324 protein-coding genes, 2 tRNA genes and 2 pseudogenes (1 of these 328 running past the window's edge) are annotated in these 426,133 nt (G+C 53.1%); 156 read left to right on the forward strand and 172 right to left on the reverse strand.

What is annotated here, in order from left to right; all coding sequences use genetic code 11:
• Both C5Y83_RS26165 and C5Y83_RS26170 read left to right on the forward strand, forming a co-directional pair.
• Positions 1-586, forward strand: the 3' portion of a protein-coding gene (locus C5Y83_RS26165; RefSeq protein ID WP_105332742.1) for an ion transporter. The gene continues 320 nt to the left of window position 1, outside the view; the window shows 586 of its 906 coding nt (coding positions 321-906); the start codon falls outside the window, past its left edge; the stop codon is at positions 584-586.
• Between the two features lie 22 nt (positions 587-608).
• Positions 609-1,040, forward strand: coding sequence for a VOC family protein (locus C5Y83_RS26170; RefSeq protein ID WP_105332743.1), 432 nt, complete (start codon positions 609-611; stop codon positions 1,038-1,040).
• A 23-nt stretch (positions 1,041-1,063) separates the two neighbouring features.
• Here the strand turns inward: C5Y83_RS26170 and C5Y83_RS26175 are convergent, their stop codons facing one another.
• Positions 1,064-2,998, reverse strand: coding sequence for an SLC13 family permease (locus C5Y83_RS26175; RefSeq protein WP_105332744.1), 1,935 nt, complete (start codon positions 2,996-2,998; stop codon positions 1,064-1,066).
• 324 nt (positions 2,999-3,322) lie between these two features.
• On the opposite strand from C5Y83_RS26175, the gene C5Y83_RS26180 reads away from it, so the two are divergent.
• Together C5Y83_RS26180 and C5Y83_RS26185 are read left to right on the forward strand one after the other, a co-directional pair.
• Positions 3,323-4,225, forward strand: coding sequence for a hypothetical protein (locus tag C5Y83_RS26180; protein WP_105332745.1), 903 nt, complete (start codon positions 3,323-3,325; stop codon positions 4,223-4,225).
• 372 nt (positions 4,226-4,597) lie between these two features.
• Positions 4,598-8,572 (forward strand): hypothetical protein, encoded by a 3,975-nt coding sequence (locus C5Y83_RS26185; RefSeq protein ID WP_105332746.1) that lies wholly within the window; start codon positions 4,598-4,600, stop codon positions 8,570-8,572.
• Between the two features lie 69 nt (positions 8,573-8,641).
• On the opposite strand, the gene tsaD is transcribed toward C5Y83_RS26185, so the two are convergent.
• From tsaD to C5Y83_RS26200, 3 genes are all read right to left on the reverse strand, one after another.
• The gene (gene tsaD, locus C5Y83_RS26190) at positions 8,642-9,664 is read right to left on the reverse strand and encodes a tRNA (adenosine(37)-N6)-threonylcarbamoyltransferase complex transferase subunit TsaD (protein ID WP_105332747.1); all 1,023 of its coding nucleotides are present in this window, start codon (positions 9,662-9,664) and stop codon (positions 8,642-8,644) included.
• 18 nt (positions 9,665-9,682) lie between these two features.
• On the reverse strand, positions 9,683-11,023 hold the full coding sequence (locus C5Y83_RS26195) for a S41 family peptidase (protein WP_105332748.1): 1,341 nt from the start codon (positions 11,021-11,023) through the stop codon (positions 9,683-9,685).
• Between the two features lie 155 nt (positions 11,024-11,178).
• Positions 11,179-12,300 (reverse strand): DUF1207 domain-containing protein, encoded by a 1,122-nt coding sequence (locus C5Y83_RS26200; RefSeq protein WP_233207365.1) that lies wholly within the window; start codon positions 12,298-12,300, stop codon positions 11,179-11,181.
• Between the two features lie 198 nt (positions 12,301-12,498).
• Between C5Y83_RS26200 and C5Y83_RS26205 the strand changes: the two genes are divergently transcribed.
• The 4 genes from C5Y83_RS26205 (at position 12,499) to C5Y83_RS26220 (ending at position 16,747) form a co-directional block, all read left to right on the forward strand.
• Entirely contained in the window at positions 12,499-12,843 is a 345-nt protein-coding gene (locus tag C5Y83_RS26205; RefSeq protein WP_105332749.1) for an MTH1187 family thiamine-binding protein, read from the forward strand.
• A gap of 14 nt (positions 12,844-12,857) precedes the next feature.
• Positions 12,858-14,066 carry an L-2-hydroxyglutarate oxidase gene (gene lhgO / locus C5Y83_RS26210; protein ID WP_105332750.1) on the forward strand — a complete coding sequence of 403 codons (1,209 nt, stop codon included), beginning with the start codon at positions 12,858-12,860 and terminating at the stop codon, positions 14,064-14,066.
• A 73-nt stretch (positions 14,067-14,139) separates the two neighbouring features.
• Positions 14,140-15,540 carry an RtcB family protein gene (locus C5Y83_RS26215; RefSeq protein ID WP_105332751.1) on the forward strand — a complete coding sequence of 467 codons (1,401 nt, stop codon included), beginning with the start codon at positions 14,140-14,142 and terminating at the stop codon, positions 15,538-15,540.
• An 82-nt stretch (positions 15,541-15,622) separates the two neighbouring features.
• The gene (locus C5Y83_RS26220) at positions 15,623-16,747 is read left to right on the forward strand and encodes a hypothetical protein (RefSeq protein ID WP_105332752.1); all 1,125 of its coding nucleotides are present in this window, start codon (positions 15,623-15,625) and stop codon (positions 16,745-16,747) included.
• A 15-nt stretch (positions 16,748-16,762) separates the two neighbouring features.
• Here C5Y83_RS26220 and C5Y83_RS26225 read toward each other — a convergent pair whose 3' ends face one another.
• On the reverse strand, positions 16,763-18,238 hold the full coding sequence (locus C5Y83_RS26225) for a sulfatase (RefSeq protein ID WP_105332753.1): 1,476 nt from the start codon (positions 18,236-18,238) through the stop codon (positions 16,763-16,765).
• A gap of 268 nt (positions 18,239-18,506) precedes the next feature.
• Between C5Y83_RS26225 and C5Y83_RS26230 the strand changes: the two genes are divergently transcribed.
• The 7 genes from C5Y83_RS26230 (at position 18,507) to argJ (ending at position 27,070) form a co-directional block, all read left to right on the forward strand.
• Complete coding sequence (locus C5Y83_RS26230) at positions 18,507-20,426, forward strand: M28 family peptidase (RefSeq protein ID WP_105332754.1); 1,920 nt, start codon at positions 18,507-18,509, stop codon at positions 20,424-20,426.
• A gap of 100 nt (positions 20,427-20,526) precedes the next feature.
• Positions 20,527-21,408, forward strand: coding sequence for an alpha/beta hydrolase (locus C5Y83_RS26235; RefSeq protein ID WP_105332755.1), 882 nt, complete (start codon positions 20,527-20,529; stop codon positions 21,406-21,408).
• A 61-nt stretch (positions 21,409-21,469) separates the two neighbouring features.
• Positions 21,470-22,357, forward strand: coding sequence for an SMP-30/gluconolactonase/LRE family protein (locus C5Y83_RS26240; protein ID WP_105332756.1), 888 nt, complete (start codon positions 21,470-21,472; stop codon positions 22,355-22,357).
• A 1,174-nt stretch (positions 22,358-23,531) separates the two neighbouring features.
• Positions 23,532-24,008 (forward strand): DUF6798 domain-containing protein, encoded by a 477-nt coding sequence (locus tag C5Y83_RS30215; protein ID WP_409994602.1) that lies wholly within the window; start codon positions 23,532-23,534, stop codon positions 24,006-24,008.
• Positions 23,992-24,642, forward strand: a complete 651-nt coding sequence (locus C5Y83_RS26250; protein ID WP_158262528.1) for an NUDIX hydrolase — start codon at positions 23,992-23,994, stop codon at positions 24,640-24,642. Before C5Y83_RS30215 ends, C5Y83_RS26250 begins: the two co-directional genes overlap by 17 nt.
• A gap of 195 nt (positions 24,643-24,837) precedes the next feature.
• Positions 24,838-25,851, forward strand: a complete 1,014-nt coding sequence (gene argC / locus C5Y83_RS26255) for an N-acetyl-gamma-glutamyl-phosphate reductase (RefSeq protein WP_105332759.1) — start codon at positions 24,838-24,840, stop codon at positions 25,849-25,851.
• A gap of 25 nt (positions 25,852-25,876) precedes the next feature.
• On the forward strand, positions 25,877-27,070 hold the full coding sequence (argJ, locus tag C5Y83_RS26260) for a bifunctional glutamate N-acetyltransferase/amino-acid acetyltransferase ArgJ (protein ID WP_105332760.1): 1,194 nt from the start codon (positions 25,877-25,879) through the stop codon (positions 27,068-27,070).
• Positions 27,071-27,155: 85 nt separating this feature from the next.
• Here argJ and C5Y83_RS26265 read toward each other — a convergent pair whose 3' ends face one another.
• Positions 27,156-27,680, reverse strand: a complete 525-nt coding sequence (locus tag C5Y83_RS26265) for a DUF1801 domain-containing protein (RefSeq protein WP_199195141.1) — start codon at positions 27,678-27,680, stop codon at positions 27,156-27,158.
• 119 nt (positions 27,681-27,799) lie between these two features.
• Between C5Y83_RS26265 and C5Y83_RS26270 the strand changes: the two genes are divergently transcribed.
• Positions 27,800-28,936: an aminotransferase class V-fold PLP-dependent enzyme gene (locus C5Y83_RS26270; protein ID WP_158262529.1), complete on the forward strand. Its 1,137-nt coding sequence runs from the start codon at positions 27,800-27,802 to the stop codon at positions 28,934-28,936.
• Between the two features lie 256 nt (positions 28,937-29,192).
• The gene (locus C5Y83_RS26275) at positions 29,193-30,650 is read left to right on the forward strand and encodes a glycosyltransferase (RefSeq protein ID WP_158262530.1); all 1,458 of its coding nucleotides are present in this window, start codon (positions 29,193-29,195) and stop codon (positions 30,648-30,650) included.
• 74 nt (positions 30,651-30,724) lie between these two features.
• Here C5Y83_RS26275 and C5Y83_RS26280 read toward each other — a convergent pair whose 3' ends face one another.
• The 15 genes from C5Y83_RS26280 to C5Y83_RS29510 form a co-directional block, all read right to left on the reverse strand.
• Complete coding sequence (locus C5Y83_RS26280) at positions 30,725-31,666, reverse strand: lactate/malate dehydrogenase family protein (RefSeq protein ID WP_105332763.1); 942 nt, start codon at positions 31,664-31,666, stop codon at positions 30,725-30,727.
• An 80-nt stretch (positions 31,667-31,746) separates the two neighbouring features.
• Complete coding sequence (locus C5Y83_RS26285; protein ID WP_105332764.1) at positions 31,747-32,619, reverse strand: class II aldolase/adducin family protein; 873 nt, start codon at positions 32,617-32,619, stop codon at positions 31,747-31,749.
• Between the two features lie 81 nt (positions 32,620-32,700).
• On the reverse strand, positions 32,701-32,997 hold the full coding sequence (locus C5Y83_RS26290; protein ID WP_105332765.1) for a EutN/CcmL family microcompartment protein: 297 nt from the start codon (positions 32,995-32,997) through the stop codon (positions 32,701-32,703).
• 12 nt (positions 32,998-33,009) lie between these two features.
• Positions 33,010-33,675, reverse strand: a complete 666-nt coding sequence (locus C5Y83_RS26295) for a hypothetical protein (protein ID WP_105332766.1) — start codon at positions 33,673-33,675, stop codon at positions 33,010-33,012.
• A 3-nt stretch (positions 33,676-33,678) separates the two neighbouring features.
• Complete coding sequence (locus C5Y83_RS26300; RefSeq protein WP_105332767.1) at positions 33,679-33,939, reverse strand: EutN/CcmL family microcompartment protein; 261 nt, start codon at positions 33,937-33,939, stop codon at positions 33,679-33,681.
• 7 nt (positions 33,940-33,946) lie between these two features.
• Positions 33,947-35,386, reverse strand: a complete 1,440-nt coding sequence (locus tag C5Y83_RS26305) for an aldehyde dehydrogenase family protein (RefSeq protein ID WP_105332768.1) — start codon at positions 35,384-35,386, stop codon at positions 33,947-33,949.
• 42 nt (positions 35,387-35,428) lie between these two features.
• Positions 35,429-35,872, reverse strand: a complete 444-nt coding sequence (locus C5Y83_RS30080; protein ID WP_105332769.1) for a EutN/CcmL family microcompartment protein — start codon at positions 35,870-35,872, stop codon at positions 35,429-35,431.
• A gap of 1 nt (position 35,873) precedes the next feature.
• A complete protein-coding gene (locus tag C5Y83_RS26315; RefSeq protein WP_105332770.1) occupies positions 35,874-37,064 on the reverse strand; it encodes an acetate/propionate family kinase in 1,191 nt (396 codons plus the stop codon).
• Positions 37,065-37,124: 60 nt separating this feature from the next.
• Positions 37,125-37,394, reverse strand: coding sequence for a BMC domain-containing protein (locus C5Y83_RS26320; protein ID WP_105332771.1), 270 nt, complete (start codon positions 37,392-37,394; stop codon positions 37,125-37,127).
• Positions 37,395-37,436: 42 nt separating this feature from the next.
• Positions 37,437-37,745, reverse strand: coding sequence for a BMC domain-containing protein (locus C5Y83_RS26325; RefSeq protein WP_105332772.1), 309 nt, complete (start codon positions 37,743-37,745; stop codon positions 37,437-37,439).
• A 162-nt stretch (positions 37,746-37,907) separates the two neighbouring features.
• A complete protein-coding gene (gene pduL / locus C5Y83_RS26330; RefSeq protein WP_105332773.1) occupies positions 37,908-38,627 on the reverse strand; it encodes a phosphate propanoyltransferase in 720 nt (239 codons plus the stop codon).
• A gap of 24 nt (positions 38,628-38,651) precedes the next feature.
• Positions 38,652-39,455 (reverse strand): DeoR/GlpR family DNA-binding transcription regulator, encoded by an 804-nt coding sequence (locus C5Y83_RS26335; protein WP_105332774.1) that lies wholly within the window; start codon positions 39,453-39,455, stop codon positions 38,652-38,654.
• A gap of 384 nt (positions 39,456-39,839) precedes the next feature.
• Positions 39,840-40,502 (reverse strand): phosphoribosylglycinamide formyltransferase, encoded by a 663-nt coding sequence (gene purN / locus C5Y83_RS26340; protein ID WP_105332775.1) that lies wholly within the window; start codon positions 40,500-40,502, stop codon positions 39,840-39,842.
• The gene (gene ileS / locus C5Y83_RS26345) at positions 40,499-43,858 is read right to left on the reverse strand and encodes an isoleucine--tRNA ligase (RefSeq protein ID WP_105332776.1); all 3,360 of its coding nucleotides are present in this window, start codon (positions 43,856-43,858) and stop codon (positions 40,499-40,501) included. Before ileS ends, purN begins: the two co-directional genes overlap by 4 nt.
• A gap of 145 nt (positions 43,859-44,003) precedes the next feature.
• Positions 44,004-44,318, reverse strand: a complete 315-nt coding sequence (locus C5Y83_RS29510; protein ID WP_105332777.1) for a hypothetical protein — start codon at positions 44,316-44,318, stop codon at positions 44,004-44,006.
• Between the two features lie 159 nt (positions 44,319-44,477).
• On the opposite strand from C5Y83_RS29510, the gene C5Y83_RS26355 reads away from it, so the two are divergent.
• Positions 44,478-44,933, forward strand: a complete 456-nt coding sequence (locus C5Y83_RS26355) for an MOSC domain-containing protein (RefSeq protein ID WP_105332778.1) — start codon at positions 44,478-44,480, stop codon at positions 44,931-44,933.
• Positions 44,934-45,037: 104 nt separating this feature from the next.
• Here the strand turns inward: C5Y83_RS26355 and C5Y83_RS26360 are convergent, their stop codons facing one another.
• Positions 45,038-45,631, reverse strand: a complete 594-nt coding sequence (locus C5Y83_RS26360) for an HNH endonuclease (RefSeq protein ID WP_105332779.1) — start codon at positions 45,629-45,631, stop codon at positions 45,038-45,040.
• 619 nt (positions 45,632-46,250) lie between these two features.
• Between C5Y83_RS26360 and C5Y83_RS26365 the strand changes: the two genes are divergently transcribed.
• The 3 genes from C5Y83_RS26365 (at position 46,251) to C5Y83_RS26375 (ending at position 48,285) form a co-directional block, all read left to right on the forward strand.
• On the forward strand, positions 46,251-47,489 hold the full coding sequence (locus C5Y83_RS26365; RefSeq protein ID WP_105332780.1) for an acetylxylan esterase: 1,239 nt from the start codon (positions 46,251-46,253) through the stop codon (positions 47,487-47,489).
• 76 nt (positions 47,490-47,565) lie between these two features.
• Positions 47,566-47,913 (forward strand): P-II family nitrogen regulator, encoded by a 348-nt coding sequence (locus tag C5Y83_RS26370; protein ID WP_105332781.1) that lies wholly within the window; start codon positions 47,566-47,568, stop codon positions 47,911-47,913.
• A gap of 24 nt (positions 47,914-47,937) precedes the next feature.
• Positions 47,938-48,285, forward strand: a complete 348-nt coding sequence (locus C5Y83_RS26375; RefSeq protein WP_105332782.1) for a hypothetical protein — start codon at positions 47,938-47,940, stop codon at positions 48,283-48,285.
• Between the two features lie 45 nt (positions 48,286-48,330).
• Here C5Y83_RS26375 and C5Y83_RS26380 read toward each other — a convergent pair whose 3' ends face one another.
• The 9 genes from C5Y83_RS26380 to C5Y83_RS26420 form a co-directional block, all read right to left on the reverse strand.
• Positions 48,331-49,500: a hypothetical protein gene (locus C5Y83_RS26380; protein WP_105332783.1), complete on the reverse strand. Its 1,170-nt coding sequence runs from the start codon at positions 49,498-49,500 to the stop codon at positions 48,331-48,333.
• 75 nt (positions 49,501-49,575) lie between these two features.
• Positions 49,576-49,788, reverse strand: coding sequence for a DNA gyrase inhibitor YacG (yacG, locus tag C5Y83_RS26385; RefSeq protein ID WP_105332784.1), 213 nt, complete (start codon positions 49,786-49,788; stop codon positions 49,576-49,578).
• Positions 49,789-49,817: 29 nt separating this feature from the next.
• Entirely contained in the window at positions 49,818-50,111 is a 294-nt protein-coding gene (locus C5Y83_RS26390; RefSeq protein ID WP_105332785.1) for an FmdB family zinc ribbon protein, read from the reverse strand.
• A 122-nt stretch (positions 50,112-50,233) separates the two neighbouring features.
• A complete protein-coding gene (gene grpE, locus C5Y83_RS26395; protein WP_146117933.1) occupies positions 50,234-50,803 on the reverse strand; it encodes a nucleotide exchange factor GrpE in 570 nt (189 codons plus the stop codon).
• A 16-nt stretch (positions 50,804-50,819) separates the two neighbouring features.
• The gene (gene dnaJ / locus C5Y83_RS26400) at positions 50,820-51,989 is read right to left on the reverse strand and encodes a molecular chaperone DnaJ (protein ID WP_105332787.1); all 1,170 of its coding nucleotides are present in this window, start codon (positions 51,987-51,989) and stop codon (positions 50,820-50,822) included.
• Between the two features lie 132 nt (positions 51,990-52,121).
• On the reverse strand, positions 52,122-53,738 hold the full coding sequence (gene groL, locus C5Y83_RS26405; protein WP_105332788.1) for a chaperonin GroEL: 1,617 nt from the start codon (positions 53,736-53,738) through the stop codon (positions 52,122-52,124).
• A gap of 67 nt (positions 53,739-53,805) precedes the next feature.
• The gene (gene groES, locus C5Y83_RS26410; RefSeq protein WP_105332789.1) at positions 53,806-54,111 is read right to left on the reverse strand and encodes a co-chaperone GroES; all 306 of its coding nucleotides are present in this window, start codon (positions 54,109-54,111) and stop codon (positions 53,806-53,808) included.
• A gap of 86 nt (positions 54,112-54,197) precedes the next feature.
• Complete coding sequence (gene groL, locus C5Y83_RS26415; RefSeq protein WP_233207385.1) at positions 54,198-55,886, reverse strand: chaperonin GroEL; 1,689 nt, start codon at positions 55,884-55,886, stop codon at positions 54,198-54,200.
• A 402-nt stretch (positions 55,887-56,288) separates the two neighbouring features.
• Positions 56,289-57,356: a M42 family metallopeptidase gene (locus C5Y83_RS26420; protein ID WP_105332791.1), complete on the reverse strand. Its 1,068-nt coding sequence runs from the start codon at positions 57,354-57,356 to the stop codon at positions 56,289-56,291.
• Between the two features lie 142 nt (positions 57,357-57,498).
• Here C5Y83_RS26420 and C5Y83_RS26425 point away from each other — a divergent pair, with 142 nt between their 5' ends.
• Entirely contained in the window at positions 57,499-59,058 is a 1,560-nt protein-coding gene (locus C5Y83_RS26425) for a bifunctional GNAT family N-acetyltransferase/carbon-nitrogen hydrolase family protein (protein ID WP_105332792.1), read from the forward strand.
• A gap of 19 nt (positions 59,059-59,077) precedes the next feature.
• Here the strand turns inward: C5Y83_RS26425 and C5Y83_RS26430 are convergent, their stop codons facing one another.
• A complete protein-coding gene (locus C5Y83_RS26430; RefSeq protein WP_158262531.1) occupies positions 59,078-61,057 on the reverse strand; it encodes an alpha/beta hydrolase family protein in 1,980 nt (659 codons plus the stop codon).
• 153 nt (positions 61,058-61,210) lie between these two features.
• Positions 61,211-61,942, reverse strand: a complete 732-nt coding sequence (locus tag C5Y83_RS26435; RefSeq protein WP_105332794.1) for a platelet-activating factor acetylhydrolase IB subunit — start codon at positions 61,940-61,942, stop codon at positions 61,211-61,213.
• Positions 61,943-62,251: 309 nt separating this feature from the next.
• Here C5Y83_RS26435 and C5Y83_RS26440 point away from each other — a divergent pair, with 309 nt between their 5' ends.
• Complete coding sequence (locus tag C5Y83_RS26440) at positions 62,252-62,440, forward strand: DUF6800 family protein (RefSeq protein ID WP_105332795.1); 189 nt, start codon at positions 62,252-62,254, stop codon at positions 62,438-62,440.
• 98 nt (positions 62,441-62,538) lie between these two features.
• Here the strand turns inward: C5Y83_RS26440 and C5Y83_RS26445 are convergent, their stop codons facing one another.
• The 9 genes from C5Y83_RS26445 to pheA form a co-directional block, all read right to left on the reverse strand.
• Positions 62,539-64,521: a PAS domain-containing hybrid sensor histidine kinase/response regulator gene (locus C5Y83_RS26445; protein ID WP_158262532.1), complete on the reverse strand. Its 1,983-nt coding sequence runs from the start codon at positions 64,519-64,521 to the stop codon at positions 62,539-62,541.
• Positions 64,514-66,028: an ATPase domain-containing protein gene (locus tag C5Y83_RS26450; RefSeq protein WP_105332797.1), complete on the reverse strand. Its 1,515-nt coding sequence runs from the start codon at positions 66,026-66,028 to the stop codon at positions 64,514-64,516. Before C5Y83_RS26450 ends, C5Y83_RS26445 begins: the two co-directional genes overlap by 8 nt.
• Before the next feature lie 452 nt (positions 66,029-66,480).
• A complete protein-coding gene (locus C5Y83_RS26455) occupies positions 66,481-67,023 on the reverse strand; it encodes a flavoprotein (RefSeq protein ID WP_105332798.1) in 543 nt (180 codons plus the stop codon).
• Positions 67,020-67,286, reverse strand: coding sequence for a DNA-directed RNA polymerase subunit omega (locus C5Y83_RS26460; RefSeq protein WP_105332799.1), 267 nt, complete (start codon positions 67,284-67,286; stop codon positions 67,020-67,022). The genes C5Y83_RS26455 and C5Y83_RS26460 overlap by 4 nt, the downstream gene beginning before the upstream one ends.
• Positions 67,271-67,873, reverse strand: a complete 603-nt coding sequence (gene gmk / locus C5Y83_RS26465; protein ID WP_105332800.1) for a guanylate kinase — start codon at positions 67,871-67,873, stop codon at positions 67,271-67,273. Before gmk ends, C5Y83_RS26460 begins: the two co-directional genes overlap by 16 nt.
• Positions 67,874-67,909: 36 nt before the next feature.
• The gene (locus tag C5Y83_RS26470) at positions 67,910-68,794 is read right to left on the reverse strand and encodes a YicC/YloC family endoribonuclease (RefSeq protein ID WP_233207366.1); all 885 of its coding nucleotides are present in this window, start codon (positions 68,792-68,794) and stop codon (positions 67,910-67,912) included.
• A 118-nt stretch (positions 68,795-68,912) separates the two neighbouring features.
• Complete coding sequence (gene secG, locus C5Y83_RS26475) at positions 68,913-69,419, reverse strand: preprotein translocase subunit SecG (protein WP_105332801.1); 507 nt, start codon at positions 69,417-69,419, stop codon at positions 68,913-68,915.
• An 85-nt stretch (positions 69,420-69,504) separates the two neighbouring features.
• Complete coding sequence (gene tpiA, locus C5Y83_RS26480; RefSeq protein ID WP_105332802.1) at positions 69,505-70,260, reverse strand: triose-phosphate isomerase; 756 nt, start codon at positions 70,258-70,260, stop codon at positions 69,505-69,507.
• Between the two features lie 213 nt (positions 70,261-70,473).
• Complete coding sequence (pheA, locus tag C5Y83_RS26485; protein ID WP_233207367.1) at positions 70,474-71,631, reverse strand: prephenate dehydratase; 1,158 nt, start codon at positions 71,629-71,631, stop codon at positions 70,474-70,476.
• A 382-nt stretch (positions 71,632-72,013) separates the two neighbouring features.
• Between pheA and dnaK the strand changes: the two genes are divergently transcribed.
• The 5 genes from dnaK (at position 72,014) to C5Y83_RS26510 (ending at position 77,853) form a co-directional block, all read left to right on the forward strand.
• Entirely contained in the window at positions 72,014-73,966 is a 1,953-nt protein-coding gene (gene dnaK / locus C5Y83_RS26490; RefSeq protein ID WP_105332803.1) for a molecular chaperone DnaK, read from the forward strand.
• Between the two features lie 300 nt (positions 73,967-74,266).
• Positions 74,267-76,945: an ATP-dependent chaperone ClpB gene (gene clpB, locus C5Y83_RS26495; protein WP_105332804.1), complete on the forward strand. Its 2,679-nt coding sequence runs from the start codon at positions 74,267-74,269 to the stop codon at positions 76,943-76,945.
• A 144-nt stretch (positions 76,946-77,089) separates the two neighbouring features.
• Positions 77,090-77,368, forward strand: coding sequence for a hypothetical protein (locus tag C5Y83_RS29685; RefSeq protein WP_105332805.1), 279 nt, complete (start codon positions 77,090-77,092; stop codon positions 77,366-77,368).
• Between the two features lie 59 nt (positions 77,369-77,427).
• Entirely contained in the window at positions 77,428-77,637 is a 210-nt protein-coding gene (locus C5Y83_RS26505; RefSeq protein WP_105332806.1) for a hypothetical protein, read from the forward strand.
• Between the two features lie 30 nt (positions 77,638-77,667).
• Positions 77,668-77,853, forward strand: coding sequence for a hypothetical protein (locus C5Y83_RS26510; RefSeq protein ID WP_105332807.1), 186 nt, complete (start codon positions 77,668-77,670; stop codon positions 77,851-77,853).
• Here the strand turns inward: C5Y83_RS26510 and C5Y83_RS26515 are convergent.
• Complete coding sequence (locus C5Y83_RS26515; protein ID WP_105332808.1) at positions 77,850-78,758, reverse strand: serine/threonine-protein kinase; 909 nt, start codon at positions 78,756-78,758, stop codon at positions 77,850-77,852. The genes C5Y83_RS26510 and C5Y83_RS26515 overlap by 4 nt on opposite strands.
• A gap of 248 nt (positions 78,759-79,006) precedes the next feature.
• Here C5Y83_RS26515 and C5Y83_RS30030 point away from each other — a divergent pair, with 248 nt between their 5' ends.
• Both C5Y83_RS30030 and C5Y83_RS26520 read left to right on the forward strand, forming a co-directional pair.
• A complete protein-coding gene (locus tag C5Y83_RS30030) occupies positions 79,007-79,135 on the forward strand; it encodes a hypothetical protein (protein ID WP_261341481.1) in 129 nt (42 codons plus the stop codon).
• Positions 79,136-79,396: 261 nt separating this feature from the next.
• Positions 79,397-79,828: an OsmC family protein gene (locus tag C5Y83_RS26520; RefSeq protein ID WP_199195142.1), complete on the forward strand. Its 432-nt coding sequence runs from the start codon at positions 79,397-79,399 to the stop codon at positions 79,826-79,828.
• 94 nt (positions 79,829-79,922) lie between these two features.
• Here C5Y83_RS26520 and C5Y83_RS26525 read toward each other — a convergent pair whose 3' ends face one another.
• Positions 79,923-81,011 carry an alkene reductase gene (locus tag C5Y83_RS26525; protein ID WP_105332809.1) on the reverse strand — a complete coding sequence of 363 codons (1,089 nt, stop codon included), beginning with the start codon at positions 81,009-81,011 and terminating at the stop codon, positions 79,923-79,925.
• Positions 81,012-81,156: 145 nt separating this feature from the next.
• Between C5Y83_RS26525 and C5Y83_RS26530 the strand changes: the two genes are divergently transcribed.
• Both C5Y83_RS26530 and C5Y83_RS26535 read left to right on the forward strand, forming a co-directional pair.
• Positions 81,157-82,077 (forward strand): LysR family transcriptional regulator, encoded by a 921-nt coding sequence (locus tag C5Y83_RS26530; protein WP_105332810.1) that lies wholly within the window; start codon positions 81,157-81,159, stop codon positions 82,075-82,077.
• Positions 82,078-82,120: 43 nt separating this feature from the next.
• Positions 82,121-82,606, forward strand: a complete 486-nt coding sequence (locus C5Y83_RS26535) for a hypothetical protein (RefSeq protein ID WP_105332811.1) — start codon at positions 82,121-82,123, stop codon at positions 82,604-82,606.
• Between the two features lie 7 nt (positions 82,607-82,613).
• On the opposite strand, the gene C5Y83_RS26540 is transcribed toward C5Y83_RS26535, so the two are convergent.
• Positions 82,614-83,951 carry a GDSL-type esterase/lipase family protein gene (locus tag C5Y83_RS26540; protein ID WP_105332812.1) on the reverse strand — a complete coding sequence of 446 codons (1,338 nt, stop codon included), beginning with the start codon at positions 83,949-83,951 and terminating at the stop codon, positions 82,614-82,616.
• Positions 83,952-84,031: 80 nt separating this feature from the next.
• Entirely contained in the window at positions 84,032-84,613 is a 582-nt protein-coding gene (locus tag C5Y83_RS26545) for an ankyrin repeat domain-containing protein (protein ID WP_158262533.1), read from the reverse strand.
• Positions 84,614-84,745: 132 nt separating this feature from the next.
• Here C5Y83_RS26545 and C5Y83_RS26550 point away from each other — a divergent pair, with 132 nt between their 5' ends.
• The 4 genes from C5Y83_RS26550 (at position 84,746) to C5Y83_RS26565 (ending at position 90,010) form a co-directional block, all read left to right on the forward strand.
• Positions 84,746-85,831, forward strand: coding sequence for a M14 family metallopeptidase (locus C5Y83_RS26550; protein WP_105332814.1), 1,086 nt, complete (start codon positions 84,746-84,748; stop codon positions 85,829-85,831).
• A gap of 192 nt (positions 85,832-86,023) precedes the next feature.
• On the forward strand, positions 86,024-87,223 hold the full coding sequence (locus C5Y83_RS26555) for a substrate-binding domain-containing protein (RefSeq protein ID WP_105332815.1): 1,200 nt from the start codon (positions 86,024-86,026) through the stop codon (positions 87,221-87,223).
• Between the two features lie 60 nt (positions 87,224-87,283).
• Entirely contained in the window at positions 87,284-88,804 is a 1,521-nt protein-coding gene (locus tag C5Y83_RS26560) for a sugar ABC transporter ATP-binding protein (protein ID WP_105333072.1), read from the forward strand.
• Positions 88,805-89,017: 213 nt separating this feature from the next.
• Entirely contained in the window at positions 89,018-90,010 is a 993-nt protein-coding gene (locus C5Y83_RS26565; RefSeq protein ID WP_105332816.1) for an ABC transporter permease, read from the forward strand.
• Between the two features lie 37 nt (positions 90,011-90,047).
• Here C5Y83_RS26565 and C5Y83_RS26570 read toward each other — a convergent pair whose 3' ends face one another.
• From C5Y83_RS26570 to C5Y83_RS26590, 5 genes are all read right to left on the reverse strand, one after another.
• Entirely contained in the window at positions 90,048-90,722 is a 675-nt protein-coding gene (locus C5Y83_RS26570; protein WP_105332817.1) for a hypothetical protein, read from the reverse strand.
• A gap of 34 nt (positions 90,723-90,756) precedes the next feature.
• Positions 90,757-91,536, reverse strand: a complete 780-nt coding sequence (gene purQ / locus C5Y83_RS26575; protein ID WP_105332818.1) for a phosphoribosylformylglycinamidine synthase I — start codon at positions 91,534-91,536, stop codon at positions 90,757-90,759.
• A 22-nt stretch (positions 91,537-91,558) separates the two neighbouring features.
• On the reverse strand, positions 91,559-94,483 hold the full coding sequence (gene purL, locus C5Y83_RS26580) for a phosphoribosylformylglycinamidine synthase subunit PurL (RefSeq protein ID WP_105332819.1): 2,925 nt from the start codon (positions 94,481-94,483) through the stop codon (positions 91,559-91,561).
• On the reverse strand, positions 94,464-95,321 hold the full coding sequence (locus C5Y83_RS26585) for a prephenate dehydrogenase (protein ID WP_105332820.1): 858 nt from the start codon (positions 95,319-95,321) through the stop codon (positions 94,464-94,466). The genes purL and C5Y83_RS26585 overlap by 20 nt, the downstream gene beginning before the upstream one ends.
• Positions 95,322-95,501: 180 nt before the next feature.
• A complete protein-coding gene (locus C5Y83_RS26590; RefSeq protein WP_105332821.1) occupies positions 95,502-96,719 on the reverse strand; it encodes a hypothetical protein in 1,218 nt (405 codons plus the stop codon).
• 294 nt (positions 96,720-97,013) lie between these two features.
• Here C5Y83_RS26590 and C5Y83_RS26595 point away from each other — a divergent pair, with 294 nt between their 5' ends.
• The gene (locus C5Y83_RS26595) at positions 97,014-98,054 is read left to right on the forward strand and encodes a type II secretion system F family protein (RefSeq protein ID WP_158262534.1); all 1,041 of its coding nucleotides are present in this window, start codon (positions 97,014-97,016) and stop codon (positions 98,052-98,054) included.
• An 82-nt stretch (positions 98,055-98,136) separates the two neighbouring features.
• Here C5Y83_RS26595 and C5Y83_RS26600 read toward each other — a convergent pair whose 3' ends face one another.
• The 5 genes from C5Y83_RS26600 to C5Y83_RS26620 form a co-directional block, all read right to left on the reverse strand.
• Positions 98,137-99,849 (reverse strand): flotillin family protein, encoded by a 1,713-nt coding sequence (locus C5Y83_RS26600; protein WP_105332823.1) that lies wholly within the window; start codon positions 99,847-99,849, stop codon positions 98,137-98,139.
• A gap of 128 nt (positions 99,850-99,977) precedes the next feature.
• Positions 99,978-100,604: a hypothetical protein gene (locus C5Y83_RS26605; protein ID WP_105332824.1), complete on the reverse strand. Its 627-nt coding sequence runs from the start codon at positions 100,602-100,604 to the stop codon at positions 99,978-99,980.
• 196 nt (positions 100,605-100,800) lie between these two features.
• Positions 100,801-101,400, reverse strand: a complete 600-nt coding sequence (locus C5Y83_RS26610) for a hypothetical protein (RefSeq protein ID WP_105332825.1) — start codon at positions 101,398-101,400, stop codon at positions 100,801-100,803.
• Positions 101,401-101,490: 90 nt separating this feature from the next.
• Positions 101,491-102,804, reverse strand: a complete 1,314-nt coding sequence (locus C5Y83_RS26615) for a lactate racemase domain-containing protein (RefSeq protein ID WP_105332826.1) — start codon at positions 102,802-102,804, stop codon at positions 101,491-101,493.
• 156 nt (positions 102,805-102,960) lie between these two features.
• Positions 102,961-104,418: a leucyl aminopeptidase gene (locus C5Y83_RS26620; protein ID WP_105332827.1), complete on the reverse strand. Its 1,458-nt coding sequence runs from the start codon at positions 104,416-104,418 to the stop codon at positions 102,961-102,963.
• A 191-nt stretch (positions 104,419-104,609) separates the two neighbouring features.
• Here C5Y83_RS26620 and C5Y83_RS26625 point away from each other — a divergent pair, with 191 nt between their 5' ends.
• The 5 genes from C5Y83_RS26625 (at position 104,610) to C5Y83_RS26645 (ending at position 110,743) form a co-directional block, all read left to right on the forward strand.
• Positions 104,610-105,278, forward strand: a complete 669-nt coding sequence (locus tag C5Y83_RS26625) for a hypothetical protein (RefSeq protein ID WP_105332828.1) — start codon at positions 104,610-104,612, stop codon at positions 105,276-105,278.
• 114 nt (positions 105,279-105,392) lie between these two features.
• The gene (locus C5Y83_RS26630) at positions 105,393-107,120 is read left to right on the forward strand and encodes a hypothetical protein (protein ID WP_105332829.1); all 1,728 of its coding nucleotides are present in this window, start codon (positions 105,393-105,395) and stop codon (positions 107,118-107,120) included.
• Positions 107,121-107,297: 177 nt separating this feature from the next.
• Complete coding sequence (locus C5Y83_RS26635) at positions 107,298-107,954, forward strand: hypothetical protein (RefSeq protein ID WP_105332830.1); 657 nt, start codon at positions 107,298-107,300, stop codon at positions 107,952-107,954.
• A 267-nt stretch (positions 107,955-108,221) separates the two neighbouring features.
• Complete coding sequence (locus C5Y83_RS26640) at positions 108,222-109,643, forward strand: c-type cytochrome (RefSeq protein WP_199195143.1); 1,422 nt, start codon at positions 108,222-108,224, stop codon at positions 109,641-109,643.
• Positions 109,643-110,743: a hypothetical protein gene (locus tag C5Y83_RS26645; RefSeq protein ID WP_105332831.1), complete on the forward strand. Its 1,101-nt coding sequence runs from the start codon at positions 109,643-109,645 to the stop codon at positions 110,741-110,743. Before C5Y83_RS26640 ends, C5Y83_RS26645 begins: the two co-directional genes overlap by 1 nt.
• 78 nt (positions 110,744-110,821) lie before the next feature.
• Here the strand turns inward: C5Y83_RS26645 and C5Y83_RS26650 are convergent, their stop codons facing one another.
• Complete coding sequence (locus tag C5Y83_RS26650; protein ID WP_105332832.1) at positions 110,822-111,718, reverse strand: DUF1571 domain-containing protein; 897 nt, start codon at positions 111,716-111,718, stop codon at positions 110,822-110,824.
• A 332-nt stretch (positions 111,719-112,050) separates the two neighbouring features.
• Between C5Y83_RS26650 and C5Y83_RS26655 the strand changes: the two genes are divergently transcribed.
• On the forward strand, positions 112,051-112,683 hold the full coding sequence (locus tag C5Y83_RS26655; protein WP_199195144.1) for an MBL fold metallo-hydrolase: 633 nt from the start codon (positions 112,051-112,053) through the stop codon (positions 112,681-112,683).
• On the opposite strand, the gene C5Y83_RS26660 is transcribed toward C5Y83_RS26655, so the two are convergent.
• Positions 112,680-114,350, reverse strand: a complete 1,671-nt coding sequence (locus C5Y83_RS26660) for an ATP-binding protein (RefSeq protein WP_158262535.1) — start codon at positions 114,348-114,350, stop codon at positions 112,680-112,682. The genes C5Y83_RS26655 and C5Y83_RS26660 overlap by 4 nt on opposite strands.
• A 196-nt stretch (positions 114,351-114,546) precedes the next feature.
• On the opposite strand from C5Y83_RS26660, the gene C5Y83_RS26665 reads away from it, so the two are divergent.
• The 4 genes from C5Y83_RS26665 to C5Y83_RS26680 all read left to right on the forward strand — a co-directional run bounded on the left by C5Y83_RS26665 (position 114,547) and on the right by C5Y83_RS26680 (position 119,699).
• On the forward strand, positions 114,547-116,571 hold the full coding sequence (locus tag C5Y83_RS26665; protein ID WP_105332834.1) for a M28 family peptidase: 2,025 nt from the start codon (positions 114,547-114,549) through the stop codon (positions 116,569-116,571).
• A gap of 341 nt (positions 116,572-116,912) precedes the next feature.
• On the forward strand, positions 116,913-117,530 hold the full coding sequence (locus C5Y83_RS26670) for an OmpH family outer membrane protein (RefSeq protein ID WP_158262536.1): 618 nt from the start codon (positions 116,913-116,915) through the stop codon (positions 117,528-117,530).
• 112 nt (positions 117,531-117,642) lie between these two features.
• Positions 117,643-118,548, forward strand: a complete 906-nt coding sequence (lpxC, locus tag C5Y83_RS26675; protein WP_105332836.1) for a UDP-3-O-acyl-N-acetylglucosamine deacetylase — start codon at positions 117,643-117,645, stop codon at positions 118,546-118,548.
• A gap of 56 nt (positions 118,549-118,604) precedes the next feature.
• On the forward strand, positions 118,605-119,699 hold the full coding sequence (locus C5Y83_RS26680) for a Gfo/Idh/MocA family oxidoreductase (protein ID WP_105332837.1): 1,095 nt from the start codon (positions 118,605-118,607) through the stop codon (positions 119,697-119,699).
• 125 nt (positions 119,700-119,824) lie between these two features.
• Here C5Y83_RS26680 and C5Y83_RS26685 read toward each other — a convergent pair whose 3' ends face one another.
• Complete coding sequence (locus C5Y83_RS26685; RefSeq protein WP_105332838.1) at positions 119,825-121,393, reverse strand: ABC transporter permease; 1,569 nt, start codon at positions 121,391-121,393, stop codon at positions 119,825-119,827.
• 64 nt (positions 121,394-121,457) lie between these two features.
• Entirely contained in the window at positions 121,458-121,739 is a 282-nt protein-coding gene (locus tag C5Y83_RS26690) for an acylphosphatase (protein ID WP_105332839.1), read from the reverse strand.
• Between the two features lie 231 nt (positions 121,740-121,970).
• Between C5Y83_RS26690 and C5Y83_RS26700 the strand changes: the two genes are divergently transcribed.
• Positions 121,971-123,152 carry a hypothetical protein gene (locus C5Y83_RS26700; protein WP_146117934.1) on the forward strand — a complete coding sequence of 394 codons (1,182 nt, stop codon included), beginning with the start codon at positions 121,971-121,973 and terminating at the stop codon, positions 123,150-123,152.
• Here C5Y83_RS26700 and C5Y83_RS26705 read toward each other — a convergent pair.
• Positions 123,103-123,567: an NUDIX hydrolase gene (locus C5Y83_RS26705; protein ID WP_105332842.1), complete on the reverse strand. Its 465-nt coding sequence runs from the start codon at positions 123,565-123,567 to the stop codon at positions 123,103-123,105. The two genes, C5Y83_RS26700 and C5Y83_RS26705, sit on opposite strands and share 50 nt — an antisense overlap.
• A gap of 240 nt (positions 123,568-123,807) precedes the next feature.
• On the opposite strand from C5Y83_RS26705, the gene ftsH reads away from it, so the two are divergent.
• The 7 genes from ftsH to C5Y83_RS26740 all read left to right on the forward strand — a co-directional run bounded on the left by ftsH (position 123,808) and on the right by C5Y83_RS26740 (position 134,247).
• Positions 123,808-125,811, forward strand: a complete 2,004-nt coding sequence (gene ftsH / locus C5Y83_RS26710) for an ATP-dependent zinc metalloprotease FtsH (protein ID WP_409994603.1) — start codon at positions 123,808-123,810, stop codon at positions 125,809-125,811.
• A gap of 12 nt (positions 125,812-125,823) precedes the next feature.
• The gene (gene rsgA / locus C5Y83_RS26715; RefSeq protein ID WP_105332844.1) at positions 125,824-126,966 is read left to right on the forward strand and encodes a ribosome small subunit-dependent GTPase A; all 1,143 of its coding nucleotides are present in this window, start codon (positions 125,824-125,826) and stop codon (positions 126,964-126,966) included.
• Positions 126,967-127,218: 252 nt separating this feature from the next.
• On the forward strand, positions 127,219-129,963 hold the full coding sequence (locus tag C5Y83_RS26720) for a serine/threonine protein kinase (RefSeq protein WP_105332845.1): 2,745 nt from the start codon (positions 127,219-127,221) through the stop codon (positions 129,961-129,963).
• A 96-nt stretch (positions 129,964-130,059) separates the two neighbouring features.
• Complete coding sequence (locus tag C5Y83_RS26725) at positions 130,060-131,649, forward strand: ABC transporter substrate-binding protein (RefSeq protein ID WP_105332846.1); 1,590 nt, start codon at positions 130,060-130,062, stop codon at positions 131,647-131,649.
• Positions 131,650-131,660: 11 nt separating this feature from the next.
• On the forward strand, positions 131,661-132,656 hold the full coding sequence (locus C5Y83_RS26730) for an ABC transporter permease (protein WP_233207387.1): 996 nt from the start codon (positions 131,661-131,663) through the stop codon (positions 132,654-132,656).
• Positions 132,653-133,522, forward strand: coding sequence for an ABC transporter permease (locus tag C5Y83_RS26735; protein ID WP_233207368.1), 870 nt, complete (start codon positions 132,653-132,655; stop codon positions 133,520-133,522). Before C5Y83_RS26730 ends, C5Y83_RS26735 begins: the two co-directional genes overlap by 4 nt.
• 299 nt (positions 133,523-133,821) lie before the next feature.
• Positions 133,822-134,247, forward strand: coding sequence for a hypothetical protein (locus C5Y83_RS26740; RefSeq protein ID WP_105332847.1), 426 nt, complete (start codon positions 133,822-133,824; stop codon positions 134,245-134,247).
• 84 nt (positions 134,248-134,331) lie between these two features.
• Here C5Y83_RS26740 and C5Y83_RS26745 read toward each other — a convergent pair whose 3' ends face one another.
• Both C5Y83_RS26745 and C5Y83_RS26750 read right to left on the reverse strand, forming a co-directional pair.
• Positions 134,332-135,270: an aldose 1-epimerase gene (locus C5Y83_RS26745; RefSeq protein WP_105332848.1), complete on the reverse strand. Its 939-nt coding sequence runs from the start codon at positions 135,268-135,270 to the stop codon at positions 134,332-134,334.
• A 39-nt stretch (positions 135,271-135,309) separates the two neighbouring features.
• Positions 135,310-136,233 carry a hypothetical protein gene (locus C5Y83_RS26750; RefSeq protein ID WP_146117935.1) on the reverse strand — a complete coding sequence of 308 codons (924 nt, stop codon included), beginning with the start codon at positions 136,231-136,233 and terminating at the stop codon, positions 135,310-135,312.
• Between the two features lie 281 nt (positions 136,234-136,514).
• Here C5Y83_RS26750 and C5Y83_RS26755 point away from each other — a divergent pair.
• The 4 genes from C5Y83_RS26755 to mutS all read left to right on the forward strand — a co-directional run bounded on the left by C5Y83_RS26755 (position 136,515) and on the right by mutS (position 140,507).
• A tRNA-Val gene (locus tag C5Y83_RS26755) sits at positions 136,515-136,588 on the forward strand.
• A gap of 75 nt (positions 136,589-136,663) precedes the next feature.
• Positions 136,664-136,924, forward strand: a complete 261-nt coding sequence (locus C5Y83_RS26760; protein ID WP_105332850.1) for a hypothetical protein — start codon at positions 136,664-136,666, stop codon at positions 136,922-136,924.
• Positions 136,925-137,201: 277 nt separating this feature from the next.
• Positions 137,202-137,681 (forward strand): cupin domain-containing protein, encoded by a 480-nt coding sequence (locus C5Y83_RS26765; RefSeq protein ID WP_105332851.1) that lies wholly within the window; start codon positions 137,202-137,204, stop codon positions 137,679-137,681.
• A gap of 228 nt (positions 137,682-137,909) precedes the next feature.
• Positions 137,910-140,507: a DNA mismatch repair protein MutS gene (gene mutS, locus C5Y83_RS26770; RefSeq protein ID WP_105333077.1), complete on the forward strand. Its 2,598-nt coding sequence runs from the start codon at positions 137,910-137,912 to the stop codon at positions 140,505-140,507.
• Position 140,508: 1 nt separating this feature from the next.
• Here the strand turns inward: mutS and C5Y83_RS26775 are convergent, their stop codons facing one another.
• The 3 genes from C5Y83_RS26775 to C5Y83_RS26785 all read right to left on the reverse strand — a co-directional run bounded on the left by C5Y83_RS26775 (position 140,509) and on the right by C5Y83_RS26785 (position 144,325).
• On the reverse strand, positions 140,509-141,945 hold the full coding sequence (locus tag C5Y83_RS26775; protein ID WP_105332852.1) for a sulfatase: 1,437 nt from the start codon (positions 141,943-141,945) through the stop codon (positions 140,509-140,511).
• Positions 141,946-142,058: 113 nt separating this feature from the next.
• A complete protein-coding gene (locus tag C5Y83_RS26780) occupies positions 142,059-143,297 on the reverse strand; it encodes an NAD(P)/FAD-dependent oxidoreductase (RefSeq protein WP_105332853.1) in 1,239 nt (412 codons plus the stop codon).
• 56 nt (positions 143,298-143,353) lie between these two features.
• A complete protein-coding gene (locus C5Y83_RS26785) occupies positions 143,354-144,325 on the reverse strand; it encodes a proline racemase family protein (RefSeq protein ID WP_105332854.1) in 972 nt (323 codons plus the stop codon).
• A gap of 473 nt (positions 144,326-144,798) precedes the next feature.
• Between C5Y83_RS26785 and C5Y83_RS26790 the strand changes: the two genes are divergently transcribed.
• The gene (locus C5Y83_RS26790; RefSeq protein ID WP_105332855.1) at positions 144,799-147,453 is read left to right on the forward strand and encodes an AMP-binding protein; all 2,655 of its coding nucleotides are present in this window, start codon (positions 144,799-144,801) and stop codon (positions 147,451-147,453) included.
• A gap of 11 nt (positions 147,454-147,464) precedes the next feature.
• On the opposite strand, the gene C5Y83_RS26795 is transcribed toward C5Y83_RS26790, so the two are convergent.
• A complete protein-coding gene (locus C5Y83_RS26795; protein WP_105332856.1) occupies positions 147,465-148,364 on the reverse strand; it encodes a hypothetical protein in 900 nt (299 codons plus the stop codon).
• A 201-nt stretch (positions 148,365-148,565) separates the two neighbouring features.
• On the opposite strand from C5Y83_RS26795, the gene C5Y83_RS26800 reads away from it, so the two are divergent.
• From C5Y83_RS26800 to C5Y83_RS26820, 5 genes are all read left to right on the forward strand, one after another.
• Positions 148,566-149,960, forward strand: coding sequence for an MBL fold metallo-hydrolase RNA specificity domain-containing protein (locus C5Y83_RS26800; RefSeq protein ID WP_105332857.1), 1,395 nt, complete (start codon positions 148,566-148,568; stop codon positions 149,958-149,960).
• Positions 149,957-150,823, forward strand: coding sequence for an LOG family protein (locus C5Y83_RS26805; protein ID WP_105332858.1), 867 nt, complete (start codon positions 149,957-149,959; stop codon positions 150,821-150,823). The genes C5Y83_RS26800 and C5Y83_RS26805 overlap by 4 nt, the downstream gene beginning before the upstream one ends.
• Positions 150,820-151,620, forward strand: coding sequence for an SDR family oxidoreductase (locus tag C5Y83_RS26810; protein ID WP_105332859.1), 801 nt, complete (start codon positions 150,820-150,822; stop codon positions 151,618-151,620). The genes C5Y83_RS26805 and C5Y83_RS26810 overlap by 4 nt, the downstream gene beginning before the upstream one ends.
• Before the next feature lie 162 nt (positions 151,621-151,782).
• Positions 151,783-153,675 carry a TlpA family protein disulfide reductase gene (locus tag C5Y83_RS26815; RefSeq protein WP_105332860.1) on the forward strand — a complete coding sequence of 631 codons (1,893 nt, stop codon included), beginning with the start codon at positions 151,783-151,785 and terminating at the stop codon, positions 153,673-153,675.
• Between the two features lie 154 nt (positions 153,676-153,829).
• A complete protein-coding gene (locus C5Y83_RS26820) occupies positions 153,830-154,336 on the forward strand; it encodes a peroxiredoxin family protein (RefSeq protein WP_158262537.1) in 507 nt (168 codons plus the stop codon).
• A 116-nt stretch (positions 154,337-154,452) separates the two neighbouring features.
• Here C5Y83_RS26820 and C5Y83_RS26825 read toward each other — a convergent pair whose 3' ends face one another.
• From C5Y83_RS26825 to C5Y83_RS26835, 3 genes are all read right to left on the reverse strand, one after another.
• Positions 154,453-155,376, reverse strand: coding sequence for a transglutaminase-like domain-containing protein (locus tag C5Y83_RS26825; RefSeq protein ID WP_105332862.1), 924 nt, complete (start codon positions 155,374-155,376; stop codon positions 154,453-154,455).
• A 22-nt stretch (positions 155,377-155,398) separates the two neighbouring features.
• Positions 155,399-156,382 (reverse strand): transglutaminase-like domain-containing protein, encoded by a 984-nt coding sequence (locus C5Y83_RS26830; RefSeq protein ID WP_105332863.1) that lies wholly within the window; start codon positions 156,380-156,382, stop codon positions 155,399-155,401.
• 335 nt (positions 156,383-156,717) lie between these two features.
• Complete coding sequence (locus C5Y83_RS26835) at positions 156,718-156,957, reverse strand: hypothetical protein (protein ID WP_105332864.1); 240 nt, start codon at positions 156,955-156,957, stop codon at positions 156,718-156,720.
• A 218-nt stretch (positions 156,958-157,175) separates the two neighbouring features.
• Here C5Y83_RS26835 and C5Y83_RS26840 point away from each other — a divergent pair, with 218 nt between their 5' ends.
• Positions 157,176-158,186, forward strand: coding sequence for a hypothetical protein (locus tag C5Y83_RS26840; protein ID WP_146117936.1), 1,011 nt, complete (start codon positions 157,176-157,178; stop codon positions 158,184-158,186).
• An 84-nt stretch (positions 158,187-158,270) separates the two neighbouring features.
• Here the strand turns inward: C5Y83_RS26840 and C5Y83_RS26845 are convergent, their stop codons facing one another.
• Complete coding sequence (locus C5Y83_RS26845; RefSeq protein WP_105332866.1) at positions 158,271-158,504, reverse strand: hypothetical protein; 234 nt, start codon at positions 158,502-158,504, stop codon at positions 158,271-158,273.
• A gap of 372 nt (positions 158,505-158,876) precedes the next feature.
• Between C5Y83_RS26845 and C5Y83_RS26850 the strand changes: the two genes are divergently transcribed.
• Both C5Y83_RS26850 and C5Y83_RS26855 read left to right on the forward strand, forming a co-directional pair.
• A complete protein-coding gene (locus tag C5Y83_RS26850; protein ID WP_105332867.1) occupies positions 158,877-161,090 on the forward strand; it encodes a hypothetical protein in 2,214 nt (737 codons plus the stop codon).
• On the forward strand, positions 161,056-161,877 hold the full coding sequence (locus C5Y83_RS26855; RefSeq protein ID WP_105332868.1) for a hypothetical protein: 822 nt from the start codon (positions 161,056-161,058) through the stop codon (positions 161,875-161,877). Before C5Y83_RS26850 ends, C5Y83_RS26855 begins: the two co-directional genes overlap by 35 nt.
• Before the next feature lie 36 nt (positions 161,878-161,913).
• Here C5Y83_RS26855 and C5Y83_RS26860 read toward each other — a convergent pair whose 3' ends face one another.
• A complete protein-coding gene (locus tag C5Y83_RS26860) occupies positions 161,914-163,020 on the reverse strand; it encodes a GNAT family N-acetyltransferase (protein ID WP_105332869.1) in 1,107 nt (368 codons plus the stop codon).
• A 526-nt stretch (positions 163,021-163,546) separates the two neighbouring features.
• On the opposite strand from C5Y83_RS26860, the gene C5Y83_RS26865 reads away from it, so the two are divergent.
• The 3 genes from C5Y83_RS26865 (at position 163,547) to C5Y83_RS26875 (ending at position 168,270) form a co-directional block, all read left to right on the forward strand.
• Entirely contained in the window at positions 163,547-164,488 is a 942-nt protein-coding gene (locus tag C5Y83_RS26865) for an AAA family ATPase (RefSeq protein ID WP_199195145.1), read from the forward strand.
• Between the two features lie 66 nt (positions 164,489-164,554).
• The gene (locus C5Y83_RS26870) at positions 164,555-165,802 is read left to right on the forward strand and encodes a DUF58 domain-containing protein (protein WP_105332870.1); all 1,248 of its coding nucleotides are present in this window, start codon (positions 164,555-164,557) and stop codon (positions 165,800-165,802) included.
• Positions 165,799-168,270, forward strand: coding sequence for a DUF3488 and DUF4129 domain-containing transglutaminase family protein (locus C5Y83_RS26875; protein ID WP_105332871.1), 2,472 nt, complete (start codon positions 165,799-165,801; stop codon positions 168,268-168,270). The genes C5Y83_RS26870 and C5Y83_RS26875 overlap by 4 nt, the downstream gene beginning before the upstream one ends.
• Here C5Y83_RS26875 and ychF read toward each other — a convergent pair.
• The 11 genes from ychF to C5Y83_RS26930 form a co-directional block, all read right to left on the reverse strand.
• Positions 168,260-169,351, reverse strand: a complete 1,092-nt coding sequence (gene ychF / locus C5Y83_RS26880) for a redox-regulated ATPase YchF (RefSeq protein ID WP_105332872.1) — start codon at positions 169,349-169,351, stop codon at positions 168,260-168,262. The genes C5Y83_RS26875 and ychF overlap by 11 nt on opposite strands.
• A 219-nt stretch (positions 169,352-169,570) precedes the next feature.
• Entirely contained in the window at positions 169,571-175,351 is a 5,781-nt protein-coding gene (locus tag C5Y83_RS26885; protein WP_146117937.1) for a hypothetical protein, read from the reverse strand.
• Positions 175,352-175,486: 135 nt separating this feature from the next.
• A complete protein-coding gene (locus C5Y83_RS26890; RefSeq protein ID WP_105332874.1) occupies positions 175,487-176,896 on the reverse strand; it encodes a hypothetical protein in 1,410 nt (469 codons plus the stop codon).
• Between the two features lie 4 nt (positions 176,897-176,900).
• Positions 176,901-178,040, reverse strand: a complete 1,140-nt coding sequence (locus C5Y83_RS26895; RefSeq protein ID WP_105332875.1) for a prepilin-type N-terminal cleavage/methylation domain-containing protein — start codon at positions 178,038-178,040, stop codon at positions 176,901-176,903.
• Positions 178,037-179,008, reverse strand: a complete 972-nt coding sequence (locus C5Y83_RS26900) for a type II secretion system protein (protein ID WP_158262538.1) — start codon at positions 179,006-179,008, stop codon at positions 178,037-178,039. Before C5Y83_RS26900 ends, C5Y83_RS26895 begins: the two co-directional genes overlap by 4 nt.
• Before the next feature lie 14 nt (positions 179,009-179,022).
• Complete coding sequence (locus tag C5Y83_RS26905) at positions 179,023-179,961, reverse strand: type II secretion system protein (protein WP_105332877.1); 939 nt, start codon at positions 179,959-179,961, stop codon at positions 179,023-179,025.
• A gap of 165 nt (positions 179,962-180,126) precedes the next feature.
• Positions 180,127-181,521 (reverse strand): type II secretion system F family protein, encoded by a 1,395-nt coding sequence (locus C5Y83_RS26910; RefSeq protein WP_105332878.1) that lies wholly within the window; start codon positions 181,519-181,521, stop codon positions 180,127-180,129.
• A 78-nt stretch (positions 181,522-181,599) separates the two neighbouring features.
• On the reverse strand, positions 181,600-183,321 hold the full coding sequence (locus C5Y83_RS26915; RefSeq protein WP_105332879.1) for a GspE/PulE family protein: 1,722 nt from the start codon (positions 183,319-183,321) through the stop codon (positions 181,600-181,602).
• A 65-nt stretch (positions 183,322-183,386) separates the two neighbouring features.
• Positions 183,387-184,487 (reverse strand): type IV pilus twitching motility protein PilT, encoded by a 1,101-nt coding sequence (locus C5Y83_RS26920; RefSeq protein ID WP_105332880.1) that lies wholly within the window; start codon positions 184,485-184,487, stop codon positions 183,387-183,389.
• A gap of 375 nt (positions 184,488-184,862) precedes the next feature.
• A complete protein-coding gene (locus C5Y83_RS26925) occupies positions 184,863-186,584 on the reverse strand; it encodes a GspE/PulE family protein (protein WP_105332881.1) in 1,722 nt (573 codons plus the stop codon).
• A 195-nt stretch (positions 186,585-186,779) separates the two neighbouring features.
• On the reverse strand, positions 186,780-187,415 hold the full coding sequence (locus C5Y83_RS26930) for a hypothetical protein (RefSeq protein ID WP_146117939.1): 636 nt from the start codon (positions 187,413-187,415) through the stop codon (positions 186,780-186,782).
• 182 nt (positions 187,416-187,597) lie between these two features.
• Between C5Y83_RS26930 and C5Y83_RS26935 the strand changes: the two genes are divergently transcribed.
• On the forward strand, positions 187,598-188,452 hold the full coding sequence (locus C5Y83_RS26935) for a porin family protein (protein WP_105332883.1): 855 nt from the start codon (positions 187,598-187,600) through the stop codon (positions 188,450-188,452).
• Between the two features lie 95 nt (positions 188,453-188,547).
• Here the strand turns inward: C5Y83_RS26935 and C5Y83_RS26940 are convergent, their stop codons facing one another.
• Positions 188,548-189,225 carry a hypothetical protein gene (locus tag C5Y83_RS26940; protein ID WP_105332884.1) on the reverse strand — a complete coding sequence of 226 codons (678 nt, stop codon included), beginning with the start codon at positions 189,223-189,225 and terminating at the stop codon, positions 188,548-188,550.
• Between the two features lie 594 nt (positions 189,226-189,819).
• The gene (locus C5Y83_RS26945; RefSeq protein ID WP_146117940.1) at positions 189,820-191,208 is read right to left on the reverse strand and encodes a hypothetical protein; all 1,389 of its coding nucleotides are present in this window, start codon (positions 191,206-191,208) and stop codon (positions 189,820-189,822) included.
• 205 nt (positions 191,209-191,413) lie between these two features.
• Here C5Y83_RS26945 and C5Y83_RS26950 point away from each other — a divergent pair.
• The 7 genes from C5Y83_RS26950 (at position 191,414) to C5Y83_RS26980 (ending at position 198,241) form a co-directional block, all read left to right on the forward strand.
• Positions 191,414-191,497: transfer RNA gene (locus tag C5Y83_RS26950), tRNA-Ser, on the forward strand.
• Positions 191,498-191,752: 255 nt separating this feature from the next.
• Entirely contained in the window at positions 191,753-192,790 is a 1,038-nt protein-coding gene (locus C5Y83_RS26955; protein ID WP_105333079.1) for a LacI family DNA-binding transcriptional regulator, read from the forward strand.
• Positions 192,787-193,845, forward strand: a complete 1,059-nt coding sequence (locus C5Y83_RS26960) for a nucleoside hydrolase (protein WP_105332886.1) — start codon at positions 192,787-192,789, stop codon at positions 193,843-193,845. Before C5Y83_RS26955 ends, C5Y83_RS26960 begins: the two co-directional genes overlap by 4 nt.
• Before the next feature lie 4 nt (positions 193,846-193,849).
• Positions 193,850-194,788: a ribokinase gene (gene rbsK, locus C5Y83_RS26965; RefSeq protein ID WP_233207369.1), complete on the forward strand. Its 939-nt coding sequence runs from the start codon at positions 193,850-193,852 to the stop codon at positions 194,786-194,788.
• On the forward strand, positions 194,785-195,747 hold the full coding sequence (locus C5Y83_RS26970; protein WP_105332888.1) for a sugar ABC transporter substrate-binding protein: 963 nt from the start codon (positions 194,785-194,787) through the stop codon (positions 195,745-195,747). The genes rbsK and C5Y83_RS26970 overlap by 4 nt, the downstream gene beginning before the upstream one ends.
• Positions 195,744-197,294, forward strand: coding sequence for a sugar ABC transporter ATP-binding protein (locus tag C5Y83_RS26975; protein ID WP_105332889.1), 1,551 nt, complete (start codon positions 195,744-195,746; stop codon positions 197,292-197,294). The genes C5Y83_RS26970 and C5Y83_RS26975 overlap by 4 nt, the downstream gene beginning before the upstream one ends.
• Positions 197,291-198,241, forward strand: coding sequence for an ABC transporter permease (locus C5Y83_RS26980; RefSeq protein WP_233207370.1), 951 nt, complete (start codon positions 197,291-197,293; stop codon positions 198,239-198,241). The genes C5Y83_RS26975 and C5Y83_RS26980 overlap by 4 nt, the downstream gene beginning before the upstream one ends.
• A 17-nt stretch (positions 198,242-198,258) precedes the next feature.
• On the opposite strand, the gene C5Y83_RS26985 is transcribed toward C5Y83_RS26980, so the two are convergent.
• The 10 genes from C5Y83_RS26985 to C5Y83_RS27030 form a co-directional block, all read right to left on the reverse strand.
• Positions 198,259-199,344: a dipeptidase gene (locus tag C5Y83_RS26985; protein ID WP_105332890.1), complete on the reverse strand. Its 1,086-nt coding sequence runs from the start codon at positions 199,342-199,344 to the stop codon at positions 198,259-198,261.
• Complete coding sequence (locus C5Y83_RS26990; RefSeq protein ID WP_105332891.1) at positions 199,341-200,282, reverse strand: 3-hydroxyacyl-CoA dehydrogenase family protein; 942 nt, start codon at positions 200,280-200,282, stop codon at positions 199,341-199,343. The genes C5Y83_RS26985 and C5Y83_RS26990 overlap by 4 nt, the downstream gene beginning before the upstream one ends.
• A gap of 12 nt (positions 200,283-200,294) precedes the next feature.
• Positions 200,295-201,140 (reverse strand): amidohydrolase family protein, encoded by an 846-nt coding sequence (locus C5Y83_RS26995; protein WP_105332892.1) that lies wholly within the window; start codon positions 201,138-201,140, stop codon positions 200,295-200,297.
• Positions 201,137-202,054, reverse strand: a complete 918-nt coding sequence (locus tag C5Y83_RS27000; protein ID WP_105332893.1) for a dihydrodipicolinate synthase family protein — start codon at positions 202,052-202,054, stop codon at positions 201,137-201,139. Before C5Y83_RS27000 ends, C5Y83_RS26995 begins: the two co-directional genes overlap by 4 nt.
• Positions 202,051-203,163: an alanine racemase gene (locus C5Y83_RS27005; protein ID WP_105332894.1), complete on the reverse strand. Its 1,113-nt coding sequence runs from the start codon at positions 203,161-203,163 to the stop codon at positions 202,051-202,053. The genes C5Y83_RS27000 and C5Y83_RS27005 overlap by 4 nt, the downstream gene beginning before the upstream one ends.
• The gene (locus tag C5Y83_RS27010) at positions 203,157-203,942 is read right to left on the reverse strand and encodes an SDR family NAD(P)-dependent oxidoreductase (RefSeq protein ID WP_105332895.1); all 786 of its coding nucleotides are present in this window, start codon (positions 203,940-203,942) and stop codon (positions 203,157-203,159) included. Before C5Y83_RS27010 ends, C5Y83_RS27005 begins: the two co-directional genes overlap by 7 nt.
• On the reverse strand, positions 203,942-204,964 hold the full coding sequence (locus tag C5Y83_RS27015; protein WP_158262539.1) for a Gfo/Idh/MocA family protein: 1,023 nt from the start codon (positions 204,962-204,964) through the stop codon (positions 203,942-203,944). Before C5Y83_RS27015 ends, C5Y83_RS27010 begins: the two co-directional genes overlap by 1 nt.
• On the reverse strand, positions 204,964-205,794 hold the full coding sequence (locus C5Y83_RS27020) for an HpcH/HpaI aldolase family protein (protein WP_105332897.1): 831 nt from the start codon (positions 205,792-205,794) through the stop codon (positions 204,964-204,966). The genes C5Y83_RS27015 and C5Y83_RS27020 overlap by 1 nt, the downstream gene beginning before the upstream one ends.
• Positions 205,795-206,013: 219 nt before the next feature.
• Positions 206,014-206,886, reverse strand: coding sequence for a hypothetical protein (locus C5Y83_RS27025; protein WP_146117941.1), 873 nt, complete (start codon positions 206,884-206,886; stop codon positions 206,014-206,016).
• Between the two features lie 26 nt (positions 206,887-206,912).
• Positions 206,913-208,061, reverse strand: a complete 1,149-nt coding sequence (locus tag C5Y83_RS27030; RefSeq protein WP_105332899.1) for a GntR family transcriptional regulator — start codon at positions 208,059-208,061, stop codon at positions 206,913-206,915.
• Between the two features lie 528 nt (positions 208,062-208,589).
• On the opposite strand from C5Y83_RS27030, the gene C5Y83_RS27035 reads away from it, so the two are divergent.
• From C5Y83_RS27035 to C5Y83_RS27065, 7 genes are all read left to right on the forward strand, one after another.
• A complete protein-coding gene (locus tag C5Y83_RS27035) occupies positions 208,590-209,561 on the forward strand; it encodes a DUF1559 domain-containing protein (RefSeq protein ID WP_105333081.1) in 972 nt (323 codons plus the stop codon).
• Between the two features lie 55 nt (positions 209,562-209,616).
• Positions 209,617-210,057, forward strand: coding sequence for a hypothetical protein (locus C5Y83_RS27040; RefSeq protein WP_105332900.1), 441 nt, complete (start codon positions 209,617-209,619; stop codon positions 210,055-210,057).
• Positions 210,058-210,120: 63 nt separating this feature from the next.
• On the forward strand, positions 210,121-211,587 hold the full coding sequence (locus C5Y83_RS27045; RefSeq protein WP_233207371.1) for a hypothetical protein: 1,467 nt from the start codon (positions 210,121-210,123) through the stop codon (positions 211,585-211,587).
• 77 nt (positions 211,588-211,664) lie between these two features.
• Positions 211,665-211,853, forward strand: coding sequence for a hypothetical protein (locus tag C5Y83_RS27050; protein ID WP_105332901.1), 189 nt, complete (start codon positions 211,665-211,667; stop codon positions 211,851-211,853).
• Between the two features lie 14 nt (positions 211,854-211,867).
• Positions 211,868-212,419 carry a phytanoyl-CoA dioxygenase family protein gene (locus tag C5Y83_RS27055; protein ID WP_158262540.1) on the forward strand — a complete coding sequence of 184 codons (552 nt, stop codon included), beginning with the start codon at positions 211,868-211,870 and terminating at the stop codon, positions 212,417-212,419.
• Between the two features lie 103 nt (positions 212,420-212,522).
• Positions 212,523-213,527 (forward strand): sialidase family protein, encoded by a 1,005-nt coding sequence (locus C5Y83_RS27060; RefSeq protein ID WP_199195146.1) that lies wholly within the window; start codon positions 212,523-212,525, stop codon positions 213,525-213,527.
• Positions 213,528-213,552: 25 nt separating this feature from the next.
• Positions 213,553-214,026: a RidA family protein gene (locus C5Y83_RS27065; protein WP_105332903.1), complete on the forward strand. Its 474-nt coding sequence runs from the start codon at positions 213,553-213,555 to the stop codon at positions 214,024-214,026.
• Between the two features lie 78 nt (positions 214,027-214,104).
• Here the strand turns inward: C5Y83_RS27065 and C5Y83_RS27070 are convergent, their stop codons facing one another.
• Positions 214,105-214,872 (reverse strand): DeoR/GlpR family DNA-binding transcription regulator, encoded by a 768-nt coding sequence (locus tag C5Y83_RS27070; RefSeq protein WP_105332904.1) that lies wholly within the window; start codon positions 214,870-214,872, stop codon positions 214,105-214,107.
• Between the two features lie 228 nt (positions 214,873-215,100).
• Between C5Y83_RS27070 and rpe the strand changes: the two genes are divergently transcribed.
• Genes rpe through C5Y83_RS27085 form a run of 3 tightly spaced genes read left to right on the forward strand, consistent with a single transcriptional unit; the run spans position 215,101 to position 219,047 of the window.
• Positions 215,101-216,774: a ribulose-phosphate 3-epimerase gene (rpe, locus tag C5Y83_RS29515; RefSeq protein ID WP_158262541.1), complete on the forward strand. Its 1,674-nt coding sequence runs from the start codon at positions 215,101-215,103 to the stop codon at positions 216,772-216,774.
• 42 nt (positions 216,775-216,816) lie between these two features.
• Positions 216,817-217,893 carry a galactitol-1-phosphate 5-dehydrogenase gene (locus C5Y83_RS27080; protein WP_105332905.1) on the forward strand — a complete coding sequence of 359 codons (1,077 nt, stop codon included), beginning with the start codon at positions 216,817-216,819 and terminating at the stop codon, positions 217,891-217,893.
• A 50-nt stretch (positions 217,894-217,943) separates the two neighbouring features.
• A complete protein-coding gene (locus C5Y83_RS27085) occupies positions 217,944-219,047 on the forward strand; it encodes an alcohol dehydrogenase catalytic domain-containing protein (RefSeq protein WP_105332906.1) in 1,104 nt (367 codons plus the stop codon).
• Here C5Y83_RS27085 and C5Y83_RS27090 read toward each other — a convergent pair.
• Entirely contained in the window at positions 219,044-223,984 is a 4,941-nt protein-coding gene (locus C5Y83_RS27090; protein ID WP_105332907.1) for a PVC-type heme-binding CxxCH protein, read from the reverse strand. The two genes, C5Y83_RS27085 and C5Y83_RS27090, sit on opposite strands and share 4 nt — an antisense overlap.
• 229 nt (positions 223,985-224,213) lie before the next feature.
• Between C5Y83_RS27090 and C5Y83_RS27095 the strand changes: the two genes are divergently transcribed.
• The 3 genes from C5Y83_RS27095 to C5Y83_RS27105 all read left to right on the forward strand — a co-directional run bounded on the left by C5Y83_RS27095 (position 224,214) and on the right by C5Y83_RS27105 (position 229,060).
• A complete protein-coding gene (locus C5Y83_RS27095) occupies positions 224,214-225,608 on the forward strand; it encodes a right-handed parallel beta-helix repeat-containing protein (protein WP_105332908.1) in 1,395 nt (464 codons plus the stop codon).
• Positions 225,609-225,725: 117 nt separating this feature from the next.
• Entirely contained in the window at positions 225,726-226,862 is a 1,137-nt protein-coding gene (locus C5Y83_RS27100; protein WP_105332909.1) for an HlyD family secretion protein, read from the forward strand.
• Positions 226,859-229,060 (forward strand): ABC transporter permease, encoded by a 2,202-nt coding sequence (locus C5Y83_RS27105; protein ID WP_105332910.1) that lies wholly within the window; start codon positions 226,859-226,861, stop codon positions 229,058-229,060. Before C5Y83_RS27100 ends, C5Y83_RS27105 begins: the two co-directional genes overlap by 4 nt.
• Before the next feature lie 12 nt (positions 229,061-229,072).
• On the opposite strand, the gene C5Y83_RS27110 is transcribed toward C5Y83_RS27105, so the two are convergent.
• The 14 genes from C5Y83_RS27110 to C5Y83_RS27175 form a co-directional block, all read right to left on the reverse strand.
• Positions 229,073-229,579 (reverse strand): DinB family protein, encoded by a 507-nt coding sequence (locus tag C5Y83_RS27110; RefSeq protein ID WP_105332911.1) that lies wholly within the window; start codon positions 229,577-229,579, stop codon positions 229,073-229,075.
• A gap of 302 nt (positions 229,580-229,881) precedes the next feature.
• Positions 229,882-230,292, reverse strand: coding sequence for a holo-ACP synthase (gene acpS, locus C5Y83_RS27115; RefSeq protein ID WP_105332912.1), 411 nt, complete (start codon positions 230,290-230,292; stop codon positions 229,882-229,884).
• Positions 230,293-230,305: 13 nt separating this feature from the next.
• A complete protein-coding gene (gene trpS, locus C5Y83_RS27120; protein WP_105332913.1) occupies positions 230,306-231,289 on the reverse strand; it encodes a tryptophan--tRNA ligase in 984 nt (327 codons plus the stop codon).
• A gap of 102 nt (positions 231,290-231,391) precedes the next feature.
• Entirely contained in the window at positions 231,392-232,303 is a 912-nt protein-coding gene (locus C5Y83_RS27125; RefSeq protein WP_105332914.1) for a dihydroorotate dehydrogenase, read from the reverse strand.
• Positions 232,304-232,512: 209 nt separating this feature from the next.
• Positions 232,513-232,731 (reverse strand): hypothetical protein, encoded by a 219-nt coding sequence (locus C5Y83_RS27130; RefSeq protein ID WP_105332915.1) that lies wholly within the window; start codon positions 232,729-232,731, stop codon positions 232,513-232,515.
• A gap of 132 nt (positions 232,732-232,863) precedes the next feature.
• Positions 232,864-233,301 carry an HU family DNA-binding protein gene (locus C5Y83_RS27135; RefSeq protein ID WP_105332916.1) on the reverse strand — a complete coding sequence of 146 codons (438 nt, stop codon included), beginning with the start codon at positions 233,299-233,301 and terminating at the stop codon, positions 232,864-232,866.
• Positions 233,302-233,638: 337 nt separating this feature from the next.
• Entirely contained in the window at positions 233,639-234,070 is a 432-nt protein-coding gene (locus C5Y83_RS27140) for a YkgJ family cysteine cluster protein (RefSeq protein WP_105332917.1), read from the reverse strand.
• A gap of 30 nt (positions 234,071-234,100) precedes the next feature.
• On the reverse strand, positions 234,101-235,261 hold the full coding sequence (locus C5Y83_RS27145; protein WP_105332918.1) for an aminotransferase class V-fold PLP-dependent enzyme: 1,161 nt from the start codon (positions 235,259-235,261) through the stop codon (positions 234,101-234,103).
• Between the two features lie 28 nt (positions 235,262-235,289).
• Entirely contained in the window at positions 235,290-236,297 is a 1,008-nt protein-coding gene (moaA, locus tag C5Y83_RS27150) for a GTP 3',8-cyclase MoaA (RefSeq protein ID WP_105332919.1), read from the reverse strand.
• Between the two features lie 5 nt (positions 236,298-236,302).
• Complete coding sequence (locus tag C5Y83_RS27155) at positions 236,303-236,746, reverse strand: molybdenum cofactor biosynthesis protein MoaE (RefSeq protein ID WP_105332920.1); 444 nt, start codon at positions 236,744-236,746, stop codon at positions 236,303-236,305.
• Between the two features lie 26 nt (positions 236,747-236,772).
• On the reverse strand, positions 236,773-237,018 hold the full coding sequence (locus C5Y83_RS27160) for a MoaD/ThiS family protein (RefSeq protein WP_105332921.1): 246 nt from the start codon (positions 237,016-237,018) through the stop codon (positions 236,773-236,775).
• Positions 237,015-239,999, reverse strand: a complete 2,985-nt coding sequence (locus C5Y83_RS27165) for an FAD-binding and (Fe-S)-binding domain-containing protein (protein ID WP_105332922.1) — start codon at positions 239,997-239,999, stop codon at positions 237,015-237,017. The genes C5Y83_RS27160 and C5Y83_RS27165 overlap by 4 nt, the downstream gene beginning before the upstream one ends.
• A gap of 283 nt (positions 240,000-240,282) precedes the next feature.
• Positions 240,283-241,356, reverse strand: coding sequence for a hypothetical protein (locus C5Y83_RS27170; protein ID WP_105332923.1), 1,074 nt, complete (start codon positions 241,354-241,356; stop codon positions 240,283-240,285).
• Positions 241,357-241,483: 127 nt separating this feature from the next.
• On the reverse strand, positions 241,484-243,079 hold the full coding sequence (locus tag C5Y83_RS27175) for a hypothetical protein (protein WP_146117942.1): 1,596 nt from the start codon (positions 243,077-243,079) through the stop codon (positions 241,484-241,486).
• Between the two features lie 221 nt (positions 243,080-243,300).
• Here C5Y83_RS27175 and C5Y83_RS27180 point away from each other — a divergent pair, with 221 nt between their 5' ends.
• From C5Y83_RS27180 to C5Y83_RS27210, 7 genes are all read left to right on the forward strand, one after another.
• On the forward strand, positions 243,301-244,251 hold the full coding sequence (locus C5Y83_RS27180) for an AAA family ATPase (RefSeq protein ID WP_105332925.1): 951 nt from the start codon (positions 243,301-243,303) through the stop codon (positions 244,249-244,251).
• Positions 244,251-245,564 carry a DUF58 domain-containing protein gene (locus C5Y83_RS27185; RefSeq protein ID WP_105332926.1) on the forward strand — a complete coding sequence of 438 codons (1,314 nt, stop codon included), beginning with the start codon at positions 244,251-244,253 and terminating at the stop codon, positions 245,562-245,564. The genes C5Y83_RS27180 and C5Y83_RS27185 overlap by 1 nt, the downstream gene beginning before the upstream one ends.
• A gap of 28 nt (positions 245,565-245,592) precedes the next feature.
• On the forward strand, positions 245,593-247,545 hold the full coding sequence (locus tag C5Y83_RS27190; RefSeq protein WP_105332927.1) for a DUF4129 domain-containing protein: 1,953 nt from the start codon (positions 245,593-245,595) through the stop codon (positions 247,543-247,545).
• A gap of 45 nt (positions 247,546-247,590) precedes the next feature.
• Positions 247,591-248,241, forward strand: a complete 651-nt coding sequence (nth, locus tag C5Y83_RS27195) for an endonuclease III (RefSeq protein ID WP_105332928.1) — start codon at positions 247,591-247,593, stop codon at positions 248,239-248,241.
• A 119-nt stretch (positions 248,242-248,360) separates the two neighbouring features.
• On the forward strand, positions 248,361-249,809 hold the full coding sequence (locus C5Y83_RS27200; protein WP_105332929.1) for a D-arabinono-1,4-lactone oxidase: 1,449 nt from the start codon (positions 248,361-248,363) through the stop codon (positions 249,807-249,809).
• A gap of 177 nt (positions 249,810-249,986) precedes the next feature.
• A complete protein-coding gene (gene dcd / locus C5Y83_RS27205) occupies positions 249,987-250,559 on the forward strand; it encodes a dCTP deaminase (protein ID WP_105332930.1) in 573 nt (190 codons plus the stop codon).
• 48 nt (positions 250,560-250,607) lie between these two features.
• The gene (locus tag C5Y83_RS27210; RefSeq protein WP_233207372.1) at positions 250,608-251,537 is read left to right on the forward strand and encodes a TIM barrel protein; all 930 of its coding nucleotides are present in this window, start codon (positions 250,608-250,610) and stop codon (positions 251,535-251,537) included.
• 7 nt (positions 251,538-251,544) lie between these two features.
• Here the strand turns inward: C5Y83_RS27210 and C5Y83_RS27215 are convergent, their stop codons facing one another.
• The 15 genes from C5Y83_RS27215 to C5Y83_RS27285 form a co-directional block, all read right to left on the reverse strand.
• A complete protein-coding gene (locus C5Y83_RS27215) occupies positions 251,545-252,384 on the reverse strand; it encodes a hypothetical protein (protein WP_105332931.1) in 840 nt (279 codons plus the stop codon).
• Between the two features lie 141 nt (positions 252,385-252,525).
• Positions 252,526-253,659 carry a 5-(carboxyamino)imidazole ribonucleotide synthase gene (locus C5Y83_RS27220; RefSeq protein WP_105332932.1) on the reverse strand — a complete coding sequence of 378 codons (1,134 nt, stop codon included), beginning with the start codon at positions 253,657-253,659 and terminating at the stop codon, positions 252,526-252,528.
• Positions 253,656-254,150 (reverse strand): 5-(carboxyamino)imidazole ribonucleotide mutase, encoded by a 495-nt coding sequence (gene purE, locus C5Y83_RS27225; protein ID WP_105332933.1) that lies wholly within the window; start codon positions 254,148-254,150, stop codon positions 253,656-253,658. The genes C5Y83_RS27220 and purE overlap by 4 nt, the downstream gene beginning before the upstream one ends.
• A gap of 243 nt (positions 254,151-254,393) precedes the next feature.
• Positions 254,394-255,416 (reverse strand): NAD(P)-dependent alcohol dehydrogenase, encoded by a 1,023-nt coding sequence (locus C5Y83_RS27230; RefSeq protein WP_199195147.1) that lies wholly within the window; start codon positions 255,414-255,416, stop codon positions 254,394-254,396.
• Between the two features lie 54 nt (positions 255,417-255,470).
• The gene (locus C5Y83_RS27235) at positions 255,471-255,917 is read right to left on the reverse strand and encodes a cupin domain-containing protein (RefSeq protein WP_105332934.1); all 447 of its coding nucleotides are present in this window, start codon (positions 255,915-255,917) and stop codon (positions 255,471-255,473) included.
• A 304-nt stretch (positions 255,918-256,221) separates the two neighbouring features.
• Positions 256,222-260,052, reverse strand: coding sequence for a hydantoinase B/oxoprolinase family protein (locus C5Y83_RS27240; protein ID WP_233207388.1), 3,831 nt, complete (start codon positions 260,050-260,052; stop codon positions 256,222-256,224).
• Between the two features lie 85 nt (positions 260,053-260,137).
• Entirely contained in the window at positions 260,138-261,523 is a 1,386-nt protein-coding gene (locus C5Y83_RS27245; protein ID WP_105332935.1) for a condensation domain-containing protein, read from the reverse strand.
• 27 nt (positions 261,524-261,550) lie between these two features.
• The gene (locus C5Y83_RS27250) at positions 261,551-263,032 is read right to left on the reverse strand and encodes a class I adenylate-forming enzyme family protein (RefSeq protein WP_105332936.1); all 1,482 of its coding nucleotides are present in this window, start codon (positions 263,030-263,032) and stop codon (positions 261,551-261,553) included.
• The gene (locus C5Y83_RS27255; RefSeq protein ID WP_105332937.1) at positions 263,017-264,369 is read right to left on the reverse strand and encodes an aspartate aminotransferase family protein; all 1,353 of its coding nucleotides are present in this window, start codon (positions 264,367-264,369) and stop codon (positions 263,017-263,019) included. Before C5Y83_RS27255 ends, C5Y83_RS27250 begins: the two co-directional genes overlap by 16 nt.
• Before the next feature lie 61 nt (positions 264,370-264,430).
• Entirely contained in the window at positions 264,431-265,906 is a 1,476-nt protein-coding gene (locus C5Y83_RS27260; RefSeq protein WP_158262542.1) for an SDR family oxidoreductase, read from the reverse strand.
• 34 nt (positions 265,907-265,940) lie between these two features.
• Entirely contained in the window at positions 265,941-266,705 is a 765-nt protein-coding gene (locus C5Y83_RS27265) for an SDR family oxidoreductase (RefSeq protein WP_105332939.1), read from the reverse strand.
• On the reverse strand, positions 266,702-267,865 hold the full coding sequence (locus C5Y83_RS27270) for an aromatic ring-hydroxylating oxygenase subunit alpha (protein ID WP_105332940.1): 1,164 nt from the start codon (positions 267,863-267,865) through the stop codon (positions 266,702-266,704). The genes C5Y83_RS27265 and C5Y83_RS27270 overlap by 4 nt, the downstream gene beginning before the upstream one ends.
• Positions 267,856-268,539, reverse strand: coding sequence for a 4'-phosphopantetheinyl transferase family protein (locus tag C5Y83_RS27275; RefSeq protein ID WP_105332941.1), 684 nt, complete (start codon positions 268,537-268,539; stop codon positions 267,856-267,858). The genes C5Y83_RS27270 and C5Y83_RS27275 overlap by 10 nt, the downstream gene beginning before the upstream one ends.
• Positions 268,536-279,359 carry a type I polyketide synthase gene (locus C5Y83_RS30035; protein WP_105332942.1) on the reverse strand — a complete coding sequence of 3,608 codons (10,824 nt, stop codon included), beginning with the start codon at positions 279,357-279,359 and terminating at the stop codon, positions 268,536-268,538. Before C5Y83_RS30035 ends, C5Y83_RS27275 begins: the two co-directional genes overlap by 4 nt.
• Positions 279,360-279,818: 459 nt before the next feature.
• Positions 279,819-280,664, reverse strand: a complete 846-nt coding sequence (locus C5Y83_RS27285; RefSeq protein WP_105332943.1) for an MBL fold metallo-hydrolase — start codon at positions 280,662-280,664, stop codon at positions 279,819-279,821.
• Between the two features lie 159 nt (positions 280,665-280,823).
• Between C5Y83_RS27285 and C5Y83_RS27290 the strand changes: the two genes are divergently transcribed.
• Positions 280,824-283,061, forward strand: a complete 2,238-nt coding sequence (locus C5Y83_RS27290) for an efflux RND transporter permease subunit (RefSeq protein WP_105332944.1) — start codon at positions 280,824-280,826, stop codon at positions 283,059-283,061.
• Between the two features lie 53 nt (positions 283,062-283,114).
• On the opposite strand, the gene C5Y83_RS27295 is transcribed toward C5Y83_RS27290, so the two are convergent.
• The 8 genes from C5Y83_RS27295 to C5Y83_RS27330 form a co-directional block, all read right to left on the reverse strand.
• Positions 283,115-284,209 carry a hypothetical protein gene (locus C5Y83_RS27295; protein WP_105332945.1) on the reverse strand — a complete coding sequence of 365 codons (1,095 nt, stop codon included), beginning with the start codon at positions 284,207-284,209 and terminating at the stop codon, positions 283,115-283,117.
• Between the two features lie 26 nt (positions 284,210-284,235).
• A complete protein-coding gene (locus tag C5Y83_RS27300) occupies positions 284,236-285,594 on the reverse strand; it encodes an FHA domain-containing protein (RefSeq protein ID WP_158262543.1) in 1,359 nt (452 codons plus the stop codon).
• Between the two features lie 5 nt (positions 285,595-285,599).
• Positions 285,600-287,153 (reverse strand): FHA domain-containing serine/threonine-protein kinase, encoded by a 1,554-nt coding sequence (locus tag C5Y83_RS27305; protein WP_146117943.1) that lies wholly within the window; start codon positions 287,151-287,153, stop codon positions 285,600-285,602.
• Between the two features lie 588 nt (positions 287,154-287,741).
• On the reverse strand, positions 287,742-289,010 hold the full coding sequence (locus C5Y83_RS27310) for a metallophosphoesterase family protein (RefSeq protein WP_105332948.1): 1,269 nt from the start codon (positions 289,008-289,010) through the stop codon (positions 287,742-287,744).
• Positions 289,011-289,162: 152 nt separating this feature from the next.
• Entirely contained in the window at positions 289,163-291,634 is a 2,472-nt protein-coding gene (locus tag C5Y83_RS29945) for a calcium/sodium antiporter (RefSeq protein WP_105332949.1), read from the reverse strand.
• 410 nt (positions 291,635-292,044) lie between these two features.
• Entirely contained in the window at positions 292,045-293,355 is a 1,311-nt protein-coding gene (locus C5Y83_RS27320; RefSeq protein ID WP_105332950.1) for a Gfo/Idh/MocA family protein, read from the reverse strand.
• 35 nt (positions 293,356-293,390) lie between these two features.
• Positions 293,391-294,203, reverse strand: a complete 813-nt coding sequence (locus C5Y83_RS27325; RefSeq protein WP_105332951.1) for a DUF1080 domain-containing protein — start codon at positions 294,201-294,203, stop codon at positions 293,391-293,393.
• Between the two features lie 8 nt (positions 294,204-294,211).
• The gene (locus C5Y83_RS27330) at positions 294,212-295,147 is read right to left on the reverse strand and encodes a sugar phosphate isomerase/epimerase family protein (RefSeq protein ID WP_158262544.1); all 936 of its coding nucleotides are present in this window, start codon (positions 295,145-295,147) and stop codon (positions 294,212-294,214) included.
• A gap of 276 nt (positions 295,148-295,423) precedes the next feature.
• On the opposite strand from C5Y83_RS27330, the gene C5Y83_RS27335 reads away from it, so the two are divergent.
• The gene (locus C5Y83_RS27335; protein WP_105332953.1) at positions 295,424-296,176 is read left to right on the forward strand and encodes a DUF1080 domain-containing protein; all 753 of its coding nucleotides are present in this window, start codon (positions 295,424-295,426) and stop codon (positions 296,174-296,176) included.
• Between the two features lie 36 nt (positions 296,177-296,212).
• On the opposite strand, the gene C5Y83_RS27340 is transcribed toward C5Y83_RS27335, so the two are convergent.
• The 8 genes from C5Y83_RS27340 to C5Y83_RS27375 all read right to left on the reverse strand — a co-directional run bounded on the left by C5Y83_RS27340 (position 296,213) and on the right by C5Y83_RS27375 (position 315,908).
• Positions 296,213-297,184, reverse strand: coding sequence for a formylglycine-generating enzyme family protein (locus C5Y83_RS27340; RefSeq protein ID WP_158262545.1), 972 nt, complete (start codon positions 297,182-297,184; stop codon positions 296,213-296,215).
• 109 nt (positions 297,185-297,293) lie between these two features.
• On the reverse strand, positions 297,294-298,619 hold the full coding sequence (locus C5Y83_RS27345; protein WP_105332955.1) for a DUF1552 domain-containing protein: 1,326 nt from the start codon (positions 298,617-298,619) through the stop codon (positions 297,294-297,296).
• Positions 298,620-298,646: 27 nt separating this feature from the next.
• Positions 298,647-301,121 (reverse strand): DUF1592 domain-containing protein, encoded by a 2,475-nt coding sequence (locus C5Y83_RS27350; protein WP_158262546.1) that lies wholly within the window; start codon positions 301,119-301,121, stop codon positions 298,647-298,649.
• Positions 301,122-301,472: 351 nt separating this feature from the next.
• On the reverse strand, positions 301,473-302,921 hold the full coding sequence (locus tag C5Y83_RS27355; protein WP_105332957.1) for a DUF1501 domain-containing protein: 1,449 nt from the start codon (positions 302,919-302,921) through the stop codon (positions 301,473-301,475).
• A gap of 19 nt (positions 302,922-302,940) precedes the next feature.
• Complete coding sequence (locus C5Y83_RS27360; protein ID WP_233207373.1) at positions 302,941-306,240, reverse strand: PSD1 and planctomycete cytochrome C domain-containing protein; 3,300 nt, start codon at positions 306,238-306,240, stop codon at positions 302,941-302,943.
• 204 nt (positions 306,241-306,444) lie between these two features.
• Positions 306,445-307,842 (reverse strand): DUF1552 domain-containing protein, encoded by a 1,398-nt coding sequence (locus C5Y83_RS27365; RefSeq protein ID WP_105332959.1) that lies wholly within the window; start codon positions 307,840-307,842, stop codon positions 306,445-306,447.
• A gap of 213 nt (positions 307,843-308,055) precedes the next feature.
• Positions 308,056-310,749, reverse strand: coding sequence for a DUF1592 domain-containing protein (locus tag C5Y83_RS27370; RefSeq protein ID WP_105332960.1), 2,694 nt, complete (start codon positions 310,747-310,749; stop codon positions 308,056-308,058).
• Positions 310,750-310,943: 194 nt separating this feature from the next.
• Complete coding sequence (locus C5Y83_RS27375) at positions 310,944-315,908, reverse strand: neutral/alkaline non-lysosomal ceramidase N-terminal domain-containing protein (RefSeq protein WP_105332961.1); 4,965 nt, start codon at positions 315,906-315,908, stop codon at positions 310,944-310,946.
• A gap of 257 nt (positions 315,909-316,165) precedes the next feature.
• Between C5Y83_RS27375 and C5Y83_RS27380 the strand changes: the two genes are divergently transcribed.
• Positions 316,166-317,371, forward strand: a complete 1,206-nt coding sequence (locus C5Y83_RS27380) for a XylR family transcriptional regulator (RefSeq protein WP_158262547.1) — start codon at positions 316,166-316,168, stop codon at positions 317,369-317,371.
• 172 nt (positions 317,372-317,543) lie between these two features.
• Here C5Y83_RS27380 and C5Y83_RS27385 read toward each other — a convergent pair whose 3' ends face one another.
• Positions 317,544-319,145 carry an efflux transporter outer membrane subunit gene (locus C5Y83_RS27385; protein ID WP_105332963.1) on the reverse strand — a complete coding sequence of 534 codons (1,602 nt, stop codon included), beginning with the start codon at positions 319,143-319,145 and terminating at the stop codon, positions 317,544-317,546.
• Positions 319,146-319,528: 383 nt separating this feature from the next.
• Here C5Y83_RS27385 and C5Y83_RS27390 point away from each other — a divergent pair, with 383 nt between their 5' ends.
• The 3 genes from C5Y83_RS27390 to C5Y83_RS27400 all read left to right on the forward strand — a co-directional run bounded on the left by C5Y83_RS27390 (position 319,529) and on the right by C5Y83_RS27400 (position 324,664).
• On the forward strand, positions 319,529-320,773 hold the full coding sequence (locus tag C5Y83_RS27390; RefSeq protein ID WP_105332964.1) for an efflux RND transporter periplasmic adaptor subunit: 1,245 nt from the start codon (positions 319,529-319,531) through the stop codon (positions 320,771-320,773).
• 9 nt (positions 320,774-320,782) lie between these two features.
• The gene (locus tag C5Y83_RS27395; protein ID WP_105332965.1) at positions 320,783-323,965 is read left to right on the forward strand and encodes an efflux RND transporter permease subunit; all 3,183 of its coding nucleotides are present in this window, start codon (positions 320,783-320,785) and stop codon (positions 323,963-323,965) included.
• A 66-nt stretch (positions 323,966-324,031) separates the two neighbouring features.
• Positions 324,032-324,664, forward strand: coding sequence for an O-methyltransferase (locus tag C5Y83_RS27400; RefSeq protein WP_199195148.1), 633 nt, complete (start codon positions 324,032-324,034; stop codon positions 324,662-324,664).
• Between the two features lie 24 nt (positions 324,665-324,688).
• On the opposite strand, the gene C5Y83_RS27405 is transcribed toward C5Y83_RS27400, so the two are convergent.
• The 9 genes and pseudogenes from C5Y83_RS27405 to C5Y83_RS27440 all read right to left on the reverse strand — a co-directional run bounded on the left by C5Y83_RS27405 (position 324,689) and on the right by C5Y83_RS27440 (position 334,515).
• Positions 324,689-325,831 (reverse strand): glycosyltransferase, encoded by a 1,143-nt coding sequence (locus C5Y83_RS27405; protein ID WP_105332967.1) that lies wholly within the window; start codon positions 325,829-325,831, stop codon positions 324,689-324,691.
• Positions 325,828-326,937: a glycosyltransferase family 4 protein gene (locus tag C5Y83_RS27410; protein ID WP_146117945.1), complete on the reverse strand. Its 1,110-nt coding sequence runs from the start codon at positions 326,935-326,937 to the stop codon at positions 325,828-325,830. Before C5Y83_RS27410 ends, C5Y83_RS27405 begins: the two co-directional genes overlap by 4 nt.
• A gap of 78 nt (positions 326,938-327,015) precedes the next feature.
• Entirely contained in the window at positions 327,016-328,161 is a 1,146-nt protein-coding gene (locus tag C5Y83_RS27415) for a polysaccharide pyruvyl transferase family protein (protein ID WP_105332969.1), read from the reverse strand.
• A gap of 67 nt (positions 328,162-328,228) precedes the next feature.
• Positions 328,229-329,401 (reverse strand): Coenzyme F420 hydrogenase/dehydrogenase, beta subunit C-terminal domain, encoded by a 1,173-nt coding sequence (locus C5Y83_RS27420; protein ID WP_233207374.1) that lies wholly within the window; start codon positions 329,399-329,401, stop codon positions 328,229-328,231.
• A gap of 21 nt (positions 329,402-329,422) precedes the next feature.
• Positions 329,423-329,614, reverse strand: a pseudogene (locus tag C5Y83_RS30220) (4Fe-4S dicluster domain-containing protein); the annotation flags it as partial.
• A gap of 71 nt (positions 329,615-329,685) precedes the next feature.
• Positions 329,686-330,435, reverse strand: a complete 750-nt coding sequence (locus C5Y83_RS27425) for an FkbM family methyltransferase (protein WP_105332971.1) — start codon at positions 330,433-330,435, stop codon at positions 329,686-329,688.
• Between the two features lie 54 nt (positions 330,436-330,489).
• Entirely contained in the window at positions 330,490-331,452 is a 963-nt protein-coding gene (locus C5Y83_RS27430) for a sulfotransferase family protein (RefSeq protein WP_158262548.1), read from the reverse strand.
• A gap of 112 nt (positions 331,453-331,564) precedes the next feature.
• Positions 331,565-332,518 carry a hypothetical protein gene (locus tag C5Y83_RS27435; protein WP_105332973.1) on the reverse strand — a complete coding sequence of 318 codons (954 nt, stop codon included), beginning with the start codon at positions 332,516-332,518 and terminating at the stop codon, positions 331,565-331,567.
• Positions 332,519-332,709: 191 nt separating this feature from the next.
• Positions 332,710-334,515, reverse strand: coding sequence for an ABC transporter ATP-binding protein (locus tag C5Y83_RS27440; RefSeq protein WP_146117947.1), 1,806 nt, complete (start codon positions 334,513-334,515; stop codon positions 332,710-332,712).
• Between the two features lie 1,619 nt (positions 334,516-336,134).
• Here C5Y83_RS27440 and C5Y83_RS27445 point away from each other — a divergent pair.
• From C5Y83_RS27445 to C5Y83_RS27550, 22 genes are all read left to right on the forward strand, one after another.
• Positions 336,135-337,064, forward strand: a complete 930-nt coding sequence (locus tag C5Y83_RS27445) for an exosortase/archaeosortase family protein (protein ID WP_105332975.1) — start codon at positions 336,135-336,137, stop codon at positions 337,062-337,064.
• Positions 337,065-337,175: 111 nt separating this feature from the next.
• Positions 337,176-339,503, forward strand: a complete 2,328-nt coding sequence (locus C5Y83_RS27450; protein ID WP_105332976.1) for a polysaccharide biosynthesis tyrosine autokinase — start codon at positions 337,176-337,178, stop codon at positions 339,501-339,503.
• Positions 339,504-339,578: 75 nt separating this feature from the next.
• Positions 339,579-341,120, forward strand: a complete 1,542-nt coding sequence (locus tag C5Y83_RS27455) for a glycosyltransferase family 4 protein (RefSeq protein WP_105332977.1) — start codon at positions 339,579-339,581, stop codon at positions 341,118-341,120.
• Positions 341,121-341,170: 50 nt separating this feature from the next.
• Positions 341,171-341,803 carry an exosortase C-terminal domain/associated protein EpsI gene (locus tag C5Y83_RS27460; RefSeq protein ID WP_105332978.1) on the forward strand — a complete coding sequence of 211 codons (633 nt, stop codon included), beginning with the start codon at positions 341,171-341,173 and terminating at the stop codon, positions 341,801-341,803.
• A 562-nt stretch (positions 341,804-342,365) separates the two neighbouring features.
• On the forward strand, positions 342,366-342,743 hold the full coding sequence (locus C5Y83_RS30225; RefSeq protein WP_105332979.1) for a putative capsular polysaccharide synthesis family protein: 378 nt from the start codon (positions 342,366-342,368) through the stop codon (positions 342,741-342,743).
• A gap of 153 nt (positions 342,744-342,896) precedes the next feature.
• Positions 342,897-343,907, forward strand: coding sequence for a glycosyltransferase family 2 protein (locus tag C5Y83_RS30230; protein WP_158262550.1), 1,011 nt, complete (start codon positions 342,897-342,899; stop codon positions 343,905-343,907).
• 3 nt (positions 343,908-343,910) lie between these two features.
• Positions 343,911-345,158, forward strand: a complete 1,248-nt coding sequence (locus tag C5Y83_RS27475) for a glycosyltransferase family 4 protein (RefSeq protein WP_105332981.1) — start codon at positions 343,911-343,913, stop codon at positions 345,156-345,158.
• 5 nt (positions 345,159-345,163) lie between these two features.
• Entirely contained in the window at positions 345,164-346,390 is a 1,227-nt protein-coding gene (locus tag C5Y83_RS27480) for a glycosyltransferase family 4 protein (RefSeq protein WP_105332982.1), read from the forward strand.
• Between the two features lie 132 nt (positions 346,391-346,522).
• Entirely contained in the window at positions 346,523-347,800 is a 1,278-nt protein-coding gene (locus C5Y83_RS27485) for an O-antigen ligase family protein (protein ID WP_158262551.1), read from the forward strand.
• Between the two features lie 82 nt (positions 347,801-347,882).
• Positions 347,883-349,022: a glycosyltransferase gene (locus tag C5Y83_RS27490; RefSeq protein WP_261341482.1), complete on the forward strand. Its 1,140-nt coding sequence runs from the start codon at positions 347,883-347,885 to the stop codon at positions 349,020-349,022.
• 87 nt (positions 349,023-349,109) lie between these two features.
• The gene (locus C5Y83_RS27495; protein WP_105332985.1) at positions 349,110-350,051 is read left to right on the forward strand and encodes a glycosyltransferase family 2 protein; all 942 of its coding nucleotides are present in this window, start codon (positions 349,110-349,112) and stop codon (positions 350,049-350,051) included.
• A 716-nt stretch (positions 350,052-350,767) separates the two neighbouring features.
• Positions 350,768-351,673: a glycosyltransferase family 8 protein gene (locus C5Y83_RS27500; protein ID WP_158262552.1), complete on the forward strand. Its 906-nt coding sequence runs from the start codon at positions 350,768-350,770 to the stop codon at positions 351,671-351,673.
• Between the two features lie 148 nt (positions 351,674-351,821).
• Complete coding sequence (locus tag C5Y83_RS27505) at positions 351,822-352,706, forward strand: DUF6625 family protein (protein ID WP_315850499.1); 885 nt, start codon at positions 351,822-351,824, stop codon at positions 352,704-352,706.
• Between the two features lie 82 nt (positions 352,707-352,788).
• The gene (locus C5Y83_RS27510) at positions 352,789-354,930 is read left to right on the forward strand and encodes a bi-domain-containing oxidoreductase (RefSeq protein ID WP_105332988.1); all 2,142 of its coding nucleotides are present in this window, start codon (positions 352,789-352,791) and stop codon (positions 354,928-354,930) included.
• A 37-nt stretch (positions 354,931-354,967) separates the two neighbouring features.
• Positions 354,968-356,260 (forward strand): glycosyltransferase family 4 protein, encoded by a 1,293-nt coding sequence (locus C5Y83_RS27515; RefSeq protein ID WP_105332989.1) that lies wholly within the window; start codon positions 354,968-354,970, stop codon positions 356,258-356,260.
• Positions 356,261-356,317: 57 nt separating this feature from the next.
• Entirely contained in the window at positions 356,318-358,267 is a 1,950-nt protein-coding gene (locus C5Y83_RS27520; protein WP_146117948.1) for an alginate lyase family protein, read from the forward strand.
• A gap of 53 nt (positions 358,268-358,320) precedes the next feature.
• Positions 358,321-359,436 carry a non-hydrolyzing UDP-N-acetylglucosamine 2-epimerase gene (wecB, locus tag C5Y83_RS27525; RefSeq protein ID WP_105332991.1) on the forward strand — a complete coding sequence of 372 codons (1,116 nt, stop codon included), beginning with the start codon at positions 358,321-358,323 and terminating at the stop codon, positions 359,434-359,436.
• Between the two features lie 403 nt (positions 359,437-359,839).
• The gene (locus C5Y83_RS27530; RefSeq protein WP_105332992.1) at positions 359,840-360,658 is read left to right on the forward strand and encodes a hypothetical protein; all 819 of its coding nucleotides are present in this window, start codon (positions 359,840-359,842) and stop codon (positions 360,656-360,658) included.
• A 247-nt stretch (positions 360,659-360,905) separates the two neighbouring features.
• Entirely contained in the window at positions 360,906-365,213 is a 4,308-nt protein-coding gene (locus C5Y83_RS27535) for a tetratricopeptide repeat protein (protein ID WP_105332993.1), read from the forward strand.
• Positions 365,214-365,577: 364 nt separating this feature from the next.
• Complete coding sequence (locus C5Y83_RS27540) at positions 365,578-366,516, forward strand: polysaccharide biosynthesis/export family protein (RefSeq protein ID WP_158262553.1); 939 nt, start codon at positions 365,578-365,580, stop codon at positions 366,514-366,516.
• A gap of 180 nt (positions 366,517-366,696) precedes the next feature.
• The gene (locus C5Y83_RS27545) at positions 366,697-367,020 is read left to right on the forward strand and encodes a hypothetical protein (protein ID WP_105332995.1); all 324 of its coding nucleotides are present in this window, start codon (positions 366,697-366,699) and stop codon (positions 367,018-367,020) included.
• 131 nt (positions 367,021-367,151) lie between these two features.
• Positions 367,152-367,529 (forward strand): hypothetical protein, encoded by a 378-nt coding sequence (locus tag C5Y83_RS27550; RefSeq protein ID WP_105332996.1) that lies wholly within the window; start codon positions 367,152-367,154, stop codon positions 367,527-367,529.
• 28 nt (positions 367,530-367,557) lie between these two features.
• On the opposite strand, the gene C5Y83_RS27555 is transcribed toward C5Y83_RS27550, so the two are convergent.
• On the reverse strand, positions 367,558-368,541 hold the full coding sequence (locus tag C5Y83_RS27555) for a phosphodiester glycosidase family protein (protein ID WP_158262554.1): 984 nt from the start codon (positions 368,539-368,541) through the stop codon (positions 367,558-367,560).
• A 314-nt stretch (positions 368,542-368,855) separates the two neighbouring features.
• On the opposite strand from C5Y83_RS27555, the gene C5Y83_RS27560 reads away from it, so the two are divergent.
• Positions 368,856-370,214, forward strand: a complete 1,359-nt coding sequence (locus C5Y83_RS27560) for a nucleotide sugar dehydrogenase (RefSeq protein ID WP_105332998.1) — start codon at positions 368,856-368,858, stop codon at positions 370,212-370,214.
• A gap of 40 nt (positions 370,215-370,254) precedes the next feature.
• Here C5Y83_RS27560 and C5Y83_RS27565 read toward each other — a convergent pair whose 3' ends face one another.
• Positions 370,255-370,983, reverse strand: a complete 729-nt coding sequence (locus C5Y83_RS27565; protein WP_158262555.1) for a YdcF family protein — start codon at positions 370,981-370,983, stop codon at positions 370,255-370,257.
• Complete coding sequence (locus tag C5Y83_RS29225) at positions 370,980-371,414, reverse strand: hypothetical protein (protein WP_146117949.1); 435 nt, start codon at positions 371,412-371,414, stop codon at positions 370,980-370,982. The genes C5Y83_RS27565 and C5Y83_RS29225 overlap by 4 nt, the downstream gene beginning before the upstream one ends.
• A 51-nt stretch (positions 371,415-371,465) precedes the next feature.
• On the opposite strand from C5Y83_RS29225, the gene C5Y83_RS29230 reads away from it, so the two are divergent.
• Positions 371,466-371,645, forward strand: coding sequence for a hypothetical protein (locus C5Y83_RS29230; protein WP_146117950.1), 180 nt, complete (start codon positions 371,466-371,468; stop codon positions 371,643-371,645).
• A 120-nt stretch (positions 371,646-371,765) separates the two neighbouring features.
• Here the strand turns inward: C5Y83_RS29230 and C5Y83_RS27575 are convergent, their stop codons facing one another.
• Positions 371,766-372,545, reverse strand: coding sequence for a choice-of-anchor N protein (locus C5Y83_RS27575; RefSeq protein WP_105333001.1), 780 nt, complete (start codon positions 372,543-372,545; stop codon positions 371,766-371,768).
• Between the two features lie 768 nt (positions 372,546-373,313).
• Between C5Y83_RS27575 and C5Y83_RS27580 the strand changes: the two genes are divergently transcribed.
• From C5Y83_RS27580 to C5Y83_RS27595, 4 genes are all read left to right on the forward strand, one after another.
• Positions 373,314-373,937 carry an RNA polymerase sigma factor gene (locus C5Y83_RS27580; RefSeq protein ID WP_158262556.1) on the forward strand — a complete coding sequence of 208 codons (624 nt, stop codon included), beginning with the start codon at positions 373,314-373,316 and terminating at the stop codon, positions 373,935-373,937.
• On the forward strand, positions 373,934-377,344 hold the full coding sequence (locus tag C5Y83_RS27585; RefSeq protein ID WP_105333003.1) for a serine/threonine-protein kinase: 3,411 nt from the start codon (positions 373,934-373,936) through the stop codon (positions 377,342-377,344). The genes C5Y83_RS27580 and C5Y83_RS27585 overlap by 4 nt, the downstream gene beginning before the upstream one ends.
• A gap of 150 nt (positions 377,345-377,494) precedes the next feature.
• Complete coding sequence (locus C5Y83_RS27590; protein WP_105333004.1) at positions 377,495-378,760, forward strand: lactonase family protein; 1,266 nt, start codon at positions 377,495-377,497, stop codon at positions 378,758-378,760.
• 82 nt (positions 378,761-378,842) lie between these two features.
• Complete coding sequence (locus tag C5Y83_RS27595; RefSeq protein ID WP_105333005.1) at positions 378,843-380,024, forward strand: DUF6786 family protein; 1,182 nt, start codon at positions 378,843-378,845, stop codon at positions 380,022-380,024.
• 28 nt (positions 380,025-380,052) lie between these two features.
• Here the strand turns inward: C5Y83_RS27595 and C5Y83_RS27600 are convergent, their stop codons facing one another.
• Entirely contained in the window at positions 380,053-381,744 is a 1,692-nt protein-coding gene (locus C5Y83_RS27600; RefSeq protein WP_105333006.1) for an FAD-dependent oxidoreductase, read from the reverse strand.
• A gap of 456 nt (positions 381,745-382,200) precedes the next feature.
• Between C5Y83_RS27600 and C5Y83_RS29700 the strand changes: the two genes are divergently transcribed.
• The 3 genes from C5Y83_RS29700 (at position 382,201) to C5Y83_RS27615 (ending at position 386,123) form a co-directional block, all read left to right on the forward strand.
• A complete protein-coding gene (locus C5Y83_RS29700) occupies positions 382,201-384,309 on the forward strand; it encodes a sialidase family protein (protein WP_199195150.1) in 2,109 nt (702 codons plus the stop codon).
• A gap of 282 nt (positions 384,310-384,591) precedes the next feature.
• Positions 384,592-385,284, forward strand: a complete 693-nt coding sequence (locus C5Y83_RS27610) for a class I SAM-dependent methyltransferase (RefSeq protein WP_261341483.1) — start codon at positions 384,592-384,594, stop codon at positions 385,282-385,284.
• Between the two features lie 56 nt (positions 385,285-385,340).
• On the forward strand, positions 385,341-386,123 hold the full coding sequence (locus tag C5Y83_RS27615; protein ID WP_105333009.1) for a methyltransferase domain-containing protein: 783 nt from the start codon (positions 385,341-385,343) through the stop codon (positions 386,121-386,123).
• A gap of 36 nt (positions 386,124-386,159) precedes the next feature.
• Here the strand turns inward: C5Y83_RS27615 and C5Y83_RS27620 are convergent, their stop codons facing one another.
• Both C5Y83_RS27620 and C5Y83_RS27625 read right to left on the reverse strand, forming a co-directional pair.
• On the reverse strand, positions 386,160-386,996 hold the full coding sequence (locus C5Y83_RS27620) for a hypothetical protein (protein ID WP_105333010.1): 837 nt from the start codon (positions 386,994-386,996) through the stop codon (positions 386,160-386,162).
• 105 nt (positions 386,997-387,101) lie between these two features.
• On the reverse strand, positions 387,102-388,298 hold the full coding sequence (locus C5Y83_RS27625) for a glycosyltransferase family 4 protein (RefSeq protein WP_105333011.1): 1,197 nt from the start codon (positions 388,296-388,298) through the stop codon (positions 387,102-387,104).
• A gap of 282 nt (positions 388,299-388,580) precedes the next feature.
• Between C5Y83_RS27625 and C5Y83_RS27630 the strand changes: the two genes are divergently transcribed.
• Positions 388,581-389,732, forward strand: a complete 1,152-nt coding sequence (locus C5Y83_RS27630) for a glycosyltransferase family 4 protein (RefSeq protein WP_158262558.1) — start codon at positions 388,581-388,583, stop codon at positions 389,730-389,732.
• On the forward strand, positions 389,729-390,685 hold the full coding sequence (locus tag C5Y83_RS27635; RefSeq protein ID WP_105333013.1) for a glycosyltransferase: 957 nt from the start codon (positions 389,729-389,731) through the stop codon (positions 390,683-390,685). Before C5Y83_RS27630 ends, C5Y83_RS27635 begins: the two co-directional genes overlap by 4 nt.
• A 99-nt stretch (positions 390,686-390,784) precedes the next feature.
• On the opposite strand, the gene C5Y83_RS27640 is transcribed toward C5Y83_RS27635, so the two are convergent.
• The 3 genes from C5Y83_RS27640 to C5Y83_RS27650 all read right to left on the reverse strand — a co-directional run bounded on the left by C5Y83_RS27640 (position 390,785) and on the right by C5Y83_RS27650 (position 395,780).
• Entirely contained in the window at positions 390,785-392,164 is a 1,380-nt protein-coding gene (locus C5Y83_RS27640) for a DUF1552 domain-containing protein (RefSeq protein ID WP_105333014.1), read from the reverse strand.
• Positions 392,165-392,254: 90 nt separating this feature from the next.
• Positions 392,255-393,697, reverse strand: coding sequence for a sulfatase (locus C5Y83_RS27645; RefSeq protein ID WP_158262559.1), 1,443 nt, complete (start codon positions 393,695-393,697; stop codon positions 392,255-392,257).
• A 124-nt stretch (positions 393,698-393,821) separates the two neighbouring features.
• Complete coding sequence (locus tag C5Y83_RS27650; protein WP_105333016.1) at positions 393,822-395,780, reverse strand: DUF1592 domain-containing protein; 1,959 nt, start codon at positions 395,778-395,780, stop codon at positions 393,822-393,824.
• A gap of 380 nt (positions 395,781-396,160) precedes the next feature.
• Here C5Y83_RS27650 and C5Y83_RS27655 point away from each other — a divergent pair, with 380 nt between their 5' ends.
• From C5Y83_RS27655 to C5Y83_RS27700, 10 genes and pseudogenes are all read left to right on the forward strand, one after another.
• Positions 396,161-397,579, forward strand: a complete 1,419-nt coding sequence (locus C5Y83_RS27655) for a BNR-4 repeat-containing protein (RefSeq protein ID WP_105333017.1) — start codon at positions 396,161-396,163, stop codon at positions 397,577-397,579.
• Positions 397,580-397,885: 306 nt separating this feature from the next.
• Positions 397,886-398,272, forward strand: a pseudogene (locus C5Y83_RS27660) (tyrosine-type recombinase/integrase); the annotation flags it as partial.
• 471 nt (positions 398,273-398,743) lie between these two features.
• Positions 398,744-400,678, forward strand: coding sequence for a recombinase family protein (locus tag C5Y83_RS27665; protein ID WP_158262560.1), 1,935 nt, complete (start codon positions 398,744-398,746; stop codon positions 400,676-400,678).
• Between the two features lie 466 nt (positions 400,679-401,144).
• Positions 401,145-401,519: a DUF1257 domain-containing protein gene (locus C5Y83_RS27670; RefSeq protein WP_105333020.1), complete on the forward strand. Its 375-nt coding sequence runs from the start codon at positions 401,145-401,147 to the stop codon at positions 401,517-401,519.
• A gap of 2 nt (positions 401,520-401,521) precedes the next feature.
• Positions 401,522-401,710, forward strand: coding sequence for a DUF2997 domain-containing protein (locus C5Y83_RS27675; protein ID WP_233207375.1), 189 nt, complete (start codon positions 401,522-401,524; stop codon positions 401,708-401,710).
• 6 nt (positions 401,711-401,716) lie between these two features.
• A complete protein-coding gene (locus C5Y83_RS27680) occupies positions 401,717-402,379 on the forward strand; it encodes an ATP-dependent endonuclease (RefSeq protein ID WP_233207376.1) in 663 nt (220 codons plus the stop codon).
• 55 nt (positions 402,380-402,434) lie between these two features.
• Positions 402,435-403,925, forward strand: coding sequence for an AAA family ATPase (locus C5Y83_RS27685; RefSeq protein ID WP_105333022.1), 1,491 nt, complete (start codon positions 402,435-402,437; stop codon positions 403,923-403,925).
• Positions 403,926-403,958: 33 nt separating this feature from the next.
• Positions 403,959-404,906, forward strand: a complete 948-nt coding sequence (locus C5Y83_RS27690; protein ID WP_105333023.1) for a hypothetical protein — start codon at positions 403,959-403,961, stop codon at positions 404,904-404,906.
• A 17-nt stretch (positions 404,907-404,923) separates the two neighbouring features.
• Positions 404,924-405,163: a hypothetical protein gene (locus C5Y83_RS27695; protein ID WP_233207377.1), complete on the forward strand. Its 240-nt coding sequence runs from the start codon at positions 404,924-404,926 to the stop codon at positions 405,161-405,163.
• A gap of 91 nt (positions 405,164-405,254) precedes the next feature.
• Positions 405,255-405,470 (forward strand): hypothetical protein, encoded by a 216-nt coding sequence (locus tag C5Y83_RS27700; protein WP_105333025.1) that lies wholly within the window; start codon positions 405,255-405,257, stop codon positions 405,468-405,470.
• Between the two features lie 1,772 nt (positions 405,471-407,242).
• Here the strand turns inward: C5Y83_RS27700 and C5Y83_RS27710 are convergent.
• Positions 407,243-407,800 (reverse strand): TetR/AcrR family transcriptional regulator, encoded by a 558-nt coding sequence (locus tag C5Y83_RS27710; protein ID WP_105333027.1) that lies wholly within the window; start codon positions 407,798-407,800, stop codon positions 407,243-407,245.
• Positions 407,801-407,913: 113 nt separating this feature from the next.
• Between C5Y83_RS27710 and C5Y83_RS27715 the strand changes: the two genes are divergently transcribed.
• The 3 genes from C5Y83_RS27715 (at position 407,914) to C5Y83_RS27725 (ending at position 410,922) form a co-directional block, all read left to right on the forward strand.
• Entirely contained in the window at positions 407,914-409,308 is a 1,395-nt protein-coding gene (locus C5Y83_RS27715) for an NAD-dependent succinate-semialdehyde dehydrogenase (protein ID WP_105333088.1), read from the forward strand.
• Between the two features lie 62 nt (positions 409,309-409,370).
• On the forward strand, positions 409,371-410,378 hold the full coding sequence (locus C5Y83_RS27720; RefSeq protein ID WP_105333089.1) for an NAD(P)-dependent alcohol dehydrogenase: 1,008 nt from the start codon (positions 409,371-409,373) through the stop codon (positions 410,376-410,378).
• Between the two features lie 34 nt (positions 410,379-410,412).
• Entirely contained in the window at positions 410,413-410,922 is a 510-nt protein-coding gene (locus tag C5Y83_RS27725; protein WP_105333028.1) for a peroxiredoxin-like family protein, read from the forward strand.
• 646 nt (positions 410,923-411,568) lie between these two features.
• Here the strand turns inward: C5Y83_RS27725 and C5Y83_RS27730 are convergent.
• The 6 genes from C5Y83_RS27730 to C5Y83_RS27755 form a co-directional block, all read right to left on the reverse strand.
• Positions 411,569-413,161: an MFS transporter gene (locus C5Y83_RS27730; RefSeq protein WP_105333090.1), complete on the reverse strand. Its 1,593-nt coding sequence runs from the start codon at positions 413,159-413,161 to the stop codon at positions 411,569-411,571.
• A gap of 75 nt (positions 413,162-413,236) precedes the next feature.
• Positions 413,237-414,262, reverse strand: coding sequence for a CBASS cGAMP-activated phospholipase (locus tag C5Y83_RS27735; RefSeq protein ID WP_105333029.1), 1,026 nt, complete (start codon positions 414,260-414,262; stop codon positions 413,237-413,239).
• A 57-nt stretch (positions 414,263-414,319) separates the two neighbouring features.
• Positions 414,320-415,960, reverse strand: a complete 1,641-nt coding sequence (locus tag C5Y83_RS27740) for an FAD-dependent oxidoreductase (protein ID WP_105333030.1) — start codon at positions 415,958-415,960, stop codon at positions 414,320-414,322.
• A 115-nt stretch (positions 415,961-416,075) separates the two neighbouring features.
• Complete coding sequence (locus C5Y83_RS27745) at positions 416,076-416,684, reverse strand: nitroreductase family protein (protein WP_105333031.1); 609 nt, start codon at positions 416,682-416,684, stop codon at positions 416,076-416,078.
• 138 nt (positions 416,685-416,822) lie between these two features.
• On the reverse strand, positions 416,823-418,604 hold the full coding sequence (locus C5Y83_RS27750; protein WP_105333032.1) for an amidohydrolase: 1,782 nt from the start codon (positions 418,602-418,604) through the stop codon (positions 416,823-416,825).
• Positions 418,605-418,751: 147 nt separating this feature from the next.
• On the reverse strand, positions 418,752-419,426 hold the full coding sequence (locus tag C5Y83_RS27755; protein ID WP_105333033.1) for a hydrolase: 675 nt from the start codon (positions 419,424-419,426) through the stop codon (positions 418,752-418,754).
• A gap of 976 nt (positions 419,427-420,402) precedes the next feature.
• Between C5Y83_RS27755 and C5Y83_RS27760 the strand changes: the two genes are divergently transcribed.
• A complete protein-coding gene (locus C5Y83_RS27760; RefSeq protein ID WP_158262561.1) occupies positions 420,403-421,233 on the forward strand; it encodes a helix-turn-helix domain-containing protein in 831 nt (276 codons plus the stop codon).
• Positions 421,234-421,542: 309 nt separating this feature from the next.
• On the forward strand, positions 421,543-422,937 hold the full coding sequence (locus tag C5Y83_RS27765; RefSeq protein WP_105333035.1) for an alginate export family protein: 1,395 nt from the start codon (positions 421,543-421,545) through the stop codon (positions 422,935-422,937).
• A 57-nt stretch (positions 422,938-422,994) separates the two neighbouring features.
• On the opposite strand, the gene C5Y83_RS29235 is transcribed toward C5Y83_RS27765, so the two are convergent.
• Positions 422,995-423,399: a hypothetical protein gene (locus tag C5Y83_RS29235; RefSeq protein ID WP_146117952.1), complete on the reverse strand. Its 405-nt coding sequence runs from the start codon at positions 423,397-423,399 to the stop codon at positions 422,995-422,997.
• Entirely contained in the window at positions 423,342-424,208 is an 867-nt protein-coding gene (locus C5Y83_RS27775; RefSeq protein ID WP_105333037.1) for a DUF1552 domain-containing protein, read from the reverse strand. Before C5Y83_RS27775 ends, C5Y83_RS29235 begins: the two co-directional genes overlap by 58 nt.
• Before the next feature lie 35 nt (positions 424,209-424,243).
• Between C5Y83_RS27775 and C5Y83_RS27780 the strand changes: the two genes are divergently transcribed.
• The 3 genes from C5Y83_RS27780 to C5Y83_RS27790 all read left to right on the forward strand — a co-directional run bounded on the left by C5Y83_RS27780 (position 424,244) and on the right by C5Y83_RS27790 (position 425,683).
• On the forward strand, positions 424,244-425,119 hold the full coding sequence (locus tag C5Y83_RS27780) for a hypothetical protein (RefSeq protein ID WP_233207378.1): 876 nt from the start codon (positions 424,244-424,246) through the stop codon (positions 425,117-425,119).
• Between the two features lie 17 nt (positions 425,120-425,136).
• Entirely contained in the window at positions 425,137-425,376 is a 240-nt protein-coding gene (locus C5Y83_RS27785) for a hypothetical protein (protein WP_233207377.1), read from the forward strand.
• A gap of 91 nt (positions 425,377-425,467) precedes the next feature.
• Positions 425,468-425,683 carry a hypothetical protein gene (locus tag C5Y83_RS27790; RefSeq protein ID WP_105333025.1) on the forward strand — a complete coding sequence of 72 codons (216 nt, stop codon included), beginning with the start codon at positions 425,468-425,470 and terminating at the stop codon, positions 425,681-425,683.
• A 303-nt stretch (positions 425,684-425,986) separates the two neighbouring features.
• Here C5Y83_RS27790 and C5Y83_RS27795 read toward each other — a convergent pair.
• The coding region (locus tag C5Y83_RS27795) for an integrase core domain-containing protein (RefSeq protein WP_146117953.1) at positions 425,987-426,133 on the reverse strand (147 nt) is incomplete at its 5' end.

Raw genomic sequence — 426,133 nt, forward strand, 5'->3', positions numbered from 1 at the left:
CTTCATTCCGGGTATTGGCCCCTATTTGCATTTGATTCGAACGTTGCGTGTGCTGCGGATGCTGAAGTTCTTCCGTTATTCACGCGGACTGCAACTCATGGCTCTGGGCTTCTTTCGATCGTACTGGAATTTGCGTCCGTTGTTTCTAGCAATGCTGATGATGATTTTCTTCACGACTTTTGCGTTGTTTGAAGTCGAAGGAATGCATCAAGAGGAATTCCGCAGTCTCTTTACGATTGCCTGGTTCTTGGAAGTTACCGGAACCACAGTTGGCTATGGAGATATGTCGCCTGAGTCTACCGCTGGGAAGGCGATCGTGATGGCCTACATGATCGGAGGATTAGCCATCTTTATGGCTTGCTTCAGTGCGATAACAAGTAGCTTCGATAAGGTTTTTGCCGAGGCTGCTGACCCTGATTTTGATCCACTGGAACAGTTCGATCGTATTCGTCGCAAGCACGAAAAGCTGGAAGAGCAATTCAAAGATATCGGGACAACCGATGATGAAGACGAAGCGGCCCAGGAGGAAGAGGAAGAATTAGCTCAGCAAGAAGACGACGAGGAACCTCTTCCAGCATCGCATTGAACTCATTTCGAAAGTTGGTTTCATGGAACCTCGCATAAGCCTGATAACGCTCGGTGTCTCAGACCTTGCCAAGGCCCTGGCCTTTTACCGCGACGGGCTTGGGATTCCCACGACTTGGACCGGAGAACGCGGGGTCGTTTTCTTCAAGACAACGGGAACATGCTTGGCTTTGTACCCGTTCGACAAACTGGCCGAGGATGTTGGCGAGGCGTGGGTAGGGGAGCAGAAGTCGAAGTTCCCTGGAATCGCTCTGGCGCACAATGTTCGGAAGAAAGAGGACGTCGATCGCATCTTGAGCCAAGCTGAAGCAGCCGGTGGCAAGATCGAAAAGCCTGGCCAAGATACGTTCTGGGGAGGCTACTCAGGCTATTTTTCCGACTTGGATGGCTATCTCTGGGAGGTAGCCTACGGTGCGTTTGAATTCAACGAAGATGGCAGCTTGATTATTCCCTGATAATCCGCCACGCGAAGATTTCATCAGAAGGTCCAAATCTTTGGAATCAACGTGATCGCGGTGATCGCCATGAGGATAGCCAAAGGAATACCCGACTTCAGATAATCACGCGGCGTGTAACCACCAGGGCCCATCACCATCAAGTTTGTTTGATAGCCGATCGGTGTTAGAAATGCCATCGAAGCCCCAATCGCGATGGCAATGATAAAGGGCCGCGGATTGGCGCCACTTTGCTCGGCAACGGCTACGGCGACTGGGAGAAGGATCGCAGCAACGGCCGTATTGGTGATGGTTTCCGTGAAAAGCACGGTCATTAGGTAGATCACAATCAACAACATGTACGGCTGGGTACCGACGAGACGGACAAGTGCCTCAGCAATCATTTGCGCCGCTCCACTTTCCCAGAGGGCATTCCCCAGTCCGAGAGCGGCAGCAATTGTGACGATGACCTGAATATCAAGAGCCGACCTGGCTTCCGTAGGTGACAAGCAACGCGTCAAAATCATGAGACTCGCGACCGTCGTAGCAGCGATGGCTGGACTAGCCCAACCGCCCGAGATTCCAAAAGTTACTAGTAGCGATGTAAGGCAGAGCCAAACGATCAGGCCGATCATTAGGCCGCCCGATAATAAAGCCCGATCGTGTCGCCGCGGTTCGGCGTTATCGACACTGCTGACCAAGTAGAAATCGCGATTGTTGCGATGCTGTGTCACAAAATCGCTCCGAGTTTGCAGAAGCAGCGTGTCGCCTACTTCGAGAATGATGTTACCAATCTTGTTTGGGAGTCGTTCGCCGTTTCGATGCACGGCAACAACTGCCGCGTTATAAAGTTGACGAAAGTTGGCCTTTCGTACGGTTGTTCCGACCAGTGGCGATGATGGCGAGAGTACGACTTCCGTTAAGTGACGTTGGACACGTGATTGCGGATGGAACTCGTAGGTACGATCGGCGGCAGGGATCAAGCCGGGAATCTTCTCCAAGTCAACGATGGTGCTCACCAGGCCGGTAAACACCAAGCGATCTCCGGATCGTATAAAGTCGCGCGGCGTTACTGGCGTAATGATATCGCCGTCACGATCGATTTCGATAAGAAACAAACCATGCAAATTTCGGAGGCCGGCATCTTCGACGGTCCGGTTAATCAGCGGGCATTCCGGTAAGACCTGCATCTCGATCAGGTATTCCCGTTTCTGATCGCCAAGTTGTTCGATGATATCGCGTCGGCCAGGGAGGAACCGTTGTCCGATGAGTAGCATATACAAGCTGCCCACCAAAGCGCACGGCACACCGATGTAGCTGATCTCGAAGAAACCCATCGGTTGGACTTTCGAGAGAATCATCTGGCGCTGAGCCAGGACACCTTTTAGCGCTGGCTTGGCGTCTGGCTGAGCAGTTGCGATTTTGGCTTCCAACTGAAAGATCTCACGTTCGACCTCAGTAACACTATCGCGTAGCTTTTCGTTGACGACCAGAGTGGTGCTTGTACCGATCAACGTGCAGACGCCACCGAGGATGGTGAGATAGCTTAACGGCAGCAGAAGTTTGGAAGGAGAAAGGTTGCGTTGACGGCACCAGTCGATGATCACCGGCATCATCATAGCGACTAATGCCGTATTAAGAACAAATGCCGCTGAGAGGACGATTGGCCCCGTCAAGCGTAGTAATGCGGATCGTTCGTTGGTCGCCCGACCGAGGATCTTTGAACCAATCCAATCCAAGACGCCCGTCTTGCGAAGTCCGGCTGAGACTACCAGCAATGCACTGATCGCGATGACCGCGCGACTCGAGAACCCTGCGACGGCCGTTTTGGGATCGATGACTCCGGTCAAGGTAACGAAACAGAGTGCGAGCAAGAACAAGAGATCGACGGGCACGCGTCGAACGAATTGAATGGTCAGAAATACGCCAATCGTTGTAGCGATCGCAATCCAGGGATGGGCAGCTTCGAGTAGGTCCATTGATTAACGCAATCTTAAGGGGAACCGCCAGTCAGGCGTCTGGCGAGCAGGCTTCACCTATTCTCTATCGAGCGGTGAACACTGGTAGTGGGGGGCATACTATGAGATGTCGGTTATGGGCAAGTTTGGCATTGTGAAAAAAGGTGCGGAATGTGACGGCATCACATTCGCCCAATTTGCCTCTCTTATTCAATGCTACTAATGGGTGCAATTTAAAGTCACCGATACCCTATTCTATCTAAATTGCCCACCAAATACGCGACGCAAGGAATTCCTATCTTTCCTTGTCGCGTTCTATCGAAGAACTCTGGGAGGATACAGAGGATGACCATTCGCAAAACTCTTTTGCTACTTCTGGCCGCCGTGATTGGCCATGCTGGATACGCGGGATCTGTTTCTGCTGCTGAGATTGCCCCGCACGAATCGATTGTCAGTGTTCGTATGAACGCAGATTTCCACCCTGAGTTGGAGTTTCGGATCGCAGAGGCATTGCGTCGTCCGCCCGTTGATTGGAGCGTTGTCCCAGATCACACGTTCGCCGAAATCTCTCAGCCTGTCGAAAATCAGGAGTTAGCAGACGACATTATTGCGAAATGGGAAGCTCTCTTTGCTAACAACCCCACTCATATCGCGACGACGACCCAATCGCTCGCTTCTCAAATGGAGTACTTTGATGAGGCCCGTCAGCAGATCGAGGCAATATCCAGCGATTTTGTGGCTGCTTGGTTAGGGACTGCTTTGCCCAATTCGGGGAATGTCCATGCCGAAGATGTCATTTCTTTGGATGACCTTCCTCAAATCCACACGGGCGAAGACATCGCTTTACAGTTGGAAGCGGAGTTCGCTCAATTTCCGCTCGATCCTTATGGTTACGAGGAATACAACTGCTACTTCGAGCCGGAAGTTTATGACTGGTTTGTTTTCGTAACGGATGATCTTACCGTGGTTTACGTGCACGAAAATAGTGACGTGGTGCCCGTTCGGCTCGATCCTACAATGTTGGCTAAGGACGTAACCGAGCCAGCCGTACCGGAAGTGGTAAAAGATTGGATCCGCGAATCAGTACGCTCGGTAGCGGCCGGTGAAATTGAAGTCATGCAGTTGGCATCGCAGGCGAATCGCGCGTGGCAGGCCGCATCTTCGCCAATTTGGAATCGGTATGTGAAGGAAAACCATCTGCTGCGGGTCGAACGAGTTGCTCAACTGCGAGAATTCTTTCGATTCTAGGAAGTCCATTCCAGATAATAACTTATGATTATCTATCCGAGGGAGCATTACGCTCCCTTGGCCCATTTGTGGCCAAGGGATATTACCCATAGTGGGTAGTCCCGCAGGAAGTACCCGTTTCATCTATTTTCACAAAATGTTAATCCAGCTAAACTTAGCGGGATTCATGGTTTTTTGGTGGCAGCATTTGCAGCCGGGAAATAGAATTAGGGTTCAGACTGGGCCGCAATCCCTGCGCGGTCATGAGTATTTCGCCTGTGAAACCGTTTTTTGAAGCGAATCGGGCTGAAAAGCCAGTCTTTTTGCGGCCGTTCGGGAACAGAGTCGCAACAAACAACACTTCTCACGATTTCTAATTTTGGAGTTTCGACTATGCCTAAGCGTGAGCACTTCGAGCAGTGTCTCTCGGCATTCTTGGCAATCGGGCTGACCTTTGCGTTGATGGCACCGGCTACGGCGGCGGATGCCCCGAAAGTTGCCACGTATCAACAAGCCGCAGGTCCCCGTTACTTCGCGATGAGTGTTTCGCTGGATGAAGAGCCAGTGGCAACGCCCTCGGAAGTCGTGGTGTTGATTGATACCTCCGCGAGCCAAGCTGCTGCCTTTCGTAATGATTCGATTGCCACAGCAAAGGCAATTTTGAAGGCCCTGCCAGCCGATTGTCAGGTTCAGGTACTCGCCGGCGACCTATATGGCATTCATTTGACCAAATCGTTTGTGGCGCCTCAAAGCGCCGAAGCGGATGCGGCCATCGCTGAACTTGAGAAACGAACTCCGCTCGGAGCTACCGACTTGGCTGCCCTGGTCGACGACTCCATCGCCTCGTTCTCGAAGAATCAAAAGCTGAACCGCTCGATCGTCTACATCGGCGATGGTAGTAGCCGGGCCAATTATCTTTCGACGAACGAGTTCTCCGCTTTGGTCGCAGAATTGCGTGATAACAAAGTGGCTTTCAACTCACTGGCCATCGGCCCGCAACGCGATGTTGAAGTTTTGGCCACGCTTGCCAATCAATCAGGTGGGATGGTTCTGGTCGACAACAACGAAGTGACGCCAGAAGAAGTGGGCGTTCGCTTGGCGGCCATCGCCAGTACAGAAGTTGTTTGGCCTGTTTCCGCCAAATACTCGGCCAATGTTGCCGAAGCTTATCCAAAGCAATTCCCACCAATGCGAGCTGATCGCGATACGATAGTCGTTGGTGTTTTGGAAGAAAACGCTCCAACCGGTTCGCCAGTCAGCGTTGACTTGAAAGCAAGTGGAGCGTTTGCCAAGACCTGGGTTGCTAAGCCCGAGGAATCTTCGGATGACCACGCTTACCTACCTCAGCTGATGGAGATTGCTCGCAAAGACGACGGCCTGATGCTGCCGACGGTCGGTTCCGCTGGTCTGCGGGAAACGGCCAGCTTCTTGATGGCTTCCGCGGAAGAATATGCTCGCTTGGGCAGCCAAGCCTTGGCAATCGGTGACAAAGAAGGTGCTGCTCGTTTGGCAAAGGCCGCTTTGGAAATCGATCCTAATCATCCACGTGCTCAATCGATCGTCGAAGCTGCGAAGAAGACCGACACCGAAGAAAAGAAGACCGATGAAAAGCCTCCGGTTGATCGTGGTGCTTCGGCTCGCCAGATTCCAGTTCACTTCGTTGCCTACCAAGCGGACGAAGCATCGGACGATGCGTCCGCACCACTGACGTTGGGTGGAAGCGACGATGGAGCATTCCTGCGAGAATCGGACCTCAATCGAGCTCGTACCGAGCAGGTTATCGTGGCCGAGATCACCGAGCAACTGCGTCAAGCGAACGAAGACATGGGCTCGAACCCAGAAGGTGTCAGCAACGCTCTGAAGCTGTTGCTGGATCAGCTGGAACGTGCTCCTGACCTGAGCGGCGATATCCGTGCTCGTTTGAGAAATCAAATTGTGGCTTCTCTGCGAAAAGCTCAAGGTCTGACCGTGGTGGTCGAAAGCCGACGAAACGCGGCTGCCGAACGCGAAGCGATTGCTCGCGAACGCCAGGCTCTAACTGAGAAGTTGATCCGGGACGAAGATCGTGCTCGCGTCATCATGGAAATGTTCGACGCTTTGATGGACGAAGGTAAGTACGTCGAAGCTCGCGACGCCGCGATCACTGTCCGCGCAATGGATCCAAACAATCAGGCGGCTGTGGCTGGCTATCAGAACGCGGAAATCGTCGGTACTTATCGCGAAACTATGGCCCTGCGTGAACAGCGTTACAACCGCTACATTGCAACGTTGATGCAGTCCGAAATCTCGAGTGTTCCGTTCCCAGACGAACCACCGATCGTCTATCCAGACGCCGATTTCTGGGAAGAGATTTATTACCGCAAGGAGAAATACGGCTCGGTCGACTTGGCTTCAACCGGTACGGCTGAACAGAAGATCTTCCAGCAATTGGATGCAGAAACCAAGATTCAGTTCATCGATACGCCCCTCGAAGAAGTGGTCGGTTACCTGAAGACCTTGCACGGAATCGAGATTCAAATCGACAACCGTGCCTTGGAAGACATGGGTCTGACCTCCGATATGCCGGTCACTCGAAACATTGAAGGGATTTCGCTCCGCTCGGCCCTTCGCCTGATGCTGAAAGAATTAGAACTGACGTACATCGTGGCCAACGAAGTGCTGATGATCACCACGCAAGACGAAGCCGATGCCGAACTGATCACGAAAGTGTATCCAGTGGCTGACCTCGTCCTTCCTGTTTCTGCTCGTGTCGGCACCATGGGTGGTGGTGGCATGGGTGGCGGTATGGGCGGCGGCGGTATGGGCGGCATGGGCGGCGGCGGCATGGGCGGCATGGGCGGCGGCATGAACGGCGGTGGTGGCGGTGTCTTCGCTGTCGCTGACGAAAAGTCGGTTGCCAAGATCGACGAAGTCGAAGCTGCCAAAGTTGCTGCTGATGAACCAGCCACCGAAGAAGCAAAGTCGCAGTACGTTCTGGAAGTCAAAGAAGGAGAAACTCGTCCTCAAGCTTGGGTGCGAGCCTTCGAATCCGGTGAAGACGTGCCTGCTGCCGCTGTTCGATCGGAAGTTCGCCGCTGCATGGCAACCAAGCGTTACAGCGATGCGGCTGACCTGATTCAAGTGGCACTTCGTCACGGTCAGATCCAACCTTGGATGTATGAAGCAATGGGCTTGGCTTTAGAGCTGAACCATTCGCCGAAACCTGAAATTGAACGTGCGTTGATGAGTGCGATCGATTTCTCCAGCGGTCCGAACCACATGTTGGTGATCGCCGACTTGATGTCGCGTATGAACATCGACGCTCGGGCTTTGAAGATCTACCAGGACGTTTCACAGATGGAACCACTTCGTCCCGAGCCATACGCTTTGGGTTTGAAAGTGGCTCAACAACTCGACGATGAAGATGCGATTCGTTGGGCTTGTGTTGGTATCCTGTCGCAGGAATGGCCCAAGGATAGCTCGGGCATTCGGGACGAAGCTTACCGAACGGCCGTTGCCCTTCTGCGTCAAATGGTCGCTGACGAGCGAGTCAAGGATGCAAAGACCTTTGATTCCCAGATCCGTGATGCTCTGGTTCGTGATGCGATCGTGAAAGTGACTTGGTCGGGTGAATCGGACCTCGACCTGATCGTTGAAGAGCCAAGCGGCAGCGTTTGCTCGCAGCATAATCCTCGCACCATCTCTGGTGGTGTGTTCCTCGGTGACGCAGCCTCGTCGCTAGGTGATGCCGGAACGGAAGGTGCTTACGAACTGTACGTTGTGCCCAAGGGCTTCAAGGGTGACTATAAGATGCTCGTCCGCAAAGTGTGGGGTGACGTGACCGCTGGTAAGATCACCGTGGACGTCTTCACCAACTACGGTACCGAGAATCAACATCACGAACGACAGCAATTGGAACTCGGTAAGGATGGTGCTTTCATCACGTTCAACGTCCCAGAGGGGCGTAGAACCGAGAGCTTGTCCGAGCAGCAAGTCAAAGTTGCTGTCGAAACCCAGGTCGCGATGACCCGTGAGATTGTTGCCCGTAAGTTAGAGCAGATCTCGGAGTCGTCGTACGCCGCGGAAGAGTACGTTTCGGACGTCAACAACAACTCGAACGATTTCGTGCGTCGTGTGCGAAACTCGGTGGGTTATCGCCCTGTGATCACCACGCTGCCGGAAGGTGCTAACTTCTCGGCCTTCGCGGTGGTTTCCGCAGATCGACGTTACGTCCGCTTCAACGGTACGCCGTTGTTCTCCTCGATTGGTGAAGTCACCTCGTACACGTTCAGTGGTACCAACACGGGTAATAACGGAACGACGGGCGGTAACACCGGTATCGGTGGCGGCCTCGGCGGTGGCGTTGGTGGTGGTGGCGGTATCTTCTAAGAAGACCGCGATCACTAGCAAAGCGCGGCAGCCTTCGGTGCAAACGCGATGGCTGCCAACGCGGAATCGTTAAGAACGAATCAAGCCGGGCACGGCGTCGAGCGAAAGATCATCGACCTGCCCGGCTTTTATTTTTTCAATTGCAATAGCACCTAGTACGGCATTGTCGGTGCACAGATTCATTGGGGCGATTAACAGTTCGCCACCCTCTTCGGCTACTCGATTCTCGAGTGCTTCACGGAACCGTCGGTTGGCTGCAACACCGCCCCCGACGCATACCCGCTGAATTCCCGACTTCTGCATTGCCAGGATGGTCTTACCAACCAGACAATCGACTACGGCTTGCTCAAAGCTGGCTGCGATATCTGCTTTCCGCTGGTCGTCGATCTCTAAAGATTTAAAGTCGACCGCACCCGCACCGGCGATTTCGTAACGAACAGCTGTTTTAAGACCGCTGAAGCTGAAATCAAGGCGTGATGAATCGTTCAGGAATGGGCGAGGGAACGCGAACGCCTTCGGGTCGCCGTTTAACGCACATTTCGACAATGCTGGCCCGCCTGGGTAGGGGAGTCCCAGCATGGACGCGACCTTGTCGAAAGACTCTCCAGCCGCGTCATCGATCGTACCGCCGAGAGGTTCGAAATCGAACGCACTGCGGCAATGGTAAATCGTCGAGTGCCCACCGCTGATGATTAGCCCAATGCAAGGAAAGATCGGCTTCTTGAAGGCCACCTGGCAGGCGTAAATGTGTCCTTGCAAGTGGTTTATGCCGATCAGTGGCTTGTCGAGAAGCCAGGCAAGCGTTTTGGCGGCGGTGACGCCGACGAGAAGCGAGCCAGCTAGTCCTGGCATATTCGCGACCGCTACCGCATCGATATCGGTGAGCTCGATATCGGCCTTTCGGACCGCCTCATGAATGACCGGAAGACAGCGTTCGAGGTGGGCTCGGGCAGCGATTTCAGGCACGACGCCTGCAAACCGCTGGTGAAGTTCATCTTGGGAAGCGACCACCGACGAGAGAACGTCAAGTTCATCCGTAATCACAGCAGCAGCGGTCTCATCACACGTGGATTCGATCGTCAGGATTTTCATGATGGCGAGATAACGAGGTTAGGACGATGAAGTCTTCGACTTCAGAGTTTCCAAAGCCTTGCTCAAGACCGGGTCGATTTCGGAAAGTTCCGGTTCTGGAGCAGGGGGGTGTGGAATGATCGTATCCATATCTCGTAGGCGACGGTAGGTATGGTAGCCAGCCTTCTGTTCGCGATTCATTTTCACGTCGAAGCCATCGTCGGGTGAAACGCCCCACTTATCGGCCTCGGTATCTCCCTCAAAACGATGGATTTTTTCACCGCTTGGACGCTGATAGCCAGCTGTCGTGAGTTTCAAGGCGCTCTTGCCTTCTTCGAGCTCGATGATGTTCTGAACGCTTCCCTTGCCCCAACTTCGTTCACCCATGATGATTGCTCGGTCGTGGTCCTGGAGACAGGCCGAGAGAATTTCGCTGGCACTGGCGCTGTAGTGATCGATCAATACGACCAAGGGAAAATCGGGCAACGTCCCCTCTTTTTCGGCAGTCCAAACCCTTTTGGGAGAGTTTCGACCTTCGGTACTGACGATTTTGCCATCTTCGATGAACATGTCACTGATCTCGACCGCCGATGTGAGCAAACCGCCTGGGTTTGATCGCAGATCGAGAACCAGACCTTTCATGCCGTCATCTAGCAATCCGGCAATCGCGTGCCGGAGATCGTCCGCAGTGTGGCGGCTGAAGGAAGAGATGCGGATGTAACCAATCTTGTTCTCGTGATCGAACATGAAGTCCCAGTCACCCCCCTCGTTCCGCTGATCGCCCATCACGGTCTCGATTTGGACCATCTCGCGGCGAACGGTGATGTCTTCGCTCTCGAAAGAGGTTGGGTGGTAAACTGTCATAGTGACGCTGGTGCCAACGGGGCCCTTGAGCTTCTTCACGGCATCATCGATCGTGATACCCTCAGTCTTATCCCCTTCGATGTGGGTGATTCGATCGCCAGCGATAATACCGGCTTCGTAAGCGGGAGTTCCAATCAGCGGACTGGTCACCACCAAGTGCCCGTCGCGCGTCGAGACCTGGATTCCAATCCCCCCAAATTCATTCTCGACGCCTGTGCGGAAGCGTTCTAAGTCGTTAGGAGCAATGTAGTTGGAGTAAGGGTCTAGCTTGGAGATGACGCCTCGGATCGCCGCTTCCATGAGCTCGCGACGATCGACGTCCTTTACGTAATTACGGTCGACCTGATCGAGAGTATCTGCAAACAACTGAATGAGCTCGACGTACTCTTCGTCGACGTTGGCATATACATTGTCTGGATCGGTTGGATCTTCACTCTTCGAAACTTCGGCAGCAGTGAGGGGAGCGGTGATCAGCAGCAGGGACAGGGCGATCAGGCCAGAGAATTTCCACAGCATGGAGATCGATCCTCACCAATGCGGGTCTACGAAGCTCGCGCTAATTCGTTGATAGCGAGAGAAGAAGGTACGAGGAAATTATAGATTTCCCCGCAACTTGCGGCAATTGAAAGGTTTCAATCGCCGCAAGAAGGGAGTATTCAGGGTAGAAAGGCTTAGAAGTCGTACCAGATGCCAAAGCCGATCTGCTGTTCAAAGTTGTTGTAGAACGAGTTTTGGGTGCTGTCGCCGTTGTGGTAATGCAATCCCATGCGGAACGTCCGACCAGGAATTTCCCCAACCCACGCCCAACCAGTTTGCACGACAAAGCTACCGCCGAAATTGACTTCTTCTCGCAGGTGGCAACCCACCGCCAGGAATGGTTCGCCCCAGAACCCGGTCGCCCGAGTCGGAGCCCATTCGACACCGAACTGAAATTCCCAGGGATCAGCCACCAGGTGATAAAACGCCCAGCCGACTTCTCCGTAAACACGCAATTTCGGCGTGATGTAATACGAGTGACCGAAGATCAACAAGTCGTGAGCGTAGTTCAAACGTGGATAGGTTGGATTCTTCAACAAGAATTCGTCCCCCAGGTGCGAACTCAAGTGGTAGTAACCAAACCGTGAACGATGAGCCGGGTTATCGGCATAACTCCACGTCAGCTGTGTACCTGCTCGAAAATCGACGGCACGAACGTCAACTTCTTCTGGGATGTCGAGACGGACTTGGGCTGAGCCCTCGATATCCCATTGAACACCTTCCGCCAGAAAGCCAGTCGCGGAGTCACGTCCCCAACGCATCACGCCAAAACGGCCACCAAGAGTGCCGTCAAGCATCCAGTTGTCGTCCGTGATCTTCATCAGATGAGCCGATAGTCGCGATTCTTTCACGCCGGCCATGTACGATTTGTAGACGGGGCCAGCTGGGAGAAGAGTCCACTCATAGGGAGTCGTGTCAACGACATCTCCAAGTGGACGATCGTAGACATGGTCGGGGAAAGCCCGCCGTGTGTACTCCGGTTCGATCCATTCCGCTTCACCCCGCGGGCTGATGAGCGAGAGTTCGCCTTCATTCGTCGCTGGTTGACCAAGCGGGCTTTGATAAGCAACCGTGGTGAGTTGTGATTCGCGATCGTCCGTGGGAAAATCAAGAATCGGCTGCAGGTACTGCGATCGTTGTGCGGGAAACATGTTCTCCGGGTCTGGCCAACCTGATTGCGTCTGCGCGTGAGCCACCAACGGCAGCACGAGCGTGAGCAATAAGGAGTTCAGAGTGGTTCGGAGAGGTTGGTTCATCGCAAAATGGGTAGTCGTCCGCATAGTCGCTTCAGGTGTTGTAATCGCGATGCATGGGTTTATCGGCAATTTCGGCACCGAGGATGACCGCGAAGTGTACCGATGTGGTTCTCGACTCCCAAGGTCAGTTTCCATCGAAATAGTGTATTGGTAAAGTAATTGGGGTCGAACTCCCAGATTAGATGCACAGAGGTCGCAATGGTTCTCTTAGAATTCAGCATGTCTCCCTTAAATAAAGGAGATTCTGTCAGCGAGTACGTCGCACGCAGCCTGAAGATCATCGCTGCTAGCGGACTCGACTATCGTTTGCATGCGATGGGTACCATCATTGAAGGCGAAGTCAGTGAAGTGCTAGCCGTGCTACAAAAATGTTTAGAAGCGATGGCGGAAGATTGTGATCGTGTCACATGTACCGCCAAGCTCGATTACCGTAAGGGATACCAAGGTCGACTTGATTCCAAAGTAAAGAGCGTCATCGAGAAGGTAGATGTACCACTCAAGACGCTTGTCGAAGGAGGCGCGACCTCCAGCGAAGATCAATAAGAAAGAAGCACCCTATGAACTCGCCGGAGTGCGATGTTGTGATCGTCGGAGGCGGAATCGTGGGACTCGCGACCGCCTACCAAATCTCACAGCGATATCCTGACCGCGAGATCGTTGTTCTGGAAAAAGAGAAAGTCCTCGCACAACATCAGTCAGGCCGAAATTCCGGTGTCTTGCACTCTGGTATCTACTACCGTTCTGGCTCACTCAAGGCGATCAATTGCCGAGAAGGTCGCCAGTTGATGCTCGACTTCTGTGGGCAGCACGATATCCCACACGAAGTCTGCGGCAAAGTAATCGTCGCCACCGAAGAAGCAGAACTGCCGAGATTGAACGAGCTTTTCGAGCGGGGCGTCCGAAACGGGGTTGCGTGCGAGAAGCTTGATGCTGATCGTCTTCGTGCGTTCGAACCTTATTGCCACGGTATCGCGGCCCTACATGTAAAAGATGCGGGGATCGTTGATTACCGCCGGGTTTGTTTTCGCCTTTGTGAACTGATTCAGGAGCGTGGCGGCAAGGTACTTACCGGCTGCAAGGTCACTCACGTCGTCACAAAGGATTCGGAAATCGTCGTCGAATCGACAGCAGGTACCTGGCGAACGCGACTTCTGGTTAACTGTGCCGGTTTACAGAGCGATCGGGTTGCCAAAATGTGTGGGCAGCAGCCCGAGGTTAAAATCGTACCGTTCCGAGGTGAATACTACGATCTCACCGACGAGTCACAACACCTGTGTCGTAATCTGATTTACCCAGTCCCCGATCCAGGGTTTCCATTCCTCGGTGTGCACTTCACCCGCACCACGCACGGCACGATTGAGTGCGGTCCGAACGCAGTGCTGGCCTTCGCTCGGGAAGGCTATAGCAAATGGAACATTAATTGGTCGGACCTATGGGAAATACTAAGGTATCGCGGGCTACATCGTTTAGCTGTTAAGCATTGGGGGATGGGACTCGAAGAACTAAAGCGATCTTGGTTTCGCTCGGCGTTCCTCCAATCGCTACAGCGACTGATTCCAGCGGTGCGTGCTCAGGACTTGATCGCAGCACCGGCCGGTGTTCGTGCTCAGGCACTTCGGCCAGATGGGACTTTGGTCGATGATTTCGTAATTCAACGTGAAGGGCGTTTTATTCATGTTCTTAACGCGCCCAGCCCGGCGGCTACCTCTTCCCTAAACATTGGAGCGATGATCGCGGATCAACTGCGAGATGTTTTGACCGCCTAGCGTGAACCTTTACCTTAGCAATCGCGACTATGTCGTTCATAGAATGAATCGACAAGTAACGAGGAAAGAGATCATGAATCGTCGTCAACTGACCCAGCTGGGTGTTCCTGAATACGCATTGAACGAAGCCGTCAAGGCAGTGTCGAGCTCGGCGACGAAGAACAAGCTGCGCGGGGCCGATCTGAAACGCCAAGTGAAGGAAGTCTTGGCGGCTCCCGATCAATTTGTAAGCGATCCCTGTTATGGCGATTTCGCATCTGTGCTGGTGGAAGATCCAACGGTTGAACCACTACACGAAAATGTAGGGTATCGCACCTGGGGTGAAGACATCGACGAGCAGGCTCATTCGCAAATGCGTGAAGCCTGTAAGCTTCCGCACGCAGCCGGCGCGGCGTTGATGCCTGATGCCCACTTGGGATATGGACTGCCGATTGGTGGCGTCTTGTCACTGGAAGGTGCGGTCGTTCCTTATGCGGTTGGTGTCGATATTGCTTGCCGGATGAAGTTGAGCGTGCTGGACATGGAACTCGATTCCTTGGAAGAGCGTTTCGATGGTTACTGTCGTGCGCTGGAAAAAGGAACGCGTTTCGGTGTTGGCTCGGTGCATCAGAAGCCGCAAGACCATGATGTGATGGACGAGAACTGGAACATCACCAAGGTGACGCGTCAATCGAAAGACAAGGCGTGGCAGCAATTGGGAACTTCTGGTTCCGGAAATCATTTTGTCGAGTTTGGCGTTCTGACGATCTCGGAAGGTCAAGCAGCCGGCGAAGGTTTCGATTTGGCACCCGGTGAATATGTCGCGCTCTTAAGCCATAGCGGAAGCCGTGGCCCCGGGGCCGCTGTATGCAGCGCCTACAGCAATATCGCTCGGACTAAGCTGCCCAAGAAGTACGAATCGCTTAAGAATCTGGCTTGGTTAACGCTCGATAGCGAAGAAGGTCAGGAGTATTGGGAAGCGATGAACCTGATGGGACGTTACGCAGCGGCGAATCACGAAGTGATCCACCGTTTGGTAAGCGAATTGGTCGGGGCCGAAATCGTAGCGGGGGTCGAGAACCACCACAACTTTGCCTGGAAGGAAACCCACGGAGATCGTGAAATGATCGTTCACCGTAAGGGCGCAACTCCTGCCGGTGAAGGAGTGTTGGGCGTGATTCCTGGTTCGATGGGGACCCCTGGTTTCGTGGTTCGCGGGAAGGGAGAAGCCTCGAGCTTCGATTCCGCTTCGCATGGGGCTGGTCGCTGCATGTCGCGAAAGAAAGCGAACGATACGTTCCGCATTCAAAACACACGGCAAGAATTGAAGGAAAAAGGTGTCCACATCTTGTCTGCGGGATCGGACGAAGTCCCTGGGGTGTATAAGGATATCCACCAGGTTATGGAGTCGCAGCGAGATTTGGTTGACATCGTAGGACGTTTTGACCCAAAGATCGTTAAAATGTGTGGAGATGGGAGCCGAGCGGAGGACTAGGCTCCCTCTCATTTGAGACTAAAGTAGATTACAGTAGCCAATGATTCAGACTGGTTCCGGTAATCGAAATTAGAAAGTCATTGTGGACGAATTCCAAGGCATCCCCGATCTCCTACACGAGGCGTCCCTGGAAGGGCTACAGTGGAAAGCCACTGATCGCACCCTGCGAATCTTCTTTGATTGCCTCCGCAGCTCCGTCGACGATTCCGAGGAAATTGACTCCGCAGTGGAATTGCGATTTTTGAATGTTTCGCAGTTCGCGTTCTACTATTCGCCAGGGGACGATTCGGTTCGCCCCTCCGAAATCGATTTCGAGGCCCATTTTGCCAAGGCAGATCCCGCGAATTGGGATGGTCAATCGTCCAAAGCGTTTCTCTATTTGAACTCGCGTACCGCTCAATACGAGTGGGAAACCGCATCGTATCGGCGTTGGATCTACCAAGTCGAAGGAGATATCGACTCCCCACTGCATGTGGCGATTAACTTGTCGTTCGCTAACTACGACGAGGAATCGCTTGAAGAAAACATCTTCATTACGTGCGATGCAATCCAGCCAATTTCAGGCGGCAAGCCACTGACGTTAGAAAAGTGGAACCAACAATATCGCGCTTGGTGGGAAGGGTACTCTCATTATTGGGACAATCGAGCGGAAGAAAGCGACGAAGACGATGACGATGAAGAGGAGGATTCGGAGAGCAGCGAATTTTTCTACGAGCAAATTCCCGCGGAATCAGCCGAGCTCGATCCTCTTAACTATGAACCACCCGACAAGCCACCGTTTCAGATCGGTCCGACCGATGCACCGGCCGAACTGCTCAGGCCGATCGAAGACTATCACACCGGTATGCTGCAACACGATTGGCATAAAGTGCGAACAGCTTCGCCGCAACTAGACGATCGTGAGGATATCACCGAAGAAGAAATCGAGGAAAGTTGCCTCGATGAAAACCTTGGAAGCTGGTATTACATTCGCCAGATTGATTCCTGGTGGGAAGAAGGACGACGCGCTTGCGTCGTCGCCCGCGGCATCGAGCACTCGATGCCCGATGCGGAAGACCCAGCCGAGAATCGCGAGACCGTTATCACGTACGGTCTTCGCGAACTCGATGGACGATGGGTTATTTGGTCGATGAAATATGGGTGGCCTGAATTTGGTTCCGCAGAAGAAGCTTGCGAGGAACCGGAGTGGAAAAAGGAGTGGGAATAACCCACTCCTTCTCGATCAGTCGATCTCAGGGATTGGCTGGCCTTCTTTGATTTTTTCCCCTTCCCAGATCGCAATTCCATCGGTGTAGGTCAACACGCGATGCTTACTGCCTGGGGCCGGCATCTTGCTTTTCGGGGGTAGGAACTGGGCAAGCTTTTTGATGATTGGATCATACTGCGACTCACCCGCTAAGTTCTTCCACTCGTTGGGATCAGCTTGCATATCGTACAGTTCCTGCGAACCATCGGCATAATGAATAAATCGCCAACGTTCGGTGCGGATCCCGTGATTGTCGTGGTTGTGGGTGGTGATCGCAGGCCATTGCCGTTCCGTCTTGGCGTCAACTAGCTGTGGAACAAGCGAATGTCCTTCGAGTGTTTCCGGTACTTCCATCCCGGCCAACTCGCTGAGCGTGGGGTAGATGTCGAGAAGCTCGGCAGGCTGGGTACAAACCTGACCAGCGGTGATTCCAGGGCCAGCGAAGATCAAAGGAACGCGTGTTCCGTCGTCCCACAGCGTGTTCTTGCCGGTGATTTCCTTTTCACCGATATGCCAACCATGGTCTGACCAGAGGACGACGATCGTATTGTCGGCGTATCCGTTTTCCTGCAGCGCGGCCATCACACGGCCGATTTGAGCATCAACAAAGCTGGTGCAGGCCAAGTAACTGCGCGTCAGGTTCTTCCATTGGTTGGCTTCCTTTAGAAACTTCAGGCGAGGCTCCGGTAGCTTCCAATGCAGATACCAACTGAAACGCGGCGTATCGGCTCGATCGTCAGCAATGATCTCTGGGACTTGGACTTCATCTTCGGGATACAAGTCAAACCACTTCTGAGTTGCATAGCACGGAACGTGCGGCAAGAAGAAGCCAACCGAAAGGCAAAACGGTTCCTTCGGTTTCTCATTAAGTGTTTTGACTGCCCATGAAGCGACGTGGTAATCCCCTTTGTCTTCGTCTTTGTGAGGAAACGTTCCCCAGTCGACCAACGGGTGCGCCGCCGGCGTGTTCACAAGCTTCTCTTTCGGACGTACACCGACGCCAGCCGGTGGACCTAAAAACTGGAACTCGGTATCGGTCTTTTTACGGCCGTAGCCACCGTGATAGATCTTGCCGGTCGAGTAGTTGGTGTAACCGTGAGCGTGGAGAAACTGCGGTAGCGTGACAATATCCGCCAGTTCCGGCACATCACGAAACCAGGGAGACAAACCGTAAATCCCCGTCGACGATGGGCGACGTCCGGTCATCAAGCTCGTGCGGGAAGGGTTGCAGAGGGGAGCCTGACAGTGGGCGTTGAGAAAGACCGTTCCCTGGGAGGCGATTTGATCGATATTCGGTGTCTTGGCTTGGGGGTGTCCACCTAGGCAGCCGATCCAGTCATTTTGGTCGTCGATCGAGATGAACAAGATATTTGGCTTCTTCGCGTCCTTGGCAGCAGCAAGTATCGGCAGGCAAAGAACGAATGCGAGAGCCACAAGGAGTGAACGTTGCATGAGGGAATTCTTTTCGGTGGGATCAATGCAAGGGAAAGAAAAGGGCTGCTAAGATTCTAACCCATCCCGAGGCGACGATCGAGCTTTCTTCCAGGGACTCCCTTGATTGGCGAACTTGTAGGGCAACTTACACGAATCGAGCACCCCACAGGGGTGTCCGCGAAGGTTCAACGGCGTATCATGACAGTACGAATCTTGAGTTCGAGCCGATCTTGTCCATTGAGTCTGCCACGGTTGTTTGTGGCTTCTTTATAAAAGGAGCGAATCTTTGAAGTCGTTCTCCTCGTTTCTAACGGTTCTTTCCTTTCTATTCCTCTTAAGTCTTTCCACGCTTACGAAAGCCCAACCTCCAGCGGAAACGACGGATGTCGCAAACGCGGAGGAGTCGTCGGCGAAAAACAGCTCCGAGGAATTCTCCAGCGAGCAGGTTAAATCACGAATCGCGGAAGACCTGAACTTTCTGGCCTCGGACGAACGAGAAGGGCGTGGTTCATATACGCTCGGCCAACAAGCCGCCGCAGAATACATCGCTGATCAGTTCGCCGCGGCCGGACTGAAGACGAACCTAATCAGGAACGAGCCCTATCAGATCTTCTCGACACGCAAGTTCTACGATTTAGGCGAAAAGAATGAGCTGACCTTTACCATCGATGAGAAAGCGATGGATGGAATGTCAGTAAGCGATTACCGTCCCCTCTCGCCGAGCACAAGCGGCCAATTCGATTTGCCGTTAGCGATGGTCGGCTACGGGATCAGTTCGGAAAAAGACGAGTACGATGACTATGCTAATTTCGATGCCAACGGAAAAGCGGTCGTCATTCTGCGGCATGAGCCCGATCAGTCAGGCAAAACGGGAAAGTTCGCTGGGCCAGGCAATTCGACGTCTGCCTATCTTTCGACCAAGATTCAAAACGCCGTCGATCATGGTGCGCAGGCCGTTCTAATTGTTTCCGACGAAGTCGCCGTTGAACGAGCAAAAGGAGAAGACAATCTTCTCGATTTTCAAATTCGAATGCCGAAAGAATTCGAGCCGCAGCTTCCCGTGTTCCATGTCAAACGAACTCTCATCGACCAATTATTGAAGGAGGCCGGCAAGCCATCTTTGGCGGAGTGGGAAGCAACCGTCGACGTTAATCTGAAATCGAGCTCATTCGACTTTCCAGGTATCCGCGCTAAAGGCGAGGTTGAGATCGCTGCCTCGGAACGGGTCGAAAAGAATGTGCTGGGCGTCCTGCCGGGTAAAGGAAATTTGGCTTCGGAGGTTGTCGTCGTAGGCGCACACTACGATCATATCGGCCGTGGCGGAGCGGGCTCGTTGGCACCTTGGACTCGCGATATTCATAACGGCGCGGACGATAACGCTTCTGGTACGACGGCCCTCCTGGAAACTGCACGGCAATGTGCGGCGTGGGACATTGCCAACCGACGAACGATTCTCTTTATTGCGTTTGCCGCCGAGGAACAGGGACTGCTCGGTAGCGAGTATTACGTTCGTCATCCGCTGTTCGACCTGGAGAAGACTGTAGCGATGCTGAACTTCGATATGGTCGGCCGGTTAAGGAATGAAACCTTAACCGTGTACGGTTACAACACTGCCGAGCAATTCGAAGCTTGGCTCGACCAAGCCGCTCCAAAGTTTGGAATCGAGATCGATAAAGTCAAAGGTGGACGCGGCCCAAGTGATCACGCGTCGTTCTATGGCCGTGGGATTCCTGTGATGCACGATTTCACGGGCTTTCATTCTCAGTATCATCGCCCAAGCGACGACATCGAGCACATCAATGTCGCCGGAATCGGCCGAGTGGTGGGCATGAACATGTTGCTACTTCAACACCTTGCGACCGAACCAATCACGCCGGTCCCCAATGCCGAGGAATCGCTGCTTGAAAAGATCTTCGGTGGTGGACCAGATGGTCCGAACTCGCCACAGAAACGTCGCACCCTCGGCGTCGCTTTAGGCGACTACGACGAAATTGGGATGCCAATCACGGGGATCGTTGTGGGAAGTATCGCCGAGAACTCTGGCATTAAGCAGGGCGACACCCTGGTTTCCTGGGCGGACAAACCGATGAAGACGATTCGTGATCTTCGCCAGGCAATTGAAGCGGTTGAACCTGGAAAGAAAATCCCCCTGAAGCTCCTTCGTGGGGAGGAGGAAATAACAATCGAGGTGGAATTCCCCAAATAGGGCCCGACTTGAGCGGCGGCTGGGAACCGATTAGGCTGAGCAGTTCACACCTGCTTTCCTTTTCATCATGTTCCCTCCCTCCCATAAAGTGAGCCCACTCATGGTACGCGTTCTGGCTGCTTTGACGCTTTGCCTCTGCCTGCTTTCTTCGGTTGCGATTGCCCAAGACGAACAATACGTTCCCGGCCCAGACGCAAAACGTAAAGATGGTGTACCCGAAGGCACTGTCACGAAACATGTGTGGGACAACAGCGAGATCTACCCTGGTACCGTTCGCGACTACTGGGTCTACGTCCCGCAGCAATACAAGAAGGGGGAACCTGCTTGCTTGATGGTGTTTCAGGATGGTGGTGGGTTTGTGAACGAAAAGGGGCATACCCGGGTTCCGATTGTCTTCGATAACCTGATTCACTCAGGTGAAATGCCCGTCACGATTGGCGTGTTTATCAACCCAGGTGTTGTGCCTGCCACGAAACAAGGACAGAACCCGCGTAGGAATCGCAGTTTCGAGTACGACACGTTGAGCGATCAATATGTCCGATTCCTGCTCGAAGAGATTTTGGCCGACGTCGGCAAACAGTACGATATTAGGAGCGATCCCAAGCATCGCGCGATCTGCGGCAACAGTTCCGGCGGCATCTGTGCGTTCACGGCTGCTTGGGAACGCCCCGATTCATTTGGAAAAGTGGTCAGCCACATCGGTAGCTTTACCAACATTCGCGGCGGTCATGTTTATCCGGCCTTGATCCGCAAGACGGAACGCAAGCCAATCAAAGTGTTCCTGCAAGATGGCAAGAACGACCTTGATAATCTGCACGGCAACTGGCCCCTGGCCAATCAGCAAATGGCGGCCGCACTGAAGTTCTCCGACTACGACTACAAATTCGTTTACGGTGAAGGAAAGCATAGCGGGAACCATGGCGGGTCGATCTTCCCTGATACCATGCGTTGGTTGTGGAGTGATGTGGTAAGCCAGAACTAACGAGCTTGCCTCTCCGAATCAATCGATTGCTTCACCCCGTCCTTGCCGTTGGAACTTTGAAATGCGCCATCTTGCCGTAGCAATACTCGCTTTGCTTCCCTCTGCTCTCGTTGCTCAAGATATGCCCCTTAGTGATGTCCTCATCAAAGGACAAGGCTGGGAATTGGTCGGGGATGGTTACACCTTTACCGACGGCCCTGCGGTCGATGCGGCGGGTAACGTCTATTTCACCGATGTGAAGGAGCAGCTTGTCCTAAAGATCGATCACGCGTCCAAGCAGATTACCAAGTTCTCGGAGGGGCAAGGGGGAACCAGTGGATTGATGTTCGGTCCCGATGGACGGCTCTATGGCAGCCAGTATTCCAATCGCCGAATTGTGGCTTTCCAGGATGATGGCAAGGTCGATGTGATCGCCGACGACTTAGGAGCAAACGACCTGGTAGTTGCCAGCAACGGCAACATCTACTGCACCGATACACCAGGGCACCAGGTATGGCTCATTCGTCCCGGCGGCGAGAAACAGGTGGTTGCCAAAGGGATTTCTGCTCCGAACGGGATCATTCTTTGGCCACACGAAGGAACCCTCGTTGTGTCTGACTCGGCCGGGCAAAACTTGATTGCCTTTCGGGTCGAGGAAGATGGATCGCTGACGTATGGTGCCCCTGTTTACCAGTGTCGAGTTCGGGACAAGGATGCCCCGAGCAAGGGAGATGGCATGACAATCGACTCGGCCGGGCGGTTGTACGTCACGACCGATCTCGGGCTCCAGATGTTCGATTCCACTGCCAGGATCAGCGGAGTGATCGCCAAACCAGCCAAAGCTTTTACCACGAACGTCGTGTTTGGCGGGCCGGAGCTCGACACGCTCTATCTAACTTGCGGCGGGGCGATTTATCGCCGCACGACCCAAGCGACCGGGTTACGATATGGTAAAGTAAAGAGTAACTAACGTTTCTCTTTGATCCTTGCCAATCGCAATAAAGCAGTCCATGAACGATTCGACGACCTCTCAGCCGCACGAAGTGGCCGAAGCACCTGCGGCGGATTGGCGGATGTGGATCGAGATTGCGGCGATCGTATTGCTGTTCTTCCTGTACGTAGGCCCTCTTACTCCGGAAGCCAACGAAGCCCACTATCTGGCGAAAGCTCGACACTACTGGAATCCCAACTGGTGTCCCGAGGATCACTTCTTAAATTCCGGCGATGCCCATGGTGTCTTCTATTGGAGTTTCGGCTGGATCACCACGTTGGTCTCTTTTCCGGTCGCGGCTTGGATTGGTCGACTAATCTGCTGGATCGCGATTGCCATCACTTGGCGACGAATGATTGTGCTGATTACTGATTTGCCATGGGCTGGGCTGCTGGGCATGGCCATGGGATTGGCTGGTGTTCATTATCTCCACATGGCCGGCGAATGGTTGATCGGTGGGGTTGAAGCGAAGTGCTTTGCCTACACGTTTGCGTTCTGGGGAATTGGCGATGCCCTCTCTGGTCGCTGGAATCGAGCTTGGATCTTGCTGGGCGTTGCCAGTGCGTTTCATGTATTGGTTGGCGGATGGATGGTGGTGTGTTTGATGTTCTGCTGGTTCGTTTGCCCCAAACAGCGACCATCGTTGGTCTCGATCTTGCCCGGCTTATTTGCCGGAGGTGCCATTGCATTGATCGGCGTTGTCCCTCTGCTGCTATTGAATCGAGGTGTCGCGCCCGAAGACAGCGCATGGGCGAGCTACTACTATGTGTTCGAGCGGCTTAACCACCATTTGGTCGTTCATACGTTTCAGCTGGGGTTCAAGCTTCGATTTGCTGCCGCCGCGATTGCCTGGGGTGTTACGGCTTGGCTACTGCGAAATCATGCCAAAGCCCGCATTTTGAACGGCATTGTCTTGGGAAGTGTCGTGTTAGTGCTGATTGGCATCGCGATCGATCAGTTCTTCGCATTCGTACTGCAAGATTTCTTGGCAGCCGCCAAGCTCTTGCGATTGTATTGGTACCGAATCGCCGATGTGATGGTTCCGATTGGCTTGTCGATCAATCTCTTGGCTTTGTATCAGCTGCATGGCGAGAAATATCGAAGTGCCGCACGAGTCGGACTGGTCGCAGCGTCGTTGTTTGTGGCAGTCGGTATGTTCGTCCGAATTGCTGATCGCTGGACGGCGCCAGCCAGCCCTGCGGATGTAGGGACGTTGGTTAGTGATCCGGTCGCGTGGCAAACGACCTGCTATTGGGTTCGCGATAACACACCAACGGATGCCATCTTCTTAACACCTCGTATGCAGTCGACATTTAAATGGTACGCTCAGCGAGCCGAAGTCGTGACCACCAAAGATGTCCCGCAAGACGACCTGAATTTGCTCGATTGGCGACGACGTCGCGGTGATGTGCAGTGGCAATCGATTCACAACCGGCAGACGTTAAGCCTCGCCGGTCTGACCGAAGCCAATGTTCACAAACTGGCTAAGAAGTATGGCGTGAAATATGTGGTCGTCGATCAAGTGATTGCCCGCCGTGACCAGGTGCCGGTCGAGTGGAGTTTTCCTCGCATCTATCCCGCTAATCCGGAAGACGATGCCAACTACGAAGTCTATGAAGTCACGCCTTAACGACATTTCGGAACGTAAATGGGCAGTCCATCTGCGGCAAGTTCTCGGCTTGTCACTGGCTCACTTTCCACACTTGCGGCATACAGCCCCGAATCTTTCGTATGGTCGACATACGGGACACGCCTATCCACGGGCACGCCAAGCGGCCAACTTGGTACTGATCTATCCCGACTCGTCAGGAACCTGGACGATTCCTCTCATGATCCGAGCCGAGACCGAAGGTGTCCATGCGGGAGAAATTGCTCTGCCAGGTGGTCGCTGCGAACCCGGCGAATCGGCTTTGGCTGCAGCGTTGCGAGAATTCCGCGAAGAAACGGGGCACTTGGTTTCCCCGGATTTGGTCGTGGGAGAGCTTCCTGCCACCAATGTTTGGGCTAGTAATCATACGGTGCGAACCTTTGTTGCCCTGGAAGCCTCTTTGCCGATATGGAATCCCGACCCTAAAGAGGTCGCGGCCCTTCTTTATTTACCGGTTAGCCAACTCATGGACCCCAGGAACTTCGGCATGCATCAAGTCACTCGCCGCCGCGTTCAGTTTTCCGCCCCTCATTTGAGTGTCGACGGACAGCGCGTGTGGGGTGCGACTTTGCGTATGTTGGTCGAATTGGGGCAAGCTCTCACTTCGGCCGAATAATCGCGACCCGATTTTGTGCCCGCCATGTCTGCGGACACACGCTTTATCTACCGGAAAAACAAAGCTCGAATTGTTTCGATTGCTCCGAGTACCACACTTGTGGGTGACCCCTCCCTATGGTCGCCGTCGTGTGGTTCCTTATACTAAGCAATCGGTACGCAAAACGAAGGCGAGAATAATTTAGGTTATCAAGGCATGACGGTACGTGTCGGAATTATGGGAGCGACGGGCTACACCGCGCTCGAACTGTTGAAGATCCTGGTTCGTCATCCCCAGGTTGAAGTCACCGCGCTGACGACCCGCAGCGAAGATCGCCCGCACGTTAGCTCGATCCATCCTCAATTTCACAAGGTGCTCGACTTGCATCTCGAGAATTGGGGCGCGAAAGAGTTAGCGGAGAACTGCGATTGCGTGTTTGGTTGTCTTCCCCACGCCGCGTCGGCCTCGGTGATTCCAGAAATCCTGGATGCCGGCATGAAGGTGGTCGACTTGAGTGCGGACTATCGACTCAACGATCCGGACGTTTACAGTCAGTGGTATGGCGCCGATCACCCCGATGCCGAACGAATGAAGACAACCGTCTACGGTTTGCCAGAGCTATTTCGTGAAGGGATCGCGGAAGCCCAACTTGTAGCTAACCCTGGTTGTTACCCAACGGGTATTTCGCTTTCGCTGGCGCCACTTCTGAAGAATGGTTTCATTCGACCCGATGGAATTATCGCGGACTGCAAAAGTGGCGTAAGCGGGGCAGGGCGGACGCCTAAGATGGGAACCCTTTACCCGGAATGCAACGAAAGTTTCTCTGCATACGGAGTCGGCACGCACCGGCATATGCCTGAGATTGAACAAAACTTGAGCGTCTATTCCGGCCACCAGGCGACGGTGATCTTCACTCCGCACTTGGTGCCAATGGATCGTGGTATCTTGAGTACTTGTTATGCGATTCCGGAGAAAGATGCATCCGAGAAGGAATTGCTCGGTCTGCTGGAGGAAACTTATCAGAACGAACCGTTCGTGCGTGTCCGTAGCGACCTGCCCGCGACCAAGCATGTCGCCGGAACGAATTTTTGCGACATCACGGTCCGTCGCGTAAAGGATCGCGTGATTACCATTTCGTGTATCGACAATCTCATTAAAGGTGCCTCAGGTGCTGCGGTTCAGAACTTCAATTTGATGTACGGGTTCGCCGAAACGACTGCTTTGCTTTAATCGGATGATGAAGGAAGAACAGAGGATGACTTCGCCAATTCCTGCTGGATTTAAGATGGGTGGCTTTCACTCTGGTGTGAAGCGAAACCCGAACAAGGAAGACTTGTCGCTGATCGTCTGCGATCAGGACACCGTTGCCGCTGGCGTTTATACGACGAACTTGGTCGTAGCGGCGCCAGTTGTCTGGGATCGAGCCCGCACCCCTTCCGATAAGATCCGCGCGGTCATCACCAATTCTGGCAATGCCAATGCTTGCACGGGCGAACAAGGCGATAAAGACAACGCCGAACTTGCCGGAATTGTTGCCAACAAGGTTGGCGTGAGTGCCGATCAAGTGTTGACCATGTCGACCGGAATTATCGGTCATCATTTGCCGATGGAGAAGATTCGACCAGGCTTGGACGAAGTTTTCCAGCGGTTAGGCACCGACGAAAGCAACTTTGAAGCGGCCGCTCGGGGCATCATGACAACCGACAAAGGTAAGAAGGTCGCGGCCCGCGAATGCGAGATTAATGGCAAGACCGTTAAGCTGATTGGCATGTGCAAAGGGGCCGGGATGATTGCTCCGAATATGGCCACCATGCTGGCGGTTGTATTGACCGATGCCAAGCTGAACCCGGTTCAAGCCAAACAGCTTTTGACCGATGTGACCAACGATACGTTCAATTGTATTACGGTCGATGGTCACCGTAGTACGAACGATACGCTACTGATGTTGGCCAGCGGCAAGTCAGGAGCTGGCGAACTTTCAGGTGAATCGCTCGATAAGTTCCGAGCGGAACTGCATCAACTATGCGAGGACCTGGCCAAGCAGATTCCAGCGGATGGCGAGGGTTCAACGCACGTGATTGAAATCAACATCGAAGGTTGTAAGAACCGCGACGACGCGTTTCGAATTGCCAAGACGGTTGCCGATAGTGCGTTGGTTAAGACGGCCATCACCGGCGGTGACCCCAACTGGGGACGAATCGTCTCGGCAGCTGGTTACTCAGGGGTTTCTTTTGATCCGATGGGAATGGAACTGATCGTCAATGGGCATCTATTGTATCGCCAAGGTACGCCAGTGAAGTTCGACGAAAAGACGGTGAGCCAGTCGATCAAAGATAGCTTTGAAACTGACGTGACTCTCAAATTCACCGAAGGCGATACGAAGGTTCGCTACTGGTCGAGTGACCTGACCGTGGAATACGTGAAATTCAACTCTGAGTATCGCACCTAACGAATTTAGTTAGAACAATTCAGCGAAATCACAATTCAAGGGCGGGTGGCTACTCGCCCTTGAATTGTTTCTTGGTTGCTCAGCACTATCTGACTTGTTTAGCTGTCTTCTTCGAACTTTTTGAAAGATGGTAAGTCAACGCGGCACCAATGCATTCAGCCAAAGACTGAGTGGGGATCTCATCACTTACATCGAAGACAATTGCTCGATTTCCTTCGAACTGGAACTGCTCTGGAAACTGCTTGCGAAACGTCTCGATCAGATTGGTCTGGCAATGAAAGTATATGGCATATTGGGTGGGATTCGCCTTTTTGCTATCGATGCGAATCGTCGTACCGCTTTTCGTTTTCTCGGTGATGTAAGCAGGCTCACCCCACTTGAGTGTCTCCTGTATTGGCCCGACGCCCTCGGTGGATGCCGCAACATCAAAGATAAGTTGGCGGAGAATCATCATCTTAGCGCGAATTGGTTTTGGATACGCGTTGAAAACTTCGCGGACGTTGGCATCTTGGAAGCGTTTCAAGAGTATTCTCCTGCTCAAAGGTTCTCGGCGCGTAAGTCCTTCGGGATGGCTGTGCCCGTATTCTAGTAGTGTGGTCAATTTATGCACGTCCAATTAACCCCCTCTCCCCGTATCTAGCAAGAAGGAATAAGGTGTGGTTGTAGCTTGAATAGCGAACTGAAATTCTGCAACTTTGTCGTGAATTTGATTTGATGGTGCGCCCGTTTATGTCTGAATTTCTTCTCGATCCTGATGTCACATTTTTGAATCATGGCTCGTTTGGAGCCTGCCCGCGACCAGTGTTCGAAGAATATCAGCGTTGGCAGCGCGAACTTGAGCGGCAGCCAGTCCGATTCATTCAACGCGAGCTACCTGGTCTCTTGGCAGACGCCAGGAAATCAGTTGGTGACTATCTCGGAGCGAAGCCTGGCGAGCTGGTTTTTGTTGCCAACCCGACATTCGCTGCGAATACAATCGCCCGTTGTCTGCCGCTAGGTGAAGGTGACGAAGTCCTCATCACCGATCACGAGTACGGAGCATGCCGCTTCGCGTTTCAATTTGCGGCTCAGAAAAAAGGCTTTCGTGTTGTTGAGCAAGCGATACCTCTGCCCGTGGAATCGGACGAGCAAATCGTGGATGCTTTTTGGCAAGGAGTGAATGCGAAAACGAAGCTCATCTTCATCAGTCAAATCACCTCTGCCACCGCTCTGACGTTGCCGGTTGCCAAGATTTGCGAACGTGCGCGGCAAGCGGGAATTTTGACGATGATCGATGGGGCGCACGCACCTGGCCAAATCGAAGTGCACCTGGGTGAGATAGGTGCCGACTTCTATACGGCCACGTGTCACAAGTGGATGTGTGCCCCCAAGGGATCAGGAATCTTCTACGTACGGGAAGACCGACAAGCGATGATCGATCCGCTGGTTGTTGGATGGGGATGGGGACCTGATAAGACGTTTCATCGGGAAAATGAATTTGTCGAGAATCACGAGTGGCTTGGCACCTACGATCCGGCAGCTTACTTGGCCGTTCCATCAGCAATTGCTTGGCAGACGGAGTTCATCACGCCCAAGGTCCGGCAGCGATCGCGTGACTTGGTGCGATCAGCGGTCGAACTTGCTTCGCAGATGGATGGAATGGAACGTGTTCATCCCGATGCCTTTTTTTTCCAAATGGGTTTGATCGATGTCACGGCGAGATGGACCGACGCCGATGCCCTGAAGCTGCGACTATACGATCAATTTAAGATCGAAATCCCCGTGATTCGTTGGCAGAATCGAACGTTCCTACGTGTGTCGGCGCATGCGTACACGACCGAAAAGGACATTCAAACACTGCTTAACGCGCTGCAAGAGATCGGCTAAGTGATTGGCTGCTTCACTAGCGGTGGGAAGGGAACTAGCTCAAAAGAATGGCGGCAGATTTCTTCGGGTTATGCTCCGCGGCAAGCCGTTGCTAGCACAAATCCGCCTTTGCGCAGGTGGTCACTATCGATACACTCTCGCCACGGCATGAAATAGAGCCGCGGAATAATGGCTTGGTCAACCCCGCTGAGCCGATAGAACCCCACATGCACGCCACGTCTCCGCAACTGCTATGTCCCTGAGGTATTCGTCTGCAATGACCAAGGAAGCCCGGAACCGCAAACTGACCGCCGTCCTTGTTGTCAACGAGGAATCGGATCTGATCCGCGAAACACTCACCAGCGTGCAGCCGATCGTTGATGAAATTGTTTTATTGAACATCGGCGATTCAAAAGCCATCGCACCGGTGGCCGAAGCGTTTAAAGCAACGGTGGTGCCTCACGCGTGGCAAGATTCGTTTAGCGAAGCACGCAACGCAGCCTTGGCCCACGTCACCGGCGAGTGGATTTTGTGGCTCGATCCAGGCGAAACGATGAGCGAGGAAGACTCGGCTCGCTTGCGTGAATTCGTCAACTCTCAGGTCGATATCATGACTGCCTACGTGCTTTTGGTGCGAGCACCGCAAGCTCCCGGCACAATTGGCAGCGAACAGATTGGCCAGGTTCGCCTGCACCCCAATCACCCAGGTATCCGCTACGAAGGTCGCGTTCGGGAATCGTTGATTCCAGCCTTGGCGGAATGCGGCATGGGAATTGAAGCGGTTCCGTTCTTGATTCAGCGAAACACGATTGAAAGCGATCCAAGCTGGAAATCGAAGCGGGCAGGCCGAGACGCCAAACTCGTTGAACTCGAAATGAAAGAGTCGTCGCCCAGCGCGCGGCTGATGATTTGCATGGCGGACGCCGTGCAGACACTGAACGATCAGCAGAATGCTTTGATCTTCTTCGAGCAAGCTTGCCGCCTGGCCGACCATGGTTCCGCAGAAATGCTGGAAGCCTTCTACGGAATTCTTACCGCTCTGGATGGTCAGAAAGATTCGCTCGATCTGCAGATTCAAACCTGCATGACAGCCCTCGAAATCTTTCCGCTGGATGCCCAGCTGTTGTGTGCCGTTGGTGGCTACTTACAGACGAAGGGGCACTTGGAACTCGCTCGACGTTCGTTCGAGACCGCCTACAAGTATGGTCAAATCAATCTCGAATCGTGGCACATTGATGATATCGACGAGATCGCCGTTTCCTGTCTGGCAATCACCACGCATGCCAGTGGCAAGGAAGAAGAAGCGGAAGAGATCCTAGTGCAAGCACTGAAGGACTGCCCGCACTCAGTTCGTCTTCGACGACAAGTGATCGAAATGCACGTGAAACATGGTCGACGCCAAGAGGCCTTGGCCGAACTGGAACGACTACCGACCGATTACCCTAAGCTAGAATCGTTGCGAAGTGCGGTGCGTGGGGCAGCGTTAGCCTCACAGCAGAACTGGGTTGGTGCTCGACCCTACCTGGAAGCGGCTTACCGACAAGGTTCCCGCGAGACGCTTTGTCTTCGCTGGTACGCTACGACACTCGTTGCCCTGGGCGAAGTCGAGCCGGCACGTGAGATCTTACAGGTTTGGAAACAGCGTGAGCCTAATAACAGCGAGCCAGACGATTTGAGTCGCTCGCTTCTGAGTGGCCCCAAGCTGCGGAAAGCGACTTCCAGCAAGGCGGGTTAGTTCGAGACACAAAAAAAGAAGGATCACGTATCACCGTGGTCCTTCTTTATTTTCTTGTCTTCTTGGGTCGCGAATTATGAGCGACCGACGCGATTGAGAACCGTGCTAAGGGTTTCACGCAGGACGCCACCACTGCGACGCAACGCTTGAATTTCCTTCGGCCACAAATCGAGTTGGTAGGTCGCTTCGACACCATTTCTACCAACGACTGTTGGCACGCTGAGGGCAACATCGCGAATATCGTAGCAACCGTTCTGGATGCTTGAGATCGGTAAGATCTGGTGGCTATCCAGGGCGATCGCATCGATCACGTCACGAATGGCAATCCCAACCGCGAAGCCAGCGCCACCCTTTTTCTTGATCACTTCGGCACCAGAGCCCTTGGTGCGGGTGAACAGTTCGTTCGCGGCATTGGGATTCCAGCCAGGGAACTTCTCGAGCGGAAGACCGTTGACCGAAGCAGATGACCAGATCGGCACCATGCTGTCGCCATGTTCGCCAAGAATCAACGCTTTAACCTGAGTCGGCGGAAGCTGGCAGTGCTGGGCGATCAGCGAGCGGAATCGAATCGTATCGAGCTGCGTGCCGAGACCAATCACTTTGTTGGTCGGCAAATCGAGCCGCGTTGAGGCCAGATATGTGAGGATGTCGACTGGATTTGAGACAACAAAGACGATTGCGTCTTTCTTGTAACCAACCTTCTTGATCGAATCGAGAATCGTCAGGAAGAGATCAACGTTACGGTTGATCAGGTCCAAGCGGCTTTCATCGGGCTTACGACGCAGACCAGCGGTAATGCAGATAATGTCAGAGTCAGGAATGTGCTCGTAGCTACCGCTCGAAATAATTTGATCGGCTGTGCTGGGAGCACCATGCAGAAGGTCGAGTGCTTGGCCGCCAGCCAGGTCGGCGTTGACGTCCAGCAAGGCGATTTCGCGAACGATGCCGCTGCACTGTAAAGCGAATGCGGCACACGAACCAACCAATCCACCGCCGCCAATGATGCTAACTTTCATCTGTCTAATTCTCTAGCTATGGGATGTTTGTCGGGTTAGCTGGATCGCTCTCTTGTGTAAGGAGCGAAAGGGCAGGGAGGTTATGACTGCTTCGAAAGTTCAGCCATGACGCGTTGGGTGATCATTTGGATCAACGCTTCCTGGTCCGAACTGCCGCTGGCGGTTGCGGCCGGCTTGGCGGCGGCTTTGGCCCCCATCGGTTCTGGGGAACCGAACGCGCGACGCTGCACGTTCGAGTCTTGCCAGCTATCGCGGAAGACATCATTGGCACAGATGTCGCAATCTTTGTACTGTTCGGTGTTACGTGGATCGCTCCAGCCCCATTTGTCTTTCAAATCGAGCAGTTCACGCGACTTCTTTTCGTTCAGGAATTCGACGTGCCCCAACTGCTTAGCCAAGATCAGCATGCGGCAGTAGGCGTCGAGGATTTCGGTCCACCAGTACGCGCGTTCGACGTTCTCGCCATAGCTGACCGTGCCGTGGTTAGCGAGCAGGATCAGATTCGTACGATCGACGAATGGTATGATCGTGTCGGCGAACGATTGACCGCCAGGCGTTTCGTACTTGGTGATCGGAACATCACCCAGGAAAACTTCCACTTCTGGCAGCACACATTGTGGAATCGGTTCACGAGCGATCGCGAATGCCGTGGCGTGCGGCGGGTGGCAGTGAACGACGCTTTTAACGTCTTCACGTTGCTTGTAGATTTCCAAGTGTAACAAGGCTTCGCTGGAACGCGGTTTGCGTCCGGCGATCTGCTTGCCGGTCATGTCAATCGTGGAAATATCGTCCGGCTTCAGAAAGCCTTTGCAGTGCATCGTCGGTGTGCAAAGAACTTCGTTCTCGCTGATACGAACGGTGATATTCCCATCGTTAGCGGCGGCGAAGCCTTTGGCATAAATTCGCCGGCCGATATCGCACATATCTTGTTTGATCTTGTGAACGTTCGTCATGCCGATTCGTTGCTCGCAATCAAGGGTAGCGTGTTAATTTGATTTGTTCGTTCTGCCCATCCCCCTAGTAGGGAGAGGACCTTATTTGTCTGGCCGGTAACGGATATCAACCGTGTCCAAAATGGCCGCGTTGTAGGCGTCGACCGGCTTCATTTCAGGGTAGAACGGTTGGGCCGCTTCTCCCCCTTCGCTCAGGGCGATGTAGTTCTCGTTGCCGGCGCCTAGTTCGTCGTAAACCACGAGCAGGTCGTCCAGCGGGGTATTTTCGTTTTCGATATCGCTGAGCATCATCGGCACGGCCAGCTTCAGTACGGCTCCCTGAAACTCAGGGACCGCTCGGCTGAGCGTCACTTTTCCGATGACTTTGGCGATTCGCATGGTTTGTCTCGTTTACTTCAACCAATCGGGACCTGCGGTGCCGCGAAGATCCCACAAGCTGCTTAGCAGTCGCGGAACCTCGCTGTCGTTCCACTGACCCGGGTGACAAACGATCAGGTTTGCACCAAGGCTTTCAGCTGCAGACTTCCAGTCGTGACTTGCACAGGCGACCATTGCTCGAATACCATTTGCGCGATTTGCAGCAGCCGCAGCAACTTCCGGTTGATCCGCAAGGATGACCACCATTTTGTCACTTTGGGCTACGGAAATCGCTCGCTGGATCGCAAGCTTCAGGTTGCCAACTTGTTCGCTTCTGCCGGCTGAATTCCACGTCGACGAAACCATTTGTTTTGCGGCGTTGACGACCACCGGGCTAAGTACCTCTTGGCCACAATCGGCCTGGTTGGCCCGACGTAACCGGATACCACGATCTTTCAGTTCATCCTTCACCGCGGGCGTGACGACCGCTTTGGCGGGGACACACAGCACCGTGATGGCTTCGTTTAGTTTCCCTTTCAGTGACGAAACGGTTACCAGTTTCGAATCGAGCCGCAGTTCGCCTACCGGCGGCGGTGCCTTGGCGGCAACCTGCCCTGCGCTGGCGTTCTCCGTCACTAGTCGCTCGACGACCAGGCGGACAATGCGTTCGATTTCTTGACTACTGAATTGGGACTGCACGTTTTATTCGTCGATAATTCCGATCACCGTCCAACGGACTGGTGTTCGGGGATAATTCAAAAGTTCGGAGGTCGATTTGCCGTCGCTGGTGATCATTACCAATTCGCCTGGTCCTGCGTTTACGGCATCTACGGCAACCAATGGATGACCATCTGGCGTAACGCCGTCAACTTGCATCGGCTGAACCACCAACAGCTTCCAGCCTCGCATCGAGACATGTCTGACCGTGCTAGTGGCGGTACCGACCACGCGTGCCGTATTCATCGAGGGACTAACCTTTCGCCGGATGGCCCAGGATGCACAAATCGTCTATCAGCGAGCAGCGTCGTTCCCGCGTGAAAGTCAACGGAGTGGTGACGCCTTCGCCGGTCGGGGTCGCGATGGAGAACGAAATGTAACCTTCGCCTCCCACGCCCAAGGCCGCAGGGCTTGGCCCGTTCTTTACGAACAGGGTCGTATCCATGATGCGGCCCATCTTGCTCATGTTGCGGACGTTGTTGCTGTGGATGATCGCCGTGTGGCGGAAGCCATGTTCGTAGTACTTCGCCTTCTGGATCGCTTCGTCTACATCGTGGCAGCGAACGAAGGGGATGAACGGCATCATCTGCTCGACGGGAACAAACGGGTTATGCTCGTCCGTTTCGCCGAATACCAGTTCAACGTCGGACGAAATGTTCTTACCGGCGGCGCGGGCCAGGACGGCGGCGTCTTGACCGATGAATTCCTTCGCGGCGACCTGCTTGGTCTTGCCAGGGTCGCCCACCTCAGTGATCGCAACGGAAGTCAGGCGATCGATTTCGCTGGCGTTCAAGCGAACGGCACCCGCTCGTTCCATGGCTCGCATCAGTTCATCGAAGACGGAGTTCACGACGAACACCTCCTTCTCGGCGATGCAGAGCAGGTTGTTATCGTAGCCACCCCCTTGGATGATGCTGCGAGCGGCTCGATCGAGATCGGCCGTCTCGTCGACGACCACCGGTGGATTCCCGGGACCGGCGACAACCGCCTTCTTGCCGCTGTTCAGGGCAGCACGGGCAACTGCGGGGCCACCCGTCACGCAAATCATCGCCACGTCACGGTGATGGAAGATCAAATCAGCCGATTCTAGCGTGGGTTCGGCAATGACGCAGATCAGGTTGTCGATACCGAGGTCGTCGTAAATCGCTTTGTTGAAGCGACGCACACCTTCCACGGCAACCTTCTTGCCGCTGGGGTGAGGGTTCACGACGAGCGTGTTTCCACCAGCGATCATATTGACGGCGTTACCGGTGATGGTGGGCAGCGAGTGCGTTACCGGAGTGATGCAGCCGATCACGCCGAACGGTGCATGCTCGATCACCGCCAGGCCGTGGTCACCGCTGAAGACTTCCGAGCGAAGGAACTCCACGCCGGGCGTCTTACGACCCAGCAGTTCCAGCTTTTCGATCTTATGAGCGAGCTTGCCGATCTTGGTCTCGTTCATTTCCATCGTGCCCAGTTCGACTTTTTGGTCGATCGAGATCTGACGGATGTGATCGATGATCCGTTTGCGATCTTCGATGGTACGTTCCGAAAGCTTCTCGAACGCTTCGCGAGCAGCTCGAACCGCTTCGTCGGCACAATCGAAGATGCCGTAGCGTCCTTTGAAACCGGATGTGACCGGAGGCGCCTTGCCGACTTCGGCGAGCACCTGGGCTACGACATTGCGAATAATGGATTCGTCAAATTGCATGATGATGATATCCTCACGTCAGCACGTGAAAGTGGCTGCCGACTAACTATCCGAGTCACTCTCGGTCTGCTCTTGTTTTGGTTCGGACTTCTTCGGAGTCGCTTCCTTCTTAGCAGCCGGAGCCGGTTTTGCTTTCGGCTTTGGCTCCTGGTTCGGAGCTTCCTCCTGGTCCTCGTCTTCTGTCCGGTCGTAAATGCACATGCTATCGACATGCGCACGATCGACGATTCCGATGACCACACAATCGATCGGCAGGCTCTTGGTTTCCGCAGTTAGACGGGCACTAGAACCTTGCGTAATCAGCACGAAGTCACCGACACCGCTGCCGAGCATGTCGACAGCAACGAAGGTACGTCCCGTGGTTACCAACGACTGACGATCTTTTGCTTCCAATCGATACGGTTCGACTACCAGCAAGCGGTGGCCGACCATCGTGTCGACTTTTTGGGTGGCAATGACCGAACCGGTCACCTTGGCGATAAACATCTTAGGTCGACTCCAACAACTGCTTGGTTTGCCGGGCAACGATGATCTCTTCGTTGGTCGGGATTACCCACAGTTGCGTTTTGCTGTTTGCCGAATGGATCGAAGCCTCTCCCTTGGCGGAATCGTTCTTCGCTTCGTCCAATTCGATTCCCAACTCTTGCAAGTTGGCACATACGTCTCTTCGCAATTGCTTACCGTTTTCGCCGATACCGCCGGTAAAGACGATAGCGTCCGCTCCGCCCAGCTCCACCAACATTCCGCCCAAGTAGCGGCGGACTTCGCTGGTGAACATGTCCAAAGCCAACTGCGCGTCAGCGTTGCCCTCGGCGGCAGCCTGTTCCAGGTCCCGCATGTCGCCACTGAGACCATTGCTCAGGCCGAGCAAGCCACCGTGACTCCCCATGTAGGCGAGCACTTCGGCCAAGCTCATGCCGGTCTTGTCCATCAACAAGGGCAGAACGTACGGATCGAAATCTCCAACCCGGTTGTTCTGTGGCAGGCCGGTTTGTGGACTCATGCCCATGGAGATCCCAGCGCTTTGGCGATTACGAATCGCACAAATGCTGCTGCTTCCACCCAGGTGGCACGAAATCACGCGCAAATCGTCGCGTCCCAACAGTTCGGCACTTCGCGTGGCGATATAGCGATGGCTGGCACCATGAAAGCCCCATTTCTTGACCAGAAATTCATCTGACCATGATTTAGGAATTCCGTAGTAACGCATCCGATCGGGGATCGTCGCGTGAAAGCCGGTTTCAAAGGCGGCAACTAGCGGAATCTCCGGCAGTTGCTCGGAAAGTAATCGCATGGCGGCAATGTAAGGCGGGTTGTGGGCCGGGGCGACATCGTTCATTTCTGCCATCGCAGAAAGGACGTCGTCGTTGACCCGCTGCACGCCTGATACACGTCCACCGTGGACCGCTTTAAATCCGATGGCCGAAACCTCTGCGGCATCTTTCAGGCATCCATGTTCTGCATCGGTGAGTTGCGAAAGGCATTTGCGAACCGCCACGGCATGGTCGGGGACATGCGCCGTGACATCTTCTTTCCAATCGCCAATCTGCACGCTGCAGGAACTCTCGGAAGATCCAATTCGATCGATCCCGCCTCGGGCTAATTGGGTTTCGCTGTCCATATCGAACAAGCGATACTTGAAACTAGTCGAGCCGAGATTTGCTACGAGAACCTTCATCGCGTTTGGACTCCTTTCGCCCGGGGATGCTCCGTGGGGTTACGGCTGGAATGGTACGGCTTAGCTGAAGTAAACGTCGACCAAGCCTTCGGCTGGACGAGGGAGAACGTGGCTACCAGCCAGTTCGCCAACTTGCTGAGCAGCATTGGCACCAGCTTCAACCGCAGCACGAACGCTGCCGACGTCGCCACTGACAACCGTCGAAACCAAACCACCGCCGATGTTGACGCGCTTTACGATCTTCACGTTAGCGGCCTTCGCCATGGCGTCGGTCGCTTCGACCAAACCAACCAAACCCTTGGTTTCAATCAAACCAATTGCGTTTTGCATGGAAAATATTCCTTCGCGGATGTTTCTTAAATGGGGACGGGACTATTCAGCCGAGGTGTAAACCGTTTTGACCGGTGGAGGCAGAACGATGCCGATGTCTTCGTGTGGTCGCGGAATGACCTGCACGCTGACGACTTCGCCCAAACGACCAGCAGCCGCGGCACCAGCATCGGTGGCAGCCTTCACAGCGGCGACGTCGCCGGTGATGAAAGCGGAAACCAGACCGCTGCCAACTTTGTCCCAACCAACGAACGTCACGTTGGCTGCTTTCAACATTGCGTCGGTGGCTTCCACCAAGGTCACAAAGCCCTTGGTTTCAATCATGCCCAACGCTTCCATTACTTTCGCCATGGGGTTTAATCTCCCGAACAAAAAAGGAAACCGTTACTTCAATTCGCATCGCAAAACCGATGCGATGTCTTCAAAACAGGAAATCGGATAAAACGCCTTCGCTGGTCTCGGGCGAGGTCTCAAGGTGCAAAATCATGGAGACCAACGAAAGCGTGATGTGGACTAATGCTTTGTCTTGCAACCACAAGGTTCTTGCTTCAGCAGTTGGATCTCGGTAGCAGCGTCCAGATTGCACGCGTTGCCTTCATCGGTGTCGATGTGAACTTCCAACTTGCTAACGTCATCAGATCGAACCAGCAGGTCTTCAAATGTGGTCGTGCAGCCGAGCGAAGTGATGCGGAGGTTCATACGATCGCCATTCTTCACGCCATAGAACTCGGCATCCCGGTTATTCATGTGGACATGGCGTTCGGCACGGATCACACCTTGGTCAAGCTGCACGGCGCCCTTCGGGCCTACCAGCACGCAGCCAGGGGTACCTTCGATTTTGCCACTTGCGCGAACCGGTGCTTCAATGCCGAGCGATATCGCATCGGTGAACGCCAGTTCGACTTGACTGTAATCACGTGTCGGACCGAGCACGCGTACTTTCTCGAGCATACGGCGACGTGGGCCGACAACCATGACGGTCTCTTCCGCGGCGTAAAAGCCGTCTTGGTAGAGATCCTTCATCGGGGTCAGGACGTGGCCAGGACCGAACAAGGTTTCGACATGGGCGTCGGTCAGGTGGATGTGACGAGCCGAGATGCTGACGACCAACTTCGGGGCGGCTGGTGTCTGCACCGAAACCGGATGAATCGGATCGCCACCGCTCTGCGAAAGAACGATTTGACGTACGATTTGTTCGATAGTGGCGTGATCGATATTGAGTGAGGAACTCATCGTTATTGGGAACCCTTTAAGGGGTTAACTGGCTTTGTGGGACATGGGGCGATCCATGATCGCTAATTCGGCGGGAGCGACGATCAGCTCGACATTGGCGTCGCGAACTTTCTGTTGCCAACTTTCCGAGATCTCGTGATCAACCACGAGCTTGTCGACCTCGGACAATTCGCACATCTGGGCCAGGCTTTGCCGACCGAATTTCGTGCTGTCGGCAACGATAATAACCTCGCCGCCAGCTTTCATCATGGCCCGCTCGGTTTCCACGAGCAGGAGGTTGCTGTTGTACAGCCCTTGTTCGGTGATACCTGCTACGCTCAAAACGGCTCGTCGGGCACTAAGTCGCGCGATCATTTCATTCGCGTAGGGACCAAGCGAAACGCCTGTCGCGCTGTGGACGTAGCCCCCGAGCAGGATCAATTCCGTGGTGTTGCTGGCCATGAACAAGTTGGCCACCGGCAACGAATTGGTCACGATCTGTAGGGTACGCCCGACCAGCATCTGGGCTAGTTCGTACGTAGTGCTGCCGCCGTCAAGGATGACCGTGTCGCCATCTTCGATCAGCTGCGCCGCGGCCCTGGCAATTTGCCGTTTCTTACTCCACTGCATTTCGTGGCGGAGCTCGAAGTGAGGCAAGTTGGGGGATGGACCGGTGTAAAAAACTCCCCCGTGCGTCCTGCGAGCCGACCCAGCTTCTTCCAGCTGTTCCACATCGCGACGGACCGTCGATTCGGAGACCTCCAACTCTTGCGCTAATTCTGGCAATGAGGCGAAGCCACGGGCTCGCACCAGTTCCAAAAGTCGCGTTCGTCGGACGTCCGCTTGCATGTGGGGAAGATTGGGGGCTTGAGAGAGGGTATTAACTCAACCGAGTTAAAACACCTAGATTATGCATCCCGAATTGCCAACAATCAATCAGATGATGCCACAATTCTTTCAAAATTCACGCATTCGGTCTCTGTCGTGGCCCTAATTCTTCGCTAAAACGCAAAAAAGCCCCACTTTGAGTACGATTAGGATAAACAGTATTGCGAATATAGGGATCGTTAGGGCTGGAATCGGCATGAATGAAAGAAGTTGGTCACCATCTGATAGTTTCCCGTCATCTGTGTGCCGCGAAGTTATAGGATGACTGGGAAAATTGTAACGCGCATCACACAGCGTGCAGAGAGGCGCATGCCGGGAAATTGCTAGCGTTTTTCTGTGAGCCGGCTACCGCGGTAGCACGGTGACCTTGCGCCCATGGATGGCCACCCGGCCCTCAGCGAGGGCTTGAATTGCCGCGGGATAAGCGTGGCATTCGGTCTCGAAGACTCGCTCTGCCAAGGCTTGCGGCGTGTCTTCCGGAAAGACTTCGACGACCGATTGAGTGATGATTGGTCCGTGATCGTAATCATCGTCGACAAAGTGAACCGTGCATCCGCTTACCTTGGCGCCGTACTCTAGGACCGCAGCATGGACCCGCGAACCGTAGAAGCCGGCGCCGCAGAACGAAGGGATCAGCGATGGGTGGATATTCACCACGTGGTTCTCGAAGTCTGGGGGAATGGCGACTTGTTTGAGAAATCCTCCCATGACGACAAGCTCGGTTCCCGCTTTGCGACAAGCGTGAAAGATCGTAGCTGAGAAGTCGGCGATTTCGGGATGATCTTGAACCGTGACGATCTTGCAGGGAATGTTCGCGTCGTTGGCGTATACCATGCCCTTGGCGGTTCGGCTGCTGGAGATCACCAGGACGACTTCCAAAGGAAGATTGTCCTGCTCGATTCGCTCAAGCAGATTGCGTAGCGTCGTCCCGCCGCCTGAAATCAAGACGGCGATCTTCAGCGGATTGTCCGCCGTATGTTTCGTGAATATCGGCGCTGGTTGCGTCATACTTGTTTCACGTAAATTCGGACTTCGCTGTCGGCGATGGTCGTGGTGTTCGGTTCAACGCCAGCGATGGCTTGGTTGTGGACGCTCTTGGCCAAGGTTTCACTTTGGATGTAGTCGGCGAACTTCTCGACTGCGGTTCCCACTTCGGTCGATTCGGTGACGATGCCAACTTCGATCTGAGCCGTGTACTCTAAGTCCAATTCCTTTCGCTTGTCCTGGATGAGACGCACGAGGTCCTTGATGTAGCCTTCCTGAATCAACTCGGGTGTCAGCTCGGTATTGAGCACCACAACGCAGAGCTTTCCTTGAGCGGCAGCCCAGCCTTCTTTGGCGGTTAAGCGAACTTGAATGTCTTCGTTATCGAAGGTGAGCGATTCGCCTTCGATCGTCAGAGTAAAGGCGCCCGCGGTCTGAAGCGTGTTCAGCAAAGCCGTCGCGTCGGTCTGGCCAAGCACCTTTTTTACGGTCGGCAGGAGCTTGCCAACACGTGGGCCCAGCCGTTTGAAGTTGGGCTGGATCTGGTAATTGATGTACTCGTCGGCGTCCTGTGTGAATGCGACTTCCTTGACGTTCAACTCCTCGCAAAGCAACGCACTGTGCGATTCGAGCCAATCGCAATGCGTGTTGTCGGCCAGCACAACTTCCACTTTGGAAAGAGGTTGGCGAACCTTAAGTTTCTCGTTCATACGGGCCTGACGACCGAGCGAGGCGACTTCTCGCAGGAGTTCCATTCGCTGGGAAAGCTGCGTATCAATGGCCTTGGTATCAACTTCGGGGAAGTCGCAAAGATGCACACTTAACGCCGCTTTCTCGCCAAAGATGCCGGCCAAGTTTTGCCACAAGGTATCGGACAGGAACGGAACGAAGGGAGCGATCACCTGACAGGTGGTCAGCAAGCATTCGTACAGCGTCCAGTAGGCATCCAGCTTGTCGGCCGATTGCTTGTCCTTCGCCCAGAATCGATCACGGCTGCGGCGAACATACCAATTGGAAAGTCCGTCGACGAACTCGTTGATCGCGGCACACGCGTTGTAGTTGTCGTAGGCGTCCATACGACTGGTGACCGTTTCGACCATCCGATTCAATTCGCTGAGAATCCAGCGATCGAGTTCGCTGCGTTGGGCCACCGAGCGTGCACCTGAGGCTCCATCGAAATGGTTGGCCAGTCCAGCAGCGAGATTGTCGACCGACTTCTCCGGTTCGAAGCCATCGATGTTGGCGTAGATCACGAAGAAGCTGTAGACGTTCCACAAACGGAGCAGGAACTCAGGGATGCTGTCCTTGATTGACTGCTCGTTGTAGCGGATCGAAGTCCATGGTGGCTGATTCGCATACAGGTACCATCGCAGTGCGTCAGCACCGTAGCGATCGAAGATCTCCGTCGGCTCGCGATAGTTTCGCTTGCTCTTCGACATCTTCTGACCATCTTCGCCCAGCATGAGGCCGAGCACGATGCAGTTCTTGAATGGATGCGGGTACGCGTGTGGTTCGGTCTTGCCTTCTTCGTCTTTACCGAACAGTAGCGTGCTGATCGCCAATTGGCTGTAGAACCAGCCACGGGTTTGGTCGATTGCTTCGCTGATGAAATCGGCCGGGAATTGGGCGTCAAAATTCTTTTCGCCGTTATGAGGGTAGCCCCACTGAGCGAACGGCATCGCGCCAGAATCGTACCAACAGTCGATCACTTCGGGCACGCGTTTCATTCGCGCCCCTTCCGCAAACGGCGAGTCGTAGGTGATCTCGTCGATATACGGCTTGTGGATCATCAAGTCGTCGACCAGGTCTGGATTTTCAGCTTTGGCCTTCTCCCAAACGTCGAAGCCTGCGGCACCTGGCTTCTCTTGCAGTTCGGCGTAGCTGGCGACCGCTTCTCCCTTGCCGGTTTCCTGGCAAACCCAGATGGGCAGCGGTGTTCCCCAGTAGCGTTCACGCGAAAGGGCCCAGTCGACGTTGCTTTCCAGGAAGTTTCCGAAGCGGCCGTCACGAATGTGTTCCGGCAACCAGTTGATTTGCTGGTTGTTGGCCAGCATCTGGTCTTTGAATTTGGTCGTGCGGATGAACCAGCTTTCTCGCGGGTATTGGATCAACGGATCGTCTTCGGCACGCCAACAGAAAGGATAATCGTGCAGGTACTGATCCAACAGGAACAAGATCCCCCGTTCTTTCAGTTCACGCGAGATGTCCTTATCGGCTTCTTTCACCCAGCGCCCCTGATAGTCAGGTGCTTCGTCGGTGAACTTTCCGTCCGGGCCAACACTACAGATCAACGCTGGGCCTTCGCCGGGCTCGAAGCGATCTTGCTCAGCAGCGAGAACTTCGTAGTCGACTTCACCAAACGCTGGAGCTTGATGGACCAGGCCAGTTCCGCTATCGGTCGTCACAAAATCGGCCGCCACGATTCGCCAGGCGATATGTTGTTTCTCGCCGGTTTTCAGTGTGCCTTCGGTGTTGCCGAGGTCTTTGTAGTAGTAGTCGAAGGGGGGGCGATAGCGCTTGCCGAGGAGGGCTTCCCCTTTTTGGGTGTCGACTACCTTCCATTTATGTTTCGCTTTAGCAGAGATGGCCTCGACCAACGCTTCAGCGACGATCAGCTTTTCACCTGATTCCTCGTCTTGAACCGTAGCGTAGGAGAGCTCTGGGTGAACGGCTGCAAACTGATTACTTGGCAACGTCCAAGGTGTCGTCGTCCAGACTAAGAGCGCGGTATCTTCCTCGTCCAGCAGCGGGAAGCGAACGTAAACGCTGGGATCAGCAACTTGGCGGTACCCTTGGCCCACTTCGCCAGAGCTGAGTGCGGTTCCACCCTGGGCCCACCACCAGACGATCTTGTGACCCTGATAGAGTAGACCGCGATCGTATAAGTTCTTCAGTGACCACCACACGCTTTCAACGAAGCTCTTGTGGTAGGTGACGTATGCTTCTTCCAAGTTGACCCAAAAGCCGAGACGCTGCGTCAGGCGTTCCCACTCTTGCATGTAGCGCCAGACGCTGGCCTGGCATTTGTGGATGAACGGTTCGACGCCGTAGTTCTCGATCTCTTCCTTCGAATGGATCCCGAGTTCTTTACAGACCTCGACTTCCACCGGCAGACCATGGGTGTCCCAGCCTGCTTTTCGTTCGCAGTAATAACCCCGCATCGTGCGATAGCGCGGGAATACGTCTTTGATCGCACGCGTTAAGCAGTGCCCAGGATGAGGCATGCCGTTAGCGGTCGGTGGACCCTCGTAAAAGACGAACGGCTTGTTGCCGGCTCGTGCTTCGAGCGACTTTTCGTAAATCTGATTCTCTTGCCAATACTCGAGGATTTTGGTTTCCATGGCGGGAAACGAAACATTCTGGGGGATGCTTTCAAACATCGAATCTCATCTTCCTCGGAGCATTAAACCAAGGAAGGAGCGTCGCTGCTCCTTCCACTGAACCCTCAACTGGGTGAAGGCCGGTTAAAGAACACGGCCTCCTTATAAGACTTATCGGGACGAAACTAGGTTCACCAGCGGTAACCTAATCGTCATCGTCACCTTCTTCCTTTTCTTCTTCCTCGGAATCGGATTCTTCCGATTCTTCCTCGTCGTCGAAGAATTCTTCTTCGAAGCCTTCGTCGTCATCTTCTTCTTCGATTAAGTCATCCTCGAAGGAATCGTCATCAGGTGTGCTTTCGTCTTCGAATTCCTCGAAGTCTTCGTCGAAGTCGTCGTCGAAGTCATCCTCATCGAAATCCTCTTCGACATCTTCGTCGTATTCGTCATCGGTCGCTACAATCGAATCAGACGGAAAGTTGCCGTGGGGTAGTTGCCACTGGAGGGAATCGTCGGACATTACAAACCTTCGGTCGAATAAACGGAACGCGGATCTCGCGGGTACTGTCAGCTCGCAGAATGGAAACCGAATCCTGAGATTAGAAAAGCCAGACCCCCGTCTCGTCAACCACCGCGCAGGCGAAAACTACGGTGTCGGAAGCATTTACGGTGATTACCCATGAATTTACCGCGAGGTCAGGTTGTTGCCGTTTGTTTGTCGAATGGGGGAATCCCCCGCCGTCCTGTCGTGTCGGCTGAATTGACCCCACAAGGATTGAAGGGGGACGGTCATCGTTACGACCAGCACTATGCTCCGCAGCGTGCCGTAACCTTGTTCAATCAGGAACTACTCGAACGATTTGCCGATGGGGTCACACCTTTCCCCCCAGGCAGCGTTGGCGAGAACATTACGATCATGGGGATCGATCTAACCACGCTGATGCCAGGGCAGTGTTTAACGATCGGCGAGGCAAAGATTCGGCTCGAGAAACGGTGGAAGCCGTGTCATGCCAAAGATGCTGCCACTGGCGAAGTGGCACCAAACACGGCGGAGCTTTACGGATATTTCGCCAGTGTCGTCACATCTGCCAGCTTGCAGGCAGGGCAGGTCGTTGAAGCGTGTGACGACCAATAGAGCCAACGAGAGATCCCAGCGAGGTCAGTTGCTCGCCGGGAACTTCTCATTGGGAAAGTACTAAAAGAAACAGGCCCTGATAACGAGTGCGTCATCCAGGCCTGTTAAGTGTCGAGTTCCGTGTCCCAGTAAGCTTCGCTAACGAACTTACTCCAGGACTCGATCCTGACTCTTCTGGCCGCGTAAACAGGCGTCCATCTCGGACGAATCGGATCCTTGCGAAGCGGCATATGCGCTTCAACCGGCGTGCGATTGGCCTTGCGATGATTGCAGTCGACACATGCCAACACGCAGTTTTCCCAGGAAGACTCGCCTCCCTTGCTGCGCGGCGTCACGTGGTCGATCGTCAGGTACTCGCTGCCAGGCCGCGAACCGCAGTACTGGCACATATATTGGTCTCGCTTGAACACATTACGACGGCTGAACGTCACTGTGTTCCGCGGAACGCGGTCGTAATTGACCAACGAAACCACTTCCGGAATCCGGATCTTGAGCAGTTGCGAAGAGATGAATGGCTCATCCTTGCCTGGGACCAAACGCGACCAGTCCTCCCACGAGTACAACTGATAGCTGTGCGGGTCGACAACACGAGCCGTTCCGCTGAAAACTTGCGTCAGCGAACGAGCCACCGAAGCCACACCGACAGGCTGCCAGTTGCGGTTGAGGACAAGCGTTGGCCTCTCCAATAAGACCGACATGAATCTGGTTTCTCCCTCGTTTCGGAAGGCGACCGATCGGATTCGAACCGAACACACTCTCTGGCATGTCAGAGAGCACTCGTGCCACCGAGCCACGGCTGCCAATACAACGAAAATGAAATGGGCGTAGGGGCTGGGAAGGGGGTACAAGGTCTAGACCCCGACCGTTCGCGTTCGGTAGTCCGACGTGTAAGACCTTCAACATAACATAGTTCCGACCAAAAACGCCAACATTTCAGGGGAACCCGTGGAAGGCACTTTGGTCGAGGCTGGACGAACTGTAAGCCAATCGTGTTAAGGGGGTGAGAAGGGCGTGGCAAAACGTGGAAAAATTGTCGATAACGTGTCGATCGTTACCCTTGTTTGGCCAGGATCTGCCCCGCTATTTCCCGAGGTCATTGGCTTACATCCATCTGCATTAAAAGACCGCATTACCCGGTAAGGGTTCACAAATGAGGGGAAAACTATTGGGGGCGTTTGCTGCTACCTGTTAGAATGAAGCTTCTTCGTTGAGTACCCACCATTGACTCCTCTCCTCCTTCGAGATCTGCCCATGAGATGTCTATCGCGATTTGCGTCTGCTGTTTCTTGTTTTCTCCTCGTCTTGTCAGCGACTCCGATGCTTCACGCACAGCAAGAACAAGTCATTTACGACGAAGCGGACATCCCGAAGTTCACCTTGCCTGATCCCTTGGTTGCGGCAGACGGAACGAAGATCGACTCTGCCCAAGCCTGGAACGAAATTCGCCGGCCTGAGTTGATGGAGCTTTTCGAGCAAGAGGTCTACGGCAAAGCCCCACCGGCTCCGGAAAAGATCGCCTTTAAGGTTACGGAATCCTCCGACGATGCCCTTGGTGGCAAGGCTCGACGGCGACAAGTCGCAATTCAGCTGACCGATGATCCCAAGGGACCGGTCATGAATCTTCTGATTTACCTTCCAAAGACCGATCAGCCCGTTCCAACGTTCATGACACTAAATTTCTTCGGCAATGCGTCGATCGAAAACGACCCCGCAATTCAGCTGCCGCAAAGCTGGTTGCGAAATAGCTCGGACAAGGGTGTCGACGATCATAAGGCGACCGAGAAACTTCGTGGCGCGAGCAGTTCGCGTTGGCCGGTCGAGATGATTGTGGAAAATGGTTACGGTCTGGCGACCGCTTACTATGGCGACATCGACCCAGACTTCGACGACAAGTTCCAGAACGGAATCCATCCTTACTTCTACAAAGAAGGACAGAAAACTCCGCAGCCCGATCAGTGGGGAAGCATCGCTGCATGGGCCTGGGGAATGAGTCGCGGCTTGGATTATCTGGAAGAAGATAAGGAAGTCGATGGCTCGAAAGTGATTGCGATGGGACATTCCCGTCTGGGCAAAACGGCCCTATGGGCAGGAGCTTCAGATCCTCGCTTTGCCGCGGTAATCTCGAACAATTCAGGCTGTGGTGGGGCGGCATTGTCGCGACGTCGCTTCGGTGAATCGGTCAAACGGATCAACACGTCGTTTCCCCATTGGTTTTGCGATAACTTTGTAAAGTACAACCATAACGAGGACGCCTGCCCGGTTGATCAGCACGAGCTGATCGCGTTGATTGCGCCGCGACCTTGCTTGGTTTGCAGTGCGGAAGAAGATCGATGGGCCGATCCACACGGCGAATTTCTCTCGGCTCACTATGCTAGTCCGGTGTACGAACTGTTGGGCGTTGAAGGATTGACCGCAGAAGAGATGCCGAAGGTCGACGAGCCGGTGCTAAGTCGCTTGGGTTACGTGATTCGACCCGGTAAGCATGATGTTCTCGTTTCCGATTGGCAGCGTTACATGCAGTTCGCTGACGCCCACGTCATGGGGAAGGGCAAGTAATCGCCACTGGCGGTCTGCCAGGGTGATTTGGTAGAACAGCGGGTATCGTAACCTCGATTCCCGCAGGAGCCCCAGCGTGAAACTGATTGTCGCCGTCATTCAGCCCACCAAGTTAGACAGTGTTCGGACCGCTTTGGCCGAAACCGCAGTCGAACGCCTGACGGTTTTCGATGCCGAAGGTTACGGTCGGCAGCGTGGGCAAACGGCCACGTTTCGTGGGATTGAGTACCAAACAAATCTGCTGCGGAAGGTGATTATCGAAGTCGCGGTGAATGATGACTTCCTTGAACGGACGCTGTCCATCATCGAGAATGTGGCCCGCACCGGTCAGGAAGGGAACATCGGCGACGGGAAGATCTTAGTCTTACCGATCGAGCAGGTCGTTCAAATTGGGGGCAAGGAACGCGGTCCGTCCGCCGTTTGATTTGCGATAGAACCAGGATAGCCAGTGATTCTCTACTTTACTGCCGACTTGATGTCGACATCGCGCGTGCAAGGGCCTGCCAATGCTCAAGGGATCTCGTTGAAGGTCATTGGATCGAAGAAAGGTCTGATTGATACCATCGACGACGATACGACGGCGCTGGTCGTCGATTTGAACCCACCGGCGCGTGATGCGATCAGTGCGATTCAGGAAGCCAAGGCGAAACGTCCCGATTTACACGTGCTGGTACATGGTCCCCACGTGCAGGTCGATTTGCTCGCCCAAGCGAAAGACGCCGGGGCAGAAGTGCTGACCAATGGTCAGTTTCATCAGCAAGTCGGATCGATTCTGGCCCAACTCGCCGCCAGGTAAGCTGCATCTTGTGCCGCGCCACACAGCGGCGACCGTAGCCGCAGATTAGGTGGATTCCGGCTTATCTGTTTCTTCTTCGCTGCCGTCTAAGCCCTTGTTAAGGGCTGGCATGGCGAATCGTGGTTGATTGTCGTCGAGGACGATTTCATCCATCTCTGCCTGGTCAACGTCGCGCCGCAGCAGCAGGTAGATCCCTGCGAATACCGAGAAGAAGTAGCCGAATGCGTAGGCTGGCACTAAGCGAACGATCGCGTTTCCCCAGAATCGCCAGATCGGGCCGGAGACAGGATGTTTGGAAATGGCCAGCGTCTGGTCAATCCCTTGGCCCCAGTGCAGGCCGGTATCTAATGCAAGGGCCATGATGTTGGCCAGCAAGGTAATCGCAAACAAGCCGACCGATCCTGCAAGTACTGCGATAATCAAATACCACAGGTAGTGAAACGGTCGCTGCGTGATGTAAGCGTAGCTACGACTGAGGGCGTCGAAGTGATCGGAATTCTCGGTACTGATCGCACCCCACATTAAGGGCCAGCCGACGAGCAGCGGAACCAGTAACATTCCGATGGCGAATGCCACGAACACGGCAATGAAGCCTAAGATGCCGGTCACAACGGCAACCCAAGTCCCCAGCCAATTCAAAAGGCCAATCGCCAGAAGAATTGTCATGAGCAATGCCACGCCAATCAGGGGGAAAATCGGAGCCAGGAAGTATCCGAGGAATTTACGCCGGGCATGCCCCATAGCGCCCTTCATGCCACAGCGATCGTTGATCGAGAATTCCATCGCCGCGATTCGAGAGATGGCGCCACCAAATATGGCCAACGTTGCCGCATACCAAAGGATGAGAAAGACTCGCTTCAATCCGCCGAGAAAGGTGAAGTTCCGCTCGAATACCAACTGATACAACGGGCGTAATGGTGTTGTCAAAAAAGACGCCAGTCGCTGGGCAGGTGGCGACATCTCAAGGGCCATTTCGGCCGAGGATTGTTCTGCCAGAGAGGCGGCTTCCACTTCCGCTACGGGAAGCTCAGGAGTGCCTCGATAGGTGAAGACGGTATCGCCAATCCAAAGTCCGATGCTTAGCACGCAGACGCCGATGTAGGCGATGAACATAACCCGCAGATAGAATCCAATCAGAGCCGCCCGAAAGAGGATCAGCCATGGGAAACATTCGTGCCACGAAATGGCTCGTAGTAGACCGCGCTCCTCCGACATGCAGCTAACTCCTCTTCACCTACGGGTAAATTCGAGCCCGAATTATAGGCAGAGAGGCAAACCATTAAAACGTCACTACCACGATTCTTCGTCTTCGTCGGCGTCGTTTTCGATTGGTTGGTTGGCTTGTTCCTCCAGATGCTTTTCGATATCCAGAGGCAGCGAGTGCTCTTCATCGAGCCAATGCCCCAAATCGATCTGGCGGCATCGTTCGCTGCAAAATGGCATCGCAACCGTGTAGTCACTCTCGAACATGTGACGGCACGTGGGACAGCGCAGGGGAGCCATATCGGGCCTCCTTCCGATGGGGAGCAGTCCTAGCTGGACGACGAATTCGAGCTAGAGCTTCCCTTCGAGTCACTTTTCTTAGCGGGCTTGGACGATTCGCTACTTTTCGAGCCCTTTTCAGCGCTCTTCTTATACGAATCGCTGCGGTAATCGGTGATGTAAAAACCAGATCCCTTGAATAGCAGTCCACCGCCGGTGCTGAACAGACGACGCAGTTTCTTCTTCTTGCACTCTGGGCATTTGGTCAGAGGATCGGCCGAAATCGACTGGAATTCCTCAAATTTGTGATTGCAAGCGTCGCACTGGTATTCGTAGGTGGGCATTACACGACAACCTCTTTCAGGCCTATAAAATGTTTCGTCTGCTAATTATACCAACAACCACGTCAGCGGTTTTCCACACATCGTCGCACGCCGCCTGTCTGTGGGGGAAGATGCTGGCGAATTTATTCGGGAGCCTTCGATACGATAACCTGGCTAGGGCGAATGACACGTTCAAACAGCTTGTACCCAACCTGGGCGACATGCAGTACCGTACCCGGTTCGACGTCGGCGCTGGGCTGCTGCAAGATGGCATCGTGCAGGTTCGGATCGAACGGTTGCCCCTGGGCGTCGATCGGTTCGCAGCCACGCTTCTTCATCGCTTCCAGCAACTGCTTTTCGACGATCTTGATCCCGTCGAGGATTCCGTTAGCGACTTCGGTTTTCTCGGCCGATTCGATTCCCCGTTGAAGATTGTCGACAACCGGCAAGAGATCGGAAAGAAGCGGAGAGTTGGCGTACTTCAGTTCGTCTTCCCGTTCGCGACGCATCCGCTTGCGGAAGTTTTCGAGATCGGCTTGAGCGATCAACACGCGTTTCTCGGCATCGACAAGCTCTTGTTTGAGTTGATCGATTTCCGCATCGGAGGCAGCGAAAAAAGCATCGGCCGAATCACCAGCCGCGTCGCCTTGCGGATTGTTTTCGGATTGGGTTGGGTCTTCGGAAGGATCCATTTTAGGATGTTCTGCAGCCACGGTTCAGGCTCCTTGTTCAGCTTGACTTCTTCTTTGTTTCTTTTTCGTCATTCGACGAGAACAAGTAGTCTCGGATCGATTCCAGGAACGACTTGCGATGCGGGCTCACGTTTGTATGTTCGTACTCGGCTAAGTCTCGCAGCAGTTCCTCTTGCTTCGGATCGAGCTTCTTGGGGACCTCGATGTAGGTCTGCACGTACAAATCGCCATGCCCGCGACCGTGTGGGTCAGGCATCCCTTTGCCACGCATCTTGAACACTTCCGACGAACCGGAACCAGCCGGCACGCTGAGCGTTGCGGGACCGTTGAGGGTCGGAACTTCAATCTCGCTACCCAAGACTGCCTGGGTGTAAGTAATTGGCATCTTGAGGATCAGGTGATCCCCCTCGCGTTCAAAGATGCGATGTTTGCGGATCGAGATATGACAGTAGCAATCACCCGGAGGGCCACCATCAGGGCTGGGCTGACCTTCACCTGCCAAACGAACACGCATGCCGTCGTCGACCCCGGCCGGAATGGAGACGTCCATGTTCACACGACGCGTTGTGAACCCATTGCCACGACATTCGGGGCAAGGATCGCTGATGATTGTTCCTTGTCCACCGCACGATGGGCAAGTCGTTTGAACCCGCAAAATGCCAGCCTGCTGGACCACCTGTCCTAGGCCACCGCAACGGTTACAAGGTTCCGGCTGCGATCCAGGTTTGGCTCCCGAGCCATTGCACGGTCCACACGCGACTCGGCGATCGACTTGGATTTCACGTTGAACGCCGGTTGCCGCTTCTTCCAGGTCGAGCGTGACACGAACTTGGATGTCGGCACCTTTGCGGACGCGTCTGCGACCACCGCGGCCGCCGCCCCGGCCGAAGATATCGCTGAAGACACCGCCCCCAAAGATATCGCCGAATGCTTCCATGATGTCTTCGACGTCGTGAAAGCTGGATCGCTGGTTGCCACCTTCGACACCGGCGTGTCCGTACTGGTCGTAACGAGCTCGTTTATCGGAATCGCTGAGGACTTCGTAAGCTTCGGCGGCAGCCTTAAAGCGAACGACGGCGTCCTCGTCACCCGGGTTTGAATCGGGATGATACTTGATCGCTAACTTGCGATAGGCCTTCGAGATTTCACCCTGCGATGCAGAGCGTTCTACTCCCAGGACTTCGTAATAGTCGATTTTTGTTGCCATCTTGTTCTCACCTAGGCGGAGGTAGAAGCAAAACGGGCTGGTCCCTCGAAGAGATTCAGCCCGTTATTATTTTCGTCCATGGCATTCCATCTTGTTGAGGGGATGCCAGGTTGGTTCGGCAAAACCTCCGGTTTAGCGAACGACGCCCTCAGGGGCACGCTTGCCGTCTTCCTTTTCGAGGTTGGTAACCAACGCTTCCGTGGTCAACAGCAAACCAGCGATGCTGGCTGCGTTGCTCAGCGCGGTCCGCACAACCTTGGCAGGATCGATGACGCCAGCTTTGACCATGTCGACGTACTCGCCTTTGTAAGCGTCGTAGCCAAAATTCGTCGACTTCTGCTGGACTTCGTCGACAACCACGTTGCCGTCGATGCCGCAGTTGTCTGCGATCTGACGCATTGGAGCAGGCAAAGCCTTGAGGATGATGTCGACGCCGATCTTTTCGTCGCCACGGGCAGAAGAACGAGCCTTCTCGACCGCTTCGATCGCACGGACCAAAGCAACACCACCCCCTGGGAGAACGCCTTCTTCGACCGCAGCACGAGTTGCATGCAGGGCGTCTTCAACACGGGCCTTGGTCTGCTTCATTTCAGCTTCGGTTTCGGCACCGACCGAGATTACGGCAACACCACCGGAAAGCTTTGCCAGACGTTCCTGGTACTTTTCGCGATCGTATTCGCTGTCGGTCTCTTCGATCTGCCGCTTCAGCTGAGCAATTCGGCTTTCAAGGGCTTTCTTATCTCCACCACCTTCGACGATAGTCGTCTTGTCCTTGGTGATGTTGATCTTCTTAGCCGAACCTAGCTGGCTTAGTTGGACCTTGTCGAGCGTGATGCCCAGATCTTCGCTAATCACGGTTCCACCGGTCAGAACGGCCATGTCGGCGAGCATTGCCTTGCGGCGATCGCCGAAGCCTGGAGCCTTGACGGCAGCGATGTTCAGCACACCACGCAGACGGTTGACGACGAGGGCGGTCAGTGCTTCCCCTTCGATGTCTTCAGCGACGATCAACAGCGGCTTGCCGGTGTTGCCGACCTGTTCGAGAAGTGGAATCAGCTCACGCAGATTACTGATCTTCTTTTCGTGGTACAGGATGTAGGCGTCTTCCATCTCCACGTCCATTTCGGCTGGACGGTTGATGAAGTAAGGGGAGATATAACCCTTATCGAACTGCATCCCTTCGACATAATCGACGGTCGTTTCACGGCTCTTGCCTTCTTCGACAGTGATCACGCCATCTTGACCAACACGATGTAGTGCTTCGGCCAACAGTTCGCCGATTGCTCGGTCGTTGTTCGCACTGATGCTACCGATGTTGGCCACGTCATCCTTGCTGTTGACTGGCTTGGCCAGATTCAGCAGGAAGTCTTCAGCTGCAGCGACGGCCTTTTCAATACCACGACGAATCGCGGTTGGATTGCTACCAGCAACGATGTTGCGGATGCCTTCCTTGAAAATAGCTCGGGCCAAGACGGTGGCGGTAGTCGTACCGTCACCAGCGACGTCCGAAGTCTTGCTGGCGACTTCGTTGACCAACTTGGCGCCCATGTTTTCGAACCGGTCTTCCAGTTCGATTTCCTTGGCTACGGTCACACCGTCTTTGGTAACGGTCGGGCCGCCGAACGACTTGTTGATGATCACGTTCCGGCCGGTTGGGCCCATCGTGACGGCGACAGCGTCGGCCAGCTTGTCGATGCCCTTGAGCATCTTGGATCGGGCATGATCCTCGAAAAGCAGTTGTTTTGCCACGCTAAGAATCCTTATGTGATAAAAACTGAATGCGGTTTAGGACAAGACGAAATCTGAACGGAGAAGGTTAGTCGTTGACAACCTTGGCCAGGATTTCGGTCTCGCGAAGGATCTTGTACTCGTCTCCATCGATTTCGATATCGCTGCCGCTGTACTTGCCGTAGATGACTTCGTCGCCAATAGCAACCGACAATTCTGCACGGCTGCCGCTATCCAACAGCTTGCCAGGGCCGACGGCCAGGACGGTACCACGTTGTGGCTTTTCCTGAGCCGAGTCAGGCAGAACGATACCACCAGCGGTGGTTTCTTCCGCTTCCAGCGGCTGAACAACGATGCGGTCATCCAAAGTGCGAATCTTCAGACTCTTCGCCATGGGTGCTTATCCTTAAAACTTATTCAGGGGTATGTTGAGTATTTGTAACTTTGTTTTGAGAGAAAGAGATCGGGCGAGGGCCTGAATTACATCATGCCAGGCATTCCCATGCCGCCCATGCCACCCATTCCTCCCATGCCCATGCCGCCCATTCCACCCATGCCGCCATGGTCATGGTGGTCGTGGTGATCGCCGCCTTCATCTTCCGAAGGAATGTCGGTGACCAGCGAATCGGTTGTCAGCAACAGAGCAGCCACACTCGCAGCGTTTTGCAGAGCCGTACGAACCACCTTGGCCGGATCGATCACACCAGCATCGACCAGGTCTTCGTAGTTGCCGGTATCGGCGTTGAAGCCTTCGGTGGCCTTCTTCTGCTGGCGAACTCGATTAACGACCACACCGCCATCGAGGCCAGCGTTTTCAGCAATCGTGCGAAGTGGATATTCGAGCACCTTGGCGACAATCTCGGCACCGTGCTTTTCGTCCCCTTCAACGTCCAGCTTCTTCAATGCCTTTTCGGCTCGCAGGAGAGCAATACCACCGCCGGGAACGATACCTTCTTGCAGGGCGGCCTGGGTAGCGCTCTTGGCGTCGACCAACAGGTCCTTACGTTCCTTCATTTCGGTTTCGGTAACCGCACCGCAGTTAATCTGAGCGACGCCACCGGCCAGTTTGGCCAAACGTTCCTGCAGCTTTTCGCGATCGTATTCGCTGTCGGTTGCTTCGATTTCGTTACGGATCTGAGCAGCCCGACCTTCGATGTCAGCCTTCTTGCCGGCACCACCGACCATCACGGTGTCGCTGGCGGTCAGTTTGACCTTCTTAGCACGACCCAGGTTCGAGGTCTTTACGCTCTCCAGATCGATACCGAGGTCCTTGAAGATGGCGGTACCGCCGGTCAACGTTGCGATGTCACCGAGCATGGCCTTACGGCGATCGCCGTAGCCAGGTGCCTTGACGGCAGCGACATTCAAGATGCCACGCATCTTGTTGACGACCAGCGTTGCGAGAGCTTCACCGTCGACGTCTTCAGCAATGATCAGCAGTGGCTTGTTGGCTTTACTGATGGCTTCGAGCAGCGGGACCAGCTTCTTAGCGGACGAGATCTTTTCCTCGAACAGCAAGATATAGCAGTCGTCGAGTTCGACGGTTTGGCTATCTTCGTCGGTGACGAAGTGTGGGGAGAGGAAACCGCGATCGAACTGCATACCTTCGACAAAGTCGACGGTCGTTTCGCTTCCACGGCCTTCTTCAACGGTGATAACACCGTCTTTACCGACCTTCAGGAAAGCTTCGGCGAGAACCTTGCCGATGGTCGAATCATTGTTACCAGCGATCGAAGCGATTTGTTCGATTTGCTTCTTGCTCTTTTCGTCGATCTTGGTCGCCGACTTCTGAACGGCGGCACCAACGGCGTCGGCGGCCTTCAGAATGCCACGCTGCAAGGCCATGCCGTCCGCACCAGCGGCCAGCATCTTAAGACCTTCACGAAAAATGCCTTCAGCTAACACGGTAGCGGTGGTGGTACCATCGCCAGCGACGTCGTTCGTTTTGCTGGCGGCTTCCTTGACCAACTGGCAGGCCAGGTTTTCGTAGACATCATCCAGTTCGATGTCTTCGGCAACCGTTACGCCGTCCTTCGTGATCTTGGGCGAGCCCCAACCTTTGTCCAGAACGGCATTGCGACCACGAGGCCCCAACGTGCTCTTCACAGCACGTGCCAGCTTCGTTACACCGGCCAATAGCGGCCCGCGTGCGTCATCTCCAAAGACCATCTGTTTTGCCACGTCTGGAATCCTCCTCTAGTGGGATGAACTGGTTTGACTCGGTCGGGCTCCTGAGGAGGGAAGTCCCCTCAGCAGGGCAAGCTCGGCGACCGGTTTATTCCATAACTTGGTGAGTAACCGTTGTTTCGTTGTGCATCGAGAGCGATCGCCGAATGCACCCTGGGTGCAGATTTTGGCAGATTCTCTCTGAGATATGCCAAGATATGCAACTGCCGTGCCGAGAAGTGTCTTGTGTGACGCAAGGTCATGTAGTCAAAGAGCTTGCGTTTATTGCATGTTAATAGAAAACATGCCGAAGAGATCGTGTTGCCAAATTGGCAGGAGGTGCCAACACGTGTCTCGCTGGTCACCTCCGGAAGCTTGGCTGCCAATTCAGAGTTCTCGATGGAACTACATGCCAGGGCGGAAGTCGTCGTCATCCTGAATGCTGTGGAGAAACTTCGCCAAAAGGGTGGACGCGTGGTCGATATCTTCCAGCGAGATCGTTTCGACGGCACTGTGCATATAACGATTCGGTATCGCGACCAGGCCAGCGGCCACACCACCGCGGGTAGTCTGAATCGCGTTCGAATCGTTCGGGGCCGCTTTCCCTAGTGCAGCAATCTGGTAGGGGATGTCGTTGGCCTCAGCGACTTCCATCAGGCGGCTGACAACTTTGGGGTTCATGTTCGGTCCACGATAGATGACCGGACCACGTCCCAAGTAAACTTCACCTCGTTCGCCCCGATCGATGGTGGGGCAATCGGTGGCATGGGTAACATCGACCGCAATCCCGATGTGCGGATCGATTCCATACGCACTTGTCTTGGCACCCCGAAGGCCGATTTCTTCTTGGACGGTCGAAACCGCGAATGCAGCGCAGTTCTTCTCTTTGTATTGTTTGTAGCGTCGTGCTGCTTCGATCACGACCCACAAACCCGTGGTGTCATCCATTTTGGGGCCGAACACAAGTTCGTTCTGCATCTTCTGCATGCCAAGTTGCAGCGTGACTGGATCGCCAATCTTGACCAATGACTTGGCTTGAACCTGATCTTTTGCCCCGATATCGAGCCACAAGTCTTTCAGCTGGATTGCCGCTTTGCGCTCGGAGTCGGTTAATAAGTGAATTGGTTTTCGAGAGATTACCGCTGGGACTTCCCCTTCGTCAGTCCAGATCGTCATCTTCTGACCAACGAGCTGCACAGGATCCCAGCCCCCAATCGTTTGGCAGCGAATGAACCCCATTTCGTCGATCTGCGTTACCAGCAGTCCAATCTGATCGCAGTGCCCGGCCATCATTACACGAACATTTCCACCGGAATTCACCGAAGCGATCACATTGCCGTGGTAGTCGGTATCGACTTTGTCCGCGAACTTGTCCGCATATTCCCGTACCACGGCTTGAACGGGGGCTTCGTAGCCAGAAGGGCTTGGGGTGGTCAACATTCGCTCTAGAAACTGTAGCGGCTCGGACTCCATGCTGAAGAAAGCTCCTGGCAATGCGGTAAAGTGAATTCAAATCCGTCGGCAATCAGATTGTCATTGCCGAAACCCGATGCGGCGCAGATAATGCCCTGCGCGTCAGCACACATTTAGGCAGTCTAAGAGATAGGCACGTTTGATGGAACCGATCGACCTGAAGGAATACGAGTGGAAAACCGTTCTGCGGCAGATGCGGATCGAAGACTACGAGGCCCTGGTCGAAATGCAGTTGGCTTGCTTCCCCGGAATGGAGCCGTGGCGTCGCGACCATATCGAAAGTCAGATTCAGGTCTTTCCGAAAGGGCAATTGGTCATTGAAATCGATGGTCAGATTGCGGCCTCGTCGGGCAGTATGATCCTGCAATATGAGCCCAACCTGGCCTGGCACAACTGGAAAGCGATCTCCGATAACGGTTATATCCGCAACCACAATCCGAAGGGGGATACGCTCTATGGGATCGAGCTGATGGTTCATCCCGAGTTCCGCGGCTTGAAGTTGGCCCGACGATTGTACGATGCTCGCAAAGAACTTTGCCGTGAAATGAATCTCGCTCGGATGATCATCGGAGGACGCATCCCTGGTTATCACAAGTTCGCTGAAAAAATGTCAGCACGTGAGTACGTGGAACGCGTTGTCGCTAAGGCAGAGTACGATCCTGTGCTGACCGCCCAAACGTCCAACGGTTTTGCCCTGCAAGGATTGATCTCGAACTATCTCCCCAGTGACCAAGCATCTTGCGGCTATGCGACGTTCCTAGAGTGGCGGAATCTCGATTACCGATCTGGTGCCAAGCGGCGATTTCATCACTTGGTCGAACCGATCCGGATCACAACGGTTCAGTACGAAATGCGATCAATTCGTTCCTTCGACGAATTCGCCCAACAGTGTGATTTCTTTCTGGACGTTGCCTCTGATTATAAGTCCGACTTCATTCTCTTCCCCGAACTGTTTACGACGCAGTTACTGTCATGCGTCGAGCCGACCCGCCCTGGATTGGCGGCACGTCGGTTGGCGGAGTTCACGACAGACTATCTCGAGTTCTTCTCCGAGCGAGCGATTAAATTCAACGTGAACGTGATCGGCGGAAGTCACTTCGTCCTAGAGAACGACACGCTGTACAACATTGCTTACCTGTTTGGACGTGATGGTTCGATTGGCAAACAGTACAAGATTCACATCACGCCAAGTGAACGGAAATGGTGGGGGATCGAACCGGGACACAAAGTCGAAGTCTTCGATACCGACTGTGGTCGGGTTGCCATTCAGATTTGTTACGACATCGAGTTCCCCGAACTGACTCGCATCGCGGCCAATAAAGGAGCCGAGATGATCTTCGTGCCCTATAACACCGATACACGCCACGGCTACTTGCGGGTAAAGACTTGTGCCCAGGCTCGTTGTGTTGAGAACCAGGTTTACGTTGCAACCTCTGGCTGCACGGGTAATCTCCCATTCGTGGAGAATGCCGACATTCACTACGCCCAGTCAGGCATCTATACGCCTTGTGATGCTGAGTTTGCCCGCGATGGGGTGGCCGCGGAATGCAATCCAAACGTTGAGACAATTGTCATTCACGACGTCGACCTGGAGCTTCTGCGGCGGCACCGCTTGGAGGGATCGGTGCAGAATTGGAACGACCGCCGCAAGGATTTGTATCAAGTTCGCTACCAGGAAGATGGCGAAGCGAAGCACGTTTAACGCAGGCAAAGCAGGCTGCTTACTTTTTGATCGCCGCTAAGACCTTTTGGCGATACTGATCGACGTGCGATTCACCAGTCAGATTGACCTCCCGGTTGAAACCAGCGATCGCCAAAGCTTCTGGCATGGAAATAAAACGGCTTACATTGAAGAAGTAGGGCCCATTGCGATGGTTTTCGGGCATGTCGGCCAGTTCCAACGCACCGATCTTGGGTTCGAAGATCGCTGCGTAGACCACCAGGCCTGCCATCGTTCCCTTTGCTTGTAGGTCGATGGTCTTCGCTGGCTGGAGTCCTACCTGGGCAGCTGCCTCCGCCCCGCGGCGAATGTCCCAGACCCGCATCCCGTCGACCGACTGACCAAGTAGTAAGAACCGACGACGAACGTGGGTGTCTTTTCGTGGATCTTGATTCCACTGAGTTGGACCAATTCCCCGAACCGGAAGAACGGCGACCGCTTCGTTTTCTGTTGGCTTACCGAGCGGGCACCCGTTGTTGGATGGATCTTCAAGGAACTTTGCGAACGCTTGCCACTCTTGCTCGTCGACAATCCTGAGCTTAGTTGGCGTTTGTTTGCCAGGGGACTGCGACTGAAAGACAAACAGTGGAAGTGCCACGTGCCGCTGCGAGTTGAACTCGTACTGATCGACTTCCCAGTCGCCTTTGCGTGATTCGCCGACAAGTTTCAAGTCGAGCGGAACAGGACTCTGCGGCCAAGCGGCGAATGACTTGGTGGCTAACAATTCCTTCCAGTTGGTACACATTTGTTCCCACTGTGGGGAAGATTGAGGCACCGAAGCTGGAGCAGCGACCGGAACGAAGGTTTCATCAATCTTGGTGTTGATTTCATCCGCAGGAAGTTTGGCAAAGACTTGTAGTTCTTGGGGAGTGAACTGCGCCTCGGCGACGTCTGTAATCAATGGCGATTCGCCTTGGAGATGTTCCCGCAACCAATGGAATGTTGGGACACGAAGCTGTTGGGTGTCTTTGTGCGGGCCTGGAGTAATCGTGAGGCCAAGACTCGACGTCTTGCCATAAAGCTCGTAGATGTCTCGGGCCGCAAAGAAGCAACGATTGACGCCATCCAGCGGAAAAATTCCGTCACTATCGGAGTTGGCGATCATCAGTGGCCGAGGGGCCACCAGCGCTGGCAGCAAGGTGTAATCATGCTGATACGTGTTCACCCAGTACATGCAATCGCAATGGCCTTCGACACAGCCGTCGACGACATGGTTTTCCAGATCGGTGATCCCGGCCACGGGAACGGCCGCTTGGATTCGGTCGTCCAATGCAGCGACCCACCAACTGTAAGCCCCCCCGCCACTTCGACCGGTGACTCCGATGCGGTCCCCATCGACTTCATCACGCGATTGAAGGTAGTCCAAGGCACGAATGCAGTTCCAGGCTTCGACCCCGGCGGATGTATAGCCACGGTTGGTCCACCAGCGGCTTTGATCACGATAGAGTCCTTTGTGCGTCCCTTCGATCTCACCAAGCTCTAAAGAATCAATGATCAGGCAGACAAAACCGTTACGGGCAAACCATGCGCCATGGTGTTGATAGTGGGCCTTGTTGCCATAACTGACGCCGTCGATCTTAACCTTGCCGTGGCCGCACACGTAAAGGATCGCAGGCAGCTTGCCGTCGACCTTGGCTGGACGATAGAGATTTGCCGTAACGTACAGATGGGGACTCGACTGAAAGTGAAGGTTTTCCACGACGATTCCGTCCCGTTCCAACTCACCAGTGATTGCTGGATGAAGATCACCTCGCTCGGGCAGCGGATCGAGCCCCAACATCTCCTGGACTTGGCGGCGGTATTCACTTCGTTTCGATTCCCATTGGTCGAGCGATTGGATCGCTTTGAGGGGATCGTTCGTGACGCGGGCCGTTTCTGCCGCGAGATACTTCTGAACTTGGGCGTCCCCTAGCTTTGTGTCCTGGGCGAGGGACGAGGTGGCAAAAAGAAGTAATGCAGTGGCTGCAGCGATCAGTCGCATGGTGATTTCCTTCGGCCGAAGTGGTTCAGGTGGGACGTTCATCATGCCCCGTTTTTTAGGCTTCGTCAAAAGGAAATTGTGCCGCAAAACGAAAAAAGGCCAAAGCAGCGTGCGCCACTTCAGCCTTTGGTGATGTCTCGTGACATTTTCGGGCTATTTGCCCAGCATCTCATTGAGCTTGCCCGAGATCGCGTCGGCCCACAACTTGTAGCCTTCCTCTTTTGGGTGCAGCAGATCAGGCATGATTTTCTTTGGCAGTGTACCGTCATCCGTCAGGAAAACATCGTTGATGTTAAGGAACGTGACGTAGTCTTTGTCCTTCATTTCCTCTTCGATGATCGCGTTGGCACCGTCGTTCAGTTTACGCAATGGATCGTCGGTGGTCGCGCCACGTGGAAAAATGGCCAGCAAAAGGACTTTGGTTTCCGGATGCTTCTCGTGCAGTTTCTCAACAATCGCCTTCACACCGGCCGCAGTGTCTTCCGACTTTTCCTTCCGATGACCGGTATTGTTGGTGCCGATCATGATGACGGCCACCTTTGGGCTATAGCCATCGAGTTCGCCGTTTTCAAACCGCCACAGAACATGTTCGGTTCGGTCGCCACCGTAGCCAATGTTCAGCGGATGAAGCGAAGCAAACGTTTCGTTCCAGGTTTTTTGACCTGATCGTTCCCAGCCGTGAGTAATCGAGTCTCCGATGAAGACGACATCGATCTTATCGGCTTTCTTAATTGCTTCCAGTTTCTCTTGGTGGCGTTGAGTCCACCAATCATTCGGGCGAGAAACAGGATTCAACGCTTCAATTGTTTCGGTCTTGGCGGCGTCTTGAGCCCAAGCGGGGGCAGCCAACATGAAAGCTGCCAGAAGGCAGGCAAAACTGCGCATGCGGTATCTCCTCAGGTGTGAAATCAAAGGGAAAAGTCGGTAGGTGGATTCGATCAGGCGATCTAAATCTAGTTTGGGCCGCCAGTTAACGAGAGTCAATTACCGAAAATATGACCAGTCAGCATCAATAATCCCCATGTAAGGGGTGGCGTTATCGGCTGTTTACTGCGATTCCGCCTGGAAATCGCCTGCCCAATTGACGAAAACGGGGCGATTCCCTACACTGTGGGGTTTCCAGAACTATCAATCCGATGCTCTGGTAGCATCGATTTCCCTTTCACCGTTGTATCCCATAAAAGGAACTGTCGCGTGCCGGTTATTAGCGAGCGCCATCAGGAGTTGAAGCGTCGACGTCATCGCAAGAAGGTTTATGCCAAGTTCAAGGCCATCATCGCCAAGAACCCGTCGAACGACGAAAAGCGACGCATCGCCGGCAAGCTCCGCAAGCTGACCCCGGCTGCGGAAGAACTGATCCAGCGTTGGGGCCTGGAGTCGTAAGCGACTCGGCAACCCGTGGTTGATAAAGCAAAAGCGAAGCTGTTACAGGCTTCGCTTTTTTGTTGCGCGGTTGGGCTGCTGGTATAGCTGTAGCTTGGTCAATGCGAATGAGATTGAATCTGATTCGACACGACTCGCAGCATTTCGGTGGTATCGATCGGCTTGGTGAGGTAAGCATCGCATCCACATTCGAGGCAGCGTGTCATGTCGCCGTGCATTGCATCGGCGGTCAAAGCGATGATTGGTCCACGAAAGCCCATCGAGCGAAGTTGTTCGGTCGCCCGATAGCCGTCTAAGACGGGCATTTGCATATCCATCAGTACCAGGTTCGGTAGCCGTTTTTCTACCTGCATCGTCTCGATCATCGAGACAGCTTCCCCGCCATCCTTCGCGAATTCGACGGTCGCTCCTGCATTATTCAAGATTCGCCCAGATAGAAACCGGACGTCACGTCGGTCGTCGACCACTAAGATGCGATACTCCGTCAAATCGGGACGATCGTTGTGGGGGAGTGACTTAGTTTCCGTTGATGTATTGGGCGTTGCCGCAGTAGAGCATTCCGGCCCTAGTTCGAGTGTAAAGACGCTTCCCCGTCCGAGTTGACTTTGAACACGAATCGAACCGCCAAGAATGGTGGCCAAGCGATGGCTGATTGCGAGGCCGAGTCCTGTTCCGCCAAATTGACGTGTCACCGAATTGTCGCCTTGCTGGAACGGTTGAAATAATTTCGGAAGCTGTTCGTCAGAAATTCCAATTCCCGTGTCTCGGACAATGAATCGCAACCCAGTGGCATCGTGGCTCACTGACAGTTCGACGTAACCAACTTCGGTGAATTTAATCGCGTTACCAATCAGATTGACGAGAATTTGCCGAAGTCGCGTCGGGTCGGTTTGAATAACGTCCGGAACTGCGTCTCCCGCAGTGATTCGAAATTCGATTTTCTTGTCGGCGGCTCGGACTTTCAACAAAGACTCGATATCGCTCAAGAATCGTCGTACGTTTACTTCTTCCGAAGAGATCGCTAGTTTTCCCGCTTCAATCTTAGATAGGTCGAGAATGTCGTTGATGATCTCAAGCAGGAAGTTTCCGTTCTGGTGAATGATATTCAGGAAGTTACGTCTCTCGTGATCTGTTTCCTGCTGAGCGAGAAGTTCCGAATAGCCCAGGATCGATGTCATCGGGGTACGGATTTCATGACTCATGTTTGCCAGAAACTCGCTCTTAGCGATATTTGCAGCGGAAGACTGCTTCAAGGCATCGGCGAGTTGATGTTCCGCCTGTTTGCGGTCATGGATGTCGGTACACGTTCCGTACCACTGACGAACTTCGCCGTTTGACTTCAAAATGGGTTCTGCACGTGCTAGTTGCCACCGAAACTTGTTTGTTGCAGCGCGGCGGGAACGAAACTCGCAGTGAAATGGTTTCCGTAAGAGAATCGCCTTTTTCCATTCTCTCTCCACCCTGGAAATATCTTCTGATTTGACGCGAAAGCAAGTAGTAAGAGTTTTACACTCCGTTGATTCCGCTCCCAAATAGCTCACTGCTCGTTGATTGATGTAATCTAGTTGGCCTTGAGTATCCGCGATGAACACCAGCTGCGGCATGGCATCAGCGAGCTGCCGAAATTCGCGTCCTCGTTGATCGATTGAATCAAGCAGGTTCTTCACCATATATTGGCGATTGCGATCTCTTAGACCAGCTTGGATGACCGCGACAAATTGATCGATTTGAAAAGGACGCGGAATGAGCGTCACGTTGGCCATCTGTTGCCACGAGTGAAGATTCGCAGTGCCAACATCATTCGGCAAACATAGCACGATCAAAGGCAAGTCAGACCATGCCGGTTGATCGACTAGCAATTCGATCAATAAGTGACGATTGCTGGTGTTTAAAAATTCTTCCGCAACTAAGGCGGCGCCGGCACCTAATTCCAACTCGCGGCAAATGTGATCGATATCTCGGCAGACCACAGCTTGGATGTCGTGATTCTCGAGAACACTAACAGCGATTTCACCGTCTCGAATTGTCGGGGGAAGCATAAGGACTCTCAGTGGTCCCTCTGCCCGTTTGGGGTTAGACATCCTTACCCCGATTCTTGAGCAGATCGCCTGGCTTACCCGTGTATGTGGGAGTACCCACGAGGACACCATGGAAGTCATACAACGGCTCACCTACGATAATTTCCCCATTCGTCATCCGGAATTCGCGAATGCTTCGTTCGTGCCGGCCATCTCGCTTTTTAACCACTGAGACCGCTTGTCGGATTTCACCTGCGGCCTCGAAATAACGAAATAGAACGACATTGTCGGAAAGGTAGCTTGCATCGATCGGAGTTTGATTCGTTGGACCAAGCATTCCGTGTTGGGCAACGATTAGGAAAGTTGCCACGCCACAATTTGCCAGATAGTTCAGAAGCTCGTGCATCTGGATTTGAAGGAAGCGTTCCTCTGGCATCGAACTGAGATAGCCGTTCAGGCTATCGATGATCACGATCGAAGCAGGAATGCCTTCCTGATTTGGAAGGATCGATTGGCGAACCATGTGGGCAAACTGGCCTGGGGTAATATCTCCAGGGTTTACTTGGATGATCTCAAGTTTGCCCGATTCCTCGAGTTGAACCAGGTCCATGCCGAGATTTGTTGAGCGTGCAATGAGCGTGGACTTGGTTTCGTCGAACGTGAAGATCACGGCTCGTTCACCCCGAGCGCACGCAGTCGCCGCGAATAAGGTCGAGCAAGTCGATTTGCCGACGCCCGTTGGGCCAAGCATTAGCGTACTCGTACCAGGAGCGATGCCATCGCCCAACAACTTGTCGATTGATTCGTTGCCGCTTTTGAGGAGCGTTGGTTGTTTCCGCCCGTTCATTTCGTCGTTTGCGGTCGCGATACGGGGAAAAATCTTAACGCCGCCTCGCTCGATATGGAAATCATGCCAACCTCCGACGAACTCGCGTCCTCGATACTTGATGATTCGCAAGCGACGTCGCTCGTCACCGAAATCAGTTGGAACACGATCTAAGCTAATCACACCATGTGCGATGCTTTGCAATTGCAGATCAGTGTCAGACGATGTTTTGTCATCGAGAAAGATCGCCGTACAGTCTCTTCCCACGAAGAACTGCTTCAGTGCCAGGATCTGCCGCCGATAGCGAAGTGGATTTTGCGCGAGCAGTCGAAGTTCCGACAAAGAGTCGATCACAACCCGCTGCGGATTCAGTCGTTCCACCTCTTGCAGCATTCGTTTTGTCGTTTCACCAAGTTCAACTTCAGACGGATGAAACATCGTGTACTGAGATTCGGCGTTGAGCGAATCGCTCGCGTCGATCAGTTCGTAAATATTAATACCATCAAGCGTCCAGCCATGCGAATGGGCAATCGCATGAAGTTCGTTCTTGGTCTCGGATAGCGAAACGTATAGTCCACGTTCGCCCCTGGCGATTCCGTCTAACAAGAATTGGATTCCAACGGTCGTCTTACCCGTGCCTGGATGGCCATCGAGAAGGTAGATCCGATTACAAGTGAGACCACCTCCAAGAATGTCATCGAGTGCTGGGTTGCCGGTGCTTATGTCGGTTTCTCGAGTCGGCACTGTCCTTCTCCGCAGCAGTTGTTGAGTGTAAGCATCCCGTTAGAGGATGCTGTGCTATGGATCAAGCAATCAGAATGCCAAACAGAAGGGAAAATTGCTAGATAGCTCGCTTGCTACGGAATTTTGCCCATGCAAATTGTTGAATATTTCCAATTGTTTTTCCAAGAGGACGCAGACGTTCCAAGTCAGCTTCCGCCCTAGGAATTCAGGGGTTTTCGCCGTTACGGGGATGTTCCAAATTGGAGAAGGGAAATGTGCATCCTTTTAGGTTAAGAGCCGAATGGGCAAGGATGTTCATTGTACGGCAGCTGTAGAGCGGAAATGGCTAATCACGCCGCAATTGGAGGTTTCGCGACGATCACTGATCCGAAAGAAAGGGGGCTCTTAAGCGGGAGATAATTAGTGGCGCTAGGGCGTAAGTGTTGGATTTGAAGGAATCCAAATCTCGATTCTCAGGCTTTACCCAAGTGGCATTCGATCTGAGTGAAAATTTCTTCAGGCTCGGTCATTCGCCCAGTCCCTTCAACGCGGCAGCTTTGCCAACCGGAATCGGGACCGATCATAGAGACCCCGTCTTCGACCAGCGTTTTTACATTGCGCTGCACAGCGGGATGTGCCCACATCTCCTTGTTCATCGCCGGGCACATGAAAACATCCCCGGTGAATGCCAGATAGAGCGTACTAAGTAGATCGTCCGCTTGGCCGAGGGCGGCTTTGGCCATAAAGTCGGCCGAGGCAGGGACGATGCAGAGAAGGTTTGCCCGGCGCGCGATTTCAATGTGCGCGCCCAGCGGCATCGATTCGTCAAACAACTCAGTGTGAACTCGCTTCCCGGAAAGTGCGGTCAGCGTGGCCGCACCGACAAAATGATGGGAAGCGGCGGTCATCACCACTGTGACGTCCACGTCTGCCTTGACCAGTTGGCTGACCAAGGCAGGCGTCTTGTAGGCAGCAATGCCACCGGTGACGCCGATGATGACCTTCCGTTCGCTCACAGTTCGTCGCTCATGATCGCATCGAACGACTTGATCATCACGTCGCCGTCCGCAGCAGTACGCAGTTCGTTGGAGGTATCGAGGAAGATTTTGTCTTGCTTGATCTCTTCCAAGACGATCTCCATTTTGTTGTCCGATTGCATTTCCACCAGCGGACGACTGCCGGCGTTAAGGGCGACCAGACGCTTCTGGATCAGGGTCGACAACTTAAAGCGACCACCAACCTTCTTGATGATGAATTCTTCTTTCAATTCTTCGAGCATCGCTTTTCCTTTTCCTGACGGATAATGTCCGCAAGCTGGGTGACGGTATTGTCGGCGGCATCGGCCATGTTGATCACGCGGTACGAATACCACGAGGCCGCTTCCATCTCGTTCTTCGCCGTGTCCAGTCGTCGCTGGATGGCTTCTTCCGTTTCGGTGCCTCGGTCACGCAAGCGGCGTTCTAGTTCTTCGGCCGACTCGGGACTAAGGAATATGGTGACTGCTTCTGGATATTGCTGGGCAACTTTGGCTGCCCCCTCGACGTCGATCTCGAGCAAAACCGAGATTCCCTTCGTCAAACGGGCCTCGACTTCGCTACGAAGTGTTCCGTAGTAATGACCAGTACGGAAAACCTCGACGAACTCGAGGAACTCGCCAGCGGCTTGGCGGCGCTCAAACTCTTCCTTGGTGAGGAAGTGGTAGTCGATGCCGTTTTCCTCGCCGTTTCGCGGTGCTCGCGTGGTTGCGGAAATACTCAGTTCGATCGGAGGCACTCCCAAGGCTAAAAGCTTGCGCACGATGGTTGTCTTACCGACACCCGAAGGGCCGGAAAGGATCACCAAAATGCCCGGGGCTTCATTGCTCATGCTGGCCGGTTGGGAAAGGACCTTGCGTCGAGTTGTTTATTCGATGTTCTGGACTTGTTCGCGGATCTTTTCGATCGCTGTTTTCATCTCAACGACTGATTTGGCGATCTCGGCGTCATTCGCTTTCGATCCGATGGTGTTCGTTTCGCGAAACAGTTCCTGCGTGAGGAAGTCGAGCTTTCGCCCGGTTGATTCCTTTTGTGTTAGGAACGTTTCAAATTGTTGCAGGTGGCTCTTAAGTCGCACAACCTCTTCCGAGATGTTCACTCGGTCGGTGAAGATGGCGACTTCGCGGAGCAGCGTCGAAGGATCGACCGTAACGTCGAATTCTTCCAGCACTTTGTTAACCCGCTCGGTCATGCGATCGCGATAGCCGGCAATGACATTGGGTGACTTCGCTTCGACTTGCTCTAGGTACTGAGCAATCGTGGCCAGGTTTTCACGAAGGTCGACCGTGGTGGTTTCGCCTTCGTGCTGACGCATCGTGTCAAACTTTTCGAGGGCTGTCTTCAGCGTCTTCTCAATGACCGGCCAAGCATTGAACTGTTCGTCATCGTTGTCAGTGTTTTCTTGGACGACGCCTGGTAACTGGAGAACCGAATCCCAATGAGGCGTTTCGGAAATTCCAATTTGGCTACCCAGTTGATGGATTTGCTGGACGTAGCTTTGCAAGACGTTGGTATCGATACGATACTTGTCGGCCGTGGCGTCCGCTTTCACCCGGAGGTTGATCGTAATCGTGCCGCGATTGATGTGCTTCCGGGTGAGGGCCTCGATCTGCGATTCGATTCCGCTAAACAGCTCGTTGCCCCGTACCGTGAGCTTAAAGTAGCGATTGTTGACGGAACGAATTTCGACCGAAACCGAAACGCCGTCCGCGTGCAGATGGGCATCGCCATAGCCGGTCATGCTCAACAGCATGGATTGTTTCTCCGCGTTTGTGCGATGCTGTCAGTGGGTGTGGATTCAAAACGCTACACGACTTCCAGGATCGATTACTGTGGAAGTCGCAATTGAGGACAGGCCAAGATCTTGGGGCCTAGTCTTTGGGCTTTTCATCCGTAGCTGGAAACTCGGTGACTTCTGCTTCCATCTTGGCCGGGGCAGCGTCGCCAGCAGGTTCCAAGTCGGCTGCCGGCTTCTCTTCGGTGGCAGGCGTTTCGGCAGCTGGTTTGGCGCCTTCTTCGGTTGCCGGGGCATTAAGCGAAGAGGTTCCCGAAGCGGCATCGCCAGTGGGGGCAGCAGGGATGTTGCTACCGCTACCGGTTAGCTTCTGCGAACCTTGATCTTGCAGGCTCATCGTGGCCAGAATGCAGAGCAGGATCCAGAAAGCTGCGACCACGACGGTGATCTTTGTGAAAACGTCGCCAGCCTTGGCACCAAATGCGCTCTGACCGCCAGCGCCACCCAGGGCACCAGTCAAACCGCCACCACGACCGCGTTGTACCAAGACAACGAGAATCAGGAACACGGACGTCAGCAAGATCAGCGGTCCGAAGAGGTACTGCAATGCGGATGACGCGGCGAAAAGGATGGAACTGGTCATGTTTCGCTACTTCTGAAAACGTCCTTGTTTGGATGCAAAAACGGGATCACCTAAGTGGTAACTCCCGACGGGGAATTCTCGGAGCTTACTTCGTTGCGCCAGCGATGATGCCGAGGAAGCTGTCGGCCTTCAGCGACGCTCCACCAACCAAGGCACCGTCGATATTTGGCTGCGAGAGCAATTCAGCCGCGTTGTCGGGTTTGACACTACCGCCGTACTGAATGCGAACGGACTCGGAAACAGCTTCACCGTACTTGGCGGTCATCAAAGCACGGATGCCAGCGTGAACTTCTTCCGCTTGCTCTGGTGTGGCAACCTTGCCGGTGCCAATGGCCCAAACCGGTTCGTAGGCGATCACGACCGAGTTCATCTGCTCGGCGGAAACGCCAGCGAGGCTGCCGTACATCTGCTCGGCGACCACGTCTGCAGTTTTGCCAGCTTCCCGTTCTTCCAGCAGTTCGCCAACGCAAACGATCGGCGTCAGGCCAGCTGCGAGAACGGCGTGTACCTTCTTGCAGACGTCGCTGCTCGATTCACCGAAGATGTGGCGGCGTTCGCTGTGACCCAGGATCACATACTTGCAGCCAATGTCCTTAGCCATTGCAGCCGAGATCTCGCCAGTGAACGCACCGGAAGCTTCGTGGTAGCAATTCTGAGCACCAACACCCACCTTGCCAGCAGCAGCGGTGGCGACCGCATCCAGGTAAACGCTTGGGGCGCACACAGCTACTTCGACTGCGTCGCCAGCGGTGTTGCCCTCGGCAACACCTTTCACCAAAGCGACACCGTCAGCTTTGGTGGTATTCATTTTCCAGTTACCTGCGATGAAAGGACGTCTCACCCGTCGTTCTCCTTCGGACCGCCATGGCCGATGAAATTAAAGACTTGGAATAGACCTAAGTCGTGATGCTCGTGCAGAATGAAACCCGTAAATATAGCAGAGTGCATGCATGCCCGTCGAGGTCACCTGTAGCCACTTGGGGGCATAATTTTCCGCCACTAAATGCTGAGTGGGCTCGAGTTCTGCCCGTTCGGCACAATCTCGATCATTAGCTCAGTTGACTGGATCAGTCTTCTGGTAGGATCCGAGGATCTCCAGGCGGAGGGCTTTCTTCTCCAGTGAGGCGATTGCTCGGCGGATCTTCAATTCCGAGCTGTGACCTTCCATTTCAACGAAAAAGAGGTATTCCTCAGGGGAATTGGCGACCGGAAACGATTCAATCCAGGTCAAGTTGAGGCGATTCTTCTTGAAGATGTTCATCGCATCGGCGAGCGCACCCGGTTTGTGCTCGGTTTGAAATAGCAATGCCGTCTTATCGTTCCCCGTTTTGGGAGCAGTGCCATGCGAGATCACGGCGAAACGGGTGATGTTGTTGGGATTGTCCTCGATGTTCGAGGCAATCGTGTCCAAATTGTAGTTCAGGCCGGCTGCCCGGCTGGCGACCGCGGCGGCGCCTTCCTTCTGTGAGGCCAATTGAGCGGCGGCCGCGGTGCTGGTCATCTCAATCGGACGGGCGGCGGGCAAATGCTTGGCCAGCCAGTTACGACATTGCGACAAGGCCTGTGGCTTGCTGAACACCTCCCGAATTTCTTCCCGAGGGCATTTTGCCAAGAGTTGATGATGGATGTGCAGCTTCACCTCGCCACAGATCTTCGTGGGAAGCTTGGCGAACATCTCCAAGGTATCGGTGACACGCCCGTCGTTGGAGTTCTCGACCGGTACGAGACCGAAATCGGCCTGATTTCGCTGGATTTCTTCGAACACTGCCGCAATCGTGGCCACGGGCGAGTAGTCGGCATTGGCGCCGAACTTTTCGACAGCGGCTTGGTGCGAATAGCTGTATTGGGGGCCGAGGTAGGCGACGCGAAGTCGACGCGAAGCACTACGGCAAAGGCTCAATACTTCTTGCATGACCGGTGCAAGTGACTCGTTGGCCAAGGCCGACTTATTGGCAGCCAACCACTTGGAGAGCTCGGTTTCTTCCGAGCTAAGCTGCTGCTCGATGGTCAGGCTCGGGGCGTTCTGAACAATTTTTTGGCAGGCAGTGACTCGCTTCGCCAACAAATCGAGGATTTGGCTGTCGATCTTGGCAACGGTTTTTTTGAGATCGGTTGTCGACGTCTTACGTGGAGTCTTGGCCATCGAGTAGGTGGGGGCTTCGAGAAAGGTGGTTGCAGGCGAATTTGTCAGGACGAGTCGATGGGGACTCACCGTAGGGAAGCTGCCTCCATTTGATCGTTCCTTGAATCATAACTCATCTCTGGCTGTCATAAACCTAGGTCCGCAGAAGGTTTGCGGCCATTTGCTGCCATTTTGGCAGAGTTTGTCGGGCAACTGCGAATCGATTTAGGAACAAGAAAAAACGACAGAGTTGTAAGTGTCTTGTATGAAATGACTTACGGGTGAATCGAATGCGAAGTGGACAGTTTTGGCATACCTCTTGCAATTCCCCTAGCAACCGTGTGATTCTGCAGATAACGGATTCACGTGGGATGGTTTGGAAAACAATCTCAAGCGACCTGCTTGGGCAATCAACATACGAGAACTCGGACGCCCTCGGGCGCAGTCCAATCGAAAGAAAGAGGTAATCATCATGGCACAAGGCGAAGTGATTATTGGGATCGACCTCGGTACCACGAACTCCGTGGTCGCGGTCATGGAAGGTTCGGAAGCTAAAGTGATTCCGAACGCCGAAGGTAGCCGGCTTACGCCGAGCGTTGTGGGTTACACCGACAAGGGGGAAGTCCTGGTTGGCGAACCAGCGCGTCGTCAGGCCGTCACTAATCCAACCAAGACGGTTTACTCCATCAAACGCTTCATGGGCCGACGTCATAACGAAGTCGACTCGGAAGAGAAGTTGGTACCGTACAAGGTGGTCGGAAGTTCCGACGAATACGTCAAAGTTCAAATTGGCGACAAAGAATACACACCGCCCGAAATCTCGGCCAAGATCCTACAGAAGCTGAAAGCTGCTGCGGAAAGCTACTTGGGACACAAGGTCAGCAAGGCGGTGATCACGGTTCCGGCCTACTTTAACGACGCTCAACGTCAGGCCACCAAGGATGCCGGTCAGATCGCTGGTTTGGAAGTGGCTCGTATCATCAACGAACCAACCGCTGCCGCTTTGGCATACGGCTTGGGTAAGAACAAGGCCGAGAAGATCGCCGTGTTCGACTTAGGCGGTGGTACGTTCGATATCTCGATCCTGGAAGTCTCGCCTCCTGAAGAAGGAGAAGATGGCGGACGAACCGTGTTCGAGGTGATCAGCACCAACGGTGATACGCACTTGGGTGGTGATGACTTCGACGAGAAGTTAATCCACTACGTTGCTTCCGAATTCGAGAAGACCAACGGGATCGATCTTCGCAAAGACCAGATGGCTCTGCAGCGTTTGCAGGAAGCCTGTGAAAAGGCGAAGAAGGAACTCAGTGGCCAGGCTTCGACCGACATCAACTTGCCGTTCATCACGGCCGATGCGTCCGGTCCTAAGCACTTGCAGATGACTATCAGCCGTAGCCAATTCGAGCAGATGACGGACGACTTGATCGAACGTTGCCGAATTCCGGTTGAAAAGGCGTTGAAAGACGCCGGGCTGTCCTCCAGCGACATCGACGAAGTCGTGCTCGTTGGTGGTTCGACTCGTATCCCTAAGGTTCAGGAGATGGTCAAAAAGATCTTCGCCAAGGAACCTCACAAGGGTGTGAATCCGGACGAAGTCGTCGCTGCTGGTGCCGCGATCCAAGGTAGCGTGTTGGCCGAAGGTGGTCGTAAAGACGTGCTGCTGCTGGACGTTACTCCGCTGTCGCTCGGTATTGAAACGCTTGGTGGTGTGTTCACCAAATTGGTGGAACGCAACACGACGATTCCAACCGAGAAGAAGCAAACCTTCAGCACGGCCGAAGACAACCAGGGTGCGGTGACCGTTCGCGTGTTCCAAGGGGAACGCCCCATGGCTACCGACAACCGCTTGTTGGACGAGTTCAATCTCGATGGCATCGCTCCGGCTCCTCGAGGTATGCCGCAGATCGAAGTCAAGTTTGACATCGATCAGAACGGTATCCTCAACGTGTCCGCGAAGGACTTGGGGACGGGCAAAGAGATGAAGGTCGAGATCAAGCAGAGCTCGGGCCTCTCGAAGGACGAGATCGATCGGATGCAGAAGGACGCCGAAGAGCACGCAGCTGAAGATAAGCGGAAGCGTGAACTGGCCGAATCCCGCAACGAAGCCGAATCGCGTTGCTTCCAGCTTGAAAAGCTGATCAAGGAAGCTGGCGAAAAGATCTCGGACAACGACAAAGCTCCACTGGAAGCTGCGATCGAAAAGACGCGAGAAGCCGCGAAGGGCGAAGACGTCGAAAAGATCAAGTCAGCGATCAGCGAGCTCGAAGCCGCCTCGCATGCGGTTAGCAAGATCCTGTACGAAGCTGCTGCAGCCAACAACCCGGAAGCAGCTGCCGACGCCGCAGGGGAAGCACCTCAAGGCGAGGCTAAGGATGGAGGCGACGATGACGCCATCGACGCTGAATTCGAGGTCAAAAAGGACTAACCTTCGACCCGCAAGCCCTGGGCCGATGAGGACCAGCCAGCGTGCAGCGAAGTTTGGAATAACCGAAGGGCTGGGGCCGCAAGGCACCCGGCCCTTTTTATGGACCGACAAGGCAATTAAGAGTTAAAACAAAGAAGAAACGCAGGCCTCTCGTGTAATTCAAACAAGACCAAATAACTGATCAGATGTCGCCCGGTTTCATCTGGCCTTGATTAGCAAGACATCAAAAACTTCAAACTGAAAAACAACCAGGGAGTGATTACGCAGCACCACACCTGATCACATACAAGGAACTTCATCATGCCTCCACAATTTGACAAGTACACGATAAAAGCTCAGGAAGCCGTACAAGCTGCCCAGCAGTTGGCTACCGATTCTCGCAATACCGCGCTCACGCCGTTGCATTTGCTGTCTGCTTTGCTCGCTGAAAGCGGCGGGGTTGTGCGTCCGTTGCTGGAAAAAATCGGCGCGAAACGAAGTCAGCTTGAAACGATGGTGGAAGCGGAATTGAGCCGGCTTTCCACGATTACGGGTAGTTCCCAGTTACGTTTGTCGCCTGAGCTTGATCAGGTCTTTCAAGCGGCGCAAAAGCAGGCTGATTCGATGAAGGACGAGTTTGTCTCGACCGAGCATTTGATGTTCGCGTTGTCGCAAGTTCCTTCCAAAGCGAAAGACATTCTCCAGGTCAACGCAGTTACCGAGAAAGACATTCTCGATGCGTTGCGTGAGGTCCGAGGAAGTGCTCGTGTTACGTCGCAGAGCCCGGAAGATACTTTTCAGGCATTGCAAAAGTACGGTATCGACCTCGTCGAGCGGGCCCAGAAAGGGAAGCTCGATCCGGTGATTGGACGTGACGATGAGATTCGTCGGACGATCCAAGTTCTTTCGCGACGTACCAAAAACAACCCAGTGCTGATCGGTGAGCCTGGCGTTGGTAAGACGGCAATCGCTGAAGGTCTCGCATTGCGGATTGTTCAAGGGGACGTACCGCAAAGCCTGAAGAACAAACGCGTCATCGCGCTCGATATGGGAGCGTTAGTCGCCGGTGCGAAGTTCCGAGGCGAGTTCGAAGAACGACTGAAAGCGGTGCTTAAGGAAGTTCAAGATTCGCAAGGAAGTGTCGTACTGTTTATTGACGAACTGCACACTGTGGTCGGTGCTGGGAAGGCGGAAGGGGGCGCAGATGCGGCCAACCTTCTTAAGCCAGCGTTGGCTCGCGGTGAGCTTCGCTGTATCGGTGCGACCACACTCGACGAGTATCGTCAATACATCGAGAAAGATGCGGCGCTAGAACGTCGTTTCCAACCAGTGTATATCGGCGAACCTTCGATTGACGACACGATCGCGATCTTGCGTGGCTTGAAACCGCGATACGAGGCGCATCACGGTGTGAAGATAAAGGACTCGGCGTTGGTTGCCGCAGCCAAGCTTTCCGATCGCTATATTACCGATCGATTCCTGCCTGACAAGGCGATCGATCTGGTGGACGAGGCTTCGAGCCGACTGGCGATCGAGCAGGAAAGTGTGCCGGCCGAAATCGATCAAGTGCAGCGGCGTTTAACGCAGCTCCAATTGGCCGATCGGCAACTAGCCGAAGAAACTGAAGAGACTGCCATCCAGCGTCGTGAAGAAATTCAGGACGAGATGGAGCAAGTCAAACGGCAACTTGCCAGCCTACGAGAACAGTGGGAAGCCGAAAAGCTAGGCATGGGTGACGTCGCTGAAACGCGCGAAGCCTTGGCGGCGGCCGACCTCGAGTACTCGCGGCTACATGCCACGATTCAGGAAGTTCAATCCGCTGGACAGCCGGTTTCCGAAAGCGATTATCAGCAGTTATACGAACTGCAGAAGAAGCGGGAGGCGTTGGTCAAACGGATGGAGTCGGAATCGGAGCACGAAAAGGAAGAGAAGGACGAAGCCAAGTCACAGCGGCGACTGCTCCGCGAACAAGTCACCGAAGACGAAATCGCGGAAGTGGTCAGTCAATGGACTGGGGTACCGATTGCCAAGATGCTGGAAACCGAACGAGCCAAACTGTTGGTTCTGGAAGAACGCCTGCATCAACGCGTGGTCGGTCAAGACGAAGCGGTGGTCGCAGTGGCCAATGCGGTACGACGAAGTCGTAGCGGGCTCCAAGCCACGAATCGTCCGGTCGGTTCGTTTATCTTCCTGGGCCCAACCGGCGTTGGTAAGACCGAACTGTGTAAGGCTTTGGCAGAAGCGTTGTTCGACGACGAAAACGCCATGGTCCGTATCGACATGAGCGAGTACATGGAGCGTCACGCCGTCAGCCGATTGATCGGGGCGCCTCCAGGATATGTCGGCTATGAAGAAGGGGGCAAGCTGACCGAAGCGGTTCGGCGACGTCCGTACAGCGTGATCCTGCTCGACGAAATCGAAAAGGCTCACCACGATGTATTCAATATCTTGCTGCAAGTGTTGGATGACGGCCGTTTGACCGATAACCATGGGCACACGGTTGACTTCACCAACACGATTGTGGTGATGACGAGCAACATCGGAAGCCAGGCGATCCAACAGATCGCGCAGGAAGGTGGCAGTGACGAAGAAGTTCGTGAAGCGGCCCAAGCCAACTTGCGAACGAAGTTCCTGCCAGAGTTCTTGAACCGTATTGATGACATCATCGTGTTCAAGCCGCTGGTCAAAGAGCAGATTCGCTCGATTGTCGACTTCCAAACACGCGGGCTGGCCCAAATGTTGGAAGAGCAGGGGATCGAGCTGTTTGTCACCGACGCCGCCAAGGATGCGTTGGCGGAAGAAGGATTTGATCCGCTGTACGGAGCTCGACCCCTGAAGCGGGTGATTCAAAACCGTCTGCAAAATCAGTTGGCTACATTGCTATTGAAAGGCGAGTTCAAAGATGGTGATCGGATAACGGTTGGTTTCGATGGGACGAACTACACGTTCACGAAATCGGCTGCCGGTGTCAGCACGGTTGAATCGGCGGTAGTCAGCTGAGTTCTGCTTACTGCTGTAACTCTTGAATGGGGACGTGGTTGGAATCTTTTTCCTCCCCGTCCCCAATCTTTTTCTTGGCACGACGAATACCCTATCGAGCCCGGGCAGAAAGATTCTCGAACTGAATAACTGGAGATTCTGCCGATGATCGTGCCTATTATCCTATTCTCTGTGATCGCCATATTGATTGTGGCGAATCTATGGATGGAATTCCGACAACAAACTCCGCTTGAACCGCACCATGGTGGTCGTCCTACACGTCGTCGGAAACGCAATGCGACCTATTTGGATGCAGCGAGCTCGTCGATCGACTATCATCATGGTCACAACCAACATGGCTTCTTCGATGTCGGTGATTTCGGAGGAGGAGATCATGGTGGTGGAGGATTTGACGGCGGCGATGGTGGTGGCTGCGGCGATTAATGCGTAGCGATAAGAGATTTTCCTACGCCTCACTTCTCGAAAGATCGACGACACGACAGATGTATTTGGTGATTTATAGCGGGCTGGCATTGATGGTCTTCTTGGCAATGGGCGGAGCATTGGTGGCTACTGCACTAAGTCATCGCCGACGCGCTGATGGGACTCGTTATCACGATATGTTTCTCTTTGGCGAGTCAAAGGGTCGTGACGCCACCGGCGAACTGGATGTGGAAGATTGGAGTGATTCAATCGACATTGATGTCGATTGATCGTCTACGGCAACTTTAGAGGAATCAACTATGTTAGAAGGGTTCGCCGTTCTCGCCGTCATCGTCGTCGCTTGGATGATGATCTACTATGTTCCCCGCATGTTGCGAGTCGGAGTGAGAACGAGTCACTACCGAGGACGCCGCGGTCGCCCGAAACGAACCTCATTCGGACGTCGCCGAAGTTCTCACGATGCAGATGATAGCGATGACGGTTAAGCCACGTGCTTCATCTTCGGTGCTGGGGAAAGCAACTCGATTTCGACCGCGGCCAGCGCCTTCACCAGGGCGTCATCTGGGGAAGGGCGGCGCAGCGGGTCTTTGGCCAGCATCTTTGCCACCAGCATATCGAGCGAGCCCGGAACGTGCGCAACCAGGGAGCGCACGTTAGGGGCCCGCTGCGATAGTTGGGCGCGGACAATATCGTCAGTCGTCGTTTGATTGAATAGCTGGCGACCGGTGATCAGCTCGAACAAGATGACGCCCAGGCTATACGTATCGGCTTGCGGCAACACCGGCGCGGTACGCGACAACATCTCGGGCGGTAGATAACGCAGCGTTCCTTGACGATCGCATTTGCGACTGCTGCAGGGAAGATTCAAGTTCACACGCTGTGCGAAGCCAAGATCGATCAGCGTTGCATGGCCGGTCTGCGATAGGATGATGTTGTCTGGCTTCACATCGCCATGGATCCAACCAGAATCATGGACGGTTGCCAGACCTTGCGCCAATTGCCGCGCAGTCCAAACTGCGGACCCTAGTGGAAATGGCTTCCCTGTGGACAGAATCTCGGACAGGGTCTGGCCCCAAACCCTCGTCATCACCACAAACGAACCGCGTCGGGCATCAATCACCGGGACGATGTGAGGCGACGTAATCTCTGCCCCTGCTTCGGCTTCGCGATTGAGGCGTTCCCCTAGGAGGCGTTCGCCTTTGAATTCTGGGCGAATGGTCTTCAGAGCGAAATCCCAACCGCTGAAACTTCCTTCACTGGGGCGAGCGCGGAAGACGCGAAAATACGTTCCTTCCCCCAACTGCGGACCAACCTCCCAGGCTCCATGCAGGCAGCGTGGTGATCTCCGGCGGGAAGATGCGAACGGCGGTTTGATTTCGACCGAAGACAAAGCGTGTCGTCCCTAGCGTATCCGTACAAAAAGACTCCTCGACTAACTCCAATATTCGACGTTTACCAACGAAAACTCTGATAGCGGTGCGAGTTATCTCGTTATCGCGGCCAGTAGGGTTATGCCGGTTGGGTACCTTGGGGTATCAAAACGGTGCTCACCAACCCCTTTGGAGATTTCGCCGAAATCAGGTAAGATGGGTTGGTAGTTAAGTAAAACTTGAACACTTCACAGAGGTAGATTGCGCAATGAAGAAGCTCGGATCCTTGTTGGTTCTGGTCGCCCTGACAACCTTCATCTTGGGTTGTGCCCCTAAGGGTGATCCTTCGGTCACGAATCCAAACTCGAACAGCACCGACACAAACACGACCAACTAGTTGGGTCCAGAACTGGTTACCCCATACGCAAATTGCCAAGACAATACGAAAGACCGCGAGCCGACCGGCACGCGGTCTTTTTTTGTGGATTGCTCCAATCTCGCCTATATCGCCGCCTCTCTTGTCGCGCGAGTTTTCCGTTGACCACGCCCTATCTTGGCGCTCTAATTCACCAGTGTAAGCGTGGCGATTGTTATGTCGGCTGATTTTTCGGCCGACCGATTCGAGCCTCGGCTCACCTCAATCAAGGAAAGCATAGAAATGAAGATAAAGCGAAAAGGTTCCGTCGTCTGGCAAGGTGGAATAAAAGACAGCAAAGGAGAGATCTCGACCGAAAGCGGTGCACTGTCGAGTTATCCCTACGGGTTTGCTAGTCGATTTGAAGGGCAAAAAGGAAGCAATCCCGAAGAGCTCATCGGCGCAGCACACTCGGCTTGCTTTACGATGGCCCTCTCAAAGATCCTGGGCGAAGCAGGCTTTACCGCGGACAAAATGGAAACGTCGGCTGTTGTCACCCTCGAGCAAGTTGACGGTGGGTTTGCGATCACGGCAATCCATCTCACGCTAACGGCCAAGATCCCTGGCGCGTCACAGGAAGAGTTCGAGGAGCTCGCTGGCAGGGCAAAAGCGGGATGTCCCGTTTCTAAGGTCCTGAATACCGAAATCACACTCGATACGACTTTGGAATCTTGAACGGCGACTTGCTGACGCAAACGTTTGATAAAGAGAAACGACCGCCAGGTGTCTACCATGCGGTCGTTTCTTTTGACTCTGCAAACGCATGGGCTCAGTCGGCCAGCGCCGGGTAGTCAACATAGCCTTCGCTGCCAGGCGAATAGTAAGTGGCGACTTCCGGTTTGTTGAGCGGAGCATTCTGGCGAAAGCGTTCCGGTAGGTCTGGGTTGGCGATAAAGGGTTGCCCAAACGCAATCGCATCTGCTTCGCCTGCTTCGATCGCCGCAGTTGCGGTTTGCTTATCGTAGCCACCGTTGGTGACTAGCACGCCATCGTAATGCTGGCGAATGATCGGCGTGATTCTTTCGGCATCAGGATTGTAGATGCGACCAGGACGAATGGATTCCGCCGTATGCAAATAGGCCAGGCCAAACGGTGATAACGCTTTTGCCGCGTGCTCAAAGAGAGCGGCGGGATCTTCATCTTCCATGCCGTAGCCATTCATGGTGGGACTCAACCGCAGTCCTGTTCGTTGCGGCGACCAGGCCTTGGTGACAGCTGTTACGACTTCTAGAAGAAACCGCAATCGGTTAGGGATCGACCCTCCATAATCATCGGTTCGTTTGTTCGTAGCGGTTCGCAGAAACTCGTCGATCAGGTAACCGTTCGCTCCGTGAATCTCCACGCCATCGAAGCCGGCGGCTCGGGCACGTACAGTCGCTGCAGCATAATCGGCTACGGTCGCAGCAATCTCTTCTGTCGTCAGCTCATGCGGGACGGTGAACGGTTTCTTGCCGGAAGGAACGTGAGCCTCACCGGGGGCGACCACGGCGCTGGGGGCTACGGTCGGGTTACCATCGTGGTAGTCAGGATGGGAAAGACGTCCCATGTGCCACAGTTGGACAAAAATCCGCCCGCCTGCGGCATGGACCTGATCGGTAACGTTTTTCCAGCCAGCGATATGTTCGTCAGCATAAATCGCCGGGGCGTTATGCCAACCGTATCCTTGGGCGCTGATCGCGGTTGCTTCAGAAATGATCAGCCCAGCCGATGCCCGCTGTGTGTAGTACTGGGCCATCATTTCATTTGGAACTCGATCGCTCGCTCGAGCACGCGTGAGCGGGGCCATCAGAATCCGATTTCGTAACGTCAAATCCCCCACGAGAAGCGGGCGGAACAAGGTGTCGTTGTTGGTGGTCATCTTCAGCTCTCCTGAGACTGAGTGGCGTGGTTTGCTTAGTTCGGAGGATAGGTAAGTTGCTCTGTATCCGAATCGTAGCGCGAAGCGGACATCAGTGAAATTCATAATTATTGCCACAGTGATCGTTTTAAGAGATAACTGGGGAATGGAACTTCGACACCTGAGTTATTTCGTAGCCGTAGCAACGCAGCTGAATTTCACCCGAGCGGCCGATTCGCTGTTGGTTTCGCAGTCGGCACTGAGCAAGCAGATTGCCGATCTGGAACGAGAGGTGGGGACGCCGCTGTTGGAACGGAATAAGCGAGTTGTTCGCCTGACCCCGGCTGGTCGCGTATTTTTCGAGGATGCGCAAGTAATTCTCGAACGGGCCGACGCCGCCAAAGAGCGAGCGACCCGCGTCGCCCGGGGCGAAGAGGGAGAATTGTCGATCGGTTTCTTTTCGGCACCAGTAATCGGATTCTTGCCCGACTTGATTCGGGAATACCGCACCGAACATCCTCAGGTGAAGCTGCACATGAAAGAACTCACACCTGACAAGCAACTGACTGCTTTCGCTAAGGAAGATATCGATGTCGGTTTCACGCGGCCTCTGCCGCCCGGCTATCCCGAATTGTCCACCGAAACGTTGTTTCACGAACGCTGGGTAGCAGTCGTGAGCAAGTCGCACTGTTTAGCAGGAAGACGTCGAATTCGATTAAGCGATCTTGCTTGCGATTCCTTCGTATTACTTGAAAGACGCGTTGCGATTGGTCTGCACGATCATGTTATCTCCGCTTGCCAGAAGGATGGATTCTCACCCGCGGTAACGCAGACGCCAGAATTGATGACGACAGTCCTGACCTTGGTAGCCGCCGAACAAGGAGTCAGCGTTGTGCCGGAAGGGGTACGCAACCTGCAAAACCAGCAGGTCGTGTTTCTCCCAATTTCACCAGGGCTCGATCCGTTTCCCTTGATCATCTGCTGGCGAACACGCGACACATCTCCGCTTACTGAGGCGTTTCGCAAGTTGGTTTGTCGGCGGATGTCTCAGATTGTGAAATCAGGAAGCCCTGACGAAGTTGACTGAGGGTAAATCGAACTAACTCACAAACTTGATGAAGGTTTAAAACATGAGTCGATTTCGATTTAGTCTCTTGGCGTTGATGATCTTAATCGCTGTGGTCGCCGTGATCATGGCCATAAAAACGAACCGTGATAGGCAGGTGGCCGCGACTAAGAAGATCTACGACGCTCAAAAAGGCGTTGTTGCCGAGGTGAGCGATGATTTCGTCAACAATCTGCGTAACGAAGGGTGGAAGGTCCGGGATAAGTCACAAGGGGTCGGCGGAAGCGGTGAATGGCGGATCACTATCGCGCTCGCTTGCCAAGATCGCGATGGCCAATGGCAAGCCTGTTATGTTGAAGTGATGGGTTCGGTAAGTGAGGGCTCTAGCGGCCAGCCAGACTGGCTAAATATATTGCCGCTCCGAATTTCATCTCTAGGGAATCGTCTCAATCAAGCGTTTATTCGAGAGTTAGTCATCGCTCTTGACAAGCAAGGTTGGTCCTTCACAAGGGATACCAACCTACATGATTCACCCTCACGAACTCTTTGATGGCTTGTTACGGCAACTGCTTGACGCGGATTCGGCGATATTCCATTTGCCCCCGGTCCCCTTCCAAGCCAATTGGCCCGGTTTCTGGCAGTTTGTAAGCTTCCTCCAACACTTCACCGTTGCAGGTACAATGGGCGACGTTGTCTTTCACGGTGACCACCATTTCGTTCCACTTTTGTGGCTTGTAGTTCTTCAGATCCTTGTAAGGACCTGCCAGCAAATAGTCGCGGCATTGCAGCTGTGGTTGGCGGAGGAATACGCCACTGTCGGCATTCGGGGTGGCGCGGAATTCCAGCTTCAAGATGAAGTCCTTGGGAAACTCACGCGTCGTCCACAATTGTTGAATGCGTCGACCTTCGGTAGGTGTGGTAACTACGAGTCGGCCGTTGACCGCTTGATAACGTCCGTCGCTACTTTCGGTCTTGCCGTCGAAAACGATATCTTCTTTGAACACAGGCCAGGCGATCGATGTTTTCTTTCCTTCTCGCTCTGGATTGGCTTTGAACATCCAACCCGTCAGATCCTTGCCGTTGAACAAGCTCTCGAAACCAGGTTCGACTTCAAAGTCATCAGCGTTCGTTTCCAGGTAACCAAGCGTCGCGAAGATTGGGCGCAGTGCTGCCGCCCACATTGCATAGCCTTCCTGGTTGGGGTGCAGAAGATCTGGGAACTCTTCTTTCTTGGCATCTCCGTTCTCGTTGGCGAACAGCGTCCAGGTATCGACGACCGTAATCTGCGGATCCCCTTTCACGGCTTCCTTGTACAGCTGATTGATCTGCTTGATCTTATCGGCGGGGCGTTTCTTCGATGCGGAACTGGGGAACACTTCGCACAATACGATGGGCATGTCCGCATTGTGCTTCTTCAGTTCTGCAATGATCAACTTCACGTTGCCGGCGATCGTTTCTGGCGAGGCGCCTTCTTCCAGATCGTTCGTCCCCATTAGCATGACCACGGCTTTGGGATTGAGCGAGAGCACGTCCTCATCCAAACGAACGAGCATGCCGCGTGTGGTATCGCCACTGATCCCGCGGTTGGCTACCTTCATGTCACCGAAGCTACCACCCATGTTGTCGCCCCAACCTTGGGTGATGGAGTCACCCAAGAAGACAACGGCGTTTTGATCTTTCTCGATTTGCTTTGCCCAACCAGATCGCTTGTTTTTCCAAAGGTTCTTGAACCAGTCGTAGCGACGAATTGGCCCCTCTCCAGGAAGTCCTTCGTCCGTGGCTGGAATCGAGAATTGTTCGCCTGAGGTCGCTGTCTCTTGTGCGACTAACGGTTGACTAGCCAAGCAAAATAGCGACATCAAAAGGAGAGCCAACGGGCGAAATCGGACGAGCATGGTGGTCACTTTCAATCAGGGAAGGGAGGAGCAAGAGAGGTTTGCGGCCCTATTATAGTCGGACAAAAATGGGAACGCACCTAAGGGCTTACGCCGGTGAGAGCTGCTTTGATTTCTTGGTTTTTGGCATAATCGATCGGACATTTGCCCGACTTGTTCTGCGAATCCATATCAGCGCCATTTTCCAAGAGTAATCGCACTAACGACAATGCTTCCGCTTGTTTGCCGGCCGTTGACGGGGCACCGGTGCTGGTGACTGCCCGATGAAGGGGCGTCGATTTCGTTTTGCGATCGATTGCATTCACATCGGCGCCTTGGGCAAGCAACTCTTTCGCGGCAGCGACACTTCGAAAACGTACGGCCCGATGCAGTGGCGTCACCCCGTTCTTGTCTGTCTCATCCACCGAAACGCCACGTTTCATTAGGAAGCGAATCACGCGGACCTGAACCTTCGCGTCCGGATCGTGCGCTGAGCAAGCCGACAAAAGGGCTCCACTCAGATCGGCATCTTTGGTGGCTAACTGCTTTAAGTCGTCAAGTCTCAACTCGAAGGCCGCTTTTTGAAGAGGTGTCATTGGTGGGATCACATTTGCAAGATAAAGACGTATCTCAGTCATCTCTGAGGTAATCGTCACGATACGGATCGCGTGTAAACTTAGCAAGCAATACTTTTTCCTTGGGAAGGCTGCCTTGCCTAAACCCCGGAAACGCAGGCCCCAGTTCGCTATACTTCGTGGACCGTTGGTCCAAAATCGGATTCGAAATATCATTGCCCCAAATGGGGAGACCATGGAATGCAAGCAGAAAACCTGTTCTCGCCTGACTATGCCACGGCCCGGCAGCGTTTTTGCGATGCCGCCGAGGAACTCGGTTGGAAGCTCGAATCGTTCCCGCGGGAAGGCAGTGGACCAAACGATGAACTACTGCTAACAGACGCCGCAAGTTGCCCCGTGGAAGATCGTGCCAAAGTGCTCGTCATCACTTCAGGCATTCACGGTGTCGAAGGCTTTTTCGGTTCGGCAGTGCAGTTAGCTCTCTTACGACAGTGGAAGCAACATGGTAATCCAGCCGTTAAATGTCTCTTTCTGCATGGGCTTAACCCGTACGGCTTCGCTTGGCGGCGACGATTCGATGAGAACAACGTCGACCTAAATCGAAACTTCTTATTGCCGGGCGAGGTCTTTGACGGGGCTCCGCCAACCTATGCCAGACTCGACAGCTTTCTCAATCCACAGCGGCCACCTTCCCGTTGGGATCCCTTCCTGGCGAAGGCGACATGGCTGATTACTCGGTACGGCATAACCGCGTTGCGTCAGGCGATTGCCTCCGGCCAATACGACTTTCCGAAAGGTGTCTTCTTTGGTGGGCATCAACCATCAACGCTACAACCACTTCTCGAACAAAACGTGCCAACCTGGCTCGCCGGAAGTCAGAAGGTCGTTCACTTGGACTTTCACACGGGACTCGGGCCGAAGGGAACTCACAAGCTGTTGATTGATTATTCGCTTAGCGATTGGCAACGCGATTGTTTAACAAACTGGTTTGGCCTCGAGTCGTTCGAGGAAAGTCAGTCGAGCGGTATCGCTTACGAAGCCAGGGGCGGGTTTGGACGTTGGTGCGTGGAGAAGAATTTCGCACCGATGTACCTTTATGCCTGTGCCGAGTTTGGCACGTATGGACCTGTGACGGTATTGAAAGGCTTGCGACGGGAGAACCAAGCCCATCACTGGGGAAAGCCAAATAACCCAGCAACAAGATCCGCCAAAGAGCACCTTCACGAGTTATTTTGCCCGCACGATTCCAAGTGGCGATCGCGAGTCATTCGCGATAGTTGCGAATTGGTGAACCAGGCGGTGGCCGGACTCACCGCGGAAGCCTAACGGCGCTAGGTTATCGAGGCAAACCAGGTGACTCTGACGCCTGTGATTGTCGCGACGGGAAAGAAGCTTACCGAAACAGCGATTAGTGCGGTTCATAGTTGCCTTGAGCCTGTTTGCGGCTTAAGATAGCGGTTTTCTTCTCTTTTTCTAGGGATTTCCCCTCGCACTGCACCCCCTCGAAGGATCCTTCCCTTGAATCGTTTTTCCCGAATCGCACTGTTATTGTTGGTCACAACATGTCTGGTCAGTTGCCGAGCGAAAACCGAGAACACGGCTGCCGGTAGTGGTGGCTATGAATTCCCGATCGAAGCTGGCAAGTACCGCATTCTTGGCATCCGCACCGATAACACCGACCATGCACGCGCGAAGCAAAACGCGGAGTCGGCGATCGCGAACAATCCTAACTTGAAAGCGATGGTAGGGCTGTGGGCGTATAACCCGCCGATGATCCTCAGTGCGGTGGAAGGAGCGAACAAGGTTGGCGACATCCAGATCATCGGTTTCGATGAAGATGAGGTCACGCTGAAAGGGATCGAAGACGGCAAGGTGTATGGAACCGTCGTACAGCAGCCGTTCGTGTTTGGGTACAAGGCCGTTGAATTGCTTGCGGCGATGGTCCGCGGACAAGATCTCGATATCCCGGAAAGCAACTTGATCTTCGTGCCTTTCAAAACGATCAAGAAGGATAACGTCGGTGAGTTCCAGGCGGAACTGAAACGGATTAACGACGGAAACGGCACCCCACCGCCGCACAATCAGCCTGAATACGATACCAGTGAAAAGGTGAAGTTGGCCTTCCTCACCAACACGGTTGATCCCTTCTGGAATTATGCTGCCGAAGGAGTCCAGGTGGCGGAGAAGGAATTCAACGCGGATTGCGAAGTGTATGATCCGCCGAACGGTACCCAAGAAGAGCAAAAGCGTTTCGTCGAACGCAAGATGGGTGACGGCTGTCAGGCTTTGGCAATGAGCCCCAGCTCACCCGAAAGCCAGACCGACTTGATCAACAAGGCGGTCGAAGCATTCAACGGCAACATGATTTGTCACGATTCGGATGCACCTAATAGCAATCGTAAGATGTACATCGGAACGCACAACTATCTGGCCGGCCGGGCAGTTGGCAAGCTCGTGAAAGAGGCGGTTCCCGAGGGGGGCGATGTCATGATCTTTGTCGGCTTGATGGAACAACTGAACGCCCAGGAACGGAGTGCTGGGGTCATCGACGAGCTGATGGATAAACCAATTCCGGCCGAGATCGCCAAGTACTTGCCGAAAGATCAACAGCCAACCGACGAGAAGCCTGCCGAAAAATCGGAAAAGGACGAGGCTGCTGACGAAACGCCGATGAAAGACGAGCAGCCAGCGGATGGGGAAGCAGCGGAAGAGAAATAGGTCTCGCCGCTGGCCGGGCGAGGCGCGATTGCCCGGCGAAGCTTGAAAGTGATCGACACCATGACGAAGGATGCTCCACCGTTTCTCGAGGTCGAGAGGATCTCGAAACGCTTCCCAGGCGTGAAGGCCTTGTCAGAGGTCTCGCTGCGCATTGCGGCTGGTGAATCGGTGGCCGTGATCGGCGAAAATGGTGCCGGTAAAAGTACGCTGATGAAGATCCTGGCAGGGATTCAACCGCCTGACGAAGGTGTCATCCGCGTCAACGGAAAGCCCGTTGAAATTCGCGGAGTGACCGACGCGCTGGATCTGGGGATCGCATTGATTCATCAAGAGTTGAATCTATGCGATAACCTGTCGATAGGAGCGAATATCTATCTTGGTCGAGAGCCCCGCACGTTTGGTTGGATCGATCAGGGTAAGGTGAATTCCCTATCGCGAAAATACTTGCAGCAAGTTGGCCTCGACGTCGATCCTGGAAAACCGCTCGTCGATCTTTCGATTGGTCAGCAGCAGCTCGTGGAGATCGCCAAAGCACTCTCGTGCAATGCGAAGCTACTTATCATGGATGAGCCGACCTCGAGTCTTTCCGCGCGAGAAGTCGACTGTTTGTTTGAGGTAATTCGCTCGTTGCGTGCGTCTGGGGTGAGCATCGTCTATATTTCGCATCGCCTGAGCGAGGTCCATCAGGTTTGCGATCGGGTGATTGCCCTGCGAGATGGTAAGAACAGCGGTGGGCTGTCTCGTGAGGAAATCACGCACGACAACATGGTCCGGCTGATGGTAGGGCGCGAACTCGATCAGTTCTACGCACATCAATCGCAATCGCCCGGCGACGTGGTGCTGGAAGCAAAGGCGATCAAAACAAAAGCTCACCCAGCTCACGCGATCAGCTTTCAGCTTCGCGCCGGAGAGATCGTCGGCCTGGCGGGTTTGGTCGGGGCAGGGCGGACCGAATTATTTGAAACCTTGTTTGGCGTTCACCCGCCCGTTGACGGAACGTTGGAAGTTTCTGGCAGAGCGGTGACAATCCGCTCGCCGAAGGATGCAATCGCTCACGAAGTCTTCCTGGTGCCAGAGGATCGCAAGCTGCAAGGGTTAGTCCTGCCGATGGATGTCGGCCAAAACACGACACTGCCAGGGCTCCATCGTCTGTCCTACCTTTCGTGGGTTGATTCGTCGAAAGAGCAAAAGGTTGCCGACGATATGGTCCGGCGGATGCGAGTCAAGACACCCAGTACGCGACAAATCATTCAATATCTTTCCGGCGGCAACCAACAGAAAGTGGTCATTGCGAAATGGCTGGCTATGCATCCGAAGGTGCTGCTGCTCGACGAACCGACCCGCGGGATCGATGTGGGGGCGAAACACGAGATTTACGAACTAATGGAAGAACTAGCCAGCAAAGGCGTGGCGATTCTGTTCGTTTCCAGCGAAATGGAAGAGATCCTCGGCATGTCGGACCGGGTGCTGGTGATGCATGAAGGTAACCTGGCCGGCGAGCTTTCTCGTGACCAACTCAGCGAACAAGCGATAATGAACCTGGCAACCGGTCAAACGCTGGTCGCGGCCGATGATGTTTAGCCACACAGTACAACGTAACTTGAAAGGTGCATCGAAGATAATTAACCACGGATTCCACGAATAAACACGGATCAGAACGAGAATTCCTTGGCGACGACTCTTCTCCGATTATCCGTGCCTAACTATGTCATCCGTGGTTAAGAACTTCGCTCCTTGAGGCTAAATCGCTGACCCGAATGAATCGACAAGCATGTGAGATGAAAGAAGCACTGAATGCTTAAGAATGCTGTTTTGTTTTTATTGATCTTTGCGATCTTCGGTATCACAGCTGTGAACGTGCCGACGTTCGCCAACGCTCAGAACCTGGGGATCATGGCCCGCTGGACAGGGCTGTATGGAATCATGGCGATCGGTGCAGCGTTCGTGATCATCGCGGGCGGGATCGATCTCTCGATGGGATCCATGGTGGCTTTGGTTGGCGTCCAGTTCGGGATTCTCATCAATGATCAGCAGATGAATCCTTGCTTGGCAATGATTGTCGTTCTTGTCGGGGCGATGCTAATCGGACTCGGGTATGGACTACTGATCACGAAGCTGAAACTGCAACCTTTTGTGGTGACTCTGTGTGGACTTCTGGTGCTGCGGAGTATTGCGCGCTTCTTGACGCACGACAACAAGATCTCGAACTTCGTCCATCCCGACGGAGGAACGAATATCGGTTATCTGACCGGCGCTGAGTTTCTTTCCATTCCCTTACCGTTATGGATGTTGGCTGGGATTGCGCTCGTTTCGGCCTTGGTTCTTAACAAGACGACGTTCGGCCGCTATTTAAAGGCGTTGGGTAATAACGAGCAAGCGGCGCGATACAGTGGGATCAATACCGATTGGATTACGATCAGTGCCTATATGATTTGCTCGTTGCTTTCCGGTGTTGCAGCGATCTTGTTTGCGATCGATCTGAACAGCGTTGGTCCGAATGAAGCCGGCACATTCTATGAACTATACGCGATCGCCGCGGCCGTGCTGGGTGGGTGCAGCTTGCGAGGTGGCACGGGCTCGATCATCGGTGTCGTCTTAGGAACAGCAATCCTCCGCGAGCTTTACCAAGCCATCGAAGCCCTACAATTCTCCGAGCTCGAAGGAACCGTGATCGGCGTGGTGATCTTGGTCGGTGTGATCGCCGACGAAATTATCCGCCGCATCGTTGATGCTCGGAGACGGAAGCAGGAAGTTAACGCTGCCAAAGAGAGGTCTGGCAGCGGTTGATAGGAGCCTGCCATTTAGGGATCCACAAGGGGAATGTCTAGTCGTCTCGATCTTCGCTAGTGTTGTCTGTCTCTGATTCAACATGGATATTGGGAAACAAGCGGTCGATTTCCACTGCCCATACAAACCAGATCAGCCATAGTTGGATGCTCCAGTTTTGGAATAAGAGTAGTGGTTTGTTGAATGGGCGTTCCTCTGGCCCTAGCAAGTAGACTACGAGCATTGAAACAAGGAGAAGTACAAAAGTGCTTTCCCTGGTTTCCTGCTCTGACCAACGTGCTCCGAAATAGGCGATTCCGACCGCGATTGATGGTCCGAATGTTGCCAGGACCTCCTGAACAGCACGCCCTTCATTTGAATACAAATGAGTTAGTCCCAGGAGAATGGCGACAAATGTGATGGCGAATATCAACGTAGAGAGATGGAACCGGGGGCGGAATTTAATTTCAGCCCGGAGCCGCTTCTGGATTGCTGGATAGGCAAAGAGTGTAACTGACAACGTCACGGCAATATCAATTGCCAGAGCGACCAGATCAAAGTCGCGTTCGTAGACGATTCCGATCACTTCCTCGAAAAAAGGAAGCGGGAATCCAAAGTACAAACTTGGTCCGATATCATTCGCAATGAAGTCACCGGTGAATAAATTTACCGCCACGCATCCAAAAAATACGGTGAAGATGGCAAGAAGTCGACGATGCCAGGAGCTTGACATTTTCTTTCAACCTCCCAACCGTCTGCGATGTGTCTTAGGCGAAGAACTCCACCGCGTTCTCAAATAGCTTCAAGCCGTCGCCGGGGCTGTTCCCTTCGCCGCGCGTCCAGCGAGGGTGATGCGTTTGGTCAATGTAACGCTCGGGATGCGGCATCAGGCCGAAGATTCGGCCGGTGGCATCGCACACGCCAGCGACGTGACGCTGAGCACCGTTGGGGTTGTCTGGGAAGCTGACGCAATCTTCCCCTTGGCGATTGGCCGTATAGGTTAGACACAATTGACCGGCGGCTTCTAGCTTGTCGAGCGTTTCTTCGTCGCGAGCGACAAAGCGACCTTCGGCATGGGCGACCGGCAGGTACATCTGGTCGATGTCCTTCAGGAAGACGCACTTCTCACCGTCGGTTTTGAGGTTCACCCAGCGATCCTGGAACATTTGGCAGTCGTTCCAAGCGAGCGTGCTCGACGGAAGTCCTTGCTCGTCGTCATCAAGCAAAAGACCCGTTTTGATCAGAATCTGAAAACCATTGCAGATGCCGAGGATCAGTTTACCGTCGTCATGGAATCGTTTGACCGTGTCCATCAAATGGTGACGCATCAAACTGCCTACGATGCGGCCAGCAGAGATGTCGTCTCCATAACTAAACCCACCTGAGAGGGCGAGGATTTGATAGTCGTGCAAAAGCTCCGGCTTTTCCAGCAGGCGGTTCAAGTGAACCCGATCAGCCGTCGCGCCCGATTGTTCGAACGCGTAGGCAGTTTCCAGGTCGCAATTGGTCCCGGGAGAGCGAAGCAACAAGGCTTTAGGCTGAGCCATGGCGAGAAATCTTTCCGTATACCTACCAGTTCAGGGGAGCTTGCCAAGCCTGTTTCAACAGTTCGATGGGCTCGTCGAGTAGTGACTGGCCGTTTTGCTTAACGACCAGTTCTTTGTGCTGGGCAACTTGGCCGATCGCCGCGAACGGGACGCCATCCAAGGCGGCTTCAAACTTGTCGGCCGATTCTTCAGGTACTTCGCAGACGAACCGAGTATTCGATTCGCTGAAGAGTAACGCGACCGCCGAAGGCGAACTTAGTTCGTGTGGGATGTTTTCAAGCTCAATATCCGCACCAAGACCCCCAGCGAATGCCATTTCGGCCAAGGCCACTGCGAGGCCACCTTCCGATAGATCGTGACAGGCCGCGACGCTGCGGGCTTGAATAGCCGCGTGAATGCCGGCGAATACTTTCTTAGAAAGCGTGGTATCGACCTGTGGAACTTGACCGCCCAGCTTTTCATGAATCAGCGACCAGTGCGAACCACCGAGTTCGTCCTTGGTGAGGCCCACGACGTAAATACGATTACCGGCCGATTTGAAGTCCATCGTGACACAAGTCGAAACGTCTTCGACCTGTCCCATCGCACTGATCAGCAAGGTTGGCGGAATGGCGATCGTTTGCTTTTCGCCATGTTCGTCAAAGTAGCTAAACTCATTGTTCAAGCTGTCCTTACCACTGACAAACGGGGTACCCAACGCAAGTGCCAAGTCACGGCACGCCAAGGCGGCACGGACCAAAGTACCAAGCGTTTCGGGACGATCAGTGTATCCCCAACAGAAGTTATCAAGGATCGCAATCTTTGCGGGATCGGCACCGACGGCAACGCAGTTTCGCAGGGCTTCATCGATGGCACTAGCGGCCATATCGTAAGGATCGAAGTCGCCGAAGTGCGGGTTCATGCCGCACGACAGAACGATTCCCTTACGACTGTTGAGCACCGGACGAACGACCGCAGCATCGCTCGGACCATCGTTCTGCACACCGACAAGTGGCTTGATCACGCTGCCACCTTGGACTTCGTGGTCGTACTGACGAATGATCCATTCCTTACTGGCAACATTGAGCGAGCTGAGAATGCGTCGCAAGTCGTTGCCGAGTGCCCCTTCGTCGTCGCTGGCAATCTCCAGCGGCTGTGTATTGGGAGGCGTGAAGACAGCATCACGCACGATCGGTGGACGCCCGTCATGCAGGAATCGCATATCGAGTTCGCCGACAGTTTCGCCGTTGTAGGTAAGCTTCAAGTTGCCGGTCGGGACGAACTTTCCGAGGACGACCGCTTCACTTCCTTCCGAAGCGAACAAGGCTTCCAGCTCAGGCCATTTCTCTTCGGGAACCGCCAGCACCATACGTTCCTGAGCTTCGCTGATCCAAATTTCGGTGTAGGAAAGGCCTTCGTATTTAAGGGGGGCCTTCTCGAGCCAGACTTCGGCGCCCAACTCTTCTCCCATCTCACCGACTGCACTCGAAAACCCACCTGCACCGCAGTCGGTAACCGCGTTGTAGAGGTTTCGATCCCGCGCTTCCAGCAGCACGTCGAGAACCATCTTCTCGGTAATCGCATTGCCGATTTGGACGGCACCGCCCGAGAGAGATTCACTTTCGCTGGTCAACTCAGCAGAGCTGAACGTCGCACCGTGGATACCATCACGACCCGTACGACCGCCGACGGCCACGATGAGGTCATTTGGTTTGACTTCTTTGAACGACATATCGACCGGAATCAGGCCGACATTGCCACAGTAAACCAACGGATTGCCAAGGTAACGATCGTCGAAGTAAACCGCACCGTTCACCGTGGGAATGCCCATCCGGTTGCCGTAATCGCGGACGCCGCTGACAACACCCTTCATCACGCGGCGTGGATGCAGCACGCCCTGCGGCAGGCAACCAGGATCGGTCTCGGGTGGGGCAAAGCAAAACACATCGGTGTTGCAAATTGGCTTGGCACCCATGCCAGTTCCCATCGGGTCGCGGATCACGCCCCCGATGCCGGTATTGGCTCCACCGTAAGGTTCGAGGGCACTAGGATGGTTGTGCGTTTCGACCTTGAAGCAAACGTTGTATTCGTCATTGAAGGTGACGATGCCGGCGTTGTCCTTGAACACGCTGACGCACCAGTCGTCGTCCCCTAAGGTTTTGCGGATTTGCTGGGTAGCGGCGAAGATCGTTTCCTTCAACATGTTGTCGAAGCGGATCTCTTGCTTATCGTCCTTGTAGGCGATCTTACCTGCTAAGGTTTTGTGGCTGCAGTGCTCGCTCCAGGTTTGGGCGACCGTTTCTAATTCGATGTCAGTCGGATCGCGGCCCAATTCTCTGAAATAGGCTTGAATGGTCTGCATTTCGACCAGCGTCAGGTACAACTGGCCTTCTTTGCTCAGTTTGTTCAGGCCGTCGTCATCGAGAGCGCGGATGCCCACCGTTTTCAGCTCGAACGGTTGTGATTTGCCAAACGAGAGGCGTTCGAGATCGATCGGGCCGTGGATGACCTGTTCGACAGAATCGTTGGCCAGGAGCTTCGTGATCAAACGCTCGGTCTGTTGATCGTCCAGGCCACCGATCCAGTATTTGCGGAACGTCCTGACTGCCTCGGCTGGCTTGCCGAAGTCAGCGATGGCCCCTTGGGTGCTCTGAGCAACCGGATCCATCACGCCTGGTTTGGGCATCACGTGGATCAGACGGTCGTACAGGTTCGAGGGAGCTTCGGCTAGGATTGCTTCGCCTGCTTGAGCGACAACCGCTTTCTCGACCACGTTATCGACCAGCAATTGATCGGCCAGCAGTTGGATGTGATCGGCGCTAAAGTCAGCTTGGACCAGAAACCCGTGTGCCGTAGCGATTTCGAGATGGGTAGCAATTTGCAGGTCTTCGGCGTCGGCAACGATGGCAGCGGCCAATCGATCGACGTGTCCCGAAGCGGGATAGATATCAACTTCCCACAATGTCACGGTGGTGCTTTCCCTGTTCTAAGAGCTTAATCCAGTGCTCGTCCTGACCCGCTTCCAGCGACGCCCGGAAGGCAGTCAGCAATTTCTCAAAGTTCGCTAGCGTCTGCAAGACGTGGCCCCGGTTGGTGGTGAGGATCTGACGCCATAATTCGACGTCTCCACCAGCTACGCGGGTTGTATCGGCCCAGCCGCTGCTTGTGAGTTCTAACAGGGATTCCGGGGTGGAAGCCGCCAAAAGACTAGCAATAACGTGGGGTAAGTGGCTGGTAACGGCTACCGCGGCATCGTGCTGAGCGGGGCTCATTTCCAGAACCTGGCTTCCCAAAGATTCCCAGAATTTGCGGACAGTCGCCTGAGCGGTGCGGTCCGTTTCCGCGACAGGAGTAACGATTGTGACTCGATTTTCAAACAAATCGGCTACGGCATAATCCGAACCACTCTTGTCGCTGCCGGCCATGGGGTGGCTGCCGACAAAATAAACATCTTTGCGGCCGCGGATCGACTCGCTCAGAAGGAGGGTGTCGACGATCCTCTGCTTGGTGCTGCCAGCATCGGTGACGATCGTTCCCGGCTGGCAGAAAGGAACCATTTGTTCGACGAGCGGAACAATCGATTCGACGGGTGAGCAAACCACAATCAGGTCGGCCCCGCGAATTCCGGCTTGCCAGTCGGTGGTTCCCTCGGTGATGCAGCCTTGTCGCTTGGCCCTGGCCAAACGATCTTCCTTGCGGCCGATACCTACCACCTTGTCGGCGATTTTGTGCTTCTGCGCGGCAAGCCCGATCGAGCCGCCAATCAGGCCAACTCCGAGGATCGCAATTTGCTGAAAATCTGGCATAAGGACATTACGCGTCGTCAAAGGTGTCAAAACGGAGATTATAGCAGGATCTACCCCCGACAGACGACCAGGAGGAGGGTTTTCTGCGAATCGAATTGGATGACCTCAAGAAACGAAGAAGCCTGGATACACGTGGTACCCAGGCTTCCCTCGACCAAGTTACCTGAGGTGTTTTGCGAGCTAAGAGTTTTCAGGCAGACGGACGAGTGTCATTTGGTGTGAGGTTCCATCGTCGTAGCGGACGACGACAGGGGTTTCCTGCTGGGTCAGGCTGTTCAAATCGGTTTGGAAGATAGCCTTCTGATTGCCAGCAACCGTCCAAGCGACTTGCTGCGTTTTTTTGTCGAGCGAACCGGAAAGTGGCTGGCTGTTGTTTGAGAGAACGTTGTAGTAAGAACCACTGATCAGACCGCTCTTGCTGACCGAGATTTGCATCAGCATTTGCGACTGCGTTTCACTCCCCTGAACCAGGGCATACACACCGATCGGCAACCACTGTTCGTTCGTGTTGGCCGGGGTGGATGCTTGCGATAACTGTTGTGCTTCTTGGGCTTGTTGATCCTGACTGGCGGTCGGCGTTTGGTCACCTTCGACGTAGACGTTCGACTCGTTGTAGGAGTAACTGACCGGAGTGGATGCCACACCTGCAACCCAGCCAGTCAAAGCACCGAAGCTGGCGGCGGCCCAGGCATCGGCATGCGGATGGGAATACTGCCAGGCATTGGGATGTTGCGAGTACCACGCTGCCGTGAAAGGTTCTGGCTGGCCGGCTAGATGCTGATTGAGGTTGTTGTAGATCTCGTTGGAACGCTGCGAAACGTTCTGCTTCGTTTGATCGACCTTAGGCTGCAAGTCGCTCTTTCGATCATTGAACTGTTGTTGACGATCGTTCCATTGCTGTTGGCGATTATCAACTTGCTGCTCTCGGTTATTGAGGTCTTGCTGTCGATTGTCGAGTTGCTGTTGATGCTGACCTTCGTTGGGACGATCCTTAGGATCATTGGAAAGACCGAGGAAATCATTCAGTTTATCTTGCGAGAGTGGAGTGCGGCCGCTCAAGTCACCACGATTGAATGTTTTGCCTTCCAGGGCATTGGAGAGTTTGTCTTGGCCAGAGAAGTTTCGATCGCCCAAGGTGCGGTTGCCAAGATCGCGGCTGCTAAAGTTCCGATCGCTCAAATTGCTGTTACCGGAACGAGGGGAAAGATCACGTGTACCAGGCGTGAAATTGGAAGTCGTGGGACGGCTGGTAGGGCTTACCGAAGGCCGGGTGAAATTTCCACCAGGGGAGGGTGAAGGAGCACGGCGACCGCCTCCGCGAGGACCAGCTTGGCACTCGGCAACGACAAACGCCAACGTCGCAAACGCAACCATACCCAACCAATATGGACTCTTCATAGCTCTTCTCTCTTTCCCAAGGGGTGCCGGTTCGATTGATCCACTAAATACGGGATCTGCTGCTGAAAGAAACCATAGAGTTAACTCGTACCTCTGGCGGAGAGTTTCAGGCCACTTTAATAAAACTTCTTCAATTAATCTTTTCGCAGAAGCGCACAATTGCGTAACTCGCATCGGCCGCAAATTGCGAATATTCCTGACAACCGTGTCTTGGCAATCAATGCATAGTAGTTGCGTGGATCACGTCCCTTTCGCATGATGGGAAGAGTCAATCTCTGCTCTGAGGACGCCCAAATGTTGTTTTCTCCTCGAATCAGTAAATCCAACCTCATCCAGCTTTGCCGCCGCGTGGGTAACCAGTTGCACGCTGGCGTCGATATTCGCCGCGTCTGGCTACGTGAAGCGGAGCGGGCATCGGGTTCGATGAAGCATGTGATGGAGTCGATATGCGAAAGCATCGATGAAGGACATCAGATGCACGAGGCGATTAACCTGACGGGAGAGTACTTCCCTAAGCTTTTTCGCCAGATGATCCACTTAGGAGATACCACTGGCCACTTGGATATGATCTTCTTGGACTTGGCCGATCAGTACGAACATCAGATGGAATTACGACGTGCGTTTCTGGCTTCGATCGCTTGGCCGATGATTGAATTAGGGATTGCCATTTTGGTGATCGGAGCGTTCATCTTTGTGATGGGAATGATTCCGCAGGTCGAAGGTAGAACAATCGATCCCTTAGGGCTTGGCCTGGCGGGGACGCAAGGAGTGATCGACTATTTCCTAATCATCGGCATGATCATTATGGGATGTTGGGTTACCTACTTGTTGTGGTCGCGCGGGAGATTAGGGTTTTTGCCTATCGACCGAGTGATCATGAAGATCCCCGGAGTTGGTAAGCAGATCCGCACATTGTGCTTGGCACGCATGGCTTGGGCTTTAGGGTTGACCGTTGGAGGCGGAATGGATATTCGTAATGCGATGCGGCTTTCGTTAGAGGCAACCCACAATCGATATTACTCTCAGTATGCGGACCAGATCGATAAGGAACTGCTGCAAGGGGACGAGGTTAGCGAGATCTTACGACGTACGCAGCGTTTTCCTCACGACTTCTTAGATGTTGTGGAAACGGGGGAGATCTCCGGCACACTGTCGGAATCGATGACCAAGCTTTCGGAGCTTTATTTTCAGAAGGCCCGAGACGCCATGAAGGTGTTGGCGATCATGGGAGGGCTGCTAGTCACTATGATGGTGTTCGGAATCATCATCATGGCAATCTTCAAGCTCGCTATGTTTTATCTCGGTACGATTAACGATGCCTTGGAGGGCATTTAGAAGGCATTCGTAATTCGTTGCCTCCACGAAAAAGGCCACGCAAATTTGCGTGGCCTTCATCTTTGAACTCTGGGTGAACCAACTAATTGGCGGAGGGTTCCGCTTCGGCTGGTTTGCTCTTGCCGTTGGCCAGTGATTCGGGGTCTTCGGCGTAACGAATCAACGCTTCTGGTAGTTCGACGCCACCGATATCCTTCATGACCTGCATCATCGGAGGCAGCGTCTTTGCCATGCCGCTGAGCCAGTCGGCGGTGTTCGAGCGGCCGTTCTGATTGCCACCTTCCCAGACGACCACCTTGTCGAACTTGATGTTCGAGATCGCCTTAGCGGACGATTCGGCCAGACTGTCGAGGTGTTCCAGCAGCAACAATTGGAATGCTTCCTTGCTGCTACCACAGGCCGAGACGATGGCTTTCAAACCTTCACCCTTCTTGGCCAGTTTTTCGTATTCACCACGGGCTTCCGCTTCCAACTTGGCGTAGATCGCATCAGCTTCGGCCTGAGCGAGAATTCGTCGGCGAGCAGCTTCGGCGGCCGAATCGACTTCGATCTTGGCCTTCTCGGCTTTGGCCGGTGCTTCCAGCAACGCACGCTGCTCCGCTTCCACACGTTCGGCTTCGGCGATGGCAGCTTTCGCCAGGGCGCGATTTTCGGCTTCCTTCACCGCACCGTCTGCTTCCCGTTTGCGGATTTCACCCAGTTCATACGCTTCGGCTCGTTTGACGTTCAATTCAGCCTTCGACTTGGCGACCTTCGCTTCAGCAAGGTTTTCACCCTCGATAGCGGAGGCATCCGCGTCGGCGATTTTGATACGCTTTTCACGTTCGGCATCTTTAACGGCTGCTTCCCGGTCGAACTCAGCGTTTCGTTCACCAATGGTGGCTGCGGCATCTGCATCGGCAATGCGAATACGCTTTTCACGTTCGGCGTCCTTCACCTTCGCTTCTCGTTCGTACTCGGCGGCACGCTCACCGACCGTTTGTTCTTTTTCGAGTTCGGCAATACGGATCGCTTGTTCTCGTTCCGCTTCACGCGTACCGATCATGCGAGCCTTAGTCGCGTTGGCGACTTCCACTTCACGGTCACGCTGAGCGGACGCGACGCGGATTTCACCCATCTTTTCGTTGTCAGCCACGTCACCACGAGCTTGTTGAATTGCGAGCGATGCAGCCTTTTGGCCGATAGCATCGATGTAGCCAGACTCGTCGGTGATGTCGGTGATGTTCACATTGATCAAGCAAAGCCCGATCTTATTGAGTTCTGGTTCCAAGCTGCGTTGGATGTGTTCCAGGAAGGTATCACGATCACGATTGATCTCTTCGATCCGCATCGAAGCAATCACCTGACGCAACTGACCGAAGATCAATTCTTCCGCTTGCTTGCGGATCTCGTTGGTGGTCAATCCAAGCAAACGAACTGCGGCGTTGTCCATCACGCCAGGCGTCGTGCCGATGGCGACCGTGAAACAACTGGGCACATTCACGCGGATATTTTCTGACGAAAGAGCACCACGCAAGGGAATTTCGATCTGGATCGGTTCCAGGCTCAAGTACGCGTAGTCTTGTACCAGAGGAATCACGAACTTCGCTCCACCATGAACGGTTTGCGAAGACTTACCGCTACGTGACAAACCGTACACAACCAGAACGCGGTTGCTCGGACATCGCTTGTACTGTTTGACAATCGCGATGAAGACGGTGAACAGGAACATCAGAAACAGGACGACGCCACCGGTGAGCCATACGTACGGGTTGTCGGACCAACCCTCTGGGCCTTGTGCAAATAGTGTGGGCATGGTTGTTGAGCTCGCTTTCTAAGGATGGGGGCTCGCTGCTGGCGCAATCTGCGCGCAGGAATGTCTATGCTTATTTAGGTCACGCTCGGGGAATTCTACGAATATCGAGGGCAGAGAGAGGATGTCTGCTAGTGCGAATGTGCCGCCTCTTCCGGTTCTGCCGGATCGGATGAGGGGGGCTTAGCCGTGATCGGCTCGACGAGAACAATCGTAGGGCTAATCACTTCGGTAACTTCCACAGGCGTGCCTGTGGCGAGTTTTTCGTGAGACGACGTTTGCGCCGCGTACTCTACGATTTGATCTTGAACTCGAAGTTGAATTTTGCCGACGCCTGATTTCATGGGAGGAATCGGAATGTAAACGTTTCCGTGGCAGCCCAAGGCATTGTCAATCTGCACTGTGCCATCGCTATTGAGTCGATACAGCAGCTGCATAATCCAGTGGACCGTGTACATCGCTGCCAGACCAACGGCCACTGCAATGACAAAGGAAAGAGGCTCGCCCAGATCTGCGGAAAGGCTACCCATTCCGGCAATTCCAAAGAACGTGAATGCAGTGACTACCGTCTTGAACGAGATCACCCCGAACAACCAGGTGGAGCCGTGCGCATCGCCGGTGAAGTCGTGGGGAGCATCATCGGGCATGTCGTCTGGAATATCGAACTCATCCAGGCCGACTCCCAGTAAGGCCAAAAGAAACTGGACCACGAACACCGATCCGGCCATGACGGCACAAACCAGAAATACCCAGTACATGAAACTGACCTTTCAATGGGATGAGATAAACGCAGGAGCATCTTCACCCAGGTATTCGCCCAATATGCGGGAATCTTGGACCGGAAAACGGGAATCCGCCTAGAGGGAAGGGGCTGTCCGTATCTTGGGTTACGACGACGCAGGCGTCAAATAGAATTCCCCGGAAAGAGGGGGATAGATCGAATGACGTAGCCTGTCAAAGCTCAGAAGTTTCCAACTCGGCAGGTTCTCTTGAGGCAACGATCTTCGTAGAGCATTCCGGTAGAGTGAGCAATTCCGGGAGTTCTTCCAGGTGATATTTGATTGTTCTTTCCGCATTGGCGGTTCCGCCAGAAGCATCGAAGTACTTCCAGGAGCCTTCATGCTGTTTCTTATGACCGACGAAATAGCCGATTAGCCAAACGGTGTTTTCCGGCGACGAGACAACCAGTTTGGTGCGAATCACTGCAAAGTCGTCATATTTTGTTCGGAAGAACTCCGGCTCACCGAGAATGGTAAAATCGTCAAATGAGACGCCCGTTTGCCGGGCAGTAGTGAAGCCCTGCTGCAAGAATCGTCGGACTGTTTCTTCGCCTCCTTCAGAAAGGAGAACCGACTCGTGAGCGAGCTCGATCATGGGTTCCACATCAAACTCTCGAACGGCTGACAAGTATTTCTGGACATCCTGCTTCACGTTCTTCGTTTCGGTGGCAATCCAGTCGCGATCCGTGACGAGCGAGTAGTTATCGATTCGGCCCCAGGTAGCAACCAGAAGCACCACCAAGATAAGAATCAGCAGAATCTGTGCGTACTTCATTGTGATTCAATCGTTGGAATCAAACGCGAGATTAAAAAAGGACGCCGTCTTCGCAGAGGCGTCCTTGAATCGCTTACGGATTTAGCTCACCTAATCCTCTTGGGCAAATCCCGAAGGGCGGTTGTACAGTTTCTCTTTCGTGCACCACAAGCCGGCTGATGGAGTCGCGATGAAGAAAATTTCTTCACCATCCGGCATCGTGTTGAAGCCTTCCTTCATTTGCTCGATTGGGTAACGCTTAATCGTTTCCTCGTAATCGGCGTAGGCGAAGTGTACCTGCTCGACTTCTTCCTGGGTCAGATGCCCAGGTGCGTATCGAATCGTGAAACGACCTTCCGACGTGCCGTGCATCAGGTGAGCCGTCCCGTGTGCCAGGTCTTGCATGTCTTCATTCTGCTTGTACAGTTCCAGGATCTTATCGGTCGGCTGGTAACCGTACTTGCGGATCAACGCATCGACGTCTGGCTGTTCGCCGAATCGCTTGAGGCCTGGGGCGATGACCAGCAGTTCGCCCCCGTCGGCCAAGGCCATGCGCGTGCGGTAGACGCTCTTATTCGCGACCCATGTGCTGAAGAATTCATCGCCCTGCATTACGCAGACGATCTTCTTGACGGGCTCGTCGAAGACGGTGATGTTCTCGGCACGAGACTGACGAGCGGCGGCCAAGTAGGTTTCCAGGTCGTCGCCGATATGGATGCCGGTGTGGACCAGTTCGCCTTGTTCATTTCGCGCTAAGACGACCTGGACATAGAAGTCGGGCAGATCGCCCAGCATCTCGTCTTCGGCCTTGTTGAAGACCGCACGAACTGGCGTGATCAAATTACCGAGGTTGTTTTCGATCCCGCAACTTGCTGCCATCATGTGCGAGGTGCAGATCAAGTCCTTGCCTGCCAGGCCGATGAAGTAGTTCTTGTTGTGGTTAGCGAAGCCTAATACTTCATGCGGGACGACATGCCCGATATTAATAATCAGGTCCCACTTTTCTTCCATCAGCATCTTGTTAAGCCAAATGGGAATTGCCCAATCGGCCGCACCATTGCTGATCTCTTCCACAAATTCCGCTGAGACTTCGCCCACCTTCACACACCCATCACGCCAATCGTGCGGATGAATGATTTCGTTGGGGATGTTGCCGAACATCTGTTTGTTTTGTTCTGGCGTATGTGGCTCGTGTTGCCCCAATGTCGGAATGACATGGATCTCCGCTTCGTCCTTCAATTTCTCCCAGAAGTACTCGGTGATCCAGCCAGCACCGGAGTGCATACGAGTGATGTCGGGGGGGAGCAGGAGTACGCGTTTTGGCGTGCCGCAGATTCGCTCGCGGGCCTGCTGAATGGCCTGATCGAGAATAGCAAGTAACTCTGGATTTTTGATTTCTTTTGCGGTCTCGGAAATCCAAGGCATGGCTAGGGTAATCCAAACTTAGGTGTAACGAAGAAGAAGCGAAGAGTCGGAGAGAACCTCCCCTTTCGTAGGAACCGAGGGGAGGCGGCAAGTTAGCCACCCCAGGCGGCCAGTTAAGGTTAACGCCAGGGGCAGCAGTGCAATATCGTAATTACTTTAGGCGGTTTGGCGTCGAACCAATTCCAACAAAGTTCGAACCGCAAAACCGGTGGCGCCACCACTGCAATATGGCTTTGGTTTCTCGGCGAAGGAAGGACCGGCGATGTCGATGTGGGTCCAAGGAGTTTCGTCGACGAACTCTTCCAAGAACTTGGCGGCCGTGATCGCACCACCCCAGCGGCCGTCACCAACGTTCTTCACGTCAGCAATCTGGCTTTTGACTTGGTCGCCGAACTCTGGGTACATTGGCAGTTCCCACATCTTTTCGCCGGTGGCCAGCGACGCTTGTTGCACCTCGTAGCACCAATCTGGTTCGTTGGTCATCAAGCCGGCAGTGTCGGTACCCAAAGCCACCACGCAGGCACCGGTCAGGGTCGCCAGATCGACGATGGCACTTGGCTTTTCGTCGAGGGCAACGTTCAGAACGTCGGCCAGGACCAAACGGCCTTCCGCATCGGTGTTGAGAACTTCGATCGTCTTACCACTGCGCGATGTCAAAATATCGCCCAGCTTGTAACTGTCGCCAGAGACCATGTTCTCGACCAAGCCACAAAGGGCCACAACGTTCACCGGCAATTTCCAAGCAGCAATTGCCTTGATCGCACCCAGCACGGTTGCCGCGCCGGCCATGTCGCCTTTCATGGTGATCATGCTGTCAGAAGGCTTAAGCGAAAGACCGCCTGAGTCGAACGTCACACCTTTGCCAACGAGCGCGATGGGCGGTTCACCCTTCTTGCCACCGTTGTATCGAAGGATCACCAAGCGAGGCTCGCGAACCGAAGCTCGAGCGACTGCGAGAAGGCTACCGCAGTTTTCTTCTGTCAGCTTCGCTTTGTCCCAGACCTCAATGTTCAAATCGTGATTTTCAGCGACGACGGCAGCTTCTTCCGCGAAAGTAGCTGGGTAGATATCGTTAGCACATCGATTAACCAACGTACGGGTCAAGTTGATCGAGTTACCCAGCGAGATCCCTTTTTCCAGATTCTCCTGCGTGGCCGAACTCCAGACGATTTCGCCGGGCGGATTCTGTTTCTTCTCTTTGCGATAAAGATCTTGGCCGTGGCAACCAACGACCGCCCCAGCGATCGCTTGTTCGATCACTTCCGACGGCCAGAAGTCGTCGAGGTAGAAGCCAGCTTTCTCTACCTTCTTCGACGATAGAGCAACCGCTGCCGAGCAGGCCGCTTCGTACGCACGGCGAATGTTGAGGTCTTCCTTCTTGCCGAGACCGATCACGAAGACGCGAAGTGTTGCAAACCCGCTCGGTGCCAGAATCGTGGTGACTTCGTTCGGTTTGCCCGAAATGTCGCCCGATTCGACCAAACGGGTAATCGCACCGCCGATGAGGGTATCGAGTTGATCAGCCGGAGGCGAAAGCCCGTCCTCGTAAGCCCCGACAACAAGGACATCGCCCGAAAAGTCGGCGATCTTCAATTCAGTACCCGTTACCTTCATCAGTCTTATCTCGTTTCTTTTCGCAAGGTTTACTTTCGCGCTGCCCATCGCAATTCGCCATTGTACCGCTCTGGAGCGTTTCGATACAGTGCCGTTCAGGTGCACGGTTGTATAGAGAAAAAGAGCTCAATTCACGCTGCAGGGATCTGCAAGTCATTGTGTAGAAAATACTTACCGATGAGGGCCTAACGGTGAACAAGCTGACGCTTAGCTGGGTAATGATTGCCACATGGGCGCTGATCTCGGCTACCTTGTATGCCGAATCCCCCAAAGTAACGATTGAGGTGTCGATCGTCGCCCGTTCTCAGGTCAAAACGAACCATCTTTCGTTCAAAGAAGAGCTTGCTAAGGCGCTTCATGATTCCGAAGTTTCTACCGAGAGCTTGCCCCGATTCTTTGAGGTTTGGTTCCGGGATCAGAAACGGAGGCAGTTCACGATCGACCTGCTCGAAGCAAAGATACCGTTGGGTGAAGAAGTGGAAGTCAGGACGCAACGTGGGCTTGGTTTTACGGCCAGTGGGGAAGTTGCCGATGGCAGCGCCGAGTTTCCGTTGCCTCTCGGCATAGAAGCGATACTTCGCTGCCAGGAAGGAAAGAACGACCAATTCGATGTCAACTTCCGCGTGTCCAAACGAAACCGAGACGATCGCACGGAAGTCTGGAAGCAAAGCGAAACGGAAGGAAAGTCGATTCGCGTCGCAGGCGTTCGAAGTTTCTGGATCGATAGCAAACTTACTTTGCACCCGCACATGCCGGAGGTCGTCGGAGGAATGACTAGCGAGACGAAGAAAAACGGCCAGGTAGAAACAGAGGAAACGGTTGTCGTCATTCGAGTTATTCCGCACTTCAACGGAAAGTAACTAGAAAAGCTGTCGCTGAGTGATTTGCGGTTCACGAATTTCTTTTGCATGACGTACCACCCGGGGGGTAAGATAGTCTTCGCGCGACGATCCATTCGTTCAGGAGATGCCCCCGTGAATGCTCGATTATGCCCCTTCATTATTACTCTCTGTCTTTTCTGCTACACGAATGTTTGCTGGGCTCAAGTCGGCGAACTAACCACCACGTCGATTCGAGGTTACCTGGAAGATTTTCAAAAGGCTGATACCGATGGTAGTGGTCTTCTAGAACAAGACGAACTCACTGCATATTTGGCTCCCTTTCCCGAGGCGATGAAGCAGTTGCTGGCCAATCTGGCGACGGACGATCAAGGTGTCAGCAGTAATCGAATCATGCAGGCCGCCACGCACTTCAAACGCTTGAAGGGATACGATCCACGCAGCGAGCCGGACCAGAAGTCTGCGTTTGCCCGCTGGGATAGCAACAATGACGGTAAGTTGTCTCAAGACGAATTAACGATCGTGTTGCCGGCTGGCTTACGAGACTCACTTTTGAAGAGGTTTGGAGACCAGGATGCCGTCGTTTTCTCTGAGTATCTCGACGCGTTTGGTAATTATGTTCGATCGAGCGAAGTTCAGCAGTCTCCGGAATCGATCGCAATCGAATCGGGCTTGAGCTCAGCTTCGAGTGCAGCCACGCCGGAGCCACTTCGGCAGAAGATTGCCGCATTTCTAGCTGTGACCGACGCGAAAGAGAAGTCAGTCGCCGTGACGGATGTGGTCGAAGCCGCAGATGATGTCACGACGGAGACGCCAACATCGACCGCGATTGCGATGTCGAGTGATGAACATCGCGACTACTTCCAACACTTTGATGAAGATGCCAACGGTGTGTTGGAAGGGGATGAGATTGATTCGTTGCCCCAGATGCTGCGACTTCGATTTGTCCAGGGAAGGCAAGCTGAGCCAGGGGCTCAAGTCACGCTCAAGCAATTCCAAGATGCCATGTCCTGGCTCCAAAAGACTGCGATCACGGCACGACAGAGACAAGCGGAGGAGGACCGGTTTAAAGATTACCGTCGAAAGCTCGTTGGAATGCTTAATGCGGAGTCATCTGAAGATCCGGCCACAGCCACAACAGACGGACCCGTCGAAGAAGTTCGAGAGATGGTTGCGGTTGAGGAGGCCCCGGAAGCAACGTCTGTTCAGGTCGAGTTCATTCTGTTGAGTCGTAAATCGGCAAAACTGCCGACTCAGCCGTTCTCAGAAGAAGTTCTTAGCGTGGCTGGTAAGGCAGGCCCCTCACTCTCGGCTCGGCTACTTCCTTGGCTAGCTGACGAAAAGAACCAGTCTGTCCAATTGAAGGACTACTTCTTGGTCACGGTTTCGCCGGTTGCTCCTGCATTGGTGCAACGGGGCGGACGAGAACCGTTCGTGCAAGGAAGCAGTTCACGCGGTGGTGTGTCGTACAGCACGAACGACATCGGCACGATGGTACAGGTTGCCAAGGCTTCTGTTGGTGACATGTTGAGCATTCAATTCGAGAAGTCGTTTGTTGAAGCCTCGGCGACGGAGGCGAAATCTGAAGAACCAGAAAGTGATGCCGAGCAGCCAGCTCCGAACTCTCAGGCAAGCTCGGTGAGAGACCGGCAACCGGGACCAGACGCTGCACGTGGTCGCAGTGGCTTCGGGACGCCATTTGGAGGAACCGTTGAGCAAGTCACACCACCATCGATTATTACGATGTCGGTAAACGGCAATCTGACGATGTCGCCAGGCACCCCGGTCGTGTTCAGTGAGTCGGGCCAATATCGAGGTGATCTTTACGAAGAGACACTAATCTTGGTCGAGATCAAACCGTAGCGTTGCGAAAACGTTTCACAGCCGAGGTTCGTCTTATCGTTAGGACCTCGGTCTTTCCGGCCAAAGTTGCGAAAGCTTCGCATTAATCTCGAGCTTGATTTATCGTGTGGGTTAATCCCGCAGAACTTGCTAACTACTTATCGCCCCACATGCCCCATCCCCTGTGAAAGGAATCTTATGATTCGTTGCCTCTCCGTGTGCTTATTCTTGATCGCAAGCACGACGAACATCTCGATGGTTTCGGCTCAAACAGCTAAGCCCGATAATCCGCAAAAACTGAATCTGGACTTGATCGTCGTAACGCACCGTACCGAAGGATCGACCGCGAAGAAAGATGCCGAGCTCGCGACAGCTGTGGAAGAAGTGGTGAAGAAACACGAGTCGCATCCACTCAGCCGCCTTCAGGATGCCATCAGTGACGTGTTGCCGGAGTCGGGCGAAAAGGTAGCCTCGGACGTCAATTCATTTTCGTTGAAGTCATTTAACGATCTCGAACAGTGGGTCAAGTTCGGTACATCTCACCCAGTTCGAAACGTCCAAAGTCCTTACGGCAATGTAGAGACTCGATTGTTGATGGGAGAAACGGAAGTCAAAGCGACGCCGTGGATCTTGGATGAGGAACGGTTCGGAATCGGCGTCACCGTCTTGCGTCATCTTCCTGCGTACGCCCTGCCACAGCGAACTAGAGCCGTTGAAGGAGTAAGTGTGGAGAGTCTTTCGTTCACATCGAATACGCTTCTCAATGCCAACGAAGCAGCCGTAATTAACACCTATCGCCATCGAGACGCCAAATTAGGCCTGACGATTATTGTGATCGCCCGGGTTTCTCGCTAAGACCAAAGCGGCCGGAAATTCCGATAAAGTAGCACCAGCCGACTTCACCGGGAGAGTGATGTCGGCTTTTTCTTTCCAGGGCTTAGTTTGCCGTATGTGTGCTATCTCACGTTCTGGCTGATCATCGCTAATCTTGATCGCGTCTATTCTTTGACAAAGTGTCGTTAGTTGGCTGTGACATATTGTCGCAAGGGACGAGAATTGCGTAGGCTGCTACACTTGTGGTAACCCCCCTTGATCGGCGCCGCAGATAAGGACCTTCGACTCGTGGAAGTGTTTCCAGTCAACCAATACGATCCCTTGATGCCGGGCATCGTGATGGCAATGGTGGCCATCGTCCATGTCTTTCTCGCGCAATTTGCCGTCGGTGGTGGCATGCTGCTTTGCTATTTCCAGTGGTTGGCAATGACTGGCCGCTGTGAAAACGCCCGGCTTTTTGTGCACGGCTACTTCAAGTGGTTGGTGTTAATCAGTTTCGTCGCCGGTGCTGCCACTGGGGTTGGCATTTGGTTTACCGCCATACAGGTGAGTGCCCCGACGATTGGCCAGATGATTCATAACTTTCACTGGATCTGGGCAACCGAGTATCTCTTCTTTCTGCTCGAGATCATCGCGGGTTATCTCTTCTATCGCTATCACCAGCGGATTAGCGATACGGCCTGTTTGCGACTGCTTGGTATGTATGCGTTCGCTGCCTGGATGAGCCTGTTTCTCATCAACGGCATCATCAGCTGGCAACTAACGCCCGGCGGTTGGGTTGCCGATCAGTCGTTGTTCGCCGGATTTTTCAATCCAACCTTTTGGCCGAGTGTCTTGTTCCGCACGATTGTTGCCCTGACACTTTCCGGACTAGTGGCCTGTGTGGTGGTGAACACGATGAGTGAGCTCGATCAGGAAGCCAAACGCAAACTGATCAATTACGCGGCTCATTTACTGGTCCCGATGATCGCCATGCCAGTTCTCGGTGTCTGGTTTTATCTGATGATGCCGACCGATAGCCAAGGATGGGTCGCCGGCGGTAGCCCTGCTATGACTCTCTTCCTGAATATTGCTGTCGGGGCTTCGCTGGCAATTGGTGGCTATGCGTTTGTCGGGCTATATCTTCAAAAACTGTACATCAACGGAGCAACGGCGACCTTGTTGTTGCTATTAGCGTTCGGCGCCACGGCGGGCGGCGAGTTCGTTCGGGAAGGTTCGCGAAAGCCTTATTCGATTCGGTATTGGATGTACTCAAACGGCATCTTTCCGGACGAGGTTGCTCAGATGCGGAAAGAAGGCTGCTTGGTTGATGATCCTTATCCGCTACGCGACGGAACGCCAGTCGCTGGCGAGATAACGACTCGAGGTGCCAAGGTCTTTCGCCGGCAATGTGCCGTTTGTCATACGGTTTCTGGGATCAATGGAGTTTCTGAACTGACAGAAACCTGGGATGCCGATCAGATGCGGATGAACATCGCCAAACTGCAGCATACGAAGCCATTCATGCCGCCATTTGCTGGCAATGCCGAAGATTTGGAATCGCTGGTCCGCTACCTCAAGTGGTTTGACGAGCGGAACGATGAAGAGGCGGAAGCACCTTACGAAGAAGCCACCTTAAACACGATTCAGAAGTGGTTAGATGACGCCGGAACTCAGCCGTTGTCTCTGCCAGGTGAAACGTCACTGGAAGCGGAAGAGGGAGATAAATAATGGAATTGCCTTTTCCCTTTTCCTTGCCGCTGACGTCGTTCACGTATGAACTCTTGTATCTGTTGACGTTTGTTACGCACCATTTTGCAATGCATTATGTAGTGGCTGGTTGCCTGTTGATCATCGGGGCCAGCATTTGGTATCGCTCGGAAGAGTCGAGTCTCATGGCCAATCCAGTGATTCGAGCACTCCGCGATTGGATGCCGTTTGGCTTGAGCGCGGCGATCACTTTCGGCGTGGCTCCACTTTTATTCATCCAGCTTCTTTTACCGAAGCATTTCTATTCAGCCAACCTATTATTGGGCATTCGCTGGATGGTGGTTATCCCGGCGCTCATTGCCGCTTTCTATTTGTTGTATGTGCTGAAGAGCAAGTGGTTTGAACGTCTTCGCTGGTGGCAGCGGGCATTGGTCGCCGCTCTGAACGCCGGACTATTCGTGTTCATCGGTTTTTGCTGGACGGCTAACTACCTGGTGGCAACGCAACCGGAAGCGTGGCCTGAGACGTTTGCTTCCGGTATTCTACCGATCGCAACGCTAAAGGTGATTTCTCGCGGTGCGGTTTGGATGAGTGTCGCCTTCGTGACCATGGCATCGATCGTTGTCGCTCAGTTGGCCTATCTTCGCGAAGGCACCGCGACCGATGAAGATTTGCCCACCACCGGCTGGCTTCGCCAACTGGCTTTATCAGGCCTAGGAGTTTTTGCGGTCGCTTCGCTCGGTGCCATCGGGCTTTCCACACCAGGCTTTACTGCGGTTAGCAATGGATCAGGTGTCTTATGGATCGTCCTGGGGCTCGTCTTGTGGGCGGCGCTGATTTACTCGTGGATCTCAGCCGAAACAGCCGTGAGTAAAGGGTGGACGTTGCCGCGTTTGGGCCTCGTTATCGGACTACTCTTTTGTGCGACGGTCGTGCGAGAGCTGATTCGCGTCGCAACGATCGACTATCCGGCTCTGTTCGCGAAGCATGAGGCGGTGGGGGAAGTGCAGGGCTTCTATTTGTTCCTCGTAACGGCAGTAATCGTTATCGGGCTGATCGCGATCAGCGTTCGTTGGGTTCACCAATCGTTTGAATCCGAAGAGCAAGAGGCGGAGGCGTAATCAACCTCAGACACGAAAAAGTCCCGGCCGAACCATTCGACCGGGACTTTCGATTTCGCATTTCGATCTTGAAGACGCTTAGACGTTAAAACCGTATTTGGCGTTAGCTGGATCGAAGTCGCTGTCGGTGAAGCCGTTGTTGAGCTTCATGTTCATGTAGGTGTACTCTTCCAACATCGGCGGTTCTTCGCCCTGCTTGGATGGCCATTCCCACGAAGCGTAACGAATCGGAATTTGTAATTCGTCATCAATAAAGATGTGGGCTTTGTGGAAGCGGAAGTTCTTGCGTGGCACCGGGTGAATCACTTCAATCGCCGTGCAAACACGACCATTGATCTTCGCACCGTTGTAGAACTTCACGTCGCATTCGCCGTACTGCATATCTTGCTTCGCAACTTCAATCAGTCGAACGATCAGGTTTTTAATCCCGACTTCGGTGATTGGGTAGCGGTTGCCACGCATGGCCAGGGCACCATTTGGATCGAGCGAAACGGTGACGTGTTTCAGCAACGCGCCCCCTTCATGGGCCATGAGGTTGCCATTGTTGTGACCCTTGACATACAGCACTTCGCGACCCTTCACGCTGGAAGGTTTCAGGAAGTACATGTACACGCCAAACGGGTTGGCTGGGTTGCCTGACGGGTCGGCTTGTTCGTGACGGACCTTGGTGTAGATGAACTCTTGATCGGTCAGCTTGCCGCTAATTTGTTCTCGCTTCACCAACGTACATTCGTAATCACGAATGTTCTCGTTGATGTTCTTCAGGCCGTTCTCGGCAATTCGCAACGCCGGAGCCAAAGGATGCTCGGTTGCAACATTCTGAGCTTGCGTGTTGCTGGTACGATTGGAAACGCGATAAACGGGCTCGCGAAGCCCCTGACGTTGATCCTCACCGTAAGTCGCCCGGGTCAGCCCGCAGGCTAGTGCCGTTCCGCCCAATAGGAGCGTCCGGCGAGAGAGGAGGGACTTGGTCATGATCAATCTCCGTTATTGTTCCGGTCTAAAGTTACTCGCCATCCCTGCGAGTTCAAAATCGAAAAGTAAGCTGCGCCGGATTCGTCATCTTGCGATCGACGGCACGTGCTAGCGACTTGTTCGCCACCACAGCGAAAGGATGCCCTATAGCGTCTTATCGCATCGGGTGAGGCGGCAAGATGAATACCTTCCAATCAAGCGTCAAAGTTTTACAGATTACCAAGATCTCGGTAAATGGTTTATCATGCGCAATCACTGTATCCAATTTTGTCCACAAAGTGGAGTGCGATCTTTCCGGAATGGCCGCGATCAACTTTCTTCGAATTCCCAGTATGCCCTTCGATGAAAATACGTATGTCCTTTACAAAGAGGGGCTTACGTCATGCGTGGTGGTCGACCCTGGGTTCGAGCCGGAAAAAATCGTAGAAGCACTCGAAGAGCGGAAACTTGAGATAGCGGCGATACTTAACACGCACGGACACAGCGACCACATCGCCGGGAATGGAGCAATGAAGAAGCTTGCTCCTGAGGCGCCGCTGGTAATTGGTTGGGGGGACGCTGAAAAGCTGACCGACCCCGATAAGAATCTGAGTGGCCCATTCGGGTTGCCACTGGTCAGCCCGGCAGAGGACGCCACGGTTAAAGAAGGGGATGTCTATAGCGTCGCCCACATCGACTTCGAGGTTCGCGAAACGCCAGGGCATAGTTCGGGGCATGTCGTGTTTATCGTTCGCGATGGCGAGCGAACCATCGTTCTGGGTGGGGACGTGTTATTCAAAGGAAGTATCGGACGGACCGATTTTCCAGACGGCAGCTTCGCAGATTTGAAGCTGGCGATTGAAGAGAAATTGTTCACCTTGCCAGCAGACTCGGTGATCTTGCCTGGGCACGGCCCGGCAACGACAGTAGGTGACGAGATCGAAGCCAACCCATTCGTGGGGCGATCCGCCGGCTACCGCGGTTAATACTGAGTGTCGGGCGAAGGGATGCCAATCCAAGGGAAATAGAGCGTGAACTTGGTGCCACGGCCCAGTTCGCTCTCGACCGAAACATCGCCCCCATGTTCCTGTAAGACCTTCTGCGAGACGGGCAGCCCCAAGCCTGTTCCCCGGTTTCCCTTGGTCGACTCGAACGCGGAGAAAATACGCTCAATGTTCTCCGGCGTTATCCCCGTACCGTTGTCCTCCACGGTCGCGACCAGCATCTGATCGGACGCACGAAACTCAGTCGAAACAATGACACGTGGTTCTTCCGCATCTTGCACGGCATCGATTGCATTGGTTACGACGTTCAACGCCGCGCGGTGAATGCCTTCGTCGTCGAATAGTCCCATGGGGAGGTCGACATCTGGCCGGAATTCCAGCGTGATCCCATGTTCCTTGGCACGCGGACGCATCAAGTTGACCACGTCCTCGACGACATCGTTGAGCGATGCGTTCGAGCGATCAGGCTCGCGTTCTTTGCTGAACGAAAGCATGTCCATTACCAGATGGGCAATACGATCTTGGTTGCGAGAAACAATTCCCCAGCCATGTTTGACGACATCGATCTTCCCAGACTTGATGCCTTCTTCCAGAATGTAGCTTCCCCCTTGAATCCCTTGCAGGATGTTCTTCACGTGGTGCGAAATGGCCGCAACTGCTTGCCCCATCGCCGCCAAGCGTTCGCTGCGAACCACGGCGGAGTAGTAATGGGTATCTTCAACCGCCAAGGCAGCCTGATGAGCGATCGCGATCATCAACTTCAAGTGTTCTTCGGTAAAGCGGGAACGTGTTGCCGTTGAGGTCACATCGGGCGGGATGTAGGTATCGATGTAAATGGCACCAACCACGCCGTAACGACCCTGCATGGGAACGCAGATCGCTTCGTTCACGCCACTGTTGATGATGCTTCCTTCCGGCGACCAGCGTTGATCGTCCTGAGCGTCGGAAGTCAAAACTCCTTCGGAATTCGTCAGCACATAGTCGAGAATGGTTCGGCTAATGGAGATCGACTCTTCGCCGCCAGGTCGGCTGACGCGAACTCGCTGGGCCTTGGCCTCAGGGAGCTTGGTGTGAGAATCGATCAGTACAATGCATGCGCGATCGGCCTCGACCCAATCAAAGATCAGACCCAGCAAATAATCGAGCAATTGGTCGATATCGAGCGTGCGGCTAACCGCGAGCGCCGTATCGTAAATCAGTTGAAGGTTGTCTTGCAGATTGGGTGATTCGTCTTGATCACGCAATTCCGAAGGAAAAAAGATCTGACTTCCTTCTTCGTGACGAATCGAATGAATGATCCGCGATCCTTCCCGGTGACGTTCTTGCAAGCTGACGCTGATTGGCCGCGTCGCCGGGGCGCTGGCGGTGTGCGTGAAGATCATCAGCGTATGACCGAGTTGCAAGCGATCGCCATGATGCAAATCGCATTCGGTTTCTCGGCTCTGGTTCACAAAGCACCCATTCGAGCTTTGCAGGTCGATCAGTTTGAAGCCTTGTTCGGTCCGACGGATCTCGGCATGGCGACGCGAGATTTCCGTATCATGGAGCACGATCTCATTTCCACGGTCCCGTCCAATCGAGATCATGTCACGAGCAAGTTCGAATCGACGTCCTTGGTCGTCGCCTTGAATTACAAATAAAGAAGCCAAGTTGTTCGATCTCGAGGAATGACCTTGCGGCGGGCGAAACGGCAGTAATCTCTAGCAGATCTTGATTTTATGACGTTTCGCCTCCCCCTGGCAATGAGGAGGCTGCTGGTTGACGTGTCGCGGCGGACGGAAAAGAATCGAAGGTTGCCTAGTTTGTCCCAACATACGAATCCCTCCCCAGGTGGAACGGTAGTCCATGCTTCACTTCAACCGCTATCCGCAAAATGTCTCGTTGGTTCTGACAATCGTGCTCAGTCTGGCTGTTTTGCCTCAGACTAATGCGGAAGATCGAGCGAGCACCGAAGCAACTCTAGGAAAGCTCAAGCAGACACTCGGTTATTTAGCCTCCGACGAACTCAAGGGCCGTGGTATTGGAACGGAAGGTTTGGAAGAGGCCTCTGAGTTTCTGGCCAAGCAGTTCGAGCAAATGGGACTACAAACCAATCTGGTAAACGGCACTCCCTTTCAGCCGTTTGAAGTGAATATCTCGTCAGAAATGGGACCCGCAGATAAGAACACGCTTCAGCTGGTCTCAGGCGATACAGTGAAAACGTTGAAGTTGGGCGCCGACTTCACGCCCCTCTCGGTTGGAGGAAGCAGCAAGTTTGACGCACCTCTGGTCTTCGTTGGCTACGGTATTTCGGCGAAAAAGCTAGAGTACGACGAATACGAAGGTCTCGATGTGAAAGGCAAGATCGTCGTGATCGTTCGCAAAGAGCCGCAACAAAATAACCCACATAGCGTGTTCGATGGCACGGGCGCTTCGCAGCACGCATTATTCAATCGCAAGATCTCAAATGCCTACCAAGAGGGGGCTGCCGGGGTGATTCTGATAAACGATTCCTACGGCTTAGCCGCAGAACGTGAACAGGTACAATCGGCGTTCGATACGGCGGTTAACGACTTGATGAAACGCAATTCAGAATATTCCCAGAAGGAAACGCACTCCAACGAAGAAGTCATTCAGTACGCGAAGGACGTTTCTTCTTTGAGTGAGAAAATCACCGAGTATGGGGAACAGTTGGAATCCGGCATGGATAAGCTCATTCCCATGTCGGGAGCTGGCAACGAGTCGAGCCGTCCTGAGTTTCCCGTCATGTTCGCGAAACGCAGCGATTTCGAGCCGTTGATCGAAAAGCAATTCGGTAAGACCTTGGCCGAGATCGAATCCGAGATCGATAAGAATCTGAAGCCGATCGTAGGTGATATCGAAGGATGGAAGGCCGTCGGTCAAACTGACGTTGTCCGGACGAAAGCGACGATTCGCAATGTGATTGGAATGATCGAAGCCCCCAACGCGACCTCGGATGAAGTGATCATCATTGGTGCCCACTACGACCACCTTGGCATGGGAGGATCGGGAAGTCTGGCCCCGCTGACTCATGAGATTCACAACGGGGCAGACGACAATGCATCGGGTACGACCGCATTGCTGACGGTCACACAGCGTCTGGTGGCGATCAAGGATCAGTTGCGACATCGAGTGTTGGTGATTGCCTTCTCAGGCGAAGAAGAGGGGCTGCTTGGCAGTGCCCATTATGTGAAGGAACCGGTCATTCCGCTCGACAAGACGTTGATGATGTTCAACATGGATATGGTGGGACGGCTGGATGAAAATAAACTGATCTGTATGGGCAGCGGCACCGCCAAGATGTTTGAACCTCTGCTGACGAAGATCAACGAGAAGTACGACTTCAAGTTGACCATGGACCCAGGCGGGTTTGGGCCAAGCGATCATGCTTCGTTCTACGCAAAGCAGCTACCTGTGCTGGCTCTGTTCACCGGAACCCACAACGATTACCACCGTCCGAGCGACGATGCCGACAAAATCAACTATGAAGGTATGGCTCGCATCATCGACTACGCGGTCGAATTCCTGTTAGCGGTTGATAAAGCAGACGATCGCCCCATGTATGTTCAGGTCGAAGAAAAACGACCCGAGATGCGGGGTGGGTCGCGCCCCTATTTCGGAAGTATTCCTGACTTTGCCCAGGTGGGCAAAGGATACGGGATACAAGGAGTCAGCCCCGGAAGTCCCGCTGCAGATGCAGGTCTGAAGGGAGGGGACGTGATGGTCGATCTCGGGGGAAACCGTATTGGTGGCTTGGAAGATTTCGACGCCGCGTTGCGTAAGTACAAAGGTGGAGACAAGGTCGAAGTCACCGTCCTGCGTGATGGCAAAGAGGTGACGTTGACCGTCACGCTGGCACCACCTCGTTAAGACAGCTTTGCCGGGTAGATTGGGTAAATGCGACTCACTGCTAGCCGCCTAATTTCAAGCTGGAATCTGCGGATAGAGCCTTTTTTCGCGGCGCGTGCGAACCCTATTTGCCGATAGGGCGTAGTACACCTCCGAGGGGCTCTATCAAGCTCGAAGTGCCCGAGTAAAAAAATGCTCAGATTGCACTTTACGCGTTAGAGACAACTCGGCAAAATGTCGCGACTTTCCCGTTCACTCGGCGAAAATCGTACTCGGTATTTGTTCCGTGGCAGCCAACCCGCCATGGGCTGTTCGCGTGAAGGTCAGGAAGACCCATATTTGTCCAGCAAGGAGTGCTGAAAGTGAAGCGATTTTTCTCTTGTTTCTGTGTCGCGGTCGCGTTGGCCGCTTTCTGTCAAGCCACGCCTGCCTGGGCCCAGAACGCAGGTAGTGGAAACATCGCCGTGATCGACATTCCGGTCATCTTCAAGAACCATGCTTTGTTCAAGAAGCAAATGGACGACCTGAAGTCTTCGGTGGATGCAGCTGAACAAGCGTTGACCAAGGAACGCGACGGTATGAAGACCTTGGTTGACGAACTGCAAGGCTACAAAGCCGGCACCCCAGAATACAAGGCCATGGAAGAAAAGCTGGCCAAGCTCCAAGCCGATTTGCAAGTCAAAGTTGGCATGCAGAAGAAGGACTTCATGGAGAAGGAAGCCCGCGTTTACTACAACACCTACAACCAGGTCACCCAAACAGTTGCTACCTTCGCTCAGCGTCACAACATCACGCTGGTCTTGCGGTACAACAGCAACGACATTGACCCAACCAACCGCCAGTCGGTTTTGGAAGGTGTTAATCGTCCGGTTATCTACCAGAATCAAATCGATATCACCTACGATATCCTGCGAATCCTGAACAACGGTGTGCCTGCGACCGCCTCGGGGCCTGCCAGCCAGGTTCCAGTGGGCCGTTAATCGGTTCTCGCACGCGTCATTGAGCTATGAGCAAAGGCGAGGCCGATAGGTTGGTCTCGCCTTTTGCCGTTCGAGAGAATCCCTTCGTCAGAATTGGCTAAGCATCGCCTCTATGAACTCCGCATCCATCGCCCAGCAAGGCGAACCGATCGCACGACTTCAGCAAACTCTCAAGGCTGCCGCCACCGTCTCGGGTCGCGGATATTGGAGCGGAAAGGAAGTGACCGTTCGCTTTCTACCAGCTCCGGAAGATACCGGCGTGGTTTTCGTTCGCGAAGACATGGATGGTTCTCCACAAATCCCGGCTTTGGTTGACTATCGAATCGAAGTTCCCCGTCGTACGAATCTCGTACATCAAGGAGCCACGGTCGAAATGGTCGAGCATGTGCTCGCAGCTCTCGCTGGTCTTCAGGTCGACAACTGTTTCGTTCATGTTAACTCGGCTGAAATGCCTGGGTTGGACGGATCGGCCAAAGACTATGTCGAGCAAATCCTGGCTGCTGGAATCGAGCAGCAAGCGACGCCTCGACCCGTGTTGACCATTTCCGAGGTCGTACGGGTAGGTGACGACGAGTGTTGGGTCGAAGCACGTCCAAGCGGATCTAAGCGATTGAAGTTCAAGTATCGACTCGACTTCGGTACTGAGGGATTGATCGGTCGCGAAACGCTTGAGGCAAAGCTCAACCCCGAATACTTTACTGCCGAGCTTGCTCCGGCACGTACCTTCTTGCTGCTGCAAGAAGCGGAATGGCTGCGATCGCAAGGGCTTGGTACCCATGTCGATTTCAGTGAACTACTAGTCTTTGGACCGGAAGGTCCGATTGATAACGAACTTCGATTCGAGGACGAGTGTGTGCGGCACAAGGTGCTCGACCTTGTCGGAGACCTGGCTTTGGCCGGATGCGATATTCAAGGGACCGTGATCGCCAACCGCAGTGGTCATCGTTTGAATGCCGAGTTGGTCAAACAACTCTTAAAAGAGAATCAAGTAGCCTATATGTCACGGCGGACCGCTTGATTCTTCAATCCACACGCTTCGTAGCGCCGTGCGACCCAATTCAGAGGAAGTAGGCAATGCGTCAGGTACGACTCGCGGTTATCGGGACGGGCCATCTGGGTAAGATTCATGCCCGCCTGGCTAAAGGGATTTCGGCCTTCAAGGTTGTCGGGGTCGTCGATCCCGCGAAGCAGGCCCGAGATGCGTTCTGCAAAGAATACAAGCTCAAGGGTTATGATGACGTCAGCGAGATCTCTTCCAAGATCGACGCAGCCGTAATCGCCACACCGACGCTCTATCACAAAGAGGTTGCGGCGCCTCTGTTGGAGCAAGGCAAGCACGTCCTCATTGAAAAGCCGATTACGCTGACAACCGAGGAAGCGGACGAGCTAATTGATCTAGCCGAACATCATCGCAGTGTCTTGCAGGTCGGCCATGTCGAACGATTTAATCCGGCGTTTCGCGAAGCGACTAAGAAAATTGTGTCGCCTCGATTCATTCAAGCGGCCCGCACCAGTGGTTACTCGTTCCGTTCGATCGATGTCGGAGTTACGCTGGATCTGATGATTCACGATATCGACCTGGTACTTAGCTTGGTTCGAAGCCCGGTCGTTGATGTGAAGGCAACCGGTCTCACGGTCTTTGGTCCGCACGAAGATATTGTCGAGACACGGCTCACGTTCGCAAACGGTTGTGTCGCGAATCTGACTGCTTCCCGCGCTAGCTTTAATCCTTCACGCCATATGGAAGTCTTCAGCGATGCCGGTTTTGTCGGCGTGGACTTCACAAGTCGCATGGTCAAATCGATCGTGGCGGATGATATCGTGAAGTCAGGCGTTTCCGAAGTGCACGAGCTTTCGGCAGAAGGCAAGACGCACGTCCGCGATCACTTGTTCTCCACCGTTCTTCCTTGCCAGGAAACGGAAGTTGCCGCCAGCAACGCGATCGAAGCCGAGTTGCTCGAGTTCGCTGATTGTATTCAACGCGGCTTGACCCCCACGGTGACCGGCAAAGCGGCGCGCGAAGCGTTGTCCGTGGCTCTTCAGGTCAGTGAAGCCGTTCAAAGGCATCGCTGGGACGGCGGCAAGTTCGACTTGGTGGGGCCAACCATGCGGTCGGAAATTAAGAAGCCAGAAACCAAGCGTGCTACCAAGCCAAAGAAGGCTGCATAGTTGCCTGGGGTGTACGTATTCGAATGCCCGCCTGGGCATGACTGCCTAATAGAAACGAAAAAAGGCTACTACGAAATTGGTAGCCTTTTTTTATTGATCGGTTGAATGAATGTTCGGCCAGACGATTAAGTCAGGTCGCGATCCTCGAACAGGATCAGGGCGAGGAACATGGTCAACGCACCGTAGAGTACGGTGTAGAGTGCCGTACCTGCCAAGTAGGCCAAAGGTATCTCGCGTCCGGCCGAGATCGCCCCGTAAATTTCGAAGTTCTTAAGCACCGGTAAGATGGTCGCCACGAAACTGGCCACGAACTGCACCGGTTCAAATCCCTCGACCGAGGCCTGCATAATCGAGGGCGTTAAGTGCCCTAAGGCCCAGATTCCGAAGGTCAGCATGAAGTTAGCCACCATTGGCAAGCGAGTCGAAATCGCGACCGAAACGCCCGCGAGAACCAGGGTTTCCATGTAAACCAAAAGCAGGCCAGGGGCCACGCTCATCGCCTCGTGGTGCAGCACCTGCCAGGTGATACCCTTTTCACCTTCGTATTCGATGACCGTACCTTCGCGTTTGTCGAAGATGGGCTTCTGAGCCACCGAAACGACGAATACCGAGCTGATGATCACGAAGAGCACGCTCACCAGCCAGGCAATACCGGCGAACTTGCCGAGGACGAATTGACGGCGGCTGACTGGCTTGGAGAGTAAGGTCAGGGCGGTGCGTCCTTCAATTTCTTCGGCGATACTTCGCGAAGCGGCCCAGATTGCGACCACGATTCCCAGCACCATCATGGCCTGGAGGCAGGTGTGCTTCAGGACCTTGATGTCTTCGCCAAATGTTTGGTAGGGAATGTAGATCGAAGCGACCATGAACAAACAGCCGATGACCGCACAGAGCAGGAATAAGATCTGATACAGTTCGCTGCGGACGGTTGCTTCGGCAATGGCCGACATCTTAGGCAGGACGCACGCCATGATGAAATAAGTGACGTAAAGGCCGATGACCAATGCGGCAACAAAGAAGATCGATTCTGCTTCGATATGCTCTGGTTCGGTCGTGAGGGTTACGTCGACCTGAATATCGGAGTTCGTAATGTTGCGAGCGAGAAATTCCACGGTTTCGCCGGTCGGAATTTTTCGTAATAGCGTTCCGCGATCGCCCCGTCGCCATTCAAACGTTTCACCACCAGCGACGTCAAAGCTGACAACGTCTTCGTCGGTTCCTTGAATACGGGCTACCAGGTCAATTTTACCGGTGCTTTCGACGACCATCGTTCGCATTTGGTCGGTTGGTACGACGATCTCGAGTGGATACGCGGGAACTTGGCCCCTTTGATCGACTTCACCACTGGCGACCGGCACCACTAATTCATAGGTGCTGGTACCGGTGGTGGGAATTTGCTTAAGAGATTGGAGAATCTGCATCGAATCGGGGACCATAGGCCATAGGGCAAATGCCAACAGCGTCCAAATACCCAGGACAATCGAGATTGGCATCAGCACGGGACCTTGAAGCGCTGCGGTGCAGCGTCCGCCAAACTTGCGGGACATCAAGGTGAGTGCCCAGATGAGGCCAACTACCATCAAGCCAAGAACCACCCCCACGGCAAACAGCCAGACGGCTGTGGCCAAGTGTTGGCGGTTGATTTCGTCGATGTAGAAAAAGAAGCCGAGAAGGGAGGAGGTGTTCGGGATCATAAATCAGTAAAAAGATTTGCCGGTAACGGAGGACGACCGCAGTCGTCTTTCGTTTGGAGGAAGATTAGTAATGGATCTCGAAATGCTCGAACTCATCCGACGCGTTCTGCCACTGACAATCGATATCGTTGATGTACTCAAACATTCGATCGCGGATTGCGGCCAGGAATTCGCTGCACGCCGTCTTCGTTCCTTCAGCTACTAGCTCGACATTGCCGCTGGGTAAGTTTTTGACCCACCCGGTGATGGGGTGAGATCGGGCAATCTGGACGGTGGTTTGACGAAATCCGACACCTTGCACTTGGCCGCTGAATACGACGTGCAATTGGGTAGACTCATCCGTCATGTCACCATCCCAGGGAAGCAATGCGAGGGCAAAAGCAAGCACTCATCATAGTTCACCAGCCACAGGTCAGCTAGATGCTGAAACTCTATACGTGGCAAGATGTTGGATGGATCGGAAGATGAAGCTTTCTTTATGCGAGTTGTGCTAAATCTGTCGACTGATAGCACTTCCGGCGACAAAAACTTTCTGAGATTGACGCCGAACATGCCACCTTGGTAGCGTTCGCTCACTATGAAATGCTCAACTCCGCACCATTTTGTCGTCTCCATCTTCTTCCTCTTAGTTGCCGTAGCCACCGGGCAAACCCCGTTGGCGGCACCGTACGAGGGGGTTCTCGTTTTGACAAATGGGAACGCGATGAAGGGCAAGATCACCCGCGAGGGGGAATTCTACGTCCTGGCGATCAACGATAACTCAGTCGTCCGGATGCCGGCTGAACGCGTTTCTTTCGCTTGCAAGACGATGGAAGAAGCTTATTTGAGGCAAAAAGCGAGCGTCGGAACAACCACGCTGCGCGACCATGTGGAACTGGCGAATTGGTGCTTGAGCCTCGATATGTGGGACGAAGCCACGTATCACCACGAGATTGCGATGCGATCAGGGCCCAGCGACCCTGACGTGATCCGACTTGATCGGCGATACCAGGTGAAGCTTGAAGAGCGGAACAATCCCCACGGAGTCAAACCAGTCCAGTACACGCAGCCAATTCCCAGGCCCGTCTTAAGGGAAGCGGAGGTGACTTCTCCAGCGGACGACCAGAACGAGCCAGCCCTTTCGCCAAAAGTTGTCCAGTATTATGCCAGTACCGTACAACCGATCATGCTCAATAGCTGCACGGTTCACGGGTGTCATAGCGTGAACTCCGAGAATGGGTTCAAGATCGTACAGTTCGAGAATGTCCGCCTGATGCCGCGCCGATTGACGATCCGAAACATGAATTCGGCAGTCGATTACGTCGATTTCGCGGATGCTGCAAAGAGCAAGCTCCTTACCAAGAGTGCGGAACGCCATGGTGAGGGTGGCTTACCGAATCTATCCCCAGAGCAGATTTCTGCGATTCGAGCTTGGGTATTTGGCGTTGCGCGAAGCGGCAAGCCGAATCGACGTCCTGCCGACTCCGGCGTAATGCCAGTTTCGTTCAACGCTCCTAGTGAGGGACAATCGCACGACGGTGGCAGTATTGATATGCCAGTTGCATTTCAAGGAATGGAGACATCGACTCCGCAGGCTGTGAATCCTCTTTTTCAAGCGAATGCTAATGCAGACCACACAGGCGTTCCGCGTCCATTCCGGTCGATGCCGCAAAGGGGACTGGATGTACCGGAAATGCCGAAAGTGCGGGATGAGTTCGATCCGGAGCTGTTTAATCGTCAATATCATCCCAAATATCAGGCACCGCTATTCCCGGAATAGAGAAGACCGAATTTCTCCAAGACGCCAAGAAGTCTCGATTACTGGAAAGCAAATCGGGATGCCGCAGCATGGTAGCCGGAGCCATCCAGCACCAATGGGCGACTTCTTTTTCGTTGATTTGCACCTCGGCGTCTTCTGCGATGTGCGTTAACCACCACGCTACGGATGTTCCCCAGCCAGTTACGTTGGTGTAAAGACGATGGCCAGCAGTCGCTAGAATCCCTAATTCTTCCTGTATTTCCCGGATCAACGCGTCTTCTTCCGACTCGCCCAACTCGATCTTTCCCCCCGGAAAACAAATTTTGCCCGGGGCGGCAACATGTTCGCTACGACGTATGGTTAAAAACTGATTTCGCCAAAGAATGACGCCGACGACCGCTCGTTTTCCGTTGCTGGGCTGCGGTGAAGTGGACATGGTTGGTGGCAACCCTATTTTTCCTTAAGTTGTTTTCTGGCAATAATTACTGCCGGTATGGTAGGTGAGGAGCGATTATTCGTTCCGCTGACGCCAAGCCACACCCATTAACTGCTACAATGTAGCCGCGTATAAATCGTTAAAGAACCGTGAACTTGTCCGACTGCTGAGGATAATTGCATGGCGGAAAATCCGCGTAACGAAGAACAACCCAACGAACGCCCCCCCAACGGTAGCGGTATGCGATCGAATTTTACCGTTGTCGCCCTCGGTATCTTCGTGGTGGCGGTGTTGTTCATGCTGATATCGACCGCCGATCCTCCGTACACCGAGCTGAAGACTTCTGAGTTTTACGCCCAGTTGGAAGACGGTAATGTCAAAAAGGTTACCCTCGATGACCGCGAAGCACGCGGCGAGCTCAAAGTCCCTCTGAATGTTAAGGAAGAGAAGGATGGCAAGCTCGTTGACAAGCTCGATTCTGAAGGCGATCCGATCAAGCGTCCGACAGCGTTTCGAACGCGAATCGCTTCGCAGGATTCGCCGGAATTCGCACAGCTGACCGAGATGCTCCAAAAGCAAAAGCAGAAGCAGCCTGGCTTGGAATGGGATATGGATAATACCTCCCAGGCCATGCAGTCGATCATGTGGATCGTGTTCATGCTGCTACCTCTGGTGATTCTGTTCGTGATCTGGAACAGCGTTCGCCGCAGCCGCGACCAAATTATGGGAGGTGGTTTCCTCTCTGGTTTCTCGAAGAGCCCGGCCAAACGGTACGAAGCAAGCCGCAAAGCAGTGACATTCAACGACGTCGCTGGCTTGGAAGGTGTTAAGAGCGATTTGATGGAGATCGTCGATTTCCTACGCACGCCTGAGAAATTTGAGCGACTTGGTGGGACGATTCCGAAAGGGGTGCTGTTGGTTGGCCCTCCTGGTACCGGTAAGACGCTGTTGGCCCGAGCGATCGCTGGCGAAGCTGGCGTACCGTTTTATGCCATCAACGGTTCCGAGTTTATCCAGATGTTCGTCGGTGTCGGTGCCAGCCGTGTCCGCGACCTTTTTAAAACCGCCAAAGATAACAGCCCAGCGATCATATTCATCGATGAAATCGACGCGGTGGGGCGTCAGCGTGGTGCTGGTTTAGGTGGTGGTCACGACGAACGAGAGCAAACACTCAATCAGATCCTCAGCGAAATGGATGGTTTCGTCCAAGGGGAGACGGTGATCGTCGTCGCCGCGACCAACCGCCCAGACGTTCTCGACCCAGCGCTTCTAAGACCTGGCCGATTTGATCGTCACATCACGGTCGATCGTCCGACATTTAAGGGGCGTGTCGAGATCTTCAAGGTTCACGTCCGAGATGTGCCGTTAGCCGACGATGTTGATATCGAACGACTTGCTGCCGGCGCGGTAGGACTGACTGGGGCCGACATTCGCAACTTGATCAACGAAGCTGCCTTGTGGGCCACGCGACAAGATCGTGACGCAGTCACGATGGAAGATTTTGAATATGCCCGCGACAAGATCTTGATGGGGGCCCGTCGAGAGGAAGCCCTGGTCGCTCGTGAGAAGGAAAAAACCGCATACCACGAAGCAGGTCACGCGCTCCTTTCGTGGCTATTGCCCGGCGTCGATCGCCTGCACAAGGTAACGGTTATTCCTCGCGGACGTGCCCTTGGTGTGACGCAAACGCTGCCGGAGGAAGACCGGATGAATATCAGCGAAAGTGAACTATACGATCAACTCGCGTTCATTTTAGGTGGTCGAGCAGCGGAGCGTATTGCCTACAACGAACTAAGTGCCGGGGCAGAGAATGACCTGGAACGAGCCACCAAAATGGCCCGGCGTATGGTCACGCAGTGGGGCATGAGCGAACGTTTGGGGCCGGTGAACTACAAGATTACCGACGAAGACCCATTCCTCGGTCGCGAAATCCACGAAAACCGCCACTTCAGCGAGCACACCATGCAGATCATCGACGACGAAGTCGCTCGTATTCTGCATGAAGCTCACGACAAGGCGATCGACGTGCTGACCACGAATCGTGAAAAGCTGGTCAAGCTGACCAATGCTCTCTGCGAACACGAAGAGCTTTCCGATCAAGAAGTGGAGCAATTGATCGGTCCTTCAGTGCACCGCTCGAAAGCGAGCAAATTGAATTCTGAAATGGAGATTGCCTCCAACGGTTTCGTCGCCCCGTCGGCAGACCTAAAGACCGAAGAGGCAAACCAGTCACCAATCGAGTGACGAAACGATCGCATGGCGAAAAAAGGTAAGGGACAACAAAAACGCCGAGTCGAGTTCAGGAAGAACCGCACGCAAAAAGTGCGGCAAGGTGATATCACCAAGCGGTTCAACCGTGACGAATTCGATGCGGATAAATCAGTCACACGGGAACGGATTTCCGGCAAAGGTGAACTGACTCGGAAGCGGACCATCATTAGCAGTGAAGATGCTAACGCGGACGATTCGGATAACCATGCGATCCATATCGACAAAGAAACTTGTCTTCCCGGGCGTGTGCTGCGTGTCCAAGGGTTGGTAAGTGAAGTCGAAGCCCGTGATAAGTCGGTTTATCAGTGCGCCACGCGCCGTCTGCTGAAGACCATGTCGACCGACGTTCGCCATGTGGTCGCAGCGGGTGATCACGTTTGGTTTCGTCCCAGTGGTGAGAGCGAAGGAATCATCGAAAGCGTTGATCCTCGCTACGGCGTGCTCAGCCGAACGAGCAAAGGGCGGCAGCATATAATCGTCGCTAATGTCGACCAGCTAATTATCGTCAGCAGCGCTGGAGAACCTGGTTTAAAGCCGAACCTGATCGATCGCTATCTGGTCACCGCCGAGAATGCCGGTATCCGACCACTTCTTTGCATCAACAAGATCGACCTGATCGATCCGGCTGAACTACAGACGATCGTCGGAGTTTACGGCAGCTTGGGATACGAGGTCCACTTGGTGTCAGCAAAGGATGGTATTGGGATCGATCGTCTACGTCGAGCATTGCACGGGAAAGATACCGTGCTATCCGGCCAAAGTGGTGTCGGCAAGTCTTCTCTGTTAAATGCAATCGAGCCTGGACTTAATCTACGTGTCAGCGCCGTCAGTCGTGAAAACGACAAGGGAAAACACACGACGACGACGGCTTCCCTGATCCCTCTCGCGACGGAAGGGCATGTGATCGATACACCTGGGATTCGCCAGTTTCAGCTGTGGGACATTATCCCGGAGGAAGTTGCTGGTCTGTTCCGTGATATCCGTCCCTTCGGTAATCTGTGTCGCTTCCCGAACTGTACGCATACCCACGAGACAGATTGTGCCGTCAAAAATGCAGTTGCGGACGGAATTCTAGACACCCGTCGTTACGAGAGTTATTGCCAAATTCATGCAGGCGATGCTGCGTAGTTACCTAAGTGACCGATTGTGCGGTTGAATCTTCCGTAAGGGGCGTCTAGCACGATTGGTCCGATAATGCGGCCCAAACCAATCTCGGCCGACCTTGACGATCGAGCGTTCTAGCAAACTTGTGCTGCTGTTTGACGGCTGGTCGGTTACAATGAAACATGGATTATTCGCGGTTTCTCATCACCCTAGCCGCCCACGTCGAAGACGTTTGTCCCAAGACGTGGCGACAAATCCTTCTCGTACAACGAATTGATGTCTGATTCACCCAAAGATTCCGACGGTACGCCGCCTGTCCGCAACGATCGTGTTGCGTCGACTGCGGACCGCCTGCCGGAACCGCCAGGCAGCGATTCCGCGACGCATCTGCCTCGTCCGGTTGATCATAACTTTCTCGAAGAACCACCAACGGTTATTTCTTCCCGTAAAGGAAGTGCTCACGATTCGCATGGCCGTTCGATATCGTCTATCGAATTGACGATCGGTCGAGAACTGGTTGGCCAGACGCTCGGGCATTTTCAGCTGGATGCTTTCGTCGGTGCTGGCGGTATGGGAGCCGTTTTCCGTGGACACGACACACAATTGAATCGACGTGTGGCGATCAAGGTCCTTTCGGGCGAGCATAATGCCAAGGAAGAAACCGTTCGCCGGTTCAAGAATGAGGCGCAAAGTGCTGCCCGATTAGATCATCCCAACATCGCCCGCGTATATTTCGTTGGTGAAGATAAGGGATGGAACTACATCGTCTTCGAATACATCGACGGAACTAATATCCGTGATGAAGTCGAGCGGAATGGTCCTCTGGAACTGGAACTTGCGATCAGTTACCTGGTGCAAGTTGCCGAAGCACTCGACCATGCAACGACGCGCGATGTGGTTCACCGTGACATTAAACCGTCAAACATCTTGGTTGACTCTCGCCACCTTGCGAAGCTGGTCGATATGGGACTGGCACGTTTGCACCAGGTCAATTCACAAGACAGCGATTTGACTGCTTCGGGCATGACGCTCGGAACGTTTGACTACATTTCGCCTGAGCAAGCTCGCGATCCACGCAGTGCTGACGTACGCAGTGACTTGTACTCACTGGGATGCACCTTCTTCTTTATGTTGACGGGGCGTCCACCGTTTCCGGAAGGAACCGTGCTGCAAAAGCTTCTTAGTCACAGTGGGGAAGAACCGCCAGACCCGCGCGAGTTTCGCCCTGAGTTGCCGGATGAAGTCGTTCATATCTTAAGCCGATTGATGGCTAAGAATCCCAACGATCGATTTCAGAAACCGGGTGAATTGATCGCGGCAGCGTTGATCGTGATCGACGAATTAGGCCTGGCCGCTCCGCACGTCACCTCAGCCGTCTACGTGCCCACCACCGAGCAACGGAATACGATCCTGGAGCGGCATCTGCCCTGGGTAATGCCTGTCGCGATTCTGCTTGCCATCTGTTTCGTCGCCGACGTGATTTGGTCGGCCCAGGATGACAGCCTCATTTCGCAGCCGTCGTATGTCAACTTCTCCGACTTACAACCGGTCGATGTCGGTGAAGAGACGGCCGGCAGTGATGGGGCGGGGACCTCAAAAACGGAAAGTGGTGGCGCCAACGTTATTCCGATTGAAATCGAAGACGCGAAACCAAAGTCCCCCGTAATGGCTCCCGAATCGGGTAGTTCCGTGGCAATGGACTTGCCGACAACAACATTGCCACGCTCGTCCGACGGCACGTTTGCGGAGACAACGAAGCCATCGGCCACAGCCCCGTCAGATGTCATGTCGGAAGAGGTTATTTCTCCTCCGATTTCCGTAGCAGCGAATGTGATTGTTGTGCCGACCACGGTCGACACATTGTACGAAGCGATCACCATGGCTCAGGCCGATCCAATGCTGGATACGATTGAACTTCGCTACAACGGTGAGCGATCGGAGCGGCCACTGTTGGTTGAAGATGCCGGTCTAACGATTCGTGCAGGTATTGGCTTTACCCCGTCGATTGTTTTCACGCCGCTTGAGTATGAACCCGAACTGCTCAACCGCATGATCCTGATCACGCGAGGCAGTCTCACAATACAAAATGTCGCCATCACCATGGCGGTACCTCCGGCGACGACACGGTCTTGGACGCTGTTCGAGATGGAGAATGCAAAGCAATTGGTTCTCTCCGGGTGCCAGATAACGGTGGAACGTAGCGATGAAAAGATGTTCCGCGAAGAAATGCGGCGAGGCGTATCGGTAATTACGATGCGGCCTACGGCGATTGAGCCAGCCAGTTCGTCCACGTTGGCGACTTCGCGTTACAGTGCGATTTCTATCCAAGATTCGATGGTCCGTGGTGAAGCAAGCATGATTCGCTCGAACGGACAACAGCCGCTGAATGTCTTCTGCGATAACAGCTTGTTAGCCCTCTCCGGTAGTGTGTTGAGCTCGACCTCAACCGCGATCGATAATGCCATGAGCGGCATGGTGAAAATGAATTTCGACGGTTGTACGATCGATACCGGCGGCAGCGTGATTCGTCGAGACGGGGCCAGTTGTATCCCGCTACGGGTTAATATGAAAGACTCAATCGTGACCTGGGGAGTGACCAGTCCGTTTCTGAGTCAACGAAGCAGTACCCAGACGACCGACAACATCTTGAATCTGCTCGATTTCGGAGACAGCAACCTCAAGGCGAACGTCTACGAGATGAGTATGCCGTCACGAACGATGATGTTTCTAGCGTCGACCGCTCAGGCCAGCGACTCGCGATCCCTCGATTACGGTGAGTGGAAGGTGAAGTGGGAAGATAATTTCTCCGAACCATGTAGCTCGATTTGGGCGATGCCGTTGTCCCAAACCAAGCTTTATTCTGTACGCGGACCGCAAGACTATGTCTTGTTGGATGACCTGTCGCGGAACCTTGCTTTGCGTCCTGGTAAGCGAAATGCAGGGATTAATTTCTCCGAACTTCCATTTTTGCCTTCGCCCCTCGCTGGGGCCGGTAGGCCCAAGCCGGCGACCACAAATTGATCCAACAACGTTAATTATGCAGGTTGTCGCGTTGTACGAACGAACGTTAGAATCTTAACTTTCCTCGCTAACGCCGCTTACTGCGTGATTCGCTGCATGGAATTCTCGAACGCTTTTCGCTTTTGCTTAGTTCTGATTACTCTGTGGCCTCTGCTCGGATGTGGAGGTGGGTCGCCCGTTCCGACCGATACCTTGATCTACAGCCGTGGCGGTGATGCGAACGGTCTCGATCCGATTCATACCGATATCGGTGAATCGGTAAAAGTGATCGTCAACATCTTCGATACCTTAGTCGAGTACGACGAGACCACGCTTGATCTCGTTCCCTGCTTGGCGACCGAATGGGAAGTGACCGAAGATGGCCGTGAGTGGACGTTTAAGCTTCGTCCCGATGTTAAGTTCCATGACGGAACACCGATGAATGCGGATGCGGTGGTCTATACGTTCGAGCGAATTCTCGATCCTGATCACCCAGACGTCCATAACAACATCATTCCGTACTACTCCAACTACACCCAAATCGAAAGCATCGAAGCGGTCGATGATTTAACGGTTCGGTTCAAATTGAAGGAATCTCAGGCTACCTTCCTGGCGAATATGGCCTTATTTTCCTCAGGCATCGTCAGCCCAACGGCCGTCAAGAAGTATGGTCCGGAATTCACTCGTCATCCGGTTGGTGCTGGACCCTTCAAGTTCGATCACTGGAAGCCAGAACAAGAGATCTTGCTGGAACGGTTCGACGATTATTGGGGTAAGCCAGCTGGAGTTTCGCGAGTCGTCTTCTTGCCCACCAAGGAAAGCTCGATCCGTGTCACGCAACTCGCTCGGGGTGAAGTGCACATTGGTGATAATTTGCCCCCTGCAGAAATGGACAGCCTGGAGAACGCTCCTGGTATCGTGGTGCAGTCCACGCCAGGGATCAACATTGGCTACTTGACGATGCAAACCGAAAAGCCGCCGTTGGATCAACCAAAGGTTCGCCAGGCAATTTGCCATGCGATCGATCGTGATCGCCTCATCGATGTCGCCTACTCGGGCAAAGCCGAGAAGGCCAAAACCATGGTTCCGCCCACGCTGTGGGGACATGGGGCGAATGTACCGGATCGAAGTTTCGACCCCGAGCTTTCCAAAAAGCTTCTGAAGGAAGCTGCCGAAGAGAACGGCTTTTCTCTGCCAGTCAAGTTAGAGCTGTTCGTGATGGACCAGCCGCGTCCCTACATGCAGCAGCCAAGACAAACGGCGATCTTTATCAAAGATGCCCTGGAAAAGGTTGGTTTCAAAATCGAAATCATCACCAACGACATCGGGCAGCACTTTCAACGCATGACGCGGGGCGAACACGAACTCGGCTTGAGCGGTTGGAGTGCCGACATCGCGGACCCTCACAATTTCCTGCATACGCTTTTGCATTCCGACAACATCAACGATATCGGTGGGAATAACTTGAGCCGATATCGGAACGCGGAAGTTGATCAATTGCTCGCCGCCGCTGAGTTGGAACTTGATCAGGAGAAACGGACTGCCCTCTACGAACAAGCCCAGGAATTGATCTATGCCGATGCTCCTGTGTTGCCGCTAGTGCATGTGCCGGTGCGGATTGCTCAGCGGGACAATGTGAAGGGTTACAAGTTGCATCCCTCTTCGCGAGTGCGGTTAAAGACCGCGCGGATCGAGGGAGAGCAGTAACTGTGTGGAGCATGATTCTTTCGCGGTTGCTACAAGCGGTCGTGACCATGTTGATCGCTGTCCTGGCAGTATTCGTCGCGGTTCGTGTCTTGCCGGCCAATCCTGTCATCGCTCAATTTGGCCAACATGCCGTTCCTGAGAAGATCGAAATGGAGATGGCCGAGCGAGGTTGGAACGATCCGATCTGGAAGCAGGCAATTCGTTTCGTGGGCCAGCTTGCCCAGGGAAATCTCGGGGAATCCTTCGCTCGGCAAGGCGAAAAAATCAGCACACGTTTGAGTCATGCGATTCCTGCGACCGCCGAATTAGCGGTCGCGGCTATGCTGATCGCCGTACCGCTGGGTATTGGGATCGGCATTATTGCCGCATTGTGGCGGAATCGGTGGCCTGATTGGTTATCGATGGGCATCGCACTTCTCGGTGTCAGTGTCCCGGTTTTCTTTCTGGCGATCTGTTTGATCGTAATGTTCCCTTCGATGCCGAGCGGCTTTCGGCTTCCGCCAGGAACGCAGCATAGTATGACGACCGATTTCTATTTCCTCGAATCTCTTTTCACCGGTCAGTGGCAAATCACGGCCAAGTGCATTCGGCACTTGATTTTGCCAGCCACGGCATTGGCGACGATTCCGCTTGCCGTTATCTCGCGAATCACTCGAAACAGCATGCTTGAAGTGCTCGACTCCGATTATTTGCGAACGGCTCGGGCCAAGGGAGCCAGCATGTTCCGGATGATCCTGCGGCATGCGTTTCCCAATGCTTCGTTATCCGTCATGAATATTGTCGGCTTCCAGCTTGGGATGTTGCTTACCGGGGCGATCCTTACCGAGACAGTCTTTAATTGGCCTGGGCTGGGAAGGTACGTTGTTGATGCGATTCGCGACTACGACTACGCCGTAGTTCAGGCTTGTGCTTTGGTGATATCCGCGATCTTCGTTACGTTGAATCTCATACTGGACGTACTGTTCTTGGTTCTCGATCCTCGTCTGCGGGAGGGGAATCGAAGTTGAGCACTGCATCCATCGCTGAAGTTGGTGCCCCACCCGCGGCGCCATCGCTTTCTTCCCGTCTGATCCGGGTCCCCGGTATCTGGATCGGAGGCTTTTTGATTTTTCTGTTCGTCTTTTCAGCCATATTCGCGGATGTCATTTCGCCTTATGGGCCGGATGTTCGTGACGGGCAGAATCAACCACCTAGTAGCGAGCATTGGCTGGGAACCGACTCCAACGAAAAGGATGTGCTCACACGGGTCCTACATGGCTCGCGACTCTCGTTGATCGCCAGTATCACGTCGATTTCGTGTGCCGTTGTGGTCGGAGTGGGCCTGGGCATGTTGGCGGGCTATTATGGTGGCCGTGTCGATATGTTTGTCATGCGGTTGATCGACATCTGGCTCTCCTTTCCCAGCTTACTGATCGCATTCCTGGTGATCGCGGCTCTTCACCCAGGCTGGCCCGCGGTGATTATCGCGGTGGCGCTGATTAATGTACCGGTATTCGCACGACAGATACGTGCTGAGATGCTTTCACTCAAGCACACCGCCTATGCGGAGGCAGCGATCGCCGCCGGAGCGACACCACTCTACATGGTAATATTCGTCTTTTTGCCAGCAGTGACTGGGACAATTTGGGTGTTGGCCACGCTTGGCTTGGGGCACGCAATTCTGGAAGTTGCGGGACTATCCTTCTTGGGAATCGCTGGCGATCCTTCCCATGCCGAGTGGGGTGCAATGCTGGTCGAAGCGAAAGAATACTTGCACGTCACCATCTGGCCCGCAATTGCTCCGGGGATCGCGATTTCAATGACGATCCTCGGATTCAACTTGTTCGGTGACGGCCTACGAGAGGCTTTGAGCCGACGTTCCCGCGGAAACTAGCGATCTGCTGCAATAGCCTGACAAGCAGGAAATTGAGTTTTTTTGTGAACTCATCTCTGTCATTCGCGTACTAAAAACGGCGGAATATGCCCACAAATATAATGCTATCAAGAAGGATGGCATTTGTTTGCGCCAAACCGCCATGGGATTGCTTGACACGCTAAACTAAGCAAGTTTAACTAGTAGGGTAGCCTAGGGGTTACTGAATCACAATCTTCCCGCTGTCGATTATCCCACCTGCGACGGCATGAACACCTTTGGAATCTACTGCGGGAACTTTTTGCTTGGAGAAGACTTTCATGAAGAGAATTGCACTTTGTCTAGTGGCAGTCGTAGCTGCCTCGTCGTTTTCCATCCAATCAGCCTTTGCCGTCAAAGCCTTCGGCGATGCGTTTGCCGATCGGTACAAATTGGAAGAGCCAACGACCGACGCCGAAAAGTCCTTAGCCGCTGCCGTTAAGGAAGCCAAGTGCACCGTTTGCCACGGTGAAAAGAGCAAGAAGATTCGCAACGAATATGGTCAAGCTCTGGCCAAGCTGCTCGACAAGTCGGACTACGGTGCAAAACGACGCAAGGACGAGCCAGAAGCAGTTCAAAAGGAACTGTTCGAAGCTCTCGACAAGGTTGCTAAAGAAAAGTCGGTCTCCGGCCAAACGTTCGGCGAGAAGATCGCAGAAGGTAAGCTGCCTGCCGCTGAAGGTACTGATTCGGAAGAAGAAAAGTAATCGACTTCCGATAAGTCTCGCAAATCAAAAAAAGCCTCGTCACTTTGGCGAGGCTTTTTTCGTTCTTGTGTGTCGCGATATGCGTTACTTCACGCGAATACGGATGGAAGTCTCGAACTTGTCGCCACTGGCCAATACCCGCAAGCCACCATTATAACCCTGCCGGCGAAGCTGGAAGGCATCTGGGATGCACGTGTATGGCTCGATGCAGAAGGCTTGGCGATGGCCTGGGTTGTACAGAACGACCGAATCAAACTGGTCGTCGAACTGCTGTTCGATCGTTCGTCCAGAGCCAGGATCGTGAATGGAGGTCGTGCAGAGACCGTCTTCACATTCTAAACCACCGAATCCGTTATCGAACTGGGTGTCCTTGAACAACACCGGTTGAAAAGGATCGGTGTCGCGGTTGAATTGGTTGCCGCTGGCCATCTGATCCTTGAATTCCCAGGCGAAGGTATACGGTACGACAATCTCGCAAGCGTCGGCCGAGTCACCACCGATTGGCACTTTGAAGTATGGGTGCGTACCAAAACCAAACGGCAATGGCTTTTCCGAAGGGTTTTCAATGAGATACGTTCCGGTTAGCGTCGCCCCGGAGATTTCGTAGGTAGCCGTAACTTTAAAGTCAGTTGGCCACTGTTCTAAAAGCGTTGCATCATCTTTGGCGGCCTGAAACTGGGCCGTCACTTTCGAGTCCGTTTGTTCCACGATGCGCCAGGCGCGGTTCATCACGAAACCATGAATGGCGTTCCCTCGACCATCTCCTTCGGGGATTTCAAATTGGCGATCTTCCCAGCTTAGCCGGGTCCCTTTGATTCGTCCTGGGAAGGGGAAGAGCAGGGGGATCCCGCTGCTTGAGGGACGAGCAGTTCCGTCGGCGAAATCAGGAGCCGACCACAACACGTCGACTGACTGACCGTCAATCTTCGCGATGAACTCGAAGCAATTAAATCCGAACGTGGGGGCAATCTTCGCGGACGAACCCGTTTCTTCGTCACGAATTTCGATGACTTCCAGAGCCATATTGTGAATCTTCCAGATTAGGGATCAGGAGGACACTAATTAAACTCCGCCACGGCTTAACAACATGGCGGCAGTCATCAGCAGAATGGTTCCCCCGAGAACCAACGAGGCTTGATGGGCTTTCTTCGCTTCACGCTCGAAAAACGCCAAGCTGGCCAGCAAGTGCATCAACCACAGGGCCATCCCGAGGCTGATTGCAAATAAAGCGGTACAAAGGGGATCACCGCCCATCAAACGCGATTGTTGAGCCGAATTCAAGGAGGTAGTGAGCATAAAACCAACGACAATCTGACAAACGGTAGGGACCAGCGCGATTGTGAAGGCCGCTCCGGCAGTTGCTTCTCGCTGGTCTTCCGGCAAGCGTTTCAGGCAAAACATCCCGGTGATTAGCCCGCTAACGGCGAAAGAGGCCAACCAGAAATGAAGCGTGAACCAGATCACTTCGCTCTGAATCAGCAGCGATCGGAACTCACTCGAGTCGACCGGAGGATCGACGGATACCTCGCCGCGGGCCATCATCCCCACGATCGTAAATAGCGTGGGAAAGTGATACAGCAGATTCGTCGCTGCCAGAATTGCCAGGAAACGAGAAACAACACGTTTCCACATAGCTGCACGCTTGCCGTACTGCCACCAGGCAAGATACAGCAGCAAGCAAACGGCGGAGAAGGCTATCTCCATGAAGCCGTAGATAACTTTTGAGTCCCACACATTGGCCAGCGCCGCAAAGTAGGCGTCGGCCCCTTCCAGCCAAATCAGTAGTCCCTGAACGAGTCCCAGAACCATGCCCAGTGCAAACGCGGCCAGCGAGCACCAACCGACCAAGCGTCCTAGCCGAGCGACTTCCGGCTGGTCGCGTCGTATTGAGCGGATATCAAGCCAGATTGCCAACAACGGGCCCACTGCCGCCAGGTTCATCAACAACAGATGCAGGGAAAGAAATAGAATCCGCAGCCAGATCAAAAGGGGGCTCCAAACGATGGGGAGGGAATGGATCAACCCTTCGTTATAGTCGGTTCTCGTAACCACGGATGGACAATTCGACCAGCGTTAGACCGGATTTATTGGCTGAACCTCGAAAAAATCGATCTGTCCGGCAGTTTCTTCCAATCTTTTCAATTTTGCCCAGGAACAGCCGATTCATCGGCGAACGTAAATCGTTTCCTGGCCTCCAGAAGCAGCGATATTTCAAACGTGCCCATGTTGACGATCCGAAGGGCCGATTGTTAAATTGTGGGATTCCCGGGCGATTAGCTCAGTTGGTTAGAGCGCTTGCCTTACAAGCAAGATGTCGGGGGTTCGAGCCCCTCATCGCCCACTTTCCTAAACCCGTAACTCGGTTGGAGTTACGGGTCTTTCTATGCGCTAATTGTTTGCTCAAGGATCTCCTGACATGGACGAACGCGAAGAACTGTTGAGTGCTGCCGTGGAAGAAAACGGGTTAGAGTCGATGGATGAACTCGTCGATCGTTTCGGCCCTGAGAGCTACGGAAACCACGAAGCAGTCGATCGAATCTACTTGGCCGAAGCAACTTGGAGCGAGCACGTTTCCGGACATCCTTCGATCTTGCTGGACGCCGAAGCCTTCGAAAAGGCATTGAGGATCAGCGAACTCATGGCGGAACTCTACCAGCACATGGGTAACAAAGAGTAACGGTTGTTGACGGCACGGTTTTCGGAAGAGGTAACTGCCCTCCACCTTTGAGGCCAACGTTCTTTCTTAAGCCGTGCCAGGGCAGCCTTCTCAGTAGGCGTCTGGGGGATTATCCCGATTTTGAGGCGCTTTTCGCAACGGGCAGGTGGTAGACTCTTCTGCGTACCACCTTTCTGGCCCAAGGTGATCTACCCGCGCGCCGCTTAACCTACCTTTGCGGGTATTGGTTTCTTTTTGCTCGAGTGCATTCGGTATCAGACCTTAACAGGATCACCCCATGAACACCGTGACCCGTCGCCTATTCTGGATCTCTTTGGTCGTGCTTGGCACCGTCAGCATGGTCAGTGCGCATGACGAGGGAGAGGGGGATCTCAAGGTAACGACGCTTGCCAAGTCGAGCGATGCTTGGGACGACAAACCGTTGCCACACTATCCGACCGGCCAGCCTGAAATTACCGTGTTGAAGATCATCATTCCGGAAGGTAAGAAAACGCCACTCCACTTTCACAGCGTGATCAACGCAGCTGTCCTGCAAAAGGGGGAGGTGGATGTTCACATGCCCGATGGTGAAATGAAGAAGCTTAAAGCGGGGGACGCGTTTATTGAGGTCGTCGACAAAGCCCACTGGGGCGTAAACGTTGGGAAGGGAGATGCTGAGTTCTTAGTGTTCTATGCCGGGGAAAAGGGAGAGCAAATTACCCAAATTCTGCATGGCGACGAGCAGCCACCTATCAACGACGCCCGCGAAAAGCCGTAACATCTTTTCAGTTCTCACGGCAACATTGTCAATCTAGCGAAAGAATGTCAATAGTTCTTTCGCCTGCCGATCGTACCGAATCGCCTACCCTCCTGCAGCCGATGGTCGATGCCTGTTATGTTAATTTGGAAGAAGTCTTGCGCTATGAAGCGGACTTCAACTAGATGACAGACAGATCGATTGCCCATGAAAAGTTGGGCAGCAGAACGATAGGGTGCGAGTATGGCGATGACCCCGATGATGCAGCAGTACCACGAAGCAAAGAATGCTTGTGGCGACGCGATTCTGCTGTTTCGCATGGGTGACTTCTACGAGTTGTTCAACGACGATGCGGTCACCGCGTCCAAGATTCTCGGGATGACGCTAACCAGCCGTGACAAAGGGGAGAATGCCACCCCAATGGCAGGCTTCCCGCATCACCAGCTTGACTCCTACCTCGCAAAATTGATCCAGCAGGGTTACCGGGTCGGCATCTGCGATCAGGTCGAAGATCCCAAACAGGCCAAGGGAATCGTCAAACGTGAGATCACCCGCATTCTTTCGCCCGGCACGTTGACAGATGACTCGTTGCTAAGTCCTAAGGAAAGCAATTACCTGGCGGCCGTACTGGTCGAAGGAGAGCAAGCCGGAATCAGTTGGATCGAACTTTCCACCGGTCGATTCCTGGCAGGCGTTTTTGAGTCGGCCCGTCTGTCGGACGAACTCGCGCGGATTGCTCCGTCGGAGTGCCTTCTTTCGGAGGGGACAAACGTTTTACCGAAGCATACTAATGGCCAGTTTCTCCATACGCAGCGCCCGGCCTGGGCCTTTGGAGGGAAAGCGGTCGACGAGAAGCTGACGAAGCACTTTGAGGTTAAAAGTCTCGATGGTTTTGGCTTTGAGGAAACCGATCGACTGGCCGTCCGAGCCGCAGGAGCCATTCTCGATTACTTAAAAGAAACGCAGCGTGGTTCGCTGGAACATGTTCAATCGCTGATTCCTTATCGTCAGACCAACACCGTGGAAATCGATGAATCGACGCGGCGTTCGCTCGAGTTGACACGCACTATTCGCGATCAACGACGCGATGGGACACTAATCTCGGTGCTCGATCGTTGTCGTACGCCGATGGGGAGCCGTCTCATGGCGGAGTGGCTCGCGAGTCCTTTGGCAGACGTTGGCCAAATTCAGCAGCGGCATGATGCGGTTGAAGAACTTAAGAACGATCTGCCACTCTCCGACGCACTCGGGGAAGGTTTGGCCGGTGTCTACGATTTGCAGCGTCTGTTGACCCGCGTGACAACCGGACGTGCGAGCCCGCGCGATTTGAGCTTCGTTGGTCGAACCCTCTCGAAGCTGCCGCGGATTAAGGCGAAGGTAACTTCACGAAAAAGTAAACTTCTGTGTGAGATCGAAAGCCAAATCGATCTTTGTCCAGAAGTTCACGACAAGCTGATGGCCGCGTTAATCGAAGACTGCCCGCTGACCACGGCTGACGGTGGTTACATTCAAGATGGCTATCATGCCAAGCTTGACGAACTGCGTGGCTTGGCGGCAGGCGGAAAGCAGTGGATTGCTAACTATCAGGCCGAAGAGAGCAAGAAGTCAGGCATCGCCAACATGAAGGTTGGTTTCAACAAGGTGTTTGGCTATTACATCGAAATCACCAATACGCACCGCGATAAGGTGCCGACTTATTTCCATCGTAAGCAAACGCTGAAGAACGCCGAACGATACATCACGCCGGAGCTGAAAGAATACGAAGAGAAGGTGCTCAGCGCTGACGAAAAGGCGAAGTCGCTCGAGTACGACTTGTTTTCCGAACTGCGTGATTTAGTGCAGGATGCTGCCGATCGCCTACGCAAAACGGCCGTCGCGTTAGCGCAGCTCGATGCATTGGTCTCGCTTGGTAACCTGGCTCGCGATCGCAATTATTGCCGACCGAAGATGGACGACGGAGCTGAACTGGCCATCGTCGATGGTCGACACCCGGTGCTCGACGTGACCGAGGAAGCAGGGACGTTTATTCCGAACGACACCATGCTTGGCGGCGAGGTAGAAGACTTTGTCGCAATCATCACCGGCCCAAACATGGCAGGTAAAAGTACGTACATTCGTCAGGTCGGGCTGATTGCGATCATGGCCCAGATCGGCAGCTTCGTACCGGCCCGCGAGGCGACGATTGGCGTGGTCGATCGCGTGTTTGCCCGCGTTGGCGCGAGCGATGAACTATCGCGTGGGCAAAGTACGTTTATGGTCGAGATGACCGAGACGGCGCGGATTCTCAACACGGCGACCTCGAAAAGCCTGGTGATCCTCGATGAAATCGGTCGTGGAACGAGCACGTACGACGGGGTTTCCTTGGCTTGGTCGATTGTGGAATACATCCACGACCGGATCGGCTGTCGGACGTTGTTCGCAACGCATTACCATGAACTGGCGGATCTTTCCCAGTCGCTTGATCATGTCATGAACTTGAACGTCGCCGTCAAAGAATGGGACGATAAGATCATCTTCTTACACAAGATCGTCGCAGGGGCCGCTGACAAGAGCTACGGGATTTATGTTGCCCGCTTAGCCGGTATTCCCAACGATGTGAATGAACGAGCCAAGCAGATTTTGGCGCAGCTGGAACAGGAACATCTCGATCTGGAGGGGCAATCGAAGATTCGACCAAAACGAGATCGCCACCCTAAGTCCGATCTTCAGCTCACGCTGTTCGGGCCGAGCGAACACCCAGTGGTGGAAGAGATTCGCCAGGCCGACCTCAGCGGCATGACGCCACTGGACGCGTTTCAAAAGCTGATCCAGTGGCAGACTGACCTCAAAAAGAAACCGAAGGAATAGCTTACTTGGCTGCCGTTTCGCGATGGGTCGGCAGCTTGGCTTTGGTTTCCTGTCTCCACGCTTCGAGCTTGGCGTGCAGTTTCTTAACGAGTTCTGGATGCTGCTCAGCAAGGTTCTGCGTCTCACCGATATCGTCACGAAGGTTGTACAACTCCAGGTGACCATCTTCGTAGAACTCGGCCAGTTTCCAGTCGCCGTCACGAACTGCCGCCGACGGCGAGCCTCCTTGATTGCCGTAATGTGGATAGTGCCAGAAGATTGGCCCACGCTCGATTGATTGCCCTTCAAGTACGGGCGCGAAGCTCATTCCGTCGATGGTCACATTTTGGGGGGCAGCAATACCAGCGATCTCGAGCATCGTGGGAAAGAAGTCGACACTGCTGATGTACTGATCGGTAACGGTGTCTGCCTTCGTTACGCCTGGCCAGCGGACGATCATCGGTTCGCGGATGCCCCCTTCGTAAATCCAACCCTTGCCGCCCCGTAGGGGCAAATTGCTGGTCGGATGTCCTTCAGAGGTCGAGAGTCCACCGTTATCGGACATAAAGATGACCACGGTATCTTTCTCGAGTCCAAGATCATCAACGGCCGTAAGGACCTTGCCCACGGCTTGATCCATGGCTTCGACCATGCCGGCATATACGGCGTGCTCTTGGACGAGGCGAACTTTACGTTCCCCTTCCTGCCCCCAGATTTCGCCATGCTTTAAGGTCTTCTTCTTTTCGAGGTATTTCTGCTTTAGATCCTCCCGGGACATCAACGGCGTATGGACGGAGTAAAAGGAGAGGTATGCCAGAAACGGCTCGTCCTTATGTTCGGTCATGAACTTCACCGTTTCGGTCGCCAGGCGATCGGGGAGGTGTTCGCCGTCAGGTCCGTCTTCTAAGCGAGGATTTCCATACGGTGAAAAGTACTTCTTTCCGCCATACGGACCACCGCGGTCGATGCCACCTTGATTGACATCGAAGCCTTGGTTTTCTGGAAAGTACTTCTCGCTTCCCAAATGCCATTTGCCGGCAAAGAACGTTGCATAGCCATTTGCCTTTAAGACTTCGGCAATCGTGACTTCATCCAAAGCAAGTTGCATCTCGTAGTTGGCTGGCAACATTTTTGTCTTGCGATTCCAGCGTTCTGGCTGCGGCGCGCCGATGTAGTCGGTGATGCCGGTTCTCGTAGGATAACGGCCGGTCATGATACTGGCTCGCGTGGGTGAGCAAACCTGGCAGGCCGCGTACGCGTTGGTAAATCGCAGGCCAGTCTTCGCTAGCTGGTCAACGTTGGGAGTTTCGTAGAACGAACTGCCATAGACGCCAATGTCGGTCCAGCCGAGATCATCGACAAGGAAGAAGACAAAATTAGGCTTTCGCTGGTCCGCTTCCGCAGTGAGCGGGACAAGGACAACGGTCAACAACGCGAGTGCAGAGAGAAGCGTGCGCATGAGGACAAGACTTCCTGGAAGGATAGGCGGGAATGTGGAGGGTTTATTTTCGTTAACCCTCGGTTGTACGTCAAATTAGCCGCGAATTGGTCGGCCGCAGAGGCGGGGTTCAGTTATCGCAGGCGATACGGTTTGGGATCGACGTGCGGCTGCAAATTGTCGAGTAATTCCCAGGCCAGCTTGCCGGTCGCTGCCCCCATCGAAAGTCCCAACATGCCATGACCTGCGGAGATAATCACGTTGCCATATTTCGGTGCAAAGTCGATGTACGGCAGATCGTCCGGTGTCATCGGACGCCAACCGTACCATTCTTCGTATGTCTCTTCGGTGAATGGATCTTTTAGGTACTGTTTGGCGCCTTTCTTCAGCAAGGCCAAACGCTTTCGGTTGACCGTCGCATCGTAACCTCCAAATTCCATCGTCGAACCGAGGCGATAACCATCGTTAAATGGAGTAACGCCGACACGGCTTTCTTCGAGTAGCATCGGAATCTTCGGACAGATCTCGGGACGGGCCATCGTGATCGAGTAGCCTTTGCCGGGCTGAATGCGAAGCGTGCAACCCAACTCGCGATTGAAGAAAGGACTCCACGAGCCCGTTGCCAAGACGTATCGATCGGCTGCGATTTCACCTTGATCGGTTTGAATCGCACGCAATTTGTTCCCCTCGCCCACGAGTCCGGTTACTTTGTGCTGTTCAAGGATCTTCACACCAAGTCGGTCGAGGACCGTTCGCCACGAGCTTAATAGGCGATCAGGGCGGAGGTGGGCGTCGTTCTCATAATGCCACGCCCCAAACACGTCATCTTTGAGAGCGGGTTCTAACTTCTGCAAGCCGCCATCGCAGTGCGGCACAGCAGGCAAATCAAAGTCCTTGGCTAACCAATCGTTAATAGGGGCGAACTCGTCGAAGTGTTTCTTCTCGCGGAACACAAACAGGAGGCCGCGTTTCTCCCAATTGCATTCTAAGTACTCCGTTTCGATCAATGTTTCGTACAAACGTCGCGAGGAGTCGAGCAAGGCGTGCTTGCCGCGGGCCGCGGCTTTCATTTGAGTTTCGTTACAGTTCCACCAGAACCGCAGTAAGAAACTCCATAACGCAGGTGATAAGCGTGGCCGGATATAGAACGGCGATTCGCTGCTCATCATCGACTTCATCGTCGGACCAATGAGCCCTGGCATCGGAATTGGCGGGACGTGACTGGGGGAAATATAGCCGCAGTTCGCATGCGAGCAGGCGCCGCCGTGACGTCCTTGATCGACGATGGTGACTTCGTGTCCAGCTTTGGCGAGGAAGTAAGCCGCCGCGGTCCCGACGACTCCGCCGCCAATCACAAGGGTGTGGGTACTCAAGGTGGGATTCTTTCCGAGTCAGTTACTTCGATGCAGCAAGGTGAGAAACAGGAATCTTAGCTTTCGCCCAAGTTGTGTCGAAAGCCGAAAGTTAGGGGGTCGATTGGATCGATCACCACCTTCGTCTCCGCCGTTACGAAGGCCTCGCCCATGATGCGGGGGATGATCTTATCACCGCTCGATTGGTAAGTTCCTTCGAACATGCTTCCAGTGACCGAGGCTTGACGCCAAGTATCGCCGGGAGCCAGTTTGCCGGACGCAGCCAGGCAGGCCAGTTTGGCACTGGTGCCGGTACCGCAGGGGGATCGATCATACTCGCCACCTGGGCAGTATACGTAATTCACCGCGTCAGCATCTTCGCGGTTCGGAGGACCGACCAATTCAATGTGGTCGATGACACCTCCATCCGCTCCGCCAATCCCTTCCGAGTCGAGTGTCTGACGGATTTCCCGACTACACAACCGCAGTTGCTCGAGATTGTCCATCGAGATTTCGAGCCCGTGATCGTTGCACAAATAGAACCAGTTGCCACCGAAAGCGATGTCACCGGTCAACTCGCCGAAGTTGGGTGTTTGAATCGCCACCGTTTCGCGGTAACGGTAGCTGGGAACGTTAGCGAACGAAACTCGATTGTCTTCGTGAAGCGTGAAAACGACATCGCCGGCGATCGTTTCTAGAAGGTGATCACCGGGAGAGATGTTCCCAAGGTAAGCCAACGTCGCGGCGACTCCAATCGTGCCGTGCCCACACATCCCGAGATAGCCAACGTTGTTGAAGAAGACGACCCTGGCAACCGCTTCGGAGTTTTCTGGTTGGAGAAGCAGAGCCCCGACCATCGCTTCGTAACCGCGCGGTTCATGCGTGAGAGCGGTGCGAACCCAATCGTGCTCTTCCGACAATTCGGCGATCTGCTCAGCGATGGTTTCGCCCGACAACGAAGGTGCCCCGCCAATGATAGTGCGGGTCGGTTCACCCCCCGTATGGGAGTCGATCACGCTCAACTCAATTCGATCAGTCGGCAAAGGCATGCTGCGGTTCCCAGGTGGCAGAGGCAAAGCAATCGAGGACGAATCAAACCGTATATCATAAGGCGCAAAGCAGCTAAATCGAAACGGGGTAACGGTGACATGAAGAAGCGAAATTCGCCATCGGCTTCCCAAACAACACCGAGAATGTGGAAGAACGTTAACTGCCAAGCCGACCAGGAAGGGTAAGCAATTAGGTAAGCCGAAATTCCAGTTCGATTTCACAGAATAGTCGCTGATATCAATGCGATTTGTGGTCCGAGGAAAACTAATTGTCATCTACGGACTCACTACCGGTTGCCACGAACGTCCCAGTTTCCCGGCAAATTCGGATCAATCAACCTTTTAGGAACCCACATTTCGGCATAAAGTGGCTCTAGAAATAACCTTTCAACAACCGCGATTGACCCTCACCTCATCTTTTCCCGCGTTAAACCGTAGACACCAAGCAAGTTCTACGAAGTCAGGTATTTGTCATGGGTAAGTGGATTCAGGCCCTCATTTATTTCGTCCTACGGCGGTTGATGCATCGTCGGTACGATGTCGAAGTGATTGGGCTGGAGAAATTGGAATCGCTCGAAGGTCCGGTCCTGGTTCTGCCAAATCATCCGGCATACGTCGATCCGCCGATCGTGCTGAGTCATCTACGGTTTGGAAAGTCGCTTCGTCCGTTGGTGTTTACGGACACCTATCGCAGCCCGCTGTTCTATCCACTGATGAAGGTGATCGACGCCTATGAGGTGCCAAACCTGCAATCGCATAGCCGAGATGCGCACACCAAGACGACTCAGCTGATTGAAGAAGTCGCCGGCGAGCTTAACCATGGACAAAGCTTTCTGATTTACCCTAGCGGTCGTTTGCAACGACAAGGGTACGAGATTGTGGGTGGAGCTCGGATTGCATACGAATTGCTAGAACGCGTCGATAATGTCAACGTTGTTTTGGTCCGCACACGCGGTCTCTGGGGAAGTCGGTATGGATGTGCTCAAGAAGGGGATGTTCCCGCACTCGGACGCAACGCGCTGGCTTCCTTCTTTTGGGTGCTCGCCGGTTTGGTCTTCTTCCTGCCGAAACGCAAAGTCACGCTCGAGGTTCATCCGGTAAATCGCGACGAACTGCCGATGGAAAGCAAGACGGCCCTCAATCGCCATCTCGAAGGATTCTACAATGCGGATGGGGGAGAGACCGCGAAATTCGTTCCTTATAACTACTTCTTTGGACCACGCGAGTTCGATTTCGATGCGGTGAAGAAGAAGGGAGCGGTTGATTTAAGCGAGGTCCCTGAATCGACGGTTCATGAAGTCTACGAAATTGTCGAGCATCGACTCGATCGCAAACTAGAGGAGAGCGAAAAGGAGCCAAGCACGACGCTCGATATGCTCGGGCTTGATAGTTTGGAACGCATGGACCTGGCCCTTGAACTGGAACGCCAGTATGGCTTCCGCAGTGATCATGTTCCTGCGAGTGTAGGGGAGCTATGCTTATTGGCTGCTGGAAAAGCACCTACCGATGAACAGCCGCTGGAAGTTCCCGAAGGATGGGTCGACGAAACGAAAACTAGCACCGATTACCCTGAGATTCTCGCCGAGACAATCGCCGAAGCATTCGTCCGTCGCGCGCTTCAAAGTGCCAACCATACGGCAGTCGCTGATCCACTTTCTGGAGCGTTGAATTATCGCAAACTGTTGATTGGCGCGACTCTCCTTTCAAAACGCATTGCCAAACTGGAATCGAAGTCGGTCGGTATCATGTTGCCTGCGTCGGTCGCTGCCGACTCGGTCGTGTTGGCCACGCTCATCGCTGGCAAGCTCCCGGTGATGCTCAATTGGACGACTGGCCCGGCTGGCCTCCGGCATGCAACTGAGAAGCTGGAAGTGTCGCACGTCGTAACTTCGAAGCGTTTCATGGACCGATTGGGTGTCGAGATCGACGGCGTGGAAATGTTTTATCTGGAAGATGTTCGCGAAGGGATATCGACCTGGGAGAAACTACGGACGCTGATTGCAACCTATATCGCGTCTGGATCGTTCTTGAGTCATCTCCCACAGCCCAATCCAGATGATCCGGCGGTGATCTTGTTCACCTCCGGTTCCGAGAGTCTGCCCAAAGCAGTACCTCTTTCGCATCGCAATCTGATTGCGGACATGCGGGGAGGAATCGATCATATGAATTTCCATCGCAGCGACACGCTGTTGGGATTCCTTCCTCCGTTTCACAGCTTTGGTCTGACGGCGGCTTCGTTGATGCCACTACTATCTGGCATTCGAGTCGTACATCATGCCGATCCAACCGACTCACGTATGTTGGCTCGCATTATTGCGGCTTACAAACCAACGTTCACTTTCACGACGCCGACATTTCTTCAGTACATCGTTAGCAGTAGCGAGCCAGGTGAACTCGATTCACTGCGATTGGTGATGGTCGGTGCTGAAAAGTGTCCCACATCGTTGTACGAGCAAACCATGAAAATTTTGCCCGACCTTGATCTGTTGGAAGGGTACGGAATCACCGAATGCAGTCCCGTGGTTTCTGGAAACAAGCCGGGGCAAAACAAGCCTGGCACCATCGGATTGCCGATCAACTGCGTCGAAACGTTAGTCGTTCATCCCGAATCTCACGAGCCGTTACCGCAAGGCGAAGCAGGATTGCTGCTGATTCGTGGAGACTCGGTGTTTGATGGATACTACAAGTACGACGCGCCCCAGCCGTTTCTCGAGGTCAACGGGCATCGTTGGTATAACTCCGGCGATCTGGTGGCGAAGGACGAAGATGGATTCATTCAGTTCCGTGGACGATTGAAACGATTCTTAAAGATCGGTGGCGAGATGGTCAGCTTGCCAGCACTCGAGGCCCCTTTAGCCGAAAAGTTTCCGGCGGACGAAGAGGGGCCCAAGGTCGCTGTTGAGGGTGTCGAGAAAGATGGAGGCCGTTGTATCGTCCTGTTCACGACCGAAGACCTCACCCTTCGCGAGGCCAATGATCTGTTGAAACAGGCGGGCTTCCATGGCATCATGCGATTGGACGAGGTTCGTCAAATCGAGACGATTCCCGTATTGGGAACCGGAAAGACCAACTATCGACAGCTTCGCGGTTGGTTGGAAGAAGGTAGTGAGGTAACGGCAAATTCGTAATCAGGCATGCTTCAAGAGATGATCTGGATCGACTCTTGTTCTCCTCCAATTGATCCGACGAGGAGTCGTCGCATGTCGCCACTGGTTTCCATCGTCCCGGTTGCCTTAACTTGGTCGCCCGGCTTGAATCCCATCTCGTAGCCGATGTGGTAGGTAACCAGGGGCACGCCTTCTTCAGTGTCAAAAGAGATCGGATAGAGCAAACTTTCATCGCGGTTGGTGATTTTCATTTGCCACTGCATGGTCATCGGTTCCGTAGCTTGGAACGGAGCGGTTCGTTCGGTCTCGAACAGAATTTCTTCATCCGTTAATACCCCCCGGATCGTGAATCGAGTTCCTTGGTAGGTGCCTTGGTTGAATTTCCGCTCAGCAATTGTATGAAATGTATGGTCGTCGATATCCGGAGGGCGTTGAATGTGGATGGGATCGATTCGCTTGATATCGTCGAACTGGAATAGCTCTTCCTCTTTTTTCAGAAATTGCGTGATGACCGTCTGACCGTAGATGACCAAGTCGATATCGGAGTTTTCGTTCCCTGCACCCCATAAAAGGGAATCGGTCAAACCAATCTCGGAGGAAGGGACTTCGCAGTGCTCGGCAAGAATTTCGATCAGGTCAATCGCCTGGGCGAGCAGCGGCGGTTGGTTTTCTCGATCAGCAAGAAGCTGGCGTGTTCGCTTGAGTGGTTTGAGATGCTGCTCGATCTTATCAACGGGAACGGCAATCCGATCGGTAACAAATCCCGGAAATGACTTCTGTAAATAGGCCATCGCGGCCGCGTAAGTGTCCAGCCATTTGTTTCCTTCCGCGTACTTAAGCCCGGCCGTCACATGCCCGGACGGATGCTGATCTCCCAGGACGTTAAAGATCAATCCTTCAGAGGTGAGCAGGTAGTCTTTGTCGCGATACATGGTAGCGTTTCCTTGAAACCTGATTTCCCGGATTGATTAAGAAGCAAAGATTGAATGGATCCATCACGCAGCTACGAGTCTTTTGCCTACGACTCAAGTAGGATTCGCTGCTTCCATCAAGAGGCCCATTGTAAATGATCCTCTCTTCGTCCAGATTAGGGGAAATCAGGAGTCAGGCAACCGGGCAATAAGGTAAGTCGAATGACGCGATTGACGTTTCACGGGGCGGCGGAAACGGTCACAGGTTCCAAGTATCTGTTGGAGGCTGATGATTCGAAAGTCCTGATCGATTGCGGAATGTTTCAAGGGCTGAAAGAGCTCCGCTTGCGAAACTGGGATCCCTTGCCGTTCCCGGCTCACTCGCTTGATCGCGTGGTGCTGACGCACGCTCACATCGACCATACCGGCTATTTACCCCGGATCGTTAAAGATGGGTACCACGGTCCAATTCTATGCACGCCGGGTACCAAGCGACTGACAAATCTTCTGCTTTTGGATTCGGCTGAAAACCAAGAGCGTGACGCCGAATACTTCAATTTGAAGGGACTATCGAAGCATAAACCAGCACTGCCGCTGTACGACCCGAAAGATGCACGTAAGGCAATCAAACAATTAACGGCGTTGCCACGCGAAGAATGGCACCAGGCAGCCGGCCCCATTTGGATTCGCTTTCATGATGCTGGCCACTTGTTGGGCTCGAATATGATTGAAGTCGAGATCCGCAACCAGGATCCTCCGCTACGGCTGTTGTTCTCCGGTGATGTCGGTCGTTACAACGCGCCGTTGTATCACGACCCGCACGAACCACCCCGCTGTGACTTCTTGATATGCGAAAGCACCTACGGCGATCGGGACCATCCGCAAGGAGATGTGCTCGATTCGCTGGAGGTTACGATGAATGAGGCGATCGAACGAGGTGGTGTTATATTGATGGCATCGTTCGCGGTTGGACGTGCTCAGCAGTTGATTTATCTGCTACAAGTTTTAATGCACGCCGGTAGAATTCCGCGAATCCCGATTTATCTCGACAGTCCCATGGCGGTCGATGCGACTGAGATCTTTCGTGACTTCGCCGAAGACTTCGACCTTTCCGAAGGTCGACTCAATGGACCGTCGAGCGTATTAAATGAATCGAACGTGCACATGGTGCGTAGTAGTGCGGAATCGAAAAAGCTGAATAAGGTCAAAGGACCAGCTGTAATTATTGCCTCGTCCGGCATGATGACTGGGGGACGAATCTTGTTTCACCTTCGTCAGCGTTTGCCTTGGCACCAAAACACGTTACTGGCCGGCGGCTATATGGCCGCGGGTACCTTAGGGCGAAAAATCCAGGAAGGGCATCGTTCCGTTCGGATTCATAAGCGAGACGTTCCCGTTAATGCCCACTTGGCGTCCGTTTCCGGATTGAGTGGCCACGCCGGTCAAAGTGAATTACTGCAATGGGTTTCTGGTCTGCCGAAGCCGAAACTCGTCTTCCTGACGCATGGCGAACCGGAAAGTGCTTCGGTGCTTTCCGGACTCATGCGACAACGCTTCGGTTTTCGCACCATCATTCCACGGATGGGAGAATCGTTTGATCTTGAGGAGCACGCATGACGCCCAAACATGAAGAAGAAAACCTGGAACAAATTGTCAATTCTCCTAGCTATGTGCTGCCGCAGAACGATACCGACTTCCTTGCCGGCGAATCGATGCGTGGCGTTCGTTTGCAATTGGAGTACACCAAACCACAAGAGTTTCTGACGCGACAGAAAATCAACTCGACGATTATCCTCTTTGGCGGCACGCAGATTGTCGAACGCTCGCAAGCCGAAGGTCAACTGAAACAACTAAAAAAGCAACTGGAAGAAGAGGGCACGCGACCTGAACTGGAACGCGCCATTCAGCGAGCCGAACGGCAACTGGCCAAGTCAAAGTATTACGACGAAGCCAGAGCTTTTGCCAGTCTTGTCTCGCAGCATTCATATCATAACGATCGTTATGACTACGTGATCGTCACCGGGGGCGGACCCGGAATCATGGAGGCGGGCAACCGAGGCGCCTATGATGTTGGAGCACCTTCGATTGGCTTAAACATCACGCTACCCGAGGAACAGCATCCCAACCCGTATATCACGCCCGGGTTGTGTTTCATGTTCCATTACTTCGCAATGCGGAAGATGCACTTCTTGATGCGCGCCAAGGCGTTGGTCGTTTTCCCAGGCGGGTTCGGCACCTTCGACGAATTGTTCGACGCACTGACCCTCCGGCAAACCGACCGTATGCAAGCCATTCCGGTTATTCTTTACGGCACGGATTATTGGAAGCAGGCGATCAACTGGGAGTTCCTAGCGGACGAAGCGGTTATTCGTGACGAACATTTGGAACTCTTAAACTTTGCCGATTCTCCCACGGAAGCCTGGAACATCATCACCAAGTTCCACGAAGCAGACCCTGAAGCCAAGGTGATTGCCCCATGAGCCGCGGACAACAACGAACATTCGGCAACATCCCTCCGGTAGCTATCGTTACCGGAAGTGCAAAACGTGTGGGGAAGGTGATCGCCCAGCACTTGGCTGCGTCGGGCTACCGAATTGCCGTACATGCCAATCATTCGTTGGACGAAGCGAAGCAGTTTGCCGAGCAGTTGAAGGAGCAGGGGACCGAGGCCAGCGCGTTCCAGGCCGACCTGACGGACGAAAGTCAGATCAAAGATTTGATCGATTACGTTCATTGGTACTTTGGTCGGATCGATGTACTAGTCAACTCCGCATCGATCTTCTTTCCCACTCCGTTGGATGAACTAACCGAAGAAGACGTCCAATCGTTGTTCAACGTCAACACGTTCGCTGTGCTGAATTGTTCGAGGTGGGCCGCGGAAAGGATGGTCGAGCAAGAGACGGGCGGAGCCATTGTAAACATCGCTGATTGGTCGATCGTTCGTCCCACGAAGGATTTCTCCGCCTACATCGCTAGTAAAGGGGCATTGCCGACGCTAACGCGAAGTTTGGCGATCGACCTTGCCGCGCGGAACCCAGCGATTCGCGTGAACGCGGTGCTACCTGGTCAGGTGCTTCTGCCTGAAGATGTCAGCGATAAGAAGCGTCAGGCTGCCATCGATGCGACACTCGTCAAGCGCTTGGGCGAACCCGAAGACGTCGCGCAGGCGGTTCAGTTCCTGATCGAAAGTCCTTTCGTAACAGGAGTTTGCTTACCGGTCGACGGAGGTCGCACGATCTTTGGCGGGCAATTCTACGACGCTAGCGTTCATGGTTAGCAGCATTGCCACTCTGCGATTTCACCGCAGAATCTCGGACACAAAGTGATAGCATTTCCTGGCGAAATCGGCGCTGTATCGATTTCCGGAATCCTCTAGAATTCCGCCGCGACTTTCCGCGTGCATCGGGAAGGATCCGAAAATTTCATCAGGAAGTGTTCCATGCGAGTTCGATTGTTGGTCAACCACGGTACCTGGTCGGCTGCTGTCCTGGCAGCTGCAGGATTGTCATTTACGGGATGCGGTGGCGGAGATACGAGTCCCCCGGCCGTTAGCATCGAGCAAAACACCGATGGTGGATCTGCACCACCGGCCGCTTCGAGTCCGGCTCCGGTCGAGGTTGCTGCGACACCACAAACAAGTCCAAGTGTCGCCAACCCAGCGGCAACGCCGGCCGAAACTCCAGGCCTTGTTTCGCAGAACCCTAACAATACAACCGCAACCGTCGCCACCACCGCCCCGGCTGCCCAAACGCCAACAGGCGGAAACGCGGATATGCAAGTCAATGCACCCGCCGGTGCTGCCCCCGCTGGTCAACCAGAGCTTCCTCCGCCGATGACACCGGCCGAGATTGCGGCTCAGATGGACCTCGACAACGTTCCCAATGGAACGCCCGTCGAGATGCTGAAGTACATGAACGACCTGACCGCGGTTCCGTTTCCCAACAATGCTTCGCCGCAAGATCTGCGACGCTTCGCGACCAAGGTTTACTCGAACATTTTAACTGCCGGTGATCGCCTCTTGGCGGCTCCTGCGGCTACTTCCGACCAACGTCGGGCGGCGGTTCAGTTTAAGTTCAACGCCTATGAAATGCTGATTCAGATCTTGCCAGAGCAAGCCAATGAAATTGCTCAAGAGCGAATTCAGTTCGCCCAAGGCATCGCGGCAACGAAAGATCCGAACGTCGCTCGGTTCGCACGACTGTTCCTCTTCGAGCAGATGCTGGCCCAGTTCGCTTCTGGCGAAGAATCACTTTTCCAGCCGGTGATGGAAGACTCGAAGTACATTATCGAAGATCCGAATGCAGACATCATGCATTTCGGTGTTGCTGAGAATGCGGCTGTTGTTTTCGCCCGGATGGGTCACACCGAAAATGCCGTCGCTATTTTGAACATGATGAAAAAGTCGTTTACTGGTGCCAAGGACGAACAGCTTGCTGCTCGTGCTGCCGAACTGGATGACATGATCCTGCAATACAAGATTGTCGGTACCATGATGGCCGCCGCCAACGGTGACGAAACGCAGGAAGAAGTCTTGGTGACCAATATCCGTAATTGGGTGGCCACCAAGCCGAACGAAAACCTTGAACCACTGCAAATGATGTCGACCATCGAAATGCAGATGGAAGACTACGGCAAAATGAACTTGGCTCGTCGCATTGCTGGGTTGATGCAAGAGTTCTACGGCGATCACCCTGATCCGCAGGTTGTGCAGTCCGTAGCGACTTCGGTAAGCAACGCTCAGAAGCGTACCGGTTTGATTGCCAAGCCGTTCACTGTCGAAGGCAACACCATCAACGGCGTTCCTTTCGATTGGAGCAAGTATAAGGGCAAGTGGGTCCTGGTCGACTTCTGGGCGACATGGTGCCCGATTTGTCTGGAAGAAATGGCCAGCATCAAGCAGGTTTATCAGAAGTATCGATCCAAGGGATTTGAAGTCGTGGGTGTGAACCTCGACGACGATCCACGTGCCCGAGCGGCCTTCTTCCAAGCGAACAGCTTGCCTTGGCCGACCGTCGTGAGTGCCGATCCAGACAACACGGGCTTCAAAGATCCAAATGCCGTTCGCTGCGGTGTGGAAGCTTTGCCGTTTTTGGTATTCGTTGGCCCTGACGGAACAGTTGTCGAGATCAATCCTCGTGGCGAACGACTGGAAGAACTCCTTCTAAGTGTCCTGAACCAAGGCTCTGGTGGTGTGCAATCGTTGTCGAACCCTGTTCCTGGGGTCACGCAAACACCGGGGATGACTGCCCCAACCGGCAACATGGCAGCTCCAGCCGGTCCAGCGAACCCTTCCACCGCAGACTCGGACGTCAGCTTGAAAGTTGTTCGTTAGTTCACAAAGCAATAAGAAACGACGAGGCCGGATGTCATCATCCGGCCTTTTTTTGTGCCTTAGTGAAGAGCGATACGGTTCGTGAATTTGGTTTGTGCAACTCTATAATTGCCAAATGGGCGTTTCGCGAATTCCTCTTCTCAAGGAGATGATAATGCTTTTCAAGTCGTCGATGATCGGAATGAGTCTTTGCCTAGTGAGCTTTGTTGCTGCGCAATCAGACGCCGCTGAATTGAAAGCGGGAGATGAAGCTCCTGCATTCACGTTAGATGGTGAGTCGGCCGATCCAGTCAAGCTTTCAGACTTCAAAGGGAAGAAGCTGGTCATCACGTTCAACCGAGCCAACTGGTGCCCATACTGCATGAAACAAGTGACCGATTTGCAGAAGCATTATGGCGAAATTAAAGATGCAGGCGCCGAGTTGCTGGTCGTGTTTCGAGAAGAAGCAACCGGTGCGGATGGCTTGAAAAAGATTCGTGACAAGACAAAAGCAACGATGCCGTTCGCGCTTGATCTCGAAGCAGAAAAGACGGGCGCCTACAGTCCTGAAGGATTCGATACGTACGTAATCGACGAGCAAGGTAAGATCATCACCGTGCTCGAAGGGACGAAGCCCGATCGCCCCATGGGAGACGAAATCTTGAAGGTTCTACGCAAGTAGTCTTCCTACGATCGGCGTGCGTCGGAGATGAAACTACTTTCCGGCGCACAATTGCTCTGCCACACGACCGGCCACTAGGCGGGAAGAATTCGTCCAACGGAAAACGGCCCCAAAGCTTATTGTGCGGGCCGTGGTGGCTCTTTGCCGGGAGGAGGAAGCCACTTGATGACAGGCGGGGTTGTTCCTTTGTAGTCACGGATCGCCAGTTCCTGCTTGACATAATGTTGCGGTTGGCGACTGCCAGGGATTCGGAAGCTGTCCCCTTTTTGCAAGATTGGTCGCGTCTCTGGGGACTGGCCGAATGGGAAGTCGTTTGTCATTTCTACAGCGACCCACCGCTCTTTTCCATCCGCAGTTTTCGTGAGGAACTCTGGATAGCAGTGTCCAGGAACCCAAACCGTTCTTGCGGGGACTTCGCCGGCACGACAAAGGGCAACAAACAGGGTTGTCATCTCTTCACAGTCGCCCTTGCCATCGGCGAGTGCAGCCAAGGCGCCCTTCATCGGGCCATTTTCGTAGGTGACGTTTTGGTGAACGTAGTCGTAATACGCTTGGACCTGGTCCCAATTCGATCCGCCGTCGACTGCCAACGACTTGGACAGTTCAACAATCTTCGCGTCACGGCTTTCAATTAGCGGGCTGGGTAAGAGGTATTTGCGTTGATCGCGATTCAGATTCCGAGCGTTGGGAATTGTCAACGATTCTGGCGAACCGGGGGAAACAATCGGATCCCGCTGCACCTCGAAGCGAAGCACTACTTGAGCAGTTTCCCCTGCAGCTAGCCGAGAAATGTCGACTCTCGCTTGTTGGGTCCCATCGAGCTCGACAAAGCGTACCGAGGCATTTGCCGGCGTGACGTCTTTGCCGACTAACTTGACCTTCTGATCTTCCCATTCTGCCGGTACCGGGAATGTCGCCGTGACACCAACGGTCGGGCCAAAGACTTCCAACTGGAACCCGGTTTCGAAGACGTTGGCTTCGGCTTGCTCCTCGACGGCACCGAATTGAGCCTGGGCATAGTTGCCCAAGCACAGAGTCATTATGAGAGCCCAACAGAGTTGCTTAGCCACCGAGCACCTCACGGACGAACTCGACACGTGGTTTGCCTCCGCCGCGGACCGCTTTACCACTCAGCTTTTCATTCACGAAGCGGACCGGATCTTTACGATCGGGCAGACGGAAGTTGTCCCCTTTTTGAATGATTGGAGGATGATCGGGCATTTCACCAAATGCTCGAGCACCGGCGACGCGGCAAGGATACCAATGGCCTTCCCCCTCTTCGTCTTCCAAGTAGAACTCGGCGTAGGCAGAATTAGGAATCCACACCATACGTGCCGGAACATCGATCGCACGGCACATTCCCACGAACAATCCCGTCACATCTTCAAAGTCGCCGGTTTTGTTACGCAGCGCGGTAATAGCGTTGGTCGGCTTGGTGGAAGTGAAGGTAACATTGTCGCGCACCCAGTCATAAAGCGTTTCGACCTTCTTCCAATCATCCTCGATGTCGCGAGTTAGCTTGTTGGCCTGTGAGCGGATTTCGCCATGGCGTGATTCAATGTAGGGGCTGGCCCCGAGATAACGACGCAGGGCTAACGGCATTCGCTTTGGCACCTTTAGGCCAGACGTATCGGTCGGAGGCGAGGCGGAGCGACGCTCGACTTCAACGGTGATCAGAGCTACCGCCGTTTCGCCTGGGTTAAGGCGAGGAACCGAGATCATCATCTCTTTCACGGTTCCTTCGACCATGCGGTAAGCGACACGTTGAACTGCCGGCGAGACTTGTTCGTCAGCCAGGCGAACCGTCTGTTCGGGCCAGTCGGCGGGGACAGGGATCGTCGCGACTAATCCGGCGCAGGGGCCACCGACCGCTTGGATTTTGACACCGACCTGGTACTTCGTCGTCTTCGACGTTCCCAGAACGGCTTCCGATTCCGCCTCCGCAGGTTGGACGTTGTCGAATTGAGCCCACAAACTGCCAGGGCAGAGCAGGGCTGCGAGAACAAATAGCGTACGGATGCGAACAGCAAGAGTTAAACGCGGCATGAATCTCGGGCGAGGTTGGAAGAACAGTTGAGCCAGCGTCTTCCTTGAGCGTCGACGGGTAAGCGTTCCTTCACCCACCGCTCTTACTCTATCTTAGTCAGTTTGTCCGGGATTGGGTAATTTGGGGTAGCTGTCTGGAAGAGTTCCGGGAAAGTCCCGGGGCTTTGGCAACGACAACCGTTATCGCAGTTATCAGGGTTACTCCGGCGGGCGAAACACCATCCCTACGAGGTGTAGGCTCGCGTCAGAAGGCAAGCAAGAAAGAAAAAAGCCGCCTGGGGGTGCGTGAAGCACGAATCATCCAGGCGGCTCAGCTCGTTTACGAGAGTTTCAGGTTATCGCGCCGGCGGAAGGGTTTCCGCGGGAGTCGGAGCGATATAGCTAGGTCCAACATCGTACGAACCTTCGTACTGGATAGCTGGATCGTAGGACGTAACTGCAGGGCTGATCGATTCAACAGGTCCGCAGCAACCATCGTTGCTCGATCGCCAGTTGAAAATACTACCCCCGCAGCGGCAACCGGCGGTCGCGGCGAAAATCGCCACGCACGTCAGCAAAAGCGTAAAGCGCTTCATGGGATATGACCTCATGGGAACGTTGCGACTGGGGAAATGAAAAACGGGAAATGTCTTGGCTACGGAACACTACCCCACAATTAACGAAGTGCAAATTCAACATGAGAATTTCTCGCAACATCGATGTTGAAAAAAATCATCGCAGCGCTCGAATTGCGTGATAGATTTACCTTGATGGATTGCGTGACCGTCGAACTCCCCCCAAGCCAACGACTTTGATGAACACTACCTGTTTACCTATCCCGCCTGTTCGGACCTGCCTGTTTGCTCTGCTACTGTTAGTCGTTTTCGGTCTCCCTGCCAGGGCCGAATCGTCTGGCTATCGCGATACCGAAAATGGGTATCGGTGTGGATATACATGTCACACCCCGCGTCCAGGCGACGAGATTTATAAAATCTCAACCCGCTGTTTGCCTGGCGGTTGTGGTTGGGAATTGCCTGTCGAGAACGCTCAAATCTGGCACTTCGTGGTCGGAGAAGGTTGGGTTCCCATCGATTGGCAGGAATTAACCTCGGCCGAATCACCAGGTGGATTGACCAGCGTGTACATTCACGGCAACTGGATGGATAGCTATTGGGCCGAACGCCGTGGATGGGAGATGTACCACGAAGTGACGCGGGATCTCTCTATGGAGCAAAAGATTCGCCACGTTATCTGGTCGTGGCCGACCCAAGAGGAGAAACCGGCCCTACGCGCTGTTCGACAGCACGCGGTTCGAGCGGACGATGATGCGTACTACTTGGCGTCCTATCTCCGCACCCTGCCGACCGACGAGCAAGTCTCCATCTCTGCGTTCAGCCTCGGAGCGCGTGTGGTGACGGGGGCATGTCACTTAATGGCTGGTGGGATGCTCGGGGGGCGTATACTTGAGCCAACCGAACGGAATGAAAAAGGATATCGTGTCGCTTTGTTTTCGGCTGGCGTCACCTGTTCCGCTATCTGGCCAGGTGGACGCAACGGACAAGCCCTCGAAGTGATCGATCGTCTCTACAATGCGTTCAATAGTTCCGACCGGGTGCTGAAACACTACAAGCTGGCATCTCAGCGCAAGGGAGACCAAGCGGCTGGCTACACGGGGTTTGCCCTCACGGGCGAACAACGACAGAAAGTCGAGCAGGTCAACGCGGCCAACGTACTGGGCAGAGAGCACAGTTGGGATAACGTAGTCTGTGCGTACTGCTTGATGGAACGAGCCCGCGACTACTTACAATGGCGCGAACTCGATTAGCCGCTTGCGTTAGCGCACGAAAACACCGCGCTGCGAGGGAATCGCGGCACGGTGTTGGTTTGATTTGTTTCGGCTCGGAGCCGCTTAGTTGCCTTCGCGGGCTGCTTCTTCGGCTCGGTAGGCTTCCAGAGCGTCAGCTTCGCGTTGAAGCTTAAATTCCGGCCCTTCCGCGTAGTATTGCACGTCGTCGGAAATATAGTACGGACTCGGCAGTGTCTGGCCACCGACGTCCACTTGGCAACCGGTACCGGCCAACAACGCGAGACATCCGAGACCGGAGTACAACGTGGTTTGAATCCAGGTGCGTTTCGTTTCCATCCTTGGAAGTCTCCACCATGTCGGCGACCGGTTCGTCATGAACCGAAGGGTTGAGGTTCGCCGCGTAGCTGTTAAGGTCGCGTGAATGAACAACGCATGTGATGCGTAAAGTCGTTACATTCGGTATCGACCCATCTGGGCCGAAACTTTGCTCCAAAAACTGGAAAAACCGGCACAAACCGACGAATCCATACATTCGTCCTAATTTGAAATTAAAAAGAGAGGCCAAACCAGGACCGCAGGCGACCGATTATGCCCCGCAATGTCGCGGATGAAGTGGCGCAAGTTTGGCTTTTTCGATGAAATTATCGCACTCGGGGGGTAAAATGGCATGAACACCTCCGCAGCAGCAAATCTCGAAGGAGCTTGCCGATGCCCTTGGCTAGCAGCCGCCATCTGTCCATTCTGATTCTCGCCATCTTTACTAGCGTTGCTACCCTTTCCGAGGTACGGGCGCAGGGCCGTAGCCGCACCGTTCCGCCAGATGTCTACTTCGCTGGTTTCCCATCCTTGTACGAGGGAGATTACGTTGGTGCCGCGGAAGTGTTCACCGCCGCTAACGGCAGCGCCATTCGCTCGACCGAGGGGCTGTGGATCGACTCGATCTGCTATGCGACCATGCTGGGGGAATGCTACTACCAGATGGGCAACAACGCTAAAGCTATGGAAAGCTATAACAAGGCGCTGTTAATCTTCGTCCAGAATTCCAACTGGATGCTGCGAATCTCCATCGAAAGCTTGGGGACCGTCGGAGCCACAACCAATGACTTGCGAAGTGGCGTCACCTGGGGAAGCTCTGGGCGAAACACGCTGATAGGTTCTTACCCAGATGTCTATCCGATGATGCAGGGAAATTCGAATGCTCAGAATCAGCAGGTAGCACGCTCTGGTGGCGTGTTGATGGCTGCTCAGATCTATCCCGTGCGCGGGGAGGAAGTGGCCCGCTGCATCGCACTCTCGATCTTTCGCCGCCAAGAGATCTTGGGACCAATCAGCGAGCATGATGGATTGAGCCGCAATGTGGCCGGTATTTTGCAGCGCCGGCCAGCTCCTCCCAATCACTGGCTGGGAATCCTGGTCGACGTTCAGCATGGCTTGGCCTTGGCATCGATCGGCAAGACCGACGAAGCGGTTCAGACCCTGCAGAGAAGCTTAGCTGTAGGTGGTCAGTTCGATCATCCACTGACATCGCTGGCCCTGCTTCAGTTAGGACGAATCGCGCTTCAGCAGCAGAATTATGCGGCGGCTCAAACCTACTTTCTGGAAGCCAGTTATGCAGCCACGGCTTTTCAACAGTATGGCCAAGTCGAAGATGCCCTCGATGGGTTAAGCCACTGCAGCATGATCACCAACCCGGGCCAAATCCCTCAAGGCTTGATCGATATGAGCAATTGGGGGCAATTACGAAACTTGGATGCCATCAAGGCGAAGCTGGCCATGTCGCTGGCCGAAGCGAACGTCTACATGGACAATCTTCAGGCCGCTTCAGCGTCGCTGGAAACGGCGCGCCGCGCAATCAATCGCCGCTCGATGAGCAACGGACGGATCGGGATTCGCTTCGCTTACCTTTCGGCGCTGGTCGCCTATCAATCGGGTAATGCGGCCACCGGCGCAAGCAGTTTGGCCACAGCGATAAAGGCGAACCGAGTAGCGTCGACTCGGATTTTCCAAACACAAATGACCAACCAACTTTTCGTGGCCAACACCATCACAGAGCGGGCTGCTCAATTGTTGTTTGACGAGCTACTTCGCGAACCGACCGATGCCGATTGGATCTCCAATCCATTCGAGACATTGACGGTATTGTTAACCCCTAACGGGGACGCGATGGAGAACTGGTTCAACACGTCGGTGATTCGTAAGCAACCGGAGCTATCTCTCGAACTCTCTGACCGAATTCGCCGGATGCGTTTTTTCGCCACCTTGCCCCTCGGAGGTCGTTTGCTGGCCCTGCGGTGGGTGTTGGAATCACCAGAGAATGCCCTCGACACGAAGGCAAAACTTCAGCGTCAGGAACTACTGACGAAGTTTCCAAATCTCAAAGTTCTGCAAGAAGAAGCCAAGAATTTGAGAGCCGAACTGGCACAAATTGAGATTCAACCAGACGAAAAGGAAGATTACGTCAAACAGCGGTCAATTGTTGAAAAGATGGCTGCGGTTTCGGAGCAATACGAGATGCTGCTTAGCGCCATCGCATTGCGAAGAACACCGAGCGAGTTTCTTTTTCCACCGCTGAAGTCGACTGCCGAGATACGCGAAAAGTTGGATGATACACAATTGGTTTTGTCGTTTTTCTCGACCTCCCGAGCGGTTCACGCGTTCCTCTTCACGAAGAAGGATTACCTAACCTGGACTCTCGATAACCCTCGGGAAACGAAATCCAAAGTTAACAATCTGCTCAAGCAAATCGGCTTGGTGAAACGGGACTCGCCCGTTCAAGCCAAACAGTTGAACGACACCGAGTGGAAGACAACCTCGGAAGAACTCCTCAAGTTGCTGATTACCAAGCTTGAAGCCTGGTTTCTGGGCAAACTACTCCGAATTAGTCATCGTGCCGGACGATGTGCTCTGGTATGTGCCATTTGAAGCTCTACACACCGACGATGGTTTAGGCGCCGGGCACATGGTGCCGCTTACCGACTTGATTCCCATTCGGTATGCTCCGACGGCTAGTTTGTCGGTACCTGAGAAATCAGCTCGGCCTCGCCCTCAAAACACGGCGATTGTTGTTGGCCGCCTATTCGCAGGCGAAGATTCCGAAGTGACGCAAAGCCATTTCGATCGCGTCCAAGGTGCGTTTATCAGTCCGGATCGCATCGATCGACCGACCTCTGGGCCCTCCAGCTTACTGGCAAAGGTGTGGGACCAAATGGTTGTGATCGACGATAGTGAAGATGCCAACCGTGGCGAGTTCTGGAACTGGTCCCCCGCTCAGGCTGATCGTGGCAAGGTGGGTAGTGAACTCGCATCCTGGCTTCGTTCTCCGCTAGGTGGACCCGAGGTGATTTACCTTCCAGGATTTCATTCCGGCGCAGAAGATGCTTTGAAGGGAAGTTTGACCGGGAACGATCTATTTATCACTTCACTCGGTTTGATGGCCACTGGTTCGGAAACTATCGTCCTCAGTCGATGGCACTCGGCAGGCTCGGCCAGCATGGCGATCGTCGAGGGAATCGGCAAACGAATGGATGAGATGCCAGCAAGTAAAGCCTGGCAGGAAGCGATGGCCGAAGTGAGGAATATGTCATTCGACCCAAAGCTGGAGCCTCGCATTAAAGGAGGCGATCCTGCAACGATTCCTACGCTCGACTATCCATATTTCTGGGCGGACATGATGTTGATTGATACCGGAATCCGTCCGCGAGTTGAGTAGATCAAACGACGTCGATTGCAGTAACCGCGGCCGTTTCTAAGCGGCTGCGCCGGCTTGGCGATATTTCAGCCAATGCCCCCAGCGGAGAATATTGGCCTGCAGCGAGTATCGCGAGTAGTGACAGACTCGCTGCGATTCTAAGGTGCGATTGATCCAACGAGCCTTCACGTCGTAATGATCGCTACCGAGGTCAATAATCGAGTCACCACGTTCTATTGAGTCTCGGATTTGCAAGCCCATCATCGCAATCCCAGGACTCAGTTGTTGGCAGTCGGGTTCATAGCCAACACGTAACCCAAGGACACGTCCTTGGTGGTGAAAGTTGTAGCTGAATGCAATCAGCCGTTCATTTTGGCGTAGCGTCATCAGGTCGAGCATGCCAAGACGTGAGGCTTTGATGAAGCATTCATGAAAGTAGGCCGCCGTCTGCTGATGGGAAATCGTTGTCCCATTCGTTGAGCTTCCTTGCCAGGTACGCTTGGCGAGCGCGACACATTCTTGGTAGAGCTTTTCGTTCGGGCAAAATGGACGGGTTCGATCGATTTCTGGGCGGTAACGTTCTGCCACGATCCCTGCCTGCTCGACTCTTCGAATTGCACGACGAACGGATGCCCGAAATTTCGACGTTCGTGTTTCCAGATATTCATCAAAATCGTCGGGCAATTCGATCGCGTAGGTCGGTTTCCAGGGAAGAGTGACAGGCGAAAGCGTCTGGCATCGCATCGCCGTGAATGTTCGTCCACGATCAAGTTCAGGTTCAATCCAGCGGAAATCGAGCATACCCCAGCTGCGAGCCGCGCCGGCCAGATACTGTAAGCCAGCATAAAGGGTTGCAGTCGGTTGACTTCCGATGGGACCAAAGAAGGGGCCCCAAGCATCAAGCGGGTAAGTCAGTACACGCACCGGACCGGCGTGTGTATATTCGATTTGTTCGACAAGCGGCAAGATCCCTATCATCTGGCAATCGACTTGGACTAGCAGAACGCACAGTTTTTTCCCTTCACCGAAGAAGTGCCAGTAGGTTTCTAGCCAATCGAGTGTCTGAAAGAACGTGCCGTGGGGAGTCTGTGCGAAAAGCTGATTCCAAAAGTAACGGTAGGCCCCCAAATCGCGGATATCGTTAATCTCGATCACTTTGGCCATGGTTTAGCGTCCCCACGAGCTAACTAGTAAGGCGGGCTTGTTAGATAAGCCATTCGTTGCAATCGCGGTGCCACACCTGGGGGAGAGGCTAAGTGTCGACCGGTCGTTCGCGTAACCTATTGCTAGATAAACGCTTCGGGCAAATGCTTTCGCACACGTCGATTTGACTTACGTGGTAAAAACGAAACGCTGTCGATATTCCGGTACACGGTTGTAGATTGATTGGCGGCTGAAACGGGGATGCTCGGCGCGGTCGTAACCTATAGCGACGACAAGTCTTAAACGGTTCGTCACCGATGCTCTGAGATCATTTTCGGGAACTGTCGCCACCAACGGATTCCCGAACGCTACTTTTCTGCCTCAATTCGCTATAATGAAGCCGTTCATACGAATGGTAACCCAACGCACCTTATGGAATAGATCTCAGGTGACAAGGGCACTTCGTCGAGAACAACTGCCCCACCAGTATACGATCAACACCATTGGCAACTTTCAAAGCAAGATCAGCACGCGCAAGGGATTCTGAATGCCAGCCGAGCTCCTAAGCCTCGTATCCGAGTTAGAGTCAAATATTAATCAGGTGGTGGTGGGAAAAGCAGACGTGGTACGAAAGTGCCTGATTGCGCTTCTCTCTGGCGAACATATCTTGTTGGAAGACGTGCCTGGTGTTGGTAAAACGCTGGTCGGTAAGGCTTTGGCCCGCAGCTTGTCGGGACACTTCTGTCGCCTTCAGTTCACGCCGGACTTGCTGCCGAGTGACATCGTTGGTTCGAACATTTTCAACTCGAAAACGAACGAGTTCGTCTACCATCCAGGGCCGATTTTCTCGAACATCGTCATCGCGGACGAAATCAATCGTTCGTCGCCTCGGACGCAAAGTGCCCTGTTAGAAGCAATGAGCGACCAACAAGTTTCGGTCGACGGCGAGACGCACAACTTGCCCAGTCCATTCATGGTGATCGCCACGCAGAATCCATTCGAGTTTGAAGGGACTTATCCGCTGCCGGAAAGCCAGTTGGATCGCTTTCTCATGCGAATCTCGATGGGGTATCCCGATCGAGCGGCAGAACGGGTGATCATGGATTCGCATCGTAATGGCGAACCGGTCAACGATCTCTCGCCCGTGGTCACATGCGAGCAAATTGTGCAGTTGCAGGAAAGCGTTCGCAAGATCGAGATGAGCGAGGCCATCAGCGAGTACTTGCTCGACATTGTCGACGGAACACGTACCAGCGATGACTTGGAAGTTGGGGCCAGCACGCGAGCCGGGCTAAGCTTGTTCCGGGCTGCCCAAAGCATGGCGCTGTTGGAAGGGCGTGACTTTGTAGTGCCCGACGACGTCAAACAATTGGCGGTTCCTGTTTTGGCTCACCGCGTGATTCCCAAGGGCTTCCTGCATGCTGGTCAACGGGAAGCGGTGGAATCGATGGTGGGACGAATCGTAGACGAGATCTCGATTCCCGTGTAACGTGCACCGGGACTGGTCGATTTTCTGCGCGATAATTACGACTCCGAAAGGGGGCAGCGATACGCCATGTCGGAGAACAATTCAAGGATCGGTTCCTGGTTTCGTTTTCGCGGCGTATCGATTACGCGAGAAGGAACCTACTACTTCCTGGTCTTTCTATTCATCCTGGCCGGGGCGATCGTCCGTAGCCGGATCCAGTTGTTGATGCTGTTGGCCTGTATGCTTCTCGGTCCACTGCTTTACAACGCCTGGGTTGTGTATCGCAGCATGCGATACATAAAGATCATTCGGCGCGTTCCTCATCTGCTCTCCTGCGGCGAGACTTTTTTCGTCGAACTAACCGCTAAGAATTCAGCACGTCACTCAACGTACGCGATTGTCATCGAGGACCAACTCGTTCAAACGGCTGGCGTCGATCCAGAGCCACCGAAAAAAGTGGAGGTCTTCTTTGCCAAGGTTGCTAAGCAAGGTGAGTCCACGCTGACCTATAAGGCTGTTATCCGCAAGCGGGGCAAATATCAGCTCGGTCCTTTGACGGCATCTACCGCATTTCCCTTAGGCTTGATGCGAAACACGCGGCCAGATCCTGTCGTATCAACCGTGGTGGTCATGCCACGATTAGGCTCGATGACGCCAGCTTGGCGAAGAATGATCCAGCAAGAGCAATCCGGGTTCTCTTCATCACGACGTCAGCATGGTCTTCTGGAAGGTGACTTCTACGGCCTGCGAGAATGGCGTTCGGGTGATCCAAAACAATGGATCCACTGGCGGTCGAGTGCCAAGCAAGGTGAGTTAGTCGTTCGCCAGTTTGAGAAACAGAACCAACAAGACTTTGTGCTATTGGTCGACGCTTGGATTCCGAAAGAGCCAACCCAGGAAGATAAGGATCGCGCCGAACGGATCATCAGCATGGCCGCTACGGCCGTACGCGACTTAGCTGGCGTTGGCGGTTGTCATTTGCAAATGATTTGCTGTGGCGCTCAGCTAGAAACGATTGTTGGAACGGTTTCCCAGGCCTACGTCGTCCAAGCGATGCACGACTTGGCGGTACAGGTACCCACGCACAAGCATCCCATCGGCGAGACCTTGCGAGACACGTTGAAAACATCGAAACCTGGCTCACGGATCGTCATGCTGACAACTCGTGACATCGATCTGTCCGACACCGAGGTGTTTTCTCGAATCTGGAACGATCCAAAGCTTCGCACTGACCTAGGTCGCGTACGAACGATCTCGGCGGGAAGAGACGAAGATAACCAGTTCTTTCATTTGCCTAAGCCTAAGGCCGTCCAGTTGGCGGAGGAAGAATCGTGAGAGTCGAACGACTGTTACAGATTAGCGTAGCGCTTCTTGCCGCCCTAGGTTCGTTACTTTTGGCAATCGGTCAAGGAGGTCAAGCGGCGTTGCCGCTCATGGCAACCATGGCCGCATTCTGTTCGGTCTACGTTACCGACATCAAAGGTTGGATCACTCTTAATCGCAATTTGGCCAACTTCGCGGCCTTAATCGCCGTGCTGTTCTCGTTCTTTGATTTTTGGGATGCGGATGATGCGAAGCTGATCGCCATTGCGAAGCTGCTGATTTACTTGCAGATCGTTCTCTTATTCCAGCCAAAAACGATTCGCGTTTATTGGCACTTAGCCGTCTTAAGCTTGCTGCAGGTTGTGGTGGCTGCTGCGCTGAATATGGGAGTGAGCTTCGGGCTCATGTTGATCCCATACTCGCTGACTGCGTTGACAACGCTTTGCCTCTTCTTTGTGTATCGCGAGACCTTACGCGTCGATCCCGAGCTTCGTGCGGCTCATGATGCCGTTGAGAATCGACCTTTGTTCTCATTTTTCTCGGGTAAATCGCCTGATCGTGGCGATCTGATCAACGATCCGAATGCGTCGGTCTCACTCGTTGGTCAATTGCCAGCGAATCTGGCCAATGTCTTCTCGAGCGGCAAGATGTTCGCCCAAGTGCTGAAGATGTCGTTCTTCACGTTGTGCGCGACCGTGATTTTGTTCTACAGCTTTCCTCGGTTCGACGAGGGAGGTGCATTTGGACAGTCGTTCGGAGGCGGTTTGGGCACGCAGACTGGTTTTAAGGATCAGATTTCGCTCAACGACATGGGCCAGATTCTGCAAAGCGATCAGTTTGTCATGCGAGTGCGCCTAACCGAGGTGAATTCGGGCAAGATCAAGGATACCGAGTACGAACCCTACTTTCGTGGAACGTCGCTCAGCACCTACTTCCCCAATAGCAAGACTTGGATCGTTGGGAACCTGCGAGAGTATCTCGTTTCCGAGATTAAACCGCCACCGGCCGGTCAGGATTACGTGCGACAAACGATCGCGACGAATCAGAGCATGCGGTTCGATCGGACGAATGATGGGATCTTACTGTTCAGCATGTACCCAGCTTACGCGTCGGATCGAACTTCGCCAGATATCGTGGATAATCAAACCTTGGGCGTCATCTCGATGTCCAACGACAAGCGGGCGAATGAGCGGCAGCCAGAAGAGTACGAATTGATCGTGCCATGGAACCCATTTGGCACGAAAAGCAACATAATCCCCAACCAACACCCATTGGATGACCGTGAGTTTCGGACCTATCTATACCGCGATCTGGTTCAAGTTCCGCTTGATAAAGACTTTGCGAATACGCTCTTTCCTGGTCTGCGAAATCTGGCAGACGAACTAGTTGCCAGTACGCCCGCAGGCGTCGATCGGACCGAGCCTAAACACGTGTCGATTGCCCAGCGAATGGAGCGTTACTTCACCTACGATGGTAATTACACGTATTCGCTGCATGTGTTACCTCACCTGAAGAATACCCGCCTCGATCCAATTGAAGACTTTGTTGTCAATCATAAGACAGGTCACTGCGAGTTCTTCGCCAGCGCGTTGGCCATCATGCTGCGGACGCAAAGAATTCCAGCTCGTGTAGTGGTTGGCTACAAGGGGGGCGAGTTCAACACGTTTGGCAAGTATTATGCCGTTAAACAGAAGCACGCCCATGCGTGGGTTGAGTGCTTTTTGACGTCCGATCAGTTGCCCGAGGGCATGAATCCCGACGACTATCCGAACGGCGCCTGGCTGCGGCTAGACCCCACGCCTGCTTCGCGTCCTTCGCCGAATCGCAAGTCGAGCGGAACCATTCTTGATACATTTCTCGATTGGTTCGACTACGTCGAGCTCGCTTGGCGTGACTACGTAGTCGACATGAATCAAGATCGCCAAACCAAGGACATCTACAAGCCGCTGACGGATAACCTGGTCAAGCCATTCGAGGGCTGGGTGAATCGCGAGCAATGGATGAAGTTCTTCCGCGAGTCACTCGAATCGATGGGGATTCACCTAAGCGATAAGATGTTCAGCGGAATTGCCTCGATTTTCACGATGCTAATCTTGCTGGTTTTAGTCGTCGTATTCGAGGTTGGTCGAACTGTCCTGCGGCACTGGTGGCCGCGTTTGCGAAAGCTATTCGCGAAGTGGTTTCCATCCGATTCCCACCGAGCAGGCTTCTACTTTAAGCTTGAGAAGATGCTGTCCAAAGCGGGCTGGCGACGCGAGAAGTCAGATACGCCACGCGAATTCATCAATCGCGTGATTGCTGATTGCCGCACCCGGAACGTGGGCAGCGAGATGGTTTCGCCGATGTCCGAATTGATCGACTGGTACTATCAGATTCGCTTCGGCGGACGGACGCTGGCTCCCCAACAGCAGCAAGCTATTGGAGAGCACTTGTTGAAGGTTGAACAGCAGACCGCAGCGATTCGACAGGCTAAACGTTAAACAGGAAGTGGCAGATATCGCCGTCGTGCATGACGTAGCTCTTGCCTTCGACGCGAAGCTTGCCCGCTTCCCGAATTGCCTTTTCGCTCTTGAAGTGTTCTAAGTCTGCCAAGGAATAGACTTCAGCCCGGATGAATCCCCGTTCGAAGTCGGAGTGAATCACGCCAGCCGCTTGAGGGGCCGTCGCTCCGACTGGGATTGTCCAAGCACGAACTTCTTTCTCGCCGGCAGTGAAGTAGCTTTGCAGGCCAAGCAACTTATAGGCTGCTCGTGCTACGACGGCCAATGCTGGTTCTTCCAAGCCAACACTTTCGAGCATCTCGCGGCGATCGTCGTCGTCGAGCTCGATCAGTTCCGATTCGATCTTGGCACAAACGGGTACGACCTCGCCGCCTTCTTCCGCGGCCCTGGCTCGGACGCGTTCAACGATTTCCCCTTCACCATTAAGGTTGTCTTCGTCGACATTGGCCAGATACAACACGCTTTTGGCGGTCAGAAGTCCGTAGTTTCGCACGATCTTGAACATCTCCGGATCGTGCCATTCGGCACTGCGGAGCGGCTTGCCATCGGCCAGCAGGGCATGGCACTGGTTCAAAATTTCGACTTTGGCCTTGGCTTCTTTGTCGCCGGAACGAGCAGTGCGGGTAGCCTTGTCACGCGCCGATTCCACCGACTGAAGGTCGGCCAGCATCAATTCGGTATCGATGGTTTCAATATCGCGAATCGGATCGACGCTGCCGTCCACATGGACCACGTTGGGCTCTTCGAAGCAGCGGACGACGTGAATGATTGCGTCGACTTCACGAATGTGCGAGAGGAACTTGTTGCCTAGACCTTCCCCTTCGGACGCCCCTCGCACGATACCGGCGATATCGACCAATCGCAGAATCGCTGGAATCACCTTCTGCGTCTTGATGAAGCTTTGGATCGTATCGAGTCGCGGATCTGGCACCGGCACCATTCCGACGTTCGGCTCGATCGTGCAGAAAGGATAGTTTTCGCTGGCAATGCCCGCGGCGGTCAGTGCGTTGAACAGGGTCGATTTACCGACATTCGGCAGCCCGACAATTCCGGCTTCCATGAACTCTCGCTTGGTTTGGCAAAAGAGACGATTGCGGGCACAACTTACGGCAGATTGCCCGAGGGAAACTGCTGATTTTACCGGAAATGAAAAAAGCGACCAGTCGTCGTGACCGATCGCTTTTCGTGTTAACCAAATCGAGGTTTTCTTCCCCTCGGCGGGGTCAACGAAAGTTCGCCAGGGGTAAGAACTTAGGCAAACCTCTGGCAACCCTCAAGACTACTCGATGAACCGGCGAAGCATGATCGTATCTTCGGAGTTCAAATCTTCACCCGGCAAGTAACCAACGGGAATCGAGCGGTCGATGATGTAGAACGCCCGGTGACGTTCGATCTCGCCGGTATCGATGCCAAGTTCCTGGCCTAATGCCCATCCATCAGGATGCTGAGCATCCACGGCATGCGGTTCGACCTCGAAGTAGCCCACCGTGATCCAAACCGCAAACACATTCGACTGCGTCCCGGCAATGTTCCCCAGTCGCTGATAAGCCTGGTACCGCAGCATGGGGTTGTCGTCGGTTCGGTAGTGGTTGATTTGCGAATTAGTAGCCGCTGGGTTGGCGAGTCGTAAGTCAAACAGCGGTCGCTGCTCGTCGCCCGTTCCGGAAATCTGCTGCAATGGATCTCGAGATCGAAGCACCGTGGCATCTGCCGGAGCAACCTTCAATAGATTGGCATTACCACCGGCAGGCAGGTCAGGCACCATCTCCGAAGTTGCCGCAGAGCGGAACGGATTCGAGAATCGCGACGGGAATTGGTCGCTCGCTAAGCCAGAGCCGTCGAAGCCTTGGCGGTTTGCTTGGAACGTACCCCAGTCAGGGAAACTCGCGAATAGGGATGTATTTTGCCAGAAGTCGAGACCGAAGATCGAATCGTATACCTTCTTAGCAGGAATCGTATTTAGGTTGATCTTACCTGGTTCACGGAACATCGAGCGTCGATTGAATGGGAATCCATACCCAGCTCGAGCATCCGTGTCGCTTGAAACCGTATTAAAGTCGTTTACGGAGAACCATTTATAGGTTCCGTTGTAACGCGAAGGAACGGTCACAAAATCGAAGATGCGGGCGAGTTGGGCCGACATTTGATCGGTCGAGCTACTCGATGTCAGCGTGTGGGTCTTCACGCCGTGGAAGAAGTTGAGCAAGTAAGTATAGGGTGCAAAGAACCGATCAACGTTGTCGCCAGCGATTGGTGCCGAGACGTTGTAGGCGTCGGTTTCTGTACCGCTATTTTTCCTTATCAACGAATACTCGTAGAGCAATCGCTGAGGCGAACTACTGGGGACCATCATCAAGTCGTACTTGCTGACGAAAGGACTGTTGGCCCAATGGAGCCACGCGTACGGATTATTGTTGATGTTGGCGGTGTTACCCGAAGTCGGATCGTACGGGTCGGAAGGTCGCTGCTCAATCGGCATTGGGCTGCCGACGTATGGCAAGTTTGCCGAAGCACCCCCGATGTTGACTGCATTGGTTAACGGCAACCCGTGACTTCGATTGACATAACCGAGCGTGTGGAGCAACGGCCTACCGAAGTGTTCTTCTGGATAGAACGTGGTGTTTCGGGCCGCATTTCGAATCGGTGGTGATTGCTGAAGCGTTTCGGAAATCTGATCTGGATTTCCAATCAACGCGGCCGTCAACTGCGAAACGACGCCCATGAGGTTGCCGTTGCTCGGCGACTCATTGAGCTCGCCAGCGGTTGGAGGACCAACGGTGCCATCATCACGTTTGCCACGTTCACGACTACCAAAGTAGACATTCGTTCCGGCAGCCTGGGCATCAACACCATCTTCTGCGGGGTCGAAATCTTCTGGGTTAACCATGGCGGCACTGCCCGTTCGACCTTGGGCACCATCTTCGCCGTTGAACACGGTCAAATCGATCGGCATCGTGTCGACGGTGACGTAAGGATTGAGCGTGGTGTTGAACGTCACCCATGGATTGGCCAACCGCTGGAGAACGGCATCTTTGTAACCTTCTGCAAAGGCAATCGTCCCTGGCGTACTCTTGTCAGGGTAGGTACCGGTCTTGTAGAGCGTGTTGAAGTTAGAATTCGAGTCGTTCAGCGGATAGTTTGCGTAGGTCGAGCTTGGACCTTCAAACGGAATGTCAGGTGCCGAGTAGGTCGTATCGTCCGTGTAATACTGGTACAGACCGCCCATCACGTTGGGATTGGGGTTTTGATACTCGGGAATTGGGTAATAGTTATCTCGCATGGGTTCCGAGATGTTCAGGCCTAGGCCTCGCGGGGCACCATCTGGGTCAGCAGGTGCCGGCGCGGTGGTCGGACTGAGGTAGTCATCCGGAAGATCCATCGTTACGGCGATTGCCACGTTCTGCTGAATCGCAGAGCCAATCGTGGGATAAGGCCGAATCACGTTGGCAGCCGGACCCGATTGTGTCTCACGGAACTGACCGACGCCGTTATTCAAATTGTAGAGCTCGAGGACGCGCGAACCTTCGATGTTGAACTCTGGTTCGTTGATATCGCGTCGCGAACCAATCACCGTTCGGTTACGCGGAGCAACCACGAAGTAGTTGTTCGGTGACAGCAAGACATCTGCGGTTCCTCGGTAGCGGAATTCACGATCTCGGCCAGGGGCGAGTGGATCACCAGTTGGCGGGGCGGACAGATTATCGGTCTGGTAGTCGGCGAAATAGATGACGCGATCGATCTGATAATCTTCCGTTGCCGAAGGAAGCATCTGCATGCCAGCCAGTGCCGACTGCGTGAAGTCCCCACTTGGGGTTCCGTTTAAGGAATTCGGTTGGAAGTTCATGGTGTCGATGCGATTAGCCATCTCACGCACCATCGAGGCTGGGCCAGCGCCACCGGTCGCTTCTCGTTCGGTAATCAGCACACGCCAAACCGGAGCACCAGTTCCGCTGTCAGAGCGGCGATTCAAGTGCAACTGACCATTCGCGTTGTACAACTCGAGTGGCAGCGAGGACGCTGGATTGTTCGAAAGCAAGTTACGTGGGTTGTAGAACTCCAGGAACAAAGAACCTTGAGGAATCTTGTACTGATCCAAGTTCTCGTCGTCGTTGGTGGTGTCCGTGCCACGCTTGCGGCGTGAGGCATTGTCCCATTCGGTATCTTTCGCACCACGATCGTGGAAAGCTAACGTTTCGGTCATGACCAGATCCGGGGCTTCCGCTCCCCAAACCACGCGGCGGTAGCTTGGGTCATCTGGGGTCGTCAAGTCGCCGTCGACGTTCCAGGTATTTGGATTTCCTGCAGTGGCAGGTGCGAATGGTTCCAGGTCAAACTCGAATGGAGTCATCACGGCGTCTTTGTCGCGGAAGTCGACCACGTTGATTGCCCATTGGGCCATGCGGCGTTTGGTGAGCTCTTCGCGATCGGTCGCGTTGATCGTCGTAGTATCGAAGAGAGGGAAGTGATAGCCTTCTTCCTTCAGCAACAGCATGATCACGTAGAGGTGACGAGCCATGAGCTGGCGAGTCACACTATAACTGGTGGCCCCGGTCGGGGTGGGCAGACGCATTGCCCCGTTGTCTGCCATCGGCAGTGTGTTGAACCACCCGGTAAATCGTGTATTACTGGCGATGGGGTCAGCTGACGTCGCGGTTGTTTGAAACTGGGCCACCGCTTGCGTTTGCAGAGCGAAGATGTTCGTGTTGCCCGACGCGTCTGGTGGCGACTCGAGCAGACGATTGATATCGAGCGGTTCGCCTCGCAAGATCTCGGGTGGCAACAGTTGGCGAACGGACTGATTCAGCTGAGTGGTAGGCACACCATTGTCTGCCAGCCGTTTCTGGCACAAGCCAACCAACGTTGGGGCAAAACGGACTTCGGGTTGACCGCTGCTGGTTTGGGCTTTGTGCAGTTCTGGATCGGCACTCGCATTGCGGAGGTCGCGCGGAATGTCAACTCGATTTGCGACAGGAACTTGGAAGCTCGCAGGCGTGATCAAACGACGATTGAGAACCCCATTCGTACCGGCCGCAGCACCAAGTGCGTCCTTGGCATTTTCGAGTAAGCGATCCGAGCTCTTGGCGAGCGAACTGGAATCGTATTCCTCGAAGCGAGCAATCCGTTCGTATTCCTGATAGGTAAACGACGAGTCGAAGTGGGAAGATTGAATCAGGTTGCTTTCGTAGGGGTCATCCTGCACCGAGCCAAAACCGCCTGGCAGTGTCTGGGCCGTCAACTCGTTGACTGCCGTCATGTTTCCATAGTTGTACGCCGGTTGGAAACGTGGTCGTCCTGCGAAATCGAAGTAGGTCCGTCCGATACCGTAGCGGTCGGTGGGCGTTCCTAATTGGTTGTTGAACCGGTTCAAATAATTCAATGGAATACCAACTTCCGACATGCGGCTGCGGGCATCATTCACGCCACCTTCACCAGGGCGAGAAGGATTCGGAGGCGAGATAACATTGGCCAGGTATCGCTGATCAATCAATCGATAAGCAGTTTCCGGGTTGGTGAAAATCTGCAACAAGCTGACATCAGCCGGGCCGTAACCACTTCCAAGCGGAAGTGTCATCGGAGTCGGGGTCGCGTTGTTGGGGTTCGTGTAAGCTGCCCAAGCTGGCGAAAACTGATTGTGCGTCAAGCTGGACGGAGTCGTGCCGATACCCGTGGCCATGTTGCGTTGCGGAAGCGAGTTGGTCATGAACGGCTGGAACTGGGTGTAGAACCCATGAGCGTTCACGTTGATCAGCCCGTCCAAGTCTTTTACTAAGATCGCAGCTAGTGGCTTGTACTGACGTCCTTGGCTGTCGGTCTTTAGGGGCAGTCCGACATCGATCCAAATACTATCGGCTACGCCATCTAAGTCGTTGTCGATATCCCACCGCGAATTTGCCTGTTCACCGAAGATGTCAAAGTTAGGGTTGCTGCCGGTAAAGTTGGGGTGATCTTCGATGAGCGGACGGAGAATCGTTTTCCGACGAACCCTGGTAACCGCGTCTTTTTGCGCTGCCGTCGGTGGCGTCATACTACTGGGAAGCGTCGTGAGGTTCGGATTGCGAAACAAGGCCTTGCGATCAGTCGCATCCAAACCGGCAAAATTCGAGTCGATCGCCGCTAGTTGGTTGATCCAAAAGTTCAGCAAGTCTTGGCGGTGGAAGGAAGGCAAGATGCCGTTGGTCGTCGGAGTGGCATCAAGCGGAATGTGTGAGAGGAACAGCGTTTGGTAATCCGCAGCGTCGTATGACTCGTCCAGGCCGCCTGCTTCGATCGAGACCGGATTACCGTTACTGTCGTACACCCAGCCTTTGGGATAGGCGTAAGCCAGGTTGGTGACGTAAGCGACCGGGTGGTTGTCCGCATCGCGGAGATCGAGGTTGCGTTTGTCATCCGGGTTGCCGGAGGCTTGCTGCGTGTTGTAGCCCAAACCGGTCCCGTTGAACGCTGGATCGTTGATCAAAAACGAATCGTTATTTGCTGGTTGCCCAGCGCCCATTCCGCTGCCGCGAAACGACTCGCGAACTGTTTCGGGATCTTGATCGATGACTAGCGTGACGGCGCTCACCGCGCTACCGTTCCAGGTCGGCCGATAGTGGAGAATGCGGTGACTCTGCCCTTTGGCATTCCCAGAGGTGAAGGTGATCACCGATCCTGTGTAGAACTCGGCAATTGGACTCAAACGTGTCGGGGGCGAAGCGATATCAATTTGCCACAGCTGGTTCGTTCCGGCGGGGCGGGCGATTGTCACCGAATTGCCCGACGTCACGTTCACCGACTGGTTGCCCCACATATCGCGCAGCATGTCCTGCATGAACAACCGACTGGTGGAACCTGCGCGTGGGCCGCGGAGCAGGTCCATCAAGATGGTGTCCAGCTCTTGCGGGGGTGTGCTGCGGTTGATGTCTCGGCGGAGGTTGGACTGCGCACCGGTGTTGTAGGCGGCGGCTCCGACCACGAAGGTGAGACCGACCAGTGCGAAGAGGACCAAAATGCTGAGAACCACCAGCAGCAAAGCGCCTTGGCGCGACTGCTTCGGTTTCAGAAAGCTCTTGGTGCGTTTCATATCTCTGCTGTCCTTGATCGCTTGCACGACAACCAGCCCCCGCAAAGTTGCCATGTCCGCTTTATAAGTCCTGCCTGCGTCGGTCGACGCCGCAGGTTATTGCTAATTAGGAAAAGTCGCTGATAAGGCTGAAGCTTATGGGCTCCAGGGTGATTGGGATTCCAGGCGAACGCGTTTCGTATACACGCCGACGACCCCGTCCACGATGATCGCGTGGGTCGGATCCAAGGCACCTCCCAACGATGCCCAGTCTGGACCGCTGATAGTGACTCGTCGGGTAAAAGGGCCTACGGTTCCGGTAGCACTACCAGTCGAATCAATTACTTCGTCAACCATAACGACGCGGTACCACTGGTAAATATCTCCACGAGGGAAATTGTTCCCACGCGGATACATCATGCCTGCCGTACGGGGAAGGCGTCGAGCAAGACAGATCCAATCACCGTTTGCTAGTTTTAGTGTTATGTCTTCTGCATCTTCTCGACTTGTGGCCGCGCATTGCAATTGGACTTCGCCGGTGGAATAGCCGCCAGATCCAATAAAACTCGCTACCTCGACAATTCTCTCACTTGTTTTCAGTTCTTTCGAACTAGCAGCATTTATCGTTGCTGGAATCGCGCCTTGGGGAATCCCGCCAGCGCGTTTCTTCGTGACTAAGACGTGTGCCGTATACTCGTCCGTGGCCACGTCGTTAAGCGTTGCGCCAAGCAAATTCGCACGGCCCAATCCAGAAAAATCTTCCGTATTGATCGGTGGTTGCATTGGGTCAGATTCATTCGGTGAATTTGGCGATACGTTTGGATTCGCTGCCGGCAGATAAGAGACTCGCGATTGATCGTATGCTTCCGGGACCAGCATCACCATCCACGCGTAATCTCCTTTCGCCTGACGTTTGATATCGCCGTAAACGTTCGGTCCACCTGCGACGGCACCGGCGGGACGATTGAAAAACGTTTGGAACGCGGGCAGCTCACCGTCGCTGGGGCGTTCAGCGGCAAGGTCGTCGTCCGATTGAAAACCAAGCTTGGCCTGGGGAAGGGACATCGCAACGCTGCTTCCCGGAGTCGTATTCAAGCTGATCCGCCACATCTGCATCGACTTGTTGTTCGTTTCGTAAAACGTGTTGCCGCTACCGAGGGCGAGTGTGGTTGAATAGGGGAACTTGGTGCGGCTGACATCGGTGCCGTAAGTTCCCCCGAAGAACATCGGATCGATCATATAGGGCTGACGAACCGGAAGTCGTGCCGAGCTGAGCGAAATCTCATTCGGGCCCGGTGTGCCGGTGGGATCGTTATCGCCGGGGATGAACCAACGGGACGGATTCAAGCCGCCGCGAATTATCAGTTCATGCAGCGCCCGTTCTCCCACAATCGCGACACGGTCGGCCTCGGTGCCACGGTTGGTTAGGTGCGTGCCGAGTGGGATCAGCGAGGCCAGGCCCAGGATGCCCAGACTCACGACCATCGTCGACATCATCACTTCAATCAGCGTGATACCGCGGCGGACCGGAGCGTGCATCGAATTGGTGTGCTTAAAAGCGAGCATCGAACTATTCGTCTCCCTGTCCACTGATGATCAAGCCGCTGCGGGCATAGTCCCGCGTCTCGGCTAGGAGGGCTGCGTTTTGATCGCTGGCACCTGTGAAAACGGGCCCTGTCAGGTAAGTGTTCGTGATTTGTTTGTTGCGGGTCGTCGTGATCTGGCCGGTCAAGTGATTGATCGAAACCCACATCGAAGTTGGGTCGGCAAGATTCGTTTCCAGATCGGGATCAACCGTCGGGTTGATATAGTTCAAGTAACTCAGCCCGGTGAATGAAACATCGTTGATACCGTCCGTTCCCATCACGGCGGTGGCATCCACGGCGTGGTCGTATTTGCCCACCAAGACATGGATGTTGCCGCCTGGGCGAGCCCAGACGCCGTTGATCGCGGAAACCTCATCGACGTTGCCACGCGGACTAAAGGTGAAGCGAACCGAATCGTGAACGCCGCTATTCCAGTTGGCAAACTGGTTGCCAGTGTTACCCACGCCGGAACAGGTCAGATCGATGCACATGTCCGTGGGAAGCTGAAGGGGCGTGGCGCTGCTACGTTGAGGCGGCAGGAAAATCTGACAAGGAACTCGGCCGCTGGTCGGAAAGATCGTGTGATCATTCACCGGCATCGTGAACTGCAATGTCAAAGGAGTCAGTTGGTTAACTGTTGCTGTGTAGCGAGGGCCGCGATAATTCAATCGAATATCGACGGTGGCATTTAACGTTAATAATGTTGAGGCAACCGCGAATCGTGCCGTGGAATCCGTCAACGTCACGGTGCCGCTCGTATTCGTTATGTCAAGCGCGGAGTCGACTTCATCACCTGCGTATGGTGGAGGTGTTTCGATCGTGTACATCAACAACGATGCATTGCTGATGCCGGTGTCCACGGTGCCGTCGCCATTGGTATCGGTAACATTGCGCACGATCTCGACGCCGACCGGTCGACCCAACTGCATGGCTCGGGCCTGGGCACTGGCGATGTAGGAGTTCACTTGGCGGGCAGCTTCTCGCTGCTTTTTGCCTCGTGTCCCAGTCTTCACGGCGGTGGCGGCAATGCCCAGCAGGATGACCAGAATTCCCATCACGACCAACAGCTCGACAATAGTCATGCCGTGTCGCGCGTCTCGGATTGTTCGGTAGTTGCTAATCAATTTGCATTCCCCGAGATTACGAGTGCGTGATTCGAGATGTTGTCTAACTCGTTGCCGGATGCATCAAAAATCTGACCGACACGTGAACCAGAGACATCGACGTAGGGATTGTTGGGCGGCATTGTTGATGAGTAGTTAACGCCAATATCAGTGACGATGTTGTAAATCTCATTCGGGCCCGCCGAGAAGACGAGTGGGTAGATCAGGAAGTGATCGAACACAAGCGGAGATGCGGAAATTTCAACTTTCCCACCGCGAACACTGAGTGGATCGAATGGGTCTGGAGAGGACACGTCATTCAGATTGGATAATGCATTCCGCGTAGGACCGGTCGTTGCGATTACGGGAAATCCGTATGGCCATCGAACGAACAAGATGGGTTTACCCCAGGCATCCAGAATCTCAGGAAGGCCATCCCCATCGGTATCTCCAATTTCCGATGGTTTGAAATAATCCAAGCCGTTTGTTTCGCCGTCCTGAATTGATTCCAAAATCATATACAGGCATTCGGAGCTTTCATTGTCGAGCGTCCATGTAGACAAAGCTGCGGTGTAATTTGCGGCTCCTGTTCGTCTTGTAACGGCACGCTGGTATCGGGCCTGTAAACTCGGGGTACCGTTGAGGGATACAGCCGGATCGGTAACATCCGAAATGCGGTCAGGCATTTCCATTCGCATTAACTCACGAATCTTATCAAGGCGGGCCCCTTGGCGAGCGCGAACATTACCTGTCTTGATTGCCTCGACACGGCGGTAACGATATTCGTCCCACCGAGTCATGATCAGTTCGTGAATCTTTTGAATCTGTCCACGCGTGCGAGTAACGCGGGCCTGTTCGGCGGCCGAGGCCAAGCCGACCAGGACCATGCTGGACATCAGCGCCAGCACGCCCATCACGACCAGCAGTTCAATCAAGGTGAATGCTGGGCGATTGGGACGCCGTCCTGTTTGTCGTGCTGTGCTATGCATGTAAAGTCCTCCCATTAGAGGTCGGTATCTGCGTCAAGAGTGCTCGACTGGCCGAAGCTGACAATGTTGTCGAAGTCGTCCACGCCGTAGTTGATTGGGGTGAGTGTGGTTCCACTGGAAACACTGCCCCCGAGGCCTGACGAGTAAATCTTCACTTCCCCGACGGCGCCGTATGTGCCGAACGAGTCGTCCAGACCGGCGGTAATCAACTGGAACCCTTTAGGCTTCGCCCATTGAAATGCGCCGGCCGAAGTTGCCGAGCCGTATGGTCGGGCAACGCCGCTGGCCAGGCTCGATGTGAAACTAGCCACGGTTGGCGTGGAACCGGTGAGTTCGTAGGTCTTCGCGTTGAAGTAGACGATTTCCGCTTCTGCGTACTTCGCTTTGTAGGACCACCAACCATCTCCGTCGGGATCGACGAGGCGCGTTTGGTCGAAGTTGAACAGCGGCGTTCGTTCACCGGTCCCGGTAAGTGGTTGTTCCACATTGGGGCTGAAGCCCATCAAGCAGATCACGAACATTTCGGAAGGATCGATGTCCTCGATCATGTACGGCGTGCCTGAGGTAGGACTTGGGTTGACGATATTCGTCTGGGCCCCGAGGTTCGCCATGGCTGCCGCATTCGGCGTATCGGCCGAGGCATTACGCTGTGGGAACATCTTATTCATATGGCGATTGAAGTTCGTCACGCGTGTGGTGGCGGTGGAGGCGATCACTGATGAAGCGACCGTCGTATTGCCATCGGGTGGGTAAGCACCGTGATTATCTTTATAGATTTCCAACGCCTGAGCGATTTGGTCGATCTCGACTTTCATCGCGGTGTTCAGGACGCGGATGCGAGCGATGTTAATGCCTACCAACGCCAAGCTTGCCAGGATGCCGATGATGGTGATGACCACCAGCAATTCGACCAGCGTAAAGCCACGATGGTGAGTGCGAATTCGGGATGTCATGGTAGACCTTTCCTAGTGCGAAGCGCTACTTCGCCAATATGTTGGTGAAAGGACGGGCGCACTAGCACCGGCCAGACTGAAGGGTTTCAAGATGTTGATTTCCTGAACAAGGCGTCCCAACAGGCCCCTGAATACGGGACGCCGATTCTTATCGCTTAGCAACCGTTAACTCAAGTTCTGAATCAGGTCGACCAGCGGAAGGAACAACGCGATGACAATGAACCCGACTGAAAAGCCGAGGAACACGATCAAGAGCGGTTCCATAATCTTGGTGAGCGAGTCGGTGAGAACCTTGACGTCTTCGTCGTAGGTGTCGGCCACCTTGTACAACATGGTGTCAAGTTCACCTGTTTCTTCCCCCACGTCGATCATGTTGGTCACGAACAGTTCGACCATACGTCGTCGTAGCGTGAGGAAGTACCAGCCGGCACCAAGGGCACCAACCACGGCAACCGCCTGAGCGGCAAACGGCTGCATCGCAGGAATGAAGAAGAATGAAACAAACGGAGCCGCCGGGAAGAGGATCCACAGGAATAGAGAAATCGGATGGAAGGGAGCTCGGCAGTTCTCTTCCATCGGCTTAAAGATCGATTCACCCTCTTTGACCGATTCGGCCACGTTATGATACATCCGCTCGAACATGGCGTTACCGCTGGTATCGCGGGCGATGTTCAAGCATTCCAAAATCGGCACGCCAGAGGAAATCAGCGTACCGAGCGTTCGCGTGGTACGAGCAAGCACGTTCTTTTCGACCAGACCACCGAAGATCGGCAGGTTCAAGAAGAACAAGTCCCAGCCCATACGCCCATGTTTGAATTTTCTGAGTAGCTTCACAAAGAGGAACACCGCCACCGGTATCAATGGAATGCAGTACCAGTAGTTCACCACACCGTTACTGATGGTGATCAGCAGCTCGGTGACGGGGGGTAAGTCGAGTCCGAATTCCTCGAAGATCTGACGGAACGTCGGCACGATCTTGATCATGATGAACGTCAAGATACCGACGGCCACGGTGATAACCACGCACGGATAGATCATCGCACCTTGCACCTTACGGCGAAGGTCGGCGTCGCGTTCCATGAAGTCGGCCAGACGCATCAGAATGACTTCCAACGCACCGCCCGCTTCACCAGCACGGATCATATTCACGTACAAGCGGTTGAAGCACTTCGGGCACTTGGCCATCGCTTCGGAGAGGCCAGCACCAGATTCGATGTCTTCGCAGACGTCCATCAACGAATTCTTGAGACGTCCTGGTTTGGATTGTTGTTCGAGAATCTTCAAGCTACGAAGAATCGGCAGACCGGCGTTCTGCAAAATGGCCAGCTGACGAGTGAACGTGGTGAGTTGGCGGTGACTGACGCCACCAATGGTGAAACCACGTTTCTTGCCGGCCTTTTTGTCCCCCTTCTTATCCCGCGATTTCTGCTCGTTGATGCGGGTGACGAAGTAGCCCATCTGCCGGATGGTTGCTTGTGCTTCGTCTTCGGTTGGGGCCTCGATGACGTCGCGGATCTCCTGACCTTGAGCGTCCATCGCTTCAAATTGATAGGTTGGCATGGCTACGTCCGGATCTTGTAAGTAGGGTCAACTAATGGATTGGTTGGGCTGCTGGCCAGCAGTAATTTCAAATAGGGTTTATTCAACCGTTTCGCGAAGCACTTCATCCAGCGTGGTCAGGCCCTCGTAGGCCAATGCCATGCCGGCGTCGCGCAGCGGCGTCATACCAAATTCTTTGGCCTTGTCGCGCAGTTCGTCGGTCGACGTGTTTTGCATGATCATTTGACGCAGGTCGTCATTCATGATCATCAGTTCAAACAGGCCAATTCGGCCTTTGTATCCGGTTCCATTGCAGTTATCGCAACCGGCACCCTTAAAGAACTTGCGTCCATCGATGTCTTCCTTCTTCAAGTCCAACAGGAAGAGGGTGTCCTTCGACGGCTCATGCTCTTGTCGGCATTGGCTGCAAACACGACGCACCAATCGTTGTGCCAAAATGGCTTCGACCGTGGCCGTGATCATAAACGTCGGGATGCCCATGTCTTTTAGACGAGTGATCGTCGCCGGGGCATCGTTCGTGTGTAAGGTGCTGAACACCAAGTGACCCGTGAGGGACGCTTGAATGGCGATTTCACCGGTCTCCAAATCTCGAATCTCACCCACCAGGATGATGTCGGGATCTTGCCGGAGAATGGCCCGCAAGCAGTTGGCAAACGTGTTGCCGATGTCGGTATCGATGGGGATCTGAATGATTCCATCGATGTCGTATTCAACGGGATCTTCGGTGGTGATCAACTTTTCGTTGATCGAGTTGAGTTCGCTGAGTGCCGAGTACAACGTGGTGGTTTTCCCGGAACCGGTCGGCCCGGTCACTAGCACAATACCGTTCGGTTTGTGCATGACTTCGCGGAACTCCTTCATGGTTTCGCCGTCCATACCAACCTTTTCCAGGTTGAGCGACACCACGCTGCGGTCCAAAATTCGCATAACGACGCTCTCGCCGAACATCGTCGGCAATACGCTCACACGAAGGTCGACCGGGTGACCACCCACCGTCAGTTCGATACGACCATCCTGCGGCATCCGACGTTCGGCAATGTCGAGGTTGGCCATCACTTTGATACGGGTAGTGATCGCGAACGCCAAGTGACGTGGCGGTGGCACCATTTCAAAGAGAACGCCGTCGGCTTTGATCCGAATCCGGAATTCTTCTTCAAACGGCTCGAAGTGAATGTCGCTCGCATGGTCCTTAATGGCCATCAGCAACACCATGTTCAACAGCTTGCGAACCGGGGCACTGTCGGCCAGTGCTTCGGCGTCGGTAATATCGATCGGCCCGTCCCCTTCCAGGGCCGCGGCGGCTTTGGCCAGGTCGTTGTCCCCTTCCAAGTCACGCACAAGACCTTCGAAGCTTTCGGAATCTTCCGAGTAGTAGCGATCGAGGGTCTTTTGAATATCCCGTTCGGTGGCAACCACCAGACGCACTTCGTATCCCAGAAACTGGCGAAGTTCGTCCTGCGTCGACAGGTTTTGCGGTTCGCACGTGGCGAGTGTCAGGCGATTGTTCTCTTCTTCGTAGGAGACCGGAATCACCTTGTACAACTGAGCCATGGGCTCGGTGATACGGACCAACAGATCTGGCGCGATCGAAACGTCGTCCAGACTGATCACCTGCATGTTCAACTGCTCGGCGAGGGCCGTGGCAAGCTGATCGTCAGTGATCAGGTTCATGTCTTCCGCAATCTTGCCAAGCGGCTGGTGTTCGGCCTGGGCTTCTTGCTCTTCCAGCAACAAAATCAATTGTTCATCGCTGATAAAACCAAGGTCGACCAGAATCTGTCCAAGTCGGCGAACTGCCATGAAGCTGTCTCGTTGTCCGTCAGGTTGTGGTGATAAGGTAACGTGAAGAGGAGAAACCGCGGACGCTAAGCGACATCGGTTTTGTCTTCGACATTTCCGCGTCGCGCGTCAGCGATACGTTTTGCCAAGTCGTTGGGGTTTTGGGCTTTAGCCAAAGCATCCTCCATGGTGATGCGTTCAGCTCGCCAGTGATTGAAAAGGGAGTCGTCCATCAAGATCATCCCGTGCTTCGAGCCGGTTTGAATCATCGATGGAATACGGAACGTCTTGTTTTCGCGGATCAGGTTGGCGATACCAGAGGTAACGTTAAGCAGCTCGTAAGCCGCCACTCGTCCACCGCCGATCTTAGGCACCAGCGTCTGCGCTAACACGCCCAAGAGGGCCGCACCCAACTGGGTACGAATCTGATCCTGCTGACCACTGGGGAACACGTCGATAATACGGTCGACGGTACCAGAAGCGCTGTTGGTGTGGAGCGTACCGAACACCACGTGCCCGGTTTCTGCCGCGGAAATAGCGGCTTCGATCGTTTCCAAGTCTCGCATTTCACCCACCAGGATCACGTCGGGGTCCTGACGCAACGCCCGGCGAATGGCTTCGGAAAAGGAGGGAACGTCGACCCCGATTTCACGCTGATTGACCGTCGACTTCTTGTGGTAATGGAAGAATTCGATTGGGTCTTCAATGGTGATGATATGGTGATCGATCGTTTCGTTCAGGTGATTGATCACACTGGCAAGTGTGGTACTTTTCCCAGAACCCGTTGGCCCGGTAACCAAGAACAAACCACGTGGTCGGTGGCAAAGCTCGAGCACCTTGGACGGAAGCCCCAACTGCTCGGGGGTGAGCATGTCGTTGGGAATCTGACGCAAAACCATCGAGATGTTACCGCGTTGGCGGAAGACCGACACACGGAAACGAGCCAAGTCGGAAAAGGCAAAACCAAAGTCGGAACCGCCCGTCTCTTGCAGTTCCCGCTGACAACGTTCCGGCGTGATACTTTTCATCAGCGATACGGTGTCATCTGGTTCTAGTTGCTTGGTATCCAACTGGCGCATCCGACCGTGCAAGCGAAACACCGGTGGCTGGCCCACCGTGATGTGAATATCGCTAGCCCCTTGTTTGACGGCGGCTTGCAACAACTTGTCGATCAGAATCGTGGCCATTGGTTTCCTTTACGACGATTTGGACTTACCACGTTCAGGGGGCATCCGTGCGCGATTGCCCGACCTTCAAGGAAAATCCAGCCTCTTCATTCCGGCCAGTTGGCAAGGTGCATCCGCTCTTGTGTTCAGGCTGCCTAGGCCTGAGCAGAAGCCCCCAGTGTGCCGACTGGGTGATGAACTGCTGATGAATAAATATTGAAAAGCGTTGGAAAAGCTGTCCCGATGGCAGAATTGTTGGCATCTGCGATCGCGGACTCAAATTAGTAGCGGAGTTTTGCAGCGTTTATGGTTCGATAACGCGTAAACGCTTGTTTCATCTTAATTTGGGTTTCGAGGAGATAAAGTTGTCGCAGGGGCGTCCGTCGGCCCCTTCCGTTACTTCTCCACGACCTTGGCGACACGGAAGACTTCCTCGAGCGTGGTTTTGCCCATCAGAGCCTTCTTGATACCGTCGTCGAACAAGGTATCCATGCCGGTTGCGACGGCACCTTTTCGGATTTCCTGCGTCGCTGCACCCTTGAACGCCAACTCTCTAAGTTGTGAGTTCATAGGCATTAACTCAAAAATACCCATGCGACCACGGTAACCACTACGCTGGCAGTTACCGCATCCACGACCCTTCATAAAGGTCGCGTTCTCCATCATCTCTGGCGTGATGCCAGCGGAGTCCAGGATCTCTTTGCTTGGCTTCACAGGAGCCTTGCATTTCTCACAAATCACGCGGACCAGACGCTGGGCTAGCACACCAATAATTGTACTAGAAACGAGATAAGAGGGAACACCCATGTCGATCAGACGTGTAATGGCACCGGGCGCATCGTTCGTATGTAGTGTACTGAAAACCAAGTGTCCAGTGAGTGAGGCCTGGATCCCCATGGATGCTGTTTCAGTATCGCGCATTTCACCCACGAGGATGATATTGGGGGCTTGGCGTAACATAGCCTTAATGATTTTCGCGAAATCGAGCCCAATGCTGTGCCGAACTTGGGTCTGGTTGATGCCTGGCAGGTAGTATTCGACCGGGTCCTCGGCCGTGATAATCTTGGTGTCAGGGCGGTTCAGTTCGTTTAACGCCGCATAGAGAGTGGTGGTCTTCCCGGATCCGGTTGGACCGGTCACGAGGATAATACCGTTCGGGCGACGCAGCAGGTTGTTGAACTTGAGGAAGTTCGAGTCGGACAAACCAAGCTGGCGAATACCCACCTTGATACTGTCCTTATCCAGGATCCGCATCACGATCGATTGCCCGTGGTTGGTCGGGATCACGCTCACGCGAAGGTCAATCGTCTTAGTCCCAACATCGGCCTTGATACGACCGTCCTGACAGCGGCGACGTTCTGAGATGTCAATTGCCCCCAGAATCTTGAGGCGAGACAGGATAGCACCCAACATACGTCTGGGGGGGCTGTCACGTTCGATCAAACGACCATCAATGCGATAGCGAATCCGAACGCGGTCTTCAAACGGCTCGATATGAATGTCCGAGGCCCGCAATTGAACGGCTTCGCTGATCATCAACTGAACCAGACGCACCACCGGAGCGCTAGTTTCGTCGATCGTCTCTTCACCCGCCATGGTCATGGTGTCTTGTTCCATGGTGTCGGTGAAGTCAATCGCCGTATCGGTGAATTCCTGCAGCATCGTATCCGCAGATTCACCTTCTTGCTGCCCGTAATAGCGGTTGATCGCTTCGGTGATATTTTCACGAGGGGCGAGAGCGATCTCGATCTTTCGATTCAAAATGAACCGCAGTTTGTCGATCGTTTCCAGGTCTAACGGGTTGGAAATAATGACCTTAAGTGCGCCATCATCCTCCGCCATCGGCATGACAATGTTTTCACGCGCAACCGATTCCGGCACCAATTCCACCGCAGAGAGGGGTATTCGCACCTCGTCCAGGTCAATGAATTCCAGGCTATGCTCTTCCGCTACGGCGCGCATTACGTCGTTGGAGGCAACATAGCCCGAGCGAATCAGTGCTTCGGGCACCGGAATTTTTTGGGCGTCGGCCATGGTTTCGGCCTCGCGCAACTGATCCGGACCGACAAGCCCACGACGAATTAGAATGTCCGCGAAATTTCCCAGGGTTCCAGCCAAAGCGCCATCCTCCGAGCGGAATATATGGAAGGGGAGAAGTATCGAGCAAAGATAAGTGCATCACTAGCCTACCACGAGGCTTGGAATGCCGTTAAGCCTTTTGCGCACGAATTTTAGGTCCATGCGCGCAAAGGTTTCCAAGACTATCATCATTACAGAATAGGGCCGTTGTCAACCAATACACCCGATGGGGGGCTAATTCTCTGGCGTATGAGAAGCTGGAGCCGTTTGGGCTGGCGGACTCGGGTACGAGAAGAAGGGAAAAACAACGCCAGGGCCTGGGCCATTAACTCCGGGTGGAATTGGTTCCGAAAGTGAGTGGAGTAGGGGCACACAATTTGATTGACAGTCAACATTGCCGCACCCATTGAGGCTCAATGGAGAGGTAGAAAGGGGGCTTCGGATTGCACGAGCTGATTTCCATTGCTGTTCGGCCAGTTCCCTCAATCGGTCGGCCAGCTGGTAGTCCGTCCTCGTTTCCGCATCCGCTGCCAATTGCTCAAGCTGACGAGCTTGGATTTGAATCTGCTTGCTGATAGCAAGTAGCTGTTGGTCGACATTGGAGAGTCCTGGCTGCTCTACGGAACCACCTTGGGGGCTTTCATTGCGATCAAACGAAATCCCAAGTTCCTTTGATTCCAAGGAATACTCAGCTCCCAAATCTTGCCGGACCTGTTCAAGTTCACTTCGAATTGCATCGAAGTTGGGCGCATCGTTCGGCAGCGAAGACTTAGTCGATGGTTGCTCGCTGCCAGCAGACGCTTGCGCAAGGGCTTGCTGGCAGATAACTAGCAGCAAAAAACAGGTCATTACCCGTGTGAGAGGGGCCATCGTTCAAATCCTTTTGGGCGAGGGGCGTTTATCCAGTGGGGACAAAATAGCAAATTCGACAATTTCGACCAACTTTGACTCAAGAAACTCGCTTCGATTCGCATTGACGGCTGAGGGAGACGTCTCGATAATCCGCTGCCCGATTGGGGATAGCTATCACGGATGCCGCGCGAGATTGGTGAATGAATCGACCCTCATGCAATTGGATTGCTTCGAACCTGGCACTTTGCCTGGTCGCGCTGTCAGCATGCCTGGTCGAGGCTCAGCAATCGGTGCCGGTAGATAACCAGCCCTATATCGAAGAAATTGAGCCACTCCCTAAGGACATGCTTGAGGCGCCCAAGTTGGAGGTGCATCCCGAGCGAGCTTACGACACGCCAGGAAATTCAAGTCATTGGTTTGGCGGGTTGCATAGCGGTCAGTTTGCTCATCGGTTCGATATGATTCATAAGAATCCCGACGATCCGGCGCGATACATAGGGTTTGGTCAGCCACTGATTGGCACCAGTTGGCGAAATCGTCCTATTCACGCGGATGTTTTCGGCGGCGCGATTATGCTGCAGAACCTGATTCCTGGCGAGATCGAACAGTCCGCCGCGTTCTTCGACGGCGTCCGTCTGGGTTACGACTTCGATCATTACTGGGGAATGGAAGCTCGGTTTGGTTTTGCGGAAGGACGATTGGTTTATCCGAGTAACACGGCTATCTCTGGGAAGAGCCAGTTGATCTTGGCGGACTACAGTTTGCAGTTCTATCCCTGGGGCGATGCCACCTGGCGTCCCTATGCGACGTTTGGTTTAGGTGCTGCGATCTTTCAGTACGATGACGAATTCGGCCGAACACGCGATCAGGCTCAGGTTTCGATGCCGGTTGGCTTAGGCCTGAAGTATTTCATTCATCAGCGAATCGCGCTTCGATTCGAGTTACTCGACAATGTGACGTTTGGCGGTACTGACGCTCAGTCGACCAGCAATTTCTCGGTAAGTGCTGGTTTCGAGTATCGCTTCGGTGGAAAGAATCCCGGTTACTTCCGGTGATGTTGCATTGATTAGATTTGGCAAGAAACAAAAAAGAGGCGCGTCCGCATTCACGGACACGCCTCTTCGTAAGCCCCCCTGGCTTGTTGATTTAGTTACAGCGTTCCTCGGCCTAGCTTGGCTGGGTGCCGCCCGTCTTGGGTCGAGGTCGGGTAGCTTGGCTGTGGCATGCTATGCGTTTCGTAGATAACTTCATCGGAAGGTGATGCCGGTGTGGGAACCATCGAACGCGGGCTGCTGGATTGAGGAACCGCTGAGTCGTAGATGATCGTGCCTTCGGCCGGGATATGTTCCGAGTAGCCAGTTGTTCGATACTTCGCTTGGGCTGCACAGCTTGTGCATGGAGCTCCCGGATCGCATAGGCCATTACAAAAGTCGTCCCCGCGGCGAATTCCCAGTAGGCCAGGTCGACAAGGGCCGGCTTGTGGTCCAGCATAATTGCCGAAGCAATCGCATGGGTCGCACTTCGGTGGATCGGAAATCCATTCGCCCCAGTAGATTTCGTCCGAACAACCTGCACCACAGGTCAGACCGTTGCGGATGCGTTCTCGCATCTCGGCAAAGGGAAGCTTGGGTAAGCAAATGTCGTAGTTTGGCCCACAGTCTTTCTTGCAAACGGGGCCGCAGGAAGCACCGCAATCGCTACAGCCACTTTCGTGGCTAGCCGTCACGCCGTCGAACTGACAGGAGTTGCAACTGGGAACGGTTCGGCATCCTACCGCAGCCATAATGGCGACCGTGAACAAGCCGAGGATCAGGTGACGTGACATCATCTCGAAATCTTTCCTGCAACATCAAGCGAACCGCTAATCAAAAACTGACTAGCAGGGCGGATGGTTATCGTGACGCAGGAATGGGTATCGACCTGGAAAGTCGTTGCAATCGAGAAAATTGCCGTAATCGGCAAAGTTTACCAGAAGAAACTTCCGGTGCAGGCAACGCTATCGATGCCGTCGGCGCATAAAAAAACCGTTGTGATCCGCCCCCAGATGCACAACGGCTTTTAGCCTTCGACTTTCGTCTCGGCGTTTCGTTACAGGTAACATCGACCATGAACACTGCTATCGCAAATGGCGATGACACTGAATTCGGCTAACCACAAACATCAGTCGCGTGGTGCATGACGAACGGAATGCGCATGAAAAAGGCCGACAAGTGGGGCAGGTACTTGTCGGCCTTGACGCGATGGCAGTGCCATCGGTCGTTGGATGATTGGGTGTTCGATCGCACCGTAATGAGATCGGCAATTCTCCAAAGCTTAAAGAGCATAAAATCGATGGAGCATACGATCGGTATTTCTTAACCGTTCGATTTTGAATTCGTGTCAGAACAAGTTTCAGGTTCGTGATTGCGCAGAAGCCACGGAATTATCCTTGGTTCGTCTGTGGTAAGGCGGCTTCTTCATCTGGCGTCACTTCGTCTTGGCATTCATGTTCAGAAGCTGGAGCATTGCTCGGGCTACTTGCATTCTTGCGACGCCCAAAAATGAATTGCCGGACGGTCGTCCAAGCGGACATCGCCATCGTGCCCCAGCGAAAGTCATGGACTTCGCCCGAGTCGAAACAGTTCGCCAAGTCTTCCTCTTCGCCTCGGTAAGATGCCGGAAAACGTACGATCAATTGCATCCCGGAATCTGTCTGCCGCATCAAGCCGGGGAACAGAGATCCGCGGGCAATCGAGTAAGGCCCTTCCGCGATGGCGATGCATCGTGTGGGGCCAATGGAGAAGCGGCGGTAGCGAAACTCCCAACCTTCGACCGTCTTCACAAGCTTCCCCATGGTCATCCAGGGAAGGACGCCGCTGAACGATGAAAAAACGGTGACCTGCGTTTGGTTGGGCTCGATCGCATCGCGCCGGAACATCGCCACATCCCAAGCCAGGCGAAAGCCCAGCAATGTGGTTCGTAGGGAACGCTCGAAGGTGAATAAAGACAAGATGAGGATCGGGAGAGCGATGAGTCCGCCAAGCGCAGGATGGATCCAACATGCGGCGTACATCATCACCAACACAACAACCCGTCCTATGCGGAGGATGGTGTCGACCAACGGAAATGGGTTGATCAGGATCAATACCTCGAACACGTTGCTTAATACCCAAATACTGGTATAGAACGCGAACATCAGGATCAGCATCGCCATGGCAAGAAAGCCGGCCAGCGGCCCGCCAGACCCGGCGACATGAATATCCAACAAGTGGTAAACCAGGCGGAAGCCAACTACAAAACCAATCAAGTGAAACAAGATGCCCAAAATGTCGAGTGGCATTTTTAGGTAGCTGGCGAAGGTGAGAACCGTGTCCTTCAATGCCACCATCAGCGTCATCAAAATGATGGGGATGAAGAACCACGGCTGGTAAAGAAAGATCAATGCATCGCGTCGATCGGGCTCAGTCAGGAAATAAACTGTCGGGGAGGTTACCGAAAGGACAAACAGGGGAGAGATACCGGTTGCCGTGATCCCGACCATGTCTTCCAGTCCATGGACGACCATGCCGGCGCGGCGCCGTCCGAAGAAGTCGGAGAGAATGCTTTGCGGTGAGGTATAAAGCTTCGCATCTTCTTGATCCTGTAGGCTATCCCCCAAAGGTAGACTCGCCTCGGGAACAGCCGCGTCTTGAGCATTCAGCGTAACTGGTGGAACGCTGGCGAGAATCCCCAGAATCATGAGCCAGAAACAAGGTTTCCAGGTGGCGACGGTCGGGCGAGGGCAACACATGGCGGTAGCTTGCTCGTCTGAGGGGATTTGGGTGGAATACACGCGGTTCTATCATAACGTTATTGTTCCACCGATCGTGAATATTAAAGCGACCAGGAGAAAACAGCGAAATTGTCGCTAGATCTGGCCGAACTCTCCGCACAAACCAAACGAGCGGAGCGTCGTCCCGTTGACATAAATCTCGTAGCTAGTTAGCGTTAACCAAGGTTCGATGTTCTAAGCAGATGTGCCCAGTTCGTCGAACAAGGGAGGCGAGCCGAATTGGTTAGGGAGCGGATTTGAAATCCGTCGCCGGTTACGCCGGTTGCAGGTTCGAGTCCTGTCGCCTCCGCTTTCGTAGAACGCTCAAGCAAGCGACCGCAGCTTTCGTCTGGAAGCTGCGGTTTTCTTTTTCTGCCGGGCGTGTGCTTGGTATTCGCCTCTTTTGCGGAATCACGTGGACTGCTTGCCGCTTGGTGTCTGGCCGTTAGGGAAATTCTGAAGAAACATGTTTGAATCTGGTTGCAATCTGTTTCAAGATTGTGGCACAATCGATTGAGCATAACGATTTGCCTCCATTTTGCTCCTCCCTCCGTCTGTTCAAACCGTGAAGAAAGCTCGCGCCAATTCGACGCTCAGCGATGTCGCTAAGGCCGCCGGCGTGAGCGCATCGACTGCGTCGCGAGCACTAAACGGGCTGGCGCAAAAGTATCGGATCAGTGAAGCGACCGAACAGTTGGTCAAGCAATCGGCTGAGCGTCTCGGCTTTCGTCCAAGTCAAGTCGCGAGATCTTTGCGGTTGCAGCGAACCGGACTGTTGGGGATTGTAGTCCCCGATCTCTCCAATCCGTTCTTTTCAGCGATCGCCCGAGAAGTGACTGTCGCGGCGGGCGAAGAGGGGTTCTCGGCGATCATCGCCGACAGCGATGGCTCGGTCGAGAAAGAACGTGAACTAATCGAGCAAATGGAAGCCAGAAATGTCGAGTCGCTGGTCGTATGTCCGATTGGTCTCGACTTCGCCCATTTGGAAGCGGCCGCAAGTCGTGGTCTTCCGCTGGTGACCGTCGATCGATGTCAGGCTAATTCTTCGCTGGTTCAAGTGACTTCCGATCACCTGACTGGAGCCCATCAAGCGATCGAACTGCTGATTGAAAATGGGCATCAGCGAATTGGGATCTTGCAAGGTCTTCATGGAACGCTACCCAGCGAGCGTCGCCTAAAAGGCGTGCGAGAAGCACTGGCGGTTGCCGGAATCGACTACGACCAAAAGTTGGTAGCGGGCGATTCTTTCACGCAAGAATCGGGATATTGTTCGGCTCGGCAACTTCTCACCGAGTCACCCGATCTGACGGCGCTGTTTGCTATGAGTACGCCGAATGCCTTTGGGGCGTTTCGCGCGGCGAGCGAACTCGGTCGGAAGATTCCCGAAAACCTATCTCTAATCTGCTTCGACGATGTCGCCTTCGTAGAGTTCATGCAGGTCCCGCTGACAACCATTGCCCAAAACGTACCTGAGCTTGGGCGGCGTGCTGCCTTGTTGGCGACCGAACAGATGCAATCAGGCAAGTCTCCTCGTACAAAGATGCACAAAGTCCCCATCAAGCTCATCCAACGAGCATCGGTAGGAAAGGTCCCTCCATTATGAAATGGTTAACGCCCCTTTTAGTTCTTTTCGTTCTTCCCTCCTTAGTGTCCGCCGAAGAATCGCTCAAGCCGGTGCCGATTATCTTTGACACTGATATTGGTAACGATTGCGACGACGTGTTGGCTTTGGCCATGCTGCACGCGCTCGAGTCGCGTGGCGAGTGTAAGCTGTTGGCCGTCACGATTACCAAAGATAACGATCTCGCGGCACCGTTCACCGATTGCGTGAACACTTTTTATGGCCGCGGCGATATCCCGATTGGTGTCTGCCGCAGCGGCGTGACGCCAGAAGAAGGGAAGTTTAATCCGTTGGCCAAGGCGGAAAGTGAAGGGGAAGTGCGTTACCCGCACGATTTGGTATCGGGCAAGAATGCACCCTCCGCAGTGAGCGTTTTGAGGAAGACTCTTGCCGTGGCCGAGGACAATTCGGTTGTGATCTGTCAGGTAGGTTTCTCGACCAACTTGGCAGACTTGCTCGAATCCCCGGCAGATGATTTTAGCAAGCTTGACGGAATGGAACTCGTCAAAAAGAAGGTACGCCTCCTATCGGTAATGGCCGCAGCGTTCACCGACATTCCTGACGGGAAAACGGGGGAACCGAAACGTTACCGCGAATACAATGTTTTCAAAGATGTTCCCTCCGCACGCCGGCTGTTCGATAAGTGGCCAGGGAAAATCGTTTGGAGCGGATTTGAGATCGGGCTGAATCTTCGCTATCCGCACGAAAGCATCGAACGCGATTATGACTACGTCGAGCATCACCCTGTTGCGGAAGCTTACGAGTTGTACATCAAGCCACCGCATGACCGCCCAACTTGGGACCTCACATCGGTACTGGTCGCGGTTCGTCCTGATCACGGATACTTCGACTTGTCGCCGGAAGGTCAGGTGACCGTGGAAGAAGATGGCTATACGAACTTCGTTCCTGGTGAAGGAGGACGCGATCGCTACTTGATCCTGCGTGAAGAGCAGAAGCCACGGATTATCGAAGCGTTGACGCTCCTCTCAAGCGAGCCTCCTCACAATGTCGCAGCGACTTCCGGAAGCGAAAGGTAGTCGGATGCCCAGTTCTGCTAACCCGCCTCGCGTCGTCGTGGTGGGATCGATCAACATGGACCTGGTGCTGACTTGTGCTCAGTTTCCTAAGCCGGGCGAAACGATTGCGGCCGGCTCGTTCAACGAAGTACCAGGTGGCAAAGGCGCAAATCAGGCCGTATCTGCGGCCCAAGCAGGTGCCCAGGTGAAGATGATCGGTCGTGTCGGAGACGACGGGTTTGGCGATCGTCTGATTCAAGGATTGGTCAAACATCGTGTTGATTGCGAATCGGTCATTCGAACCAATCAGTGCGAAAGTGGTTTGGCGCTGATCATCGTGGAAAAAAGTGGCCAGAACACGATTGTCACGGTAGCGGGAGCCAACGGTCAGTTGCTTCCTGAGGACATCGACAGGCTTCGGGCGGTGATTGAAACGTCCGATGTCGTGTTACTGCAACTTGAAGTGCCGCTGGCTACCGTGCATCGCACGATCGAGATCGCGCGCGAGACTGGTAAGCGTGTTATTCTCGACCCAGCACCCATTCCTGACGGGTTGGCCGACGAACTCTTACAAGTTGATTTGATCTGCCCCAATGAACGTGAAGCAGAACAGCTAACAGGGCGATCGATCGAGACGCCCGAGCAAATCGAAGCAGCTGCACGAGCATTGCACCAGCGGGGCGCGAAGCATGTGGTGATTACCCTTGGCGAGCAAGGCGCCTATCTGCTTGACGAACGTGGTGGACGCCTGATTCCTCCCTTCCCAACCGACGTCGTCGATACGACGGCAGCCGGCGATGCCTTTGCTGGTGCGCTGGCGGTTTGGTGGGCCGAAGGAGCAACCGTCGAAGATGCCGTGCGATTTGGGAATGCGGCCGGCGCGATTGCTTCTTCCCGACTGGGCGCCCAACCCAGCATCGGTTCTCGTTCCGATATCGAACACCTCTGGAATACCCAATCATGAAGAATCTATTGCTAATTACATTGCTGTGCCTTTTAGGCGGATGTTCTGGCGAACAATCCGCGAAGCAAGGGACAGGTGGCAAGAATCAATCTGGCAAGCCAAAGATTGCCCTGATCATGAAATCGCTGGCCAACGAGTTCTTCTCGACGATGGCCGATGGAGCGGAGCAGTATCAAGCGGAAAATGCCGAACAGTTCGATCTGGTGGTCAACGGTATCAAAGACGAACGTGACTTAGGACGGCAAGTCTCGTTGGTGGAAGAAATGATCGCTGCCAATGTCGATGCCATTGTGATTGCACCGGCCGATTCGAAGGCTTTGGTTCCTGTCCTTCGTCGCGCCAAAAAAACGGGCATTGTCGTGGTTAACATTGATAATCGACTCGATTCCGACGTACTGAAAGCCGAAGAAGTCGCAATTCCCTTTGTCGGTCCCGACAACAAGGCAGGTGCCAAGAAAGTGGGTGCTTACCTCGCAGGCAAGCTCAAGTCAGGGGACGAAGTTTGCATTCTGGAGGGGATTCGGACCTCATTCAACGGGCAGCAGCGGTTCGCCGGATTCCAAGAGGCAATGAAAGAAGCGAATATCAAGATTGGCGATCATCAATCGGCTGAGTGGGAAATGAGCAAAGCGAATACGATTGCAGCTTCCATGCTCAGCGAGCACCCCAACACGAAAGCCATCCTCGCCGCCAACGATAGTATGGCCTTGGGGGCAGTTGCCGCGGTTAAAGCTGCTGGGAAGAGTGGCGACGTACTAGTCGTTGGCTTCGATAACATCTCAGCCGTCCAACAGGCGATTCAAGAGGGCAAGATCTTAGCAACGGCTGACCAGCATGGCGATCAATTGGCCGTCTTCGGAATCCAGAATGCCTTGAAATTGCTGGAGGACAAGGATGCTGTCGTTGAAGATGTCGAGACGCCGGTCGACTTAATTACGCAAGAGACTCTGGCGAAATGATAGCGATCGACACACCGCTATTAGAAGTTACCGGCCTCACTAAACGTTATGGTGAGCAGACGGTGCTACGGGATTGTCAGCTTGAAGTACGCGCGGGCGAAATTCATACGCTGCTCGGAGGTAACGGCGCCGGTAAGAGCACGATGGTTCGCATTATCGCCGGCCTCGTTAATCGAACGACTGGGCAGATGAAGCTTGCTGGGCAGTCATACGAGCCGAAAAACAAACGAGACGCGGAAGTCGCTGGTGTTGAGATCGTTCAGCAAGAGTTTAACCTCATCCCGACGCTGACCGTCGCCGAGAACCTGTTGCTGACACGATTGCCATCTACCGCTGGCGTGATTAACTATCACGAACTTCATCGACACGCCCAGGCGGCCCTCGACCGGCTGGAACTGTCAGGAATCGCGACCGATGCAATCGTCGAAACGCTGGGAGTCGGGCAGCAGCAAATGATTGAGATTGCCGCAGCACTCGATCGCAAATGTCGCTTACTCATCCTGGACGAACCGACCGCCGCCCTTAGCAATGCCGAAGCGGAGTCGTTATTTCAATGGCTGAACAAGTTGCGTTTCCAAGGTGTCGGAATCATCTATATCAGCCATCGATTGGACGAAGTTTCGCGACTTTCCGATCGCGTTACCGTTCTGCGTGATGGCGGTTATGTCGGAACGTACGAAGCGGCAAACCTGAGTACAGATCAGATGGTTGAGCTGATGACGGGAGATGTGCACTTGGCGACACACCACAATCCACCTGCCAGTTCAACGCACGGAGAGAAAGCTGCGTTGAAAGCGATTGCGTTACAAGTGTCAGGGCTTACTGGTGGAATCGTACAGGATGTTTCGTTCGAAGTTAGTCGGGGCGAGATTCTGGGAATCACGGGGCTGGTCGGTGCCGGTCGATCCGAGTTGCTTCGCCTGATTTTTGGTGCCGACATCGCGACCTCAGGCGACATTCGAATTGGAGCAAGTGATGTGCCTCGTCGCTTCCGCCATCCAAGCGAAGCGGTCGCCGCGGGAGTCGCCATGGTCACCGAAGACCGAAAGAAGAACGGTTTGCTCTTATCGCAGTCGATTCGGATGAATAGTACGTTGGCGGCGTTAGGGAAGTGTTTCCATCGCTGGGGAATCATTCGTTCAGGTGCCGAAGTTGCCTCGACCGAGCAGCACCGTCAATCGATGGAGATTCGCTGCGAATCGATCGAGCAGCACACGAGTACTCTGAGTGGGGGCAACCAACAGAAGGTTGTCATCGCGCGTTGGTTAGCAACGGGGGCAGACGTATTCTTGCTGGATGAACCAACCCGTGGGATCGATGTGCCAGCCCGTCGTCGGATTTACCGCCTTGTCGACACGCTGGCGGCAGAAGGCAAGGGGGTGGTCATGGTCAGTAGCGACCTGGAGGAACTATTGGAGACTTGTGATCGGATTGCTGTGATGTCAAACGGTAAGCTCGTTAAGACATTTGCCCGTCAGGAAATGTCGCACGACGCTATCATGCAAGCAGCGTTTTCAGGTTACCTCGATCGGAGGGCTGAAACGTGAACCAGCGGTACCTCAAAGATCTCGCGTTTCAGTACGGTGGATTGATCGCTGTGCTTATCGCAATGGTGGCTGTTTTTAGTTGGCACAGCGATAACTTCTTACAGCAATCAACGTTCACCACGATCGCCAATGGAATTCCCGAGCTCACTTTAGTCGCCGTCGGAATGACGTTTGTATTAGTGATCGGCGGAATCGACTTGTCGGTCGGAGCGATCTTGGCTTTATCGTCCGCGGTCCTAGGTACGCTGATGGTCGACGCCGGTTGGTCGTTGTGGGCGGCGATACCGGTCTGCTTGCTCAGTGGCGCCCTATGTGGATTGGTCAACGGTTCGATCTCGGTTGGCTTCGCGATACCGTCATTTATTGTGACGTTAGGCATGATGGAGATTGCCCGCGGCTTGACCAAAGTGGTGACCGATTCACAAACGAAATATATCGGTTCAGCCGTGGAGGGTATCGGCGAACCACTTCCGCATCTCCAACTATCGATCGCTTTTCTGTTAGCGCTCGCAGCGGTATTGACCGGGCAGTTCTTACTATCGCGAACCGTTTTCGGGCGATACTGCATTGCGATCGGTACGAATCAAGAGGCCGTGAAAATGTCCGGCATTCGTACCGAACCTTACACAATCACCGTATTTGTGATTAGCGGGCTCTTGTGCGGCCTCGGTGGGCTGACGCAAGCGTCACGTCTCTCGAGCGTAGATCCTAATGCTGCGATCGGCCTCGAACTTTCCGCGATCGCGGCATGCGTAATCGGGGGAACCAGCTTGATGGGAGGGCGAGGAAGTGTCATTCGCTCGTTCATCGGCGTGCTTATTATCGCCATCTTGCAGTCTGGTCTGGCACATATGGGCGTGCCCGATGAACTGAAGCAGATAATCACCGGATCGGTTATTGTCGTCGCGGCGATTATCGATGCGTTGCGAAACTATTTCCGTCACTAGAACCCGATGCCGAGTGGTTACTCGGCAGGAAGGTGCTCGAGAAAGAAACGGAGGTAGTTGCCGTAGAAGATGGCATCGATATCCGTATCGCTGTAGCCGCGACGAGATAAAATCTCGACAAGTAACTGCAGGTCGGCAATCGATTGCAGTTCGCGAGGTGTTTGTTCGGTCCCGAAACCACCATCAAGATCACTGCCAATGCCAACATGTTGGCAGTTGCCGGCCCGTTGGCAGATATGATCGATGTGATTGGCCGCGACTTCGATCGGAACGTCGGTCGGATCGCTTGTTCCGATCTGCCAGCCTGGTTTTAGCATCCAAGCGTCGAAGGCCATGCCAATCACCGCGCCACGAGCAACCAATGCATCGATTTGTTCGTTGGAAAATTGACGATCGCCTGGGGTTAAGTCGCGACACATGTTATGGCTGGCGATTACTGGCCCAGCGAATCGCTCAAGCACCTCGAAGAATGCTGGTTCACTGCAGTGCGTTAAGTCGACAATCATCCCTAGTCTCGTGAACTCGCGAAGAAGTTCACGACCGGCATCGGTTAACGGACCGCTGGAGCCAGTACCAGGAGCGTAAGGGCCCTGGCGATAATGGGAAAGTGAGACGCATCGAAGTCCAAGATCCCACCACAGTTGGGCTTGCTGGGGTGTGCGAATCGGATCGGCTCCCTCCATCGCCATGATCACGCCCAGTGGCGGAATTGAATCGTCCAACCAGACTTGGGAATGTTGCTTCAGGTCGGCTGATGTGCGGATCAGCTGAATTTCGCCGAGTTCTTCGAGCGTGTGATAATAGACGGCCTGACCCCGACCGACACAGTGTGCGATAGTTTGATTTTGAAAGTCGAGATCACGTCGGGAGAAACCTTCGGCAGGCACGACTTCGGGTTTGGATCGCACCAAGACGGTTCCCAAGCAGACGCGGACACCTGCTTTGCGAAGCTCGGGAATTGTAACGGTTGCTCGGCCTCGCGCGGCGTGGTCTTGCATCGAGGACTCGTATTGCCGGACTTCTTCCAGCGGTTTGGTAAGATCACGATTCCAATGCAACGCGTTCCAAGCGAGGTCAAGGTGAGCGTCGATGATCGGTTTCATGCAGGGTCCTTAGCAGAGGGATAATTGAGGTCGGCCAATTCGCGTGTCCGCTTGGTGTTTGCTACCCAGCGGGCTCGCCATTGATCGGCTTCTTCCGGCGTGTAATTATAAAAACCGCGGCAATTAGCGGTTCCTTGAGCTCCGGAATCGACCAACTGCTGCATCATTTTCGGGACAGACTTTTCGCAACTCAGTTCGGGAAATAGTCGCTTCATCGCTTGACCGTAAGCCGCCAAGCCAGTCATATCCATCCAGCGAAACGGCCCAGCGATATCGGCCCAAATCGAAATTGCGTTCGTGAACGCACGATCGATCGTTTCGACGTCCGCGACATCATTTTCTACCAGCCAAAACGCTTCACGATACATTGCATAGGCTAAGCGGTTGACGATAAACCCAGGAACATCTTTCTTGACAACGGTTGGATCTTTGCCGACCTGAGTTCCCACGCTTATCGTAGCCGCAGTTGTCGTATCGTCGGTTTGCTGGCCACGGATGATTTCAAGGAATCGGGTTAGATGACAGGGCTCGCCCCAATGCATGCCAATGACGCGTTCCGGTTGTTGGCAAGCTGATTGTAGCAGTGATATCGGTAGGGCGGATGTGTTGGTTGCTATCGGCACGTTTGCGGCCACGGCAGCTTCGATCTGTCCCAGGACTTGTTGCTTAAGCTCTGGCTCTTCCGGAATGCTTTCGATAACGAATTGGCAATCGACCAATTCAGCAAAATTGGTGGAAGCGATGAAGCGGTCTCGCCAGGTGATGTTCGCCGCCTCGGGAAGATCCGGTAGTGAGATTTCAATGTGTTTCTCGGTGTAGCTGTGGCTTTCTACATTGGGATCGATAGCTACGACACGGATATTGTGAGCCAACAAAACCGTGGCGATCCCACGGCCCATCAAACCGAGGCCGACGATACCAACCGTTTCAAATTGCATGCGAACGTGATCCTAGCCAAGATTCAATAATGGGAGGCTATCTCGATAGATCATTTCTTCGATCTTGGCCTCGTTCAAATGAGGAAGAGGTGTGCCGGCGACCTGGCTGTTGAGTCGCCGTAAGCCTGCGATCGAATCGTTGACCGTAGTGAAGGGGTAATCCGTACCGAAGAGAACTTTGTCCCAGACACCATATTCCTGAACCAGCATCAGCGATTGGTATAACTGAAACGGGCGATAATGAAGCGCCGAAACATCTGCGTACACGTGAGGGTGTTTACGAATCACCGCAACACATTCCCCTTCATATGGATGTCCCAGATGAGCTAGGATCATGCGCTGTTCTGGAAAGCGAATTGCGACCGGATCGAGATGCCGCGGTAAGGTGTATTCCAGCGGAGCCTGAGAAATGAAGGTCGTGCCAGTGTGCAGCAGCACAGGCAATCCATGTTTCTGGGTGTATTCCCAGAAGGGATCCATGTCGGGGGCATCGGGACGGAAGCCAGCGTACATGGACATTAATTTGACGCCACGCAGGCCTAGTTCCTGATGACCATATTCCAGTTCGCTCATCCAGTTAGGTTGGGTAGGATCAATCGCTAAGAAGCCTATCAACGTGTCAGGGTGCGCGGCAACATAATTCGCGATGATATCGTCCTCGACCCAAAGGCCGCTCAAGCGAGCTTTGCCTCCGAAAACGATTGTTCGGATATCATGAGGGGCAGTGTCGCAGTAATCTTGGAAGCGAACGGTCAAATCGACTTCCACTCCGCTACGTGCTCGCTGAGCTTGCTCGCGGAAGGTATCGCCGAAGTGCTTAGGGTATTCCCAATAATGGCTATGGACGTCGATGATCATGATTGATGCAGTACTTCAGTGAGTCGGTCAAACAGGCGATCTACTTCGCTAAGGGTTTCTGGATCGACCTTGTAGCCAACCGGTCCACGGACGATCGTATTGGTGAAAACTTGCTGGCGAACCAGGAGGTGTTTTTCAATTGCTAGGAAGGCATCAAGGCTATGTTGAGCTGCGACGATCGCAGAAATGGGCATCGAAAGTTCGTAGGTCCGGGCCTCGTCGCCCTCTTTCAACGCTTTGTAGAGTGCGACAATTCCATGAATCAAATCGGCTCCTGGCATAGTTCCGACGATCCCACGTCGATAACTATCGACCAAAGCGATGCCGCCGGTCCCTTCAAATATTCGTGCTTTGCCATTGGTCGCATCCCGTAAGGCGGATAGACGAGGCCCGATGGGCGTCGCCTCAGGTTTAAAGAGAACCTTTTCGGCGCCATGCGTGTTCATCAAATCGGCTTGCAATGCAATCGACATTGGCTTGCCTACATAACCGCTGGCATCTTGCACGATCACGGGAATTTCGATCGCCTTGATGATTCCGGTGTAATAGGCGAATAGCTCTTCTTCCATCGCTCCGATGGAAACCGGAGGGATTGCCATGACCGCGGCGGCGCCGACCGATTCCGCATACTTAGCATTCTCTATCGCGATTCGAGTTGATTCGCCACCAACACTGATCACGACCGGGCAGCGGCCATCGATGATCTCGCACGTCTTGCCGGCCAGTTCTCGTTGTTCGGAAAAACTCAATCGCAGCACTTCCGATACCATGGCCATCACCACGCCATCGACGCCACTTTCCAGCAGCCAGTTGAGTTCCTTGGTCAGCACTTGGTAGTCGATATCGCCGTTTTCTTGATACGGCGTCTGGAACACCGGCAAGACACCACCGAGTTGTGTTTGGCTGCTCGTCATGAAAGCATTCCTCTGCTGTCGACCTTGGAAGGCGTGAGATTGTGTTCTGCGTCGTGCAGGATCACTTCATTCTGAAGATTGACGCAGGGGCAGATATGATTCGGAATTATCGAAATGCGATCGCCGACGTTGGGACGATTGGGACAGGCCGAGAAGTCGATCTCGCCATGCTCTTCGCTGAGTCGCGTGATGACGGCAGCGGGATATTCGATGACATGCCCATGCCCTGTAAGCGGGTGAAGCACGTTTCGATCGCTGGTCAACGTCTTGGTACCTGCGTCGACGACTCCTTTCCCTGGTACCGCCGTACTAACCACGGTACAGATAATCGCGGCCGCACAATCTTCTTCTTGGCAGAAGCCAGCTCGCACCGTATTCATATCGTTAAAGATGTAAGTCCCAGGGCGGATTTCTGTTTGCGATTTGATGCAGTGCGATTGATACGCCGTGGGTGTTGAACCTCCCGAAACGATCGGGCAGGGCAGGTCGTTCTCTTGCCACAACGAAATCGCCGCAGCCAGTTTTTCATCGATTGCGTGCAGTGGCGACTCTTGTTCGCCAGCGGGAGCCCAGACTTGACCAGGGTAGAAAAAAATTCCATCGAGTCTCAGCGACTCGCTCTTGGCAACGAGCTTGGCAAGTTCCAGAGAAGCTTCGGCATCGGCCACGCCTGTGCGATCGGCACCGACATTGATATCGATCAAAATGCCGATCATGGAATGTGCGTTCCTAGCCGCTTCCCCCAGCACATGAATCGCATAGGCCGAATCGACTGCCACATGAATGGAGGATGTCTTGGCGAGTTCAGCGATGCGGCGGCGTCGATCAGGATCGATTGCCGGATAAGCAATCAAGATGTCGTCAGAGACGGTTGCCATGACCTCGGCTTCGCCCACTTTGGCGACGGTCAAACCTCGGGATCCGTAGGCGAGCTGACGCTTGGCAAAGAGGACGGACTTATGCGTTTTGGTGTGTGGACGGACTTTGATACTAGCTTTTTCGGCGTACTGATGCAGTTGGGCCAGATTGGCTTCCACGGTAGGAAGATCGATGACCAGACTTGGAGTTGAGACGACGGCGTCTCGCGCTCTCTCGAACTTGTTTACCATGCGGTCCAACCTCCATCGACGACCAGATTGTGGCCGGTAACGTAGCTCGATGCTTCGCTGGCCAGAAAGACGAGCGGTCCGATCAATTCGCTGGGCTGCCCCATGCGTTTTAAAGGACTTTTCTGTTTCAGCTTTTCTACCATGGCTTGCGGTGCTGCAGGAGAAGGGAAAGGACCGGGAGAGAGGGCATTCACGCGAATCTTGTCTTCCGCCCAGTAAACTGCCAAATGTCGCACCATTTGAAGTACGCCCCCTTTGAGGGCATGATAAGCGACGGGGCTCGCGTTGCCGGCTTCTTCATAGGCATCCGGGTAAGAACCGACTAAGCCATACATCGATCCGAGCATCACGACACTTCCGGAACCTTGTCGCTCGACAACATGATTTCGGACGTGACGAGCCAACAAAAAATAACCGCTCGCATTTTGTAGCTGACGGTTGAATTGGTCGGCTGTGACGCGTTTCCAGTCGGCGCCAAGCGGCTCGTGACCATTCGCAACCAAGCTGTCGATCTTGCCAGCAGTGGCAATCGCCGAAGCGAAGCCAGTTTCGATTGAGTCGGGATCGAGGTGATCGATCTGTACGCCGAAATGTTTCGCCTCACCTTGTGTCGGGAGTTCCGCCGCCAATGATTGCGATTTGCTTGCGTTGCGGCTACTCACGATCACCGAGGCGCCAGCTTGAGCAAGTCCCAGCGCCATAGCTTGTCCCAAATAGCCGGAAGCACCGGTTAAAAGGACCGTTCGCCCAATAAGGGAAAACGGATTCTGGCTATCCATTACGCGCGAACCTCCGACAGATTGGTCGACTTCCAAGTCGCTTCTCGCCAGCTCGATATCGCCGCAATGTTCGCTTGCAACGTGGCAATTCCTTCATTCAAGGGACATAAAGGAAGGGACTTGCCTTCAACGGCATCGAGAAAAAGATTGGCTTGGCGTGTGAACAACTCGTCCCTTTCAAAGGGAGGAAGTTGATGATCAGTCCAGGGACCATCGGGCGTACTCATCGTACGCCACCGTTGTTTATGGTTTTCGAGGCGAACCACGCCTTTTTCGCAGACGACGGTGATTGTCAGCTCGTTTGCAGGTTGATGCTGATTGAGGGTGTAAGTTGCCATGATGCCGTTCTCGTGACGGGCAATCGCATGCACAGTGTCCTCGACTTCGACTCCATCCAGAATCTTACGGTCAGCATCGACTACGATCTTCTCCATGTCGCCGACTAACCACTGGGCGGCGTTAAACACGTGAGTAAGGGCGTCTTGAATAGCGCCTCCTCCCGATTCGTGTTCGCGATAATAGGTATCACGGTAAGCAGGCCGATAGGTCGGAAAATGTTGGCCACAATAAGCGATCAATTCTACGGGCCTGCCATAAGAGCCATGCTGGATGGCTTCTCGCATTCGCGAAATCAATGGATTGGCTCGATAAACGTAAGCAACATTGACGGTCTGGTTAGTCGTACTAGCGAAATCTTCCAGTTGACGTGCTTCCTCTAGGTTGAGGCACAAAGGCTTCTCAATCAAGAGATGTAGGCCTGCCTCCAGCAGCTGCAACGATTGTGGGACGTGCAACGGCGCGGGAGTGGCGATAACCGCGCTGTTAAAGTAAGCGTTGCGTGCCTCGTCGAGCGAACCGTAGCTTGGAACGTCAGCGTATCGTTGACTGAGTTCCTCGCGAATCGATTCTCGTGGATCAACGAAGGCCACCTGACAGCGTCCTGTTTGCCGGAAGCAGCGAAGATGGCGATGCCCAATCGAACCGGCTCCGACAATCAGAATACGATGATCGTGCTGAGGCACTAGAGCGACTCCTGATAGTATTTCGCGTTGGAGCGTTCCTTGGACTTCGGACCCGCCAAAGTATTGAATTCCGCCAGTTCCAATTGAATCCTGTCCAGGCCTTGTTTGACGAGCACCAGGTCGCACCCGTAGAAGATCAGCCGTGCACCTTGGTCAACATACTGCTTCGCTTGTGCAGCTGATCCGCAGGTCGCTGCCCAGTTGATGCCTGCCGCCTTTGCGGCTTCGATAACCCGCTGCTGGGCGTCTTGAACTAGCGGATGATTAAACTGCCCGGGGATACCAGAGAGGATAGAGAAGTCACCCGGACCGAGCATCAACATGTCGATGCCAGGTACAGAGGCGATTTCTTCGACGTTGTCCAGAGATTTTGGGTCTTCGATCTGGATAATCAAGAAGGTTTCACGATTCGCATTCTCTAGGTATTCGGCCAGTGGCGTTAGCAAGTAGGGCACATCGGCTCCGCTTGCATCGCAGCCTCGTTCCCCGAGTGGTGCAAACTTGGCCCAGCGCACCACTTCGGCGGCCTCTTCAGCATTGGCACAACGCGGGTACATGATCCCTGACGCCCCGATCTCGAGCATGCGACCCATCCGCATGAACTCTCGATTGGCAGGTCGGGCGACGACGTCCGCTCCACCGACACGTGCGCCACGCATGAGATTCGCGGCACTCTCCATGCTCGTGGCATGATGTTCGAGGTCGATCCAGATGGAATCGAATCCCATCAACCCGACAAGTTCGAAAAGGTCTGGAGAGTTGAGGTGAAGCGACACGCCGAATGCAGGAATGTCTTGGCGTATCTTCGCGAGAACTTTGCTCTGTCGCATGGAGAGTTATCCGATTGAAAGGTGCGGTATGCTGCACGCCGTTGGCTTTGATTTTACACGGTTGCGCTGGCTAGGTAGTGGAGCGTAAGCGATGTTTGAAAATGCAGTAGAGATCGACTCGATGAGTTAGTGCTTGCGGAAGTTGTGAAAAAACGAATGGGGCACACGTATCAAACGGCAGGATGGGGCAAGTGATTGAGATCACTTGTAATGGGTTAACTATTGACTACGTTTAAGCAGTGCGAAGGCTGCTGCCTGACGAAGTGATAGGGGATGCGTTTCCCCGAGGACATCTCCCAGGGGAAAGTCAAATGCTTCGGATCGTAAGGTAAGCTCACGAATCGCAAGCGTTTGGTCACTGGGGTTTTTGCTCTTAAGTAGTTTATGCAGACTGGTCGAACCGCCGGCACTTGCCACGTATGGATATGCAACCGAATCGACAGGCTCGTCCGTCATCGCTGTTTGGACGATTGTCTGGACCTTGTCGGGTACATTATCGAGTTGGCTCAAAACGAAACCGGCCCGCAGGCGAGCGATCGAGTCTTCCGAGCTTAACTGCTTGACGAGTCCATCTAATTGTTGCACAGAAGGGCGTTGTTGATGAAGACGCCACAAAGCAAAACTGCAGCCCGCGTCTTTGGGGTTGCTCATCTCTTGGACGATGGCGAGTTCCGAGCGGTATTCAATCGGCGCTTCGAGTTTGGCCAGTGATTCGAGGGCGTGAAGTCGATCGATTGCCTGTTCATCCAGCAAGACATCACGAATGCGTTCAATATACTTCTCGCGTCGTTCGGCGGGTGTTTCCGCTTGAGCCAGGACCCGCCAAACACCAATCCGAAACGGGGGCGAAGCATTATCGGCCTGAGCCCGAAACGTATCGAGTGTTTTCTCGGCCATTCCAAGGCGAATCAAATACTCAGCCGCATGAACGCTAGTCCATTCTCCCGAGGCTTTCGAAGACTCGATCAAAATCTGCTCGCATCTGGCGGCAGTGTCCGAAGTCAGAGGATCTTCCGCTGCTCGCACATGGATTGTTGATAAAGCGACGAGCGAGACGAAGCACATCAGAAAATAGAACAACCGTTTTGTCAACTTGATTACTTTCGATCGTGCTTTCGTTAGACAGGTCGGCCGCAAGGAGCGAGCGTACTGCCATAGTTAAACGAGAGTGAAATCTGGCGATGTTCGCCGGAGTCTAAGGGGATTTGCCCACGACGCATACGTTCCAGGATCTCAATGGCCTGTTCACCGAGGCTGACTTCGTCGATGGCAACAGAAGCCAGATGGCTCGAAAGTCCACCCCCTCGGAAAACGCCGCCGAAGCCGACGATCGAAACATCCTGCGGGACACGGATTCCTCGCTGTGTTAGCTGCATGTAGACCGTTTCTGCCAAGGAGTCAAACCCGCAGAAGATTGCGGTTGGAGGTTCTGGCTTCTGGAAAAGCCGATCCAATGCCGCATCCGATTCTTGGGAAAGTGATTCATGATCGATACCTGGGCCGGAACCAACGAATACATCGACCGTGGCATCGGAGCCTAGGGCATGGCGAAAACCTTGCAGATACAAGTCGGTTGCCGTGCTTTGCGAACTACCGAAAAACGCCGTGTGCGTGTGGCCTGCTTTACGAATTTCTTCTCCGGCCAGCTTTCCGATGTCCTCGAAGGGAATGGATAACAGCGGAGATTGAACCCCTTGAACCGGACGAGAGCAGCAGACGACCGGGATGTTGTGCTTCTGTAGTTGGCGAATATGGAAGGCTGGTGTCGCGGTCTTGGTGGTTGGAACGATGGCGACCCCGGCTACACGGAGGTCGATCAACTGCAGGATCGCACTGGCCTGTTTGTCGATATCGTTGTTTGAGTTGCAAACAATCACTTGATTGTGCAACTCCGCGGCGGCGTTTTCAAAGCTTCTTTGTAGGGAAGGATAAAACGCCGTTTCCGTTTCTGGCAATACAAGTGCAAACAAGTCCTGTGACTTTCGCAGGCGTTGTTTCGCCTCTTCATGCACAAACGTCCCTTTCCCATGCACACGAAGGACCAGGCCATCCTTCTCAAGAGAGGCAAGAGCCTGACGAACCGTGCTCCGGGCAACTTTTAGATTCTCTGCCAAGCGATTCTCAGAAGGTAGTGCAGCGCCTGACTTTAGGGCACCAGACTCGATCTGTGCAACGACGTAATCTCGGAGTTGTTCGTACTTCGGCTGGTGTGAATTTTCATCTCCGCTAGGGAATTCGGAGAGTTGTGTTGAGCTGTGATGTGGCATTCGGTGTATTTCCTTGTAGTACGTACAACATCATACCTGTGTAATTTGCCGCGTCAATCGTCTTTCATGGACTTAAGAGGCCAGTCCCTAGGATAAATCAACGATATATCGGCTGAAATTGCTAATTGTTAGTTCTGTTGGGGCGTTAGTAAGTGATTGTTTGGAGAACAGAAAGTAAAAAGTTGTCTAAAATAGGTACGTACTTATTGCAATCCAGTTGGGCCATCGATATGCTTTTTTGAAATGTCAGAGATTTAGCGGCCTGCCGCAATTAAATCCACGACACGACTTTCTGCAGCTCTCACAGCTGCAACATGCACATTGGTTGCCCCGCCAGTTTCATGGTCAGGCAGTCAGGCGATTGGCTTCAGTAGAAGTCGAGCAGCCCAGCTCGCTCGGAATTACTGAGAGGCAGCCAAGTGCCCTTCACGAAGGCGGAATAGAGACGACCGGAACGTAGAGAAGAGTGAAGCCCCTTGTCATGCACTGGCCTTATCCACTCACGTATCCTTTTAGGAGTTCTAGTCCATGTTTGTCGAAACTGACCGACAAATCGCCCGACGACGTGCGTTTACGCTTGTCGAACTGCTGGTTGTGATTGCCATTATTGGAGTCCTTGTATCTTTGTTGCTTCCGGCCGTGCAGCAAGCACGCGAAGCGGCACGACGTATTCAATGCGTCAATAACATGAAGCAGATTGGTTTAGCACTGCACAACTACCACGACACCTTCAAGACGTTTCCTCGAACGCCTTGGTGGTACAACGGTGGTGGCGGCAACCAATCGCCTGAATTCTTCAGTGGATTCAGCTGGCGTTGTATGCTGCTACCTTTCCTTGAGCAGGGAGCCATGCACGACCAAATCAATTGGAGCTTGCCTCTTACGGATACCACCGGCACTCCGATGTCGAATATGCAGATTGTTCGATCGCCGATGCCAGCCTACGTCTGCCCTAGCGATCCGACCGGCGAGCTCACCAAGGCAGGTAATCAATACCTGTGGAGCAATTGGTGTTTCCCGCATGGTGGTTGTGATCAAAGTGAATCGGTTGGTGTGACAACTTATAAGGGGCTCGTTGGGATCGGCTTTGATCAGTCGCTATCTACCGTTCCTTATCCTGCCTCCATGTTCGATCGTCGTCGCGGACAGGCCTTACGTATGCGTGATATTACGGATGGAACTTCGAATGAAATCCATGTCATCGAAAGTTCTCCAGAGTTCTATGCATGGTCCGGCTGGGCATCTTGGCACTGTGAAATCTCTTCGCAGAACTCGCCCAACTTTCCTTTCCGATTTTATGGCGGCCCGAATCGTCGAACTGCTACCCAGCATGGTTGGACGCAAGGCTTGTCGGCCAGCAGCTTTCACCCAGGTGGCGTGAATGCGTTGATGGCGGATGCTAGTGTTCATTTCATTCCTGAAACGATCAATCTGGCGGTCTACCAAGGCTTGGTTGCCCCTCAAGATGGGACGCCCGTCGGCGGTTTCAGTAGCAACTAGGCGATTAATTCGAAAAGCCGCTTACCATTTCAGAAGATACAAGGAAAGTCAAACGATGCGTTTCACGAACGATAAGGTCAAGCATCATTTGTACGCAGCCGTCGCAACGATCGCCCTTACGGCGGTCGTTGCAGGATGCGGCTCAAGTCGACCAGATGGCTTACCTGAGACAGCAATCGTCAAGGGAGTCGTCAACCTAAAAGGATCGCCACTCAACGAGGGTGTTGTCCGATTTGTGCCGGATGATACCAGCTGCAATCCGGGTGTCGGCATGATCAATCCTGACGGTTCGTTTGAATTGTCGACTTATGATCGTCTCGATGGAGCCACTGTCGGAAAGCATAAAGTTGTCATTCACGTCGAGCCGCATTTAGATGGCAGTAAGCCTGATCCACCTGTACAAACACCGCGCAAGTATCACGATATCGCAACCACTCCGCTCGAAGTTGAAGTCAAGTCGGGCGAAACCAACGAAATAGTTTTAGACGTCGAATAATCGACTGTGGAGGCATTGTCGGGCAAAAGGCAAGCCTCTCGCACTCCCTGGGGATTTTACAGCATGAAATATTTACCAAGAACCGTTCTATCCGTCGCGATGATGGTCGCCGCCGTCGGTACGACCTTGTCTGCCGAAGAACCCATCGAATTGAACGGTCGTCGCGAGCTATTCGTCGATAAGGCACTTGTCGAATCGATCGATGGGTCGGCAGAGTTCGTCCTGCATCCACCGCACGATGAAGGCGAAGTCTTTCAGTTCGATCAGCCGTGGGAAGGGCTCTTTTGTGGCTACGCCACGATGATCCATGCCGACGGAAAATACCGCTTATACTATCGCGGCATGCCCAAGGCTTTTAGTGACGGTACCACCGTTGAATCAACTTGTTACGCGGAATCGACGGACGGAATCAACTGGACTCGTCCTGAGTTGGGTCTCTACGAATACGATGGCTCGAAGGATAACAACATTATCCTGGCCCAGCTTGCTCCGTTCTCGCACAATTTCAGTCCATTCTATGATGACAGTCCTAACGCCGATCCTAAGCAGCGTTTCAAAGCAATCGCCGGGACAAAGCGTACAGAGCTGCATGGATTTGTCTCGCCCGATGGCATTCATTGGACCAAGCTTCAAGATGAAGCGATCTTCAAAGATCCCAAAGGCGCCTACGACTCGCAGAATATCGCATTCTGGTCGGAAGCCGAAGATTGCTACGTGATCTACTATCGCTACTTCGTCAATGGGCGACGATCGATCGCTCGCACCACGTCGAAGGATTTCGTGAACTGGACTGATCCTGTTTACATGAGCTACAGCAACACCGATTCAGTAACACCACGTAACCACCTCTATACGAATCAGACACAGCCTTACTTCCGTGCACCTCATATCTATGTGGCCACGGCAGCGCGATTCATGCCTGGACGACGTGTACTAACCCCAGAACAGGCTGAGGAAGTTGGCGTTCATGCCAGTTACTTCAACGACACGGCCGACGCCGTATTAATGACTTCGCGTGGTGGTGGTGAGTACGACTGCATGTTCGACGAAGGTTTCATTCGTCCTGGACTCGCATTAGGAAATTGGGTTTCCCGAACGAACTATCCTGTGTTGAACGTGGTTCAAACAGGTCCTGACGAGATGTCGCTCTATGTCAATCAGGAATACGGTCAGCCATCGTCCAATATTCATCGTTATTCGATGCGACTGGATGGATTTGCCTCGGTGAAATCCCGTGGTGAAGAAGGTTCGATCACGACGAAGCCTTTTACCTTCACTGGCGACAAGCTGGCCATCAATTTCGCGACTTCCGCGGCCGGTAGTGTCAAAGTCGAAATCCAAGATGCCGATGGGAATCCGCTACCAGGCTTTACCTTGGACGAGGCTCCTGACACGATTGGTAATGCCATCGATCGCGTTGTTCGCTGGAAAGAAAAGGGGACCGACGTCAGTTCGTTGGCGGGCCAGCCGATTCGTTTAAAGTTTGTCCTGGATGACGCTGATATCTTCGCCTTTCAATTTCAAAAGTAAGCGTTTTAACGAATCGTTTGTGTCGAGTAGGTAGCTTTTCCGTTTGAGATGTGGCAGAGAGTAACGGGAGAACGATCATGTCTGATCAATGGTCTGAAATTCATGAAGTCTACGATCGTGACGGCTTTGTGATCGTTCGCGAGTTTCTCGCTGCAGACGAACTGCTGACACTGCAGAACGAACTATACCGTTACATTCGCGAAGTTGTCCCATCACGACCTTCGAGCGATGTGTTTTACGCCGACCTGCCAATCCAGATTCGCTGAAGCAAATGCATCGGATGGAGTTGGATGCATACTTCGATGAGTATCAACGCTCATCGCGTTGGACGGAACTTGCGGAAAGCTTGCTCGGCGAATCAGTGCACTGCCACGGGGCAGAATGGTTCAATAAGCCACCAGGTAGTACCAGTCCTACGCCTCCACATCAGGATAACTACTACTTTTGTCTAGCACCCCCCAAAGTGTTAACCATGTGGTTGGCTTTGGATGAGATCGACGAAGAGAATGGTTGTTTGAGGTACCAGCCTGGCTCGCATCGCTTTGGTGTTCGTGACCATGCCGCAACGCAAACATCAGGGTTCTCGCAAGCAGTTGCAGACTATACGGAAGAAGAGATACAGCGAGAAGTGCTCGCGTGTGTCAGCCCTGGCGATTTGCTGATTCATCACGGCGATACGATTCATCGAGCGGACGTAAATCGCTCGGCGACGCGCCATCGCCGCAGTTTTGCCATGGTCTTTCAGGCAGCATCTTGTCAACGAGATGAATCCGCATTTGAACGTTACGCGTTACAACGCAAGAAACAGCAACATGAATTGGGAATCGCATAGCTCGATTCCCATCGGCAATCTTTGAAATCCTACCTCGTCATTTGTCCTTGCCTTGCGGGGAGATCCTGCGAGGTTCCCACCTTAAACTACTCAAGAGAGTCAAATGAAATCTGTATTAAGTATCCTCGCATTGGTCGCCTTGCTAACGACCTCGTACGCGGAAGAGGCATCGACCGCCAAGATCGTTGACGTAAAAAAGATTTGGGACGAAGCGCCGCATAACGCTTTTACCGATCTGATTCGGTTCAAGGACAAATGGTACTGCGTCTTCCGCGAGGGGGGCGGTCACGTCTCGAAGGTTGGCTCGCTACGAGTCTTACGTTCCGATGACGGTAAGAATTGGGAATCAGCCTCATTGGTTACCTCCGACACGGCAGATCTCCGGGATGCCAAAATCTCGGTCACGCCTGATGGCAAGCTCTGCTTGGCGGGCGCCGGTGCCCTGCATCAGCCAGCGTCGGCAAAGCACCAGTCTTATATCTGGTATTCGGACGAAGGTGAGAAATGGAGTGATGCGATTCCGATCGGTGATCCGAACTTCTGGATCTGGCGAGTTACCTGGCATGATGGCAAGGCTTATGGTATCGGCTATAGCACGGTCGAGCCTCGCGCAGCCCGTCTCTACAAATCAGAAGATGGAAAGTCCTTCACCCAGGTCGGTGAAAAATTTGATGTCGAAGGCTACGCAAATGAAACCGGTTTGATCTTCTTGGAAGATGGAACTGCTGTCTGTTTGCTGCGACGCGATCCCCCTTCAGCATTGCTCGGAACCGCGAAAGCTCCGTACACCGATTGGACCTGGAAAGATCTGGAAATCCGTGTCGGAGGACCTGAAATCATTCAGCTAAAGGATGGTCGCTTCATTGCGGCGGGTCGTAAGTATCCTGGCGGTGCCAAGACCGCGATTTGGGAAGTTGATCCGAAGCAAGGTAAGCTTTACGAATTGGCCACGCTCCCTTCCGGTGGTGATACCAGCTATCCTGGTCTCGTTGAGTATGATGGGAAACTCTGGATGAGCTACTACTCTTCGCACGAAGGTAAGACGAGCATCTACTTTGCCGAAGTCGAGCTGCCGGAGAGCTCCGTCATCAAAAGTAACGGTGGTTAGATCGAAAGAGAAAGTAGAAGGATTGATGTGCAACCTAGGTGAAAGGGAGTCGGTTCTAGAAAAGCTGGGATTCCCAGTCGATCGGACCACTCCCGAGGGCTCGCTGGTCGATGCCGTGATGGAGGATAACGGAATCCTTTACGCTTCGGGCCAAGTCCCGTTCGATGGCGATCAGTTGAAGTTCGTTGGTAAAGTTCCGTCCGAAGTCTCTTCCGATGAGGCAAAACAAGCGGCTGCGTTATGTGCCGCAAATGTTTTGCGAGCGGTTCGGTCTCACGCTGGTTCACTCGATAAGATTGAGCGTGTGATACGGATCACCGGATATGTGAACTCGGATCTCGACTTTACCGAACAACATTTGATCATTAACGGTGCGTCCGAGTTGGTGCGAGAAGTTTTCGGGGACGCAGGAAAACATGCTCGCACGGCCCTGGGGATGGCGCAACTTCCCCTCGGTGCAAGTGTCGAAGTCGAGATGATCTTGAGGCTCCGTGCTTGAGCTTTCCATGGATCTGATCGCATCGGAAATACAAGACAGGTTCGAGGCGAGCGCTTTCTTAACGAGCGACTCGCCTTTTTATTTTGTGTAGAGTAGCCGCAATCCAAGCCCTGCTTGGTTCTCTAGTTGACGTGAGGTTGCCGTCTGGCGATTCGTGACCATCACATCAAGCTCGTCTAAGTCAGCAATGTGCCGCATCGCATGATGGCCGAATTTAGAATCATCTGCTAAGACGGCGGCGCGATCGGCATGTTTGATCATTAAGCGTTCGCTTTCAACAACATGCTCGTTGTCATTAAATATACCCGCTTCAGTGATGCCCCCTGCAGAAAGAAGTGCCCAATTGGCGTGATACTGCACGATCCCAGCTTGGGCGCTCGGTCCCACCAGTAGCCCGGAACCGGGAAACAGAAACCCACCTGTCAAAAAGACTTCCCATCGACCGCGGCCTGAGCTTCGGCTTTCTATTGCGGCGGCTAAGGTCAGCGAATTGGTGATGATCCTCAGCTTAAGAGGCGGAAGGCAGTAAGCCAACTGCAGCGTCGTTGTTCCCCCGTCAACGAATAAGACATCCCCATCGCGCAACAAGCTACTTGTTCTGCGAGCGATTTCTCGTTTCTCGTCAGCATGCTGCACTTCCCTCGCCGTAAATGGAAGCATGCTTCCTTCGTTGGCCATGCGAATTCCGCCCCGAACTCGCTCAACCAGTCCACTCTCTGCTAATTGATTGAAATCTCGTCGGATAGTCGCCGGACTCGAGGCGAAACGCTCGACGGCTTCGTCCACGTGAAGGACGCCCGTCTCGGCAAGAAGGCGAAGGATATGGTCCTGGCGGTCAGATTGCATGGCGGGCACTGATCACTAGTAATCAAATTCAATCATTGTTTTCTATTGTGATCGATCGCATCTGCACTTGCTATGCTTCTGGATGGTCAATAACTGGAATAATTCATAATTTAAGGGGCGAACGCGGAAATGAGCAGTGTTGATCATTTGTGATCAGATCTTACGATGAGGGAAACGGCTGACGGTCATTTTCTCCCCCCACAGTTTTTGCAACGGTTCTCTCCTGCTATGTCCCTAACGCTAAAGCTTGGCGTCAAAACCGATCCGATTGAGTATCGATACTCGTTTCCTTGGCTGTTTCGCTTGTTGGCCGACGAGGATGTCCGATTGGTGCAGATTGGAACTTGGTTCGAGATGTACCAGCTTCCCGACGAGTTCTTTATTGAATTACGGCAACAGGCCGAGAACCACGGTATCCAGATTGCCAGCATGTTCACTGCCCATCGCGAGTTGGGTGGCTTCTTTCGCGAAGAGGTTGGCTTAGAGCAGGTCGCACGACGCAATTTTGAACGTTACATCGAGATTGGCGCCTTGTTAGGAGCCGATTCGATCGGCTCGAATCCTGGAGCGATCATGCGTGATCGAATGGGTACAAAGTCGCAGGGTGTAGAGTGTTATCTTCAGCACATGCGTGAATTAATGCATTATGCGAAAGAGAAAGGTCTATCTTGGCTCACGATTGAGCCGATGTCCTGTTTGGCTGAACCACCGACACTGCCGGAAGAGGTCGCGGCGATGGGCCAGACATTGATGGACTATCACCATCAGCATCCTGACTCGACCGTACCAATTGGATACTGCGCCGATATCGCACACGGTTATATCAATCAGCAGGATCAGGTCGGTTTCAATCACATCGAGTTGTTCGAGGCAACGTATCCTTGGCTATACGAGTTCCATTTGAAGAATACCGACGCGCGGTTCAATTCGACATTCGGATTCAGCCCTGAAGAGCGTGCGAAAGGCATCGTCGACGTTGCACAGTTCCGTCAGCTCTTGCTGGACAATGCCGACAAACTACCGGTAAGCGAGATGACCGGATATCTAGAAATCGGCGGACCTAAACTTGGCCGTGACTATAGTGACCATCATCTAGAAGAAATGCTTCGCTCTTCGTTGCGGCACTTGAAAGAGACATTTCTCGGGGAAGGCAGCGAGCCCCCAGGAGCTACGACTCCGGTTGCTTTTACTTCGGCGAATCCAGTCGAGATTTCCCCGTCCATGATGTGTGTCGATCCGCTGAACTTCGAGGCTGCTTTGCGACAAGTTGAACGAGTTGGCGTCGACATGCTACACCTCGATATCATGGACGGCCATTTCGTTCCGAACATGCCGATGGGATTAGGGGTTATCGATGCCCTTCAAAAGGCGACCGACTTACCGCTCGATGTTCACTTGATGGTGGCTGACAACGATTTCTTTGTCGAGCAACTAGCGAACATGGGCGTGAGCCAGGTTTCGGTCCATTTGGAATCATCGACCCACCTCGATCGCACGTTGGCTCGCATTCGGGAACTTGGGATGAAGGCCGGGGTCGCGATAAATCCCAGCACGCCACTCGCCGCGATCGATTATGTTCTGGAGCGAATCGACTACGTTTTGATAATGACTGTAAACCCCGGCTACGCTGGGCAGGCAATGACGCCAGCTTCGCTGCGCAAGATTGCCGACTGTCGAGACTTTTTGGCGGCAAGTGGATTCGACTTGCCGATTCAAGTCGATGGGAACGTTAGCTTCGACAACATTCCTGGGATGGTCGCGGCCGGAGCTACCAATCTGGTTGCTGGAACGAGCAGTCTGTTCCATCGTTCCGCTTCGATGAATGAAAATAAAGCTCGCATGCTCGACGCAATCAAGGCAGGGCTTTCAGCCCGTGGCGAGTCTTCCATAACATCTGCTTAGCCTCAATCGCCCCACGAAAGTTGTTCAAGGTATCGGTAAAGTATGAACCAGTCCTCGGATTCCCAGATGGAAGCAATTGTTCTGCATGGTATTGGTGATTTGCGATACGAGAAGGTTCCCGTTCCCGAGGTCGAACCAGGAAAGGTCCGTGTGCGGATTGGTTTCTGTGGTGTTTGTGGATCGGATATCCCTCGCTGCTTTTCCAAAGGCACCTATTCCTTTCCAACGATCTGTGGACACGAGTTTGCTGGAACAGTTGAAGCGTGTGGTGAAGGTGTACAGCAGTTTCAGGCGGGCGATCGTGTCGCGGTGTTCCCACTACTGTGGCGTGAAGATCACGCCGCTTGCGAACAAGGGAAATATGCACAATCGGACGGCTACGACTATCTTGGTTCCCGTAGCGATGGAGCATTCAGCGAGTATGTCGTTGCCCCAGAACGCAATTTGATTCGCGTTCCCGAGAACGTATCTCTCGAGGAAGCTGCGATGACAGAACCAGCCGCCGTCGCGCTGCATGCCGTTCGAAGAGCAAAAGTTCGCCTCGGAGATTCGGTCGCCGTGTTTGGGCTGGGACCGATTGGCTTAATGGTAGCTCAATGGTTAAAGGCCTCCGGGGCAGGTCCTGTTCTGCTATTCGACATCCAACCCGAAAAGCTCGAGATTGCTCGTAAACTGGGCTTCGAGCATGCCTACGATAGCCGCGAAGTCAACGTCAGCGAGATCGTCGACGAACTTACTTCTGGACATGGCGTACATGTCGCGATTGAAGCTGCGGGAGTTCCTCCCACAATGCTGGCGGCAATAGAAGTCGCTCGTCGCGCTGGGAGAGTCGTTATGCTCGGAAATCCGGCTGCGGATGTCACTTTGCCGGCAACATTGATCTCGCAGGCAATGCGTCGTGAGATCGATATTCTCGGTGTGTGGAATTCAGACTTCAGTGTTTACAGCGACGACGATGACTGGCGGACCGTATTGGCCGCCATGGCCAGCGGGATTTTGAATCTGAAACCACTCATTACGCATCGTGTTCCGCTCGTCGATGGCATCGCTGCTTTGGAAATGATGCATGCCCAGTCTGAGTTCTTTACCAAAGTGCTCATCCATCCAGAGTCGAAGTAAACGGCTTACTCCGCCCCCCATTCACGCAACACTCTTTCTGTCGAGCTACGATGAAATCGCAAGTTCAATACCTTGATCAACCTGGCGGTCAGTTCACAATTTCCGAGCAAGAGCTAGGCCAACCTGGCCCTGGTGAAATTCGGTTAAAGACGGTGACGACTTCGGTTTGCCAGTCCGACGTGGTGATCTACAAGCAAGGATTACCACGTATTAAGAAGTGGCCCGCGATTCTTCTTCACGAAGCGGCATGTGTGGTTGATGAAGTTGGCGAGGGCGTCACACAATTCGAACCTGGCGATCTCGTTGGGCTCGGCTGTGATATTCCCTGTGGTGACGAGTCGTGTATTTATTGCGGCGAAAATGGGACAGGTGATTGGACGAGTTGTCCCAATACCTGGGCCACCGGTCACGAGTTTGATGGCTTCGCTCGTTCGCACGCGATCTTACCGGCTTGGTTTGTAAAGTACGGCCCGATCGTCAAGTTCCCCCAGGGGTTTAACCCTTCGCATGCTTGCCAGTTGGAGCCGCTGGCTTGCTGCTTAGAAGGAATGACGCGCGTTAACCATTGCATCGAAAACCGAATCGTCGTTCTGATCGGAGCTGGCTCGCAAAGCACTTACGCCCTTCAATGTGCCCAAGCGATGAACGCCCGGAAGATCATCGTTATCAACCGTGGCCAAGAACGGCTCGAACGTGTGTTACGCGACTTCGGTGGGCCGAACGTTGTCGGGGTTCGTTGGGACGAGAACGTCGTCGAGAACGTTTACAAGGAATGCCAACCCTTCAACGAGCCTCATTTCGTGATGGTAAATGCCCCCGTTGCGGCTGGCTACGAGTTAGCACCAAAGCTGATGGGCTACGGCACGGTGATGGATGCCCATGCTGGCGTGAAGGGAGCGAGTGGCAAGCCGCGTTTGGCACACGAAGTCGATCTTAACAACGACATCCATTATCGATTGCAATGTTATCAGGCGACCCACGGTTCCAGTATGCGGGGGATCCGCCTGGCCCATAGGTTTCTCTCGGAAGGTCGCTTGCCGAAGATCGACCTGATGACCAATGATACCGAGCGATTCGGCCAAAACGACATCGAAGCCGCGATTCATCGGGCTGCCGATTCAGATAGCCTCAAGGTAATCGTTCACTGGGACTAACGTTTCGGCAAAGGCGATTTGAGGAATTCAAGCAAGTCGGCCATTTCGTCAAGTGAAATCTCCTTTTCCAAACCGCTGGGCATCAACGACTGATCGCTGGTTTGAAAGAGGTCGATTTCACTTCGCGGAATTTCCTGCGACTTTCCATCGGCGGTTTGCAGGATGACGGAGTGAGCGGTCTCTTTGCTGACGATTCCGCTGTACGATTGGCCGCTGGACGTCAGGATCTGACTGGCCGCATACTTCGGTTCGACTTTGCCACTAGGGTCGAGGATATCGTATAGGATGGCCTCGCGCGGACGATTCAGCGAATCTGCTAAATCAGGGCCGACCGTGGCTCCTCCTGGTTCGGAAGGGGCATGGCACTTGGCACATTGCTTTTGAAAGACAGCTCGCCCAGCTAGTGGGCTGCCGATGGTATGAGTTGCTGATTCGTATTTGGCCAACACGGCGGCACGATCTGTGGAAGCGGCCTGACCAAACAGTTCTTCAGCCTGTTTACGGATCGCTTCGCTCGGGTGTTTACGAATTTGTGCTTGTTGGTCGAGGCTGATCAGCTTCGCTGGAATATCGCCCGCGCGGACTTTCTCTAAGACAAGTTCAATACCAATTGGTTGACGCAAGAGCAGTGTCAACGTGGTTGCTTTGGATGACGGTCCCATATCTTGCCAGATGTTCAGGAGGACTCGACCTCGTTTCTCGGTGAGGCCAGTTGCCAATCCGGAAATCGCCGCTTGTTGAACTAGCGGCGGCACTTGCGGCATGCATAACTTGGCCAGAAGTCGATCATTCTTCTGTGAGCACTTTGCCATTAGAAAAATGGCGTCGCGACGATCTTCATCAGAACGGGTATCGTCGCCCGCGATCGCAACCAACTGCTGAAAGAACTCTTGACGTCGCGGTTCGGACGAGGCGAAAAGGTGATCCAACTTCGTTCGGCCATTCAATCCCTCTGCCAAGCCAGACATGGCTGTGTGTTGTCTTTGTTGACTGGGAATTGCTGAAATGGTGGCCACTGCTGTGGCAAGCTCTTGCGGATCATGTCGCGTCCCGATGACTTTCGTCAAGCGGCGAATTAATTCGTCGCTTGGGTTTTGTCCGACGACGACGTTAGCGAGTACCGCGCCAGAACAAGTTTCCGTCGCGGTCAGAAGTGCGTCGATGAAGTCACTATCGCTACCGTCGCGGGCGGCAAGTTGCGACAACGTTTTGATGCGAGTCGGATCGTCCGTTGTTCCCAATGCCAAGGCCAGCTGATATCGAACCCAACGATTATCATCGTCAACTCGTGCGAATGTGGCTTGGCGGAGTGCTGAATCGCCCTCCCAATAGTTCGCTGCAAGGCGAACAGCAGCGGCCCGAACCTGGGGAGACTTATCCTTCAGCGCGGTAAGTAAGGTCGCTCGATCGAGTTGGCCGATCCCTTCGAGTGTCCAAAGAGCGTGAAGCCTGGCAAACGCAGAGCGACTTGTCTCGACCAGAGACTGAAGCGCTGGTGCCGCTTCGGTGGACTGAGTTTCGACCAATTGCTGTTGAGCTATTCGCCGCTTCCAGCCGTTGGGGCTTTCCAGCATCACCACGAGATCGCTTAATTTCTCAGGAGCTTCGTAGGCTGGCAATCGTTTGAGCTTCTCAGGCACAATCCGCCAGATACGTCCGCGATCTTCTCCGGCTCGCCAATCAAGTTTAGCGGCGATTTCCGGCGGGAGAAACTTCGGGTGCTCGACCCATAAACGATACATGTCAGCCAAATATAGCATGCCGTCGGGACCGTTCGCCAAACTGGCAGGACGAAACCATGTATCGGTTGCGGCTAGGAAGTCAGCATCTTCGCGTGCCCGCCTCGAAGTTAGTTTCGCACCGTTTCGCGTCACGATGGCACGTGTTACCAAGTGTCCGATCGGTTCGCAAGCGAACACGCTATCGACCATTTTGTTGCCCAGGCCATCACCGACGTAGGCGGTCGTGCCACATGCCGAAGTATGCGTTCCGGCGTGCGAGAGCCAATTGCTTTTCATGGCAACGAGAGGAAACACTTTAGAATCGCCGCCCGACGGAGCGACATCGTATTGAATGCCTCGGATCGCGGCGAACTTGTTTCGGGCAGCTTCTTCATCGGTCATCGTCGTGGCGATGATTGGATTTCGGTTGGTCGCGAAAAGGCGATCGCCCCAGGCCGTGATTGTGTTGCCATACTGCCCGGTCCCGCTCGCTGCACCAAATTCGTAGGTTAGGGGATCGAACCAGAATTCTTCTCGCGGCAGCTTAGTCGGCTTTGTTTGATTAGGCCCGATCACATTGCCGACACCGTAATTCAAATAGATCCGATTATCCAAACCCCAGCGTGGACAACCGATTTGCATCTGGGGATGGGCAGGCTGAAATCCGCTGAACAGCGTTTCACGGACATCGGCCTGGCCATCGTCGTCGGTATCTTTCAACAGCAAAATCTCGGTCTGGGCACAGGCAAGAATCCCGCCAGCATGCGGCATCAAACTATGACAGAAGTTTAGCTTGTCGGCAAAGAGCTGACGCTTATCCATCCGCCCATCGCCATCAGTGTCTTCCAGGCAGACGATTCGTGAAAGAGGTGTTGTCGAGCCATCTTCGGGACCGATCGGGTAGTCGCCATACTCCGCGACGAACATCCGTCCTTTCACGTCGAAGGCGATCGCGACCGGATCTTTCACAAGCGGTTCGGCGGCTACGAGCTCGATTCGATAACCAGGCTCAATTTGAAACGAAGCCAATTCCTCTTCAGGCGAACGCGGAGGTGGTGTCTTATCGTCCACCCAGTGCCGACCTCCTTTGGTCATCTCATCCGCACTCAGTTTCGGAGCAGACCCGGAATTCGATTTCGTACCATCGTCAGCAAGTTGCTTCAACTCTTCGGGCTTCAAAGCTCGATTGAACAAGGCAACTTCATCCAGACGCCCTTCCCAACTATCTTGATCGGTCGATTGCCCGCCGATGTAAATCGTATTGTCGACGCTTGGAATCTCAGCGTCGGCCTCGATTTCTGTCTCACCATTAAGCAACACCCGGACGGTTTTACCTTCGCGAACGATCGCAACTTGATCCCACGTCCAGCGGGTGAGCGGGGTCTTGCCGTATTTGCGAGATGTTTCATCGTCACCAATTTGCAGGACGAGCTTGCCTGAGTGTTCCCCTTGACCAGCTAAGCCGACATGCAAACCGCGAGAGAATAACCAACCTGCGATGGGGCGAGCGTCGAGATCGATGCCGTTCCAGCACCAAAGCGTTGCCGTGAAGTTGTCTTTTAGCTCTGGAACCTGGGCGACGAGACGTCCACCAGCGAAGTGAGCGGCTCGGTTAAGATGCCCATCGGTCGCCAGCGATGGGCCGTCGGCACCCTCCAGGTAGAAGACGATTCCTTCCTCGAACGACGCCGATGGTTTGCTTTTCGTTACATCATAGACTTCTGGACCATCCATGTCGTCGAGCGGGAAATAGCGGACTGGCTTCAGTCCTTCAATTGTCGCGGCCATTTTGCTGGCCGGGGGCAGGGCAGGGCGTTGCGTTTCGCCAGTAGCTTTCTCAAGCAGTTTTACGCTGGCTTCCACGATCTTCGGTTCGGCCGTCGTTTCCAGCCCCGCGGAACGAGCGGCCCAAGTATTGTAGCCGCCTAGGACGTGCTGTTCCGGTGGTGGAATATATCCATCGCCCCCGTTGGCTAACTCGATGACCATCGTCTTTTCAAACGGGCTGCGGGTTTTCAGTTTCAAACCGGTCAACGCATACGTTTCATTCGGCGTTGTGGCAATCGCGATCGGGCCGACTCTGATTGCTTGCAGTACGATTTCAGTCGATTGTCGTTCGTGCAGGATCAACTGCTCTAACGCGTAAACCTCTTCCCGCGTCTTCGGCGGTCGGTCTCCCATTGCCTCGACGATTTGCTTAGCTTGGGACAATCGTTTCTCATCGGGGACTCTGTATTTGAGCGGCATTCGAGTTTCCGCCATGTTTAGAGGAGCGTCAGTTTCGTATTCGATCCCCTCCAACGCCTCCTTGGTTTTGGCGATCATGCCGTCGACGAAACCATCGAATGTCTGATTCGTGCCGTTACGGTAGTCGACTCGCCATATATCACCACTGCAGCCGTGCGACATCACGGCGACAAAAGGTGGCTCGTCGTCCTGATGTTTTGTAGCGAGCTCCTGCTCCAACTTCTTGCAGTAAGCTCCAAAATAGTCAGCGGCGCCACCACCTCCGAAGTAGTGCATTGAAAAGTTCGATAACACGGCGATTGGTTTGCCGTCGAGCGACTGGAACGAAATCACGGCGAGTTCAGGATCTTCCGGCCCTGATTCGCCGGTGACGTTTTCCATGTTGTTCTTTGCCGTGTGCATGCTGGCTCGTACGGTCTTTTCGCCAAATGGGTCAGCTTGCATTTGATCAGGACGCAAAATCCAACGCCGCAGCGCCGTAAACTGATTGGCGTCGACGGATCCCCAACCCACCTTCGCTGGCGCGAGATTCTTTTCGGCGGTAATGATTGCCTCGGCCAGCTTGATGCGAAGATAGGGGATGTAAGTCTCGTCTGCTGGTGTTCCGAGTGCTCCCATCGAGGATGGCGCAGTGTGTGTATGAGTTGCCGAGATCATCATGTGATCGGTTTCGATTTCGGTGCGCTCTGCCGCCAACTTCTTCGCACTATCGATGAGATCTTTGGGTAGCATGCAGCTATCGGTAACGACCATGGCGATACGCTGCTTTCCGTCATCGAGTACGATCGCGCGAGCGTAGATTTCCGTTGGCTCGCCAGAACGTGGAAAGAACCCACCGTTGATCAAAACGGGAAACTTCTGCGGTGTCACATCGATCGCCGCCGCACCAACTTTCAGTTCGGCATGAAGCGAAGAATACGATGCGAAGACGAAGAGAAGCGTAAGAAGAGTGAGGCGTACCTGAGGCATCAGGAAACTCCGGCGGGACGAAGGAAGGTGGGATCGCGAATGGAATTCGCGAACTCAATATGCCACGACTTTCCGTCGAAGGCAAACATTCTTCTGCCGACGGTCACAAAATGTGATGCCACGTGATATGTTGACCGCTAGTTTTTGCCAAGGTATGGTCAAATGGCCCAACAAATGAGGGGCATGAATTCTCAAACTTGGCCTTTTCCTCCCACCACGGCGAATTCTCATGTCGCAATTGAATAATACCTTTGCTCGCTGGTTGCTTTCCCGTTTGAGGCTTGTCGGGGCGGTCTTACTTGCTGGAATCGCAATTGGCTGGGCCGTGGGCGCCGATGCATTGTGGCGCGATCCGGCGCTCGGTCATAAGCTCGATACCACGATTCAGACGTTTGGCGTGAGTCGCAACGGCAACGATGACGATACCGCCGCATTGCAACGAATGATCGATTCCGGCATCGGAAGTATTGCGTTACCGCGCGGGACTTATCGAATCACACAGCCTCTGGTGATCGATCTCGACAAAGTTGGCGTAACTTCAGTTGTCGGCGATGGGACGCCGCGGATTGTCATGGAAGGAATAGGTCCGGCGATAAAATTCATCGGAACGCATGAGGGAAGTGCCGATCCCAAAACGGTCAAAGATAACGTTTGGCGGCGACAACGAATGCCGATCGTAGAAGGGATTGAAATTGTTGGCGCCAATAATCTTGCTGATGGAATTGAAGCCGTAAAGACGATGCAGCTAACGATCTCGAATGTGGTTATTCGCCATGTACGACACGCCGTTCACTTAACCCAACGCAATCGAAACGTCGCAATCGTTGGATGTCATTTCTATGAGAACCGAGGTGTGGGGGTCTTTCTGGATGATGTAAACCTGCACCAGATCAACATCACTGGAACGCACATCAGCTACAATCAAGGCGGCGGTGTTGTTTCCTACAAAGGAAATACCCGCAATATTCAAATCAGCGGATGCGATATCGAAGGGAATGTAAAGAATGTGTTGATCGATAGCGGTGGAACCAAGTATGGGACCGCCGAAGTGGCAATTACTGGTTGTACATTGCAGCATTCAGGTGGGTCTGAGTCGGCTAACGTTCGTTACATCGGTGCCGATTCCGATGGGGAACGTTGTTGGGGATTGGTAACGATTGCCAATAATATCATCAGCGATGTCGAAACCAACATCGATATTCAAAAGGCTCGTGATGTCGTCATCACAGGCAACACGATTTCTAGTGGGTACAAGTACAACTTACGAGTTGAGGACAGTGCTAACGTCGTTGTTGGGCCAAATGCGATGGGGCGAAACGCTCCGTACAAAGATGACGATACCTGTGACAATAGTGTCCTATTTCGAAATTGCGAAGATACCACAATCAACGGATTACATGTCCATCGCGTGTTACGATCGGAGGCGGGGATCATACTCGATCATTGTCGTCGTATTCACTTGACCGGTTGTACCGTCTTGGATTGTGATAATGCAGGTATCCTTCTCAACGAAGTCGAAGACAGCATGATTTCCGGGAATTTGTTGTCGAATACCAGCGGCAATGGCGACAAGTGGCAGGCGTTGGAAGTGGTAGGTGGCAAAGGTAACGTGGTCGTGCCCTGAAGGAAGTCTGATTGTTGCTTTCCCCCGCATTCTGGTCATGCCGGGAAACCTTGGGAATGCTAAACTACCAGAAGCGTACCTACGAGTTTTGCATCCAATGCGGGAAAGTCTGTAGTCATGCTCTATCGTGCCCTGCTCATTGCGCTGGTCGTTGTGGCCTTAGGAGGGTTGGTTGCCTACAGTAAGTTTCGTCCTCCTCCCAATTCGGTATCTGGGTTTCTCGAGGCTGACGAAATCCGAGTAGGCTCGCGCGTCGGCGGGCGCGTCAAGGAAGTTCGTGTCGAAGAAGGGGAAGCGGTTTCGGCAGGCCAATTGCTCGTTGAACTTGAACCATACGATCTGCTCGAACGAGAAAAGGAAGCCGTCGCTACGCTCGCTCAGCGTGAGGCCGACTACCTGCGAATGAAGTCTGGCTTCCGTGCCGAAGAGATCGCTCAGGCGGAAGCAAAATTCAATCAAGCCAAGGCCTACTACGACAAGCTCAAAGCGGGGCCACGAAAGCAAGAGATCGAAGCAGCACGCGGACGGTTGCAAGTTGCTCAAGCTGAATTGCTATTGGCCAGGCAAAACTTTACGAGACGTACGCAACTGTACGAGAAGAACTCAATTCCTAAGGAGGAATTCGATGCTGCCAACGAGCAATTAGAATCGGCCCAGGCCCAATCGCTCGTTCGCCAGCAGGAACTTGGCCTATTAGAAGAAGGCACGCGGGAAGAAGAAATACGCGAGGCCGAGGGGCAAGTAGCCGAGGCGAAAGCCGCTTGGGAATTGGTTCGAAACGGTTATCGTTCCGAGGATATCGATCAAGCCAAAGCCGCTCGCGATGCTGCCCAGGCCGCCGTCGATGTGGTGCGTGAGCAAACCAAGGAACTGCGAATCGTTAGCCCGGTGAACGGTTTTATTGAAGCCCTCGACCTCCAACCGGGTGACCTCGTTTCGGCTGGCGCGCCTGTCCTTTCCGTTCTCGACAAGGAAGATTTGTGGGTGCGGTGTTACGTGCCCCAAAACCGATCTGCAATTGAGGTGGGCGATAAGCTGTGGGTTACCGTCGATGGTCTTGGCGGAGAACGATTTTTGGGTGTCGTCGTCTTTGTTGCCCGGCAGGCTGAATTTACACCAAGCAACGTGCAGACTCCGGAAGAACGCTCGAAACTCGTCTTTCGGATCAAAGTCGAACTGAACGAGAAAGTGGGACGACTTCGTCCCGGTATGACGACAGATGTTTCGCTAGACCCTGTGAAGGATGGGGAATGAGCGACACGCAGCTTGCCATCGAGGTTCAACACTTGACGCGTCGCTTCGGCGATTTTGTCGCCGTACGCGATGTCAGTTTCCAGGTTCGTAAAGGAGCGATTTTCGGGCTTCTAGGCCCCAACGGAAGCGGCAAATCGACCATTATTCGGATGCTTCTGGGGATCCTACCTCCGAGCGAAGGAGGAGCCATCGTTCTCGGGCGAGATGCCTACATCGAGTCGGAAAGCATCAAGCCACGAGTTGGCTACATGTCGCAGCATTTCAGCCTTTATGCCGATCTTACGGTACGCGAAAATCTTGAGTTTTACGGACGAATCTACGGATTGGACAACGTCCGACTTGAAGAACGCAAAAAGGCGGTGATGGAACTGACCGGCATCGACGACTTTGTTGATCAATTGGCTGGCACCCTTTCTGGAGGATGGAAGCAACGGTTGGCCCTCGCTTGTTCGTTGATTCATGAGCCAGATTTGTTGTTTCTGGATGAGCCAACCGCCGGGATCGATCCCGTCGCTAGGCGGCATTTATGGGATTTGCTCTTTGAGCTATCTGGGCGCGGTGTCACGCTGGTCGTCACGACGCATTACATGGACGAAGCAGAACGCTGCACCGACGTGGGCTACCTTTACTTATCACGACTCCTGGTGCTCGGGAAGCCGGACGAACTGAAACAACTTCCGCAGATCACACCGGAAGGAACGCGTCGTTTTGAGTTGCGTGTTCCTCATGTTGCGGAGCATCTGGCCAACCTTCGCCAACAACCCGGCGTGCGGGATGCAACCCTGTTCGGCGAGACCTTGCACGTTCTGATCGACGAAGATGTCTCTCCTGAGACACTGAAAAGTCATCTCGGAGTGGCCGATCAAGAGATTGAGATGCGGCCGATTGCTCCTTCGTTAGAAGATGTCTTTGTGACCTTGACTGCCAATGCGGAAAAGGAAGGGGCGGAAGTCGTCGGGGAGGAGATCGCAGCGGAAGTTTCTCAGCCTGATGAGCAATTGATGCCACAGAAAGGGCTTACCGCAAAACCTCGAAAGCGAGTTCCTGGCAAGCCTATGTTCGGACTTTGGGCAGTGCTGGTTAAGGAATTCTTTCACATCCGTCGCCAACCGATCACGCTGTTCTTTATGCTGGTCGTTCCTGTGATGCAAACGATCATTTTCGGCTACGCGATCGATACGCAAATCGAAAACATTCCGATGGTCGTGCTCGATCTTGACGGGCGGAAACAATCACGCGATGTCATTTCCGCGTTTCTCAACACGCGGCGATTTCAACTGGAACAAACCGCGATCAACAGCGAGCAGTTTCATCGAGCGTTGACGTCGGGGCGAGCCAAAGTCGGACTGCGGATTCCGCCAGACTACTCCGACAAATTGTTGCACGGTGAGCAAGCTCAGTTGCAAGTATTGATCGATGGAAGCGATTCGCAAGTGGCGACGACGGCTCAAAGCACAGCGCAGCTACTTGGATTAAATCTGTCGATCGCGAGAGCGAAGAGCTTTGCTGATAATCTACAGGTCGCACCATCGCGTGATCCCAATGGTGAGTTGGCCTTGCCGATCGATGCCCGCACACGATTGCTTTATAACCCTGGGCTGGAAAGCGCTCATTTCTTTGTACCAGGACTGGTTGGAATCATTTTGCAGTTAGTGACATTGTTCCTTACCTCGTTCGCCATCGTGCGCGAACGTGAACTGGGAACGCTTGAGCAGCTTTTCGTGACGCCAGTAGGGCGAATGGGGTTACTGCTGGGAAAGTTATTCCCCTACGCGATGATCGGATTCGTCGAGCTGCTGATTGTGTTGGCGGTGATGATCTATGCGTTTGGCGTACCGATTAATGGAAGCATCACGCTGCTACTGACGTTATCGATGCTGTTCATGGTCTGCTCCCTGGGGCTGGGACTTTTCGTTTCGACCGTCGCGACCACGCAACTCGAGGCGGTACAGTTTGCCTTTATCATCATGTTGCCGTCGGTGCTATTGTCTGGGTTCATGTTTCCCCGCAGCGAGATGCCGTTACCGATCTATTTGGTCACCTTCGCAATTCCGGTGACCTACTTCATCGAAATCCTCCGCGGCATCGTGCTGCGTGCCGCGGATTTTTTCGATTTGATCCCATCGGTTATCGGGCTAACGCTCTGCGGTTTAATGGTCATTACGGGAAGCGTGATGCGATTCCAGAAACGCCTCTAGAAAGTCGCCAAATTACGCTTCTTCATCACCCGATGGACCGTATAGAGCTGGAACGGATATATCATTCACCCGGAAGTAAACTGTAAGAATCGCACGATGGTGAACTGAATGATTGATTACCCAAGTGCGAAAGACGGCGTGTTTCGGCATGGTAAATAGAGCTTGGCCGCCTGCTAACAGCGACCATGGCTTGGTCAATTCTTCTTCGGAAACATCTGCGAGTGCTGCTTTTGCGGCAGCAACGTTCTTATCGAACAGTGCCAACGCCGCCTCGGTCGTGCTGACATCGGCTGGTGTTGGCGCCGGCTTGTCAGGCGGATTGATATCGAATTCATCATCCTTCAAGATCGACTCGGCCCAATCGGGGATCTCAGCCAGATGTCGTGCAACCCAGCCGATCGTGTTCGACTTGTCGTGGATCTTCCAGTCCCATTTATCGTTGGGAACCCGCTCTAAGCATTTGCGGGTGTTGGCCATTTCTTGTTCGAAATCACCAAAAATCATTTCGTTCAGGCTCATCGTAAATCGTCCCTAATCCAGAAGTGAATCGTCACAAAACGAGAACTGCCCCGCAACGACATGCAATGTATACGCATGTACAGTTGGGTGCAAGCAGGTTTTGAAGAATCTTCGGTTAACAGCCTGTCGAATTTCTCAGATCGGCTACGTTGTTGAGATTGAGGCGATTGCGGCGTTGTGAATTCCTCGACATATCTAGTGGATATGCCTGCGGATTCACGCCTTGCCCTCGCCCCAATCTCAATAACTCGCTACCGAAGCAGAAAATCAACGGACTGCTAAGGAAAGATTCGTTGAGAAGGCTAGGGGCGTGGGTTCGCGAGCGTTTTAGCCGATCCAAGAGCTATTGCGTAGGCAACCGCGTGAGTTCGACAGTGCGAAATACTGATCTGCACTTCTTCGATTCCGCGACGCTTGGCGGAATCGAGGGCTCCGCCAGAAAGATTGATGATCGGTTTACCACCGAACTGATTCGCGACTTCAACATCGCGCCAGGTGATTCCCTTGATCCAGCCAGTCCCGATGGCCTTGAGAACCGCTTCCTTCGCGGCCCAGCGTCCAGCGTAATGCTGTGTGGCCGCTTTGCGTTCGCTGCAGTATTCGATCTCGTGCGGTGTATAAACGCGATTGATGAACATCTCGCCGTGACGTTCGATCATCTGGGCGATCCGCAGGCATTCGATGATGTCGGTGCCGATTCCGATAATATCCATGCGCTGATTTACCCTACTTCAAACGTGCGTGCCACGCGGAGATTCCAGACGCCTCTTGTGCCCGCGTTAATACTTCTCGGGCCTTCTTACGAGCTGCTTGCGCTCCGTCACCCAGGATTTGTTTGACCTTGTCTGGGTTGGCAACCAATTCCGCTCGACGCTCGTGTGCTTCCGCGAAGTAAGCTTCCGCAGCGTCGGCCAGGGCTTTTTTCACGTGACCGTACCCAAAGCCGCCTTTGCGATATAGGGCCGCCATCTCCTCGAGATCCGCGGGGGCGGCGAACAACGAATAAAGCTGGTAAAGGTGATCCGTTTCAGGATCCTTCGAGTCTTCCATTGGCCGCGAATCGGTGACGATCCGCATGATCTTTTTGCGAGCTTGTTTCGGCGGCTCGAACAATTCGATGATGTTGCCATAGCTCTTCGACATCTTCTCGCCGTCGGTTCCTGGGACCTTGGCCGAGGCGTCGAGCACTTTGGGTTTGGGAAGGACGAAGACTTCGCCGAATTGATGATTGAAGCTTTGGGCGATATCGCGTGTGACTTCAATATGTTGAACTTGATCTTGGCCAACTGGCACAACGTCGGAATCGTAACCCAGAATATCGGCGGCTTGCAGAACTGGATAAGTGAACAGACCGGCGTCTGCTTTCAGGCCCTTATCCTTTTTGTCCTTGTAGCTGACGCAGCGTTCGAGCAAACCCATCGGTGTACCGGTCATCAAGATCCAGCACAATTCGCTGATCTCAGGGATGTCCGACTGAACGAAGAGGGTCGCCTTATCGGGATCGAGCCCTAACGCCAAAATATCAAGCGCCATATCGATGGTCGCCGTCTCCAGCTTTTCGCGGTCGCGAACCGTTGTCAGGGCATGGAGGTTGGCGATGAAGTAGAACGATTGCTCGTTCCCCTGCAACTCGATGTATTGCTGGATGGCACCGAAGTAGTTGCCCCAGTGGGGACGCCCGGTCGGCTGGATTCCGGAAAGGACACGCATGGGTTTATGGGTATACAGGGACCAAGGAAGTCAGAACCAGCGTGTTATTATGACGGACAGCGGGCGAACGTGTCACCCCGGGTAGCCCCACTCGTGAGTCGTCTACGTGTGAAGCGTTCCGACCACTTCCTTCACGCTCGCCGCGCCGATGCTTTCCAGGGCGTTAGGAAGCTCTTTGATTACTCGATTGGACAGCGTCGGATCGAAATAGTTCGCCGTGCCGATTTGCACCGCCGTTGCCCCAGCAACCAGGAATTCCATCACGTCGTCCAAACTGCTGATGCCCCCGATCCCGATGATCGGAATCGAGGTCGCCTTGGCTACTTGAAAGACGCAGCGCAGCGCAACCGGTTTGATCGCCGGACCTGAGAGGCCACCAATGACGTTACCCAGCATTGGTTTCTTGCGACGCCAATCGATTGCCATGCCCTGCACGGTGTTAATCGCGGACACGGCGTCCGCTCCGCCTGCTTCGGCGGCTTTGGCGATCGTGGTGATGCTAGTTACGTTCGGTGTCAGCTTAGCGATGATTGGATGCGGACAGGCCGCGCGGACCTCAGCAACCAGCTTTTCGCAGGTCGCAGGGTCAGTACCGAAGTCGATCCCACCGCTGACGTTGGGGCAAGAGATATTGAGCTCGATCGCGGCAACTTCCGGGTGTTCCCCCAACTGGCGGGCCATCGCGACGAAGTCTTCCCGCGTCTTACCGGCAATACTGACAACTAGTGGCGAACCGACCGAACCAAGGTAGGGGAGATGATTGGCGACGAAGTAATCGATGCCGTCGTTATCGAGCCCGATGCTGTTGAGCATTCCCCCCGTGGTTTCGACCGTGCGCCACGGTTTATTCCCTGGACGGGGGCTGCTGGTAATCGTCTTGGGTAGAATCCCGCCTAACTTCGCCAAGTCGACGATCCCGGCCATTTCCTTGGCATAGCCAAACGTACCAGAGGCGACCAAAACAGGATTCGGGAGAGAGAGCCGGCCAAGTTGGACGGCGAGTTCAACAGACATGCGAAAGACGATGGTGAGAGTATTTCGAGCAAATAGGGCGTTCTAACCGCCGTAAAGATAAGCCAATCGTAGCGGTGTGGGGAACTTCTGGCAACGAGGTCCCAATGGCGGAAGAAAGCGTTTACCGCGCATACAAAAAGACACCATCAGACTACACAAGCGCAGCCCGATGGTGTCTCGTTTCACGGTTCTTTAAGCGGAGGGGCGACCTAGATGATGCCGCCGTGAGTGCGATAAGGTGCCAAGTGGCTAGGCTGGTCGAGGAACCAGATACGTTGCCACTCTTCGAGAACGTGTCGCATGTTCTCAGACGTGTAGATCAATTCGGTCGTACGAGTGGTCGGGTCGGCCGAGTAAATCGGCAGGAAGCAACCCGTGTTGCCAAGAAGTGCGATCCCAAGCAGCGTCGCAATGATGAAGTTACGCATCTCATTTCCTCCGTGAAACTTATGAAGCGGCCATCCTGACCGTCTGCGTTAATGTTCCGTCGACCGAAGTCTTGAAATTTGGAGAGTTCGGAGAGACCTGTGCAACTTGGGAACTAGAAGCCACGATTCGCTTTACGAACCGAAATCGCCATGGCTGGGCGGATTCGGCTGACTGGAGTAAGGCGAGCCATAGTCAGGCGTTTCGCCTGATGGCTGCGGGGGAGATGAGTAAGGCGATTGTTCACCGGCAGCTTGCTGCTCTGATTCGAGGCGACCTTGGCGGGCCTTCTCCTCAAGTTGGCGAACTCGTTCTTCCATCTCTTTGCCAGGTTTGAACGTCACGACAAACTTTTCGTCGACGTCCACCTTGGCACCAGTCCGAGGGTTGCGTGCCTTGCGAGCCGCTCGCTTCTTGACCTCGAAAACGCCGAAGTTGCGAAGTTCGATGCGTCCTTCCTCCACCAGGGTGGTAACAATAGCATCGAACGTCTTCTGGACGATCTCTTTCGTCTTGAGTTGTGTGAGCCCGATCTCTTCAGAAATCGTCTTCACAATCTCTTTTTTGGTCACGAGGCGACTCCCACACAAGGAATGAATGAAACGCCGTAAGTTTTTAAGGTGACTCTTGGCAATTGCTCCAAGTGTAGGAGCCACAAGTACTAGAGTCAAGACGATTCTGACGTCACGTCAATTTAACGCGATGCCAGCATCACCACCTGACGCTAGTTTTCAGGCTTCTCCGAACTATCCAATTTTCAAAGAACAAAGGTCGCGGAGGCCAGTTTCGGATCGTTTGGGGTGAATTTCACCTTCCACGGTCCAAGCGTACCGGTCTCCGTGTAATCGGTATCGACGGAATAATCGGTAAATCTTCAATGCAAACCGGACGATTTGAGCCGAAAAATCGTCAAATTCGGATTTCGCTAGCACGGTCCTGGATCTCATCAAGCGAGTAGAGACGCCCTTTACCGCTACCAGGGCAGAATTCGCAGGTTGCTTGCCAGTCTTCCGGGGTACGAATATTCGAGTCCCAAAAGGGCCAGGTTTTGCACTGACGGGGTCGCGCCGGATAGACCGTACAACCCCGTTTTTCGGTATCGAGAAAAACGCAGTCGCCGGTTGAGTATTCTTTCAAACTCTTTCGCAATCCGACTTCTCGGACGTAAACCGACTCGAATTGTGGGACCGTCATCCCGGTTTCTTTGGCCAGAGCGGCGATCTCGGCGTCGTTCACCCAAACGTAGCCTGGTCCGCCAGTACAGCAATCGCCGCACTGCGAGCATTGAAATTGAAGACCGTCTTGGTACCAGGGACCGTTGTTTGGGGAGGCTTTGGACATAATCGATAGATTTAAGAGCGAGAAACCAGCTTATTTTAAAATCGTTCGCAGCGCTTCTAGCGTGCGTTCGACTTGGGGAGGCGTGTTGAAGATCCCCAGGCTAAATCTTAGCGTACCGCCAGATCCAATCGTTCCCAAGTGCTGATGCATCATCGGAGCACAATGGAGGCCAGCTCGACATTGGACGCCAAAAGCCGAATCCATTGCCGTCGCGAGTTCATGAGGGTCGAATGCCTCGACTTGGATGCTTACCACGCCGACACGATGCTCAAGGTTGTCGGGCCCAAAGATGCGAACTTTCGGAAGTTGCTGCATCCCTTCCAGCAGTTGCGCTGTGCACTGCATTGTTTGACGGTGAAGGGCAGTGACTGTTTGTTCGCGGATGTATTCCACACCGGCGCGGAGTCCGAGCAGCCCGGTAACGTTTGCGTTACCACTTTCAAATTTGACCGGAAGCTCGTCTGGCTGTTCGTCGAATTCGCTTTTGGTGCCGGTTCCGCCTTGGCGACGTGATTGAAGCTCGGGCACGATTTCCGGCTGCAGAATCATGCCACCGGTGCCAAGCGGACCAAGCAATCCCTTGTGGCCCGAAAACGCGACCATATCGATCGGCGTGACCGAAAGATTCAAATCCAAATGCCCGGCCGACTGAGCGGCATCGACCAACATTCGGACGCCGCGATCCTTAGCGATGGCGTAAATCTCTTCGATCGGCTGAATTGCGCCAGTTACGTTGGAGACATGTGTGATGGCAACCAAGCGAGTATCTGGGCGAATCGCTTCGCCGATCTTGGCGGGATCGACACGACCATCTTCTTCCGGTTCGACGTACGTGACGTCGATTTCCAGGGTGTTTTTCAAATACGAAAGAGGACGGAGGATTGAATTGTGTTCGATCGTTGTCGTAACGACATGATCGCCGCGGGTGAGAAAACCATGCAAGGCTAGGTTCAACATGTCGGTGCCGTTGAGGCCAAAGATGACATGTTCCAGGGAATGGGTTCCGAACAAGTACGCGACTTGCTTGCGTGTGTCGCCGATCAAACGCTCGACTTCGTTGGCTTCGCGATATCCGCTACGGCCGGCGCAGGCGCCGAGTTGGGTCATGTGGTGCTGGACCGCCTCGACGACGCAAGGTGGTTTGGGCCAACTGGTTGCCGCATTATCGAAGTAGATTCTTTCCCTAGCCACTTACGTGTCGCTCACTTCCTTAATTGGTTTAGCCCCCGATTTGATACATCGCACGCTCTGGCGGAACGAACTCGGGGGAGTCGATTCCGTGCGAGGCCTTCTTGGCCTTAACGCAAGCGCTCAATAGCTTGGAAAGGTCTTCGTCGCTTCCACCATCTCGCAAAAGCTGTCTGGCGTCCCATTCGGTGGTGCTAAACAGGCAATTACGGAGTTGCCCCTCGGCAGTCATCCGTAGCCGGTTGCACGAATTACAAAACGGCTCGGTCACGCTGTTGATAAATCCAATTTGCTGTTTACCGTCGGCGTAAACAAAGTCCGTTGCTGGTTGGCTGGGATCGGAGCGGTCAGCTTCTCTTAGCGGGGCAATTTCGCGCGAGATTATCGCACGCAACTCGCGGCCAGAGAGGACCTGGTCGGTTTTCCAAGCCTTGTCGGCGTCCAGCGGCATGAACTCAATAAAACGCAAATGCAGATCGTTTTCACGCGCAAAGTTGGCCAGAGGAACGATTTCCCCTTCGGTTAGATTTCGGATCGCAACGGCGTTGAGACGTATTTCATCGAAACCAACTTCTTGAGCAGCTGTAATACCAGCCAGAACGCGATCGACCCCTTTGCGACGAGTGATCTGTTCGAAGACGGCTTCATTGATTGAATCGAGACTGATGTTCACCCGGTTCAGTCCGGATTGTTTCAACTGCTCTGCTTGTTCCGCAAATAGAATCCCATTGGTCGTCAGGGCCACCTCGTCGATACCATTAATTTCGCGTAGCATGCGAATCAGTTCCGAGAGGTTAGAGCGAACCAGCGGTTCGCCACCTGTCAGGCGAAGTTTGCGCACTCCTCGCAATGCGGCGATGCGAACAACGCGGACGATCTCTTCGAAGGTTAAAAGTTCGTCGCGTGGTTTGAAGCGGATATTCTCAAGCGGCATGCAATAAAAGCAGCGAATGTTACAACGATCGGTAACACTAATGCGCAGGCTGGTATGCACACGGCCAAAGGAGTCGACAAGCGGAGTCTGGAGATCGGAGGACATGCGGTTTATTGTACTCCATTTTGGCCTGCCGGAGGGGAAAGACCTGGATGAACCCAATCGGTTCCTCCGTCGGCCCAATGCTCTTTTTTCCAGACAGGAACTAGCTCTTTCAGGCGATCCATCAGCCAACTGGCGGCCTCAAAGGCATCTCGACGGTGGGGACTGGAAACGGCGACGGCAACGCTGGCCTCTCCAATCGGGACTTCCCCTAATCGATGGGCGATTGCGCACTTCTCGACGGGCCACCGGGCTTGTGCTTGAGCCGCGAGCTTTTCCATTTGGCTTTGCGCCATCGGACCGTACGCCGTATAGCTCAGAGTGAGGGTCTCTTTCGCATCGGTGAATTGACGGGTCGTTCCCAGGAAGAGAACGATGGCTCCGCACTTGGGCGAACTAACGGCGAGTCGGATTCGCTCGGCATCGATCTGGCTTTCAGTTAGTTCGATCATCAATTTGCCCCTTTGCGTGATCGGTTTTAGCCTCCGCTAACCGGCGGAAGGCAGGCGATCTCGGCTTGATCGTTTACAGTGGTGCTGTCGGTTGCATACTCATTGTCGACAGCGAATGCACAACTGGGCAAGATTGGCCCCAGGGTGGGTCTTGCTTCTGCGAGGGCGGCACGGACCGTGGCAATTGTTACCGGAGGTGTTAATTCCAGTAAGACTTCATCCGTTCCCGCTAAATCTTGAGTCAGGGCAAACAGCTTGACGCGTACGTTCATGAAACAAACAAATCGTGAACTGGAGGAGCAAATGGATCGGAATCTGGATCGAGCACGCCGTACGATTTCGCCAACAACTTAATTGGATGGACGACCGCTTTGTTGCCGGCTTGCTCTATCTGCATTTTACAGGCGCTGCACTCAGTCGAGCCGATCTGAATTTGCTTGCTTCGCATGGCCACGATCAGGTCCCAGCCGATACGAAGACTGCTGCGAAAGTTTTTACGCGTTAGCCCAAAGGTGCCTGCCATGCCCGAACAGCCCTTCTCGATCGGGCGAACCGAAAGTCCAGGGATCAACTGTAAGACGCGTTGGCCATACGAGACCTCATGCAGGGCACGCAAATGACAAGGTACATGAAAGCCGACCACCGCGTTGAGCGGTTTCAAGTCGAGTTCTAGTTCACCATGGTGATGCAAGTCCCACAGGAATTCGCAAGCCTCGCGCGTGTTTTCGGCGACAATTCGGGCATCTTCCGAATCGAGCAGGTTGGGGTATTCGTGGGTTAAAGCCATAACGGCCGACGGTTCCGTCGCAACGATCGTATAGCCTTGCCGAACTGCTTCTGCGAGCGCTTGGACATTGCGATGCGCAAGCCGCGCTGCCATCGTGATTGCCCCTTGCGCAATTGCCGGCATCGCACTGCTTTGTTGTTTCGGGTGGACATAGACCGCGATTCGGTTGTGATCCAACACGTTCACAAACGCTTGAGCAAGCTGTGTGTCGAACAGATTGGCATACATGTCGACGAAATAAAGGACCTTTCGGCCGCTGCGTCTCGTTGCGGTGGTCAAACCGCGACGAGCTGCTTGCTTGATGAAGCTGCGATGCGCTAGTTTGGGAAGCTTTCGCTGTTTTGCCAAACCGATGAAACGCTCCAAGAGCCAACGCATGGCTCGATTACCCAGAGCCCAGTTCGTGATGTGCGGAAAGCGGTTACCCCACATTGCCCAGCGATGAATCTTGGCCTGTAACGAAGAGTCTTGCGTGAGCCCATTCGCGTCGACGTTGTGCGCCTTCATTTCCAATGCCATGTTCGGAATGTCGACGTTCGAGGGACAGTCGATCCGACACTGATGGCAATGGAAACAAGTATCGAGCAATTCCTTCGCGTCGTAGGTATCAAGCCGATCGGGCGTTAGTTGCCCAGATAGGACACTCCGAAGCAGATTCGCCTTGGCACGCGGCGAGGCTTCTTCACGTGAGTCGAAACGAAATACGGGGCACATCCGCGTATCGGCGCCGAACGTCCGACAACGACCGCACCCATGGCAACTGCGCGCAGCGGTCGCCATTTCGTCCATCGACCAATTGAGGATGGGAAGTTCCATCTCGCTTCCGGCAGGAAGCGATGCTTCGTCCGCGGACGTTGACTGAGATTCGAGTGAATTCTTGCCGGCGGCTAGCTCAACGCGTCGCACCAACTCCATGGGCGAGAATGTCGAAGCGAGTACCTTCTTCCCAGGGTTAAGAATTCCGAGTGGATCAAACAAATGTTTGATTCGTCCGAAGAGGTCATAGACCGGTCCGTACTGTCGCGGCAAATAGGGAGTCCGACTGATCCCGTCGCCACTTTCTCCGCTGATCGAACCTTGAATCTGGAATAGCTCTTCGTAGATTTCGTCCGCGATTCGCTCCAACTTGACCAAGTCATTCGGGTCGGCCATGTTCAAGAGAGGACGCACATGCAAGTGGCCATGAGCGGCATGTGCGAAGATTGAAGCGATCGTTTCGTGTCGCTTCATGATGTCCTGGACCTTCGCCAGGAACGTAGGCATTTGAGTCGGAGGAACCGCGACGTCTTCGACGAAGGGCAGGGGACGCGTGTTTCCCTTCAAACGGTAAAGGATTGGCGTCATCCGTCTGGCAAGTTCCCAATAAGTTCCGACCTCGGTTGGGCTCGTGGTAATTAACGAGTGGAACGCAAGTCGCCGCCGTCGACGAATGCGGTCGGCGATTTGTTCTAGGCGATCGTGAACTTCTGCCTGTGAATCCCCAGAGACCTCGACCAAAAGCATCGCCTCGGTGTTTTCGGGGATCAAGTTCGAGTACCGCGGATCGGTTTCTCGCGCGATTGAGAGAATGCGTCGATCCAATAGGTCACACGCGCTGATGCCGAATTGCCGAAGCTGCACAGCCGCTTTAGCAGCGTGATCGATCCGCTCGAAAAATAGAAGGACCAAGCCTCGTGACTTCGATCGCGGCGAGGTTTTAAGCTTGGCTTGGGTGATTAAGGCCAAGCTCCCTTCGGACCCGGCCATTACCTTGCAGAGGTCGATGTGGTCGTTGTCGACGATCCCGGACAGGCGATAGCCACTCCCTTGATTGAAAGTCTTGGGAAGGTGTCCTTGGATCTTTTCGGCATTGGTTTTCAGGAGCTCCGCCAGGCCAGAGGTGATCCGGACCAACTCGGGCGACTCTAATTGAGCGATGCGATCGAGGTGAGTCGGTCCCAATGTGACCGATTCGCCACTGGCCAATACGACTTGCAGTTCAAGGATGTGATCGTGTGCCGAACCATGCTGCAGCCAGTGACTTCCCGATGCATCGAGGGCGAGGACGCTGCCGATGGTCGTCACGCTGCGGGTCGCCGGGTCAGGTCCGAAGATGCGACCACGCTGTGCCAAATGGCGGTTGAGATTCGCCAAGATCACACCTGGTTGGACACGCACCCAGTCTTCGCCGGTCTCAAGGATCCGTCGCATGGAATGGGCAAAATCGATGACGATTCCTCGACCTAGTGATTCGCCGGCGGTGCCCGTTCCGGCACCACGAGCGTGGACCGGAATCTGATTTTCTGCGGCATACTGGACGGTTGCCATGACATCAGCGGATCGCTTCGGACGAACAACGGCCAGCGGCTTGATCTGAAAGATGCTCGCATCAGTCGAATACAGTTCGAGAAATGTATCGTCGCAACGGATCTCACCACGAACAATTCCACGGAGATCGGCTCGTATTCGTTCGCGTTCTAAATCCATCGGCTGCGAGTCGGTGAAGACCCGTCAAGAGCGGTGCAACTTGATGCGTTGTGCCATGATGTATCAATCGGCCTGCACGGCGACGCTTCACGTCCAGCGTCATCCGAGATTAGGCCGTCCTGGCCGTCAGCGGTTCGCCTTAATGGTAATGGGATTGCAGCGTGCTGCCCAGGGATGTGATTGCGAGAACAGCATGGACGCGACTTTCCAGTCAGGCGGAGATTTAGAATTGTTCTCTACCGACCTTACCATTTCCAGTCGGAAAGCAGACAGAAGTGGCGAACTAGCCGTTGAATCTCTTGGCGGAAAGCGCCAGGAAACCTAACACGAGGGCTGCTCCCCCGACGGTATACCAAAGCGTCGAGCTTTGATACCAAGCGACCAATGGGGCCCCGGTTCCTGGTTGAACCCAGTCTTCCAAATAGAAATTGCAGCGGGGGCAGTGATCGCCAGGTCCGTAGCCGACGGGAAGCTCTTGCCGGCAGCCTGGGCAATGTCCGGCTGGGACATCTTGGGCAGGGTTGCTGCTGAAGCGACTGGGAAACCCTGAGTTGCCCATGTTTCCGCCTGGTGAGCCGCCCTCTGGCGATTCTTCACCGACTGGAAGATTCGCGGCAAGATCGCCACCGTCTGGCTGCATGCTTGTTGGTTGCCCTCCGCCAGGACTTCGAAAACCAGATCCGCCGTCGTTGTTATTCGCCGAAGATTCAGACGAATTGGATGGCGGCACGTAAGGATCGCCAGCCGGAGGCGTGTACGCAGGCGGACGTCCTGAGTTTTCCGACGGGTTGGAGGTTGAATTCCCAGCAGCGGCTCGAACCTTGCTCAAGTATTCGTCAAGTTCTTGATGAACGGTCGGATTTTTCCGTTCCATCTCTTCGCGAGAAATGATCTTGTTCGCTTCACCCCGTAAGGAAAGCTGTTTTCGGAGCCAATCCTGATCTTTCTGGCTTAGCACATAGAAGGAAACCGGCTGGCCCTTATTGCCACGCATAAGAACAACATAACCGTCCTGCATTCGGACGTAATGAGCGGTGAGTGCTTGGCCACGGAAGTCGGTCCAGAGTCGATCGTCTTCCAGGTCCCCTTTTGGGGCTGGGGCCGGTTTATTCTCGTTGGCCCCCATTTGCTTGACGTATTGCTGATCCTCGTCCACGAAAACGGACAAAGGAATGACGTACTCTTTGCCGTCTGATCCTTTAATCTTGACGTTCTCTTCTTCAGTCAGCTCGATGAATGTTCCGGTCAGCTTTTTGCCCCCTTTATCCGTCCATTCTCGTGAATCTTGCGCAGAAGCCGATACGGCACACAAACAGACGAAAACTGGGAGTAGTAAGAAATGTCGGCTGGCCAACATGCGGTGGAACTCCCGATTTCAGGGAAGGGGGTATGTAGATGATGAGATGCGAGCCTGAGGAATCGCTCTGGCAGTAAATATAACTAAGAATCTCAAGCGAGTCTTGCCCGAATCGCCTAAGGTCTCATTAGCTTATCCCTAATAGTAGGCCAAAACCGCCCAGGGTTAAACAAACTCCCAGCAGCATCGTCAGCAGCGGAACGCTTGCCTTCTCCCACTCGGAAATGCCGAACATAACGGCCATGCCGGGAATCAGGCTCCGTAAGCCCCATTCCAGGCTTTCCAGGAATGCCAAGGCGATTAGCCACATGTAACCGCCAGCCATCATCAAGCAACCACCGGACAGTAAAACGACGGCGAAGACTTGCAGATTCCAGTCTGCCGTGGTGAACTCGCGCGGAGCTGGTGGCTCCATCGGTGTGAATTCCGACGAAGGCGTAAACGTCTGGGAATTTCCAAATTGAGGACGCTCCGACGAACCTCCGGAAGGTTGCGGAGAACGCGTGCCCCCAGGCTGAGCCGAGGTACCAAATGGGTTGGAACCTGAGGTGGTTGATTTGGGAGTCGTCGTCTTAGGCGTCGACTTGTTCGGAGTTGGCGCTGAACTAGCGACGTCTTCAACGGGTGTGCCACCAAATCCATTGGAGTTGGTCGGAACCGACGCGACGTCGAACAGTGGTCGATCGTCTCCTGTTTCGGGCACGTACGAGTTATCGACGATGGTTGAGTTAGGCAGCCCCACCTTCTTAGGTCGATCGCCCGTTACCGGCGTGAATGAATCATGGACCTCCGTCGCACCGGACGAACCAGTAGGTAGGCTGCCGAAACCTGAGTCAGGAAGTTTTACCTCGGAATCGAACGGCGTAGATTCGGTAGTAGGCTCTTCGATCGAGCCAAATCCATTGGAGGGCAACGAGACCTCAGACTTCGGTTCTTCAACCGCTCCGAAACCGTTGGGAGGGAGATTCACCCCACCGCCAGAAGCTGAATCATTGCTTGTCGAGGTCTCGGGCATCGGATTCGTGGTTGAAGGCGTTGGCGGATGCTCCTGGTAGGAAGGCGTCCCCATGTTTTGCTGGTTCGCGTCGACCAGGTCAGGCCGCACTGGCGGAACCAAATTCGCCTTGCCCATTTGAGCGTGAGCATCGTGAAGAAACTGGCGATCCGCGGTAGAAAGATTGTAAAAATCGATCGTATCGTAGCTGAATCCGCTGAGACGCAAGTAAACGAGGCTGCCCCGAATCCGTACGAATTGCGCTTCGACCGCGCCACCTTCCCTCGATCGCCAAACCCGACGGGCTTTCAGGCGGATCGTATGGGGCTCGTTGTCTTCTTCCTCGGGCTCATCGGAAGATTCCTTCGCCATGTCGTCAGCAATATCTTTGGCGATTTCTGCGTCGGTAGGGCGTCGCATGGCATCTTTCATGCCCTCGACGTAGGCCTGATCGCGGACCGAAAGCCGGTCAAGGCTTACTTCGTACCGCTTGCCCTTCACGTCCAGAATGACGGACTTGCCGTCCTGTCCTACCTCGACCAGTTCAGCCTCAACCGGCTTACCGTCGGCTGTGGTCCATGTGCGAGCTTGGATGGATACAGGCGCAATGAGGCCCAGGCAGGCAAATAACAGCGTTATGCCTAAACACGAACGTAAGGAATATGGCCTTAACATTGGGTTCTCAATAGGGTTGGGCTCGGGAAGCTGGCCGCCGCGCACGTAGCTCATCCACAATACAACGTTATAACATCAAGTGTGTTGGATAGACGAAACCGACGTAAAAAGAGTTTCTTGATTCCCCGACAGAGGGATATGATCATATCCTCGGTGCGAAGCCAATGTCAATTTGCGAATTTGAAATCTAACTACGGGCAATTTACGCAAATTATTTCATAATAAGGCCATTCGCCAATTGCCTGCTCATCTTGGAACAAAAAGACGAAGCCTCTATGGATGTTGCCTCAACGACAAAAAAGATTCTGGGAAACGTTGAAAAAGTTATTCTGGGTAAGAGGCAGCAGATTGTCTTTTCACTCGTAGCTTGGCTCTCGGAGGGACACGTCCTGATGGAGGATGTGCCTGGTGTCGCCAAAACAATGCTGGCAAGGGCCTTGGCGAAAAGCGTCGGCTGCACACTCAAGCGAATTCAGTGCACGCCCGATCTTCTGCCAACCGACGTAACGGGAACTTCGATTTTCAATCAGAAGTCGTCTGAGTTCGAGTTTCGTCAGGGGCCAGTCTTTACCAACATTCTGTTGGCGGATGAAATCAACCGAACCACGCCCCGTACGCAAGCCGCACTGCTGGAAGCGATGGCAGAAGCGCGCGTGACGATCGATGGGGTCACACACGATCTGGATCCGCCTTTCCTTGTACTGGCCACGCAGAACCCGGTCGATCACGAAGGGACCTTCCCACTGCCGGAAGCGCAGTTGGATCGTTTTCTGATGAAGTTCAGTCTCGGTTATCCCAATCTTGAAGACGAGTTAAAGATGCTCTCGGCCTCCCGAAAGCAGCATCCGTTGGAAACGATCGGAGCCGTGGTTACCAAAGAAGAATTACGTGCGTGTCAGAAGGCAACGCGGAGCGTGAAGATTCACGAGAAGGTTCAACGTTATATCGTTGAACTCGTTCATGCGACGCGTAGGCACGATCAATTGATGCTCGGAGCGAGTCCTCGAGCTTCGTTGGCGCTCTTCCGTACGAGCCAGTCGTTGGCCGCAATCTTGGGACGTAACTACGTTCTGCCAGATGACGTCAAACGTGTACTGGCCCCGGTGATGGGGCACCGAATGATCCTGCGCCCCGAAAGTCGCCTCCGCAAAGTGACTTCGCAAGATATCTTGGACGATATTTTGCAAGAGGTTCCAGTCCCGATGATCGACGAGGCCCCTGTCTGATGCGCTGGGTCGTTGGAGCCGCGATTCTTCTGGCAATCGCCATGGTCTTCGGACTGGGGCTGATGGTCTACGCCATGTACGCGCTGCTCGCGGTGATCCTTGGTTCGCGGTTGCTGGTTCGTTATTGGTTGATGCATCTGAGCGGTTGGCGTCATGTCAGCCAATTAGATGTCGAAGAGGGGGATGAAATCACGGTCGGGATAACGCTTCGCTATCAAGGCGCGATTCCAATGCCTTGGATGTTGGTGGAAGATCTATTACCACGTCACGCCATTGTGACGCGACCACCAGCACTTGAAGTCCTCGGCAAACGCCTGTTCCTCGCCATGCTGTGGCCTCGATCGACCCGGCTGCTGACCTATCGCATAAAATGCAATCGCCGAGGTTATTATCAGATCGGTCCTGCCGTGCTTGAGACGGGCGATGTCTTCGGCCTTTACAAACAGTTCAAGATGATTGCCGAGCCCGAGTTCATCACGGTTGAGCCTGCCATCATTCCGCTGGAAGGGTTCGATTTGGTCTCGAAACGACCTCTCGGCGAGATCAAGATGCAATCTCGTTTGTTCGAGGATCCTTCACGAATCGCTGGCGTACGACGATATCAGCTGGGTGATCCGCTCAATCGGATTCATTGGGCCTCGACAGCTCGTACGGGCCAACTCCACAGCAAGCAGTACGAAGCAACCTGCATCGCTGGGGTCAGTATTGTCTTGGACATGCACCCGGATAGCTTTCCGGCGAAGGACGAGCCGATCCGCAGTGAGTTATCAATCAAATGCGCCGTGGCGATTGCCAATGCCGTGCAGTTGATGGATCAGCAAGTTGGGATTGTGACCAACTCGGTCGACGCTGCTCAGCGTATGAAATATCAGGGATGGGACTTCGATGCCCGTACTCGAGATGCCGCGCGCAAATCGGCCGGACGTGTCGATCGTGATCCACGTTTGGCCCCACAGAAGGTACGCACACGCCGTGGTGCCGAACAGTTCCAACAGATTCGGCACATGATGGCTCGCAGCGAAAAGAATGAAGGGCTCAAGCTCCCTTCGCTACTTTTGGAGATGCACAGTGAATTGCCACGTGACGCCACCGTCATTCCCATCCTGACTGCCGTTACCCCAGAAATGGCTTTGGCCCTCGGAAACCTGGTGCGAAGCGGCTACGTCGTAACTCCGATTATCAACTGCTTCGACGAATACGAATTTGCTCAAGGGGCCGGAATGTTACTGGCCGAGCGAATGGTGGCAAAGCAGCTTAAATCGCTCGAGGCAATCGGTCAAATCTGTCAGGAACAAGCATACCCTCTCTTCTGAACCTACCCTTTTTCGACTTTGATTTTCTATGCGACCAAGACTCACCGAACTCGATTACGCCATCATCGCCGTCGCTCCGGCGCTGATCATGGTGTTGGTCGGCAGCTTAATGCTGTTTGCGGCGGGGCTGTTCTACCAAGGGCCGCATTCGTTTCGTTTGAACTGGATCATCTGCATGTTCGTGCTGGGGATCGTTTCCTTGGCTCGTTTGCACATCGAAGAAGGCGTCGCTCGCTCGGCAACGCTGGGGGCCGTGTTCAGCGGGACGATGTTATTCGCCGTCTGGCGTCTGGCACCCGACGCGATGCTTATTGCCGTTTTCATTTTGCTTGGCGTGTGGTGGGTGAGCACCCGTCTTGTGTATGACTGCACGGTGCTCGAACAATCGATTGATGCATCCAAGAAGGGGCTGATGCAGTGGATTCGCCCTGAAAGCTCGGTTGAGCCGACCGAACCGGTCAAAAAGCCGGATTCAGAGGTCGAAGGAGTCACCGGGCACGATGTAGAAAAAGAACCAGAGAGTTTTCTCGATAAACTTGATGCCTGGTTCAATCCGACCAATACCAAGTTTGCGCCTGGCGCTTGGGTGGTTTATTTCTCTCTGGGGGCGTTACCGATCTTTGGCTTCGGTCAAGCGTTTGCTCCCAGTTTGGCGCCAGCAAGTCGTTGGTATCTATTCACACTCCTCGTGGCGTATGTCTTCGCAGCACTCTGCTTACTAGTTACGACCAGTTTCCTTGGCCTGCGCCGATACTTGCAACAACGCGGCGTTGAAATGCCGCTCAGCATGACCGGTACTTGGCTGGGTGTTGGCTTTGGTGTGGTGGCGCTTACCTTGATTGTGGTTTCAATTCTGCCGCGCCCAAACGCGGAGTATGAACTCGCTAAGATCCCGTTCTACCAAGATCAAATCGAGCGGAAGGCGAATAAGTTTTCCCAAGGGGATGACGGCACCAAAGACAACCGCGAAGATCGCTCCGGCACGACCGAAAATCAAGAACAAGCCGACGAGGATTCTGCCAAGTCCAACGAAACGCGTTCCGATGGAAAGCAGCCCGGCGACCAATCGGATAAGAATGCCAAGCAAACCAAGGAGGGCAAATCGAAAGATTCGAGTAAGCAAAGCGGCGACCAATCGCAGAGCAATCAACAGCAAGGGGAGCAGGGAAAAAGCGATTCCGAGTCCGGCGAAAAGTCTTCAGACCAGGGAAAGTCGCAAGACAACCAGGGAAATCAAAAGCAGGGGGACCAACAACAGCAGCAGAACTCCAAGCAAGATAAGCAGGGAGATCAACAAAGCGATAATGGTGAGCAAAAGGATCAGCAGCAAGGCGAGTCGCAACGAAGTGATGACTCACAAACTCAGGACGCCTCGTCCGATCAAGAAAAAGGGGACGAATCCTCCAGCGAATCACAGGAAAGCCAGTCCCAAGAGCAGTCGTCACAGCAATCCTCGTCGAGCAGCAATTGGTTCTCTTTTTCGATGCCAGGGCTCGGGAACCTGCTGAAACTGATTGTTTACGCGGGCGTGGCGGCATTGATCGTCTTCATCATCTGGAAATTCCATGAAGACATTGCAAAGGCCTGGGCCGAATTCTGGGAAAGCTTGTTCGGACGAAAAAATAAAGAGACCGCCGAGGAGGAAGAGGCAGCTCCAGTTCAAAAGCCACGACGGCGTTTTTCCTCCTTCCGGAATCCGTTCCAAGATCCTGCTTGGAAAAAGAAGCCAGCCGAAGAGTGGGTACGCTACAGCTTTGCCGCATTGGAAGCTTGGGCGGATGAACGTGGCCATGCCCGTAAAGAGGAGCAAACGCCTGGTGAGTTTGCGATCATGCTCGAACAGCATTTCGACGATTTAACCGAAAATGTTCGCCGGGCCGCCGAACTTTATGGACAAGTTGCCTACGGATCGGGGAAGGCCCCTGGGGAAACGCTCGAAATTCTGCGAAAGTTATGGCAGAACCTCAGCCGTGCGGCTTGAGCCCGACGACCTGTGCCTCGCTTAATTTCGTTAGAAGATGTCCCCATGATCGAAGATCTTGCCGAGCGTAAAGCCCAGGCCCGCCGCGTGGTGCGGCAGTTGAAAAAAGACTACGCCGACGCGGAATGCGCGCTCAATTTTGAAACGCCTTTTCAATTGCTCATCGCCACGATCCTTTCCGCCCAGTGCACGGACGTGCGGGTCAACATCGTGACGAAGGATTTGTTCGCTAAGTATCCGACTGCCGACAAGATGGCCGTGGCGCCGGTTAAGACCGTCGAAAAGCTGATCCAGACGACCGGCTTCTTTCGGAATAAAGCCAAGAACATCCACGCCGCTTCTCAGGCGTTGGTCGACGAGTATGACGGCGAAGTCCCCAAAGATTTGGCGAAGCTCGTCAAACTGCCAGGTGTCGGCCGGAAAACGGCAAACGTTGTGCTGGGCACTGCATTTGGAATTCCTTCAGGCGTGGTTGTCGATACGCACGTCGGTCGTTTGACCCGACGGATGGGGCTGACCGACAAGGCAGACGCTGTAAAAGTGGAAGAAGAACTGATGGAAGTTGTCCCCAAAAAGGAGTGGATCAACTTCTCGCATCGACTGATCCATCATGGCCGTGCTGTGTGTAATGCTCGAAAACCGAAGTGCGAAACTTGCCATTTTCTGAAGTTTTGCCCGCAGGAAGGCGTAAGCTGATCCCAAAAAAAATCGAAGTTTGTTTGACCAGCTCATTCGATAATTTCGCGTGAAAATACAAGGGAACAAGATCGAGGCGTAATTGTCTATATCCACGCGCCTGCAACAAGGATTGTTCCATGACTCGAACGACTCGCGTCATCAATTTCGGGCAGAACATCGATTTCAACCCGGCGAACTACTACGAGCCGAAATCGGAGTCAGAACTTCTCGACATCTTGAATCATCACCATGGCGACCAAATCCGAGTAGTCGCCTCGAAGCATGCCTGGAGCAATGCAATCGTTACGACGCATGTCTTGATAAGCATGCGTCATTTTCAGGGGGTGAAGGTTGATCGCTCCTCGGGCGAGCCAAGTGCTACCGTTGGTGGTGGAACGCAGATTAAGACCATCCTTGCCGAACTGCAGAAAGAAGAACTAACCACGCCGTCTGTAGGACTAATCACCGAGCAAACCATCGCTGGCGCTATTTCGACGGGGACGCATGGATCTGGCAAGCACAGCCTGTCGCACTACATCGATAGGATGCGTATTGCCTGCTACTCGGCAGACGGGAAAACGGCCGAGATTCGCGAAGTTGCGTCTGGCTTAGAAATCGAAGCTGCCCGCTGTGGCCTCGGTTGTCTGGGAGTCATCGTCAGTGTGACATTTCGCTGCATTCCGCAATATTGGGTCACGGAGAAAGCAACACCGTGTGATTCGATTGACGAGGCGTTATCCTTGGAAGAGCGATCGCCACTGCAGCAGTTCTTTCTGCTGCCACACCTCTGGAAATACATTGTCCAAGAGCGGTCTGTGTCGGCGGAAAGTAAGTCGTCATCGGGTGCGTGGCTGTACCGCATCTATTGGTTTCTAAGTCTCGATATCGGACTGCATCTCGGAGTGATTGGCTTCGCACGTTATTTGAAGAGTCGACGTCTCGTCCGTTTCTTATTTCGCACGGTTCTACCCAACACGACCTTTCCCAAGTGGATCGTCACCGATCGAAGCGACAAGATGCTGGTGATGGAACACGAATTGTTCCGCCATCTCGAGATTGAGCTCTTCGTAGGGCAATCAAAGGTCGTTTTGGCGGCCGACTTCGTAAAGCAAGTCTTACAATTCGCCAATGGCGATCGTGAGGCAGTCGATGCCGTTTGGCAAACGAGATTAGAAGAATTCGGAATGAGTGCTGAGTTTCAAACGCTTTTCGGCACGTATTGTCACCACTATCCGATTTGCTTCCGGCGTATCTTCGCCGACGAAACGTTGATATCGATGTCGGCAGGGGAAGAACCGTGTTGGTATTCGATCAGTTTCATCACCTACGTTCAGCCGCGCGAGCCCTTTTTTAAATTGGGTGCGTTCCTTGCGCGAAGCATGGCTAAACTTTTTGGAGCACGACCTCATTGGGGAAAATGGTTTCCCCTAGGCGGAGACGAGGTCGCTCTACTTTACCCAAGATTGCCCGATTTTCGGGACCAATGTGTCAAGTTCGATCCTAACGGTGTGTTTCTGAATCAATACGTGCGGACCGTGTGTCAGATGCGTTCCAATGAATCTGAGGGTCGGTCGGTCGGGCAATGATCGAGCCGGCAAAAATAGCCTCGTAAGGGGGGATGTCGGCGTTCCTGTGCACGGCTTGGGCAACTACTCCGTTTTATTTTCATGAAATCCTTCTATAATCAGCACTTCGGCTTCTTAAAGGACATCTCGCCTGCGTGAGATCTTGGTGATTTTTCGCGGATAACCCAGGACCCCTACATGATTCTTTCCGGCAACGAAATTCGGAAACATCTCGGTTCCAAGATTTTCATCGAGCCGTTTGACGAGAGCCGCCTGAATCCCAACAGCTACAACTTGACCTTGAACGAAGAGATGATGACCTACGAGGAGTTGATCCTCGATATGCGTCATCCGCATCGGGTCCGGCGGATTACGATTCCGGAAGAAGGATATGTGTTGAATCCCAATCAACTCTACCTGGCCCGGACCAACGAACTGACCGAGACGCACGGCTTCGTTCCGATGATCGAAGGACGCTCGTCGATTGGTCGACTGGGATTGTTCGTCCATGTGACGGCCGGATTTGGGGACGTCGGCTTCAAGGGCTTCTGGACGTTGGAGATGTTTGCCGTTCAGCCGATTCGTATTTATCCCAACGTGCCAATATGCCAGATCTTCTACCACGAGATCACGGGCGACATCACAGAGTACGTAAGCGACAAATACCAAAACAATCACGGAATTCAGCCCAGCTTGCTGTTCAAAGAACTGAATCCTAGTGCCAAACCGCCGGATGAATCGCAGTTGGCGTTCCCCTTCGACAACAGCTGATGTATTTCATTAGGCTCCTCTCATCCCCACCCCAAGTCGAGCACTGCCATGCCAAACGAAAATCCGCAACTGTCGCGCCGTAACCTTTTGAAATCTGCGTTAGGAACCAGCGTTGTTGGAAGTCTGGCTCTGTCGCCCATGGCATCCGCAGCCGAGGTAACCCCTTCATCGAAGATTCCGCCGGAGGATTTTCGAGCGAACGGTAAGAATATCAAGCAATCGGTCATGGCTTGGTGCTTTAACCCGATGCCGATGGAAACTTTCGTGCCGGCATGTGCCAAGATGGGGCTCGTCGGCGTAGAGGGGATCGACAAAAAGTATTACCCGCTGATGAAAGAGCATGGGCTCAAGGTTTCGCTTTGTTCGAGTCACGGTTTTAAGCAAGGTCCCCTCAATCCTGAATACCACGAAATGTGCCGCACGAAATTGCGCGAAGCGGTCGACCTGGCCGTCGAGTGGGATTGTAAGAACGTGATCACGTTCACCGGTATGCGTGAGAAAGGGATTAGCGACGAGCAAGCCAAGAAAAATTGTGTCGAACTTTGGAAGTCGGTGATCGATTACGCTGAGGAAAAGAACGTAACCTTCGTGCTCGAACATCTCAATAGCCGAGACGATTCGCATCCGATGAAGGGGCACCCGGGCTATTTCGGCGACGATGTCGACCTTTGCATTGATTTGATTAAGCAGGTCGACTCACCCAACATGAAGTTGTTGTTCGACTTCTATCACGTCCAAGTGATGAACGGGGATGTTATCCGTCGCTTCCGTCAAAGCTTGCCCTATATCGGCCATCTGCATACCGCCGGAAATCCAGGCCGCTGCGAACTGGATGAAAACCAAGAGATGAACTACGCAGCAATTATCAAAGCCGTCGCCGAATCGGACTACGACGGCTACGTCGTCCAAGAATACATCCCGACATGGGACGATAAACTTGGTTCGTTGCGGCATGGCGTCGCACTCTGCGACGTTTGATCAGTCGTTACTGGGCGCCGTGCTTTGCAAGCGTTTGCTTAAAATCTGTCCAGAATGCGGTATCTTTCTCGTACTGGTCTGGAGGGATTTGGTTCTTAAAGTAGTCCAGGTAATCGAGATACTGCTGGGCCAAGTCTTGATACGAGTAGTTATCAGCGGCCATCGGATTGACCCAGTCGGCATCTCCTGGCTCGCGTTGCCGTACGAACTGTCCGTTGTCGTCGACGATGATGTTCGCGGTAATGACCGATAGCTTCATGCGAAGCTCGTACATCATCTTCTCGGCTGGGGGCATATCGGCGGTCGTCTCGTTCCAGGCGTTAACAACGGCCTCTGGCGTGCGACTGTCAGGAAAACGAATCGAGTTTCCCTTGCCAACCTGGGTAAGTCCGTCGTTGTTTGCGTCGACTTGGGCTGGCATCGGAATGAGAAGATTGAGGGCTCCTTCATCCGTAATTGCATTGGGATTAATCGGATCAACGAGCCGGCTGACGTGCTGAATGATCTCCAGGTCTTCGTCGCTAAGACCGCTCAAGAAGCCTTTGGGGTCGAGGTAGCCTCCCTCGTTGTACGCACGAACCAAGATCTGCCCGTAGCCAGTCTTAAGATCTTGTGAGCTGACCCCATCCGGATAGTTTCCGGCATTGCTCACGGTAAACCAGTCGTCCCAGGTTTGTTGAATATCGGTTTCGACCGAGTTCTCTGACTCGTAAGCCTCAGCGGAAGCGTAGCCTGACTGGCCTGCTTGCGTGAGGATCTCGTTGAAAAGGTTTTGAACCTCTTCTCCGGCGGCATCGCGTCGTTGCTGTCTGGTAAGGGTAGGTGTAGTCGCCGATTCAACTTGCATCACACGTTCTCGCTGATGTCCGAAACCTAGGGGTTGTCATCCTTCGTTTTCGGCTATCAGGGGGCACGACTTCACTCGATTCCCCCTCTACAGTGCATTGGTGTGATGCTGCGTTAAATGCGGGGATGGGGTAATACCGGATTAGCTGAAGAGGCGTTGTTTCGCGGCTGCGGCCTCCTCGGCGGCCAGGTCGACGCTTGCTGCTGTCACGGTCAAATGCCCCATCTTACGACCAATCCGGGGCTCATGCTTACCGTATAGATGGAGCTTCACGGCCGAGTTTTCGCAAGCAGCCTCCCAGTTGGGTGTACCTGGTTCCCAGACATCGCCCAGCAAATTGATCATCGCCGATGGGCGAAGCTGATCGGTTGATCCCAAAGGTAAACCACAGATTGCACGCACTTGCTGTTCGAATTGGCAGGTAACGTGTGAGTCAATCGTCAGATGCCCAGAGTTGTGCGGCCGAGGAGCGAGTTCGTTGATCAGCAGCCGATCGCCGGGGGCGAGGAAGAATTCGACACAAAGCACCCCGACGACATCTAACTCGGTAAGCACCGCCGTTGCGATTTCCACAGCTTCGGCGCTGGCCTTGTCGGATAATCGTCCCGGGGAAATCGAAACGTCTAAGATGTGATTTACGTGCAGATTCTCGATGGGAGCGTAACAATGCACTTTGCCGTCGACACCGCGTGCGGCGACCACAGAGAACTCTTTTTCAAACCGGACGAGTTCTTCGAGGATTGCTTCCTGCTTCAGTTCTTCCGTCCATGCTTTGCGAAGTTCCTCGCGGTTGGCAACCTTCGCTTGTCCTTTCCCGTCGTAACCCCAAGCAGCCGTTTTGAGTACGCCAGGAAGCAACCCATCTGGGGCACTTTCTAAGTCCGACAACTCGCCAATGGCATGAAATTGCGGAACAGGAAATCCGTGATCGCGCAGAAAAGTCTTCTCGCGTAAACGATGCTGCGTGGTATGTAGTACTCGGCCAGCTGGGCGAACGGGAACCTTCTCGTTGACGACATTGACCGTTTCCAGCGGAACGTTTTCAAATTCAAACGTGACTACGTCGACCGATTCTGCGAACTGGGCGACTGCATCCAGGTCATCATATTTAGCGGTTACTTCAACATCGGCAACTTGGCCGGTTGGCGTATCAGTATCTGGCGATAGGACATGAACCCGATATCCCATGCGACGCGCGGCAATGGCAAACATGCGGCCGAGCTGACCACTTCCGAGAACACCGAGCGTTCCGCCTGGCAGTACTGTTTTTGTCACAGTTCCGAGTCCTCAAGTACTTTGTTGGTCTGTTCTTCCTGAAAGGCCGCCAACTTGGTTTGCAGCGCCGTATCGGCGGTGCCGAGTATTCGCACTGCTAAGAGTGCTGCGTTCTTGGCACCGGCATCCCCAATGGCCAAAGTGCCAACGGGAATTCCGCCTGGCATTTGAACAATCGATAGCAGAGAGTCGAGCCCTGACAAGGCACGACTTTTGACAGGAACGCCAAGAACGGGGAGCGTGGTTTGCGAGGCCACCATGCCTGGAAGGTGGGCGGCACCGCCCGCACCGGCGATGATGATCTTGATTCCACGTTCCTGCGCAGTTGTAGCGTACTCGTTCATCCAAGCTGGCGTTCGATGGGCGGAAACGACCCGCTTCTCGTAAGCTACTTCGAACGATTCCAGCATCTCACAGGCATGTCGCATGGTTTCCCAATCCGACTTGCTACCCATGATCACGCCCACTAGCGGCTTAGTCGCTTGGGACATCAGTGGCACTCTCCAGGATCGAATCATTTTCGGGGGGAATGGTCCACACTTTCGACCAAATCCCACACGACAAATGGTACCGAGAAGAGTCGTTTTTCGCACCAGGAGGGGGCCAGATCCCTGGTCAGAATCTTTCTGTCAGACAACATTTTCGAGAATAGCTCGGTCTAGCGCATAAAAAAATGAGGCAGCAAAGTCCAGAAGTATGGATTCCGCTGCCTCGACCACGGAGCGCGACAGTGCTTAGTCTTGAGGTTGATTTCCGGAGTGATCGTTGGCGATGACCTGCAAAATAATCTTTCCAGTCGAGTGTTCTTGCTCACTTTTACGGTGAGCATCGGCGACTTCGCTGAGCGGATATACGGAATCGACGATCGTTCGGAGCTTGCCATCACGTGCCAGCGCGGCTAACGAACGGAGAATGTCTCCATCCGGTCGGGCCAACACAATGTGACAAGATTGCTTTTGAAGTTTAGAGAAAACGGAAAAACCAACGTTTTCGACCGAGGGCAGCGTCGCCACGTAGTGCCCGGAAGGCTTCAGAACCCGACGACATTCCAAAAATGACGACTTGCTAACGGCGTCGAAAATGATGTCGTACGAATGATCCGTTCGGGTGAAGTCGACGTTGTGGTAGTCGATTACATGGTCGGCACCCAAGCTACGGACAAGCTCGTGTTTACTCTCGCTGCAAACGGCCGTTACAGTTGCTCCCAACGCTTTGGCAATTTGAACGGCGAAAATGCCAACGCCGCCCGATGCTCCATTGATGAGCACTTCGTCACCAGAGTGAAGTTGACCTAACTTAACAAGCGACTTCCAGGCGGTGGTGCCTGCGAGTGGGATGCCAGCTGCTTCCTCGTACGAAATGTTGTCTGGCTTGTGTGCCAGAAACTTTGCATCGACGGCCACGTATTGAGCGTAACACCCGCCAATCGTGTTACCTGAAAAAGCTATGACGGCATCGCCAACGTTCCAACCATGCTGCTGGGCACCATACCCTACCTCGGCAATTTCGCCAGCCGCATCGAAACCAAGCACGCCCGGTAGCTTGTCGGGCATGACCCACTTGAGCATACCTTGACGTAGCTTCCAGTCGATGGGATTAACGCTTGCGGCGTGCACTTTGATCAACACTTGATCGGCGGTAATCTTGGGTGGTCGAATACTGGTAAATTGCAAGTTATCGGCTTCACCATATCGCGGCAAGACAACAGCTTGCATAAGCTTAGTGTCGACTTCATGTTGTACTTCAGCAGTGGCCATGATGTGAGACTCCTCATTAGTGCTTCTTACGACTTACCGATTGGTTTGGTGAAATCAAGTAATCGTTGTCGAGTTGTAACTTGGTGGATCGCTCGCCGGAAAAGTTTCTTCCAACGCTTCGTCAACTTCGTTATTCCGGTCGACCTTCGCTTGCTTTTTCACCGCCGCGTTATGATCGGCGAATACGGTGGTCACGAGGAGCGCACTCTCTCGTTTGGCTTCCGCTCGATAGGGCTTCCCCTCCATCACGTGAAGCAGTTGGTTGGGACGCAGCGGATAATGTTGCCCGTCCACGGTCAGTTCAAGTTCGCCAGCAACACAGAACAGAAGCACTTCCCCGGAAGAGACATGGGTACTCGTCCGTTCCTCCTTAGCCAAACGCAAGTAGTTCGCTGTTGGCGAAGTTTCATGTTTCGATTCCCCAGCAAGATCAATCACAGTCGTTGGTTGGCCGATGCCTGGAAGATCCTGGATGGCAATTGATTCGTTTGACGTGGTCATGATTTGCCTCCTTATTTAGATAATCAGCACAACTTAGAGTGCACGTTTCATACCAATGCCTTTTTGGCATCCGTGGCAAGTTGATCGCCAGGAGTTGAACGGCCCACGGAAGATTTTGCGATCAACTTGGTCAGCAATTGACCAAGAATCGATAGGCTACATAGCGACTCATAATAGTGAAGAAAGTCGCAGTGTTAGAGGTAAGTAGAGGTCCTTTGTGAGGACAAAGATGTGATGTAAAGGGGCGTTGAAGCCCTTTGTGTTCAAAGGGATCTTGATGCTGCCAAGATGGCACACAATTGCATCACGAGCCCCAGCCACCGCCGCCTGGCGTGCGAATGGTCAAGCGATCGCCGGGACTTACCTGAAAGCTGATCGTATTGGGTAACGACTCAACTTCGCCAGTCAACCGGTGAAGTTCGTTCTCGCCCAGTTGGCCTGGCTGGCCGCCCTCCAGTCCGTACGGCGCAAAGGGGCCACGCCGTTGGGTCAACAGGGAAACATCAAGCGGCTTTAGGAACTCAATCTCGCGAACAATTCCATCGCCACCACGATGTCTACCGGTACCACCGGAATGGGGACGAATGGCAAAGCGATGAAGACGAACTGGAAAGCGAAGCTCAAAGACTTCTGCGTCGGTCAAACGAGTGTTCGTCATGTGTGTATGCACGGCAGAGGCACCCTCTCGGGTTTCCGTTGCGCCTGAGCCTCCGCAGATGGTCTCGTAATAACCGAAGCTGGCATCGCCGAAGGTCAGATTGTTCATGGTTCCTTGACTCGCGGCGGCTAGTTTCAAAGCGCCCAGCACGACGTCGACCACGCGTTGAGAGGTTTCCACGTTTCCCCCAGCGACGGCGGCACATTTTGCGGGCGAATCATGGCGAGGTGGATTCAATAGGCATTCGGGTAATAATATTGTGACCGGTTCGAGCACACCTTGATTCAGGGGAATCTCTTCGTTCAGGAGGCATCTCAGACAATACATGATCGCTGCGGTAACAATCGCACGGTTGGCATTGAGGTTACCCGGCAGCACCGGGCCGGTCCCGGTGAAATCGATCTTTGCCGTTTCACCTTGAATGTTAATCGAGACGGCGATCGGCGAACCATCGTCTAAATGATCAGTGAATTGGTAAACGCCTGACGGGATTTTGGCGAGTGCCGCGCGCGTTTTCCGCGCAGCCGCGTCCTGGATGTGACCTGAATACGCACGTACTACCGACAAGTTGTAATGGTGAATCATTTCTTGAAGGTTGACGACACCGTGGTGGTTGGCGGCGATCTGGGCTGCGATATCGGCCAGATTGTCTGGGATATTTCGTGAAGGGTAGGGCGCATCACGAAGGATTGCTTCCATCTGTTCCCAATTAGGCTCGCCGGCTGCTACGACACGGAAGTTATCGACCAGAACGCCCTCTTCGGCCAAATTGGTCGAGCCAGAAGGCATTGAGCCTGCAGCGATTCCCCCGATTTCGGCATGATGTGCACGACTGGCGGCGAAGAAGCTCGGCTTCGTGTCATCCGCTGTCGCGAACATCGGCGTGATGACGGTGACGTCTGGAAGATGCGAGCCTCCGCGGTAAGGATCGTTCGTAACAAACACATCGCCATCCTGCATAACGGGGTGACGGGAGATGGTTGCCTTAACGGTTTCTGACATCGCTCCCAAGTGTACTGGGATGTGGGGCGCATTCGCGATCAGATCCCCATCGGCGGTGAACAACGCGCAGCTGAAGTCGAGCCGCTCTTTCACATTAACACTGACGGACGTGTTTTGCAGGGCGACGCCCATCTGCTCGGCAATCGCGGCGAACTGATTGTTGATGATCTCCAGCAGAACGGGATCAGGTTGATCGGTCGTGATTACCCTGGAAGGTGTTTGGCTTTCCGTTGGCAACGGTGATTGGATGTGTTCCGCTAATAACTCCCCGCCGGATAACATCTCGGCTTGCCAATTGGGATCGATCACAGTGGTCGCTAACGACTCGGCTATTAATGCCGGCCCAACGAGCTTGGCACCGGGGCGAAGTTGATCTCGATCGAAAACCGGCGTTGTATACGATTTGCCTTGGAAGAAGATTTCGACCGATGTTGTTGGTAAGGGAACGTAGGTCTCAACGCGATGGCTGTTTTGACTGTCGTGCGAGGAATATCCGACTGCTTCGACTCTGGCTGCGACAATCTCAACGGTTTGGTGAGTTCGGTCATAGCCGTAACGCCGCCGATGTTCCGCGTGATAACGAGAAAGCACATCATCCAACGGTAGAGCGTCAATCGTGAGCGAGGACTCCAGCCCGCGGTATCGTAATTCAAGTTGCGGGTGAGATTCGATACGCTCGAAGTGCCCCTCGCGTTCGACTTCCTCTCGGGCTTGCAGACCAAGTGTTGTGAGGGTGTTACTGAGTTCTGATATCACTTCGTCGAGTGGCTGGTAAAAGGGCTGCGTCGTGAACCGTGTCGTGTTGGCAGAACCGATTCCGACAGCACTCAAGATCCCGGCACTTGGGTGAAATAGTAGCTGCGTTCCCCCGAGCAAGTCGGCGACTGCACAGGCATGTTGACCTGCGGCACCACCGAAAGGAACCAGCAGATACGTTCGCGGATCATAGCCTTTGGCAACGGAGATTGTTCGAATGGCTTCCGCAATGTTGGCATTCGCGATCTGGAGAAATCCCTCAGCTAAGTCACGCGGCGCACGTCGAATTCCGGTGGCGGCTTCAACCTGATCGGCGATCTCCTGCAGTCGGGTTTCAACTGCCGCGGCGTCCAAGGGAAAGGGAAGTCGAGCCGCTTTTAGTTTGCCCAGGGCAAAATTGATATCGGTGACTGTCAGCGGTCCACCACGGCCGTAGCAGGCCGGTCCGGGATCGGCGCCCGCGCTGCCAGGTCCAACCACGAGCTTGACACCATCGAAAGCACAGATTGAGCCACCGCCCGCAGCGACCGTTTCAATCGCCATCATAGGAGCCACGATTCGCACGCCGGCCTTTTCGGTTTCAAACTGGCGTTCGTATGTTCCATCGAACCGCGAGACGTCGGTGCTAGTGCCGCCCATGTCGAAACCGATCGCTTTCTGCATTCCAACTGCTTGGGCGGCGGATGCAAAGCCGACGACGCCTCCCGCTGGTCCGGAAAGAATACTATCTTTGCCGGAGAATGATTCTGCCGCCACCAAGCCCCCGGCCGAGGTGAGCAGTCGTAGCTGACTGCCTTCTCCCAGTGCCCATTGAATTCGTTGGACGTAAGCTTGCAGAATGGGATTCAGGTAAGCGTCGACAACCGATGTATCTCCGCGTGATACGATCTTGATCAGGGGAGCAACTGCGTGAGAAACACTGATGTTGGTGAAGCCTATTTCAGCGGCAATTGCGGCAGCACGCTGCTCGTGAACTGGCTGACGGTAGCTGTGGAGGAAACATATCGCAAGTGAGCGAATGCCCGTCTCATACAAAGCAAGAAGTTTGTGATGAAGGTCTACTTCGTCGAGAGGTTGTAAGACCCCTCCGGCAGCATCCAGGCGTTCGTGAACTTCGATGACGTTTGAGACCAAGGAAGTTGGTTTTCGGATGCTCAGATCAAAAAGTTTGGGGCGACTTTGCGAACCAATTTGAAGGACATCGGCAAACCCCTTGGTAATCACCAAGCCGACATCAGCCCCGGAGCGAGTGAGTATGGCATTGGTGCCTCGTGTTGTTCCCAAGCGAACGTCGACTGCTGGTAGTGGTTCATTTCGCGAGATCCCGAGAAGATAACGCATGGCCAAGAGAGGCGCTTCCTCGCCACCGTCGAGAAGATAAACGCTTCCTGGTGACGGATTGTTGGGAAGTGGCGTTGCAAATGTCAACTGGCAACTGGCTGGATCGAACGCGACGACTGTGGTTTCCGCAACGATGTGTCCCTCGGCGTCAAGAATCTGAAGTTGATAGCCTCGCCACACGTGGAACGCATCGTTCTTGCGTGTCCGATCGATGATGCATGAAGGACTACTTCCCTCACCGACTTGCCCTTGAACCTTCCCGGAACTGAGGACCTTATGTCGTTGTACCGGTTGCCCAGGTTGTTGGAGCAAGCAGTCCGTGAATGTTCCACCAACATCAATCCAGAACTCAGGTCGCATCAATTCGCCACGCGTCACAGTCAAAAGTGTTTTACCAAGTACGTAACCATGATAGGGCAGGATGGGCTAACTTCGAAAGGTCAGCCTGAAATGAGAGCGTCGATTAGAGACCGGCGCTGCGTGTCACTTCTTCTACGTAGCGTGTGAGGAGAGATACGGATTCCTCTCGGCTGTAGTGGTAGGGATCGTGCTTCAGGCTAAGAAAGATCTGATCCGAAGTGGTCGAAACACTGAACGCAGCGCCAGTGTGTGGTCGACAAGGGGGCGTGCCAACTAGGCCATCGTAAATCAGATTGCCTGCTATCAGGCCACCATTGCCCGGTGGTAGTTTCGCTTGGAAACGACGCCACGAATTACCGAAGTTTGTGAGGACAGCGGTTGAGAAACAGGACGATCCGTTCAAAAGCCAGGGTAAGAGACCTAGTTTGTCGACGAGTTCCAGCCCACCGATGAAGTGTCGTGAGAGGTTGTCTTTGCGAATTGCCGCTAGTTCCGGTGTGAGTGAATCAAGCAAGGCGTTCCGATCTTCGATCAGAGTCCCTTTCCTGGCGAGGAAGGCGAATCCTAAGTCATTTGTTGACGGCATCGCCGCATCACCCCGCCCCCGTAAGCTCTGCGGCATTAGGATCCGTAGTCGGCGTGATCCGACCGTGGTTCCTTGCTCGTTCATCCAACTGTGCAGGGCCACGAAGAGATCTCGCAACAATACATCGTTTAAGGTCACCTTCTGCGCGGCGGTCCAGGTTCGCAATGCCTTCGTCGCATCGGGATTAACGGCCATCGTAATGAGACCGTTTTGTAGTCGACTTGCATTCTTGGTCAGCGAGAGTTTGCCTGCTGTCATCGGCAAGGGGCGTTCCAGGAAGAAGTTTGCTGCTCCGCGAATCCCGCATTGCATGTCGTACAAGCCACGCCATAGTCCAGGATTATCGAGAGCGTGCGTGCATCGTTTGTTTAATCGCTGTGACTCCCACTTTCGCGGCTTAACATGAGTGGCTCCAGGCGTGGCATTGTGATAAGCGGTCAGCAAATCCTCTGCAAAGACAAATGCGCCTAGGCCATCGCAGGTTGCGTGATGGAAGTGCAGCAGAATGGTGGATCGCTCTTCGCCGCTGCGGACATAGATCCGGAGGCCAGGATCGGCTCGAAGATCGATCAGTTCGTCGTATTGTGCCGAATAGGATACGCCGTAATCTTCCCAGTCGACCGGTGGTATCCGATCCGTCAATTGCCAGGTGAGTCCCCGCTTTTTGTCTTCACCAAGTACGCTGCGAAACAGCGGGGCCCGAGCTACGGCAAAGGCCAAGGCTTCGTCGAAAGTGTCACGTCGAATGGCTCCTTGAAACTGCAGCTCGACGTCGCACATCATCGGATAATGTGGTCGCCCGTCATGGATCATGAACTTTTCGACTGCGTTAACCGGCAGTGGGAAAAGCTCTTCCAACTGCGCGTCGTATTCCGTGATCGGTTGCGTGGCGAGTTGGGACATGACGTTTCCTAGAAACGAACGACTTCGTTATGGAAGCTGCTTTACCTGGATTTTTCCAGCGGGATTTCGAGGGAGCTCTTCAACCAAGGTGACGGTGTGGGGCCGTTTGTAGTACACGAGGTTGGCGTCACAGTAATCTCGAATGTCGCGCTCGGTAATACCGGGCTCGACGGCCACCGCGGCTTTAACAATCTCTCCCTTGGAAGCGAGTTGACCGCCGTATACTTTCACTTCCCGCACACCCGGCATCACGGCGATTGCTTCTTCTACTTCGCAAGGCACGACTTTTAGACCTAGGACGTTGATCATCTCGCCGGTACGACCCCGTAAGTGGATTGTTCCGTCCTCCATGACCTTCGAAAGGTCGCCGGTCTCGAAGAAACCTTGCTTGTCCCACGGTTGTAATACCTCACCGGAATCAGCCAGATAACCGGTCATCATCGACGAGCTTTTCACGTGTAGCTTGCCGACGCCAGGTTCCAGGCCAAGATCTTCCGCGTCTGCGGGAGGTCGAACGCAAACTTCGACGCCATCCATGGGTGGGCCAACACGGCCGTCAACGTCTTCGCCATCGGCAATTGTTGCGACCGCAATGCCGCCTGTTTCGGTTGTTCCATATAGAGGACAGACGGTGACACCCGTCTTCTTGCGAAATTGTTCAGCAGCACGCCTGGGCATCATCGAACCGGCAGTGAGGAGCCAACGCAAGCGGCCAAAGTCAACTGTGCCCCCGAAAAGCAAAATATCGATATGGGCGGGAACCATCGGCAAGATCGTGACGGGGTGATCCCTGAGGACCTGAGCTAGTTTCTTGATGCTGAATTTCGCTGTCGTAACGATGCTGGCTCCGGTCAAAAGTGGAACCATCGTCGTCACGCCGTATCCGTAAGCGTGACTCATCGGCGGAATCGCCATCAGGCAGTCATCTTCACAGATGGCCATAGTCGCCGTGTAATGACGCGCTTCTTCCATCGCGGGAAAGCCAGGACGCAAAGCAATTTTGGGCAGCCCGGTTGAACCTGACGTGGGGTGAAGTGGAACACCACGTAGTTCGGGCCCTGGAATATGCGTAGGTTCTGGAAAGCGACCGACGACGAGGCTCCAGTCGTCTCCGACCAAAAGCAATCCATGTTGCTCAAGCACAGAATCGACCTGCTCGTCGCCCCCGTTAGAGACAAGCCACTTTACGCCGAACCGCTGAGCGTAGCGTGCAAGCTCTGCCGATGGCGTCATCACGTGAACCAGCAGCGGCGAAGCATCACAGGCCAACAGTGCCGCGAGCGCGATTGGAAACAGTGGGCCGTTACCAATCGTCACCAAGACACGATCACCGGCAGTGATCCCCTTTTTTCGAAGCGAGCGGATGAGTCCTTCTCGCATCGAATGGAACATGTCGGCGGTTACATTACGACCGAGATCGAGATCAAAGATCTCGCCCCGATAGTTCTCCGCGGCGGTTAGGATGGGTGCTGGACTCCAGATTGAATCGGAGATTATCGCACGAGACATTGGCGGGCCCCTTCTTCCCACCGCTCGAGAACCTCGTCGATGTCTTGCGACGAGTGGGCCGTCGACAGGAACATCGGTTCAAACTCGTTGGGATGGAAATAGACCCCATGCTGCTGCATCCAATGTTGGAACTGGATGTAGCGTTCGAAGTCAGCATGACGGCGGACATCGCGGTAGTTGTACAGGCCGTCGACTTCTTCCTTCGTGATCATTGCTGCCAACAGCGGGCCGAGGTGATTGACCTGGGCCGGAATATTCAAGCGCGAGTAAATATCCTTGATGCCGTTTGCCAGTTGGTCGGCCACGGAGTGAAGGTGACCGTAAATGCCTTCCCTATCGGCCAGAACAGTATCGAGGACCGCTTCCGCAGCGGACATCACAATGGCATTGCCAGAGAAGACACCGCCGTGGAACAGCGGACCTTTCACGATGCACTGCATCATTTCGGCGGACGCACCGAAAGCACTGACCGGGTAGCCACCACCCATGGCCTTGGACATGACAGTGATGTCTGGTGAGACGAGGTAGTGCTCTTGCGCACCACCTGCGGAAACTCGCATGCCCGTAATCACTTCGTCGAAGATCAATAACGCACCAGCGTCGTGCGCCATTTCGCGTACGGTGGCCAAGTAACCATCGCGTGGCATCAACAAACCTGCATTGCCAGAGATCGGTTCCATCATTACAGCACAAACGTCGGGACCGTGCTCGGCGAGTGCCCGTTCGAGGGCGTCCAAATCGTTCCACTGCACCGTGATTACGTCTTTGATGCTATCTCCCATTCCAGAAGTACCTGGAATGGCTTGTCCGTATCCACACTCCGGCAGTTCTTCGAGTGGAGCATGATACTTGGTGAAGACCGCTTCGCTCCAACCGTGGTAATGGCCTTCGAACATGATCAGCTTGTTGCGTCCCGTGTAGGTCTTCGCCAGACGCACAGCGGAAGCACACGCTTCGGTGCCGGAGTTCGCAAATCGAAGCAGTTCGATACTGGGAAAAAGCTTCTTGATTTTTTCCGCGACACGCATCGTGACCTCGGTTGGAAAGCCTAGTTGGCTTCCCTGTTCCGAGATCTGTCGAGTGACCGCTTCGATAACGGCCTTTGGCCGATGCCCCAGCAAGAGTGGTCCGTACGACATATTAAGGTCGATGTACTCGTTGCCGTCGACATCCCACAAGCGGCAGCCTTCGGCGCGATCGGCGACCAGAGGGATATGATAGGGAAGCACACGCATGGTGCTACTGTCACCACCCGCGAGGCTCTTCTTGGCCCGCTCGAGCACTTGCGCGCTGACCGAGCTCTTCGTGGCTTCAGATCTTGAAACGGTACCCGACATGATGTAACCCCTGTTCTACGCTGACGATTCGGTATGTATTTGTGGTGGATGAAATTGGTGGCTATCGCGTCTTAATCGAGGCCGCGATGTCGTGGAAACAGTGGGCGATTTCTTCCGGGCTCATAGCTGAACCAGCGGTGAACAATCGGCCCGATTGCAGGGCGTCTTCCCAGGAGAGCTGCCCCTGGGTGAGACGATGGAATGTATCGGAATTCAAAAAGCAGGTTGGGCTATCGCCGTTCATGAGTCCGGCGCCCACACCTACGAGTTGGCCCTGATCAACAATCATGTGCCATTGGCCGCCGCCGTTGCCACTGACCCGCAAACTGACATAACGCCGTTGTGGATCGGTAGCAGTAAGCTGGTTGGCATGGGAAATCCAAGGAGCGAGATCCTTGGCGATGGGGAACTTCTGCGGCACAGGTGCTTCCCGTGGCCAACCGAAATTCTTGTCGATGGCGTACTTCACCAGCATGTCCATCATCGTTTGGTCAACGGGAGGACAGGGAAGATGAGGTAATGCGTTTTCGGTGCGTGTGCTATCGAAACTTGGGTCATCGCTCCAGTACGATTGATAAACCTTCATTTGATCGCGGAAGGAGTCCATCATCTGCTTAGCGTCATCGGTGACACTAGCGTCGCCCACTTCCTCGTGCTTTGCTAAATCGAGAACGGCACCACCAATCGAAGCCAACATGTCGGCGACCGTAGCTGGATTGGGATTGGTGAAGTGATAGGTCTGGCCGTGCAGTTCCTGTCGGCTGATCACTTCTGTCATCGCGGCTGAAACCCAGTCCACAGGAACCAGATTCTTGCGTTCTTCGCCTGACAATGCCAATGTTCCGAGCCAATCCCCTTGAGCAATCACTTCCCAGGGAATTGTCGTAACAAGTGTATGGACAAGTCGGAGCGGCGTGTAAAAGCCATGGTATGAGGTCGTAAACCCCGTTTGCGAGTCGCCAACGATGATCGAAGGACGATGTACCGTGAGTTGATCAAAGCAATCGGCAGCGCGGACTTCTTTCTCGGCGGTGATTTTGCTCGATTCGTAATCGTTGCTTGGTAGCTGACCTACGTCGAGTTCGTCTTCGCGAATCGTTTCGCGACGTTGACCACACACGTACGCAGTAGAAACATGATGAAACTTGCGAATGCCGGTCGAACGGCACAAGTCGAGCATGTTTCGTGTCCCGTGGATATTGCTGCGCCACGGTTCGCCGTCTTCTTCGTCTGCGTAGAACGTTAGCGACGCGGCTGAATGGACGGCAGTGTCACAAAACTCGCTGACCCAACGTTGGTCTTCGGCGGATAGCCCACACATCGGCTGGGTGATGTCCCCTTCAAGCACGATTGGCCGTACCAGAGCGTGACCAAGTTCGCGCTCCCAATGGGTCATTGCCGTTTCAATCCGTCCGACCGCTGACTCAATGCGAGACTTACGCACGATGACTGCCAGCGGGATTTCCGCCAAGGTCAAGTCACGTAGCAGGTACCGTCCCAGGAGGCCGGTTCCGCCGGTTAACAAATGGTATTTCATACGATTTATGGTCAAACTGCCTGAATAGATTCGATTAAACGTGAACGGCGGCTCCGCCATCGACGACGAGCGTTTCCCCTTGGATCAAGTCGGCAAGGGGAGATGCGAGGAAGACAACTGCGTTGGCAATGTCTTCGATGCTGAGCATCCGTTCGCCCATCATGGTCTTGTCTTTCCGGTGCGCGAACATTTGATCCGCACCCGGTAAACGCTTCGTTGAATCCGTCTCGACAAGACCTGATTTCACGATGTTGACGTTAATTCCCTTGTCGCCGACTTCCAGTGTTAGGTGACGTGCTAGGCTTTCTAAGGCGGCTTTGGAACTTCCGATCAGCCCGTACCATGGCAACGCCATGTCGCTTCCGTGACTGCTGATTCCGATCACCTTGGCTCGGCCTTGGCTTTTCTCAAGCAGCGGCATCGCGCCTTGAACGAGATACAGCATTGCCAACACATTCGTGTGGTAGGTGTTCTCAAAATGTTTTTCGTTAGCAGCAAGCAGTGGGCGGAATCCACCAGTCGCCGCGTTGCTGACAATGATATCGAGCTGCTGAATGTGTTCGCCGATGTATTCCATCATCGATTCGACATCGTCCTTCTGGCTTACGTCGGCTTTCACGACGAACGAACGACGCCCCATTGCGCGGATTTCCTTGGCCGTTTCCATGGCAGCCGTTCGCGAGGTAACGTAGTTGACGATAACGTCGGCCCCGGCTTCGGCCAGACGCAACGCACAGGCACGTCCCATGCCGCGGGAGCTGCCGGTCACCAGGGCAATTTTCCCCGTCAGGTCGATCATGATGTTTTTCCTTGGTAACGAATGGGAATGGTATCTCGTTTGGTATGGGCATGATCAGGGTTCATAGCCCGATCAATATAATTCTGAAAATGGTAAACGCGCTCTTCACGCGTTGAGATCAAACCGCCCAACGGCTGATCGACTGATCGCATTCCAGCTTGCATTTGAGCCAATACCTGGGCATCTTCTTCGCCAACCTGACAGAGAAAGTCATTGGCCCAACGGCTAACTAAGAAGCGGTTCCATAATCGACGCACTTGACCCTGACGGCCGACGTGGCACATCAGGCGGACGATCGAAAGGGATTGATGCGCCGACAACGGTACGATGCATTCGACCCAACGGTAGAGCGAAAGGTGGGCGATCATCACGTTCGGATAGTGAGCGACATGGCGATAGATTGGATTCCGATCGCGGCCAACCAACAAGTGCCCGAACTTGTCGAGCGTCGTGCGAAATGACTTTTCCTCGTGAAAGTCGACCGTGAGTGAACTTCCCCAGTCGTCGAGTGTATGCTCGCACTGTTCCTCCGTAGGTGACTCGCCGAACGTCTTTGGATGAACTTCGGTTGTGTGATAAGACTCAAGGGCGTTTTCGATCAGGCACTTCCAGTTCGCGTCGATTGTTCGCGTCAGCGTGATCGCGGTATGCATTTCGGGAGTGAACCAAGACGCGTAGGTCTGATACATTTCACCCAGGAATTCTGTCAACGAGGGCCCTTCGTCCGCGAGATTGATAAAGATCAATTCGCCGCAGCATTCGGCGCGATACTTCTTCAAACCCAACATGCCTTGCTTCAACGGGCGAAACGATTTGGCATCTGGGATCTTGCGAACATTTCCAGTCTCATCGAACTGCCAACCATGGTATTGGCAATTCAAACGATCCGTCGTGCCGCAGATTTTGTCGGTCAGCTTGCAATAACGATGCGAACAAACATTTAGGAAGCAATGAATGTCTTCCCCCGAATTCCACAAAATGAGCGGGCGACCGTAGAGCTCGAAGGTAACAAAGCTACCGTCCTGGGGCAGTTCGCTTTTCAGGGCGACCGCATGCCAAGTCGGAAGTAGGAGCTTGTTAACTTCACGTTTTAGGAATTCTTCGCTCGTATACGAATCTCGCGGAAGTATCTGGGGATGGTGTTCTGTACTTAAGAACATAAGGCAACCTCCGTGTTGTCTTGAGTCTGCCAAACGACGGCGGCCGTACCGTTGTGGTTAGAGCGAATCCATGTCGAAAATCGAGGCAGTCGCTTACCACGTAGGGCAGCTCGGACCAAGTTGTGATCGAACGAGTCCACGGTTACTGCTGCCGGGTTCCATTTGTGGGTATCACCGCACGCTTTGAAAATCGCTTCCTTCAATCCCCAAATGATAGGAGTGCGCTGTTTCGGCTGAACATCAATCCAGTCACGTTCTGATGCGGAAAACCAAGCGGTATGGAAGGTCTTGTTCTGAGGTACGTCGACCGCCAAGTCGACCCCAATTCGACGGCCTGACCTAGACCAGCCGACAAGAATCGATTGCCCAGCGTGTGAAATAGAAAGGGATGCGTGCCGCCGTTTTCCATCTATCGCAATACGTGGCCGTGTACCAAGACCGTTCGCATCACGCGATAGAATCTCGATTCGCGACAACTGCGATATTGTCACGCTGCGGCTGATCATCCGTTTGGCCAGCCAACGCCCGGATAACCACTGCGTACGACGAATTGAGTTCTTCCAGAAATCGAGTTCGCTTCGTTCGGCGACGGTCAGCCAATTTAGTGTGCCAGGCAGCGGCAGGCGACTGGCATCCGCAACGTAACGAACGAAGCGAGGTGCAGCAAAGGTCATGCGACACCTCCACGCATCAAAATGACCTTTTCGTAACCGGTCGCTTTGAGGATGACGGTACCGTCTTGTCCAACCACGATCATGTCGTACAGGGCAGACTTTTCGGCAATTTCACGACAAGTAAAGTGGACATAGCAATTCTCTCCATCAGCAGGGACACGACCGAGCTCTAGGTGGGCGATTCTGCGAGGTAGCGATACTGCTTGCTGGCCATGCAGATAGAGATGACATCCACAGGCATAAAGTGCCGAGTCAAGCACGCAGGACGGAATGATCCATCCTTCTCGCTTCGCTTCTCCAGTAAGATCGACAAGGGGTTGGGCGAGGATGTGTCCCCAACCGGAAGTCGCGTCGCAGCTGATGTTCTCGAGGCAGCGAAAAGGCTGACCATGATAGATCGCACTATCTTCCGGATACTGCACCGCGTGCCACTCGGTCGGGAACGCCGGAAGTGAGAATGTAATGTTCGCCGGACCGTCCGCTACTTCCGCTTCGGCCTCCAGGTAAAGGCGATCCTTTTGGATCAGGCCACCCGTGCGATTTCGGAAGTCGCATGTCCAACGAACGTGCGCAACGTCTTCGCCTTGCATGCTCGCTCGAGCCTGGGCGGTTTGTAGGTTGTCCGTATGAAAGACGAGTCCATCGACCATGTCGACATTTCGAAATCCGATCACCTGTTTGCCGCTCGCCAGGGCAGCCGCTTCGCGTAGTGCTTCAAGCGTAGCGACAACTGGCATTATGGGTTTGCCACGCAGACGATGCTGTACCAGGAACGGATCCGTGGTCGGATTTAGCGGCACATCGCCGACAAGTTCGTCCCCTTCACGACGCGTGGTCTCGATCAGCGGCACATCACCTGCCGCTTCGCCACTGCGAGGTTGAAATTCACCCAGTGGATACTGTTCGGCTGGATAGAACATTGGATAGAAATCACCAAACGTATAAAGCGTTTCCGCCTGAGTGCCGCCAGCGAGTTCTTCTTCTAAACGACGTACACCTTCCTCTGGAAGCATGTATTTCATTTTCATCACACTTCGAGGACCCCACGCAAAGCGAGACAGAGTGGCGATGCCGGCCCCTTCCCACGATTCCCAGTGGATCGTCAATGTGGTGCAATCGGGACGAGCGGCACGATGCCAGTCGAGGACTTTCGACATCGAGTCATTACCGGCAGCATAATCGCTGAGCCCGTTGCCACCGAAGCGGCCACTGATCGAACCGAATCCTATGCAATGGGTGAGCGGATCGTTCTTGGTCAACGCAAGAAGATGCATCAGTCCATCGAATTTTGTGCGGACGAGTTTCTCGACAAAATTGACCCGTTTATGCTCGAAGCGACCTGGTTCGATGAGGCCAGCACCGTGCACCAATCCGGTAACGCCGCCATCGGTTGCCCGAACTTTGTCGAGCGCGGCGGCCAATTCTTCGCGACTGGTTACATCACACTGATGATAGGTGGCGGTCACTCCGGCTTCGGCAAACTTCTGCAAGTTCGTAAAGATCTCACAATCTTTCAGCACCCGATCCCATGCCGCTCCCGGCGATTGTCCATTGGCCACGGCCTGACGCGTGATCTGCGTCTTGTAGGTCTTGAGTTGCTCTTCATCGAAGTTTCGCCAAGGGGCGTTCTCGAGAGGTGGAGGGCTCTTGCCGAACAAATGCAACTTCCAACCGTAGCGGCGAGCAAGTTCGCGGGCGGCGATCGCCGTGATTCCGCGTGCCCCACCAGTGACAACCCATACGCCTCCGATGGGAATATTTGCGAGGGGACCAACGGGAAGATCCGTCGGGATGGGACGAACGACACGGCGAACGTCACCGGTCCAGCTGACCTCCACTTCCGGCCGATCGGAAGCAATTTCACGAAGCATGGCGGAGATGATATTGCTGGTCAGCTCGCCTGCCGGGGTATCGATCACCTTGCATCGAGCCAATGGTTGCTCGCGGCGAGAGTCCTCGATGTGAATCGATTTGACAAACCCAGCCACACCACCCCCGTCGGGAACCGCAACTGGAGTTTGAAATCCGAAGTCACCTCCAAGTGAGGTAGCCGCAACGAGTGTTCCTGCATCCGTGTCGGGCGACTTGGCCAGCCGTTTGTACCAAGCTTGTGTAACGAAGAACGGCGTAATGATACCTTCTTGTCGACGTTGTTCGATCGTTTCAGGCGAGAGGCAATCGTTGGCGATCTCATCTCGACTGGTGGTCAGGAACAATGTTTTCGCTGGTCGCTCGGTATGCAGCCCCTCAAGATAAGCGAGTGTGGTATCGAGATCGTTACCCGGAGGGAAGCGATAGACCTCTGCTCCGCCCGCTTGCAATGTTGTTTCTAGCTCAATTGCCAGGCTGTTGTCGCCGAGGATCCAAACAGGGGCATCGAAAGTCGTTGCTTTCGGGCTATTAGGCGATAGCGGTGCATCAATCAACTTCAATTCGCATCGCTGCGTGCGAAGTTCAACCGTAGCTTCTGCTGGGCCTAGGCACACCTCGGGATTAGCTGACTGGCGAGACGGGGACGCGTCGCTGCGGCTTTCGGCCAACTTGCCCAAACCGTCGGCGAAACGTTGCCAATGCCGCCGTTCCGTAATCAGGACTTCGGTACGTGGTGTGTCGGCTTCGATCTCACGGATCAAATGTTCAAGTCCTTCGGCTAAGGGCATCAGCGTCAGGTCACTTTTCTCTTGAAGCACGCTTTGCGTTTCAGGACGGGCCGCCATGCCGACTTCATCCCAACCATGCCAATGGAAACCGACGCTGCGCACCCAAGGACGTTGGCGACGATAGGCACCCATCAACTTGCAAAGCAAATCACTGGCCAGACAGTAATCGGCTTGGCCGAAACTTCCCAGACGACCAGCGATGGAACCAAAGCCAATAAAGTGACGAATCGGATCGGACTTGGTAAGCGCGGCAAGGTGAACCATGCCGCCATCTTTCGCGCCGATTGTCGCATGCACAACATCGAACCGTTTCTTCTCGAAACGACACGATTTGTCGATGCCTGCACCATGCAAAATCCCGGCAATGGGCCCGTCGGTACGTCGAATCTCGGCCAGAATGCTTGCGAGTGATTCGCGGCTTGAGACGTCACAAGCATGGTATGTTGCCGAAACGCCAGCTTCCGCGAAGGCTCTCATCGATTTGTCGATTTCGATAGCCTTTTGCACCTTTTCCCAAGCTTGCGGCGCGGGTTGACCTGCTTGGCGAGCAGCGATCATCGTGTCCGCTTTCAGCTTCTTAAGACCGGCCTCATCGAGTGTTCGCCACGCGGGATCGATTTGGGGAAGTTGACTGGTCCCGAGTAGGTGCAGGCGAACCCCGTAACGCTTGCCGAGTTCCAGTGCACAAACTGCGGTGATACCGCGGGCACCACCCGTAACGAGCCAAACTCCGTGTGGAAGATGCGACTCGCTCGACTTTGGTTGGGCGGACTTATCCACCGCGTATGGAACGCAACGTGTCCCGCCTGACCAGGAGACTTCGTAATCGAGGTTTCCGGAAGCGAGTTCGCGGAAGATGTTATCGGCGACGAGCTGTGGATCGTCTTGCTGTGCCGTATCGAACGCTTTGACTCGTGGGCCTTTTCCCCCTCGCATGACCGTATATTCAATGAAGACCGCCTTCATTAATCCGGTCAATGCTCCTCCGTGGGCTGCGGTCGCACCTTGGGAAAAACCAAAGTCGCCGCCCATGGCGGTCGTCGCAACCACTGTTGCCTTGTCGAGCCAACCTTGTTTGTCCGCAATCGCGAGCCATTTCTGGCAGACGAACAGCGGCGTTTCCATCGCGGCCGATTTTTGCTTGTTCCACAGCGATTCGTTCGGGAAACGTATCGTTTGGCCCGGATCGCGACCCGTGGTAATGAACAAGTGCGGAGCGGAACCAACGGTGCAAATCTCTTCAACTTGTGAAACCGCAGTTTCCAGATCTTGGACGTTCTCGATTTGATAAACCGTGACTCCGTCTGCCTGCAACTTGGCAATCAATGCGGAGGCCGTTTCCCCTGTTCCTAATACGATCGCCGATCCGTGCCAGGTTGGTTGGGTTGGGGCATCGGCAGAAATTGGAGCATTGATCATCTCCAACTCGAACCGAGCGGTCACCTTGGACGAAGCTAAAGCAGAGTCATTAGCGCGTTTGGGAGAAACTTTTGCCGAGCCAGACCTACGCAATAAAGCGGCGACACTGTACGTCTCGACTTGCTGCTTGACGATGTGTGTTTTGACAACAATCTCGCCAGTTTGCCAAGTTAACTCTACTGAGAGTGTGTCTTCAGCAGATTCGATGGGGAGTTCGTTTTCGGATGCCGTCGAGGACGAGTCGTCAGACATCCCAGCCATCTGAAGTTGTCGTGAACCGACACGAACCATGGGACTATCGCTGGTGATGGTGATGCCATCACGCGATAGCTCGAGCGTAGCAATGCGATCGGCCTGTCGATCGGAAACCGTGATTGTTGCCGAATGCGAAGTGGAAGACCCAGCGGCGACGTCGCATGCCGCTTCTAAGTCCGCACTTCGCTCGAGCAGATCACTGAGTGGGAATTCAGGCTGGCCTGATTCGGGGTCACGATCGATCGTGGCAGCAAGCCCGTATGAGTTTACGCCACCAATCGGCAGGACGGTACCAACGGGAACCACCACGAGGTGAGGGAATCCCGAATGTGGAACTCGTACGAAGGTTACCAGTTGCAGGGCATCGCGGAGTGGTCCGAACGCGGTCGGTGACACGCGAATGCCGTGCGATAGGCTGCCGATCTCGGAGGCCGTGGCTGCGACTTGTTCCACTTCGCCGAGTACGTCAGCGATGGCAAAGTGATGCGCCAGCAGGTTGCTCAGCGGTGCTTCGACGGCGTCAGCAATCCCTTGCAATTCGTCGAGTTGATCTGCCGAAAGAAGACCGTAGGCCTGGCCGCAGCGGACCGAGCCGGGCAACTCATCGATCGACAAGCCAACGCATTCAGCATAGGTCTGCAGAATGCGGCGAATCTCGCCGCGATACTGCATTCCATGACCATAGCCAATCTCGTAAGGCGTTCCGCATAATTCCATGGGGACGGACACGCCCGAATCCGTATCTAACTCTTCGTCCGCGACGATCGAATCCATGGAATTCGAAGTCACGGCCGGCGCATTTTGATTAGGTTCCCTGGCCGGCGCCGGAGCGGCCGGGGAAAAAGACGCTGCCTCGTTTTCGTTCGAGGTCGCGGCGACAGGTTGTCCGTTTGCTGACAGGAAGTTCAGCACATGGCGAAGAGTTGGGAAGTCATCGAGCGACAACTCGGTTGCCGAAGTACTGATCTCGAAGTATTCCTGCAATTCGCCGAAGAGCTGGGCCTTCTTAATACTGTCGATGCCGAGGTCGGCTTCCAGGTCCGCATCCAAGTCGACCACTTCCGGTGGATATCCGGTTTGTTCGACCACGAAGTTGACCAGGAACGATTCCAATTCGGCGGGGCTGGTACCGACGGCCGAGTTGGCTTCACCAGAATTAGACACGACCGATGTATCAGTGGGAGACGCCACTGGGATAGGTGCCGTAGCCGGCGGTTGAATCGGAGGAACCACAGGGGCTGCCACGACGGGAGCCGGCGGCGCGGCAATCGGTGGCGGTTCGACGGCAGTCGGTGTTGTGGCCGTTGCCTGACCGTTTGCCGAAAGGAAGTCGACCACGTGACGAAGCGTGGGAAAGTCATCGAGGGACAACTCGGTTGCCGAAGTGCTGATCTCGAAGTATTCCTGCAGTTCGCCAAAGAGCTGGGCCTTCTTGATACTGTCGATACCTAGGTCGGCTTCGAGATCGGCATCCAAATCGACCACTTCGGGTGGATAGCCGGTTTGCTCAACGACGAAGTTCACTAGGAACGATTCCAGTTCAGCTGGGCTAGTGCCGGAATTCGTCGGCGTAGTGGCTGGCTGCGGAGTGTCAACCGTCGGAGCCGAGGGGGTGGATGCGGTGGGCTGCGGAGCAACCGGCGCCACAGCCGTAGCAACCAGAGCAGGCGATTCGACGGCCGGCGATGCGGAAGTTGAAGTAGCTTGACCGTTTGTCGAGAGGAAATCGACCACGTGACGAAGAGTGGGGAAGTCATCGAGGGACAACTCGGTTGCCGAGGTGCTAATCTCGAAGTATTCCTGCAATTCGCCGAAGAGTTGGGCCTTCTTGATACTATCGATGCCGAGGTCCGCTTCCAGATCCGCATCTAGATCGACCACTTCCGGTGGATAGCCGGTTTGTTCGACTACGAAGTTGACTAGGAACTTCTCTAAATCTCCGATATCGGTTTTTGCAACTGCGGGGGCAGAAGCAGATTGCGGTGTTGCCAACGTGCCGTTAGCCGATCCGTTCTGATAATGTGCTGCCGAGCCGTTCGCGATGGCGGACGGCATTGCCGGAGATGGTGCAACCGGAGCCGGTGGCGTGGGAGCCACTGGCGGCGAGATCGGCGGAGGTGAGAATGTGGCCGCAGCCGGTTGCGGCACACTAGGCGGCTGTACAGGTGGCGCGGCCGGCTGAGGCGGAGAAGGGGGGGCAACCGGAGTCGCCTGCTTCGCGGCAGGGCGATCGGATGCACCACGCATCTTCGCTCGGCGACGTTCGGTCGCGTCGAAATGCGGAATATCGTCCATCGGGTTCATCTCTTGAGAAGAAGTCACAGCGGAAGACGCAGCGCCCTGGGGCGTCGCGGGATTCGGAATTGAGGAAGTCGACGCGTTGGCGGCCGACACATTGGGTGATTCTCCGACACCCAAGCATTCCAACAATGCTTGAACGCCGAGCAAGGTTTCTAAGCCGCTTCGTTTCGGATTGTCTATTGCAATCGTGTTGGCGTCGGCGGACAGAATCTTGCGGTTGAGCTTGGTCAAAGTTTGCTGAGGACCGACTTCGATAAAAACTGTCGGCATTTCCTGTGACAGCGCTTCGATGAGCGGTGCGTACTTCACCGGAGTTGTCAGCTGCACACCCAGATTGCGTTTAATGCGAGCTACGTCCGTAACTTGCTGATTGTCGACCGTGCTGATGAACGCGGTTTGCGGCGGATTGAGCGTACCTGCTTCCAATGCTTGTTGTAGAAGGCGGCTGGAGCCGGCCATAAGCGGCGTGTGGAACGCTGCTGGCACAGAGAGGATTCGCGCAGGATACGATTTCGCTTTGAGGGCAGTTGCCAATTGTTCGAGGGCGATCAGCTTCCCACCGACCACGGTCTGATCGGGAGCGTTAAAGTTCGCCAGGTAGGCCTGGCAACCACAATCCATGATCAACGCTTTGATCTCTGCCGGAGGTGCGGTCGTGGCGAGCAAACCCGCGTCGTTCTTCGAGGTCGCAAGAATGCCATCGCAGCGAGCCTTGGTCATGCGGATGACATCATCGAGACTCCACACTCCGGCGGCGTACAACGCTGGGAACTCGCCGTAACTGTGTCCTAGGACTAGGTCTGGCTGAATGCCACATTCCTTGACTGCTGCAAGGCAGATCAAGTCAGCCAGCAGCATCGCAATTTGCGTTTGGAAAACATCTTTGCCAAGTTGGCTGGGCTCGGTCCAGGCGAGTTGATTGAACGCTGGAAATCCTTGACGCTGCATGGCAGCATCTGCTTCGGCCATCATCTTGCCAGCCGCTGGGGATTGCTTGACCAAGTCGCGAAGCATGCCGTCGTACTGCGAACCTTGTCCTGGAAACAGGAAAGCGATTCGAGGAGCCGTGATCAGACGATCGCGCTGGAAGATTCCCTGTTGCTCGAGTACGTGACGGGCTGCCACGTTGCCCAGTTGCGTGGAGGCGAGAGAAAGCTTCTTGGCCAAACTATCAGCACTATCCGCGACAATCGCTAAGCGTGAGTTGTCTTTCGCTTGGAAAGAGGTGTCGGGCAATTGCCAAAGGGCTGTGGCATCGGCTGCCACAATTGTTTGCTTTAGAGACTCCAGGTTGTCTGCTCCGATACGAACGACTTTCGGCCTCGATGCGGTTGCGGTTGTCGTATCGACCGGCTGAGCTGCCGGAGTCTTCGGCGGCATCGGCGAGCCGTCGTCGAGCAACAGGTAGAACGCTTGTCCCTTCGACCAACTGGCCACACCGCCGACTCCGCGGCGCCCAATCTTAGTCGTGCCACGGAGTGATGTTTCCAAGTTCGGTCCATCACCCAATTGAAGACCAAGGCCTTGACCCACTTCATGGTTCTGCGATTCGAGCACCGCTTTCAGTAATGCAACGATCGGACCACCGCCACCCAGTTGTCCAAACTGCGATGTCGCCGAAGCAATGTTCAACGGCTGCTGACGGTCCGCGGGAACGTGCGAGTAGCTGAGCGTTGAGAGAGCTAAAGAAGCGTTCGTAGGATCTTCGTCCGTTTCCACATCGATGAACTCGACTTCAGACGGATCGATACCGGCCATTTGCGAAGATCGTTCGATCGCGATTCGCATTGCTTCGGCAGAGTTGTCGTGCGTCGCAACACCAAAGCCACGGATCACGGCGCGGATCTTATCACCATCGCGCCGTGCATCCGCCAAACGTTTGAGGACGACTACGCCAGCCCCTTCGCCAGGCACCACCCCATCGTAGCCAGTTTCCCAGATGTTTTTCGCTTGGCCGTCACTACTTAGCAAGCCAGCGTCCTGCAGACCTTGGTACATGGTCGGCCCCATCCGACGTTGGCCCGCGGCGCAGATCATCAGATCGTTATCGCCGGACAGAAGCGAATCGATACAGAGAGCGATGCCGGACATGCCGCTCGTCAAGCCGCTGTCGATCGCAACCGCGCCACCCTTGAGGTCGAGTGTTTTGCTGATACGCGAAGCAAGCGTGCTGCTGGTGAAACTACCGGTTTCGTCAACGAGTGCCGGCCATTTTTTGAGAAGCAGTTTCGCAAAGTTCTCGCTGATCGATTCGATTTGCTCGGCTGCCACGCCCCGCTGCGCAAGGCGTTTGGCGAGCATGGCTTGCATTTCTGGTAGACGCAGGCCCATTTCCAGATTATCGGAAAAATCACCACCGAATTCCGTGCAGACAACGACTCCGGCGAGTTCTTGCGGGATTGAATCGCGGTCGTACCCGGCGTCGGCTAGCGCCTTCTCGGCTGCATCCAGGAACATGAATTGCAGCGGATCGGCTTCGAGAACTTGCTTGGGAGGAACGCGGTGTTTGCGCCAGTCGTACTGGTAATCGGTGATAAAACCACCACGTGGGACGAGCCCCTTGGCAGCTGCCTTAGCGAGGTTTTGCGGTGACCAACGACCTTCCGGTGGAGGACTCTTAGGATCGGTGCCTGATTGAATGAGCTGCCAGAATTGGTCAAGTTGATCGGCGCCGGGCAAAATGCATCCCATGCCGATCACGGCGATCGCGCGATCTTCAGGCGTTTCTTCCTTGGGCTGTGTTACGCCGGTGATCTGTTGCGTCGTTTGACCAACGTACTCGTCAATGACCACGTGCATGTTCAATCCACCGATGCCAAAGGCATTCACGGCGGCACAACGAGGGCCTCCGTCGGCTGGCGTTTCCCACTTCGCTGGCTGCATGGGAACGAAGAAAGGAGACTCGGCCCACGGTACTTTCGGATTGAGTTCCTGAATGTTGATCGCCGCTGGAAATAGCTGATTCTGCATACAGAGTACGGCCTTGATCATGCCGGAAATGCCAGCGGCTTCCAGCGTGTGGCCGATGTTGGCCTTAGCACTCGTAATTGGAATCTTCTTGCCAGGCGTGAATTGGGGTTCGAGCACTTCTCGCAAGGTCTCAAGTTCGGTGGCATCACCAACTTGGGTGGCCGTGGCGTGGCATTCCAGGTATTGGAGACGCGAGGCATCGGCACCACTTCGATAGGCGCGACGCATCGCCCGCATCTGGCCCTCTTTGCGTGGCGCCCACAAGCTCTTGCCACGTCCATCGGTGGCAACACCCAGGCCACGAACGACGGCCTGGATGGGATCGCCATCAGCGATCGCCCGATCGAGGGTTTTCATGACCAGAGCCACGTAACCTTCGCCCATCACCAGGCCATCAGCCTTGGAGTCGAACGGACGGCTGTCATCTTTGGTGAGGGTTTGCGCGTTGGAAAAAAGAACCAGCGAGTCTGCTTTGCAGTCAGAAGCGCCCCCGACGATTACGGCATCAGCCCGGCCACGCTGCAGCGCGCGAGCACCCATCAGCATCGCATGAAGGGAAGATGCACAGGCCGAATTCAACGCCAGCCACGATCCGTCGAGACCAAACGCCTTGGCAACGGTACCAGCGACCATGTTGCAGTTGAGATGCCGTGTTGCTTGTGGACCGCTGGGAAGATTCTGCAGTAGATCGGCGATGATTTCTTGTTCGATCGCATGCCGTTCCGCAGGAGGGAGTTGATCGTAACCGGGCGTCTGTTCCAGTAGGGCGATTGCTTCATCGAGATAGGTCTGAAACGTAATCTCGCCCAGTCGCGAACTGCCTTGCGCGTGACCAATAAAAACCGAAACGTTGCGGTTTTTCAGGGCGAATGGGTCGTAGCCTGCGTGACGAAACGCGTCGGCGACCACTTCGGTCATCAAGAGATGCGTGTTATCGACCGAATCAACGAGCGCCTTTGGAATCGGGCAGCGATCCCAATGGAATTGCCGATTCGCTAACAACGCTGCTTTGGTAGAGTAAGTCTTACCGCGCGTACCTTTCTCGGGATGATAATAGATGTCGCGGTTCAGGCGATCAGCGGGCACTTCGCCGACCGCTGACTTTCCCTGAGAAATGAGCTGCCAATATTGGTCAAGGTTCTCGGCGCCTGGCAGTCGGCACGCCATACCTACAATCGCGACCGGGATATCGGTTCGATCGGTCTTCATCGACATTGTCGTATCCTGATGCCTGGCCGGCGTGCTTCCTTCGACGCGGCCAAACCACTGGTGATTTACGTCAACTCCATCTTGTGTAGGCCCGAGAACTAGCGGTCGAGCATGTCCTCAGGTATCCATGGTTGGTTAATGCGAATACCCGCCTGCGCAAACTATGCAGACTGTACGGATAGAATGGTCTTTGTGGGTTATGTGGGTGGGGATAATTATTACAGCGGATCTATGATTACATAAGATAGGGAAAATGCAATGAATTGATGGGGCAAGAATTAAAAATTGTGCCCCTCCAGGGTGGTGCGTGTCAGTCTTGTGACCTCGCCAGGTTCAGAAGCTGTTACGTTAGGGTTAAGAAGATCCCTCAAACAGATTGTGATCGGCGGAGAATTTCGCAAGCTCGATATCGACGCAGTCAGCTGAAGATCAGAACGCGGACCGCACTGACAGAAAAAAGTGCGTCTAACGAGTGTTGTTTACCACCATGAACTCTCGCTTAGGATGTCGCTCAACCTTGCTGACGGGACAATCCTTGTCATGGTTCCACACGACCCAATAGCTGTGGTCCGCCGCGTACCCGAACAGTTCGGCTTTAACTTGTCGTGTCCGAGCGAGGTCGAGATCGTAAGACGTACACCACATTCGCCGAATGTGGGCCGACGTGGCCGCGATATCGCCGGGGAAGAGAAGCCCTTGATTCGCGGAGCGAATCAATACCGCTTGATGCCCACGTGTATGGCCACCCGTCTGTAGAACTTGAACGCCAGGCACAATCTCTTGCAGATGATCTACCAAACTCAGCTTTCCAGAGGCTTCCAAGGGTAGGAAGTCGTCTTCGACGTACCCGCCAGACACGGTGATATCACCAGAAACCGCGTCGGCCCATTCCTGTCGATTAACATAGTAGGTAGCGTTCGGGAATGTCGGTCCGATTCCGCTAGGAAACTTGCTGGTTGCTCCTCCACTATGGTCCCAGTGCAAATGGCTAAGGATCACCGTATCGATATCTTCCAGCTGCGTTCCTACACGTATTAGCTCTTCCCGTAAGGCCCAGCCCGGCATGAGGCCATGCGACTTTCGATCGAGTGGAGAGAGTTTGTCACCATGTCCGGTATCCACCAAGATGGTGTGCGTGCCATTTCGGGCAAGGACACACTGCATTGCCAAATGTACCCGGTTCTGTTCATCAACTGGTTGAGTCTTCTCCCAGATGCTCTTCGGGACGACGCCATAAAGTACGCCGCCATCGTGTAGAAATTCTCCTCCGGAGAGGATGTCGATCCGCCATTGTCCGATTTGCAGGTTCATGGGCAACAAAGGTATTCAGGGCTTCCTGGGAGAATTGGCTTTCTAATTCATCCTATTTCAAGCAGGATGCATGTGTTATGCTCTTTCCTCGAAAACCGTGAATGGTTCGGTCCGCGAGTTTTCTTCACCACTTGATCAACGCACCTTGGTTTTTCGGCAATGTCTCAATCTGCGTGGCAGGATCGATACGGTTGGTTCATCCTGGCTTTCTTTTTGACCATCACCCCGGTCGTTATGTACGGCACGAAGGGTGCTTGGGACAGTATCAAGAATCGCGTCGAGGATTGGCTGCCGGAGTCATTCGACGAAACAAAGCGTCTGATTTGGTTTCACGAGCGATTCGGCACCGACGAATTGTTGATGATCAGTTGGAAAGGATGCACGCTCGACGATCCACGAGTGATGCGGTTCACGGAGGAGCTTCAACAGGAAGACTCTTCTGGGGATCAGCCAATTGTCTGGTTTCGTGAAGTTGTCACGGGACCAGAGGCATTGTCTTCGATGACGTCTGATCCGCTCGACTTGCCACGAGAGATCGCACTCGATCGCCTCAAAGGTTGGCTGATTGGTCCCGAACTCGAGCAAACTTGTGTGATTGCGATTGTCTCGGAGCAGGGCGAATACGACCGCGCTGGTGCCGTGGCTTTTGCCTACGATACGGTGGATCGTGTCGAAGGGCTGAGTCGTGACGATCTGGTAGTGGCCGGAACAACACGGGACGGAGTAGCAATCGACAAGGCCAGTAAGAGTTCGCTCGATATGCTGAATCTCGGGTCGTTTGCGGTTTGCATCGTGATCATGGGAATTGGCTTTCGTAGCCTGCGAGCAACGTTAATGGTATTTGTGCTCGCCATTTTCTGCGAACAACTGAGCATGGCCATTATGTATTACAGTGGCCAGCAAATGGATTCGGTATTGACGCTGGTCGCGAACTTGACTTACGTGCTCAGTATTTCCTCCGGCGTCCACGTGGTGAACTACTACCGTGAATCGTTGGTGGAGCGTTCGCCGTATGAGTCGGTAGGCTGGGCACTTCGTTCGGCGTTCGTGCCTTGCTTGCTCTCAGCAGGAACGACGGCCGTGGGGATGATGTCGCTTGCGATCAGCAATATTCGACCGGTCGCAAACTTTGGTGTGTATGCGGCGGCATCCATTCTCGCAGCAGCCTTCGTGTTGTTGATCTGGTTACCTGCAGCGATGTACAAGTTCCCACTTAATCCACCTGCGTGGCATCAAGGAGTACAAAAAACATCTCGATTGCGACCGCTGTGGGAGTTTCTTTCCCACGCGATCTTCAAGTTGCGTTGGGGGATTCTGATCGGCTCGTTGGCTGTTATTGGCGGATGTCTCGTTGGTGTGCAGAAGATCTCAACATCTGCGCAGCTGCATGACCTTTTTTGGAAGAACGCACCGATACTTCGCGATTACGATTGGCTGGAAGAGAACGTCGGACCATTGATTCCGATCGAAGTCGTTTTGCGCATCAAAGATCCGTCCGAGATTCAAACCGACGAACAGTTCCGTATTGTCGAGCACGTCCAGCAATCGCTGGAAGAGGTTGATGATATCTCGGCGACGATGTCGGCCGCGACCTTCGCGCCTGTCATTCCCGACAAGGAATTGAAGGGATGGCGTGCGTCGATTCAGCGGGCCACCATTCGAAAGAAGCTAGAAAGTCAGCTTTCGAATTACGTTGCAATGAACTATCTGCGAATTGAGGACGGAGACGAATTGTGGCGGATTAGTGCCCGGGTGCGCGCCGCTGATCGCCTTCACTATGGCGAGTTGATGCAACGTATACGTCATGCCGTTGATGAAGCTCTCGCAGATCAACCACAAGTCGAACCGATCTATTCTGGCTCTGTACCACTGATCTTTAAAGCACAAAGCGAAATGCTCAATGACTTGATCAAGAGCTTTGGTCTGGCCTTCGTTCTGATCGCCGGCATCATGATGATCTTGCTACGAAACGTGTTGACAGGCTTGTTCAGCATGGTCCCGAATATTCTGCCGACACTCTTGGCATTCGGCACGATGGGGTTTCTCGGGGTTCAGGTCGAAATTGGCTCGCTACTGACGGCAAGTGCCGCCTTGGGAATCGCGGTAGATGATTCGCTACACTTCATCAGCTGGTTTCGAAAAGGATTGGCCGCCGGGAAAACCTGTCAAGAGGCAACTCGTTTGGCCTACGAACACTGCGGGTTGGCGATGACGCAAACGTCGTTGATTTGTAGTCTCGGCCTGTTGGTATTTTCGCTAAGTCCTTTCACGCCCATCTCGCGTTTTGCCTGGCTGATGTTCGGTTTACTAATGATCGCTTTACTTTGCGACCTGCTGATTCTGCCAGCCATCTTGTATTGCTTCACAAAAGAAAAGCCCAAGACGGCCTCCGAGTGATTCGGCGGCGGCCTTGGGCCGAAGCTTGTTTAAGCGACTTTGGTGGTCGAGCTTTAAAGCGTGCCGTCACCTCCTGAGGTAGCAACATATAGGCTCTTGGCCATCTCGAACAACTTGTTGTAGGTGCTCTCGTTGCCCGGTTCTGGGGGGGCGAATTCAACGCCGTTGCGAACCATATAAGAAAGCAGTGCCGTTAAGTTCTTTCCGTCAACGGCCGGATTGTAGCTATTCATGATCAATGCGCCGTCTGCCTTGCCGACTTGTTTCAAACGACGTGCCGCGTGCGAAAGACTTTGCAAATGAGCTTCCGATTCGCGGTAGACGTAATAATCTTGGACCCCTTTGCGGGCCATCTCTTGTCCGTCAACTTCGGCGAAAAACTTGTTCGCTAACGCCAGAATTGAATTTTCCAGATTGGCGGTCAATTCGTTACTGATTTCCGTCTGCTGCGAGGCCGCTTGACGAATGGCCGTTAGGTTCGCTTCGATCTCTTCTCGTTCGCTCTTAAAGCGTTCGTCTCGAAGCAGCTGCGGCCACCACTGGAAAGTGCTTAGCTGACCTGTATCGGCACGGAACGTTCCCGTTTCACCACGGACATTGGTGAGTTTCAAGTTGATATTGGCCAGATCATCTTGTGATAGTTGCAGTCGCGACATCAAGTCGGCGATTTCATAGTCGTCATTGAGATAGGCGAACGAGAGAACACTTGACCGAAGGGCTTCCTTCATTGTGTTTAGGGCGTTGCCGTTGGTGATACCTTCGCCGGTCAGATCCGGGTGGTCGACCAATCGACGGAGGGCACGTGCTTTTTGTTTGTCCGCTTCGTCGAGGTGGTCTTTCAATACTTTGGCGTCACGCAACTCACGACGCTTGAAGTAAATGTCGACCGTTTTCAGAGCGTTATCGAGTTCCTTGTCGTAGGCCTCCGCAGCGATCGCCCGAGCTGTCTGGTAGTCGACAGCCGCTTCCCCTTGGGCACGAATCAACTCGGCCTGACCGAATACCAAACCAACTTCCATGTGCGGTGACAGCGAGTAAACAAACGGTCGTTGATTGTCGTCATTAATGACCACTTGCGCTACCGCTAGTTGCAGCGGACATGCCGCTACTCCTAGAACGAGGCAACACCGAATCAGTCGACGGATCATGTTTCTTTCCCCTGCAATAGCACAAGTTAGTTGTTGGTGAATTGGCTGACAAACGGCATCACATCAATCACCACCGTGGCATCGAACGTCTGACCCGTTGGCGGCGTGCCTAAGGTGAGTTCGGGCGTAGGGCGTGAATAGAGTGCGACGAGTTCGAATTGTGAATTCAGCAGCGGAGATCCATTCCAGTTCGTTTCCAGGTGAAGATTAGTTTGATCGGCTGAATCGAAGCCAGCGATGACCAAGCGAGCGTTTGCAAGATCTCCCGCGACACCGCTGGTGTTGCGAACACGCGTGGTTGTTTCAGTGATCGGCAAGGGATTGTTAGGAGGATAGAACGGCGCGAGACGGTCGTAACCGTGGCCAAGCAAGGTCAATCGCTCTTTCGGTGTCAGCGAGGCCGTTTTGGCAATTGGCAGCCAATACGGCAACGACTCTTGAACTTGGATGGCCGCAACGTCGTAATGGCTTGGTTTCTCGGCAATGATCATATAATTGCGATATGCATCTTCGAGAGTCTGAGTCAGTTCGTCGGAGAGCTGATCCATGTTGGTCGATTCGATCTTGGCGTAGATCTGATCGAACTTCGCTTTGGCTTGTTCAGCCTCTTCAAATGAGGCGACATAAGTAGGGTGAGGCGTAAACTTGGTGATCGTAAGTTGTTTGTCTCCAAGTAAGATCACTTGCGGAAACTTCTCACTCAGTAGTTTCGACACCATTTTCACCGTACTGGAAGTCAAAATGGTATGCGGCCCAATTGCGACGCCAGTTCCAATCCGAAAGATCTGCGACTTATCGGCGTTGGCCACGGCAATCACGTAAATGGCATCTTCCCGTTTACCCGTCGGCGTCACGGTCTGAGATACTGGATTACTCTGGGATGGATCTATTTTGACGGTGTTGGCTGCCGTACTGCCATCGTCCTGGTTTTCGATGCTTGTCGAATCAGTATCTGTTATCGTTGGATCGGAATTGCCACCCCATAACACAATGACGAGCACGACCAACAGCACGAGAACCGCTGCGGCTACGCTACTCCCAATCAGCAAATGGAGCGGAAACGAGAGTTCTTCTTCCGTGTTTTGCGGGGAAGGCTCAGGGGGTGGAGTTGGACGTTTGGGAGGCGCCGCAGGCGTACTAAGCTGCGAAGGCATCGGCATCGTGACACTCTTGCCAAGTGTGACGAGGGCATCGGGATGGATCTGCTTGCGTTTGAAGATCCGCTCGCCGTTGACGAACGTCCCGTTGGTGGATTGAAGGTCTTCGATGAAGACTCGCCCTTCATCAAATTCCAGACGGCAATGCTCGCCAGATACCGTGGGCTGATCTACCACGATGTCGCACGTGTCGCGAGCGCCGACAATCCAGACCTTCTTCGATGCCATTCCCCCTAAACCCATCCTTCCTTTTTCATGACAACACGCAGCGCATTCTGCATCTCACGAGCATTCGGATAGCGCTCGCAGCATTCTGAGCGGAGAGCTGTATCCAGAACTTCCCCCAGGCCTGCATGAAATCCGGGATAACGCTTGCGCATAGATTGTATTTCACCGTGGAGAACTAATGCTAACGAATCACTCCCCTTTTCGTCTCCCCGAGGAAATCGCCCCGTGATGATGCGATAGAAACTTGCTGCCAGGCTGAAGACGTCGCTGGCAGGATTCACATACTTGTAATCGGTGAGTTGCTCGCGCGGCATGTAGGGAAGGCTACCCGTGTAGGCGCCCGTTACCGTCATTCCAGAAAAGCCGGCTTGCTCGAACGCTTTGTTGAGTCCGAAGTCCGAGATCTTCGGAATCCAGCGTTTCTCTTTCCTCGTCGCCAATAGGTTCGAGGGCTTAATGTCTCGGTGGACCATCCCTTTTTCATGAGCATAGGCGAGGCCATCAAGCAACAGATATAGCGAGACGGCAACGTGCTTGGCTTGCAGCGAGTTCTTTTTTGAACGGAACAAGCGAGCCAGCGAGCCTCCATCACAGTATTCGGTGACAAAGTAGAACTCGTTGCCTAAACCCCCGGCACCGTAAAGTTGGACGACGTTTCGATGTCGGAGACGAGCGTTGACTTCCATCCCTTTCAGGAATTCTCCGCGAGCATCGTGAGCCACATTAACCCGGGAAGCGAGTAGCTTAACGGCCACAGGGTTTCCGTCGATCGTTCGTTTCGCGAGAAACGTTTCGCCCAGTCCACCTGTGCCGAGGGACTGTTCGAATTCGAATCCGTCCAGAATCGGAAATTCACCAGGCTGACGTTTAGGTGGCGTGTAAGGAGCTGGTTCATGCTGACCGACGTTGCTGCCAAAGGCACCCTTAGATGTATTAGCACCTTCGACCATCGTTGCCCGGCCAGCGATCTGTGCGATTTCGTCCATGCGATCCGCCGGCTCGCTAATGGTACGGCGACCTACGTCACTGGCTACGCTTGGCGGAATCTCAACGATCGTTTGCCGACCGACATTACCGGGAGGAGTCGGCGGAAGCTCGTTAATCGTTTGCCGGCCCACTTGCGAATTGGCGTTGGGGACCGGTAGTTCGGTGATTGTTCGACGAATGTCGTTTCCTGCGTCAGATTCTTCTTCGCGTTCGTCATAGCGGCCAAAGTCGTAGGTCGCGGAGATGTCTTTCTTTTCTTCGACGAAGATTTGAAAGACGGTCTTGCCGGCGGTGATAACATCGCCATTGGTCAAGTCGACGGTTGGACCACCAGCCTTGGCCTCTTCTTCAGAGGCAGCGAACGTGGAACGCCCACCGTGCTTCGTACCATTGACGAACGTTCCGTTCCGGCTACCCAAGTCTTTGAGGCGAGAGAGGGGCGGATTGACTTCCAGCATGAAATGATGGCGAGAAACGAACGGGTCTTCCTGAATGGAAGCATGGCAGTGCTGCTCGTCCCTACCAAACAGGAAGATGTCGTGGTCTGCAAACGAAAAGACCCGTCCTTGCATGGGGCCTTTCTTAACTTCGATCCGAATCAAATGACGTCTCCGCAGGGGAACTTGCGGCTCATGCCTGACAACAGCGGGTTACCAATCAGGACGCAGGAAGTCTCCAACCCTGGGCATCGCCATCTACCCTCGTCGAAGAAACACCAATCCTGAAATCTAATTCGCGGGAACCTAAGTCGTTATCGATGGTTGCGGCAGGAAGTTGCCTAGTTTTCCCCAATTGTGACCGATGTATCGTAATCCATTGACGGCGGACGCCTCAGAATGCCAAGCCCCAGGCCGAAGCAGCCGATCCAGCGGAACATCCGTTCCTGTAACAGTTTATCCTATCAAATATCATCGATTCTAAGCTGCACGGATCCAAGCTTGCAAACTCTTTTCTTCGGCGAGTTTACGCGAAAATAGATGCCCACGTTAGGATCCTAAGGTGATAGAGAGGTCCCTGTTGTGATATGCATTCTATCCCAGAGCGAAGGTGTGAATGGTCGGTGGTATGAGCCGACAAGATCAATTCAATCGAGTACTGCTGTTCCGCGAATTATTGAAGGGCTACTCTGGTTATAAAAAAAGTGACCAAAAGAGCGGTTTTTAGACTTCGCGCGGAGCGAACGTCCAGGTACCAAGCTTGTTGCCATCGAGCGTGCTGGCGGTGAGTGTCATTTCTTCAGCGTCCGCAGAAGCTCGAATAATCGTTCCTCGCGATAAGCTCGGCCCGCCACCGACGATCTGAGCGTAAGTATGTTCCGCAGTTGGTTCGTCATACCGGAAACGGTGTGTATGCCCAGAAGCAACCAGTTGCACTCCTGCTTTCGCAAGATGCGGATGCCAGGCGCGTTGGGACTGTCGAGAGTAACTGGCATAGCCATCGAGCGTGTCGCCTGGGTTGTCGCCTGGACGGCCCCACAGCGGGATATGACAGAACACAACGATGTATGGTGCCGAGGCAATTTCATCCCGTTTGAGTGTTTCGGCCAACCATTCACCCTGAGCTTCTCGGTATGGCTCGAAGTTTACCAGTCCGGCGAATACGGGATGCGCGTCTGGTTTGTCCTCTCCCGTATCGAGACCGATGATCGCCATCGGTCCCTGACGCACGGCGAACGAACGTCCAAGTTCGCCTTGGTTGGGCCAATCAAGCATGGCCTGGGAAAGGGCTCTCGCATGAACACCGCGTACATCATGATTGCCGCTGGTGAATAGCACAGGACGCTCGGTGGCATAACCACCGCCGGCAGGTTCCAGGATTTGCTCCACAATCTGATCATCCGAACGGACATCATTGAACACGTCGCCATTCCAGACTGTGAAGTCGACAGATTCTTTCGACAACTGTTCCGTAATACTACGAAGGACCTCTGGCTTCTCATGGGTATCGTTGATCATGGCGAACGAAGCCGAGGGAGCAGAGGCATCGAGAGTATGGAAGGCGAATGTTTCGCCGACGACCGGTTCACCTTGTTGGATCTGGTAGGCGTTCTTGAATTCGATCGGTGCCGTAACGGTCCGGTAGTAGATCTTTTGGCCCGTTGGCAGATCGTTCAAACGAGCCGAAAGGAAACGCGTACCCAACTGATTTAACCCATTACTGGAAGCGGTTGCTCGCTTACCTAATTCTGGCGTTGTGCCGTATTCGATCCAACCTGTTGCAAGTTCTGGCGTCGACCAGGCGACCGATATGCTGCTCGCGGTCGGCGTTTGAAGCACCGGCAATCCCGATTTGGTTTGCGGCGCTACCGGCTGCTGAGCAGATACGGCCTGCGACATGACGCCTGTTCCAATCGCGATGGAAGAAACGGTTGTCAGAAAATCACGGCGATTGGAAGGCGAGTGGTTCGCAGCGGAAGGGTCGATCGGCATCGTAAGTTCCGGGAGAGGAAGAAGATCATGTCGCTGGGCAGATTCCAGCGACTTCTCTCTAACCCTAACTGCCTTGCGCGAAAACGTAAAGTCAGCCGTTCTCTTTTGTCATCGTTCGGGACGGTAAGTCATACAGCTAATATGATCCTACCCTAAGCATTTACACGTTCTGAGGGATGATTCTCTGGCGCTTCGGAATTGAGATTGTGATCGACGCCTGTGATCAGCCGTGCGGAGCGGCCGAACGTTACGAAGCTCCAAATCCATTGGACAAAGACCAGGATCCGACTCTCGAACAAGCTGAGATTGGCAATGTGAATTACCAGCCAAAGCATCCAAGCCATGAAGCCACTGATTTGCCAGCCAGCGATGTGAGCCACCGCAGCCGATCGTCCGATCGTAGCGAGGCTTCCTTGATGATGGTAGTGGAACGGCTCTCGCTTGGATGTCCTACCCGCCTGTTCGGCGGACAACTCATTACGGATCAACTTCGCAACGTACTTACCTTGCTGCATTGCGACTGGAGCAATGCCAGGAAGCGGACGGTCGTCAGGGCCGTTGCAGGCCGCCATGTCCCCAATCACGAAAACGTTCGGGTGGCCAGCGAGGCTTAGGTCGGACTTCACAGCGACACGACCAGCCCGATCGATGTCGGCTCCTGCTTGTTGGCCCAAGCACTTTGCCAACGGAGATGCCTCGATTCCGGCGGCCCAGAGGATGGTCGTGGCTGGCAAGAGCTCTTCGTTGTTATCCTGCGAACCCAACGTCAATAAACCTTCCTCGACTTGAAGCACGCGAGTCTTGCACCGGACGTTGACTCCTAAACGTTCGAGCGAATCTTTGGCTTTGGAGGATAGCTTGGGAGGATACATTCCGAGGATACGATCTGCGGCTTCGACCAGAATGATCTTGGCCGACGATGGGTTGATCTTGCGGAACTCGAACTCCATCGTGTGTCGAGCAATCTCGGCAAGTGAGCCAGCCAACTCCACGCCGGTTGGGCCTCCACCCACGATCACGAACGTCAGCAGCTGTTGTCGCCGCATCTCATTAGTTTCGTTTTCTGCTGCTTCAAATGCCGATAGAATTCGGCGACGGATCTCGGTCGCGTCTTCGATAGTCTTTAAGCCAGGAGCCGCCGGTTCCCATTGACCGTTACCGAAGTAGCTGTGGCGGACACCAGCCGCAACGACAAGGTAGTCGTACGACAAGTCATGTCCATCGGTCAGCATGACCATTTTTAGATCTAGGTCGATGTCGGCCACCTCGTCCAAACAAACCGAAACGTTCCAATGTCGACGCAGCAGATTGCGGAGCGGGGCGGCAATGTTCGCGGGGGATAGGCTGCCGGTTGCGACTTGGTAGAGAAGTGGCTGAAAGAGGTGAAAGTTGCGGCGATCGACGAGCGTGACGCGGGTCTCGCTGCGGCCAAGATTACGGGCGACTGCAAGCCCACCAAAGCCACCTCCGATCACGACAACGCGTGGCAGCGTGTCGCCCGACTGAGCAAAACGTTCGCGGGCTTTGTACCATCGCCAAACATCAATCGAACGGGAAACGGTAATCATTAGTGTGATGACGGTCAGCGGCAAAGCGAACCAGATCATCAGCACCTCGAACGCCGGCAAGGCTTCGCTGCCGGTGGCAGAAAGAACCAATGCCGCAATGTAGGCGACGTAGTAGGCCACGAAGAGCACACCTTCACCGCGAGCGATGCGATGCCCGGTAAAGAAGACCGGTAGACAAGCTGCTGCTACCGCGATCATCACAGGTAAGTCGAATTGCCATGCTTGCTCAGCAACTGCGATTCCGCCTGGATGTACTGCAGCGGAGAGTCCCAGCACACCTAACAAGTTGAAGATATTGCTACCGACCACATTGCCAACGGCAATATCGCGTTCACCACGCATCGCCGCAATCAGTGAGGTCGCCAGCTCAGGGAGCGAAGTTCCGCAAGCAACGATCGTCAACCCGATCACTAGTTCGCTCACACCCAAACCGCGAGCGATACTCGTGGCACCATCGACCAGGAATTTCGCACCCACGACCAGCAAGATCAAGCCACCGACGACTAGGACAATCTGCCAGAGGAACTTCGACCAGGGCGAACGGTTTGCTTCATCGGAATCTTCCGTCTGACGATAGGCCTCGTCGTATTCTTGCTTTACGGCGGCTGATTCTTGTCGACCCACCAAGATGCAGCGGATCGTGTAGGCGATCAGGCCAGCGAACAGCAGTCCACCTTCCAGCTGGCTGATTTGTAGATCGTAGGCGAATAGCCAGACGACGATCGAAATGATCAGAATCAAAGGCACGTCAAAACGAACCAGTTTCTGATCGACAATCAGCGGTGTAATAAGTGCTGAAATCCCGAGGATAAGTAGCACATTGAAGATGTTGCTACCTGCGACGTTCCCAACGGCAACATCAGAACTGCCTGTTAGAGAAGAGGTGAGCGAGACGGCCAATTCCGGCGCACTCGTGCCGAAAGACACCACGGTGAGTCCGATGATGAGTGAAGAGATTCCGGCAGAAGCCGCAAGCTTCGACGCTCCCCGGACGAGTAACTCTGCACCAACGACCAGGGCGACCAAGCCCACAACAATCAGCAGCGACGCGATCATTACTTCGTTTGACCATCCAAAAAGAATGGAAGTGGCTGAACCGATAGCATTCAGGACACAGTTGTTTCGTTATTGTTCGGGGTTCGCGACTCAACAGAACATGCTCGAAACTTGGCGACAAGGGGGCTTTCGTCGAGTCAAGAACCAATGGAAACCTAACCACCGACGTCGTGACGCAAAGGTAACAATGACGACAACGGTCGCGATTAACCAACAATAAAAGAAGTTGCGGTTTTCCCTAGCGCCAGCGGACTCTTGGTCGTCACCGAGGCGTCCCAGTGCATCGCACGCACGTAATGATTTAGCAATCTTGGCTAGTTTACTCGGCTCTTTCGGAAAGCTACGAATGCGAGATAGGCGTCATTGCAAATTGTCTGACCACTCATCAGGTTTCTGAGCAAAGTATTTGCCTACGTGAGTTTGGTAATCCCAGGCTGAGCAATCTCAATGGGTGGAGCATCTCCCCAGGCGTATTGCTTTGGCGACAGGTCTTGCTTGGAAGTCAAAGCCTGTTCCCAGGTGATCTCTTGTCCTGTGTAAGTTGCCATGCGGCCCATGATCGCCAGAAGTGTGCTCTGGGCCATGTACTGTCCGTTATTCAGCGGTTGGTCGTTTCGGATGCCAGCAAAGAGTTCGTCATGTTCGACCTGATAACAATTCTTGGCAGTTCCCTCGAAGCTCCAAGCATTCTTGCCGTAGATAGAGGTCTCTTTATGCGATAGCTTGGATAAGCCGTTGGTGCCTTGCGCAACCACTCCCATTTCGTTTTTGCAGCCAGGCTGTTGGCGGCAACTGCTGATGATGCGAGCTCCGTTTTCGTATTCGTAGATCACGCTATGATGATCATAGATGTTTCCATAGACTTCGTCGGTTCGGACCTGACGGCCCCCCATTCCGATTGCTTTTACGGGATAGCCTTGCAGAATCCAGGCCGCGATATCGAGATAATGCACATGCTGTTCGACGTTGAAATCGCCGGATAGCCAGGTGAAGTAATACCAGTTGTGCATCTGCCAATGCATATCGGTCCACCCAGGTTGCCGTGGCTTGACCCATATCGGACCGCGATAGTCGTTGGCCATCACCGTATGGATTTCGCCGGCTTGACCTTCATGAAGTCGCTGGACCGTTTCCTGAAAACCTTGGTCATAGCGTAGGCAAAGTCCTGAGACTACGGAAAGTCGTTTCCTTTTCGCTTCAGCACAAGTTTCCAATACAGAAAGTACGCCTGGCGTGTCGACCGCGACCGGTTTCTCCGCAAAGACATGCTTGTCGGCATCGATGGCTGCCTTCAAGTGCATGGGACGAAATTGAGGCGGCGTGGCAAGTAGGACCACATCGACTCCGCTGTCGATGACTTGTTGGTACGCGTCGAAGCCGAGAAACTGACGGTCCTCTGGGACATCAATCTTATTCGCGATCTCCTTGCGCTGCTTGAGCGACCGGAGCGACGACTCGAGCCGAGGTTGAAACATATCACCCATCGCTGTCAGCTTGACGTTCTCATCCGCGGTTAACGCCTGAGTAGCCGCCCCGGTACCGCGACCTCCGCAACCAATCAAACCAACACGCAGCAGATCATTGCCAGTTGGATGGACGGAAGGTGCGGCCATGGCAACTTGGCTGGCAAGCGTACTGCCTGCGATCGTGAAGCTCGACGATTTCAGGAATTGTCGACGATTACCGGTGATTTGATTTGGTTGGGAAGGTTGATTCGGCATGGTCAAGTTTCTGAGGAAAAGACTGACGGCGGATGTTATGGGGCGGGCAGGGGACGAATCTCGAAGTTTCGGAAATAGACTTCACTGCTCTCATTTTCCAGCAAGATTCTACCGGCAGCAGGGAATACGTCGTAGCAATGATTTACGATCTGTCCGTTGATCTTCACAGTGATTTCGTTGCCTTCGCAGATGCACTCGACTTTGGTCCATTCCCCCAGCGGACTGGCGACGTCATTCTTGCCACGTGTGTCTCGTAGCTCTTCGAATCCGGCTTCATGATGCGACCACCAGAATTGTCGGCCAGAATAAACGGTTGGCGCACCATCTTCTCGCCAACGCGTACGACTATCTTCCGCGACGATTGTTCTACTGCTGAGGGTGACGGGAATCGTTTTGCCGGCGTCATCCTCGCCTCGGATAACAATAAGATCTCCCTCACATCCTTGAGCCAACTGCACCTCGACTGACGCCATCCACGTTCCACGGGCATTCCCTTCTGGGCCAGTTGCGTGAAGCAGGATGCCTGAGTTCCGCACATACTTCGATCCGTCGGTCCGTTCGCCCCAGCGGTACTCGATGCTTAGGTGGTAATTGCGATAGGCATTGACGGTCGCAATGTATCCCATCCCCTTACCGGCGATGCGGATCGTGCCGTCAACTACCGAATAGGCTTCGGAATGCTCGAAGCGATCCTGCTCGCGAAGCCATGTTGTGAAACCTTCGAGGTTGGTTCCATTGAACGGCTTAATAACCTTTGACTTAGGCTCAATCATTTTGAGCGACTCATCCGCACGTACCGCGAACGGAAGCAAAATGAGAATCAGGATTGCCAATGTCGGAGACTGCATGCCGGACTTTACTTTCCTTGAGGCTGAGTCAGCCCTCGCGCGACCGTTTCGAGGAACTCTCGCGATCGGCGGGCCAGGCGGTCGATTTCTTCTGGCTCGGTTGGGCGGGGTAGCAACGGAGCAAAGATATTTTCACAGCAAAGGGGAATCGTTCGTCCCGTTTGGACAACTGGTTGCAGCAAGCGATAGTGATCGATCTCACCCAAACCGGCGCCACAGTCTTGGTCGACCGGCCAGTTCCTATGATCTTTGATACAAAAGCTGTGCACGACGTCGGCACATGATTGGATATCGGGGATCGGATCGACGTTCAGATAATCCATCACATTGCCGGCATCGTAATTGACGCGAATACCTGGATCGTCTATTTCGCGGATGATTTCGGCACAGGCCTCTCCCGTTCCAGTCGAACCGCCATGTTGTTTGACCACCAGTACAACTCCATGGTCACGGGCAAAAGGGCCGAGCTTTCTAAATCGTTCAATCCACAAGGGCCGGTTCCCTCCTTCGGTATGTCCAAAGGTCAATACTTGAGGAATGCCAGCGGCGGATGCCTGGCGAATTCGATGTTGAAGGACCTTCAACCCATCATCATGTTCAGGATAAACGGTCGAGAACATCATCAACGGTTCTAAGCCCATATCACGACACTGGTCCGCAAGTCCCCTAGCTTTGGCGGGCGGGGCGTCCGCGGCCATTACCGGTGTTCTCTCGCTTCTTCCTTTCTCTTGATGCGAAGTTCCCCAGGCAACATAGCGATAGCCTGCGGCGCGGATACCACTCAGGGCTCGTTCTAATGGGAACTGTGAGTATGGAAGCGTCATGCAGGCGATTTGAAAGTCGGTTGCCTCAGGAGCGGTCTCGTCAGCGGACGCAATTCGAGTGCCGATCCATGGCGACGCACCCAACCTGGCCAAACCGCAGAGGGCAACTCGTCTTGTCATACTTATCGGATGCGAGGTCGCGGGATTCTTCATAGAAAAGCTCTGATCGAATTCGATGGCATAACTAGAGCGTAGATTTTCGCAGGAATAAATCTGGAATGCCACCGTTTTCTCTTAAACGTGTTGTGGGCGGGGGGAGCCATGGGGCCCTTAATCGTTTTAAGAATACGGTATTTTTGCGGCGATTGTTTGCTAAACTGAAAGCCACTGTCCTTTCGCGAAACGGACACGTCTGATCCGACCCACCTACTGTTCGACCCCTCCTGGAGTTCCTGGATGAGAATCTTCTACCGTAGTGTTGTTCTGTCTGGCCTGATTGTTTTCGGCCTCGGTGTTCTATCTCCTTTATTGGCTGCCGATCCTCAGCCACCGGAAGGCTTTCGAGCTCTTTTCAACGGCAAGGATTTGACCGGGTGGTACGGCTGGAATCCGCATGCTTCGGTGAAGTTGGAAGGGGAAAAGAAAAAGGAAAACCTGGCAAAGCAACGTAAAGAGTTCCCTGAAAACTGGACGGTCGAAAACCGTGAGCTCGTCAACGATGGGCACGGACCATACGCCACTACCGACGAAGAGTTTGGTGACATCGAACTGTTGATCGAATACAAGACAGTTGCTGGAGCGGACAGCGGTATTTACCTGCGTGGCACTCCGCAAGTTCAGATCTGGGATTCCAATCAGAAGTTTGATCCCAAACGTCCCACTCGCCGACCACATTTGGGGTCAGGTGGTTTGTTCAATAATGCACCTGATGCCCCTGGTCGTGATCCGGCGGTACTTGCGGATCGTCCGTTTGGTGAATGGAACACTCTGCGTATTCGTCAAATTGGCGATCATACCTGGGTTTGGCTGAACGATAAGCTAACCGTCGATAACGCCGTCATGGAAAACTACTGGGATCGCAGCATCCCGCTGCCGGAGAAGGGGCCGATCATGCTGCAAACGCATGGCGGCGAAATCCGCTGGCGAAATATCTACGTCCACGAGATCAGCCCAGAAGAAGGTAAGAAGATCTTGGCGGATGCCAAGTAGCAATCGCTTCTGCCTTCGCCTCGATGAAGATCAGGATCATCGATCGGTTGGCGACTCGGTTTCCACCTTGATAACGCGGAAACCGATGTAGCTGAAAGCGTCCTTGGCTTCAGCGAATGCGCGGACCGATGACCGGCACTGCAGGGGAGCCACATACCACGAACCGCCACGGAGCGATCGCCAATCGCCGTGGCGATGTTTCGGGGTGTCGTCCGGCCCCTGGGGATCGACAATCGGTTGGGGCTCGCTCCGCGAACCTTGTTGCCGAGCTAAGTCGATCATGTCTTTGTAGTAGCGGTCGGAGTACTTGTCGCTGCACCACTCCCAGACGTTGCCGTGCATGTCGTGAAAGCCCCATGGATTGGCGGGAAAGGAGGCAACCGGAGCAGTGTAGATGAAATGATCACCGGCACCCTCGTCGAGTCCTGCCGTGCGTTGACGTAGGACATCGTCTGGAAAAGCGGCGTGCAACGTTGAATCGGCTACGTTCGCTACCCCGTAAAGTTTGTCTGGATTCTCGCCGCACCAGTAGGAACTGCGGGTGCCTGCACGACAAGCATATTCCCATTCCGCCTCGGTTGGCAGGCGATAAGTGGCATCTTCTTTCTCGCCGAGCCAACGGCAGAATTCTTGGGCATCGTTCCATGAGACGCAGGTCACCGGGGAGCGGTCGGTTTGTTCAAAACCTGGCTTATGCCAATTGGTGCCAGCAACGAACTGAAAACGATCGAGTGGTTCTTCGGCGTCAGGCGAAAAGATGAATGCGCCGCCTGCTTTTTCTGCGTCGGTGTGATAGCCGGTTGCTTCGACGAACTTGCGGAATTGGCCAACAGTGACTTCAGTGGCACCAAAGAAGTACGGACGAGAGATCTTAACGGGAAATGCTGGGGCTTCAACGTAATCGTGAATCTCACGTTGATAAGCACTCGACTTGTGCTCGAGTTTCAACCGATGCTCATCGAGCATCCCCATCTCGAACTTACCTGATGAAACATGGACCAATGTCATGCCCAGGGAGTTTTCGGACGTCTTAGGGGATTGAGCGCTAACGGTGCTCGTCCCAAGATACGCTACTGCGACTACGGCGCTGACTATTGCAAGCGATTGCATCGACATCTCAGCTCACCAATTCCGAAATCACGCCAGTACTGTCCTGAAATTGTCCGTTCACTGGAACATTGATGCGGTCGAGCATCGTATGCCACACAGATGCTAATGGCACTTCTTGCTCAAGCTTCAGATGCCCCGCATGCTTTACGCCAAGAGCGGAACCACCACTGAGAATTGTCGGAAGATTATCCTTGCTGTGTTCGAAGCCCATGCCGCTGGAAAGTCCAAGGACGGTGCGATCTAGTACCGTGCTATCTCCTTCGCGAATCGATTTCAATCGATCGAGCAAATAAGCCCAGTGCTGCATATAGATCGTATCGACGCGAGCAAGTTCTTCGAGGCTTTGCGGATCATTGCCGTGATGCGAGAGAGAGTGATAACCTTGTGAAACGTTGAACTCAGGATAGACGCCTCCGGCTAGTTCCTTGCGAACCACGTACGAGACAACGCGGGAAGAGTCCGTTTGGAAGGCCAGGGCGATCAGATCGTACATCAGTTTTGCGTAGTCATCGTACAAATAGTCTCCGCTGCCTTCGGGACCTTCCATCTTCTTTTTGTATGTACCGTGCAAGTTATCGGTTTCGACGGCAGGCTTGGGCGTGTCGGCCCATTCCACACGGCGAGCCAATGACTTCTCGAGTTCGCGTACCGAGTTGTAGTACTGCTCCAGCTGTTCGCGGTCGGTTTGGCCTAGCTTCCCAGCAAGCTGCTTTGCATCATCCCGAACCAGATCGAGGATTGATCGACGACGGCGGAATTCGTTCTTCTCTTGAATCTTCTCATCGCGAGTGTCTGGTCGAAAGAGACGATCGAACACAACTTTCGGGTCGTTCTCCGCAGCGAGTGGTACGCCTTGCTCGTTCCACGAAATTGTCGCTAAGGCCTGGCTACCGAAGTTCGTACCACGATCGACCGACAATTGCAGCGACGAGAAACGCGTATCGGCCCCGATCACTTGGGCGGCGATCTGATCAGGGCTTCGCTGCTGCTTCTTCCCTTTCGCGATGGAAGTGCTAAATGGATAGGCTCCATCGTGCCCACCACCTTCCGATAAAAACGTGCCGTTGATGGCGGTGAATTCTCCCCGATGCTTCTCCAGCGGCTTAAGAATTCGCGAACTGGACGCCTCGGCACCTGTTTGGTCAGGCCAGAACTGGCGCATGTTCATACCGGTGCCGAAGTAGAACATGCCCATTCGCGATGGTGCCTCAGGCGTTGGCGCTGCGAAGACACTTTGTGGCATCATCGCTTCGAGGTACGGCAACGCCATCGCAACGCCCGTTCCTCGTAGGAAGGTGCGACGTGAGATCCAAGGCCGTTTGTGCAAATTCATAGACAACTACCTGTGGCTGCTGGCCGATTATTTGGTGCGAAAGGCTTCGCTCAGTACGATGCCATGGATGAGTGAACGGAGTGTATAGTCTTGCTGCTGCATTTGCTGAACAAGCTGGTCAACAAGGCCTCGATCCGATGCTTCGATCGGGCGGCCGAGCGCATAGATGAGCATCTTTTCCGCCAGGCCTCGCGCGAAGCGTTGATCTTGCTCACGTAATAACGATTTGAATTGACTGAAATCTTCGAACGACTTTCCATTGGGGAGCGTACCGGATGAGTCAATTGCTGGCGAATTCCTTCCTCGGAAGTCTTCGCCATCTTGCTGGGTTCGCCACTGACCGATGACGTTAAAGTTTTCCAAAGCAAACCCATAACAGTCGATCGTTCGATGACATGCCGCGCACGATTGGATTTGTTGATGCTGCACCAGCCGTTCACGAACAGTAAGTCGTTCTCCTTGAATGTTCGGCTCCACTTCGCCGGCGTTCGGTGGTGGCGGATTGGGGGGATCGTTGAACAGCACCTCTCGGACGTAAACACCGCGGTTCACTGGCTTCGTTCTTGTTCCATCGGAGCCTCGCAAAGCCACGCCAGCCATGCCCAGGAGACCACCGCGGGGCGAATCTTGCGGAAGCATAACTCGCGTGAAGTTGTCTCCTTCTACTCCCTCAATTTCATAGAACTTGGCAAGTCGCTCGTTCACCATCGTCCAGTTCGAATCGAGAAACGCCAAGGTCGATTCATCATTACGAAGGACTTGATCGAAGAAGGCGAGCGGCTGCTGAACCATCGCTTCGCCCAGTTTTTCGTTGTAGTCCCGATACAGACGAGCGTCCGGTAGAAAGTTGCGAAACTCGTTCGTCTTCAGCCATTGAGCACCAAATCCCCGAGTTAAGCCAGTTCGCTTTTCGTCAGCCAACATCCGATCGACTTGATCCAAAATGATTCCAGAGTCACGAAGCTTTCCCTCGCTTGCCAGTGCGAACAATTCCTCGTCTGGCATGCTCGACCACAGAAAATAGCTCAGGCGTGAGGCAATCTCCCAGTCATTTAGTGTTCTAGTTTCGGTGGCTGTTGATGGTTCAGTGATGTACAGAAACTTGGGAGAACAAAGCACCGCGACCAGTCCGGTTCGGACCGCATCATGAAATGAAGCCCCAGAATTGAGCTCGCTTTGACACAGTGTCACCACACGATCGACTTCGCTTGTGGTTACCGGTCGACGAAACGCCAGGGGGAGGAAATGCTCGAATATCTCACGCAGGTATTGAGCATCCTCAGTCGCTCCCTCGCCTCGAAAAAAGACGATCTCATGGCTTTTTGGCGGCCATTGTTCATAAAGCGGACCTTCGCATTCAAGCCAGTCAACAACCAGTTTCCGAAGCTTCGATTTGTCAGCTGCATCTGGATTGGGCTTACTCCAGGTAAGGTTTTCCAACTGCTGCCGTGATTGCAGACGCATGACTTGCTCGAAGTCTTTTGCCTCGCCGAATTCCTGCTGTTTTCGGCGGACGTCGTTGCCGACACGGCTCGAAATGTTAAAGCCAGTTTCGTTAACAATAGATACATTGTATTCGCCACATTTGGGATCACGTGGCACGAGGATCTCGTAGATCTCAGGCGTTTCGGAGACTTCTTTTTCTAGAAGTAGTTGCTGATCTGCGTTGGGATGGTTTTGTTGTACTCGCATGACGACCGGTTTGCCGTCTTCACCTGGTTCGCCCCAAGCGCGGACACGAATGCGATACATGCCTTCCACGGGAATCTCCTCCCGGAGACCGGGGTATTTCATCACGCCGAAGGATCGCGTCGAGCCTTGCATCAGGACGATCGCCTTTTCCTGGCAGTCGATTCCCGGCGAGGCACACAAGTAGCGTATCGCGCGGTTCTCAGCGATGTCCTCCATTTCCAAACGCATCTTTTCCGTCGGAAACGGCGGAGGACCGTCTACGATGGCCGCGTCTGCGATGCGCTGGGCAACTTCAAAGTATTTATCTAAGAGCGAAGGATCGAGCATCAACGCCACCGAGACCTTGTCGAAGCCTTCGGCCGTTCCGTCGGGCGGAAGAATCGTTTCAGGGCTCTCGCCAGGCAGGTATTTCAGGGCGAACAGATCGCGAACCGTGTTGGCATACTCGGCCCGATTCATTCGACGTAGGATTACCTTTCCCTGGGCACCAAGCTTGTTGCGTTCCGCATGGCGTAGCTCGGTTGCAATCCATCCCGCCACGGTGGCCACTTCATCAACACTAGGAGTTGCGGAGCCTTCGGGAGGCATTTCTCCCAGGTTAATCTTGTCCATGACCTCGATCCACGTGCTCGCAGTCGTCGCGTGGGAGAAGTCGGGCTTGAGATTATCGAGTCGCAAGTCGGCTTCCTGGGCCTCTGTTCCATGACATTCCACGCAGTAGGTCTTCAGGAACTTGCCAATCTGTGCGTGGTCGATGGGGCGGCCGGTGGTTTCAGATACTGTCTGACCAAGGGCAACAGAAGCCGACAACCAACTGGCCAAAAAAAACAAGGCAAGCGGCAGAGGGATTCTGGATGAGAACTTGGTCGCAAAACGACCAAAGGACGTCAATTTAGGGAATGCCATCGCGGATGATACGTATTGAGGGGCATATCAGTGAGAGCTCGCTTCTAGTTTACTCCATGCCGGAGTCGTCTATGAAACGATGGAAGAGCTCGATTCCATGATCTTATGATCCGAAACCGCAAATAGTTACGGTGCTCGCAGTGTAGACGAAACGATCGTCTAAGATCACGCTGACGACCCTTCCCTTAAAAGACACTTCAGGGCGTTAAGGGTAGTGAAAGCGATGTTGGTCAGTCGTTCGCTGAGTTTTGTCCCTTAGAAGTCAATGATTTGATGAATCGGCTTTCCGTGGTCGATTTCAAGGCGCTTTCGACCAGGAATTTCAAGCTGACGTGAGTCCAGACCCAATTGGTGGAGAATGGTTGCGTGGACATCGGTGACGTAGTGTCGATCTTCCACCGCGTGGAAGCCAATTTCGTCGGTTGCCCCATGCACCACCCCACGTTTCAGACCGCCGCCTGCCATCCAGACGGAAAAGCCGAAGATATGATGATCGCGACCATCCGCACCTTGGCTGCCAGGCGTGCGGCCAAATTCAGTGCAGAAGATCACAAGGGTCTCATCGAGAAGACCCCGTCGATCGAGATCTTGCAGCAGACCGCCTATCGGTTGGTCGACGGCTTGGGCGAGTCTGCCGTGATTGCTCTTCAAACCACTATGCGAATCCCAGGCACCAGCTCCACCGCCACCATGTTGAATCTGGATGAAGCGAATGCCTTGTTCCACCATTCGTCGCGCCGCGAGAAGCTGCATCCCGAATTCCTGACTATGTGGCTTATCGATCCCATATAACCCCTTGGTTTCGTCCGTCTCTTGCGAGAAGTCAACGATATCAGGGATCGACGATTGCATGCGAAACGCCAGCTCATACGAAGCGATTCGGGCCTCCATGGCCGGATCGTGAGGATAGTCGGTTCCACGAAGACTATTCAGTCGTCCGAGAAGGTCACGTCCAATCAGCTGGCTCTGGCGTGGAATGGGTTTACTTGGCTGGCTGAAGTCTAGCGGATTATTCGGATCGATCCGAAGAGGAACGGCATCGTGCGCAGGTCCAAGGTAATGACCGTCCCGCTTGTTCCAATACTCTCGTTTACCGATCGAGACGAATTGCGGGAGGTTATCATTAAGGGAACCAAGGCCGTAGTGCACCCATGCCCCAAGCGTCGGAAAATTGCCGTCGTTACGGTGGCGTCCGGTATGAAACTGAGTTTGAGCACCGTGGTTGCTATCGGTGGTCCACATCGATCGGACCACGGCCAACTTGTCGGCTTGACCAGCGATGTGAGGGAACCAGTCACTGATCTCAATGCCGCTCTGGCCATGCTTTTTGAAGCCTACTTGAAGCGGGTAGAGTGTGTTCCTTTGCTTCCCATTTCCATCGGGGGCGACCAGGCGTTCGAGGGCAAGTTTCTTCGGATCTTGCGTATCGGCAAAAGGTGTCTCGGCGATTGTCTTGCCAGCGTACTTGGTCAGCATCGGCTTCGGATCGAAGCTTTCCATCTGGCTAACACCGCCGTTCATGAATAGCCAGATGACGCTCTTGGCCTTCGGCGGTACATGAGGTTCGCCGGTTGGCGGAGCCCAGTCGGCACGAGCGATGCCGTCTCGGCCAAGCATCGCACCGAGTGCTAATCCCGTAAACCCTAGTCCCATGTCCGCCAAGAAACCGCGACGTGGAAGACCGTTAGATTCTGATTGAGTCATCTTCGTGTTTCCTTCGCGATCATCGAACGGTCACAAAATCGTTGTGATTTAGCAAGATCCAAACCAGATTGGTCCGAGCTTGCGAAACCGATTCACCAGCTTTCTCCTGCCACTCGGCTAAAGCGTCTTGGCTGGCAGTGAGTTCGTCTTTGCCTGGTGTGATTCCCAAGATAGTGACGAATGCCCGACGAATGAAATCGCCGTCGTCGGTGGCTTCCTGAGAAAGACGCTGTGAGATCTCTTGAGCTGCTTCGAGGACGAGATCGCTATTGGACATCGCGAGAGCTTGCTGTGGTACTACGCTTTGTTCACGCTGGTAACACTCGGTAACTTCCGCTTCGTCGAACATAAGGAGGAATAAGTTGCGTTCATTGTTGGAATGGAAGAAGTACAAACTTCGTCGCTTCGATTCAGATTGCTGTTCTGTTGGCACGGAAGGTCCACCCATGGTCATATCGAGCGTGCCGGCAAGGTAAAGCACTGAGTCGCGTACCGCTTGTGATTCGAGGCGCATCGGGTTGCGATGCCATAGAAAGTGGTTGTCTGGATCATTCGCAAGATTGAGTTCCCGTTCGGCGGTGGTCGAGCCCATGCGATAGGTCGCAGATGTGACGATCAGGCGGTGCAGATGCTTCATGCTCCAATCGTGTCCCATCAGTTCCGTCGCCAACCAGTCGATCAGCTCAGGATGTTCCGGCGTGGGACTGTTCCGTCCCAAATCGAACGGCGCTGCGGCGAGTGGTGTCCCGAAGTGTCGATTCCAGAGATGGTTCACGGCAACCCGCGCAGTCAATGGATTACGACGATCGGTGATCCAATGAGCTAATGCCGATCGACGCCCTGTGCTGGTCGAAGGAAATGTGATAGTGGGGTCATCCTTCCCTGTATTGAGGAAGCGGGTAGCGGACCACTGAGCCCCTTGAAACGGAGTAAAGGTCTCCTCGGGGCTGATCTCGGATGGCCTCACAGCAAGCTGCTTCTCAAGATGCGTTTTAGCCTCTGTGAGCTTCTTCTCGGCTTCTGCTTTTGTCTTCTCCGTAGCTTTTGAGAGTGTCTGTTCAGCGGATAGCAAGTCACGTTGGGCTTTGACAACGGCTAGTTCTCGCTCGGCAAGAATGGCCGCTCGATTACTCACGGCTTGAGCATCGACATCCGAGTTAATTGCTGCAGCACGCAATTCGACAGACTTCAAATCGGCTTGGGCGACTTTTAGATCGGCTTCCGCCAAAGCAAGTTGCTCCTTGGCGGTAGCCGTGGGAAGTCCGCTGGCGTCCTGTAAGGGAATGGAAGGATCGAGCGTGGTGACTTGAAATTCATCAAACGCGACCAACGCATCAAAGGTCATCAAGCGAATCGCTCCTGGCTGACGTGGTAGCGGCGTCCGCCAAGCGAGGACGTGTTCTCCGTTGATAGAAACATTGATTAGAGTTCCGCGAACTTTGACGTTCAGCGTGTACTCTTTGTCGAGATCCACGGAGTACGACTGACGCCCTGTGCCCGGATAATGTGACTTTCCTTGCTTAGAATAGGCCCCTTGGATTTTCGAGTCTTGGTCCCAATCGCTCAGATATACATATGAAAACGTGCCTGCTTGATTTCCTGGTGAAGCAAGCTGCGGCGTTGCTACGTCGAAGTCGAGGCCTACGCTTCGATAGTTGGTCCCACCGAGAACGCGAAACTTAACCACTGCTTCAAAGTCTCGCGGAACTTGTTCGAGCAACGTGACATCGTACCGCGTGGTGCCATCCGTCTTTTGAATAAGCTCCCCCGACGTATGCGACCAGCCGTCACCAGATAGCTTCCAACGCGTTAAGTCAAGCGTATCGAACGTCTCAACGATCGCTGCGAAATCGGCCCCCTCATTCGTGGCTACGAGGGATGGTGCTTGGTGCGTGGGTGATACTTTCTCAACTGCTGCCTGTCGTTTTGACTCAGCCAATTTCACGCGTGATTTCGCTGCGGTGATGTGGTTTTCAATCACCCACGGGCGACGACCTGGCTGCCAGGCTTGCCTTGGGAGGTCGACCGGCTGGACAGTGACCGGTTCAAAGGAAAGTAGCTCCGGAATTCCTGGTGAGATCAGATGCGATTTGTCGGGGTTTGATTCATCGCCGCGAACATAGAGGTAGGTAGGTGTTTCCGGCGAGCCATCGAAGGCACGAGGGATTCCATCTTGAGTGAGATTGGTCTCGCCAGAAACCATGTCCATTCGAACATGATACGGCTCGAAGAAAGCACGCATCTTATAATAGTCTTCTTGCGGTAATGGATCGAACTTATGGTCGTGGCACTTCGCGCAGTTCATCGTCAAACCGAGGAAGCCTTTGCTGACATGTGTGACGACTTCGTCCATCCACTGATCACGATTGAAGATGAAGTAGTTTCGCGCAAGAAAACCAGAGGCACGAAGTTCGTCGGGATCGTTCGGAGCTAATTCATCCGCGGCGAGCATCATCCGGACCATCTCGTCGTATGGGCGATCGTCGTTCAAAGATTCGACAATCCAATCACGCCAATGCCACATATGACGTTGGCTATTTCGCAGCTGGGCATTCAAGCCCCACCAATCGCTGTATCGCCACACATCCATCCAGTGCCGGCCCCAGCGTTCGCCGTAACGAGGATCCGCTAGAAGTCTATCGACGACCTTGTCGTACCAATCAGGCGACGAGTCGGCTTGAGCGGAGGCGATTTCTTCTGTTGTCGGTGGCAGGCCTATTAAATCAAGATAGACGCGCCGTAACAAAACCAATTTCGAGGCTTCGTCTTGCGGCTTGAGACCTTGTTGTTCGTGGCCTGCTGCGATCCAGGCATCGATTGGATTACGCACCCAGGTTTTGTTAGCCACCCTGGGTAAGGCCTTCCGCTGAATGGGACGAAACGACCAATGATCTTGAGGATCGCTTTCCGGAGCTTCATTTTCCGGTGCAGGTGCGCCAGCTTGAATCCAATGACGAACCAGGTCGATTTCGTGTTCTTCAAACGGTTCTCCCTCGTGCTCAGGCGGCATTCGCATTGAAAGATCGGTCGTTGTGATTCGATCAAGAATCAAGCTGGAAGCGGGATCTCCGGGAATTACCGCTTCGCCAGAATCACCACCGAGACGGATAAGTTCCGCCGTATCGAGACGTAACCCAGCTTCCTGCTTCAACGAACCATGGCAGGCGTAGCACCGCGCTTTGAGCAGCGGTTTCACCTTCGACGAATAATCCGAATTTGCTTCGTCGGCGGTAACAACGGATGCCGGGACAAGGCAGAGTAAAGTTGCCGCGAAAATGGCTCGTAGGCCGATCGTGGCTACGCAGGTGCGCTGATTCATTCGGCTGCTCCTCATCATCGAAAAAGGGAAATCGATGATGTGAGAGAGGGAGGGAAGGGGGGAGTAGGGGATAGGGCCAAATGAGGACTATTGTGGGTGCCAGAAACTCCGCCCTGACAGCCGCATTATCTTACCTAGTTCGAGGGAGGAATCCAAGGAAATTCAAGCTGGATGTTCATTTGCCGCGAAGGTGGATCAGCGTGATTACACGTCAGCGATGGTACCAGTGTTGCCGGCAAAGGTATCGGTCTCGACCCCCAGCCGCTGAAGCATGGTCACGAAGAGATTAGAAAGGGGGATATCTTCGTGATCGACTTCTTTCTGCCACGGTTCGGTTCCACCAAGCCAAGCCCCACCAGCAGGTTTCTCGGGTCCGTAATTGAGGTATTGCCCATGCTTGAAGCCCATATTTTTTCCACCTGCGAGAATGAGCGGATAGTTCCGTGACAAGTGGAAGGCGCTCGACGCCGAGCCAAAAAGAAGCAGCGTGTTGTCGAGCATGTTGCCGGCCCCGTAGGCATCTGGGGTCTCTTTCAACTTGCCGAGGAAACGACCATATTCCTCGCTAAGGAAACGGCAATATGTACCAAAGTTCTTCCAGCCATCAGGCTCTTTCGTATTGTGCGTCAACTGATGCGTAAGATTGAAGCCGACGGCCCGTGCGAGATAGTCACTTACTCCGATCGCATTCTCGCGCCCAAGCTGATAAGTGACAACGCGAGTCGAGTCAGTCTTAAATGCTAGATAGATCAACTCGAACATGGTTCGCAGGAATGTGCGAGGCTCTTCGGGAGTGATGTCGAGCTTTAAGTGATCCACATCAACGGTGGGAAGCGGCATGTTGACCCAACGTTTTGCCTTCTCGACACGAATTTCGGTTTCACGCACCGATTGCAGGTACTCGTCTAGAGTAGCTTGGTCATGGCTCGACAAGGTCTGCCGCAGCGACTTGGCATCGGCCATCAGGTCATCGAGTGCACTTTGACTGAGGGCCAAGCGTCGTGCGGCATCCTCGTCGCTCTTCACGAACAGCATGTCGAAGATCAACTTCGGACGGTGCTCGGCAGGAATGGCACGACCACTTCGATTGAACGACATAGTATGGGCACCGCGTGGGGTGCCTGTGCCACCGTCGGTCGAAAGAACTAGAGATGAAAATCGCGTTTGATCACCGACATGTTCCGCGAACAACTGATCGAGTGAGATGGAGTTGCGGTAGTCCCCCGCGGCACCGGTTGCAGCGCCGGTCAGGAATTGATCAGCGTTTGAGTGACCATGAATACTACGTGCCGCAGGATGTGACAGACCAGACAAAATGGTTACTTCATCCCGCAATGGTTCCAGTGGATCGAGGCACTTCGTGAAGCGAAAGTCACGCCCACTTCCGTGAGGAAACCAAGCCCAATCTTTATGAGCTGGATCTTCGGTCAGTGGCATGGGCACACCATCCGGCATGTAGAAACATGCCAACCGCCTGCGATTGGAATCGGTCGTATTAGCCGCAGCAAGACTGGAAAACGTTTCAAACCAAGGCAGCGCCAGAGCGATTCCCGTTCCACGAAGAAATCGGCGACGATCAAGCGAAGCGAGGTTGATGGACATCACGGTTACCTTCTCGAATCAGTTTGTATGGCAGCACTGCTGGGGTGGGACTTTTTGGGCAGTGCTTTAGGCCTGGTGGGCTTAAAACCTGAGTTCAGGACGAGACGAACCGTCTCTTTCTCGCGCGATGGTGGGGGGAGGTGGGGATGGCGATCGATTGGGGAAAGTTTGCGGGGAACAAGCTCATCGATCTACTTACAGGTTACACGAATTCTACTCTGACTGAAATAGATCACTGGCGACGATGAGCTTAATGGCGGTTGCCAATCCATCGCCTTGCTGGCGGACTTTTGCGGTGATCTGGTCGATGCTTGCCCGATCGCCGAACGTCAAAGGTCTTCCGAGGGCGTAGGTCGTCAATTTGTGGACAATTGCTTGGGTGAATTGATCCTGGCGATCTTCCAATAGGTAACGCTTCAGACCATCAATTCCGTCCAATTCTTGCTTGTTGAACAATTCGCTCGATGCATCGACCGGCTTCCCTTCCACTTCGGTGCGCCAACGACCGACTGCGTCGAAGTTCTCGAAAGCAATGCCCCAAGGGTCGATCTTCGAGTGACACGATTTGCACGCAGCTTGGTCGCGGTGGTTTTCGATGCGCTGCTTGAGCGTCAGTTTGGCAATCTCGGGATCGGCCAAGTCAATGATTGGTACGGCCGCCGGGGGTGGGGGAGGCGGATCATTCAACAGGCTTTTGAGCACCCAGATACCGCGCTTCAACGGATGCGAATCTTTACCGTCCGAGTTCATCGCGAGAAGTCCTGACTGAGTAAGCAGGCCCCCACGCTGACTGTTTGCATCAAGCTCGACAAGACGAAATTCATTGCCGTCGATGTCCTTGATTCCGTAATGCACCGCTAAGCGTTCGTTCACAAGTGTGTAATCTGCATGAATGAAGTCGAGCACACTCCGGTTGTTCTGCAGCACCTCTTGAAAGAAAACGATTGGCTCTTCGAGCATCGCTTCCTTTAGCTCTGGATCGAATTGTGGGTATGCTTTCTTGTCGACATTCAAGTAGTCAAGCAATTGCATCCCTAACCACTGGCGGACGAAATGCTCAGAGAAACGACGCGAGCGCGGATCGGCCAGCATTCGTTCGACCTGAGCATCCAAAACTTCCGGATTGCTGAGTGTTCCCTCGCCCGCCAGATCCAGTAACTTCTGATCGGGAATACTGCACCAGAGGAACATCGAGAGACGCGAGGCGAGGTGATAATCCGCTGCGGAAGCGGTTTCTTCCGCAGCTTGACTTGGACTGGAAAGATAAAGGAATTGGGGAGACGAAATAACCGTGGCTAAAACCTCGGTCATTGCCTGCTCGAAGTCGTCGCATTGTGGGCGAATCGTCGAAAACAATTTCAACTTCTGGGTGATCTCGGCTTCCGTGATCGGGCGACGCCATGCCTTAGGCATGAATTCGTTCAGAATCTCCGCACCGTATGCCGTTTCATCCGACTTGTATTCACTATCGATGAAGATTCGCTGATGTGACTCTGGAGGCCATTGATCATATACGTTCGCCGAGACGCTTACATGGTAGATCTGGACTTCGGTTGCCGATAACGAACTGTTCACCAATTTGATGAATTCGGAAGGGCTCGGTAGATCGCCGAGCTTGTTGATGTGACGCACCGAATTACGGGGCTGAACTTCACTGAGCGGAACTTCCCATTCATAAAACATGGGATTGTCGGGATCGGCATCAATAACCTTGTCAGGGCCGCCGACTTGTACCGCAGCGTACGAGTCGTTGCTGGCTTGCCACCCGAACTCAAGCTGCAGACTTGGTAGCCGAGGATTATCGAGCGACTTACGCGAGGCGAGCACGCGTACCCGAAGCGTTCCTTTTTCTGGGATTGTGTCTCCCAATTCGACAATGAGACGCTTCTTGCGAGGGATAACAGCCACGACCTCTGCTGTGTCCGATGGTTCGGTGGGCGGTTGCTCGCTAGGTTTGCGAGCATAGCGGGCACTGTAGTACGCCCACTCTTCACTGGCGGTTTCACCGGATGTCAGATTGAGGTAGTAGGTATCACGGGGAACAGCGTTGGCGTTCTTTAGCCGTTTCTCTAGCGTCTCCGGATCATCCTTGAATTGCTTTTTAAGATTGTCGATTTGTTTTCGTTTCTTATCGAAATCAATCTCAGCGGCCGCTTTCATTGCGACATCCCAATAAATGGGAGTGGGTTTTTCGCCTCGAAAAATCGCCTTGCTCAAAGCATTGTTGCCCAGTTGGCGATACGCTGCGAACTGAATCGCCGACATCGTTAATGTTTCCGAGCTGTTCTGAAAGCCATCTTCAGAAGCGGAGTCTGGCGGCAAGTCACGGCCAAATTCGTACGGTAGCCCGAGTAGATCTTGCAGGGCGTAGTTGTATTCGTAGCGAGTCATCCGACGAAACGACGAATGACCTTCTTGCGCGCGACGAAGTGCCGAGGCAACCTGAACTTCGGAGGTCAGCCAATCAACGATTGCGGCACGGTCTTCATCGGAAAGTTCGCCTTCGTCGGGTGGGGGCATTTCGCCTTTGCTCACAGCGGCTAGAACTTCCAGCCACCAGGCAACGTCTTTTCCGTGCACAAGATCTGGATCAAGGGTATCGATCCGAATGTTCCCCTCTTCCGCGTAGGGGCCATGACAATCGACACATGCCTGAGCAAGCATCGGCTTGATGCGTTCTTGAAACTCTTCCAGCCTAGGCTTAGGGGCCGTGTCGCCTGTCGGTGATGGTTGGTAGTTCCGTAAGCGGGAATGAAGACGCCCTGATTGTTTGAGCTGTTCGAGGGAGGGTAGCTCGATCTCTTCCGGTGTCGATGAACCTGGCGAAGCATCGGCGGCGTAAACCGCGGCAGGTAGGAGGAATGCGATGTACAACGCCAGATAGCAAATGGCTTGTCTAAATTGCATTTATTCAGAGTTTTTTGGCTTGATGTTTGGAGGCGGGAGTGCCCTTCTACTATATCAGATTCCCCCGCAAGCCTTGCAATATTTCTGCCTGAATAATTATTGGCCAGTCACAACAGACTCGTAGGATGGGCATTTCGCTACGTCAATACACGCCAAGCCACAGAACCACTCTCACGGTCAGAATCAATGAAAGACTATTCAGACTGGGAGAAAACCCGCTCAGCCGCAGAGCAAATCACTCGATTGGGATGGGCGACAAGTCCATCACGAATTGCGTCAGGGACGGCTTTGGGGGAGATGAGCCCCTCGTCAATGGCAGTCAATAGGTACTGCTTGTTCCCGTCAACTCGCAACAGTCCTCGCTGCGCAAATCCTTTGAGACGCTCAGGCAGTTCGTTGTAGGCCATGCATAGAATTACGGCCGCCTCTGGGTGCGGAGCATCTGCCAGTCCGTCGATCGAACCGTGAATCAGATCAATCTGGTTATCAGGTTGAATGTATTTCGACAATACGGGCTTCGCTGCTTCCCATTGAGATAGGGACAGCAGTCGTAGTGCATCGTATCGAGTTCCACTGCGAACATTTGTATCTTCGGCTTTCTCGAAAGCCATCTCCAGGGTGCGATTCCACCGTCGTTGCAGTTCTTGATCTTCGTTCAGCACGGAAGCAAGCCGCTTCTTCGGCCAGACGTCAGATTCACTGATTCCTTTGACAACGCCAGTTAATGCAACGGTCTCCCAGTCCTGTAGTGGTTCAGATGACATCGGAACCACGAAACGGAGAATTGCGGTTATCTCATCAGCATCGTTTCGACCACCTGCTGCGAGGGTGGTGTGGAAGATCGCAGGTATCTCTTGGTATTCGTCGGTACCGTCCAAGATGACTTGATGACTATTGGCAAGTTTAGCTACCGAATTGAATTGTGGATCAATCTCACGTGAAGATGCTGGCCCTAAGCGAGTCGCTTCCAGGAATGCGAGCAAGTGCTTTGTGGTATCAATGGATAGAACCTGCTCGAGCCCTTCTGGCATCAATGATTTACCCGTACCTTTGAGTAACTCGATGTCAGATCGTAGAATTCGCCGCTCGACGCCAGATTTCTCTTTCAGCGTGATCGATTGATTTGACTCGGATGCGAGGATGCCACTCAATACACGACCATCTTCTAAGAGAACGGAATAGGTTGCATAACGACCATCAACCGCGGCGTTAGGATCGAGAATTGCTGTTAGCATGAATTCTTTCGATCGATCGGTCAGTGATTTCAGGTCGGGGCCTACCGCGGAACCAATCCCTTGATATCGATGGCAAGCGGCACAATGTTGCTGGAAAACTGCCTTACCTTGCTCCACGTCGCCACCGGTCAAATCAGCTTGGCGAAAGATTTCTAGTTTGGCACTGATCTTCGAGTTGGAAGACGAAGAGAACAGATCGATCGCGCGCTGTCGAATCTCGCCATCGGGGTGCGTTGTCAAGGTTTGCCGCTGCGTGAGATCAATGGTGGAAAAGGGAACCGTTCCGTCTTCGAGCCGATCCAGTAGGAACTTAGACATCTGGGGACGTGTCGTGAGTTCATTGACCGCCAACGCTTGCATGGCAGGGGGGAATGAAGGAAGGCGATCGAGGATTGCTGCGGGGACTTCTGGCGAAGAAATGCTGGCCAGGGTCTTCAGGGCTTGCTGCTGGACAACTTGCGGCTCCTGGGGAACGAGAAGCGGTGTCAGCAAATGGACGGATACTGGTGGTTTTTCTAGATGAGTGACGGCGGAAATCGCTACTGTACGATCGGCTGGATCCGCGCCAGCGTTCGTCACAATCGCCGAGAGCTGTTCCGGCAAGTCGTTTAAGTCATCGTACTTGTCGAGTGCGATTTTACGTGACGCCAATACTTCAATGAGTCGACCGATGGTAGCCAATCTTTGTCCGCTCAGTGGTCCACCTACATTAGCCAGATACGAAGCGAAAGCTTGGCTCGCAACCGCAGGTGTCCCGATTTCTGCAGCGAGAATAAAGAGCTTGTCATGCTGGCTCAGCTTTTCCTGAGGCTTTTCTAGTAATCGGTCGAGGATCGCGGCGATATTCTCGGCGTTGACGCTGCTTTGTAAAGCAAGGTGCAGTGCTGGTTCCGGTGCGTCGCCGGTCAGCAAATCAGCTAAGTGATTTGCCGCTTCGCGCGAACGACACGATCCTAGCGAGAATGCTGCCTGCATTCGAACACTCGGAGCAGGGTCACTGATCGTCTCTAAGAAGTTGACCTCTAGATCGGGAAACGTCTGGATGTGATTTTCTGCGAAGCAAATAGCAAGTCGCCTTACCGCTGCATGGGAATCCTTAAATGCGTTAGTGAGATCTTTCCGATCAATACTGCCCATACCTTCCAGAACGCTCAATGCGTGGAGCCGACCTTGCGGCAACTCGAAGCTTGTAAGCCGCTCCTTCAATCGTTTGACGATCGACGGATCTTTTCGCCACAGTAGTTCTAGGTGAGCTTTGTCACGTAACGTGCCGTTCGTGGAGTCCAACAAGTCAACGAGCTCCTCGCTTGACATCTCGCGAAGATTCGGGATTGGGCTGGGGGTCGTATCCTTCGGTATTACGCGATAAATGCGACCGCGTGTATCTCCGGCACGTAGATCGAGATCTGCTTTTATCTCATCTGAGAGAAACTTGGGATGCTCGATCACGTACCGATACATATCGACAATCCACAGCATTCCGTCAGGACCCGTTTGTGCCTGGACGGGGCGAAACCAATTGTCGGTCGACGCCAGGAATTCTCGATCCTGCTCCTCCATGGCGCGGTGACTAGTGATTCGACCCTTGGAGTAATCAAGAACGCGCCGATGAACGAGTTGGTTGACCGGTTCGCATGAGAAGGTGTTGTTTTGGAAATCTTCGCCAAATATCGAATCGCGATAGATACCGAGCCCGCAAACAGAAGTGGGTGTACCGACGGCACCGCTTAACTTGAACCGGATCGTCTCTCCCAGCGGAAGCAGCATTTCGCCAGCGGCCAGTGAAACGATCGAACCAGGGGGCTTCAGTTGGGGGTTACGTTCGTAATAGCGTTCGCCAACGGGGTAGTGCATCAACAAACTTCCATTAACGCAGCCGAACCAGTTTCCCCAATCGTCTCGGGCCCTACCTTGCTGAGTACGGCCAGCGACTGCTTCGACTTCGCCCGTATCAGGGCGAAATCGAAAGTCCCGATTCTGGGTATCAACATCTGAGCACGTTTCCGATTGCAGCATTCCTCCGAATAGCCCGCCCGCGCCGTAAATCCAATTGTCGAGTCCAAGCGAAAGTCCATTGACGCGGGCCTGATAGTTGTGCGTCGCGAAGCCCCTAAGAATCACACGTTGAATGTCCGCGCGTCCATCGCCATCGGTGTCCTCGGCATAGATAACGTCGGGCGCCGCGCAAATCAAAACACCGTTTCGCCATGCCATGACTCCGGTCGGGTAAGGAAGCTCGTCAAGGAAAAGGGTGGAACGATCGTAGGTGCCATTCTGATCGGTGTCCTCAAGGAACTTGACTTTTCCGCCTCCGTTTGGCTGACCATCGACACCCATAGGGTAGTCGTTCATTTCAACAACCCACAGCTTTCCGTCTTGTCCGAAATCAATTGCCACGGGATCAACGACAAGCGGTTCGGCAGCAACTAATTCCACGCGAAATCGATCGCTGAAATGCATCTTCGAAATCGCGTCTTCTGGTGAGAGGGGTGGGCTTCCGCCTGTTTTAGGGTGGGGTTTCCAGGTTTCCGGTTCTCCCAACTGGCGATCAACTTCTTTGAGAATCAACTTCTCCAGTCCGGGGGCGAATTTGGTTGGCTGGTTGTACCAGACCATCGCTCCGCCACCTTCGTAGCCTCCTTCACGAAGAATTCGTTCTGAAGGGACATAGCAAGCAACGTCGTTAGAGTAGGCCGAAACCCACAGTCGTTCCGGATCGTACTTACTTTTGATCAGCAGGGCGTAATCGACAACAACTTCGTCACCCAAGAAAACCATGGCCAGATCGCTACCAAAACACCACGTCTGAACGGGGTACTTCAACGTCTGCGGCAACGAACCTTGCTGGCGAAGTTGTTTGAGTTGACGCAAAGCATGAAAGCCCTCGATCCCTTTTTGCTCAGCTTTGGCTTGCCAGGTAGCCTCGTCAGGGATTTCGTCGAAGGGAAGCTCGATCTGTCGGAAGCGGATGCGAAGCTTGCCTTCGACGAGCTTCAACTTCGTTGCTAAAATGCGATCGACCTCGACGGCAAGTTGCTTTCCTTGACGTTCCGCTGCCTCGATACCTCCCTTGTCACTGGGATTCTGGTCGCCGGCGCAGCCGATTGTGGTTAAGCCGATGAGGTCGGGATTCATTCTCTCCAACTCTGCGACCGCGCAGCCAGCCCAGTCGCCTGTCATTTGAATTCCGTTACTGGCGGCAACGCAGTGACATGCATAGTTGGAGATTACTGCGAACGGTGTGCCTTGGAGATCGGCAGCAACCAGGATAGGGAGATCATGATCGACGACCATGCCGTTACGGCGATTGATGGCGAAGTCGACCGTGCCTTTGCCATGCCACAGATGTGCAGGCTGGCGAGCCAAAAAAGCTTTGGAGGCGACTTCAATAAGATGCTGTGTCAACTCATTGGTGTAGCTATCAACCGCTTCTCGCTCAGCACCTGTCATCTCGCGAATTAGCAGGTTCTCTAACATCCCACTAAGCATCGGTCCGCCATGCGTGTGCGAGGCACTTATGGTGACACGCTCCGGCGAAATATGATGCTTTTCTTTGAGAGCTGCGACCACTTTGTCACGAATGATTGCCGGAACACCACAGTTGTCGACCGTGATCAAGATCGCTGGTTCGCTATCGGAATCGGAAACTGCGAACGCCCTGGCCCATAGTCGGTGACGCACGTTCAGTTGCAGTTGATGTTGGCGGGCCGCGTAACCGCTAAGCAGTATTGGATTTCTCGGTGTGATATCTACCTTGGCCGCGCCCACCTGACGAGGCCGGGCGTAAGATGGGGCAATATGAACGGCTTCTTCTTTATCTGCACCAACGCTCGTACATGTGATGACAGCCAACGCGAACAAGGCAATCATTTGACGCGACCAAAACGAAGTTGCACGTCCTGTTAGGAAGGACAATAGCATCATGAATAGCTTCTTTCGAAACGGCGAGTGCTACCGGGACGGGAGCTTGCGTTGAGGCGGCGGAGCAAAGGCGGGCTAGGGCGAGGAACGGTTCAAGTTACTTCATTGCGACGGACATGGAAACTACAATCCTCTTCCGGCTGTCCGATGATTTCACCATGTTGAGGTTTTTGGAAGCTTCCTTCAATACTTTTTTCCGACGCGTCGCTTTCGAAAATGCGACAGACGCGTTGCTTCATGTTTCTACGGTTTTAGCTTTGATGTCGACGAAGAAAAAATCAATACGCGTACCGCAAGTGGCCCTTTTGATCGAGACATCCAAGTCATTTGGACGCGAGATTTTATTGGGAATTGGACGATATTCGCGAATCCAAGGTCCATGGTCAATTTTCGTCGACGAGTTTGGCCCTGGGAGCAAGCTGCCTGGATGGCTAAAAACTTGGCAAGGTGACGGCATTATCATGCGGGCCCGCAATCGAAAAATAGCAAAATCGGTCGCGGAGCTTGGAGTACCGATTGTCGATACATTGCAACCTTGGCCGACGCTTGAGATTGGTGGCGTGTTTACCGACGACGAAATGATTGGGCGTTTGGCTGCCGATCATCTGCTCGAACGGCGTCTTCGTGATTTTGCCTTCATCGGTGTGGAAGGAGCTCAATGGTCACGTACGCGACGCGATGGCTTTGTGAGCACAATTAAGCGTGCCGGGTTTGATGTGTTCATTTATTCTCCGGTTTCGCGTCGTCGATTTCGTGAAAGTTGGGAAGGTGGTCAACAAGATCTGGCAGACTGGCTGGAGGGACTGCCGAAACCAGTTGGGCTGATGACGGCGCACGATATGCGAGCCCTGTGTGTGTTCGATGCCTGCCGACGACAGGGTATTTCGATTCCCGAAGAGATTGCGATCATTGGCGTCGACGATGACGAAGTGATCTCTGCGATGGCCGATACACCGCTATCCAGTGTTGGACATAATGGCGAACGTATCGGCTTTGAGGCCGCGGCCTGGCTTGATCGTGTAATGAGAGGGAAGGGGGCCGCCAACACCATTCATTTGGTACCTCCTCGGATGCCCACGATCCGGCGTTCGACGGACATCGTCGCCGTCTCGGACCCTGCGCTGGCGAAATCTTTGAAATACATCCGGGATCGAAAAGGGAATACGACCGTTCAGCAAGTTGCTAATTACACTGGCTTATCCCGCCGTTCGTTGGAGAGAAAATTTGCTGAGAACATTGATTCTACGCCGCATGAACAGATCGCCAACGAACGCTTGAATTACGCCAAGTTGCTTCTACGAGACACCAACTACTCGCTCGAATCGATCGCCGAGCAGATGGAACTTTCCAGCGCTTCTTATCTGAGCACGTTCTTCAAAGAGCTAACCGGCATCACGCCAGGTGACTATCGGCAACAAACGCGAGTAAGCGATCTATCAGCGGATTACTATCCGGTGAGCTATTAGTAAGCACCTAGCAACTCGGGAAGAAAGATCCGACTTTTTGGCACGTTGCTTCTAAGAATCACGCATTGAACTTTGACACAGCCAAGTGGTCGCCAAGAGGATTGCTGCGGCGCTGAAAACATTCGTGAACTGGTTAGGCGGCTTTGGGTTCCTTTGAGGCCGTCTAATGGTGTTATTGTGTTGCGTCGCCACCGACAGGATTTTCCAGAACCTGATCGATGGGCAGTTCTGGCGTTGCTGGAGGAGCCTCGATTTCCTCGGCTTCTGCAGTGTTGTCGGGCGATTCGACGATCGGTTGTGATAGGTAAGGAGATGGCCAACCACCGCCGAGCGAGCGATAGATTGCCACTACACCTTGGGCGACGTTCCCTTTCGCTTGAGCGGCGGCAACTTCCTGCTGGGTCTTGGTGTTTTGAACGCTAAAGACCCGGTTGAAGTCAATCTCCTCCCCTTCCTCGAACTGCAAGGTAATTAGCTCATTGGTTTTGTCGGCCGCTTCGGCAGCTTCCAGCTGGAGGCGAAGTTGCTCTTGCGATTTGAGGAACTGAATAACGGCATTTTCGGCTTCCAGGTTGGCGTTCAACACCGTCTGTCGATAGGCGGCCAGCAACTCCTGGAACCTGGCGTCCTGGAACTGGATATTTCCTGTGATGCGACCGTAGTTCAAAATATTCCAGTCGAGATTAGGACCGACCGAACCGAACCCGGATCCACTTCGGAACAGTTCCTTAAATTGATTTCCACTTCGTCCGACATTTCCAGTGATTGTAATGTGTGGATATAACTCAGCCTCGGCGACACCAATCAACGCACTTTGCGATGCGAGCAAACGTTCGGCACGGCGAACGTCTGGACGTTGCAGCAGTGTTGCTGCAGGAATTCCCAGGGCGATCTCCGATTTGACGTTGGGAATATCTCCTTCACCGAGCATCTCCTCGATTGCTTCCGGGGGCATGCCCAGCAAAATGCAGAGTTGGTTCTGCGATTGCCGGAGGGAAGTTTCAACGGCCGGGACAAGAGCTTCGGTCTGGACAAGGCTCGACTTTGCCTGTTGCACGTCGACTTGGCTCGATTCGTCGTTTTGGAATCGAATTTCCGTCAACTCGTAGGTCTTCCGTTGGTTCTCGACATTAAGCTTGACCAATTCGAGCCGCGTTTGCAGCGTGCGAATGTCGATGTACGTCGCGGCAACGTCGGCTACCAATGTGACGACAACATCGCCGTAATCGTAGACAGCGGCGTCCAGATCAGCGTCTGCCGATTCGATCGCGCGACGGTACCGACCCCAGAAGTCGATCTCCCACGCCAGGGCAAACGAGCCTTGCCACGTGCTGAAGTGTCGGTCGAAGCCGGAGCCAGTTGTCAAATTGTGTGCGTAGCGTGCGGAAACGCTTTGCTGCTGAGGAAAGAAGTTGCCGACCGTGATTTGACGCAGTGCTCGGGCCTGCATAATGCGGGCACCAGCTTGCCGAACGGTAAGATTCTGCGAGTATGCCTCAGAAACGAGCTGGTTCAGCACGGGGTCGTGAAAAGAGTCCGACCACCAAGCTGTGGCGTCCACAGGATCGTCCAAAACCCGCTTGTCATCCGCGTCAATCCAATCCTGTGCCACAGGCGCGGTAGGTGTACAGTAGTTCGGCCCAACCTTGAAACCGTTAGCGATCCAATCTCTAGGGCTAGTGCAACCCAGGCCGACCACCGCAATCAAGGTGAACAACAGTGCCACAGTGGGGCGTGTAAGGCATGTTGTGGGCGGTGTCGACACAAATTGCATCTTATTTCTCTAAAAGCCAGCAAAACAGGAAAGTACCGCACCGTTAGTAGCATCGGAGAAGGCGGTTCGACTGGTACAATCAAACGTTCCCTGCCCGAAAAGCTTAACGTCGCATGCCCCTATGAGGCGTCAAAGTCACTCCGATCCGCACGATCGTTTCCCACCGTTTCCTACGTTTGGCGGGTTGGGATCCCGGAAAGTGCTACCTCCCCCACCGCGGAATATGGATGCGGCATGTTGACATTCCCACCAATTCCAAAGAAGAATTCGTTAGCGTTCGAAACAATTGGGCCTTTCGAGGTGATTAACCTATAGATTTCGAGAAGCAACTTCCCACCATTCGATCTTCCCACCGATAGTTCAGCAAACGGGTACCAAGATACATGGCAGCCGATTCATCAAAGATTTCATCCTTTGCCGGGATTTTGCTGAGACTGGCAGTTCCGTGCGCGATCCTCGCTGCGGGTTGGTACGGTTTCCAGCTTCTTTCGGACGAAATCGAGAAACCCGAGCCACCTCAACCAAAGGAAGTGCTCCTTCGCTCGCGGGTCGAAGAAATCTACGTCGGCGAGTATCCGATCGTCGTTAAAACTCATGCTGTCGTGCAGCCGCACAACCAGGTGGTTTTGAATTCACAAGTCTCTGGCATGGTGACGAAGATTAGTCCAACCTTTGAAGTCGGGGCGTACTTCAACAAGGGCGATGTGCTAGTCGAGATCGATCCAAGCGACTACGAGTCGGAATTGTCGATTGCCGAGTCGGAACTGGAAGCCGCGCGTTCAGAGTTCAAACTAGCCAAGCTGGTCGAGGAACGAAAGCTCCGTCTGATCGAATCGAATGCTGTCTCGCAAGGGGAAGTTGCGACTGCCTCAGCGAGTCGCGAACAGGCCGAGGCAAACATCGCTTTGGCTGAAACGAAGGTAGAACAGGCCAAGCTGAATCTTAAACGAACCAAGATCGTCGCGCCATTCGATGGCCGCGTGATGTCGAAGCTGATCGGTATTGGCCAATTAGCTGGAACGAATTCTCCGTTGGGCGAGGTCTTCGCTATCGACTACGTGGAAGTTCGCCTGCCTATCTCTGGCGATCAGCGTGGCTATCTGAACCTGCCCGAGTTTGCCGAGGACGCTCCACTAGCGGTTCGATTGATGGATGGATTGCAGCAGTCGGATGAAACCGTTTGGCAAGGCAAGATTGTACGCACCGAGGGGGTGCTCGACCCGAATTCACGCGACCTGTTTGCAATTGCCCGTGTCGACGATCCATTTGGTCGTAAATCTGGCAACCCACCCTTACGGATTGGCCAACCGGTAGTTGCCGCTATTGACGGTAAGGTATTGCGTAATGTCGCCACCTTACCCCGCTCGGCCGTACGACAGTTGGATCAGATTGTGCTGGTGGACCAAAAGGATCAAACCTTGTTGCCAATGAAAATTACGGCACTATGGTCCGATGCGGATAATGTCATCGTGTCATCTTCGGTGATTCCAAAGAACATGTGGCTGGCGACCACACCGATGCCGTTTACGCCAAAGGGAACCAAGATCGAGATCATACCGCCGACTGATACATCGATTTCGATTGCCGAGTCTGCGTCCTTGGAAACCGAAGAGAGCGTCACTAACTGACGGCTGAATATGATTCGCTGGTTTGCTACAAACGGAATCGCCGCCAACTTTATGATGCTTGCGATCTTAGTCGCAGGCATCTATACGGCCTACAACAAGATCCCTCTGGAAGTCTCCCCGGAACGGACCATGGACTCCGTTCGCGTTGAGATGTCTTATCGTGGTGGCACGGCCAAGGATGTCGAACGCGCCATTCTTATCCCGATTGAGGAAGCACTCGAAGGCGTCGAAGGGATTCGAGACATCAATGCATGGGCTCGCCAAGGCAACGGTAGCATGTGGATTGATGCCGAACCGGGAACAGATCTTCGGGCATTGCTCGACGATGTTTCTTCACGAATCGACACGATCACGACCTTTCCCGACGAAACGGAACGTCCTGAGATTTCGATTCCGGACTCTTCTAATTGGTGGGAAGTTCTCAGCATCGCGGTGACCGGCCATTTGAGTCCGCACGAATTGCGCGAGGTGGCACGCAAGGTACAGGAAGATGTGATTTCGCTTCCAGGAATCAGCCGCGCACAAGTCCAGGGTGACCGTGAATACGAGATCAGTGTCGAAGTCGATACGACTAAGCTGCTGGCCTATGGACTTAGTTTGCAAGACCTTACCGATGCCATCCAGCAATATTCGGTCGACCTGCCGGCGGGATCGATTGAAAGTGACAGTGGAACGTTTATCGTACGTACCCGCGGTCAGGCCTACACCGAACGGGAATTTGGCAATATTCCTATCAGCTCGACCAACGGCGCCGATTTGTTGCTCGGCGACATCGCCAAAGTGACCGACGGTTTCGAAGAAGGAGAGAAGATCGTCGAGTTCAATGGACGTCCCGCTTTGTTTGTCGAAGTGATGCGAACTGGCAACGAGAACGCCATTGAGATTTCGGACAAAGTTCACGAATATGTCGAATCGACACGTAGTCGCTTTCCCCAAGGAATCGAACTGTTCATCTGGGATGACGAGTCGATCGAAATTCGCGGGCGCTTAACAACGCTCATCGAATCGATGATTCAAGGAAGCTTGCTTGTCATGCTTCTTCTAGGCATCTTCCTTCGACCGGGGCTGGCATTTTGGATCGTCGCGGGGATACCGGTGGGTTTCGCCGGTGGCGTGATGCTGATGCCGTGGTTCGGTGTTACTGCCAACGTGATGAGCTTGTTCGGCTTTATCATTGTTGTGGGTATCGTCGTCGATGATGCGATCGTGACGGGTGAAAACGTTTACCTCAAAATGAAAGAGGGACTTCCACCACTTGAAGCAGCCGTGGAAGGGACGCACGAAGTCGCCATACCGGTCACTTTTGGGGCGTTGACCACCATGGTGGCGTTCGTTCCCTTAATGTTCTTCGAAGGAAGCTGGGGAGACTTTGCATCCCAGGTTCCACCAATCGTTGGCCCAGTGCTTCTATTCTCATTGATCGAATCGAAGTTCATTCTGCCCGCTCACTTGAAGCACTTACGACCAGTTCCTCATGACAACCCGATCACGCGCGTTCAGATGTCGATCGCGAATGGACTTGAGTATTTCATTGAGCGAGTCTACCAGCCCTGCTTAGAGTTCTCGGTACGCCATCGTGTGTCGGTCCTGGCAATGTTTGTTGCCGCAATGCTTCTCATGGCAGGTTACTGCATGAGTGGACGCATGGAGTTCATTGCTTATCCGTCGGTCGAGAAGCAACGTATTTCAGCCGTATTGGACATGCCCGACGATACTTCGCTGGCGACAACTGCGCGATATATGGATCGGATTGAAGCCGCACTGCTGCAGGTTCAAAAAGAATTCATCGATCCGAAGACGGGAGAGTCTTTGGTGCGGCACATATCGAAGTTGGTCGGCGCCGCGCGGATTCATCGATCATTTGACAAGTCACAAGGCGCCATTTCATTTGAGGTCTTAGCGCCTTCGCTACGTAGTTCTTCAGGCCCTAAGAACAGTGAAATTGCGGCCCGTTGGAACGAGCTCATCGGCCCGATCCCGGAAGCAACTGAGTTTCGGATTCGATCCGATTCAAGCGTAAATCGTGATCGAAACGTCGATAACGAAAATCTGAATATCGAGCTACGTGGTCCGATGTCTCCTGAGAAGGCGGAAGTAGCCCGCCAGATTAAAGATCTCCTGGATGGCTACACCGAGTTCAGCTCGACTTGGGCCAACGTGAATATGGGGCAAGACGAGCTTGAACTACGACTCAAGCCGCAAGCCGCCGAACTTGATCTGACGCAGCAGCGGCTCGCTCAGCAAGTTCGTCAGTCGTTTTTCGGGGAAGAAGCCCAACGCCTGCAACGTGGGATCGACAATATCCGCGTAATGGTCCGACTTCCCATCGAGCAACGTGAGACCTTGCATACGCTGGAACGGATGCGAATCCGAACACCACGTGGTGCCGATGTGCCGCTTTCAACCGTTGCGGATATTGCCTTCACGACGGCTCCCTCATTCGTGGAGCGAAAGAACGGCGCTGAGGTACTCCGGTGTGGTGCTGCACCAATCGATTCGACAGTAGACGTTCTGCAGATCGCTAACGAGATTTCGCCGCAGATTCAAGAACTTTGCCAGCCACATAACTTGAGCTTTCGTTACGTTGGCTACGTGGCAGAAGCAGAAGATGCTCAGAGAAGAACGATCATCGGAGCGTGCATCTTGGCTTTCGTGTTGTATGGTCTTCTTGCAGTTGCTTTGAAATCGATGGGACAGCCCTTCTTCGTCTTGTTGGCCGTCCCTTTCGCAATCATCGGTGCGCTGCTGGGGCATATCGCCATGGGGATTACTCCGTCATACCTTTCGATCTTCGGGATGTTGGCTTTGGCAGGCGTAGCCGTGAATGACACATTGGTCATGGTTGACTACGTAAACCAGCGACGTGCGGAAGGAGCCACGCTGAAAGAAGCTGCGCTGCAAGCTGGGGCCCGCCGTTTCCGTCCGATCATGCTGACTTCCGTTACAACTTTCGTCGGCTTGGTTCCCTTGCTGATGGATAAGTCGCTTCAAGCCCAGTTTCTAATTCCGATGGCGACTTCGCTCGCTTTCGGGGTTATGTTCGCGACACTCGTTACCTTGTTCCTGATCCCATGTGCACAACTGGCCGCCGACGATGTCTACCGCGGATTGGTCGCGGTGAAACGCTGGTACTTCCGACCATTTAAATCGGATGAAGGGGAAGCGGACGAAGTGCAATCTCCGAGCCACTAGTCTTTTTGGCGAATCCAAAGGCAGGAAAACGTGACAAACACGCTTAAGTCAGAAAGAGTTCAAAGGGTGCTCGATTCACTTTACGCGGACGCCGCCCAATCTCCGTTTCCCGAACATGTCATTGGTCCACAAGCAGTTTACCCGCGCGGTTCACGTGAGATGTTTCATGAACTTCGTACGGTTTACATGGCCATCGCACCCTCGTTTGGCCAATTGCTTTACAACCTCGTGCGAGCATCGAAGACGCAAAACATTGTCGAATTCGGAACGAGCATGGGAGTCAGCACCATCTACCTGGCGTCTGCCCTCAAAGACAATGGGGGCGGTAAGCTGATTACTACGGAATATGAACCTGAAAAGATTGAACGAGCCCGTCAGAATCTTCGCGAAGCGGGACTGGAAGAACTCATTGATTTCCGAGTAGGCGATGCCATGGAGTCGCTCAAGACCGATTTGCCAGATCCAATCGATCTCGTCTTCCTGGATGGCGCCAAGCAAATGTATCTCGACGTGCTAAAGCTCCTTGAGCCGAGTCTGGCAAATGGCGCCATTATTGCCAGCGACAACACCGACCATGACGGGGTCGAATCGTTGCTGGAATATCTTCGTGACCCAGCCAACGGTTACGTATCATCCAGCATCCTAACCGCCCGCGAAGACCGCACCAGCGGCCACGAGATTTCCTGCTTCTGCCGATAGTTCGGGGAAGACCTGTCAGCAGATCTATTCGATTAGATTACGAATCTGCGCGGCGACTTTGGCAGCGAGTCGATCGTAACGTTGAGTTTCGAACACTGGCTTCCAAGCGTCGGCAATCGATTCGCGTGATGTGGGGTTGGAGAAACGATGTTCCATAGCTGCCGTTAGGCTTGGTTCGTCATTGGCGATAACGACGTCACCCACTGACGGCGAGTTGATAACATCTGGATGACAGCCGACTTGGTCCGTAACGATGACGGGCAATGATGAGGCGAGTGCTTCGGAGACGACTACTCCCCATGTTTCCGAGGAAGGGAGTATGAAGAGATCGGCCATTGCGTAGTACTTCGAGACTTCTGACGGTTGAACAAAACCTTGGAAGTGAACCCGATCTTCAATTTGAAGTGATCTGGTGAGCGATTTCAGTTCTTCTTCTTCGGGGCCACCTCCTACGATAACGAGTTGGCCATCGGTATTTTGCGTAGCCTTGTGAAAGGCACGGATCAGAAGGCCGGCTCGCTTTTTAGGAATCAGTCTTCCTACAAACAATGCCGCAACTCCGTCACCTAAACCATATTCATTCCGGAGCTGCGACCGAATTGCAGTTAACTCGCTGGACCTCTTAGCGAGTGAAACAACATCTGGGGCATTGGGCAAGAAAATAAGATCATCTTTCTTAGCACCATAGCTGACCAGATATTCGGCAGCGAGCTTTCCAGTCGGAATTCCCGCACGTGCATTGCCAACCACATAGTTAACAAGCTTCTGCTTAACCCACTTCTTGTATCCCGAGTTGTGATGTTTATCGTAGGACTCACACATCATGAAATACGGAATGTGGTTACGACGCGCAAAGCGAATTGCGGCCCACATTGTGAGATGATTGTAACCCCCAATCAGCAAAGCGTCGTACTTGTTTTCTTTTAGACGACGAGTGATCAACGGGTTCCAATAGCAAGATGCGTCTTGTCCACGCCATGCCAGCAAATTCTTACCAGGCAACACTTCTGCATGGAAATTCAATTGCCAATCAACTTCCCACGGACGATCCTTCTTTCCGCCAGAGCAGTAAAAAACACTTAGATCGACATCTGGTTGATTCGCCAATTCGTTCCAAAATGGATCGCGATACGGAGTGGGAATAGGTGTGACGACAGCTATCTTCATGCGGTGTTTGGTTCGGGACGGCGTGGAACAGTGATGAGAGGAGTAACGATATTCAGTATTCTTTGCTGGTAGACTTCTTTCTTGTAGTTGCGTTCTGCCTTCTCGCGAGCCGATGTCGCCAAAGCAAAGCGAAGACTATCGTTTGTCAGAAGTCGATTGATTTGATGGGCGAGTGCACTTATATCTCCATATTCTACAAGCAGACCGGTTTGCTCGTGGTCAATGATTTCGCGAATTCCGCCCACATTGCTGGCGACTACAGGTAGCTGGGCGGCAAAGGCCTCGATTACCGTACGGCCAAAGGGCTCGGCTCGAGAGGGAATGCAGATTACGTCACACATGCGATAAAAATGTTGCATGTCACTGACCGTTCCCAGGAAATGAGTGCGGTCCTCAATTCCCAAATCTCGAACTTTCTGTTTGAGCGAATGAACGAAACTAGCTTCGCCATCACCCGTGATCACAAAATGGCAGTCAGGAATCTGGAGAGCGGCATCCAGAAAAAAAGCGTGCCCTTTCATGGGACGCAATGTGCCAGGCACACCAACAATCATTGAGCCAGATGGGACTCGGAAGTCCTGCTTGCAATCGGCCGAAGAAAGACTTAGGTCAAAAGAGTGTTCGCTCACCGCATTCGGAATGATCGTGCAATCGCTACGCGCACCCTGCAGAACGTTATCGGCGACAGCGTTCGAGATACAGACGACCCGGTCAGGCAGCTTCAACAGCGATCGTACAACTTGCCGTCCACCAAATGAAGGAACATACATCTCCCCGCCGACATCTTGGAACAATTCGCGGATATGCCAAACACACGGAATCCCAAGACGGTAAGCAGCGACAACACCTGCCAGGCTAACGATCGAGTTGACGTAGATCAGGTCAGGTTGCAGTTTTTTAGCGAGTTCCCTCAGCGCCTGGGAATTTATTAATTCAGTTGAAATGTTGCGGAAGGATCGGGCAAAGTTGGCTCTTCGCAACCAACTTTTGTGCGGAACAATATGAGTACCACAGCCGATGTCACGATATTGATCAATAATGGGACCCTCGTACCCAAAGACAACTTCCACCTCCATCCCCGCTGCAAGAAGTCCTTCCGCAATCAACCGTCCACTGATTGCGGATCCACTGATATCGGCGGCAAGTTGGACTAGAAGGATTTTCACGGAGAAGCTCAGCAGATTTTAATTGAGTCCCAAGACTGGATCGACTTCTCTCCACATCGACTCGGCAAGATCGATCTGTTGGCGACTGGCCTTTAGAAGACTTTGTTGGAAACTAATGTCTAATGTTATGTGGTCAATCAATTCGGCAATCGAAGTCTCGTCTGCGTCTGTCTTCATAATACAGTCCGGGCATCGATAGTCCTGGAAAAGCATTTCGTACTTGTGGCTCCATCCAGCTGCGAGACAAGGAACGCCTTGTGATAGTGCACTAACCAGTGCATGAAATCGAGAGCCGACAACAATCGCCGCCGTGCCGAGTATTCCTTTAAGAGCGATAGGATCAGGGGCTCGAACGACTTCAATCGATGAACTAAGGAGGGTTTGAAGCGGTGCGACTAGCGTTTCATCGACGTTTGTGTCATGCAGCAAGAGCGATGGTTCAAATCCGCGAGTGGCGAGTTGTTTGATGCTTCGAGCGATGAATGGAAGATACTGATCTCGCTCACTTGCGGCCGTTTTCTCGATCATGCGATGATTAGGCACAACGAATGCTTTGCGTTTTCCATCATTGTCGCAAGGAGCAGTTGTGGCTCCTTTGACTAGGTTCGTGAAGTCTGGTGCCTTTCGCAAATTATTTGTGTGCCCCAGTTCAGAAGTGTAAGCGAAAGACACTTCATCTCTGGCGTAAACCAAATCGACGTTTTGCACGATTTCGCGGAAAGCGTCACGGATCTGCGGAGTCTTGAAAGGCCCGAGAGCTTGCGGAAGCATCACGACCGGTTTCCCAGCTTGCTTCCACTTCTTCACATTATTTGCGAACTCCATCGTTCTTTGAGCAGGATGCTGATCACCGAAAGCGAATCCTGAAGCATCAATAACAGCGGTGACCTCACTATCGTCAACAAGTCCATAAGCTCGTCGGAACGATTCGGGCATCAACTTGGAAGACAGCCAGGACCTGCCAATCTTGGCCTTCTTCGACTGCGGCAATTTGGTGCGAAGTTGATATTTCGCGCGATCTTCGTAGCGGCCAAAGTTTTGGGAGACGGCGATTTCGATGTCGGGCTTCACACTGCGCAAGTGCTGCGCAATGGCAATCAACATCAGCTCTGCGCCTTTGTTCTCTGTTGAAACGCCAACGACTTCAATTGTTGCACGGGACATATTGTGATTCAGAAGATCAGGTCGGGAGGAAATAGGTGTGGGATCTGTTTCTACAAAAGCTTGTTCACTATTGAGGAGGAGTACGAAAAGTGATCTTCTTCATTAAGCGAATGATTCGTCCTCGCCATTTAGCTTGAAAAACGATTCGATGTTGATGCACTTCTTCAAGCAGGAGAAGAAACTTCCATAGTCTATGATTTCTACCTAACCACAATCGAGTGTAGTCCCAGATTGCTGATGCGATTGCGATTGGTGAGCTTGATCCTTCATTGTAGAGCTCACCGTAATTAGGCGTTGCAATTCCGAGAAACTTGGCAGCTATTCGATATGGTCGAGTTTGAATCTTTTTATTAAGCTTCTTCTGCGAATCAGCAACTTCCTGCGGAGTTGCATTGTCAATAGCGGTAATAGCGCCATCGCGTATTGCGAGGTCTAGGAAGCGTTGACCGGCTGTGGTTCTGACTACCATCATTGATAAGCCCTGAGTGTCATTCTTCGTAAATCGGTCTAGCCAGGGATCACCGAAGGATATATCCGCAAGTTGTGCGGTCAAGTCAGTGCACGTTAAACAACGCGGTGGAAAAAAGTACCGATGCATCCACGAGGTATAGGTTGCTGCCTCGTGCAAAGTTGTGGCGCCAGCTCGCTTGTTCAGTTCGCAACGCGTTCCATCCTTCTTAACAGCGGTAGTTTTGCCTGGCCATCCGTCGCCCCGCAGAGTCAATTGGACAAGTTCCTCTTCCTCAACATCAAGTTGCTCTAGCAGGAAACGTGTGCCGTTGAATGTAATACCACCCCCACAGAATAAGCCGAGATTCAAGACAATGCGATTGCTATACTTGCGGAACACTTCCTGAAATTTGCGTGCCGCATGGACATGGCAGGATAAACCGACGAATGCGTACCGCCCTGGTTCACGCATGATCGCTCGCAGGCCTTGCCCCGAAGAAGCCGGGCAATATTTAGATCCTTTGCTCGCAAGTAGGTCTTCAACCGTTCTAGCAATAATTACCTCGGTCATATGTGGGTGATCGGCGTTCATTCGCACCACAACCGCCCCGTCGATGAAGTCCTTCTCAAGCAAGTACACCAGCAGAGCGGTAAGGGCACCGCCTGACGATGCCGAAAAGCGTAATTTCGAGTCTGAAGCATGACCGACTATCGTATTCTTGACATGACCGATGTCCTTGCGTTCAGGAATCTTGCCGATGTACTTTTCGTTTAGTAAATCGAAATCCACTTCTTCGCCTGGACATACACGCAAGCAAACGTCGCATCCGGCAATACATGTCGATTGATCGACAATAGGAATCTGTTGACCGGTTGTTTCCGATTCATCGATCTTGATACACCGAACTGGACAGACTGGTTCGCAAACGCCACAACCCATACAGAGAGAGGAGTTGACAATGTCTTCCACGTTGCCCAATCGCGTCTTTTTAATTTGGAACATGCTTTTTGAAAACAACGACAAGACACTACGCAACTAGAAACAGTGTCGAAACGAAGGAGGCCTTTTCCTTGTCATTCCGGCGTATGCTGACGAATTAAATTTCGGGAGATAAAAACCGCGTTCACACGCCTTAAATGGGGAGACTTCGTCTTGAACTCATGCATCTGTTCGTAAAGAGCGAAGACTCGATAGTCAAAGGACTCTAGGAATAGTTTCATTTCTTCTAGCGTGCTGAATATCTGATCATCAGGGTTCATACCAGCTTCTACTTCGATAATAGAAATGGCCTGGTTCGAAAGCATCTGTTTACAACCGGCCAGAACTTTTGCGTCATGACCGCCAGCATCAATTTTAAGGTAATCGATCTCTTGGATGTCATGGTCACTACAGAATTCGTCGATTGTCGTAACTTGGATTCCTTGAACTTCATCGCCAACTTCTCCAATGACTTCAGATTCCTCTAGTGTATATAGTCCGTCATGGCCTTGTCGACGCATAGACATGCGTCCCGCTGTATCACTAAGGGCAACGTTAAAGCAACGGACATTGTCTAGATGTTTGACGTTGTCGCAAAGGATGGAATATACGGACGGTATAGGTTCAAACGCGTAGATAGAGCACTTCTGGTAATGTTTTACGAACGACCTAGAGACATCTCCAACATTTGCCCCAACATCGAAGACTGTCCGGACAACAAGATGCGGAAGGTTGGAATTCAAGTCAGAGAAAAGGTTGCTCCCTCGCAGAGGCCGTCGTCTCCGAATATACTTGCGAATTGCTCTGATTGTACGACGAATTGTTGTGCGGAGGGATTGCGTCATCTGCGTATTAAATCCTTGACTGTCGGAAACGACATCGATACTGATATAGGAACATCATTCAATGCTGTTCCAATGTTTCGATAGGTCTACTCCAACTAATTCGGAAAGTCCACGATTTTCTTTCGAGTACAAACGCGTCAAGAAACGTCTAGTGTTCGATGCCATTTTCGGCGGTTTTTGCAAGGACCACGGGTTAATTGTTCGGTGAACCCTTCGCAAAAATTTAGTCCAAAGCGTTTCTTCAACTCCCTTGAACTGCAATGGTAATCGCTCTATCTGGTTGCGACCTGCGTATCGTCGTAGATATCTATTGATCATAAGTTGTGGGCTTAGCCATCGTGGGACTTTGCCTGGGTTGAAATGTGATTCTGTAAAGTCTAGTACCTCGTGATTGATGTTTAGAAAATCACATATAGACGTAAGGTGCTGAGCGGGATCGCGAATAAACGATTCGAAGATTATTATCTTGATTTGGCTGGCATCAAATAATTCAAGGTATCGTTCTAGCTGAACACGATAGAATCCACGTTGAATGATGTTTCCGGGCGAATAGCGAATCGTATCGTCAAAGTTGAAAAAAACACGCCCTGTTCGGACGTAATGCCAATAATGCGAATACGCTCTTTCAACTGGATCCCGAAGAGTAAAAATTAATTTGACGTCGGGTAACGTGTTACGAATGCGTTGCGGAGCTTTTTCTGAGGCAAGATACGTTGGGGAATCCTCGCCTACGAGCTGATGTTCTTTAGCTTCTGCGAAATGTGATCGATACCAATCTGACATTTGAGGCGAATCGTATTCGGGAAAAAGCCACTCATTGTTAATTTTGCTGAAATTGTCTGGGCGAGCAGCTATTTCATCGACGTCAAAGTAAAGCACCTCTCCCTTCGGTATGAATACTTCTGGATGGTGTGACAAGAGTGAGTGGATGGTTGTCGTTGCGCTCTTCATGGCACCGCCGATGATGAAATCGGGTAAACGCTCTACGGCATGCGAGGTTGCACTAGCTTTATTCATGTGTGACGGGTCTAGCGAAATCATTTGACTCAGTATTGTGCCCTGCGATAGGAGTACTTCCGGTGATTGCCGGACTTGATGTAAGAAAGTAGCAAGTCAAGTACTGTGGTGATTACAAAGTACGGTACGGTGCACAATTGCGACTTAATGATAAATCGCCAGGATGGACCAGCCGAAGTTCGTAAATGCTTCCCATGTGTGGGATCGCTAGTTCTGCAATGACCTTATTTGTGTCGTGGGAAATTAAGTATATCCGAGAACTAGTCGAATCTCGTTCATGCCGATTTGCAAACTCAGAAGTGCCAACGAATACTAAGTTGGCATTCATGGCGACTCCACGGGGAAAGTTTCCGACAGCAATCTTTGTTCCAGCAAGGTCAATAGCCCCGCCTAGTGAGTCGCAATAGATAAATGAATCGCGAAAAGGAATCACATTATGAGCACAGCCACCTTCTAATTCTATCGTGGTCTGAACTTGGAACGCATGATTGAGAATCATGATTTCGCTAGGGCGACCTGTCCTCCGGGTGTCATTATGGCACACCACCAATATCCGCGTATTGTCACAATAGACGGAGTTGATGTGGCGGTAATTATCGGACTGGCGTCCGTTCTTAAGACGTCCTGCCGGGTAGTAATGGCGTGGGCGAGTCAGCTTGCCATTTCGAATTTCATAGGAAGTTAGGCGATTGTTGCTGGTATCGGTCATTAGGAGCGCATCGCCCAACCAATCAATCTGATGTATCTCCGGTGGGATCGCTCGTAATTCTTCTCGCAAGTCGCTAAGTGTGTGGTTGAGGATTCGAAAGCTAAGCAATCTTCCGTAGGTTGACGTGTCAAAGCTATAGACGTACCAGCGTCCTTGGCGTTCTGTGATCCCGTAAAAACGGCCAGTGAGCCATTTTTCGAGTTTACCTTGATGAAAGAAATAGAGTCCTGATTTTGAGGCTATCAACAGCGTAACGTTGAATAACTCTTTAGTTTCTGTCTCAATTTGGATGTCGCATTGCGAGGGGGTAGCCGTAGTATTGACGCGATGACCATGAAGAGTACGAGACAAGTGCATCGTCGCAGTCTCTGGCATTACAGCCTTGATTAGGCGTCTAGCGAAAGCCCGGAGGGGGTGGCTCATTGCTTTTCACGGATCCAAAAGATGAATAAGAGTAGTGGCTGATATCCAGGCGAGACATAGACTTGCCGAAGTAGTTTGTGCGTAGGCAGATTGAAAACTATTCGTGAATTTAAGTGTCATAGTTGTCATAGGCTCTGCGTCTCAAGCATTGACCTAAAGATCGATTCTTGTTCACCACAGAGGGCTTCGTATGGGCCTTCTTCAGCAATTTTCCCATTGTCCAGCACGTAGATGTAGTCGGCGTGCTTGATTGTGGCCAATCGATGGGCGATTACGATGACCGTGACCGTGTGGTGTAGTAGTTCTAGGCTTTCTCTAATGGCCATTTCTGCTTCACCATCGAGAGCGCTTGTCGCCTCATCGAGGATCAGTAAATTTGGTGAGTTGTAAAGCTCGCGCGCAATGAAGAGTCGCTGCCGTTGTCCGCCCGATAGACGAACGCCTCGATCACCAACGACAGTGCCGTATTTCATCGGAAGTGAATTGATGAAGTCGGCGGCGAAGGCCTGTCGAGCAGCTTCGTGAACACGTTCGCGGCAGCGATCGTCGTGATGATAAAGATGATCGTCAAGGCAGATATTTGCCGCAATGGTATCATCGAAGATGACGGTATCCTGACAGACGTACCCTAATTGCCGTCTCCATGTGAGGGGATCAATGTTTCTCGTGTCTTGCCCATCGATGAGTATCGATCCGGTATCTGGACGAATCAGTAATGAGACGAGATCAGCCAAGGTCGATTTACCTGCGCCTGATCTTCCCACCAGAGCAATCGTATGATTCTTAGGGATCGTCAGTGTGATGTTGCTGAGGGTGCTGGCCTCATGCGGATCGTAGGCAAAAGTAACGTCTTTGAATTCGATGGACGCTTGAAAATCGGGTTGGATCTCATCGCCACGCGGTTCCTGATTGCTCGTGTACAAAGAGATTTCCTGGTGCACAAGCTCTGCGGATCCGCTCAGTTCCATGGATTTTTGGTACTCTCCCATGGTCATCATGAATGCTTGGGTCGTTCGATGGAGAAGTAGCAAGGCAACGAGGGCAGGGGCAAGGCCCTGATTGAAGAAGTAGACCTGCAGGGTTACTAGTAAAATTACTAATAAGACCGATAGTGGCTCTCGTATGGAAGAAACAAACGCATGAGCTAGTCCAGTTCGATACTGGTGTTGAAATAATCGATGGCAACTGGAATGAATGAGTTCGAGGAAACGTTCGGTTCGGTTGGTCGCGATAAGGTACTTGAGGGTCTGTATTACTTGAACAAGTTGCTTGTTGAGCAGAGACATTTCACTGGCCGTCTCGCGTGAAATCTTGCGCACTTTTGCGTTAAGGGCTTGCAAGGGAAATGTGATGGCAAGACCACCCAAAACCGCCACGAGGGCAAACTTCCAATTGATCGCAGCCGCGGCTGCGAGAAATACGAGCGAAGAAATAAAATGGACTGCCATGTGCATGGTGAATCCAAACGATTTCGCCAAACGCTGGATTTGTGTCGTGATGATGTTTATGTAGTGTCCCGTATTGCGACTAGCAAACGCGGCATGGTCCATGTTCGAGTAACCGGCGATGCACCTCGATTTCAATCGCAGCATCAGCTTTGCGGTATAGAAATTCAATAATCCTTCGCTCGCAAACTTGATGCATGCCTTAGTGGCGAACACAATTCCAATGATGGAAAGCAAGATATACGGTTCTGTAGAAATTCCGGCCCATTCGAATATGCCAAGAATATTGCTTGCGTTTGAGCTTTGATCCGACTCCCCTCCCATCGCTTGGAGAAGCGGAAGAAGTAGGGCTATCCCAAAGCTCTCAAGCACTGCAGAGAGTGGCATTAAAACGACGAGGATGTACAGTCGCCTACCGATTAAGTCTCGGTAGAGTTTGAGGACTCCCAGAAGAGAAGAAACGCCACTCGATTTGCTGCTGGACAAGTACGTACTCGCTGTTCGGGAAAGGGGGGGCTAAGTTGACAGTCAGTTGTAGCAATACGAGTGTTCAGGAAGTAAGGGATGGTTGGCTGACTGCTCTTCCGTGGTAGGTTGCCAGTTCAGGTTGCTAACTCAATTCGCAACAATTGAAGGACTGAATAAAACTTGGATTTGGGTGGGAATAAGAGGGTATCAATTCAATTGAAATTCAAACCACCAACGTGTGAGAATATTGTCTCAGCGATGGCTTTTACCACCAGTTTTACACAGCCCGTGCTATAGACCACAGGTTAATTTAGCGGTGTCCGTTGTCAACTCAACAATAGTTCTATCGTGCAGTAGGGTAGCCGTCTATTCAGTTGCGTCGAGAATTGAGGCCGAAGCAATTCCTCTCAGCTCAGGTGTGCCTATTAGGTAATACAGTGTTGTCTAAAAGAACTGGTGCAAGTTGGAAGGGAGCGACGTGCATCGGAATCACTCTCGAAATGGCAAGGCTGTCTCGGAAGCGTTAACAGCAAATTACCGCAGTAAAATGTCTTTCCGGTCAAAGCGATCGTGTGAAGTGTTAGCGAATGACCTGATTAGCTTCCAGGTTTTGGAACGCAATCAGCGAATTCGAGATTAAGACGACGGCTTTTGTGTTGTGTCGGAAGTAGCCGAGGCGGACGCTCTTTTCACGTCGCTTGAATCCATTATCCGTGGCGGATCCGTCTGGATTGTTATTTCTATCCCGGTATCTCTAAATTTTATCCCACCAATATCGGGGGCTGTTTGGAGTAAGTCAAATCAGAATCCGTTCATTGGTCGAGATTTTCCTCTTACGGGATTTATTCCTGGCAATTCTTGCTTGGCGCGCATACAGCGGTAAGGAGGTGTTGATTGACAACGGCGTTTAAAGTTCCGGTAATTTGCTTTGAGCGGATTGGTCAACGCGATTGCGCTTCTGAATGATGAAGCTTGTATTTTATGTGGTTAGTCTTTGACCAGCACTGACGTCATCAACTTCAGATAACTGGTTCTTTAGGAGGGGGACGCGTATTTTTGACGAGGGGTGCCCTGATGCGCGAAATGTGTCACATTCTTGCGCTTGCAATGCAGTGTTTCTTATTTATGATGAGACGCATCGCCCCACTTTGATAGCTTCCCTGTGCCGGTCAAAGTGAGGGTGGGGGCAGTGAAAGGCCGAAATAATCGGCCGGTGATGGGATTGTCAGTGAAGCGAAAACGGGTTAAGCCGTTGTTGCTTCCAAATTAGTGCACGTATCAAATCGGCCCATCGGTTTATTTTTGAACTGAAGACTTCGAAGAGAAGCGAATTTAAGCCAAGCCATTTTGATCAAGCAACGATGTACCGTCGGCTTTCCAGATGATTCTGAAATGGTTCACAAGGCTTTGGCTTTTCGTGGACGTTTCCTATTGACGGTGGATTTGTCACAGGTGACTTCCCGTCGGAAGCACAGTAATCGCGAGTTCATAACGCCCTTAACATGTATGCCCCAGGTCATTCACTGCACACTTAGCTTCACTACTACCAACTGCGAAGAGCAATCGTAAAATGCGTTCGCCAAGATGAGAAACGTAGTGGACCACCAGCCTTTGATGCGGTGTAAGTTTATTCGAAGATGAAACCCCAAGTGCAAACCAACGATGATGAATTGCGCTCGCGTCACCTACCGGAGGCGTGGCAACTAATCTTAATTGGCAGTACCGTGATCCTGCTAGTTTTGTGGTCGTACTGGCAGTCTCTGGCAATGCTGTCGCATCGGTGGTTCAATGAAGCTGACTACTCGCACGGCTTTTTCGTGCCAGTGTTTTCAATGATACTTCTTTGGTGGCGGCGAGATCTTCTCAACGTCAGCAACTCGCCACTGAGTTCCACGATTGGGGTGATTTTGATTGCGTTGGCGGCTGCGATGCGATTGACCGCAGCCTATTACCTTTACCCTCTCGTCGATCCGATTTCATTATTACCGTTGGCCGCTGGGATTGCCTTGCTGTTGGGCGGTTGGCCTGTTCTCAATTGGGCATGGCCGTCAATCTTGTTTCTCGGTTTCATGGTACCTCTGCCTGGATTCATTTCCGATGGCTTAAGCCATGAATTACAACGCATAGGCACGGTTGGAAGTGTCTATATCCTTCAGACATTCGGTGTGCCTGCTGTCGCTCAAGGAAACGTCATTTGGTTGACGGAAGGAAAGATAGGGGTAGTCGAAGCATGTAGTGGGCTGCGAATGCTGAACGTGTTTGTAGCAATTTGTTGCGGCGGAGCGTTGCTTCTCAATCGTCCAATCTGGGAGAAGTTACTGGTGCTGTTGAGCGCCTTGCCAATTGGGATCGCGGCTAACGTCCTGAGGATTTCCGTCACCGGGATCTTGTTTGAAACCGTAGGGGCAGAATGGGCAGAACGAGTTTTTCATGACATGGCGGGCTTGTTAATGATGCCTCTTGCGATGCTCTTTTTGGGTATTGAGATGTTTGTGCTCTCGAAACTTCTTGTGGAGCCTTCGGAGAAGAGCGTTCTGTCTATGAACCTTGATAAGCATACGTCTTAGACGCTGACTAGCATCAAGGGACGGGCGTCAGTATTTGACATGAGCTGGGTAGATTGGAACCGAGCAGATCGTTAGTACGGATCGGCTGATTACAGAATAGAGAATTTAGGTATGTCGACAGATCAAACGAGCCTTCCCGTTGAGCGAACAAATCGCGAGATTCGCTTTGATTCTCCAATCGATTTGACGCCAGGTAGCTCTAATGAATTTCCGCACATTAACGATGTGGTGGAAATGGATGATACGGGGGGGACAGGTATCTCCCACGTGTTTCATGCTGTCAGACGACGGTGGCTCCCCGCGTTTAGCATTGGAGTGCTCTTGGCTGCAGTTGCTGCAACCTCGGTGTGGTTGCTGGATGTTCCAGAATATACCGCGAGAGCCCTACTTAGGATATCGTCACGCCATGGGACATTGTTGAAGCAAAATGGTGAGGCCAACGGCGATTTCGAGGTTTATAAACTGACGCAACGGCAATTGATCAGAGGTTCTTTCGTCATCAATGCCGCGTTGCGAGATACTGAAGTCTTACGATTGCCGATGGTCGAGCAGGAGCCTGATCCAGTTGCTTGGTTGCAGTCCGCATTGAGTGTCAACTTTCCTGATAACGCCGAAATCATGGAGGTGAGGTTGTCAGGGGAGAATTCCAAGGCAATTTCAAAGATTGTGAACGCGGTAGTTCAGGCGTACATGGATGAAGTAGTTGATGCAGAAGCTATTTCGCGAACAACCAGGCTTAGCAGTTTGGAGAGGGCCTACTCCGAAACCGAGAATGACCTACGCTCGAAGCGATCGGAGTTCCGCCGACTTGCGGACACGTTAGGGACGGGCGATACCGCATCATTAAGTCTGGTTCAGCAGAATGCCCTCCAACAATTCGCCGCTCTACGCAGCGAGCTCACGAAAGTGCAACTTGAACTGTTAAGAGCGAGAGCAAACGTGCTTGGAATGGAGCCTCGCGAGGCGCCGGTCGAAAAAGATGCGGTTGTCGCAAAGAAGCCCGTTGTAGACGGGGACAAAGAGGCTCCCGAGGCATCAGTAGCTAACTCAGATGAGGAATCGGAAGAAATCGACTTCGAGTTGGAACGCATCATGGCCGCTGACGAAGTCATGGTGGCATTTAAGTCGCAGATCATGCAGCTCGAAAATGAAATCTTAGCCATCGAGCAGACAGCAGCTCCAAAAATTCAGAATCAATACGTCTCACGACTTAGAGACAAGATTTCAGAGCTGGAAGAGCAGGTCAGTCTACGAAAAGATCAACTGACTAAGGATAAAGAGCAATGGAGTGTTGCGACCCATCGAGCAGAACTTAACAAGGCGAGATCCGAAGTCGCAATTCTGGAGCAAATGGAAAAGCAACTGGATGAAAGTGTTCAGCTGTTTGAGAAAGAAGCTAAGCAATTTGGACGCTCTTCTATTGATGTTGAGATGATGCGAACGGAAATCGATTCGCTGGAAGGAATACTTAGTCGACTAGGACACGAAATAGAGAATACAAAGATTGAACTGAAATCAGATTCACGAGTGAGTGTGCTGCAAGAAGCACAGCCACCGAAATCTAAGAATCCGCGTTCTTATGCCATGGTTGGAGTGGCGGGAGTATTCGGTTTCATGCTTCCAGTTGCCGGATTTGTGTTTTGGGATTTACGTAGCCAGCGAATTAATGTGCCTTCGGATGTCTCAGACAATTTGCGAATGAATGTATTGGGAGCAATTCCGTTGGTGCCGCAACGAGTATTGGCACAATCGCGAAAGAACTCCAAGAAGCAGCAATATTGGAAGAGCTTGATTGCCGAGTCGATCGGAGGAATCGTGGCGAGACTGTTTCGACAGTCGGGGGCTAACAAAAATCGAGTAGTCATGATTTCAAGCGCACTAGCGGGCGAGGGCAAAACAACCTTGGCCGGTCAAATCGCCTACGCACTAGCAGAATCAGGTGCTCGAACAGTTCTTGTAGACTTTGATTTGCGACGTCCGGCCTTGGATATTTCATTCGATATTGAACTCACCCCAGGCGTAACAGAACTGCTGTCCGGGGAAGTGGAGTTCGATGACGCCATTCAGCAAACGGGCATTGGCACGCTCGACATAGTTGCAGCGGGTGACTGGGGGCACAATTCGCTGAGGGAACTTACGAGTGACCGAATGGACTCGTTTTTCAAGTCTCTACGTTCTCAGTATGACTACGTGATCGTCGACGGGAGTCCCATCTTACCGGTCGTAGATGCTCGCTTGATTGGTCAGTACGTCGATGGGGTTGTGATGGCCGTTTTACGCGACGTCAGTCGTGGTGCCAAGGTCCAAGCGGCGCGAGACTTGTTGTCAGTATTCGGCGTTCCTTTCTTAGGTGTCGTCGTTGTCGGTACGACTCGGGAAGACGTCTACGATTACACATCCCGACGTGATCGTAAAAAGCGACTGGTTCATGTTGGGTGATAAGAGTGTCGTTCAACACTTAGGGAATGTCGACTCGAAGGTGTAACGAGTCTTCAAAAAAGGGCAAGCGAAAAGATGGTCCAGCTACTTATTTCAGGGATTGCTGCCTGCCTTCTAGGGCTGATATTGACCCGAATCGTAAGGGAAGTTGCGCCTCGATTTGGCTTAGTGGATCGGCCTGATGGGCACCGAAAATTGCATCGTCGCGCGACGGCACTGGGGGGAGGGATAGCAGTATTCCTCGCTGCTATTTCAGTTGCCGCAATTGCCTTATTCTGGACAGGTTGGTGGGAGAATCTCTCCTTGGATCGACAACGCACGCTTATCGGGCTTGCGGGCGGGGCACTTCTCATCGTCGTGGTTGGTGCCCTAGATGATCGGTTTGGAATTCGAGGAAGACAGAAATTATTAGCTCAGTTCATCATTGCTCTCTTGCTGGTTTGGTGCGGTGTAAGCATTCAAAATATCCAAGTGTTCTCATTTCGTCTGGAATTGGGTCCTCTGAGTGTGCTCGTCACAGTTTTGTGGTTGCTTGGAGCGATTAATGCTATCAATCTCCTGGATGGAATCGATGGTTTGGCCTCAACGGTCGGAATCATACTGTCGATGGCCATTGCCGCGATGGCACTCGTGTGTGGTCATATGGAGATCGCGCTGATTGCAATTGTCTTCGCCGGTGCCCTATTAGGATTTCTGCGTTACAACTTCCCGCCAGCGACGATTTTTCTTGGTGACGCTGGAAGTATGTTAATTGGGTTGATTGTCGGAACTCTCGCAATTGAATCGTCATTAAAAGGACCAGGTACGGTTCTTCTTGCAGCTCCGATCGCGGTATGCACGATACCTTTTCTCGACTCTTTTGCGGCGATTCTTAGAAGGAAACTAACGGGGCGTAGTATTTATGCAACGGACCGGGCTCATCTTCACCATCGCCTTATGGAACGGTGGAACTGTAATCGTAGAACGCTGGCATTTGTTGCTTTGTGTTGTCTGACCACTTCTTTGGCGGGGCTGGGAAGTGTTTTACTGGGAAATGACTTTATTGCTGTCATAACGTGTGCCGCTTTGCTGGCCATTCTGGTGACGTTTAGATTGTTTGGGCATGTCGAGTTGGCTTTGGCAGCCCATCAATGTAGTGCCATTGGAAGTTCCTTGGCCACACCCTTTTGGAAGACGTCAAAGCGATCTCGCCATGGCTCGGTTCGACTGCAAGGAAATCGGAAGTGGGAGATTATCTGGGAAAGTCTTGTCGAGTGGGGAGAGAAAATGCAGGTTAGTGAGATCAAACTCGATCTAAACTTACCGCTTGCTCACGAGGGCTACTTTGCTTCTTGGAAAAACTCGCGTCAGCTGGATAAGGATCGAGTTTGGAGGCTCACTTTGCCCCTCGTACTTTCGGGAAACTTAATCGGCTGTCTCACGATTGTCGCAGAGAGAACCGAGCAGTCTGCTACGCAGGAATTGGAGTCTCTCTATTGTGTGCTAGAACCGTTCGAATTGAGTCTTGCTGAAATCGTTCGAGACTTAGAAAAGTCGAATGAAGAGAAGCCGAAGCCGAAAGCAAGGTTAGCTGAAGAATTGCCTACGGGGTTGGTCGTTTCGGATCATGTTACTTAAAGTATTCCAGTGGGAATTTCTTATCGCTGATGGCGACTTGGGAAAGCTAAATGATAGGCAGACTTATATTCTTAATTGTTCTCGTTGTGGGAACTCAATTGATGGTGCAATGGATCGAGGCGGGAAAGCTCCAGCAGATGCCGTCAGAGGTCATTGTGAATGCGGCTGAGCTTCCAATGCAATTGGACGAATGGAATGGGGAAGAAATTGATTTAGACAAACGTACGTTCGTAAGCATCGGTGCTGACTCGGCAACCAATCGTCTTTATCACAATGATAAAGGTGACTGGGTTTCCGTTCACGTAGCCGTATGGACGGAGCAATCGAGTTGGACTCCTCATCATCCCGAAATCTGCTATCCGAGTAGCGGTTGGGAAATTAACAGTACCGACACTATTTCCCTGGAGACTGGCAACACAATTGATGCACAGCTGATGACGTGTCATCGAAGAGGTGAAGATGCGGTGACATTGTTTTGGTACCAGACGGGCGAACTTGTGTATGTAGATCGCGACGGCGGTCGCGAAGCACACATTCAACTTCGCAATAGAGGGATTCGACCACCGCTCATCAAGATATTGTTGCAGATGTCAGGCACCGAATCGGACGTGGCGAGTATACCGCTTTCAGATATTGGCAAGAAGATTGGCGATTGGGCAAAAAACGCGTCGTCTTCGGATTAAGTACATAGAGCATTATTGCCCTTACTGTTACTCTTTTCGATGACTACGTCTTAGTGCTGGCTAGAAATCTTCGAATTGATTTCACCACCAACTTTATGTCGACGTACTTGTTTATTTGTGATTAAGAGCCATTCACCTGCGAGCATCAACGGTGTTTTCGAGTAGCAGGTTTAAGAAGTTTATTAAGGAGCAGATTGGATTTGCGAGCTGACGCGTGAGTTTGTGCGGGGTTACTGGTAAGAGTACTCGTCTGGTTTTGTAGACTGGAAAAGTAGGGGCGAGGTCTGTAACTAAAGCCTCAATAATCCACCTTTCCATGTTCCGGCCTAACCTGATCTCCGATTACATGCTTAAATCGGAAGTTGTAAAGAGTCGAGGCCATGGAGTCCATTACTTGATCGAATCGTGAGTCCTATCTGACAGAATTGGAAACGTTACACATACTTAGACTGTTACTCTTACCCGAGAACCCATTACTTGGGCCATATCGTTAGTTGTTCAATATCTAACTCAATATTGTTCTTATGCAGGGGTGAGTAATGGAATCAGCGATTGGTCAAGAATGGAAAAAGCAAACCTGGATAAACTCTCTGCCGGAACTTCACATCACGATCCAACACAATGGGTCAATCAAGAGATTCTTGAGCCATTCAATGTTGATGTGTTTTCGCAGGAATTTGAGCCTCGTAAAGGGGCATTGATCATGTCTACTCCGAGGGTCTCTCTAATTTGTGTGCAAATGGAGGATCTCGGACGAACGGAAACCGACTCATCGCTGTCGCAATTTGTGGAGTCGAGTCAGTTACTTACGTTTTCTCATGAAAACGCTAGTGCCAACAAACCCGTCGCATTCGAATATAGAGAGTTCGTTAAGGGATTTCGCATTCCAGATGATCTGTGTCAAAAGATATACGAGACACGATATGTGAGGCATTTCTAAGGAAACGAAATCCCATCGCTGATCGAAAAGTGGTCCGGTAGCGAGGTGATGAACGCATGACTGGTCCCTTAGTTATGGTCGACCAATGAACAGAGGGGACAAAAGGCATGGGACAATCGCGTGGTTGAGACAGTTCGTAATATGAGCACTGAGATGTCTGAAGAAGCAACTGGGTGCTTCGTTGTCGTCGTTGCTTACCATGGAGAGCGGTGGATCGCATCTTGTCTCGACACTCTAGCGGAATCGGTGCGACATTCAGATCGACTTTGCCTTGTAGATAACTCAGGGAATGGAGAGTCAATTCCGGATGAGTATCCCGCTTGTCCTTATCTCATCTTGAACACGCCCAGGCCATTAGGTTTTGCTGAAGCAAATAATTACGCATTGCGGCATGGAGGAATTGACGAGGAGGCCATCTGCTTTTTGAATCAGGACACGATTAGTGTTCCGGGATGGGTCGAGGCATGCTTGGATTGCCTTAGGGCAGATTCTTCAATTGGCGCTATCGCTCCCCTTTTGCGCAATTATGATGACAATGGTTGGGATCCGAATTTTCTTGCTTGCTCGAAAGCATCGCAAGAGCTTTCCGGTTCTCTCGGGGACGGCGAGTTCCTACGAGATTTCTATGAATTACCGAATGTCACTGCGGCTGCATTGATCGTAAGGACCGAGGTTCTTCAAGAAGTCGGACCGTTTGACCCTGTGTATGGTAGCTACTACGAGGATTACGATTTGTGCTTGCGAATCCGTCGAGCTGGATATCGTGTTGGGGTCTGCGGGAATGCATCCGTGCGTCACTTCTCTGGTTCCAGCACGACAACGCCAGCTGCCGAACGAAAACGTATGCGGCAAGTGTTACGAAATCGAGCTATTTACAATTTTCGAGAAATGGGATCTCGCCGACTGAGCGCGATCGCGAGTTACTTTGGAGCGACAGTTCCTCGAAACCTTCTTCGTGGCTTGTTAAGAACACCATCTTCGCAGCCAGTTGGCGTTCAGGTATCTGCGATTGCCGATTTGGTTCGTGATCTTCCCAGATTTGCTTCTGAGCGTGCGGACTCGTTGGCCTGGCGTTCTTATTTGGATGAACTTGGATGGCCGAGCAATGATCGTGTGGCACACTCCGGCAGCTTGGAACGCCCTGATTCGAAGGTAGATTGCTGAGGCATGAAAGTTCTTCACTTAAACGATCACCTCGCTTCAAAAGGTGGCATTGAAACGTATTTGCTTTCGGTAATACCGCAGTTAGCACAACAAGGTATTCATTCCAAAGTCGTATTTGCCTCTGGCGACCCGACTTTGGTTTCGGATTCAGAAGAAGTTCCCTCACTTGGATCACCGAGAATCGCTGATCGGAAGGTTGCTCGAAAGGCGCTAAAATCGATTATCAGCGAGCTTCAGCCTGACATCGTTCATTTGCATAATGTTCAAAATGTCGGAGCAATCTCAGCTTGTCTTGATGCCGTACCGTGCATCGTTACTGCCCACGATTATCGATACTTTTGTCCCGCTTCCTCATTTTATTTCCGCGGAACGAAGGAAATCTGCAATCGAAAATGCAATGCAGGTTGCTTTGTTGAGACAGCCAAAAAAAGGTGTATGTCTCCACGTCCGTTGAATGGTTGGCGACAGTACTCGCGTGTGATGTGGATGAGTAAACACATTCACAGGTTCAAACGAGTGATCGCACCGAGCGAAGGTGCCTCGAGTCGCTTGGTCGCAGCGGGGTTACCAGCATCTCAAATAAGCGTTGTGCCATACTTCTGTCCGATGGAGCCACTTGACGAACCGAGGCCAATTCCTACTCAGCGACAGATCCTGTTTCTCGGCCGCCTCAGCGAAAATAAGGGCTGGAAGTATTTTGTTGAGGCTCTCGGAAAGCTGCCTGCTTCCATACAAGGAAAGATGGTTGGCAATATTACACCCGAGAATCGAACAGAGGTAATGTCATGGGCCGATAAGAATGGTTGTGCGGCGCGACTTACTCTCGCTCCCTGGGCGAGTCGTAGTGAAATTGTAGAGCATTATCGTCAGGCCTCAGTCGTAGTCTTTCCCTCGATTTGGGACGAAACGCTGGGAATTGTAGGCTTAGAATCGCTTGCCTGTGGTGTTCCAGTCGTTGCATCCGATGTCGGAGGGGTAAGGGAGTGGCTGATTGAAGGTGAAACGGGACGACTGGTTCCCATCAAGAATGCCGACGCGATTGCTAAGGCCGTCGCGGAACTCATCGACTCTCCCGAGGTTTTAGACCAAATGGGCACGATGGGACAACGTCTTATTCGTGAGAAGTTTCAGGCCTCCGTTCACCTCGAAGCACTCGTTCGAACCTATGGAGATGCAGCGCATGGACAAATCGAAGCACCAATCGGTGACGATTTAGCTAATAAGATGTTCACTGAAGGGCAATTGCAGTGAGCTCAATGAATGCTTACGCGGTAAAGCAGTCGGATGGCTCCAAGGTAGATTGCGTTGAGCGATTGCGAGTGCTCCTTTATCAGTTCTTTCCGGGTGGAGGAATTGGACGCTACACACATGAGTTGGCGAAAGCTCTCTCGACTTTTCCTGAGATTGACCTCACAGTCGTGTGTTCGGGTGACTACGAGTGGCTAGCTGAAGCCGAATATGACGTTCGTCCGATCCTTCCCTGTCTATCGCACACGATCTCGTTGGTTCGGCGGTGTAAATTCTTGTCGGCTCAATTAGGTGCGCCACGGCGGCTTCTATCTCTCGTGAAGGAGGAATCGGCTGATGTGGTTCACTTAAGTAACATTAACTACATCGCCTTTCCGATTTGGAATTTATGGATACCTTCCGGAGTTGCAGTCACGGCGACGGCCCATGATGTCAAGCGTGCCAAGCACATCATCTCCCGATCGTATGATGATTTTTGCCTGAAATCATTCTATCGACGATCTGATGCTCTATTCGTTCATAGCGAATCACAAGCAATGGAACTTGTCGAATGGGTGGGATACGACCGCGATAAGGTTGAGGTCGTTCCACATGGAATTTACGAATACCCCTCGTCAGATCATGATCAGCATACCTGCAGAAGGCATCTGAAGATTCCGTGTGATGTTCCATTAGGGCTCTGTTTTGGTCAGGTGCGCGATGATAAGAACATTGACGCACTGATGCGAGCTCTGACCAACAAGGAAGTCCAGTCACACTTGGTTATTGCTGGCAGTGGTGGCTCGAAGGGGCACAGACCAGTCGAGTATTACCGGAAGCTTGCGACTGAATTGGGGATCGAGCACAGGGTGCACTTCCTTACAGGATATGTAGAAGAGTCACAGGTAGGTCGCTTGTTCGCTGCATCCGATTGGGTTTCTTTGACCTACAAGTCTTCGTTCACATCCCAGAGTGGTGTGTTGAATGTTGCCATGCACTACAAGAGACCTGTTGTCGTTACTCCAACTCCTACCGTGCGTCAAACCGTCGAAGCTTTTCGAATCGGTGTATCAGCAGACGGAGATTCAGCGGAGGAAATTGCCCCAGCGCTAATTAAGATGGAACAATGTGTTAGGCAGGGGGCTCAATTTGAATTTGCAAAGTATGCAGAAGCTCATTCCTGGGAGAATAACGCTTCAGCGACAATTCGCCGCTGGCAGCAATTGAAGTCTGTAACTTCATCGTCCTCGCATTAAAAGAAGCGACAATGTTGTCGCTTTATCCCCAAAGCGTCAGTGACCAGGGGAGAAGTGGCAAGAGAAGTGATTAGCAGGAAATCAATGCATTCTTTAGTAGTGAACAATTCTCGATCTAGGGCACGGATCGCTATGCGAGAGTCTGTTTCACCGATTAAGTACATCTTATTCGGGATGCTCGGTGCCTATCTGCTTGTCGCGGCTGCGTCTGTATCTAGTGGAGTCAGTGCCAATAACAGTTTTGCCGTACTAAAGTATCTGCGAATTGCTCTACTGCTGTGTTGTGGAGCCTTGTCGATAACCTGGTTTCGAATGCCTCGAATGAACAGCGCAGGCTTTGGATTGCTCTTGTTGACATCTGTTTACTGGTTCGCAGGCGCGTGGAGTTCATCGCCTATTTGGGCACTGGCCTATAAAGGGTTGTTTTTTGCCTCTGTGATTGCAGGTGCATGTATGGCGTGTGCGATTCGTAACGGAAGTGACTTGCTCGCATTTTGTCGATCCATGACCGCTGCGGCACTCGTCGGGTTGATCTTAGTGCTCATGATTGTCATGTGGGAATTAGGTTCAGCCCCAATCTTTGTTCACGGTCGCCTGGGCATCATGGGGATCAACGCAAATATTCTTGGTCAAACAGCGAGTATCTACGGTGTCATCTCATTCTTTCACTGGACAATTGAGAAGCGAGACAGTTGGAAGTGGGTCTCACTTTCCGTATTCATCTTAATGTTGTTAATGGTGATTCTCACTGGAAGTCGCGGAGCTCTGGCTCTATGCTGTCTCGGCACTGCTGTTCAAATTCCAACCATCTCAAAGCAGCGGCGCACACAAGTTATTCTTTACGGCATCGCGCTCGTGACGATGCTCGCGATAGGCTACTTCGTGGTGAATGATACGGGGGGGGAAGTTCAATTCGATAACGAGAGTTCGTCAGATCAATGGGAGTTTCGAGCCCGGCTTTGGAGCGAGGGATTAAAGGACACTCGTAGTGGTATTTGGCGGTATGCGATCCGTTTATTTACCAGAAATCCCCTCATTGGAATTGGCTGGCTTCACTACGGGAAATCATGGGGGACCGTTCAAAGTTCCTACTTGCAAGTGTTGGTTGAAGCGGGGATGTTGGGGGGCATTCTATGTTTGGTTTTTCTATACAAGGCCACTACGCGAATGATCATGGCAGTAAAGAGGGCACGTAAATCTAGCGACGCCTTGTCATCGCTGACATTCCTCTGCTCTGGGCTGCTCGTCGCGATTCTTTTGCACGCCGGATTCGAGTCAAGTGCCTTTGTAGGAACAACTCCTAATTCATTTCTGTTGAGCTTTTGCGTGTTCCATTTAGACATGAGAATGGATATGGGTCGTTCTCAAGAGGTCTCAAGAAGAGTTCGAAAAAGACGACTCACAACGTGACTTGTATTCGAGTTCTTTTTTTAAGCATCAAAACAAAAAAGTCTGAAACGATTGAAGTAAGAAAACGGTGAAGATCCTTCACGTGATTCCTGGTTTGGCGAATTCTTCTGGGCCTTCCCAAGTGGTTTCGCACTTAGTGCGCGAAGCGTGCGCGAGTGGGCACGAGTGCTCACTTTACTATGCAACGGGACGGAACGCAGATTGCGAAGTAACGATACATCCAGATTGCGATGTACAAGGATTTCCAGCACTAGGATTAAAGAAATGGGGTTATTCCCCGGAAATGAAACGTGCTGTTCTTAGTAAGGTGCCGAACTGTGATATCGTGCATTGTCATAGCATGTGGCTCTATCCGACGATGATCGCGGCTCGGACGGCTTACCGAGCTGGCGTCCCATACATTATTCGCCCAGCTGGTTCATTGGAGCCGTGGTGTGTTCGCGGCTTAAAGAAGCAGCTCTATTTGAAACTGATTGAACGGACAATTCTGGATCGCGCGTCGGCAATTCACGCTGTTTCGCAGCAAGAGGCGAACAACGTAAAGTCTTTTGGGTTTCGTGCTCCCGCTGTAGTCGTTCCGAACGGAGTAGATATTGCAGAAAGTGGTCCATCCAGGAGCGAGGCCCGTCGGTTACTTGGCCTTCCTGAAGATCGCCCGATTGTGCTTTTTCTGAGTCGCATTCATGAGAAGAAGGGGTTGGATGTTTTAGGTGAGGCGATGTTGGATGTACGGAAAAGACTGCCAGCGGCAATGGTCGCTGTGGCAGGTCCCGATTCCCATGAATATGCCAAGAAAATCAAACAGTTGTACAAAGACTTAGGCATCATTGACGCAACACGCTTTCTCGGTGAAGTGAGTGGAGAGTTAAAGCAAGCCGCCTATCGTGCAGCCGATGTATTCGCTTTGCCGACGCACTCGGAGAATTTTGGTGTCGTTGTCCTTGAGGCCTTAGCCGAGGGAACTCCCGTAGTTGTGAGTAAGAACGCGCCATGGGCGGCGGTTGAAGAGAGGCGAGCTGGTTTCTGGATCGAGAATACACCGTTGGCACTATCGCACGCATTGACGACGATCTTGTCTAATCCAGATCTGCATGAGGAGATGTCTCGCAACGCGAAGGATTTTGTAATTGAGCAGTTTTCCTGGGCGTCAATTGGCAGATCGATTGAGCAAATGTATCAACAGATTATCGCTCGTTCACAAACATTAATCGAGATTGCTTAAATAGGTTCAAGCCGACACGAGACGTAGGTTTCTGATTACGATTAAGGTTGGTTTTGTGAAGAAGAACCATCCGGAGAAAAAGTGACTATGACAGAGGGCGTTGAGACGACGATACGTGCGGCTAGTGGCGCTCGGGAGCGAGAGTTGTCGCCGGGCAATGTCACCGATGAACGTGTTCTTCCAATTTCCGTCGTAATCGCGACTAAGAATGAGGCATGCAACATTGAAGAATGTTTGGAGAGCGTACTTTGGGCGGACCAGGTCTGCCTAGTCGATTCGCAAAGTACGGATGGCACCGTTGAGATCGCAGAAAGTTACAACGCCGAAGTTCATCAGTTTCATTACGAGGGAGGATGGCCCAAAAAGCGTAATTGGGCTCTGGAGCACGTCTCCATTCGAAACCCTTGGATACTAATTCTCGATGCTGATGAGCGCGTAACCGAAGAGTTACGCAGCGAAATTGAAACCGCAATCAAGAATACAGAAATCGATGGCTATTATATTCGATGGAAGTTCATGTTCTTCAATCGATGGATGAAGCATTCATGGAGCCATGGTTGGATGCTACGTCTTTTTCGACATGGAAAAGGGGGGTACGAGGATCTGGGAATGCGCGGAGAAGGCGGATGGGATGCTGAGGTCCATGAAAATGTGGTCGTCGAAGGTCAATGCAAGCGACTAAAAAGTCCATTGCTCCACGAAACTCGTCAGGACCTCGAATACTGGATTCGAAAACAGAATGAATTTTCGACGTGGAATGCCAAGCGTCGACTTCAGCAGTTGAGTGATCACATGCTACCACTGTCTTATCTCTGGGATGGAGATCCAATACATCGCCGACGATGGTTGAAGACTTTGTACATTCGATTGCCATTCAAACCTTTGTTGATGTTCATTTACCTGTACTTCGTAAAATGTGGCTTTCTCGATGGAGTTGCAGGGTTCTACTTTTGTGTCTTGCGAGCAATCCATGAGTTCAATATTGATGCCAAAGTCTACGAAGCGAGGCGGAATACGAATGGGTCATAAATAACAAGTGAGATTAGTCGCACGATAGGGATTGAAATTCGTGTCAAGATATGTTGATTGTGTTTTGTATGGGGGACATCAACTAAATTACTGAGATACCGTTTGCCATCGTTCGATAATCCGTCCGTGGGCAACCAGAAACCTACGGGCTCTGGTTTTCGGGAAAGTGATTGAAAAAGCTTCCGAGCAGAAAAAGCCTGCCTCTCAACTATGTTGATAGAAGCGAGGGTTTGCAATGCAAATGCAAAGATATTTCTGGCGAGGATTTTGGAAGTCAATATCGATCAACGCTAAACCATGGTGCGTCCCTACAATACGCGATGAAAAGAGAATTAGGTTAGAGTCCAAGGGGAAATCAGAGAAATTCGAAGCAGCGATGGAATGAAGGATATAGTGGGTGATTTGCTCTCTGTATCCTGTGCCGGTGGCGTGAGAGAGATGGGCAATTCGATTCGTTAAAGTAGAGTCTCTTTTTCTTTGTTAGGACGTTTGCATCAAATTCGTGAAGATATCCGAAGAATTAAGACAAGCCTAGTCTCAGTGTTTCAGCTGGGTGAGGTTCTCGTTCAATGGTGTCTGCCTGAATGTTCTGACGGATGTGAGTTAAAAGGTCTTCTGCTGCAGGATAATTGAATGTGTGCGATCGTAGCCGATGGGTCGTTATGTAATATGTAAACGAATGGTGTTAGTGTATGGTAAGTAATAGTGGTAGGTGTGTGTCCGTTGCTTTAGCCGCTGATAAGAATATCTTGTCTGGGTTGCATGTTACTCTTCTTTCCGCCCTGGATAGGCTCTCCGAGAAGTATCAGTTCGATATTCATCTTTTCAGTGATTCCCTGGATCAAAATGACCTTGACTCTGTCCGGCGCACGCTTGATCCGGTCGAAAAGGACTACATGCTGAAGCTCGAGCACGTAGATACCGGAAGGCTGAAGTCGACATTTCCTTCGTCGGGGGTCGCTAGATTCAGCGGTTGGTTGCCGTATGCTCGATTGTTTATGCCTGCAGTTCTTGAAATAGATCGCTTCATTTATCTCGATAGTGATCTTGTTGTAGGGGTCGATCTAGCTAACGTGCTAGGTCACGAGATGGATGGAGCGTTAGGGGCGGTATCCTGGCATAAACGTAGCGAGTCAATGGATTCTCGTTTTTTCGACCGAATTGGCGAGGACGCTGAGGTGCCCTACTTTAACTCGGGAGTATTATTGATTGACCGTCAGCGTTGGTTAGAGGATTCTGCGACAGAAGAATGTCTTGAACTTGCTGCTAAACACGGCTCCGAGATGCCTTCTGCGGATCAGACGTTGCTGAATTTAGTTTATGGAAAAAACTTCCTCGCCTTGCCTCGCCGATTCAATACACCGATTTCAGCGGAACGGCGTAAACTCAAGCCAACAGATGTTGAGAATCGAGTGATCCACCTACTAGGAAAACCAAAGCCCTGGGATCCACTTGGAAAGTACTTTAACGGTCAGTATTCGTATTTTGAGGAGTACTTTCGACGTACAAGTCTTGTGAATAGTAAGGCTAGTAAGGGTAATCGATGGAAGTCAGTTGCCATGATAGCAAGGCATTTAAGGGCGTATCGCAAATGTGCTCAGTCACTGTACTTTGGTGGATGATAGACTGTTGACTGACGCTACGAGCAGGACCCACGAATCGTCCTGGAAAAGGTAAAAGCCATTTTCCGTGAGATGCCGTATGCCGTAGCGTGTTTCGTTTTACTTGTCTGGTTGAATTCAATCACTGTGTTGTAAGTGTGTCGAAAAGATGGCAGTTGTGCGTTTTGTCGTTCCGTATTTTGGGCCATGGCCTGTGTGGTTTCCTGCTTACTTACACACGTGCCGTTATAATCCGAACGTCGAGTGGTTGTTTCTTACGGATAATGAGTCACCTAAGGAGACGGAATGTCCACCTAACGTCAAGTTTAGGCCATTGTCCATGGATGGATTGCAGGCTTTAGCGGAGGAGAAGATTGGCTGTCCGGTTAAGAAAAACGCGTACTCTCAGTGTGATTTACGGCCAGCCTACGGCGTCATTCTTAGCGAATTTATTAAGGATGTCGATTTTTGGGGACACTGCGATGTAGATGTTATTTGGGGACGACTTGCTTCGATTTTTACGGAAGAGACTCTTGATAAGTTTGATATTATCAGCTCACGCCGGGGACAACTTGCCGGACATTGCAGCATCTATCGTAATTGCGAGAAGGTAAATAGGTTGTTCGAGAGGATTCCAAGTTTTAGAGCGGTCATGGCGAAAGAGGAATTGTGCCGGATGAATGAGTCTGCCATGGCTAATGCAATTCGCCAGGCTCCGGATATCGCCGTCTACTGGAAGTCGCAGCATGTTGTCGATGCACGAGAACTCGATCGCAGACCAAATGGTTGGGTGTGGGAAAGTGGACATGTGATGAATAGCGATGCAGTCGAGAGAGCCTATTTGCATTTCATGAGTTGGAAACGTTCGCTACGACAAATTGATTTTAGTTATCAAGATGCTCCGCGAAAGTTTCGGATTACGTCACGAGCTCTTTGGGCAGGCGACGTTCCGATGTCTTCACAAGTCTCAGAGATGATACCTTCCTACTCAAGAATGTGCCGACGCACATATAACAGTTTACGGTTGTTCTTGACAGGCCGAGGCCGCTTCTAAGGCGGGTAGTAGAGTATCGCTAAAGCAATAAGTCAGAGTAATCGCTAATTGGCAAGGCAATTGACGTCAGGAAAGAATATCTGTGCATCAAATCCTTCAAGACATTCGAAAAGGCGAGACAAGCCTGATCTCAGTTCCTGCTCCGATTGCTCAGCCGGGTGAAGTTCTCGTTTCGAATGCCTACTCATTGGTGTCGGCCGGAACGGAAAAGATGGTGATTGACCTGGCGAAGAAGTCGCTATTAGGCAAGGCGCGAGAACGCCCAGATCACGTTCGCCGTGTCCTCGACAAGATTCGCAATGAAGGGTTGTTGACGACAGTGCGTCAAGTCCTAGAGAAACTCGACGAACCGATGACGATGGGATACAGCTCCGCTGGTGTTGTCATCGCTTGCGGTGCCGACGTACAGGAGTACAAACCAGGCGATCGTGTGGCGTCAAACGGACCTCACGCCGAGATCGTTGCTGTACCGCGAAATCTATGTGCCCGCGTCCCTGATAACGTTCCGTTTGATCAAGCGGCATTCACGGTCCTTGGATCAATCGCCATGCAAGGCGTACGACTGGGGCGAGTCACGTTGGGCGAAACCGTGCTTGTCATTGGATTAGGACTTGTCGGCCAAATCACAGTCGGTCTATTGCGGGCAAGTGGCTGTCGAGTAATCGGTGTGGATCTCGATCCGGCGAAGTGTGAACTTGCGAAGAAAATGGGAGCGGAAATCGCTCGTCCAGATATCAATGCTAACGCGGTGTTCGCGGCGACTGGTGGGCTTGGTGCGGATGCCGTCTTGATTACCGCGTCAACCAAATCGAATCAGCCAATCACGCTTGCGGCAGATGCCGTCCGACAAAAGGGACGCGTTGTGTTGGTCGGAGTAGTAGGCCTAGAGCTTGATCGACGCCCGTTCTACTTCAAAGAGGCGGAATTCGTCGTTTCTTGTTCCTATGGGCCAGGACGATACGATCCAAATTACGAGCAGCAGGGGCAAGACTATCCAGCCGCTTACGTTCGTTGGACTGAGCAACGCAACATGCAGGCGGTTCTCGATCTAATGGGGAACGGTAAGCTGGACGTGACGCCACTTGTGTCGCATCGGTTTGGTATTGAAAACGCTGTGGGAGCTTACGATCTGATTGAAAAGGGCAGTGAACCATATTTGGGCATCTTGCTCGAGTATTCACGTCCAACAGAGCAGCGAATTGAGAGAAGAGTACAGATTCGCGCCGCCAATTCTTCATCGCGTCTAGGGGTTGGCGTATTAGGTGCTGGGAATTTTGCCCGCATGGTTTTGCTGCCCGCCATCCGCAAGTGCGAAGGGTTACGACCTGTGGCATTATGTTCCGCTCGCGGTACGTCGGCAGAGCATAGCGCTCAGAAGTTAGGATTCGAGGTCGTCGCGACTGATGAAGATCTCGTTGTGAATGACCCAAACGTCGAGGCGGTATTTTGTATCACGCAACACGATCAACATGCCCGACAGGTTTTAAAAGCAATTCGTGCTGGTAAGCACGTGTTTGTAGAGAAGCCGCTGTGTCTTACGCTCGATCAACTGAAGGAAATCGAAGAGGAGCTGTATCGAAACGATACCAACGCTCCTATGGTGATGGTGGGCTTCAATCGACGATTTTCACCTGCGGCGATACAGGCGAAACAGGTTTTTGAAAAGGTAACGTCCCCTCTCACAATTTCTATTCGATTTAACGCGGGTGAGATTCCTGCTGATCATTGGACGCAAGACCTTCTCAAGGGAGGTGGGCGAATCATCGGCGAAGCATGTCACGGGATCGATTTGGCCACGTTTCTCGCTGGGTCTCCACCAGTTCGAGTATTTGCTGAGTCAATCGGGGGGCCAAATGCTCCGGAAATTACGGACGATCAGTGCTTCATCACACTGCGGCATGCCAATGGTTCGATCTCGAATATTGCTTACCTGGCTGGTGGCGACAAGGCGTTTCCCAAAGAGCGGATTGAAGTAATGGGTGGCGGGCGTATCGCCGTAATCGATGATTTTCGATCGATTACGACATGCGTCGGGGGAAAGACGTCGACCCACCGATTTCGTCAGCAAGACAAGGGGCATCAGGCCGAAATCAAGGCATTCGCAACCGCCCTGACTAAGAATGCGGAAGCACCGATTAGCTGGTCCGATTTGCGTAGCGTCACCTTGGCTTCGATTTTGGCGCAGCAAAGTTTACGCGAAGGTCAGCCTTTCGATTTCAGTTGATTGAACACATTAGTGAAATAGGTTTTACGTCAACATCATGCGGATTTTGTTCTTTTCCCATTACTTCCCCCCTGAAGTCAACGCTCCTGCGACACGCACGTTCGAGCATTGTGCGCAGTGGGTGTCCGCCGGACATGATGTTACGGTCATTACATGTGCTCCCAATTGCCCGGACGGCGTTGTCTACGAGGGGTATCGAAATAGATTTTGGTCGCAAACCGAAGAAGTGCAGGGGATTAAGGTTGTTCGTGTATGGTCCTATGTCGCACCCAATGCGGGTACCATTCGACGAATACTGAATTTTGTTTCCTACATGATCAGTGCAGTTCTGGCCTCGCTATGGCTCAAACGGCCTGACGTTATCATCGCAACCTCGCCGCAGTTCTTTTGCGGCTGGGCTGGTGTCATTGCATCGAAGTTGCGGTGGACCAAGTTTGTTCTTGAAATCCGTGATATTTGGCCCGAGTCCATTGAAGTCGTCGGGGCAATGCGTAGTAAATCACTACTTCGATTCCTTGAGTTTCTCGAGCGTCGGATGTACTTGGCAGCGGATCATATCGTGGCCGTAGGTGAGGGATATCGCCAAAAAATTATTGAGAAAGTCCCTGTTGCCGATCGGACATCTGTCGTGATGAACGGCGTTGATTTGAAAGCATATGTCCCCCAATCGCCAGATGCAGCTTTCAAGCACAAATGGAATTTGGATGATAAATTCGTTTGCTCCTATATTGGGACCATCGGAATGGCCCACGGGTTAGACGTCGTAATTAGGGCAGCCAAATTGTTAGCCGAAAAGGGACGGGATGATATTCGCTTTCTGTTAGTAGGTGATGGGGCTGTTCGTGAAAAACTACAACACGAGGCCAAGGAAGCAAACGTCGATTCGATCGTCATTTTCACTGGTCGAATGCCAAAATCCGAAATGCCGACCGTTTTGGCAAGTTCTGATGTTTGTCTTATTCATCTGCGTGGAGTTGAGTTGTTCGGGACAGTGATTCCGTCCAAGATTTTTGAGACGATGGCCATGTGTCGCCCCATGATTATGGGAGTTCGCGGTGAAGCGTGTGACATGGTTCTTGCTGCAGGCGCCGGTGTTGAAATGGAGCCCGACAACGAAGCGTCTTTACTCGCTGGAATCGAGCCGCTTGCCGATAATCGTGAAATGACAAGCGATTTGGGCATTTCTGGAAGAGATTACGTCAAGCAAAACTTCGACCGTAAAGTTTTGGCCACTCGTATGCTGAAAACGCTTCACGAAGTGTGCGGGATCGAGTGGTCTGCAAGCGAAGAAGTCACAACGCAGGCCGAGTTCGTGGTGGAGCGAACGTAAGGCCTGCGATTGCTGACAGGCGTCGTTTGTGGATAAAGATTGATTATCGATGATCGCATGAGTGAATTAGAGGCACAGCTAACAACAAGTGCGTTGGAAGAACAAGCCGCTCGGTTTGTGCAGGAACTTATCGATTCGAAGTTTCAAGGCGCGCGATCAAAACACGTTCAGCTGCTGGAAAGATGGTGGTGTATTTTACGCTATCACGAGAAGTCGCAATTGGCCCGCCGGCTCGGCAAAGTGCTTGCCAAGCGAATCCCAGCAATTGGAACGGAACGCGCGTTCGGAGAAGTAAGGCAAGAAGATCTGTCGGTAAGAGAGGGGATCGACTGGCAGTCATTCATTAAGCGGCAATTGAAACGCAATTCGTTGTACGACGATTCAGCAGTTCAGCGATTAGCAGATAGGCGATTTCGTTTCCTAAATCACGAACTCGATTTTGGTCCCCAAATCGACTGGAAACTGACTAGTCGCCAAGGAACCCCTCACTTATGGCGTTTTCATCTTCATTATCATGAATTCCTGCTGAAGTTCATTCGTGATGGTCATTTCAATCAAGACGGTTCACTTGAAGCGGCATGGTCAATTGTCGAAGATTGGATACAGAACTGTCCAATAGGAGACCCGGCAAGTCAATCGGATGCTTGGCATCCCTTCTGCATTTCACGCCGCCTTCCCGTGTGGTGTATGCTATGGCATTTTTGCCCGCCCAATGATGCATTGAAGTCGCAGATTCTACGAAGTATGTATCAACAAGCGAGCTTCCTCGCAAAGAATCTTGAAAAGGACTTGGGAGGAAATCATCTCCTCGAAAATGCACGCGGGCTGGCGTTCGCTGGCGCGTTCTTTGATGAACATGTTGGAAATTCGTTTTGGCAATCAGCAAGTCGTATCTTGGAGGATGAACTTCCGCGGCAGGTACTTCGGCATGGTGAGCATTTCGAGCTATCGCCGATGTACCATAGCTTGATGTTGTCGGCTGTGCTTGACGTTCGCGATCTCTCACGTTCATTTGATCCTCAGGCATTTTCTGTGTGTGACGACGCATCAACTGCGATGCTGAAGTTCTTGGAATCCATTGTGCATCCCGATGGGGAGATTCCTTTACTCAGTGATTCCGCATTTGGTGAATCCCCTTCACCATCTGAGTTGAAAGATCGAATCGCAGAAGGCGACAAAGACGTGCCGAATTCCGATAGAACGGAAGCCTCAGTTATCGGGCAGTATTGGCGCTGGCGAGATGAAAATGACTATATCCTATTCGATGCTGGTTTGGCGGCTCCGGATCATCTGCCTGCCCACGGCCATAGTGACTTACTCAACTTAGAGGCCTCGATTGGTGGTTATCGATTGATCGTGGACAGTGGTGTCTTTGACTACGAAGACAGCGATATGCGAAATTATTGTCGCTCGTCCAGGGCACACAGCGTCCTTCAGGTCGACAACGAAGAGCAATGCGACGCATGGTCCAAGTTCCGGATGGGACGCCGAGGGAAGACGTCACCACTGAAGTCTGGAGTGGAACATGAGTTCCATTGGGCAGCGGCAACCCATGATGCCTACCGGCATCTAGCCGTGCCTGAATTAGGGCGATTGGTGGCGTGTCGACACGGCGGCCCATGGATTGTACTCGATTGGGCGAAGACCTCCGGTGAGCACTCCTATGTGAATCGTCTTCACCTTGCGCCTGAAGTTAGACTCGGCGCTCAGGATAATAACGGTATTGATCTTCAACTGCCAAACATGACCTTGAAGCTTTCGCTATTGGGAAAAGGTGAACTTTCTACCTCGGCAACTTGGTATTGTCCGGAATTTGGAAAGCGAATTGCACGTCCTATGGTCGAAGCAAGATTTAATGGTTCTTCCACTTGTGTGACGGGATGGTGCATCCAGAAAGCGGATTGTTCGCAGCAGGTAATTCTTGAGTCTGATAGCGACGATTCCCCTATCGTTTTTATCTCGGAACAAGGGCGTCATACTTGTTGGCGACCCTTTGACCAATTGTAATAGTAGTTTCCGTAAATACGTGCCCCTTTAGTAGATCATTGAAGAGTAAGACATTGAAAAAGCTACGCCTTGCCTGTGTTGTTGGAGCACGTCCGAACTTCATGAAGATGGCGCCTTTGCTGCGCGCTTTCGAGGCCTATCCCCAAGTTGAAACCGTGCTCATTCATACAGGCCAGCACTACGATCGAAACCTGTCTGATGTCTTTTTTGAGGAACTCGGCATCAAGCACCCTGATGTTTCTTTGAATGTCGGTTCGGGAAGTCATGGCGTACAAACGGCTCAGATCATCGAGAAGATTGAACAAGTACTTCAGGACGCATCGGCGGAAGGAACCCCTTTTGATCGTCTGATCGTTGTGGGCGATGTCAATTCGACAATGGCGGCGACGCTTGCTTCGGTTAAGTTGGGCATTCCTGTAGCGCACGTGGAGGCGGGACTGCGTAGTTTTGATCGCACGATGCCAGAAGAGATAAACCGAATCGTTACCGACGCGCTCTCAGACATGTTGCTCGTATCAGAGCCATCAGGGATCGAGAACCTAAAACAGGAAGGAAAGCCTGAAGAGCAACTGTATTTGGTAGGTAATGTAATGATCGATACGTTGATGCATCTTTTGCCAAAAGCAAGGCAGAGCGATGTTCTCTCGCGGTACGAATTGCAACCAAGTCAGTATGGACTGGTGACCTTGCATCGCCCCGCTAATGTCGATGATCCCAAGATTTTGGAATCGTTGCTTGATGTGCTGATTGATATCTCAAAACGTTTGAAGTTGATATTTCCAATTCATCCTCGTACCGAGAAACGTCTCACGGACTTCGGATTGCTTGATAAAGTCAAATCGGCCGATGCGATTGTGCTAGCGCCTCCTCTGGGCTATCTCGATTTCCTGGCATTGTCATCGCAGGCCAAAGTGATTGTGACCGACTCTGGTGGACTTCAAGAAGAAAGCACCGTCTTAGGCGTTCCATGTTTAACGCTCCGGCCAAACACCGAACGTCCCTGCACGACAGAAGGGGGGACAAGCACACTGATTGGCAACGACGCTGCGCTGCTTAACCAGTGCTTGGAAGATGTGCTGGAGGGCCGTTACAAGAACGGGACGGCGCCCAAAGTATGGGATGGTAAAGCGGCGGAGCGGATTGCAAGCGTGATTGTGGAGCGGTGCTGAATTTGATCGTTCAAGTCATTCGGCCGGCATATCTCTGGAATAGTGGCGTTTGCACAGGCGTGGATTGACGAACATTCAACGGAATCTCGATCGAATTGATCGGTGTGCATTAACGCAAGATATATGACCCTTGGGGCAGAGTTAGCGGGGTGCCGTGCCGTTCCACCCAAAATAGCGGAATTGGCCTACAAAAAGTCGCTCCATATCCCCTAGATTATTACGGCAAATATCAGGAAAACTCGATGAATACCGCCCCAATTCTGTTGACGAGGGCTTTGTAACCCTTACAATCACCCTAAAATGCACCGGCCTGACCGCCCAAAAGTCGGGGCTCAGTGCGCAACTTAAGAAGTCATCACGACGTGTCTAAATTTACGGTGTCTATTTCTTTGGAGATTAGGGCATGAAAAAAACTATGGCGATTTATAGCGCCGTTGCATTTGTGGCAGCGGTGCTATCACCATTATCGGTCGAAGCCGGGTTCCTCCCGGGCTTTTCCGGTAATTCGGTGATGGGGATGCCAGGAGCATCGGGTGATGCTACTGTGAGTTTCTCCGTTTACGAAACTACGGATAGTGATTGGACGAACGACTTCGGCGTGCCGTTTCAATCTGCGATCACAGCACTAGGCGGTACATCGCTGGTGTCTGATGCATCGTATGTGTTTTTCTATCAGGTGGTGAACACGAATCCGAACCCGTCTGCTAACGATCCGCTCAGTAATTTCCGAGTGTCTTCCGCTTCCGAGTTCAACTCGTTCGGCACCGTGAATGGTTTTGTGTTTAACGACGCGGACGGCGCGGTTGGACCAACTACGAATCCTTCGCTTGGGTCTTCTGCAAGCCCTATCGATATGGTTCTTGATGGAGTCCCTTCCGAGTCTGGCGTTGTACCGAGTGGTAGTGGGTTCGCGGCTAACGGTTCGGCCGTCGGTGCACCTGGAATTACCGCATCGTATCTGTCCAGTGTTGACGAGTTGCGTTTTACACTTCCCAGCGTGGCCCCGAATGCCTATACGTCAATTTTGTTCGCGACGGTAAGCGGGAACTTCACGATTCCACCTGTTGTTTATGGCAAAGGCATGTCCCTGGACGGAGTCGCGACATATGGGGACATTCCAACTCCAACTCCAGTTCCTGCCGGTTTAGCCTTGTTGTTCACTGGTCTTCCTGGCGTATTAGGAATGTTCTTCTGGCGCCGTAAGCAAGCTGTAGCTGCTTAGTGGGTCTTGCCAGGTTTGAGTTAAATCGATTAGCGGCCTGCCTTATTTGGCAGGCCGCTTTTTTTATTTGTTTAGTGATTCATTAATGTGAGAGTATCATCGAGTCAGGCATGATTCGATGAAGTAAGACGAATCATCTATTCAGATGTGCGTCATCGAGAATTCACAGTTACGTTGTCACACAGTGTGCATGTGACTGAGTTAAGATCTTTCACCTAAACGTCCTTTGGTAGTGCGGCCTTGGATTATGAGAACGCTCAATATTCGTCTCCTGCTGATGCTTCTTGCTGGGGTTGTCGTATTCGGAGGCATCTTTCACGGGATTCATCTTTATCAAAGCTCTAAGCTGGGCGATGCCTTCTTGCGAGCTGCCGAGCGTGCGAAAGCAGAAGAAGACTATTCCGGCGCGATTCAGAACATTCAGAAGTACATCGTTCTCAAGCCCAACGACCCCGAAGCGCTTGCCGAGTTAGGGCTGTTGTTGTCAACCTATGGCAATGCGAAGCAAGCGTTTTTCACGTTAGAACGCGCACTACGCAGGGATGAAACGCGAACGGATGTCCGACGTGAGCTCGTTTCGGTGGCCGTCAAGGTAGGTCGTTATTCCGATGCGCAGACACATCTCAGCGATTATCTGCTGAAGGAGTCTCCCAAGGATGGAGAACTACTGCTTCTACTCGCACGTTGCCAGTTTGCCTCAGGAGAATATTCGAAGGCAGCGAATTCACTTGACTCAGCTATCGAAAACGCTCCCTCACTGCTTGAAGCTTATCATTTGCAGGTCCAGATTCTACGCGGTCCACTAGAGAGAAGATCTGCGGCACTCGACGTTTTAGATCAAATGGTGGAGGCGAATCCCGCTTCAATTGAGGCCTACGTCACACGTGGCGAATATCTATTGCAACACAAGAACGAACCAGAGGTATTAGCTGCCTACTCCGATGTCGGAAACGAGGAAGATGGGACGCTCGGCTATGAACCAGCCGTTATCTCGCAAGCAGCAAGCGATTCTCAAAAAGCATTAGAACTGGATTCCGAGAGCCTCGGGGCGAATCTATTGGCCGCCCGGTGTGCCCAGGCAGAAAAGAGATTCGAAGAGGCAAATGGCTATCTGACTAAGGCGATGCAGCTCTTCCCGAATTTTCCCATCACCTACACGATTCTCGCAGAATTAGAGATTCAGCAGGATGACACCGAGGGCGCGATTGAGTGGCTCAATAAGGGGATCAACGTTGTCGATGAAAAGTCGGATTTGCTCTGGAACTTGGCGAATATCCTTATTGATCAAGGAAAGATCGATCAGGCAAATGATGCCATCAATCAGCTTGCGAATACGGAACATCCCAAGTCTACGGTTAACTTTTTAAGGGCGCGCCTTGCCGTATCTAAGGGAGAGTGGCTGGCTGCGGTACGCCAATTGGAACCATTGCGTCCGGCGCTGACACAGTGGCCGGACTTGGCAAAGCAAGTCGAATTTCAATTGGGAACTTGTTATCGACAATTAGGTAAGACGGATCTCCAGCTAACCGCCTTTCGCCGTGCCGCGACCATCGATCCATTCTGGCTGCCCGCCCGTCTTGGTGTTGCTCAAGGTCTCTTAGCGTTAGGGCGTATCGACGAAGCATATCAAGAATTCGAGTATGCGGTCCGTTTGCCAGGTGCAACTACGCTGGTGTTGTTAGACTTGGCACGCTTGAATATTCTTCGCAACCTGCAACGCAATCCAGATCAGCGGAACTGGGAAGCAAGTGAGCAAATTCTCTCCAGTATCGAAAAAGGCACACCGAACTCAATCGCCGTGCCAATCCTTCGTGCCGAGATGCTCGTCGCGAAAGGGGAGACTCAGAATGCTGAGCAGGTCCTCATGGAAGCCAAGAATACGCATCCAGATGAAGCGGACCTTTGGATGACATTGGTTGCCCTGGCATTACGCCGAAATGAGCTTAGTAAGGCGGAATCCATTCTCGACGATGCAAAGCAGCAGCTGGGTGATGGTCCGGCCCTTCGACTGGCGGAAGGACGTCTTGCCGCGTTATCAAATAAAGAAACTGCTGGGGATAAGCTGAGGACGCTCGCCGATAATGTCAATGATTTTGATCCATCAGAAGTTTTGCTTTTGACCCGAGGGCTTGCCAATCTTGCACTAGCAATCAGTGATTTCGAATTGGCGGAAGAGTTATGCGTTGAACTGTCGAAATTGGATCCGAACAACTTGTCTATTCAGCTCTTACTTTTTGACTTAGCGCTTTTGGGAGATCGTAAATCGATCTTAGAAGAAGCACTTGGGTCGATTAAACGCATCGAAGGTGATGGACCTTTGTGGCGTTATGGAGAGGCCGTTCGACTTACCGTAGAGGGCCGAGGCGAGGATGGAGATGCGAGCGCGTTGGCTACTGCCGAAATACATCTCGCCGAGGCTAGAATTTCGCGGCCATCTTGGTCTCGAATTCCGCTGTTGATGGCGGAGATCGATGACATGCAAGACGATACGGATAACGCCGTGCGGCATTATCTTGAGGCGATCGAGCTTGGAGAGCGTAATCCCAAGGCAATCAGTCGACTCGTTAGTTTGCTATATAAGCAAAAACGTTACGTCGAAGCAGATCAGGTCATCCGAAGACTACAAGAACAGAAGAGCCCATTCTCTGGCGACATGGTCAGAATGGCTGCGGATATTTCGCTGAGGCTTGATGATTTTGATCGAGCAATCGAGATTGCTCAGGAAGCTGCTGAGAACTCTAGCGAATTCCGAGATCATTTGTGGCTCGCACAAGTGTTGGGCGTATTAGGTCGCGACGAGGAGTCTGAGGCGAAGTTTCGTTATGCGATTGAATTGGCGCCTGATACGCCCGACGTATGGATTGGTTACGTGGGATTTCTTGCCAGAAGTGGCCAAGAGGCAAAGGCTCAGCAGGTGATTGCAGAAGCGGAAAAGAGACTTCCACCCGATCAAGTTGCTTTAACTCTTGCATCCTGTTTTGAATCTCTAAAACAGCTTGAATCGGCAGAGCAGCAATATAAGGAAGCGATTGGGGAAGCCCCCAGCGATATTCAAGTCTTGCGGAGAATTGCAGGTTTTTATCTAAGCCAAGGCAACGCCGCCGCAGCACTTCCATACCTCGAAAAGATCATCGCTCAAAGTGATCAAGCAAATGATGAAGATCTGGTTTGGAGTCGTCGTAATTTGGCGATCTTAGTTGGAACGAAGGGCGATCGTTTAGGTTTCGAGCGTGCCATGTCGCTGCTTGATACGAACTTGGACTACGATCCGAAGTCACTTGCTGACATGCGTGCGAAAGCGATCATCCTTGCCAATCGTGGTGAAAGCAAGGAACGTACTCTTGCCATTCAATTACTGGAGCAAGTTGTCAGGCAGCAGTCAGAACCATCCGAAAGCGATATTTTCCTTTTAGCGAATCTTCACATCTCCGAATCGGAGTATCTAGCGAAGATCAAGCATCAGCCCGCCGATGCCGCGTTGGAATGGAGAAAGGCGAGGCGACATATGCAAGGTTTGCTCGCAGCGAACCCAAATGAAGCTCGCTACGTTCAGACCTATGTGGATGCATTGTTGAGGCAAGGCGAGAATCATGAAGCTGGATTATGGTTTGATCAACTCAAGTCCATTAGTTCAAGCGAAATCACTCTCCTGGGACTTCAAGTTCGTGTTCTTATCGCCAATAAACGATTTGAAGATGTCGTTCAGGTTCTCGAAGATAAAACGCAGCACCTGTCTAAGGACGGTTCTCAAGATGTCGTCGCGACCATATCTTTGGGGCAATTGTTAGAGGTCGCTGGAACAAGGCTCGAAAAGCTAGAGAAAAGTGAGGAGGCCACGAAACTTTTCAACCAGTCCGAAAAACTGTACGCCAGTGTTATTGACTCCGAGAAGAGTGACCCTCTCGTTCTCGCTGGTTTCCTGGCTCGCCGTCAAAGATTCGACGAAGCGATTCAGGCGGCAACGAAAGAGTTAAGTCAAGCGACGCCAGAACAAATCGCTAACTTTGCGGTGAACATTTCGCAGCAAGGTAAGGACTTTAATAATCTAGAGCAGTTCCTCAACCAAGGACTGTCCGAGCATAAGAATGCGGCACCAATCTTGTCCGTTCTCGCGGATGTTCATATCGGGCAGGGTCGGTATTCGGAGGCAGAAAAGGACTATCGCAAAATGCTTGCCGATAATCCCAACAATGTCGTTGTCTTGAATAATTTGGCATTTCTCTTGGCTCTTCGAGAGCAGAATCCAGTGGATGCTAAGCAATTCATTGAGAAGGCAATAGACTTAGCCGGACCTCGTGCTGCTTTGCTTGATACTCGCGGAGTTGTTCTTTCTGCTATCGGCGAACATCTGAATGCGGTCGCAGATTTGCAGAAGGCCGTGGCGGAAAACCCATCGGCTAATCGACTTTTCCATCTTGCCGTTGCGCTGCAGCGTGCTGGAAACAAAAAAGCAGCCGCGGATGTTTTGTTGAAAGCGAAAGAACGAGGCCTGACTCCCGAGGACTTCTCTCCTCTTGAGCAAGATCTGCTGAGAAAGCTCGAGTCAACCCTTTGATGTTGTGTTTCATCACCAACTAGTTCGATCGCGCATTAGCGTAAGGCAAACGCCTTGTTGCATGCGGTGCTGGCAGTGCAGGCAGTGCAGGCAGTGCAGGTGCGTAATTTCAGGTCATAATGCGTGGTAACAGCGAGGATCCTCTGCTCTGACCGATGGGGGGATGCCGATACGAGTAAAGCCGTTTCTCCCCCACCGTTGGTAACAATCTCTAGAGGCATGGATGTCCTTGATGAGACTCGCGATTCCCATAATCCTGATCATAGCCAGCATCGTTGGATGTGCCACGACTCCTCAAACGAGTTTAGGGCCAGGTCCAGGCGAAGGTATGGTACTCTCCGAGGCAACCTATGCGAATGGGCCAATGCCTCGTGAACTAGACAAGGTATCGCTTCCGACCTATACGGTAGCCCCGCCTGATATTCTCGTTATCAACGCGATCAACTTGGTGCCTAAAGCCCCCTATCAACTCATGATGGGCGATGTGGTCGCCGTTTCCGTATCAGGAACGCTGCCCGATGCACCGATCGAAAACGCCTTTCCAATTGGAATCGGTGGAACTATCGACTTAGGCATGCCATACGGCAAGGTCCGTGTCGTCAACAAGACTGTCGAAGAGGTCGAAGCAATTGTTACTGAGCATTTGCGAATGTCACTCCAAAATCCTCAGGTAACGGTTTCGCTTCTTCAAACGGGAGCGATGCAGCAAATTACTGGTGAGCATCTGGTTGGACCGGATGGCACAGTGAACTTAGGCGTCTATGGTACGGTTCGAGTTGTCGGATGTACTGTCGGAGAGGCTCGGTATATGATCGAGAACCATCTCTCAGCATTCCTGGAACAACCGCAAGTTGCTGTCGATGTCTTCGCGTACAACAGTAAGGTCTACTACATCGTTACTGAAGGAGCAGGACTCGGAGACGGCGTCTATCGTTTTCCAGTCACTGGTAACGAAACCGTGCTCGACGCTGTGTCCAACATTAATGGACTAAACCAAGTCGCGTCGAAACGTATCTGGATCGCCCGCCCGGCACCTCTTGGTGGAGAAGTTCAGATATTACCAGTCGATTGGACTGGAATAACGGCCCAGGCCGCTACCACCACAAATTACCAATTAATGCCTGGTGATCGACTGTTTATTGCCGAAGACAAAATTGTCGCCTGGGACAATCACATGGCCAAACTGTTCGCTCCTCTGGAACGAATTATGGGCTTCACTCTCCTGGGAACGAATACTGCTACTCGGCTTAGTGGCAGGGTGTTGCAAGGCGGTGGTAATCCTCGCTCAAGCTCTGGTTTCTAGTTGGACGGATTGTTAGACGAAGAGCCTGAAGGTTAGGTCAACATGCAGAGTATTTGGTTAAAAATCAAACCGCCGGCACGAATGTCTAGGGCCTTGGTCGTTGCTGGACTTGCAAGCATCTTGCTTCTCGGAGGGTGTCGTCATTTTCCTCAGCCGTGGAGGAGCACCCACGCGACTTGGATGAACGCAACTGCCCTTGATGTGATTCCACCAAAGTCTGCCGCATGTCCGCGTGTCACGCAGCCCTACTGTGTTGATTCCATGTATTACGGACACTACGGCGATTGCTGGCGTAGGTGGCCGGAAGGTTGGCAACAATGTCGGCCTAACGAATGCTACTATCCGGCGATTCAAGCTGGCGAGATCGAGCATATTGTCGAAGTCGAAGAACCTGAAGTCGTTGATACACCGAAGGTAGCTGACGAACCAAAGTCAACAATGATGCCACCGGTAGGCGAAATTGTCGTGCCACGACTCGAGTCCGTCTCCCCAAGTGACATGTAGGACTCATTGATTCGAGGCAGGCTGGGCGAGGCGGGGCAATAATTTCCTTGATTGCCGCAGATTAGTCGCCAAAATAATTTAGTAGGTCGTCAAGCGAAACTGATCACGTCAGAAGAGGCTTTGTGATTGTCATGAAACGAAATCTAATCGTCCACCTTTTGGCGTGTCTCTTGGTATGTTCGTCCATGGCAGGGATCGTGTCTGCCCAGTTTCCCTATAAAAGCCAGGGTAGCGTTTACACGCCTTCTAAGTCTCCGTTGCCTATTTACTTGCAGTATTTCCGAACGGACGTGGGTGTCACCGATCCGTACAACAACTTTGTACGACCACGTGAAGAACTGCGGAGAACGTTACAAGCTCAGCAAACACGAATTAACTATTTGCAAGCTGAGCAACAAACCATGTTGCAGAATCAGCGTCAGGGTGGTGTCACTTCGATTGCCCCGACTGGCTCAGCTTCGCAGTACTTCAATTATTTGCATTACTATCCTGGCTTGAGCAACCGATAGAAGAGCGGCTCAATTGATCAATTACCGGTCAATCATTCGTGTCGAGTGGCTTCGCTCTTACCCCCAAATGAGTTGCCACTGGGATCCAATCTCCTGTAATGTTTCCCGAGCGAATGTTTCTCGCTTCAGGCCCAATGGTCATGGCACAGGATGAACCTCCGTCGAGGGTCACTGCGTCCGTGGCGCCGAGGTCATGCAAGTAACTTGCCACCTTATTTATCGAAGCATTTTCGAATACCGCTAGCCACAACTGTTTCTCGTCTGGATCAAATCCAATTGCGGTTCGCTTATCTGGCTCGATTGAAAGTCCAGTTTGAATTTCTCCTTGGAGAATAAGAATCCGCTGGGAGCCAACGCCCCATTTGACTGATGAAAGGAATTCTTCAGTCGGTCGTTTTTCGCTTTCTAGATGAGGAACAAGATCATCGTCAAACCAGGCAAGGAAGTTGTTTCGGAGCGACTCATTGACTTCATGGTCGGATACGACGATTTCGTTTGACTTAGCGTGATCCCCTGACAAACGAATCGGCCAGGGTTTGCCGGACCAGGTGAAAGATCTTGAGTCCGAAGAGAACTGGGTGCCATTGATAACGATCGCAAGGTCATTTTCGGATAGGGCCGCGTTTGCCGTTTTCAATTTGTACTGCCGATCAGCATTACCAGTTAGCCTTGGATCAGTCGGAGTTGTGTAAAGTTCAATTCCTGGCGCGGTCAGGTCAACGCGAACTATATAGACTAAACCGCTTCCCTCATCTGTTTCTGGTAGCCGCTCACAAGTATAGGTAACGCCCTCGAAAATCGCGGTCTCGGGCGTTTCGGTGCGTTGAATGACCCAAAAGTAAATGATCAATGCTAAGACGACTAAGCCTGCTAAACCAATCGATCGGCGAATGACTTTCCAGAAGCGGCTTGTCAGCGAGCTTTTCTGATTCGCATGTAGCCGAGAAAGTTGTGAAATTGGATCAGGCGATGCCCTGTTGTGGTCATCGTTGTCGGTGGGTGTTTTGTTCAATGGATATTCTTTCGCAACGTTAAGGGTTAGCTTGCTGTTGCATTTGCTCTGGCGAGCAGAGAGTTTACGCTTTGGGGGGTAAATGTCGGGCGGGAAAGAGGTTATGGCCGTTGGGGAATCGGTTCACAACCAGGGGTTCTCGGAAAAAGCGATTCGTATTCATTCTAGTTCCGTTGATTGCTTTTGCGCAATTTCGAGTATACTAGGCAAATCCCCTCGATTCTGGTTGCGTACATCCCCCCGTAACGGCTCTTCGGAAATCGAATGGTACGCACGCCGCAAGGTCATCTACGTCTAGTTTACTGAGAGTTTCCATGGCACAGATTTTCTCCAGCGAAATTGCCCAATTCGAGCAATTTGAAGCACTAGCTGACTCCATAAAAAAACAAACGGCGACCGTTGGGATTATCGGACTCGGATACGTCGGATTGCCATTGATCCAATCGTTCGTGCGGGCTGGCTTTCGGACCATGGGTTTTGATGTTGATCCCGAGAAAGTGACTCGCTTAAAAGCTGGTCAAAGCTATATCAAGCATATTGATTCGGCTTGGATCGCCGAATGTATTGCAGAGAACCGATTTGAACCCACGGCAGATATGCAACGCCTATCCGAGGCGGATGCCTTGCTCATCTGTGTGCCAACTCCGTTATCGGAAAGTAGAGATCCCGATCTAACCTATGTGGAAAACACGGCGCGGATGATTTCGAAGGTTCTTCGACCGGGCCAACTCGTCGTGCTTGAAAGTACGACCTATCCCAGTACGACGCGTGATGTCGTACTGCCAATCTTAGCGGAATCAGGTCTTGAGGTTGAGAAGGACTTCTTCTTGGCATACAGTCCTGAGCGAGAAGATCCAGGTAACCCCGATTTCAGTGCGAGCCGCATTCCAAAGGTGGTCGGTGGCTACGACGAGTTGAGTATGCGACTCGCATGCGATCTTTATGGTCATGCGGTGGTTCAAACGGTTCCGGTTAGTAGCCTGGAAGTGGCGGAAGCGTGCAAGATCCTAGAGAACATCTATCGATCCGTGAATATCGCTTTGGTCAACGAGTTGAAAATACTCTTGAGCAAGCTGGATATCGATATTTGGGAAGTCATTGATGCCGCGAAGACAAAGCCGTTTGGCTTTCAGGCGTTCTATCCAGGACCAGGGCTCGGTGGACACTGCATCCCGATCGATCCATTCTATTTGAGCTGGCTGGCACGAAAGAATGAGTTGGCAACGCGTTTTATTGAGTTGGCTGGCGAGGTTAATGCTTCCATGCCTAGCTACGTCATCCAGCAGGTCATCGAGGTGCTGAACGACCACGGTAAGCCAGTTCGAGGAAGTCGAATTGGGTTGTTAGGAGTGGCTTACAAGAAAGACGTTGACGATCCGCGTGAGAGCCCGTCATTCAATCTGATGGAGCAACTGCTCGAACGAGGTGCACGCCTCAGCTATAACGATCCGCACATTCCGGTTCTGCCAGAAATGCGACATCACGATGTTCCAAGGATGGCGAGCGAACCATTAACCGCTCAATGGCTTTCAAGCCAAGATTTGGTCCTGATCGCAACAGATCACTCGGCCTACGATTACGACTTCATCGTGCGTCATAGTCAGTTGGTGATCGATACGCGTAATGCGACCAAAAACGTACTTGAGCATCGAGAGCGGATTCGTAAAGCCTAGTAGCGACGAATTGACGCAAGAAATAGCCGATTGTATTGGTTCAATCGGCTGAGATGACGGGGGAATTTTTCCATCGAAAGATTCGCCATGTTGCGAGGACGACCGTCACGGTAATGAGAGAAAGCCAAGTCAAATAATCTCCATACCGCAACAAATAGAATGCGTATTTCATGTATTCGGTTGTTACCAACAGAATGCCAGTCTTGGTCGTCCACCAGTTATCTTTGTTCCAACCGTCTGTTGGGGCGGATATGAATCGCAATCTTGCTTTTGCGCTCGGCAGAACTTGCCGGAATACCCAACTCGAACGGCGAGTATGAAAGTGATCTGTGACAACCAACACGGTGCTAGTTGGGTGTGATTTGAGAAATGTTGCTAAGGTTTGCGCATCGGACCAAGTTGAATTGGTGGCCACTTCTAGAATCTTGATCTTGTTATCGGCTATTCCTCGAGCCAGCAACGAACCACGTATTTTCTCTTCAGTGGGCAGCTCGAAGCCTTCTTCAACTACTACCGTTTGTTGATTGCTTGGAATAAGAGCGGTGTCGGCAAACTTCTTTCTGATGAGGGCAGCTGCCACAAAAGGTCTTGTTTGCTCGTTGCCGGGCAGGATGAAGACATAGTCGGCTTTGATGGGTGGTTGACTGACATCGAGCCAGTCCGCCAAGCCTATCAGGATAATCGTTCGGGATAAGTAGAGTCCGCAGAGCAGGAGGATGCCGATAGTTATCCATTTAAGTGGGGGCTGAGAGAAAACGCCGAGACTCATCTTCCCTCCAATTCTTGTTCGTATTGATCGGGAGTCCATTCCAATTCGGCAGGAGTGTCTTCGCCGAAAAGTGTGGCGTAGATAAGGTCAAAATATGCTCGCCAAAAAGACTTTAAGCCACGACGGCTTTTCCACCAGTTTGTGGTAGTGTACTGCTCATCAGAAACAGACAGTAACTGCAGGGATGAGCCGGTTTCATTTCTCGTCGACTCCAATACCTGCTGAGTTAGCCCACTGCTGAATTCATCGCAGAGAATTCCAACACGCTGTTCCGGATGGTCTCGCATCCATTGGTGCAGTTCTCTGGCCCATTCCCATTCGGAGCGATTCGCGAAATTGAGTATTTCAATTTGTTCGGAAGGAATACCAACCGCATTCAGGGCGTTGCGATCTCGAATAGAACTTGGAACGGTGACTTTCCATCGATTCAACCGATCCAGCGGGCCTTGGAGCACCAGGACTTTGAGACCTGGGGAATTTTCGTGAATCGATCCCGCGACGTGATAACGTTCATCACCGCTGAGAATTACCAAGCAATCGATTTGCTCGGGACGCTGCTCCGACGCAACGAGCCAGCCAGCGGCCCATTCAAGAATTACTGGATGGGCCAGGTAAATAACGATGATGGTGAGGCCGACGCAAATAAGTCGTCTGCGCCATAGTTTGCCCATGGTTCACGTTCGGCAGGAAGCAAAGTCAGAATAGATTCGTGGATTACCATTGTAAGCCACGAATGGCGAATTCCGTACCGGCTTCTTCCTAGGCGGGGGCTGCTTGGTCACCTATGCCGCGTTTGGCTTTGAAAACCAGCGACGGAAGCGTGCCATACCGCCGAGCCCGAAGACGGCAGTCAGTAACATCATCGCTGCCGAGGGGACCGGAGCGATCTGAGCCGTTGCGTCTGCATCATGCGAGAATGGAGCGAATACGCCACGCACGCCGTTTTGCGCTTCAACGTGATCGTAAAGGTCGAAGTGAACCGTCGTGGGGTGAATCGACGAACCGGTTACGGTTACATCGTAAACGTTGATCTGCCCCAGCCTCTTGCCTGGTCCAGCGAAGCCATTGGTGAAATCGCCGATCAGAGTCTCCTCTTGATCAAAATCCCCCAAACCGAACTCCTGCCAGAAGACGCCATCACCGTAAACTCCGTGCGATGAGAGGTAACCTCCACCGCCAAGTTGGGGTGTGTCGCCAGACGTGTTCCGTTGAATGAAAAACGGATCCAAAGTTGTCGCTGAACCTTCGGTGAAACCGTTGTAAGAACCGGTTCCCCCCATGGTTGAAGGGGTCAAGGAAATGTTCAGAGGGCCATTCGCCTCCGCTTCGGAGGAATACGAAATCGCCAATTTGACGTCGTAAATCGTCGCTTTAGAGGTATTGCCAATTGCCCAGATGCGAAATGGGGCACCGCCCGTAGAACCATAGGGGGTCAGTGTCCAGGATTCAGTGGCTTGATCGTAGGTGCCACCTTCCAGGTAAAGTTGCAGCAATGGCTCTGCACTAGAAATCTGAGGAAAGGCAAAGACCGCGATTAGCGTGAGCAGTGCGATGTTTCGCATGACTTAAAGTCCTACGGGAATAACTGATTGCAAACGTAGTAAGGAATAATCGGGTCCGCCTGAATAAACTACCCAGCCTTTCAGGCTAGGCACCCCTAATAATAGGTGTGTTGCGCAAACCTTGCAATAAGCCATTGGATGAAATCTTGGAAGAAGTTCGTTCTTATTTCAAAGTGATCGATGGCACTGAGCGAACGCCTGTTTTGAACCGACGCTCAGGGAGTCCTCAAGGGGGTTTCCTATTGCCTACCCTCACTCGCAAGGGCTCGTAACCGGCTTTAGTTGTCTCGCATGCTGAAACCGGTCTAGGACAATGAGCAATTGCCAGTTTTTCAGGACCCAAACAAGTCAATTGACTTGCCCCGTATCGCGCTCGACGTTCAGCAAGTAAACCGTTGTGATTGAGGCCTGCGAACAAGATGTTTTGCAAGCGATATCTCGCGTTACGAAACTCTCTAAGTCGAAGTTGTCTGTGCGACTTCTCGCGAGCCCCGGCCTTAAATCCGGGGAACTTCCGGCGGCTGCTGATAATACCGCAATGCTACCTGTTACGACATTTTCTAGGGGGGATGATACGGCATGCGGTACTTCGATATACAATCGAGTTAGACGTCAGATTTCCGCGAGAAATTCGGGTTGAATCTCACGGTCGAAAGCAGTGAACTGTGCCCAGCGATGCTCGTATGGATTGTTGACTTTAAACTGCTCAAGATTGGTTGACCAATTGGTCGCAATTGCCGTGTGATTGGCATGTCCAGAGGAAGGCGGATGGTGGCTTCTCCCAATAGCGATGTTTTTCACGAAGCGATGACGGGCGACTCCGGTGCGTGGCGGGCCTTGGTGGGCCGGTATCGTCCTTTGTTGCGACTTGTGGCTGCTCGCCATGCTCGCCGAATGGTCAGCAATCGATACGACGAATCGGATGTCGTCCAGATGACTTGCGTCGAAGCATTACGTGGCTTCCATGGCTTTCAAGGGGAGTCTCGGGAAGAGCTCGAAGCTTGGCTGGAAAATATCCTGGAAGACAACATCGTACGGATGTGGAGGAATCATTCCGCTTCGCCTCGCGATTTTCGGCGAGAAGTCGATGCGGATGAGCATACGGGGGGACTTAGCTTCGTCTGGAACACGCGTGCCGGCCAAGACCCGGCACGTCATCTCGTGCGAGGAGAAGTTGCCATCATGTTGGCGCAGGCCCTCGAAAAGTTGCCCGACGAATATCGTGCTACCTTGGAGATGAGATTCATCGACGGTCGCCTCATGAAAGAAGTTGCTGCGGAACTCGATACAACCGTCGCCGTTGTCGCGGGTAGGCTCAGACGTGGCCTGAAAACACTGCGCGAGTTATTCCCTGCCGAGCTTCAAGAATTGATGGAGGGTGGCTTCGAGTGACCGACGAAGAGGGGCAGCTGGACAATCTTATCGCCGACTATTTACAACAGATTGATGCCGGGGCGGATGTCGATGTCAATCAATTCATCTCTGGCTACTCCGACGAGATCCAATCGGCCTTCCGCGACTATCTTCGGCTCGAAGAAGAACTTTACCGACTGAATGCATTTGGTGGTATCGACCAAGGGACTTCAACGGTTACCCAAGGATCGACTTCGACATCAGGTGAGCTTCTCAGTGATGAAGACGTCGGGGGGTACCGCCTGCTGAACGCAATTTCCCATGGGGGGATGGGAGTCGTCTACGTTGGCCAAAATGCCCAATCAGGCATGCTCGTGGCGATCAAGCTTCTACGTCGAGCGATTCGTAACGTCCAAACCTATCGACTGAGGCTCGAGCGTGAATCACGCGCCATCGCGGCGCTGAATCATCCGCATGTTGTCAGGCCGATCGCTTCCGGTGTTGACGAAGGGTCGACCTATCTGGCGATGCAATTGATCGACGGCGTCGGGTTCGATCGAGTCATTCAGTACTGGCGACAGCAAATCGGTGACGATTCCGATGTCGCGACGCAGAAAGCGCCAACTACGATCGTCAAGACTCCTGTCACGCAATCGGAAGTCGCAAGTTGTGCCGCCTACTTCGAGCAGGATCGTCTCAAAAAAATCGCCGAACGCCTAGCGAATATTGCCGACGCGCTGCACGTTGCACATGAAAGTGGGATTGTCCACCGTGACGTCAAGCCATCGAACATTTTGGTTGATGTGCACGGGGATATCTGGTTAACCGATTTCGGACTTGCCTCGATGGGAGAGGACGAAATTGAGCTGACCGAAACGGGAGACGTGCTAGGAACGCCTGCTTATATGAGCCCTGAGCAAGCGAGCGGCCAAAGTGGTGATATCAATCGAGCGACCGATGTCTACAGTTTGGGCGTCACCCTTTACGAATTGTGTACGCTCCGTAAGCCATATTTGGGTACACGTCAAAAGATTATTCACGATGTTCTCTCAGGCCGATTCGTGCGGCCGTCGCGGGTTCGGCCTGAGATTCCAACGCAGTTAGAAGCGATTATCTGCCATGCGATGGAACTGAATCCACGAGATCGTTATGCGACTGCGAAAGAGTTTGCTTCGGACTTGCGTCAATACGTCGACCGCGGACGTGTGCGAGCACGCTTGCGAAACCGAATTCAAGGTGCCCTTCGATGGTGCGAGCGGAATCCACTGACGTTCACGGTCGCGATTGCCGGATGCGTTATGGCCGTTATGGTAGCGTTCTCGGTTCAACTTGTGAATTCCTGGTCACTGTCGAGTCTGAATTCTCAATTGAATTCGGTCAACGAGCAGCTGCTGGGGGCGAACCGCGATCTAGATGCCAGCCAGAGTCGCTTGAAACGCGAGTTATACGTTGCGAATATCCGCTCCGCATTCGAGGCGTTTCACGACCAAGATCTGACGGCAATTCAGCTGCTATTAGCGCCTTATCAAGGTGCTGATGCCGACGTTCCCCGCTCGGTGCCGCAGCGCATGCTCGAAGCGTTGATTGAACCGCCGAAATCACTTGTGTTAACCAGGCATACCGATTTTGCAACTCAGTTTGTGATTTCGGATGACGCGTCGTTTCTTTTGTCAGTGGGCCACGATGGCCAAGTCATCAAGGCTAACTTTGATGGCGAGCAACTGCAAAGGTTCACAATTGGCGGTAAGCTGGACTCGATCGCGATTGACAAGGATAGTCAACTGTTTCTAACCGGTAAGAATATCCCGGTTGGCGAGAATCTTGTCGACTTCTATCGAATGGACAACGGTGAACACCAGCAGAAAGGAAGTCGACCGTGGTACGGTATAGAGGAGGTCGCCGTCTCTCCTAGTGGGAGATGGTTTGCCGCCTCCGAGCGATATCACAGTGTTTTTGTGTTCGACAAAGAAGGTAAACAACGCGCTAAATGGACGACCGATACGCGGAATGAATCGTTAGAATTCATTGACGATGATCATCTACTTGGGATTTGTCAGGCAGGTAAAGATGATCGAAGACTTTATCTCTACAACATTGACTCGGAAGACAAAGAGGAAATCTCTAGCGAAGTCGAGTCGTTCGCCCTGGCACGTGATAGCGACGGAGAGCCGAGCTATGTCGTCTCGGCAGGAACAAACGATTTACGAGTCGTGCGCTGGTCCGATAAAAAACAAACCGTCCATGTTGCTGACATGCCAAGTCGCATTCGCTGTGTCGACGTCAGCCCCGACGACGGTCTAATCGTTGCTGGATGTGATGATGGCACGGTCTATCTATGGGAGGTCGATTGTGATCAGGAGAAACCCCTTCCTCAGGCTCGGATTGTTGAAATCAGCGATCAACGTATCACCGACATCGAACTGCTGCCGGGCGATTTCCGTGGAGGCAAGGTTAGGCTCGGCTCAAACAGATTCGCGGAGTTGGGAATTCAATTGATCACGAGTTCTGAAGACGGAACCGTCCAATTGCATCATTTACCGGCCCGAAATCCTGTAGATGTTGTAGGACTTTCAGATGGATCGAGAGGCACAACGGAAGAACCATTTCGTGATCCTCTTCGAAGCGACCTACTTTACTTGCCGTTTGCTAACGGTGAACTAGTTCGGCTCGACCTGACGACGCTCAGTATCGATACGGTGTTTCGACACGACAAGACGATCGTCCACGGTATATGTGCCGACAACAAAATCTACTTTGCCGATGAGAACGCGATCGTTGAGATCAACTGCGATGGGGAGGCTTCACCTCGCACGTTTCCCTCGCCGCTGAAAGCGCAAAGGTGTCGGTGGATGCTGAAGCTCGATCAGCAGTTGTACGTTTTGTACAGCAGTTCGCTCGTGTCAATTGATCTGGGTGATGGTGGTAAACAAACGGTTCACAATCTTCCCTACGATGAAGCGATTGGAATGGTACCCACCGGCGATAAGAAATCGCCAGTTCGTATTTATACTCACCGCGCTGTTCTCGAACTGGACGCAGGTGGTCAAATCGAAACGACCGAGCTGAGCGAATCCATCAAAGAAGGATCCACGCACGTTCAGTATTCGAACGATCAGAAGAAGCGTGCGATCGCGAAACTCTCGGATCAAATAGAAGTATTCGATTCCGAAAACGGCATCAAAAGCGTCTTGGCAGGCCACTTACAAGGGATCACCGACGTCGAGTTTGTCGAGGATGAGGATACTCTCATGAGCGTTGCCCACGATGGCACGTTGCGGTTCTGGAGCCTGGAGACGGCGCGAGAGTACGGACGGCTCGATATGTTTGATTTCGGCGCACATCACGTCTTTTATTTTCGCGATCAATCTCTGATTGCCACAGTTAGCTATCGCGGCTGGGTTCGCGTCTGGCGTCTTGCCCCTGCTTCCGAAGTTGGAGAGCCGTAACCAACCCCACGTGCGAGATGCTCCAAGGCGGAAACATGGTATAGTGGTTCCGTTGAGCTGGGTCCATTGACTGCTCGCAAGAGGCGACTTCGCGTTCATGATTTAGCTACCTAGATTCGTCGTCTTAACATCTTGAAGCCTGGAAAACACATGACATCGAATATGACATCGCGACGCTCCTTCATGATGGTCGCCACCGCAATCGCTGGGGCAAGCCAGTTGCCGGACTACTTGTTGGCGGCCGAAGAGACGGATTCTTCAAAGCAACTGATGGCTTACGTCGGAACGTTCAGCTCACCGCTGAAGGACGTGCTGAAGACTCAGGTCGATCTTCCACCTGGCAATGGCCGTGGAATACACGGTTTCCGAGTCAATCGCCAAACGGGCGCACTCACCGAAGCGTTCGTCGAACCAATGGGGACAAGCCCGAGTTGTGTGATCATCAACGCAGCGGGGAATTGTCTTTACTCATCGAACGAAACGGATCGAGTAGGCGACAGCAAAGAGGGGACGGTCACCGCATTCGCCATTGAACCGCGCGATGGTAGCCTAAAACAACTCAATACGGTGCGTTCGGGCGGCGCTGGTCCCACCTATCTAAGCATTCATCCTTCAGGAAAGTTTCTGTTTGTCGCGAACTACTTCGGTGGTTCCGTGGCGGTACTGCCAATTTTGAATGATGGTCGGCTGGGCGAGCCCACCGACGTCCAACAAGATGAGGGGAAGATTGGTCCGACGAAATCTGTCCAAGCACCTCCTGGGAGCTTCGCGTTCAGCGGACATGATCGTACCCATGCGCACATGATTCAGCCCGACCCGACAGGGCGATTCGTTCTCCACGTTGACTTGGGGTTGGATCGGATTTACATCTGGAAGTTTGACCAAAAGACAGGGAAGTTAAGTCCGAATTCTCCGGCTTCCGTATCGTTGCCTCCTGGTGATGGGCCACGACATTTTTACTTCCATCCGAACGGTCGCTGGTTCTACTCGATCCAGGAAGAGGGCTCGACCATCGTTCTTTTCGATTACGATGCGGAGTCAGGCAAGTTAGCGCCGCGCCAGACAATCTCGACTTTGCCGCCAGGGTACACCGGAAGCAATTTCTGCTCCGAGATTCTCGTCTCTGCCGATGGCCGATTCGTTTACGCTGGTAATCGACTTCACGATAGCATCGGGATCTTTTCGATCGGCGAGGACGGAACGCTGACCCATGTCGCGGATGAATGGACACGGGGTAATTACCCGAGGAGTTTTAACTTCGATCCAACTGGCGAGTTTCTTTATTGCTGTAATCAACGGGCCGATCATGTCACCGTGTTCAAGGTGAATCGCGACACAGGCTTGCTGCAGTTTACAGGGCACTACGCGCCGGTCGGAAATCCGTCGAGCATTGTATTCCTGGAATTGCCCAACTGATTCATGAGTCAGATCGTCAGCGTCGATTTCGCGTAACTTCAGATTCTGGTTGCGGCGAACGTGGTAAAGGAGAACTTGTATCGTGCTCAGTAGCTTTCAGGACGATCTCACATTTCTCGAAACGTTCACTCCGATTGTGCTGCTGCAAGATCGTGATATTGCGGTCGCAATTGCGCCTGCTTATCAAGGGCGGGTGATGACCAGCACGGTCCAACGAGAATCAGGCCCCAGTTTCGGTTGGATCAATCGCAAAGTGATCCAGCAGGGGATCGTTCCCGAACAGCGCCGACAGGGAACGATGGAAGAGCATATCTACGTCTTTGGTGGCGAAGAGCGTTTTTGGCTAGGACCGGAAGGAGGGCAGTTCGCGTTATTCTTTGAACCAGGTTCAAAGTTTGAATTCTCCGATTGGAAGACGCCTGCGGCGATCGACACGGAACCTTATGAAATCGGGAGTCAGACAGACCGATCGGTCGACTTCTCACACACTTGTACATTAACGAATTTCAGTGGTGCGAAGTTTAAAATGAACATCGAGCGATCGATTCGTCTTTTGGATAAGACCGCAATCGCCGAGACATTGCAAATCCAAGCGTCTCTAAACGAAGTCCAGGTCGTCGCCTACGAGAGTGACAACCGATTGAGCAATCGCGGAAATCACGCCTGGCTTCCTGAATCGGGGCTACCATCCATCTGGCTGTTAGGTATGTATAACCCTTCGCCACAGACGACCATCGTTATCCCGTTTCACTCTGGTAGCGTCGAATTGCTAGGCCCCAAGGTGAACGACCGCTATTTCGGTAAGGTGCCGGAGGATTATCTTAAGGTGGAAGAGGACGTCCTGTACTTAAAAGGGGATGGTACGCGACGCGGAAAAATAGGTCTTTCGCCCGAGCGCTCGAAAGGGTTGGCGGGAAGCTATGATGCCGATGGGAAGGTGTTGACGATCGTCATGTACAACACTCAAGAAGCACCCAGTGGTTACGTCAACTCGATGTGGGAGCTGCAAGACAATCCATTCGAGGGCGACGTGATCAACGCCTATAATGATGGTTCTCCTGCCCCTGGCGAGCCGCCGCTTGGGCCCTTCTACGAACTGGAAACATCTTCTCCGGCCGCCGCCCTGAAGCCGGGCGAAACCATGCGTCACGTTCAACGGACGTTCCACATTCAAGGAGAGGAGGATCAGCTTGATCCAATCGCAGAAAGACTGTTCGGCGTCGGATTGAAGCAAATCGTGACCGCGTTCCTAAGCAAATCGTAATGTGCCCAGCAGAAACGCTCCGTACGAGCTATTTCCAGGCGAGTTCCATTCCTTCGCTGGTTAGTGATCGCTGGAAGTCGGCCAGTTTGTCTGGCGTGTTGCGGACAGCCCGCGGAGAGATGGACTTTTCAAGGCAGTAGCTCACCAAGCAACCAGCCGCCTCGCCGATGCACCATTCAACGGGGTGTAGGCGATAGCAACCGTTGGTGAGGTGGGTGACGCCGAGATTCTTACAAGCAGGAATCAAGTTCTCGATGCGTTTTGGAACCATCGAACCAAGCGGGATCTGAAATGGAAGCGACGCGAAGTCGATGTAGTTGTTGCCACCGCTGCTAGGATGTAGATCGATGTGGTAGTAGCCAATGCCGACCGAGTCGGAGAATTGTGCGGCTTTCAAATCATTGCCAGACAGTCCAGTGATCTCGCTACGCTGCTGGCGGCCGACATGCTGTTCCTTAACCGTAAACTCGGCAAGTATACGACGCGACTCACGAACGTACGGATACATCGCAATGCCATCCTTCGTACCCGTCATTTCTGGAACGAGCCGCAGTCCAGCAAATCCGCTTCCCCCGTCCGCGCGAGGACATTCCGTTTGCAGCCAATAGAAGAGGGATAGGCTTAGCTGTTTCGCTTGATCGATATGCTTCTGTTTCTCTTCGGGCGTAACTCCGACCAGGTTACCCAGCATGTAATCGTTCTGTGGCCAATTAACCAGGGTAACGCTGCCCTCGTAAGTACCAGGGACGAAGTTTGAAGCATCGACAATGCGCCGATAAAGCCACAAGTTAAGTGCCTTGGTTGGTTTGCCGGTGGGATCAAAATCGAGCTTCTTTGGTTTGAGATCACGTGGCGACGAGTAATGAAGATCAAGTAACTTGCCAGACCAGGCCGGCGTCAAATCTGGGACGTAATTGCGCCAGAATTCGTAATCGGCTGGTTTGTCGCCCACAAAGTCTTGGCCGTCGACGTACTGCATGGGGAAGCAAGCGGTGAACGATTGCTGATTGTCTGGCTCGGCCTGATCGGCAGCATGAAGCTCGCCGGTTTCCGATTTCGCCTCGGCTCCCGTAACATACTCAGCGCCAGTCAGCGGTAACAGGTCTCCCAATTCGGTCGCATCAAGAAAGTAGGGGGCTATCACCACATGCTTGTCAGCACTTTTCGCCGATTGAACCGTTACACTTGCGATGCGGTCGCCTGACATTTCAGCGGCAACGGGTACCGTCTCTAAAAGAAGACGGAGTTGTCCCGTCTTCAGATAAGGGGCAAATATCTGGTTCAATACCGCAAGAGCCACTTTCGGTTCGTGGCAAAGCCGGGAAACGCTGCCCCCTCCGGGGTTTAGCCTCGCATTCGCTTTCGCCGCATCGGTCAGGGGATACTCCTGGCGATAGTGCTCACGGATGTCATTGCGAAACTTGCGGTACGAAGTATTCGAGCCATGCGTTTCGATGTGCCCATGTTCGTCGGGCGGAACGATCTGGGAAGTAAGTTGCCCGCCAATCCACGACGTTTCCTCGGTCATCACCACCTTCAGCCCGCGACGCAACGCTCCGATTGCCGCAGCGCAGCCCCCCAAGCTTCCTCCGATGATCGCGACATCTGCTGAAAGCTCTGGTTGCTCTTTGGCCGTTTGCGCAATGAGCCACGGAGCTATAGAAACGGTTCCCGTTGCGGCAACGGCGGACTGTAAGAGACGACGACGATTGAGCGACATGGTGAACTCGAGACTGAGAGGTTGGCAAGCGATCAGGCAATTGCGTGAACCGCAATTCATCAGAGGAATTGGAAGGTGATTGTCTGGAGGGGAGCAAAAGTGATGTTAGCAAATTTACTATGTCAGCCCGCGAATGACCAGCTTTGAGGTGAACTTAACCCGAGAGCGGATGCTAGGCGAATTATGGATTCGCTGGGCCTTGCCGTTGTTCGCTAAGTCAGATTGTCCAGGGATTCCAGTTGTTGCAGGTCCGTCAGAAGGGGGGCGTTCGGATAAACACTGATTTTTTGGCCTTATAGAACAGATCCGTACCGTTTGTTGAGGTCAGCCGATGGAAGAACAATGGGTCAACTGAAATTCCAAAAAATGAAATACGTCTATGTTAGATTGGAATGACGCAACGATTAATTTGATCTCGCCCGATTTCATTGTCTTTCAGCGGAAATGGCCTACCTCATGAAATCTGCTTACCTATGTTTCCGTTTGCTCTTGCTTGGTGCATTTATCCTATCAGTTCGTTCGACCGTTTGCTGGGCACAATCGGAGACTAATCAACCGGGGAACCTAGCCGAATTGACATCTGGCTTCGAGACGCTCGCACCTGGACCACTGGTGGAAGGAAGTGACAAGTCGGGAACATGGTCGGCAGATGCTGGCCATGCCGAGATCCACACAATGCACCAGCGAGGAGGAAAAGCCTCGCTTCGACTCATGGGTGGTGTAGAGCGGAGTGTTGTTTGGACGCCACATGATTTTGCTGGCGATACCGATCGGCTTGAATTCTGGTACGAACGATGGACTTCGCGACCTCCGTTTTCCTTTCACGTCGAATTGCTGAGCGACGGTGAATGGACATCGGTGTTTCACGATGCGGGAAAAGCGGAGGTAGGTAGTTTCAAGAATCACGTTTCGATTCCGTTAAAGGGGAAGCTGCCAGAACAAGTTCGCTTTCGTAGCACGACCCCGCCTGCGTCTGGTGTGATGATCGACGATTTCTACCTGGGTGGCGTTGTACCGAAAGTGGTTAAATCGATTTCGGCCAGGCAATTCGTGGTGCCTGTTCTCCTGCGCAACGAATGGAACCCGATCCTGCAAATAGAGATTGACGTGCAGGGCACCGAAGGTGAGTTGACCTTGGAAGCGGTACAGATTGAACTTGGCGGCTCGCTTGAAATCGAGTCAATCGAGAAAGTGGAAATCATCGCCAGTGAAACACCTCAGCCAGCGTGGTTTACCATCTCGGATATCGCGAAGATGGCCGGTGTTCAGGTTATCGGCGTGTCGACGCGTCCCCAAGCAAGCATGGAAGTTGGCGTGCAAACCGAATTAGCGCGGGGAGCGAACTACTTTTTCGTTTCGGTCAAGTTGAAGGATACTACGGACGTTTCGCAAAACTTGCAGATCGCTTGCCCGACCGTCAAGATTAGCGGCGAAACACGTGCGTTGAACCCGCCGAGGCAAGAGGCACCTTTACGCATCGGGCATGCCCTACGTCGCGCCGGAGAGAAGGGCGTTCATACCTATCGAATTCCAGGCCTTGCTACGACAAAACAAGGGGCGCTGATTGCGGTTTACGATGTTCGCTATCGCGGCAGCGGCGATTTGCCCGCAGATATCGATGTGGGGATGTCGCGGAGTGTCGATGGTGGTCGAAGTTGGGAACCGATGCGGATCATCATGGACATGGGGAGCGATCCGCAATGGAAGTACGATGGTATCGGTGATCCCGCCGTTCTGGTCGACGCAAGAACGGGAACGATTTGGGTTGCTGCATTGTGGAGCCACGGTAATCGAGCATGGCATTATTCCAGGCAAGGATTGGGTCCTGAAGAAACCGGACAGTTGATGCTGGTTCGCTCGGCTGATGATGGCAAAACGTGGTCGAAACCGGTCAGCATTACTCAGCAAATCAAGAATCCGGATTGGAATCTTGCTTTCAACGGGCCAGGGAAGGGGATCACAATGAAGGACGGGACGCTCGTCTTTCCTGCCCAGTTTCAAGATGAAAATCGTATCCCGCATTCAACGATTATTTACTCAGTCGATCACGGGGCAACATGGAAGATTGGAACCGGGGCCCATCCCGAAACAACTGAGGCCCAGGTCATCGAAATTCGTCCCGGGCAACTCATGCTGAACTGCCGTTATAACGACGCATCATCACGAGTGGTGATGATTACTAGCGATCTAGGTAAGACATGGCAGGAACACGGCACCTCGAAGAACGCTTTGATCGAACCTGTTGCATGTATGGCAAGCTTAATCGATGTCGATCAAGAATTGGGCGAAAATACCGGCGGTTGGCTTCTGTTCTCGAATCCAAATAACCTTAGCTCTCGCCAGTCAATCACGATCAAAGCATCGAACGATCTGGGACAAAACTGGCCCGAGAAGTATCAACTGTTACTCGATGAAGGGAGAAGTGCGGGGTACTCGTGCCTGACTATGATCGATCACGAAACCGTCGGCATCTTGTACGAAGGAAGTGCATCAAAGCTGGTCTTCCAGCGAATTCCACTAAGAGACGTGATAGACAAGGTCTCCGAATTCAATGCCGCACCGTAGATTTGGCCAAGGTAACTCCAAAATGGAAGCTAACCTATGCTCTTCATAGCCAATTCGCATGCCACGATGGTTGCACTTATCGCGAGTAAAACTCCGCTTGAGGCCACTTTGTGAAACATGGTATGACCTGATTCGGAATGAGAACGATGGACGGTTTTTCACGGGAATTGCTGTTCCGAACCGATCGATGGTCATAACACAGGTGATTTGCGAATGATTGGGGAACTTGTAGCCCGAGTATTCGATGAGCCGTTCGAGTGGCTTCAAATGTGGCGAAGAACGATGCTAGCAAGGCGGTTGGTTCGGCAATTGAACTTAGCCGATGATCTGGTCGCGAAAGTAGCATTTACGTCTGGTCATTCAAAATTCAAATCAAATCAAAAGACTAGTGAGATCGTGGCACTTCTCGGCGAAGTTGAGAGACTTCGGCCGCGTATTCTCTGCGAAATTGGTAGCGATCGAGGTGGGACTCTAGCCCTATTGGCGCAGGTGGCTTCGGATGACGCTTTAATCGTTTCCATTGACCCGATTCATCAGCATCGGAATACGATTCCTTACGAGAGTTTGGTCCGAGGTTCACAGCGATTGATCCGAATTGGTGGCGATTCCCATGCTTCCGAGGTCATCGGGCATTTGAAAACTGTATTAGCGGGACACACGCTTGATTTCTTGTTGATCGATGGCGACCACTCCTACAGCGGTGTTAAGCAAGACTTCGAGATGTATGCACCACTCGTCCGAAAAGATGGTTTGATCGCTTTTCACGATATTGTGCCGATTCAGTCTGAGGCGTCCCAAGCATATGTTGGCGGTGTACCCGATTACTTTACCCAGGAAATCGCTCCAACTTATGAAACACGAACCTGGATCGATAGTGCCACGCAGGATGGATATGGAATTGGAACGCTGGTCTGGCCAGGCGAGCGAGTAGCCACCAACCAGGCAATGGACGCATGGGTTGCTAGGTCGGCATAGTTGGCCCCCATTTGAATCGTACATGATGTTTGACAGTGAGGTCTAAGGAGACGAGCATGCATCGCACATCCCTTTCGAAGATGGAAGCATTCTGGGAAACCTACATGTTGCCCGAATGCGAGCGGTCACCCATCCGTGTCTTGGAGATCGGTTCGAAGTGCTATGACGATCATCCTTCTTATCGACAAGTGATGGATCATGAAAACGTTAGCTACTGCGGGCTTGATCTCGAGGCCGGTCGGAACGTGGACTTGGTTCCTGGCCATCCCTTCGTTTGGAAGGAGTTAGGGTCGAATCAATTTGATTTTTGTATCTCAGGGCAAACCTTTGAGCATAACCCAATGTTCTGGGTGACATTTGCTGAGATTGCTCGTGTTCTACGGCCAGGTGGGATCGCACTGGTTATCGCTCCAGGGAGTGGCGCCGTGCACCGCTACCCGCTTGATTGCTGGCGATTTTATCCTGATGCGTGGAGCAGCTTGTGCCATTACTGTGGTATCGAACTCGTTGAGACCTATTTCGAGAATCATGGAAACAGAAGGTCCGAGCCCAGTTTGATGTGGTGCGATAGCTGTGTCATTGCTCGAAAACCGACGTTCGAAGATGCCAGCCAGCAAGCCGCATTGGATCATCGGCTTAACGCGATTTCGGCAACGGCTACGTTTGACGTGCCAAGTGCTGACTACTCGGGGGACGGGCCATGTTTCGTCAGTTACGAATCAACTGCGCCATACCATCGCAAGCGAAAGGGCTTGATCGCAGCGGTGAGCCGGCTTGCTAAGCAGCTTAAGCGATATACCAGAGGGGTTCGCAAAAGTGCTCCGAGCCGAGCGGCATAGTTTGATTACGATCGAATCGAAGACGCGCTCGAGTTCCTATGCGGCTTGGTGCGATTTGCTGAGTGTGTCGATCAATTCAAGAAAGGCCTTGCGTTTCTGAGCTCGCAAGGCTCGATCGCCTGCCAAGCCGACTTCATGGACCCAGTCGTCTCGCCACTCAATGTAGGCTTGCCGAAGCTCGACGTTAGGCAAGATAGAGGCCTCGCGTATTTTGCGGTCTGGCAGGAGTGCAGGATCCCATTTGGAATAGATTCGACGCCAATTGGCGCCTCCGGTGTCGAGACCAATGAACCAGTCTTGACTGAAATCAAGGCCCGTCTCTTCGGCTTCAGCAAAGCGAAAAAAACAATATCCGGCCCAAAGAAACCAGCGATCCTTGGCCCAACGTTTGTCACCGTAGAATGGCAGTGTCTGCAGCTTCTGAAACGGATCACAGGCATTCGTCGGAATCAGATCATGATCGATGAAGCCGAAGCTGGAAGGTCGGGCAGGTCTTAGGATTTGCTGCCACACCCAGTTCATCGCTTGTCCATGAGAACGACTTGCCGCTGATCGCCCTTGCCAAGGGTTCTTAGGCAAACGGATGTAGGGCAAGTCGTTGGTTCGACAGTGTCGTTCAATGGCACTTGCTGCATCTGCATTGGATGAGTTGTCAGCAATGAGGTAGGTCGCGTGAGGTATAAAATCTCTCACACGTTTTGCTTGAGCCAGGATAAGCTCGTTGTCATTGAATGCGATGGAAACGATCACTTGCCGATCGCGACAAAGCGAGATGAGCGATTCCGACGTCCCGTCAGGCGGCGATTGGCGACAGTAGGCTCGATCAATCAGGCGATATCGCAACGCTTTGATCGAATGCAAAATCGGGCGCAATCTAGCCCAATCCGAAAACGTGTATTCTCGTAATGGCTTTGGCATGAAGATTTACATGGTCCAAGAGGCGAGCGATTTCAAACGCAATCTTTCGTTTGAAGAAGGCTAGGCGGTCCGTAACAAGTTATTACTACATAGTAGATTGGGGCTAGTCCTGGATGTTTGTTTTTGGCGGGACTTTTCGTCGAAACATGCATTATGAACAGCCGCCATGGCGCGGAAGTTGTCCTCAATGGTCCATGCCGTCGCAGACTGCCGTGCAGCTATTCCCATCTGACGACGCTTCTCACTGCACGTAAGTTGACACAGGTACGTGCTTAAGTGCTGCATTTCGAGTGGTGATGGCAAGATGAAGCCACTTACTCCATGCGTAATTCGATCGGCGGCTCCGTTGCAACGTGTCGTGATTGTTGGCAATCCGCAGGACATGGCCTCTAGTACGGTCAAGCTGCATGCGTCATAAAAGGTCGGATGAACGCAAACATCGGCGGCAGAGTAAGCAGGTTTGGCATCGGGCAACGAGCCTGCATAAGTAACGGTATGTTTCCCGAGTTGAACGCTTTTTGCACTTTGGCGGTGTCCTCCTACGACCAGTAGGTGCAGCTTCCCTTGAAAGTCTTGCAACCTCCGGATTGCCCGTACGAGATGCGGCACTCCTTTCAATCGATGATTGTGTGCGATGGTGAGAAGGCAAAGTTCGTTCTTGCCAATGGCGAATCCCTGTCTTGCTTCGTGTCGAATGGCTTCATTCCGGACAGGTTGAAACTGCTCGGTGTCGATTCCATTGGGAACACAATGGATACGATTCAGTGGAATGCCCTCTTGCTTATGGAGTCCCTCAGCTGCCATCTGAGAAACCGCGATGTACCAACCGCTAGTGCTTGAAAACTGAGCCGAACTGATCTGGCCCAAGTGCCGTTTCCGTCCAGAAAAATACGAGACAAGATGTGACGCAACTCGCGCCAATACAGGCCGTGAGGTCTGACTCGCTTCTTGCATTGCTCGGCGTGAGCCCACATGAGATTGAAAAATATCGAATCGAAGTCCCAGCCCCATGTCATGGACGATGTCAAAGTGTTCGCGGGCGTAAATTCCGTCGAGTTGCTGAAGTGCACTGAGTCGATTAGGGGCCTCAAGTTGCTGAACATATTCTGACGGGATCGGTAAATCGGCCGCCACTTTCAATCCAATAACCCGAATCTGATGCCCTTCAGCTAGCAGCCAGCGGCAGAATTGAAGTGACCACGATTCGGCACCTCCGTGCTGGGGATCAATTCTCGGAATGGTAATAGCTATCCGCATGTCATTTATGCTATTCGAGTCTTACGATATTGAAATTGATATTTTATGCCCAACCCAGAGTGGGTATTCTTCTTCGACGGGTTAATTAACCTCTTGCGAAAAGGTTGTCAATTGCGTTTGCCATCTAAATCGAGAGTATGGTTTGACTGTTCCACAGTCCGACAGCTAAGCAATGATCTGCCAGTCGGTCTGTCGCGTTTAGAGATAAATGCACTGCGCGGTTCGCTTGCGTTGCCACCGGAACATGTTGGATTTTGTGCATTCGATCGATACGGCAATCAAATGGTTGAAGTGTCGCGGGATCGTATCGTAACGCTGGTCGAGCAATTCGGCCGTTCTCGTCATGGGGCCCTGTTGAACTCGTGTGGTCCCCGTAAGAACAAGACATACCTCAAGCAGGTTGGACGTGATCTTGAGCGATTCATACGCGTCGCTTCGAGAGCTTCATTGTCGCGAGCCCGGCGGCTGTTTACGCCGGAAGCAGCAATCCCCCAATGGCAACCGGGCGACGTCTTTGCGTTGACTGGGAGTACCTGGGATCGGTTAAACGAGCGTATGTTGAACGAGATCGTTTTCGATCACGGTTTGCAACTCGCAGTGATCGTTTCCGACATGATCCCAGCAATCTACCCTCATCAATTTCACTCTAAGGAATTGGTATTAGCTTTTGAAAAGTTCGTTGAATTTGTCGCCAAGCATAGTTCATTAACGCTAGGTATTTCTCAGTCGACAAAGAACGACTTCGATCGTTTCGCCCGACAACGGGGTATCACGCCTCGGCATAGTGAAGTGATCTATTTGGGAGCCGATCCGATTCCGGAATGTCCGAGTACGCCAAACGGCCTACCCGATACTCTGATTCAACAACCGTTTGTTGTCAGCGTGAGCTCTATCCAAGTCCGTAAAAACTATCAGCTCCTGTATCAACTCTGGAGAAGGTTTGCTGAGGAAGGACGTACTAATATTCCTCGACTCGTGATTGTCGGTTCGAAGGGTTGGTTAGCGAGCGATCTTACGTACCAAATAGAGCGTGACCCATTGGTGAAAGACTCGATTGTGATTCTCAATCATGTCGACGACGAGCAACTGCATTGGCTGTACGCAAATTGCAACTTTACGTTGTATCCGTCGCTCTACGAAGGTTGGGGCTTACCAATCGTCGAGGGCATGATGCATGGTAAGGTCTGTCTGGCATCCAGCACCTCGTCAATGCCTGAGGCAAGCCAAGGACTCGCCGTACACCTTGATCCGCTCGATTTCGCAAATTGGCATCAAACAATTGTTCGATGGTGTGACAAACCCGAAATCCTCGCCGAACTTTCTAGGGGAATCCGAGAGCGTTATCGCCCGCGCACCTGGGGAGAATTCGGAACGGAGTTTTGCGAGCGTCTTTGTCACCTTGCTAATGGTAATGTCGTGAGTCGCGCAGCATGAAGCCAGTCGTCACGGTACTGATGCCGATTTATAACGGAGAATCCTACTTGGATTCTGCGATTAACTCGGTTTTGGGGCAAACCTACCAGGCGTGGGAACTCCTTTGTCTCGATGATGGTTCTAGTGACAACTCCCGAGCGATCATTCAGCGGTTTTCTGACAGGGATGATCGCATTCAACTCATCAAGCTTGACCACCGTGGGATTGTTTCCGCGCTCAATCATGGGGTCAAGCAAGCTCAGACGAAATTTATCGCAAGACTTGATGCCGATGATATCGCATTGCCATCGCGTTTCGAGTTGCAGATACAGTACTTGGAGCGTCACCCAGAGGTTGCCTTGGTGGGTGGTAGTTATCAGACGATTCGGGCCGACGGAAGCGTGTGGAAAGACAACATACCACCGCTGAGATACCAAGATGTACTGGCGAGACTTCCGCAGAGCAACTGTATTGCGCATCCGGCGGTAATGATGCGGCGCTCAGTTCTTGATCAGTTCGAGGGACCGTATCGCGAGTGGTTTCCATTCGCGGAAGACTATGATCTGTGGCTACGAATGTCCGTACAACATCGGCTTGAGAACTTGCCAGATATTCTCTTGCAATATCGACGCGACTTCGCAAATCCGCGGCCTGCGCGAACCGTAACTCAGGCCATCTCGACTCTCGCAGCTTCGTTTGTTCATCGTTTGCGGCGCGACGGCATGATTAGGGATGATCAGTTATCAATGCCATTTGATGAGCAACGATTGATAGCGGCAGGCTGCCCGGTCGCAAGAATCCATGAGGTCGTTCGAAAGGCATTGCTGTCCGAAGCTCGTGCGTCAGCGAAAGCCGGCTTTCCTGCACAGGCCCAAATTCTTATCAGAGAAGCAAAAAAAGTCGCTCCAAAGCTGTGGCAAGTAAGGGACTGCGTTGATTTTCTGTGGAAAGTTACTCAAGTCCGTGTTGCGTGAGCAGTGAGTCGCTATACAACGCGGACCGAGAGTTTACACAGGCGACTAAATCATCGAATCATGCTTCGGCAACGGTGCCGCGGATTTACCCGTGGCAACCTACGCTTTGATCTCGTCGATCTGTTTGGTTGCAATACCAACCGGGCGATCCAGAGGAACCTCGGCAGCTGCGAGGATCGTGGTGAGAAGGTCGCCCTGGTTTCCCTTGATCTCTGGCAGGAAGCGTCCTGTCTTAATCGAACCGCCACCCTTACCGGCAAGGATGAATGGTAGGTTTGCTCGGGTATGTCGGTCGCCGTCTTCCAGACCTGATCCCCACATCATGATGCAGTTATCGAGCAGCGTACCGTCCCCTTCCTTGAGGTTGTCCATCTTCTTCACCATGTAGGCAAATTGCTCGATGTTGAACGCCGTAATGGCGGCTACCTTGTTGACCTTTTCTTCTTGGTTATTGTGGTGCGTCGTCGAATGATGTTTGTCTGAGAATCCAAGTTCAGGGTAGGAGACACCATTAGGCGTAGAACCGATGTAAGTGCAAACGCGAGTCGTATTGGTTTGGAACGCAAGCACGTTCAAGTCGCACATGACTTGCATGTACTCGCTTCGCTTGTCTCCTTCCGGAATCTTAATTTCAATCGGTGGCGAGTCGGAGTCGTTACGGCGACTGGATCGTACCCCCGCCTTTTCAAGAGCAGCCTCTTTTTGGCGAATTTCAATAGCAGCGATTCTGCGTTCTACGGATCGGACACTATCTAAATACTCGTCAAGCTTATGCTGATCATTAACTGGTAAGGTGCGTCGCAGATCGCGTGCACCGCTGAGCACCAAATCCAGCATGCTGCGGTCTAAGGGATTCGCCCGGCTGCCAGAATCGCCGGTCTGCTCTTTCTTGTGGAATAGGCGATTGAGCACATTCCTCGGGTTGATTTCAGCTGGGACGGCCTGAGTCGGAGAACGGAAACTGCAATGCGAATAGTACGCTTCGTTCAGCCCGGCCTGATTCTCCTTCCAGGTTTGGGGCATGGTGGCCAGTTCCAACGACGGAAGTGTTGTGAATGCCCCGAAAGCGTTAGCGGCGATTTGATCGGCCGAGATGGAAATGTTAATTTCACCACGTCGATCTGGGTCGGGCAGGGCAGCGGTAAGCCAAGTGGATAGCTCGAGCGCGTGAGGTGCGCCCTTGAACGGACCATTGGAAACGCCAGCGATGCCCTTCATCATCAAGCATTTCTCTAGTACCGGCCGCAGTGCTTCCAGGGCTGGCGGCGGGGAAGTCAGAAAGCTCTCGGCGTTGGCTGGCCAAAAGCGATCCATGATCACACCGTGTGGCATGTACATGAAGCCGAGTCGGACAGGAGGCTTGAACGATTTCTTCTCGCTCGCTTCTGCCCAACCCATGGTATCCAAGAGCGGCAAAGCAAGAGCCATTCCCACGCCCTTGAGGCAGGCGCGACGGTTGATAAATCGGTTATGAATCATGGAAAGGCCTCTTCGAGTGAATTGTTTGTAACAACGGACTCGTCATCCGATGAACGAAACGTCTATCGCCTTGGATAATTGTGGCAGGGGCTAACGAGATTCTCTTGAGTATTTTGTTTCGATCTTCTGTCGAAACGCCGGATCGACGAAGGGATCTTCGGTCTGCTTTTGCCAATCGGCCAACGCCTGTTTCAATCGCTGTTGTTGATCAGCGACCTCGGGAGCATTCGACAAATCAACAAACTCAATTGGATCTTCTTGAAGATCGTAAAACTCCCACTCAGGCGGGTTGTGTAAACGATCTAGGGCTTGGCGAGCAGGATGATCGGTAGCGAGCTTTTCCGCCATGGCCGGAGCTTGGTCTCCATCAACAGAAGCGGATGCCGACAACTTACCGGCATGCAGGTTGTGAATCAACTTGAATCGTCCGTCAGTGATGGCTCTACGCGGGAAAAAGGGAGCCGCTCCGTGATAGTGAAACTCCGCAGCTAAAGTAGTGCGCCAATCCGCTGAGTCATTGTCCGTAGCCACTGGCCGCAGCGAGCGACCATGAAGGCGTCCTGACAGTTCGATGCCTGCGGCGTCCAAGATTGTGGGGTAGATGTCGATACTTCCCACAAGTCGCTGGGAGACATGTGGCTGGGAGACTCCCGGCCAACGAACCAGGAAAGGTACCCGCAGGCCAGCTTCATAACAGCTAGTCTTGCCACGGGCGAATGGGGGGCCGTGATCGCCCAAGAAGATGATCAGCGTGTTGTTCCACTGTTCGGTTTTATGAAGTGCTTCCATCAGCATCCCGATCGCGGCGTCGATGCGATAGACACAGTTGTAGTAGCCTGCGATCTTTTCTCGCTGAGCTGGCGTATCGATTTGCTGCCAGGGCCAAGCGGGAACGTCTTCAGATGTTAAGACCTTCTTAGGCAATCCTTCGACTTGATTTGGAAAGTATTGTGGCCCACGTCCGCCACCCGGCTTTGATTGGCGGGCGACATGCGGATCAAACAAATTGAACATCAGAAACCAAGGTTGATCGTTCTCTTGGCTGATGAACTTCTCAGCGTATTGGACTTGCTTCTTAACTTGGCGACTGCCGAAACCGTTTCCTTGTCGCATGTCGAATTGAAATTGCTTTTCTGGATTCACATGCAGCTTGCCGATGATTCCGGTTCGGTATCCGGCCCGCTTCAGTACGTTAGGCAATAAGTCATCATACAGCTCTTGATGCACCTGGAATCCGACGTTGGCATTGGCTAATCCGTAGTGACCGTTTCCGTGCGGATAAAGGCCGGTGAACATCGTGGAACGAGACGGACTACACGATGCTTGGCTGACGTAAGCCGTCTGGTATTGAACCGATTGCTGTGCTAACTGATCAATATTCGGCGTCTGAGCGATCGGGTCGCCATAGCACGAGAGTTGCGGTCCAAGATCGTCGGCGGTGATCAGCAGAATATTGAGTTGGTCTGAAGCCTGGCTAATGCCGGGAAATAGCAGCAGTGTGAAAAGAGCAAGTCGAACAATCAAATGAGACACGGGGTAAGCCTCGTTGAGAGTGGGGATGCTTGGATAGGGACGATACATGCCATCCATTAAGTCACCGAGCACTTGCATGACACGGCAGCTTCAGGTGGGCTGCAAACGTGACCAAGATAGGAAGTTATTCTTGGACGCGTCGGTGAGTGAACAAGTAACTGGTAACGACTTCGGTGATGATGGTCCGCATGCGATAATCGTCTTGGGCAATCTTGTCCATCAGCTGATCGACGACAACTTCATCATAACCTTCCAGGTTTCGTCCTACGGCATAGGCCATGAACCTCTCGGTAACGTTACGGGCCAGGTCTTCCTTGCGAGTAGCGACGAGGGCTTTCAGATCTGCGGGATTGGAGAAGCTTTCTCCTGTGGGGAGCGTCCCTACCGAGTCGATCGCAACGCCGGCATGGTTCTTGTCTCGCCATCGTCCGATCGCGTCGAAATTTTCCAGGCCGAAACCAATCGGATCGAGCACTTTGTGGCAGTTTGCACAGGTCGCCTCCGATTGATGGAGTTCCGTTCGTTGCCGCAAGGTCAGCCCTTCAAAGCTCTTCTGCTCCTGATCTTCTAACTCGGGAACATTGGGCGGGGGTGGGGGAACACGTTCGCCCAAGACTTGCTCGAGTACCCAAACACCGCGTCGTACCGGGCTCGTCCGATTCGGAAACGAAGTGCTGGCGAGCGTGGCCGGCATGCCGAGGATTCCGCCGCGGTTCGAGTTTTCCAACTTGACGCGTCGCATCTTCGGACCGGTGACCGTTTGTTCGAGACCGTACAACGCGGCAAGTGCCTCGTTCATGAAAGTGTAATCACTGTCCACGAACCGTAATACACTCTGGTTCTCGTGAACGATGCTCTGAAAAAACAGCCTGGCTTCTTCGGTCATCGACTCACGCAATTCCGGAGTCATTTGTGGAAATAATGCCTGATCGAACGTCTGGTTCTTTAGTTCGCCAACTCGTAGCCATTGAGCACCAAAGCCGTCAAAAAGTGCCCGCGAGCGATCGTCGTTCAGTAGTCGCTCGACCTGAGCTTTGAGGACTTCGAGCTTGTGGAGCTCGCCTTGATCCGCAAGCTTTGTGAGTTCCGCGTCGGGCGGGGCGGACCACAATAAATAGGACAGCCTCGAAGCTAACTGGTAGTCGTCCAGGGGAACGATCTTGGCCTTTGAGTCGATCTCAGACGCGGGCGTAATGAAAAGAAACTGCGGAGAAACCAGGATCGCCTTCCACATGAGGCTAAGGGACTCGGTGTATCCCAGTTTGTTCTCCCGTCCAAGATCAAAGACACTCACCAACACGTCTAGTTCCGCTTCGGTGGGGGGCCGGCGATAGGCTTCGCGTGCCAACGAACGAGCGACGTCGCGAGCCGCTTTGCGCAGATCGGCTCCTTCCGAGGGCATCTCACCGAACAGACGTTTCTGGATTTCTGTGGGCGGATCACCCTTGGTTGCAACAACTTGATCGACGACTTTGTTGGCAATCTCGAGAAACAATTCTGACTGCAGCGGCGAGATCGAATTCAGGTAACCTTCTCCCACGACCTCGTCCGGCAGACTTGCGGCAATCGACCTGGGTACACCATAAAGGTCGTGTAGTGTGTTGCTGTATTCCGTCTTGCTTAGTCGACGGAGCACGAACGGACCAGGGTCGCGTGGTGCCAAGTACTTGAGTTTACCGATCCACTCAAGGAATTGCTGACGCTCTTCCTCGGAAGGAATTTTATCTGCATAGTCAGGTGGCATGTCGTTGACCTTGACGTTGGCCACCGACTTTTTCCAATGTAGAAACGATGAAGTCGCACCCGGCGTCCGGAGGGCCGACTGAAGATTAATACCTGCTTCGGGACGAGTACCATGGCAACTAATGCAGTACTTGTTGACGAAGGGACCGACCTTGTCTTTAAAAGTCTTTTCCGCGTCGGCCCGAAGTTCGGCTTCGTCGAGAGGCTCGGCGAAACCAAGCGAAGTCAAGGAGACTACGAGAGATACGCCCAATAGCAGTGACAAGATCATGGTCGCGGCAAATGACTTGGTACTCTGCGACGGACAAAGAGGACTATCGTGCAATTCGATTATTCTCATGCTTGAATGCTTCTGAGTCGCTTCTTGGCGGAATCGTTGCTTGCCCTAGCTAAACGGGATCCCATTCAGGAATTAGCCAAAGCAGCAATTAGCGGAAGCTCTATCTGGACGGATTTGCGAGGGGAGGGAGTTAGGTAGGTAGTGCTCGACATCAACGAAACACCAAGGCTCTATCTTCACCTTTGAAGAGGGCTACGGCAAGGACTTTTGTTGTTTTTGACAAATGAGTTCCTAGCAACAGAAGTTTCGAAGAAAGTCTGACCCGCGTCATCATCCTTGCCACCGAGAGAAATGGGGGGCATGTGATGATAGCTTCTCCAGGCGTTACAATTACCAACCTAGGAAATCAAGATTTTGTGAACGTGTAGGTGGGAGCTTAAATGCACATTCAGATTCGATCGCTGATCTTTGTTTGCTCATTTGCGATGGCTCTCGTGCCCAATGTAGGAACGGGGCAGGAAAACGTGAGCCCGCAATCAGGGCCGCGCCGAATCGATGGCTATCGAGGAATCTGGTTCGATCTAGGCCAACGTTCTGAATTTGGATCAAAGTATTCGGGCGGGCTCGGGACCTATACGGCCAAGCATCATCCGTTGGCTATCTATGTACCGGCTGTCCAAAAAACGTTTTTTGTGTACGGCGGTACGACCGAGAAAGACAAGCGTCATCTTCTCGCTATGGCGTCTTATTACGATCATCAAACGAAGCACGTGCCAAAGCCAGTCGTGGTTCATGATAAAGAAGGTGTTGATGATCCGCACGACAATCCCAGCATTCAGATTGATCAGAACGGTCATCTCTGGGTTTTCGTCAGTGGGCGGGGACGAAAGCGGCCAGGGCATATCTATCGGTCACGGAAACCATACGACATCGAATCGTTCGAGCACGTCGCATCTAGCGAGTTTACTTATCCACAACCTTGGTGGATCGACGGAAGCGAGTTCCTGTTTCTTTTCACGAAGTACACCAACGGACGTGAACTTTACTGGAGCACCAGTAACTCAGATGGTAAAAGTTGGAACGAAGATCGAAAGCTGGCGGGCATGGGAGGCCATTATCAGGTCAGCAACGAGCAGAACGGTCATGTGATTACCGCGTTCAATATGCATCCTGGAGGAAATGTCGACAAACGTACAAATCTCTACTTCCTGCAAACGAACGACAACGGCAAATCGTGGACAACTGCACAAGGTGAGTTAGTCGAACTTCCATTAACCGATCCAGGCACTGCGGCGCTGGTCCATGATTATCGTTCCGAGGGGCGACTTGTTTACCTGAAAGACATTGGTTTTGATGCCGACGGCAATCCGGTTGTGCTCTATCTCACCAGTAGTAGTCACCAGCCTGGTCCTAACGGAAATCCTCGCACCTTGACGATCGCCCGTTGGAACGGCACCGAGTGGATCATCCGTGAAATCGCGAACACGACCCATAACTACGACATGGGCTCCCTTTACATCGAAGCGGATGGAACCTGGCGAGTCATCGCCCCAACCGAGCCCGGTCCGCAGAAATATGGGACCGGCGGGGAAATCGCCGTTTGGGTAAGTACTGACAAAGGGGCGACTTGGAAGAAGACACAAACCGTCACCACAAATAGCAGCATGAACCATGGCTACGTCCGCCGTCCAAGAAACGCACAAGACGACTTCTACGGTTTCTGGGCCGATGGAAACCCAGATGCGCTCTCCGAGTCACACTTGTATTTCATAAACAAGACAGGCGACCAAGTTTGGATCCTTCCGTACGACATGAAAACATCTTTGGCTATGCCGAAAGCTCTTAGAACCAGAGATTAGCGTGACTGCGATCGATCGAAGCGAGACGATGTCGCATTCTACTTGGTATAAAGCAATCCGATGCTTGTCCGTTTATTCGGAAGTAATAAATAGAACGAGTCTGGATCGAGTAGCTTCGATCCCTCTTTCGTTGACGATGAACAGGCTCGTATCTTGCGGTTGCTACGTCAACTGGTAGTAATCGAAATCCCGGACGCTGGCCGGCACGTCGAACGCTTCATCGGCTGGAAGACTCTTCCGATGATCAAGATTATCGACGATGGGGGCAGCTTGACGCGAAGATGAAGTCGGCTCGTCAGATCAAAGGGGAAACGTGGGCGGAGTGTCCCGGTTCATCCTGACCTTTTGGAAATCCTCAAAGGCATGTCCCGGCATCGAGATGGCTACGTGTTCCATGGTCCACGTGGCGGACGCCTGAAGGCAGACACCGCACGCGTTATTTTCAAGCGTGAGATCATCGAGACGTTGGCCAGCCAGTTCCCAACGGACGAGGGGGACATCGGTTTCATCCATGGACGCTTCCACAGCTTCCGCCATTACTTCGTGAGCCAGTGCTCGGCAGCCGGTGCATCCGAGGGGCAGATCAAAGATTGGGTTGGCCACCAGGATGGAGAGATGGTTGCCCTTTATCGACATCAGTTCGACGATGCCAACCAGGCACGGATGGCGTCGATCCAATTCACTTCGGCATGACGGAGGCTCGGTAGACTGTCTACCGGACGTCCTGCTGATCGTGTTGTTTTGAGAGGTATTTCGCCCTGAAGCAAGTCAACTTGTGAGACTTCCGTCTTCCCTGATGACCGATTTTGTCCCAATCTTGTCCCAATTGACTGGGACAAAAAATAAGGCTCGCCGTAAAGCCTTTAACGAGAAGACCTTGCGGCGAGCCTTATTTCAAAAGCGGAGAGAACGGGATTCCTTCGATCCCTTCACGTAAGTCGTGGTAGACACGTGACTTAGATAGAAGTCCTTGCCCCTGCAAGGATTTAGGGATTATCAGCTGTTATGGCAGAGAATACCGTCCTCTCACCTCTCGCGACGTGTTTTGGCACACTGTGCCATTCACTTTGAACTGGACGACTACGGGGATCATCCTGCCATAGGCGAGATGCACGTAGCGTGAAGGTAAGGGTGGTCATGGACATAATCTCTTGGGAGATCTCCATGATTTCTTCTTCAGGTGGAATGCCTGCGCCGAAGAATGGCCGCATTTACATGGTGCTAATTGTGGCTCGCATTTCGACAGTCCATCAGGACAAACGTAGCCTCGATGATCAGGTTGCCGTCTGTCGAAGATGGTGTGAGCGAAATTTGGCTTACGAATTCCAGGTCCGAGTCATTCAAAGCCAGGGGAGCGGTGAACGACTTGACCGTGAAGAACTTCGCGAACTTGAAAAGGCCATTGAATCGGGCACTTTCGATCTTGTGATCGCTGAGGATCTGGGGCGAATTTGTCGTCGGACCCGTGCAAATGACTTTCTGGAGTTAGGCGAAGACGAAAGTACGCGAATGGTCATGCTGAATGACGGCTTGGATACCTTGGACGAGAACTGGCGTACCATGGCTAGCGTCGCGACGATGCGGCACGAATCGTATAACGCAGATACATCTAAGCGAATTAAGCGGAGTATTCGAAATCGATTTCTTCAGGGGATGATCCAAACGGTACCGATGGGCTATATCAAGCCGTTTCCAAAAGCTCTCGATACGGATGTGACGAAGGATCCCGATGCTGAGCCGTTCGTTATGGAAATCATTTCGCGACTTGAAAAGGGAGAGTCCTACTCGATGGTGGCGGATTTTCTCAACGAGAACCAAGTCCCGAAAGGTCAGTTTGGTCGCTCGAAAAAATGGACTGCATCTGCCGTCTCGGGACTGATTCACAATCCAATTTTAAAGGGTATCCGGGAAGCAGGCCATAAGATGGCCAAACGCAATAATAAGTCTGGTAAACGGCGCTCCGTTAAGGCTCCACCAGAGAATCTTCAAGTCCGAGATGTTTCGCATTTGGCTTATATTGATGCCGAGCGATACGATCACCTCATTCGTAAACTTGACGCAGCGAACGCACCCTACTGTCGTAAAAAAATTGACGGCCGAGATCCCCGAGCGGATGTTCCAAAGAAACGAACCCGTTTTCCTGGTCAGCAAATGTTTTGTGCGATTTGTGGCCACCCCATGCAATGGGGCGGCCATGGTCAAGTTGATCACTTGGTCTGCAAGGGCGCCAGAGAATACAAATGTTGGCAAAGCGCGACCTTCGATGGCAATCTCGCGTCCCAAAAGATTCTCACTGCGGTCTTCGAGTCGATCGCCCAACTACCGGACTTCACCGAAGTGCTCCAAACTCAGATTGAACAAGAGTTTCGAAGTCTGACCGACCATCGGGCAACGGAAGAGAAACAGTTGCATAAGCGTATCAAAGAGCTGACGCATGAACTGGAGCGATTGGTTGCCCTCTACTCAGAACTACCGAATTCGGAATTCGTTGCTGAGAAGTTCACGGCGACCGAAAGTGAGTTGAAGTCGGCAAGGTACGATTTGACACAAATTCAATCACACCCACGGTCGGTGCCGGTGCTTCCAACTTCTAAGCAGGTCCGAGAACTCGCGACGGAAGCCATTGAAAGCCACTGCGAGGATCCGTACGAACTGAGTCGCCTCATGCGTCAGCTGATTCCCCGTATGGAGGCACATCCATTTCGGCTTTGTGACGGGGGAGCCGTCGTTATCCGCACCAAGTTCCAATTGAATCTTTGCCCCCTAATGCCTGGGTTGAACGACCTGACATCGGTTCGCGAGGTGATGACGAAGACGTTAGAGGTAGATTTGTTTGATCCAATTCAAAGAGAGATGTTTCGTGAGCAGATTGTTTCTCTTAGGGCCAACGGCACGTATCAGCGGGTAATCGCCCAGGAACTGGGCATCACCCAGCCGGCAGTCCAGAATGCTTTGAAACTACAGGAGCGGATGGATGCAATGAATCTAACCGATCCCTATGTGATCGTGACCGAGCCACCGGCTGATCTTCGAAAGATGCGTCGACATCGACATGATCGTTACAAGTTTCAACCTTACGATCCCGATGGGGTATCGTAGTCGTTTCCAATTGTTTATCTGACTTCTCTCAGAAGTTGCCCATGTCGTTGACGTCATGGGCTTTTTTTATGCGCTAACCACGAATGAGGAGAATTGAATTGAGCGGATTAAGCGACTCAACTCCGGAGCCACCAAACATTCAGCAGATTGCGAAATCTCAACACGAATTCATACGACTAATCGCAAGGTACATCGCTAAGCACATCTTGCGGCAGGCTGAGTCCGGTAAACGGAATGCCGCATTTGCTAAAAAACGAAGCAAATCGTGTCATACGAACTGAGGACCGATTAGGCATCCCAAATACCGAGGCGGCTAAGCAGATTGTGTCAATCGCCGCTACCGCCGAAGAATCTAGCTACCACGCTCGCAGATGGTAATCAGGTCGTGGCATGAGTATTGGTTGAATTTGTGTGCGTCGATTCGACTCAACGCACGAACGTTTCTTTCTCATTTAAGAGGTTGTATATGTCACACATCGTTACGATTCAAACCACGATTCGTGATCTGGAAGCAATTCGTCTCGCAACCCGTCGCTTAAAACTTCCGGACCCGACCTACGGCAAGTTCCGCCTTTTCAATGAATCTAAAACGGGTTGGTCAATCGAGCTACGGGATTGGCGGTATCCGGTTGTGGCAAACCCAGAAAGTGGGCGACTCGATTCTGACAATTACGGTGGTCGCTGGGGGCGACAGCAAGAGCTTGACCAGTTTCTTCAGCGATACGCCGTGGAGGCCGCGGTCTTGCAGGCCCGGAAGCAGGGGCATACGACCACGGAACAGACATTGGCGGATGGCAGTATCAAGTTACTCATTCAAGTAGGAGGTGAAAACGAACTGTGAAAGTGATCGAAATCATTATTCTATCCACGGGAGAATCTCGGTTAGAAACACGCGGTTTCCAGGGAAGCGAATGTCGGGAAGCAAGCCGCGCGTTGGAAGCCGCGCTAGGGAAAAAGATAACCGACATCGTTACCGCGGAGTTTCATGAATCGGAAGTTGTGCAACCAAGCCACCTGGAGCAGAAAGAATGAGGACGCATGAAATATCGCTCAAAACAAGAAGTCTCTCCGATCACTGATTTGGTCGATCGAAGCCGTGTATTGGTTATCGTGGAGGGGACCAATGACATTGAATTCCTGCGGCGAATTTCGCTCATCCTAAATGCCCATAATCGAGAACTTCCGAATCTGGCTGCGATGGAGAACCAGGGCGAGATCATCTTTGTGCCGTTCGGCGGCAACAACCTCCCCAGTTGGACTCACCGCTTCGCCGCCCTCGGCAAACCAGAGTTCCTTCTGTTGGATCACGAGATCCCGCCTGAAGCCGAACGTCGCCAGGAAGCGGTCGAAATGATCAATCAGCGTCCCGGTTGCCTGGCGAAAATCACCCAGAAACGAAGCCTGGAAAACTACTTGCATCCGAGGGTGATCCAACAAGTAGGCAAGATCGACGTGGCATTCGGGGATTTTGATCCTGTCGGGACGATCGTCGCCAAAAAACTCTACGAGTCAGGAATTGTTGACAAGCCTTGGGAACTCCTTTCGAGGCGATCCCAAAGTCGAATGATCAGTCGGACGAAGCGCTGGCTCAACTCGGCGGTTGTCAGTCAGATGACGGTTGATCTTATTGAGCAGCGTGATCCGGACGGCGAGATCGCTTCCTGGCTGACTGCGATTGGGCAACTTGCCCAATCTATTTGAGACTTGCCTCTGCGAGTCGATTTGATTGATTCACTTTAGCCAATAAGGAATAGATATGCGCCTAGCAAATGAAATTGACGAACTGATTCGGGCAGGATTTAGCAACGTCTGGATCCGAAGCGATGAACCAGACGATGCCCTCACCGACTTGGCACAGCTGTGCCAAACGCAGAATTGGCGTTTGGCAAGTTGGAATATCGACACAGGTATGCGGGGGCTTGAGTCTGACGAAAGCGTCGCCGCTACAGATCCACTTTCGGCCATTCGTTCGCTTGCTTCGGTCCCAAGTGATGGTCAACCTACGCTATTGATCATGGCCAACCTTCATCGGTTTTTGGGATCAGCTGAAATCGTCCAAGCCCTGCTGAGCCAAGTGGCGCACAATAAAGTGCATCAACGCCATCTGATCGTGATCGCTCCAATCGTTCAGCTTCCCATCGAACTGGAGCGTGTGTTCACGGTTGTTCAGCACGAACTCCCCAGCCGCGAACAGTTGGCGGAAATTGCGGGAGGGATCGCTGCGAACGAAGAGGAATTTCCCACCGGGATGGAGCGAGAAAGGATACTCGATGCGGCCTCCGGGTTGAGTCGTTACGAAGCGGAGAACGCATTCGCATTGAGTTTGGTTCGTCACGGCCGTATTGAACCATCCGCCATCTGGGAGCTCAAATCGCAGACGCTTCTAAACAATGGTCTGCTTTCGCTGCATCGCGGATCGGAAACGTTTTCTGATTTAGGCGGACTCGAAGCGCTGAAGCATTTTTGCACGCGAACGTTGCGTCCGCGATCAATCCCCTCGACATCGGTCAAAGCCAAAGGCGTCCTGCTGCTGGGTGTGCCTGGCACGGGAAAGTCGGCACTAGCCAAGGCACTCGGGAATGAGATTGGCCGACCTACCTTAACGCTCGATGTCGGTGCCCTGATGGGCGGTATCGTCGGGCAAACGGAAGAGCGGACGCGGCGAGCGCTAGCAATTGTTGATGCGATGGCACCGGCTGTTCTTTACGTGGATGAACTGGAAAAGGCGTTGGGAGGATCGACCGGATCTGGCCAAACCGACAGTGGCGTATCTGCTCGGATGCTGGGGACATTATTGACTTGGCTCGCCGATCACGAGTCGGACGTGTTTGTGATCGCGACGAGTAATGATGTCTCCAAACTGCCCCCCGAGCTCACACGAGCAGAACGGTTTGACGCGATCTTCTTTCTCGATTTACCGAGTCGCTCCCAACGGGATGCCATCTGGCGAATGCATTTAAGAGCGTTCGGTCTCGATTTGGATCAAACGATCCCTCCGGATACCTCATGGACCGGAGCGGAGATTCGTGCCTGCTGTCGATTGGCCGCACTTCTAGACGTGTCGCTGGTCGAGGCGGCTCAACATGTGGTGCCTGTCGCAGCAACTTCTGAGGAAGCGGTTCAGCGGCTGCGCAATTGGGCCACCAACCGATGCCTTTCGGCTGAGTCAGGCGGCGTCTATTCCGTGGATCGATCTGCGTCTTCCAAGTCGCGTCGACGCGTGACTCAAACGCCGGAAACCAACTAATCCAAACACATTCCTCTTTCCAAGGAGAATTGTATGACGGCGACGATATTGGAACAGTCGAGTCAAGAGACGATTACATCCGCCTCTCTGCGAATGCGGTCCACGATGTGTGCGACTCGCGTCAACTTCGTTTGGTTCGGCACACAGAAGACACTCACCCGTGCTCAAAAAGACCAAGCGGCTGAGTCATTCGACGCCCAAGGAGAATTCTTGCGGGCCGAGAAGAAGCTACTTGATACGAAGAACCCTCGTTTTAAGGCGGTCAATTCCGTTCGCAATGCGATCCGGTCGGTCTGGTCGTCGATGAGTTTGCCATTTCCCGAGCCGGCGACCAGGTTGATTCGGCGTGACATGGTCCCCACCTTTCAAAACTGGATGGAAGAACAGCGGGAACGATTGCAGGAGACCGTTCAAGCCTTGGATGAAGACTACGCTGCGTTAAAAGATGCGGCCAGACAGCGCCTGGGTCGACTCTACAACGAAGCTGATTATCCGCATGCCCTGCGCGGCCTATTCGAGGTCAGCTGGGATTTTCCGAATGTTGAGGTGCCGCCATACCTCCGGCTCGTTGATCCGCAACTTTACGAGACCGAATGTGAAAGGGTTCAGGCTCGCTTCGACGAAGCAGTCGAAATGGCCGAGTCTGCGTTTATTGAAGAGCTTTCCGAGTTGGTCTCCCATTTAACAGACCGGCTCTCGGGAAGCCAAGACGGGCGTACGCGGATTTTTCGCGACTCCGCCATCGGTAACTTGAATGAGTTCTTCGAGCGATTTCGCTCCCTGAATATTCGCTCCAACGATCAGCTTGACGAGCTCGTGTCGGACTGTCAGCGGATCGTTCAAGGTGTTCAGCCACAAGCCCTGCGCGACAATGCGAATCTGCGCCAAAGTGTGAGCCGGGAATTGTCGAGCGTCCAGTCGGTACTCGATGAATTGTTAGTCGATCGCCCGCGACGGCGAATCATTCGGACTCTCAAGTGAGGTGAGTTATGCAACTCATGATTTCACCAAGCGGTGAGATTCGTTGTCTTTATGGCGAGACGATTGACCTACATTCGCTTGGAAAGCTGTCGATCTCGCGTGGCTCGTTTGTGGAGCCTAACGAAGAAGGCCTGTGGTTCGCTGATCTTTTGCCGGTTTGTGGACCGAAGCTGGGACCGTTTCGTAAACGCAGTGAGGCCTTAGACGTTGAAGTTACGTGGCTTCAGTTGCACTGGCTTTGTTGCACCGATTCCTAGCCGTTTTCTCCAATCAGCTTGTTTGTAGCCCTCTTTGGAAAATGTTCCGGAGAGGGCTTTTTTCGTTCTTGACCTTTCGAAAGTGTTTTTAATGCGTACTTCTGAACTTTACCGCTGTATCGCGGATGCAACGGGTGAAAGCATCGACACCATCCGACAACTCGGCTTTTCACTCATAGAGGAGTCCGAGACTGAATCGGATGACGAGGATGGTACCGGCCCCCACGTTGTCGATTGGGATCAGTTAGACCTCCAGCGAGCAGAGCAGCTCTATGGGAGCGACTGGCATGCGACGAAAGCTGTCTAGTTCACCCGTTACCTCAAATACGAGTCGAGGCCTTCGTGGGAGAGTGCATCGAGAGGTCGATCTTCTTCAGGTTCGCGGAGGCCAGCGACGCGGTCGACGCCAACATCGCAGTCATCCTCGCTGTTCGAGAATGCGAATTGTGGAACAGTGAGAAATCAGTTCTTTTTGAAATGGAGAGTGTATGGAATCCATCGTAGCCATCGGTTTTTGGGCATTTGTTGCTTGGGCATGCTACAAGGGCGGCAAGAGCCTCGGTAGTCGGAAAGGGTACCATGTCGGTCGCCAACATGGGCGCTCGTCCCGGCGCTAGAAAATGATCTTGATATCGGAAAGCAGGGCCGTCCATGTGGGCGGCCCTGCATCTTTTCCTTTAGCTGGTATGAACGTGAATAGGAACCCTAACCATTTTTTTAAATATCAGCCGCTCACTTAACCAGGTATCTTGTGGACTCTGCCCCCAATCCGCCGGGATTTTCGGAGGCATGGCTCCGGGGTCCGAAGCACTCACAAAGAAACGCCTCCAGTAGTCGGCTGCCAGGCGCCAATGTGCGCGTCGGAATACCGTCGATCCGGTTATTCCTCAGTTGGTGGTATCCTCGCATAGCCAACCTACGCTTAGCCGGAAGATCTCATTCTAATAAATCAGCAATAAACTGGGCCAGAATCGTTGGCACGTTCAGAGGTACCTATCAGGGGAAACCGCCCAAACTTAAACCGAAAATCGATGTGATTGGGAGACGTCATAGTACGCCTCGAAGAACGTGAATTGCATTTATTCGTCACGCATATGCAGGGGCACACGCAAGAACTCATTCAAGGCTATCCTGTGAAGCGTTATTCGCCTGCTGAACCTACTTACCGTTTTTAAACGGCATGTGTAAGCAAACGCGGATTTTTACGCTCTTAAGAATTGAGATTTCATAGAGCCGTCTCTCGGTGCCTGCAAAACACTTCGCTGCTTCGTACGAGCAAAACGAGCGGCATATCGGAGTTTTACGGGCCTTCTACGACGCAAGTCCGTCGAGTTGCCGTGCGAACAGGTTGCCTAAGTCCTATCCCTGAAAAGATTTGCTGGTTGCGTTGGCAGAAGTTGAATCAAACGTAGTTGTATCTGCCTCACTCTACGGAGCCCAACGCCCTGTTGACCCGACGCTAGTGTCTCTGTCAAATCGGTGAGACAAAGGCCAAAAAGGGCCGTCGACCTCTCACTTTGTTGTTGGCCGGGTGATGTTTCTCTTAGATTGAGAGAACCGAGTAGAGCAAACGCGTCATCGCAAACCGTTGTGTGTTCACTGGATAAAACGACGTGATTTGACGAGCAGTTCGATCCGGGCACGAAAAAAAACTCGTTGAGCTTTACTTGCTAAACCAGGGTTTAAGTGGAGCGAGACTGACGGTGTTCGAAATAAAAGATAGACATCGTATAACGGACAAGCCTCCCCGAATCGGCCACTCGGCAAACAACCCAATTGTTGAACGAGGTCTTTGTCCGATAACAACTTCAAAAGAGGAACGTAACTTCCGCTTGCTGCACTGAGCTCGCCGAAATTCCACAGTTTAAGCACGATCCATTGACTCGTGCCCGATTTAATCAGTCTCTTCTCGAAAATGGAATCGTCAAAATCCGGGCCACTATCGCTATGTATTTAGGTGTCAGTAGGTCACATGTGCCCCAGGTTTTGAGGCGAATGAATCACCAGAGTTGATGTCGCATGAGCCCATCGAAGACAAATTGATCACCTATTCAACTAGGATGGGGTATTCCTTTGCGGTCAGGTTAGAGAGATTGAATCAATGTATGCGTTAGCCGCAGAAAGAAATGCGGAAGTGTCTCCGCTTGCTCTTACAAGAACCTGTAGTCCCTGAAGCATTGCAAAGAACCCTGTCGCGGCATCAAGGGGAACGCCACTGAATTGAAGCGTTCCCTCATCTCTTCCCTGCTGAAACACCAGAGCAAATCTGGCCACAGCACCACGGGCCGTCTCGCCGAGTTCCTGCACGGCGACTTCCGGTAGTGTGTTGATACCGCTCCCCAGTGCCGCCAACAGGCAAGGGCGATGATTCCGAAGCCCATTTTCGAAGATTCCTGCAAGCCGACGCAGCTTCTCCGGAGCCGGTACATCGCTTTCCACGACAGCAGCATACTCCGGGCCATGCTTTGATCCACATCGCTCTATCAGAGCTCGGGCGACCGCTTCTTTATTCGGAAAGTAGTGAAAGATACTGGCTTTGCGTAAACCGACCGCATTAGCGAGGTCCTGAAAACTGACAGCATTCAGGCCTCGGTCCTGCACTAGCTTTTCGGCAACATCAAGGATCTTCTCTTTCATTCATGAATCCTACCAACCGATCGGTTGACAGGCAAGACGAGCCCGCATATCCTACCGATCGGTCGGTTGGTGTCTATCGATATCCCAAGTCATTTCACGTGAGGATTCCCAAGATGAGCAATGAAGTTGCAAAGGACGGTTTGAAATCCATCAACCCGTACAACGGCGAGGTCCTGAGGACTTACGACGAGATGTCACCCACAGAAGTCGATTCTGCGATAGCGAAGGCTGACGGGGCGTTCCGACAGTGGCGGGAGACCAGTTACGAGCAGCGTGCAGAGATTCTGCGTCGCGCTGCCAAACTGCTAAGAGAGCGTCGCGAAGAACTCGCAGAAATCATGACACTGGAGATGGGTAAAAAGATTGAAGACTCACGCCCGGAGATTGATCTTTGTGCCACGATCTTCGACTATTACGCAGACAACGGAGCCGACATGCTCGCTCCGAAAGATTACGACACACCGGAAGGAAAGGGCACGCTGGTCAATCAGCCAGTTGGAATCGTTTATGGCATCCAGCCATGGAATTTCCCGTTCTATCAACCGTCTCGTGTGGCCGCCCCACAGATCATGGCGGGCAACGTGGTGCTCACCAAACACGCCTCGAACGTCCCGCAGTGTGCAGAAGCGTTCGACCAGCTTCTCAAGGACGCCGGTGTTCCTGAAGGCGTTCATACGAACCTACGACTGTCGGCACGTAATGCGGGAAGCATTATCGACGACGATCGAGTGCAGGGTGTGGCATTCACCGGCAGCAACAAAGGTGGGGCAGCAGTCGCCGAGCAAGCTGGGCGCAACGTGAAGAAGACCGTCATGGAACTTGGTGGAGTTGACCCATTTATCGTGCTCGAAGACGCCGACATGGATGCAACCATCGAGCGATTCAAGTTCGGGAAACTCCATGCCACAGGCCAGATCTGCATTGCGGCCAAGCGGATCATTCTCGTCGAGTCGATTGCTCAGGAATTCCTCGACCGGGCAACCAAGCTGTTTGCCTGCCTTAAACCCGGTAATCCGCTGGAAGAGTCCACCGGATACGGCCCAGTATGCAATGAGAAGGCTGCGATTCAGCTCGAACGGCAAATCAATGATTCAGTTGCAGCGGGGGCGAAACTTCTGGTCGGTGGTAAACGCGACGGGGCATTCATCCAACCCACCATCATGACCGACATTCCAAAAGGTTCGCCCGCTGACCGTGAAGAGTTGTTTGGACCGGTGGCCCTGATACATATCGCGAAGGATGAAGAGGACGCTATCCGCATTGCAAACGACAGTGACTTCGGCCTCGGCGGTTCTGTCCACACCAATGACCTCGAACGTGGTCGCCGCGTGGCTGAACGCATCGAATCAGGCACCTGCTTCGTCAATCAGATTTCCTGGACTTACGCCAGCATGCCGATGGGCGGCGTCAAGAAATCGGGCTATGGTCGCGAATTGGCGGACCTCGGCATCATGGAATTCGTAAACCAAAAGCTAATCTGTGTCTTCGACAAGGATCACATTATTTGAGCCACGAAAATGTGATTCTGAGTCGCACAGCCTTCCTCGAAAACCAACAAGGAGATATTCCAATGACAGTCAAAGCTTATGCCGTAACAAAAGCCAAGGGTGACTTCGAGCCGTTCGAATTTGAACTCGGAAACATCGACCCCTACGAAGTTGACATCAAAGTTGAGTCGTGCGGCATCTGCCATAGCGATTTGAGCATGGTAGACGATGAGTGGGGCATGGCAAAGTTTCCGCTCGTGCCTGGGCACGAGGTTGTCGGCAGGGTTTCCGCCGTTGGCGATCATGTCACGCACGTAAAGATTGGTGACCGTGTTGGGCTGGGCTGGCACGCCGGCTACTGCATGATGTGCGATCAATGCATGAGTGGCGATCATAACCTCTGCTCAAGCGCTGAACCGACGATAGATGGTCGGCACGGTGGTTTCGCCGACACGGTCCGAGCGAAAGCACCCAGCGTGGTGAAGATCCCTGACGGGCTGAAGGCAAGTGAAGCGGGACCGCTGCTCTGTGGTGGCATTGCCATGTTTAATCCAATGGTTCAAGCCGGTCTGTCACCGACTGACAGCGTTGGAGTGATCGGTATCGGTGGACTCGGTCACATGGGTCTCAAGTTTGCGGCGGCATGGGGATGTCATGTCACGGCGTTCACATCCGATTCCAAAAGACAGGAGGCTCTTGACATGGGCGCTCACGATACGATCAATTCCCGCGACCCAGCGGCCATCAAAGCCGCGACCGGCAGATTTGATCTTGTATTGTCGACAGTAAACGTGCCGCTGGACTGGAACTCAGTCCTCGCGACATTGAAGCCGCGCGGTCGCCTGATGATGCCAGGAGCAGTGACGGAACCGCTTGGGCTCAAGCTTCTGCCAGACATGATGTTCAAGCAGCTATCGGTTGGCTCGTCGCCGGTTGGAACTCCCGCCGTCATTCGCCAGATGCTTGAATTCGCAGCTCGGCACAACATCGCACCGGTCAACGAGCACTTCCCAATGAGCAAGGTTAACGACGCCTTTGAACATCTCCGCAGTGGTAAGGCTCGCTATCGCATCGTACTTGATCGGGACTGATTAATCTCAAGTCAGAATTTGAAACGGAAGAACAATGCTCAAACCAAAACAACGGGTTCCTGACCTCACGGTGAAAACTGTCGGCGGACCGGAATGGACGCTCAGTGGTCAGTCGCCGGAAAACTTCACGTTCCTGTTCTTCTATCGCGGCTATCACTGCCCGATCTGCCGCAAGTACCTGGGCAGCATCGATCGCAAGTTCGACGACTTGTCATCGATGGGCATCTACGCGGTTGCGATCAGCAGCGATTCGGAAGAACGTGCAACACGGAGTAAGGACGAATGGAAAGTCCAGCATCTCCCAATCGGATATGGGCTGTCCATCGACCAGGCTCGTCATTGGGGGCTGTACATTTCCAGAGCCATCAAAGCGGACGAGCCTGAAATCTTCAGCGAACCCGGCCTGTTTATCGTTCGACCTAATCTGGAATTGTATGCTGCGTCGCTCCAGACCATGCCATTCACTCGTCCGTCTATTGAGGAATTGATTGGCGGCTTTAGCTACATTATCCAGAACGATTATCCCGGACGCGGCGAGGCGTAATTCGCCAGATGTCGGATTCAGCAATTCAGACGATGAGGGAGTGTTGCCGAATTGAGAAGTTGTTGCTTGCACCGTATCGCGAATTCGTTTGTCGAAGGATCAATGGTGGTTAGAAATTGATGAGTGGATGACTCGGAGCGACAGCTCACCGTGCAAAACCCTCTTCGGGAGAGATCTCTGTTTGCGACGTTATGTCATCCAGCTTTGTTGATGTAAGGACTTAGTGATACCAAATCTCGCGTGGTTGACCCTTTATCACACGGCACTATTTACGAAATTGTGGAGGATTAGGCTCGGCCCCAGAACGCAACCTGTCGCGTACCCAGAATATTTGCCATGGTTCCCTTTGACGTAACCACTTTGCCAGCGAATATTACAAAAGATCTGATACAGGCCAATCAAGTGCCTTCTCAGGTGGCTCTGCGGGGTGCAAAAAGACACTATCTCCATTGCTATCGACCATTACCGCGTCATAGCACGATGAGGTCGCTATAACATAAACGATTTCGATAACTCCAGGAGCACTTGTATTTGTTCGAATCTACCTGTGGGGGTGACAACTGGGCAGATGTCACTCCAAGACCGGATCTTAAGAATTGAATTTGCTCATTTGATGCTCTCGCGAAGCCCTCTGATCCTAAGGTTTTCAACTGTATCGCACAATCTTGTGAGAAACTACCGGCGGATCATCTCCAAAATGTAACGCCGCAATTTGTGATTGGATCAGTGCATCTTCGTGCGACACACGGTGATGCTGACGTTCATGTTCCGACCAGGAAGCGACGAAAAAGGTCTCTATCCAACGCTCGTGATCCGCAACGTCCTGTGAAAGGAACCAGCGGTAGGCGCCTGTTCGGAGCCGGGATCGCCTTAGTTTCTTCATCAGTTGGAGGAAGCCTTCCTGGTCTTCGCCAGCGACTTGGTATTCTATGGTCACAATAACAGGACTCGAATGGTCTACGGTACTGAGTGCAACGTACGGAACTGGCCAATGCAAGGAAGGCAGCAGTCCTTGCTTCTCAACCTTGGTTAGTGGGAAGGGTAAAGTTGCAATCGTTGTCACAATCATTCCTGAAGCGGCTAAGACGAGGGAATACTGAATTCCCAACTGGCTGGCGATCACTCCCCAAAAAATGGCACCGCTCGACATGCCACCAAAAAACACTAACAAGTAAACGGCAAGAGCACGTGCTTTTACCCATTGGGCTATCGTCGTCTGGGCGGAAACATTCAAACTCGACAGGTTGGCTACCCAAAATGCTCCGACGGGGAGTAGAGCGAGACACATCGACGGAAGACTTGCGATGAACCCCATTGCCACAAAAGCAGCCGCAAGGCCTACCGTCGATCCAGTTACTATCGAGTTGCTCGAGACCCTTTTCCTCAGTCTTGGAAGTAGAAATGCAGTACCCACCGCGCCGATGCCAATCGTTCCTAGAAGCAAACCGTATCCTCCGGCTTCCGTGCCTAGTTGCTCTTTGGCGATAAGCGGTAGGTGCGCCCATAGTGCACTTCCAAAGAAGATGAACGCCAGCGTACGCAGAAGAACAATTTGAAAGATCGGATTGTGGTTTACATAGCGGACACCAATGGCTATCGCTCCACCGATGCTTTCCTTCGGCGTCTGGTCACCCGTCGGTACAGGCTGCCACCGATACAGCACAAATAGAACGCCCACGTAACTTACTGAATTAAAGAGAAACGCAGCCTCCGGGCCAGCACGTGCAACTAACACCCCACCAATCGCAGGCCCAATCGCTCGTGCTACATTGATTCCGACCCCAGTCAACGTGACTGCACTGTCCAATTGCTGCGAAGGTACAAGATCGGGAACGATTGCTTGCCAAGCAGGAGAATTCAAGGCAAACCCAATACCGAGAGCGAATGTTATTGCAAGCAATACGAATGGGGTAACATTCTCGGTAAACGTAAGAACCGCGAGGCTCGCCGCGGCAAGCAGCATCCAAAGTTGGGCTAGCAGAATCAGTTTTCGCCGATCAACAATGTCTGCAAGTGCACCAGCAGGTAAAGCCAAAACAAACATCGGCGCAGTTGCCGCCGCCTGTACGAGAGCGACCATTATGGGAGAAGGCGCCAAGGTCGTCATGAGCCACGCAGTACCGACGTCCTGGACCCATGTACCAATATTCGAAGCAACACTGGCAATCCAGATTGCTCGAAAAACAGGATTTGCGAGCGGTGATTGGTTCGCGATTGCCTCTTCTTCCTCGTTCGACATCTCATCCTCTGCCTTGGGCAAGGCATCGTCCGTAGGATAGTTGTTCGGTCATTCGTATCAGCCTCTAGCGGAGATCTATTGATTGAAGGGTACAAAAGGGGTTGTTGGCTCAAGAAAATAGGGATCGCGAATTTCACTGAATAACTCACTTGCACGCTCATGACCAAGTTGAAACAGTTCACCAGTGGCAGCAGTATTGTCCAAAGTCCATGTCGGATCGTTGAGGTCGAAGTCTACCTGGCGATATCGTGACTCTAAAACAAAACGCAAAGGCAACTGTGTTCCTTGCACTTGAGAAATGCTCATGACTTCCGCGATGTGCCGACTCCAATACAGCATGCCTGCGTCCGCGTTAGGTGGTGAGAGGGAATAGCTTGATTGCCCCGTGCCAAGAGACAGCATCCAAATATCGGAGAGATTAAAAGGGACGTCCTCTTCTCGACGACACTGCTCTGTGATACGAACTGTTTCTGAGATGGCTGCTAGTCCTGGATCGTTCGCCCAGAGCCCGCCATCGACGTAACTCTTGCCATCAGGCATCGTTTTGTGGGGAAAATAAGTCGGGGCAGCCGCGGAAGCGATAATCACATCAACGACGCGCCAGTCATGAGAATCACTCCGGCGCGGAAGATGCGGGGTCCGAAACACTCTTGTCTTGCCATCGCTAAGATTCACGGAAGGGACAAGCAGCCGGCTTTTGCTAAGTTCAGAAAGTCGACAATCACCAAAGCCTGCTTCCAACGCATCGTTCAGGCTGAACGGGCAATAGCGAGACTGAAAGAAGTGATCGAGATTAATAGAAGATCTGCCCGCTAGAATCGATCTCAGAAGCGAGTAAATCGGACGAAGCGCCGAGCTGGGACGATAAGGTTCACGAGGGCGAAAGATTTGTTCCGAGTAGTCGTTGTAAAAGTCCTCCAGGGCTTTGGCCGTCATCCCGTGACATAACGCACTTGCGGTAATGGAACCAGTTGAAGTGCCAGCAATTAGGTCAAAGTACTCACCGATTGCATGATCAAGGCGTTGCTCTATCTCTGCCAGGAACTCGATGGCAAATGCTCCGCGAAGGCCACCACCGGGAAGAGATAGAATTCGAAACATGCTTGCCTTTTTTCCCCGAATGGACGTTCGTTGTTTTCTTTCGGAAACTCGCAAGGACTAACTGAACCCATTGAGATATCGGTGTACACATGCCACGGCAAGCGACCCATCACCGACGGCAAAGCCACAACGTTTGGTCGAACCTGACCTTACATCTCCTCCGGCCAAGATGCCGGGCCTTGTCGTTTCCAGATCACAAGGTGCACGGTCGAGCGGCCAGTGACCGCGAAGTCGCTCATCAGAAAAGAAGCTTGTCCCCGTCAAGACGAACCCTTTTTCATCAAGCAAGACGTCTTCCGGTAACCACTGGGTATGCGGACGCGCTCCGATGAATATGAACAGGCCGGAGCACTCAATGTCAGTGACCGTGCCGGTCGCATTATTCTGCACGCGAATCATTTCGACGCAATCATCTCCACATACTTCATCAACTTCAGTATTGCGATGGACTTCGATTCGCGGGTGATTTCCGATTCTATCGCAGAGATAAGCAGACATGCTCTTGGCCAGATCATCTCCCCGGATCAACAGGTGAACCTGCTCAGACGAATTCGCAAGGAACATCGCAGCTTGCCCCGCCGAGTTTCCTCCACCAACGACCACCGCGTGAGCATCAGCACACGCCCTCGATTCGACCGACGTCGCGGCATAGTAGACACCTGCTCCTTCAAACCTGGTACATCCTGGGATACCAAGTTGGCGATACGTTACGCCGCTGGTAACCAAGACACATCTAGCATGGATGACCTGTCCGCTTTCCAGTCGTAGACGATGTCCTTCTCCATCGTCAGACTCCAGGCCTGCCACAACTTCCGGAGCGATAAAAGTCGCACCAAACTTAAGTGCCTGTAGATAGCTACGACTGGCGAGTTCATTTCCCGAAATCCCGGAAGGGAAGCCGATAAAGTTTTCGATCTTGGAACTGCTCCCAGCTTGCCCCCCCGGTCCGACCTTATCAATGACAAGCACATCCAGGGCTTCGCTAGCCGCATAGACAGCGGCAGCAAGTCCGGCAGGTCCACCACCGACAATCGCTAAATCGAACGTTCTTCCTTCAACCGATTTGTCGATGCCTAAGCATCTCGCGAACTCCCACATCGAGGGATTCCCAATCGTGCGTCCGTTGCATCGTACGATAGGAAGTTCGAGAGAGTCCGCGTCAAGGACATGCCTCTGCTTCTGACCCTCGGACGACTCCAATTCGATGAAGGTGTGGGGCACGTGATTCTTATATAGAAACTCCCTCAGCCGCAAAGTGTTCGCATTATTGGATTTGCCGATCACTCTCACGCCTAAAAAAGGCAAGCCATCCAAGAGTTTTCTGCGAGACTGAAATGCCTCGAGCAGCAGTTCACTCATATGGGGACACGAAGCAAGCAGCCTACGCAGTTGCTGTGCGGGAAACGTATAAACGACTGAGTCCTCAGCGGCTCTGGCTGTGAAAACTGAAGACCTACCAGTCAGCATATCAACGTCGCCCGTGAAGGCTCTGGGGCCATGCGTCGCGATCAAGGTCTCGTGGTCCTCATCTATTTCGAGGATCTTCACGTTACCGCTTTCGATGACAAAGAATGGGTAATCCTTTTGACCAGCCGGAATAAGAACCGTTTCGGCCCTAACTTCCAGCCTTTGTCCCAAACGCTTCACCTCACGCATTTGCTCATCGTCGAGCGTGGGAAATGCCATTTCAACTGTCATCGATCATCTCGCAAGTAACATGGCCATCTATCGATCCATGGCGGCACGTCCCTTCACGAAGATCCACGCCGCACACGAGAACTAACAGCTTTTCATTCTCGCTGATTGGACCGATTTAGATGAAGCCATTTTCGAAGCAAATCTCATCTAAAGAGAGTTGACCAGGCTTGGGCCATGCGTCTTTGGTTCCTCTGCCAATGGCAACCATCGGTCCCATGACGTGGTCTTTGGGAAGTTTGATCAGCTCTGAAACTTTTTGGATATCAAAGCCAATCATGGGACACGACTCGTAACCCATACCCTTGGCGACAAGCATCAAGGTTTGCATCGCCATCCCGATTGAACGCTGGGCTTCATCCCGTTGAAGCCATTCCCGCCCTTCATGAAAGGGACCCATCCAATTCACGAGTAAATCGGCGACTTCCTGGGGTGCATTTCTCCAATACCGATGCGGCTCTTTCTCCCAAGCTTTCATATCTGCTGTAAACAATACGAGTAACGACGCGTCGGTCATTTGTGCCTGGTCATTTCCCCATTCAGTTCGGATCTTTGAACGCAACTGGGGATCCCGCAGAATGACGAATCGCCAATGCTGGATATTAAAACTCGTCGGGGATTGAATCGTAGCTTCGAGCAGTTTTCGTTCCTCATCCGAGGAAATCTCATGATCTGGGTCGAAGTGCTTGATGGCACGTCTTTGGTAGGCGGCGTCAATGACATTCATTTATTTGTCTCAAGTTGTTGAAGTAGAATCACTATTGAGAAAACGTGCACGACGGTACGGAAGTATCTATTAGATGCACGAGTGAGGTATCAAGTTGCTTGCGGATAGGCCAGAATCTGAAATAGAAGTGAGATCAGCCTACACACCGCAGCCACAACCAGTCGTCCATACGCGACCGTCGGCTGCCATAATGGGTGCATGTTCATGACTAGGTGGAGTCGTGTTCGAATTGTTGTAGCCCCCGTAGTGAGCGACTGGTGACCAATCAGGACTCACCGGCGGCAGGTCCGGTGAAAAATTCGCGTAGTTCCCTTTACCATAGACAACCTTGCCTCCGACAAGAGTTAGCACACTTTCCAGGCTACGTATTCGGTCAGGCTCAATGGAGAAATAGTCTTCGCTCAATACGGCCAAGTCGGCAAAACTACCTGGAGACAATGTCCCCTTATGCTCATCTTCTCCGCTGAACCAGGCACTTCCTTGTGTGTACAACCGAAGTGCCTCTTCTCGCGACAGACAATCTTCACTAGCTTGAAGCACTGTCCCACCGACTGTTTTCCCAGTCACTAGCCACCAGAGACACGTCCACGGATGATAGCTTGCTACACGCGTTCCGTCTGTGCCGGCACCAACAGGAAGGCCCATTTTCAGCATTTCACGAATCGGTGGATGTCGTTTGACTTCTTCCACGCCGTAACGACGAATGAAGTACTCTCCTTGGTACGCCATCCGATGTTGAATGGCGATGCCTCCGCCCATCCGTTTGATGCGATCGAGATTTCGGGATGTCACTGTTTCTGCATGATCAATAAACCAGCGTAGCCCATCGATTGGGTGCTCTTGGTGAACCCGCTCGAATATGTTCAAGAATCGGTCTATCGTCTCATCGTATGTTGCATGAATACGCCAAGGCCATTTTGCTTCAGCCAGTTTGAAAACAATCGCCTCAAGTTCCGATTCCATCACCGGCTTTAGATCGGGGCGCGGCTGCAAAAAGTTTTCAAAGTCGGCGGCACTCCAAACAAGGTTCTCCCCTGCCCCGTTGACGCGCAACATATCAGAGCCATCGCCTGGATGGGTCATATTAAGCCAGCGAAGGTAGTCGCTGAGTTCCTCACCCGGTTTCTGGGCGAAGAGACTATAGGCGATCCTCAACGTCAAGTGACCATCTTTCTCAAGTTGGTTGATCACATCATAGTCATTTGGATAATTCTGACCTCCACCACCTGCGTCGGCGACACTTGTCACACCAAACCGATTCAACTCCCTCATAAAGTGACGTGTTGAGTTAAGCTGATCTACCCGCGAAAGCTTTGGCGCGTTGGCAATTGTCGAGTAAAGAATCAACGCATTGGGTTCGGCGATGAGTAGTCCCATCGGCTTTCCTCGATGGTCACGAGCGAAAAGACCGCCAGGTGGGTTCTTCGTGTTTTCGTCGAGGCCGAGCGCACGTATCGCCGCCTTGTTCAGCATTGCTGAATCGTAAAGATGAAGTATGAATACCGGAGTATCCGGAGCCGCTTCATTAATCTCCTGAAAAGTTGGCATTCGACCTTCAGCAAACTGAAACTCGTTCCAGCCACCGATCACGCGAACCCATTGTGGAGGTGGCGTTCTTTGGGCTTGGTCCTTCAGTTGACGCATCGCTTCGGCAATCGTGGGAGTCCCATCCCAACGAAGTTCAAGATTTGCGAAGAGTCCAGCACGAATCACGTGTAAGTGGGAATCGTTTAGTCCAGGAATTACCCGGCGATTCTCAAGGTCGATGACCTCGGTCGACGCGATGGCACTTGCAAGGATCTCATCGTTACTTCCGATCGCCGCAACCCGCCCACTTTCAATCGACAACGCTGTCACTTCGAGTTTAGAAGGATCCTGAGTGGTGACGCGTCCACCGAAGAGAATCGTTTCGGGGGCCATGGTTTTCCTATTCCTTTATTTGGGAACTCATCGAACCCTTATGGAGTCGACAACTGTTTGTACCCAGATTGTCACCGAAGCGATAATCTGAGATTGCAGAAATATCTAGGCGTAGCCGTTTTGCAACTCGCGATGGTCTACCTGGAACTAAGAGCTAGGAACTTTCCTGGCAGGTGGGGCTTTATGCACCATGGTGTAGCAATACTCTATTCCAATGCCGTATGCACCACCGTGATCACGAAAGAGTTGCATTAGCGCGTTGTAATGTTCGCGGTTCGCCCAATCTCTTTGGAATTCGAGAACGGTCCCGATTGTCGTCATGCGGACCGCACCAGCCTGCACCATGCGTGAAAGAGCCGCGTCATGAGCTGCTTGAGAGGTTCCCCCGCATGCGTCCTCCACGACAAAGATGTTGTAGCCCTCTCCAATCATGTTCAGCGTCGGCCAAGTGACGCAGACCTCCGTCCACAGTCCTGACATGATTATGTTTTTCTTGCCTGTTGCCTTGATCGCTTCGCGGAAAGCGGGCGTATCCCAAGAATTCATGCCTGTGCGTTCAATCGGATCCTGATCGGGAAATACGTCGAGCAACTCCGGCCACATTGGGCCACTAAACGATTCCGTTTCGACCGTCGTCAAGATCGTAGGCACGCCAAATTCTTTTGCCCCTTTAGCGAGTAGCAGGACATTATTCACCAGAAGTTGCCGATCGATTCCACTTGCCACACCAAATGCCATCTGAGGCTGATGATCGATGAAGACTAAGGCGCAATTATCTTTGGTGAGCAACCCGCCATCGGTATTGGGAAGAACGCTTGCCATTGGAATTTCTCCATCGATTGTAAATGTGAAACACTAGGTGCACGGGAACACGGACCAAGCGACTTGGAAACCAGAGTGCCGCTATGTGAATGCCAGAAGTTTCTTCGCTGAGACGTGGCTAAACCACGGGCGACCTCCGTAGAACTATTCAATCGATAACAAGCCTATTGGTGGCAAATCGAAATCTTACGCCCAACTCTATGTGGACTACTCTCAACAACATGATGAAGACTTCTTAACATTCCGAACGATCGCATTTGGATGCCACGGCGACACGCCCTTCGCTTGAATCAGTGTTGCACGATTTAAAACTAATAACTTGCAATCCACACTGATTCTGCCCCGATACGAGGGCGTGTCGGCCGACCTCAAGGACGATTCGCGGTAGCATAATGGCGACCTGCGAACACTTAGTATTGAACGATCTTGCTCAAAATAAGTCCGACAGGAGTAGGTTCGTGGCCTTCTTTGTTTAGGCGCGCAATTTTTTGGATATCCCATAAGAAACGACAAAAAAGTTTTGATCGGGTTTAGCCATCTTGCAAAGACTTCGCAAACACCAAGCAAATTGCCCCGTGAATTTTCAAGTGCATGCCTGGGCTCCCAAGGGATACCATTGAAGAAAGTTCGCCAAGCTAATCAATGCGTGGCTGTTACTCTCTTCTACTGCAGTTCGTTTACTGCTAACCTAGTTCAGATGTTTCTTAAGAGGGGAATGAACGTAGTCAGTTTTGTTATTCCACAGCGACAAGAATACGAGTAGCTTTTAGCCCAGCGGTAACTTTCTCTGAAATGCTATGAGCGCGGTCCAAGTAGTCGCCAGAACTTGACCAACGTAATCGATTGTTACTCGGCCTCCGGCTGATGACGTTTCGTGCTCAAGCGTTCTCTACTTTGTCGATCTGGGTAGGCATCAAGCATGGTGTACGATAGCTTCGCCACGTGGGCACGAAGTCGCGAATGGCAGAATCGTTGCATGGTTTCCGAAGTCCGCGAAGTCTCGGGGACGCCAGTCTCTATATGTCGCGCACGAATTCGAGAGGCATTTGGCAGCCCCCCCACGCCTGACTTTCATATCCAGATGATAAGTCGTGGTTGGTCCAGGGCGGATATCGACCTGGGACAAGGCAAGTTTTCGGTCAAAGGAGCTCCTGGGCGATTTATCGTTACTCCCGCGAACCTACAGTCTGAGATCGAGGGAGATGGCGTCTTTGAACTGCTTAGCTTGAGTCTTCCAGCCGAAGAACTTTGCAAAGCAGCTGATATCACTTCAGTTCAACTGAAAGATGATCTGAACGGGATCTTTCGTGGTGATCGTCACGATACTTACCTGCATGGTCTTATCGAATCGGTTTGGATTGAGGCGAATAACGGCAGCCCCAATGGGCGACTCTATGTCGACGTCGCAGTCAGAGCGATCGTAAGTCGCCTGTTAGACCATTCTTCAATTCTGAAGCAAGCCGACAATCATATCCCGGCGTTGGATGTCGCCGCACTGCGACGAGTCACTGAGATTCTGAACGATCGATTTAACCAAAGTATCTCGCTTGATGAATTGGCCAACGCGGCAGGCGTGAGTTCCTTCTATTTTTCAAGGCTTTTCAAACACGCGATCGGTCACCCTCCCTACTTCTATCTAACAAAGATCCGAATCGAACGCTCGCAAGAGCTCATGCGAAGCGTTCCCGACTTGCCCTTGGCGAGTGTCGCATCGACTTGTGGATTTTCAGACCAGGCACACTTCAGTCGCCACTTTAAGAAGATCGTCGGTGTTCCTCCGGGCCGCTGGCGATCTGAGATCGCTTGACATCACTCAAATGCCCCAGATGCTCTCAACCCACCAAGATCGAACGATATGTGGAGCAAGATCGTTCAATACTCGAAGCCAGCGAATCTGATAACACTTCCCCACTTTCGCATTTCGTAGCTTCAATGGATTACCCACGAAGTGTTGGCTCGACTGTCCAGAGCAGTTGTCCAACACTTTTCTCGACCAAGTGAGGACATGATTCCACAAAGAGTGGGGCGCGATTCGATCATTCATTTACGGAAAGATGGAATTGCAATCAAAGTCAATTCATCGTTGGTGTGTTAGCAGCCTAGCTTTAAGCTTCCAATGTATCGAAATGGAATTCTGAGCATCGCTTTGCTTCTTGTCTCATGGACGACATCACTGTCTCAAGAGACCGAGAAAGCTAGCGGTCCTTTTCGATACAACGAAGACCGGTCATTCCTAGAAGCTGCTGACCAGCGTGAAGGCCAATGGTGGGTTCCGCTCAAGTATATTTCAACCACCAAGGGTTACATTACAACGGGAATGGAACTGCGTGCCAGATACGAAAAGCTTGAAAATGCAAACTGGGGTATGAATGCGGGTGATCGAGATGGCTATCTCTGGCTGAGGGCATTGCCAACATTCGACTGGCATCCCATGGAACGTACTCGCTTCTTCGGCGAATTCATTCTCGCACCTGCGGTCGATGTCGAGCCCATGCCTTCGCCTATTGATGAAGACATCTCCGACATCTTACAGGCATTCGTTGATATCGAATTAGGCAGCGAAGATGTATGGCGTTTCCGTCTCGGGCGGCAAATCACCGAATTTGGTTCGGGACGTCTCATCTCTACCCGCTACGGCACGAATGTACTTCGTTCATTCGATACCATCGAACTCCGAAAAATTCGCGACCAATCGCAAACCTTCATATTCTACGGACGTCCCGTCGAAGCGGAAATTGGAGCCTTCGACGACCAATGGAGCCGCACGCAACAGCTTTGGAGTCTTTACGCCACGATCGACCTAATTGAACGCACCGACGATGCCTCCAGGTCTGTTGGGCTCGATCTTTATTATATCGGTTCGGAGAACACGCAAGCCGTCTTTGACGAAGCAACCGGCAGAGAACTTCGCCATACGTTTGGTACCCGCCTATACGGCACATGGAATTCTTGGAGTTGGAATCCCGAGTTGTTCATCCAACTTGGTGAGTTTGGCGAGAAACGAATTGAGGCTTGGTCACTCGCGATGCAGATAGGCTATCAGATACATGATCTTGTCTTCGAGCCTGGATTCGACCTCAAGGTTGATTTCATTAGTGGCGACACCGATCCCAACGACGCCAAACTTGGAACCTTCAACCCTCTATATCCTAAGCTCAAGTATTTTGGCGAATCAGGAGTCATCGCTCCCTACAATTTGATAGACATTCATCCCTCTCTAAGCCTAGCTTTCTCGCCTCAGGTCAACTTGACCTTCGACGTCGACTTCCTCTGGCGATATAGTCGCGATGACGCATTGTATGGTGCTGGCGGTTCAATCCTTCGTCCCGGTTCCGCTGGTAGCAGTCGATATTTGACGACTCAGTATGAAGGAATTCTCGAAGTCGTATTCACCAATAACCTGGCAGGAACTGCCTCGTACACGCTGATGCCACCAGGCGCATTCGTCCAAGAAAGTGGTGAAGCGGAAACAATGCACTTCTTTGGCTGTGAATTGCTGTACATCTACTAAGCTCCGGCAACACTCTCGACATTTTGTGTTGACGCATCTTTCAGCAGAGCCTATTGGCTAGATCAATCCCGTGAGCGTACCCGTGCTGTCGGCGAAGCTTGCAGTCTCAACTCCCATGGCATTCGCGACGGAAACGAACATATTTGCTAGAGGAGTTTGCTTGAACTCTTCCCGGTTGGAAGCGAAGTCAGCACTTCCGTTTCCGTTCTCTTGTCGGTTTCGATCCGCGTTCTCATCAACCAGCGGTGCAAACGCTAGATGCTGGCCGTGTTTGAAACCAAAGTCTTTCCCGCCCATGAGTACGAGTGGTAGATCGTGACTGAAATGCGGACGCCGCCCGTGACCTCCTCCGTAAATAATGGTAGTGCGGTCGAGAAAAGTCCCCTCATTCTCCTCAGTATCCTTCAGCTTTCCCGCGAGTTTTGATAAGCCACCAATCCATTTGCGGTCCCATGTATCCATCTCTGGTAGGCTCTTCTCAGGATTCCTATTCCAATGCGAAGCTCCGTGGTACAGCCCCCCTCTTCCATCGGAACGAACGTGATGACCCGCGTTGTATCACTGACGAGAGCCAAGAAGACGAGTTCCAGCATCAAATCGAAGTCATAGCGATCGGTAGCCAACATCTTTTTGCCGGTGGCGGGATCGACTTGCCATCTTGGCGCATCCAGCCATTGGTCGTCACGCTGCATCTGCTGCTCGACACTACGGACGTTCGTCAGGTAGTCATCCAACTTCTGCCGATCCCTTTTGCCAAGCTTACGACCTACCTGCGAGGCTTCGTCACGCAGATTGTCCAGAATACTTTGATTGCGTGACTGCAAATGGCGGAATCGTGCCTTTGCCTCAGGAGTTGGTTCGACGAACAACTGTTCAAAGATCTTTCGTGGACTGGACTCGGTTGGTATTGGATTGCCACGCTGTCCATACGACATCGTTACGATACGTTCGTTGAGGGCGCCTACGCCTGACTTGCACGACAGATTTAAACTCTGAATTCGTGTTTCGCCGCTTAGATGGGGAGCAAGGTACTGGTCTAGCGACACGGAGGTATGAAACTTCACACCTCCTCCATTGCCGCAACCGGTAAGCAAGTTCGACAGCCCCCAATGGCCGGCGCTTTGCGGGGACCGGAAGTGCGCCAGGCCCGAAAACACCGTGAAATCACCGCGCAATTCTTTCAAAATCGCGAGGTTCTCCGGCATCACGTAGTCGCGTCCGACAGCAGCTGGATACCACTTGTAGGGATTCACGCCATTCGTGTGATACATTCCCACAAAGCGCTTCGCAGCGGATGCGGTCCACAATGTGTGCAACTCGCGTCAACTTCGTTTGGTTCGGCACACAGAAAACGCTCACCCGTGCTCAAAAAGACCAAGCGGCTGAGTCATTCGACGCCCAAGGAGAATTCTTGCGGGCCGAGAAGAAGCTACTTGATACGAAGAACCCTCGTTTTAAGGCGGTCAATTCCGTTCGCAATGCGATCCGGTCGGTCTGGTCGTCGATGAGTTTGCCATTTCCCGAGCCGGCGACCAGGTTGATTCGGCGTGACATGGTCCCCACCTTTCAAAACTGGATGGAAGAACAGCGGGAACGATTGCAGGAGACCGTTCAAGCCTTGGATGAAGACTACGCTGCGTTAAAAGATGCGGCCAGACAGCGCCTGGGTCGACTCTACAACGAAGCTGATTATCCGCATGCCCTGCGCGGCCTATTCGAGGTCAGCTGGGATTTTCCGAATGTTGAGGTGCCGCCATACCTCCGGCTCGTTGATCCGCAACTTTACGAGACCGAATGTGAAAGGGTTCAGGCTCGCTTCGACGAAGCAGTCGAAATGGCCGAGTCTGCGTTTATTGAAGAGCTTTCCGAGTTGGTCTCCCATTTAACAGACCGGCTCTCGGGAAGCCAAGACGGGCGTACGCGGATTTTTCGCGACTCCGCCATCGGTAACTTGAATGAGTTCTTCGAGCGATTTCGCTCCCTGAATATTCGCTCCAACGATCAGCTTGACGAGCTCGTGTCGGACTGTCAGCGGATCGTTCAAGGTGTTCAGCCACAAGCCCTGCGCGACAATGCGAATCTGCGCCAAAGTGTGAGCCGGGAATTGTCGAGCGTCCAGTCGGTACTCGATGAATTGTTAGTCGATCGCCCGCGACGGCGAATCATTCGGACTCTCAAGTGAGGTGAGTTATGCAACTCATGATTTCACCAAGCGGTGAGATTCGTTGTCTTTATGGCGAGACGATTGACCTACATTCGCTTGGAAAGCTGTCGATCTCGCGTGGCTCGTTTGTGGAGCCTAACGAAGAAGGCCTGTGGTTCGCTGATCTTTTGCCGGTTTGTGGACCGAAGCTGGGACCGTTTCGTAAACGCAGTGAGGCCTTAGACGTTGAAGTTACGTGGCTTCAGTTGCACTGGCTTTGTTGCACCGATTCCTAGCCGTTTTCTCCAATCAGCTTGTTTGTAGCCCTCTTTGGAAAATGTTCCGGAGAGGGCTTTTTTCGTTCTTGACCTTTCGAAAGTGTTTTTAATGCGTACTTCTGAACTTTACCGCTGTATCGCGGATGCAACGGGTGAAAGCATCGACACCATCCGACAACTCGGCTTTTCACTCATAGAGGAGTCCGAGACTGAATCGGATGACGAGGATGGTACCGGCCCCCACGTTGTCGATTGGGATCAGTTAGACCTCCAGCGAGCAGAGCAGCTCTATGGGAGCGACTGGCATGCGACGAAAGCTGTCTAGTTCACCCGTTACCTCAAATACGAGTCGAGGCCTTCGTGGGAGAGTGCATCGAGAGGTCGATCTTCTTCAGGTTCGCGGAGGCCAGCGACGCGGTCGACGCCAACATCGCAGTCATCCTCGCTGTTCGAGAATGCGAATTGTGGAACAGTGAGAAATCAGTTCTTTTTGAAATGGAGAGTGTATGGAATCCATCGTAGCCATCGGTTTTTGGGCGTTCGTTGCTTGGGCGTGCTACAAGGGTGGCAAGAGCCTCGGTAGTCGGAAAGGGTACCATTGACCTGCCCCCGCGAATGAAACCAGTCTTTAAGTTATAGTCTTCAAGGATTCTTCCAGGGGAAGGTGCTGGAGCGTAGCGGAAGCAGCTTCCCCTGGAAGAATGGCCTCCGGTGCCGGTGGGCGGTACCCCAGCGAACTGTGCGGGCGTACCGTGTTGTACTCGACTCGCCACCG

The sequence above is a fragment of the Blastopirellula marina genome (assembly GCF_002967765.1).
Classification (GTDB): domain Bacteria; phylum Planctomycetota; class Planctomycetia; order Pirellulales; family Pirellulaceae; genus Bremerella; species Bremerella marina_A.

Excerpts from the sequence above, each read along its gene's own strand:
- C5Y83_RS26530 (WP_105332810.1), top strand. The coding sequence starts at position 81,157 with ATGGAACTTCGACACCTGAGTTATTTCGTAGCCGTAGCAACGCAGCTG.
- C5Y83_RS27270 (WP_105332940.1), bottom strand. The coding sequence starts at position 267,865 with ATGTTCTTAAGTACAGAACACCATCCCCAGATACTTCCGCGAGATTCG.
- C5Y83_RS26740 (WP_105332847.1), top strand. The coding sequence starts at position 133,822 with ATGAAGAGAATTGCACTTTGTCTAGTGGCAGTCGTAGCTGCCTCGTCG.
- C5Y83_RS27495 (WP_105332985.1), top strand. The coding sequence starts at position 349,110 with ATGACAGAGGGCGTTGAGACGACGATACGTGCGGCTAGTGGCGCTCGG.
- C5Y83_RS27580 (WP_158262556.1), top strand. The coding sequence starts at position 373,314 with ATGGTGGCTTCTCCCAATAGCGATGTTTTTCACGAAGCGATGACGGGC.
- C5Y83_RS26935 (WP_105332883.1), top strand. The coding sequence starts at position 187,598 with ATGAATCGACCCTCATGCAATTGGATTGCTTCGAACCTGGCACTTTGC.
- C5Y83_RS27405 (WP_105332967.1), bottom strand. The coding sequence starts at position 325,831 with ATGAAGATAGCTGTCGTCACACCTATTCCCACTCCGTATCGCGATCCA.
- C5Y83_RS26540 (WP_105332812.1), bottom strand. The coding sequence starts at position 83,951 with ATGCTCGTCCGATTTCGCCCGTTGGCTCTCCTTTTGATGTCGCTATTT.
- C5Y83_RS27050 (WP_105332901.1), top strand. The coding sequence starts at position 211,665 with ATGTCTGATCAATGGTCTGAAATTCATGAAGTCTACGATCGTGACGGC.
- C5Y83_RS26885 (WP_146117937.1), bottom strand. The coding sequence starts at position 175,351 with ATGAAACGCACCAAGAGCTTTCTGAAACCGAAGCAGTCGCGCCAAGGC.
- purE (WP_105332933.1), bottom strand. The coding sequence starts at position 254,150 with ATGTCCCAAGCGACTAAGCCGCTAGTGGGCGTGATCATGGGTAGCAAG.
- C5Y83_RS26910 (WP_105332878.1), bottom strand. The coding sequence starts at position 181,521 with ATGCCAACCTATCAATTTGAAGCGATGGACGCTCAAGGTCAGGAGATC.
- C5Y83_RS26420 (WP_105332791.1), bottom strand. The coding sequence starts at position 57,356 with ATGGAGTCCGAGCCGCTACAGTTTCTAGAGCGAATGTTGACCACCCCA.
- C5Y83_RS27735 (WP_105333029.1), bottom strand. The coding sequence starts at position 414,262 with ATGTTTCGAATTCTATCTCTTCCCGGTGGTGGCCTTCGCGGAGCATTT.
- C5Y83_RS26805 (WP_105332858.1), top strand. The coding sequence starts at position 149,957 with ATGACGCCCAAACATGAAGAAGAAAACCTGGAACAAATTGTCAATTCT.
- trpS (WP_105332913.1), bottom strand. The coding sequence starts at position 231,289 with ATGCGTGTCCTTTCCGGAATCCAGCCGACCGGGCGTCCCCACTGGGGC.
- C5Y83_RS27560 (WP_105332998.1), top strand. The coding sequence starts at position 368,856 with ATGGCACAGATTTTCTCCAGCGAAATTGCCCAATTCGAGCAATTTGAA.
- C5Y83_RS27345 (WP_105332955.1), bottom strand. The coding sequence starts at position 298,619 with ATGAATTTGCACAAACGGCCTTGGATCTCACGTCGCACCTTCCTACGA.
- C5Y83_RS27755 (WP_105333033.1), bottom strand. The coding sequence starts at position 419,426 with ATGGCAAGCGTTCTTCCCAATACCGATGGCGGGTTGCTCACCAAAGAT.
- C5Y83_RS27630 (WP_158262558.1), top strand. The coding sequence starts at position 388,581 with ATGGTTGAAGTGTCGCGGGATCGTATCGTAACGCTGGTCGAGCAATTC.
- C5Y83_RS26460 (WP_105332799.1), bottom strand. The coding sequence starts at position 67,286 with ATGCTCGAAGAATTGAAAGAAGAATTCATCATCAAGAAGGTTGGTGGT.
- C5Y83_RS26960 (WP_105332886.1), top strand. The coding sequence starts at position 192,787 with ATGAAATGGTTAACGCCCCTTTTAGTTCTTTTCGTTCTTCCCTCCTTA.
- C5Y83_RS26615 (WP_105332826.1), bottom strand. The coding sequence starts at position 102,804 with ATGCCTTGGATTTCCGAGACCGCAAAAGAAATCAAAAATCCAGAGTTA.
- C5Y83_RS26905 (WP_105332877.1), bottom strand. The coding sequence starts at position 179,961 with ATGACATCCCGAATTCGCACTCACCATCGTGGCTTTACGCTGGTCGAA.
- C5Y83_RS26690 (WP_105332839.1), bottom strand. The coding sequence starts at position 121,739 with ATGACGGATGAGTCTACCCAATTGCACGTCGTATTCAGCGGCCAAGTG.
- C5Y83_RS27480 (WP_105332982.1), top strand. The coding sequence starts at position 345,164 with ATGAATGCTTACGCGGTAAAGCAGTCGGATGGCTCCAAGGTAGATTGC.
- C5Y83_RS26600 (WP_105332823.1), bottom strand. The coding sequence starts at position 99,849 with ATGCCCACACTATTTGCACAAGGCCCAGAGGGTTGGTCCGACAACCCG.
- C5Y83_RS27760 (WP_158262561.1), top strand. The coding sequence starts at position 420,403 with ATGGTTTCCGAAGTCCGCGAAGTCTCGGGGACGCCAGTCTCTATATGT.
- moaA (WP_105332919.1), bottom strand. The coding sequence starts at position 236,297 with ATGTCCTCCGATCTCCAGACTCCGCTTGTCGACTCCTTTGGCCGTGTG.
- C5Y83_RS27165 (WP_105332922.1), bottom strand. The coding sequence starts at position 239,999 with ATGGATTTAGAACGCGAACGAATACGAGCCGATCTCCGTGGAATTGTT.
- C5Y83_RS26235 (WP_105332755.1), top strand. The coding sequence starts at position 20,527 with ATGGTACGCGTTCTGGCTGCTTTGACGCTTTGCCTCTGCCTGCTTTCT.
- C5Y83_RS30230 (WP_158262550.1), top strand. The coding sequence starts at position 342,897 with ATGTCTGAAGAAGCAACTGGGTGCTTCGTTGTCGTCGTTGCTTACCAT.
- C5Y83_RS27295 (WP_105332945.1), bottom strand. The coding sequence starts at position 284,209 with ATGATCCGTCGACTGATTCGGTGTTGCCTCGTTCTAGGAGTAGCGGCA.
- C5Y83_RS27180 (WP_105332925.1), top strand. The coding sequence starts at position 243,301 with ATGGATGTTGCCTCAACGACAAAAAAGATTCTGGGAAACGTTGAAAAA.
- C5Y83_RS27475 (WP_105332981.1), top strand. The coding sequence starts at position 343,911 with ATGAAAGTTCTTCACTTAAACGATCACCTCGCTTCAAAAGGTGGCATT.
- C5Y83_RS26365 (WP_105332780.1), top strand. The coding sequence starts at position 46,251 with ATGCTTCACGCACAGCAAGAACAAGTCATTTACGACGAAGCGGACATC.
- C5Y83_RS26720 (WP_105332845.1), top strand. The coding sequence starts at position 127,219 with ATGTCTGATTCACCCAAAGATTCCGACGGTACGCCGCCTGTCCGCAAC.
- C5Y83_RS26845 (WP_105332866.1), bottom strand. The coding sequence starts at position 158,504 with ATGGAAACGAAACGCACCTGGATTCAAACCACGTTGTACTCCGGTCTC.
- C5Y83_RS26325 (WP_105332772.1), bottom strand. The coding sequence starts at position 37,745 with ATGGCGAAAGTAATGGAAGCGTTGGGCATGATTGAAACCAAGGGCTTT.
- groL (WP_233207385.1), bottom strand. The coding sequence starts at position 55,886 with ATGGTCTTTGGAGATGACGCACGCGGGCCGCTATTGGCCGGTGTAACG.
- C5Y83_RS27215 (WP_105332931.1), bottom strand. The coding sequence starts at position 252,384 with ATGCAAGTTGAATCGGCGACTACACCTACCCTTACCAGACAGCAACGA.
- ychF (WP_105332872.1), bottom strand. The coding sequence starts at position 169,351 with ATGGAAGCCGGAATTGTCGGGCTGCCGAATGTCGGTAAATCGACCCTG.
- C5Y83_RS27040 (WP_105332900.1), top strand. The coding sequence starts at position 209,617 with ATGCGTTTCACGAACGATAAGGTCAAGCATCATTTGTACGCAGCCGTC.
- C5Y83_RS27085 (WP_105332906.1), top strand. The coding sequence starts at position 217,944 with ATGAAATCGCAAGTTCAATACCTTGATCAACCTGGCGGTCAGTTCACA.
- C5Y83_RS26240 (WP_105332756.1), top strand. The coding sequence starts at position 21,470 with ATGCGCCATCTTGCCGTAGCAATACTCGCTTTGCTTCCCTCTGCTCTC.
- C5Y83_RS26765 (WP_105332851.1), top strand. The coding sequence starts at position 137,202 with ATGAACACCGTGACCCGTCGCCTATTCTGGATCTCTTTGGTCGTGCTT.
- C5Y83_RS26995 (WP_105332892.1), bottom strand. The coding sequence starts at position 201,140 with ATGATCATCGACGTCCATAGCCATTATTGGGAATACCCTAAGCACTTC.
- C5Y83_RS30215 (WP_409994602.1), top strand. The coding sequence starts at position 23,532 with ATGTTCGTCCGAATTGCTGATCGCTGGACGGCGCCAGCCAGCCCTGCG.
- C5Y83_RS27340 (WP_158262545.1), bottom strand. The coding sequence starts at position 297,184 with ATGACATTGGTCCATGTTTCATCAGGTAAGTTCGAGATGGGGATGCTC.
- C5Y83_RS26195 (WP_105332748.1), bottom strand. The coding sequence starts at position 11,023 with ATGCTGTGGAAATTCTCTGGCCTGATCGCCCTGTCCCTGCTGCTGATC.
- C5Y83_RS26200 (WP_233207365.1), bottom strand. The coding sequence starts at position 12,300 with ATGAACCAACCTCTCCGAACCACTCTGAACTCCTTATTGCTCACGCTC.
- lhgO (WP_105332750.1), top strand. The coding sequence starts at position 12,858 with ATGAACTCGCCGGAGTGCGATGTTGTGATCGTCGGAGGCGGAATCGTG.
- acpS (WP_105332912.1), bottom strand. The coding sequence starts at position 230,292 with ATGGATATTATCGGAATCGGCACCGACATCATCGAATGCCTGCGGATC.
- C5Y83_RS27790 (WP_105333025.1), top strand. The coding sequence starts at position 425,468 with ATGCGTACTTCTGAACTTTACCGCTGTATCGCGGATGCAACGGGTGAA.
- C5Y83_RS27110 (WP_105332911.1), bottom strand. The coding sequence starts at position 229,579 with ATGAGCCTGAACGAAATGATTTTTGGTGATTTCGAACAAGAAATGGCC.
- C5Y83_RS27045 (WP_233207371.1), top strand. The coding sequence starts at position 210,121 with ATGAAATATTTACCAAGAACCGTTCTATCCGTCGCGATGATGGTCGCC.
- C5Y83_RS27260 (WP_158262542.1), bottom strand. The coding sequence starts at position 265,906 with ATGAAATACCATTTGTTAACCGGCGGAACCGGCCTCCTGGGACGGTAC.
- purQ (WP_105332818.1), bottom strand. The coding sequence starts at position 91,536 with ATGGCTCAGCCTAAAGCCTTGTTGCTTCGCTCTCCCGGGACCAATTGC.
- C5Y83_RS26655 (WP_199195144.1), top strand. The coding sequence starts at position 112,051 with ATGCCCTTCGATGAAAATACGTATGTCCTTTACAAAGAGGGGCTTACG.
- C5Y83_RS27095 (WP_105332908.1), top strand. The coding sequence starts at position 224,214 with ATGTCGCAATTGAATAATACCTTTGCTCGCTGGTTGCTTTCCCGTTTG.
- C5Y83_RS27710 (WP_105333027.1), bottom strand. The coding sequence starts at position 407,800 with ATGAAAGAGAAGATCCTTGATGTTGCCGAAAAGCTAGTGCAGGACCGA.
- C5Y83_RS26930 (WP_146117939.1), bottom strand. The coding sequence starts at position 187,415 with ATGGCCCCTCTCACACGGGTAATGACCTGTTTTTTGCTGCTAGTTATC.
- dnaK (WP_105332803.1), top strand. The coding sequence starts at position 72,014 with ATGGCACAAGGCGAAGTGATTATTGGGATCGACCTCGGTACCACGAAC.
- C5Y83_RS27635 (WP_105333013.1), top strand. The coding sequence starts at position 389,729 with ATGAAGCCAGTCGTCACGGTACTGATGCCGATTTATAACGGAGAATCC.
- C5Y83_RS26790 (WP_105332855.1), top strand. The coding sequence starts at position 144,799 with ATGGGTAAGTGGATTCAGGCCCTCATTTATTTCGTCCTACGGCGGTTG.
- C5Y83_RS30035 (WP_105332942.1), bottom strand. The coding sequence starts at position 279,359 with ATGTCGATGAAGACCGATCGAACCGATATCCCGGTCGCGATTGTAGGT.
- C5Y83_RS27415 (WP_105332969.1), bottom strand. The coding sequence starts at position 328,161 with ATGTCCCGTGCAACAATTGAAGTCGTTGGCGTTTCAACAGAGAACAAA.
- C5Y83_RS27185 (WP_105332926.1), top strand. The coding sequence starts at position 244,251 with ATGCGCTGGGTCGTTGGAGCCGCGATTCTTCTGGCAATCGCCATGGTC.
- C5Y83_RS27785 (WP_233207377.1), top strand. The coding sequence starts at position 425,137 with ATGATTTCACCAAGCGGTGAGATTCGTTGTCTTTATGGCGAGACGATT.
- C5Y83_RS27740 (WP_105333030.1), bottom strand. The coding sequence starts at position 415,960 with ATGACAGTTGAAATGGCATTTCCCACGCTCGACGATGAGCAAATGCGT.
- C5Y83_RS27565 (WP_158262555.1), bottom strand. The coding sequence starts at position 370,983 with ATGAGTCTCGGCGTTTTCTCTCAGCCCCCACTTAAATGGATAACTATC.
- C5Y83_RS26620 (WP_105332827.1), bottom strand. The coding sequence starts at position 104,418 with ATGAAGGTAACGGGTACTGAATTGAAGATCGCCGACTTTTCGGGCGAT.
- C5Y83_RS27615 (WP_105333009.1), top strand. The coding sequence starts at position 385,341 with ATGCATCGCACATCCCTTTCGAAGATGGAAGCATTCTGGGAAACCTAC.
- C5Y83_RS27320 (WP_105332950.1), bottom strand. The coding sequence starts at position 293,355 with ATGCCGAATCAACCTTCCCAACCAAATCAAATCACCGGTAATCGTCGA.
- C5Y83_RS27070 (WP_105332904.1), bottom strand. The coding sequence starts at position 214,872 with ATGCAATCTGACCGCCAGGACCATATCCTTCGCCTTCTTGCCGAGACG.
- C5Y83_RS26305 (WP_105332768.1), bottom strand. The coding sequence starts at position 35,386 with ATGCAATTTGACGAATCCATTATTCGCAATGTCGTAGCCCAGGTGCTC.
- C5Y83_RS27365 (WP_105332959.1), bottom strand. The coding sequence starts at position 307,842 with ATGTCCATCAACCTCGCTTCGCTTGATCGTCGCCGATTTCTTCGTGGA.
- C5Y83_RS26280 (WP_105332763.1), bottom strand. The coding sequence starts at position 31,666 with ATGAAAGTTAGCATCATTGGCGGCGGTGGATTGGTTGGTTCGTGTGCC.
- C5Y83_RS26390 (WP_105332785.1), bottom strand. The coding sequence starts at position 50,111 with ATGCCCACCTACGAATACCAGTGCGACGCTTGCAATCACAAATTTGAG.
- C5Y83_RS26635 (WP_105332830.1), top strand. The coding sequence starts at position 107,298 with ATGATTCGTTGCCTCTCCGTGTGCTTATTCTTGATCGCAAGCACGACG.
- C5Y83_RS27140 (WP_105332917.1), bottom strand. The coding sequence starts at position 234,070 with ATGTCCAAAGCCTCCCCAAACAACGGTCCCTGGTACCAAGACGGTCTT.
- C5Y83_RS26990 (WP_105332891.1), bottom strand. The coding sequence starts at position 200,282 with ATGCAATTTGAAACGGTTGGTATCGTCGGCCTCGGTTTGATGGGCCGT.
- C5Y83_RS27170 (WP_105332923.1), bottom strand. The coding sequence starts at position 241,356 with ATGTTGGCCAGCCGACATTTCTTACTACTCCCAGTTTTCGTCTGTTTG.
- C5Y83_RS30030 (WP_261341481.1), top strand. The coding sequence starts at position 79,007 with ATGAAGAAGCTCGGATCCTTGTTGGTTCTGGTCGCCCTGACAACCTTC.
- C5Y83_RS27685 (WP_105333022.1), top strand. The coding sequence starts at position 402,435 with ATGCGCCTAGCAAATGAAATTGACGAACTGATTCGGGCAGGATTTAGC.
- C5Y83_RS27035 (WP_105333081.1), top strand. The coding sequence starts at position 208,590 with ATGTTTGTCGAAACTGACCGACAAATCGCCCGACGACGTGCGTTTACG.
- C5Y83_RS26915 (WP_105332879.1), bottom strand. The coding sequence starts at position 183,321 with ATGGCAGTTCGCCGACTTGGACAGATTCTGGTCGACCTTGGTTTTATC.
- C5Y83_RS30080 (WP_105332769.1), bottom strand. The coding sequence starts at position 35,872 with ATGTTTATCGCCAAGGTGACCGGTTCGGTCATTGCCACCCAAAAAGTC.
- C5Y83_RS26585 (WP_105332820.1), bottom strand. The coding sequence starts at position 95,321 with ATGCCAGATTTTCAGCAAATTGCGATCCTCGGAGTTGGCCTGATTGGC.
- purN (WP_105332775.1), bottom strand. The coding sequence starts at position 40,502 with ATGACGCAACCAGCGCCGATATTCACGAAACATACGGCGGACAATCCG.
- C5Y83_RS26435 (WP_105332794.1), bottom strand. The coding sequence starts at position 61,942 with ATGCGCAGTTTTGCCTGCCTTCTGGCAGCTTTCATGTTGGCTGCCCCC.
- C5Y83_RS26605 (WP_105332824.1), bottom strand. The coding sequence starts at position 100,604 with ATGTACTGGGTATTTCTGGTTTGTGCCGTCATGGCCGGATCGGTGTTC.
- C5Y83_RS26570 (WP_105332817.1), bottom strand. The coding sequence starts at position 90,722 with ATGTCAAGCTCCTGGCATCGTCGACTTCTTGCCATCTTCACCGTATTT.
- C5Y83_RS27245 (WP_105332935.1), bottom strand. The coding sequence starts at position 261,523 with ATGTCCCAACTCGCCACGCAACCGATCACGGAATACGACGCGCAGTTG.
- C5Y83_RS27535 (WP_105332993.1), top strand. The coding sequence starts at position 360,906 with ATGAGAACGCTCAATATTCGTCTCCTGCTGATGCTTCTTGCTGGGGTT.
- C5Y83_RS27080 (WP_105332905.1), top strand. The coding sequence starts at position 216,817 with ATGAACCAGTCCTCGGATTCCCAGATGGAAGCAATTGTTCTGCATGGT.
- C5Y83_RS26355 (WP_105332778.1), top strand. The coding sequence starts at position 44,478 with ATGAATTTACCGCGAGGTCAGGTTGTTGCCGTTTGTTTGTCGAATGGG.
- C5Y83_RS27155 (WP_105332920.1), bottom strand. The coding sequence starts at position 236,746 with ATGATCGAACTAACTGAAAGCCAGATCGATGCCGAGCGAATCCGACTC.
- C5Y83_RS27250 (WP_105332936.1), bottom strand. The coding sequence starts at position 263,032 with ATGTCTCGTGCGATAATCTCCGATTCAATCTGGAGTCCAGCACCCATC.
- C5Y83_RS27460 (WP_105332978.1), top strand. The coding sequence starts at position 341,171 with ATGATAGGCAGACTTATATTCTTAATTGTTCTCGTTGTGGGAACTCAA.
- C5Y83_RS26315 (WP_105332770.1), bottom strand. The coding sequence starts at position 37,064 with ATGAAGGTTCTCGTAGCAAATCTCGGCTCGACTAGTTTCAAGTATCGC.
- C5Y83_RS27360 (WP_233207373.1), bottom strand. The coding sequence starts at position 306,240 with ATGAATCAGCGCACCTGCGTAGCCACGATCGGCCTACGAGCCATTTTC.
- C5Y83_RS27300 (WP_158262543.1), bottom strand. The coding sequence starts at position 285,594 with ATGGCATCGAAGAAGGTCTGGATTGTCGGCGCTCGCGACACGTGCGAC.
- C5Y83_RS27450 (WP_105332976.1), top strand. The coding sequence starts at position 337,176 with ATGTCGACAGATCAAACGAGCCTTCCCGTTGAGCGAACAAATCGCGAG.
- ftsH (WP_409994603.1), top strand. The coding sequence starts at position 123,808 with ATGCGATCGAATTTTACCGTTGTCGCCCTCGGTATCTTCGTGGTGGCG.
- C5Y83_RS27680 (WP_233207376.1), top strand. The coding sequence starts at position 401,717 with ATGAAATATCGCTCAAAACAAGAAGTCTCTCCGATCACTGATTTGGTC.
- C5Y83_RS26700 (WP_146117934.1), top strand. The coding sequence starts at position 121,971 with ATGAAATGCTCAACTCCGCACCATTTTGTCGTCTCCATCTTCTTCCTC.
- C5Y83_RS26505 (WP_105332806.1), top strand. The coding sequence starts at position 77,428 with ATGTATTTGGTGATTTATAGCGGGCTGGCATTGATGGTCTTCTTGGCA.
- C5Y83_RS26795 (WP_105332856.1), bottom strand. The coding sequence starts at position 148,364 with ATGTATCGCGACAAAGACTACCTGCTCACCTCTGAAGGATTGATCTTT.
- C5Y83_RS27455 (WP_105332977.1), top strand. The coding sequence starts at position 339,579 with ATGGTCCAGCTACTTATTTCAGGGATTGCTGCCTGCCTTCTAGGGCTG.
- C5Y83_RS26865 (WP_199195145.1), top strand. The coding sequence starts at position 163,547 with ATGCCAGCCGAGCTCCTAAGCCTCGTATCCGAGTTAGAGTCAAATATT.
- rpe (WP_158262541.1), top strand. The coding sequence starts at position 215,101 with ATGTCCCTAACGCTAAAGCTTGGCGTCAAAACCGATCCGATTGAGTAT.
- C5Y83_RS27395 (WP_105332965.1), top strand. The coding sequence starts at position 320,783 with ATGATTCGCTGGTTTGCTACAAACGGAATCGCCGCCAACTTTATGATG.
- C5Y83_RS27200 (WP_105332929.1), top strand. The coding sequence starts at position 248,361 with ATGACTCGAACGACTCGCGTCATCAATTTCGGGCAGAACATCGATTTC.
- C5Y83_RS26550 (WP_105332814.1), top strand. The coding sequence starts at position 84,746 with ATGCAAGCAGAAAACCTGTTCTCGCCTGACTATGCCACGGCCCGGCAG.
- C5Y83_RS27275 (WP_105332941.1), bottom strand. The coding sequence starts at position 268,539 with ATGACCTTTGCTGCACCTCGCTTCGTTCGTTACGTTGCGGATGCCAGT.
- C5Y83_RS27290 (WP_105332944.1), top strand. The coding sequence starts at position 280,824 with ATGTCTCAATCTGCGTGGCAGGATCGATACGGTTGGTTCATCCTGGCT.
- C5Y83_RS26830 (WP_105332863.1), bottom strand. The coding sequence starts at position 156,382 with ATGCCGCGTTTAACTCTTGCTGTTCGCATCCGTACGCTATTTGTTCTC.
- C5Y83_RS26320 (WP_105332771.1), bottom strand. The coding sequence starts at position 37,394 with ATGCAAAACGCAATTGGTTTGATTGAAACCAAGGGTTTGGTTGGTTTG.
- C5Y83_RS26520 (WP_199195142.1), top strand. The coding sequence starts at position 79,397 with ATGAAGATAAAGCGAAAAGGTTCCGTCGTCTGGCAAGGTGGAATAAAA.
- C5Y83_RS26610 (WP_105332825.1), bottom strand. The coding sequence starts at position 101,400 with ATGAAGTACGCACAGATTCTGCTGATTCTTATCTTGGTGGTGCTTCTG.
- C5Y83_RS27515 (WP_105332989.1), top strand. The coding sequence starts at position 354,968 with ATGCGGATTTTGTTCTTTTCCCATTACTTCCCCCCTGAAGTCAACGCT.
- dcd (WP_105332930.1), top strand. The coding sequence starts at position 249,987 with ATGATTCTTTCCGGCAACGAAATTCGGAAACATCTCGGTTCCAAGATT.
- C5Y83_RS27600 (WP_105333006.1), bottom strand. The coding sequence starts at position 381,744 with ATGTCGCTCAATCGTCGTCGTCTCTTACAGTCCGCCGTTGCCGCAACG.
- C5Y83_RS27105 (WP_105332910.1), top strand. The coding sequence starts at position 226,859 with ATGAGCGACACGCAGCTTGCCATCGAGGTTCAACACTTGACGCGTCGC.
- C5Y83_RS27385 (WP_105332963.1), bottom strand. The coding sequence starts at position 319,145 with ATGCAATTTGTGTCGACACCGCCCACAACATGCCTTACACGCCCCACT.
- C5Y83_RS26170 (WP_105332743.1), top strand. The coding sequence starts at position 609 with ATGGAACCTCGCATAAGCCTGATAACGCTCGGTGTCTCAGACCTTGCC.
- C5Y83_RS27505 (WP_315850499.1), top strand. The coding sequence starts at position 351,822 with ATGGCAGTTGTGCGTTTTGTCGTTCCGTATTTTGGGCCATGGCCTGTG.
- C5Y83_RS26835 (WP_105332864.1), bottom strand. The coding sequence starts at position 156,957 with ATGAAGCGCTTTACGCTTTTGCTGACGTGCGTGGCGATTTTCGCCGCG.
- C5Y83_RS27650 (WP_105333016.1), bottom strand. The coding sequence starts at position 395,780 with ATGAGAATAATCGAATTGCACGATAGTCCTCTTTGTCCGTCGCAGAGT.
- C5Y83_RS27100 (WP_105332909.1), top strand. The coding sequence starts at position 225,726 with ATGCTCTATCGTGCCCTGCTCATTGCGCTGGTCGTTGTGGCCTTAGGA.
- C5Y83_RS26270 (WP_158262529.1), top strand. The coding sequence starts at position 27,800 with ATGTCTGAATTTCTTCTCGATCCTGATGTCACATTTTTGAATCATGGC.
- C5Y83_RS27430 (WP_158262548.1), bottom strand. The coding sequence starts at position 331,452 with ATGAATAAAGCTAGTGCAACCTCGCATGCCGTAGAGCGTTTACCCGAT.
- C5Y83_RS26645 (WP_105332831.1), top strand. The coding sequence starts at position 109,643 with ATGGAATTGCCTTTTCCCTTTTCCTTGCCGCTGACGTCGTTCACGTAT.
- C5Y83_RS26975 (WP_105332889.1), top strand. The coding sequence starts at position 195,744 with ATGATAGCGATCGACACACCGCTATTAGAAGTTACCGGCCTCACTAAA.
- C5Y83_RS26595 (WP_158262534.1), top strand. The coding sequence starts at position 97,014 with ATGTTGTTTTCTCCTCGAATCAGTAAATCCAACCTCATCCAGCTTTGC.
- C5Y83_RS26275 (WP_158262530.1), top strand. The coding sequence starts at position 29,193 with ATGACCAAGGAAGCCCGGAACCGCAAACTGACCGCCGTCCTTGTTGTC.
- C5Y83_RS26810 (WP_105332859.1), top strand. The coding sequence starts at position 150,820 with ATGAGCCGCGGACAACAACGAACATTCGGCAACATCCCTCCGGTAGCT.
- C5Y83_RS26760 (WP_105332850.1), top strand. The coding sequence starts at position 136,664 with ATGGACGAACGCGAAGAACTGTTGAGTGCTGCCGTGGAAGAAAACGGG.
- C5Y83_RS27190 (WP_105332927.1), top strand. The coding sequence starts at position 245,593 with ATGCGACCAAGACTCACCGAACTCGATTACGCCATCATCGCCGTCGCT.
- C5Y83_RS27020 (WP_105332897.1), bottom strand. The coding sequence starts at position 205,794 with ATGCGACAGAGCAAAGTTCTCGCGAAGATACGCCAAGACATTCCTGCA.
- C5Y83_RS27540 (WP_158262553.1), top strand. The coding sequence starts at position 365,578 with ATGCCTCGTGAACTAGACAAGGTATCGCTTCCGACCTATACGGTAGCC.
- C5Y83_RS26430 (WP_158262531.1), bottom strand. The coding sequence starts at position 61,057 with ATGCGACTGATCGCTGCAGCCACTGCATTACTTCTTTTTGCCACCTCG.
- C5Y83_RS27330 (WP_158262544.1), bottom strand. The coding sequence starts at position 295,147 with ATGACAAGACGAGTTGCCCTCTGCGGTTTGGCCAGGTTGGGTGCGTCG.
- C5Y83_RS27590 (WP_105333004.1), top strand. The coding sequence starts at position 377,495 with ATGACATCGAATATGACATCGCGACGCTCCTTCATGATGGTCGCCACC.
- C5Y83_RS27485 (WP_158262551.1), top strand. The coding sequence starts at position 346,523 with ATGCGAGAGTCTGTTTCACCGATTAAGTACATCTTATTCGGGATGCTC.
- C5Y83_RS26920 (WP_105332880.1), bottom strand. The coding sequence starts at position 184,487 with ATGGCCACGATTCTGATCGACAAGTTGTTGCAAGCCGCCGTCAAACAA.
- C5Y83_RS26860 (WP_105332869.1), bottom strand. The coding sequence starts at position 163,020 with ATGGCCAAAGTGATCGAGATTAACGATATCCGCGATTTGGGGGCCTAC.
- C5Y83_RS26680 (WP_105332837.1), top strand. The coding sequence starts at position 118,605 with ATGCGTCAGGTACGACTCGCGGTTATCGGGACGGGCCATCTGGGTAAG.
- C5Y83_RS26940 (WP_105332884.1), bottom strand. The coding sequence starts at position 189,225 with ATGATGTCACGTCACCTGATCCTCGGCTTGTTCACGGTCGCCATTATG.
- C5Y83_RS26590 (WP_105332821.1), bottom strand. The coding sequence starts at position 96,719 with ATGAAGAGTCCATATTGGTTGGGTATGGTTGCGTTTGCGACGTTGGCG.
- C5Y83_RS27695 (WP_233207377.1), top strand. The coding sequence starts at position 404,924 with ATGATTTCACCAAGCGGTGAGATTCGTTGTCTTTATGGCGAGACGATT.
- C5Y83_RS27285 (WP_105332943.1), bottom strand. The coding sequence starts at position 280,664 with ATGAACCTGCAAATCGGACAATGGCGGATCGACATCCTCTCCGGAGGA.
- C5Y83_RS26825 (WP_105332862.1), bottom strand. The coding sequence starts at position 155,376 with ATGACTCTGTGCTTGGGCAACTATGCCCAGGCTCAATTCGGTGCCGTC.
- C5Y83_RS26510 (WP_105332807.1), top strand. The coding sequence starts at position 77,668 with ATGTTAGAAGGGTTCGCCGTTCTCGCCGTCATCGTCGTCGCTTGGATG.
- C5Y83_RS26970 (WP_105332888.1), top strand. The coding sequence starts at position 194,785 with ATGAAGAATCTATTGCTAATTACATTGCTGTGCCTTTTAGGCGGATGT.
- C5Y83_RS26685 (WP_105332838.1), bottom strand. The coding sequence starts at position 121,393 with ATGATCCCGAACACCTCCTCCCTTCTCGGCTTCTTTTTCTACATCGAC.
- C5Y83_RS26890 (WP_105332874.1), bottom strand. The coding sequence starts at position 176,896 with ATGCTCGCTTTTAAGCACACCAATTCGATGCACGCTCCGGTCCGCCGC.
- C5Y83_RS27725 (WP_105333028.1), top strand. The coding sequence starts at position 410,413 with ATGCTCAAACCAAAACAACGGGTTCCTGACCTCACGGTGAAAACTGTC.
- C5Y83_RS27665 (WP_158262560.1), top strand. The coding sequence starts at position 398,744 with ATGATTTCTTCTTCAGGTGGAATGCCTGCGCCGAAGAATGGCCGCATT.
- C5Y83_RS26225 (WP_105332753.1), bottom strand. The coding sequence starts at position 18,238 with ATGCAACGTTCACTCCTTGTGGCTCTCGCATTCGTTCTTTGCCTGCCG.
- C5Y83_RS29685 (WP_105332805.1), top strand. The coding sequence starts at position 77,090 with ATGATCGTGCCTATTATCCTATTCTCTGTGATCGCCATATTGATTGTG.
- ileS (WP_105332776.1), bottom strand. The coding sequence starts at position 43,858 with ATGTTTGAAAGCATCCCCCAGAATGTTTCGTTTCCCGCCATGGAAACC.
- C5Y83_RS26800 (WP_105332857.1), top strand. The coding sequence starts at position 148,566 with ATGACGCGATTGACGTTTCACGGGGCGGCGGAAACGGTCACAGGTTCC.
- secG (WP_105332801.1), bottom strand. The coding sequence starts at position 69,419 with ATGACCAGTTCCATCCTTTTCGCCGCGTCATCCGCATTGCAGTACCTC.
- C5Y83_RS27690 (WP_105333023.1), top strand. The coding sequence starts at position 403,959 with ATGACGGCGACGATATTGGAACAGTCGAGTCAAGAGACGATTACATCC.
- C5Y83_RS27670 (WP_105333020.1), top strand. The coding sequence starts at position 401,145 with ATGTCACACATCGTTACGATTCAAACCACGATTCGTGATCTGGAAGCA.
- C5Y83_RS27655 (WP_105333017.1), top strand. The coding sequence starts at position 396,161 with ATGCACATTCAGATTCGATCGCTGATCTTTGTTTGCTCATTTGCGATG.
- C5Y83_RS29510 (WP_105332777.1), bottom strand. The coding sequence starts at position 44,318 with ATGTCCGACGATTCCCTCCAGTGGCAACTACCCCACGGCAACTTTCCG.
- C5Y83_RS27060 (WP_199195146.1), top strand. The coding sequence starts at position 212,523 with ATGAAATCTGTATTAAGTATCCTCGCATTGGTCGCCTTGCTAACGACC.
- C5Y83_RS27265 (WP_105332939.1), bottom strand. The coding sequence starts at position 266,705 with ATGATCGACCTGACGGGGAAAATTGCCCTGGTGACCGGCAGCTCCCGC.
- C5Y83_RS27520 (WP_146117948.1), top strand. The coding sequence starts at position 356,318 with ATGAGTGAATTAGAGGCACAGCTAACAACAAGTGCGTTGGAAGAACAA.
- C5Y83_RS27010 (WP_105332895.1), bottom strand. The coding sequence starts at position 203,942 with ATGGATAGCCAGAATCCGTTTTCCCTTATTGGGCGAACGGTCCTTTTA.
- C5Y83_RS26360 (WP_105332779.1), bottom strand. The coding sequence starts at position 45,631 with ATGTCGGTCTTATTGGAGAGGCCAACGCTTGTCCTCAACCGCAACTGG.
- mutS (WP_105333077.1), top strand. The coding sequence starts at position 137,910 with ATGACCCCGATGATGCAGCAGTACCACGAAGCAAAGAATGCTTGTGGC.
- C5Y83_RS27715 (WP_105333088.1), top strand. The coding sequence starts at position 407,914 with ATGAGCAATGAAGTTGCAAAGGACGGTTTGAAATCCATCAACCCGTAC.
- C5Y83_RS27055 (WP_158262540.1), top strand. The coding sequence starts at position 211,868 with ATGGAGTTGGATGCATACTTCGATGAGTATCAACGCTCATCGCGTTGG.
- C5Y83_RS27425 (WP_105332971.1), bottom strand. The coding sequence starts at position 330,435 with ATGACGCAATCCCTCCGCACAACAATTCGTCGTACAATCAGAGCAATT.
- C5Y83_RS27305 (WP_146117943.1), bottom strand. The coding sequence starts at position 287,153 with ATGCAAGGACGGGTCTTTTCGTTTGCAGACCACGACATCTTCCTGTTT.
- groES (WP_105332789.1), bottom strand. The coding sequence starts at position 54,111 with ATGGCGAAGAGTCTGAAGATTCGCACTTTGGATGACCGCATCGTTGTT.
- C5Y83_RS26470 (WP_233207366.1), bottom strand. The coding sequence starts at position 68,794 with ATGCTGTTGAGCATGACCGGCTATGGCGATGCCCATCTGCACGCGGAC.
- C5Y83_RS27575 (WP_105333001.1), bottom strand. The coding sequence starts at position 372,545 with ATGCGAAACATCGCACTGCTCACGCTAATCGCGGTCTTTGCCTTTCCT.
- C5Y83_RS27445 (WP_105332975.1), top strand. The coding sequence starts at position 336,135 with ATGAAACCCCAAGTGCAAACCAACGATGATGAATTGCGCTCGCGTCAC.
- dnaJ (WP_105332787.1), bottom strand. The coding sequence starts at position 51,989 with ATGGCAACAAAAATCGACTATTACGAAGTCCTGGGAGTAGAACGCTCT.
- C5Y83_RS26180 (WP_105332745.1), top strand. The coding sequence starts at position 3,323 with ATGACCATTCGCAAAACTCTTTTGCTACTTCTGGCCGCCGTGATTGGC.
- C5Y83_RS27380 (WP_158262547.1), top strand. The coding sequence starts at position 316,166 with ATGTCGACGAAGAAAAAATCAATACGCGTACCGCAAGTGGCCCTTTTG.
- lpxC (WP_105332836.1), top strand. The coding sequence starts at position 117,643 with ATGAACTCCGCATCCATCGCCCAGCAAGGCGAACCGATCGCACGACTT.
- C5Y83_RS26785 (WP_105332854.1), bottom strand. The coding sequence starts at position 144,325 with ATGCCTTTGCCGACTGATCGAATTGAGTTGAGCGTGATCGACTCCCAT.
- C5Y83_RS27335 (WP_105332953.1), top strand. The coding sequence starts at position 295,424 with ATGAGAATCTTCTACCGTAGTGTTGTTCTGTCTGGCCTGATTGTTTTC.
- C5Y83_RS27545 (WP_105332995.1), top strand. The coding sequence starts at position 366,697 with ATGAACGCAACTGCCCTTGATGTGATTCCACCAAAGTCTGCCGCATGT.
- C5Y83_RS26380 (WP_105332783.1), bottom strand. The coding sequence starts at position 49,500 with ATGTCGGAGGAGCGCGGTCTACTACGAGCCATTTCGTGGCACGAATGT.
- C5Y83_RS27125 (WP_105332914.1), bottom strand. The coding sequence starts at position 232,303 with ATGTCTGTTGAACTCGCCGTCCAACTTGGCCGGCTCTCTCTCCCGAAT.
- C5Y83_RS26290 (WP_105332765.1), bottom strand. The coding sequence starts at position 32,997 with ATGCGAATCGCCAAAGTCATCGGAAAAGTGACGCTCAGCCGAGCGGTC.
- C5Y83_RS27090 (WP_105332907.1), bottom strand. The coding sequence starts at position 223,984 with ATGCCTCAGGTACGCCTCACTCTTCTTACGCTTCTCTTCGTCTTCGCA.
- C5Y83_RS27255 (WP_105332937.1), bottom strand. The coding sequence starts at position 264,369 with ATGTCGGGTACCGTTTCAAGATCTGAAGCCACGAAGAGCTCGGTCAGC.
- C5Y83_RS29235 (WP_146117952.1), bottom strand. The coding sequence starts at position 423,399 with ATGGATACATGGGACCGCAAATGGATTGGTGGCTTATCAAAACTCGCG.
- C5Y83_RS26725 (WP_105332846.1), top strand. The coding sequence starts at position 130,060 with ATGGAATTCTCGAACGCTTTTCGCTTTTGCTTAGTTCTGATTACTCTG.
- C5Y83_RS27175 (WP_146117942.1), bottom strand. The coding sequence starts at position 243,079 with ATGAGCTACGTGCGCGGCGGCCAGCTTCCCGAGCCCAACCCTATTGAG.
- C5Y83_RS27235 (WP_105332934.1), bottom strand. The coding sequence starts at position 255,917 with ATGACCACGTCAAACGAATCAATTGCCATCCAGGATCTTCCAGGCATC.
- C5Y83_RS27230 (WP_199195147.1), bottom strand. The coding sequence starts at position 255,416 with ATGGCCACTGCTGAAGTACAACATGAAGTCGACACTAAGCTTATGCAA.
- C5Y83_RS27065 (WP_105332903.1), top strand. The coding sequence starts at position 213,553 with ATGTGCAACCTAGGTGAAAGGGAGTCGGTTCTAGAAAAGCTGGGATTC.
- C5Y83_RS27625 (WP_105333011.1), bottom strand. The coding sequence starts at position 388,298 with ATGCGGATAGCTATTACCATTCCGAGAATTGATCCCCAGCACGGAGGT.
- C5Y83_RS27745 (WP_105333031.1), bottom strand. The coding sequence starts at position 416,684 with ATGAATGTCATTGACGCCGCCTACCAAAGACGTGCCATCAAGCACTTC.
- yacG (WP_105332784.1), bottom strand. The coding sequence starts at position 49,788 with ATGGCTCCCCTGCGCTGTCCCACGTGCCGTCACATGTTCGAGAGTGAC.
- C5Y83_RS26175 (WP_105332744.1), bottom strand. The coding sequence starts at position 2,998 with ATGGACCTACTCGAAGCTGCCCATCCCTGGATTGCGATCGCTACAACG.
- C5Y83_RS26775 (WP_105332852.1), bottom strand. The coding sequence starts at position 141,945 with ATGCGCACGCTTCTCTCTGCACTCGCGTTGTTGACCGTTGTCCTTGTC.
- C5Y83_RS27005 (WP_105332894.1), bottom strand. The coding sequence starts at position 203,163 with ATGGTAAACAAGTTCGAGAGAGCGCGAGACGCCGTCGTCTCAACTCCA.
- C5Y83_RS26665 (WP_105332834.1), top strand. The coding sequence starts at position 114,547 with ATGCTTCACTTCAACCGCTATCCGCAAAATGTCTCGTTGGTTCTGACA.
- C5Y83_RS26425 (WP_105332792.1), top strand. The coding sequence starts at position 57,499 with ATGGAACCGATCGACCTGAAGGAATACGAGTGGAAAACCGTTCTGCGG.
- C5Y83_RS26985 (WP_105332890.1), bottom strand. The coding sequence starts at position 199,344 with ATGAAACCGATCATCGACGCTCACCTTGACCTCGCTTGGAACGCGTTG.
- C5Y83_RS27780 (WP_233207378.1), top strand. The coding sequence starts at position 424,244 with ATGTGTGCAACTCGCGTCAACTTCGTTTGGTTCGGCACACAGAAAACG.
- C5Y83_RS26705 (WP_105332842.1), bottom strand. The coding sequence starts at position 123,567 with ATGTCCACTTCACCGCAGCCCAGCAACGGAAAACGAGCGGTCGTCGGC.
- C5Y83_RS27530 (WP_105332992.1), top strand. The coding sequence starts at position 359,840 with ATGAAAAAAACTATGGCGATTTATAGCGCCGTTGCATTTGTGGCAGCG.
- C5Y83_RS26815 (WP_105332860.1), top strand. The coding sequence starts at position 151,783 with ATGCGAGTTCGATTGTTGGTCAACCACGGTACCTGGTCGGCTGCTGTC.
- C5Y83_RS26745 (WP_105332848.1), bottom strand. The coding sequence starts at position 135,270 with ATGGCTCTGGAAGTCATCGAAATTCGTGACGAAGAAACGGGTTCGTCC.
- C5Y83_RS27355 (WP_105332957.1), bottom strand. The coding sequence starts at position 302,921 with ATGACTCAATCAGAATCTAACGGTCTTCCACGTCGCGGTTTCTTGGCG.
- clpB (WP_105332804.1), top strand. The coding sequence starts at position 74,267 with ATGCCTCCACAATTTGACAAGTACACGATAAAAGCTCAGGAAGCCGTA.
- C5Y83_RS26820 (WP_158262537.1), top strand. The coding sequence starts at position 153,830 with ATGCTTTTCAAGTCGTCGATGATCGGAATGAGTCTTTGCCTAGTGAGC.
- rsgA (WP_105332844.1), top strand. The coding sequence starts at position 125,824 with ATGGCGAAAAAAGGTAAGGGACAACAAAAACGCCGAGTCGAGTTCAGG.
- C5Y83_RS27720 (WP_105333089.1), top strand. The coding sequence starts at position 409,371 with ATGACAGTCAAAGCTTATGCCGTAACAAAAGCCAAGGGTGACTTCGAG.
- C5Y83_RS27750 (WP_105333032.1), bottom strand. The coding sequence starts at position 418,604 with ATGGCCCCCGAAACGATTCTCTTCGGTGGACGCGTCACCACTCAGGAT.
- C5Y83_RS27610 (WP_261341483.1), top strand. The coding sequence starts at position 384,592 with ATGCTAGCAAGGCGGTTGGTTCGGCAATTGAACTTAGCCGATGATCTG.
- C5Y83_RS27370 (WP_105332960.1), bottom strand. The coding sequence starts at position 310,749 with ATGCAATTTAGACAAGCCATTTGCTATCTGGCGTTGTACATCGCATTC.
- C5Y83_RS27310 (WP_105332948.1), bottom strand. The coding sequence starts at position 289,010 with ATGCCGATCGACCCTTCCGCTGCGAACCACTCGCCTTCCAATCGCCGT.
- C5Y83_RS26300 (WP_105332767.1), bottom strand. The coding sequence starts at position 33,939 with ATGAATACGGCACGCGTGGTCGGTACCGCCACTAGCACGGTCAGACAT.
- C5Y83_RS27130 (WP_105332915.1), bottom strand. The coding sequence starts at position 232,731 with ATGCGTAACTTCATCATTGCGACGCTGCTTGGGATCGCACTTCTTGGC.
- C5Y83_RS27000 (WP_105332893.1), bottom strand. The coding sequence starts at position 202,054 with ATGACGAGCAGCCAAACACAACTCGGTGGTGTCTTGCCGGTGTTCCAG.
- C5Y83_RS26565 (WP_105332816.1), top strand. The coding sequence starts at position 89,018 with ATGCTTAAGAATGCTGTTTTGTTTTTATTGATCTTTGCGATCTTCGGT.
- tsaD (WP_105332747.1), bottom strand. The coding sequence starts at position 9,664 with ATGAAAATCCTGACGATCGAATCCACGTGTGATGAGACCGCTGCTGCT.
- C5Y83_RS27390 (WP_105332964.1), top strand. The coding sequence starts at position 319,529 with ATGGCAGCCGATTCATCAAAGATTTCATCCTTTGCCGGGATTTTGCTG.
- C5Y83_RS26335 (WP_105332774.1), bottom strand. The coding sequence starts at position 39,455 with ATGCAAGCGGACGTCCGACGAACGCGACTTTTGGAACTGGTGCGAGCC.
- C5Y83_RS26250 (WP_158262528.1), top strand. The coding sequence starts at position 23,992 with ATGAAGTCACGCCTTAACGACATTTCGGAACGTAAATGGGCAGTCCAT.
- C5Y83_RS27775 (WP_105333037.1), bottom strand. The coding sequence starts at position 424,208 with ATGTATCACACGAATGGCGTGAATCCCTACAAGTGGTATCCAGCTGCT.
- C5Y83_RS27550 (WP_105332996.1), top strand. The coding sequence starts at position 367,152 with ATGAAACGAAATCTAATCGTCCACCTTTTGGCGTGTCTCTTGGTATGT.
- argJ (WP_105332760.1), top strand. The coding sequence starts at position 25,877 with ATGACTTCGCCAATTCCTGCTGGATTTAAGATGGGTGGCTTTCACTCT.
- nth (WP_105332928.1), top strand. The coding sequence starts at position 247,591 with ATGATCGAAGATCTTGCCGAGCGTAAAGCCCAGGCCCGCCGCGTGGTG.
- C5Y83_RS26525 (WP_105332809.1), bottom strand. The coding sequence starts at position 81,011 with ATGACCACCAACAACGACACCTTGTTCCGCCCGCTTCTCGTGGGGGAT.
- C5Y83_RS26535 (WP_105332811.1), top strand. The coding sequence starts at position 82,121 with ATGAGTCGATTTCGATTTAGTCTCTTGGCGTTGATGATCTTAATCGCT.
- C5Y83_RS27375 (WP_105332961.1), bottom strand. The coding sequence starts at position 315,908 with ATGATGCTATTGTCCTTCCTAACAGGACGTGCAACTTCGTTTTGGTCG.
- C5Y83_RS26650 (WP_105332832.1), bottom strand. The coding sequence starts at position 111,718 with ATGACCAAGTCCCTCCTCTCTCGCCGGACGCTCCTATTGGGCGGAACG.
- C5Y83_RS26870 (WP_105332870.1), top strand. The coding sequence starts at position 164,555 with ATGTCGGAGAACAATTCAAGGATCGGTTCCTGGTTTCGTTTTCGCGGC.
- C5Y83_RS26215 (WP_105332751.1), top strand. The coding sequence starts at position 14,140 with ATGAATCGTCGTCAACTGACCCAGCTGGGTGTTCCTGAATACGCATTG.
- C5Y83_RS29945 (WP_105332949.1), bottom strand. The coding sequence starts at position 291,634 with ATGATCGCGTCGCTGCTGATTGTTGTGGGCTTGGTCGCCCTGGTCGTT.
- C5Y83_RS26205 (WP_105332749.1), top strand. The coding sequence starts at position 12,499 with ATGGTTCTCTTAGAATTCAGCATGTCTCCCTTAAATAAAGGAGATTCT.
- C5Y83_RS27030 (WP_105332899.1), bottom strand. The coding sequence starts at position 208,061 with ATGCCACATCACAGCTCAACACAACTCTCCGAATTCCCTAGCGGAGAT.
- C5Y83_RS26560 (WP_105333072.1), top strand. The coding sequence starts at position 87,284 with ATGACGAAGGATGCTCCACCGTTTCTCGAGGTCGAGAGGATCTCGAAA.
- C5Y83_RS26285 (WP_105332764.1), bottom strand. The coding sequence starts at position 32,619 with ATGACGAACGTTCACAAGATCAAACAAGATATGTGCGATATCGGCCGG.
- C5Y83_RS26850 (WP_105332867.1), top strand. The coding sequence starts at position 158,877 with ATGCCCTTGGCTAGCAGCCGCCATCTGTCCATTCTGATTCTCGCCATC.
- C5Y83_RS27640 (WP_105333014.1), bottom strand. The coding sequence starts at position 392,164 with ATGATTCATAACCGATTTATCAACCGTCGCGCCTGCCTCAAGGGCGTG.
- C5Y83_RS27435 (WP_105332973.1), bottom strand. The coding sequence starts at position 332,518 with ATGCACTTGTCTCGTACTCTTCATGGTCATCGCGTCAATACTACGGCT.
- pduL (WP_105332773.1), bottom strand. The coding sequence starts at position 38,627 with ATGAGTTCCTCACTCAATATCGATCACGCCACTATCGAACAAATCGTA.
- C5Y83_RS26185 (WP_105332746.1), top strand. The coding sequence starts at position 4,598 with ATGCCTAAGCGTGAGCACTTCGAGCAGTGTCTCTCGGCATTCTTGGCA.
- C5Y83_RS27700 (WP_105333025.1), top strand. The coding sequence starts at position 405,255 with ATGCGTACTTCTGAACTTTACCGCTGTATCGCGGATGCAACGGGTGAA.
- C5Y83_RS26445 (WP_158262532.1), bottom strand. The coding sequence starts at position 64,521 with ATGTCTAACCCCAAACGGGCAGAGGGACCACTGAGAGTCCTTATGCTT.
- C5Y83_RS27160 (WP_105332921.1), bottom strand. The coding sequence starts at position 237,018 with ATGAACGTACGCGTCAAGCTGTTTGCCCTGACTCAAGATTTAGCGGGA.
- C5Y83_RS26730 (WP_233207387.1), top strand. The coding sequence starts at position 131,661 with ATGATTCTTTCGCGGTTGCTACAAGCGGTCGTGACCATGTTGATCGCT.
- C5Y83_RS26840 (WP_146117936.1), top strand. The coding sequence starts at position 157,176 with ATGAACACTACCTGTTTACCTATCCCGCCTGTTCGGACCTGCCTGTTT.
- C5Y83_RS27325 (WP_105332951.1), bottom strand. The coding sequence starts at position 294,203 with ATGCAGTCTCCGACATTGGCAATCCTGATTCTCATTTTGCTTCCGTTC.
- C5Y83_RS27730 (WP_105333090.1), bottom strand. The coding sequence starts at position 413,161 with ATGTCGAACGAGGAAGAAGAGGCAATCGCGAACCAATCACCGCTCGCA.
- rbsK (WP_233207369.1), top strand. The coding sequence starts at position 193,850 with ATGCCCAGTTCTGCTAACCCGCCTCGCGTCGTCGTGGTGGGATCGATC.
- C5Y83_RS29700 (WP_199195150.1), top strand. The coding sequence starts at position 382,201 with ATGAAATCTGCTTACCTATGTTTCCGTTTGCTCTTGCTTGGTGCATTT.
- C5Y83_RS27210 (WP_233207372.1), top strand. The coding sequence starts at position 250,608 with ATGCCAAACGAAAATCCGCAACTGTCGCGCCGTAACCTTTTGAAATCT.
- C5Y83_RS26900 (WP_158262538.1), bottom strand. The coding sequence starts at position 179,008 with ATGCATAGCACAGCACGACAAACAGGACGGCGTCCCAATCGCCCAGCA.
- argC (WP_105332759.1), top strand. The coding sequence starts at position 24,838 with ATGACGGTACGTGTCGGAATTATGGGAGCGACGGGCTACACCGCGCTC.
- C5Y83_RS27765 (WP_105333035.1), top strand. The coding sequence starts at position 421,543 with ATGTATCGAAATGGAATTCTGAGCATCGCTTTGCTTCTTGTCTCATGG.
- C5Y83_RS30225 (WP_105332979.1), top strand. The coding sequence starts at position 342,366 with ATGGAAAAAGCAAACCTGGATAAACTCTCTGCCGGAACTTCACATCAC.
- gmk (WP_105332800.1), bottom strand. The coding sequence starts at position 67,873 with ATGAGCAATGAAGCCCCGGGCATTTTGGTGATCCTTTCCGGCCCTTCG.